Genomic DNA, 452153 nt, shown 5'->3' on the forward strand with positions numbered 1-452153 from the left:
GCAGCGGCCACTTCGCGTACGGCGTCGAAGGACTCGTCGGCGCCCCCTACGTCGCCGTCGGCCAGCCGGAACGGTGGGCTCGGTGCTGCCGCGATCGCCTCGCACGCGGTCCGACCAAGGACCCCTACACCAGGGCCTGCCTGGTCATGGCACTGGATGCGACCGGTTCCTATGATGCGGCGATCGAGGCCGGCAACGGTCTGGTCGATGCCGCCGAAACCACCGGCAACCCGTATGTGATCGCGTCTGCGCTGCATTCCTACGGTTGGGCCATCCACGACGCCGATCCCGCGAGCTCGCTCGCCGCTCTGGGTCGTGGGCTGGCGATCGCGCAGGACAGTGGAAACCGCGCCACCGTCACACACCTTTCGGCCAACATCTGCCTGGTTGAGGCGGAGCATGGTGACACGCTGGCCTTCTTCGATTACTGCACCGTGGCAATCCGCAACTATCACGACTCGGGCAACACATACATGATCCGCAGCCCCTTCGGTTTGCTTGCCGCGGTTTTCTACCGGCTCGGGCGATACGAGCCGGCGGCCACCTTTGCCGGGTTCGCCGCAGCATTCCCCGTCCCCATCGCCGTGGCGCGATTCGACACTGAGATCGCACAACTTCGCGATCGACTCGGTGAGGCGACCTACGAATCGCTTGCCCGCAGGGGAGAGGCGATGACCATCGCTGAGATGGCGACCTACGCCTACGACCAAATCGACCAGGCCCGAGCAGAACTCGAGCAACTCAGCTGAATGGCCCCTTCGAACCCTCGAACTAGCGCGGGCCCGACGACGACGCCTCGAGCTATAGCGCCGGATCCCTTGATCCGGCGCCGAGCGAGCGGGTAGCGTAGGGCTGCCAATTACGGAACGATGCGTAGCGTAATTTGGCGCTCGAACCACGGAAGGGATCGGCTTGATGCGCAGCCGCTACGCGGGCGATGCCTTCACCACGTCGACACCCGAAATCGCAGCCGCGCTAGCAGACGTCAGCATCCCCACGCTGTTGCTCTCGCTCGTCCACATCACCGGCGACCCACGGTTCATCCGCGACTTCAAACAGATGGGCATTTTCCTCAACGAGATCCAGGGATTCATGTCGGAGGAGGACAAGGCGCGGGCCCGCAGCGAAGCCGTGTCGGTGATCGCCGAATATCGGGACCGCGGTTGCCCCGAACCGCAGCCGCTGAGCCCCCAGCTCATCCGGGAAATGATCGATTGGGCGGCGTGCGAGCACGTACCGGACGACTATCTATCGCTGGTATCCGAGGAACTCGACCTCGACGGCGTCGACCCCCGGCGCCCCGCCGCATTGCCGACGGAGCGCGCCGCCGAGCTTCCGGTCCTGGTCGTCGGGTGCGGCGAATCCGGCATCCTGGCCGGCGTCCGCCTCAAGCAGGCCAACATTCCGTTCACCATCGTGGAGAAGAACGCAGGCCCCGGCGGAACATGGTGGGAGAACACGTATCCGGGCGCACGGGTGGATGTGGCCAACCATTTCTATTGCTACAGCTTCGAACCCAACAACGACTGGACACACTACTTCGCCGAGCAATACGAGCTGCAGGACTATTTCACCAAGGTCATCGGCAAACACGGCCTGGCCGAGAACATCCGTTGGCGAACCGAGGTTCTCGCGGCCGAATGGAACGACAATGACGGTACCTGGAGATGTTCGCTGCGCTCGGCCGACGGACAGACGACCACCATGCACGCACGTGCGCTCATCACTGCGGTGGGCCAACTGAACCGTCCCAACCTTCCCCGCTTTGACGGAGCGGATACCTTCCGGGGACCGTCATTTCACTCGGCAGCCTGGGATCACTCGGTGGATCTGAAAGGCAAGCGGGTCGCGCTTGTCGGCGCGGGCGCCAGCGGTTTCCAGATCGCCCCGGCGATCGCCGAGGACGTCGAACACCTCACGGTGTTCCAGAGGACCGCCCAGTGGATGTTCCCCAACCCGATGTATCACGACGAGGTCGGCGACGGTGTGCGCTGGGCGATGCGCCATCTCCCGTTCTATGGCAGGTGGTACCGCTTCCTGGTGCTGTGGCCCGGCTCGGACAAGGGTCTGGATGCCGCCGAGGCCGACCCAAACTACGCCGACCAGGAGCACGCCGTCAGCGACATCAATGCCGCCGCGCACATGATGTTCTCGCAATGGATCACCAGCCAAGTCGGCGAAGATACCGACCTCGTGGCCAAGGTGATGCCCGACTATCCCGCGTGCGGCAAACGGACGCTGCAGGACAACGGAAGCTGGCTCCGAACGCTGCAGCGCGACAACGTCGAATTGGTGCGCACGGCGATCGACAAGATCACGCCGCAGGGCATCGTCACCGATGACGGCGCGCCTCATGACGTCGACGTCATCGTGTACGCCACCGGGTTTCGGCACACCGACGTGCTGTGGCCGCTGAAGGTCACCGGCCGAAACCGCACCGACCTGCACAAGATGTGGGGGAGCAGGCCGTACGCTTACCTCGGGATCACCGTCCCGGAATTTCCGAACTTCTTCATTGTCTACGGGCCGGGAACACACCTGGCCCACGGCGGCAGCCTCATCTTCCAGTCCGAACTGCAGATGCGCTACATCGACCAGTGCTTGGCGCGGCTGGCCGAAACCAACGTGCTCTCCATCGAACCGAAACCGCAAGCCGCCACCGATTGGCACCGGCGGACACAGACACAGATCAAGAAAATGGTGTGGTCACATCCTGCCGTCAAGCACTCCTATTTCAAGACTGCTGACGGGGAAATCCACACCGTCAGCCCATGGCGTCTCAACGAATACTGGTCCGCGGTGCGCGAGCCCGATTGGTCACAGTTTCTCGTGAGAACGAAAGGTCGAGCGCGACAGGGAAAGTGAGCATGCCGATATGCGCACCGTAGTGGTCGATGGGCCCCGCAGCATCCGGGTGGAGACCCGCCCCGATCCAGCGCTTCCCGGGCCTGACGGAGCGATCGTCGAGGTGACCGCCGCCGGGATCTGCGGATCCGATCTGCACTTCTACGAGGCCGACTTTCCGATGCCCGACCCGATCGCGCTCGGTCACGAAGCCATCGGCACCGTGGTCGAATCCGGACCAGAGGTGCGCAACGTCAAAGTCGGCGACCAGGTCATGGTGTCGTCGGTGACCGGCTGCGGTGCGTGCGCCGGATGCGCGACCCGCGATCCGGTGATGTGCCACTCCGGTTTTCAGATTTTCGGCGGCGGCGTGCTCGGCGGTGCGCAGGCCGACCTGCTCGCGGTGCCCGCCGCGGATTTTCAGCTTTTGAAGATGCCCGAGGGCATCAGCACCGAGCAGGCGCTGCTGCTCACCGACAACCTGGCTACCGGCTGGGCCGCGGCGCAGCGAGCCGACATCCCATTCGGTGGCACGGTGGCGGTGATCGGCCTGGGCGCGGTCGGCCTGTGCTCACTGCGCAGCGCGCTGTTTCAAGGCGCGGCAACGGTTTTCGCGGTCGATCAGGTTGATGGCCGACTGGAGCGTGCCGCACAGTGGGGTGCGACGCCCCTGAAAGCTCCGGCGCTCGAGGCCATCCTGGCCGCCACCGGTGGCCGCGGCGCCGACGCGGTGATCGACGCCGTCGCCACGGATGCATCCCTGACCGATGCGCTCAACGCGGTGCGGCCCGGCGGCACCGTGTCCGTCGTGGGGGTGCACGACATGAACCCGTTTCCGCTCAACGCCTTGGGCTGCCTGATTCGCAGCATTACCTTGCGCATGACCACCGCGCCGGTGCAGCGCACCTGGCCGGAATTGATCCCGCTACTGCAGTCGGGCCGGCTCGATGTCGACGGCATCTTCACCACCGCGATGCCTTTGGACGACGCGGCCAAGGGCTACGCCACCGCCGAGTCGCGACCGGGCGATGACGTGAAGATCCTGTTGAAGCCTTAGCTAGTTGTGGCAGCATGACCATCATGCGCTGTGCCGCAATTCAGCTGGAGGCCGTGCCGGCAGACGTCGATGCCAACCTGGCCACCACCGAACGTCTGGTCGAACGGGCGGTGGCCGCGGGTGCGGATACCGTCGCGTTGCCGGAGTTCTTCACCACCGGAATCGGCTTCTGGCCCGAACTCGCCGATGCCGCACTACCGCCCGACGGCAAGGCCACCGAGCTTCTGCTGGGCCTTGCGCAGCGCCACAGCGTCATGATCGGCGGCTCGTTGCTGATCCGAGATGCTGACGGAAACATCCGCAATGCCTACCTTCTCGTCACCCCGGGGGGCGTCGCCGGCCGCCACGATAAAGACCTCCCGACGATGTGGGAGAACGCGTTCTACGTGGGCGGCCATGACGACGGGGTGATCGAGACGGGTACGTTGACCGTGGGTGCCGCGGTCTGCTGGGAGTTGATGCGTACCCAAACGGTGCACCGCCTGCGTGGACGCATCGATCTCGCGATGACCGGTTCGGGCTGGTGGTCGATCCCCGACTGGTGGCCGAGGGCGAGTTTCCGCCGGATGGAGGCACGTAACGCGGCGACCGCCAGCCGAGCCGCATCCTCGTTCGCGGGCTACGTCGGGGCCCCGGTGCTGCACGCGGCGCACGCGGGCGGGCTGCACTGCCGCATGCCGTGGCTACCTTTGGACTACGCCGGCCGATTCGAGGGCGGCACCATGATCGTCGGCGCCGACGGTACGGTGTTGGCCTCCCGAGACCGGGCCGACGGCGAAGGCATCGTCGTCGCCGAAGTCGAGGTTGGGCGCCGGCCCCCGATTACCCACGCACCCAAGGGTTTCTGGCTGCACCGTCGCGGGGCGCTGGCCGCGATGACATGGCACTTCCAACGTCTGCACGGCCGGCGGTACTACCGTCGCCACGTCGCGCGATCCGCGTCCTGAATGGTCACCGGGTGGCCGTGATGTACTGGGACCGCATGAAACTGTCGATCTTCACATCGACCTCCGGCGGGGTCATGCCGTAGCCGGCTTGTAGATCGAGCGTGTTGCGGACGGGTTCGACGGCCCACCCATGTGCCGCGAGCCACTCCGCGGGGTCCGACTGGGGCTCATAGGTCAACGCCGAAAAGTCCACGTTGCCCGACAGATTGACCCCTGGGTGATTCGTCTCCAGAGCGTTGAGCTGGTCGTGGTCCAGTCGTGATCCGAGCGCACCGATGGCGATCCGGCTGCCCGGTGCGCTGAGCCCGCTGATGCGCGTGAAGAGCGCGTGCTGCGCCTCATCGGTCAGGTAGGGCAGTAGCCCCTCCACCGACCAGGCGCTCGGACTCTCCACGTCAAACCCGGCCGCTTCCAACGGCCGTGACCAGTCGGTGCGCAGGTCGGCACCGACCTCGATCCGGCGGGCCTTGGGGGTGGCACCCTGTTCTGCGAGAACTCGAGCCTTGAATTCAAGGACCTTCGGCAGATCAACCTCGAAGACCCGCGTGCCTTCCGGCCATGAAAGCCGATATGCCCGCGAATCCAGCCCGGCGGCGACGATTACCGCTTGCCGGATGCCCGCCGCAGCGGCGGTGTCGAAGAAGTCGTCGAAGAACCGGGTCTGCACGCCGTACAGGCGCGGAAAGGCCGTCTCGTCGTCGGAGGTACCCGGATTAGCAAGTACGCCAGCCAAATACGGGTCCCGCGACGCCTCGATGAAGACTCTCGCGTATTCGTCGCGCACCAATGGCTGCGGGCTCATGGCATGCAGCGCACGCCATCCCGCGACCAGCAGCGCGGTATACCCGACGCTGCTGACGATGTCCCAGTTGTCGTCATCGGAACGGAGCGACCCGAATTCGGGTGTCGTGCTCATGGTTGCCTCTCCCGTGGACGCCGGCCATGGAAGGCCGACGGTCCCACGGTACCCGCCGCAGTTGCCTCAGAGCTCCAAAAGCACCGTTACCGGACCGTCGTTGACCAATTCGACCTGCATATTCGCGCCGAAGACCCCGGTCTGCACTTCGGCGCCGAGTCGCCGCAACGCCTCGGCGAACTCCCCCACCAGCGGCTCGGCGAGCGCCCCGGGAGCGGCCGCATTCCATGACGGGCGGCGACCTTTGGCGGTTTCGGCGTACAACGTGAACTGACTGACGACCAGAACGGGGGCGTTGGCATCGGACGCCGAGCGCTCGTCAGCGAGAATCCTTAACTGCCAGAGCTTCTCGGCGAGCCGTCGCGCCTTGTCGCGATCGTCGCTATGGGTGACACCGACGAATGCCAATAGGCCCTGGCCATCGGGGCGGATGGCCCCGACCACTGCGCCCTCGACCATGACCGTTGCCGACGAGACCCGTTGCACCAACACCCGCATGGGCCTCGATGGTGCCAGATCGGCCTTGTACAGGTTGGGTACGCTCGTTGGGTGTCTGTGCTTGTCGCGTTTTCCGTCACTCCGATGGGGGTGGGCGAGGGGGTCGGCGAGATCGTCGCCGACGCGGTCCGGGTGGTTCGCGAGTCCGGTCTGCCCAACAAAACCGATGCGATGTTCACCGTGATCGAAGGCGAAACCTGGGCGGAGGTTATGGCCGTGGTGCAGCGCGCGGTCGAGGCCGTGGCCGCCCGGGCGCCCAGGGTCAGCACGGTGATCAAGGCCGACTGGCGCGCCGGGGCCAGTGACGCGATGGCGCAGAAGGTCGCCTCGATCGAGCGTTACCTCTCCGACGGCTAGCCCCGCACCGCCGCCCGAAACGCTTGCTCGGCCGCGTCACCGTGCACCGCGAACATCACCTTTTGCAGCGAACTCGGCCGGTGCCGCCGGACGGCGTCGACCATCAACCGGGCCGCCTCGTCAAGCGGGAAACCGCCGACACCGGTGCCGAAGGCGACCAGCCCGAGCGAGCGGCAGCCGAGTTCGTCGGCCTTGCGCAGCGTCGAGGCCGTGGCGGCGGCGATGATGTCGGCCGACGTCGGGCCGCCGAGCTCCATCGTTGCGGCGTGGATGATGTAGCGCGCCGGCATGTCGCCGGCGGTGGTCTCGACCGCCTCGCCCAGTCCGATCGGCGCTTTCTCGGTCGATTCACGTTGCACGTCGGGCCCGCCTGCGCGCGCGATGGCCGCGGCGACACCGCCACCGTGGCGCAGCTGTGTATTGGCCGCGTTGGTGATCGCGTCGAGTTCGAGCTTGGTTACGTCGGCCTGGATCACCTCTAACTCGATCATGGGCTCATTGTCCTCTGAATGAGCGTCCAATGAACCGATGCGTAGGCTCGGGGCGGTGAGTGCACGCGCAGGAATCGTTGTCACCGGAACCGAGGTCCTCACCGGACGGGTCCAGGATGCGAACGGCCCCTGGATCGCCGACCGTCTCCTGGAGCTGGGCGTCGAGCTGGCCCACATCACCATCTGCGGCGACCGCCCCGCGGATATCGACGCGCAACTTCGCTTCCTCGCCGATCAAGGCGTGGACGTGATCATCACCAGCGGCGGCCTAGGACCGACGGCCGACGATCTGACCGTCGAGGTGGTGGCCAGGTTCTGCGAACGCGAATTGGTGTTGGACGCCGAGGTCGAGGAGAAGATCGCCAACATCCTCAAGAAGTTGATGGCGCGCAACCCCGCGTTTCAATCCGCCCTGGATCCCGGCACTTTCGAGTCGCTGCGGGCGGCTAATCGAAAGCAGGCCATGGTGCCCACCGGTGCGCAGGTGCTCGACCCGGTCGGGACCGCGCCCGGCATCGTCGTGCCCGGCAAGCCGACGGTGATCGTGTTGCCGGGTCCGCCGCGCGAGTTGCAGCCCATGTGGCATACGGCCATCGAGACGCCCGCGGCGCGGGACGCGATCGCCGGCCGGACCATTTACCGGCAGGAAATGCTGCGGATGTTCGGGCTACCGGAGTCGGGTCTGGCCGAAACACTGCGCGAGGCGGAACAGGCCGTGCCCGGCTTCGGGCAACTCGAGATCACCACCTGCCTGCGGCGCGGTGAGATCGAGATGGTCACCCGTTATGAGCCGGAGGCCGGCGACGCCTACGCGCGGCTGATAAAGCTGCTGCGGGACAGGCACGGGCATCAGCTGTACTCCGAGGACGGCGCCCGCGTCGACGATCTGGTCGCACAGCTTCTGGCCGGCCACCGGATTGCGACGGCGGAGTCGTGCACGGCGGGTCTGCTGGCGGCGCGGCTGACCGACCGGCCCGGCTCGTCGGATTATGTGGCCGGCGGCGTCGTGTCTTATTCGAACGAGGCGAAGGTCGAGCTGTTGGGGGTGGACCCGGCGCTGATCGAAACGCACGGCGCGGTGTCCGAACCGGTAGCCGAGGCGATGGCAGCCGGCGCGCTGCAGCGCTTCGGGGCCGACACCGCGGTCGCGATCACCGGGATCGCCGGCCCGGGTGGGGGAACGGAGGAAAAGCCGGTGGGCACAGTCTGTTTCAGCGTAACGGCCGATGGCCGCGGCGACACCCGCACGCTGCGGCTTCCCGGCAACCGCTCGGACATCCGGGAGCGCTCTACCACGGTCGCGATGCACCTGCTGCGGCGCATACTGAGCGACGACGAATAGCGTCAGGTCACTTCGCTTGCAACAAAGGCGCTTTCGCTTGTGCCGAACCGGACCCCGGTGGCGTCCTTGCCGATCAGCGTCAGCACCGCGACCGTGATGAGCACCGGTACGATTGTCGCCGCCAGCGCAAACGGGTAGCCGTGTGATTCGGCGAGGCGTTCCTGAATCGGCAGATTGAACGCCGCCAGCAAGTTCCCGAGTTGGTAGGTCACGCCGGGGTAGAGGCCGCGGATGGCATCCGGGGACATCTCGGTGAGATGGGCGGGAATCACACCCCACGCGCCCTGCACGAGCAGCTGCATGAGAAACGAACCCAGGCACAGCATTGCCGCACCGCGCGAATATGCGAACAACGGGACGATTGGCAGCGCCAGGATCGCGCAGAAGACGACGGTGTAGCGGCGGCTGAATCGCTGCGACAGCGCGCCGAAGACGAGGCCCCCGATGATGGCGCCGACGTTGTACACCACCACGATCCATTTGACCGTGGTGCTGGAGAGATTGGCGCCCTGGTTGGCGTGCGCACCCAGAAAGGTGGGGTAGACATCCTGCGTGCCATGGCTCATCCAGTTGAAGGCCGTCATCAGCAACGCCAGGTAGATGAACCGCCGAATGATCGCGCCGTGGCGCAGCACATCGCGGATTCGGGTGCTGGTGAGCCTCATCTGGTCCTGCGCGGCTTCCCACACCTCGGACTCCTCCACCCGATAGCGGATGACCAGGCTGATCAGGGCGGGCACGATGCTCAAGCCGAATAACCACCGCCACGACAGCCCCACCCAGTCGATGACCACCAGCGACGCGACACTCGCCAGCAGGTAGCCGAATGCGTAACCCTCCTGCAGTAGCCCGGAGAAGAACCCGCGCCGCTGTACCGGCACCTTTTCCATGGCCAGCGCGGCGCCCAGCCCCCACTCGCCGCCCATGCCGATGCCGTACAGCAGCCGCAAGATGACGAGCACGGTGAAGTTGGGCGCGAAGGCGCACAAGAAGCCCACCACGGAATAGAACATGACGTCGACCATCAGCGGCAGCCGCCTGCCCACGCGGTCGGCCCACAGCCCGAAGAGCAGTGCGCCGACGGGACGCATCATCAGGGTGGCGGTGGTGACGAACGCAACCTCGGCCTTGCTGTGGTGGAACGTCTTGGCGATGTCGGCGTAGACGAGCACCACGATGAAGTAGTCGAAAGCGTCCATCGTCCAGCCCAGCAGCGCCGCGATGAAGGAGTTTCGCTGATCTGCGGTCAACCGCTGCGTGGTCACGACAGCATCGTGGCTTACCCAGCGCGCCGGCGCGACTTGTTTCACCATGCGTACGCCGAGAGTAAGTTCCGGATACATGCGGATCATCGACGCCGACGGGCATGTAGCGGAGAATTCCTCGCTGGCAATCGAAGCGATCAAACGATGGCCGCAGCACGTCAAGCTCGCTACGGACGGCCGGCCGGGGTTGACGCTCGAGGGGCGCAACTACCCCGAGGACACTGGCCCGGGCGCGGGTTGCCCACCCGAGCATGGGATCAGTAAGGCTCCCGACATCAATTGCCGTTCACCCGAGGGCGTGCTGGGCGACGCGGATCGCGACTACATCGACACGATGGTGCTCTACCCGAGCATGGGGCTCTGCGCACCCAGTCTCGAGGATCCGGACTTCGCCGCGGGATTCTCGCGGCTGTACAACCAGTGGATCGCAGATTACTGCGCCTCGTCGGGCGGCCGGTTGCGCGGCGTCGCGGTGACACCGATCGAGCACGGCCGGGCGGCTATCGACGTCATGACCGAAGCCAAAGAGCTTGGCCTGATTGCGACGTTGGTGCCGCCGGCGCTCAAGAGCCGCAACCTCGACCATCCCGACCTCGACCCGTTCTATGCCGCCGCCGTCGACCTGGGCATGCCGTTGGGTGTGCATGGCGCGCCGGGCATCCACCTGCCCAAGATCGGTGTGGACCGGTTCACGAACTACATCCAGGTGCACTGCATCAGCTTTCCGTTCGATCAGATGACCGCCATGACCGCGATGGTCTCCGGCGGCGTCTTCGAGCGACACCCCGAGTTGCGGGTCGCGTTCCTCGAGGCGGGCGCGGGCTGGGTGCCGTTCTTCATGGATCGGCTGCACGAGCATTACGAGAAGCGCGGCGACTGGGTGGAACGCGGCTGGCGTCGCGATCCGCACGACTATCTGGCTGCGGGCAACATCTGGGTGACGTGCGAGCCGGAGGAACCGATCCTGCCCGGCGTGATCGACGTGCTGGGCGACGATTTCATCATGTTTGCCAGCGACTACCCGCACTGGGACGGGGAGTGGCCGGAGAGCACCAAGCACCTGCGCACCCGAAGCGACATCAGCGACGGCTCCCGCGAAAAGATCGGTGGCCTGAACGCGCAGCGCTTCTACCACCTGAACTGAGCGGCCCTACCCGGGTTCAGCCTTCGGGTCAAACTCGACTTGGTGAATGCTCAGACTCGGGCGCCGTTGAGGTAATGTTCTCCGCGCAGTTGGTTTGCCGGGGCCACTTGACCCCGGCATCGAGCGGGGGCGCCGGTATGGGCCCATCGTGAGAGGGAACCCGGTGTGAATCCGGGACTGTCCCGCAGCGGTATGCAGGAACGACCGCCGTCATCGGCACTGGTCCAAAGACTGGGAAGCGACGGCCATTAGGAACACCGTTCTCGGTGTGTGCCTGCGAGTCCGAAGACCTGCCAGTTGTGCCGGACGCGCCGCGTCCGGCGTGCGCGTCGCCTCGTGGATTGGGCAGATGGCCGTTGGCAGGACAGCTGCGATGCCGATCTATCGCTGCGCTGATCGAGTCTGCGGCTGAACGTCTTTGGAGCGACGAGCAACCCCCGTCGTATCGAAGGACGATTGATGAAACAGCCGCCGTTCACCCTCACCATCCTTGCCGCACCCGGCTCGACCGACCACGGACTCGGGACTGACCGGACGAGGCGTCAGTCATGACCGCATTGGTGGATTTTGGCCTGTTGCCGCCCGAAATCAACTCTGGGCGCATGTATTCCGGAGCGGGTTCGGGCCCGCTGATGGCCGCCGCGGTGGCCTGGAAAGGGCTCGCCGCGGAGCTGCGGTCGATGGCACTGTCCCAGAGCTCGGTGATCGCGCGGCTCATCGATCAGTGGCACGGTTCGGCGTCGGCATCGATGGCTGCCGCGGCCACGCCCTTTACAGCGTGGATGAGCGACACCGCCGCCCGGGCCGAGCAGACTGCCGCGCAGGCCACCGCGGCGGCGGTCGCGTTTGAAACCGCATTCGCCGCGACGGTGCCTCCTGCGGTGATCGCGGCCAACCGATCCCTGCTGATGTCGCTGATTGCGACCAACTTCGTGGGCCAGAACACCGCAGCCATCGCGGCCACGGAAGCCGCCTACGGTGAAATGTGGGCCCAGGACGCCGCCAGCATGTACGGCTACGCCGCCGATTCGGCACTCGCCTCAACGGTTACACCGTTCACCCCGCCAACGCCGTCCACCACTGCTGCAGGGCGGGCCGCGCAGGCCGACGCGGTCACCAAGGCCATCGCCTCCTCGGCGGCGGCGAACACGCAGACGGAACTAGCGCAACTGCAGACGGCGGTGCCGACGACGCTCCAGAGCCTCGCGACACCCAACTCGTTGGCGTCGTCGTTCACACCCGGAATGAGCGACTGGTTGGGAATGGGCGCATCCGACTTCTCGACCCCGAGCGGGATCCTGAGTTTCCTGGCCGGAACCGATGGCTCTCCGTTGGGGGCTTTCCTCAACAGCAACCTGGTGAACAGCGTCTTCTCGTCAGGGTTCTACATGCCGGGCAACTACCTCGGCACCATGACCGACTTCGCCGGCATGGCGGGCTCCGCCGGCGCCGCGAGCGCCGGCGAGGTCGCGGCCGAAGGCGCAGCGGCGGGAGCGGAATCGCTCGAAGCGGGGCTCGCCACCGCAGTCAGCCCACTGGGCTCAACCAGCCTGGGTGGCGCGGTCTCGGCGGGGCTGAACCAGGCGTCGTCGGTCGGGGCACTATCCGTCCCCTACGGATGGACCACCACCGCGCCGGAGATCGCGCTTGCCACCCAGGCGTTGCCGAGTAGCAGCCTGCTTGCCGCCCCTGCCGCGGCAGGGGCCGAGGAAGGTCTGCTCAGCGAAATGGCCCTGGCGGGCATGGCGGGACGCGGATTGACCGGAATGAGCGTGGGAGGGCGCTCCATGGGCGTCACCACTCCAGCGAACCGACCGTTGCCCATCGTGATCGTGAAACCACCCGCGTCCGCCGCCGACTGAGCGAGACGCGGCACGGTCATTGAGTGACGCGCTTCTCAATCATGTTGGGCGGCAACGTTCTCGGCGCGTCGCTCGGGAAACACCGGGGGTTTGGCCACGAAACCGCGCGGCTCCCCGGTTCCGCGTCCCGGGCAGCGCTGCATCGGTCGCGCCGATTTGCGCTTACCCTTTGGGCGCCCGGCTGGCAGGATGCGTTGCATGGGCCCTTTTCTGTTGCGCGCCGCGTTGACCGGACTCGCGTTGTGGATCGTCACCCTGTTCGTGCATGGCCTGAGCTTCGTGGGCGGCGATACGAAGCCGGAGCGAGTCGGCATCATCTTCGTTGTCGCGGTGATCTTCGGTCTGGTCAACGCGTTCATCAAGCCGATCGTCCAGATCTTGTCGATCCCGCTGTACATCCTGACGCTCGGCCTGTTCCATGTTGTCGTCAACGCGCTGATGCTGTGGATCACTGCACGGATCACCGAACACACCACGCACTGGGGGCTGCACATCGATCACTTTTGGTGGACCGCGATCTGGGCCGCGATCGTATTGTCCATCGTTAGTTGGTTGCTGTCCTTGGTGATTCGGCGCGCCGGCGCCTGACGGCTCAGTGGGCCTGCCACCGCGGTGCCCGCTTCTCGGCGAACGCGCGCGGTCCTTCTTTCGCGTCCTCGGTCTCGAAAACGCGGTCGCTGTGCCTGGTTTCGTTGTCGTAGGCCGACGTGAGGTCGAGCGCCAGGCCTTCGACGGCTGACTGCTTCGTGGCGAACACCGCGAGCGGCGCGTTGACCGCGATGCGCGCGGCGAAGTCGTACGCGGTGTCCATCAGTTTGTCCGCCGGGACCACCCGATTGATCAGTCCCATGGCAAGGGCTCGTTCCGCGTCCACCATGTCGGCCGTCAAGAGCAGCTCCATGGCCAATGGGTAGGGCATCTGCCTCGGCAGCCGTACGGTGCTTCCGCCGCCGGCGAAGAGACCGCGCTTGGGCTCCATCACCGCGAAGCGCGCGTCGGGGACGGCAACTCGCACGTCCGTGGACGTCAGCATCTCGAAACCGCCCGCGACGCACGTCCCGTTCACGGCGGCGACGATCGGCTTGTACACCGGGAACCGATGCAGGACGGCGTGGATGGCGTCGTCCTTGTTCCACCCCGGGGGCTTGGGGAGGTCACCGGTGAGTTCCGGGATGAATTTCTTGAGGTCGGCTCCCGTGCAGAAGTCGCGCCCGACCCCCGTGATCACGGCGACCCAGGCCCGATCGTCGTCGCGGAACGCCGCCCACGCGTGGGCCAAGTCGCGAAAATGCGCCATGTCCAATGAGTTTCGCGTCTCGGGACGATTGATCGTGATGGTGGCGATGTGCTCGTCCAGCCGGTAATCGATGCTCACCCGGCTACTCCATCGACCAGGCGCACCACGTCGCGCGCGCAACCCCAGGACAACGTGACGCCGTTGCCGCCGTGACCGTAGTTGTGGATGCACCGCGCCCGCCCCAGCGGCTCGGCTTCCACGCGCACCGAAGGACGGTCGGGGCGCAGTCCAGTGATGACCTCGACCACGTCGGCGTCATTGAGTCGCGGCTCTACGCGGCGGCAGCGCTGCAGGATTCGTTCGGTCACCTCGGGGTCGGCCGTGGCGTCCCAGCGGCCCGGGACGCTGATGCCGCCGCAGACCACCCGCTGCGGATGGGGAAAGTAACAGGTCCATTCCGGACCGCTGTTGAGTTCCAAGAACAATTGCCGCAGACCGGGATTGGTGAGCACCACATGTTGGCCGAACAGCGGCCGCACGGTGTCGTCACCGGTGAGCGCGCCCGCAGCGAGGCCGGCACAGTTGACGACCATTCCGGCGGCGTCGGCGGCCTCGGACAGCGACCGCACGGGATGCTCCTCGACTTCGCAGCCGGCCGCCGCGAGCCGCCGAGTCAGGTAGTCGAGGTAACGGGGCATGTCGATCATCGGCACGGTCGCACGAAATCCGCTACCGAAGCCCTCGGGAATGTCGGCCGGATCGGCCGGTCGCAGATCGGGGATCAGCGGGGCCGCCGACGACATCGCTTCGCCCGCGGTCAGCTCACCGACGGCCAGCGCGGGTGCCAGCTGGACACCGGAGTCGGGGTCCCCGGCGAGATCGGTGAACACTCGCAGCGAGTGCTCGGTCCATCTGAGCGTCTCGGCGGCGCGTTCGGCCGGTCGTGGGGGAGCCCAGACGGCGCCGGCTACCGCCGAGGTCGTCTGCTTCAGCGTCGTCGCGGCCCATACCCGTACCGGCCGGCCGGCCTCGGCCAGACAGATGGCCGACGTCAATCCGCTGACGCCGGCACCGACGACGACAATCCCTTGCGTATGCGCCACGGCGCCACGGTAGCGAAAACAGGGCCGCCGCGGGTCGCGGCGACTTCACATCGACCGCTACCGAGGACGATCAGGAATGTGCGACTTGAGGGGGCGCCGACGTCGCCGGAGCAAGCGGCGCCTGCGGAGCCCGTGACGCGGCCGGCGCCTGGGGAGCTGGGGCTACGGCCGGCGCCTGCGGAGCCGGAGCCACGGCCGGCGCCTGCGGGGCCGGAGCAGCCGATGGCGCCCGCTGGGCGCCCCCACCCAGCAGGCTGTTGAGGATGCCAAGCGTGCCCTGCACCCCAGCGGGCGGCGTCGAGGGGGGCAAAGCAGCGCCCGGCGTCAGCTGCCAGGGCTGGCAGCCGGAAGTCTTGAACGCTTTGTCGCCCGGATCGATCTGGACTACCTGCGGCTTTTTGGACATCGCGTTGTCGATGATGCCGCCGTCCGGGTTGGTCCGCTTCCAGTAGCAGGCGGTATCGCCGGCGGGGCCGCCCGAGCTGTAGATGCCCGGTGCGATGTCGGTCCCCACGGCGTAGATGCCGTCCTTGTCGATGGACGTTTTCGGCGCTGCCGGCGCGGGCGGGGCCCCCGGTGACGGCGCAGCGGCCGGTGCAGGTCCGGGCGCCGGTGCGTCGGTCTCGTCCGGGTCGGCGCTGGCGACGACCGTGGAAGCGGCCCAGCCCGCGACCATCAGGCTCGCAGCAAGCAACCTCGCCACGGTAGGTACTCCATCCATAGAGGTCGAGGGTACCGGGGTCAAGCACCGAATTCATGTCGTTGCGACTCGGCGAGGCGACAAAGAAAGCCTAAACGAGCCGCCGCACCCGGCCCGCGTAACTGAGCGCGCGCTCGTAGGTCTCGAGATTGTCGCGGGAAATCTTGGCGTGGACAGGCCGTTCGAGAAAGAAGCGCAGCACCGGGTTATTGGCGTGATAGGTCTCGTGGAACGTCAGCACGGTGGTGCCATCGGGCTGCTCTTCGAGTTGGTGATAGCCCTCGGCGCGTGACCATAGCGGGGCACCGACCGCGGTGTAGCGCGACAGCTTGTTCAGCTCGGCCTCGGTCACGGTCTCCCACGAGCGCGCCCTTCCGCCGGTCAGCAGATACTTCGGCACTTTGTAGACGCAGGTGCGGACCAGACCTTCGCCGGCCTCGTTGCCCTCGTTGAGGATTTTCATGCTGCCGGTGGGCCATTTGAGAACCCGCGGCCGGGGCGCGTCCGGCGGCACCGGTGGATGCAGCACTCGCCAGACTTTCTTCGGCGGGGCATCGACGTGGAATCGCACGGTGTAGGACTGCATCAGCTTTCTCCGTCAGCCGGTATCCAACTGTTCCAGAACGTGATGGTCTCCGCGGGTGGCCGCTTGGCCGGCCGGAAGTCGGTGCCGACCGTGTAGGCGACGGGGAACAGCGCGGCCTGCGTGACTGTGGGCGGAATGTCGAGCAGTTCGGCGACCTCTTGCTCCTTGAACAGATGCATCGTCGTCCACACCGATCCCAGACCGCGAGAGCGCAGCGCCAGCAGAAAGCTCCAGCCGGCGGGGATGATCGACGCCCAGGCCGCCGCGGCGATGCCCGGTTCCGCGGTGTCGATGCGCTGATTGAGGCAGGGAATGACGTGCACAGGCACGTCGGCCAGCGTCTCGGTCAGGGTCATGGCGCTCTGGTACACCCGCCTTGTTTGCGCGTCGCTCGCGTTGTCGGCGGCGTACGCCAGGTACTGCGCGCCGATGCTCCGGTAGATCTCGGCGATGGCGGCACGCTTGTCGGCATCGGTGACGACCACCCAGCGCCAATCCTGCGTGTTGCTGGCCGTGGGAGCTTGCATCGCCAGCTGGATGCACTCCAGGATCACCTCGCGACCCACCGGGCGGGTCAGGTCGAGGCGTTTACGAACCGACCGCGTCGTGCTCAAAAGTTCGTCGACGGTGGCGATGTCCATTGGTTCCTTCCGGATGAGTGATCAGAGATCGATGGCGCAAGACTGGTCGACGCCCAGCACGCTCAACGAGCGCCCCAGGCCGAGGAAGACCGCAACGCACAGCGTGAGATCCAGGATCTCCTCATCGGAGAACTCGACCCGAAGTCGTTGGAAGAAATCGTCATCGAGCGAGGCGTGGTCGGTGGCGAAGCGTTCGGCGTACTCGATGCAAAGGCGTTGGCGCGGTGTGTATCCCGAGTAGATGGCATACGCGGCGACGTTGTCGTAGAGCTCCGGCGTGACGCCGGCATCCAACACCGACTGAGCTCGGAAGTCCGAACACGCAACGCAATCGTTGATCTGCGCGATGCGCATCCTGGCCAACTCCCGCTCGTCCGCTGGCAGAATGCTCTGCTGATACGCGCCGCGGATCATGCGTTCGACCATCTCACCGAGTTGCGGCCGTAGCGTCCAGATCATGGCGGCTTCGCCGCCGGGGCCGGCCGGCACGTTGAGACGGGCCATCATCGAACTCCTGCCCGGTGAAGTGAAGTACTGAGCTGAGCAAACCAGATCCTGATCGCCGAGGCCAGGCATAGACCAGACAAACGGTTTGGGGTTACCGTCTCGGCGTGCTGTTCATGCACGAGGTGCATAAGGTGCGCGGCCGCTTCGAAGACGACTTCGAGGCCGCGTTTCGGCACGGCTGGATGCCCATGCTCGCCGCGGGCGACGACGCACGGCTCCTGTGGTATGCCGACCACGCCCAAGGCAGTGGCCCGTCCTATACCGTCGTCACCGTCACCGCCGTCAGGGACGGGGCGGCATGGGAGCGCCTTGCACTCCGGGTGCAAGGCGGCGATCTGCAGACATGGATGCGACGACTGGACGAACTGCGGCACGAGGTCGAAGCCAAACTGCTGGTAGCACTCCCATGGTCGCCGCTGCGGAACGTGGCGTTGCACGAGGTACCGGTCGACGGGCGAGAGCACGAACTGAGCCTCTACATGGAAGACACCATGTGGCCCTACCAAGACAAGTTCGAGGAGTACATCGATCGCTGCAGCGAGGTGTATGCCCCAGGCCTCGAAGGGCCCTCCGCAATGCTGGCGATCCAGGCGGCTTTCCAGCCCGCTCTGGGTAGCCACGTTCGCCGCGAGGTCGTCTTGATGCAGCGCATACAGCGGCCCGAGCAACTCCTCGGCCTGCTCCGGACCCGGATTCCCGAGGAATACCGGGCGCCGGGAACCTGGATGCACGACGCTCTGGACCTGCGCGACCAGTGGAACAGCCGGCTGTTGCGCACCTCCGCGTGGTCACCCTTGTACTGAACGGCACGCATGAATATCGGGACGATCCTCGACACGGCCGCGACCCGCGATCCCGACCGGACGGCGCTGATCATCGATGGACAACCCATCGGCTACGGCGAAGTGGCGCATACGGTTCGCCGGTGCGCCGCCGGCCTGGCCGCCGGCGGCGTGCGGGCCGGCCAGCGCGTCGCTGTCCTCGACGGCGGAAGCCTGGTGTCCATCGCGACCCTGCTCGCGGCGCCCCGCATCGGCGCCGCGGCTGCGTTGATGAACCCCGCGTTGACCCCAGCGGAGATCCGCAAGCTCCTCGAAAACGCCGGTTGCGCCGGGGTGGCTGTGGCGGGGGTACCGTATGCCGACCGGCTCCGCGAAGCCGGCGTACCAACGGTGTTGACCCTCGCTGATCTCGTCACGCTCACGGGTAGGGACGGCGGCGAAGCCGTCGACGCCAACGGCGACCGGGACGCCCTCATCCTATTCACCAGCGGCACAACCGGCCTGCCCAAGGCCGTGGGTATCACCAACGCTCAGCTCACCAGACGGATCAAGGGAATGGCGGCGCCATTTCGCGCGCCGACCAAGCCGGCGGTGGGGATGATGTGCGTCCCGTTCTTCCATGTCGGGGGCGCGCTGGGAACGCTTGGCAGCTTGTACTCCGGCAACACGACGGTTATACAGCAGCGATTTGACGCCGGCGAGTGGCTACGCCTGGTGTCAGAGCACCGCGTGACAACCACCTTCATGGTGCCGACCATGCTGCAGCGCATTCTCGACCATCCCGACTTCGCCGGCACGGATTTGACCTCGCTGGTCGCCATCGCCTACGGCGCCGCCGCCGCGCCTGTCAGTTTGGTGCGCAAAGCGATGACCGCGCTTCCACATGTGGCCTTCGCCAACGTATTCGGTCAGACGGAGACACTCGGTGCATACACGACGCTGATGCCGAACGACCACAGCGATCCCGCTCGCGCGGGCTCAGTTGGGCGACCGCTACCCGGAGTCGATGTGCGCGTTGTGGATCCGGACACGGGAAGCGATGTCGAAATCGGAACGGTCGGCGAGTTGTGGGTCAGCACCACCCAGAACGTCACCGCGGGGTGGCTGCGCACCGGCGATCTTGCCCGCCAAGATTCCGACGGCTACATCTTCCCCAGCGGACGGCTCAGCGACACCATCAACCGCGGGGGAGAGAAGTTCGGTCCCATCGAGGTCGAGGAAGCGCTGCGTTCCCACGCCGCAGTGCGCGATGTCGCAGTTGTCGGCATCGCCGACGAGGAACTCGGCCAACGGGTAGGGGCCGCGGTCGTGGTCTGCGCCCCAGTCACCGCCGAGGAGCTGCACGCGCACTGTCGCGGGTTGATCGCTTACTTCAAGTTGCCCGAGCGGATGGCGATCGTCGACGAGATCCCCTACACCTCTACCGGAAAGATCAACCGCCGCGAGCTCGCCGCGCTCATAGTGAATCATTCCTGAAACCTGGGAGTTCGAATGCTTTTCCTGCACGAGACCCACAAAGTGGTCGGCGCGCGCCAAGACGATTTCGAGGCCGCGTACCGCGAGGGCTGGATGCCGACATTGGCCGAGGAGGATGACGCTCGACTGCTCTGGTACACCAACCACGCTCACGGGTCCGGGCTGTCGTACAACGTGGTCACGATCACCGGAATCGTCGACGGCGCGGCCTGGGAGAGACTTGCCCACCGGGCGCACAGCGGTGACCTTCGGTACTGGATGCGCGAGCTGGACAACCTGCGCCACGAAGTGAGCGGCAAGATCCTGTTGCCGGTCTCGTGGTCACCGCTTCAAACCGTCGACCTGGCGACCGTGCCCACCGATGGCTCCACTCACCCTCTGACGCTGTTCATGGAAGACACCGGGTGGCCTTACGCGCCGCTCGACGACTACATCCGCTCCTGGGACGAGATCTACTATCGGCCGCTGTCTCGGGCACCCGCGCGAATGCGAATCCTTGATATTCAGGCCTGCTTCCAAGTCGCCCACGGCAGCTATCGACGGCGAGAAGCCATGCTGTGGCAGAAGATTGACGATTCCAACAACTACGCGGCGCTCGTCCACCTGCTCACCAAGGAGGTGCCGCCCGAGCACCGGGCGCCGGGTAGTTACATGCTCGAGGCTCTGAAGTTTCGAGATCAATGGGAAAGCCGGTTGTTACGCACCTCGGACTGGTCACCACTCTACTGAGGCGAATGTCCCACCCGATTCAGGATACGGGCCGCTTCGGTGACCATGTCGGCGACGATGTCAGCGGCGGGACGGACTTCGTGGATGACCCCCACCCCTTCACCTACAAGTATGGGTGCGGTATCGAAATCGCCTGCAGCTACCGCCCTTTCGTAGGTTGCGACAGTTCGGGGTAGCTGCGCCGAGAGCTCGGCCTCGTTGCCGTGCCAGGTCTTAAGGAAAGCGTTAACCAGCGCCCGCGCGTCGTATCCGGCGGGCCAATCTAGCCGGCGGACAAGGTCGTACACGCGCGTGCGCACGGTGTCGTCCCCGCCTGCGGCCACCGCGCGTTCCTGGGCGCGCCGCGATACCAGCGCCTCCGGCGTCGCCCAGAACCGGGTTCCCACGAGCGCACCATCGGCACCCAGCGCCATCGCGGCCGCCAACCCGCGACCATCGCCGACGCCGCCGGCGGCCACCACCACCGTCTCGGGCGAGCGGTCCGCCACGAAATCGACGACCTCGGGCACCAAGGTGAAAGTCGATCGCGCGCTCATGCCGTGCCCGCCGGCCTCGCCACCTTGAGCGACGACGACTTGTGCCCCGGCGTCCAGGGCGCGGTTCGTCTGGTCCAGGTTTTGCACCTGCGCGATCAGCGGAACGTCGGCGGCGTGGATGCGACCGGCGAAAGGCCGTAAGTCGCCGAACGACAGCATCACGGCCGCCGGCTGCTGGGCCAGAGCGATGTCGAGGACTCCCGGGTTTTGGGCGAGGCTCCAGGTGATGAAACCGTATCCGACTCGGGTACCTTCGGCCCGGTCGATCTGGGATCGCAGCCATTCCGCGTCGGGATAGCCTCCGCCGACAAGGCCCAGGCCGCCCGCCTGCGTTACCGCCGCCGCGAGTCGCCCCCCGGAGATCAAGGCCATCGGCGCGAGCAGTATCGGCTGCTCGATCCCGAACAGCTCGGTGAGGCGTGTGGTCAAATTCGCGCTGGCGCTCACGTGAGCTCACCGGTGAGGAACTGCGCCCGACCGTGGCCGAAAGACCAGTCCTCGTCGTCGTTTTCGGTGACCGAAACGATCAGGTCGGCAGGGTCGAGCCGGCACCGGTCGGCGAGGCGGGATGCCAGCAGCTCATAAAACTTCTGTTTGAGCTCGCGCGGACGCCGCCGGCTCACCACGTGCACGATCACCTGGCTAGCTGAGCGCTCGATGCCGAGGCCCGTGTCCAGCGTGACGATCTCGTGGCCCGGGTGGGTGCGCACCACCTGGTAGCGATCCCGCTGCGGAACTCCGAACGCTTCGACAACGGTCTCGTGGATCGCGTCCAAAAGTGCCCGGGTCTGGGCGGGTGTACGACCCTCGATGACGTCGATATACAACAACGGCATTGTTCCTCCTGCATAAAGCGCGCGTTGCGCCTTCCTTGCAACCGACGTTAGGGCCGCGGGAATCCCGCGTGAAATGCCGCCTGTAGGGTATCTATGCTCGTCAGGCATGGACGTGCTCCAGGCCGGCCGAGTCGAGTTACGCCATCTCCGCGCATTCGAAGCGGTGGCGCGCCTCGCATCATTTACGCGGGCCGCCCAGGAACTCAACATCACACAGCCCGCGCTGAGTCGCACCATCCAGCAGCTCGAGGACGCGCTCGAAGCGACATTGCTGGATCGGAGCTCGCGGCAGGTAGCGGCCACCCAGGCCGGGCGGGTTTTCCTCGATCACGTCGAACGGGTCCTCGCCGAGTTGGGCCGCGGTGTCGACGCCGTGCGGCACCAGGCGAGTATCCGCCTCGGGTTCAGCTGGCTGTTGCCCGATCCGTGGGCGCAGGACACCGTCGCGCGATTCGAACGGGCCGCCCGGACCGCCGTCAACCTGGTCCGCACCGATGATGCGCTCGATGCGGTCCAGCAGCGCAGGGTTGACGTCGCCGTGGTGCGCGGGCACGTGACGTCGACCGCCGTTCGAATCGTGCACCTTTTCGACGAGCCGCGAGTGGCGGTGTGTTCGGTGCATTCGCCCCTGGCAGAGCGGGCCGAGCTCGACTGGGCCGAGGTGCCACGATGGCCGCTCGTGGTCAACACTGCCAGTGGCACCACCGGGCCCTGGTCGTGGCCCGCGGGCGCGGGTCCCGAAACCGTGGTCGAGACAACAAATTTCGATGAGTGGATCGAATCTGTCGCGGCCGACCGGGGGGTCGGGGTCATCCCCGACGTCGCCATCAGACGCAACATTCACCCGGGCGTGCGGTTCATCGCGCTGCGGGGTGCTCCCGACATTCCCGTCGTCCTGGCGTTTCCGAAGCGGGCCAACAGCCCCGTACTTCGCCGCTTCATCGAGGCAGCCGTCGACGCCGCGCGGTGACCGATTCGCCGAGTCGCCAGCTCAGGCAAGTGCAGCCAGGCCTGAGCGCACCAGCTTCAGGCTCGCGGTCACGTCTGCGCCGAGGTCGCCGGCACAACCGCTGCGGCCCCAATTCTCCACTGCCGCAACGAGAGCCGCGGCGAGCACGGAGCCTGCGACCTCGGCGGCCAGATCGATGTTCGCCAGACCCGGATTCCGCTCTCTGACGAAATCGGTGAGCACCCGGGCGAACGAGGACTGCACGACCCGCAGATGCCCGGCAATCCGCTCGGCGCTGATCAGCTCCGCACGAGCGGTCGCGGCTTGGCGCACCACTTCGAGGTCGTGTGGGAAGGCGGCAACGCTGGCCAAAACCGCGTCGAACAGCGATTCCGTGGGCGGCCGCTGGGCCAGCGCTTCGGCCAGCCACTCCAGCTGGGTCTCGTAGTCCTGAAAAAGCACGGCTTCCTTGGTCGGAAAATGCCGGAAGAAGGTGCGTTCGGTGACACCGGCTGCGCGGGCCAGCTCGGTGACGGTGACATTCGCAAACCCCTTGTGGGCGAAGCTCTTCAACGCCGCTTGGCGAAGTGCCTCGTGCGTCGATCGTCGTCGTTGTTGATGACGGTTGCCCGGGGGGGTCATATCAGCGGTGATCGTATCCCAGGCGAGCAGGCACGACTGACATCTTCCAATTATGTCAGTACTGACATAACCTTAGGCAGCGGTTCCCGATCGAGACGAGGTCAAGGTCATGACCAATACCGACTACGACGCAATCGTGGTGGGCGCCGGGCACAACGGGCTGACCGCGGCGGCGATCTTGCAACGCGCAGGCCTGCGCACCATATGCCTGGAAGCCAACACCTACGCGGGCGGCATGGCCGCTACGGTCGAGTTGATCGATGGTTTCCGGTACGAGATCGCCGGTTCGGTGCAGTTTCCAATGGCGAGCGAACTTACCAAGGACCTCGGACTGGACACGCTGCCGGCGGTGGAGCCCGACGTGATGTCAACCAACATCGGCGAGCACGGCGAAGAGCCCATGATCTTCTACCGGGACCCAATGCGGCTGATGACCCATCTGGGCGAGAAGCATGGGATGGAAGCGGTCACCGGCATGGCCGAACTTATCGGCTGGAGTCAGGGCCCGGCGAAAGCGCTGGGCCGCTTCGACGTCCGGCGACCGCCGAAGAGTCTCGACGAGATGTACGCCTGCGCGGCCAACGAGGCCGAACGTCGGGCGATTCACGACATGTTGTTCGGCTCGGCCATGGACGTGATCGACCGCTACCTGCCCGACAAACACAAGCACGCGGTCATGCGTGGGATGCTGGCTTTCCTGGCCGTAAACTCGACCTACCGCGGCCCGTACACACCGGGCAGCGCAACCTGTTTGGCCTTTGCATTAGCTGTGCCCCAAGACGACGCGACGAGCACTGCGATGATGACCAAGCTGAAGGGTGGCATCGGCGCCCTCACCGAACACCTGCGTGAGCTCTTCATTGCCCACGGCGGCGAGATGCGGTTGCGCACCAAGGCCGAGCAAATCCTGATCGACCAAGACAAAGTGACCGGCGTGCGGCTGCGAGACGGGTCGACGGTCTCGGCGCCGATCGTGGTGTCCAACCTGTCGCCCGATATCACCCTCACCCAATTGATCACACCCGAACACGTTCCGGCACAGCTGCTCTCGCGCGTCTCCGGCCGCGATCACCGGGCGTCATTCATCCAGATCCACTTCGCCCTCGACGGGCTGCCCGAGTTCGCCCCGCCGTACGATTTCCTCAACGCCGACGGCATGCAACAGTCGGTCGGAATCTTCGGGTCACCCGAATCCCAACAGCTGCACTGGGAGAACTGCCGGCGGGGCATCGTTCCGGACAACCCGTCGATGGGAATGCAGATCCCATCGGTGCACGATCCCGCCATGGCGCCGCCCGGCAAGCACGCGGCGAGCGTATTCGCCTACGCCTTCCCGGTCGAAGTCAGCCGCGACCAACACGGGCGTCTCAAAAACGAGATGGCGCAACGCGTCATCGACAAAATCACTCGACTCGCGCCGAATTTCGAGGATATCGTGATTCGCCACATTACGTTTGCGCCCTACCACATGAACACCATGTTCGGCGCGCCCTCGGGCGACTTCTGTCACGGGCTGCTGCACCCCGACCTGATGGGGCCAAACCGGCCGGGCCCGAAAGGCTTCCTCGATATGCCCATCGGGATCCACGGCCTGTATCTCGCCGGCGCCGGATGCCATGGCGGACCGGGCATCACCTTCACTCCCGGTTACAACGCCGCCTATCAGGCGCTCGACGACATGGCCTGACCTGTCAGGGTTTGCAGGCGGCTTCCAGGGGAAGCACGGGACCACCGGATTGCAGGGACAGCAGGTACAGGTAGGTCGCGAGCGAATGTTCGCAGGACACTGTGTACTTGACGAGAGCCTTGGGCGGCAGTGGCAACCATCTGATCGGGTTCAGCTCGATCGGATTGAGCACGTGCTCATAGCCGATGGGCGGGGGCAGGTCGGGGATGATGTCCAGCCGGTTTGCGATGCGATAGGAGTTCTTGACCACCTGGTCGTAGGTGCCCGCAAACAACGAATCGCCGGTGCGCGGACTGCCGTAGCTGTAAACGGCCGGGTCGGTAAACGTTGTGTTCGCGGCCATGTCAAGGGCGAGCAGTGTCGCCAGTGCCCCTCCCAGGCTGTACCCGCAGATTGTCACGGACCCGACGGGTTGAGGGAACGCAAGTTTCGCCAGCGCGTTCACCACCGTCGGCGAACCCGGCGCGACTGCCGTCCTCAGCGACTCGTACATGTCGGTGAAGCCGTCTTCTGTATGGCCGGCGCCGGCCAGAAATGGGCACGGCACTTGGAGAAAGTCAACGTCGTGGATCCACTCCAGCCATCCTTCGGTGCCGCGGATCGCGATCGCGACGTCGCCCGTTTTGTTCTCCTGGCAGATCAGCCCGATCGATACTTCGTCGTCAGCTCGACTCGAATCCATGTCGGTTGCCAGATCGTTGGCGTAGATCGTGGTGACCACGGTGTAGTCAACGCCGCCAGCGCTCAGTGCCTGGCCCGCCTTGTTCGTCAGATCGCCGGGCGGCGTCGCGTACGTCGCGTTGACGAGCTGGGCGAATTGTATTGCCTTCGTGACGTTTAACGGCGATTGCGTTGGCATGGCTGACCCGCTCCGGTTCAGCCACCGAAGATTCCGGTGAGCTGGGCCTGCGAGGTTGCGGCGCCAGCGATCGTCTGCGCCGCCTGCACGCCGGCCAGGCCGCCGGGCAGCTGGTAGTCCTTGGGCAGCTGGTAGAGGGTGAACCGGTAATGGTGTGTCCCGGTTCCCGCCGGGGGACAGGGGCCCTGATACCCCGGCTGGCCGGCCGTGTTGGGCAAGGCGGTCGCCCCCGCCGGAGTCTGCCCGTCTGCGGTGCTCCCGGAGCCGGGGGCGATTCCGATGACCACCCAGTGCACATACAGGCCGTTGACGGCATCGGGGTCGTCGACGACGAGGGCGCCACCCAGGGGCGCCGACCAGGCCAACGGCGGTGCGACGTCGGAACCTTTGCAGGTGTATTGCACCGGGATCGCCGCGCCGTCTGCAAAAGCCGGGCTGCTGATGCTCAACGGCCTGTCCGCGGGCGCGTTCGGCGCCGTGCGCCCAAGCGTCGTGACCTTCGGCGTCGAGGAATTCGTCGGGTGGCTATCACCGTGTCCGGAGCAGCCGGCCAGCCCCGGCGCGATCGCCAGTGCTCCGATGATTGCCGCGCATCGGTGAAGCGTGCCCGCCCGCGTCGATTCCATAGACAACAGTGTGACTCGCGCGCCCGCAGTCGGGAAGGAGCCGATTTCGCCGCTGGGTGCGTTGAACCTACTTGCCGCGCTTCTTGACTTCGAGCACCCGCTTGCGCAGTCCCTCGGTGGCGGTGTCCATCAGACTCTTGGCCCCCTTCTTGACGAGGAATCCGGGCACGGGCGCTACCAGGTCGACCGTCAGCTCGAAGTGAACCTTGGTGGAGTCCCCGTCCGGTGTCAGCGTGTACCGACCCTCCTGGGCGCGTTGCTGTTTGGAGCTGACGAGCGTCCAGCCGACACCGTCGGCGTGGACGGTGTACGCCAACTCCTGCTCGTCGCTGACGCCGACCAGCTTGACGACCTGTCTGGATCGGGTCGGGTGATTCTGATCGTCCCGCTCGAGCACTTCGACCTTCTTATGCGACGACGACCACTCGGTCAATGACTCGAGGTCGAACAACACATCCATGATTTCGTCTGGCGTCGCCTCGATGACGACATCGCGGGAATCGGTGATAGCCATGTCCGGGAGATAGCCGGTGCCGTGCGAGTCGAAACGTCGCACGTCGGTCAAGCGCGTGGTCGAGCGCCAAGCGTGGCGAGCCGGGGGAGGACGACGTCGCGCCATCCCGGCCTCATGCGCTCGAACGCCTGCACCATGCGGTTGTCATCGAGGTCAAACCCGCTGTGTTCCAAGAACACTCGCGTACCATCTCCTTCGGCTTCCAGTGGCCAGGTCAATATCCAGGCGGCTGTGAACGTGTAGGCGAACAGATGCGGCGGGTCGACCTCGAGCACCGTGCAGGGCTGCTTTCCATAGCCCGGCATGTCGAGAGTGAACTGGTGGCCCACCACCGCGGCCACCTGACCCTCGGCCCACCACAGCTTCAGCAGGGCGGGCTCGGTCAGGAGTCGCCACACCGTGGCCGGTGGCGCCGCCACGAATTGCTCCACCCGGATGGTGGCGAAGCGTGACGTCGCGGTCATTTCAACTCCTCTGCTGTTTCGGCGAGCTTGGCCAGTCGGGCGCGCCAGAACTTCTCGAAGGGATGCAGCCACTCCCCGAGTTCCGCCAGTGGCTCCGCGGTCAAGCGGTAGATGCGATGACGTCCGTGCGGCTGGTCGGCCACCAGACCGGCGTCGCGCAGCACCTTGAGGTGCTCGGCGACCGCCGGCCGGCTGAGCTCGAACCGGTCGCTGAGGTCCCCCGCCGAGAGCGGTTGGTCGAACAGAATTTCCAGCAATTCGCGCCGGACCGGGTTGGCCAAGGCGAGAAAGACGCGATCGATGCTGGCCACACCCAGGAACTTATGTCGGATATTCCCGACATGTCAACTATTTCCGACGTAATGTCGCCGCTGAAATGTGCGCTGGCCGGAGGCCGGGCGGCTACCTTCCGGGTGTGCACTTCAGCTGGGAACGGCTGACCGGCAGCGTGCACCGCTGTCGGCTCCCATTCTGCGACGTAACCATCGGGCTGGTGCGGGGCTACACCGGCGCCTTGCTCGTCGACACCGGAACCACGCTGCGCGAGGCCGCCGCGATCGACGCCGACGTCCGGCTGCTCGCCAGGTGTCCGGTGAGCGATATCGTGTTGACGCACAAGCACTTCGACCACGTGCTGGGTTCGTCGTTGTTCGCCGGGGCGCAAGTGCACTGCGCGCCCGAGGTGGCCGAACACCTGTCCTCGGCGACCGCTGAACTCCGCGAGGACGCGCTGCGTCATGGTGCCGACCCCGCCGAGGTGGACGCGGCGATCGCCGCCCTGCGGCCCCCGCGCGGCGGCACTTACCACGACGTCGTCGACCTAGGCGGCCGGGCGGTGACGATCGCCCACCTCGGCCGTGGCCACACCGCTTCCGACCTGGTGGTGATCGCCCCCGGGATGGAGGAGGGCGAGCGGATCGTGGTGTTCACCGGTGACTTGGTGGAGGAGTCCGCCGATCCCGCCATCGATGGCGATTCCGACGTCGCCGCTTGGCCCGCGACGCTGGACCGGTTGCTCGCGGTCGGCGGCCCCGAGGCGATCTACGTCCCCGGCCATGGCAGCGTCGTCGACGCGGGGTTCATCCGTCGCCAGCGGAACTGGCTGGCCCGTCGAACGCCCGCCCCGTGATCGACACCGCATCGAAAAGTATTGTCTCGCAAGGCTTTGACGCCGTATGACGGCGCCAGGCCCGGGCAGGCGAGCGTCGTGACCAAAGAACGCTGCGCGCCGATCACCAACCCGCCGCCGAAAAGCTCTCGCAAGTACCGGATGCGCCAACAGTTTTGGCTTAAGTCCTTGACCCCTGAGTGAACTACCGTTCCCAGGGATAGACTCACGTGCAGTGGGATCGTGCTGAAGAGGAGCGTAGACATGGCGATCATAGAGAAGGACACCCAAGTCCGGCCGTCGTTTGACGACGAGGTCGCTGCCACGCAGCAGTACTTCGACGACCCGCGCTTTTCCCGCATCACGCGCCTCTACACGGCCCGCCAGGTAGCAGAGCAGCGCGGCACCATCCCCACCGACTACACAGTCGCCCGTAACGCGGCAGCCGCGTTCTACGAGCGGCTGCGCGAGTTGTTCGCCGAGAAGAAGAGCATCACCACGTTCGGCCCCTACTCGCCGGGCCAGGCCGTCGCGATGAAGCGCATGGGCATCGAGGGCATCTATCTCGGGGGTTGGGCGACGTCGGCCAAGGGATCCACCACCGAGGACCCGGGACCCGACCTCGCCAGCTACCCACTTAGCCAGGTGCCCGATGATGCCGCGGTGCTGGTGCGCGCGCTGCTGACAGCCGACCGCAACCAGCAGTACCAGCGCCTGAACATGAGTGAGCAGCAACGGGCGACCGCTACGGAGTACGACTATCGGCCGTTCATCATCGCCGACGCTGACACCGGCCACGGTGGTGACCCGCACGTACGCAACCTGATCCGCCGATTCGTCGAGGTCGGCGTGCCTGGGTACCACATCGAGGACCAACGCCCCGGCACCAAGAAGTGTGGCCACCAGGGCGGCAAGGTGCTGGTGCCGTCGGACGAGCAAATCAAGCGGCTCAATGCCGCGCGCTTCCAGCTCGACATCATGAAGGTGCCGGGCATCATCGTCGCCCGTACCGATGCCGAGGCGGCCAACCTGCTCGACAGCCGGGCCGATGAGCGAGACCAGCCGTTCCTGCTAGGCGCCACCAACCTCGACATTCCGTCGTACAAGTCGTGCTTTTTGGCGATGGTGCGCCGCTTTTACGAGCTGGGAGTCAAAGACCTCAACGGTCACCTTCTCTACGCGCTGCCCGAAGGGGAGTACGTAGAGGCGGGGGCCTGGCTTGAGCGGCAGGGCATCGAGGGCGTGATCTCCGACGCGGTCAATACCTGGCGCGAGAACGGGCAACAGTCGATCGATGACCTGTTCGACCAGGTCGAGTCGCGGTTCGTGGCGGCTTGGGAGGAGGACGCCGGGTTGATGACCTACGGCGACGCCGTGGCCGAGGTGCTCGAATTCGACGCAAGCGAGGGCGAGCCGGCCGACATGAGCGTCGAGGAGTGGCGCGCATTCGCGGCGCGCGCGTCCCTGTACTCCGCCAAGACCAAGGCGAAGCAACTGGGCGTCGACCCGGGTTGGGACTGCGAGCTGTCGAAGACTCCCGAGGGCTACTACCAGATACGCGGCGGCATCCCGTACGCGATCGCCAAATCACTGGCGGCCGCGCCGTTCGCCGACATCCTCTGGATGGAGACCAAAACCGCCGACCTGGCCGACGCCAAGCAGTTCGCCGACGCCATCCACGCCGAGTTCCCCGACCAGATGCTGGCCTACAACCTGTCGCCGTCGTTCAACTGGGACACCACGGGCATGACCGATGAGCAGATGAAACAGTTCCCCGAGGAACTGGGCAAGATGGGCTTCGTCTTCAACTTCATCACCTACGGCGGACACCAGATCGACGGCGTCGCGGCCGAGGAGTTCGCGACCTCCCTGCAGCAGGACGGCATGCTCGCGCTGGCCCGCCTGCAGCGCAAGATGCGCCTGGTCGAATCGCCGTATCGCACACCGCAAACCCTGGTGGGCGGGCCGCGGAGCGATGCTGCCCTGACCGCCTCTTCGGGTCGCACCGCGACCACGAAGGCGATGGGCGAGGGCTCGACCCAGCATCAGCACCTGGTGCAGACCGAGGTGCCGAAGAAGCTGCTCGAGGAATGGCTGGCGATGTGGAGCGAGAACTACAACCTCGACGAGAAACTCCGCGTGCAACTGCGGCCCCGCCGCGCCGGCTCGGACGTTCTCGAACTCGGCATCCACGGCAACGATGACGAGCAGCTGGCGAACGTCGTTGTCGACCCGATCAAGGACCGGCACGGCCGCAGCATCCTCCAGGTGCGCGACCAGAACACCTTCGCCGAGAAGCTACGCCAGAAGCGGCTGATGACGTTGATCCACCTTTGGCTGGTGCACCGCTTCAAGGCCGACGCGGTGATCTATGTGACGCCGACCGAGGACAACCAATATCAGACCGCGAAGATGAAATCGCACGGCATCTTCAGCGAGGTTTATCAAGAGGTCGGCGAGATCATCGTCGCTGAGGTCAATCGGCCCCGCATAGCCGAACTGCTGCAGCCGGACCGGGTCGCGCTGCGCAAGTTGATCACCAAAGAAGATTAGCCAGCGCCTTATCGACGCGACACCGCCGCGCGTCGGCATGCGCCCAGCACGGCAGCGCCCGGGGTTCACATCGTTATGCTCACCGGCTGCGTTCTGGAACCGATTTGCTGGCCAACCCACGTTTCGTAATAGCCCATCGCACCGTGCGGTGGGCCATCTTGTTCGAGTCCAAACTCGGCGCCGGAATCTGTTTGCGCAATCGCCGCGCGGGGTAAGAAAAAATGGGCGGCACGACGTGGCGCATGTGCAGATTGGGGGATCTGATGAGATCAGGACCGAGGACGACGATCGCTCTGTTCGGCGGTGCGGCGGTGCTCGTGCTGTCGGTCGCCTGCGGCGGTGGCAACAAAGGCGGCCCGAGCAGCACCTCAACCACCACTCCAACGACCACCCCGTCGTCAAGCGTCGCGCCCTCCACTGCGCCCGGCGGCGGCGGTGGTGGTGAACCCGGCGGTCCGAACGGCGGGGGCGGACCCAACGGCGGCGGCGGCAGCGTGCCCGGCGGCCCGACCGGCGGCGGTGGCCCCGGTGGCGGCGGCGGCAGCGTACCCGGCGGGCCGACCGGCGGCGGCGGTCCCGGTGGCGGCGGCGGCAGCATTCCCGGCGTCGGCGGTGGCGGCGGTGGACCGGGCGGCGGCGGCGGATGCGTCGGCAACGTCTGCGGCGGTTACTGATCGCCCGAATCGCGTTCCCTAAAACGCAACCTAAAAGACCTGTTCCCTAGCCGGTGGGGCCGGGACTACCTGGCCCCATCGGCTGAACTTTGCTTGCGGCCTAGGGCCGACCGGTTATCCGAGTTATGGTTCTCCGCAACTCGGATGCAAGGGGACGTCAATGTCGAAGCTCAGATTCGGATACTTCATCGCCCCGTTCCACCGCTCGGGTACCAACCCAACGCTGGCGTTGCAGCGGGATCTGCAATTCATCGAGCACCTCGACGCCCTCGGATTCGACGAAGTCTGGCTGGGTGAACATCACTCGGCCGGCAGCGAAATCATCAGTTCCCCAGAAATTTTCATAGCCGCCGCCGCCGAACGGGCAAAGCGTATCCGGTTCGGCACCGGCGTCATTTCGCTTTCGTATCACAACCCGCTCTGGGTCGCTGACCGGCTGATGCTGCTGGATCACCTGACACATGGCCGCATCATCGGCGGTGTGGGACCAGGCTCGCTGCCCAGCGACTCGTCCATGATCGGACTCACCCCGACCGATACCCGAGAGCTGCTGGAAACCAACCTCGACATCGTCGTCCGGCTGCTGGCGGGCGAGACGGTCAGCGCCAAAACCGCCACCCACCAGCTCTTCGATGCCAAGTTGCAGCTCGCCCCTTATTCCGACGGCGGGATCCCGCTGTCCGTCGCCGCAGTCGCATCACCGACGGGTGCGCGGCTGGCCGGCATGCACGGCATCGGCCTGCTGTCCATCGGGGCGACCCTGACCGTCGAGGGTTTCGATGCGCTGTCCTACCACTGGGGCATCGTCGAGGAGCGCGCCGCCGCGTTCGGCACGCAGGTCGACCGCAAGAACTGGAGTCTGGTCGGTTTGTTCCACCTCGCCGAGACCGAGAAGCAGGCCCGGGAAGAGGTCAAGTTCGGCATCGAGCCGTGGTTCCGGTACTTCCAGAAGGTGGCGGCCTTCCCGCAGATGACGATGCCGGGGGAGCAGCTCGACGAGATGATCGACGTCATCAACGACAACGGGGCGGGCGTCATCGGCACGCCCGAGCGGGCGCGCGAACAGGTGCAGCGGTTGTGGGATCAGTCCGGCGGTTTCGGCTGCATGCTCCAGATGGGCCACGAGTGGGCCAACCCGGCGGCCACCCGACGGTCCGCCGAACTGTTCGCCGCCGAAGTCATGCCGCATTTCCAGGGGCAGGCGCAGCCGACGCTAGATGCCGCCGCGCGTGCCGGCCAGGCCCGGGAGACCTTGGCGCAGTCGCAGTTAGACGCCGTGGCGCACATGACCCAGAAGTATGAGAGCGAAAAACGTCCTCCTAGCGAAGCGTGATCTGGTGTTTCGCCGAGCGCAGCCCGCCATGGTCAACGCGCTCGGCGACCGCCTGTGCTCGGCGGCCCGTTTCATGACGGATCAGCATCGGTCGTTGAGTCAAGGCCGAAGAGGTGCACCGCGGACGACTTGCCCTTGAGGGCGTGAAGCCCTCGGCCTGTGAGGGCGGCCGGGTGATGATCGAGGGCATCGAAGCACTGGCCGGTAAGGAGGATCGCGTCGCCAGTGGTCTTGGTGAGCTGCTCGACGCGGGCAGCGACGTTGACAGTGTCGCCGATCAGCGTGAACTCGAGCTTGCTTCCGCCGCCGATGGTGCCTGCGATCACCTTACCGGTGTTGATGCCGATGCCGATGTGAAGCTCGCCGCCGAATCGCTCCGTGACGAGGCGCTGAATCAGAACAGCCGCTCTTAGCGCGGCGTCTGCATGGTCCGCAAGGTCGTTGGGGGCGCCGAACACGGCCAGTGCTCCGTCGCCGAGGAACTTGTTGACGTGCCCCCCGGCGTCCACGACGGCAGGCACGACGAGCTCAAACAAGGCGTTGAGCCGGGCGACGGTGTCCTCGGCGCTGTTCGCCTCGGCGAACGGCGTGAAGTCGCGGATGTCGACGAACATCACCGTCACCTCGCGGCGCTCGCCGGTGAAGACATCGTCACCCTGCTCAAGTAGGCGCGCGGCTAGGGCGGGGTCGACGTAGGTGCCGAATGCCGCCTGAAGTCGTTGCCGCTCAGCCAAACCCGCCTGCATGCGGTTGAACGATCCCGCCAGCGCACCCAGGTCATCGTCTTGAACCACCGGCAGACGTTGGGTGTAGTCGCCGGCCGCAACCCGTTCGGTTCCCTCGGCGAGGTCGCGTATCGGTCCTAGGGACGGGGAGACGACCGCGCCGACGGTGATGGGCACCGCGATACTGAGCGTCAAACCGCACCCGATGACCAGGGCAAGGGCGGGGACCGCGAGTGCGTCGTGCAGCAGAGCCCCCAGCATCACGCCCAGAACGGCGAATGTGAACAAGCTGGCGAGCATCGCGAGGTCGAGCCATGCGGCAAAAGTCGGGTGGGAACGTGGCAGGGAGTCACCGATGGCGGTGTCACCTGCCAAGGCCACTCTGACTGGCCGCAGCGCCGCCTCGCAATAGGCATGCACCGCGACCAACGCAGTGGCGACGCCGATGAACGCGCCCAGCACCCCGTATTCGGCTAGTCGCCACCCGCTCGCTCCGCCGACCGCACCGACAAGCACTGTAAGCAGCGCCGCCCAAACGCCGGGGAACCACAGCCCTCGTACGACTGCTGCGCGCGCCCAGCTGTAGGTATCGCCCAGCGCCCCTGCACGATTGACCTCATGGCCCGCCGCCCAACGCTCCGCAGGCCGGAATCGTTGGCTACCAGGCAGGACCATTCCGTATGTCGCCGCACCCACAGCGACGACAGTGACACCCACCGCCTGAAGGTAATGGTCAGACGCTTCGGAACTAACCACGATCAACGACCAGAAAAGGTACACCGGTAGTAGCAAAAGGTACGTCAGTGCGCACATCGCCCAGGAGTACCTCGGCCCATAACGATTCCACGCCCACTGCCAAATGCGATCCATGCCAGGGAGACTAGAGCGGTTAGCTACCTAGGCGCGGCTCTTCGTCGCTGCGCGGCTGACGCCGTCGCCTATGTCGTCGAGACCGCCGCTGACCCGTTGAACGTATGTGTTACAAGTTGCTGGATCAGGGGAACCCGTAGTCGAAGTAGGGGCCCACCCGGGGCGCCGTGACGACAGGAGTTGCAGCAATGATCGGGTCAATAATCCTCGCCATTGTTGTGGGTGCGCTCATCGGTTTGATTGCGCGTCTGCTCATGCCAGGAAAACAAGACATCGGCATGATTATGACCATCGCGCTAGGCGCCCTCGGTGGCTTGATCGGCTCATGGGTAGCCGCCAAGTTCGGCTATGAGAATGCCAATGGCGGAATCGCCTGGGTCCCATTCCTCATTGGAATCGGTGCTGCCGTCGTGCTGATTGCAATCTGGGAGACCGTGCGGGGTCGCCGTACCCGCCGTGCCGGGTTGCTTCGCCGGTAACTGGTGTCCCGAGCCCGACGGAACGCCGATCAGACGCCCAGTGGCCGCTGCTCTTTCCAGTGCAGCGGTGCCGGGCGCATCGGTCTGGGCGGAATCGATGTCCTCAGGGCGCCCGGCCTGGTTTGCCCTGATTGAGCCATCCACAGACGTTGCGGATGCTTCGCCTGGTCACCCCCCGAGCACCCAATGCGGTCCGGCTGGGAATCGCTACAGCAAGTACCAGCATGAGACGCAGCAAGCCGGCTCGGGATTGAAAGCCGCGGTTGGACATTTACAATTCAGGCGCGAGTGACCGCAGAGCTCCAGATCGGCCGCGACGATGGGTAGTCCGTTCCGGCTTCATATCGGAGCGACAGCCGCGTCTCAGGGGCCAGCTAAAAACTCGGCGCATACCTAGAGGATGACCACCACCACTCACCCGGCGATCTCCGGCGGATGCCGTCGGCCCTTAGTGCGCGTGATTCTCACGAGCGCCGCGACCGTGACCCTCCTGGCCTTATCCGACGCGGCGCAGCCCCAGGCCAGCGGAATGACGCTGGGGCCCGCAGCGATCCGGCTGGCGGACACGGAATTCTCACCCCAGGCGCCACCAGGTCTCACCGGCGGCTTCGCAGCCGATGACGACGATCGAGCCCAGCTGCAGCAGCAGTTGCAGCAATCCATGCAGCAGGCCCAAGAACAAAACGACCAGGCCGAGCAGCAGTTCAACCAGGACATGCAGCAGCAACAGACCTACGAGAACCAGTTCAACAACCCGTAAATGGTGAATCGAAGCTCGGCGGCCGCTTTGGCGGCCGTCATCGGCCGCGCCGGAAAGCTACCGCCCGCCGATTTCGCGCTCGGATGCCTTGACCAGCCGGCCCGCGAAAAACCGGACAGCTCCGCCCATGACGGCGCGCATCAGCGGGCCCGTCCCGCGAACACCTTCGGTGAACGATCCGGTCCAGCGGATATCGGTTCCCCCCGCGGCATTCGGCGTGAGGACCACTTCGCCGGCGTAGTCCTTGGCCGGGGTGGAAGGCCCCACCAGCTTGTACGCGTGGCGACGGTCTTGCTCATATACGACCGTTTCCTCCTGCACAAAGACCGGCCACATGCCCACCTTGCGGATGGCTCCGATGCCGCCGGGGGCGGGGTCGCCCTGGCGGGCCCAGCTCGAGTGCACGACGATCGGCTTGGCCCACCGCGACCAGTTCGCTCCGTCGGCCACCAGCCGGAACACCGTCGCGGCGGGCGCACTGCTGGTGCGGGTGACTTCGAAGGAATAGTTCCGGCCCGGCATGACGACTCCTGGTGGTAGCAAACGCACGGCACTGAACGCCGCTCGCCGGTAGGCTACCGCCCGCGCTGGGCGTCGGCCGGCTCGGGTTGATCGTTCCCGTCGACCCGCTGATCGAACGTCTGGCGGAATCGGCGAATGCGGTGGCCGCCCTTGGCGTTTGCCGATTCACCGCCGGGGAACCGGCGCATCGGCCCCCTAGACTGCTCTTATGGCACGCGATTCCCGGCAAGAGGGCCCCGGTGGCCTACTTCGGATCGAGGACTGCCTGGACGCGGCGGGCGCTGTCGTGCTGCCGCCCGGGGTCAACCTGATATCGCTCATCGACCGCAACATCGCGAATGTCGGTGCCACTGTGGCGTATCGCTATCTCGATTACAGCCGTTCCGCCGACGGGGATGCCGACGAGGTGACGTGGAGCCGGTTCGGTGTCCGGCTGCAAGCCGTAGGCGCGCGCATCCAGCAAGCCGCTAGTCGCGGTGAGCGCGTCGCGGTCCTCGCACCCCAGGGCATCGACTACATCACCGGCTTCTACGCGGCGGTCAAGGCCGGGACCATCGCCGTCCCGTTATTCGCCCCGGAACTGCCAGGGCACGCCGAACGGCTTGATACCGCACTGCGCGATTCCGAGCCCACCGTCGTACTCACGACGACACCCGCGCAAGACGCAGTGTTGAAGTTTCTGGCTAGCCACCCGCACCTGCCCCGGCCGCAAGTGATCGCGATCGACCAGATCCCCGACTCGGCGGGGGAGTCGTTCGTGCCAACCGAACTCGGCATGGATGACGTGTCGCACCTGCAGTACACGTCCGGCGCGACCCGGCCGCCGGTCGGTGTCGAGATCACCCACCGAGCGGTGGGCACCAACCTGGTGCAGATGATTCTGTCGATCGACCTGCTGGACCGAAACACCCACGGCGTCAGCTGGTTACCGCTGTACCACGACATGGGTTTGTCGATGATCGGGTTTCCGGCCGTCTACGGCGGCCACTCCACGTTGATGTCGCCGACCGCATTCGTCCGCCGGCCCCAACGATGGATCCAGGCCCTCTCCGATGGGTCGCGGCGGGGCAACGTCGTCACCGCCGCGCCGAACTTCGCTTACGAGTGGGCCGCGCAGCGCGGCCTGCCCGCCGGCGGTGCGGACATCGACCTGCGCAACGTGGTGATGATCATCGGCTCCGAACCCGTCAGCATCGACGCGATCAGGACTTTCAATAAGGCGTTTGCGCCATATGGGTTGCCCCGGACGGCGTTCAAGCCGTCCTACGGGATCGCCGAGGCAACGTTGTTCGTCGCAACCATCGCGCCCGCCGCCGAGGCGACGGCGGTCTACTTCGACCGAGAACGGCTGGGCGCTGGGCACGCGGTGCGGGTCGCCGCGGATTCTCCCGACGCGGTCCCGCAGGTGTCGTGCGGCCAGGTCGCACGCAGCGAGTGGGCCGTCATCGTCGACCGCGCCAACGGATCCGAGTTGCCCGACGGCCGGGTGGGAGAAATCTGGTTGCAGGGCAACAACGTCGGACGCGGCTACTGGGGGCTGCCGGACGAAACACGGTGGGCATTCGGCGCGGACCTGCGATCGACGCTTGCCGACGGCAGCCACGCGGCGGGCGCCGATCCGGACCGCCCCTGGCTCCGCACCGGCGACTTGGGCCTGTATCTCGACGGTGAGCTGTATGTGACCGGCCGGATCGCCGACCTGGTGACGATCGACGGCCGCAACCACTACCCACAACACATCGAGACCACCGTCGCCGAAGCGTCCGAAATCGTGCGGCGCGGATACGTGGCGGCCTTTGCTGTGCCGGGCGGCGACGCTCGGGATGCCGCCCGGCTCGTAGTCGTCGCCGAACGCGCCGCGGGCACCAGCCGTCAAGATCCGCGGCCGGCAATCGAGTCGATCCGAGCAGCGGTTGCGCGGCGGCACGGGCTGAACGTCTCGGACGTGCGCCTCCTGCCGGCCGGTGCCATCCCGCGGACCACCAGCGGCAAGCTGGCCCGCAGGGCCTGCCGGGCGGATTACCTCGACGGCACCCTGGGCGTGCGCTGACGAACTGGTCTTGTGGCAGGCATGTTCGCGACGTCCTCGGGGTGCGCCGGCAGAGTTGACCGAACGCCCGCCGTTCCGGTGGCATCCTGGCCATGTGGGTTTGCTATTTCGGTTGGCGGAGCTGTTGATCGTGATCCTGCCGCTGACGGGAGCGATCGTCGCTGCCGTCCGCGCCTTCGGCCGACGGCGCACCGACGCGCAATCACAGGATACGGGCCGGACGCGACCACCCGCCCCGCCCACCACCGACCGCTCCAGCATGAATCAAGCGACCCAGTGGCGCGCGGTCCGGCGCGTACTCGACGAGCACGGCCGCACGGATGCGCGCTGGCTCGAGTATGAACTCGACGTCGCCAAGCTGCTGGACTTTCCACTGATGACCGACATGCGCGACGCGCACACGATCGCGTTCCACAAAGCCAAGCTGCGGGCCGACTTCCTTCGCCCCACCAAGGCGGAGGATCTGCTCGACGACCGCGACGGTGCCGCGCAGTACATGGCCGCCGTCGAGGACTACGTCACGGCGTTCAACGCCGCCGAGGCCGAAGCGATCCGCAGACGCCGCAACGACTTCTCCCGGGCGGATCAGCAGCGAATCGCCCGGGCGCAGAGCCTATTACGAGTCGCTGCCGACCCCGCGGCGGCCGCGCATGAACGCCAGCGGGCATACGATGTGGCCCGCAACGAACTCGACGGCCTGCTGGTGCTGCCATCAGCGACACAGGCGAAGCTCGAGCGCGGGATCTCCGGCGAGCTCGAGCGATAGGGCCAACGTCGGATGACCGAGACTTCCGGCCCGTTGGCCGCCGACCCCGATGGACCGCACGCTGGGTATCCGCTCACCCCGCCGCCGCTTGCCGGGCCGGTGACGTTCGATCAGCGTTGGCGCGATCTGACCTTCATCCATTGGCCCGTGCGTCCAGAAAGCGTCGAACCAATGTACCCGGCCGGCACCCGTCCCGACATATTCGCCGACGGGCTGACCTACGTCGGGCTGGTCCCGTTCGTCATGTCCGCCACGAAAGTTGGCTCCACACTTCCGCTTCCGTATTTCGGTAGCTTCCTCGAGACCAACGTCCGTCTCTATTCGATCGACGCCACCGGTCGCCACGGTGTCCTTTTCCGGTCGCTGGAGACGGCGCGCTTGGCCGTCGTCCCAGTCACCCGCATCGGCCTTGGCGTCCCGTACACCTGGGCCAGGATGCGGATCCGGCGCGACGGCTGCCGCGTCGTGTATCACAGCGTGCGCCGATGGCCTCGCCGCGGCTTGCACAGCCGGCTCGAGATCGTCGTCGGTGATGTGGTCGAACCGACGCCCCTGGAGATGTGGCTTACCGCCCGTTGGGGTGCACATACCCGCAAGGCGGGGCGGACGTGGTGGATACCGAACGAGCACGACCCCTGGCCGCTTCGCGCGGCCGAGATTGTCCAGCTGGACAGCGAACTAGTGCAGGCTGCCGGGGTGCGGCCAGCCGGTGAGCGATTGCGCGCGCTGTATTCCTGGGGTGTCCGAACGCGCTTCGGCCGCCCCCAGCTGGTCGGGTGATCTACGGACAGCTGTATCCGCCGTCGATCACGACGTCCGAACCGGTCATATAGCTGGACGCCTCGCTGGCCAAATAGACGTACAGACCGGTGAGCTCTTCGGGGCGGCCGATGCGGCCGAGCGGTATCTTCGGCTCCCATTGGCGGTGATACTCCGTCAACGGCTCGACGAGCTCGGTCAGGATGTAACCGGGGCTGACACTGTTGACCCGAATGTTGTGCGGCGCGAATTCGACTGCCATCGCCTTGGTCATGTGGATGACGGCCGCCTTGGAGGTGCAGTAGTGGCCGACCTGCTGTGGGACGTTGATGATGCTGCCCGACATCGAGGCGGTGTTGATGATGACGCCGCCACACCCTTGGGCCACCATCGCCCGGGCCGCCGCCTGCGCGGTCAGGAAGACGCCGGTCACATTGGTGTCCTGGATGCGCTGGAATTCATCGGGCGACATCTCCAGCATCGGGACGACGGTGATGATGCCGGCGTTGCAGACCGCGATGTCGATGCCGCCCAGCTCGGCCATCACCCGGTCCACCATGCTGTTCACCTGTTCGGGACGGGTCACGTCGCATCGGATCGGCACCACCTTGCCGCCGCCGTCCGCCGCCAGCTCGTCGGCGACGCTCTGTAGGGCCTCGACATTCCGGGCGGCGATGGCCACGTCGGCGCCGACTTGCGCGTAGGCCTGGGCCACCTTCCTGCCGATGCCGCTGGACGCCCCGGTGATTAACGCCCTCTTGCCGCGTAGGCCAAACAAGTCCATCACGTTGTTCATCCGAGATCCCCATTCATACGAGCGCCCCGAAACCGGAACACGTTCTAGTGTGTCCGCTATGGGCAAATTCAGCAGGGCAGAAATCGATACCGCCGTCGACAACTACACCAAAGTCGTCGAAGGGTGCAGCGCTTCGGGCGATTGGCGGCCGTTTGCGGACCTGTTCACCGAGGACGTCGTCTACACCGAGCATCACTACGGGGTCTTTCACGGGCGCGAAGCGGTCCGCGACTGGATCGTTGCGGTAATGGCGCCGTTCCCGCACATGCGTTTTCCCAATGGTTGGGTCGCCCATGACGACGACAATGACGCCGTCGTCCTCATGATCAAGAACCTGCTGGACCACCCGACCGATCCGGAAGGCGAACCGTTTTGGTTCCCGAACTGGACGCGGCTGGTCTACGCCGGAGACGGCCTGTTCTCCAGCGAGGAAGACATCTACAACCCCGACCGTGACGCTCCCGGCGTGGTCGCGGCCTGGATGCGGGCCGGCGGCCAGCTCGCAACGACCGAGATCCTGCAGCCCGGCGCTTGACGCCTGAAGGCCATAGACTCCGAAAATGTTGATTGGTAAGGCATTTCGGAATGCTGACGCCAATCGGAGTCCTCGTTCACGGTGCCGCGGTGAAGTGCCGGCTCGGACCAGCGTCGCATCTGCACCCTGGTCCAACCGATTTGCAGGTCCGCTGCAGGTGGAAACCTCAGCGATTCAGCGCGGCAACCGCGAGGCCGGGTCGCTACGCATCGTCGGCGATCGCGCCCTAGTCCAAAGGTTCTGGCGCCTATTTCCCTTGCCGGTCACCGCCGAACCTGCGGCAGATGCGTGATGCTCGCGGCTCGCAGTCGGCGGCCCTAGGCGGGGGAACGATCCGGCTGGCGCCTTTGTCGCCGCGACCGGACCTTGCTCAGCGCCTGCTCCCAGGCGAGCAACGTCGTCGCCTTCACGTTGGCGGGCTTCACGCTGTCCTTGGATAGCAACGCGGTGGCCGCGGCCTTGGTGGTCGCCGACGCCTTGGACATGTGGCCCGAGTCGAACGGTGGCTGCGGGTCGTATTCGAGCGCGAGTTGGATTGCCTTGGCTCGACTTTCGCCGCCGATCTGTCCGGCCAGCCACAGCGCGAGGTCGAGGCCGGCCGACACGCCGGCGCTGGTGACGACGTCGTCCTGATGCACGATTCGTTCGTCGGCCACGGGGACGGCGCCGAACGCCTTGAGCGCGGGAACGGTCAGCCAGTGCGACGTCGCGCGCCGGCCCTCGAGCAGCCCGGCGGCCGCCAGAATCACCGAGCCGGAACACACCGAGGTCGTCCAGCGCGCGCTCTGGTGGGCCCGGCGCAACCAGTCGAGCAGCGCTTCGTCCCGCGCGTGGACGGGCGTCGAGGGGCCTCCGGGGACGAGAATCACGTCGGGAGAGGGAGTTTCGGCCAGCGAGTGCGTGGCGCCGATCACCAACACGCCGGAGTCCGCGGTGATCGGCCCGGCTTCGTGCCACACGAAGCGCACCTCGGCGTCCGGCAGGTTGCGCAGCACCTCGTACGGACCGATCATGTCCAGCGCGGTGAACCCCGGATAGGCCACGATGGCGATTTGGGTCATAGTTTCGTCCTTTCGGTATCAGGCGAAGGCCTTGCGGTATTGGTCGGGCGAAATACCAACGCGACGAAGGAAATTGCGCCGCATGGTTTCCGCCGTGCCGAAGCCACACCGGGCGGCGATCGCGACGACGGTGTCGTCGGTCTCCTCTAATTGCCGGCGCGCGGCTTCGGTGCGGATGCGTTCGACGTATTGGCCCGGCGCCTCACCGATTTCGGCGGTGAACACCCTCGTGAAGTGGCGCGGGCTCATCGCGGCCCGGCGAGCCAGATCATCGATACTGTGCGGGCCGCCCGGCTCGGCCTCGATCGTCTCCTGCACCTCGCGGATCGAGTCCCTCCTCGCCCGCGGCATCCACACCGGCGCCGCGAACTGCGTCTGCCCACCCGGTCGGCGCAGATACAGCACGAGCCAGCGCGCGACCGTCTGCGCGAGTTCGGTGCCGTGGTCGTCCTCGATCAACGCGAGCGTGAGATCAATGCCGGCGGTGACACCCGCGGCGGTCCATACGGTGTCCGAGCTCCGCACGAAGATCGGGTCGGCATCGACGTCGATGGCGGGGAATTCATCGGCCAACCGCTCGGCGAAGGCCCAATGGGTGGTCACCCGTTGCCCGTCCAGCAGTCCCGCCTCGGCCGCGAGAAACGCGCCGGTGCACACCGTCACGATGCGCCGCGCACGTGTGGCGACGGACTTGATCCAGGCGAGAAGCTCGGCGTCGGAACGGGCGGCGTCGACGCCGGCGCCGCCGGGCAGCACGACCGTGTCGATCGGGTCATCCGGGTCCGGTAACGGGGTCGCCACGAACGCCAGCCCGGTCGCCGTCGGCACCGGCTGCCCACCCGCCGAGGCCATCGCGACGTCATAACCGCCGCCCGTCAACAGCGATGCGCCGGTGAACACGTCATAAGGGCCCACCACATCGAGCGCCTGCACGCCGGGGAAACCGACGATCACCACCTTGCGAGGCATGGATCAAGTGTTAGACACGCCGGGGTGTGTCGTCTACGCCATGTATCCCACTAATCAGGACATGGGGACCTGCCCCATGACGGCCACGGCGGCCTTGGCAGACTGTTGCCCATGGCACAGATAACGTTGCGTGGAAACCCGATCAATACTGTCGGCGAGCTGCCTGCCGTCGGATCCAAAGCCCCGGCCTTCAGTCTGACCGGCGGCGATCTGGCCGCAGTCAGCAGCGAGCAATTCAGCGGTAAGCCCTTGGTGCTCAACATCTTTCCATCCATCGACACGCCGGTGTGCGCGGCCAGCGTGCGGACCTTCAACGAGCGCGCCGCCGCGAGCGGTGCGTCGGTGTTGTGCGTGTCAAAAGATCTGCCGTTCGCGCAGGCGCGATTCTGTGGCGCCGAGGGCATCGAGAACGTCAAGAGCGCGTCGGCGTTCCGCGACAACTTCGGCGATGACTACGGGGTCACAATCGCTGACGGCCCAATGGCCGGACTGCTCGCCCGGGCCATCGTGGTGATCGGCACCGACGGCAACGTCGCCTACACCGAACTGGTGCCCGAGATCGCGCAGGAGCCCAACTACGACGCGGCGCTGGCGGCGGCGGGCTGATTTCTTTCCGTCGGGCGGCTTGGTGCGCGTTTGCAGCGCACCAGGTTTGCCAACCTTGATCTGTGGTTTCGTCGCCGTGCCGTGTTAGCCCGTGGTGGGTACCACCGGCTACCTGGCAGCGGGCATGCTGCTCTTGGTCACCGTCGCGCCGACCGCCTGTAGCAGCAAGACGACCATCAAGGCAAAGGGCGCGGCACAGTCGGTCGTCGACGTCGATGCCAGGCAGACCGGCTTCCGACACGCCGAAGTGCACTGTCCGTCCGGGGTGGAAGCCAACCCGAGCTAGGGCTCGCCCACTTGCTTCGACGTGGCAGCCAGCACCGCGCGGCAGCCTCGCCACGTCTCCTTGATGATGTCGGCGGCGGGCGGCAAGTCCTGTATACGGCCCGCCACCTGACCGGTGTTGGCGACGCTGGCGCCCAGGTCGCCGTCGAAGTACAGCCGTTGCACGCGTTGTAGTGCCGCGGCCCCATCTTCGGCAGACATCGCGGTGTCGAGGCGCTCGGCGGCAGGGGTGCGGATGACGCGCATCATTCGGGTGCCGTCCAGGGGGAGCATCACTGTGCCGGTCTCGTCGGCGTCGACGACCGCTTGCTTGAGGTTGCCGTGCACCGGCGAGTCCGCGGACGCAAGCAGCCGGGTGCCCATCTGCACCGCTTCCGCGCCCAGAACGAAAGCGGCCGCCATGGAGCGCGCGTCGCAGATCCCACCGGCGGCCACGATCGGGATGTCCACGTGGGCCGCCACCAACGGCAGCAGCACCATGGTGGACGCGCCAAACCGATTCTTGAATCCGCCTCCTTCGACGCCCTCGACCACCAGCCCATCCACGCCGGCGTCGACGGCCTTTTTGGCCGCGGCCAGGGTGCCCACCACATGGAACACCGTGATGCCCGCGTCGTGCAGACGTTCGGTGAACACCGACGGGCTCCCGGCCGAAGTGGTCACGAACCGAACGTTGTTGGCGACAAGCAATTCCAACATCGCCGGGTCACGGTTGAACAGCAACGCGATGTTCGCCCCGACGGCGCCGCCGGTCAGCTCGCGCACCCGTCGCAGGTCGGCTCGGCCCTGGTCCGAGGTGGTCTCGATGATTCCCAGCCCACCGGCATTCGACACCGCGGCGGCCAGCTGAGCGCCGGCGATGTAAGTCATCGGCGCCTGGATGATCGGGATGTCGATGTGCGCAAGGGCGCAGACCCGGTTGGGCGCGGCGCTCGGGTTGCCGGTGGTCATCGGTGCCGCGGATCGATCAGGTCGCGGAAACTTTCCGAGCGCTGGACGGATGCCCCGAGGCTTCGCACTCGCTCGGTCAACGCCCTGTCGGATGTCACGACCCGAATGTCGTGCGGGGCAGGGTCGCCCGCGACAAGCCGGACGATCTCGTCGTCGGCCGAATTCGCGGCCGCCCTGGGTGGGTGCGCGACCTCAACCACCGATGAAGTGACGGCCGCCGACGGCGGTCGTTCAAAAACCACTGTCACCGTTTCTCCTTGACCCAACGCCCATCGATCCAGTCCTTTTACCAATCTGACCATTGCACCGTCGCGATCTTTCCACCAGCCATCGGGACGACTTCCGATGACATTCATGGCGTCGACGATCCACCGCACAACCACACCGTAAACGACATGGCACGACGCGTGATTTCCATTCTTCAAGCCCTCAGTGGTTGATACGGTCACCCTCATGACCTCGATCGCCGACACAGCAGACCGGGTTGTCGCACTGGCTCGCGGTATGCGCGACCTGGTGCGCGCCGAAGCCGCCGAATCCGAGCGGATGCGCACCCTCACCCCGGCAATCGTCGACGCGATGTGGGCCAGTGGGCTGATGTCGGCATTCAACCCGGTCGTTGCCGGCGGTATCGAGCCGTCCTTCACCGAAATGATCGAGACCTGGATCGAAATGGCTTGGCAAGACGGGTCATTCGGTTGGGTAGGTATTGCCAATCTGCCATCGTCCTTCGCCGCGGCGGTGTACTTACCCGACGAAGGCTTCGCCGAAGTGTTTACCGCGCATGACAACCGGGTCGCCATGGGAGGTCAGTTCTTTCCCAACGGACAAGGCGCCGCCGTCGACGGCGGCTACCGGGTGACCGGCGCATGGAACTTCGGTTCGGGCATCGGGCACTCGGAATACGTTGCGGCCGGCTTCCTGCCGATGGATGACGGCGAGATGCGTTGGATCAGTGAGGGTTTGCCCGAAATGCGAGTGGCCCTGATTCCGCGGGCGGAGATCAGTTTCAACGACGGCTGGTTCGTGCAAGGGCTGAAGGGAACCGGTTCCTACGACTACAGCGCTCAGGACGTGTTCGTTCCCGAGAGCCGCACGTTCGAACTGTTCGTGCGTCAGCCCTATCGTGGGACATCGCCGGCAACCCGGATGGGACTGATGCCGGTGACCGCCGCCGGGCACGCGTCTTGGGCGCTGGGGGTGGCCAAGAGCATGCTCGACGATGTCCAAGAGCTGGCCGCGACCAAGTTTCGGATGAGCGACATGGCGTCGCTGGCCAGCCGCCCCACCTTCCAGAAGGGCCTGGCGCATCACCGCGCGGCCTGGCGTGCGGCCCGCCTCTTGGTCCTCGACGCGTTCACCAGCGCCGAGGCGGCGGTCGGGTCCGGGGAGGACCTGACACCGGCGCTACGCGCCGACATGCGGGTGGCCGCCGTCTACGCCACCGACACGGCCCGTAGCTGTGCCGAATGGGCGCATTTGGTCGCCGGGACCAGCTCGATCCGTGAGGGCAGCCGGCTCGAGCGCGCCTTCCGTGACATCTACACCGGAACCCAGCACGCCTTCATCAGCGAGAAAGTCGCCATCGACGTGGCGCAGATCTGGCTGGGCATCATCGAAGATCAGCCCGGGCTCTAAATCGCTAATGCCGGTCAGCCACCCGGCGCCATTGGTGCGGCGTCGTATCTAGGTACGGTGACAGGTCCTCGCTACCATTGCGCGCATGCGCGGCTCAAAAATTCTGATCACCGGTCCAACTGGTCAAATTGCCACCCCCATCGCCCGGGCCCTTGCCGCCGATAACGAGGTTTGGGGAATCGCCCGATTCAACGATCCCGCCGCGCGAGAAAGCCTCGAGAAGTCTGGGATTCATTGCGAGAAGGTGAATCTGGCGGTCGGTGACTTCACTGCTCTGCCAACAGATTTCGACTATGTCCTCAACTTGGCGGTGGCCAAGAGCGGAAGCTGGGACAAAGATTTGGCGGCCAACGCGGAGTCGGTCGGCCTGCTGATGGCCCACTGCCGCAACGCGAAGGCCTTTCTGCACTGCTCCTCAGCCGCCGTATATGACCCGCCGGACGACGACCCCCGCAGCGAGCGGTCCGCCCTCGGCGACAACCACAAGCCGCTGTTTCCGACCTATTCCATTTCCAAGATCGCCGGGGAGGTGGTCGCCCGATCAGTGGCGCGCATCGTTGGCATGCCCACCACGATCGCCCGCCTCAACGTCCCGTACGGCGACAACGGCGGATGGCCGTTCTATCACATGGAGATGATGCTGGGCGGCATCCCGATTCCCGTCCCACCCGGTGAGCCCGCCCGCTACAACCCGATTCACGAGGACGACATCATCGCGACCATTCCCAAGCTCCTCGAGGTCGCGTCGATCCCGGCGACCACGGTCAACTGGTGCGGCGACCAGACGGTGAGCCTGCAGGAGTGGTGCGACTACCTCGGCTCGCTCGTCGGCACGGAGCCGATCTTCGAGCCGAGCGAACAAGCGCTGCGCGGCAATCCCACCACGGTCGACCGGATGCACGAACTCATCGGCGGCACCTCGGTCGACTGGCGCGACGGAATTCGGCGCATGGCGGCGAAATTCCACCCGGAGCTCGTCGGCGTGTAGGGGCGGCATCCGAGGTGACCCGCACATCCGAGTCGGCGGCGCAGCGTCTGCACACGCTGGCCCTGTTGCGCCGCGTGCGGGACCGCATCGACCGGGACTACACCCAGCCGTTGGACGTCGCAGCCCTCGCGCGTGGCGTGCACATGTCCGCCGGCCACCTCAGCCGCGAATTCCGGCGCGCCTACGGCGAATCGCCGTATTCCTATCTGATGACGCGACGCATCGAGCGCGCGATGGCCCTGCTGCGGCGCGACGACCTGAGCGTCACCGAGGTGTGCTTCGCGGTCGGGTGTTCGTCGTTGGGCACCTTCAGCACCCGATTCACCGAATTGGTCGGGGTGCCGCCCAGCGTGTACCGCCGATCGCCGGACGCGCTGGCGGGAATGCCGCCATGCGTGGCCAAACACGTGACGAGACCGATCAGAAATCGAGAAGCGTCTGCCTCGGACCACACCTAGCCTGACCGCATGGACATCACCATTCACTCGAGCTTCCTTCCCCACGAGGACCCGGAATCTTCGCTTGCCTTTTACCGCGACGTCCTCGGGTTCGAAGTTCGTCTCGACATCGGCAAGGGGACGATGCGCTGGATCACGGTCGGCCCGCCGAACCAGCCGGACACATCCATCGTCTTGAACCCGCCGGCCGCCAACCCGGGCATCACCGACGATGAGCGTCGCACCATCGCCGAGATGATGGCCAAGGGCAGCTACGCCACGCTGCTGCTGGCCACCAAGGACCTCGATGGCACCTTCGAACGGCTGCAGGCCGGCGATGTCGACATCGTCCAGGAGCCGACCGACCAGCCGTACGGGCTCCGCGACTGCGCAGTCCGCGATCCCGCGGGAAATCTCATTCGCATCCAAGAACTGCGCTAAGCGGATGATGCTTGACCAGCCGTGTGCACAATGCTAAGCAAGTGCTCAGCACTGAGCGCATCAGGCGCCCGGCGTCACGACTGGCGATACGAAAGGGATCAGATGACGGTGCAGGCGGTATTGGACGACCTTCGCAAGCGTCCCGGAACGGGTGACGTCATCTCGGTCATCGATCCCGCGACCGAGGAGACGATCACCGAATTCACCGACTGCGGGCAAGAGGCGGTCAACGACGCCGTAACACGGGCGAAGGAGGCTTTCGAGTCGGGCGTCTGGTCAGAGCTTCCGGGCCGTGAACGGGCCAAGATTTTGTGGCGAATCGGGGAGCTGATCGACGAACACGCCGAGGAGTTCGCTCAGCTCGACTCACTCAACACGGGAATGCCGTTGCTGCAGGCCCAATTACAGATGTCGACCTGTTCGGAGTTCTTCCGTTACTACGCCGGTTGGTGTTCGAAGATCAATGGTGTTGCGTACGACGTGAAGACCGACGGAATCGCGACCGACAAGTACGTCAACATGCACGCCTACACCCTCAAAGAGCCGTACGGCGTGGTGGGCCTGATCTTTCCGTGGAACGGCCCGATCTTCAACGCCAGCGCCAAGCTCGCGCCGGCCCTGGCCGCCGGCGGCAGCCTGCTCGTCAAGCCGGCCGAGGAGACGCCGCTTTCGGCGCTGCTGTTGGACAGGCTCGTCCACGAGGCCGGCGTGCCCGAGGGCGTCGTCAACCTGCTGACCGGTTACGGCCACACCGCGGGCGCCGCGATCACCGCGCACCCCGATGTCCAGAAGGTCGCCTTCACCGGCTCGACCGAGGTGGGCAAGGAGATCGTCCGGGCATCGGCGGACAACCTGAAGAAGGTCACGTTGGAACTCGGCGGGAAATCCCCGGTGCTGATCTTCGACGACGCCAACCTGGACAACGCCATCATGATGGCGTCGCTGGGCATCTTCGTGCATTCCGGCCAGGGCTGCGTGTGCGGGTCGCGCATCTTCGCCCAGCGAGGCGTCTACGACCGGGTCGTGGAAGGCATTGCGATGATGGCGAATTCGTTCAAGCTGGGCGCCCCCAGCGAGGAGGGCTGCGTCAGTGGGCCGCTGATCAGCGAGAAGCAGCTGACCCGGGTCATGGGCTTCATCGACGAGGGCAAGAAGGACGGTGTCGAGGTGGTCACCGGCGGCCACCGCCTGGACCGCAAGGGCTACTTCGTGCACCCGACGGTGCTCACCAACGTCGACACCAGCATGCGGCTGTACCAGCAGGAGATCTTCGGGCCGGTGGTCACCATCCTGCCGTTCGACGACGAGGACGAGGCCGTGGCCCTGGCCAACGACACCAGCTACGGCCTGGCGGCCACGGCGTGGACGGAGAACCTCGGCCGGGCCCACCGGATCATGAGGCGACTGCAGGCCGGCAGCGTCCAGGTCAACTGCCAGCTGGTCTTCGACCACGATGTGCCGTTCGGCGGCTACAAGCAGTCCGGTTGGGGCCACGAGTTCGGCAAAGAGGGCCTCGAGATCTACCTCAAGACGAAGTCGGTCTGGGCTCAGCTGTGAGCTTTCTCGGTGCGGCCTAGGGTCAATCCATCGCGCCGAATAACCAGCCGAACGTCATCCCGATGTAGAGGATCCAGATCAGCCGGAAAAGCTGCAGACCGCAAGCAGGCCGGTGCTGATCCCGATGTACCGGCTTCGTTGCCTATCGACGCGGTTGATCTGTTCTTGGATGCTGGTCGGCACGATGTTCATTGCTGTCTTCCTTTCGTGGGGCGCCGCCACGCTGGCGTCGTTGTTGGCTAAGTACAGGCCCGCGAACCGGCTACCGATCCCAAAACCGCGGCGCGACGACAGATTGCGCAACCCCGGTTTCGCAGCGGAAGACAAGGGTCGGGTGACACCGATATCAGGGAATGGCCTCCCTTGCGGCACTAGGACGCGGGTGGGTCAATTCACATGACCGATCCCGTCGCGGGCCTTGAACCGCAGCATCTTGCGGGTATCCGCTCTGGCGTGTACCCCCGCTGCCGTTGGTGGGCCGCGTCCGGCCGCTTGACTCGAGGAAGGGGCCCATCATGAATCCGATCAGGTTCGCCGAGCAGGTTGCAGAGTCCGTCCTGGCGGTGGGCGGCATCCGGGTGGGCACCGAGGAGCCCGAGTACACCTGCCGTCGCCTCACCGACACCGTCGAGATCCGCCGCTACGGTCCGCGGATCGCCGCCGAGACGGTTGTCGACGCCGACGAGAACCGCGCCCGCAACGAAGGGTTCCGGCGATTGGCGGGATACATTTTCGGCGGTAATCGGCGCGATCAATCAATCTCGATGACGGCACCGGTCAGCCAGCAGTCCGGCCGGGGCGGCGAGCGGATAGCGATGACCGCACCCGTCGCCCAATCCGCCGGTGCCGAGAGCGGTTGGGCAATCCGGTTTTTCATGCCCGCCAAGTGGACGATGGAGACCCTTCCTGCGCCCAACGATGACCGAGTCCGTCTGGTCACTGTGTCGGCCGCGACCGTGGCGGTGCTGCGATTCAGCGGCGACCGCAGCCCCAAGGCCGTCACCGCTCGCACGGGGCAGCTGTTGAACATATTGCGGGACAGGGGGATTCAACCGTGCGGAGATCCCGAAGCCTGGTTCTACGACCCACCGTGGACGGTACCGATGCGGCGCCGCAACGAGATCAGCGTCGCCGTCGATCCGGCGTCCGTGCCCGACTAGCCGGCACGGCCGGGCTACGTTTGGCGAGATGAATCCTCGAGAGGACCCGCGCGTGGATGCCGGGCAGCTGACCGGTGTGTCGGAAACGGCGCTGCTCACCCTCTACGGAAGGGCATACCAGGCCGGGTACCCGGACCCGATCATCGACGACCCGATGGCGATCAGGCTCGTCGAGTCCATCGACTTCGACTTCGAAAAGTTCGGACGCAAGGGCCAGGAGATGGCGCTGCGCTCGCTGGCCGTGGACCGATGCGCGATCGACTACCTCACCGCGCACCCCCGGGCAACCGTCGTCGCGCTCGCCGAAGGCTTCCAGACGTCCTTTTGGCGACTGGACCGCGCACTGCCCGACCCGGAATTCACCTGGGTCTCGGTCGACTTGCCTCCGGTCGTCAAAATTCGGCAGCACCTGCTGCCGCGTTCCGGGCGCATCACCCATCTCGCACAATCTGCCCTCGACTACGGCTGGATCGACAAGGTCGACGCCGGCAACGGTATGTTCATCACCGCCGAAGGCCTGTTGATGTACCTGCAGCCCCACGAGGCGCTGGGACTGATCGCCCGGTGCGCCGAAGCCTTTCCCGGCGGCCAGATGTTTTTCGACCTACCGCCGACGATCGTCAAGCGCATCGCGCGAAGGGGGCTGCGTTCGTCCAAGCGCTACCGGGTGCCGCCGATGCCGTTCAGCCTCTCGGTGCGGCAATTGGCGAAGTGGGCGCACACCACGCCCGGAATCCGCGCCGTGCACGATGTGCCGATGCCTCCGGGGCGGGGCGTGTTCTTCGGAACGCTGTACCCCGCGCTGTGGCGGTTCCCGCCGCTGAAGCCCTACCGCGGGATCTATGCGCTACTCGAATTCGGTTGAGCGTCAGTAGATCTTGACCACCAGCGTGCCGACGTTCTTGCCGTCGAACAGCATGATCCACATGCGGTTGGTGGGGTCGAGCGAAATCCGGTCGACGCGCACGAGCGCCTCGCCGTCGCCGAGATCGGGGATCGCCTCCCTGGCTCAGTTCGAAAGTGCCCTGGCCGATGCGTCCGGTAGGTCGTTCCGCGAAGCAGGAAGCGACGGTTTCGTCCGGTCAATTAGCGCACCGTACCCCCAGCACGCGCGGGCGTTCTACCCTGCACAAAGGGGACCCGCTCGACCGGAGGTGCGCTCGATGAAGACGTCGCGGCATGTTCTCGTATTGATTCCCATGATCGCGGTGGCCGCTTTCCTGCAGCGCGGAACCGCGTTCGCCAATCCACCGGCCACCGCCGTGATTACCGTAATGGCCGTCGGGCCCGGCGGCGAAGCGATCAACGGCTACAAAGTGGCATCCGGGCCGGGCACCGTAGCGCAGGCCAGCGACTGCTCGGAACCGTCGCCGTCGGCGGTTGCCGACAACGTCTACTACTGTTCGCCGAGCGCGGCCGGAGCCGGCACCTGCTGGCCCTCGACACCGGGATCCCTTCTGTGCGTGGACAATCCGTGGGACCTGCAGATGCACCGGGTGCTCTTAGATCGCCAGCTTCCGCCCGTGCACGCGACCGCCGAGCCGGACCCGTTCGCGCTCGCCCTTGACGACGGGACGCGCTGCCTGCTGCGCAACGGCGGCGCGTGGGGCGGGCGTGCCGACGGGTATGTCGGCGTCTACGGATGCGGCCGCGGCGGCGGGAGCGACCCGGCCGTGTTGTGGCTGCCCAGCCAGGGCGCGGGAACCTGCATCGACCGCTCATCGCCGGTGTGGACTGTCAAAGTCGGCCGCCTGGGCGCACCGGATGCCGTCCTTCCACCGCCTGCGACCCGCACCGTGGCGGAGGCCTGGTTCGCGGGAGGCAGGGCCGGTCAGTAAGGCGGCGGCGGTGCTGCTATAACCCAACGTATGTCTAGCCCAGGGCACACGATCACCCATGTTTCCGATACGGCTCGGTGGACGGCGCTACACCGCGCGACCGAGTCGGCCCGGCCCGACGCGCTGTTCCGTGACCCACTCGCGGAACGCCTCGCCGGTGAACAGGGCCGAGCGATCGTCGAAAAAGTTCCGTGGACGGATCGCAGTGGTTGGTGGCTGGTCGCACGCACCAAGAAAATCGACGACGCGATCGCCGACGCGCTCGCGCACGGCTGTGACCGCGTTCTGAATCTGGCCGCCGGCCTGGATGCCCGGCCGTATCGCCTGGACCTTCCGTCCGATCTCACCTGGTTCGAGGCCGACCTACCCAAGCTGCTCGCGGAGAAGACGGAAGTACTTGCCGATCAGACCCCGCGCTGCCGGCTAACTCGCAAAGCGGTCGACCTCGCCGACCAGCACGCCCGAGACGCCTTCCTCAACGAAGCGCTTGACGGCGCGACAAAGGCCTTCGTGCTGACCGAGGGGCTGTCGATGTACCTGAAGCCCTCCGACGTCGCGGCGCTTTCGGACGCGATCAAACGTCCCGAGGTCGCGTGGTGGATGCTCGATTTCGCCTTTCCGGGCCTGAAGAAGAGGATCAACAAGAACGTCGCCGGAATCTCAGAAAACGCGCCATTCAAGTTCGCACCCGACAACGGGCTGGCCTTCTTCGAAGACCTGGGCTGGCGAGCGGCCGACGTGGAATCGCTATTGGTTGCCGCCAACCGGCTCCACCGCTTACCCATCTGGATGCGCCCACTTGCCTGGCTGCCCGTGGATTTGCGCCGTCCGGGCGGCATACCCACGTCTGCGGTTGCTCTGCTTACCCCCTAGACGCTCGCGCGCTCACCTACCAGACGCGTATCCAGTCGATGAGCATGTCGGCGGGGTAACTTCCTGCCCCGGGGTCGCCGCCACCGGAACCGGCCACCGCGAGGTTGAACACGGGATACACCGTGTAGCCCGCTCCGTTGAACGGCCAATCCGGCAGCGAACTCGCCGGCACGTCGAAGTACGGCTGTGCACCGTCGGAGTAGTCCTTCCAGAAGCGGATACCCGCCTCATCCCACTGGCAGCGCCAGGTGTGCCAGGCGCTGTCCACCGCGATGTTGTGGGTCTTCCACTCGCCACCGTTGGCTTTGGCGTGCACGGTGGTGGCCGACGGCCAGTTGCCGTTGCCGTACCACTCCATGACGTCGATCTCACCCTGGTCGTCGTTGCCCAGCCAGTAAGCAGGCCATGCGCCGGCGGTGAGGCAGTTCAGCTTGATCCGGGATTCCCAGGTATGGCCTACGCCGCCGCGCCACAGGCTCTGCACCTTGCCGCTGAAATAGGTGGGCCCATCCTTGGCGGCGCGCAGGACGAGGTTGGAATTGCCATCGACGAACACATTGCGGCGATCGTCGCGGTACTGCCCGATGTGCTCGGGCAGCTCCCAATACGTCGGATCCTTGATCGTCTCGCGGGCTTTTGCGACCGCCCACTTGGAAGCATCGGGGGCCGAGCCGGCCGGACCGTCGAATTCATCGGCGAAGATGTAGTGACCGGACTGGCCGCTGGGCGCCGCGGGCGGCGGTATCCGCCCGGCAGGCTCATCCTGTCGGGACGGGTAGGCCCAGGCTGTCGGGGTTGGCAGCGCGGCTGCCAGCACGCCTATCCCGGTTGTCAAAATCATGCGGCGGCGATCGATCTCCGGCATAAGCAAGGAACCCTAGCAGCCAACCGGGCATGACGGTAAAACAGCAATTTGTCGGGGTCTGCCGTTATGGTTCGGATCGCGGTCGTACCGGCACGGACGACGGCATGGCAGTGGCAACGGATTAGGCGCGCAAATTCATGGCCAATTCTCATCTTGGCAGGTGGTTTGGTCTCAGGATTCGACGGGCATTCTGGAATCACGATCCGATAACCACTGTTGTAGCTTTGCGGGTGGTCTGAGAGGAGTGACGATCGTGGCGAACAAATCAGAAGGCACGGTTATTTTCCTTCAGTCCCATCCGCTGTGGAAAGCAGCTCAGCGACGTGAGCGCGAGCGCAATGACGCAGTTCGTCGCCATCCCTCTTTCCGTGCTCGCCAGCGCGCCGCCGCATCGGGCAACCCGGTCACTGCGATGGTCCGCGACTTCAAGTCGTACTCGGGCACCAACACTCCGGCCTGAATTGGCCGGCGGAATTTGTGCTGATCTCTATCACACCAGGCGCCGATAAACCGTAGCGCCGCCAATCACCTGCCGGCCGCGAGGGCCGGGTGAGTTCTGATTCAGTACATTTTTCCGGTGCTACCGCTTGCCGAGTAACTTTAGTGCGCAGCCGCCGATGTCCAAGGGCATCGCGTCTGTGTGCACGCGCAGCTCAGGCCGGACCACCAGGCGGCGGCTCCGAGTCGCCGTCCGTCTCGCCGACGTCAGTCCCGCCCGGACGTCGCGGCGCCGATGTCGAGGACACCGCCGCCGTCGGGATCGTCAACCTCGACGATCGGGTCGTCGACGTCGTCGAATTCCAGCCGTAATGCTCGGGACATGATTGCATGCATCACGTACATGGTGGTGGTGTAGGTGAATTCGAGGATCTCGGTATCGGTGAAGATTTCCCGCAACTGATTGAACAACTGCTCGGGCACCCGACCATGTTGGCCCGCAAGGCAATCCGCGTAGGCCAGCAACAGCCGTTCGGTGCGATCGAAACAGTCGGCGGTCTCCCAGGACGGTATGGCCGCTATTTTCTCCTCGGATAATCCCGCCGACCGGCACGCCTTGCAGTGTTGCGAGAAGACGAACTGGCTGCCGACCACCCAGCCCGCCCGGATCTGGCCCAACTCGCGGTGATCGGCCCGGATGGAGACCTCTTCGCGGTAGAGGCGGAAGCCACGCACGGCATGGCGCAGGGCGGCGGGCGAGTGCGCCATCACTGTCCACCAGTTGCCGGGAGTACCACCGATAGTGCCCGGGTCGGCCACCGGATCACGATCGCCGAACATGAAGTCGTACATCTTTCGCGTGAATTCGTCGCTGACCTCATCCCGCGGGATCGGCTTCAGACGCGGCATTACGACTCCTCTCGGCTGGCGGCACGATGACAATGCAGATTGCTTCGATCGTAAGATCTCCCGCTGCGGCGCCGTGTTCGCTGCAGTGACCGGCCGCCGACCATTTTCCGCCCAGCGAACTCGCTAGCGCATGCGCTAGCCGTTTGCAGGCTTACCTATTGGCCGGAGGGAAGCACCGCCCGTGCGCCAGCCAAGTAGCGCGACCGCGGCGACGTGGGTCAGAGCCTGCTGGCGACGAAGTCCGCCGCCTGGTTGGCCATGCCAGCGTCGATGTAGGCGCCCGCGAGGTGTTGTGGCCAATTCTGCTTCCAGGTGTTCGGGTCGGCGGGGTTGCAGATGGGATCGGCGCCATGGCACAAGTCGATGGTCCGGTCGTTGTAGGTCGGGTTGAAGTTGGTGATCGGACCCACCCATTGGCTTCCGTTGCCGAACAATGCGACGGCGGCGATGTGCTGATCGACGCCGGGCGGTAGCGGGCTGTCGAATCCGAACGCGCCGATGGGCGCTGCCAGGACGACGTCGGTGACCGCCGCGCCCAGCGAGTAGCCGCCCAGCACCAGGCGGGTGTCAGGGCAGTTGTTGACCATGTCCTGGACGTGGTGGCTCATGTCGTTGGCGCCCTGGGCGACCTCGGTATCGGCCGGGTATCGCACGGCGTAGACGCCGACTGTCCTGTTCACCTTGCTGCGCACATCGCTGATGAACGCGTTACCCAGCACACCCGGCCCGGGCGATTCGTTACGGCCGCGGGCGAACACGATCTGTATCGGCGGGCAGTTCGCCGCCGCCGCGGAAGGTACCGCCCCCGGCGTCCCCGGGGGGAACGCCGCGGCGGGCAGCATCAAGGCGGCCGCGGCCATGACCGCGGCGAGGCCGACACCAGCAAATTTGCGGATAAGCAAGGCGCGCACACGATGATGGTAAAACGAACCCGCTCCCCGCGCTGGCCAGCCGGTATACCGATGGCGGGTGATCGCTGAGCGCGAACGCCGACCACCGTGCCGGCGGCGTCGAGCGAGGCGATAGGTTCGGCTGATGAGCCACGTCGACGCGACTGCTCCCGAGCGCTTGTTCGCGCTGGCCGAACAGGTACAAGGTTTCATGCCGTCCGACGAAGGGCGGGCGCTGTACGACGCCGCCCTGCGGTATCTCGGCGGCGGAGTCGGCGTCGAGATCGGCACGTACTGCGGCAAATCCACCCTGCTGCTGGGCGCGGCGGCGCAACAAACCGGCGGCGTGCTCTTCACGATCGACCACCACCACGGTTCCGAGGAGCACCAGCCCGGGTGGGAATATCACGACGCGTCGATGGTGGATGAGGTCACCGGGTTGTTCGACACGCTGCCCACGTTTCGTCGTGCACTCGATACCGCCCAATTGGGCGACCATGTCGTCGCGATCGTCGGCAAGTCACCGCTCGTGGCGCGGGCGTGGCGCGCGCCGCTGCAGTTCCTGTTCATCGATGGCGGCCACAGCGAAGCGGCCGCCAACCAGGACTTCGATGGCTGGGCCAAGTGGGTCGACACCGGTGGGGCGCTGGCCATCCACGACGTGTTTCCGGACCCGAAGGACGGCGGGCGGCCACCGTATTACATCTACTGTCGCGCACTCGATTCCGGACAGTTCCAGGAGGTATCAGCGACCGGATCGCTGAGGCTGCTCGAACGTGTCAGCGGCCGGCCGGGGGGACAGATCTAGCGAGGGTCAGCGGCCCGAGCCGGTGGCGACGCATTCGCAATCGAAATCGGTTTGCAGGCCCAATGGCAGGTCGTGGCATCGGAAGATTCCCGCGCCAGCGGTGGTGTTCGACAGGGCGTCCGCCGCCAGGATCATCGCCGCGCCCGTCCAAGTGGTGCGCTCCTCAGGCCAGCGCTTACCGTCAGCGAAAACCAGTCCCGTCCAATATGATCCGTCGTCTTCGCGAAGATGCTGCATCGCGGCGAACTGCCGGTGAGCATCTGCGTGGTGCCCGATGGCGTCCAGCGCCATCACCAGCTCGCAAGTTTCGGCGCCGGTCACCCACGGACGATCGTCGACACACCGGATACCCAAACCGTCGACCACGAAGGCATCCCAACGTTGTTTGATGCGCGTGGACGCCGCCGGACCGCGCAGGGCGCTGCCGAGAATGGGGTAGTACCAGTCCATCGAGTAGCGGTCCTTTTCGGTGAACGCCTCGGGGTGCGCGGAGAGGGCGTGCCCCAGGCGGCCCAGCGCCAATTCCCACTCCGGCTGCGGGTCGTCGACCAAAGCTGCCAGGGCGAGCGCACACCGTATGCTGTGAAAGATGCTCGAGCACCCGGTCACCAGCGCTTCCGGCAACACACCGGCTTCACTTCGCGCCCAACCGATCTCGCCATAGCCGACTTGCATGTCGATGACGAAGTCGATCGCCTTGTGCACCACCGGCCACATCTCCGCCGCAAACGACTCATCGCCGGTAACCAGCACATGGTGCCACACGCCGGCGCCGATGTAGGCGCAGAAGTTACTGTCGCTGTTGGCGTCTTCGATGACGCCCGCGCGAAACTGGATGGGCCAGGAGCCATCGGGTCGCTGGGTGTGGCGGCTCCAATCGAACGCCGCCCGCGCCGGCTCCAGCAGTCCCGCAGTGGTGAGTGCCATCGCGCACTCGATGTGGTCCCAGGGATCGGTGTGCCCGCCTTCGAACCAGGGGATGGCACCCGATGGTTCCTGTGCGGCGGCGATGGAGAGCGCGGTCTGTCGGCATTGGTCGTGAGTCAGGACCCCCGGAACGCCGGGCGGGTTAGACCGATGCAACTGAATACCTCTCAGTGCCTCGGCTTTTCGCCTCCTGGGGTTTGACGAAGTACATGGCTATGCTTTTCCCCACCAGCGGGTTGAGCAGCGACTCCGCCAGCTTGGTGATCTTTGGCCGCTGCATCAGGTCCCACACCAGCAGCCTGTGGTAGGTGGTCACCGCACGGTGGTCGGTGTTCTGCACGCCTACAGCGCATTTGAGCCACCAAAAGGGAGAGTGCAGTGCGTGGGCGTGATGGGTGTGGGTCAGTTTCATTCCGCCGCCCAGGATCTTGCCGCGCAATTCGCTTGCCCGGTAGATGCGGACGTGGCCGCCCTCGTTGCTGTGGTACTCGTCGGATAGCAACCAGCACAGCTGCTCGGGCAGCCACCGCGGCACGCTGACCGCGAGCGTGCCACCCACTTTGAGCACCCTGATGAGCTCGGCGATCGCCGCGTCGTCGTGGGGAATGTGCTCCAGGATCTCCGACGCGATGACGCAGTCGAACGTCTGGTCGGCGTAGGGCAACTTCAGCGCGTCACCGACAACGACCTTGGCTGACGCCTCGGCGGGCGCCTCGCCCGTTTCGGCCATCGCGCGCAGGATCGTGTCCACCGAACGCAATTCGGCCTCATCGCGGTCGAAGGCGACGACGTCGGCGCCGCGACGATACGCTTCGAACGCATGCCGGCCGGCCCCGCATCCGACGTCGATGACCTTGGTCGAAGGCCCAACCCCGAGCCGGTCGAAATCGACTGTCAGCATGGCGCTCCGCTCTGCGCGTTGCGTGCGATCGCACGCTCGTAGACCCGCACGGTCTGAGCCGCCACGGCTTCCCAGCTGAAGACGTTGACGGCACGGGTGCGGCCCGCCTTGCCAAGGCTGCGGCGCTTTTCCGGAGAGTCCAGGAGCTCACCGAGCGCGCTGGTCAGCGCATCCACATCCGCGGGCGGCACCAGCTCGGCGCAAGCACCGTCCGTCCCAAGGACTTCCGGCAGCGCGCCGACCCGGCTGGCGACGATGGGGGTGCCGCTGGCCATGGCTTCCACCGCAGGCAGCGAAAACCCTTCGTAGAGCGAGGGAATGCAGGCGACCTCGGCGGAGGCGAACAAGGCGGCCAGCTCGGCGTCGGACAGCCCGCTGGTGATGTGGACGATGTCGGAGATCCCGAGTTCGGCGATGAGCTTGTGGGTCGGGCCATTCGGTTCGACCTTGGCGACCAACCGCAACTCCAGGTCCCGGACGGTGCGCAGTCGCGCGACCGCTTGCAGCAGGGTGCGGACGCCCTTCAGCGGTGTATCGGCGCTGGCGATCGCGATGATGCGGCCGGGCTCGCGTGGGCCGGTTCCCGGTTTGAACAGCTCGGTGTTGACCCCCAGCGGCACCACATGAAGTTGCTCCGGTGCGACGCCGAAGTCGGCGATGATGTCCGACGCCGACGATGACGACACCGTCAACAGGTCGGGGATGTGCCGGGCCACCTCTTGCTGCATCTCCAAGAACCCATACCAACGGCGCACCAACGGCTTTCGCCACCATCGCGCGGCGGCCAGGTCCAACACCCGATCGCGGGTGATCGGGTGGTGCACGGTGGCCACGACGGGAAGTCCTGCCTCGGCGATACTGAGCAGTCCGGCGCCCAGGCTCTGGTTGTCGTGGACGACGTCGAAATCCGTTGTCCGCTGGGCGAGTAACCGCGCCGTCCGCATCGTGAACGTCCGTGGTTCGGGAAAGCCCGCGGTCCAGGTGGTGAGCAGTTCCAAGAGGTCGATGGAGTCTCGAATTTCGCTGGGCCGCGGTACCCGGAATGGGTCCGGTTCCCGATAGAGATCAAGGCTGGGCACCTCGGTGAGCCGGACTCGCGGATCGAGCAGATCGGGATACGGCTGTCCGGAGAACACCTCAACGTCGTGGCCGAGTTCCACCAAGCCGTGGCTGAGATGGCGCACGTAGACGCCCTGTCCGCCGCAATGGGTCTTACTACGGTAGGACAGCAGGGCAATTCGCATACTCAACTCTTCTTTGCTGGAAATTGACCGCGGAATGGCGCCGAATCCATCGCGGTCAACGGGCTCCCGAACTCCGTGACAGCAAATTGGACATGTGTCCAGACTATAGTTCGATCACCTAATCGAGCGCAACGAGCCGGAAATCCGCCGCTCCACGCAGAAGCGATTGCCCGAATGTCCGACACGCGAAGATCATGCCACTGGCCGGTGGCCGCTGACTTCTCGACCGGCGATTCCGATGCGCGGCGCCCGGCGTTACCGGAGATAACCGGCAAGGATCGGCCGAAGGAGCCACGGGCTTTTGTTACCATCGCGCGGTGCGGGATGCGGCCGGACGGGGTGGACGCGGTGATCAGCGATCGCCTTCTCGGCGCGACGTCCTCAAGTACACCGGCGCCTATGCCTTGGCGCCGGGCCTGCTGAGCCTGGGTGCGCTGGCCCCGATTCCCGGGATCCCCAAAGCGTCGGCCGCCGGCCTGAAGCTGATCGATTTCGCCGAACGCAGGATCGCCCCCGACGAGATCAAGTCGGCCGGCTATGACGGCGTGGTGAATTACGTATCGCAGTCACGGCCGGGCGCCAACTTCGAGGCCAAACCGCTGACAAAGGACTACGCCGACGCGCTGCGCGCGGCCGGGCTGCACATCGTCAGCAACTTCCAATACGGCAAGCCCGGCTGGCCGGATCCCTCGGACCTCACGCGCGGCTATGACGGCGGCGTGGCCGACGCTCGTACCGCCATGCAGCTGCACTCCGCGGCGGGAGGCCCCAACTCGGCTCCCATCTTTTTCAGCGTCGACGACGACATCGACGCCAATACGTGGAATAGCCTTGCAGTGCAATGGTTCCGGGGGATCAACTCTGTGTTGGGCGTGGGCCGCACCGGCATCTACGGGGATGCCCAGGTGTGCGGGTGGGCGATCAGAGACGGCGTCGTCGGGCCCTCCACCAGCGCCGGACACCGGTGGGTGTGGCAGACGAGGTCCTGGTCGCACGGCGATCGCGAACCCGCGGCGGTGCTCTACCAGACAATAGTCAACAGCCCGGGAAATCCGGGACCGCTACTAGGCGGCATCAATGTCGATGTCGACGATGTCCTCGCCGCCGACTTCGGGCAATGGGATCTCGACCGCTGACCCGGGCGCGAAGCCCTCTCCGCTGCACCGAGACATAAACCAGTGCGCCCGCTTGCGGGGCATTGTCAAATGCGTGGTTTATGTGTCGAGCAACGACGAGCGGTCCAAACAAGACGGCGCCCCGCGAGCCGATGGCCCGCGGGACGCCGCTTCCTATCCGAACGTCATTTGAGGTCGAACCGGTCGGCGTTCATCACCTTGACCCACGCCGCGACGAAGTCCTCGACGAACTTGCCGTGCGCATCGTCCTGGGCATAGACCTCGGCCAATGCGCGCAGCACCGAGTTCGACCCGAAGACAAGGTCGTTCGCGGTCGCGGTCCACTTCACCGCGCCGGAGGCCCGGTCGTGGCCCTCGTAGACGTTCTCGGCCGTCTCCGACGCCTTCCACTCGGTGCCCATGTCGAGCAGGTTGACGAAGAAGTCGTTGGTCAACGCGCCCGGCCGGTCGGTGAACACGCCGTGCTTGCTGCCGCCGTGGTTAGCTCCGAGGGCGCGCAGACCACCCACCAGCACGGTCATCTCCGGGCCCGACACCCCCAGCAGGTAGGCCCGCTCCTGCAGCAACTGCTCGAGCGGTGCCTTCTCGCCGGGACGGATGTAGTTGCGGAACCCATCGGCCCGCGGTTCGAGCACCGCGAACGACTCCACGTCGGTGTTCTCCTGCGTGGCGTCGGTTCGGCCGGGCGCAAAGTGCACCGAGATCTCGTAGCCGGCGTCCTTGGCCGCCTTCTCGACCGCCGCCGAGCCGGCCAGCACGATCAGGTCGGCCAGCGAGATCTTCTTGCCGCCGGAAGCCGAGGCGTTGAAGTCCTGCTGGATCTTCTCCAGCACGGGCAGCACCTTGTCCAGCTCGGAAGGCTCGTTGACCTCCCAGCTGCGCTGCGGCTCGAGACGCACCCGCGCCCCGTTCGCCCCACCCCGTTTGTCAGTGCGCCGGTAGCTGGATGCCGCCGACCATGCCGTCTTGACCAACTGCGGGACGGACAGCCCCGATCCGAGCACCTTGCTCTTCAGCGCGGCGATGTCGTTCTCATCGACCAGTTCGTGGTCGACGGCCGGGACGGGGTCCTGCCACAGCTGCGGTTCGGCAACCCACGGCCCGAGGTAGCGGGTGATGGGGCCCATGTCGCGGTGCAGCAGCTTGTACCAGGCCTTGGCGAAGGCATCGGCCAGCTCCTCGGGGTGGTCCAGCCAGCGCCGCGTGATGTCGTGGTAGATCGGCGACTCGCGCAACGAGATGTCGGTTACCAGCATCGTCGGAGCACGCCCCGGCCCGTCGAACGGATCCGGGATGGTGCCCGCACCGGCGCCGTCCTTGGCGGTGTACTGCCAGGCCCCGGCCGGGCTCTTGGTCAGCTCCCACTCGTAGCCGTACAGCGTCTCCAGGAACGTGTTGTCCCACTTCGTCGGCGTCGGCGTCCAGACGACCTCCAGGCCGCTGGTGATCGCGTCCTTGCCTTTGCCGGTGCCATACGAGCTCTTCCACCCAAGCCCCTGCTGTTCGATCGGCGCGGCCTCCGGCTCGGGACCCACCAGCTCGGCGTCGCCGGCGCCGTGGGTCTTGCCGAAGCTGTGGCCCCCGACGATGAGCGCGGCCGTTTCCTCGTCATTCATCGCCATCCGGCCGAAAGTCTCGCGGATGTCGATCGCGGCAGCGACAGGATCCGGTTTGCCTTCGGGTCCTTCGGGGTTGACGTAGATCAGACCCATGGTGGTCGCACCATAGGGCTGGGCGAGGTCGCGCTCACCGGAGTAGCGCTTGTCGGTGCCCAACCAGGTGTCCTCCTCACCCCAAAGGATCTCTTCGGGCGCCCACACGTCCTCACGGCCGAAGCCGAACCCAAACGTCTTGAACCCCATCGACTCCAGGGCACAGTTGCCGGCGAAGATGATCAGGTCCGCCCAGGAGATCTTGTTGCCGTATTTCTTCTTGACCGGCCAGAGCAACCGGCGTGCCTTGTCCAGGCTCGCGTTGTCCGGCCAGCTGTTGAGCGGGGCGAAGCGCTGCAGGCCCTGCCCGCCACCGCCGCGACCATCGAAGATGCGGTAGGTACCAGCGGCGTGCCAGCTCATGCGGATGAACAGGCCGCCGTAATGGCCGTAGTCGGCGGGCCACCAGTCCTGTGAGGTGGTCATCACCGAGAACAGGTCGCGCTTGAGCGCCTCGACGTCGAGCTTGGCGAACTCCTCGGCGTAGTCGAAGTCTTGGCCGAACGGGCTCGCCTGAGGATTGTTCGGGTGCAGCGTCGATATGTCGATCTGGTCGGGCCACCAGTCGCGGTTGGTAAGGGGCGCATGCCCTTTCGGCTCCGGCGATGGGATCGCCGGGTTTTCGCTTTCGCTGGCACTAGCCGTCTTGCTGTCGTCGTGCGGCGGACGGCCTTGGGAGATATCGGAGGACACAGCATTCCTTTCCAGATGGAGGGTTGGTTGGGCTGCGATTAGGAACCTGCAGTCGAACAGTCGAGGCACAGGCCCCAGTAGATGACCTCGGCCTCGTCGAGAACGAAGCCATCTAGAACGTTGTTGTCGTCGGACGGGGTGAGGCAGGGCGCGTCACCGACGGCACAGTCGACGTCGGCGATGATCCCGCAGGACCGGCACACGACGTGGTGATGGTTGTCACCGACGCGCGATTCGTAACGGGCGACCATGCCCAACGGCTGGATGCGCCGAACCAGACCCGCGGTGGTCAGCGCATTGAGCACGTCATACACGGCTTGGCGCGAAACGTCTGGCAGGCCGACCCGCACGGCCGAGAAGATCGTCTCGGTGTCGGCGTGCGGATTGGCGGCGACGGCTTCGAGCACGGCAACCCTGGGCCGGGTCACCCGCAGATCGGCCATCCTCAACCTGTCCGCGTAATCGGCCGTCGATGACACGCCACCAATATGGCGCACTTATCTGGAACCAGTCAAGACTTTGTTGTGAAGTGGCGCACAACCGTGGGGGCGAATGAGCTGGGACACGCGAGCTCAGGTGGGCTTCAGCGCGCTGCCTCTTCGCCACTGGTCCCAGCTGAGGGTCCAGTCGCCATTCTGCGCCAAGGTCAGTGGCGGCCCGCCGCTGTTGCGGACCTCGACGACGTCGCCAGGCACCGAAAAATCGTAGAACCACTTCGCGTTGTCGGCATTGAGGTTCAAGCAACCATGCGATGTGTCGCGGTGCCCCTGGGCCCATACCGTCGCCTCGAGTTCGTGCAGATATATGCCGTCGCTGCTGATCTTGGTGGCCCAGTTGATGGTCTCGCGGTAGCCGAGCCTGGAGTTCTTGGGCAGCCCGAATGTCGAGGAGTCCATGATGACGGGGTTGCCCTTGTCGAGCACGGTGTAGACCCCTGAGGGGGTCCAGAGGGAGATGGTTTTCCCGCCGACGTTCTCGGTGCCGCCCATTCCCATACTCGTGGGCATCGTGCGCACCAGGGCTCCGTTGTCGAAGACGCTGACCTGGTGGGTGGCGTCATCTGCGATCGATACGTGTGCATCGCCGACGCGGAAGGACACCTTGGTGTCATCTTGCCCGAATAGACCGTCGCCCAAGGCTATTCCGTAGATCTTGGCCTCTGCGGTCACGTTCGTACCCGGCGCGTAGTAGCGCTCGGGCCGCCAATGCGCGTTCTGATCGTCGACCCAATTCCACGAGCCCTCGACTTTCGGGTTGGTGGTCACCGACAGCTGCCGTTCGGCGGCGGCACGATCGGCGATCTTCTCGTCGAAGTGCGCCACGATCACCGTTCCGACACCGTAGGTGCCGCCGTCGCGCAACGTGGACTCAGACGTCGTGGTGAACGACACCTTGGTCTGGTTTGACGGCTTCAGCGTGGAGAACGACGAAACCTGCTTGGCCGCAACGCCACTGACACCGTTGCTGGTGACCGTCAACGTGTAGGTGCGCCCGTAGCCCAGCGGGACGGTGGGCTTCCACGCGGTGTTGTCCGGGGTCATGACACCCTCGACCGGTTTGCCGCTCTCGTTGACCATGTCGACGCCCGTCAACGTCCCTTTCTCGGCTTTGACCATGACAGGGGTGAGGGGGTCGACATCATGGGCGTCGGGACCGGGAGTGATCGCTATTTGAGCCGGGCCAGCGACTTTCGCGGGAGCGCTGCGCTGACCACAGCCATGGCCCGGACAGTGCGAGGGGGACGCAACGTATATCGCGCCGACCGTGGCGACGATCGCGCACACCGCGAGCAAGACCTGACGAGGGGGGGTAGTCCGGAGGATCCGGCCGACGAGCTGATCACTGTTCTTGGACGTCATCAAGCTGCCGAATCCCTACTTCCTGCCGCTCGCACATTGCAAATGTTGTAGATGAGATATCCCGCGACGTGCGGTTCTTAAACCGCCGGGCGCTTCGGCTTCGGCAGTCGAAGCCGCGACCGATAGACCGCGAGAGATCATGGCTACATGGCCGATGAGGAACTTGACAGCCTCTACGAGGTGCCGCCGAAGGAGTTCACCGCGCAACGCGCCAGCTTGGCCGCCGCGGCCAGGCAGCGCGGCGATGACGCAGCCGCCAAACGGATTTCCGCCACCACCAAACCGGCTACGGCGGCATGGGTCATCAACCGGCTGGTACTCCGGCATGCCGACACCCACGAGCGGCTGACAGACCTCGGTGCGCGATTGCGCGCCGCTCACGCGGCGATGGATGGCGCGCGCATCCGAGAGCTATCGGCCGAGCAACACAAACTCATCGACGAGCTCACCCGCAAGGCGCTCGAGGCGGCCGACCTGAGGCAACCGTCGGCGAGCGTGCGCGAAGACGTGACCAGCACGCTGCAGGCCGCCGTCGCCGACCCACAAATCGGGGCGCGTTTGGGCCGGTTGACCAGGCCCGAGCAGTGGTCGGGTTTTGGCGCCTTCGGCGATGCGCCGCCAGAATCGGTGACAGCTTCCAGCGGACCGGCGAAGCGGCAGAGCACCCGCGCGCGGAAACGACCCGCGACGAGGCAGGCGACGGACGATAGGGCGCAGCAGCGGCGCGAGAAACTGAGCGCGGCCGTCGACACCGCGGCGCGGGCCAAAACCGAGGCCGACGAGGTGTTGGCGCAGCGGCAAGGCCAACGAGATGCCGCCCGAAAGCGCCGTGACGATGCGGCGCGGGCCCTGCGGGCGGCCGAACGGGACCTCAGCGGCGCTGAAAAAGACTACGACGAGGCCCGGCAACTGAGCCGGGCCGCAGCGGATTCAGTGAAGCAGGCAAAGGCACGGTTGAAACGGGCGTGAGCCTGCGGGCGCGTTTCCGTGGTCCGGGCCGGGGTATCAGCAAAGCCGTGACTTCTTTGTGGATGACGGAACGAACCCAACAACCCTGGACTGCCAGCCAGCTGGACCAGGGCTCCTCGACCGCCGATGTCATCGTCGTAGGCGCCGGTATCACCGGCCTGATGACGGCGGTCCTGCTGGCCCGCGCGGGTAAGGACGTGTTGGTGCTGGAGGCGCGCACGGTGGGGGCGTGCGCGACCGGAAACACCACCGCCAAAATCAGCCTGCTGCAGGGCAGCCAGCTCTCCAAGGTGCTGCCGCGACACGGCAAGGATCTGGCGCGCGCATACGTCGACGGCAATCGTGAAGGACAGCAGTGGGTGCTCGACCACTGCGCCGCCAACGGCGTGGCGGTGCAGCGCGAAGACGCCTACACATACGCCCAGTCCGTGCGCGGAGTCCCGTCCGCGCGAGCCGAACTCGCGGCCTGTCAAGCGGTCGGCCTGCCGGCTGTTTGGGACGACGACGCTGACGTGCCGTTCGCCTACCACGGCGGTGTGCGGCTCGCCGATCAAGCGCAGTTCGATCCGATGCCATTCCTCGACTCGTTGGTCGTCGAGCTGCTGGGCCGTGGAGGGCGGCTGGTCGAGCACACCCGGGTGCGACGGGTCTCCTGGCGCGGCAGCAAGGTGCGCGTGCATGTCAACGACGCCGCCCAGCAGGATGTCCAACTTCAGGCCGGCCAGCTGGTGCTTGCGACGGGCATCCCGATCCTGGATCGCGGCGGCTATTTCGCACGGGTGAAACCCAGCCGCTCCTACTGCTTGGCCTTCAAGGTTCCGGGCAACATCACCCGGCCCATGATGATCTCCACCGACTCGCCGACGCGTTCGGTGCGCTACGCGCCGGTCGCCGACGGGGAGCGGCTGATCGTGGGCGGGGCGGGCCACACCGTGGGCCGTGAGAAGAGTCCGTCCCAAGCGCTGAACGAGCTGTCGACGTGGACGCGCAAGCACTACCCGGGTGCCGTGCAGACCCACTTCTGGTCGGCGCAGGACTACACGCCCATCGACCATCTGCCCTACGTGGGCCCGATTCTGCCGAACACCGAAAGCATCTTTGTCGCAACGGGTTTCAATAAATGGGGGATGACCAACGGTCCCGCTGCGGCGTTGGCGCTGTCGAGCCGCATCCTGGGCGGGCGGATGGATTGGGCCCGCGCGTTCGCCAGCTGGAGTCCGCACGAGCTGACGGGACTGACGACAGCGTTGCAGGCCAACCTCGAGGTCGGCTTCAACCTGACGAAGGGCTGGATCACCCCGGCAATACGCACTCACCGCCGCAGCCCCGTCGACGGCGAGGGCGGCGTGGTCAGTGGTCCGCCGTGGCATCTGGAGGCCCGCTGCCGCGTCGACGGGACCGAGCACCGTGTCTCACCGGTATGCCCGCACCTGGGCGGAATCGTGAACTGGAACGATGCCGACAACGCGTGGGAATGTCCGCTGCACGGGTCGCGCTTCGCGCCCGACGGCACCCTTTTGGAAGGGCCGGCCACCCGCGACCTGACCGCCTAGCACCGATACTCAGCCGGCTTTCCGAAACACGAGCCAGCGCAACTCAATTGGGGAATCGTCACGCTCGACGTCGAACACGTCGAGGCCGCCGGCCCAACCCTCGAACCAGCCCGTCGGCGGCCACGCCTCCGACGGTAACCGCGTCTTTTCGTACTCGTAGGCGGCGTCGTCGGCGATCAGCTCCAGTGGCAATCCGCCCGCCGCGGCGGCCATCTCGTCGCGAGTGAAGATCATGCTGTTGCACTGCTGACTCAGCTGCACCGCGACGTCGTCGGGAACATAGCCGTCACGGGCCAGGAAAGTGTTGAAGACCAGACGCCCGCCGGGCGCCAGGCAGTCGGCGGCTAGTTCGAACATGCCGCGCAACTCGTGTGTCGTCCGGAAGTCGGACACCACCTCAGAAAGCACCATCAACTGGTACGCCTCGCGCACGTCCTCCATCGCGGTGAAGACGTCCCTTTGAATGACGTTCACGCGCAACGATTCAGCGGCGGCTTCGGAAACGATCACCTCGGCGAACTTTGCGGTGATCTCGACCGCATCGACCGGATGTCCACGCCGCGCCAGGGCCAGCGCGTTACGCCCGGTTCCCGCACCCACATCGAGCACCCGATAGGTGGACGGATCGTCCGCCTCGGCGGCCAGGGCCAACACCCGTGCGTCCGCCTCTGTGCCGAACAGCGGCGGCGGGCGGATGGCCATCCACTGTTGGTAGTCGGCCTCGACGGTGCGCCACTCGGCCTGCACGCGGAAATTCACGCCCTCCCCGAAGGGAGCCTGGTACGAGATGAGCACGTCCGAACGAGGGGAGGCTTTGAAGGCCTTGGCCAACTCGACTTCCAGCGCGGCGCGCAGGTGTGCGGACTGTTCGGGGGTGTACCAGACGCCCAGGGTGGCGCAGACGTTGCCGCACAACAAGACGTACTCGTCGATCAGCCCCGGCACGGCCGGCACCCTGATCTGGCCCTCGGCCGACAACCGGCGATACAGCCGCCTGATCATCGCTTCGCGCAGCATCGACGGATCGAATGACCGATTCGGCGGATCCTGCACCAGAACCTTCTACACGACCAGCGGGCTTTGCACCACCGATGCGCAGACGGGCAGTGCCGATCAAACCGAACGTGCCGGGCGAGCGAACTCTTCGAGTAGATCGGCGGCGCGGGCAACACTTTCGGCGGGTTTGCTCATCTGGGCGGCCACTTCACGGGCCCGAGCAGCGCATTGCGGGGCGAGGACCGTGCGTAGGTCGGCGACCAGCGAGTCCAGGGTGCTGTCGGAAAAGGCACGCCCGGCGCCGACTTGCAGTTGTTCGACGGCAGTTGCCCACATCGGCTGGTCCCATACCGTCCACAGGATGAGCGTGGGGACCCCGGCGCGCAGGCCTGCGGCCGTGGTGCCCGAGCCACCGTGATGGACCACGGCCCGGCAGGCCGGGAAGACGGCCGCGTAATTCATCGCCCTTACCATCTTGACGTGATCGAACCGCGGGACGCCGGTGAAGTCGTTCGCGCCGCTGCAGATCAATGCGCGCTCACCCAATTGCCCGCAGGCCGCGCTGATCACCGCGACGGTCTCGGCGGGAGAACTGACGGGCGTGCTGCCAAACCCGAAGTAAATAGGTGGCGTTCCGTCCGCGATCCAGGACAAGATCTCGTCGTCATTGCCCGTCGGCAATTCCAGGGTCAACGAACCGACGAAAGGACGCTGGTGGCCCGGTTCCAGCCATTCGGCGGCGGGCCCGGGCAGGCACAGCTCGTCGTAAGTCTGGATTTCCAAAAGCTCGCCCGGCGGCCCGGCCGCCAATTCGGTTACCTCGGGCAAGCCGAGCGCACGGCGTTGGACGACTTCGGCATCCTTGGTCATGCCCGAATACAGCGGGCTCGATGGCATGATCCGCGCCGGGAACACGTGCAACGCGGCGAGCGGAATGCCGTGATGTTCGGCGATATTGGTGGCCAGGGCCTGATCGTTCATGTGCGCCACCACCAGATCGGCACTAGAGGCCAGCAACATCAGCGTCGCGCTTTTGTCCATCCAGATCCGCGTAACGCGCTCGACCACGTGGGACAGCCCGCGGGTCCCATATTGGAGTGAACCGAGCAATTCCTGCGCCGCGTTCATTCCACTTTGCGTATCCGGGCCGTACCCGCTGGCAGCAAGGCCTGTCGACTCGACGAAGCCGGTCATGTTGGGCGGGACCGCCAGGCGCACCTCGTGGCCTCGGTGCATCAGCTCGCGACCAAGGGCAGCGCACGGTTCGACGTCGCCGCGGCCGCCGTAGGCGACCAGCACTAGTTTCATTCAGCAGACCTCTCGTGGGGACGTCACAAATCCAAGCAGAACCCGGCGCCGCCAGACCCGCGGGACGTTTGCCGACCCGCTTGAACTGGGCCTTTGGAGGCGTCAGGCGAGTGAATGCCGGGCAGGGTTAGGCGAACCAGACGTTTTGCGCGCCGTCGAGCGCGGGCTGAGAGGGATTTGCGCAGTACGCGCCGAACCCTTGCGAGTTTGGGGCGTCACGTGCAGGTAACCTATCGTTAACCCACAGCAACAATTTCGCTGTATTGGTTGACGTGGGAGCACCTGCAAACGCGTGAGATCGGCCCTTAGCACTAGGGACGGACTTATTGACCGTCTTCGTTCGCGGCACTGGCAGCACCGGAGGGGATTCGATTTGTTTGCTGCTCGGTTGGCTACCCCCATACGACGTGCATCGGGATCGTCGATGCCCTCGCGGCCCTGAAAGCGATCGGAGGAGAACGGCATGGACTTCGCAGTACTACCGCCGGAGGTCAACTCCGCGCGGATGTACGCCGGTCCGGGGTCGGGACCGATGCTGGCCGCCGCGATGGCCTGGGACGAACTGGCCGCCGCGTTGCAATCGACCGCGAACTCATATCAGGCCGAAATCACGGCCTTGACGTCCGGTCCGTGGGTTGGCCCGTCATCCGCCTCCATGGTCGCAGCGATCACCCCTTACTTGGCGTGGATGAGGACCACCGGCGCCCAGGCCGAAGAAACCGCCAACCAGGCCAGAGCAGCGGCCTTCGCCTACGAGACCGCGTTCGCCGAGACGGTGCCGCCACCGGTGGTCGCAGCCAACCGCACCCTGCTGGCGACGCTCGTCGCCACCAACGTCCTCGGGCAGAACACACCCGCGATAGCGACCACGGAGAGTGAGTACGCCGAGATGTGGGCGCGAGACAGCGCGGCCATGTTCGGCTACGCCGGTTCGACGGCGTCGGCGACCCGGTTGACGCCGTTCGCCCAGCCCGACCAGACGACGAGCTCCGACGCCGGTCAATCCGAATCGGTGGCCCAGGCCACCGCTACCGCCGCCGGGAGCACACGCAACGCCGTGACCCAGCAGTCTTTCTCCGCGGTGCCCAACTTGTTGAGCAGTGCGGCGGCGGGTCCGGCTGCCGCCGCCGATCCGACGTCAGTGACGGACTTGCTGGGGCTGGGGAGCGATCTCACCACGTTCTTTCTCGACGCGCCGGCCAGCGTGGCCGGGCTAAGCATCGACACGCCGGGTACGTTGATCGCTCTTCCCTTCGACGTGGCCGGCACGCTAACCGGTTTCCACACAGACGACATCGTCAGCGGTTGGGCCGGAGTGCAGTCGTGGCCCGGGATGGGCGCGGTGCCGCCCTCGCCATTCCCGGTCATCACAAACCCGGCGGGCGGATTCGGATCGCTGATGTCTGCAGGGCTGGGCCAGGCGAACACCGTCGGTGGCTTATCGGTGCCGCCAGGATGGACAGCGGCCGCCCCGGCGATCCGCCCGGCCGCCTTGGCGCTGCCGGCCACCAGCGCTGGGGCCGGTGCCGAGGCCGCCGCCGCGGCCGCGGCCGCGGCTCCCACCGGCTCGGGAAGTTTGTTCGGCGAGATGGCCGTGGCGAGCATGGCCGGGCGCGCGATGGCCGGCACGGGTGGCGCCCTCGGTCGCGAGCGTGCCCGGGCCGGCGAGCCCGAGAAGGCCACGCGCAAAGCGCCGAAGGAGCCGACGAAAGAGCCGGCGGCCCCTCCGCCGGTTGCCGCGGGTGGGCCGATCACCAGTATCGCGGCCGAGCTGCGGGAGCTGGCGTCGCTGCGCGATGCGGGGATTCTGACGCAACAAGAATTCGAAGAGCAGAAAAAGCGCCTGCTGCCAAGCTGATCCGTGCCCGGACGTGGTCCGTTCGTCAGTTGGGCGCAGAATGTAGAAATACTCAGTGAAGGCGCCCCATGGACAACCCGATCGCCCATACTTCTGATGCCGTGCCGATGCGGGTGCAGGCGTTGCTTCGCTATCCGGTGAAGTCGATGCTCGGCGAGACCCTCGATCGACTGCTGGTCGACGAGCGCGGCGCCGACGGCGACCGGCGGCTCGCGCTTGTCGACGGTGAGACCGGGCACGTGGCCAGCGCCAAAAATCCCCGACTGTGGCGCAATCTCCTGACGTGCACCGCGCATGCTGGCGCTCAGGGTGTGCGCATCAGCATGCCCGACGGAACCGACGTCGCGGCCGATGATCCCGGTGTCGATGAGCTGATCTCGCAACTGACCGGACGGCGGGTCCGGTTGGTCACTCAACGCCCCGAGGGCGCCACACTGGTGCGTCCCGATCCGGAGAAATTGCTGGAATACGGCCTCGACGCCCAGGTGGAGGGCCGAATTCTGCGGATCGCCGCGGCCACCCCGGGCGACTCGTTCACCGACGAAGCGCCTTTGCATGCGATCACGACGGCCACCCTGGAGCACATCGGCGTGGAGGCGCTGCGGTACCGGCCGAATCTGGTGATCACAACGCCGGCGGACTACCGGCCATACACTGAAAATGACTGGGTGGGCGGCGAACTCGTCATTGGGGAGACTCGGCTACGCGTGCTCACCGCGACTTCACGCTGCGTGGTCCCCACCCTCGAGCACGGGACATTGCCGCGAGCTCCGCAGGCACTGAAAATACCGGCGGCCGAAAACCGGTTGAAGACGGGCGGTCATAACGCCCAGCCGTGCGCGGGTGCCTACCTCGCGGTGGTGAGCAAAGGCGTCATCCAGGTCGGTGACCAAGTAACCATCGCGCCGTAACGCCTGCGCGGCAACGCTTCTGGTATCGATCATCCACCCAGGTTGCGCACCGCCGTGTCGAGTTCTTCGGCCTGCTCGGTCAACTCCCGGTCGGATAGCTCCGCGTGTCCGATTCGCTGCACCAATTCCTGGCGAGTCGCAATCTGTAGAGTCCTTCGATATTCAAGGGATTCCAAATCAGCCGGCGAGACGACCGTGGCACGTCCCTGGACCACCACGAGCGTTGCGTTCGTGTCCGGGCTGTCGAGCAACCGCCGCGCATCCTCGGCTCCGATCGTCATGAGTCACCACGCCCGGTTAGTTGTTGCAGCTCGTCGATCAGGCTGGACGCCTGGGCCTTCGTCAGATTTTCCGGGATGTCTCGGCCCGCTTCTTGCGCCAGGGTGTTCAGGTAGCTGCGCTGCGGCCCGGTCATGGGCTCGTCGCCGGTCACCCACTGCGACTGGTCCTTCTCCCGGCGCCTGCGCGGCATCGTCGATCATGTATGTTGCCCCACTACTGAGTTGCATAATCGCCAAGTGCCGTAAATGGTTTCGCATGTTAGCCGCCCACCCCGACTATCTTCATCACCAGTAGCACCGCCACCGCGAGGAACGCAACGGCGAAAATGCACACCGCGATGACGGTGAGCGCGGAACTTGGAGCGAACCGCCGGGTATTCGGTGGTTGCGGTTCAGACACACCGGACGTTTGGGGCGCAGCCGGCGGGGTGGTGCCCGGTGCGGCGCCCCCTCCCGCCTCCAGCCCAGGAGTTTGGGTGGGGTCAGGATCGGGGGGTTGCGCGGTCATGGTGGACACCAGCCCTTTCGTCCGGACGACGGCGGAAGCATTCGGCCGCATCGCCACCGGATGCGCGAGCTCCCTCCGGAGTGTGGCGGTACCCACCCACACGCCACCCAAACGGCAGGTGCGACGGAGATTCGCGACGCCATCCGCGTATCGGGACCGTCAACCCCCGGTGTTCGAGAAAGTTTTCTAGGCGACGTACGTGTGCATCGTCGAAAGTGCTGCCTACCAACGGGTTTCGGCTCGACGCCGTTTTAGCGGCGCCGTTAGCTCTCCGAGTTCGGCGTGGGACTCTGCGCAGATTCCCACTTCGCCTCGAGCGACCGTTTCACCCTGGTGCCTGCCGCCAGATCGAGTTGAAAGGTTTCACCGGCGTCGGTTTCGAATGTGATGAGATACCCCGTGTCGCTGGCGTCCTTGAAGACTACTTTGTAGGGCCGTTCACCCGAGCCGCGGTCCACCGCGATGATGTCGCCAGGGGTGACGTCGTCGATCAGGTCGTTGCCGGAGACTTTGGCCATACGGTCGACGTTAGCCGAAGAAACAGGGGAGCGTCCGGCGCGGTGACCGGCCCCCCCGCGCTGCAGGAAGGCCTTGATGGCGCGTCGCTCATCCATGGCCCGGTAAGCCTCGGCGACCCGCTCCAGGGGCAGGTGCACGTCAAACACCTTGCCGGGGTTGATTCTTCCGCTGAGCACCAAGTCGATCAGGGACGGCAAAAAAAATGCCGCACGGGCGCGGGTCCGCCGCGCAGGCCGACGCTTAGGCCGCGGTCAGGAAGGCGCAGGCCGACGCCAAGCTCAAAAGCGCCCGGGACGAGGCCATCCAGGTACGCGAGGAAGCGCAAGCGGTGACCCAACAGGAAGTCAAAGAGACACGCATCGGCGCCGAGTGACGCAAGCGCGAAGCGGCACAGTCCGCGCTGCAGCAAAGCGCCGCGGCGAAGCAGCGCGCCGACGAGACCGCTTCCCAGCGGAGGCAGACGGTCGAGTCAGCCGGGCGCCAGGTGGAAGACCGCACTCAAGCCGCCGAGAAGCGGCAACGGCAAGAGCAGGGGGCGAACGACTGACGCTGGCTGTCAGACGCGCGGCGCAGCCTGGTTGACCTTGTTGGCCGCGAACGTCGCGGCCTGGGCTGTCATCCCGTCCTCGATGTAGGAGACGTGCGCAATGATGTTGCCGCCGCCTGAGCAGATCGGGTCGTCAGGTGCACACAGGCTGGTGACCTTGGAGCCATAAGCCGGGTTGATCGTCGGTAGCGGTTGGCCGCCCCACAGCATGCTGGAGAACTGGCTGGTCGGCTCGCCGAACAGGGCGACGGCGGCGACATGATCGGCGACCGAGGGCGGCATCGCGTTGGTGGCCAGGTCGATCACCGTCGAGCCCTGGGAGTAGCCGCCGAGCACGATCCTCGAGTTCGGGCAGTTGGCCACGACGTCTTGAATGTGTGCGCTCGCGTCGGCGGACCCGGCGTTGGCGCTGTTGTGGTAGTCGTCGTTGGCGGGGTAGTTCACCGCGTAGACGTCGACGGACTTACCACCGAGCTGCGACGTGAGCGAGTCGACGAACGCCTGTCCAATGTTGCCGAGGCCAGGCTCCTGATGGGTGCCGCGGGCGAAGACTACCGAGACGTCCGAGCACCCATCGGCAACGGCGGTGGGGGTGCCCAAGGGTGCACTGGCCAGCGCCCACGTCGTCACAACCGCCATACCGAACCCGCGAGCAAATCTGCGTGCACTCATGCCGAGATCCTGTCATATCGTCGGCCAAGGGGGTCCCGGCGGTTGGTGCAAGGGCGGGGAGAAACGTTCGAGCAGACGAATATCGTTGCGCAACAGACTAGTTCAAGGCCGCGCGGTTCGGATGCGGATGGGGCCGGACCATTCGCCGTCGGGGTCGACGACCTTGCCCCGTTGCGTGATCTTCACGTCTCCCGATCTGGCGAGCCGCCGGGCGGCCTCCCGCGCCTCGTCCATCAGCCCGCGCCAATTATCGCCGCCCACCGCACGGGCCGCATCCGACGGGCAGATACTGCTCCGCGGGCCCCGATGCTCGGCCAGGGCTCGGATCGACGACTCGAGCCGCTGTCTCAGCGGCCCGTCCCCGAGGGCGATCCCGGCATCGTCGGCGCCGCGCCCGCCACCGCTGGACACCCGCCCGAGTTCGGCACGCAATCGCTCGACCACCCCACCAGTGAAGGCCACGGCGCCGCTCGTTCGCCACTTCGGTTGGAACCACGCCCCGCGCGCAGGCGTTGAAACGACATGCCGCCCACGCTCGAAAAAGACACCCATCCGCACCGAGTGCCGGCTGACCTCGCGGATCGGCTCCTCGACATCAAGCGGATCTACCACGAGCCCGACATCGACCGGTTTTTCCGCGCGCGTCAGGTGCTGAACCGATTCCCCGACGCCGAGCGCATCCAGGTCGCCTCACACCAGGCCATTCCGGGCCTGTACGGCAACGAGGGCAACGTCGAGGACTGGGTTCGTATCAAACGAGAAGTGCTCGTCCTGGGTGAGAAGAAGAGCCTGTCGGCACGGCGCAACGAGCGATCCAGCGATTGGATCGCGCCGTCGACGGCCAACGGCTGCGCGATGGCCTGCTCTTACTGCTATGTGCCGCGCCGTAAGGGCTACGCCAACCCCATCACGGTGTTCGCCAACATCGAGAAGATCACCGGGTATCTCGAACGCCACGCCGCCCGCCACGGGGTCAAGCCCGCGCCCAACCAGTGCGACCCGGTCGACTGGGTCTACGACATCGGTGAGAACAGCGATTGTTCGGTCGATGCGATGGTGTCCGACAACGTGCGCGACCTCGTCGAGCTGTTCGCACGGATCCCCAATGCCAAAGCCAGCTTCGCGACCAAGCTCGTCAACCGCGACCTGCTGACCTACAACCCAAAGGGCGGGACGCGGGTCCGGTTCAGCTTGATGCCGACGGAGGCGTCGCGTCTGGTCGACATCCGCACCGCCAAGGTCGCCGACCGCATCGCGGCCATCGACGATTTCGTCGAGGCCGGCTACGAAGTCCATCTGAACCTCAGCCCGGTCATTGTCTACGAGGGCTGGTTGGACGACTGGGCCCAGCTGTTGCAACAGGTGGCCGACAACACCAGCGAACGAACTCGCAGGCAACTCGCCGCCGAGGTCATCTTCCTGACACACAACCAAGGCCTGCACGACGTCAATCTCGGCTGGCACCCGAAGGGCGAGGAGTTGTTGTGGCGGCCGGACTTGCAGCAACCCAAGCGCAGCCAAAGCGGCCAGTGGAACGTGCGCTACAAGAGCCCGTGGAAGAGGCGCTGGGTGCAGGACCTGACCGACCTGCTCGCGGTCAAGCTGCCATCCTGCCGGCTGCGCTACGCGTTCTGACGGCTAGCGGCCGCGCCACTGGGGCTTGCGCTTCTCGGCCCACGCGCGAAGCCCCTCCGCGACGTCCTCTGTCGCCCCGGCGACTTTGCGCATGGTCTCGCCGAAGCGGACCGACTCGATCCAGCCCATGTCCGCGGTTCGCCACGCCACCTCCTTGGTCGCTCGTTGGGCCAGGGGAGCGGCCTCGGTGAGGGTGCGGGCCCACGCTTGGGCTTCGGCCTGCAGTTGGTCGGGCTCGACCAGCTTCCAGACCAGCCCGATTTCCTTGGCCCGCTCGGCGCTCATGGGCTTGCCGGTCAAGAGCAACTCCATGGCGTTGGCCCAGCCCACCCGGCTCGGGAGGCGAATGGCCCCGACGATGGTGGGGACCCCGATCGACACCTCGGGGAAGCAAAACGTGGCCTCGGTGCTGGCGATGACGAAATCGCAGAACAGCACCCCGGTCACGCCGTAGCCGATACAGGGACCATGCACGGCGGCGATGGTCGGTTTGAACAATTCCATGCCGGATTCGAACGAGTTGATGGTCGGCTTTTCCCAGAAGGTGCCGCCGAAGGTGCCGACCGAGCCTTCGCCGTCCTTGAGGTCGCCGCCGGCACAGAAGACGCTGCCGTTGGCCGTCAGGATCCCGACCCACGCGTCCAGGTCGTCGCGGAAGCGATCCCAGGCGGCGTTGAGGTCTTGGCGAAGCGCGCCGTTGATGGCGTTGCGCGCCTCGGGGCGGTTCAGGGTGATGGTGGCAACATGGTCGTGCAGCTCATAGGTGACCAGACTCATGACTGCAGACTATTGCGCCGCGCCCACGTGCCGGCGATAAGCCGGTAACAAACCTGATGTCATGGTGTGCGCGGACGGCGGAAATCATGGAGAAATCCAGATCGCCCAACGGCTTTCGCGGGCAGGCGTTTGACATCGTCAAAATGCACATGTACCCGCTCGAACGCTTTGACCCGCTCCGCTTTGACCTTCTTGGTGTAGGTGCGCCGATCCGCAATCGTCAGATCCGCGTCGTCGCTGAAGGCGCCCAGCAGCGCACGCGGGTAGAGCCGCTCCACCAACACGACATTGACCTCGGCGCACATCACCAGCGCCACCGACGCCAAGAACAGAAAGGCCAGCGCGCCCAACACCAGCGCGAACACACTGTTGGTGGCGCTGGCCCTTTTCACGGTGTGCGCCACGTAGCCGGCCCCGAACCACTGCAGCATCTGCCAAATGAACGCTGCGGCAACCGCTCCCGGCAGTACTTCGCGGTATGTCAGTGCGCGCGCGGTCGTCACGCGAAAAGCCACCAGGCAGATCATTGCGTTGATGGCCACCGCGGCCAGCGCGAGGCCGATCTTGCTGACGATGCCGAGCGCTCCGGTGGCGTGGCCCGCCGCGGCCAATACAGTGGCCGCGATGGCGGCCGACCCGAGTACCAACAGCAACAGCAGGCTCCGCAAACGGGATCGAATCGGGTTGGGGCGCTTGTGCTTCGGCACCGCCCACACCGTGTCCATCGCGTTCTGCAGCGCCTGTCCCACACCTAGACCGCCGTAGAGCGCGCCGAGGAGGCCCACGACGACGCCCACCGTTCCGCCGCTGAGCCCCTGGGGGTGGTGCAGCTGGTCACCGAGTACCGGGAACTGACTCAAAGTGCTGTGCAGCACCTGTGCCTGCAAATCGGGCCGGCCGGCCAGCACCACGCCCAGGCCGGTGGTCAACAGCAGCAGTAGCGGAAACAGGGACACCAGTCCGTAGTAGGTGATGAGGGCGGCGAGGTAACCGCCCTGATCGTCGTTGTACTTGTAGACCACCCCGACGATCACGCCGACGGCTCGATTCCGTCGCTGCAGCCTCTCCAGCCAACCGACCATCGCCGATCACTTCCCCCGCAAAGCCGGCAAACAATTCATGCACTCGCCCGGTGATACCCGCATTCGGCTGCCACCAACCCGGCCCGGCGATCGACGCGCTGAGGTTACGGCCACGCGGGTGCCTATTTTGTGCGGGGTGGCCGAACCATCGGCTGCGCAGTTGCGCAAACAGCTCGATGGAGTGACGCTGCGCGATGCCGCCCGGATCGGCGGTGCCTGAAGAACCTGCGCGGCGCCCCGCCCGAGACATTGCGGCAGCTGGGCGACCAGATCGCCGCGGCGCGGGCGGTGATCGCTACCCGGCAAGCCGCCCTGCCGACGATCACTTACTCCGACCTGCCCGGCAGCGAACGGCGGCAGGAACTCGCCGCGGCGATACGAGCGCATCAGGTGGTGGTGATCGCTGGGGAAACCCGGTCAGCGAGCATCGCATCTACCGCGGGATCGCCACGGTGCGCGACCGTTGGTGATTTCTTTCCCCGCCACTTTCAACCTATAGCGGATGTGGGGGCTTGCCGCAAGGCCCGGGTGATGATGCAAAATCGCTGTGCTTGAGCGGAATTCGAGCGAATTGGGGTGGCGAAGTGGCGGTTTCGTGGTCATCGCAGCAGTCGCCCGGCGGCATGGAGCATGCGGTGCTCATCGCGGGGGGCGGCCCGACTGGGTTGATGCTGGCGGGCGAATTGGCTTTGGCTGGGGTCGACGCCGCCATCGTCGAGCGGCGCCCCAGCCAGGATCTGATCGGGGCACGGGCCGGCGGTCTGCATTCGCGCACCATCGAAGTTCTCGATCAGCGCGGCATCGCCGACCGGTTTCTGTCCCGTGGCCAGGTCGCGCAGGTCGCTGGTTTCGCCCAGATCCGACTGGACATCAGTGACTTTCCCACCCGGCATCCGTACGGACTCGCGCTGTGGCAGAACGAGATCGAACGCATCCTGTCCGACTGGGTCGACGAGCTCGGCGTGCCGATCTACCGCGGCCGAACGGTAACGACCTTCACCCAGGACGGCAACGGCGTCGACGTCGGCCTCTCCGATGGCCGGATGATACGCGGGCAGTACCTCGTCGGGTGCGACGGAGGACGCAGCGTCATCCGCAAAGCGGCCGGCATCGAGTTTCCGGGATGGGAAGCGACGACGAGCTATCTGCTCGCCGAGGTCGAGATTAATTTCGGAACCGGGCAATCTCCGCAATGGGGCGTCCGCCACGACGCGCTCGGCGTCCATGCCCTGTCCACCGCGCAGGAATGTGGGCCGGTTCGGGTCATGGTCACCGAGGCCGACCTTGGACCGGCGACCGAACCCACGCTGCGCGACTTGAGCGAGGCACTGGTGGCCGTGTACGGCACCGACTATGGGATCCACAGCCCCACTTGGCTTTCGCGCTTCACCGATGCGGCGCGGCAGGCCGCCACCTATCGCCGGGGGCGAGTCTTGCTGGCCGGCGACGCCGCACACATCCACCACCCGGTGGGCGGCCAGGGCCTCAACACCGGTGTGCAGGATGCGGTGAATCTGGGCTGGAAGCTGGGCCAGGTGGTCAGCGGGACATCACCCGCCAGCCTCCTGGACAGCTACCACGCCGAACGCCACCCGGTTGCCCAACGCGTGTTGCGCAACGCGCTGGCGCAGATGGCGCTCCTTCGCCCCGACGAACGCACCAAGGCACTGCGCGATACCGTGGCCGACCTTCTCGGCATGGACGAACCGCGCGCACGCTTCGCCGCGATGATGTCCGGTTTGGACGTCCGGTACAACCTGGGCGGAGAGCACCCGCTGGTCGGCCGCCGGATGCCCGACCTGGATGTGGTCACCGCCGACGGGCCGCTGCGCGTGTTCGACCTGCTGCGAGACGCCCGCCCGCTGCTGGTGAATTTCGGAGGTGCCGACGACATCGACATCGGATCCTGGGCGGACCGGGTCCGGGTAGTCCACGCGACACATGTTGCTCAGTGCGTACTTCCGGTGCTGGGCGCGGTGAGCGAGCCGCCCGCAGTGTTGATCCGGCCGGACGGATACGTCGCCTGGGTCGGCGCCGAAACCGACCGGGCGCTACGCGACGCCCTCGAAACCTGGTTCGGTCCGCCCGCCGCTGCGGACGGACGATTCCCGCAGGGAAAACGGTGACTTGTTTCGGCTCACGCACGGTGTAACGTGCGTGAGCCGTTCGAGAGCAGGAAGTACCTGGACATGGCAACCGACCAACCGCCGACTCCGCCCATGGACTGGGCCGACGCCCGACCCTTGCTAAGGCCGGTGCTGCGCCCGCAAAGCTGCTACCGGGCGGACGAATGGCCGACGGTCGAGACGTTGACGACGCTGAGGGCACACGCCATCGACCTACCGGCCGGATGACGATGTTCACGATGACGGGCTGGCCTGTGCCCCGCTAGTCCGGCGGCTCGCTGGTGGTGCCGTGGGCAGCCGCTTGTTCCCGGTCGCTGCGATTGCCGGGTACACCTTCGGCTTCGCTTTCCTCGGTAACCTTCTCCTCGAGCTCATCAACGATGTTTTCCAGCTCCTGAGTGCGGCTCAGCGGGTCTTTGTCGGGTTTGGTCATATCGCTTTCCATAGGCCTGGGTGGGGTAGGGCTCCGGCGCCGGGAACCCGCCGCTATCCATACCCGATCACGCCATCGTTAACCAGCCCCCGAGCCGACAAGACACAAGACACAACGCCGCGGCGATGGAAGTATCGCAAGAGTGGCTACCGAGAAACCTCAGACCATCGCTTACCCCGCTGCCGGCGGTCGCCCGCGGCGCCAGCACTCCGACCCGCTCGATCCGCACGTCATCGTCCTTTTCGGTGCAACGGGCGACCTGGCGAAACGAAAATTGCTCCCCGGTCTGGCCTACCTGGACCAGTCCGAATTGGCACCCGATATTCAGATCGTCGCCACGTCGCTGGAAGACCTGAGTCAGGACGAATTCCGCGAACTCGCGAAGGAGGCGATCGATTCCTTCGGCACGCACAAGCTAACGCCCGAACAATGGTCGAACTTCGCCAAGATCGTCACCTACGTGCCGCAGGGAGCCGGACCCGAGGCACTGGCCGAGGCGGTTGCGCGGGCGGAGGACAACCTGGGGTCCCACGTTCGGCGACTGCACTACCTGTCGGTGCCGCCGAAAGCGGCGCGTGCCGTGATCACCATGCTCCGCGACGCCAAGCTGGTCGAGCGTTCGCGCGTGGTGATGGAGAAACCGTTTGGCACCGATCTGGCCAGTGCGGTGGCGCTCAACGACTTTGTGCACGAAACCTTCGAAGAATCCCAGATTTTCCGCATCGACCACTTCCTGGGCAAAGAAGCCGCGCAGAACATCTTGGCGTTCCGCTTCGCCAACGGCCTATTCGAGCCGATCTGGAACCGCAACTTCATCGACCACATTCAAATCGACATCCCCGAAGCCAAGGGCCTGGATCAGCGGGCGAACTTTTACGAAGAGACCGGCGCCTACAAGGACATGGTGGTGACCCACCTGTTCCAGGTGATGGCGTTCGTGGTGATGGAGCCGCCGACGGCGCTCGAGCCGTTCGCCATCAGCGAGGAAAAAAACAAGGTGTTCCGTTCGATGCTGCCGGTCAAGCCGGGCAACGTGGTTCGCGGCCAGTACAACGGCTACCGCGACGAGGACGGCGTGGCAGAAGATTCCGACACTGAGACGTTCATCGCCCTCAAGGTCGGCATCGACAACTGGCGATGGGCCGGCGTGCCGATCTACTTGCGCACCGGCAAGAAGATGGCCGAGGGCATCCGCATCATCTCGATCGCGTTCAAGGAAGCCCCGCGAACCATGTTCCCGCCCGGATCCGGGGTGGGCACCCAGGGGCCCGATCACCTCACGTTCGACCTCGCCGACAACTCGAAGGTGTCGCTGTCCTTTTATGGCAAGCGGCCCGGTCCCGGCATGAAGCTGGACAAGCTGTCCATGCAGTTTTCTTCACAGGAGATCGAGACGGTTGTGGACGTGCTGGAGGCCTACGAACGGCTGATTCTCGATGCAATGCGGGGCGACCACACGCTGTTCAATACCGCGGAGGGCATCGAATCATTGTGGGAGCGCTCGGAAGATCTGCTTACCGACCCGCCGCCCGCCAAGATGTATCAGCCGGGCACGTGGGGCCCGAATGCAATTCACCAATTGATCGCCCCCAACGCGTGGCGGCTGCCGTTCGAGCGGGAGTGGCGCGAAGCCAGGCAGTAGCCGAAGCGCTACCAGCCGGCCTCAGCTCAATTCGGCGCTGAGGTAACTGATCGCGTGACGGAATTCCTTGAGGATTTCGTTGTCGGGCAGCACGAATCCATAGTCGGCATAGACCTGTTCGGTGGGATGGCGGGTGACGTTCCAACCCGTGGCGTTCAGGTGCTCTGCGGCGGGGCGGCGCTCGCCGAGCCAAACCAACTCGGCGACGTCGATGTCCAGTCCGTGCTTGCGCCAGGTGCTGCGCATCGCCCGGGCCCGTTCGTCTGTGAAGACGCTCATGTCGGTGATGTTCTCGGTTGCCAGCCGGCTGCCCGGGGCGCTGAGCGCGGTGATGTTGTCCAACAATCGGTCCTGGGCTTCGGGCGGTAGATAGGGCAGCAAGCCTTCGGCGATCCAGGCGGTGGGGGAGTTGGGGTCAAAGCCGCTGTCGCGCAGGGCTGTTGGCCAATCGTCGCGAAGATCGATAGCGACGGTCCGGCGCTCGGCGGTCGGTTCGGCGCCGATCTGGACGAGTGTGCCGGTCTTGAAGGCGATGACGTCTGGCTGATCGACCTCGAAGACCACGGTGCCTGTGGGCCAAGGCAACCGATATGCCCGCGCGTCGAGCCCGGCGGCCAAGATGACGGCCTGCCGGATACCGGCGGCGGTGGCGGCGCCGAAGAAGTCGTCGAAAAATCTGGTCCGCACCGTCATCTGCTCGCGCCGCTGCTGCAGCGTCATCGGCATGTCGTCGGTGTCAAGCGGGATCTGGTCGTCCAGCATGCGGGTGAAGAAGGGGTGCCCGACCGCACGCACCAACGGCTCGGCGAACCGGTCGTCAAGTAGCGGATCCGGCTCGCGGGACGCCAGTGCCCGGGAGGCCGCCACCATCGTCGCGGTCGCCCCGACGCTGGAGGCCAAGTCCCAGCTGTCGCCCTCGCTACGCGCCGAGCCATATGATGACATTCGCTTCCCCTTCCGGAATCCACCCGTCGCGTGGGCCAATTCGCCTTCGACGCCGCTGACCACTGCCGACTGCACCACCGGTACCGAAGGGTACTTTCTGGCTATGCCGCGCGCACCACGCACCTGCCGCGCAGGCATTTGACTCTTGCACCGCTGGACGACGACGCCGAAAGTGAATCACGCCATGGCACCGACCCTGCGCCCGCGCCGATCCGCCCTGTACCTGCCCGGCAACAAGCCCCGCGCGCTGCAGAAAGGCAGATCGCTTCCGGCGGACGTGCTGATATTCGACCTCGAGGATGCGGTGGGACCCGACGCGAAAGCCGAGTCGAGGACGACGGTGTGCGATGCGATCTCGTCGGAGAGCTACCGGCCGCGCGAGGTGGTGGTGCGTATTAACGGGTTGGACACCGATTGGCACGACGACGACCTGGCCGCCGTGGCCGCGTCGACGGCCGACGGCGTGCTGGTGCCGAAAGTCGAGACGGGTCAACAGGTTCAAGCGCTGGCCGACGCGCTCGACACGTTGGGAGCGCCGAAGTCGCTGCAGCTGTGGGTGATGATCGAAACACCCCGGGCCTTCCTGCGGGCCGAGGAGGTCGCGTCAGCCAGCGATCGCCTGGCCGGGTTGGTGGTGGGCACCAACGACCTCGTGAACGAGCTGCACGGCCTGCATGTCTCCGGGCGCGCACCCGCGGTGCCCGCCCTAGGCCTGGCTTTGTTGGGGGCGAGGGCGGCCGGAAAGGTCATCTTGGACGGGGTGTTCAACGACATCACCGACGTGGGCGCATTCCGGGCCGAGGCCCAGCAGGGCCGCGAGATGGGATTCGACGGCAAGACCCTGATCCACCCGTCGCAGATCGCCCCCGCCAACGAGCTGTTCGGCCCATCACGCAGGGAGCTGGACGACGCCCGCAAGATCGTCTCGGCCTACGAGCAGGCGCAGGCCGCCGGAGCCAGCGTGATCACGGTGGATGGCCGCATGATCGAGAGCCTGCACGTCCGCGACGCCCAGCGCATCCTCACCCTGGCGGAGCTGATCGCTGAGATGGAATCCGGCTCCTAGGGGGCGGTGCACATGCCGGGTGCGTCGCTGCGGGTGCGTGACGGCAGCCCGCAACGGGAGTCCGGTGCCCGCCACACGGTAGGTTGAACGCGTTCCGACGACTCGAGAGGAGATGACGTGGGCCAGACCGTGGCCATGGCCGAGGCCGACCGCGCGTGGATGATCGACACGCTGCTCGCGCTCCTGCAGACTCCGAGCCCGTCGGGACGCACGGATGCGGTGATGCAGCTGATCGGCGACATCTTCGACGACTTCGGGGTGCCGTTCACGCTGACCCGGCGCGGCGCGCTGACCGCCGAACTCCCGGGTGAGTCCGCGACCATCGACCGGGCCGTGGTGGTTCACTCCGACACCATCGGCTGCATGGTCCGCGAGCTCAAGGACAACGGCCGCCTCGAACTGGTTCCGGTGGGCACCTTTTCGGCACGGTTCGCCGCGGGCGCCCGGGTGCGCATTTTCATCGACGACCCCGACGAGTTCATCACCGGAACGGTCATGCCGCTCAAGGCCAGTGGGCACGCTTTCGGAGACGAGATCGATACGCAACCCACGAACTGGGAGCACGTCGAGGTCCGCATCGACCGCAAGGTGTCCACGCGGGAAGACCTTGTTCGGCTCGGCCTGCAGATCGGTGACTTCGTGGCGTTGATCACGAGCCCCGAGCTCACCGCCGACGGTTTCATCGTCTCCCGTCACCTGGACGGGAAGGCGGGTGTCGCGATCGCGCTCGCGCTGGCCAAGAACTTCTCCGAGAACAAAGTGGTGTTGCCGCACCGCACCACGATCCTGGTCACCATCACCGAAGAGGTCGGCCACGGAGCAAGCCACGGCCTGCCCGCGGATGTCGCCGAGTTGGTCTCGGTGGACAACGCGGTGTGTGCGCCCGGCCAGCACTCCCTCGAGGACGGCGTGACAATCCCGATGGCCGACATGCACGGCCCGTTCGACTATCACTTGACGCGGAAGCTCTGCCGGCTCGCACAGGAGCGGGGAATACCGTTCGCCCGCGACGTTTTTCGCTACTATCGGTCCGACGCAGCGGCGGCCATCGAGGCCGGGGCCAACACCCGCGCCGCCTTGGTCGGCTTCGGCCTCGACGGCAGCCATGGCTGGGAGCGCACCCACATCGATTCGCTGGAAGCGGCCTACCACCTGCTGCACGCCTGGCTGCAGACGCCGTTGACGTTCGCCAAGTGGGACGCCCAGCCGACCGGCAGTCTGCGCGACTTTCCGTCATCAGAGCAGCCCGCACCCAGCGAGCGGTGGGTGCCGCTGTCCCGCGGCGATTTCGAGAGCCCGGGCGATGCCTCGCCCGGGACGCACTGGCCGCCGGAGGGACCCCAGGCCTGAGGCTGTTAGATCTGCGCCCAGACGATCGTCGTCTGTAAATAGGTCTCGATACCGGCGTTGCCGGACTCGTGGCCCCAGCCGAACTGCTTGTAGCCGCCGAACGGCATAGAGTGGTGCGGCAGAAGTTACGCGCTTAACCCCTCGCTGTCTTCGACATTCGGAAGAATCGGGCGCCAGTGCTTACCTGTCGCGGGCGATCCGGTCGGCGCGCCAGCATCGGGACTGCATGGGGACGTCGATCGTGTCGGCGCCCGGGAAACGCTCGGCCAGGAGGGCTCGGGCGTGGTCGAGCCGCCGCGCGCGGTCATCCGACGAGGCGATGATCAGCCGGCTGTACGTGCCGACCATCGCGACGACATCTTCGATGGCCATAGTCCGCACGAATGCGAACGTCTCACGGGCGACGTCGTGGAAGATGTGCGGATCGGGGAGGACGACGTCCTGGTGCCGGCGGCGGAAGCGATCCGGCGCATCCGCCTCGGTCGTGTCGTCACCGGGGAGCCGGTCGAGGTCGCGAACCCAGTCCACGTCGCGGTCGCGACTCGTCCAGATCAGCCCGAACCGCCCGCCGTCGCGCAACACGCGACCGATCTCCGGAACGGCCCGTTCGGGATCCATCCAATGCCATGCCGACGAGACGAACAGCGCATCGGCAGAATGGTCGGGGAGGGGGATCGCCTCACCGGTGCCCGCCACGACGCGCACCTCCGGAGAGCGCTCGGCCAGCACAGCGCGCATCCGCGCATCCGGCTCGACGGCGACGACTTGCGCCGCCCGGCCGACGAGCGTGCGGGTGAACAGTCCGGTGCCCGCGCCCACGTCGACGGCCACCTCACACTCGGACGGCAACAACCAGTCCACGGCCTGGCGCGGAGGGTGCGGCCGAAGCCCGTCGTAGTCCTCGGCGATCGAACCGAAGGACATCGCGCGTTCTTGACGATCGATCACAGCGACAACGTAATCCAGCTCGCTGTGCAAGACATGAGAAGTCACGGCCCGTCACCAGAGCGCGCTGTGATTGACGAGCGCATCGGCAATGAGCCCGATTCCGAAAACCAGGAACAACAGCCGCACCGACATCGGGCCGTAGCGAGTGAGCGCACGCACGATCGCACGCTGAATCCGCTTGGCTCGCATGGTCTTTCTCATCGAGAGGGCCAGTATCAACAGCGGCGGCGAGAGAGCGATAACCCAGTAGGCGATGATGACCGATGGCCAGAACGGCGGTCGAGGGCGCAGCGCGGCGAGCATCGCCAATCCGGTGAGGTAGGGCACAGCCGTCGGGGCTTGGCCACTGCCCACCGCCAGCCCCAGAAACCCCAGCAGCCACGGACGTTGCCGCATCGCCGCCAGCGCCCAACCCGGCGCCGATGATTGCGCGGTGAGCGGGAAGTAAGCCAAACCGATCAGCACGATCCCCAGCAGCAGTTCGCCTCGGAAAGCGAATCGCCGGTGTCAGACGAAAGTCGAGCACGTCGGTGATGAAGCTGATGCCCAGCACGGTGCACACGCCAAAGGTGGTCGTCACCGCAAACACACCCGCGATGTAGCTCAGGGCGCCGGGAATCGGTGACCGACGACCCAGCCGGCTGTCGAAGATGACGGCTGAGACCACGCCCAGGTTGAGCACATTCAGCGAGTCGAGAAACGCCAGTCCGGCAAGCGCCAGTGCCAGGGCCACGCTTGTGTACCGGCTCTAGTGTGCGGGTTCCGCTGCTGCCCGCAGCGGACTGCGCACTGACCACGGCGGCAGGATCAAAGCGGCGATCATGCTGCAGACATTAGTTCGGGAGGAACGGGTCGGTTGAGGCTGCCCGTTGTCACCGGCTCTCACCACGGCTGACGGTGGAGGCGATGGCGGCAACGCAAGTTATGCGCGGAATTGCCGAAGTGTTGGCGGCGGGCGGGTTTGATGCCGCGGTTGAGGCGGCCACGCGGGTGGCAGCGCATGATCGCTTGCAGCTCGGCCCCATCGAGTCGTGCTCATCAGAGGCAGATTCCCCAACGGATGCCTGATCTGACAGACGCGAAGCCGACCAAATGGTTTGGCGTGCAATTAAACTAATCGGGCTTGGATGAGCGGACACAGCGCGGCGCGCCGACCTCAGGAGAACTGAATGGGATTGCTCGACCATAAGATCGCGGTCATCACCGGCGCCAACTCGGGCATCGGGCTGGCCACCGCGCAGCGGTTTCTCGCCGAAGGCGTCGACCGGGTGTTCATCACCGGTCGACGCAGGCCCGAACTCGATGACGCGGCAACGCAATTAGGGCCGCGCGCCGCAGCCGTAGGTGGCGACGTCGGAGTGCCGGGTGATCTCGATCGGCTGTACTCGGAGGTCGCGGCTGCGGGCAAGGGCCTCGACATCGTGATGGCCAACGCCGGATCGACGAGGGTGGCGCGGCTGGGTCAGATCACCGACGAGGACCTCGACGCGCTGCTGACCACCAACGTCAAGGGAGTCGTCCACACCGTGCAGAAAGCGCTGCCGCTGCTCAACGATGGCGCCTCGATTATCCTCACCGGCTCCACCACCGCCGACCGTGGACGCCAGGGACTGAGTATCTACGCCGCCACCAAGGCGGCCGTCCGATCATTGGCCCGCGCCTGGGCCAACGAGCTCGCCGACCGCAACATCCGGGTCAACGTCCTCGTGGCCGGTTCCACGGCCACTCCCGGAAGCGACACGCTGGCAGCGCAAACCGATCCCCAAGCGTCGATCGAAGAGTTCCGCGCCGGTCGCATCGCCACGATCCCGCTGGGCCGCTTCGCCGACCCGATCGAGATCGCCAATGCCGCAGTATTTTTGGCCAGTGATCTGTCCAGCTTCACCACCGGATCCACGGTGACCGCCGACGGCGGATTCAACCAAGTCTGACACGTCCGTTGGGGGCCTCGCGGGCGTGGTTCAGCGCTGACGGTCCACAAGGTCGTCGGCCAATTCATCGAAGAGGGCCTGGTTGAGGCCGAAGGCGAATTTCACCTCGCAGACGATGCGATCGATCTCCACGGCGTCGGCGCTCAGGGCGTCGAGGCGAGCCCGGTACGCGTCCTTGTACGGTTTGGGCCGCACGGGGAATTCGTAGAAGGAAAGGCCGACACCGCGCAGGGCAAACGTGCGGTCCAGGATTTTGCCGATGCCCCGCCCTCCGGACAGGTCGCCGAGATAACGGGTGTAGTGGTGGGCCACCAGCGCGCCGCCCCACGTGGAAGCGCGCAGCCGCTCGGCATAGGCCGCCGCGGCGGGGGAGTCGACTTCCCGTTCGGCACCCCGGGGCTGCCAGTATTCGAGGTCGGCGTCGATAGCCGTCAGTCGCTCCAACGCGGGGTCATACACAGCGGCGACCATGGCATCGTCACGGCGCGCCCGCACGGCTTCCTCCAGGGCGGCGTACACGATCCGCAACCGCAGCAAGTAGGCGGCGTAGCCCGCCGCGCCAATCCGGCCGGCGAGCAGTTCGGACATGAATGGGCTCTGCTCGGCGGCATCGTGTTCGGCCGCCGAGCCCTCTTTCATCGCGACCGACAGACGGCGGCTTGTTGGAACGGCGATCGAGCGCATGACCTGCTCACATTACATTGATGATCGCGGCGGGCGGTTGCTGCAGCGGATGCAGGCAGAGCCGAAAGCCCGAGTGTTGCTGTCGGGAGAAATTATTGTGAGCGCGCGGGCCACAGTGCCGGCCAACGGGGCGACACGCATTGATAGCTTGGAGGTCTGGCTGCTAACCCTCACCAATCCGATGAAGCCGCTCGCGTGACCAGCGACGAGCGGCTCGTTCGCCCATCGGTGCCCACGCATCAGCCGATCGACGATCTCGTGCCGGTAGGCACCCCCATCGACCTGGACAACTGTGCGCGTGAGCCGATCCACATCCCCGGCAGCATCCAGCCGCGTGGTGTGCTCGCGGTGGTACGCGAGCCCGCGTTCGAGGTGCGTCAGGTCAGCGCCAACGTCACCGACCTGCTCGGGCGTCCCGTGGAGGCCGTCCTGGGCCGGCATCTGTCCGCACTCATCGGTTCCGAGCAGGCCGCCCGCGTCGAGCAGGCCGCTGCGACCTTCGGCAGTCTGCGCCAGAACAACCCTTTCGAGTTCACCATCGAGGTCGCCGGCGAGTCGCGCGCCTTCGACGCGATCCTGCACCGTGAGCCGGGCGGCGTCGTGTTGGTCGAGCTCGAGATCGCTTATGGGGTACGGCCGTTCTCATTTCCGAACACCTATCAGGCGGTCCGCGGTGCGGTGGAGGAATTGAACCGGGCGGCCACGCTGACCGAGCTGTATGCCACCGCCGCGCGCGCCGTCCGGGACCTGACCGGCTTCGACCGGGTGATGGTGTACCGCTACGACGAGGAATACAACGGCGAGGTCGTTGCCGAGTCCAAGCGCGACGACCTCAACTCCTTCCTCGGCCTGCACTACCCCTCGACCGACATCCCGGCCCAGGCGCGCGCGCTGTACGAGAAGAATTGGATTCGGCTGATTTCCGACGTCGACTACACGCCAGCACCGCTGATCCCGAGCATCGACCCGGTGAGCACTACGCCGCTGGACCTGACGTATGCCACGCTGCGCAGCGTTTCGCCCATCCACATCGAGTACCTGCAGAACATGGGCGTGCACGCATCGATGTCGATCTCGTTGCTGCGGCAGGGACGGCTGTGGGGACTGATCGCCTGCCACCACTACGCCGGTCCACACCTGCCACCCTTCGGCACCCGGGCGGCGGCCGAGTTCCTCGGCGCGACCCTGTCGTTGCGACTGGTCGACCGATTCGAGGACGAACAACTGCATAAGCGGTTGGCCGCCCAGGCCATACTGGGCAAGCTCACCGCCGCCACGCTCGATGACGCCGAGCCGCTGTCGCAGGCGCTGCTCGGCGCGCCCGACCTGCTCGACCTCGTGCCCGCCGACGGCGTGGTCATCAACATCGGGGGCGACACCCGTCTACGCGGCTCGGTTCCGCCGCCGGAAGTCGTCTCCGCCGTCGCCGACTGGGCGCGTGACATGGACGACGACATCGCAAGCAGCGAGTGCCTGTCCCGGGCGTTGCCCGAGCTCGAGCTCGACCCGCAGCTAGCCGCCGGCGCGCTCGTGCTCAACCTGCCTGACGGGCAATTCGCCGTTTGGTTCCGGCGGGAGGTGCTGCGTTCGGTGGACTGGGGCGGCGACCCGTACAACAAGGCGATCGCCGTCAGTGAGGGCGACCACCTTCGGCTCAGTCCGCGCAAATCGTTCGACCGGTGGCGCGAGATCGTCCATCGACGCAGTGAACCGTGGTCGTCGAGCGAGATCGAATCCGCGGGGTTGTTGCGGCGCCACCTGGTCGAGTCGCTGTACCGCCGGACGCGCGGAGCATTGCGCTTGGCTGAGACGCTACAGCGCAGCCTGCTGCCCGAGTCGATCCCGGACCTCGAAAGCTGGGAGCTGTCAGCCCATTACGAGCCCGCCGCGGGGGACAATGTCGGCGGCGACTGGTATGACGCGTTCGAGCTCCGCGACGGCCGGCTGATCGTGTTGATCGGCGACGTCGCCGGGCATGGCATCGCCGCGGCCGGCACCATGGCGGCGCTACGCAACGCGCTGCGTGCTCAGTTGTTCGCCGGCGCCACACCGGCTGAAGCCCTGGAGCAGCTCAACGACTTCTGTGTGCACATGCTGCGCGGCGCGTTCGCCACCGTCATCGCAGCGCGGGTCGATCTTCGCTCAGGCCAGGTGGAGGCGGCCTCGGCGGGCCATTTGATGCCGTACCTGACGAACTCGACAGCGATCCCGGCACCGATCAAGCTGTCGCCGCCGATCGGCGTCAAGGGTGTCAGATATGTACCCAGCACCTTCAGTATCGAACCCGGGCACGGCATGGTCCTGTTCTCCGACGGCTTGGTGGAACGCCGGGGTGGGTCCATCGACGATGGACTCGATCTTCTGGCCGAAACCCTTGGTCAGGCAGGGGACTCGGCGGCGACCCGGATCTGGACGGTGATGGCATCGGACCATACCGACGACGACGTCACCATCATCACGTTGCGCCGTCCCTGAACCCTCGTTAAGCGATTCGTATATCAGCGCCGAATTCGGTCGCGGCCATCCACAGTCCGAAAGGTAGCGAACTGCAATCACCAAGGACGGCGAGATGGCGAAAAGTGTTGCGACCAAGAACGACAACGAAAAGCTCGTCGTCGATTTCATACATGCCGCTTACGGCCAGCGCATGGACATCGACGCCATGACCGCACTCATGGCCGACGACTTCGTCTGGCAACTCCACGTGCCGCTCTCCCCGGTGGTGCGCGGACGAGACGCCGCGAGAGCCGAACTCGAAAAGCACAACACCCTGTCGACGGGCATGATCGAGGGCAGTGAGATCCGCACGATCGTGTCCGACGACGACACCGTCGTCGTCGAGCGGGTCGACGTGAACGAGATGAACGGCGTCGCCGTAACGTTCTACGTCACAGCACTCTTCGAGGTCCGCGACGGTGCGATCACGCACTGGCGTGAATATTGGGACACCACTCACGTCGCTCGACAACTCGGGATAGACCCCACGCTCATGTTCGCCCCCTTGAGTGATTGACCTGGGGCACAGGCGATTTAGCGGGCGCTATCCCGTCGCGTTGAGGATCTTGATCGCAAAGACGAGCGAGTCGCCGGGCCGGATCCCGGCGCTGGGCTGACCTTCGGGGTAGCCATCCGCGGGGACCATCGCGACGGCAACCGTAGATCCGACTTTTTGCCCGGCGATGGCCTTCTGGAAGCCGGGCACAACTCCGGTAAGCCGAAAGTCGACCGGTTCGCCGCGCTGATAGCTGCTGTCGAAGATGGACCCGTCACGGCCGTTGACGCCCATGTAGCAGACGGAGACCCTGGCGGTGCTCGAGACCACCGGTCCTTCTCCGGCGTGCAGCGTGTGCACCTGGGTCTGGCTCACGCTGAACGGTGCGGTGATGTTCACCAGCGGAGCGGTCGTATCCGTTGACCCGGTGACCGCGACGCTGCCGGTGGTGCCGCTCAGAGTCCAGTCGGGTGTTCCGCCGTTCTGCGGTGCTGCGGTGGGGCATGAGCCGGCCGCGGTGGCCGTGCCCGCGCCGGCGAGCGTCAGGGCGGTGGTTGCGACCGAAGCCGCAAGCGCGAGGGAACAGTACATCCGGGACTCCACGGCCGACACGCTACAGCCAGTCCTGGCGTTGCCTACCGGTAGGCCTGCACCGAGTGGTGCAGTTGTGATCTGGTAGCGGACCGGAAAGTGCCGCCGCCGGCACCCGGTTTCCCGTGGCCCTGACAGTTAGGTGCAAAGGCTAGGGGCGTCGCACACGTTGCCGGGACAATAAATCGAGTGGGCGGCGTTCACGAGGCTTCCCACGTCTAGCAATGTCACGCCCTTCGTGTCCAAACGGGCGTGCAGGTCGTCGGCGATTTGTTGCGGCGTCCAACCCCAGTTGAGGTCGTAGCACACGTCGTGCGCCTCCGCGATCAGCGCCTCTTCCGTCTTTGGTGGCCATGTTAGGCCGACAGCGTGCAATTGCGCGAGGTACGCGTCAATCTTGGGGGGTCGCAGCCGCAATGCCGCGGCCGCTCACAACTGCGGCGGCAACCATTATCGGGGCAGTGATGGTGGCCAGCGGTCGGGGCGAGGACATTTGATTCCCTTCCAAACAAAGCAAGGCAGCATCACGATAGCCAGTGTTCATAAGAGCGGCCCGTCGAAATGCTCAGCGTGTGCCGGCGAGCTATCAAGTGATCTAAGCCAATTCGCGTGCCACCGCATCGAAAGCGCGCAACGTGTCAAGCATGTGCGGCTCGTGGGAGTTCATTTGGGTGGATAATTTGGCGGCGACCAGCTCCACGCTGCGATTGACGTAGATCATCTGACCGCACATGCCCTGGCACAGCACGACGTCATCGCCGGGATAAGGGAACCACATCTGGTTGCGATACATCCCGCCGGGCATTTCGTTGTCATCGGGGCTGGCGGCGAACGCCTGACGTGAGTCGGGCCCGCCGCCGAGGGTGTCCGCGATCCACGCCGCCGGCACCACTTGTTGGCCGGTCAATGAGACACCGTCGCGCAATAACAGGGAGCCGAATCGGAGCATGTCGGTGAGACAAGCACTGACGCCGCCGTTGAAAAACCCCGTGCCGCAAACGTCTACACCGATCGTGGCGTCGCATCGGGCCCCGATGCGGCTCCACAACAGTTGTGACATCAACTCGGGCATCCGTCGGCCGCCGGCGACCTCGCAGATCCAGCCCAGCACATCGGTTTCACACGAGCGATATTCGAACGGGCCACCGTGAGCGGACTTCTGCCGTAAGTTCAACAGGAACTCTTGCAGCGTGGCGGGAGCGCCCGGACTGCTCCTGGGCGCCCACCCCATCGCCTGATCGAGAAGATGTATCTCCGCGGCCGGATCTTCATAATTTTCCGAAAAGTCAATGCCAGATCTCATATCCAGCAGATGGCGCACCGTCGCACCTGCGTAGCCGCAGTTCGCCAGTGCGGGAACGTAATCCGTCACCGGCGCATCGAGCGCGATCGCGCCGACCCCATGCAACGCGCCGACGACGGTCGCCACCAGCGACTTGCTCACCGAAAACAGCAGATGGCGGGTTCGGGGCCCAAAACCGCCGAGGTACTCCTCGGCCACCATCGACCCCCGGTGGGCGATGGCCCAACCGTCGGTGGCGGTGGTAACCATCACCTCGCGAACGGTGGTAGCGATCTCGCCGGAGTTGACCAGAGGTATCTCGGCCAGGGGAGAAGTGGCTGGAGGCAACGCCGCAACCGGCCCGGTCCCGCGCGAGATCACGACCGTCGGCACCACGTCGTCGACGTGCTGGAATGACCAGTGCGCGTAGGGCGTCGAGAGCCAGTTGTCCAGGGACAGACCTGCCGGGGCGCTCACGCGCGCGCGACGAGCCGTGAGACGATCGGCGCGGCCGGCGTCAGGGGCGTTGAGGTGAACTTCGCCTTCATGCCCTTGACCCAGCGCTGGCAGCGCTCGCTGAGCTGATAATCGTCGGTTTGCAGGTGTGAGCGAGTAACCAGCACGCCGAGTTGCGCACCCTCGGAACGTAAGTCCCCAGGCGCCGCGACACGCATGTAAAAGGCCTCGGAGCCGTCGAGCAGCGTGGCCCAGTCGTTGGCGGTCCGCGAAAAGGACACCCGGCCGTCGTCGTCGATACGCCATACCCCGGTGCGTGGCGTCGCGGTGAACAGCTCGACGTCCGGCGAGGTCTCCGTGATGATCACTTGGCCCCAGACCTCGTCCTCGCCGTAGCCGCACTCCCAGCGCGAGTTGATCTCGTCGATGTCGAGCTCGTACTCCACGTCCATGTACTCGAGCAGGTGAAAAAGGAACAGCGGCATGTCGGCGTAGGCCTCGGTGGTCAGGTTCGTCATCGGGCTGGCGCCGCTCAGCCGCGGGTTCACCTCGCCCAGGTAGAGCTCGTTGGAGTCGAGGTCATGCAGAAGGTCCACCTCGAAGTAGCCGAGGTAACCCTCGCGGCGCATGACGTCGCCCAACTTTCCCACCATTTCTCGCGCGGCGTGGGTCTGGGCGGGCGGCAGCACCTCGCGCCAGATGTCATTGCCACACCAGCTGCCCCGGCTCGGCGTCAGCTCCGAATAACCGACCAGACTCGTCATCGCGGGGCCGACCACGGTGCCGTGGCGGGTCACGGCACCCTCGAGGCACACTTCCACGTTGCGGATGCGCTTCATCACTTTGACTTCTTGCTGCGAGGTCAGGTCACCGGCATACTCGTCCCAGTCGCGCTGACCGTGCACAAAGAACGTCCCGCTGCCGGCGTTGCCATAGGCGACCGAGATGACCAGGTCGTCTCCCAATCCGGCGCTTTCTGCGAGCGTCAGCAGTTCTTCATAAGAACCGGCCCGCCCGATCGCGTGTGGCACGCTCGGTATACCCGCCTCGTTGGCCAGGCGCGTCATCACGATTTTGGAGCCCAGGCGCTGGCGCAGCTCGATCGGCGGATGCATGACCTTGAGCCCTGCCGACCGCGCGAGGGCCTGAATTTCCTCGTTCAGCATCACAAAGCAGCACTTGCCACCTGGACCTTTACCCGCGATGAACTCGAGCGTCTCGGGATCGGACAGGAGGTGGCTGCACACTTCGTCCATGGACTCAAAATCACGGCGGTCGCGGCGCCGGGGAACGAACACGCGCGAATGGGTGCCCTCGAAAGAGTCAAAGTAGGTCAGGTAGAAGAAGTTTCGTATCCATCGATCGACCCCGAGCAGGTTGAACGGGGTCGGCGAGATGAAAAAGAGCGGCACCTTGTTGGTGTGAAAGAACGCGCGTATGTCTGAGAGGCCGCTCAGTGCGCGCCGCGGCTCGGTACCCATCAGTTCGGCCGCGGTGCTCTCGGGGCGCGATGCCGGCGAGCGGATTGAGCCACGGCGATGAAAAGACATACCTCCATTCGGCAATTGTGCGCTTTGTCCGCGCCCGTGTCGAAGGTGAAGAATCCGAAATGCCGAAAGGCGAGCGGCCAGTTCACCTTGGGTCAAGGACTGCGGCCGTCACTTATATCTGTGAGCCGCAAAGGATTTGATGGGTTGGTGGCTGGTTCGGAATGACTGGTCAGCTCGCGAGCGAGCGCTGCAGCTCGGCCAGCGACGCGACGAGGTAATCCTCGCCGAAGATAGGCATCTCGCCGACGCGGTCCCGAAACGTCTGCGGCGTGCCGCTCCAGTCGTACGTGAGGGTGACGTCGGTGCGATCACCTTTCGGGGCCAGGTCGTAGCGCCAGAACCAGCCGCCCGCGGAGTGGTTGCCCGCGTCGTCGAGCACTCCCGGCATCCAGCCGATGGTGCGATCCTGCTCGAACACATAAACCAGGTTGTGCGTGATGTAGTCGCCGCCCGCTTGAGTCAGGTACATGTTCATCGCGAAGGTCTGGCCCGCGCCGGTGATCGGAGCGGCCTCCACCGAGTCGCGGACCCAATCGGTTGGCTCGATGTTCCGGTGGCGGGATGGGTCGGCGAGGACGGCGAAAATCTCGGCCGGGGTGGCGGCGATGGTGCGGGTGACGACGTAGCGTTCGGCGTTGGCGCTCATGGGTTGACCTCACTCGTCGTTGGTCCGTAAGCCGCGGCGATACCGGGGGAGTCGAGCCACCCCGAGTAGGTGGACCGCGAGGGCCAGCCTTCTGGCGAATCGAGCCACTCCTCTTGGCGGCCCCACGGCAGGATGTCGATCAGCCCAAACGAGTGACTGAGTTGCTCGGTGCCCCGCCCGTTCGTATGCCAGGTGCGGTACACCGTCTCGCCGTCGCGCAGGAATACGTTGACCCCGAAACCACCGCCCGGCGGCGCGTCCATGTCGGTGGCGAACGTGCTCTGCGATGACGAATACCAGTCCATCCGATTGCCGACCTTATGTTTGTAGGCGAGGGCTTCCTCGATCGGTCCGTTGGTGACGATGACGAACCGGACATCGTAGTTGTCGAGGAATTCCAGTCGAGTGAATTGCGATGTGAATCCGGTGCAACCGCCGCACTGCCACTCCGCGCCGTCGGACCACATGTGGTGGTAGACGATCAGTTGCGATCGGCCGTCGAAGACGTCGGGCAGACGAATCGGACCGTCGGGCCCGACCAGGGTGTAATCGCCCAATTCGACCATCGGCAATCGCCGCCGCTGGGCGGCGATCGCATCCAATTCGCGGGTGGCGGCCTTCTCGCGTTTGCGCAGATCGTCTAGCGCGGCCCGCCAGGATTGCTGATCGACGACCGGTGGCAAGGCCGTGATTTGGGAGGACATGATTCCACCTTTGCTCTCGATTGGTCCGTTTGGAAGGTCTGACTGCTCGACCGCTCGAAACTAATCGGCATGGTGGTCATTGCCCGAACCCCGATTTGCTGTTGACCCCTATGGCCCGGCTCGGTTCGATTAATGAACAGTCACGACGGGAGGCTCTAATGAGGGCATTCATTCGCCACCTTGTCGTCATCGTCATGATGGCGTTCGCGTCGATGGCGACCGTGGCGATCACGACGCCGGCCGTGAGTAAGGCCGACTGCGATCCGGGGCAGTGGTGGGACCCGTCCGGCAAGGTCTGCCGACCGCTCGGGGTCGGTCCGCAACCGTTGGCATGCGACCCGGGCCAATGGTGGGATCCGACGGCCAATGTGTGCCGACCCCTCGGTGTCGGGCCGCAGCCCCTCGCTTGCGACAACGGTTGGTGGTGGGATCCTGGCGCAAACGAATGTCGTCCGCCCGCAGGCTGATACAAATACGGCTCTCGGTGCGGGGGAGACCCTTTCAGCGTGTGGCGCGTTCCACCAATTCCGTTGGGATGAAGGCCTTTCGCCGCCCGGCCGTTAGGTTATGGGGTTCCTGAACACATGAACGGAAACCCGCACCACGGCTTCTGCAATGCCTCCGGCGGCGGCGGGCCACCCTCCCAGATTCCGGGGGCCACGTTCCCATGCCCCCAGTAGACGCCGTACCAGGTGTGGCACTGACTCGCGTCCCAGTTGACGTCCGTCCCCGGACATCCGCGACCGGTCTGGGGGTGAAGCCCGCTCTTTTGATCCTCCGGGCAACAGGTGTATGGCCCGCTTGCGCCGGGGGGTACCGGCCCGTCTTCTGGTGCAAAGCCATGCGTCCAAGGCGTCGGGCCGGGCTGGGCTTCGGCGCTACCTACGGCGAACCACATTCCGGGCACGGCGAAGCCGCCCGACAACACCGCCGCGGCGACTACTCTCTTCAGCGTTCGGGTCGTATCCACAGCATTGTCCTTTCCGCTCTCGTATTTAACGCCGAAAGCATGCGCAATTTCGCGTTTTCACCTGGCTACCGATCCCAACATCGCATTCGGGGCAGCTATGTCGGTCCTAGCGGATGACCTCACACGACAAAGACATTCGCTTCTGGGTTTTTCCAGCGTGACCTGCGGCGCCCTCACACTGACTTAGTGTGCAGGCGCCACGCCGTCGTGCAGCCCGTGCGGAAACGTCTACGCCGCACCGTATCTCGACATATATCGCGGTCCGCCCACCGCCGATTCCCGCCGCCTGCAACGGCCTACGATCGACCCATTGACGGCGTCGCTGCGCCGTGCGCGTTGGCAACTAGCCCCAGTAGGCGAAGTTACATGTGGGCCGCGGTTCACTTTTCAACGCAACGACCTTGTCGCCATCCATGATGATCGTGCAAATGAGCGGGACGTCCCCGCCGTCGGCCGTGACCTGCGACTCCAGTTCGTTGTAGACAGAGTAATGCTTTTCCCAGGGCAGCGGAACGTTTGCCTCAGTCTGCTCAGGGCCTCCGTTGATCCGGTAACTGATCGTCACCGGGCCGCCGCCGCCACTGACCTTCATTACCGCCGTGCCGACTGGCTGACCGGTCGGCGCCACTGACGTCGGCCCCGACGGCCCTGCCGTAGTGATTTGGAAGGTGCCCGCACCGCTAGTGGCATGAGTCGCGTGTCCGGTGGTGCTTTTGCTGCATGCGGTCGCGGCAACGCCCGCCGCGACGACGCAGGTGATCACCCCGACGGCATAACGATCCGAACGCATGCGCAAAGCCTACGATGACCGGCACGCCGTGTGGCCCACTAAAGGCGCTGCGCAGCGAAATCCGCGCCCTGGTCGACCATGCCGTTCGCCGCGTACAAAGTGTGAGCGATCCCAGGCGGCCCCGGAGGTGCGCCGTCACAGATGTTGTCATCGGCGGCGCACAGCCGATCGGTCTTGCTCGCGTACAGGGGGCCGATCACAATGGGCGGCGCGCCGCCACCGCGGAGGAACTCATTGGAAGGCGTCCCGAAAAGCACCACGGCGGCAACGTGATCCGCGACCGCTCGCGGCAGCGGTTGAGGTACATAGGACGCGAACTCCTGCGGCACTTCCTTGGGCACGGAAGCCGAAGTGACGAAGCCGGCCACGGCGGCGCCTTGGGAATATCCGCCAAGCACCACTTTGGTGTTCGGGCAGTTCGACGCCGTGGACTCGATATGTGCGCCGGCGTCCCTGATGCCGTCCACAACGGTTCGGGCGAAAGCAAGGCCGCCGTTGAAGTCGCTACTCGCCTCGTAATTAACCGGATAGACGCCCACGGACTTGCCGCCGACCCGTGACCTGAGCGCATCGACGAACGCCTGCCCGGTACCGCCGACCCCAGGCGGCTCGGCGGTACCGCGGGCAAACACCACTTCGACGTTGGGACACGGCTCGGCGGTCGTCTTCGGCGCGTGGGCGCAGGTCAGCCCCGCGCCGGCCGTTACCGCCGCAGTAGCGAGAAACCAGATGGATCGTAGCGAACTCATGCCTGCGATTGCCCACACGCCATTCCGCCTAAACCAGGGCCTGCCTGGCGACAGCGGACCGAGACCACCTGAATTGACGCGATTAGTTTCCCCAGGGCGTCCAGTCTGTATCCCCAACACGCCATCACCGCACTCGAGGAGACCATCAATGACTGCCACCTATACCTTCGACGTCTTTTCCAGCCTCGACGGCTTCGCCGGCGTCAGCGGCGGCGATTGGGGCGGTTATTGGGGCAAGCAAGGCCCCGAACTGCTCGACCACCGCCTCGGCGTGTATGGCGGGAAGCAGCGAATGGTTCTCGGCGCCAACACATATCGGCTATTCGCAGAAATGCTGTCCGAGAGCTCCGAGGATTCCGACGTGCGCGACCCGTGGGTCACGCGGATGCGGCACCTGCCGGCGACGGTGGTGTCCACCACCCTGGATGGACCTCTGGACTGGCCTGACGCGACCGTCGTGAGCGGCGACGCCGTCGATGCCGTCGCCCGACTCAAGTCGGAGTCCGAGGTGCCATTGCGCTCGCACGGCAGCCTGTCGATGAACCGAGCGCTGATGGCCGTCGGCCTGGTCGACCGGGTCCAGGTGACGATCTTTCCCGTGATCACCGGTCAGACCGGAGATGCTCCGATCTTTCGGGGTGCGGCCGACTTCGACCTCGAGCTGATGGAAAGCCGGACGCTGGACGGCGATATCCAAGAGCTCATCTACCGGCCCACCCTGCACGGCTGAGCGTATCCGTGCACGCCAGCCAAGCGTATGTTGCGTCTCCGGCAAGTTCTGTCAAGGACGCACTGGCTGCGGGGCTGACGTCACATATCGGCAACGCATTCCGTCAAGCGACTAAGGAAAAAACAGGGCTCCGTGGGAAGGGCGGCATGATGTATCGATGGAATAGGCTAGCGCGGCTGTACGTGGTCGCGGTGACATCGGGTGTGGGGGTAGCCACCGCTGGGATCGGGGTCTGGTGCCTGATCGACCCGCCTTCATTCGCCGATGCGGTCGGATTTGGCGAACACCGGCACTTCTTGCATGACGTCGGCGCGTTCCAGCTAGGTCTGGGCGTCATCCTGCTGCTGGCGCTGATCTGGGCCGATGCGTTGGCCACCGCGTTGGCCGGCTTCATTGTGGCCAACACTGTGCACACGGTGAACCACGTTGTGGACCTCGACGAGGGTGGTTCGGCCTCGCAAGCCTGGGTTCTCGGAGCGATGTCAGTTGCGCTGGCACTGGCCCTGGTGCTGCGGTTACGCCAACTCGGCTATGTTGTGGGCGCGGTTGGCACGGCAACCAATTCGGCGTTGGCGCCGTTCGTGCGGCAAAAGACCATCAGCCTCACGACCTTTCGGAAGGACGGAACGCCAGGTTCTAGCCCGGTCAGCATCGTGGTAAACGGAGACCGGGCCTACTTTCGGAGTTTTGAGCGGGCGGTCAAAGTGCGCCGAATGCGGCGCAACCCCACGGTCGAATTCGGCCCAGCCACAGCGTCGGGCAAACCGACGGGATCAACGCAATCGGGTAGCGTGCGCCTGTTGGAGGGGGATGAATATCTGAAAGCCAGTCGTCTGCTGCGGCAGAAGTATCCCTTTTTGCATGGCGTATTGGTGCCGTCGGCACATCGGCTTATGCGGTCCAAATTCGGTCGCACCATACACGCCGAATTGATTCCGCTACCCGAAGCGCGGGGCGAACAGGGACTGATGCGTCGGATGCGCGAAGACGCACCATCCGCCTGAACGTTCGGGCCGGCGGCATCGCTGCCGCACCTGAAACCGGATGCTAGCGGGCAGATCTGCGACAAGCGTTGCCGCGGTCGCTCATTCGACTGCGAACAGATGCGCGCTGAATTCTGCAGCAGCACTGGATAATTGCGATCGATCGCGATAGCACAGCAGAAGATTGCGGTGCGCCCACGCGTTTGTCAGGTCGATGGTGCGAAGGTCTCGAATCTGCCGCTGTGCTGCGGCCAAAGCTGGAACCACGGCGATGCCGACTCCGGCTGCCACCGCGGCACAGATTGCGTCAGTATTGGGCAGATGCGCGCGGTAGCGGGGGCGAAGGCCGAGAGGCTGGGTTTGGCCACTCAGGTGTTCCTGCAGCGGATTTCCCTGGGTGAATCCCAGGAAGGGGTAATCCAGACAGGCGCTGAACGCGACTTGGTCGCGGTCGGCGAGTGGATGGCCGGCCGGCACGATTACGACGAGCCGGTCCGGACGCAGCGTCGAGCACTCCAGTCGACCCGAGTCCACCGTGTCGGCGATTATTCCAAGCTCCGCGCGCCCCTCGGTGACAGCCGCGACGGTCTCATGGCTCGGGCGCTCCGCCAGCTCGATGTCGATGTCGGAATGTGCGGCTAGGAAGTTGGCCACCGCGGTCGGCAGCAAGGTTTGGGTGGCCGACGTGTTCGCCAGCACCACCAACGTGGATTGCAGCCCGTCGGAGAAGCGAGCCAGTTCGGTGCGCATCCGAGCCAGCTGGCCAACGATCGCTCGGGCGTGTGCCACCAACAACCACCCGGTCGGAGACGGCACAACACCCCGCCGATGACGGTCCAGCAATCTAGCGCCCAGAGCCTTCTCCATTGCCTTGATCCTCGCGCTGGCCGAGGCCAACGACAGATGCGCGCGGTCTGCTCCTTGCGTGATGCTGCCCTGGTCGACTACCTGCAGAAACAGTTCTAGATCGGTGAGGTCGTAGGCCATAGAGTCACACTACTCAAACCGCCACAGGCCTATGAGACTTCGGCATAGACGAAGGCTTATGCGGGAGATAACTCATTGTGCGTGTGGCTCCCGGCGTACACGCTTGGTGCAATGCCGAGTACCGGCCGACAGGTACTACACGCAACCCGGAAGGTTTCGAATGTTTACGGATGCTGATCGCAGCGAGATCTCCGATCAACGGATCGTCGCGGACTGGGCGCTGGGCGAGTGGGCGGATCGCCTCGTCGAACAAGCCGGCCTCGGGGTCACCGTCCTCGACCGGCACGGCACGGTGATGTACTACAACAAATGGGCGTCCGAGCATCTGGATCGCCAACCCGCCTACCTCGGGCATTCCGTGCACGAACGGCATCACCGCAAGATCACCAACCCGCGGTTCGACGCCATGCTCAAGCTGTTCAAGGACGGCCGAATCGAGCCGGTGCAGTACGTGGCCAGTCCGTACGGAAACACCACCATCCTGGTGACGGTTTCGCCGATCCGGTTCGGCGGGGAGCTCGTCGGCCTATCACAGCTCGTGCAGCTGAAAGACGAAGTGCAGGAACTGCTTGCACGTTTCGACGCCACGGGCCGCGAGTCGTTCGAACGCGAGATGCTACCCAGCGGCTACCCGGACGCGTGACGGTCGTAAGGATAGCGTCATGCCACTCGTCCACATTCACGTCATCGAGGCTCGCCGTACGGCGGCACAACTTCGGCGGCTGGTGGATACCGTTCAGCAGGTAATGCTCGATCACTTCGCTGCGCCAGACCGGGACCGGTACCAGTTGATCACCGAGCACAAGCCGGGCCAGATAATCGCGGAGGACACCGGACTCGGGTTCGAGCGGACCGATGACATCGTCATCTTGCAGATCGTCCAGCAGGGTCGAACACGCGACCACAAGCAAGCAGCGTACCGGGCCCTTGCTGACCGACTTCAGGCTGAAACCGGCCTAAAGCCATCGGATTTGATCGTCTCTATCGTCGAAACCACGCGTGAGGATTGGTCGTTTGGCGACGGCATCGCGCAGTTCGTCGAAGGTCCGCTGTAGACTCGCGTCCTTATCCGTAACGCTGCATATTCGATTCGTGTGTATTCCCGAGGGGGGTCACGCGAGTCGAGTTGTTAGCCTTTCCAGACGACCCTGTCCGTGCCTCCGGCGTCCCGGTAGACGACACTGTCGGGGTTCGTACCGTTGCGAACGTCGAAGTAAATGCGGCCCGTAACAGGGGTGCCCAGGGGGAGTGGCCCCTCGGGAAGGCCGTCGGTCTGGTTACCCTTCATCACCGCAAACGTGGAGCTGTTGACCGCGCGGGCATTGAAGTCGGCAATGTTCGGAGTTGCATTACCGCTCACACCTTTGGCCGTGACGTCGGAGTACCAGATGCCGTCGTTGTGGCCGCTGGGCTGCAGGTTGCTCACGGTGTAGTCGATGGTTCCGCCATTACTGGAAAGCTCTGCCATCTGGCCGAATTGCAGTACTTGCGGATCGGCGAATGCCGGTGTCGCCGCGAGGATTCCGGCCGCCGCCAGTGCAGCTGTCGCTGTCGTGGTTTTCAACGCAATATGTGAGAACGCCACGTCGGGCTCCCTTCGTGAGGCGCCGGCTATCCAGCACAGGCAGCTGAGAATGAGGTTTATCCAAAGCTCGGCATCTCAAACCTGACGTTTGGCAAATAACGCTTGCCGATCGCGCGGTCGTTGATCAGCCCGGTATCGGAGCAATTTGCTTCCCTAAGCCTTTCTTTTTGAACTTCTCACCGACGGGGTAGGAAGCGACGGGCGATTTCACAACAGCCAACATGAACACGCAGCACAATGTCGCTCCGATGATTTCTCCGAGCCCCGGTGACCCCTTACTCAGGTGCTCCGGCTCGCCGTCTATCACCGCGCTGTAAGTTCGTTCGGAGCCACGAAGACCGTGACCGCCTGCGCCACTCAAGTTGGTTCGGCTTTTGCCCCGGCGGGCGTGGGGGCCAGCCGGCAACTTGATCCACACCACACAACGCGAGAGGAAGCGCATGAGAACGATCGCATACCGCCACGCGGCAGTCGTCGGCCTGGCCGCCGTCGCGCTGATCACCGCGGGCTGCAGCAATGACAAGAGCGTCGACGCGTCGGCATCGCCACAGCCCGGGGCGCACGCCACCTCTGCGTCTACAACCCCGGCACCGCCCACCGAGGTGAAAATCATCGGGGAGCGCGACGTCGAGGTGACCCTGACCGGCCCGATCGCAGCCAAGTACTCGTCGGCAACCGAGGATCAGAGGCGTGCTCTCGGCAAGCCGCTGACGGGGGACCGCAACGCGGGAAAACGGGACAGCGGCGTCGTATTTCAGCAGTTCCAGGGTGGCGCGATCACCGCCAAGAACGACGAATCCGGCACGCCCGCATATATCACCCTCGGCAAAATCCGGGAGGCCTGGAACATTCCACGCGACCCGGACGGCACGCCTGCGCCCACCGGCACTAACGGTTCGGCAGGCCCGCTGGGCTTGCCCATCAGCGACCAGAACGCCGTCGGCGATCTGCTCGTGTCGAACTTCGAGCACGGCTCGATCGGGTACAACCCGAAGACCGGCCAGGTCCGAGTGACGATGAACGGCAAGGTCGTGCCGTCCGGGCTATAGCCCGAATCGAGCGTTCACCTGGAGCGGGGGTTGCAGTGCCCTACGAAACGTCGCCCATGCGGATCCAGTGAGTGTCTTACAAACCCTCATATCACGTTCCCATGGGCGCGACTACCTTCCGGCCGCCTCGATCTCTAAGGGCCGCATCACCTTCGTCCGGCAGTTGTAACCGCACTCAAGCGCGAAGCTGCAGGGGCGTGAAATTATTGCGAATTACATTGCAAGGCAATATATATAGACGATACTGCCTCTGTTAACATGTCATATTTCGTACCGCCGCATTCCTCCCTTGCGAGGCTGCGATCAGCGACTGAGAGCAGGGGAGCGGTGCGACACAATGCATTCGCTGGCGTCTGTTCGGAGTGCGCCGCAGATGCCATGACGGTGAATGGTTTCGACCACATGGATCGACGCGAACTGGCGGTTGTGTGGTGTATGTGGATGCGCACGTAGTTTGTAGCCCACAACTTGTGTGATGCAAAAGATTCCGTCATTTCTCCGCGGGGATCGCGATATCGCGCTTGAGGATCTTGCCGGTGGGACCCTTGGGCAGTTCGTCGACGAACCAGACCCGCCGCGGGTATTTGTAGCCGGCCAGGCGGTCCTTGACGAAGTCCCGGATTGCGGCGGCGTCCGCTTCGGCTCCGGACGTCAGCGCGACCGCGGCGCCCACCTCCTCGCCGAGCATGTCGTCGGGGATGCCGATGACGGCCGCCTCCCGGACCGCGGGATGCTCGTAGAGAACTTCCTCGACTTCGCGCGGATAGACGTTGTAGCCGCCACGGATGATCATGTCCTTGGTTCGGTCGACGATGAAGTAGTAGCCGTCGTCATCGACGCGCGCCAGGTCGCCGGTGTGGAACCAGCCGTCGCCGTCGATCGCGGCAGCGGTCGCGTCTGGCCGGTTCCAGTAGCCCTTCATGACATTGTGGCCACGGATGGCGATCTCGCCGACACCGTCCTCACTTACGTTGACCAATTTCATTTCGACCCCGGTGACCGGCGTGCCGATCGATCCCGGCTTGCGCTCCCTGTCGGGATGGTTGAACGACGCGAGCGGCGAGGTTTCGCTGAGGCCGTAGGCCTCGAGCACCATGCAGCCGAAGGCCTCCTCGAAGCCACGCATCAGCTCGACCGGCATCGCGGCCCCACCCGATATGCACAACCGCAGCGACGCCGTGTCCGACCGCTTGTCGCTGTACAGCATCGCGGCGAACATCGTTGGGACGCCTTCGAACACGGTGACGTGGTCGCGCTCGATGATCTCGAGTGCCTTGGCCGGATCGAAACGAGGGATCAGTGTCAGGCAGCTGCCGGCCGCAACCGCGGCGTTCAGCGCCCCGGTCTGCCCGAACACGTGGAACAGCGGCAGGGCGCCCAGGATCACGTCGTCGGCCGCCAGGTCCACCGCCTCGGCCGCCATCGCAGCGTTACGACGCAGGTTGGCGTGGGTGAGCTCTGCGCCCTTCGGCGTGCCGGTCGTACCCGATGTGTAGAGGATCACCGCGGTGTCGCCATCCTCGCGCGGGAGGGGTTCGGCGACGGGTTCGGCCGCGCCGATCAGTTCCTCGAATTCTCCCGGGGTCACCACGATGCACTCAGCACCAGTAGCCGTGGCTGCGGCCCTTGCAGCGGGTGCGAACTCATGCCAGGCGATAATCGACTTCGCCTGCGAGTCCGACAGGTAGAAGGTGGTCTCGCGATCCTTCAGCAGAACATTAATGGGCACCACAACACCGCCCGCCCGCAGCACGCCGTAGTAGGCGACGGCGAAGTAGGGAACGTTCGGCAGCATGACGCCGACCCGATCACCGGGAAGCAATCCATGCGCTGCCAGCAGACCGGCCAAACAGGCGCTGGCCGAATCGAGCCAGCTGTAGGAAATTTCGACATCGTCGAGGCGCATGGCAATGCCCTCCGCGCGACGTCGGGTTGCCTCGATTAGGTTCAGTGCCAGACTGCTCATATGGTGCCTCCTTGCGGATAGGGTTGAGGAATTCGCTGCGGTCTTCGCCGGCAACGGCAGTGGATGAGCCTCGGGGAGGCGGCGTTGATGGGGGTGCATTTCACCGGGACCAACTGAAAGTTCACACAGTCGCAGATCGCGAGAAATGTTCGACAAGAGTTGGTTGATAGAAGCGTCTCAAGGCGACATGAGCGAAGATGCCGGGCTAGGGACGACGCGGGATGGTCGGTCTTGCATGACATGTCACGCTTGCCATGTCGTGAGAGCACAGGATCGAGTCTGTGCCCCGCGACGGTTCCGGATGCCGTGACGACGGGAGCAAAAGAAGCCAGCCGACGATGAGCAAGGTGACTGCGAGCAAAAGCGTCATCGCGAGTTGACCAAGCAAATACGGTATGCCATGGGGCTTCGGCACCTGGCTCGGGCAAGAATTAGCCAAATATTTGCCGGTGAGCGATCCAATCACCCTACTGAGACCTTCCTTCCTTTCTCCGTTGCTCGATACGGCCTCGGAGCGCCGAGGCGGTACCCCGGCCCGGCCAGGTCAACGGCCGATGACCCGGTCCCAGATGTGTCGAGCGCCGAGAAAACAGTGCACGGAGATCGCGGCAATGCCGTCCCCTTCTCGAAGTCGCGAGGTGATATCGGGTCCAGGGTAGTTACAGACCGCGGCCATGAGGCCTCCTTGAGTCAGACGTTGAGGCGACGAATGCATGAAATGCACTGTAACAGTTATCAGTTCAGATACAAGACTTATGCCTTGACGGCGGCCGTCGGCTGCAGAGTCATCCCGTGAACTTCCAGAGCCGAACCAGCGAAGTAGACCTCTAATAATCTATATAGAGCTATCTTTCGGTGGTTAGGGGTTACGGCGGTTGCCACAACCTGCAATTGACGAGCTTGCTTCTATCAGGATCACATCCCGGAATTAACGTTTGAACTGGTAGGTTTCATCATCAGACGGTATGCTGCTTGCTGTGAGACAGACATCGTTTGCGAACTGGCCGTGTTCGATCGCCCGCACGGTCGACCTGGTGGGGGACGGATGGGCGATACTGGTGTTGCGTGAGGCGATCTACGGGATCACGAAGTTCGATGAGTTCCAGCGCGAACTGGGAATCGCGCGCAACACATTGACCGAGCGGCTGAATCGGCTTGTGGAGCAAGGACTGTTGCACAAGCGGCCCTACCAGCACGAACCCGTCCGCTTCGACTACCTGCTCACCGAGAAGGGGCGAGACTTCTTCGGCGTTCTGGCGGCCATGTCACGGTGGGGAGACCAATGGCTGGCGGGGGCTGACGGCGCGCCTGTGGTGTTTCACCACGAAAGCTGCGGACACGACAGTCACGCCGAAGTTGTGTGCGCCACCTGTCGAGCGCCGCTACGAGCGGAAGATACGACGATGAAGATGGGCCCCGGATACCCCAAGAAACTGCGAAGCCGCCCCAACGTGCAAAGACGGTTCGCGCGCAACTGATCCGTCACTCACTCTTTACCGAGGGCGGCATGGACGTGGTGCAAGTGCGCATAGAAACCACCATGCGACCGTCAATACTTGTGCCCGTGCAGCACGTCCAGCACTTACCCTGGCCGGTGAATTCTCTACTAGCAGGAAGCCCAGGGCGGCGCGACCACCGCCGAACAACGGGGCCGGCGCCCGCACATATCACTAGGGTTGAGGAGTCGCGCTATGGGTATCCGCCGTTAAACGGCACCTGCCGCGGCAACCCGTAGATCGGAGCGACCGTGATCATCCTCGGCATCATCCTTCTCGTTGTCGGCTATTTCACCGGCCTCAGCATCCTGTACACGATTGGCGGCATCTTGGTAGTCGTCGGCATCATCCTGTGGATCTTGGGCGCGGTGGGGCGTCCCGTCGCTGGGCGGAAAGTGTGGTTTTGACGCGCCGTGTCGCGTGACTTCAGCCAGCTGGGCCCATGAAAGGGCCGAATAGGATACTGGCTGGTCACCCACCATTTCATACCCCCGCTATTCCAAGTCCTACCTAACATAATGTCGCTTATCGGTACGGACTAACGCCGAGCTCCGACAAGCATCTCTGTTTTAGCTCGTTGCCACCCCGGCTTGGCAACCGCGCGGCGTCATCTGCCGACAACCCCCGACAGGACTCCGTCTTACCAACTAGCCGCGGCTGCGCGTCGGGTGGGAAAGTGCCATCGGACCGCCCCGCGCGTACCACAAAGTGGTCGGTACCCCTTCCGCCGTTGCGGCCACATCGGCATCAATACGTCACTGTGACGAATTGCTTTGCCCCGCGCTGCACTCCGGTCTTCGCACGGCAGGTCCGCGAGCATCGCCCAACGCTACTCTGGGCGTTCATCAAGCGCGCCGAGCCTCGGATTCAAATGACGACGAGACGGCAGGCCAATCACGCGCCCCGCCGGCGTGGGATGACAGGTACACGCATCGACCCCCAGACCCCCGTTCCCTACTCCCCGCCCATCGCCACCAATACGTCACTGTGACGAATTACCCTGCGGCGCAGGAATATTGGGGTACGCGGTGGGCCGAGCCTAGTTCGGCTTGTACCCCCACCGCCTGGCCCGTGCGCGGCGATGCGTGTCGGTCGACCAGAGATAGCCGCAATCCGCGCACTGCAAATGCACCAGGGTGCCCCGGTTGCTCAGCAGGTACTGCCAGTGTGTATCGCAGTTTCGGCTGCTTCGGCAATCAGCACACTTGGTGCCATGATCGCAGCATGGGCACGGCAGCCATGCGCGACGGCTGCGATCGGCAGTCGGATCAATCGGGAACACGAGCAGTGGTCCGTTCTGGGAGTACACCGGCGCGGACCAGCTCGTCGTAAACCCGCTGCTGCTCGTCGTCCAGATTCGAGTACAGCATGTCGTAGGCCTTCTGCTCCTCGGCGAGCACCGCGACGGGGTCCCAGTCGTCACCTATTGCTTCAAGCACGGCGCTGCGCCTGCGCGCCTCGTCACGGGTCAGGTCATAGGCAAACTCGAGGTCGGCCATCTTGCCCCCAGCCAATAGATAGATACACAAACGAATGGTTAGGATTCCCTAACTGGCGGCGGCGACGCTATGACATACGTCACTGTCGGCGGTTGAGCTTCGTCACACTCCGCACAGCCACACGCACGGCCCGGCATCCCGCAACCGCGGTACGCGATACGAGGCGATCGTCTGAGTCGCCGGGCGACGCATGCCCCAAACCCGGCCCGCGAACTCCCCTGTCCCCTTCCCGCCTATCGTCGATAATTCGTCACTGTGACGAATACTGTTGCAGCACAGGGGCATTGGGGACGCTCCGGCCTCGGATGCCGACTCAAACCGGGCGTGACGGAAAGTGTTGAATAGATCGCCCACGTATGTTGCCGGCCGCGTTTCACGCGCTCATTCGCCGATACCTCTGCAGCCGCCGCAGTGCCTGCGCCGACGCCGGTCCCGATGCCGGCTGCAGCGCTTTATCGAGTCGTGCACGGACGGCGTGGGTGTCGAGATGCATCCCGATCGCCACCAGGCAGTTGGCTGTGGCGCCCGGCGGCGCCTTCCGGATGTGGATTGCGTTACCGACCAGGTTGACGAGATAGTCACGGATGACGGTGCGGTGCTGCACGGCCACGATGCCTTTCAGCCTGAACACCTGCGGCGGTGGATCTTCGAGAAGGTCGAACACGGCATCGGGGTCGACGCAGCCGGAGCCGCTGACGGTCACGGCATCGGCATGGACATGGTCATGGTCGTGCTCGGGCACCAGGTCCAGGAGCGAGAGTTGCCCAACCTGTTCGGAGGTGCCGGACGCGTCGAAGAGCAGCGTTGGGTCTATCCGGCCGGCCGTTGTGCCCACGACGTGTACACGCGGGTTACGTTGCGCTGCACGCTGTGTGACCCGTTGCACCACAGCCGAGCGCTCGTCCTCAGACACCTGGTCAAGCTTGTTGACCACAATCAGCGACGCCGCGCCGTAACGCACCGGCGGCACTGTGCCGCAGTCAACGGTGTCGAAGTGGTTCACGGCATCGACGACGTCGATCAGCCCGCAGGCCCGGATCCCGCGGATCTCACTGAACCCGATGATCCGTGCGATCGCTACGGGGTCGGCCAGGCCGCTGGCCTCAACGACAATGGCATCGAGACGGCGAGCCGGGTCGGCAAGCTTGACGAGTGCGTCATCAAGCCCGCCGCCGTCGGGCAGGCAGCAGATGCAGCCTCCCGCAATCGAGGCCGGCTCGTCGACCTGGCCCGCGACCAGGCCGGCGTCGATGTTGATGTCGCCGAAGTCGTTGATTATCACGCCGATTCGTGTGCCGGGGTGACGTAGCACGTGGTTGAGTAGCGTCGTCTTCCCGGCTCCCAGATGGCCAGTAAGCGCGATGACGGGTATCGCAGCCAAAGCTTTGCCCTCCACGTCGACATCCGGACATCCGATGCTAGCCACTGCGCGGACGGCAATGGCCCGAGGCCGACTACCGTGCGCATCCCGCGCGGAGGATCATCGCCACTATAACAGAGCAACTGCTCTGTTATAGTGGACCAATGCCACGTCCGCGCAGGCACGATCCCGACGCCGTACTCGACGCCGTCGAGGACATGGTGGCGCGAGCGGGCCCAACCGCGGTGACCATCCGAGCAATCAGCGCGGCGGTGGGTGTGTCCAACGGCGCTGTGTACCACACGTTTACGTCGCGGGGTGGGCTGATGGGCCAGGCCTGGCTGCGGGCGGGTCGGCGATTTTTGGCTTTGCAGACCTCGCTGGTCGACGAAGCACTCGCCACTGGCGGTCCAGACGGCCCGCCCGAGGCCGTGGTGGCCGCTGCCAACGCGGTTGTGGTGTTCACCGAGCGGTATCCCGGCTCCTCAACGCTCGTGCTGCGCGTGCGTCGCGAAGAAGTGCTCGGCGATGACGTTCCCGATAGTGTTGCCGATGAGCTCCGCCGGCTCGACAAACTTCTCGTGGCGTTGATGGTGCGGCTTGCCATCGCGCTCTGGGACCGCAGGGACGCGGCGGCGGTCGACGCGGTAACCAGCTGCGTCGTCGACCTGCCCACCGCGCTGTTGCTGCGTCGTGACCGGCTTGCAAGCGCCACCGCACGCGCCCAGCTACACGCGGCCGTGCGCGCCGTGCTGGCGGTCGGGCCCCCCACGCCGACGAACCTTCCCAACGGCAAGCACAATTCAAGAGGAAAAACATGACAGTGACATTGGACTACGCCGACAAGATCGCCATTGTCCGTATGGGCGATGACGAAAACCGTTTCTCCCCTGGATTTCTGGACGACATCGATGATGCGCTCAGCCAAGCCGTCTCAGATGGCGCCCAAGGGCTGATCACGACAGCCGGCGGCAAGTTCTACTCCAACGGTCTGGACCTGGAATGGCTCAGCGCGCACACCGATCAGGGACAGTGGTACATCGGCCGGGTGCACCACCTACTGGCACGCATGCTGACCCTGCCCCTGCCCACCGCGGCCGCGGTGGTGGGTCACGCGTTCGGCGCCGGAGCGATGCTGGCCATCGCGCATGACTTTCGGGTGATGCGCGTCGACCGCGGGTACTTCTGTTTTCCGGAGGTAGACATCCGCATCCCTTTCAACCCCGGCATGGCCGCACTGATCCAATCCAAACTCACGCCAAGCGCCGCCATCGCCTCGATGACCACCGGCCGACGCTTCAGCGCTCCCGAGGCGGAGCAATTCGGGATCGTCGACGCCATGTCCCCCGAAGGCGCAGTCACCGACACGGCCCTGGGCGTGGTGCGCCCACTGCAGGGCAAAGATCAAGGCACGTTGGGCGCGATAAAACAGACGATGTTCCAAGGCGCGGTGCGTGCACTAATCGATCAGCAGAGCGGGTCGCAATGATTGCGCGTGGACACTGAGTCGGTTCCTGTATGGTCAGCGATGTCTGCCAGCGCAAGGGAACAGAGGGCATTGGATGGCAAACAGGCTCCGCGACAACGCCTTCACGTCTCCTCAGGTATTGGATCCCGGCCTTCGCAAGGTAGCGCGATTCGTGCCTCGCGGATACGCGTTGCACCGCGGCCTGAAGTTTCAGCGCGCTGTCATGAACATGATGGGCAATGCGGGACGCATCCGCACCGTGCCCGTTGCCGCCGTCAACGAGCACGTCAGCGTCCGTCTGCACCGCCCGGCCGGCCTTCCCGACCGCGCACCCGCATTGCTGTGGATCCACGGGGGCGGAACCATCATGGGGCACGCGGCCCAGGACGATAAGTACCTGCGCAAGCTGTCTGGCCGCACCGGCTTCGCGATTGCCGCGGTAGAGCACCGCTTGGCTCCCGAACATCCGTATCCGACACCAGTCGAAGATTGTTATGCGGCCCTGATGTGGCTGGCCCGCCAGCCGTGGGTGGACCCGGACCGGGTCGCCATCGGCGGGGCTAGTGCCGGTGGTCATTTCGCGGCTGCGGTCGCGCAGCGAGCCCACGATCGAAACGATGTCCAAATCACCTTTCAAATGCTGGTCTATCCGATGCTCGACGATCGCACCGGCGCCAAGCGCGACGGCCCCAGGCGCATCATGTGGAGCGAATCGGACAACCAACTCGCCTGGCAGTGGTACCTGAACGGGGCGGACCCCGAAGAGGCGGCACCGGCTCGCCGAACGGATTTGTCCGGCTTGCCCCCCGCCTGGATCGGAGTCGGAACGCTTGACCTCTTCTATCAGGAGAGCCTTGAGTACGCGCGACGCCTGCGTGCGGCGGGGGTGCCGGTGCACGAGGAAATCGTTCCGGGCGCATTCCACGCGTTCGATCAGATCGCCGATAAGGCGCCGATATCGAACAGGTTCTTCGAAAGCCAATGCGACTATTTGCGGTGTGCGCTTGCGCCCAGCGGCTGATCGCCACCCGGTGACGCATCATTCGCCGCGTTTATCCGAATCGCGGTGTATCAGCTGGGCTTATCTCTCAGCCTGGTTTCACCGTGCACTTCGCCACGCCACACGGGGCTAATCAGCCAAAGATTGCTGAGGGACACGACGCGCAGCGCTCGGTACCTCGAATACGCACCGTTTGACTGCAAAGTGTGCACAACGTGCAACTATGTGGATATGGGTAACGCCATCGGGCTACGAGAGCGCCGTCGCCGCCAGACGAGCGCCGACATCCGCGATGCCGCGGTGCGCCTCACGGTGAAACGAGGATTCGACAAGGTCACCGTCGACGAAATCTGCGCCGAGGCCGGAATTGCCACGCGCACGTTCTTCAACTACTTCCCCAACAAAGAGTCCGCGCTTGCCTACGGCCCCTCGGACATACCCCCCGAGCTGGTGGCCGATTTCGTCGCCGCCGGGCCCGCCCCCTACTCCGTAGTGCTGGCGGAGCTGATCACCCTGGCCGCTCACCACCTCCGCGACGTGCCCCCGCCACGCGAACACGCGGCTCACATGCTGCAACTCGCCAAGACATCTCCCGCCGTTTTGGCGGCGTTCCTCGCCGATTTGGAGCGATTTCAAAAGCAGTTGACCGACATCATCGTGCGGCGCCAGGCGATGAAGCCGGACGACGAGATGGCAGCCTTGATCTCTGCGCTGGCGCTGACGGCGGTGCGATCCGGCATCGAGAAGTGGGCCAGCGGCGAGGCAAATGAAACCGCCGACACGCCCATGCCCTATGTTGAGCGTGCCGCGGCGCTGGTGAACAGCATCTTCACAAAGTGATCTGAAACACCAGCAGCAAATGTTGCATGCACTGCAAGATATGCACATCATGTACTATGCGCTGGTGGCGGTACCCGGGGAGGCTTCAGCAACAAGGCGAGCCGGGTGTCGATGCCGGGGACGTCAACCGGTGTGGGTGGGCAGCATTCACCGCGTTTGACGGCCCTGCGCGCGCGAACCGTAGCAATCGACGTAATGCGTTGCCGGGCAATGCGACTTGTGGACAGTCACCTGTCCACGACATCCGGTCGGGCAAACGCTGATCCGCGTCACGAACACGTGATGGGGAAGGGATCACCTAGGTGCAGATATCGAGACTCGTGCGCAACGCCTGGCTGCCGCTGTTGATCGTGGCGGTCGTCGTCGTCGGCGGCTTTGCGGTCGTCAGGGTCAAATCGTTTTTCGGCGCCCACGACACCGGCATCATGAGCAGCCCGCGGCTCGACGATTCGAAGCCGTTCAAGCCCAAGGTCGTCAAGTACGAGGTTTTCGGCTCGGCCGGGGCGGCCAACGTCAACTACCTGGACTTGTCCGCCGACCCGAAACGCATTGACGGCGCGCCGCTGCCCTGGACGCTGGTCCTCAGCACCACCGCCCCCTCGGTCTTCCCGAATCTATCGGCGCAGAGCGACGGCAATTCGCTCGGCTGCCGCATCACCATCGATGACGAAGTCAAGGCCGAGAACATGACTCGCGGCGTGCACGCCCTGACCTTCTGCATGGTGAAATCCGCATGAGCACAACAATCGACGACACGCGCACCGACGCCATCCCCGTCATCAAAGATCCCGTGCACGACAAGATCCCCCGGATCATCCGCACGTTCGCCGTACCGATCATCCTGGGCTGGATCGCCATCATCGCGGTGCTCAACGTCGTCGTCCCCCAGCTGGACGAGGTCGGCAAGATGCGTTCGGTGTCAATGGCGCCCGATGATGCGCAATCTGTCGTCGCGACCAAGCGCATGGGCGCGATCTTCAACGAGTACAAGTCCAACAGCTCGGTGATGATCGTCCTCGAAGGTCAGAATCCTCTCGGGGCCGACGCGCACGCCTACTACGACCAGATCGTCAAGAAGCTCGACGCCGACACCAAACACGTTGAACACGTTCAAGATATGTGGAGTGATCCACTGACCGGTGCGGGCGCGCAGAGCAATGACGGCAAGGCCGCCTACGTCCAGGTTTACCTCGCCGGTAACCAGGGCGAGGCGTTGGCCAACGAGTCGGTCGAATCCGTCCAACAGATCGTCAAGAGCGTGCCGCCGCCCAAGGGCGTCAAGGCCTACGTCACCGGGCCCGCGGCGCTGTCAGCGGATCAGCACACCGCCGGCGACCGCAGCCTGCAACTCATCACGGCCGCCACCTTCACCGTGATCATCGGCATGCTGCTGTTGGTTTATCGGTCGATCATCACCGTGCTACTGACGCTGGTCATGGTGGTCCTAGAGCTGTCCGCCGCACGAGGCATGGTCGCTTTCCTGGGCTACTACAAGATCATTGGACTCTCGACGTTCGCCACGAACCTATTGGTCACGCTGGCGATCGCAGCCGCCACCGACTACGCGATCTTCTTGATAGGTCGATATCAAGAAGCCCGCGCTGTGGGCGAGTCCCGAGAAGAGGCGTACTACACCATGTACAAGGGCACCGCCCACGTGGTGCTCGGGTCGGGTATGACGATCGCCGGCGCGACCTTCTGCCTGCACTTCACCAACCTGCCGTATTTCCAGACGCTGGGCATTCCACTGGCCATCGGCATGGTGGTCGTGGTCGCGGCGGCGCTGACGCTGGGACCCGCCGTGATCTCCGTGGCGTCGCGCTTCCGCAAGACGCTCGAACCGAAACGGACACAACGAATTCGCGGGTGGCGCAAGATCGGCGCCCTCGTCGTCCGCTGGCCCGGCCCGATCCTGGTGTTGACGATCGGTGTGGCGCTGGTCGGCTTGCTGACCCTGCCCGGCTACCGCACCAACTACAACGACCGCAACTACCTACCTGCGGACCTGCCCGCGAACGAGGGTTACGCAGCTGCCGACCGGCACTTCTCGCAGGCGCGAATGAACCCCGAAGTGTTGATGATCGAAAGCGATCACGATCTGCGGAACTCGGCGGACTTCCTGGTGATCGACAAGATCGCCAAGACCGTCTTTCGGGTGCCGGGGATCGGCCGCGTGCAAGCCATCACTCGCCCGCAGGGCACGCCGATCGAGCACACGTCGATCCCCTTCCAGATCAGCATGCAGGGTGTCACCCAGCAGATGAACCAGAAGTACCAAGAAGATCAGATGGCCGACATGCTGCATCAGGCGGACATGATGCAGACGACCATCGACAGCATGCAAAAGATGCAGAGCATCACGGCGCAAATGACCAACGATATGCATCAGATGGTCAAGAAAATGCACGACATGACCATCGACATCAATGAATTGCGCGACCACATGGCGGATTTCGAGGACTTTTTCCGACCGATCCGCAGTTACCTCTACTGGGAGAAACACTGCTACGACATCCCCGTGTGCTGGTCGCTTCGCTCGGTCTTCGACGGCCTGGACGGCATCGACACGATGACCGATGACATCGAAAGCCTGCTACCGATCATGGATCACCTTGACACGCTGATGCCCCAGATGGTGGCGCTGATGCCCTCGATGATTCAAAACATGAAGGCTATGAAAACCACGATGCTGACCATGTATTCGACGCAGAAGGGTCTGCAGGATCAGCAGAACGAGGCGCAGAAGAACTCCAATGCCATGGGCAAGGCATTCGACGCCTCCAAGAACGACGACTCGTTCTACCTGCCGCCGGAGACGTTCAACAATGCCGAGTTCAAAAAGGGCATGAAGAACTTCATCTCGCCCGACGGGCATGCCGTGCGATTCATCATCAGCCACGACGGCGATCCGATGTCACAGGAAGGCATTTCGCACATTCCGTTGATCAAAAAGGCCGCCTACGAGGCATTGAAGGGCACACCGCTGGAAGGCTCGAAGATCTATCTCGCGGGTACCGCGTCGATTTACAAAGACCTCAGCGACGGCAACACCTATGACCTGTTGATCGCCGGAATCGCCTCACTGTGCCTGATTTTCATCATCATGCTGCTGATCACGCGCGGTGTCGTGGCATCGGCGGTCATCGTGGGAACCGTCTTGCTCTCGCTGGGCGCGTCCTTCGGCCTTTCGGTACTGATCTGGCAGCACCTGATCGGCATCGAGCTGCACTGGATGGTGCTCGCGATGTCGGTCATCATCCTGCTGGCCGTCGGCGCCGACTACAACCTCCTGCTGGTGGCGCGGTTCAAGGAGGAGATCCACGCCGGCCTGAACACCGGCATCATCCGGTCGATGGGCGGCACCGGCTCGGTGGTGACCTCGGCGGGGTTGGTGTTCGCCTTCACGATGATGACGATGGCGGTCAGCGAGTTGACGGTCATTGGTCAGGTCGGGACCACCATTGGACTGGGCCTGCTGTTCGACACCTTGATCGTGCGCTCGCTGATGACACCGTCCATTGCCGCGTTACTGGGCAAGTGGTTCTGGTGGCCGCAACGGGTCCGTCAACGCCCGGTTCCATCGCCTTGGCCTCAGCCGGCCAGGCAACCCGAATCGGTAACCGCCGCTAGGTAACCCAGTCCGGTTGGGCGTCGGTCTCGACGTTGGAGAAGTCCTTGTGGCCCAGGCCGGCGGTGGTGCCGCCGTCGACGACGAACTCCGAACCGGTGGAATAGCTGGACTCGTCGCTGGCCAGATAAACCACCAGGTTGGAGACTTCGACCGGCTGGGCCGCGCGACCTAGCGCCGTCTGGAAGAGGTCATCGGGAACCCAGTCGGTCATCGGGGTCTTGATGAGCCCGGGATGAATCGAGTTGACCCGGATCCCGCTCGGACCCAGTTCGAGCGCGGCCGACTTGGTCAGGCCCCGCACAGCGAATTTGGTCGCGGTGTAGCCGTGACAGGCGATCGTGCCGGCCATACCTTCGATCGAGGAGATGTTGATGATCGATCCCCGGCCCGTTTCCTTCATGGGTTTGACGACCGCGCGGATCCCGAGAAAAACACCGGTCAAGTTGATGTCGAGGATTCGCTGCCACTCGGAGAGCGCGTAGTCCTCCAACGTGCCGATGTTGATGATGCCCGCGTTGTTGACCAGCACGTCGATGCGGCCGAACTCACTCAGCGCGGTCGCCACTGCCGCATCCCAATCCTCCGGCTTGGTCACGTCGAGGTGTAGGTAGCGGACCGCGTCACCGACTTCCGCCGCCACCGCCTTGCCCTCGTCGTCGAGGATGTCACCGAACACCACCTTGGCTCCCTCAGCGACCATCGAGCGCACGTGCGATGCACCCATCCCCCGGGCACCGCCACTGATGAGGGCGACCTTGCCCGCCAACCGTTCTGCCACCGCGTTCTCCTGTCGTGAGGTTCGTCTACGCACCATACGTACGGACGCCTAGGTATGGCCATAGCCACCTCGCGAGTCCGTCCCTATTACAAGACGGCCTTCTCATGGTGCCGGGCCGGCCGCGAATCAGCCCGTTTGTCAGCACTGGCGGCATCGTCCGACGTCGCGAAGCGCGCAGCCTCCGAACCGGTCCACCACGAGCGCTAAATGTACGAAAGCCTCCACTCACGGCTTAGCGCGGTGTTGAAATTGGTAGATAAAGGCACCAACCGAACGTATTTGTTCAAGGATACCGATGAAAGACGCTGATATCGGCCGGTGGGCCGACAGGGTGCTGTGCGCATTCGACATGCTGGATTCATTGAACAAGCCGGCGAATCTGCAGACGCTGTCTGAAGCAGTCGCCGCTCGGTTTGCGTCACAGTTCGACAAGGACGCCCGGCTGTATCGAGACAAGAAGCCGCATTGGCAGCACGATGTGGACGAGACGGTCGAGTACCTCATCGGTCGCCGACTGGTCGCGCGAATCCGGAGATCCAAGCAGGCTGCGCCGGCCGCCGAAACCGCCACGCTGCGGCTGACCAAAGCCGGTGTGGCGCAAGCTAAGGAGGCTTGCGAGCGGGCTAGCGGCGGTGATTACCAGGTGGCTTACATGGCGTCCCCAGCCGAACCGCCGACGCCCAAAGAGCAGTTGCTAACGGGCGTGATTACACCGCCGCTACGCGAGAAAATGAAAGCCTTGCCATGGAAGGGCCAGCCGGAGCCGCTTGGCGTGATGATTGAACTGAATTCACGGTTTTACGCCGGCGCGCAGGCAGCACGCGAACGCGTCGCCGCGCTGTGGCAGATGATCGGGGCCACTGACCCGCCGTTGGCGGTCGGCGACCAGTACCTGACCGGCGATTTGGTGGCCGGTCAAATTGAGAGCCTGGTGTCCGCCGATGCCGCGGCCCTCGATTGGCCGATGCGTGCGATATTCCGAATCTGGCCAGATTTCGAGGCGCACCCGCAGATTGACGGGTCGTCGGCGACGATCAAGGCCCGAGCGGCGCAACGCTCGTTTGAAAGCTTCGGCGACGGGATCGTCTGGGCGGTCATCGATTCCGGTATCCAGGCCGACCACCCGCATTTCAGCGGGTTTGCAACATTGACCGACGCTTCGGTGGCCGATCTGCACCGGGATTTCACCGCCAACAGCGACGAACCTAGCCTTGCTCTCGTCGACGACAATGGGCACGGTACGCATGTCGCGGCGATCATCGCCGGCGGCCTGCAGAACTGGCAGCCTGCCTCAGGCGACCACAAGGTGGTTGTCGGGGAAAAGCGCTTCAATGCCGCCTCGCCCGACGACGCGTTCCCGATCATCCAGCCGCGCGAGATCAGCGACATCAATCGGCTGTCCGGCATGGCGCCACACGCAAAGCTGGTCAGCCTCAAAGTTCTCGGTGAAGGCGATCTAGCGGCCCGGGTAGGCCGGGTCATGCGGGCGTTAACCTACGTGCGTGAGCGCAACGCCGCCAGCGACAAAGTTCCGCGCATCCACGGCGTAAACCTCAGCCTCGGCTACGAGTTCGCCGCCGAATGGTTCGCCTGCGGGCAGAGCCCATTGTGTGTGGAAGTCGACAAGGTCGTGCGGTCCGGCGTGGTAGTCGTGGCAGCGGCAGGCAACACGGGATACGTCACGCTGAACCCAAAATTCGCCGACGTCACCAGGTTCAGCGCGGGAGTGACCATCAACGACCCTGGCAACGCCGAGCGCGCAATAACCGTCGGCTCGACACACCGCGATTCCCCACACACCTTCGGCGTGTCCTACTTTTCCTCGAGAGGGCCGACGGGAGACGGCCGGGCCAAGCCGGATCTGGTAGCCCCTGGCGAACGGATCACGTCCGCGGCCGCCGGTCAGAACCTGCGCAACGTGCAGGACGCCCATCTCGAGGATCTCACCGGGGCTGCGGTGTATATGGAGGACAGCGGCACCAGCATGGCCGCACCACACGTCTCGGGTGCCATCGCGGCATTCCTGTCGGTGCAGCGCGAAATGATTGGCAAACCCGAGGAAGTCAAGAAGATCTTTGTGGAGTCGGCGATCTCGCTGGGCCGCGAACGGGCCTTCCAGGGCGCCGGCATGGTCGATCTGATGCGCGCGCTCCAATCGGTCTGAGCAGACCGCAATCCAACACCCAAGACAGGACACCCAGAAATGACCGACACCATCGCCAATCGCCCCATCTGGCGTCTTCTGTTCGACAAGGACGGCGACCCGGACCCGCAGACATTGACTGAGTTGAAGGAGGGCATCGCCGCCAATCAATATACCGATCTGGTGATATTTTCCCACGGCTGGAATAACGATGAGAAGACGGCAAAATCATTGTACGACAGGTGGTTCGCGCTCCTAGCCGATCAGATCGACCCGACCATCAAGGCGGGATTCGTCGGCATTCGCTGGCCCTCTCAACTCTGGCGTGATGAACCGATACCCGACTTTGCAGCGCCCTCGCAACCCACGCCCGGCGGCACCGCAGCGCTGGCCAAACAGTCGACCGTTGCAGCGGGACCGCCCACCATCGACCCACTGCAACTAGAAGAGCTCAAAAAGATTTTCCCGGACGGCGCTGCACAATTGGACACGATCGCCGCCCTGCTGACCCAGGTGCCGTCACAAGATCGGGTAAACGCGCTCTTCAACGCAATGCGCGAATTCAGTAGCGCGACCGCGACCGGCTTCAACGACGGTGAAGAAGCCAAGAAGTCCGATCAGCCCGGAATGCTTCGCGCCGACCAAAATCCGAATCTCGTGTTCGGCAAGTTCTATGACAAGCTTGTCGAGTCCGGTGTCGACTTCAGTAGTGGCGGCGGAACGGCCGGCCTCACAGACCTCGCGAAGAAGCTCCTTTACGGTGCCAAGGAGACGCTGCGACAACTGACGTACTGGCAGATGAAGAACCGGGCCGGCGTGGTCGGCAAAGACGGGCTCGGGCCGGTCATCACACAGCTTGCCGGCCAGTTCGATGGGCTGCGTATTCATCTGATCGGGCACAGCTTTGGCGCTCGGCTGGTCTCTTTCGCGCTCGCCGGACTACCGACGAGCGGCCCGTCGCCGGTACGGGCGGTCACGCTGTTGCAGGGCGCCTACTCACGATTCGCTTTCAGCGATTCGCTGCCGTTCTTAACCGCGCTGGAAAAGCCGCGTGCCGGTGCGCTAGCTGGCCGGCTAAACCGCATAAACGGACCGATGACCGTCTGCTTTTCAAAGCACGACCGAGCGCTGGGTATCTTCTACCCGCTGGCGTCCATGTCCGTCGGTGACGACGCAGCCGCACTGTGGGACCCGTTGGGGCGCTGGCGCGCCATGGGGTCTGATGGCGCGTTCGGGGCCGCCCCCCAACCACTGAAAGGGACCGGCTCAGAATACCCGTTCGAGACGGGTAAGATTCTGAATCTGGATGCCTCCGACGTTGTCACGCAAGGCAATTCCCCTTCCGGTGCGCACAGCGACATCTTCTACCCCCAGCTGGCCTGGGTGGCCGCCGCCGCAGGCGGCCTGAACCCCAAGTAGGCGCCCACGTGCGAGGGCCGTGCCCGAGACATCAGTTGCAACAGAGGTTTGGCCAAGACAAGCCAGTCGCCCGTGTCGCCGCGGACAACCCAGGACCGGGCCAGACGATCAGGCGTCAGGAGTCGTACGCCCGTAACAGCGCCCGCGTGCGTGCCCGGCCCTCCAGCGACGGATCGAAGGCCGCGGCGACGTACTCGTCGACGCCCGCGGCGCGCAATTCGTCGAGCCGGCCGCGGACGGTGTCCTCGTCGCCGATGATGGCGGCGTCCTGTGGCCCCGCGTAACCCTCGCGGTCGAGCATCGCGCGGTATGACGGCAGTTGCCCATAGATGGCGAACTGTTCGGCCGCCTGCTTGCGGGCGGCGTCGACGTCGTCGGTAACACTGACCGGCAGCGACGCGGCGACGCGCACCTCGCCCTCGCGTCCGGCGTCGGCGGCCGCCTGGCGCAGCGTGGGCGCGACGTGCTCAGCCAGTGTTTTCGGACCGGTCATCCAGGTGCAGGTGCCCGACGTGCGCCGCCCCGCGACCTTCAGCAGCTGGGGGCCCAGCGCCGCGATGTAGACGTCGGGCCGCGGCGCCCCCGGGATCATCAGGGCGCCCCGAGTGGTCACCGTCTCCCCCGTCGCGTCAGCGCGTTCACCGGCCAACAGGGGCAGTAGCCCGTCGAGGAATTCATTCAGCCTTCGCACCGGCTTGTCCCACGGAATGCCCCACATTCCTTCGGTGACCGCCTGGTGGGTCATGCCGAGCCCGAGCGTGAACCGCCCACCGGAGGCGAGGCTCAGCGTCAGAGCGCGCTGCGCCATCTGCATCGGATGCTGGTTTTGGATCGGTACCACGCCGCTGGCCACCTCGATCGTGTCGACCTCGTGCAGCGCAATCGCCAAGACCATGAGAAGGTCTGGCTCGTAGGGCAATTGACTCATCCACACACGATTGAAACCTTCGTCGCGAAGCGTCGTGAGGTTGGCGATCGTCGCGTCAATCGGCGATTGGCTGCCGGATCCGCTGAGTTGCCCAAACATAGAGACCTGCATGACCACCACGCTCCTTTGCCTCGCCCTTCCGCGGTGAACGGTTTTCGTCGTTCGACTCTACGGCCAGGTTCCTCCCAAGCGGCGACAATCGCGCCTTCCGGCCCCCGCGGTGGCCGGCCAGTCGGTCAGTGCATGCGAAACGCCTTGTTCTACATCGGTATCGCGGCGGCCGATCGCGCCGATGGGCGCGCATTTCCCATTACACCCTACGGACAGTGGTGGCGTTCCCCACATCGCCGGGGCTTCGCACGATCACAACAGTGGAGCAATCCATCGCAGCCGGGTGCCCTTGCCGTCGGCGCTGCCGACTTCGATTGTGCCTCCCGCCCGTTCGACCCGCCGGCGCAATGTCATCAGGCCGGCTTCGGTGATGTCGTGAGGCAACCCTTTTCCGTTATCGACGACGTCGATGCACAACTCGTCGCCGACCTCGACGGCAATCGTGAGCTTGGTCGCCGCGGCGTGCCGTACCGCGTTGTTGATCGCTTCCGTGACAACGGCTTCGGCTTCTTCGGCCAACGCGCCCTCAACCACCGAAAGCGGTCCTTTGTATTGAACGGTGGTAGCCAAATTTTCCGAAAGCCGGCCGATCACCTCGTCTAAACGCTGGCGTAATCCGGTGACGTCGGTGGATTTACGACGCAGGTCGAAGATTGCGGTGCGAAAATCCTGCACCACCGCGTGGAGATCGTCGACCGCCGTGTTGAGGCGTTCCTGTACTTCGACCGAACGTGCCCGCATGATGGTGCCCTGAAGCGCGAGGCCGACGGCGAAGACACGCTGAATCGCGTGGTCTTGTAAATCGCCGGCGATACGGTCGCGCTCGGCTAGCACTTCGGCCTGGGCTCGGGTCTGGGTGAGCTCGGCCTGGAGTGCCAACTGCTGGGTGATATCGCGGATGGCCGCCGATACCATCACTCCCTGCTCGGTCTGCAATGGGCTGAGGCTTACGTCGACCGGGAACGCGGTCCCGTCGCGACGCTGCCCCCAGAGCTGCAGACCGGCCCCCATGCGCCGCGCCGCCGGCTTGTCGAAGAAGCCGGCCCGGTGCCGTTGGTGGGCGTCACGCAGCCGGGGCGGGATCAGCATCTCAATTTCCCTGCCGAGCAAATCTTCGCGCTGGTAGCCGAACATCTGATCGGTTCGCGCGTTGGCAAGCATGATGCGGCCGTCCGGCCCGACGATGACCATCGCGTCGGGAGCCGACTCGAGCAAAGCGTGGAACATGGTTTCGGCTCGCTGGTGCTCGGCGGTCACATCTCGCATCACTTTAGTGAAACCGGTGACGGCGCCCACCTCGCCTTTTATCACGGCCAGCACCACCCCGGCGCGAAACCGCCGACCGTCCTTGCGCACCCGCCAGCCTTCGAACTCGATACGTCCGGACTCACGGGCCGCGGCCAACTCGCGGTCGGCCAGACCGGCGGCGCGGTCCTCTTCCGTGTACAACATCGACACAGGTTGATCGAGCGTTTCCACCACCGAGTACTTCATCATCGCCTGTGCGCCCGGGCACCAGCGGACTATGTCACCGCTCGCACTGAGCTGGACGATGGCGTAATCGGTGATCACGTCAACCATGGCGTCAACATCAAAGAGACGCTCCCGCAAGCTCTTGTTCAGCAATGCCGCGCTCACATAGCGTTCGGCGCTGGGCGATGTCATCAGGGCTGGCCCCTCTTTCGTTGCGTCGAACTGCACCGATGCTACCTTCCTGACCCATGCTTCATCTGGGGATTCCCACCGGCCAATTCACCGAATCCCCGCCCGGCGCTCTCACCGCGGGAAACGAACTGGGTCAGTGAATCACGATGTCTGGGACGCTCGTTCACGTTGAGGCCTTCACTCTTGACGGTCCGGTCTTCGCGGCGCCTCTACGCCGCCGGTTGCCGCCGGCTCTCGTCAATCGCTCGACACCGTCTTCAATCCCACTCGCGAGGGTCTCGATGTCGGGAGCGGTGTCATAATCGGCGGTGATGCCGAAGACGAAGGCGTCGGCGTAACTCACCATCGCTATGCCGGTGCGCAGTCGAAGAGCGATCGGCGGAATAGGCAGCACTTCCAGCACCCGGCGCCCCATCAATCGCTGCTGACCTCGCGGCCCGGGGACATTCGTGGCCAAGGCGACAACCGCTCGTTGGGGCAGCCGCATCAGCAACCGAATCGTCCACGCAGACAGGGCGAACGGGACACGCCTGACAGCTGAAAGCACAGCGCTACCGCCTTGGCTTTGGCCGCTCGCTTTGGCCCGATTGAGCCGATCATGCACCAGCAGCAGTTGCTTCACCGGATCTTCCTCGTCGACCGGCAGCAGCGGCAACATGGCCGAAACCCGATTGTCGGCGACGTTGAGCTGGTCAATCGGACGGACCGAAACCGGAACCAGCGTTCGCAGTGAGTCCCGGCCGGGCTGCTCACCGCGCCGGAGCAAGAGAGCACGATAACTGCTGGTAACCGCAGCCAACGCAACGTCATTCACTGTCACACCGAATTGCTTGGACACTTTCTGCATGTCGGCCAAGCGAACGCGGGCCGCACTGTACCGTCGCATCGTCGTGACCTGTCCGTTGAGTGACGATTCCGGGGCGGGGACGAGCAGACTGGCCGCGAGTTCGGCCGCACCCACCGCAATGTGCTCGGCGGCGGCTGCGGCGCCGATGGCGCCTCGTCCGATCTCACCCACCCAGTTCAACGGGTTTAGGCCTGGTTTCGCGGCACCCGGCTCATGCCTGGCCGACCGCCGCGCCGCGTGGATGTTTTCGGCGAAGCTGCCGCCGCTGTCACCGTCGCCGAATTTCGCCATCAGCTGCGTCGCGGCGATACCGTCGGCGATGCAGTGGTGAATCTTGGTCAGCACCGCCCACCGGTCGTCACTCAGCCCTTCGACCAGCCAGCAGTCCCACAGTGGCCTTTCGCGATCAAGGCGTCGTTCCATCAAAGTGGCGATCGCCTCGAACAGTTCGGTATCGCCCCCGGGGTGCGGAAGCGCCAGCCGATGGACGTGCCGCGAGATGTCAAAGTGGGGGTCATCGACCCATTCGGGCGGGCGCAGATCGAGCGGATGAGTCCGCAGCACCTGCTTGAATCGCTTGATTGCTGGCATCCGTTCGGCGACAGTGGAAACGAACTCGCCGTAGCTTGGGAGCGGCCCCTCCACGACCGAGACAGCGCCCACCGCGAGGCTCACGTGCGGGTCGGAGTCTTCCGCCTCGAGGAAACCCGCGTCCAAGGCAGTCAGTTGCTCCATTGGTCCCCCTTCCGGGCCGTTTTCTCTGATTCAGAGACCGCGAATATGGATGGCGGTTGGCGGTAGAGAGCGGCACCGCCGGTACCGCCGGCACCGGCGGCGACGAAAAGGACCTGAGCACCGACGGATAGTGTTTCGGCTTGCGCACCGAAGGCGGCCGCCAGCGCGGCTGTGTGCATATGCTGATCGTCGGCCACGATGATCTTGTCCACTGGCACCCCGAGCTTTTCGCTGAGCAAGGTGTGGTACCCGTGGCGCGAGGGCGCCGCGACTATCGCGTCGACCTCAGCCAGATCCGCCGATTGGGCTTCGAGGCATTCGTGCACCGCCGACGCGGCCGCCTCAACGAACCGGTCATCCATGTCATCCGATTGCTCGAATCGCAGCACGTTGCGTGAGTCGGCGAATCCCACTGTGGCGGTGAGGCTCTGGACGTCTCCTGCCGACTCGTCAGCCGCCGACCACGATACCGGACCCAAACCGTAGTTCTCGTCGGTCCACCGACAAAGCAGGGCGGCGCCGGCGGCCGAAAACGGAAACTGCTCGCTCATTCCGTGTCCGGGATCGGCATCGCTGGCCACGATGAGCGCCAGCTGGACAGCACGTGACCTCAAAAAGCCATCGACGATCTGCAGCGCGGTGAGCACCCCGCAAGCGCCATTGGCGATGTCGAAAGAAAATGTGCCGTGGGCACCGATGTGCGGATCTTCAGGATTCGCCCCGATGTCGTCTTGGATCAGCGCCGCCAATGCCGGTTCTCCGAGATTTCGGTCGCGATAGATCCCAGCGTTGACAACAAGATCGAGTTCGTCGGGGTCGCGACCGGCCCGCTGCAGGCAGTCCTTTGCGGCAGCCACGGCCAGGTGCAGCGCGCTGTGCCGATCACGCCACCACCGCGGGTGCGCGACGGCAACTCGATCAATGATCGTGCCCATAGCTGCTCACCAATTCTTCGTCCAGGGTTACTACCACGACACCAATTTCAAGTCCCGACGCCAGCGCGAGCAGCGCGATTCTCTCCCCCGGCTCGATCCGTCCCGCTTCGAGTTCCTCGACGAGCGCCACCGTGTGAGTCGTCGATGCCGTGTTGCCGTATCGATCGACCGTGATCACGGCGTCATGCCGAGGACTGTCGCCGAATGACTCCGACATTCGCGCCATTCCCTTGCGAATCGCGCGAGCCGATGTCTGGTGCGTGATCACGTGGTCGATGTCGTGAATCGAAATACCCATGGCATCAAGGACTTCGTGGAGCAACAATGGCGTGTCGGCGATTGCCGCCCGTTGAATGGCGCGCGAGTTCGTGAACATCCGCGCACCCGGATCGTGTCCCCGCGGATACGCCAAGCAGAGCCGGCTGTAGTCGGCGACAGTGGTGAACCCGGCCAGGGTGATACCGGCAGACCCGACGGGAGCCCGCTCGAGCAGCAGGGCCGCACCGGCATCACCCAGGGTCAGGCATGCCAATTCCTTGCTCATGATGTTGCGGATGTGCCGCGCCGCGTTGTGACTCAGCTGCGATATGTACTCGCCGCTGACCACCAGCCCACGCTCGACGATGCCCTGCCGGATCCAATTGTTCAATATCGTCACTCCGGTCAGCATCCCGGCGCACGCGTTGGATACGTCAAAGGTCATCGCTTGTGGTGCACCGATCTCGCGGGCCACAGCGGCGCTCATCGGCGGCTCGAGCCATTGAGTCAGGCCACCACGGAATTTTGTGATGCTGCAGCTGATCACCACATCAAGCGACCCGGGATCTTGGTGTGCCTTGACCAGACAGTCGATCGCCGCCGACGTGGCGAGGCTGTACGAATCTTCCTCGCCGACGGAGATCCGGCGCTCGCGTATACCGGTCAGGCGTTCCAGGTCGATGTGCGTCCGATGGCGGGTGGTGGCCATCAGCTCCTCGGTCGTCAGGTGTGTCTCGGGCAGATGGCGGCCGGCACCGGCCAATCGGGTCACGTACGGTGCCGTCGTCCCGTCCCCCGCCCCGTCCATCACCAGCCAATGCCGCGGCATCGGTCACACCTGGCTTTGGCGGCGGGTGGTCCCGTCGTTGGAGACCGCCATTTCCAACAGCAATCGCCGTTCGGCGGCGGCAACTGCATGCCGGGTGGCAGTTACCGCATCGGGGTTGACCGACACAGAGGTGATCCCCATCCTCACCAGATGCTCGGTGAAAGCCGGGTTCGTCGATGGGGCCTGGCCGCACAGCGACGACGTGATGCCATGTTTACGCGCTGTCGCAACAATGCGGCCTATGGCATCGAGAACGGCTCCATCCGATTCGTCGAACAGCTCGGCGCAGATCTCGGAGTCGCGATCGACCCCCAGGATCAGCTGCGTCAAGTCATTGCTGCCGATGGATACTCCGTCCACCCCCAGCCCGATATATTCGGGGAGCCAGTAGGTCACCGAGGGCACTTCGGCCATCACCCACCGATGCAGGCCGCGCTGGGAACCCAGCGGACTCATGTCGACCAGAGAAAGGCATGTTTCCAGCTCCCACCGCGTCCGAACAAACGGAATCATCAGATGCACGTTCGGATTCTGTTCACGCGCCCGCGCCAGGGCCTGGAGTTCTAGACCAAACAGATCGTGTTCTTTGACGTATCGATAGCACCCGCGGTATCCGATCATCGGGTTGTGCTCCACGGGCTCGTAGGCCTCACCACCCTGCAACCCACGAAACTCGTTGCTACGAAAATCCGTTGCACGGTAAATCACCGGCCGGTTACCGAAAGCCGATGCGATGCGGCCGATCGATGTCGCGATGCTGTCGATGAGAGCGAACTGCTCGCCGTGGGCGATGAGATCGCGCGGGTGCCTGCCGGAAAGCGCCTGGGTGAGCAGGAACTCGGCCCGCAATAAGCCAACGCCGTCGACATCTTGGGCCGCGACGGCTTCGGCGGTGTCGGGTATCGCCAGGTTGACGTAGACCTTGGTACCGGTTGTCTCGGTGCCATTAGCCGTGACCACCGGCTGCCTGACCCCCGACACTTGTAACTGCGGGCCGAGGCTTCCGGCGCTGACGTTGCCGCTCGAGCCGTCGACGGTAACCGATTGGCCGTCGCGCAAAACGGTAGTCGCATTGCGCGCACCCACCACACAGGGAACTCCGAGTTCGCGTGCAACGATGGCCGCGTGGCACGTCATGCCGCCGGTCTCGGTCACCACTGCCGCGGCACGTCGGATAGCAGGAAGCCAATCCGGATTGGTCATCGGCGCCACCAGAATTTCGTTGTCCAGCAACCGGTTGCCCTCTTCCGGAGCCCGAAGCACTCGAACACGTCCGGACGCCGACCCTGGTGCCGCCGGCAGGCCCCGAACCAGGGCGTCCGTTGTTTCCGACGCGTCGGGCGCGTGTGTATTGAGCGTCGTGATCGGCCTGGCCTGTACTAACCAGGCCTTGCCGGAAGCGATCGCCCATTCGACGTCTTGCGGGCACCCATGATGCGCTTCAACTGCGATCGCCAACTCGGCAATGCGGCGCAATGCCGCGTCATCCAGGACTCGCGCTTGGGCCTGCGCGGGGTTCAATTCCACGATGATGTCATGTCCCGCGGGACCACGCTCGATCTTGAAAGCCTGGTACCCGATTTTCACGTCGAGCACGTCCAGCGTCCTCTTGTCGACGACATAGGTGTCGGGCTGGACCTTTCCGGATACCACAACCTCGCCGAGTCCGAGAGCCGCTTCGATGACGATGTGTTCTCGCTCCCCCGTGCTCGGATCGGTGGTAAACGCAACCCCGGACTGTTCGGAGGCGATCATCTGCTGGACGACCACCGCCATCGCGGGATCGGCCCCGAACCCGCGGCTTGCCCGATAAGTGAGGACCCGCGGACTGAACAGCGATGCCCAGCATTTGGTGACAGCCTCGAGTAGGGCGATTTCGCCTACCACGTTGGTCACCGTCTGGTTCATTCCCGCGAACGATGCATCACGGCCGTCCTCGCCTGTTGCCGAAGAACGCACCGCGACAATGCAATTCGTACCGAGGGCGCGGTAGGACTCCTGTAGCTGGTCGCGGACATCCTGACTAACGCCCGCTTTCGCGACCAGCGTTCTCATCCGTTGGCAAAGCTCAGCCAGACGGGGACCGTTGTTCACCTGTGTTAACGCTTCGCGATGTAGGGCGGCGAGTTCGGTATCGACCCCGCCCGCCTCCATCGAAGCCAGGTAGCTGCTTCGCATCAGCACGAATCCCGGCGGTACCGGAAGCCCGGCGGCGACCAACTCGCCCATGTTGGCGCCCTTGCCGCCGGCCTCCTCGGCGTCTCCCAGGCGCAGCGCCGCGATGTTCGAAACATACTTTCCGGTAAGTAGTTCAGTTGACATGTCAGCCTCTCTCAACCTGGTTTCAAGCGGTTCGCGGCGCCGACGCGTAGACCGCTCGCCGCCAAAGTTCGTGAATTTCTTCGACCGAAAGGTCAAGCGGCCGCGACGTGTCCAGCGCGTACGCTGTGTCCCATTCGTCATCCTGTTGGGCCAGCGCGGTCGCGATCGCCGGAGTCACATCGGAATTGCCGCGCCGGCGTGCCACAATGCGTTCGGCGGTCAGCTTGACATCCGTGGAACACCGGATTTCCACCAATGCCGAAAGCGTCTCGTGGGCAATGCGGTAAGCGTGCGTGCGGGTCTGCGGATCGCGCCAGGTCCCGTCGAGGATAACGGACTGCCCGTTGGCCAACAGCGCCCGTGCCCGGTGCAGGACGACCTCGTAGACCGTCCTGACGTTGTCGGGACGATACAATCCCGCATCCAGGTCGCCGGGCTCGCCGGTGATGACGCCCACCGCCTGTAATTCCCGACGTGCGTCATCGGTAGAGATGACCTGGGCCCCGGTCTTTTCTGCGAGAGCTCGTGCGATGGTCGACTTGCCCGTTCCCGGACTTCCCCCGACCAGTGCCATCCGAACGCTTCCGTACTCCAAATGCCGGGTAGCAATGGCCAGGTGCCGGGCCGCATCTGCGGCAGCCTCGGAGTTGCCTTGCGACACGCGTAGGCAGTCAACCTTTGCTCGCACCACCGCGCGGTAGGCAATGTAAAAGTCTCGCAGCGACGAAGGCGCCGCGTCACCCGAATGCAGCGCATAGCGTTCGAGGAAGTAATCGCCAAGGTCTGCGCGCCCCAAAAACTCCAAGTCCATCGCCAGAAAAGCGGCGTCATCGATGCAGTCGATATACCGGAGCTTGTCGTCGAACTCCAAACAATCGAGCAGTGCCGGCTCGCCTTCCGTGCAGAAAATATCGTCGGCAAGCAGATCGCCGTGGCCGTCGACAATGCGCCCATCTTCTATGCGACGTGTAAACAAGGCAGCACGACCCAAAGCGAAATCGACCGCCAGGCGCTGGATCGGAGCGAGATGCTCGAAGGAGAATCCCGAATCAGGCATCTCCGCATAGCGTTTCAGCTCCAGCAGGTTCTCCCGAAAGCGGCCGTCGACCGCACCGACCTGGCCTTGGGCATCAATCGCGGGACCCCGTTGGGCCTGTCCGTGAAAGCGCGCCAACATGGCGGCGATGGTGTCCAACACGCGGCAGACAGATTCGTTGGGACCGCAACCCACTTTGAACGCCAAGCGGTCGTGGTCGAAGTAGCGGCGCATGACGACGACCGGTTCGGGGGGCCCGCCCGCTGGATCGCTCAGATGTGCGATCCCCAGGTAACTATCCGGAGAGAGCCGACTGTTCAAATCTATCTCTCGACGGCATGCACGTTCACGTTGCTCAGGTGTCCGGAAGTCGAGGAAGTCGGTCAGCACCGGCTTTTTCGCCTTGTAGGCACGGTCACCGGCCAGCACAACCACGCCGGTATGGGTTTCGTGCAGGTCGACATAAGGCGCTCCTGACAACGCAATGCCAGCAGTCATGACCCCGCGCCCCCTCGTCGTCGATTTGTCGGTCGCCGTGGACATCTCGGTGTCGACCTAGGAGGGCCGGGCCACGATCACCGGCATGCGGACCGAGTGGACGACGGCGTTGCTCACCGAGCCCAACAATGCGCCGGTCAGGCCCCCGCGACCGTGGCTACCGACGACCGTCAGCTGGGCGGTCTCCGACTGCTCGACCAACTGCCGAGCCGGCCGGTCGCATACGACGATTCGGTGCACGGTGACATCGGGATAGCGCTCTTGCCAACCCGCCAGGCGTTCGGCCAGACTCCGCTCCGCTTCCGCCTTCACGGCCGACCAGTCCAACCCGGGAAGCTCGAAAACTTCGGTGTCGCTCCAGGCATGGACCGCCTTGAGCTCGACACCGCGTCGCGACGCCTCGTCGAAGGCGATTGCCGTCGCAAGCTCGGATACCGGCGAGCCATCGATTCCGACCAGGACCGGTGCCTGCTGGGGATACGGCATCAACGGGTCTTCGTCGTGAATGACGGCGACCGGACAGCTCGCGCGTCGCACAATCCCGGAGCTGACCGAACCGAGCAAGGCCCGGCCAATGGCTCCGCGTCCATAGGATCCAACGACGACCAACTCCGCCTCTTTCGACATCTCGGCCAGCGTCGGTGCCGGGGGCCCATGCCACAGCTCGCGCGTTATGTCGATGTGCCGACTTGTTCGTGTGGCGTCTTCAGCGACCTTGACCGCCTCCTGCAGGACCCGGCGACCGTCGTCCTCCTGCCATGCCAACGCTTCGGCCGCCATCGGCACCTGCGGCCACATCGTCGTGGCGTTCACAAGGTGGACCAGGGTCAACGGGACATTACGTATGGCCGCGTCACGCGCGGCCCAGCAGACAGCGAAATTCGACGCCGGCGATCCGTCGACTCCGACGACGATGCCGTGGCGCTTTGTGGATGCAGTCACTTCGTTCTCCCTCGGTCATCCTCAACGCTATTGCCCGAACGGGGGCCGGTCAGGAGACTTTTGTCCTTAACCGCATGGACGAGAGACCCTCGTTGGGCGCTGAGGCTTGATCGGGGCTCGACCTGTGGAATCGTGACGAAGGTGACCGAGTGGCCCGCCACTCTTGACAGGCGCTACCACGACGCTGTCATCTTCGACCTCGCTTGCGTGGTCGAAGAGACCGAGCCGGAAAAGGTCAAGGCCCGAGATTCCCCTCGCTTTTTGTTCCGGAGGCTGTGAGATGTCGGTGCCTCGATACGTTGCGCGCACTCGCTGCGCATTGTCCTGTCACAGTGATAAGCGGCCGCGATCTGTTGGATGTTCGCACGCGGGCAAACGTCGAAGGCATATGGTATGCGGGCAGCCACGGCTTGGAGTTGCAAGAGCCCGACGGCACCCACCACGAAAACACCTCCGCCACAGAACTTGTGGACGCCCTAGCCCTTGCTGCGACGCGGTTGGCCGGGATGTCTAAGGACATCCCCGGAATAGCGGTCGAGCACAAGCGATTCGCCGTTGCCATCCACTACCGCAATGCGAACGCCGGAAAACGTCCATCGGGTGATCGCGACAGTCCGTTCATACGGTCGCTCCGCGGGCCGCCGCTTCAGCCTGGGCCGCAAAGTCATCGAGCTTCGCCCAAACATCGTCTGGAATAAGGGGACAACTCTCGATTGGCCGGACACACCACGAGTTCGAGTGAACCCCATTCAGATGACCATTGCCGCCACGCAAGGGCCGAACGGCCCTGCCGACGGCCGGCGAGGCCCAATAACGTTTCCGGTGACCAGGGGTTATCCCGCCAGTCCAGCGTCTCGATCGGAGAAATGCGATGAACGACCCGCAATCACCACAATGGATCGTGGTGGGTATCGACGGATCCGATGCAGCGATCAAGGCGGCGAAGTGGGCGGTCGCCGAGGCGACCAGTCAGGACATTCCGCTGCGTCTGGTGTACGCCATCCCCGAGCAAAAAGTGGAAGCGCTGCCCAACGATCCCGGTATCGATGTGGAATGCGGCGAGGCTGCCTTGCGCGCTGCTTGCGCAGCGCTGCATGCCATGACTGCGGAGGTCAAAATCGAAACCGATCTTGTGTGCGGCTCACCGGCCGACGCGCTGGTTGAGGAATCACGGCATGCGACCATGGTCTGCGTAGGATCTATAGGGATCGGGCAGGTCGCCCGAAAGATCATCGGCTCAACTGCCGAGTTTGTGGCCCAGAACGCGCATTGTCCGGTAGCGGTCGTACGCGCCAAGCACGATGCCGGCGAGTCAGTTTCGGGATCGATTGCGGTGGTGGTCGACGACTCACCCGAGAACGACTCCGTACTCGAGCAGGGCTTCAGAGAAGCGCGGCTTCGAAACGCACCGATTCTCGCGATGGGTACGTGGCGGTGGGGTTTCGGAGAGATTCCATACCGTCAGTTGGACCGTCGACTTCACCGCTGGGTGACTCAGTATCCCGAGGTGCATGTACGTCCCGCTGCGGCCAGACGTGGAGCCGCTGAATACTTGATCGGCACAGAGGAACCCGTGCAACTCGCGGTAGTGGACCGCTGGTATTCGGACAAGGTCGCCCGGATGATCGGCCCGCTGACTCCCCGCTTCGGACACACCGGATGTTCGGTGCTCGTGGTGCGCTGAGCCTGCTAGACGATCAGCGACCGCGGGTCACAATCACCGGAACCGTCGCCGCCTGCGCGACGTGCGAGCTCACCGACCCCAGCAGCATGCCGGGGAACCCGCCCCGTCCTCGGCTACCGAGAACTACCAGCTGAGCGTGTTTTGCTTCTTCGAGCAGCCACCGAGAAGGTTTGTCGCACACGATCACTCGCTTGACGTGCACGTCTGGATATTGTTCGTTCCAGCCCGCGAGGCGTTCAGCGAGGATCTCCTGCCCCTGAAGCTCGCTGTCCCGCCAGTCCATCCCTAGCATGGGAAAGATGCCCACATCGCTCCAAGCGTGCAGTGCAATTAGGCCCACGCCCCGGCGAGACGCCTCGTCGAAAGCCAAGGCGATTGCGGCTTCCGATGCGGGCGATCCGTCGGTGCCTACCAGCACGGGTGCGTTGGCAGCGGGTGTCACAGCCGCGTTGGAGTGAATGACCGCCACCGGGCAATGAGCATGGTGAAGTAATCCAGCGGTGACCGAACCCAGCAGCAAACGGCCCATCGCTCCGAATCCCTGGCTGCCGACGACGACCATCGATGCGTCCTTCGAAGCATCAACCACTGCCGGAACAACGCTGGAATAAATGATCTCGGTGCGTATTTCGGCCGGTCTCGCGTCATCCAGGTTGGCAGCGACCACCTTACGCGCTTGATCGATGACCTGCTGTGCCGTTTCTCGCTGCCATTCCGGCATGTCCTCATACAGCTGCCCGACCGGCCAACCAACGACCACCGGAGCCACGGCGTGCATCAGCGTAATCGGCAAGTCGCGCAGGCCGGCCTCGTGGGTTGCCCAGGCCACGGCGGCTTCGGCTGCCGCCGAACCGTCGACGCAGACCAGTATCCCGTGATTCTTGGTCCTCGACATGTCGCGCTCCTTTAGGCAATCCCTTGACTGGCATGCGATGACACGTCGATGCGGTCAGGCAAGCTGATGTCCAGGTGAAGGACCGATCCGAAATCGCTTCGCTCACGCGGCCAGCCGAAATCGGACAAGACAGCGAGCATCAGGTGGTTCTGGGCCAACACGTCCGCGACGAATCGACGAATTCCATTGACTCTGGCGATTTGGGCCAGGCGTTTGAGCAATGCCGTTCCCACGCCGACCGAATGATCTTCATGAGCGACCACAATGGCGATGTCGGCAGCCGTCGGATCAGCACAGACGGTGTAATTCGCCACACCCACCAGCCGGTCTCCGTCGAATGCGCCCAGCGCGCACTGCCCGTCCTTGGGTTCGATCAGCTCCCTCACAAGTTGGTCGAGGTGGGCTGGATGCAGGGTGAAGAAGCGGAAGTAACGGTCATGATCGCTGAGGTGTCGGTGGAGCGCCACGACAGCTTCGGCGTCCTTCCCGTCGATGCGACGCAATGAGATCACCCGGCCGTCCAACAATTGGGATGTGGCAGTGTCTCTCACCGCTTGACTTCTCATTACGTCTCCTTGACGGGCCGGGCGCCGCGTTGTGCTCGGTTGGCGGGCCTGGACATCACGTTATCCGGAGCGTTGAAGCTCGGCCAGGGCCATTCGGCCCAGTGCCGGTGCCATTGGTCCCATAGGCGTTGTGCGAGTTGCCGATCAGCCAGCGTTGAGCGGAGCGGTCCAGTGGACGCGCGTACCGCCGGTGGCCTCGTTGGAGATTTCGCAACGGCCACCGACCTGTTCGGCGCGGTACTGCATGTTCGCCAGGCCGCTGCGCCGCTGATTATCGGCGGGCATGCCGCTTCCGTTGTCGATGATGTCGAGTGCCAGCATGTCGGCAACGTCGATTTCGACCGTCAGCCGCGAGGCGCTGGAGTGACGGATGGCGTTGCTCACGGCTTCCACGGTGACGGCTTCGGCATGTTCGGCAAGCTCGCCGCCGACGGTGGTCGTCGGTCCGTGCATGCGCACCGTGGTGACGATGCCGCGGTTCTCGGTGAGATCGGTGACCACTTGCTGAATGCGATTGCGGAAGCTACTTTCATGCTCCAACGGGGATTTCAGCTGGAAGATCGTGGTGCGGATCTCCTCGATGATCGTCTGGAGATCGTCGAGCGTTTTATTGAGTCGCTCGACAACCTCCGGTGAACGTGCCCGAGCAACGGTGCTTTGTAGGTCCATGCCCGCGGCGAACAATCGTTGGATGACGTGATCGTGCAAGTCATGCGCGATGCGCTCCCGTTCGCCCACCAGGGTCAACTGGCGGGCGTGCTCGCGAGCCGAGGCAAGCATCAGGGCCAGGGCCGCGTGGCTGGCGAAATCGCGAACCAGGTCAAGGTAAGTGTCGTCGAACGGTGGCTGGCCGGCGCCGCGTGCCACCGCAATCACTCCAGCGACTTCATCCTGGGTCCGCAGCGGCATCAAGATTGCGCTGCGCTGCCCGACGTCGGTGAACGCCTGGATCGGGTAGCTCAACGACTCCGTGATTATCGGCTCACCAGAGCGGAAAACGCCACCGCTGGTGGAGGAGTCCACCGGGATCCGTTGACCGATGACCTCGGAGGCGTTCAGTCCCACCGCCGCCGAGATCACCAGTGTGTCGATCTCATCCACGGGCAAGTCAGCGTCAATCGGGACCAGCACGATCGCCTGCTCGGCATCGGTCAGAACGCACGCACGGTCGGCGATCAACTGTAGTGGGCTAAAGCCCGATTCCGCGTTCGACAGCAGAGCCGTGGTGATCTCCCGGCTGGCTTCCATCCATTTCACCGACATGCGTTCGCACTCGAAGAGCTGCGCATTGTCGATCGCGACTGCGGCGGCAACCGCCAGAGCCCGGGCGGCAACCTCATCGGATTCAGAGAACACGCGGCCCGGCTCGTCGTGGGTCAGGTAAAGATTGCCGAAAACCGCTCCACGGATGGTGATGGGCACCCCGATGAATCCTTGCATCGCCGGATGATGATCTGGAAAGCCGACCGCAGCCGGGTGTCTGGTGAGGTCATCCAGGCGCAAGGCCGGCTGGTCGAGAAGCGAGACGGAAAGAACACCCTTACCGACGGGCAAATGTCCGATCCGCTCCCTTGTAGCGTCGTCGATTCCGTCGTGGATAAATGAGATCAAGGCACCGGTCGGGTCACGTACGGCAAGTGCCCCGTACGGAGCACGAGTCAGGTCTTTGGCCGCGTGAACGATACGGCGCAACGTCGCGTCAAGATCGAGATCCGAGCCGATCTCGACGATCACGCGCAGCAATCGCTCCATCTGATCGCGTGCCGCCGGCAACTCGTCGAGCTGCTGGTGCATCCTGCTTACCAGCCCACGCTCGCCCAGTCCGGCAAATGCCGAGCCGTTATCGTCGTTGGCCACCTGTTACCTCCGACAACTAAGCCCCGTAGCAACTGCGCGTCACACATATCCAGTGCTAAGGCATCAACGCGAAGGTGCTCAGGCCAGCTTAGTCTCGTTGGGCCCGGACCGTCCCAAGTTGTAACGGCTGGTCCTGCGGAAGCCGTCTTCGCAGGTCAGGTGCCTGTATTCGGCGGAGAGTGCTGGTCAAGCCTCGTCGCGAAAACCGCGGCTTGAGTACGCCGCTCCATGCCGAGCTTGGCCAGCAGGCGCGATACGTAATTCTTGACCGTTTTCTCGGCCAGGAACATCCGGGCGGCGATCTGCCTGTTGGTCAAGCCCTCGCCGAGCAGCCCCAGTAGCGTTCGCTCCTGCTCGGTCAGTCCGGACAGCGGATCCTTGTGCTCCGTGCCGCCCCGCAGCTTGGCCATCAGTGCGGTAGCCGCTCGGCTATCCAGCAGCGATTTACCGGCACCGACGTCCTTGATCGCTTGAGCAAGCTCCATCCCCCGGATGTCCTTGACGACATAGCCGCTGGCGCCGGCCAGGATTGCCTCGAGCATCGCCTCGTCGGAGGTGAACGACGTCAACATCAGGCATCGCAGCTCCGGAAGCTCCGACAAAAGGTCACGGCACAATTCGATGCCGTTGCCGTCGGGGAGGCGCACATCGAGTACGGCGACGTCAGGCTTTGTCGCGGGTATTCGCACCATCGCTTCGGACACCGATCCCGCGTCGCCGACGACTTCCAGATCGGGGTCCGAGGCGAGCAGCTCGGTGAGTCCGCGGCGGACGACTTCGTGGTCGTCGACCAAAAAGACTGTAACCATGGCGAGCCCTTCCTACCGTGCCGTACGTTCCATGTAAAGACATATCGCGATGCTCCGCATTTCATCGTCTTCCGGCTTCACATATGCCGGCCGTTGACGACCAGCAGCGAGCAGCCGGCGGCTTGGAGTACGGCACTGCCGACCGGTCCAACCAGTTCCTGCAGATGCTCGCGATTCTGCGAGCCGACAATTGCCAGCTGTACCGATCCGCGGTTGCAACCCAGGAATTCGAGCAGGGTGTTGTGGGCCGCCGCCGCTTCCACCTGGACATGCGGGTAACGACGTCTGCAGCCGGCCAGCCGGCGATCTAGGTCGGCGACTGCCCGCAGATCGTGCTTCCCCTCGACCGCCACATCATGGGACACGCTTCGCCGGCACACGATTGCGTGAACAGTGGCGTTGCGCATCCGAGCTTCCTCCATGGCAATGCCCAGCAACTTTGCGCTGTCGGGAGAATTGTCTACCTCAACGACGATCCCGGGCGCCGAATGGCCGGGCCGATCATCGGGCCTTCGGATGATAGCCGTGGGACATGGCGCGGAGACGGCAAGAGCCGCAGCGCTAGAGCCTACCCGGCCCGGTCGAAAATGGCGGAGGCCCACCGCACCCACACATGTCATCGCCGCTGATGCCGACGCTTCGATCAACGACCTGACCGCTGGCCCCCGGACGACCTCCATCTCCGTCTTCACTTGCCGACCAGTGGCTTCGATTGCTGTGAGCGCACGCCCGATGGCGGTTTCCGCGGCGGCGAACATGCGCGCCAAGGTCTTTGGATCGGCATCGCACCCATCACCTTGCTCGATCACATGAAGCAGCCGCAGCGGAGCGTCACGATCCACCGCCTCGTCCACAGCCCAGAGAGCCGCCTGCACCGCCGCCTTCGACCCGTCGATACCAACGACGACTGGGCGCTCTCTCGGTGACTCCTTCATGGGCGAGGCCTCTGGTACCTAGTCCCGGACAATCAGCACCGAGCAGCCCGGATAGCCCACAATCGGGTGATAATTGGGTGTGCCGAGCTCAGCAATATGAGTTGCGTCGGACCTACCCACAACGGCGAGTTCGATTGCATTGCTGTGGTTTACAGATGATCTTGGGCCGGTGCCGGCTGCGACGATCTCAACGGGCACGTCCGGATAGCGCCGAACCCAGCTGTTCAGGCGCCGATCGATCTGCCGCACTGTGGCGTTGCGCCGACGCCCTTCCTCCATAGCCTGGTGGACAACCTCTTCGTTGTCGGGCTCATCATTGAGTACTACGGCGATCACCCCGGGCTTCGCCGGCGTTCCGTCGGGACTGGTGCGAATGATCGCCACCGGGCAGTGTGCACGCGTCGCCAACGCAGCCTCGGTTGTGCCGAGGAGCTTGTCGACGGCCCACCGGCGCTGGTCGGTACCGACGCACACCAGTGCCGCATCCAACGATTCATCGATCAGTACCTGTTCTGGGTCGCCGGACAGCAAGACGGTCTCGACCTCGACGGGTTTCCCCACACCTTCCACCGCGACTTCAGCTTGGTAGAGGGCGGTTTCGCCGGCTTCAAGCTCCCGGTCCGAAGGTGGTGCCGACGTAGCTCGTGATCCCTTGCGCCCGGCGACATGAACGAGGCGCAGGGGCAGCTGTCGGGTAATCGCCTCATCGACCGCCCATTTGGCAGCGTTCACCCCGGCCTGCGACCCGTCGATGCCGACGACCACCGACTTCGAATGCAGCTGATTCATCGGAGCTCCCGGGTTAGGTGTTGTGTCGCACACTGATGGATTCAATGCCAGACTAGGGATCTTTCGACGGTCATGGAGGAGTCCTTAGGCCCCTTGTCAACAGCCGTTCGTCCCGAAGAAGACGCTTTGGCACACATGCCCGTTCATTGGCGCGTGAGGCGGACGGCTCGGCGGCCAGCGAAAACAATTTTTCGATGTCCGCTCGGGTGCAGCGGCCAATTGCTCCGACTCGGTCACAAGAGCCGGATTCATCGTCGAGTGACGATCTGCACTCGGCCGGGAATCGACTCGGCTCCCACATCCATGTCCGTTGACTCCGCTCCGTTGATCACAGTCCGGTGGGATAGGTTTCGGGTGTTTCGCCGGCGATCCAGAGACTGGTGGGCTCAAGAGGTTCCAGAGCCCGGGTCCGATCGATATGGATAATCGCGTCGAATTGGTCCGCGGGGCGGACATGAAAATAGTGACTCTGCCGTTCCGTCTCGGGCCGGTAGATGACGCCGATGGCACGCCCCAACCGAACCGCACTGAGCGGATTGGTGGCTTCCCTGCTGAGAAGTGGCGAAACCAAGAACGACGCCTTACCGGTTTCGTGCAGAAGTTCCTCGATGCTTCCATTGAGTGCCGGGCGAATGGCCTTACGTTCCGCCACCCCGCCCCACTCGCTGGCAGCGGTGACCGTGCCGTCGTACGTGCTGAAACCGATCAGCCGAGACTCCTCACCGTATTGCTGCCGAACGAGCTGCCCAAGTGTCAGCTGTCCGTCCGCCCAAACCTCGGTCGCTCGTGCGTCGCCGACATGAGAATTGTGGGCCCACACCACGATTCGCGCTGACGGGACGTCCGAATGGCGGTCTAGATGTTTGACCAGCGCGTGGAGGGTCTGCGCCATGTGCTTGTCGCGCAGGTTCCACGAGTTGACCCGGCCGCTGAACATTGCTCGGTAGTACTCCTCTGCATTACGCACAGTTTGCGCATTCTGCTCGGCGTAGAAGAGTTCGTCTTCGGCGAGCAGTCCATCCCTGCGCGCGTAGGACAGTGCGTTGCGCTGGATGTCGACCAGCTGTTCGACCGCTTGTGCCTCGCACGACGGACCGGCGCCGAATGCCGCCGCGAAACCGTACGCCTGACCATCGTCGGCCGAGGCGTGGTCGAAGCATGCATAGCGCTCCCGCGCCCGAGCCGCCGCCTTCGGATCGACTTTGTCGAGGTAGTTGATAACTTCCTGCAGCGATCGGTGCAAGCTGTACAGATCGAGTCCGTAGAACCCGGCCTGCCGATGACCGTCTGGCTCCTGCCGGTGATTTCGCACGCGCAGCCAGTCAACGAAATCACGAACCACCGTGTTGCGCCACATCCAGGCGGGGAAACGCTCGAAGCCGCTCAGTGCCGCGTCGGCGCTCTTGTCTTCGGCCTGACCGTGAACATACCGGTTCACTCGGTAGGCGTCGGGCCAGTCAGCCTCCGCGGCGACTGCGCAGAAGCCCCTTTCCTCGATCAGCCATTTTGTGATCGCGGCTCGCGCCTCGTAAAACTCATGTGTGCCGTGCGAGCTCTCGCCGATCAGCACGATTCGGGCATCACCTATCAGCGCGTCCAGCGCCTCCCAGGGCGGGACACCCGCCGGTGCGTCGATGGCCACCCTGGCGATCACCTGCGCCGGCGTGACCTCGGTGGCCGTTTTCGTCCACGCGCCGGTGGTGGGTGTGGCAAGCAACTGGCGCACCTCGTCATCGGTTACCTGACGAAAATCCCAGAAAGACTCACCGACGGCCAGGAATGGCGTCGGCATGCTGGCGCATACGACATCGTCCACCAGGCCGGCGAATTCTCGGCAGGTGGATTCGGGTGCCGCGGGCACGGCCATCACGATGTGGGCGGGCTCGGCCTCGCGCAAAGCCTGCACCGCCGCGAACATGCTTGCGCCGGTGGCCAATCCATCATCAACCAGAATGACCGTCTTGCCGGACACGTCTACGGGTGGGCGTCCGTCGCGATAAACGGCCTCGCGCCGGACAAGTTCGCGGCCTTCACGTTCGGCGATGAAGCGCAATTGCTGCGGCGTGATCCGCAGGCCGCGCACAACGTCATCATTGATCACGACGCGACCTCCGGTGGCGAGGGCCCCGACCGCGAATTCTTCGTGTCCCGGCGCTCCGAGCTTGCGCACGATGAAGGCATCCAGCGGGGCGTGTAGCGCCGCTGCCACCTCCCATGCCACGGGTAACCCTCCCCTGGCCAAACCCAAGACGATCACGTCGGGTCGGTCGCGGTAGGCGGTGAGGAGGTTTCCCAATACCTGCCCGGCCTCGCGGCGGTCGCGAAAGACGCGCCGCGGCGAGCGTCGGGTGACGTCAGCCGCTCTGGTCATCGCGCACCGCGGTCACTGTCCATTGGCCGATCGCACTTCGATGTGTCGCTCCGCGGGCTTCGCCTCCGAGACCGCCACCGAGACAGTGAGAATCCCCTGGTCGTAGGTAGCGTCGATGCTGCCCTCGTCGGCACCGGCCGGCAGCGACACACTCCGGACAAACGAGCCGTACGAGAACTCCGACCGTCCATCGAAGTCCTTTTTCTCGCTGCGCTCCGCCTTGATCGTCAGCTGCCCGTCGCGCACGGTGATGTCGATGTCTTTTGCGGGATCGACGCCCGGCATTTCCGCGCGCACTACGTAGCGGCCGTCTTTCATTTCGTCCTCGAGTCGCATCACGGGCGCCTCGAAGGCTGGGCGCAGTCCTGTCAAGGATGGGAAGCCCGCGAACAACTCCGAGATCTCCGGAAATAGCGATATCGGCCGGCGCCGAACGGGAACGGTGCTCATTGGATGACTCCTGATGAAACGTGATTCGGTACTTGCACTGTCCATCGCACCAATCGGCCGACAATGTCGAAAGGGACCGAAGTCCCCGGGTTGTGGGTCGTTCGTCAGCTCCCTAACCGATCGACAGCCATGCCCGTCAAACCGGACGGGAAAGCGCGCTGATGCATGCCATGACACGGTCGAGCACGAAACCAAACGCGTCGCCGTCTTCGGCGATGCTGAACAACCCCCGATGCCGCAGGAACCCCTCCAGCCTCCGATCCAGCGGCCAAGCCGCATAGGTGTCGCCGGCGTAGACGGAGTTCGTGAACTGCCAAGCGAGCGCATCGACGTCGGAGTCGTTCAACACCAACCGATCACCCAGGGGGGAAGCCATTTTTCGCGTCCTAGGCCCGGATCCGCAACACGTCGGCCAGGGGGCGCCGCGGCGTCGGCCGGGGTGACGACTCACCCTCCGGTTCGACACCCACCCGGATCAAAACCTGAGGTAGGGCGATGCGGCGAGTGAGGTCACGGATCATCTCCCTGGTAGCTTCCAGCTCCGTGATGTGTGTCACCGGGCAAGTCGACAGTCCGGCCAACGTGCATTCCAGCAAGATCGTCGACAACGCCTCGCCGCATCGGAGGGCATCCACTCGCGTGTCCCCGAGTGTCGACAGAACGAGTATCTTCGCTTCGTCGTAGGTACCCGCGGAGCTCCGCTCGTCCAGCGGGTCGACAGGAAACCGGCGGTTCACATCGACTCTGCGGTCGTCCGCCTCTGAAACCAATGCGCTGTCGGGAATACCCTCAAACTTCCTCAATGGTGATGTCCACCAGTCTAATTCATGGTGATAATCATCGTCGTAGCGACGCAGGGCTTCGGCGAGTCGAGCCGCTTCCGCCAGCCGCGGTCGCGCGTCGGCGCCCAACACGTCGAGGCTGACGAAATCGTCTTCCAACGCATTGCGAAGCACCAGTTCCACCGACGACCAATGTTTGGGCGGCCCGAACGGCAGGCGGCTGGTGTGACGACGCACGATCGCGTCGGCGAGATCGCGGCGGGCCTGTGCGACATAATCGGTCGGCCCGAAGCTGATCGAGGCAAGGTGCTCGAGGTTGTTCGGATTCGGGAACTGTTCGACGTTCGTACTCCACCCGAGGGCGGCCATCGCAATCCGGAAGTGATCAAGCGCTGCGCCACAGCTGATGATCGCCTCTCTTCCGGATTTGTCGGTCGACGTAACTGTTCGCCGCGGATCGAGGAATAGGTCGACGCTGGTGTCGTTGGCAACCCAATGCCAAGGCTGACTGTTGTGTAGCGACGGGGCGCGACACGCCAACTCGACTGCCGCCGTGATCACGTCGGTGTCCGCGGTCAATCGGGCCATCATCCTCACCTGTCCTTTCCGGTACGACCTTCTGACGCATGGGCAACCGACGCAAGGGTCCTAGGTCCCCACAGTCGAGTCCTTGGACTCCGCTGACGGTGATGCCGCGGGGGACAAAAGGACGAACGCGGTCTTCCGATGACTTTCGTCTCTATTGCGGCGGGCGGCGTGGGGAAACGATGAAGGCACCCACGCGACGACAAGGACACTCCCATTCCTAGCTGTCGCCAGTCGGTCAGAATTTTAGGACTTCGGCATGGAAGTAATACACAAAGACCTCCACGAATTCGGCGTCCAGCCGAACCTCACGAACTACGAGGAGGCTTGCGCGCGATTCCAGTGGTCCGATGTGCCGCAATTGTGCGAAGGCATGGGTCCCGGTAAGTGCAATATCGCCTACGCCGCCGTCGAACGGCACGCGGCCGGCGCGACTGCCAGCCGCACCGCGTTCCGCTTCATCACCAATAAGGGCTGGGATGGAGCGATCGCGACACGAGATCTCAGCTATGCCGAACTCGGCCGGTTCTCCCGACGATTCTCCGCCGTATTACGCTCGCTGGGCATCAACAGGGGCAATCGGGTATTCACGATCATGGATCGCTGCCCCGAGCTCTACATCACGGTCATGGGCGCGCTACGCAACGGCAGCATCGTCTCGCCCTTGTTTTCAGCGTTCGGACCAGAGCCGATCGTGACACGGATAGACATCGGGCAAGCCGATGTGCTCGTGACCACCCGAACGATTTACCAACGAAAGATCGCGAAGATTCGTCATCGACTCCCATCGGTCCGGCACATCTTGCTGGTCGACGAAAACCGAGCTGACCTACAGCTACCTGGAACACTCAATTTCTGGCACTGGATGGACGCCGCCGACGAGAATGCGCCCGTCGAGCCCACCACCGCTGACGATCCGGCGCTGCTGCACTTCACCAGCGGCACCACCGGAACACCGAAAGGAGCGATCCACGTCCACGGTGCCGTGGCGATGCACTACGTCACCGGCCTGTACGCCCTTGACCTACATTCCGACGACACCTATTGGTGCACAGCGGATCCCGGTTGGGTTACCGGGACCTCCTACGGGATCATCAGCCCGCTCTTGCACGGCATCACCTCGATTGTCGACGAAGCCGATTTTGATGCCGAGCGTTGGTACGGAATCCTGCAGGATCAAGGGGTTTCGGTTTGGTACACGGCACCCACCGCGATCAGGATGCTGATCAAAGCGGGCCCCGAACTGCCGGCGCGCTACAGTTTCCCGCGGCTGCGCTTTATCGCCAGCGTGGGTGAGCCGCTGAACCCCGAGGCAGTGAAGTGGGGAAAGCGGGTGCTGGGCTTGCCGATCCACGACAATTGGTGGCAGACGGAAACGGGCGGCATCATGATCGCCAATACCCCGGCATTCGACATCAAACCAGGTTCGATGGGCCGACCTCTTCCCGGAGTGGACGCATGTATCGTGCGCCATAACGATGACGATGCGATTTCAGTCATCGACCAACCCGGCGTCGAGGGCGAGCTCGCGCTCAAACCAGGCTGGCCGTCGATGTTCCGCGGCTACCTGAACGCCGAGGAGCGATATCGGAAGTGCTTCGTGGACGATCTCTACTTAACCGGAGACCTCGCGAAGAAGGATACCGACGGGTATTTCTGGTTCCTCGGACGCAAAGACGACGTGATCAAGTCAGCGGGACATCTGATCGGCCCGTTCGAGGTCGAAAGCGCCCTGACCGATCATCCGGCGGTGGCGGAAGCGGCGGTCATCGGTAAGCCCGATCCGACGGTCGGCGAAATAGTCAAAGCCTTCGTCACGCTGAAGAATGGGATGGTCGGCGACGAGGACCTGCGCCTGGAACTGATAGGCCACGCCCGCAAACGGCTGGGGGCTACGGTGGCGCCGAAGGAGCTCGAATTCGTCGATTCGTTGCCGCACACCAGCAGCGGCAAAATCATGCGGCGGCTGTTGAAGGCTCGTGAGCTGGGTCTGCTTGAGGGCGATACCTCCACCGTCGAACAACACCCTGATCGCGACGCCGAGGGGGTGCCGTCGTGACTGATACCAAGTTGGCTTACGAACTCCTGTCGGATATGGTCCGCGTCCGTCGCATGGAAGAAAAATGCGCGGAACTGTACAGCGCGGCCAAGATTCGCGGCTTCCTGCATCTCTATGTCGGTGAAGAGGCCGTCGCCGCCGGGTCGTTGCGCGCGCTGGCCGACGACGACGCGGTAGTCGCGACCTACCGTGAGCATGCGCACGCGCTGCTGCGCGGGATTCCTATGACCGCAATCATGTCCGAGATGTTCGGCAAGCAGCAAGGGTGCTCGCGCGGCCGCGGCGGGTCGATGCACTTATTCAGTGCATCCAAGCGGTTCTACGGCGGGAATGCGATAGTTGCGGGTGGCTTGCCGCTTGCGGTGGGAATCGCGCTCGCCGACGCGATGCTGCAGCAGAAGCGGGTGACCGCATGCTACTTCGGCGACGGCGCGGTCGCGGAGGGGGCATTCCATGAGTCGCTGAATATGGCCGCTTTGTGGAATCTGCCGGTGCTGTTCTGTTGCGAAAACAACCTTTACGCGATGGGCACCGCGTTGGATCGGGCGCAGTCGCAGACGGATCTCACCGTCAAGGCGGCGGCGTACCGGGTCCCGACCCTCGCCGTCGACGGCATGGATGTCGAGGCGTGCCATACCGCTGCGCAACAAGGTGTCGACCACGTCCGCGATACCGGCGGCCCCTTTTTTATCGAGTTCCGCACCTACAGGTTTCGAGCCCATTCCATGTTCGATCCCGAACTGTATCGAGACAAAGGCGAGGTGCAACGCTGGCGCAAACGCGATCCGATTCAGGCGTTCACCAAAAAGTGTGTGGCCGACGGAACGCTGTCCAAGGGCGACCTACGTGAAATCGAAGATGCGGCCGCCGCCGAAATCGAGGACGCGGTGACCTTCGCCGAGGCGGGGACTTGGGAGGACGTGGTCGATCTCGAGCGCGACGTGCTGACACCGGCAGGTTCGCAATGAAAACCAGCTACCGGACGGCGGTTCACGATGCCATTCGCGACGCTTTGCAAAAGGACCCGCGCGTTGTGCTGATGGGTGAAGACGTCGGACGGTACGGGGGAACATACGCGGCGTCCAAGGGCCTTTTGGAGGAATTCGGTCCGGAGCGGGTGCGTGATACTCCGCTGTCCGAACTCGGCTTTGTCGGAATCGGAATCGGGGCGGCCCTCAACGGACTTCGGCCGATCGTCGAGGTCATGACGGTGAATTTCAGCCTGTTGGCGCTCGACCAGATAGTCAATACCGCTGCCGCACTTCGCCATATGTCAGGTGGGCAGTTCTCTGTGCCTCTGGTGGTCCGAATGGCGACCGGCGCCGGTCGCCAGCTTGCCGCCCAACACTCGCACAGCCTCGAGTCCTGGTATGCCCATATCCCGGGTATCAAGGTGGTAGCACCGGCCACGGTTGAGGATGCCTACGGCATGCTCGGAACAGCGCTGGCCGATCCGGACCCGGTAGTGATCTTCGAGCACGTTCAGCTCTACAACACGTCATCCGATGTCGATGCATTTGCCAGTACCGATATTGCCCGGGCAGCGGTCCGCCGCACCGGCAACGACGCAACACTCGTAGCCTATGGCGGCTGCCTAGGCAAGGCGCTCGACGCTGCGAACGAGTTGTCGCTGGCCGGCATCGACTGCGAAGTTGTGGACCTGCGGGTTCTGCGACCGCTCGACGATGCCACCATACTCGAGTCGGTCCGTAAAACACATCGCGCCGTCGTCGTCGACGAAGCCTGGCGCACAGGCAGTCTGGCTGCTGAAGTCATGGCGCGCGTGATGGAGGGGGCTTTCTATGACCTCGATGCCCCTGTCGTCAGGGTCTGCAGCGCCGAGGTCCCCATGCCCTACGCAAAGCACCTGGAACAGGCGGCACTCCCCCAGACCGCCAAGATCGTCACGGCCGTACAGAGTCTGTTCGGTGAGCAGTCGTGATCGACTTCAAGATGCCCTCATTGGGCTCAGACATGGACGAGGGCACCCTTAACGAATGGTTGATCAAGCCCGGCGACAAGGTGACCCGCGGCCAGATCGTGGCCGTCGTCGAAACCACCAAAGCCGCAGTAGAAGTCGAATGTTGGCAAGAGGGAACAGTAAACGAGCTGCTCATCCCGATCGGCGAAACCGTGCAGGTGGGAACGACTTTGGCCACGCTGCTGGCACCGGGCGAACGTGCGGATAAGCGGCCGCGGGCCGCAACGAAGCACCGGCCCGCGAACAAAGGTCCCGCAAAGCCGGCGTCCGCATCGTCGATGAAGCCGTCGGCGCCTGTCAGTGCCGCTACCGCGCATCGGCGCTGGGTTTCGCCCGCTGCGCGGCGGCTGGCGCTATCGCTGCACGTCGATCTCGATGCGGTGAGGGGCACCGGACCCCAGGGTGCCGTGACCATCAGCGACGTCGAGCACGCGGCGGCGGTTGCCGAACCAGTCCGCCAACCGGCGGCCAAGCCGGCGGCCACGGCCACGGCGGCCGATCGCGCGGCCCAGATGCGTAAGTCGATTGCGGCCGCGATGAGCCGCTCTAAGCGGGAGATCCCGCACTACTACCTTGCCGAGGAGATTGTTCTGGAGAAGTCGCTGTCCTGGCTGACCACACGCAATGCGCAGCGGTCGATCGATGAACGGGTACTGCCCGCCGTGTTGTTGTTGAAGGCCGTCGGCATCGCGGCGCAGCGGTTCGCGGAGTTCAACGGATTCTGGCGAGAGGACGGCTTCGAACCCGCGGCCGGGGTGCATGTCGGGGTGGGGATCTCGCTGCGCGGTGGTGGTCTGGTCGCCCCGGCTATTCACGACGTTCCGGAGAAAAAACTGGACGAATTGATGGACGACCTAACCGATCTGGTGGCACGGGCGCGGTCGTTCTCGCTACGGAGTTCGGAAATGTCGGACCCCACCATCACCGTCACCAATCTCGGCGAGAAAGGCGTCGATGCGGTGTTCGGAGTCATCTATCCGCCGCAGGTCGCCATCGTCGGCTTCGGCCAGCCCGTGAAGCGGGTATGCGTCATCGACGAGGGAATCCGAGTCGTCACCACCGTGCAATCCACACTGGCCGCCGACCATCGTGCAAGCGATGGTCACCGTGGTGCGCTGTTCCTCGGCGCAATTGACGAGTTGCTCCAGCAACCCGATCTCCTGGAGAAGTGATGTGCCATGACCGATGAAATACGTGCTGTGGTCTTGTCTGTGCTGACATCCATTGCACCCGAAGTCGAACCCGACGATATCGACGATGACGTCCTGCTACGAGAACAGGTCGACCTCGATTCCATGGACTGGCTGAGCTTTCTGCGCGGTATTCATCGGCGGTTGAACGTCGACATACCGGAGACGGACTACGCCTCGCTCCGCACGTTGGCGGACGTGGTGGGCTACGTCGAACAGAACGCGTCTAAAGCCCCCCACTGATCACAGCCCCCCGAAGGGACGGTTGCCTTACCGCGTGCTGAGCCGATTGGCTACGTGTCGCGATGCCGCTTCCTGAGCAGGTAACGCATGAATTCATCGGCCCCCCAGACGATCACCGGATATGCCGGCAGTAGAAGGAGATCAGAAGGAGGTAGCGGGGCGGTTCCCAGCAGGGTTTGCATAGGCGGTGCGTAAACGAACAGGGCGGCCAGTAAAATTTCGGCGGCAATGCCGGCCAGTAGGTACCGGTTCGTGAAGACGCCGACCGACCGTAGCGAGGCGCGTTGGGTTCGCACCGCAAAAGCCGTTCCGACCTGACCGGCCATCATGCCCAAGAATGTCATCGTGGTGGCCTGGCGATAGGCGTGGTACAGCGGGGCACCTCCGTATACGGGCATGCCCGGCTGCCACCCCGCCTTCAACAACACGTAGAAGAAGCCGACCATTTGCAGCGTCGCGACGATGCCTCCGAGAAACAGCCAGGCTCGGGCCAACATCGGGCCGCGAATCACGCCCTGGGTGCGGGGGCGCGGCGGGCGGACCATTATGCCCGGTTCGGCGGGTTCGCGACTCAGTGATAGTGCGGGCAGTGTCTCGCTGCCTACGTCGAAAGCCAAGATCTGCATGATCGTGATCGGCAGTGGTATCGATCCGCCGCTGACGGCAAATAACAAGAACGGCACCGTTTCTGGCGTCGCATGAGCGAAGATGTAGACGATGAACTTGCGCACGTTGTCATAGATGCGCCGGCCGGCATGCACAGCGGTGACAATGGTGCTGAAATTGTCGTCGACGAGCACCATCGTCGCGGCTTCTCGAGCGACGTCGGTGCCGGACTTGCCCATCGCCACACCGATGTCTGCGCAGCGCAACGCTGGGGCGTCGTTGACGCCGTCGCCGGTCATGGCGACCACGTGCCCACCGTCGTGCAGTGCCTCAGCAATGTGCAATTTGGCTTCCGGAGAAGCCCGGGCAAAGATCACCTCGGGGTTGTCCTGAATCAGCGCCGCGAGTTGGGCCTCGCTGAGCCGGTCGAATTGATCACCGGTCACCACGGTGGGATGCTCACCCGTAATGCCGACGCGTTGGGCGATGGCTTTCGCGGTCAGTGGGTGGTCGCCGGTGATCACAATGATGCGGATCCCGGCCGTCCGGCACTGGGCGACCGAGTCGGCGACACCCGCACGTGGCGGATCCAGCAGCGCGAGCAGGCCGGTGAAGCACAGGTCGCGCTCCGCATCGGTACGGCGTTGCGGTTGCGGTTCGTCGATGTTCAGCTCGCGCGATGCGAAAGCGAGCACACGCAAACCTTCGGCGGCGAATGCATTGACGGCCGCCTCGACTTCCCCGCGCCCAGCAGCGTCGAGTGTTACCGGATGGCCGTCGCTGTTAAGAACGCGATTGCATATCGACAACACCGCTTCCGGGGCACCCTTGGTGTGAACCACGCATGGCTGATCGGGCATTTGGTCGACGGTCGACATCAGCTTCAGTTCGGGATCGAAGTGAAATTGACAGCGGCGCTGCGTGTCTCGACAACGGTGATCGGGGTCTGCGCCCAACGCGTGAGCGGCCATCAGGATGGCGATCTCGGTCGGGTCTCCGGTCGGATCACCCCCGTGGTTCAGGCGCGCGTTGTTGCAGCTGACCGCGGCCGCGGCCAACGACCGCACAGACGCGGAGTCGGCTGTACAACCCTCGTCGCCCAGCTCAACTCGTTGCCCCGGTACCCAAGCGGCGACCGGTACCATTCGGTTCTCGGTCAGAGTGCCGGTTTTGTCCGTGCAGATCACGTCGGTCGAACCCAACGTTTCCACCGCGGAGAGGCGCTTGACGAGAGCGCCACGGCCCGCCAATTGCCGCACCGCCACCGCGAGCGCCAGCGTTATCACCGGCAGCAGACCTTCTGGCACCATCCCGGCCAGCAGGCCGGCAGCAAACACCAGCGAATTGATCAGGGTCAGGTGCGCAGCCAGGGTCGCCACCGGGATGAAGGACAGCGCCAGCATCACCGATACCGCCGCTATCAGCCAGGCGACCCGACGGACCTGATGCTCCAACGGGCTCTGATCGGGCTTGACTCGCTCGGATAACGCCGCGATGCGGCCGATCTCGGTCGCCATGCCGGTCGCGAACGCCACTCCGCGCGCTTCGCCGGCGGTGCAGCTGCTGCCGCTGAACACCAACTCATGCGCGGACAACAGCGGCACATTAGCTTCCGCCATGGCCGCTGAGCGCAGCACCGGCACGGATTCCCCAGTCAACGCAGACATGTCGACCCCGACGGCACCGTCGAGCAGCCGGATATCTGCGGCGATGCGGTCCCCCTCCCGAATCAACACGATGTCACCGGGCACTAGCCGGGTCGCGTCGACTTCGGCTATCTTTCCGTCGCGTTCGACGGTGGCGTGCTGCGGCAGAAACTTTGCGAGTTCTTGCACCGCCCGCTCGGCTTGCAGCTCCTGAACGAATGAAAACGCCGCATTCAGCGCGATGATCAATACGACCGCGGTGGCAACGACATTCGAATCGACGATCAGCAGCAGTCCAGCCGCCAACCACAACAGCAGGGCCAGCGGATGGGTGAACTGGCGTGCCAGCTCGGCAGGCCAGTGGCGCACGCGCTGTTGCCGTAACGAATTCGGTCCGTACTGCAGCAACCGCCGCTCCGCCTCGCGGGTCGAGAGGCCCTCGCTGGTGCTGCGCAGATCCCGGAGCAGCCGATCGGCAGCCTCCTCCGGATCGAGAACCACGGTCGGAGCGGCCTGATCATCAACGGCCGTGGTGTGACTCCTGTGCGTCCTGATGTCGCTCATCCGGGCTGCCACCGCCGCAGGTTGTCGCGGGGCGGTGGGCACCTGATCAGACACGAGTCAACCTTTCTGCGGGGGCCGCAAACAACCATCTCGACGGTATTAGCGCCGCGCCGCACCGACGAGGGTCATTTGTCCTTGAGTCCCGACCAATGGTCACCACGCGAACGGGGACGGCCCCCGGTGACGGATTCACGACGAATGTCCCGATGGCGTGGGACTTCAGTCCCTCGCAGCATGTCCAGCTTGGATGCTCGAATATCGGTAAGAGATGGAAATCTCGCGCACAGTGACCTGTCACTAGCTGGATGCCAGGCGCAGCAATGGAGGTGTGAAAAATGAGTACCACGGAACAACCAGAGCTCCGCACCCGGATGTTCGCCCGCGTGCTCGGCCCGTTCTTGGTCATCTTCGCCGCCACGACCGTAGCCCGCGCATCGGAGATGCGGAAGCTACTGTCGGATTTCGAGGCCAACTCCGCGTTGCCATACGTGACAGCCGGTTTCCTGCTGCTGGCGGCCTTGGTCATTGTCGGGCTTCACCAGTACTGGCGAGGTGCGGCGGCGATCACCGTGTCGGTCGTGGGATGGGTCTTCGCGCTGCGCGCGGTATTTCTGATGGCTTTCCCGCATGCCTTCATGGGAGCCGCCGACGCCGCGATGCGCATGACCGCCCTGTGGGTGACTGTTGCCATCGTCGTCGGGCTGGTCGGGCTCTACCTGACCTATGTCGGCTGGAAGCCGGTGCCGGCTCCCCCGTCGGCGCAAGCCACGACGTCGAGCCCAGATATCCCGCGCGCTGCATGACGCGGGCGCCCGGATAGTTCGCAGTCCACAGCCGCCACCTGGAAACGCTGGACGCCGCAGCGGCCCGTGAGTTGGCGACGGCGCTGGCCGATGCCGCCGACGAGATCGAGGGACTCAATTGAGCCGCTCAGGACAATCGCCGGCGGCGACCCGGCACGAGTACGCGCGAACTGCCAATCCGATTCAGCACCAGCACGCCAAGCACCTGCGACTAGGGGTCAGGTGATGTCATCGGGAAACGCATCGTTGGGCATCGTGGCCTGCCTCAGAGCTGGCGACCGCGTTGGCTTTCGACGAAGCTTCGTGGAGGAACGTCGGGCTGCTCGCACTACACGCATGGGCCGATACCAACGTCGCGGAGTGGCCCGAAATCGATTGGCCGACAACACTGTCAATGGCCGAAGAGGCGTTGGCCGAGCGTTTGGCCGGCTGGCAGGAACGATATCCCGATGTGCAGGTCGATCGCATCGTCGTGCGCGACACGCCGGCACGGCAACTCGTCCAGCGGTCCGAAGGTGCCCAACTCGTAGTGGTGGGCAGCCGTGGCCGTGGCGAATTTGCCAAATTACTGGTGGGTTCGGTCGGCGAGGCGGTCAGCCAGATGGCGCGGGTGCCAACAATTGTGGCGCGTAAATCGCCGGCCCAGTTCCCAGCCGGCGGGGATTGGTGAAGGCGGTTTCGTCGCTAACCGCGAACGACAAGCACCGAGCAATCTGGGTGGCGAAACAGCGGATGTCCGGTGGGACCGACGAGCCGCGCCAGCTGATGGGCCTCCGAAGCACCGATCACGGCGAGCTGGACTCGTTCACCATTCGTCCGTAAGAAGCTGGCAATCTCGTCCTTGGTCGTGATCGGGTACACGCGCACCTCGGGATGACGCTTCCGGCACTCCTTTACGCGGCGCTCGAATGCGCCGTCCGCATCCTCGGTGAGTTCCTCGGGTCGACAACCCAGAACGAGCATTGGTGCCCTGCGCAGGTGTGCTTCCCGGGCGGCGCGTTCGATGACGACGTCGTCATTGGGAGCGTCGGTCATCCGGACCACAACCCAGTTGATCTCCGGCGCCGGCCGGTCGGACTCGGTGCGCACAACCGCTACCGGACAATGTGCATTTTCGGCGAGGTCAGTTGCCGTGGAGCCCAGCAGCGAACGCGCATAGCGGCCGATCCCTACCGAGCCGACGCAGACCATGTCGGCGTCGCGCGACGCTTCGATCAGAGCCACACCCGCCGGCCCACGCGGGATCTCCGTTTCGACGGTTACGCCTTTGCCGCTGGCGACTATCGCATCTCGTGCTTGGTTGAGTGAACTTTCGGCGTGAGCGAGATCGCGCGCGTATTCGTCCGGCGAGATATGCGTCGGTGCGATGACCGAGATCAACCGCAACGGCACAGCGCGACTCTTTGCTTCATCGACAGCCCACAACGCGGCCGTGACCGCCGCCTGTGAACCGTCGATACCCACGATGACCGCTTTCATCGCCCGCACACCTGCGATGCCGTCCGAAACCGCGTTCGATCACGCCCAGGTAACCTAATCATCATGCCCCTGAATGCTTTTCGATTTTCCGAGCATGCGCGTCCTGACCTGGACTCGGGTGGGCGAGCCGGTAAACCTCAATCAAGCGTGCGAGGTCGCTTGGCGTAATGATGCCCACGACTCTGCCGCCATCAACGACCAGGGCACGGCTGCAGGGACCGGCCGCCGCCAATCGTTCGATGACCGCGCTGAGCGACTCGAAGGGCGCCGCCGTCGGCACTCGGTCCAGCGGCAGCGCTATGTCGCGCACCATCGTCGCGGCACGGCGGCCGGGCGCGACCGCCCGTAGCTGCCTCAACGTGACCAGCCCCAGGATCGAACCGTCGCGGTCGGCGACCGGGTATGCCGAGTGCGGGGCACCGAGTAGATACCGTTCAATGAATTCCTCCACCGTAACCTCGCCGGGAGCCGAACGCGGGTTCGCCGTCATCGCGTCGGCGACGCGCACTCCGGCCAGTGCCTGACGCGTCGTCACTTGTAGCTCTTCCTCGCGCGCGGCAGAAAAGATGAACCAGCCGATGAACGCCAGCCAGACGCCGCTGACAAGGCCACCTACCAGAAACTCTGCCAATCCCAACACGATCAAGATGACCGCGACGACGCGCCCGGCGTGCGCCGCGCCGACCACGGCGCGCACGCTGTCGCCGTACCGGCGCCACAAATAAGCACGCACCAAGCGGCCGCCATCCAGGGGCGCGCCGGGCAGCAGATTGAACAGCCCCAACACGAGGTTGATCACCGCAAGCCACCAAACAACGCTGACGGCAATGGCTCCGGCGCGGGCCACGGACAGTTCTGCGGCCAACGCAGCAAATACCGCCGATAAGGCGAGGCTGGTTGCCGGGCCCACGATCGCAATCCGAAAAGCCGCCTTGGGCGTTTTCGCCTCACCTTGCAGGGTCGTCACGCCGCCGAACAACCATAGCGTCACATCCCCCACGCGAACTCCCATACGGCGGGCGACAACAGCATGCGCCAGTTCGTGCGCCAGCAGCGATCCCAGCAGAACCAGCGCGCCACACGCGCCGGCTACCCAATAGATCGGTCGCGAATACCCCTTGACGGCACCGGGCAACGCGGTGGCCAGACTCCAGGTGAACAACCACAGGATCACCATCACGCTCCAGTGAACCTTGATCTCGAACCCGGCAAATCTCCCTAGCGGAACCGCATCACGCATCCCATCGCCTCCCGAGATCGTTGTCTAACAGAGTTTTCAGCGTTGCTGCCATACCCGACGGTCGAGCGAACCCGCCGTGCCGGCGCAGTCAACTGGTGATCGCCGCGGGCGAGCAGATTGCCTTGACGAACTGCACTACGGCGTGCTCCGGCAGACGCCGGGCAATATCGGCTTCGGTGACCATGCCGACAAGGCGCCGGGCCTCGACGACCGGAAGGCGCCGAATCTTGTGCTCTTCCATCATGTTGAGCATTTCCTGGACGCTCGCATCGGCAGTCACGTAGTGGACACCGTTTCGCGCCAGTTCCCCGACTGTGGTGGTGTTGGGATCCAGACCCGCTGCGAGGCCTTTGATGACGATGTCACGATCGGTCAGCATGCCGTGCAGTCGGTCGTCGTCTCCACAGATCGGTAGCGCGCCGATATCACGTGCGCGCATGTGTTGCGCTGCGACACTGAGCGTCTCGTGCTCTCCCACACAAGTCACACCGGCATTCATGATGTCACGTGCGGTGGTCATCGCATCCTCCTCGGACTGGATCGAAGTTTCCCGCCTGTTGCCGACGGTAGAGCCACCCATTTGCCGAAGCTAGGGTCGTTAGACCTCCGGTTGACTGCCAATTGACCCGCCGGCCTTGGTGGCGGCCAGGCGGTGGTTACCAGCGCAAGACGAGGGCGCCATCCGGGCCACTTACGACAAAGGCATCCTGACCGTCTCGGTCAAGGTTTCAGAGGCGGCGCCCGCAGCGAAGCACGTCCAAGTCATCACCAGATAGGTGGAGCGAAGACCGGCCTGGTGTTTCGAGCCAGAGCCCGACGCATGTGGCAGACGCGTGCTCGGCATCGCTGCGCCCGCCTCAGCCAGCACCGAGAATCGTTTGCGGCCCCATTGCGGATGTCTTGATCGATTGCTCGGCCCGGTGCTTTATTCCAAGCAACAGACCCCGGGTGCCGAAGGCTATTACGGGCCTGACAAGTTCCATAACGAACACCTCGCCGGGGTGGCGCAAGCCGATTCTGACGCGGGTGAGCAGCCGAACCCTGTCCTCCCAGTGCGGCTGAACATGAAACGACCACACTGCATTCCAGCGTTCGTCTTCTCGTGTGGCATTGAGCACCAGGTACTTTTCCGGCACGATTTCGGCAACGGTCGCCGTCACGCCATCCCGTGAACCCAACCAGCCCTCGGGAGCCAGCCACACTCGATCTCCTCTTTCGAGTTGTTGCGATTCCGGGTGTATCTGGTCGGCATCATGGCGGCACAGGCCAGCCGAATTCTTCTGCCCCGCACAGCCATAGAAACCACCTCGATCCTGGCCCATCCGCACTAGCCAGGGCCACACCGCGGCGACGGGCGCGTCAATGTATACCGCTTCAGTCGTCTGAATAGCCGGGTCGGCTACTAAGGTATCGCCCGGCAAGAGCATTTGCGACTCCGCCTTTGTCGTGCCCCAATTGCGGTAATACCGGCGCGCACCGTACAAGAACAGCAGCAGCGCCGCGGTTTCGGCGGTGCGCTTTGCCTTCATTCGCATGGTGCCAGTCTGGCTGGGCGACGCCCCGGCTGCCAGGGCCAATAGTCCCCGCGTCGGGCGGAATGATCGCCAGCTCATGTCCCGCCGAAATAGATCCGCGCTGGCGCAATCTACGACATCCGCTCAACTCAGCCGCGTCGTTCTGATGGCAGATAACGCTTCTCCACCGCGTCCACGAGCTGGTCGCGGATGCGTTCCAAATCGGCAGCGCGGTGGGCTTCCAGCTCGTCCTCCCAGGCTGCTACCCGCGCCGCGAGGTCTTTATCGGCGATGGTGCCCTCGAGCCAATGGGAGAAGTCGCCCCTTTCCAGGTGGTATTCCAGCACTTGCTGGTCGAGATGTCTCAACGCCTTGCAGAAGTCATGCATGGTCGCAGCCGCGGCGGTCGAGTCGCCGTCATAGGCGTGGAAGTAGAACCGCCGCTCTGGCGGGAGACGGATATCGGCGTATTTGTGGCGGTGGCGCACATGTGCGGTGCGTCGGTCCGCGACGGTGAACCCACGGGGCGGCCCCGCGCCGAAAAGCCTCTACCCGTGCCCGAATATCGGAGCGCGCCGCACCCACCATCCTGTCGCCACCCAGATGATCGCTCAGCCGTCCACTCCGACGGCGGCTTCCAGTTCGCGCAAACATTCCTCGGTCAGCGGTATCAGGGCGCTGATGTCGCGCAACACCTCGGCTCCCGCAACGAATCCGATTCCGATCCGGTCAGCGTAGGAGCACGTCGTGATGTTGAGGGCTTGACCGTCGTAGACGGTTGACACGGGATACATCTCCTCGATATGCGCACCGTTGAAATACATTTGGTCGCGAGGTCCGGGAACATGCGAAATCGGCAGGTTATATCCGGCCCGGATTTTCGGCGCCGACGGAAGCATCGGGAGAATGACCGTCGCGGCGATACTTCCCGCCGTAACCAGCAGCGACGCCGCTGAGCCGCGTTTTGACACCCAGTCCTTCCCTTCCGACATCGAGCGATGGATCATAGCCAGCCGTGCCGCCGGATCGTCCACATTGGTGCCCAGTGGACACAGCCACAGGCCGAACCTGTTGCCGTACTTCTCATTTTCCGCAGCGGGGCGGGTGTGGCCACGGACTGTGATCGGACAGATCGCCACCAATGACCGGGTGGGCAATTCCCGGCAATCCCCCAACCATCGCCGCAGGACGGCGGCCAGCACCGCATTGATCACGTCGTTGCCGGTCACCCCGGCACGCCGTTGCACTGCTTGAATACGGCTCTTAGCCCAACTGGCAGCACACACCGCACGCTCGGGGCCGAGCCGGCCGTTGAATCGTGTGTACGGAGCTCCCAGCGGCAGGACGGTCGTGTGCCTGACCAGGCTGCCGATCACGGTGGACAGCTCGCCGGTGATGACCCGTTCGATCAGGCCGGCGCCCGATGCCGCCGCATCGACCGGGAACCGAACCGCTGCGACTAGGCGGTGTAACCAGCCGGTCGACGCCGGCACCGGCGTTGAACGATGACCGAAGTCCGCATAAAAGGGTGGCATCGACCGGCACAGCGGGTCGGTGCTCAGCGCGTCGGCGATCATCTGGAAACCCGCGACGCCGTCGACGATGGTGTGGTGCACCTTGACATAGAACGCGAACTTGCCCTCTTCGAAGCCGTCTATCAGGTACGACATCCACATCGGGCGCGACCGGTCAAGGCGCTTTGCATCCAATTCGCCAATCAGTCGCCAGAAGTTATCGTGGCCCCCAGAGACCTTGCAGCGCCGGCAATGTCGACTCAGGTCGACGGTGTCGACATCACGCCAGACCCATATTCCACCGGTATCAACACCTCGATGCGGATACCTGCGAAGCCTCGGATGAATGGAGTGGTTGTCGGTGAGCGCTTCGCGATGCAGCCGATCGATGTAGTCCGGCCCGGCATCTGCCGGCGGCGACAGTATCAGCACGACACCGACATGCATGGGACTGGACACCAACTCCGCGGTAATCATCGCGGCGTCCAGCGGATTGAGGGCTCTCACCGCTTCCTCGATTACGCGGATCTGCCGCGGGGCAGCGTCGATGCGCCCAGGAGCCCGGATTGCTGTAGCGCTCCCCACACGAACCGCTGCACGGGTTGGGATCGGAAGAATCCGGTATGCCCACCGGGGTACCAGACGATTTCCGGTTTACCCCAGTGCTCCCACAGGCGAATCACCTGTTCGCGCGGATGCACGACTTGATCGGCGATGCCGGCGTAGATGAAGCGCCCTTGCATGGGGACGAGCGGAGTAAGCGACAGGGGCGACGTCATCCGCCCGATGGGTTCGGCCAACTTCATCGTGCGACGACGTGGGTCGTCGAGACTCAGGCCGGAATGGTGCCCCAGCACCGTCACCAGGTCCGCCACCGGGACACCGAGAATCGCGCAGGTGAGTCCGCTCTCGAGGCTGGCAACCAGTGCGGCGATATAACCGCCGAGCGAAAGACTGTTCAATCCGATCAGCGAATCCGGCTCCTGCAAGCGAATCCAGGACAACAGCCGCCGGATATCCCACACCGCCTGAGCGGTCGCATGAACGTCGTCAAGAACATTTTCCCCCGGAAATACTCGCCCCTTGGGCAGGCCACGCGCCCTGGGGCCGTGCATCGGAAGCACGGGCATCACGACGTTCAGCTTGAGCTCGTCGTGCAGTTTCCACGCGCGAAAAAGGGCGATATCTATTGTGCCCCGGCCCATTTCGGTGCCATGCACACACACGAGCCAGGGACGCGGTTGCGGATGGCGCAGTAAAAGTGCGTACTCACGGTTGTTCCCGGTGTACGTTCGCCACCGTTGCGCACCCGGTTCACCGGGACACGGTCGGTACCCACTGACATAGGAGAGGCGATAGAAGGAACGCCGGTATCCCCGGACGTGGCGGACTGTGAGTTCGGGCAGGGGCGGCGGTTCGGTGAAGAATTCCGTCGGATTTTGCAACCAGCCTTTGCCGCCGTAGAAGTCAAGTCCGGCGATCACCTCGCGGGTGATGTGCTCGAACACCTCGGGCCGACTGACCGGGCGGCGCGCCTTAAGTCCGGTCAAGACGATTTCGTCGCGAAAAGCCTGCGCGGCCAGAGCTAGAGTAGGGCGTGCTATCGGGAGTTGGTTTGGCGCTTGATCGAGGTAATCGCGCCACGATTGAGCGAGATACTTGCCGGTGTGGGTGAACGGCTTGATAACTCCGCCCAGGCCACTGACAGCGAGGTCCCCCCACTTGTGGGGGTTCGGTCCCTCAGATTGCCGGCTGGTGGATTCGGCGGCCATGAGGGCACGTTAATACTGACGGAATCCCGACATTAGGGGCTTACGGCCCGACGAAAGTCACCAAAGTCCTTTGCAGTTGCGGGGAAGGGGCTCAACCCGTTTGTGCAGACACACCGCAAATGCCGCGGCGCGTTCGAGGTGATCGTGGGCTGGCCGCCCCCTTTTGATGCCGCCGATGAACACGAAGGAACCAATAGTGTCCAACCTGCGGCACGAAAAAACGAATCAATCATCTCAAAACCTTTCGCTTCGAAAGGTTTCCGAAGGGGCCTGTGGTAGCTACACAATGGGACTTCGTGGGCGCCGCTGGTGAATTAGGTGCACGCGCGGACGTGATTGACGGTTGGTATATGTCGGATCAGGTTCAGCAGCCGCGGGTCGACGCTCATGTAATAGATTCCAGAACCGAAACCGATGAGGTCGTACCGGCTCAGTGTTTCGGGATCAACGGCCTCGGGCGCGACAACCTCGGCATCAAGCGTCTCGGCCATCCGATCGGCCACCTGGCGGATATTGCCGTGCGACTTGGAAGTGCAGATGATGAGCGATTTCATTGGTCTACCCCTTTCGGCGAACCATCCCATGCTGCGTGGCTCGTTCGTCGCCAGGTAAGGGCGCAAAGGCATAAGGCGCTGGGCTTTAGTCACCCGTAGTGATCTCCGCGGCGTACGCAAGCGCCATCTGGGAGGCGGCGCACAGGAGGGACGTTCGCCGACCTCCGCGTGACTTTTGCCTCTACTGGCGGGCGCGATCCGAGGGATGCACTGACAGTATTCACATCGGCACCGATTGGATTAACACCATGAAAGCAATCAGTGTTTCGGCGGAGAGGCCTGACTTCGCCAAGATCAACAATCGCGCGCCGTCGGTGGCTCACATGTTCGTCAGCCGGGTCGCTGCCACTCCACACGCCGAGGCGTTTCGATACCCACAGGACCACACCTGGGAGAGCGTGACGTGGCAGCAGGTCGGCGAACGTGTCTGCAACATCGCGGGCGGTCTCATCTCGCTGGGAATCGCACCGGAGGATCGAGTCGCGCTCGTATCCTCGACGCGCTATGAGTGGGTGATCGTCGATTTCGCAATAATGTGCGCCGGCGCCGCCACCACCACGGTGTACCCGACGACGAAGGACCGCGACACCGCCTATATCCTCGCCAATTCCGGAAGCCGGGTCGTGGTCGCCGAGAATCAGAGTCAGCTCGACAAACTGCTCGCACGCCGCGCGGAACTGCCAGACGTGGGCAAGGTGGTGTTGATCGACGGCAACGGTGACGGGGACTGGGTGATCAGCCTCGGCGAACTCGAACAGCTGGGCAAGCAATTGCTCGCCGATGCACCCGATGCCATCACGGAGCGTGTCGCAGCCATCGGTCCGGGCCAGCTCGCCAGCCTGATCTACACCTCCGGCACCACCGGGCGCCCCAAGGGCGTGCGACTGACCCACGGTGCATGGACCTACACCGCGGCGGCCATAGACGCACTCGGCATCCTGGGCCCTGACGATCTGAACTTTCTCTGGCTGCCGCTGGCGCACGCTTTTGGCAAGGTCATGCTGGCGCTGCCGCTACAGATCGGGTTTCCCACCGCTATCGACGGCCGGGTGGAGAGGATTGTCGATAACCTTGCGGTCTTACATCCGACCATCATGGGTGCGGCACCACGCATATTCGAGAAAGCCCACGCCCGTATTCAGGAGACGGTCGCCGAGCAGGGCCGGTTCCGCAGGAAGGTGTTCGACTGGTCGATCGGAGTTGGCTTGAAAGTCTCGGCCGACCGGCAGGCGGGGAAGAAACCCCCGTTAACGTCGTTGCTGGCCTACAAGATCGCGGACCGACTGGTCTTTTCTACTATCCGGCAGCGGTTCGGTGGGAGGCTGCGGTTCTTCGTCTCCGCCGCCGCCGCCCTCGACCGGGATGTCGCGCAGTGGTTCGACGCAATCGGGATTGTCGTGTTGGAGGGCTACGGACTTACCGAGACCGCCGCCGCATCGTTCATCAACCGCCCCGGCGCCTACCGTTTCGGAACGGTCGGTTGGCCGTTCCCGGCCACCGAGGCAAAGATCGCCGACGACGGCGAAATCCTACTCAGGGGACCGGGTTTGATGACGGCGTACCACGATCTACCCGATGCCACCGCCGAGGCGCTCGACCCGGACGGCTGGTTCCGCACCGGCGACATCGGGGAAATCGACGCCGACGGTTTCCTTCGGATCACCGACCGAAAAAAGGACATGTTCAAGACCTCGCAGGGTAAGTACGTGGCGCCATCGGCGATCGCCGCAAGGTTTATGGGCATCTGCCCGTATGTGAGCGAGCTCCTCGTCTACGGGGAGGCGAAGCCGTACTGTGTGGCGCTGGTAGGCCTCGATGCCGAAGCGATCACCACCTGGGCAGCCAAGAACGGTATGGCGAACAAGCCGTTCGCCGAGATCGCCCGTGACCCGAAGACTCACGACATGATCGCTGGATACCTCGACGTGCTGAATAATCAACTGAACCGCTGGGAACAGATCAAAAACTTCGTGATCGCCGAGCGGGAGCTCTCTGTAGAAGCCGGTGACCTGACGCCGAGTATGAAGCTACGTCGCAAAGCGGTCATCGAAGATTTCGCCGACCGCCTATCGGCCCTGTATGCCCGAGGCGACGAAAACCTATTGACAGCAATATGAGTCAACGAGCGGCGCCTAGGCCGCTTTTAGGAGCGGCGGTTGGCCCCGGCGCGGGATTAGCGGGACCAACCACCGCCTGCTTATGTTTCGTGACCGGCATCCGCAGTCAGCGGTGCAGGCCGGTGACCGGCTCGCGAGTACTGGCTTGAATATCGGCTGCTGTCATGGCGAACAATTGATCTGCCAGATCTGAAAGAGCCCGGGCTACGGCGAGTTCGTCACCAATCCGGCTCACCGGTTCGTCGGCAGGGTCAAGGCGTGCGAACCCGATACCGACGAGATTTGTTCCCGCCCAAGTTATCCGGGCCTTGGCGCGAGTTCGTTCCTCGCTGCGTTCTTCGATGAGCACGCCGATCTGATAAGCCTTCGTCGCTTGATGGTCAGCCCTCATCCAATTCTCCTTCCCTCACCAGCCGATGTGCTTTAGTCGGCGAACTTGTTGTCGCGGGAGATGGCCGACTGTACGGCGCCGAAGCGATCCCGGGCGCGCCGGTCAGCGTCCGCCTGTTCGGCGGCGGTCACAATGACGGCGTCCGGACCTGGGAAGACGGTCGCCTCGTGGTCGTTAGCGAGCCAGCGCACGACATACGGTGGTGCACCGTCTGATGCGTGAACTTCGGTGATCAGTCCCCGCTGGTCGGGTTGCTCGACCCTGGTGCCCTTGATCACCAGCCAGTCACCGACTTTGGCTTTCACGGCTGCTCCTTTCCTGCTGGGTTTCGTTACTGATTCCGTCGTCTGCCGGCACGCTAGGTGGCTGGAGAGGTATCGCGTCACCACCTTGCATGGCCAAAACGTCTATGGAGCCAGCCCTTTCGTCTTTATCAGGAGGCCGGTTCCGTACCTGCGGCCCACTGTGTGGCGCGCTCGAGCTGGTCGAGCCCGAACACAGCGAGCTCGCCGGGCACCATCCACGCCAGGGCATGAAGCGTATGCGCGACCCATTCCTTATCGGATACGACCGCGATTCGCCGGAACGCCGAATGGTGCGGCAGAACGGTGCCCAAACCCAACTTGAGGTCCTCGACCAGGCCGCCCGGGCCGAAGCCCTCGTAATCGGAGTCGATGACCTCTACGATCCTGATTTCACCGGCCTTCAGCGACTCTTCGATGACCGGTCTGACCTCACGCAATTCGTCACCACGCAGCCGGCCCGATACCCGGATGCCTGTCACTCCTTGCGGCATGTCTTTGAGCACCTCGATCATCGATCCTCCTTCGTTATCCGCCTAACTCTGCATTAGTTGCGACGGGGCGGACTAGTGCCGTAGGTCACCAAGCCAAACGTTCCGCCACCGCGACATGGGTGACCACGTGTTCTGCTCGAACGCGGTGCGGACAGCGGCTGTGCAGCACAGAACGAACGGAGGTCCTCTGCGGTCGGGACTTCGGTCCCTATCAACCGTTCCGGTGAAGCGATCGAATGGATGCTGTAACTGCGACGCTTCGGCGGACCGGAGAGACCTGTGGTGAATGATTTCTTAAGGAGCGATCTGCCGTGATATCGGTTGGCGGAGGCCAAGTAATCGTCCTCGCTTCGCATTCGACTTGGATTTCGGCCCAACGGTACTCAGCTGAGCGCCTTGAGGCCATGAGCCGTCATCCGGCGTCGTTGGCGAAGCGTTCTGCGCAGGGCGAGACCGGTCAGTCCCGGCGGTGAGTGGGATGACGGCTTGTTCAGCAGCCCACAACGTGCCAAACCCCACCAGGCTTCGAGGGCTGGTGGTCCTCTTAGCAGTCGTCTTTATGCTGCTGGCCGAGCCGCCGTGCATGGCGTTCGCCGACAGCGGGCGTCAGCATGCCAAACCGGAGGAACGGGCGGCCGACCTCATCCGGCCATCGGTTATGTACTTCGTCGGCGAAGGCTACGGCCTGGTCCGCCTGCCCAATGGCGAGATTCTGTCTCAATTCGGGCGTGGGTCCAGCATGCCTTTTCTGGCCACCTGGAACTGCACGGCTTTCGTCGTCAATCCCGACGGTTGGGTGGCGACGGCAGGTCACTGCGTGGACCCGGCGAGCGCGAAGCTGCTCATCCTCAAGCGGGCCGCCAACGAATACCGAAGTCAGTACCCGGACGCGCCCGAGTCGCGCGAGCCCGCCGAGACCCTCGACTGGCTACAGAAACACGCGACGGTCGAAGGTGACGTGCCCGGGCAGGGTCCGCATGTGAGTTTCAAGGTCATTTCGGGTACCGGAGCCAAAATCGCCGCGAAGCTGCCCGCCAGCGTCGTCGATTTCCGTCGCCTCGGAGAGGGCGACGTCGCTGTGCTCAAGATCGCCAAGGCGAACCTTCCATCCTCCGAGCTCGGAGCCGACGCCGAAGTCACGATCGGTACGCCCATCCTCGCGGTGGGCTTCCCCGAAAGCACCCAAAACATCACTGGCGCTTCGCTTGATCCCACTTACAAGAGCGGCACCATCAGCAAGAAGTCGATCATGGGACCCAGTCCGGAGTATGAGACCAACGCTGCGATGACGGACGGCATGAGCGGTGGTCCCGCCATCGGACTGAACGGCAAAGTGGTCGGCGTGAACAGCTTCGCCCCCGTCGGCGAAACCCAGCCGTTCAACTTCATCGCGCCCGCTGACGCGCTAGCCGCGCTCTTGGCCGCCCGAGGCGTAAAACCGACGCTCGGACCTGCCGACCTGTCTTATCGGCGAGGGCTGCGGAACTTCTATTCGGGCCGCTACACCGATGCGATCGGCGAATTCGACCAAGCTTTGGCCGTATCGCCCGGCTATCCGGGCCTAGACGATCTCAGGGCCACCGCTGCCAATCTGCGCCAGCAGTACGGAGATGCAACACCGTTGAGCGGAGCAGTGCTGTGGTGGTACCTGGCCATCAGCGTTGTCTCGGTGGTCGGCGTGAGCGCCGGGCTGACATTGTGGGTGCTCAAATCGCACTCGCCACCTGTTCCTTCGACCGCGGCATCCGGGACGCCCCTCGGCCCGGGTGGGCAGGCCGCAGCATCCCAAGGGGGAAACGCCATATCTTCTGAAACACAGGCGCCCACACCCGCCGAGGAGAGATCGGCGACCGAGGTTGCTGGCGAGACCACGGGCGTGCAGTCGCTTCGTCTGATCCCGCGCCAGCCGGACGCCGACGAACCTCACTACTGCGCGCATTGCGGTGCTGAGCACCACCCCGCCGAGCGATTTTGTCCAAACTGCGGCCAGCGCATTATTCGGCCACAACCGGCCCGCGACACCGGACTGATATCTTGACCTCGTCGATCGGACCTCGTGTGCTGCTCTGACCAGCCGGCGTGCATGGCGTCTGAGGTCCAGAGGCTAAGGAAGGTGCCACTACACAGGCAGGGCGCGGTCGATCTCGGCCACAACCATATCGACCACCTTGGGCACGGCACCCGCGACCTGCGGGCTAAGACCGATGCCGTGGTCAGTGTCGAGCACCTCGATGGTGAAGATCTTGACTTCGCCGGGCACACGCCCAAGTGCTTTACCCAGTGCGTGCGCGCGGCCGACATCAACGCTGTGCGAGTGCAGTCCGTCGGACTGGATAGCCACATCAGTCAATTCGCGGCGACGTATTCGTCCGGGCGTGCACGGGTTAGCGATCGCAGCGTCGATGATCACCACCCGCTTGGCACCCGTCCACGCCTCGATGAGGCTCATTGGGTCCGTGATGCCGGTTTTGACCACTACGTTCGGCATCGCTCGGGCGTCGAGTGCGGTCGCAACTGCAATTCCGACGCCGTCATCGCGCCGGTAGGTGTTTCCGATGCCGATGACGACGATTACACCGGAGGCGCGAGTCATTCTCGGTCGACCGTCAGCCGCAAGAAGTGCGCCGAGCACGAAATGCACGGATCGTAACTGCGAATCGTTTTTTCGCACAGTGCGGTCAGCGTTTCATCGTCGAGAAACAGATTGTCGGTAACGATGCGGGCCAGATCCGCCTCGATGGCCGCCTGATTCTGAGAGGTGGGTGGAATTATGGTCGCCGACGCTATCAGCCCGGCATCATCGATCTGGTAGCGGTGATACAGCAGGCCACGCGGTGCCTCGCTGACGCCGTGCCCTACGCCAGGGCGGGCCGGAACGTCGACGGATGGCCGCGACGGACGCTCATATTCGTCGATGATCCGCAGCGCCTCTTCGAGCGCACAGACTATCTCTACGGCGCGAACAATGATGCTCCGGAACGGGTTTCGGCATTCAGCCGACAATCCGGCGTTTGCGGCCGCCTGGGCGGCGATGGGCGACAGCGCCGACGAGTTCAACGAATAGCGTGCGAGCGGCCCGGTCAAGTAGCGCCCGCCGTCCAGCGTCGCATGCAACGCGGTCGAGTACGGTACCTGCGCTTCGGCGACGTGGCTGGTGAAATCGGTGGCCGAAAACGCCGGGCCGGCACTGCGCGCGATCAACCCATTCTCGATGGGATAGCGGTGGTCGGATGTCGTCAGCGCGAGGAATTCGTGGTCGAGCTCGAGGTCGGGGAAATCGAAACCTGAGACCCACTCGACCGTCGCCTGCGCATCGTCCAGCGCCCTACGCAATTGCTCGGCCACCGGTTTGAACTCCAGCTTGGTCGGCACGGAGTAGAACCCGCCCAGACGCACGTTCACTGGATGGATCGCTCGGCCACCGACGAACTCCATCAGCTGGTTGCCGGCCTTCTTCAGCGCCAGTCCTCGCTCGACGGCCGCGGCGTGTTCGCGTGCCATGCCGATGATGTCGGCGTAGCCGAGGAAGTCCGGTGCATGCAGCAGGTAGACATGCAGGGCATGACTATTGATCCACTCACCGCAATACAGCAGCCGGCGCAGCGCGATGAGATCGTCATCGACGTGGACGCCGCAGGCTTCTTCGATCGCGTTGCAGGCACTGACCTGATAGGCGACGGGGCATATTCCGCAGATCCGGGCGGTCAGGTCCGGGGGCTCCGTGTAGGCACGGCCGCGCAGGAACGCTTCGAAGAACCTCGGCGGCTCGTAGATGTTGAGCTGGACGCTGTGCAGCGTCTCCCCCTTGAGGGTGATGTGCAGGGCGCCTTCACCTTCCACGCGGGTAAGCGCGCCCACGCCCAGCGTGCGCGTTTCGGGACTCATTGCTTGCCTCGCTCGGCGGTGAACGATGCGACATTGAATGTCGAGAACACCCGATCGACCTCCCCGTCGGACATGCCGTCGCGGCGCAGCAGTGGGATCAGTGTCGCGGTTCTGGGTACCGCCGAGGGGCCGAAGCAGCCGTAGCAACCTCGATGATGCCGCGGACACAACGCTCCGCAGCCGGCGTGCGTGACCGGCCCGAGGCACGGGATGCCGTCGGCGACCAGGACGCACGTCACTCCGCGAAGTTTGCATTCCGTGCACACCGTCTTGGCCGGCAGCCGTGGTTTGCGCCCGACGAGCAGCGCCGCGAGGGTGTCGAGCAGCTGTCCACGATCGATCGGGCACCCGGGCACTTGATAGTCGACCTTCACGTGCTCTGATGCCGGCGTGGAGGTGGCCAGGGTATCGATGTATTCGGGTTTCGCGTACACAACCGAGGTGAATTCGGCGATGTCGGCGAAGTTGCGCAGCGCCTGCACTCCCCCGGCCGTTGCGCACGCGCCGATGGTGACGAGCACCTTCGATTGCTCGCGAATCTCGTTGATCCGCTGGGTATCACGGCGTGTGGTGATTGAACCTTCGACCAAGGACACGTCGTAGGGTCCGCCGACCGTTGCGCTCGAAGCTTCCGCGAAGGTGGCGATCTCGACTTGGTCGGCCAGGGTGAGCAGCTCGTCCTCGCAGTCCAACAAGGTCAGCTGACAACCGTCGCAGGAGGCGAATTTCCACACGGCCAACGTCGGTCGACTCATTCAGAGCTCCTTCACCCGTAACAGGGGGCCGGCAATGTCGTAGCCGACCACAGGACCGTCGCGGCACAGGAGTAGCGGCCCCAGCTGGCAGTGACCACACCACCCAACTCCGCACTGCATGTTGCGTTCTAGCGAAACCCGAATGTGCTGCGACGCTAGTCCTTTGGCGAGTAGGGCCTCCGCCCCGAAGCGCAACATCGGCTCCGGCCCGCAAAGGAACGCTGTGGTGCGATCGGCATTCAGGTCCAGGCGGCTTAGCGGTGCGGTCACCAACCCGACTTCCCCGGTCCAGCCGGGTGTCGCGGCGTCGACGATCAAATGCACTTCGATCTGCGGCTCTTCGGCCCACTCTTGCAGCTGGGCGGCGAATACGAAGTCTGCCCGGGAACGCGCGCCGACGACGAGCGTGACCTTGCCATAGCGTGCCCGCTGCGCCAGCGCACCCAGCACCGCCGGGCGCAAGGGACACAGCCCCACCCCTCCTGCGACCATCACCAAATCCCTGCCGGCCGCCTCGTCCAAACCCCATGTGGTGCCGAACGGACCGCGCACGCCGACAACGGTTCCCGGGCCTGCGTCGTGCAAGGCTCGGCTGACCGCGCCGACCGCGCGGATGGTGTGCGTGATCGAGCCGTCAACGACGGTGGGATCGCCACTGACAGAAATCGCCGCTTCGCCCACACCGAACGCGTAGAGCATCATGAACTCCCCCGGTTGCGGAGTTCGCAGCGTTTCGCCGACCGGCGCGAGCGTCAACGTGGCCGAATCCGGACCCTCCACCACGCGGGAGCGCACCCGATACGGAACCGGCGCCATGGCTGACGCCGGTGCGGCAGTGCTGACGGCCTCGTCAGTCATCACCGGCCATCTTGTTCATCTCCGCGGTGATGTCGATACCCGTGGGGCACCACGCGATACAGCGGCCGCAGCCGACGCAGCCCGACATGCCGAACTGGTCATGCCAGGTGCCCAATTTGTGGGTCAGCCAATGACGGTAACGCGATGCGCCCGACTGGCGGACGCTGCCACCGCCGTGAACGTACGTGAAATCGAATTCGAAGCACGACGCCCAGTGTTGCCATCGTTCGGCGTGCTCCCCGGTGAGATCGCTGACGTCCTCGGTGCTGGTACAAAAGCACGTCGGGCAGACCATGGTGCAGTTTCCACACGTCAAGCAACGGCTGGCCACTTCGTCCCACTGCGGCGACTCGCGGGAGCGGACGAGCAGGTCCCGCAAATCCGCATCCGGCATGCTGCGGCCCATGCGGCCCTTCGCCGACTCGACATCGGCACGCGCAGAATCGGTTTCGTCTTCATCGGCGGCCCGATACGGGAGCAGTGCCAGCACGTCCGCACCCTCCGCACTGCCGACGTCGACAAGGTAGGACGGCTCGTCACCCGCGAGGCGCTCCGTGAGGGCAAGGTCGTAACCCGGTCCGGCCGCGGGGCCGGTACCCATCGATGCGCAGAAGCACAGGCCACCTGGTTCCGTGCAGTTGACGGCGACCACGAACGCCTGGCGCCGACGACGGACAAAAGAGGTGTCGGGATAGGAAGAACCCCCCAGCACACGGTTGAGGGTGGCGATCGCCGCCAGGTCGCACCCCCGCACTCCCAGGAGTGCGTATCGCGGTGTTGCTTCTTCGGCTTGCGCTTCCCCGGACGCGTCCCGAGTGCCGGCCCACAACCGCTGCCGTGGGGGATGGAGGAACTGCTTCCACGACTGCGGGCCCGCAGAGTGCCCGAACGCCGCATCGTCGTCGCGGCGGCGGACCCGGTAATGTCCCGGACCCACATCGACACCCCAGCCTCGCGGCAGATCCTCTGCCGAGTCGAGCTCGGCCAGCACGATCGCGTTGTCCCGCAATGTGGGCCCGACCACGCGGTACCCACGTTCGATCAGTACCTGGACAAGGCGGTGTAGTCCGGCGGCGGTCAACATCGCAGTAACGGCTTCGTCGTCGCGTCCGCTCATCGCCCCATCATCCGCCTGACCCGCATGCCATGCATAGAGGCTCTTGGTCACGCCGATCAGCACGCCAGAGCAGCGCATTGTGGCCAAATATGCGGGCAACCCGCCAGCACCGCGGGCCCAAGTTAGAAGATTCCATCACATACTCCCTCGCAGAACCCACGATTCCGATACCTTTCGGGGCTCGGCGAACTGATCAGCGCACGCTGCGTTCCCGGTCGGCCATCCATTCAACGACATCGGAGAAGTCGCGCCGCGGGGTGGACGGCAAGGGATCGGCGTTGATCGGCGCCCAACCGACCCGCAGCAGCATCTGCGGATAGCCGCTGTCACCAAAGATTTCGGTGCGCACCGCCTCGCGAGTTTCCGCAACTTCCAGGGGCTCGGTCACCGGGCAGCTGGCCAAACCCATGGATGTAGCGGTCAATAGCACGATGCTGGTGGCCTCTCCGGCGCGCAACTGGGACAGCCTGTCATCGCTGCGGGTCCCAAGCGCAAGCACTACGGCATTGTCCTCGGCGGCAGACGATCCCGATGGCATCGACAGTGCGGGCCCAGCAAACAGCCGGCCCGGGATTACTGCGCCTGGATCGGATTGCGGTGTATTCCTGGCCGGCACACCAGTTTCCGATGCGTAGCGTCCACTCCATGCCGTGAGTTCGACGAGATAATCGTGGTTCATGTGGTCCCACACCGATCGCCTCACAAGCGTATGCAGCTTGTCAGTGTCTTCGACTTGGCGCAGGATTACGTCGTTGCGGGCGGCCCGCGCTGCCATCAGTGCGATGTCGCCTACGGGCACTGCCCAGGAGTTGTAGTAACGCCGGTCGGTTCGCCGCCGAGGTATCGCCGCGGCAAGAGCTATGTCAACAGGATCCGCCGTAGAGCGAGACAGTTCGATTGCGGCAAGGTGACTGGGGTCATTCGGGTTGGGTAAGCGGGTGACCTTGGTCTGCCAACCCACCGCCGCGAACGCGACGGCGCAGTGGTTCAGGGCTGCACCGCAGCTCAAGATCAAGTCACGGCCGTCCGGATCGGTGTTCGGCAATTGCCGGTCAAGGTCAGCGTAGAGGTGCACGCTCTCCTCACCGACCAGCCACCGCCACGGTTGGGTGTTGTGCACAGACGGAGCGCGAGACGCCAGAGCCAACACCGTTCGGATGGTGCCCTCATCGGGAAAGCGCTTGGTCATAACGGGGCCCCTTCCATGGCGTGGATATGTCAATGGTCCTGCGGTTACTTTGGCGCCACGAGGGGATGACGTCCCGAGCCGCGAAGGACTTAAGGCCACAAATCGGAAATCACGAGGATTCCGATGCATCATCATGCAGCGGGCGCAACGTGACACCTACCGACAGCTGATTACCGACGGCGCAGGCGGTGGTCCAATCACCGACGCGCGCGGCCCGCGCCAAATCCTCGACCAGGGGGCTGTGAGCGCCCAACTCGGCCAACCACATCGACACGATGCGGGCGATCTCAGACCCGGGCACCGCGACCGTGCGGCCGTGGTGCAAGCGGTCGGTCACGTAGTAAGTCATCTCGACTCGACTCGAATGCTTCGCGAACCTCATCACAGCCTCCTTGATCGGCCTTGAGTTCGATCCGACCACATCGATGGCGGGGCATGCAGAACCGAACGAAATCGAGCAGCATTGCTTCGGTCACTTCTCAAGTCCGCCCGAAGTCCCAACGGGGAGGGCCGTTGGTCCCACGCGTCCCGAAAACCGTGGCGAGACATATCCTTGCGGTCCGATAAACTTGGTGTATTTCATTGTGGCTCAGCGTTGTTTGGTGGCGGCGAGATCGTCTTCGACGAGAACGAAGTAGTTCTCTTCCTCCTGGACAAAATGCAGTCGCAGCAACGCGTATAGGCCGTAGAGGCATGCGAGTAGGTCATCGACTTGGTCGGGCTGGACCGCTCCGGTCGCCTGTGCAAGGGCCAGGTGCATGCCGATGCGATCGGAAAGACTCTGAATCTCGGCGTGGGCCCGACTCATCGTCGCGGTGGCTTCGCTGCCCAGGGGGTGGGCCAGCGCGGGATAGAGCTCACTTTCCTCTGCCCGTTCATGGGGCAGAATCCGTTCGACTAGCAGGGCGTGCACGGCGGCAAGCGATCCCAAGCCCGCCGCACCCGGGCCGGCCGCCAACTGATCTGCGCTGTCGCGCAGCAGTCCTATCGCATCGCGGAGCTGTTCGTGGTCGGCGGCGAACCGGTGCAGCAACCGTTCGGTGTCGGCGGCCAGTGGCGTCTCGGCGTCGGGGTTGCCCCGCAAAGCCCGCAGCGCGTTGAGGATCACCGCGAGGTCAATGCCCTCTTGCAGTAACGCACCCGGGGCTGGCGGCAACCAGCCCAGCGTGGCGATCGCCATGGCGATCAGCGAGAGGGTCATGCCGACAACGGCGCTCTGCACGGCGATCCGCCGGGACCAGCGGGCTATGTCCATGGCATCGGCAAGCCGATCAATGCGATCGGTGGTCAGCACCACGTCGGCGGCCTCAGAGGACGCCGTGGCTCCGCGGGCACCCATCGCCACGCCGACCGTGGCGGCGGCCAATGCTGGAGCGTCATTGATGCCATCCCCCACCATCACAGTCACGGCGCGCGAGCTTTCGTCGCGCACCGCGCTGAACTTGTCAGCCGGCGTCTGCTCAGCGCGCACCTCGTCCAGCCCCAAGATCGTGCCAATTTCGCGGCTCGGTTCCGGCCGGTCGCCGGTAAGCATGATCAGCCGATTCAGTCCCGCCTCGCGTAACCGCCGCACGGTGCGGGGCGCCTGCCGCCGCAGCGGGTCTCGCAAAAGGATCGCGCCCACGGGCCGATTTTCGAGGCAGACCCAAGCGATGGCTGCGCTGTCAAGGCGGGCGCGATTGAGCACGGTTCTTGTCCACGGGTCGCTCACCGCGTCGACCGGCAGTTTGCCCACAGTTACGCGCCTTCCATCGACAGTCGCCGCCACCCCACGGCCAGGGTTTTCGACGACGCCGGTGGGCAGCGAAAGCTCCAGCCCGCGGCGCAACGCTTCGGTGACGATGGCCTCAGCCAGCACGTGCGGCGATAACTGGTCCGCCGAAGCGGCCAACCGCAAAATGAAGGTCGGTTCCTCGTCGGGAGCGGCCATCACATCGACCACCACCGGTTTTCCCATCGTCATCGTCCCGGTCTTGTCCATCACTAAAGTGGTTGCGTGACCGAGGTTTTCCAGCACGCCACCGCCACGGATGATGACCCCAGCACGGGATGCACGGGACAAACCGGAGACGATTGCGACCGGTGCGGCCAACAACAGCGGACACGGCGTCGCGACCACCAGCACCGCCACGGCCCGCACCGCTGACCCGCCGGCCAGCCATGCGATGGCGGCGAGCAGCAGAGCCAGTGGCAGAAACCAGGTCGCGTAGCGGTCGGCCAACCGCACGATCGGTGCATTCTCCGCACCGGCCCGCTGAGCCATCTGGACGATCCCCGCATACGTGCTTTCGGCCGCGGTTTTGGTCGCAAGCAGTTCAAACGCGCTGCCGGCGTTGACCACCCCGCTGCGGACCGGTTCGCCGACATCACGCTCGATCTGGAGTGCTTCCCCAGTGAGCGCGGACTCATCCAGCACCGCGGTGACGTCGGCGACCCGCCCGTCCACGGGCACGACCTCACCGGGGCCGACCACCACCACGTCGCCGACAGCGACCTCAGCCAGCGGGATCACACTTACTTGCGTTCCGATACGTCGCCGCGCAAAGCGTGGCGCGCGCTGCAGCAGCGCACGCAGATCGTGTGAGGCGCGCCGCTCGGCCGCTATATCCAGCGCACGGCCACCCGTCAACATCACCGCAATGAGCGCACCGGCCAGGTACTCACCGACTAGCAGACAACCGACCAGCGACAACAGTGCGATGAGGTCGACGCCACCGCGTCGGCGCCGCAATGCCGACACCATCCACGCCGCGGCCGGCCCGATCGCGAGTACCGTGCCCGCGATCCAACAGTCGTCGGCCACCCCGCGCCAATTGGCCAGCCGCGCGACCCCCCCGGCTGTCAGCGCGGCCACTGTGCCTGCCACCAGTGCCGGTTCGACCCAGCGCTGCAACCGCGTGATCCAACGGCCGGGCGCACCGGAAACCATGAAGACTTCCTCCCGCGTCGCAAGTCGCTTTCTCTGCAGAACCGAAGCCGGTGGGGACGACGGCGGCCAATGGCTCCATAACCGAGTCGATCAGCCGTGCCTTGGAAGAACAAGTGCCCTAATGCCCGGAGTCGCGGGCCTTTCTGCCCCAACCGCGTGGTCTCGACCGGTGTGCAGCTTTGCGGCCTTCGGATGGGTAGCCGCCCGGCGGGCCGCCGCGAGGACCGCACTACGCCGGTCCCGGTAAAGCCCTTGTGCCCTACAGCGCCGACTTGTCACCCTGACAAGGTCGTCGTGGAAGGACACCGAATGTCTGGTCGCAAGAGGCGGGTTGCCCCGTGGCTATGAAACCGAACGTCATCGAGGAAACCGATCGACGGTCACTGACCATCCGAGAAGCCGTCGGCGCTCCGGCCGATCAGGTCCTCGGTCTACTGGACAGCTCCGCGGACGGCCTTTCGAGCGCCGAGGCTGCCGCGCGGTTGTTACGGTTCGGCCCCAACACGGTGCGCACCCACCACGTCAAAGCGCTCGCGGTGCTGGGTCGACAGCTGCGCAACGTTGTGCTGATCCTGCTGGCCGGCACCGCCATCGTGTCGTACTTCCTCGGCGATTCGATGCAGGCCGTGATCATCGGCATCATCCTGCTCGCCAGCGTCGGATTGGGGTTCTTCAACGAGTACCGCGCAGAGCGTACCGCCGCGGCCCTGCACTCGCGGATGCGTCACACCGCGGTGGTGCGTCGCGACGGCCACTTCGTCACCACGGACGTCACCACGCTGGTCGCCGGCGACGTCATCCGGCTGACACTGGGCGAGACCGTCCCCGCCGACGTGCGGCTGCTCGAGGCAACCGGGCTGGAATGCAACGAGAGCATCCTCACCGGCGAGTCGATGGGTTCGGAGAAGTCGCCGGAACCGATCGCCGCCGACACCGATCTGGCCGACTGCACCGATCTGGCATTCATGGGCACCATCGTCAGCGCCGGCGAGGGCACCGGTGTGGTGTACGCCACCGGCCGCGACGCCGAATTCGGTCGCATCGCAGCAGGTTTGGGTGAACGTCAACCCGAAACCGACTTCCAGGTCGGGCTGCGCCGCTTCTCGTACCTGTTGCTGCAGGTTGCGGTGGCGCTGACCGTGCCGATTCTGGCCAGCAACCTGCTGTTGCGCAAGCCGCTGATCGACTCGGTGTTGTTCTCACTGGCGATTGCCGTCGGGATTACGCCGCAACTGTTGCCGGCGGTGGTCAGCGCCAGCCTGGCCACCGGATCGCGGCAACTGGCCAAGGCCAAGGTGCTGGTCAAACGGCTGGTATGCATCGAAGATCTCGGCGACATCGACATCCTCATCACCGACAAGACCGGCACTCTGACCGAGGGCCGCATCGGCCTGGTTGACGCTGTCAATCCCTCGGGGGCACACAGTGATTCGGTGCTGCGTCTGGGCCTGTTGGCTTGCGACGTCGACCTCACCGCCGGCGGGACCGGCGCCAACCCCCTCGATACCGCGCTGTGGGAGTCTCCTGACGCCCGCGGAATTGTGGGCGCAGCGAAGAGAGTGGCGTTACTGCCCTTCGACCATGAACGGCGCTCGACCTCGGCCCTGATCGACGACGACGGCAAACGCATCCTGGTGGTCAAAGGGGCTCCCGAGCAGATCTTGACCCGCTGCGCGATGACCGACGCGGCCGCCGCCGACACCCTGGCCGACCTGTTCGCCGCCGGCCGCCGCGTGGTCGCGGTCGCGGTCAGACCCGCCCCCGACCTCATTGCGGTCAGCGCCGACGACGAAACCGACCTGATGCTGGCCGGATTCCTGGTGTTCGCCGACGAACCCAAAGCCGCCGCCCGGAAGTCTCTGACCGAATTGGCGGCCCTGGGCATCGAACTCAAGATCGCCACTGGCGACAACGCCCAGGTGGCCGAAAAGGTCTGCCGCGACCTCGACTTGGAATCCAAAGGCACCATCACCGGCACTCAGCTCGACGGACTTTGCGACGACGAGTTCGCCGAAGCTGCAGCGAATCACACCATCTTCGCGCGCATCTCCCCTGAGCAGAAGGCCCACCTGATCACCGCCGCGCGCCGCACCGGGCGCGCGGTGGGCTTTCTGGGCGACGGCGTGAACGACGCGCTGGCACTGCATGCCGCCGACGTCGGTATCTCCGTGGACACCGCCACCGACGTCGCCAAGGACGCCGCCGACGTGGTGCTGCTTGAAAAGGATCTCGGGGTGCTCGCCACCGGGGTGGCCGAGGGCCGGCGGATCTTCGCCAACACCATCAAGTACGTGCTGATGGGGACCTCCAGCAACTTCGGTAACATGTTCTCCGCCGCCGCCGCCTCGGCACTGCTGCCGTTTCTGCCGATGCTGCCCAGCCAGATTCTGCTCAACAACTTGCTCTATGACAGTTCACAATTGGCCATCCCGACCGACCGGGTCGACGACGAACAACTTCACGCGCCCTCACACTGGAACATCGCCTTCATCCGCCGCTTCATGCTCGTTTTCGGTCCGATCAGTTCACTCTTCGACTTCATGACCTTCGGCCTGATGCTCGGTGTGCTGCGGGCAGGACCCATCGAATTCCGCACCGGCTGGTTCGTGGAATCCCTTGCCACACAGACCCTGATCATCTTCGTCATACGCACCCGCAAGGTACCGTTCATTCGAAGCCGGCCCAGCCGATGGCTGACCGTCGCCAGCCTGTCCGTGGTGGCGATCGGCGCGCTACTGACAGTGTCCCCGATGGCGCACACCCTGGGCTTCACCCCGCTGCCGTGGCAATTCTTCGGGGCCCTCGGCACGTTCGTGATCATCTACCTGGCGCTGGTCGAGCTCGCGAAGAAAGCGTTCTACTCCGAACCGATGCGGCTCTTCGGCCAGCCGCACCGCACCCGTGATTACGCGCACCGCATCCACCGCCGCGCGGCCCGCTTCTCGCACGCCGGCGCCATCAACTCCTAGACCTCCGAAGGCCTATGCGGGCCTACTGCCGCCGCCGAATCCGGCTCAGTCGACGATGTCGAAGACCGCCGCGGCGGACGTGACCGCCTTGTCGGCGTTGCCCTCGTCGTGCAGCAACATGCGCACGCCGACTCGCCCGGGTCCGCCCGCATGCGCGGACCCCTCGACCCGGAAGGGACCCACCTTGCCGCGCGACATGAACATCACATGCCAGCTGACAACCTGCAGTTTTTTGGTCCCGGCGACCTCGGCCGCGAGGTCGATCGCGGCGGTCTCGAGGACGACGTGCTGGGGCCCGATGTGCAGCGCGGCATCCGGCGACGCGAGTTCGGTGCTCAGCTCGGGCAGTATCCAGTGACCGTCACCCCGGCGGCTGGCGCCGAACGCTTGCCACAGCGGGGGCAGATCGGGAGAGTCCTCGATCACCAGCTCGGTGCCCGAAACGTCCATGCGATCCAGGCCTTCCGGCGGGACGCCGATGATCGCCCCCTGACCTTCGTTGAAGGCGATGACCCGGCCGGGGTTGTCGGCGTCGACAATGGTGCAGCGCCCGTAACCCATGGTGCGGCCCTGGTGCACGATGCCCGATCCGACGATCTCGATCCTGTTGACGTCGTAGCCGGGATCGACGATCTGCACCGACGCGATGACCGGATTGGGTACGGCGACCATGTCGGTCTGACAGCCCTCCGGGGAGGAAATGGCCAACGGCGCCACCATGATTCCGCCCGCTTCGTTGCGCATGTCGTGGCGGATGGCGACGGTGTCGTCGGTCTCCCCCAGATTCATCGATGAGTGCTTGCGGCCGATATAGCGGTAGCTCAGCAGGCCCGTCCAACGCCGGTATAGTTCCGCACGATACGCGTCAGAATCACCCATCAACTCGCGGATGTCACGAAGTTGACCGCTCAATTCCGTTCGCCTCCTTAGCTTCTGCCGCGCCGCACCCGGTTGAACGGCACCCCTCGGTCATCGGCGCGCTCGCGCGGAAAGTTCAGGACCCGCTCGCCGATCACATTGCGCGCCATCTCGGTGGTACCGCCGCCGATGCTGGCGGTCTGACGGCCCAGATAGCGCGTACCGATGTCGACCAACCCACCCTCGTCGTCCACCACGGCCGCCGAACCCGCTACGGCCAGCGCCGTATCGGTCTCGACATCGTGCGCCTCGGCCATGTCCAGGCGGATGATCGATCCCGCGGCGGGCGGCAGGGATCCGCTGGCCACGGCGTGGAAGACGTGCTCACTGAGTTGGCCATGCACGGCCCGGTGCACCAGCGCCCGGCCGACCATTTCCTTGAGTCGTTGGTTTCCCGCCTGGTTGGTTTTTTCGATCAGCGATATCAGATCCACCGAAACATCGTGGGCCTCAGCGATTCCCGGCCCGCTGGTGTATTCCGATCCGTCCCCCATGGTGCGGCGCTCGTGGTACAGCTGTCGCGATGCGACGTCCCATCCCTTGCCCGGTTCCCCGACGACGGCGTCGTCGCCCACATCGACGTCGTCGAAGAATTCTTCGCAGAATTCGATCGAGCCGTTCACCTGCTGGATCCGGTTGATCGTGACACCGGGGTGTTGCAGCGGCACCAGGAACATCGTCAGCCCCTCGTGTTTGGGGACGTCCCAGTTGGTCCGGGCCAGGCACAGTCCGTAGTCGGCCGCGAACGCCCACGTGCTCCAGGTTTTGGCGCCGTTGATGATCCACCGTTCCTCCCGGCGCTCGGCGCGCGTGATGACGCCGGCCAGGTCCGATCCCCCGCTGGGCTCAGAAAGCAGCTGCACCAGCACCTCGTCGCCGCGCAGCGCGGCCGGTATGTGGATGCGCTTCTGTTCCTCGCTGCCCATATCGAGGATCGTTGCGCAGCAGATGGCGAACGAGGGGACGTTGAGCAGCAGCGGGGTCTCATATGCCTGCGACTCGATGTCGAACGCCTTCTTGTATTCGTAGCTCAGCCCGAGCCCGCCATACTCGCGCGGAAAACAGATCCCGGCGAATCCGCCTTCCCACAGCAGCCTTTGCAGTTCTCGAGCCCGGTGCCACGACGGCAGTTCATCGCGCTCCAGCAGCGCCGCCTCGGCCGGATCGAGTCGCGGCATGGTCGCCGCCAGCCAGATTCTGGCCCGGTTCCGAAATTCCTCGACCGACTCGGAAGTCACCGGATGGCCTCCCATTCGAGCGTCGACCTTGTGCTGGGCGACTGTACAGCACCCCGTTCTGGGTGTACAGGTCGGCGCCTTACGAACTGTTCAACTTCACCGCGGCACGAATCAGTGCGGTCAGCGCGTCCTCATCGATCTCGTCGCCCTCGTGGAAGTCGATCGCGCGTCTGGTGTTTCCGTCCAGCGTGGAGTTGAACAGACCTGCGGGATCCTGCAGCGACGCGCCCTTGGCGAAGGTCATCTTCACGACGTTCTTGTACGTCTCGCCGGTGCAGATCATCCCGCCGTGATACCAGGTTGGAACGCCCCGCCACTTCCACTGTTCGACCACTTCGGGGTCGGCTTTCTTGATCAGATCCCTGATGCGAGCGAGCATCTCACCGCGCCAATCCCCCAATTCCTTGATCCTGGCGTCGATCAGTTGGGCGGGAGATTGGTCGGTGTCGTCCTTGGGGTTCACCATCGGGCTCGCTTTCGGTGAGGTTGTCTCGCAGGACCGTACATCAGCGGACGCCAGGGCCCCGTGTCGGTAGCGAGGCCGCCCGCAAGTAATCTGCGGTCGACTCGAGCCGGGCGTGACGAATGCGCGGCCCGGCCGCACGCTTCACGCTCTGGCGAACGAGGAACCCCACATGGCCGACCCACATCCCTTCGACGAAGCCCTCCAGCTCGACACCCTCGGCGCGAACGTCAGCCGGGGCCGCACCCACCCCGAATGGGCGAACATGGTCGGACCGTTCGGAGGCATCACCGCCGCCGTCATGCTGCGTGCGGTCGAAGCACATCCCGAGTGCATCGGGAAACCGCTGGCCCTGACCGTCAACTACGCCGCCCCCATCGCCGACGGCGACTTTGACGTCACCCTGCGGGCGGCACGCACCAACCGCACCAACCAGCACTGGATTGTCGAGCTCAGCCAGGACGACGTGGTCAAAACGACGGCGACCGCGATCTTTGCGATCCGGCGCGAGAGCTGGGCCGACACGGAAAGCCACCCGCCACAAGCGCCGGCCCCCGAGCAAGTGCCCGCGGTCGATCCGGGCCTCGTTCGATGGACCAGCCTGTATGACATGCGGTACGTCGAAGGTGCGATGCCCGGTAAAGGCGGAAACCCGAGCCGGTCGTCGACGTCCACGCTGTGGGTCCGCGACAGCGCGGGACGCCCGGTCGACTACCCGGCGCTTGCCGCGCTGTGTGACATCTTCTACCCGCGAGTATTCCTGCGCCACGGCTTCATCCCGTCCGGAACCATCTCGTTGACCACGTATTTTCACGCAGACCAGCCTGAACTCGACGCCGTTGCGAGCGACTTCGTGCTGGCCACTGCCCACGCCAACCGCTTCTCCCGCGGCTATTTCGACCAGAGCGCGAAAGTGTGGACGGCCGACGGCGGGCTGCTGGCCACCACGCATCAGATCGTCTATTTCAAAGGATGACGGGTTTACACTTCGCCCGTGAAACGTCACGCCGCGACCCTTACGAAAAGAATCGAGCCGCAATGACACAGCGCGCGGAAGGCCTGATCGACGGGACGCTGCCGGCGATCGAATCGATCAAGCTGCTCAAGGCCCGCTACTGCCGCTACCTGGACACCAAGGATTGGGCCGCCTGGCGGACGCTCTTTGCCGACGACTTCGTCAGCGACACGTCCGAAGCCGGCGGCAAGCTGGTCGCCGGCGCCGATGACTTCGTGGCGTTCACCCGTCGGGCCCTTGGCCGCCCGACGCAGCCCACCGCTCACCACGTACACACACCCGAAATCGAGCTCACCTCGGCGACGACCGCGCGCGGGATTTGGGCGCTGCAAGACGTCGTCCGATTCGGGCCCGGGATTACTCTGGTCGGCTACGGCCACTATCACGAGACCTATGAGAGCGTCGCCGGCCATTGGCTTATCAAAAGCTCCAAGCTAACTCGACTCCGCGAGGACATCGTGATGCCGTTCTTCTCGGTCTACGTCTCTCCCCGAATCCGCAGGGCAATCGGCGAGATCGCCGGCCGGTTGATGGATCGATGATGCGGCCGTGACCGTCGACACCGTATTGGTCACCGGCGCGTTCGGCCTGGTCGGTCGGCGCTGCACGCAGATCCTGCTGGAGCGGGGACGGACCGTCATCGCGATGGATCTGCGCAACGACGACACGCTCGCCGCCGAAAAAGAACTTGCCCGCGATGGACGCCCGGGAACGCTGATCGCCGCATACACCGACCTGTTGGATGCCGAGGCGGTAAACCAGCTTCTGGCCGCCCATCGGCCCGGCGCCATCGTCCACCTGGCCGCCATCGTGTCCCCGCCGTCGTACCGCAACCCCGAACTGGCACGGCGCGTCAATGTCGGTGGCACCGAGAATCTCCTGACGGCCTGTTCGGCACTCGCCCGCCCGCCGATGTTCCTGATGGCGTCAAGCGCCGCGGTGTACGGATCGCGAAACCCGTACCGTCAGCCCGAGCGAATCACCCCGGACACCCCGGTGAACCCCATCGATCAATACGGCCAGGACAAGGTCCTCGCCGAGGCGGCGATCCGCGGTAGCCGCCTGCCCTATGCGCTCTTCCGCCTCGCGGGGGTCATCTCGCCCGACATACAGGCCGGCATCAACGGTGACTACCTGATCCTGATGCGTTCGATGCCCAGCGACAACCGCATACACGCGGTGGATGCGCGTGATGTGGCGCTGGCGTTCGCCAACGGCGTCGATCGTGAGGCATCGATTTCCGGCAAAGTCCTGCTCATCGGTGGTAACGAAACGTACGTGCTGCTACAACACCAACTGCAGGACGACCTGATGAGCGCCGCCGGCCTCGGTCCGCTCGGCCCCTCGGCCGGTCTGCCCGGCGACCCGGCCGACGACCGCGGTTGGAGTTTCACCGGCTGGTACGACACCGCCGAAGCGCAGACGCTGCTGGACTTCCAAGAGCACGATTGGAGCCAGACGCTGGAGTGGATCGCCGAGTCGCAGGGCCGCATGCGCATCGTGCTGCGCCTTATTGCGCCACTGCTACGGCCCGCGCTGCGTGCCCTATTTTTCGTTCAGCGCCGGTTCGAGGGGCGCGGCCCCTACGCCGATCCGTGGTCGTTGATCGAAAAGAAGTACGGCACAGCGGCTTTGGCCAGTGTCGACTGACCGGACTAGCGCGACGCGAAGAAGGCGGCGGCTTTGCGGATCGAGTTTTCGACGGGTTCGGGCGTCCAGCCAAGTTCGCGGGTCGCCTTGCTGTGGTCCAGCGGCGACATCAGTTCGGCCATCCGGATCCCCGCGTAGGCGAACGGCAGGTCGCGACGCAGCAGTCGGGCCGCCGCGTCGTTGACGCGTGCACCGGCCCGCAACGCAGCCATCGGGATTCCCAGGCGCGGTGGACGCCTGCCCACGGCCGTGGCAGCGATGCGATGCAATTCCCGGATGCTCATGTAGCGATCCGAGACGATGTAGCGTTGGCCGTGGCGCCCGCGCTCGGCGGCCAAAAGCATTGCCCTGGCGGCGTCTTCGATTCCCACCACTTCGGCTGAGTAGCCGAAGTAGAACGGGAATCGGCCCTTGGCGACGAGGCCGATCAGGGAGCCGTGTGGGGTCGGCGCCCAATCCCCGGGACCGTAGGTGGTGGAAACGCACATCGCGACGCCGGGCAGCCCCCTGTCGCGCGCGTACGACAGCAGCAGGTCTTCGCCGGCCTTGCGCGCTTGGATGTATGCCCCGCCCTGGTCCCAATTGTGCGGGTCGTCTTCGGTGACGGGTTTGGTGTCGCTGATCGCCAACGTGCCTGCTGTGCTGGTATATACGAATCTGCGCAGGTCCGCTTCCAGGGCGGCATCCAGAACGTGGCGCAGGCCTTCGACATTAGTGCGGAACAGCGGCGCCGGATCGCGCAGCCACATTCTGGCGTCGACGACGCAGTAGTAGACGACGTCGCAGCCTGCCATCGCGGCACGCAGGGCATCGTCATCGAACACGTCGCCGTAACGGCGCTCGACATCGAGGTCGTCGATCCCCGCGGTGGAACTGCTGCGGCGCAGCATCACTCGCACGTCGGCGCCCGCCGCCACGAGTTGCCGCGTGACATGTGATCCCAGAAATCCGCTGGCGCCGATCACCAGTTTCTTGTCGGCCACTAGCGGTCGATCCACGCCATCTGCGCCTCGGCGTGATGCCCTCCCACGGGCGGGGGGAGGCGATCGAGTCTGGCCAATTGGTCGGCCGTCAGTTCTACCGCGTCAGCGCCGACGTTTTCTTCCAGCCGCGTTACACGTTTGGTTCCCGGAATCGGCACGATGTCAGGGCCTTTCGCCAGCAGCCAGGCCAACGCGACCTGAGCAGGGGTGGCACCGACGTCGGCGCTGATATCGCGGACCTCGTCAGCACATTTCAGGTTGTGCGTGAAGTTGTCCTCGAAAAACCGCGGGTTCGTCTTGCGATAGTCGGTATCGGGCAGCTCCTGTGTGGAGCGGATGGCGCCGGTGAGCAAGCCACGGCCCAATGGAGAGTAAGCGACAAACCCGACCCCCAATGCGCGCAGCGTCGGCAAAATCTGGTCTTCTTGATCGCGCGTCCACAGCGAGTACTCGGATTGGACCGCCGTGATGGGGTGCACGGCGTGGGCGCGACGGATGGTTTCCACGCCCACTTCGGACAGACCGATGTGCCGGATCTTCCCGGCGGCAACCAAGTCGGCCAGCGCACCGATCGTGTCTTCGATCGGGGTCTGGCGGTCTCGTCGGTGCTGGTAGTACAGATCGATGTGATCGGTCGCCAGCCGTTGCAGCGAACCGTCCACGGCGATGCGGATGTTGGCTGGGCTGCTGTCCAGACCCTCGCGGCCGGTGTGCGAGATCAGACCGAATTTGGTTGCCAGGACTACTTGATCGCGTCGGCCCCGCAGGGCCCGGGCCAGAAGTTCCTCGTTGACATACGGTCCGTAGACCTCGGCGGTGTCGATCAGCGTGACACCCAGGTCGATGGCGCGATGAACGGTGCGGATCGATTCCGCATCGTCACTGCCCGCGCCGGCGTACGCCGCCGACATCCCCATCGCACCCAGCCCGAGGCGGCCAACTTGTAGCTGGGCAAGGTAAGCCAGTTTCATGGGATGTCTCCTGTCCTACGGTTACGCGAGACCGCTGAGTGCTGGACGGTACCGTGGCGCTGTGGACCGCGTCGAGCTTCCCCCGATCTGATGGACCGCGCAAACACACCGGAGCGCAATCTGGCGGTCGACTACTACCGCGTATCGGGCGTGGTCCTGATCGTCTTAGGACACTGGCTCGCCGGATCCGTGACCTACCACGACGGACAGTTCGGCCGGCAGAATCCGCTCGTCGACCTGCCCTGGACCCAATGGCTGACCTGGCCGTTCCAGGCTGTCCCCGCGTTCTTCCTGGTTGCCGGCTACGCCGGCGCCGTGTCCTGGACGCATCGGCACGACACCGAGGGAGTTTCACGTCGAAGCTGGGTGCAGCGCCGGTTGGCGCGAGTCCTCGGGCCGACGGCGGTGTACATCGCAGTCGTGTCGGTGGTTGTGGTGGTCCTGGGTGCCTGCGGTGTGGCCGGCTCGGTCCTCGAATATGCCGGCTGGGCGGTCGCGATGCACCTGTGGTTCCTGGCCGTATATATGGTGGTTGTCTCACTGACGCCGATTGCGATTGCCGCACAACGCCGTTGGGGGCTGCTGGTGTTGGCTGTGCTCGCATTGGCCGTTGCGGCGGTGGATGTGGCTCGGCTCGCGGGCCACGTGCCTTACCTCAACTGGGTGAATTATCTGCTGGGCTGGGGCAGCCTGCATCAGCTTGGGATCGCCTGGCACGGTGGGTCATTGGCCGGTCGCAGACCCTGGCTACTGGCAGGTGCTTCCGCGGCAGCGCTGGCGCTGCTGGTTTGGCTGAGAATCTATCCGGTCAGCATGATCGGAGTTCCCGGACAGACCATCGACAACACGACGCCACCGACCGTGGCGCTCTTGGCGTTCGGGTGCGCCCAGACGGGAATTGCGATGGCAGCCGCTCCGGTGCTCAACCGCGCGCTGCGCACCATGCGCGTCGAGCGCGCGCTGTCCATTGCCAACAACAACATCATGGCTCTCTACCTGTGGCACATGATTCCCGTCGTGATCGTGGCGATCGTCGGCTATCCGGCCGGCCTATTGCCGCAGCCGCCTGAAGGTAGTGCCGACTGGTGGCTGGCCCGGCTGGAATGGGTGGTCGTCCTCAGCGCGGTGGCCGCGGTCGAGATGGTGCTGCTGTTCTGGGCGCGAGAGCTTTTCGCGGCTCCCCTGCCCCTGCTCGGTATCCCGCTCACCCAGCGCTGGACGGAACCGGTAGTGCTAACCGGTGCCGCGATGGCGGCCTATGCCCTGTCGCTTATTGCCGCCGAGGGCTTCGCTCCCGACGGACGCTTCGCGTGGCTGACCGCGGCGATCTTCGCCGGCGGAGCGCTGCTAGCGGCGTTTTGCCCCGCCGCGCGCTCCGCACCTCGTGCGCAGGGGGTGTAGCAGGACCGAAAGGCTACCCGTGCACCGGCAACGCGTGAATCGGGCTCGTAGGTACACGGGCATAGCGAGGTGGGCTGCGACTTGTTGACGCCGGGCGATTTCGAGCCGAGGCGCATTCGCTGCGGTGCGCCGTTGGCTTAGCGACTTACGGCCCTGTGAAAAGGGCCGTAATGCCCTGGCGGGCCTGGCACACCGGTAGAAACGTCTCTGGCAGGTTCGAGGTCCTCGAGTACTTGAGCACCGGGCCAAAGGAGGTAGCGGACAGATGCTGAACAGCTTGGAGGTCCAGGACGACCAGATCCCTCGGCAGCGCGCACAGGATGCAGAGCTGTTAAAGGAGTCCGGGGTGCACAAGCTTGTTGTCACAGACCGAGACGGCAACTGCTTGGCGTTCGTATTGGCTTGGGACAGTTTCGAATATGACGCAGACACGGACACCTATGTTTGCGTCGCGGACTGCGACGGCAGAGAGCTCATGACCATCTACACCGCCGGCGAGATCCAGCCAGAACCCAAGGCGGGCACCTATGTCGTCACCGCACCGGACCGCTTCGGCGGCCCCCGGGCGTTGTAGACACCGGTCGGCGGCTAATCCGCTCACGGCCGCCACTGACCCGCCGGTCGGCGCCTAACAATGTGGTGGCCTGATGGCCGAGAGGGTGCCATGCAGGGCGCTTCGGTATGGTCCCGCACAATCATGGGCCGAAACGGTGCCGCGGCTTACCGGGATCTTGACAGCGCGAAGCATATGATAGACCGTTCGTACGGTTAGTTTCGGAACCGAAGGGTGAAAGATGCCGCGATCGCCTGGTAGGCGTGGCGAGATTTTCGACGCGTTTGTCCGCTATGTCGCCGAGCGCGGCTACGACAGAACGAATATGGGTGACATTGCCGACGAGCTCGGCATGTCGAAGGGCACCATTGTTCATCACTTCGGGACTAAAGCGCAGATGTTGCGGGAGCTAGAAGAGGCCCATCTGACCCGCCAACTCGATGCGCTACAGATGGCGTGGGCTCGCCTGGCCGCGCCGCACGAGCGCATCGCGGCAATCATCTACGCCTCGGCATTGCTGCAAGTGGTGGCCCGCGACGCGACGGTGGCAAGCCAGCGCGAAGTGGTTCAGTTGTCCGATGACCCGGCGATGCAACAGGTGCGAAAACTGCGCCATCAATTGCAACACCTAGCCATTGACGAGATCCGCAATGGAATCGAGTACGGAGTGTTCCGAAGCGTCGACGTCGAATTGGCGGCGCTGCAGCTCTGGGGATCGCTGCAGTGGATGTGGGTGTGGTTCGATCCCGCCGCTTCGAGGACGCCCGAACAAGTCGGCGCCGCTTTCGTCGACGTGTTCCTCGGCGGACTCCTACTCGACCGCCTGGGTCTGAGCAAGTGGGCGGATCCTTCCGCGAACGTCGTCTCAGTGGTGCGCGAGTGCCTCGCCACCGTCGCAAATCCCGCTGGTTGACCACGTAACCTCCGTAAACTATTTGGGCTCAACGCTTCCCGTTGATGGCCCGATCGCATATGGCGCCGGGCCAATTACTGTACGCACGGTCGGTATACGGTTGGTATTCTTGCGCCCTGAGCAACCCCTGCAACGGTGAAGTATGCGCGTCAGCGTCGCCTTAATGTGCTGAATTGCCTGATAGTAATCAAGATATTGGCTACCGCGGCGAGACGCGCCGTACGGGTGCGTCAGTCGCAGCGCCCATGGGTTACGCGTTGTTATTGACTGACCGTACGGTCTAATGCCATAGTGGCTGCGTGGCGCAAACGAGGGTGGCATGGAGCTGAGTGGCCGGTTCCGGGGTGCCGTTCCGAAGGATCGCCGGCTCGAGAGCCCCCGGAAGCGAGGCGATACGGCACGCGGCGGGGCGCGCCCAATGGTACGGCGGCGACAAAGACGCCCGCTGGCTTCGTCGTTCTCGATGCATCCGAGACCTGCTGCAGCACAAGACTTTTCGCGATCTGGTTGCGCGGCGAAGCGGACCGCAAATCGGCGGCGCGTTGACCCTTCCCATCTCCGTCCCGTCATGGTGTGCTGCCCGCTCGGGCAATCGGCACTGCGATCCGATTCGGCGTCGCGTCAAGGGGTGTGCCGATGACCGCGTCGCTCTCGGTGGCCGGCAGGCTGGGCCGGCATGTGCGGCCCGGCACGGAAGTGGCCGGCGGGTTCTTCCGGATGTGTGTGCTGACCGCCAAAGCGCTGAGCCAACCGTTCGAGTGGCGCGAGTTCATCTGGAACGGCTGGTTTCTCATGCGAGTGTCGCTGCTGCCCACCATCGCAGTGTCCATTCCGGAAACCGTGCTCCTCATCTTCACGCTCAACCTCCTGCTGGCCGAGATCGGCGCCTCCGACGTCTCCGGTGCGGGAGCCGCGATCGGCGCGGTCACCCAGCTCGGTCCGATCGTGACGGTGCTGGTGGTCGCCGGTGCGGGCGGCACCGCCATCTGCGCCGACCTCGGCGCGCGCACCATCCGCGAGGAAATCGATGCGCTCGAGGTCCTCGGCATCGATCCGATCCACCGACTCGTGGTGCCCCGCGTCGTTGCCTCGACGCTGGTCGCGGTGCTGCTCAACGGCCTCGTGGTCGCGGTCGGCCTGGGGGGCGGCTACCTCTTCAGCGTCTATTTGCAGAACGTTTCGAGCGGTGCCTACCTGTCCACGTTGACGGCGCTCACCGGTCTTCCCGAGGTAGTGATCGCCTTCATCAAGGCCGCGACGTTCGGTCTGATCGCCGGCCTCGTCGGCTGTTACCGCGGGCTCATCGTCCGCGGCGGGTCCAAAGGTTTGGGTACCGCCGTCAACGAGACGGTGGTGTTGTGTTTCATCGCGCTGTTCGCGGTCAACGCAGCGTTGACCACCATTGGCGTCCGGTTCGGAACGGGGCGCTGATATGACGGTGGCCGCCGCACGGCACATGAACTTTCCACGTGCCACCCTCGCCCGATACGGGGCCGCCCCGGACCACCTACTGGTCGAGATCGGACAGATGGTCTGGTTCGCCATGACCGCGGTGGGACAAATCCCCTTCGCCGTACACCGCTACCGCAGAGAACTGCTACGAATGGTTGCCCAGATGGGGATGGGTGCCGGCGCGATGGCCGTGGTCGGCGGCACCTCGGCGATCATCGGCTTCATCACCTTGTCCGCCGGCTCGCTGGTCGCGATCCAGGGCTACGCGACGCTGGGCAACATCGGTGTCGAAGCATTTACCGGGTTTCTGGCCGCACTGGTCAACGTCCGGTTCGTGGCGCCGGTGGCCGCCGGTCAGGCGCTGGCCGCCACGGTCGGCGCGGGCGCCACCGCCGAACTGGGCGCCATGCGCATCAGCGAGGAGATCGACGCGCTCGAGGTGATGAGTATCCGGTCGGTCGCCTACCTGGCGTCCACCCGGGTGGTGGCGGGTCTGATCGTCATCGTTCCGCTCTACGGATTGGCGATGACGATGGCCTTCCTCTCCCAGCAGGTCACCACGGTCTTCTTCTACGGGCAGTCCGTGGGCACGTACAACCACTACTTCCACACATTCCTTCGCCTCAACGACGTGGGCTGGTCCTTCGCCGAGGTGATCCTGGTCGCGATGGTCGTAATGAGCACCCACTGCTACTACGGCTACACCGCCACCGGCGGGCCGGTCGGCGTCGGTGAGGCGGTAGGCCGGTCGATGCGTCTTTCGTTGATCACGATCGTGGTGGTCGTCGTCCTGACCGCGATGGCGGTCTATGGCAAGACACCCAATTTCAACCTCACCGTGTAGCGGCCATGAGTACCCCGGCGAAGGAAAACCCGCAACACATTCCGCCGTACCGGACGGCGGCGCTGGTGTTCTTGCTGGTTTTCGCGGCGGTGTTGGGGTTCGTGTGGTTGCAGTTTCGGGGCCAGTTCTCGCCGACGACACACCTGACGATGTTGGCCCCCCGGGCGGGCTTGGTGATGGATCCGGGATCGAAGGTCACCTATAACGGAGTGGAAATCGGCCGGGTAGCCGGTATTTCGGAGATCCAGCGTGACGGCATACCGGCGGCCGAGTTCGCTTTGAACGTGAATTCCAAGTACCTCGAACTCATTCCGGCCAACGTGGACGCCAATATCAAGGCCACTACGGTATTCGGTAACAAGTATGTGTCGTTGTCCTCGCCGAAAAACCCAAGCCCGCAACGCATCACGCCGCGACACGTGATTGACGCGAGGTCGGTGACAACGGAATTCAACACGCTGTTCGAGACGCTGACCTCGATCACGGAAAAGGTGGATCCGGTCAAGGTCAACCTGACCCTGTCCGCGGCCGCGCAAGCGCTGACCGGGCTGGGTGCCAAGTTCGGGCAGTCGCTCGTCAACGCCAACGCCATCCTCGACGACCTCAATCCGCAGATGCCGCAGATTCGCCACGACATCCAACAGCTCGCGGCCTTGGGCGACATCTACGCCGACGCGTCGCCGGATCTGTTGAACGCCCTCGACAACGCCGTGACCACGGCGCGCACGGTGCACCGCCAGGAGGCCGATTTGGATGCCGCGCTGTTGGCCGCGGCCGGGCTGGGCAACACCGGCGAGGACATCTTCGCCCGCGGGGGCCCCTACCTGCAGCGGGGGGCCGCCGATCTGGTGACTACCGCCGGACTGCTCGATACCTACAGCCCCGAGATCTTCTGCACCATCCGCAACTACTACGACGAGGAGCCGGCGGCCTATGCGTCGACGGGTGGCGGCAATGGCTACGCGCTCAGAACGATGACAGAGCTGACGTCGGGATTGGGAGGAATCCTCACCCTCCCCGGGTTGGCCGGCACGGCCGCCACAATGGGGCTCCTCGGCCTGGCCGGGCTCGTCGGTGGAGCGCCGAATCCCTTTGTGTATCCGGATAATCTGCCGCGGGTGAACGCTCGCGGCGGTCCGGGGGGTGCGCCGGGTTGCTGGCAGACAATCACCCGCGACCTGTGGCCGGCGCCGAGTTTGGTGGTGGACACGGGCGCCAGCCTGGCGCCGTATAACCACCTGGAAACCGGCTCGCCGTACGCGATCGAATACGTGTGGGGCCGCCAAGTCGGGGACAACACGATCAACCCATGAGGATCACCGGCTCCGCGATCAAGCTCGGCATCGTCTCGCTGGTGCTGCTGTTGATCACCGCGTCGATCGTCGTGGTGTTCGCTCAGATGCGCTTCAACAGCACCAACGGCTATTCCGCGGAGTTCCGGAATGCCGGCGGGCTGAAAAGCGGCCAGTTCGTCCGCGCCGCCGGCGTGGAGGTCGGCAAAGTCAAAGCGGTGCGGCTGATCGACGGCGGCCAGCGGGTGTTGGTGGACTTCGAAGTCGACCGGTCGACAACGCTGTATCAGTCGACGACAGCGCAGATCCGCTATTTGAACTTGTTCGCCGACCGCTACTTGGAGCTTCAGCGCGGCGAGGGCGAGGGCGCGGACCGGGTCCTACCGCCCGGCGGTTTCATCCCGCTGTCTCGAACCGCACCTGCACTGGATCTCGACGCCCTGATCGGCGGTTTCAAGCCACTGTTCCGCGCGCTCGATCCGGAAAAGGTCAACACCATCGCGTCGGCGATCGTCACCGTGTTCCAGGGTCAGGGCGGCACCATCAACGACATCCTCGACCAGACCGCCCGGTTGAGCGCGCACATCGCCGAACGCGACGAGGCGATCGGTGAGGTGATCAAGAACCTGAACGTAGTGCTGGACACCACGGTTCGGCATCGTAACGAGTTCGACCAGACAGTCGATAACTTCGAAAGGCTGATCACCGGGCTGAGCAACCACGCCGACCCGCTGGCCGCCGGCACCGCGAACATCTCCAACGCCGCTGGAACGGTGGCCGACCTGCTCGCCGACAACCGCGCTCTGCTGCACAAGGCGATCAACTATTTGCAGGCTCTGCAACAGCCGCTTGTCGACCAACGCGATCAGCTAGGCGATCTGATCCACAAGACGCCGACCGCGCTTAACCTGATCGGACGCAGCATCGGGCTTTACGGCGACTGGGTGAACTTCTACGTCTGCGACCTCACGATCAAGTGGAACGGGTTGCAGGCCGGCGGCCCGGTACGCACGGTTCGGATTTGGCAGCAGCCCACCGGTAGGTGCACGCCGCAATGAGAACGCTGACCGAATTCAACCGCGGCCGGGTGGGGCTTATGGGCATCACCGTGATGGTGCTCGCGGTCGCCGTCGGCCAAAGCTTCACCAGCATCCCGATGATATTCGCCAGTCCGAGCTACTACGGGCAGTTCACCGACACCGGTCAACTGATCAAGGGAGACAAAGTGCGCATCTCAGGGGTGAATGTAGGCAAGGTGGAGGCATTCGAGATCGCCGGCGACCACGTGCTCATCAAGTTCTCCCTCGGCGCCAACACCATCGGAAGCGAGAGCCGACTCGCGATTAAGACGGACACCATCCTGGGCAAGAAGGTGCTCGAGATCGAGCCACGCGGAACCCGGACGTTGCGGCCAAGGGAGGTGTTGCCGCTGGGCCAAAGCGCCACCCCCTATCAGCTCTACGACGCGGCCTTCGACGTCACCAAGGCCGCTACCGGTTGGGACATCGACACGGTCAAGCAATCGCTGAATGTCCTGTCGCAGACCGTCGATCAGACCTATCCGCATCTGAGTTCCGCACTCGACGGTTTAGCCAAATTCTCCGACACCATCGGTAAACGCGACGAACAGCTCAAACATCTACTCGCACAGGCCCATCAAGTGGCCAGCGTGCTTGGTGACCGCAGCGAACAAATCAACCGGTTGCTGGTCAACACGAAAACGCTGCTGGCCGCGTTCAACGAACGTGGCCGAGCCATCGGCGCCCTACTGCAGAACGTTTCCGCCTTCTCCGCACAGGTGCAGGGGTTCATCGACGACAATCCAAATCTTAATCCGGTGCTCGAGCAGTTGCGCGCCATCAGCGACGTGCTAGTGGCACGCAAGGACGACCTGGCCCAAACCCTCACGTACGTCAGCCAATTCGCCGCATCGCTTGGAGAATCCGTCGCTTCGGGGCCTTATTTCAAGATCGTCCTATCCAACCTGCTGCCGTACTGGGTCTTGCAGCCGTTCGTCGACGCCGCCTTCAAGAAGCGCGGTATCGACCCGGAGGACTTCTGGCGCAGTGCGGGGCTTCCCGAGTTCCGTTGGCCCGACCCCAATGGCACCCGATTCCCCAACGGGGCCCCGCCGCCCGCGCCTCCAGTACTGGAAGGCACCCCGGATCATCCGGGGCCGGCAGTCCCCCCGGGAACGGCGTGCTCGTACACACCGCCGGCTGACGCGCTGCCGCGCCCGTGGAACCCGTTGCCGTGCACGGGGGTTGACGTCGGCGCATTCGGCGGAAGTTTCCCGGCACCGATCGACGTCGCGACGTCACCGCCGAATCCCAACGGCCTGCCACCTACGCCGGGAATCCCGATCGCCGGCCGGCCGGGCGACCCGCCGCCGGCCGTGCCGGGCACACCGGTGCCGCTCCCCACGCAAGCACCGCCTGGGGCACGCACCGAGAACCTGCAACCCGCGGGCCCCACCCCGCCACCGTCGGCGTTCGCGCCCGGGCTGCCGCCGGGGTCACCCGCATCACCGGGGCCCGGGCAGCAGCTGCCCGTACCGTTCATCAATCCCGGTGGCACCGGAGGCAGTGGCATCACGGGAGGGAATCAGAATTGAGCGCCGTCCGCCATATCCATAAACCGCGGCCCCGGACGGTCATCGGAGCGCTCGTGGCGCTGGTGACCCTGATCGGGCTGGTCGTCGGCTGGCAGGTCTACCGCAAGCTGACCACGAACACCGTAATCGCCTACCTCCCAGCGGCGAACGCGCTCTATTCCGGAGACAAAGTCCAAATCATGGGTGTCCGCGTGGGTTCGGTCGACAAGATCGAACCGGCCGGCAACAAAATGAGGGTGACGTTTCACTACGACAACAGATACAAGGTGCCGGCCAACGCGTCCGCCGTGGTTATCAGCCCCACCCTGGTGGCGTCGCGAAGCATTCAGTTGGAGCCACCCTACAAAGGTGGTCCGGTGATGGGCGATAACGCGGTGATCCCCATCGAGCGCACACAGGTGCCGACGGAGTGGGACGAACTGCGCGAAAGCGTCGCCAACATCATCAACAAACTCGGTCCGACACCCGAGCAGCCCAAGGGCCCCTTCGGGGACGCCATCGAGTCGTTCGCGGATGGGCTGGCCGGGAAGGGCACGCAGATCAACACCACGTTGAACAGCCTGTCACGGTCGTTGACCGCGCTGAACGAGGGCCGTGGCGACTTCTTTGCCGTGGTGCGCAGCCTGGCCCAGTTCGTCAACGCCCTACACAAAGACGACCAGCAGTTCGTCGCGCTCAACAAAAACCTGGCCCAGTTCACCGACAAGTTGACCGGCTCCGACCGCGACCTCACCGGTGCGCTAAGGCAATTCGACAGCCTGCTGTCCGCGCTGCGGCCGTTCTTGACCAAGAACCGCGAGGTTCTCGGGCACGACGTCGACAACCTCGCCACCCTGACCACCACGCTGGTCCAACCCGACCCGCTGAACGGTTTGGAAACGGCCCTGCATGTCCTACCGACGCTCGAGACGAACCTGAGCCAGATCTACCACCCGTCGCACGGCGCCGTCATGTCCATCCCAGCGATCCCGAACTTTGCGAACCCGATGCAGTTCGTCTGCAGCATGATTCAGGCCGGTAGCCGACTGGGTTATCAGGAATCCGCCGAACTGTGTGCGCAATACCTGGCACCGATCCTCGATGCGATCAAGTTCAATTACTTGCCGGTTGGACTGAACCTGTTCAGCACCGCCGAGACGCTGCCCAAGGAGGTTGCCTACTCCGAGCCGCGGCTGCGGCCACCGAACGGCTACAAGGACACCACCGTTCCCGGGATCTGGGTGCCCGACACACCGTTCTCGCACCGCAACACCCAGCCCGGCTGGGTCGCCGCCCCCGGCATGCAGGGCACCCAGGTCGGGCCGGTCACCGGGAGCTTGATGACCCCCGAATCTCTGGCCGAACTCATGGGCGGCGTGGACGCCCCACCTCCTCCCCCAGGCTTGCAAACCCCGCCAGGGCCGCCGAATGCGTACGACGAGAACCCGATTTCGCCGCCCATCGGACTGCGCGCCCCACAAGTGCCCATCCCCCCGCCGGCCCCGGGGCCGGGCGTGATACCGGGTCCGGTTGCGCCGACACCGGCGGCCGCACCGACAGGACCGGGATCATGATGGGCGCTCTGGTAATTCGGGCCCGCCGCCGGGCCTGGCAGGGCCTGGCCGTGTTGAGTGCCGCGGCGATGCTGACGTCATGCGCGAAGTGGCACGGAATCGCGAACGTGCCGATGCCCGGCGGCCCGGGCTCTGGGCCCGGCTCCTACACCGTCTACGTGCAGCTACCGAACACTTTGGCCCTCAACGACAACAGCCGGGTGCGGGTGGCCGATGTGTTCGTCGGGACGGTACGCGCGATCGAACTGAAGAACTGGGTGGCGACCCTGACGCTACGTCTGGGCAGGGGCGTCAAGTTGCCCAAGAACGCAACCGCCAAGATCGGCCAGACCAGCCTGCTCGGTTCACAGCATGTGGAGCTGGCCGTGCCACGCAACCCGTCCCCGGAGCTGCTGCGAGACGGCGACACCATCCCGCTGAAGAACGCGTCCACCTATCCCACCACCGAGCAGACGCTGGCAGGTCTCGCCATCGTGCTGCGCGGAGGCGGCATCCCGAACCTCGAAGTGCTGCAGAACGAGGTCTACGACATCGTGAACGGGCGGGCCGACCAGATCCGCGCCTTCCTCGGCAAGCTCGACACCTTCACCGCCCGGCTCGACGAGCAACGCGCCGACATCACCCGTGCCATCGATTCCACCAACCGGCTACTGGCGTACGTGGGTCCCCGTGCCAACGTTTTGGACCGGGTCCTCACGGAATTCCCTCCCCTGCTCCAGCATTTCGCCGACAAACAGAACCTTCTGATCAACGCGGTCGACGCGACCGGACGGCTCAGCGCGCTGGCCGACCAATACCTGTCGGCCGCGCGGGGCGACCTCCACCAGGATCTGCTGGCCCTGCAGTGCCCGCTGCGGGAACTCGGCCGCGCAGCACCGTATTTGATTCGCGCACTCAAGCTGATCCTCGTCCGGCCGTTCGACATCGACGCCGTTCCCAAGGCGTTTCGTGGCGACTACTTCAACCTGTCGCTGACGCTCGACCTGACCATGAGCGCCGTCGACAACGCGGTCCTCACCGGGACGGGGTTCTCCGGAGCGCTGCGCGCGCTCGAGCAAGCGTGGGGCCGCGACCCGGAAACGATGATCCCCGACGTCCGCTATACGCCGAACCCCAATGACGTCCCGGGCGGCCCGCTGGTCGAGAGGGCGGACCGGCAATGCTGACCCGCTTCATCAAGCGCCAACTGGTCATGTTCGCCATCTTGAGCGCGATCACGGCAATCGCGCTCGGCTGGTACTACTTGCAGATTCCCAGCGCGGTGGGCATCGGCCACTACACGCTGAAGGCGGACCTGCCCGCGTCAGGCGGGCTGTACAAGACCGCCAACGTGACATATCGCGGGGAGACCATCGGCACGGTCACCGCGGTCGACCCGACCGCTTCGGGCGCGCGGGTGACCATGAGCATCGGCGATCGCTACAGGATCCCGATCGACGCGTCGGCGAACGTGCATTCGGTCTCGGCGGTCGGTGAACAGTATCTGGACCTGGTTTCGGTGGGTAACCCGGGCCAATACTTCGCGCCGGGCCAGACCATCACCAAGGGCACCATACCCACCGAGATCGGGCCGGCGCTGGACGCGGCCAACCGTGGCCTGGCCGTGCTGCCCAAGGACAAGATCGCCTCGCTGCTCGATGAAACAGCCCAAGCGGTCGGCGGCTTGGGTCCCGCGCTGCAACGCCTGGTCGACGCGACGCAGGCGATCGCCGGTGACTTCAGGACCAATATCTCCGATGTCAACGACATCATTCAAAACTCCGGACCGATCATCGACAGTCAGGTCAACTCCGGTGACTCGATCGAACGTTGGTCGCACAACCTGAACATCCTGGCCGCGCAGAGCGCGGACAACGACCAGCACGTGCAAAGCATCCTGTCTCAGGCGGCACCCACCGCCGATCAGGTCAACGAGGTATTCGGCGACGTCCGCGAGTCACTGCCGCAGACATTGGCGAATCTCGCGATCGTGCTGGACATGCTCAAGCGCTACCACAAGGGCGTCGAGCAATTGCTGGTCGCCTACCCGCAGGGCGCCTCGGAAGGCCAGACCGTGACGTCGGCCTTCCCGGGCTTCGCGTCGCTGGGCACCTCGCTGACCATCAACCAGCCCCCGCCCTGCCTGACCGGATTCCTTCCGGCGTCGCAGTGGCGGTCTCCCGCGGATACCAGCCTGGCACCGATGCCATCCGGAACCTATTGCAAGATACCGCAAGACACTCCCGCCAACGCCGTACGCGGCGCACGCAACCTCCCGTGCGTCGACGTGCCCGGAAAGCGGGCCGCCACGCCGCGGGAGTGCCGCGACCCCAAACCGTACATTCCGCTGGGCACCAACCCGTGGTACGGCGATCCCAACCAGATCGTGACCTGTCCCGCGCCCGCGGCGCGTTGCGACCAGCCGGTGAAACCAGGCCTGGTGATACCCGCGCCGTCGGTGAACAACGGGCTGAACCCGGCGCCCTCCGACAGGGTGGCGGGGACGCCGCCCCCGATCAGCGACGCACTGACGCGGCCCGGAACGGGAACCGTCGAATGCAATGGGCAGCAACCAAATCCGTGCGTCTACACCCCCGGGGGTCCTCCCCCGGCCGTGTACACCCCACAGAGCGGCGAACTGGTAGGACCCGACGGCGTCAGATACGCGGTTGAGAACTCGAGAAGAACGGGAGACGACGGATGGCAGGACATGTTGGCACCGTCGATCAGCAGATGAGCGCGGAATCGCAGCGGATACGGGAAACGATTGGCCTAGGCCAACTTCGGAGTAATGCCTGTGCGTATCTCGAGCGGGTTGTCGCCGGGGAGGCATTCGACGTCGTACGTCGCGGCAGACTGGTGGCGCGGATCGTGTCAGTCGGTGACCGGAGGTCGGCTCCGATCCCGGCGCGATCCAACGAAGGAGGCGGCTGGGTCGGCATCGCCGAACTGCGAACGCGTGCGGGGCGGTGCTTTGATCGGGTCGCTGCCGGGGAGACGATCAGTATCGTCCGGGAGGGCAGGTTGCTCGCGCAAATCGTGGCCGCCGGCGACGCGAAGACCGCATCGCCTTCGGTGGACGTCAGTGGGGCGATCGAACTCGACGAGTTACGAAAGCGGGCGGGACACTACTTCGATGAGGTCGCGGCGGGGCAGACGATCGAGGTCATCCGTGGCGGCAGGCCGGTTGCACGCATCATCTCGGTCGCCTAGGAACGACGTCCGCGGCGTCGACAGCTTCTGGGCTTGTCCGTACCGGTGGGAAGCATTGCGCCGGTGACATTGTTACGGCGGGTATGACCGCCTTGGGGTTCCACGAGGGGGAACTTGCGGTGCAGCGCCGGGCTGGTGTCGCAGCCGAAGCCGGGCGTCTGGAGAACATGCTTGGCTCGTCGGGCCTGTCCCACGGCGCAGCGCGCTTCCTAGCGTCCCTGCGGTTCGCCGCGCTGACCGGACGCGATCACAACGGCGTGCTCTGGGTTTCGCCGTTGGCCGCACCGGCGGGTTTTCTCCGTGGGCAAGAGGATGTATTGCGCGTGTCGGCCGCTCCCCGTCTCGGGGATCCACTGCACGAGATCCGAATCGGTCAGCAGGTCGGCCTGATTGCCATCGACTTCGCCACCCGCCGCAGGCTACGGATAAACGGCGAACTTATCGGTGCGGACAACGCAGGCATGGCCGTCCGCATCGACCAGTCGTACGGCAATTGCCCCAAGTACATTCACCCCCGCGCGATCGATGTCCCTCGACTTGCTGCCCCTGCTTCGAAACGCTTGGGACGCGCAACGCTCCTCGGGCCGTCCGATCAAGCGATGATTGCGACGTCCGACACGTTCTTCTTGGGCACCAGCCATCCCACACGCGGTAGCGACGCATCACACCGCGGAGGCCCACCCGGGTTTGTCCGTGTCGAATCGCCGGACCGGCTGTGGTGGCCGGATTTTCCGGGGAACAACATGTTCAACAGCTATGGCAACCTGGCCGTCGACGACGAAGCCGCCTTGCTCTTCGTCGATTTCGATACCGGCGCCACTTTGCACGTCACCGGGACCGCGCACGTGCGGTGGACCACGCCCGGCGCGGCCGGTGATGATGGCGCCGTTGGAAGGAATGTCGCGTTCTCGGTCGGCGCCGTCGCAACGCCCGCCGGTGGTCATGCATGAGTAGCGACTCCCGACGACCCGCCGCGATTCACAACGGGATCGGGCGGCCGGTGGCCTGCTGAGCCTCGACGGTGTCGGGCAACGGTCGTCGACGAATCGCGGGTGCCTCGGCCGACGCCTCGACGACGCGCTCGGCGCGGGCTTCGCGCTGATCACCACGGTCCGACCGACCGCTGTCGCGCAAGCATCACCGCGGTATCGCGGCTTCGTCGTCCTGATCCCCAAACCGGGCGATGTCTTGGCGACGTGGTTGCGCGGCGCCGGCCAGCCGTGATGTCGCGGCTTTGTGCGCCTGGACTACGAATGCTGCGTGATCGGTGAGCGCGTTATGCGGATTGCGGCCGTGCGACGATGACCGGTACCCGGACCGAGTGCAGGACCGCGTTGCTGACCGAGCCCAACACCATCCTGCTCAGGCCGCCCCGACCGTGACTGCCGACGACCACAAGCTGCGCAGTCTGCGACTGATCGATGATGTGGCGCGCCGCCCGGTCTTGGGCGATGAGCCGGTGGACGGTGACGTCGGGATAGCGTTCTTGCCAGCCCGCCAGGCTTTCGGCGAGGCTGCGTCTCGCTTCGTCTTCGACTGCCGGCCAATCGATTTCGAACACATCGACCACCGCGGCGTCGCTCCATGCGTGGAAGGCTATTAGGTCGACACCGCGACGAGACGCCTCGTCGAACGCGATTTCTGTCGCGAGTTCGGATGCCGGCGAGCCGTCGGTGCCCAGGAGGACGGGAGCGGTTTGTGGATCCGGCAGTTCTTCGTCCCGCAGGACCGCCACCGGGCAATTCGCATGCCGCACTACGGTCGAGCTCACCGACCCCAGCAGACCACGTGCCAGTAACCCGCGGCCGGAGCTGCCCATGACGATCATCTCCGCCGAATGCGACATCTTCAGCAGGGCCGGCGCGGGCGCTGAGAACACCAGTTTCCTGCCGATGGGTACCGTGCGGCCCGCCGGCATCGCCTCTTCGGCGATTTTCGTCGCATGCATGATCGCTTTTTGGCCTTCGTCTTCCAGGCTCGTGACGAGGGACTCGGGGTACGGAACGGGCGGGAAAGTCGCGGCGGGGGTCGACACGGCGTGCACGACGGTCAGCGGAATGTTTCTCATCACCGCTTCCCGGGCCGCCCAGCCCGCGGCGACAGTTGACGCCGGCGAACCGTCGACCGCGACAACGATTCCGAGTTCTTTGACGGGTGCGGACATGGGTTCTCCCTCCAACGTGAACGACGCTATCGCAAGAGGACGGGTCAAGTCGTGAGGCTTTAGTCCTCGGTAGCTGGGACAGAGGTCCACCCCCGTTGGCTAGACCTTGCGCGGTTGCAGTTGGGCGACGATCCAGACCGGCAACGCCACGAACGCCGTTCCGCCGATGAGGTTGCCGACGGTGGTGATGCCGATCTTGGTGCGGTCGATTCACCGGCCCGACCAGAAACACCACACGCGGCGAGCGGCGCCGTGGCGCACCCGCGACGCGCCAGTAGCGAGATTTGCTCAGCTGAACAGGGTTTGGCCTATGTAGTGGCCTTCAGCGGGCGCCGGAGGCACCGCGAAGATTGCCGAGCCGATGTGACGGATGTATTCGTTGAGCAGATCGTGGGCACCCAGGCGGTTCTGCAGGCGGATAAAATCTCCGGGATCTTTTTGGTACGAGATGAACAGCAGACCGGCGTTGAGTTGGCCGTTGGCGTCGAGGCCGTCGGTGTAGTTGTAGGACCGCCGGCGGATCATGATGCCGTCGTTGTTTTCCCGGGCGGCAAGGCCGACGTGAGACATCGGATCGATGAGTGGGTTGCCGTCGGGGCCTTTGGCGGCGAAATTCGGTGTGTCGAATTCGTTCTTGCCGCTCAATGGCGCCCCTTCTTCTTTGGTGCGCCCGAAGATCCGCTGCTGATTGCCGATCCGGTCGACATCCCAGGTCTCCATCAACATCCGGATTTTGCGGACGACTTGGTAGGTACCGCCGTTCATCCACGGCTGGTCGCTGTGGTCGACCCAGACGAATTTGGCGTACTCGGCGTCGGTGGCGATGTTGCGGGTACCGTCTTTGAATCCCAGGAGGTTTCGTGGTGTGTGCTGGCCGGGTCCGGCGGAGGCTCGACCGAAACCCAACACCGCCCAGTACGGCGAAACGATGTTCCGGCCGAGCCTGGCCAGGTTGCGCACCGCGTGGTAGCACACCTGGGGGTCGTCGGCGCAGGCTTGCACCGACAGGTCGCCGCCGCGCAGGCGGGGATCCAGGTTGTCCCCATTCAGCGGTGGCAGGTCGCTGAACACGACCGGGCGCCGGGCGGCCAACCCGAATCGATCGCCGAACAGCGACGGCCCCAACCCGATGGTGACGGTGAGACTGGCGGGGCTCAGCCCGTAGGCCTCCCCCGTGTCGGCGGGAGGCTGCACCTCGATCTGTGGCTGTACCGTCCCGACCGGCTTGCCCTGCTGCAGGATCGCGGCGGCGGCCGACCACCGCGCCAACAGGGTCTGCAACTCGGTGCGGCCCGTGCCGCCCGCCGCCGAGAACGACATGAACATGGCGTAACGTTGTGGCGGCGTGTCGATTCCGCCTTGGTGGGGCTGCCCATAGAAGGGGTAACCGCGGCGCAGATCGACGGTGTCGTCATCGTCACCGTGTTGTTCCGCGGCGATGGCGTGACCGGCGAAGCCGCCACCGACGGCACCCAGGGTGGCACCGCCGAGTCCGGCCAGCATGGCGCCGCCGAGCGCGCGCCGGCGCGATACCGTTGTTGAATCCGCCGGGCCGCCTGCGTTGTTCGGGTCGCCGTCGGCGGCTTCGGTGATGTCTTCGGTCATGATCAGCCGGCCGTGACGACTTTTTGGGCGACGGTGGACAGGCTCTGATGCAGCGGCTGGATCACCGCGGTCAGCTTCGGTGCGTCGCTGGCCTTCAGCGCGGGGGTGTAGGTCTTGTAGCCGCCGAGCGCGGCCGGGTCGCGGTACCCGTCCAGCGTGGCGAGCACTGTTTGGAATTGCTGATCGATCTGGTGGACCAGATTGCCGTCGATCTTCTCCAGCCCCGGACGGAGCGAGGCGTACGCCTGCTGGGCGCCTTCGACATTGCCCGAAAAGTCCACTAGGTCAATGTGACTGAAGGCCTCCTCTTCACCCGTGATTTTGGTGTTCTGAACCTCTTCGATCAGGTCGCTGGCGCCGTTTGCCAGATCCTCGGGCTTATACTGCAGGGTCGCGACGATGCCGTTCAACTTGTCGACGTTGCCTAGGAGTTCGGTGCTGAAAGCCTTGGTCCCCGGTGTGATCGCGCCACCCTGCCAGAGATCCCGCTCGATGGCGTGGAAGCCCTTCCAACCGACCTTGGCGTCGACCGGCGTCGACTCACGCATGTCGATCAGATAGTCCAGGTTGCCCGCATTGTCACCGACCGCGAAGCCCGGAAGTACGAAGCCCTCCACGGTGGATTCCGAACGCTCCCAGAACAACCGGGCCTTGGCGTAGGTAGCCTTCGCCGCGTCGATGTTGCCCGATTGCACTGCGGCATCGAGCGCCTTGACGCCGTCGTTGAGCTGACCGATCTGGTTGACGATGTAGGCGGCGTAGTCCTTGGTACCCTGGCCGAGGATGGTCGCCACGGTGCCCGTTGGGGTGGCCGGCGCCGCACCGGTCACCGTCAGAGTCTGATACTCGGTGCTCGCGCCCGGACAGTAGACCTGGTAGGAGCCGCCGTCCAGCGAAAGCGTGAACGACACCGGATCCAGGCCGGGCGCAAGGTTCTCTTTCTCACCCACAATCCGCTGATCCCTGAGCAATTCGACCTCGCTGATGCCAGGCGCGTTCGTGTTGGCGACCGTGAAGGTCACCGGCCCGGCGGGCACGCTGTTGGTGTCCAATGCGCAGCCGTCCCGGCCCCCGCTGTTGGACATGGTCACCTTGATCGCGTTGGTGCCAGCGGGCTTCGACTGCTGAGCGTGGTTCGACTTATCACCCGAGTGGCCGCATGCGGTCGCCATCGACACCACCGCGGCAACAAGAACCGTTGCAGTCAAACAGAACTCACGAGACCGGCACGCTATCGAGGTGATGCGCCGCACCATCAATCGATTTCCTCTCATCCTCTCGCCGGCGGTCCACGCGCGCCGAGGCTGTCGCAAACAGCGCGCACGCCAACGCAAAACCAGCTAGTGTCAGCGGAATCCAGAGATTCCACAGCCGCCGCTCCCCGCGATTGCGCTCACTCGCGGCGATCTCAGCGAGTTTCGAGTGGTCTTCGGCCGCGGACGTGGACCAGTCAGTTTCCAGCCCACCAAGGCTGACGGTTTTGGCCCCTGCCAACCCACCGCCGGTCAAAAGCGCCGTGCGGTTGCTCGTCGCGTGCGCACTGACCACCGAATCACCCCGCGCGAAGACGGTATACACGGTGGTCGTTGACCATTGGCCCTGAAAGGGTCCTGGGGTGCGTCCCGCCGCGAGGCCGACCGGCAGCCGGCCCCCCGTCATACTCAGCAACTGGTCCAGCGTGACTTGCGGCGCACCGTCGGCCCCGGTGACCTCGGAAGCCTGCCATACCTGTACGGGCACGCCGTCGATTGTTTGGTCGTCCGCCGGGACAAGCACGATGTTGCGGACGGTCGAGGTGCCCTGGCGGGCGACGCTCAGCTCGCGTCCGTGTGGCCCGGCCACCATCGACACCGCGGCGGTGTGGCCGGAGCGGTCGGTGACGGTCCGCACCGGCATCGTCGGTGACGAGCCAGCCGCGGGCGTCATGATCACCAGCCCCGCCCCGACGATGATGAGCACCGCCGACGTCGCCGCGAACAGCCGGCTGCGGGCTCGGGGCGTCGCCGCGAGCCGGGCGGGCCAGAGAAAAACGACCAGCACCGGCACGGCATACAGCAGCCACCCCAGCACCTCGATGAGGCGAGGGTCGGCGGGGATGCTGAAGACGCCGGTCGTCGCCGCGCCCAGCACCGAATTGCTCGGTATCCAGCCGGACAGATCGAGCAACTGCTGCTGGCCAATGCTCACCCAACCGGCCTCGTGCGCGGTGCGCAGCGCGCCCAGCACCAGCCCGGCGGCGATCAGCACCAGGAACACCCCGGTGACCCGGAAGAACCGGCCGAGGTTGAGCCGCAGGCCGCCGTAGTACAGGCCCACGCCGAGCCCGACCGCCACCAGGATGCCCGCGACGCCGCCCAGCACGGCGAACCACCGGTTGCCGTGCGACGTCTCGGCGGCGGCGAGCAAGAACACCGACGTCTCGAACCCCTCCTTGAGGACGGCGAGGAACGCCATCGCAGCCAGGGCGAACGCGCCACCACGGTTGACCGCCCGACGGGCGTCACGCTCGAGCTCCCCCTTGAGCTGCGCGGCGTTGCCGTTCATCCAGATGATCATCGACGTCACGAACACCACCGCGATGGCGTTGATGACGGTTTCCATCATCTCCTGCTGGGTCTGCGGCAGGCTCGCGGCGACCAGGTCGAGGCCTACACCCACGCCGACGCTGAGCAGCACGGCCAGGGCGACGCCGGTAAACATCGGTCGGACGGACCGGCCGTTTCGCTTGAGGAAGGCGCCGACGATGCTCACGATCAACGACGCCTCTAGGCCTTCGCGGAGACCGATGAGGAACGTGCCAATGAATACGCCGAATATGCCCTGCATACGCCTTATTTCCGTCCCGCCTGTCGGGACCGTCGGCTTAGCGTAGCCGAACTGAAGCGAGGGGCATCAGCCCTGGTCCACCGGTTGCCGCGTCAGGAGACCGGCGCGGTCACGAAGTCGATGAGTTCCTCGACCCGGCTGATGAGCGCCGGCTCCAGATCGTTCCAGTCGTGCACCCGCGACCGGATATGCCGCCAGGCCCTGGCGATGTCCGCCTGATCGTGGTGGGCCAGACCGAGCGCCCGGCACACGCCGTGCTTCCAGTCCACCTGCCGCGGCACCTTCGGCCACGCATCCAGGCCCAACCGCTGCGGTTTGACGGCCTGCCAGATGTCGACGTACGGATGTCCGACGACCAGAGTGTCGGTGCCGCCGGGGCCCCGCCGCACCGCATCGGCGATCCGCGCCTCCTTGGAACCCGCCACCAGGTGATCGACAAGCACCCCCAGCCGGCGCCCAGGACCCGGGGCGAACTCGGCGACAATGTCGACCAGGTCGTCGACGCCACCGAGCTGCTCGACGACGACACCTTCGATTCGCAAGTCCTCGCCCCACACCTGCGCGATGAGCTCTGCGTCGTGGCGGCCTTCCACGTAGATTCGGCTGGCCCTGGCGACCCGGGCGCGAACGCCTGACACGGCGATCGAACCGGACGCGGTCCTGGCCCCGGCGGTCGGCGCGGGCCGGCGCGGCGCGATGAGAATGACGGGGTGCCCGTCGAGCAAATACCCTGGGCCCAAAGGGAAGCCACGCACATGACCGCGTCGATCTTCTAGATCCACCCGCCCGTATTCGACGCGCACCACCGCGCCGACATATCCCGTCTCCACGTCCTCGACCACCAGGCCCAGTTCGGCCGGATGCTCGGTCGAGCGGCGCTTGCGTCGTCTCGCGGCGAGTACATCGGTCCCATAGCGATCCACCACGCGGCAATACTAGAAAGGGTTGCGGCCAAACCTTGTTACGGCGCGCCATGTTCGGCGGATCGTCACCGAAGTCACTTCCGATGCGCCGGCAACACCGCTTAAAAAAATTGCGTTTTAACTGTGTGGCGTTACCCAGCTGATGGCGTCGTCAATGGTACGTTGCTAGCTAAGCAAGCACTGCCGCTTACGCGCAACTTGCGGCGTTAGCGAGGTGGACATATGGACCTGTCGCATTGGGTGACGAGCATTATGGCGTTCGTCCGGGCCGGCTACCCCTCCGGCGTGCCGGCCGCCGGGTATGTGCCCATGGCGGCGTTCACCCGCCGACGGCTCTGCGGCGACGACATCACCGCCATCGCAATGGATCTCGTCTGGCGTCGGATCTGGCCGATCAGTTCCATCGATATCGGCGTGGAGATCACCCGCATCACCAATCAGCTGCCCTCCCCTGACGACGTCGCGCGTGTCCAGCGTCGAGTCCATGCGCTCCGCTGCTACCGCGGATAGGCATCGCCGACCGACTCAGCGCCGCAGCATGATCAACAGGTACGGCGGCCATCCACGCCGAAGAAGTGCAGGTGCCCGGGTTGCGGGTGCAGCCGGACCCGGCTGCCCTTCTGCGGTGGATTGCGCCCGTCGGTGCGGGCGACGATGGGCGCGTCGATCACCTTGCCGGAGCCGGTGATTCGGCCATATAGGTAGGCGTCTGCGCCCAGCTCCTCCACCACGTCCACCTCGACCTCGACACCGAGGCCACCCAGCTCGAAATGTTCGGGACGAACCCCGACGACAACCTCACCGGCGGTGCTGGTGATTTCCCGGGGCAGCGTTATCGGCCAATCACCCAGCGACACAGTGGAATCCACGATGGGAAGGGTGAACAGGTTCATCGCCGGCGATCCGATGAAACCCGCCACGAACACGTTGCCCGGGTTCCGGTAGAGCTCGCGGGGCGGCGCGAACTGCTGCAGCACGCCGTCGCGCAGGACGGCGACGCGGTCACCCATGGTCATGGCCTCGACCTGGTCGTGGGTGACGTAGACGGTGGTGGTGCCCAGCCGCCGTTGCAGTGCGGCAATCTGGTTACGCGTCTGCACGCGGAGTTTGGCGTCGAGGTTGGACAGCGGTTCGTCCATCAAGAACACGTGCGGCCGGCGCACGATCGCGCGGCCCATCGCCACTCGCTGGCGTTGTCCCCCGGACAGCTCCTTCGGCTTGCGATCGAGATAGGGTTGCAGGTCAAGAAGTTTCGCCGCGTCCAAGACCCGCTCACGAATCTGGTCCTTTGGTGTCCTGGCGATCTTCATTGCAAAGCCCATGTTCTGGGCCACCGTCATGTGCGGGTAGAGCGCATAGTTTTGGAAAACCATCGCGACGTCGCGATCCTTGGGATCGATGTTGGTGACGTCTCGCTCGCCGATCCGGATATTCCCGGAGTCAACGACTTCCAGTCCAGCAACCATCCGCAGCGATGTGGTCTTGCCGCACCCGGACGGTCCGACCAGGACGACGAATTCGCCGTCACCAATGACGAGGTCGAGGTTGTCCAGGGCCGGACGGTCAGCTCCCGGATAGCGCCGGGTCGCGTGGTCGAATGTCACCGAGGCCACGGCTAGCCGCCCATCCCCGTGACGGCGATTCCGCGGACGAACGAGCGTTGCGCGATCGCATAGATGATGACCAGTGGCAGCATGATGAGCATCGAGGTTGCCATCAGAACCGGCCACCGGGCGACATATTCGCCCTTCATCCGGACCAGGCCAAGGGTCAGGGTGGCCAGGCTGTCACGCTGAATCATCAGCAGCGGCCACAGGAAATCGTTCCAGACGTTGACCCAGGTGAGCACGGCGAGCACCATCACCGCCGGTCGCGCATGGGGCAGCAGGATTCGCCAATAGACCTGCCATGGTGAACAACCGTCGAGTATCGCCGCCTCCTCCAAATCGGTGGGCAGGGTGCGAAAGAACTGCCGCATCAGATACGTACCGAATGCGCTGCCGAACAAGCCCGGCACAATCATCGCCCACGGTGTGTCGACCCAGCCCAGCGTCCGCATCACCAGGAACTGTGGGATCACGGTGACGGTCAGCGGCACCATCAACGTGCCGAGATACACGACGAACAACGCGTCGCGGCCACGGAAATCCAGTCGCGCAAAGGCGTATCCGGCCAGTGAGCAAAAAAAGACATGCCCGGCGGTGACGCAGCCCGCGTACAGCACGGTGTTGAAAAACATTCGCCCGAAGGGCATCAACTCGAACACCTCGGAGTAATTGGACCACCGCGGGTGGGTAGGCAGCAGTGTGGGTTCGCTGACCTCGCCTTCCGTTTTCAGCGAACCCGACACCGCCCACGCAATCGGGAACAGGGCACACCACGCGACGGCGAGCAGCGCTCCGTACACGATGCCGCCGCGCACCACAGTGTGCCTGATAGCCCCCTCACTTAAGCCCACGCGACGTCTCCAGAGATCGTCGATGGCTGATCCGCAACTGCACCACGGTCAGCACCAGCAAGACGGCGAACATCACCCAAGCCAGCGCGGAGGCGTACCCGAATTCCAGGAACGAGAAGGCGTGCTGGTACAGCATGATGCCCAGGACGTAGGTCGCCGATTCGGGCCCGCCGCTCGGGCCGTTGAGGACATAAATCATGTCAAACGCCTGGAAGGCGTGGATGACCGAGATGATGATTACGAACGATATCGAACCTCGGATCAGTGGAACGGTGATGGAGACGAATTGCCTTATCTCGCTGGCACCGTCGATCTTGGCCGCCTCGTAGACCGTTCCCGGTACGCCTTGCATCGCGGCCAGCAGGACGACGGTGGCGAAGGGCACGCTACGCCACACGCTGACGATGCACAGCGAGGCCATGGCCCAGTGAGGATCAACCAACCACGGGACCGGGCCAAGCCCCAGCCATCCAAGCATGATGTTGAGCAAGCCGTTGTCGGTGTTGAAAACGAATTGCCACACCACCGCCATCACCACCGATGAAATAGCCAGCGGCAGAAAGACAATGGTTCGGAAGACGCCGATGCCCCTGACCTTCTGGTTCAGCATCCCAGCGACGCCCAGGCTGACGAGGACCGTCGGCACCACCGTTCCGAGCGTGAAGATCACCGTGTTGCCGATCGCGATCAGGAAGAGCGGATCGGAGGTGAATAATTCTTTGAAGTTCTGTACGCCCACGAATTTTGGCGGGGTGAACACATCCCACCGCTGAAAGCTCATGTAGAGGGAGAAGCCAAGTGGGAACAGCATGAACACCGCGACCGACGCCATGTTGGGCGCCACGAACAACCGACCGGCCCACGCGTGCCGTCGCCAAGGGCTATTGTCCTTCCGGGCCCTCCTGGCCGGGGCGATCGCGCCGGCCGCGTCGGTCGAGGTCATGGGCTGCGCAGCACTTCGTCCACGGAGCGAGACAATCCGTTCAACGAGCTGGCCGGCTGGTTGCCTCGCAGGATGGGACCGAAGTTGCGGTCCATCAAGGCATTTACCTTCTCCCACGCCGGCGTGATCGGCAAGCCTTGGGAAAGGGCGGGCCCTTCGGTGAGCACACTGAGATTGTCGAGCCGTCGATGAGCCTTGGCGAATCCGTCCGATCGCAGCGCTGAGCGCAGCACCGGAACGAACAGACACGTCTCACCGATCAACGCTTGCCCGATGGGACCGGTCGCGAACTTCACGAATTCCCACGCCTGCTCCTTGCGGGGGCTGCTCGCCGAGATGGCCAGTCCGGTTGCGCCGATATCGGAACACGCGGCGTGACCCTTTCCCAGCGCGGGGCCGACCGGCAACGGGGCGACATCGAAATCCAGATCCTCGGCCCGAATGTAGGTCTGGTAGCGCCAATGACCGCCGAGCGCGATCGCCGCTCGTCCAACCGCGAAAAGATTGGGTGTCGACATCGACTGGGTCTCCGATGCGCTGGGCGCAACCCGGTAGGTGTTGGCCAGATCGGCGTAGAACTGTACCGCTTCCTGGAACCGCCCCTGGTCGAAGTTGAAGTGGCTCGGATTCAGCCGCGGGTTGGACCAGGCAACGCCGTTGTTCATCGCGAACAGGCCGGCCGAGTAGTAGGTACCCCAGGTGTTGACGAAGCCATACTGCGCGGCCCGTCCGGCTGCGTCACGCTTGGTCAGAGCGCGCGCGGCGTCCAGGAATTCGCTGAAGTCCCAGGGCTGTTCCCACGTTTTGGGCGGCGCCGGCACGCCGGCTTCAGCGAAGAGCCGCTTGTTGTAGAACATGTAGTTGCCCGACCACTGCTCGGGCAGCGCGTACTGCTTTTCGTTGAATGTGAAGGTTTCATACAGCTCCGGAATGCTGTCGCCCTTGAGCTGGTCGGCAAACGCTTTGTCGCGTGCCAAGAGCGTGTTCATGTCCAGCAGGACACCGCGCTCGGCGAGCTCGGCGTAGGACAGTTCCCACGTCATCAGCACATCGGGGCACTTGCCGCCGACGCAGAACGTCGAAAGCTGTTGCATGACGCTCGGACCGGACTGCAGCGGCCGAACCTTGATATCGGGATGACGGCGCGCAAACTCGTCGACGATCCGCATCCTTGCGTCGCGCTCGTCGGGGTTGGCCGCGAAAAAGAAGGTGAGGGCGTCGTCTTCGGGCGCACACCCGGCCGGCCACGGTGCCAGCGCGGCCGCGGACAGCGCGCCTGCGCCCCGCAGCAGGTTGCGCCGTCCGAACGGCTTATCGAGCATGACTCTCCCGGCCTTGCCCCGTAGCCGGCTTTCCGGCCGACTGTGTCTGACGTCCTTGGTACCCGATGAGCTTGTGATGTTCCTGGATCGGCCACCGCGGCAGCGTCAACGCGGTCCGACGGATTCGCTCGGCATTGCCGGTGATGTCGATCGTGTGGATGCGACCGTCGGCGCCGATGCCGATCACCAGCAGGACTTGAGCGCGCCCGCGGGCCGCGAGCACGATGCCCGGTGCCCCGTCGATGAGCATGACAGCACCGGCGCGTGCTCGAAGCGCGAACCGACGAGTTTCCACCGCGACCTCGCGGGCGCCGCGCAACGTTGTCGGCACGTCGGCCGGGACGAGCGCCGGGTCGACCGTGCGCACCACCTCGGGCGCCAACAGTTCGAGCAGGCCCGCGATGTCACCGCCGCGTGAGGCCGTCAGGAACGCCTCGACCACCTTCAGGTGCGTGGCCGTCCGGCGCCCAGGGTCGGCCGGCTCGGCATGAAGACGGCTACGCGCCCTGCTGGCCAGCTTTTTGGTCGCGTCCGGTGACCGATGCATCACCGCGGCGATCTGTTCGAACGGCATCGCGAAGACGTCGTGCAGCACGAACGCGACGCGCTGCGCCGGGGACAGCCGGTCGAGCACTACGAGCAGCGCGCTGCTCACCGACTCCGTCAGCAGGGTGTCTTCGTCGGCCGGTGCCGTCTGGGCCAGCCGGTCCAGCTCCTCGGTCCCGGCTATCGGTTGTTCGGCGCGCCGCTTGCGCACCCGAAGCTGGTCGAACGCCTCGCGTGCGGTGATGGTCGTGAACCAACCGGTGAGATTCTCGACGGCATTGAAGTCGGCACGACTGGCCTTGAGCCACGCCGACTGCACGGCGTCGTCGGCGTCGTCCACCGAGCCCAGCAGCTGGAACGCCACCGACCTCAGATGTCGTCGGTCGGCGTCGAAACGCGCCGCCAGATCCGCTAAATCGCTTGTTGCGCTCATGGGTCACCTTTTCCGCACGAGAGTCGTCAAGAAGATGACCGCGTCCAACAGACTTCCTGAGGCAAAGGAGACAGCACCATGACCTTACCGATTGTGCGCCGCGACGCGCAGCGCACGCACTCGACTCGCCGCTGCGGAATTTGCTGCGCGACAAGGGATTGATCCAGATGAACACCGCACTTGTCGTCATCACACTGATTACCGCCGCAATCACCGCCGCGATCGCCATCGCCGACCTGGTTCCTGCGCGATTCGTCCTGGCGAACTCTGCCGAGGTCGGGGTCCCGCGGTCCTGGTTACCGGCCCTTGGCGCCGTGAAGTTGGCCGGCGCCGTCGGGATCGTTGTCGGTTTGCTGGGGCCGCGGCAATTGGGCATCGCGGCCGCCGCCGGCCTGGTTGCGTTTTTCGTCGGTGCGGTGGTTACGCACCTGAGGGCGCACGTCCTGTACAATATCGCGTTTCCCGGAGCGTTCTTGTGCCTGTCCGCGGCGTCGCTGGCGCTGATGGTGGCTCGGTGAGACAACACGTTGGATCAGGCGGGAAAGTACCTGATCCGGTTGATGGCATCGCCGCGCCACGCCACATCGGCGAACACGATGGCGCGCCCGTGACTCGAGTTCAGTGACACCGCCACGGTGGGGCCCGCGCTGTTCATCTTGATTGCGCCGGCTCCCTCCAGTTGCTCCACCAACTCGGCCAGTTCGAGAGGGTCGCGATCACCCAAAGTTATTGCGGCATTTGAGGACAGCACCCGCGCCGCAGCAAAGCTGTCTTTCCGTGCTACGGCGTCGAGGAACGCCGTCAGCAGCTGCTGGTGACGCGCTCCCCCTCGCCGGAATCCGGTCATGAAACCCGCGGTCCCGCGCCAGCCTTGGTTGCGCAACAGACCCCTGGACAGGTTCAGCGCGGGGCCCACCGCACCCGAGCCGGTGCGGAGGAACTGCAACATCATGGCGGGAAGCTCCCAGTAGGCACGCAATTCGCCAATCTTCCACTCTCCGTTGGCTTCTCGGAGGTCATAGCGGAGGAAGGCGGGAATGTACATGGTCACGGCCGAACCCATCGCCACCTCCAGCTCGAGGTCACGCACCACCGTCGTGCCGACCACGAGGTCGAGATCGCGATGGAACGTGATGTCACGTGGACCGATGAACGTGTCGTAGAAACGCCCGATCTGCTCATGCCCCACGTGCGGTCGCGAGCCGACCGGGTCCTCGATCCGGCCGTCACCGGTGAACAGTCCCACCCACCCGGCGCGATCGTGCGCGGCGGCCGCCTGCGGCGAACGCTCTACGGCGGCGAGCAGACGTTCCCGGTCCAGCGGCACCACCACTACGGTCTCCCGACCAACTCGATGCCGGCGGAGCGCATTTCCGTCAGCGCTTCGGCGGCCGAGTCCACGGCGGCGGCCGCGGTCAGGTCCACCAGGACCCGGGTGGCCAGGCCGGCGGCTGCGGCGTCCTCGGCGGTCCGCCGCACGCAGAAGTCGGTGGCGATGCCGACAACGTCGACCTCGTTCACCCCCCGCCGCCGCAACCACCCAAGCAGCGTCGTCCCTTTCTCGTCGACGCCCTCGAAACCGCTGTACGCCGCGGAGTGAGCACCCTTGCGAAAGACGGCATCGACGCGTCGGATGTCGAGTTCCGGGCGGAAATTCGCGCCCTCGCTTCCGGCGACGCAGTGCACGGGCCAGGAGCAGGAATAGTCGGGGTGGTCGGAGAAATGATCACCCGGGTCGATGTGAAAGTCCTGGGTCGCGACGATGTAGTGATAGCCCCGGTCACCGGACAGATATTCGTTGATCGCGGACGCCACCGCGGCGCCGCGGGCCGTCGGCACGGAGCCGCCCTCGCAGAAATCGTTTTGCACGTCGACGATGATCAACGCTCGCACGCGCTCCACCCTATCGGGGCGCACCTCGATGTCTACGGCCGTCTAGCTGGGGATATCGACGCAACGGTTTGCTCGACAGGCAGCCGGGTAATACACCGGCCATGGTGCTCAGGAGAATCGCGCGACCCCTGTTATCAGTGGCATTCATCGGGCAAGGCGTCAATTCGTTGCTCAATCCCAAATCGGCGGCCGAGGCCGCCGCGCCGGCAGTGGACGGCCTTCAGGCGTTGCCGGATTCGGTGAGCAGCAGCATTCCCAGCGACCCCGAGACCGTCGCCCAGATCACCGCCGTCGTGCAAATCGGTGGCGGACTGCTGCTCGCCACCGGCAAACTCCCCCGCATCGCCTCGGCGGCGCTCGCGGTCACGGTGCTGCCGGCCAACCTAGGGACGCATTCGTTCTGGAACGAAAGCGACCCGGTGGCCAAAGCTCAGAAACGACAGCAATTCCTCACCGACCTCAGCCTGCTGGGCGGACTGTTGATCGCCTCGGCCGACACTGCTGGCAAGCCGTCCCTCGGGTGGCGTGGCCGGCGTGCGGCGGAACGGCTCTCCGAGCGGGTGTCATCAGCGTGGCCCGGTTCCGACGACTCGGCCTTCGATGCCGATTTCTCCGAGCTGGGTGATCGAATCGCGCACGGCTTGCAGATCGGCGCGGAACGGGGCCGCGAACTCGCCAGCACCGCGGCAGAGCGCGGCGCCCCCTACGCCGAGGCCGCACTCGAACGCGGCCGCGAACTCGCCAGCACCGCGGCGGAACGAGGTGCGCCCTACGCCGAGGCGGCAATCGAACGTGGCCGGGAGCTGGCCAGCACCGCGGCCGAGCGTGGTAGGCCGCTGGCGAAGAAGGCCCGCAAGCGCGGGGAGCAATGGGCCGACGAGGCCGCCGACCGCGCCGCCTATCTGGCCGAGAGGGCGCGGCAACGCAGCGAAGAGCTCGCGGACGAGGCCGCCGACCGCGCCGCGCCGCTGGCCAAGAAGGCCCGCAAGCGCAGCGAGAAGCTGGCCAAGAAGGCCCGCAAGCGCAGCGAGAAGCTGGCCGGCACAGCGCGGGCGCGCGGCGAGGAATTCGCCGAGACCGCCCGTCAGCGCGGCAGCGACCTGGCTGACACCGCGCGCGAACGAGTGGGCAGTCAGGTCGACACGGGCCGCCGCAAGCTGCCGTGGTAGCGGGTCGAACTAGCCGGGCCAGCGTGCCCGCAGGTTCTGCGGCGCCCAGGTGGGCCATTCTGGCGCACCGACGGTCAGGCCGCCGCTGAGTTGTGCGACGATGCGCGGACCGCGAAGCCGGCTGTTGTCGTAGACCGTTGCAAGGTCGGACAAAGCGATGGCTTCGGAGACCGGTGTCCATAGCCGGCGATGGCGTTGCCGAATTTTTGTTTCCGGCACGTCGTGACCGCCTGCTGTCACGCGGTGCCGGACGCGTTCGACGGCGAGGTCTTCCGGGACGAGCAGCACATGCAGCGCGACAGTGAAGCCCGCATCGCGGGCGGCGTGGATGAAGTCGAGTTTCGAGGGATGGGAAAACACCGTCTCGGCGATGAAGGACCGGCCCAGTTCGATCAGTTTTGCGCGGGTGTCGGCGGCGATGCGGGCGGCGTCGTAGGAGTGCGACGCCGGATCCTCCGGCCAGCGCTGCCTCGCGATCTCGTCGGCGTTGACCACGAGGCTTCCGGGCAACAAAGGTGCCAGGGTAAACGCGATGAACGTGGACTTACCGGCGCCGTTCGGTCCGACCACCAGATCAAGTCGATCCATCGGACCGCCGAATCGCCGACGAACGCCGGATCAGCGTCCGCCCGCGAGCACCACCGCGGCGCCGTCGGGGCGATGCTCCACGATCTCGCCGTCGTCGTTGAGGGCTACGGTGGTGACCCCTTGCCCGGCCAGCGTCGCCCCGTAGTTGGCACGGGCCAGGCTTTCTTCGATGGCGGCGGAGATTTCGGCGTTGAACACCACGCCCTCCTCGACCGTGAGCGCACTGGTCGACAGCTGGCCGGCGAGTGCGGCTTCGACCCGTCGCCGCGAGGCGGAGTGCTGGCTGGACACCGCTCGTCCGACCCGCGCCCAGTGGTCGAGTTGCTGTTTGGCCGAGCGGCTCTGGCGGGCACCCTCCGCCGCCGCACTATCCATCAGGTCGGACGCAACCCGCGTGACACGATCGAGAGCCTCGGCCATGGCTTCCTCCAATGCAACATTTCGTTACAAGCTGTAGCATAATGCTACACGACTGGGATCGGCTCTGGCTACCCGCAACCCTTCAAGACGGCATCCACGATAGCGTCGACGTCAGGCCCGATGTCGACGGTCAGGCCGGCCTCGTCGGGACCGAGGGGTTCCAGGGTGTCCAGTTGCGAGCGCAGCAGCGCGGCCGGCATGAAGTGGTCAGTGCGGGCTGCCAGCCGGTCGGCGATCACTTCCGCCGAACCTGCGAGGTGCACGAACTCTACTTCCGGGCAGTGCGTGCGCAGCTGGTCGCGATACGCCCTTTTCAGCGCCGAACAACTCACCACGGCGCCGTCGCGGTGCGTGGCCAACCAGTCGCCGACCCGCTCCAACCATGGATGGCGGTCGTCGTCGTCGAGCGGTTCGCCCGCCGCCATCGTGGCGATGTTTGCCGCCGGGTGCAGGGTGTCGGCGTCGACGAACGGGACCCGCAAACGCCGCGCGAGTGCCGCCCCCACCGTCGACTTGCCGGATCCCGAGACGCCCATCACCACGACGGGGGCCGGTCCACTCACCTAAGTCTGTTCGCCGAGGTTGCGGTTCCATTCCAGCCAGCCGACACCGCTACGTCCGTCGGCGGTGCTGACCGCCGCCCAGACGCGGGGAAACTGGCTGACCCGCCCATCCGTCGCGACGAGGCGGACGGGCGCCTGACCGCGCACCTCGACCTCCGCGGTGATGTCCGCGGGCTGTAACACCAGCGTCGCGTCCAGCGGTAACCCATTGCCGGAGAAGGACTCTCGTGAGTCCACCGTCTGTAATTCGGTGACTTTGCCGTCGCCATCCTGTGCGTAGCCGATGCTGAACGCGGGCGACCCGGGAATCCGGATGTTCACGGCGTGCAGGTGGGTACCGTCGTCGAGGTGCAGCGCGCTCCACATCCAATCCATGCCCCACCAATCGCGCACCCCCCACGAGTGATCACGCTGGCCGGCAACGGATTCCAGACGATAACTGTGGTCATCAATGATGACGCCGCCCGTGACGGTGCAAGGGATTTCATAACGCGTCGTCACCCCGTACTTGTACGGCGTGCCATCGGTGGTCCACACCAAGTTGACGGCCAGCTCGGCCGGGGTTCCGGGCTCCCCGCGCAACAACGCCGACGGATCGGGGTAAGCCTGGCCCCGCGCCCGGACGTCGACGCGGTAGCTCTGCAGGGGCGCCTGGGCGGAATGGGCGAGCTCGACCTCATCGGTGCGCAGGGCCCACGGATCCGACGGCAGCGGCACTTGCGCGTCGACGGCGACGGTCGGCATGTCGGGTCCGCACAACACCACGTGCACCCACGCGATCTGCTCGTTGGCCACTCGGCCCAGGCGAAACCACCCGCCCAATCCCTGTGCCGCATCGACGAAGTCGGCGTACCAGCTCTCACTCCACAGCGGCTCGGCGGTGGGATCGTGGGCGAGTTCGTCCTCGGCCGACGGTCGCAGCGGCTCGGGTGCCACCGCTTGGGGCAGTGTGGACAACGCGTCCGTGTCGAGGACGTGGTCGCAGTGTCGCCGCAGCATCGTCATGAACATCTGGTCGCCGCGGTCGGTGCGCTCGACCAGCATCGACGAGACGATCGCCATCATCACCCCGAAGAAGGTCTGCCGACGTACGCCGTCGGCGACGTCGGCCAGGGTGAGCGGCGCCTGCGGGCCGAGCGCCTCGTGGTAGGCCCGCAGCAACGCATCGTAGTGCTGCCGGCGGTCCTCGGTGGGCAGCGCGCAACCGAGGAAGTAGGCCAGGTCGGTCAGGGCCGGGCCCCAGGACACGGTCTGCCAATCGACCACCGTCAGTGCGCGATCCGCGCCGTCGGTACCGAACAGCATGTTGTCCAAGCGATAGTCGCCGTGCACCAGGCCCTGGACACGCCCCGGCTGGGACGCCTCCGCCGCGCCCTCCTTTTCCAAGGCGAGGTAGCCGTCGAACGCGGCCACCAGGCGCTCGCACACCAGGCGGTGCTCCGGCGCGATCTGGTCGCCGTAGCGTTCGACGAAACCCGCATACAGCGGGGTGATCATGGCCTGGTTAAGCGGGGCCGCACGGTTGAGCCACGGCGCTTCTGCCAGCGAGGTGTCGCCGAGCAGGGGTCCGTGCAGCCGGCCCAGTTCTACGACGCCGAGGTGAGCCTGTTCTATTGTGGCGCCGGCGATTTCGTCGCCGACGACGGCCGGATCGGCATCCCCCAGCAACAGATCGAACACCCCGGTCGAGGTGTCGACCGCCGCGTGGTAGCACGGCGCGATTGGTCCGCCCAGTGGCGCGATGTCGCCGTAGAAACGCACCTCCCGCTCGTAGAGACCGAGCGCCAGGCCGGTCTGCCGGCTGACCGGATCGGTGGCCGCGACCTTCAGCACCACCGACTCGGGCCCCTCCGCGGTTCCTTCGGCATAACTGAGCCGGACGCGATAGCACTCGCTCATCTGGCCGGTACCGATGCGCTCCACCGAGAAATCGCTGATGGGTCCGGTGCCGATGACCGCGGCCAGCCACGAGGCGGTCAGGTCACTGGGTCGTTCGATGACTTGCTCGGTCTCGGCATGCATGGGGGTTAGCGTGCCAGGTCAACGCGCCAGTGAGAAGCCGTCCCATGCCATTCGGCGATGTGGGTATGGGTCGAACTCGACGCGCGACTTGCGGTCGAAGACCATCACGGCTCGGTCTTCAGCGGTGTAGAGGGGCCAGTCCTCGCCCGGGACCCCGGCGCGGCTGAACGCGTGCCACCGCCGCTGCACCTGGTTGCTGACGCGCAACGCGGCCCGCTGGTCCGCCGCCGCGGTCAACAGCGCGCCGAACCTGGTGCGGTAGACGTCGAAAACCGCGAGCAACTCGGTGGCGTGGGTGGCGCCGAAACCGGACCACCGCAGCGTGCGCGGGGCGTAGTCATACCGGTAGAGGTATGTCGGTGCGTGCGCGCCGTGAGCCTCGGCGATCTGCCAGGCCGCCGACGCGAACGCGAAGTCACCGCCGAGCCGGATGCAGGCCTCCCGGTCGGGATAGTCGGGGTATGCGGCGGTAATGCGTTCGCGGATCGCGGGATCCGCCTCGGCCAGCAGCTCTTCGACCATCGTCTCGTTTGTCGGCAACATCGCCAGGAACCGGGTGAACAACCGTCCCTCTTCGGCATTCGTCCCCACGATCACCGGGACTCGGTGCGCCTTGCCACGTCGCATGGCCTCGACCGGATCCATCGGCAGGATGTCGTCACCGAAGACAGGGCCAATCGGGAAGGCGCCCAGCCTGTCCTGCATGCCCTCGTCGATCAATCGGTGCTGGGTTTTGACCAATTGCGCCGCGGACGCCCGCATCAGTGCGCTGGCGGCGTCCTGCCTACGCACCCCGAGCAGGTTGGCGAAGCGATTCGCGAACTCCGCCGCAACCTCTTTCGACCGCACCAGGCCCGACGCCGGGCTTTCCGAGATCGCTCGGGCGAACAAGCCTTCGGCGGCGGGCACCGCCAGCAGTGAAGCGGTAATGCACGCGCCCGCGCTCTCGCCGAAGATGGTGACGTTGTCCGGGTCACCGCCGAAGCCCGCGATGTTGTCGCGAATCCACTGCAGCGCCAGCACCAGGTCGCGCAGATACAGGTTGCTCTCGATGGTGTGCTCGGGTGTCGAGAGCGACGAAAAGTCCACGCACCCTAGTGCACCCAGCCGGTAGTTCACGGACACGTACACGCATCCTCGGCGCGCCAGGGCCGCGCCGTCGTACAAGGGCGTCGCCGAGCTGCCCAGGAAATAGCCGCCGCCGTGGATGAACACCATGACGGGCAGCGGTCCGTCGGCCGCGCCCTCGGGCACTACGACATTGAGGTTGAGGCAGTCCTCGCTCATCGGCTGGTAGCGGCCTCCCAAACCCGACATGCCGAGCAGGGTGTAGCGGCGCTGTTGGGGCGCGCAGTTGCCGAAGCCATGACAGTGCCGGACGCCCGACCACGGCTGGGCCGGCTGCGGCGCACGGAAGCGCAGGCTTCCCACCGGTGGTCGGGCATACGGGATCGACCGCCAACGAGTGACCCCGTCGCGGGTGAAGCCTTCGACCGTCCCGATGGCCGTGCGTGCGCGGACAGTGCGGTCATGCATAACCCGACGGTAACCGACATGACGGTCGTAACGCGCGCGCAGCGCCTTAATTGCCCGGCGCGGCGGTTAGCCTGACTGAATGCGGATAGCTGCGCTGATCGCCGCGTCGTTACTAGTCGCCGGGTGCTCCCACGGCACCGGCGGCCATTCGGAACCCACCGGAACCACCACCCAGACATCCACCGGCACCGGGTCGCCGGGAACCACACCACCCCGACCATCCACCGCGCCGGCCGCGGGTTCGGCAATCTCCGACGTCATCGCATGGATCGAGGCCGGTCAGCCCGCCGACCCAGGCCGGTTCCACACGGCCACCCGCGACGGGGTGGCCACGCCACTGGGCGACGACATCGCACTGACGGCGATGGCGGGCAAGGTCTCCTGCATGACCGATGCCAAGCACACCGGTGGCGCGCTGGCCTGCCTGGTAAGCCTGACCAACCCGCCGCCGGCGCCCGCGACGGTCTACGGGAAATGGCAAGGCGGTTGGATCAGCTTCGACGGGATGAACCTGCAGGTCGGATCCGCCCGGGCCGACCCCGGTCCGTTCATCAACGGCAACGGAGAAGAACTCCCGAACGGAGCTTCGCTATCTTTTGGCGACTACCGGTGTCGCGCGGACCAAACCGGCCTGTATTGCGTTGACTACGCCCACCAGTCGGCGGCCAAATTCAGCCCCGCCGGCATCGAGCCGTTCGGCTGCCTGAAGTCGACACCACCCCCGGATGGTGTCGGCGCGGCGTTCAGCTGCTGAAGCCGGCCATGATGGTCGCGAACAGCTCGCTCATCTCGTCGGCGGTTCCGCCCGGCACGGTGTAGCCGGCCTCGTCGCGGATCTCGTCCAGGTGGTCGCGCACGTCCTCGATGGACAATCCGGGGCGGTAAAAGCCCTTTGTCCGACCGATGAAGAACCGTGAGACATGGCCTGCCCCAACGGTATAGATCTCCCCCGACACCGGGCAGTCCCGGTGGGCCAGGTACGCCGCCACGGGAGCCACCGATGCCGGATCCAGTCGCTGTAGGTACGCAGTGACCAAGTCATCCAGCACCGCTTGCGCAGCGGGATCGTCGGGCCGCGCGGCACCGTCTACGGAGTGCGCAAGCATGCGGGTATACGCGATCGGGGCGATGGCGTTGACCTTGATGTCGCGGCCGGCAGCTTCGGCCGCGAGAACGCGCGTCAGGCCGATCAATCCCGTCTTGGCCGAGCCGTAGTTGCTCATGCCGGCAGCGCCCAATATTCCGGCTGCCGAACAGGTGTTGAGGATGCGGCCATACCCTTGCTCGCACATCGCTTTCCACGCAGGCCTCGTCACGTAGAAGGCGCCCTTCAAATGCACATCCAACAAGGGTGCCAACTCCTCGGCGGTCATGTCCTCCAACGGCGCGTCGCGCACGATTCCAGCGTTGTTGATCACGATGTCGACTCGGCCCCAGGCTTTCCGGGCGGTGTCGATGATCGCCTGCGCGCCTTCGGGACTGGTGACGCTGTGGCAGTCGGCGACCGCCTCACCGCCGAGGTCGCGGATCTCGCCGGCGACGGCGCCCGCGACCGCGGCGTCGGAGCCGTCCCCGGTCACCGAACCGCCGATGTCGTTGACGACGACGCGCGCGCCACGCGACGCCAGCAGCAATGCGTACTGCCTGCCCAGACCGTTTCCCGCGCCGGTGATCACGGCGACCTGGCCGTCGAATCGCAACTGGTCGACCGACATCGTCACCAACCCACCATCGTCACCAACCCACCGGAAGTTCTTTCATGCCGTAGATGTTGGCGTGTTTGAATCTCAGTTGTTCGCGTGTCACCGCCAGTTTGAGTCCAGGCAGTCGGCGCGCCAACGTAGTGAACGCGACCTGCATTTCAACGCGGGCAAGGTTCGCCCCGATGCATTGATGGACGCCGTACCCGAAGCCCAAGTGCCCGCGGGTGTTTCGGTCGGCGTCGAAGGATTCGGGATTGTCGACGAATTTGGTGTCCCAGTTCCCGGCGGCCAAGCTCATCAGCACATACTCCCCGGTGCGAATCAGCTGACCGCCGATGACCAGGTCTTCAGTCGCAACCCGGTCGACCTGGGTGTGCACGATGCTGAGATAGCGCATCAGCTCTTCGACGATGTTCGCCACGACCGCGGTGTCGTCGGTCTGGCCGAGTCGCTCGAAGACATCAGGATGTTCCAGCAGCGCAACCGTTCCCAGCGAGATCATGTTGGCGGTGGTTTCGTGGCCGGCTTGCATCATGATCACGGCGTTCATGGCCGTGGTGGTGCGGTCGAGTTGGCCCGTCGCCACGTATTGGGTGACCAGGCGGCTGATCAAGTCGTCGCCGGGCTCGCGCACCTTGCGTTCCACCAACTCCTCGATGTAGGCGTACATGGCGCCGAAGGCCTTGCCTTTCTCCTCGTCGGTGGATCTCTGGTCAAGCCCCTTCGTGGTGTTGAACTGGAAGAGTTCGAGGTCGTCGGTCGGCACCCCCAGCAGCAGCGCGATCACCGTCGACGGCACCGGCAAGGCGAATTCGCGGACCAGGTCGGCCGGGGCACCGTGGTCGATCATCTGGCCGAGATAGTGATCGACCATGTCTTGAATGTGCGGCCGCATCGATTCGCACCGCCGGAAGGTGAAGTTGCTCGTCATCATGCGACGCAACCGGTGATGCTCGGGATCATCGGTGCGCGCGAACATCACCGCGACGTTGTCGTCGCCGTCCCTCGGCAAGATGGCGTCCGGAATGGTCTTCGCGGACAAGCGGGGATCGACCAGCGCGGCCCTGATGTCCTCGTGGCGGCTGACCACCCAGACCGGGTTGCCCTGGAACATCGCCCGCCGCAGCCCGGGCCGATCCCGCCAATCCGCGAACTCGGGCGGGGGCGCGAGCGGGCAGGTCGCCGGCCGCGGGATGGGCAGCACCGGCAGACCAGCATCGGAGCGGGAGTCAGAAGTATCGAATGATATTGGCATAACCCGCGTTTCCCATTAAGTGTCAGCTGCCTGCCAGTTGTAGAGCGTAAAGCGACGGGGGTTGGCAGTCAACCGTCAGTTAGGCTGTCGCCATGACCGCGGTCGAGGACCGGCCGTTGCGGGCCGACGCGGCGCGCAACGTCGAGCGCATCCTGCGCGCGACGCGCGAGGTGTATGGCGAATTGGGGCCCGATGCCCCGGTGGAGGCCGTCGCGCGCCGTGCGGGCGTCGGTGAGCGGACCCTCTACCGCAGATTTCCGGCGAAGGCCGACCTGGTGCGCGCTGCCCTGGATCAAAGCATCGCCGAGGACCTCACCCCGGTGATCGACAGCGCCCGCCTCGCCAAGGATCCGCTGCACGGCCTCACTCAACTGATCGAAGCGGCGATCTCGCTGGGGGCGCGCGAACACAGCCTGCTGACCGCCGCGCGCCGGGCCGGATCACTCACGTCCGACATCTCGGTGTCGCTTAACGCCGCGCTCGGCGAGCTCGCTCGCGCGGGCCAGCGAGCCGGCAGCATCCGCGCCGACCTCGTCACCGACGATCTGCCCCGCCTGGTCGCGATGCTTTTCAGCGTGTTATCGACCATGGATGCGCGCAGCGATGGTTGGCGGCGCTATGTCGCCCTGGTCATCGACGCGATATCGGTCAACGAACGGCGGCCGCTGCCGCCGGCCGCCGCCTTGCGTTATGAGGTGCAGCCGGACGGCTGGCTCCTGTGATCTCCTGACGGATCAGCCAGCCGGCAAGCCCGCTTTGACCGCGGCCTCTTGCTTACGGGCGAGATCGAGCATCACATCGGCCGGCGTGGGATTGCCGATGACACAGTCGGACTCGAGGTCGACCATGGTCCTGCCCACAACGAACACCGCCTCGGAGATCTCCATCGGGTTGGCCGGGTCGGTTCCCTGGCCGATCACCATGAACCCGTTTGCGCCGACGTCGATGGGCTGCTGCTGGCCATTGACCTTCTTGCCGACGACATCGCGCATGTTCGCCGCGGTCTGGGTGGCCGTGGCCGCGTCGGGGAACACCGCGATCGTGTCCATGATGGTGCGCTTGCCGTCGGGGTTCTTGAAAACCTGTCCGACGCCGGCGATGCCGCTGGGATTCTGGCTCGGCGGCCCGTCGGCGGTGGCATTGGGGCCGACGTCGCCGGGCTTGATCAGCAGATGGCTGTAGTCCGCCGGCGCTCCCGGTGGCGCGCTGGTCGCGGAGCTCGACGACGTTGGCGATGACGAGGCCGAACCCGATGATCCCGTGGAACTCTTGTCCCCGCTGCAGCCCATCACCGTCGCGCCGATCAGCACCGCGGTAGCCGTCAAGCCGAGCGCGGACATCCGCACCGTATTCATAAGGCTCTCCTTTTAGAAGTCAGCTATTTGTATCCCTTACCGCGCGCGTAGGCAGCGCGACACACGAAATTCGGCCGACGAACGAATGGTCATCTGCGGCCCAGCCTATGGGCTTGACGCGATTTTGCGCTTCGAGGCAGGTTCTAGTTGATGGTCACTCCCGCGTCGACCTTGAACTCCAGCCCCGTCACATACCTGGATTCGTCTGATAGCAGGAACAGCACTGCGTTACTGACGTCGATGCACTCGACGGCCGGTGTGGGCATCGCATTCACGAAGATGGGGATCAGATCGGACCGTTGCTCACCCAAGAGGGGTCCGAACGACGGTGGAACCATCCCGGTAGGGACACCGGTGGGAAGCACGGTATTTACGCGCACATTCTGTGCCGCCAGTTCATTGGCCAACGCCAGCGTCAAGCCGACGACCCCGTGCTTGGCCGCCGTGTAGGGCGTCTGCAGTGGGAATCCCTTGACGGCACCCGCCGAGCTGACGTTGACCAGGCTGCCTGCGCCCTGGTTGAGCAGGTGCGGTATCGCTGCCGCGCAGGTGTTCCACACCCCGATGAGATTGACGTCAACCACTGTGCGCCACTGGTCGGCAGTTGTCCGGTCCCAGGGCGCCACCGTGAGAACACCGGCATTGGCCACCGCACCGTCGAGACCTCCAAGTTCGTCGACGCCGGCATCGACCGCGGACCGCAATTGCGCCTCGTTGCGAACATCGACTATGCCGCTCACGCATTGCCGACCCAAATCCCTTACCAACTCGGCAGTTTCGGCCAAGTCATCTTTTGTCGCCAGGGGGTATTCGATGTGCGGCAGGGATTCGCAGATGTCGAGCAGGATGACGTCCGCGCCCTCCTGCGCAAGCCGCAGCGCGTGGCTGCGCCCCATGCCGCGGGCGGCGCCGGTGATCAGAATGCGTTTACCGGCAACGCGTCCCGGGGGTGATGTTGTCATACCACGGATCCGGCTACCGCTCGTTCCACATCAACCCGCGCATCGTCGCGGACAGCGGAATGTCCTCTACCCCGATCAGGCCTTGGGGCGCGCGGCACACCCAGTCGATCGCGTTGATCACGCGGCCGGCCGTCGAAATGCAGCCGGCATCGGTGGAATCGAACAGAGGATGGGAAACGTGGGTGTTGATTTCCACCCGCGGTTCCCCCTCCACGACGACACGGTGAACACCGGTGTGACCGTCGGGCGGGAACTCCCAGTCGGGTGCCGCCGCGGTGGTGAGCCTGGTGACGTGCTCGAGGGTGATCACCGGCTCGCCGTCGCGCACGCCCTCGGTGGCGAAGCGCACCGCGGCCATCTGCCCCGGCTGGACCGTCATCATCGTGCAGTCGATGCGTTGCGGCGTGTACCACGGTTCGACGCGCTGACGCACGTCGTCGAGCTTGATGTCGAGGTGGTCCGCCAGGCTGCGGACCTGGCCTCCCCACATCGACACGATCACGCCGGGCAGGAACATCATCGGCGAATCGTCGTCCGGCGTTGTTCCAAACCCCATTGCGGCGCCGGTGAACTCGGCGTCATCGTAGTTTCCGTAGTCGAAGATCTCCTGCACCGTGATCGAAGAGACCCGAGTGGTCAGGCTGACCGCCGAGTGCACCAGCGTGTCGCCGGAGAAACCGGGGTCGATGCCATTGACGTAGAGCGAGGCGTTGCCTGCCGCGCAGGCACGCTCCAGCGGCTCCCGCAGCCAATCATCGGCGTGCCGCGGCGTGACCAGCCAGACCATCGACGTACCGACGACATTCGTACCGGCCGCGAGGAACTCCGACATCTGCTCGATGGCCTCCATCGGCCGGGTCTCACCTTGCGATGTGTAAACCACGCAGTCGGCGCCCAGGCCGACCAGCGCGTCGATGTCGTCGGTGGCGACGATGCCGGTCGGTTCTGCCAGTCCGCACAGCTGCGCCGCGTCCTGACCGACCTTCTGCGCGCTGGCCGCGTGGACGCCGACCAGTTCGAGGTCTGGCCTGCCGATGATGGCGCGCAACGAATGCCGACCGACATTTCCGGTGGAGAATTGAATGACTCTGCGCATTAGCCTCGTCCTTTCGGCGGTGGGCGAAAACCCATCATGACGCGTTCATTCCAAGGTCAGTAATCCGGTATCGGCAGCGGAGAATTGTTCGAGTCGATGCCACCGTCGACGTGAAAGGTCGCGTTGGTCGCGTAACAATCGCGCGTGCAGAGGTACACGGCGAGGCGTCCGAGGTCCTCGACGTCGCCCAGCCGATGCAGCGGGGTGGCCTCCTGCATCTTCTCCAATGAGCCGGGCATCAGATCCAGGCTGCCCTTCAGGCCGTCGGTGGCGAAGGACCCCAGGGCGATGGCGTTGACGCGAATCTTCGGGGCGAGTTCCTGTGCCATTGCGCGGGTGAGCGCTTCCAGGCCGCCCTTGGCAACGCAATAGGCGGTCAGCGCCCGGATGCCGAAACGTGCCGAGCCCGACGAGATATTGATGATGGAACCGTGTCCGGCGCTGAGCATGTGGGGCGCCACAAGCTGACTCATGATGAAGGCCGACGTCACACACCAGTCGAAGGTGTGCCGGAAATCCTCGTCGGTGATATCCAAAAACCGCGCATAGGTGGAACCGCCGACATTGTTGACCAGGATGTCGATGCGGCCGAAGCGATCCACAGCGCTGTTCACGACGCGCTCTCCGTCGGGACGGCTCATCGCATCCGCTACGAGCGCCATACCTGTGCCGCCCGCTGCCTCGATACCCTCAATCGTGCCGACGATATCCGCCTCGGTGCGTGCGGTCCCGACGACCGTGGCGCCCGCCTCCGCCAACACCCGGGCGATGCCCGCTCCGACGCCCTTACCGGCGCCCGTCACGATCGCGACCTGCTCGTCCAGCCGGAATTGCTCCAATGCCATAACGGGCTCCCTCGATCGCGCGTGATGTGTGCGCCGTTCAATCTATGAAGATTGCTGACTAAAGTCAACGAGCCTACGAGTTCGAGCTGTGGCGCACTGCCGATCGTCCAACAATGATCAAGTTATCCAGCATTTTTGGCGCCAGCACGGCATAATGAATGCGATAGCCCACGGAATTCTGACATGAGTCAGGTCAACAGTGAAGGATAGCAATGGCCGTGACGGACCGGCTGTCGGCGCGAGAAGCCAAGCGCTTGCAGACGCGGGAGCGTTTGATGGGCGCCGCGATCGCCGAATTCGCCCGCGCCGGCATGGCCGAGGCCGATGTCAGTGCCATCGTGGCCGCCGCAGGAGTTGCACACGGAACCTTCTTCTTTCACTTTCCCACCAAAGAGCATGTGCTGCTTGAACTGGAGCGCCGCGAGGAGGAACGGATAGCCAAGCAGTTCGCGCAATTCCTCAAGTCCAAGCACGATCTGGCTTCCGCGTTGAACCAGGCGGTCCGCTTGGTCGTCGGATTGGAACGCCGGCTCGGCGACCTGCTCTTCAATGACTTTCTCGCGTTGCACTTCTCGCAGACCCGACCGCAGACCGAAGACGGCCGCGACCACCCGTTGATCGTGTTGGTCGCCCGGGAAATCGAACACGCCCAACAACGCGGTGAGACGGACCGGCACGTCAATCCCATGAATAGTGCGGTCTTCTTTCTGCTCGGCCTCTACGCGCTGTTAATCACCACCAACCACTGGCCGACAGGGCACGCCCTGCTGGAAGACTACGTGGCGAGGACTTTACGCAGCTTAAAGCCCTGATGCTGCAATGCCTTACGCTTAACGCACCACGCCGAGCAGCGGCACCAATCCGAGCTCCTTGTGGGTCATGAAGCCCGGTGCGGCCTCACAGACCGCCGGGACCGTGTTCGCCGGGCCCATCGCGGTCCAGGTATAGCCTGGCTTGGGGTAATTGCCCTGGGGATCCGCCGGCGCCTGCAGAATCAGCTCGGTGGGCTCGTCACCCTCGATGACAATGCGGTAGTGATAGTGTCCGCCCCAATCCGGCTGCGGCTCAATGGCATCGTATTCATCCATGGTGTACATCTCGTGGAAGGTGATCAGGGGCTTGTCGTCGACCCACGTCGTCCACTTGTGATGCTGCGAGGCGACGGTGCCCTTCTTGATCGTGCCTTTGAAGCCCGGCATGTCACTGGACGGCCCACCTTCATAAGGAATGTCACGGCTAGCCGTTCTGAGCTCGACGTCGGTCGTGTATCTGTCGACCGTCTTCCCGAAGCCATCGACGACCATGGCCATCGATTGCGCGAACAGTGGCCACGCGTTGCCCAGCAGGTTCGGTCCGGCCATGAACTCTTCGGGGTCGCTCCCCATGCCCATTTCGTGCAGGTACTTCAAGGTGTCCTTGCCGAAATTCACCACCTCGTAGATGTGTATCGCGTCGATCCGGCTGACGATGCGGGCCAGGGTCAGGACCAGCAGGTCTCCGGCAAAGCCCGGGTTGACGCCGCCCGCGTGGAACGACGTCCCGCCCTCGTGGCATGCCGCGTCGATCTTGTCGATGTCGGCCTTGCTGTGTTCGGTTCGAAACCACCACGCACCGCCCGAGGCGACGACATTCTTGCCCCCGCGCAGCAGCCGGCAGACCTCGTCGGGGTCTGACCACAACGGCGCGTAGAACACGCAGTCGGCGTCGAGCGCTTCGATCGCGGCTTTGTCGGTGGTGGCGAGCACCCCGATCGGTGCGGTGCCGACGAGTTCCCCCGCGTCCTTGCCGACCTTTTCTGGGCGGTTACAAAGCACCCCAACGACTTCGAAGGCCGGGTTGTGCGCGAAGTGGCGCAGCGCCACCGTCCCGACATTGCCTACGCCCCACTGGATTACACGATACTTCTTCCCGGCCGGCGATTTGAGCGCCATTGCTACTCCTTTGCATGGCCGCAACGACTGAGCGCTCGCTGAGCGTAGGCACCCTGTGAACAGCATGTCAACGGTTATCAAGCTGACTTATGTCAGTCGTAGTGGCCAAACAGCACGGACTGCGGGGGGCCGGACTCGAATCCGGCCGCTATTCCATCAAACACGTCAGACTAACTGACGCGAGCCGGTTCCGATTTCCCGTTGGTTGTACTAGATGATTCACAGGCCTTCTGCTGACTACAGTCAGCCTGTTATAGTGCACAAGCTGACCCAATCAGGAGACGTGGAGGGTTTGTGAATCTGCCGAAGCTGCACCAGCGCAATGCCGGCAGCGATGACTCCGCCGCAATCTCCAGCGGCGCCGCGCAGGCGAGTCTGACAATCGACGAACACATGGAACGCTCGCACCTCGCGCAGCGCCAGGCCGATAAGTGGCTCGTATCGGGCAGTCTCTTGATCGGTACCGCGGCACTGGGCGTCTTGGGGTTGCCGCTGTTTCTCTGGGGAGTTCGCCTGCAGCGCCGCGCCCAACGAGATGGCCTGTCCGTTCGGCCCATGCTGGTGACGTTGCTCGGCTATCTCGTCATCATCGACGCCGCCATCAACACCGTCGGGTGGGCCCTTGACCTGGTGGCGAACCACACCCTGCTGGCCCGCGTGCTGCTCAACGGTTGGGGCAACATGTTCGACGCCGGCTACTTCTGGCACTACAACGAACTGTGGGTCGGCGGCGCGGCGGGCCCGGGCGAAAAAGCACTGGAAGTCGGCCTCATTCTGACCGTCTTCACCATGCGCATCGCCGCGGCCATCGGTTTCCTGCAGATGAAACGCTGGGGTCATCAGTGGATGGTCATCACCTGCTGGATGGGCGTGGTCATCTGGATTACCTACGTTTTCAACATGACCATGTTCGCCGACGTGCGCTTCGCTGGCGTCGTGCTGCCGGTCGTCGGCTGGTGGCTCTACGACATCTTCTACATCACCCCGTTCCTGGCCATCCCCTACCTGCACACCGTCAACCGCGAACTGTTCTCCGACTGAAATGCGCGGGCTGAAATCCACTACGTCACCGAGGAAGTCACATCATGGGCTATTTGTGGGAGATCCTTCGCTACGTCGCCGCGTGGGGCGGGACCGGACTGATCATCTGGTTCTGGTACTGGCTGTTCTCGAACATCGGCACGTTCTGAGCAGTCAAGCGGGTTGCCGCGACGCACGGAAATCGACCGATGGTTGAACAATTCGACGGTCAAGCGATGGCGCTGGAGCGGGGTTGCTCGGTGACGGCGGTCGCGCTGAGCGACCAACGCCGCGAAGGCGTCCGGCTGGTCACCGGCGACCGGCGTGGCTTCGGATTGAATCCAGCCCTCACCTTCGTTCACGTCCCCTATCCTGCGATGACCGATTGGACGCGCAGGACACTGACATGTGGTGTGGCCCTGCAATGTTCACCATCGAAAGAACGCGTCACGCAGTATCGCCTCAACCAGCTCTCCGCCCGCGAGCTGCGTGCACTCACGCTCGTCGAGGCCGGCGTCGCCCTCGGCTGGATCGCCACGCGCTGGCCGGGCCTGCTCCCGGAGGTCCGACGACTCCTGCCCGACGTTCCCACCGAATCCGGCGACCTGGCCGGCGACGAAATGCTCAAGCGGGCAATCCTATTGGCGGCCACGGGCCAGGAACTGTCCATTCATCCGCTGCTGGGCTCGTTGCCGTGGGCGTACACGGCGCCGCAGGGATTAACCGATAAATTGCGACGCAGCTTCGGCAGGATGCCCTGGACCACGACGCAGAAACGTATGCCGCGACCATATTCGGTTCCGGTCGGGGGCGACGGGGGTGTCCGCAACCCCAACCTGCCGCCGCCGAGCCGGCCGCAGGACAACGACCTCGACGTCACACCCGAACATCGGCCAGGGATCCCCTATCCCGAATGGAACATGTGGACACAGCGATTCCTGCGCGACCACGTCGCCTTGATAGAGCGGGCCGAACATGAAGACGGTCGGCACGCCCGCCGCCCAGTGCCGGTGGCCGTCGACGTGCGCAAGTGGTTCGAAGAGCACACGCACCGCGCGATGACGGATCGCCTCGAAGACGGCTCTGACCTCGATGTCGACCAATACGTGAGCCACTACATCGACCTGGTGACCGGCGAGGCCAAAGAGCCCAAGGTATTCCGCGACTTGCTGCCCGGCAGCCGCGATGTCACCACGGCGCTGCTGCTCGACGGCAGTTCGTCGTTGGGCGTGCATGGCGGCCGCATTTTTCAGCTGGAATTGGCCTGTGCCGATGCGCTTTCGCGTGCAATGACGCTGGCACGTGAGCGACATGGTGTTTTCGTCTTCACCGGCAACACTCGCCATCGAGTCGAAGTTCGCTGCCTCAAGGACTTCGAAGACCGCCGGTTCGTACCGCCGAGCCGGCTGGGCTTGTCCACCGGCGGATACACCAGGCTCGGTGCGCCCCTGCGCCATTTGACGAACCGATTGCTGGCGCAGGCCGCCGAGCGCCGCCTGCTGATCGTTATCGGTGACGGCCTGATCTCCGATGAAGGGTACGAAGGCCGGTATGCCTGGGCCGACGCCGCGCACGCCGTCGAGGAGGCCAACCAGGCCGGGGTGTCCATCTACTACGTGGGTGTTGGACCCACCCGCGTCGATCCCCTACCCGAGGTGTTCGGGCCCCGGCGGTCGCAGCGTATCCGGCGCATCGAGGAGCTGCCCCGGGTACTGGCCCATGTCCACCGTGAACTGGTCGCCGCCTGAACGCCGACCCGCTGAGGAAGAGATGACCACCGACACGTATTTCGCCAACGGCAACGAAGTTCAGCTGTTCGAGCAGGCATTCCACCGACGTATCCCGGTGATGCTCACCGGCCCCACCGGCTGCGGCAAGACCCGGTTCGTCGAGCACATGGGCACATTGCTGCAGCGGCCCGTCGTCACCATCAGTTGCCACGACGACCTCACCAGCTCCGATCTCGTCGGCCGCTTCATGGTCACGGGCGGTGATGTCGTCTGGACCGACGGCCCGCTGACCCGGGCCGTCAAAGCCGGCGCCATCTGCTACCTCGACGAAGTCGTCGAGGCCCGCCACGACTCCCTGGCCATCCTGCATTCGCTTACCGATCACCGGCGCTCGCTCTACCTCGACCGCGCCGGCGAGGTCGTGCAAGCGCCCGAGGAGTTCATGCTGGTGTGCTCGTACAACCCCGCCTATCGCAGCTCACTCAAGGAGCTCAAACCCTCGTTCCGGCAACGGTTCGCCACGCTGGCGATGCACTATCTGCCGCCGGGCCGTGAGGCCGAGGTGATCGTCGCCGAATCGGGAATCCCGTTGGCCACCGCGCGACGGCTGGTCGCATGCGCCGTCGCGATCCGCACCGCTGACCAAGCCTTCCACTTCGAGCCGCCGTCCACCCGGGTACTGGTTACCGCTGCGCAGTTGATAGCCGCCGGCGCAACCGAGTTGGATGCGGCCGACGCATGCATACTCGCGCCGCTGAGCACGGAGGGTGCGGTCACCGACGGGCTCCGCGAAGTCGCGGCTGCCAGCCTCGGCAGCTCGAATACGTCCGCCGCATCAAGCAGTTCTTAGAAAGGAGCAACCGGCATGGACCGACAGGAGGAGAAGCGCAAGAGGGCGCTCATAGTCTTCCAGATCTTCATCTACGGCTACCTGCTCGTGATGTTCGGCATCCAGCTCTACATGTCGTTTGCCCGCGGATGGTGGGATCTGTGAACATACCTCTGCTGAAACGACATTCGGACGGCATACCAGCCAGCTCCGAGGAATCGGTAAGCCTCGAGGATCACCACGAAGAATCCCGCCGAGCTCAGCGCCGCGCCGACACGTGGATGGTCGCCGGCGCCGCGCTGATGGGCATGTGGGCGCCGGGCCTGATCGGATTTCCCATTTTCATGCGTGGGGTATGGCTACAGCGCCAGGCGCTGCGCGCCGGCCTGTCGGTCCGGCCCATGATCGTCACCCTGATCGGCTATCTGGTGCTGATCGACGGGATGCTCAACAGCCTGGGCTGGGCCCTGGACCTGGTGGCCAACCACACGCTGATCAACCGCGTCCTGATGGTCGGGTGGGGCAACATGTTCGACGCCGGTTATTTCTGGCACTACAACGAGCTGTGGGTCGGGGGCGCAGCGGGGCCTGGCGAGAAAGCCTATGTCGCCGGCCTGATCCTGACGGTCTTCTCGATGCGGGTGGCGGCGGCCATCGGGTTCTTACAAATGAAGCGCTGGGGTCATCAGTGGATGGTCATCACCTGCTGGATGGGCGTGGTGATCTGGTCGGCCTACGTCTTCAACATGACCATGTTCGCCGACGTGCGATATGCCGGTGTCGTCTTCCCGGTGATCGGCTGGTGGCTCTACGACATCTTCTACATCACCCCGTTCCTGGCCATCCCCTACCTGCACACCGTCAATCGCGAAATCTTCTCCGACTAGCAAGGAGCGTGCCATGACCAGTCCTTCCGCATCGTCGACCACCGAAGACAACGACCCGAGCGCAGCTCTCGAACCGGGGACGACGCTGTACTACGCGCGGATGCACAAATGGATCAAGCGTGCCGTGTTGGTGTGCCTGGTGGCCCTGGTGATCGAGGGTGCCTTCACGCTGCCGTTCATGGCCGTCTACTACGGATACCCGACGCTGAGCCTCACCCAGATTTGTAGTGAGCTGCTCAAGATCCGATACTCCAACGACACGCTGGAATGCAAATACCCGTATCCACCGTTCGGACCGCCCGAGGGCGCCGAAGGCAAGCCGACCGCACAGGACGTGTGGGGCATCCAGCCGATACCGAAATATCACCGGCTGGGTTTTCGTGAACTCGTCAAGATCCACAACGACAGGCTGGCCCGTCAAGCGGCCCAACACCAGGCGGCGTCACACCCATGACGGGGTCGGCCCGTTGACCTACCGGGTCGTCCAGTGGACGACGGGTAACGTCGGCAAGAGCTCGGTCAAAGCGATAGCCGCCAACCCCACGCTGCGATTGGTCGGATGCTACGCCTGGTCGCCGGAGAAGGCGGGGCGTGATGTCGGCGAGCTGTGCGGGATCGAACCGCTTGACATCAAGGCCACCAACGACATTGACGCACTGCTCGCACTGAAGCCGGACTGCGTGGTCTACAACCCGATGTTCGCCGACGTCGACGAGCTGGTCCGTATCCTCGGCGCCGGCATCAACGTCGTGGGCACCGCCGGTTTCATCACCGGCCACTTCCTCGGCGTAGGACGAGAACGCATCGCGCAGGCCTGCCACGACGGTGGATCGACCATCTTCGGCAGCGGCATCAACCCCGGTTTCATCCAGTTGTTCGCCATCGTGTCGGCGGGGCTCTCGGACCGAGTGGACAAGGTCTCGATGCTGGAATCGGTTGACACCACCATCTACAACTCACCCGCAACCGAAATACCCATGGGCTTCGGCTATCCCATCGATCACCCGGACCTTGCGGCCATCACCGAAAAGGGCTCCGGCATCTTCCGCGACGGCGTGTTGCTGATCGCCGACGCGTTGGGTGCCGAGCTGGACGACGTGCGCTGCGAAGCCGAATACGCCCAAACCACCGACGAACTCCGTCTTCCCGGCGACTGGACGATCCAGAAGGGGTGCGTGGCCGGCGTGGACGTCCGCTGGAAGGGAATTGTCGGAGATCGGGAGGTCATCGAGATCCGCGGACGATGGCGCAAGGGGCAATCGCTGGACCCGGATTGGCCGCTGGACATGGGCTACACGATAGAGGTGCAGGGCCAGCCGACGATCAAGACCACGCTGAGTTTCCTTCCGCCGCCGGACTTTGCGGGCGAGACGCTGGACGACTACATCATGCTGGGGCTGACCATCACCGCGATGCCGGCGATCACCGCGATACCCGCCGTCGTCGCCGCAGCTCCCGGCATCGTCACCTATAACGACCTGCCCCTGCTACTTCCGCGCGGCGTCCTCCGCGCGAATTCACGATAGGAGGACCCGATGCCTGAAGGACCCTCCCTCCACCACGTCGTGTTCGCCATCGCCCCGCAGCGACACGCCGCCGCGGCGCAGATGTTCAGCGATCTCGGATTCGTCTTGGAGCCCCTGCAACTAACCGAGCTCGGTCTCGACATCCACCTCGATTGGAGTCGGGGCATCGAGCTGATCAGCCCCATCCCGGGATCCACCGGCGAGGTGGCCGTTTCGGTGACCGAGTTCCTCGAGCGTCACGGCGACGGCGTGTTCACCGTGGTCATCGGAGTCCCGGAAGCTGCGGCCGGCGACGCCGTCGCCGGCCGCTACGGCGCGACCACACGATTTCGGCAGCACATGGAGGGTGAGGGCACCTATCTCGACGAAAACGACGTGTCGATCCTGGGCCTGCCACTGACGTTCCTCGCGACCAATATTCCGTGATGCGAGACGGTATGGCCCCAAAGCGCTACCGGCCGAGCTGATTTCGGCCTAAGGAGGACACGATGAGCGTTGACACCGCAGCACCTGGCGTCTTCGATGCCGACCTCCCGGCACTGCACTACGACATCACCGACACCGTGCACGAGGTCGCCCCGCGCATCCACGAGGTGCGCAAGCGGTCACCGATAGCCATCGGGCCACTGGGACCCGAGGTGCTTGGCTACGAACTCGCCCGCGGGATACTTCGCGACCCGCGGTTCGTTTTCCCGCCCGGCATGCACATGACGGCCCGCGGGATAACGTCCGGCCCGCTCTATGACCGGGTGCTCGGCACCATCTTGGGCATGGAGGGCGAGGAACATCGGCGGCTGCGCGGTCTGGTGTCCAAGGCATTCACGCCGCGGGCGTCCGTGCGCATGGAGGACACCATTGAAGCGGTGGTCAATGAGTTGATCGACCGGGTCGCCTCAGATGGCCGAGAAGGCCGATGCGATTTCGTCGCCGACGTCGCCCGGCCATACCCGATCCCGATCATCTGCGCACTCTTGGGCGCGCCTCCCCAGGACTGGGAGCAGTTTTCCCTATGGGCAGAGGACATTTTCAAGATCGTGAGGTTCGACTCCGACCTGGCGAACGAACAACACATCGTGATGCGGGCATGGGACGAGTTCGACGCCTACATCGACAACATGATCGCCGAACGGCGGAGCCGGTTGACCGACGACTTGATCTCCGAACTGATCCGCGCCCAGGACGACGGCGACCGGCTGAGCAACGCGGAGATGCGCATGCTGGCGTTCAGCATCCTCAGCGCCGGCACCGACACCACCCGCAATCAACTGGCCGCGTGCATGCACGCGCTGTGTGATCACCCCGCTCAGCTGGCGATGCTCCGCGACAATCCCGGCCTTGCGATGCCGGCCGTCGAGGAATGCATGCGCCATTCGCCTGCGGTCTGCACCACGTTGCGCACCGTCCTCGAGGACGTCACCTTCGCCGATTACACCTTTCCGGCGGGCACCTTCATTTCGGTGAATACTTTTGCCGCCAACTGCGATCCAGAGGTCTATCCGCACCCGGACCGCTTCGACATCACCCGCGAGGACCCGCCGCCCATTTTGACGTTCGGCGGCGGCGCCCACTATTGCCTTGGCGCCAATCTCGCCCGAACGGAGCTCGCTGGGGCACTCAAGGTCCTCGCTCGGCGCATGACCAACCCTCGCCGCGTCGCACCGGCGCGCTGGAAACCGATGCTGGGGCTCAGCGGGCCGGTCGATCTGGAGATGGAGTTCGACTAGCTCAACGCTTCGCCGGCGGCAAGCTCGAGCACGTGAATCTCGCCCGTCGTGCCGTCGACCTCGACGAGGGCGCCCGACGGCAGCGACTTGGTAGCGCCTTGGACGTCCACCACGCAAGGGAAGCCGAATTCGCGGGCCACCACTGCGGCGTGCGACATCGGGCCGCCGAGTTCGGTGACGACGGCCGCGGCGTAACAGAAGGCCGCGGTGTAGCCGACGTCGGTCGCCTCCGCGACGAGGATCTCGCCGGGTTGTAGGTCGTCGATGGTTTCGGGCCGCACGATGCGCACCCGGCCGCGCACCCGGCCCCCGCACACGCCAACACCGCGCAGGGTGCCCCCGCTGGGCAGCGCCGCCGACGCGGTCGCGGTCGGCTGCCAACTTCCGCTGAAGACCGTCGGCGGCGCCACCGCGACAAGTCGACGTTGTTCGGCCCGGCGCCTGGCCACCAGCGCGCCCACATCCGCAGGCAGCGCATCGAGCTCGTCGACAAGCAGATAGAAGACATCATCGTCGGCATCGAAGATCCCCGCCTCGACCGACCGACGCCCATACTCGCGCAGCAGCGTGCGCAGCACCCAGTTCGCGCGAACCACCTTGTCGCGGCGAACTTCACGGTCGCGCAGTTGCTGGGTGGCCAGCGCCGCAATAGGCTTGGCATGCAACGGAATCCGGGGCCGCTCCGGTTGTGGCGCGGACGGCGCGCTCATCGCCCTGGTCACCATCCGGACCAGCAGCTCGGGATCGTCGGCGTAGCTGGTCGACAGCATCTCGAGCTCGGCGGGGCCTCGGTGCCCGATCAGCGTCAGCTCGTCCAGCAGGGCGGCATGGAATTGCGGTGTCTCGACGGCGAGCTTGTCCAGCCTGGCCCCCGGTTCGGCCAGCAATGCCGTCACTTTCGGATCACGCTGCGCGGCGACGACCAACCGCTGCATCGCCTCGACCGAACGCGCGCTGACCAATTCCGGCCCAGCTGGCGCGGCGATGTCTCGCCCACACAGCCCGCGCAGCAGCACGTTGAAAGCGGCGCACAGCAGGAACGAACCCGCCGCCAGCACCCAGCCGTGCACTACCTGGTCACGCGCCAGCGAGATCAGGCTGAGCAGCCGACGATCGTCGAGCCGAGTGAGGTCGCCTTCGGTCAAGCGTTCCAGGCGATCCACATCGGCGACGAACTCGCGGGTGTCCAACGGCGCGCCTGCCGACAGGCTGACCAGGTTGACGCCGAACACCCCGATGTTGCGAACCGTCCGCAGTTGCTTGCGGATTCGGCCGGTATCTGCGTGCGGATGCTCTTCACCGAAGATCGGCAGGGCGGCCATGCTCGGGCCGAAGAACCCGCTGTTGCTCACCACCGTCGTGGGCTTAACGAACGGCACCGTCTCGGCCATGAAGTGCGCGGTCGTGATCGCACCGTACAGCCGGTGGGCGAACACCGCGACCATGCGCATCGCGATTTCGCGCTGGATCGTGCCTCCGGGCCGCAACCGTTCGGCGACGCACACGGCGCTGGCCCGCAGCCCGCGCACCGTCGCCGATGCCGACGCGGGCGAAAACGGACCGGGCAACGCCTCGGACAAATTGGTGGCCAGAAAGGTGGGAAAACGCGGATCGATCGGCGTGTCGAACTCCCCGTTATCCCCTTCTACGCCCGCCCAATTGGGCTTGACGCCGTCGTCGCTCGGCGCGTCGACCGAGGGCAAGTCTTGAATGTGGGCCAGCCGCCACGGCAGCGATACCACCCGCTTGCCCACGGTGACCCGGCCGCGCACCGCCAGCGCGAAGTCCTGGACACATTCGCCGGCTTCCCACGCTGGGCGGAATTTCCACTCTGCTTCCAGCAGCGAGGTGTCCATCAGCGGGGCGCCCTGCACCAGCCGCAGCTCTGCCGGGTCGAAGCCCAGCCGCGCGACCGGGCGGCGCAGCGCGTCGGCGAGCTCCCGGAAGGTCAGCCACCCCGGCGCCGCGAGATTAACTGGACCGCTGATGATTTCGGTCTCTACGACTGCCCTGTTCAACAACCAAAGCGCGTCGTCGAGGTGGACGACCTGCAAGCGCCGATCACCCGACCGGTCGCGCAACGCCGGCAATGCGAGCAGGCGGCGTAACCAGTTGTCGACGCTGCGCCCCAGGATCAACGCGGAGCGGATCGCGACCCATTCCGCGCCCGATTCCGCGAGCATCCGTTCGGTCTGGGCGTTGAGTCGGCCTTCGGCAGTTACCGGGGCCGTGGCGTCGTGTTCGGTCTTCGGCGCTTCTCCCCCGCCGTACACGTGTGCCGACGATACGAACACGATTCTCCTGGACCCGGTTTCGGCCATCGCGTCGAGAATATTGCGGGTGCCGCCGATGTTGACCTGCCGAGCGATCTCGCCGTCGCGTCCGGGATCCGTTGCCCATGCGCAGTGCGCGACGACGTCCGCGCCGGCCAGGGCACGTCGGACCGCATCGGCGTCGCGGATGTCGGCTGTCACGAAATCAGCCGCACTCGGCCAGCTTTCCGGGCGATGCCGCGCGATCCCCGCAACGGCGTGGCCCTGACTGAGCAACCGGGATGCGAGACCGCGGCCGAGCACGCCGCTGGCGCCGGTGACCGCGATTCTCACAAAGAGCCCTCACTCAATTGCGCCGCTCCTCATTCGCTACGCTCCGCTCGTCGCCGGCGCGACTCATGGTTATTCGTCGTCGTCCAGCAGCGCGGCGTTGACCAGGTCGTCGAGGTCCATGTCGGCGATGTCCTTCTCCGCAGAGAAAGAAGTCACCTCCGACGGCGCGTTGGGACTCGACGATTCGTCGGCCAAGGCGAGCAAGAGCTCCAGCACGCCGGCCTGGCGAAGGCGCTTGACCGGAATGGATCCGACGACCCGCTGAATCTCGGCTTCTCCCGGCGGGGGGGCCGCCACGGTCTGGTCGGTGGATCCGACCAATTCGCGATACATGTAGCCGGCCAGCGCGGCGGAGTTCGGATAGTCGAAGATCAGCGTCGGCGAAAGCGACAGTCCGGTCGCGGCTTTGAGGCGGTTGCGCATTTCGACGGCGGTCAGCGAGTCGAACCCGAGCTCCTGGAACGCCCGGTCCGGGTGGATGGCCTCCGGGCTGGCGCTGCCCAGCACGGTCGCGATGTTGGCGCGCACCAGATCCAGTAGGATAGCCTCCTGCTCATCTGCGGGCAGCCCTTCGAGGCGTTGCAGCAGAGCGGATTTCGACTTGGCGGCGGCCAGCGAGTCATCGACCTGGCGACGCGTCGGTGCGTTGATCAGATCGACGAACATCGGCGGCAACGTGCCACCGTCGAACTTGACCCGCAACGCCGCCAGGTCGATGTGGGCGGGCAGCATGAAGGGCTCATCGACGATCAGCGCGGTGTCCATGAGTTCTAGCGCCTGATCCGAGGACATGGCGACGATCCCGTCCCGGCCGAACCGGGCGCGGTCGGCGGCACCCAGCGCACCGGTCATGGCGCTGGCCTGATCCCAGAGGCCCCAGCCCAGCGAAATCGCGGGCAGCCCGTGCGCCCGCCGGTGCGCGGCCAACCCGTCCAGGAACGAGTTGCCGGCCGCGTAGTTGGCCTGACCCGAGGCACCCGCGAGCCCGGCGATCGACGAGAACATCACGAACGCCGACACATCGAGGTCGCTGGTCAATTCGTGCAGGTTCCACGCCGCGTCGACCTTGGACCTCAGTACGGATTCGATCCGGTCGGGCGTCAAAGATGTCACCACCGCGTCATGCAGAACGCCGGCGGCATGGATTACGCCGGTCAGCGGACGCTGCATCGGGATTTCGGCGATCACCTTGGCCAGGGCCTCGCGGTCGGCGGCATCGCAGGCCACCGTCTCCACGTGTGCACCGGCCGCGTTCAGTTCGGCGACCAGCTCCGCCGCGCCCGGTGCGTCCAGGCCGCGGCGGCTCACCAACACCAGATTGCGTGCGCCGTGGCGGGATACGACGTGTCGGGCGACCGCCGAGCCGGCCATGCCGGTGGCGCCGGTGATCAAAACCGTGCCGGCCGTCCACGCGTCGGGCATGGTCATCACGACCTTGCCGACGTGGCGCGCCTGGCTCAGGTAGCGCAGCGCGGCGGGTGCACGTCGCACATCGAACCTGGTGACCGGCAACGGCCGCAGCACATCTTCGCCGAACATGGCGGCCAACTCGTCGAGCATCGCCGCGATGCGATCCGGACCGGCTTCGAAGAGGTCGAACGCGCGGTAGCGCACACCCGGGTGGTCCCGCGCGACGACCTCGCGGTCGCGGATATCGGTCTTGCCCATCTCGAGGAAGACCCCGCCTGGGGCCATTAGGCGCAGCGACGCATCGACGAAATCACCTGACAGCGAGTCCAAGACCACATCCATGCCGCGCCCACCGGTGACGGCCCGGAACTTCTCCTCGAATTCCAGGGTCCGCGAGTCGGCGATGTGGTCGTCGTCAAAGCCCATGTCCCGCAGGGTGTCCCACTTGCCGCGGCTGGCGGTCGCGAACACTTCCAGACCGATGTGGCGCGCCAGCTGGACCGCGGCCATTCCCACCCCACCGGCCGCGGCGTGCACCAGCAGCCGCTGACCGGGTTTGGCGCCGGCCAGGTCCACCAGAGCGTAGTTCGCCGTGGCGAACACCACGGACGCCGTCGCGGCGGCGGTGTGTGACCAACCGGCCGGCACCTTGGCGAGCAGACGCTCGTCGGTCTTGGCGATGGTTCCGGTGCCGTCTGGGAACAGCCCCATGACGCGGTCGCCGACGGCGAAACGCCCTTCGGGCGAAGCGGTTTCGGGCCCAGTTTCCAAGACAACGCCTGCGGCCTCGATGCCCATGATCGCCTCGGGGTCGGGATAGAGACCCAACGCGATCATGACGTCACGGAAGTTGGCCGCGATGGCCGACAGCTCCACTCGCACCTGGCCGGGACCCAGCGGCACGTCGGCGTCGGGAATCCGCTCTATGCGCAGGTTCTCGATCGTGCCGTGGCTGCTCATGCCGAGTCGCCACGGTCCGTCGTCGGGTGGCAGCAGCAGACCGCTGACGGCGCGGCTGCCGAGCACGCGTGCGGTGTAGACCGTACCGTTGCGCAGTATCGCCTGGGGCTCGTTGAGCGCCAGAACCGCTGCGATCGCGTCAGAATCCAGCTGAGCGTCCGTATCGACGAGCACGATCCGCCCCGGGTGCTCGGTCTGGGCCGACCGCACCAGCCCCCACACCGCCGCACCGGCCAAATCGGTGACGTCCTCGCCCGGCAGGGTCATCGCGCCCCGGGTCGCCACCACCAGCGTCCCGGCGCCGTCGCGGGACAACCACGACTGCAGCACGGGCAGCACCGCCCGTGTAGCCGCGTACACATCGGTGATCACATCCCCGGACACGGGCTGCGATTCGAACAGCACCGCCGACCGATCGGCCTCGGCGCTGTCCAATTCCGTTGCACCCCAAGCGCACACCGATACCGTCTGCACCGCCGCCGACGGCTGAGCGGACCAGATGACCTCGAATAGCCGGTCCGGTCCCGAATTCGACACCGCGGCCAGGAGTTGCTTGTCGGTGACCGGGCGAGCCACCATCGACGCCACCGAGAGCACCGGCAGCCCCAGCCCGTCGGCCAATTCGATCGACACCGCCGACGGGCTGACCGGCACGATCCGTGCGCGCACTGCGCCCGCCCCCGCGGCGTGCAACGACACCTGCTGCCAGGAGAACGGGACCAGCATCGAACCTTCGGGTAGCTCCTCGCTGTTGGAGGCCAACATGACCGCGTGCAATGCCGCGTCGAGCATCGCCGGGTGCACACCGAACCCGGCCGGCGAAACCCCGGCGTCGAGGGGCAGCGACACTTCGGCGAAGACTTCCTCACCGCGGCGCCACATCGACGTCAGGCCGCGGAACGCCGGACCATACCGGTAACCGCGCTCGCCCAATTGCTCGTACCCGTCGCCCACGTCCACCGGGACCGCACCGACCGGCGGCCACGCCGACAGATCAGCGCTCGGCTGCACCGATCCCGCGCGCAGCACTCCTTCGGCATGCAGCAACCATCCCGAGCCCGCTTCAGTCCGCGAAAACACCGACACCGCACGGGCACCCGAATCGTCCGGACCGCCGACCACAACCTGGACGGCGACCGAACCACCGGCAGGCAACACCAGCGGCGCCGCCAGATTCAGCTCGTCGACGACTCCGCAACCCACCTCGTCGCCGGCGCGGATCGCCAACTCGACGAATCCCGCGCCGGGGAACAGCACGACACCGCCGATGGCATGATCGGTCAGCCAGCCCTGCACGCCAGGCGACAGCCTGCCGGTAAGCACCACCCCGCCGGTGGACGGCAGTTCCACCACCGCGCCCAACAGGGCGTGTTCACTGGCCGCCAGGCCCAGGCCCGCGGCGTCGGCCGGGGCGGCGTCGGCGGCAAGCCAAAAGCGCCGGCGGTCAAAGGCATACGTGGGCAGCTCGACGAGGTTGGCGTCGCCCAGGGCGCCGCGCCAGTCCACATCCATTCCCGCGACGAACCCTTGCGCCAGGGCGTTCACCAGGGCGACCGGCTCCGGGCGGTCCTTGCGCAGGGCGGACATCGTGGTCACCGGGGCTGCCGTCGGATCGCAGGTGAGTGTTTCTTCGATCGAAACCGTCAGTCCGCTGCTCGGACCCACTTCGAGGAAGCGGTTCGCGCCGGCGGAGTGCACGAAACGCACGCTGTCAGCGAATCGCACCGCTTCGCGCACGTGTCGCTTCCAATATGCGGCCGAGGCGAAGTCGTCTCCGGCGAGGCGACCTGTCACGTTGGACACGATCGGGATGGTGGGCTTGCCGATGGCCAGTCCGGCCGCGACGGTGCCGAATTCGTCGATCATCGGATCCATCAACGGCGAGTGGAACGCGTGCGACACGAACAGCTGGTGCACTCGGTGGCCGTCGGCGCGGAGCTGATCGGCCACTGCGGCCACAGCTTCTTGGGCACCCGAAATCACCACCGAGGTCGGCCCGTTGACCGCGGCGATGCCCATGCTGGCTTGTTCGGAGGGCGTCAGCAGGCGGCGCACCTCTTCTTCGGTGGCCTGCACCGCGACCATCGCGCCGCCCTCGGGCAGCGCCTGCATGAACCGGCCCCGGGCAACCACCAAGACCGCGGCGTTCTCCAACGACAGCACACCAGCGACGTGCGCGGCCGCCAACTCGCCGATCGAGTGGCCCATCACGAAGTCGGGCCGCACACCCCAGGATTCGAGCAGCCGGAACAAGGCGACTTCCACGGCGAAAAGCGCGGGCTGCGCGAATTCGGTGCTGTGCAAGAGGTTGTCGTCGTGCCCCCACATCACCTCGCGCAGCGGGCGAAGCAGGTGGCGATCCAGTTCGGCCACGACGGCGTTGAACGCCTCGGCGAACACCGGATAACCGGTGTGTAATCCCATGCCCATGCCCAATATCTGGGATCCCTGGCCTGGAAAGACGAAGACCGTCTTGCCGGTGGTCACCGCGCCGCGGATGACCGAGCCGCCCAAGTCGTCGCCGGCAAGCTCGTCCAACCCGGTCAGCAGCCGGTCGCGATCGTCCCCGACGATGACGGCCCGCTGCTCGAAGGCCGATCGGCCGGCCAGCGACCACCCCACATCGGCGATGTCCAAGTCCGGGTGGGCCCGCAGGTGGGCCGCCAACCGGGCGGCCTGAGAGTTCAACGCCGACAGCGACTTCGCCGAGACCGGCCACGGCACCACCGGAGCCTTGGGACCGTCCACGATGCGCGGCTCCTCGGCCGGCACGGCTTCGACGATGACATGCGCGTTGGTGCCGCTGATGCCGAACGAGGACACACCCGCGCGGCGGGGTCGGTTGTCGGGCTTAGGCTTCCAGGCGCGCGCCTCGGTCAACAACGAGACCGAGCCCGTCGACCAGTCGACGTGCGGGCTGGGCTCATCGACGTGCAGCGTCGCCGGCAATGTCTCGTGACGCATCGCCAGGACCATCTTGATCACGCCGGCCACCCCGGCGGCGGCCTGCGTGTGACCCATGTTCGACTTGATCGACCCCAACCAGAGCGGCTCGCCGCGATCCTGGCCGTAGGTGGCCAGCAGGGCCTGGGCCTCGATGGGATCGCCCAATGTGGTTCCGGTGCCGTGGCCCTCGACCACGTCCACCTCCGCCGCCGTCAATCCGGCACTGGCCAGCGCGGCACGCACCACCCGCTGCTGCGAGGGACCGTTGGGCGCGGTCAGCCCGTTGGAGGCGCCGTCCTGGTTGATGGCCGAGCCCCGCACCATGGCAAGCACCGGATGCCCCAGGCGCTGAGCGTCAGACAGGCGCTCCACCACGAGCATGCCCCCGCCTTCGGAGAATCCGGTGCCGTCGGCCGCGCCGGCGAAGGCCTTGCAGCGGCCGTCCTCGGACAACCCACGCATGCGGCTGAACTCCACGAAGATGTCGGGGGTGGCGTTGACGGTGACGCCGCCGGCCAGAGCCAGATCGCACTCCCCCGAGCGCAGCGATTGCGCGGCCATGTGTAGTGCCACCAGCGACGACGAACACGCCGTGTCCACCGAGACCGCCGGGCCTTCCAGGCCAAGCACATACGACACCCGGCCCGACGCCACACTCGACGACTGTCCGGTCAGCCGGAAGCCTTCCGCGGCCGGCGCGGCACCCATGCCGTAGCCCTGCGTGTACACCCCCGCGAACATTCCGGTGGCACTGCCGCGTAGCGTGCCGGGGTCAATTCCCGCCCGTTCCAACGCTTCCCAGGACAGCTCGAGGAACATGCGTTGTTGCGGGTCCATGGACAGCGCCTCGCTGGGCGCGATGCCGAAGAAGGCGGGGTCGAAGTCCGCGACACCGTCTACGAAGCCGCCGGTGCGGGTGTAGCAGGTGCCCGGAACATCGGGGTCGGGGTTGTACACGTTGGCCAAGTTCCAGCCACGATCGGTCGGGAAATCGGAGAGCACGTCGCGGCCTTCGGCCAACATGTCCCACAGGTCGTCGGGGGAATTCACCCCACCCGGGTAGCGGCACGCCATCCCGACGATCACGATCGGATCGTCATCGGTGGCGCGAGCGACCGGAGCATGCTTGACCTCTTGGGGGACGCCGGCGAGTTGGGTGCGGATGTAGCCGGCCAGGCCGTTGGGCGTCGGGTAATCGAAGATCAGGGTGGGCGAAAGCGCCAGTCCGGTCGCGGTTTTGAGCCGGTTGCGCATTTCGACCGCGGTAAGCGAGTCGAAACCCAACTCCTGGAACGCCCTGTCGGGGTCGATCGCCTCGGGAGTGGTGTTGCCCAGCACGGTGGCGATGTGCGAACGCACCAGGTCCAGGAGCACGGCGTGCTGCTCGGCTTCCGACAGCCCCTCCAGGCGATGCGCGAGCGCCGACTTCGATTTCGCAGCCGCCAGTGAGTCGTCGACTCGCCGCCGTGTCGGGACTTTGACGAGATCGCTGAACATCGGCGGCACCGCGACCCCGTGGGCCCGCAGCGCGCCGAGGTCGATGCGGGCCGGCGCCAGGAATGGTTCGTCGACAATCAGTGCGGTGTCGAAGAGTTCCATGGCCTGATCCGAGGACAGCGCCAAGATCCCGTCGCGGCCCAGCCGGGCCAGGTCGGCCGCGTCCAGCCCACCGGTCATGGCGCTGGCCTGCTCCCACAGCCCCCAGGCCAGTGAGATCGCCGGCAGCCCGTGCGCCCGTCGGTGCGCGGCCAACCCGTCCAGGAACGAGTTCGCCGCCCCGTAGTTGCCCTGGCCCGACGAACCGACCAGCCCGGCCATCGACGAAAACATCACGAAGGCGGTCAGATTCAGCTCGCGGGTCAACTCGTGCAGGTTCCAGGCGGCGTCGACCTTGGCCCGCAACACCGCGTCGACACGCTCGGAGGTCAGCGAGGTGACCATCGCGTCGTCGAGCACGCCGGCTGCGTGAATCACGCCGGACAGCGGCCGCTGCGCAGCAATGTCGTCGATCACCTGCGCCAGCGCTGCCCGGTCGGCCGCGTCGCACGCCACCACGCGCGCCCGGGCACCCGCGGTTTGCAGCTCGGCGATCAACTCGGCGGAGCCGGGCGCGTCCGGCCCACGCCGGCTCAGCAACACCACGTCCTCGACACCGTGGTGCGCCACCAGGTGACGCGCCAACGTCGAACCCGCCATGCCCGTCCCGCCGGTGATCAGCACCGTGCCCGCACCGAGCCCGGCACCTGGCCCAGAAGGCAGGGTCATGACGACCTTGCCGACGTGGCGGGCCTGGCTCAGGTAACGCAGCGCGCTGCGTCCGCGTCGCACGTCAAAGGTAGTGACCGGCAACGGTTCCAGCGCCCCGGCGTCGAACAGCCCCGCGAGCTCCAACATCCACTGATGCATCCGGGGACGGCCGGGCTCGAACAAGTCGAAGGCGCGGTAGCGGACACCCGGATACTCCTGGGCCACCACGCCCGGGTCGCGGATGTCGGTCTTGCCCATCTCCAGGAACACTCCACCGGGAGCGACCAACCGCAGCGAGGCGTCGACGAAGTCGCCGGCCAGCGAGTCCAGCACCACGTCCATGCCGCGGCCGCCGGTGACAGCCCGGAACTTCTCCTCGAACTCCAAACTGCGTGAATCCGAGATGTGATCGTCGTCGAAGCCCATGGCCCGCAACGTGTCCCACTTGCCGCGACTGGCGGTCGCGAACACTTCCAGGCCCAGATGCCTGCCCAGCTGAACCGCGGCCATCCCGACGCCGCCGGCCGCGGCGTGCACCAGCACCCGCTGCCCCGGCTTGACGTCGGCCAGGTGGATGAACGCCATATAGGCGGTGGTGAAAACCGCCGAGATGCCCGCAGCTTCGGCGTAGGACCAGTGGTCGGGCTTGTGCTGCAACAGGCGAACGTCGCCGGGCACCAGCGTGCCGCTGCCATCGGGGAAGAAGCCGTACACCGAATCGCCGACTGCGAACTCGGTGACACCCGGCCCGACTTCGACCACCACGCCGGCACCTTCGCCGCCAAGCAGGGCGTCGTGGGTAAACATGCCCAGGGTGATCATGACGTCGCGGAAGTTGGTGGCGATGGCGCGCAAGGCCACCCGGACCTGACCCGGCTCCAGCTCGGCGCCCGCGTTGGGAACCGGCTCCAGTTGCAGGTTTTCGAACGTTCCCGCGCTGCTGATCCCGAGCCGCCAGGGCCCGTCCGGCGGAGGCGTCATGATGCCGTCGACCGCGCGGCTGCCGCGCACCCGTGCGGTGTAGGCCGTGCCGTGGCGCAGCAACACCGCGGGCTCGCCGGCGGTCAGAACGGTCGCGATCGCGCTTTCATCAAGCGCTGCATCGGAATCCACCAGGACGATGCGGCCCGGATGCTCTGTCTGCGCCGACCGCACCAGCCCCCATACCGCCGCGCCGGCCAGATCGGGGACGTCCTCGCCCGCCAACCCCATCGCGCCCCGGGTCGCGACGATCAACACTCCGGAGTCGTGCTCGGTCAGCCACGACTGGACGGCCGCCAGCGCCTGATGCGTACGCTCATACGATCCAAAGACCGGATCTTCGTCGGCCGCAACGGATTCGAAGACCTGATGCGGGGGCGACTCGGTACTGCCCGCCGTCGTCGCAGCCGGTGACCACACCACCTCGAACAGCCGGTCTGCACCCGAGCCCGACACCCCCGCGCGCAGCTGCCGCTCGCTCACCGGGCGCACCACCATCGCGCCAACCGACAGCACCGGCAATCCGAGTCCGTCGGCCAGCTCGATCGAGACCGCCCTGGTAGCCGCGGCGCCATCCGACGTCGATGCCGGTGCGATGCGCACACGTACCGCCGAGGCGCCCGCCGCGTGTAGCGACACGCCCTGCCACGCGAACGGCAGCACCACTTCGTCGGCCTGACCGGCACTGCGGTGAGCGACGATCAGTGCGTGCATGGCCGCATCCAGCAGCGCCGGGTGGACGCCGAATCCGTTGACGCCGCCGGCGGCGTCGGGCAGCCGTACCTCTGCGAAGACCTCGTCGTCGCGCACCCACGCCGCGGTCAGGCCCTGGAATGCCGGGCCGTAGCCGTAGCCACGCGCGGTCAACTGCTCGTAGCCGTCGGTGGCGTCGACCTTGACGGCTCCCGCCGGCGGCCATGCCGACAGGTCCGCTCCCGGCTCGACCGAGCCGGTGCTCAGCGTTCCTTCGGCATGGCAGACCCAGCCGGAACCGGCGTCGGGGCGCGAGAAGATCGATACGTCGCGCCAGCCGGATTCCGCGGCGGGGCCGACGACCACTTGCACGGCGACCGATGCCGAACCGGAATCCTTGGCCGGCAACACCAATGGCGCCTGCAGCGTCAGTTCCTCGACCGTCGAGCAACCGACTTCGTCGCCGGCGCGGATCGCCAGCTCCACGAAGCCGGAGCCGGGGAACACGACCGTGCCCGACACGGCGTGATCGGTCAGCCAGCCCTGCAGGCTCGGCGACAGCCGCCCCGTCAGCACCACCCCGCCCGAAGCCGGCAGCTCGACGACCGCGCTCAGCAGCGGGTGCTCGCTGGTGCCCAGTCCCAGTCCGGAAGCGTCGGCCGCGATTCCCTCCCCGGACAGCCAAAACCGGCGCCGGTCAAAGGCGTACGTCGGCAGCTCGACGAAGCCGGCGCCGTCCAGCGCGCCGCGCCAACGCACGCTCACTCCCGCGACGAACGCCGTGGCGGCCGAAGTCAGGAATCTGTCGAGTCCGCCGTCGTCGCGGCCCAGGGTGGGGATGACCGTGACTTCAGCGGCCTCGGCGCCTCTGCTGACATGGTCGTTGGCGGTGTCCTCGATGCCCGCGACCAGAGCCGGGTGGGGACTGGATTCGATGAACGTCCGGTATCCGTGTTCGCAGGCGCTGCGCACCGCCTGGTCGAACTGCACGGTCTGCCGGATGTTGCGATACCAGTAGTCGGCGTCCAATCCGGCTGTGTCCAACCGGTTTCCCGTCACGGTCGAAAAGAACGCGATGCGCGAGGAGCGTGGCTCGATACCAGACAACACTTCCGCGAGGTCGGCGCGGATCGCCTCGACCTCGATCGAGTGCGAAGCGTAGTCCACGTCGATCCGCCGAGTCCGCAGCTCGAGGTCGGCGCAGAAGCCGGCGAGCTCGTCGAGCGCGGCGCCCTCACCCGACACCACGACGGCCGACCGGCCGTTGACGGCGGCGATGCTGACTCGATTACCGTAGGGCGCCAACAATTCCCGGGCTCGTTCGGTGCTGCAGGCGATGGACAGCATCCCGCCGGGGCCGGTCAGTGACGTCAGCAGCTTGCTGCGCAATGTGACCACCCGGGCGGCGTCGTGCAGCGACAGCGCGTCTGCGACGCAAGCGGCGGCGATCTCACCCTGCGAATGGCCGATCACGGCATCCGGGTTCACCCCGACCGACTTCCACAGTTCGGCTAGCGACACCATCACGGCGAAGAGCACCGGCTGCACGACGTCGACCCGGTCCAATCCCGGTGCGCCGGGTGCGCCACGCAGCACGTCGACCAGCGACCAGTCGACGAATTCGGCGAAGGCCTCTTCGCATTCGCGAATCTGTTCTGCGAAGACCGGTGCGGTATCCAGTAATTCGATGGCCATGCCCAGCCATTGGGAGCCCTGTCCGGGAAAGACGAACACGGTCTTGCCCGCCGGTGTCGCAGTGCCCCGAATCACCGATCCGGTGGGGTCATCGTTGGCCAGTTCGTCCAGGCCGGCGAGCAACCGGTCGCGGTCACCGCCGACGACGACGGCCCGATGCTCAAACGTCGCGCGGCCCGCCAACGACCACCCGACGTCGGCGGCGTCCAGATCACTATGCGCGCGAACGTATTCGGCCAACCGCGCCGCCTGCGCCGCCAACGCCGATGGCGATTTCGCCGATACCGCCCACGGAATACTTGGACGTGCCGGCCCGGCCTGCCGTGCCGGCTCGGCCGGAGCCGCTTCCACGATGACGTGCGCGTTGGTGCCGCTGATGCCGAACGACGACACGCCCGCACGGCGCGGGCGCTCGGCCATCCAGGGCCGCGCCTCGGTCAGCAACGACACCGAACCCGCCGACCAGTCGACGTGGGGGCTCGGAGCGTCCACGTGCAGCGTCGCCGGCAGCGTCTCGTGACGCATCGCCTGCACCATCTTGATGACGCCGGCCGCCCCGGCGGCGGCCTGCGTATGGCCCATGTTCGACTTGATCGAGCCCAGCCACAGCGGCTCGCTGCGATCCTGCCCGTAGGTGGCCAGCAGGGCCTGCGCTTCGATCGGGTCACCCAGGGTGGTTCCGGTGCCATGGCCCTCGACGACATCGACGTCGGCCGGGGACAAGCCGGCGTTGGCCAGCGCCGCACGCACCACCCGCTGCTGCGAGGGACCGTTGGGCGCGGTCAGCCCGTTGGAGGCGCCGTCCTGATTGACCGCCGACCCGCGCACCAAGGCGAGTACCGGATGCCCCAGCCGCTGCGCGTCCGACAGGCGCTCCACCACCAGGATTGCCCCGCCCTCGGACCAGCCGACGCCGTCGGCCGCGCCCGCATAAGCCTTGCACCGTCCGTCCGGCGCCAATCCGCGGTGCCGGCTGAACTCGACGAAGACCGTGGGCGTGGCGTTCACGGTCGCACCGCCGGCCAAGGCCAGGTCGCACTCCCCCGAGCGCAGCGACTGCACGGCCATGTGCAAGGCGACCAACGACGACGAACACGCCGTGTCCACCGACACCGCCGGGCCCTCGAGCCCCAGCACGTAGGACACCCGCCCCGACGCGACGCTGGAGGTCATGCCGGTCAGCCGGTAACCCTCGATCTCCTCGGCGAGCATGCCGTAACCCTGAACGATGAGCCCGGCGAACACGCCGGTGGCGCTGCCGCGCAACCCGCTGGGGTCAATCCCCGCCCGTTCCAACGCTTCCCACGACAGTTCGAGCAGCATCCGATGCTGGGGATCCATCGCGAGCGCCTCGCTCGGCGCGATGCCGAAGAAGGCAGGGTCGAAGTCGGCGACCCCGTCGACGAAGCCGCCGCTGTTCACATAGCACTTGTGACGTGCGTCGGGGTCCGGGTCGTACAGGCTCGCCAGGTCCCACCCACGGTCGGTGGGAAACTCCGAGGTGACGTCGCGACCGTCGGCGACCATTTCCCACAACGCCTCCGGGCTGTCCACGCCACCCGGGAAGCGACACGACATACCGACGATCGCGATCGGCTCATTGGACCGCTCCAGCAGCGCCCGGTTGGTGCGCTTCAGGCGCTCAACCTGGACCAGCGCTTTACGCAGCGCTTCGGTCGCATGCTGGAGTTGATCAACCATCACAAACCTCGCCTAACCCTCACCTAACGACGTGCGGCCGTCTTTCACCGCCGGATGCGGTTTTCGCCGAGTGACGGAACTTGCTGCACGAGGCGACGCCGTTTCCCGTTCGACCAGCGTCGTGCTGCTCTCCGACCCAAGAATATTGCTGGTGAGTATGGCCAACTCCGACTGAATTTCAAAACGTCCGCTGCTCCCGGCGGCTACGGCAGGACCGGCATGGACAGGTGCGCCGCGCCGCGCGAAGGAAGTGTGACTCGGGGTGCCCGATGTGCTCCCTGGGCCGCGGTGCGCCGCAGACCCGGCCCGACGTCCATGGCGCGACTGTACCCGGCCGGCCATAGCCGGCGGTCAGGCGCATGTCATGGACTATTCGGCGCGGCGAAGCGGCCATTCGGCCAGCGCTGAACGATGCGGTCACACACCCGCTCGGCGCCATCCGTCGGCGGCCCGCGCGGCTTGGATCAGCGCGTCGCATAACTGGCGCAGCTCGGTGGTTCCGGCGCCTTCGTCGACCGCCGTGGCGACGTCCTCGGCCGCGCACCGCACCTGATAGACGCGATCCGACAGGTCGGCGGCATCCTCGGCCGACAGCACCACCGCGTCGTCGGCCACCGCTGCCGCGCCGTTGCGGTTCAGCGAGGCTCGCTGTTCGTACGCGCGCTGCCGGCACGACTGCCGGCAGTACTGGCGGCGACGACCCATCCCTGCGTCTGTGACGTCTCGGCCGCACCATCGACAGGGCTGCGGCTGGGTACGGCGGCTCACGCCTGCCGACTTTAATCGGGTTTTCTCGGCGATCCCGGTATCATTGATGGTCGCGTCGCGTAGGCCGGCTTCGGCCGGGAACTGCGCCGATCGCCCCAAGCGTTTCGCTAGGTGAAGAGTTAAGAGCCAAAGAGCTCCGAAAAGACCTGAAGGAGTAGCAGCCATGGCTGATCGCGTACTGAGAGGCAGTCGCCTCGGGGCCGTGAGCTACGAGACTGACCGCAACCATGACCTGGCACCGCGCCAACTCGCGAAGTACCGGACCGAGAACGGCGAGGAGTTCGAGGTTCCCTTCGCCGACGACGCCGAGATTCCCGGCACCTGGCTGTGCCGTAACGGCCTGGAAGGCACCCTGGTCGAGGGCGACCTGCCCGAGCCGAAGAAGGTAAAACCGCCGCGCACGCACTGGGACATGCTGCTCGAGCGTCGCTCGGTGGAGGAACTCGAAGAGCTGCTCAAGGAGCGTCTCGAGATAATCAAGGCCCGTCGCCGGGGCTGACCTGCGAAATTGAACCGGGCTGGCCGTGCCTAGGTGCGGTGGTCGGCCCTGGTGGTCCGGGCCCCCGACCGTCGGCCCTGGATGCCCCAACGGGTGACTTTGACCAGGGCTTCGCGGATGTTGGATCCGCTCATCTTGGAAACACCGAGCTCACGCTCGGTGAAGGTGATGGGTACCTCGGTGATGGTGAACCCGTTGCAGATGGTGCGCCAGGTCAGATCGATCTGGAAGCAATAGCCCTTGGAGTCCACGCCGTCGAGGTCGATCGCCTCGAGCACCTCGCGGCGGTACGCGCGATAGCCGGCGGTGATGTCGTGCACACCGATACCGAGCGCCAGCCGCGCATAGGTGTTGGCCGTCCAGGACAGCGCCCAGCGCCGCTTCGGCCAATTGCGCACCGTGCCGCCCTCGACGTATCGCGACCCGATGGCCAGATCGGCGCCGGCGTCGACGGCGTCCAGCAAGCGGTGCAGCTGTTCGGGCGCGTGGCTGCCGTCGGCGTCCATCTCAACCAGCACCGAGTAATCACGGCTCAATCCCCACGCAAAACCCGCCAGATACGCCGCGCCCAGGCCGTCCTTGGCGGTGCGGTGCATGACGTGCGTGCGACCGGCGTCGGCCGACGCCAGCTCCTCGGCGAGCTGGCCGGTGCCGTCGGGGCTGCTGTCGTCCACCACGAGCAGGTGCACGTGCGGGCAAGCCTGTTTGAGCCGCCGGTGGATGACCGGGAGGTTCTCCAGCTCGTTGTAGGTCGGGATGATCACCAAGACGCGCTGGCTGGGACGATTGCCTGGGACTTGGGGCGCCGGCTGGCCGGTGGTCATGTAGCTCCTCTGTGTCGCCCGAGTTCGAAGAGTGTCGGCCGTCCTGGTCGGACGGGATGTGGTCAGTCGCCGACGTCCGCCCGGGGGTCGGGCGCGGTGTCTTCGGTCGTGCTCGTCGGACGGGGATCTGCCGGGGGTTTCACCGGCCCCGATTGGCGTGTGGACCTGAGACGTACCGAACGCGGGAACCATCCATTGTGCCGTATCCCGACCAGGATCACCGCTCCGGCCGCTAGGACCATCACCCATTGCAGCAGCGGCCCCCACCGCGTCGCCGGCGTCAGCCTCGTCTTCAGGCGCACCTGCATGTCCAGATAGGCGGGCTGGAAGAACTCGGTGCGGGCCAGCTCGCCGCCGTCGGGGGCCACCACCGCGCTGATCCCCGTGGTGCCGGCAACCACCACGTACCGGTCGTGTTCGACGGCCCGGACCTTGGCGAATGCGAGCTGCTGTTCACTCATCGTCTTGTTGAACGTCGCGTTGTTGGCCGGCACGGCCAACAACTGGGCACCGCCGAGCACCGCTTTTCTCGGGACGCGGTCAAAGATCACTTCCCAGCAGGTGGCCACGCCCACGGGCACCTCCGCGATGTGCACCACATCGGCGTCCTGACGGGGCACGAAACTTCCGGCGCGGTCCGCGTAACCGGACAGGTGCTTGAACAGCCACGGCATCGGCAGGTACTCGCCGAAGGGCTGCACGATTTCCTTGTCGTGGCGATCGGCCGGGCCGGTGGCTGGATTCCACACGATCATGGTGTTGGTGTAGTTCGGATCCTGCGGCGGGCGTCCTGGCACGTCAAGCACGCTGCCGATCAGGATCGGCGCGCCGATGGCCGCGGCGGCTCGCGAGATCTCCAGGGCGGCGTCGTCGTTGGCCAGTGGGTCGATGTCCGATGAGTCCTCCGGCCAAATGACGAATTGAGGTTGCGGAGCGGTCCCGGAACGCACGTCGTCGGCCAGCTGCAGGGTTTCCTGGACGTGGTTGTCCAGCACCGCGCGGCGCTGTTCGTTGAAATCGAAGCCCAGCCTCGGCACGTTGCCCTGTATGGCCGCGACCGTGACCGGCGGCTCACCACCCGACCCGGTACCGGCGTGGCGCACCTGCGGCCAAACAATGACGGACGCGAACAGCACCAGACAGATGCAGGTGCCGGGCAGCACCACCGCGGGCGGCGCCTGATCGGGGTGCACCGGATCTGCAGCGTGTTTGTCGCCGGCCACGCTGGACGCCGGATGCCCCGAGTGCCACCATTTCACGATCTCCAGCGCGATGGCTGTCGCGCTGAAGCCCACGAGCATGATCGCCATGGACAGCAGCGCAACGCCACCGAGCTGGACCAGCGGCAGGAACGGACCGTGCGTCTGACCGAATGCCACCGACCCCCATGGGAAGCCGCCGAACGGGACGCTTGACTTGAGCCACTCCTGGGCCGCCCATAACAGCGCGAACCAGATGGGCCAGCCGGGTAGCCCACGCACGATGACGGCGCAGAGGCCGAACAGGGCGGGAAACAGCGCCGACACGGTCGCGAGCGCAATCCACGGGATGGGCCCCACCAGGAGCCCCACCCACGGCAGCAGCGGCAGGTAGAACGCCAGCCCGAACAGAAAGGCGTAGCCCAGGCCACCGACCGGCGTAGTCGCGGGGTGCGTCAACACCCATGCCAGCAACGCGGCGGCCACCATGGCGCCCCACCACCAATTGAGGGACGGGAAACTGGCGCAGAACAGCAAGCCGGCAACCACTGCGCAACTCAACCGGGTTAGGCGGGGCAACATCGCGGCCTGGGCGCCGGGCAGTCGCGCAAACACCGCTGCCACCAGTGCGGTGGCGGCGCCGCGCGCCGCGCGTCCCAGCCGACCGCCGAACGCCGCATGTTCGCCGGGCGGTGCGGGTTGCGCGGCGCCTCCGTTTCCATCGTGCTCGTCGTCGTGCGCTTCGGGGTCGACCCCGACCTCGGCGGGCTGGTCGTCGCGGTCCGATTCGACCTCATCGCCGATCGGGTCGGTATGGGGCCGCGGGTCCGCGTCTACCGCATCGGTTTGATCCGCGGGCTCGTCGCCGCGCGACCAATGCCTAGCCATGGATGGCAGCGCCCCGATGCACCGTCCGCCGGCACCGGGGCAGGACGTCGCCGGGGCGCAATCGTGGCAGCGCAGGCACCCGTGAACGCGGGTCGGTCGACCAGCGCTGAACGGTGTCACGCGGGGCGTGCACCTCCAGGTCGCCGGCATCCCAGACGACGTACGAGGCCGGCGCTCCCGGCACCAGGGTGCCCGTCTTGCCGTCGCGGACACCGGCCGCCCGCCAACCGCCGCGGGTGGCGGCGGCGAACGCGGCCCGCGGCGAGACCCCGCTGCCGGGGGTGTGGTGGTTGACCGCTGCGCGCACGCTCACCCACGGATCGAAATCCGTGACCGGAGCGTCGGAACCTAGCGCGAGGGGCACGCCTTGGGATGCTAACAGCGCAAAGGGGTTGAGCCGACTGCCTCGCCGGGCACCGAGCCGCTGCGCATACATGCCGTCGACGCCGCCCCACAGCGCATCGAAATTGGGCTGCACACTGGCGATGACGCCCCACTGGCCCAGCTTGGCGGCCTGTTCCTCGCTGACCATCTCGACGTGCTCGAGGCGGTGCCCGCAGCGTGCGACCGCGACCGGTCCGAGGTCGGCGACAACGCGCTCGAGGGCACTGACCACCGTCGCGACCGCAGCGTCCCCGATGACGTGGAACCCGGCGGTGACTTCGGCCAGGGTGCATGCCCGCACGTGTGCCTCGACGGCATCGGAATCCAGATAGCAGTTTCCGGTGCGGTCCAGCGCATCCGCATAAGGCTCGCGCAGCCAGGCGGTCCGCGACCCCAGTGCTCCGTCGACGAACAGGTCACCGGCCAGCCCGCGGGCTCCGGTCGCCGCCATCAGCTCGCGGGCCTGGCTGGGGCTGCTCACCGCCTCGCCCCAATAACCGATCACCTCGACGCCGCGATCGAGGGCCCGCAACTGCAGCCAGTCGTCGATACCGCCGATCTCGGGACCGGCGCATTCGTGCACCGCGACGATGCCGGCCGCCGCGGCGGACCGCAATGCCGCGGTACGGGCTTCGGCGAGCTGTTCGGCCGTCAGCAGGCCTCGGGCAACGGCTCGCACCTGGTGATGTGCGTCGCCGGCCAGCGGCCCGTCGGCGCTGAAACCCGCTGCCGCCGGAAGTCGTCCCGCCAGCCGTCGCAGCCCCGTCGATGCGAGCGCCGAGTGCACGTCCACGCGGGCCAGATAAACGGGCCGGTCACCGACAACGGCGTCCAGGTCACCGGTGCCGGGCGGAGCGTTCTCCGGCCACGACGTTTCATCCCAGCCATGCCCCCACACCGGCCGGCCGGGGTGCGCGGCGGCGTAGTCGGCGACCATCTGCAGGCATTGCGCATACGAGGCCGCCGAACGCAGGTCCAGCCCGGTGAGCGTCAGCCCGGTGGCGGTGAGATGGATGTGGCTGTCGACGAACCCCGGCGCCACGAAACCACCCTGGAGGTCCTCGACAGCGGCGTCGGGAAACATGCGGCGGCCGACCTCGTCACCGCCCAGCCACGCCACGACGCCGTCGCGGATGGCCATAGCGGTCGCGTCCGGTTGGGCCGGGCTGTGCACCCGCCCGTTGACCAGCAGGACCACCGGTGCGGGGTTAACGGTCACGATCGGTCACAGGCCAAAACTACGTGCACGGGTCCGGGGGGCGATAACGGTGATCAGATGGTCGCGCGCGCCGCGTCAGCGTCCGTCGAATCGCTGCGGCCGCGCCGGCGCCTCGACGTCGCGGACATCGATGACCTCGCCGTCGATGTACTCGCCGCGTCCAGCGGCCGAGTAAGCCTCGCCGGGATATGCGGGTGGGTAAGGCTCCGCGCGGAGGGTGTTCGCGTAACTGAGTCCCGGCACCTGGCGGCGCAACTTGCGCATCGCCATGGCGCTCAACCCGGGCACGACGGCCGACCGTACCGGCGGGATGAGCAGCAACAGGCCCAGCGCCGTGCTCACCAAGCCGGGCACCAGAACGAGGAGCGCCGCCAGACTGACCAGCGCACCGTCGCCGACCGCAGCGCGTTGTCCGGCCAGGCCCGAGCGCAGCTGCCCGATCCGGCGGATGAGGTGCGAACCCGCCAACGGGACCACGATCCCCCAGCCGAGCATGAAAGTGGCCAACATCGCCAGCAGGGTCCAGCCCCATCCGATCGTCGAAACCAACGCGAAGATCACCATGAGTTCGACGACGGCGTAGATCAGCAACAGCCGCGACACCATGACAGACCAACGTCCGCGGACTACGGCTAGTTCCCATGGTGCTCGCGGACGTGATTGCAGTTAGATGACGCTATGACGACGATTCAGATCGAAACCCCCGACGGACCGATCGATGCGTTACTGAGCACACCTTCGGGGCAAGGTCCGTGGCCGGGTGTGGTGGTGATCCATGATGCGATCGGCTACGGGCGAGACAAGCAGTCGATCAACGACCGCATCGCCGCGGCGGGTTATCTGGCGCTCACCCCAAATATGTATGCCCGCGGCGGCCGCATCCGCTGCATCTCCCGCGTCATGAAGGAGCTGCAGACCCAGCGCGGCCGCGCCCTCGATGACATCCTCGCCGCGCGCGATCACCTGAAGGCAATGCCCGAATGTTCCGGCCAGGTCGGCATCGCGGGTTTCTGCATGGGCGGCCAATTCGCTCTTGTCATGTCGCCCAAGGGTTTCGGCGCCTCCGCACCGTTCTACGGCGCTCCCCTGCCCCGCAACCTCGACAAGACGCTCGACGGCGCATGCCCGGTGGTGGCCAGTTTCGGCGGCCGCGACCCGCTGGGCCGGGGCGCACCCGAAAAACTGAACAAGACCCTAGCCGCCAAGAACATCACCTCCGATGTGAAGACATACCCGGGCGTCGGGCACAGCTTCGCCAACGAGCTGCCCGGCCAACCCCTGCTTCGCATAGCGGGTTTCGGCTATGACCGGGAGGCCACCGAGGACGCGTGGCAACGGGTGTTCGCGTTCTTCGGCGAGCATCTGGGAACGGACGCCGCACCGTAGTCGGCTAGCGCGCCGCGTTCAGCTTCTGCGACAGCGCCGTTGCGAACGTGTGGGTATCGCCGGGCCAGCGCGCCGACATGTAGTCGCCGTCGTCGACGACGAATGCGGGCCGCGAGTCGGTCGGCGTATCGCGCGCAATTCCCGAGGTTTTCAGCCGCCAGTTCGGTGATCCGCGGGTGACGTCACGGAAATCGGTGGGATCTTCAAGCGCGCGGGTGACTTCCGACTGCACCGACATGTACCCGCCGGGTTGGCCCGGTTCCTCGATATAGGTCCGGTAGTAGTCGCGATCCCAGAACCGGGTGAATTGCGTGAGGCGCCAGGCCAACCGCTCCATTGCCCACGTCAAGGCCGTGGTCTTGCGTCCGTACAGGACGGAACGGCCGGTTTCGGGATCGATGCTGCGCGCGGCGAGAAGTACCCCGTGACAGATGGCCCCGACCGGCAGCCCCCGGGTGAAGGCCTGCACGACCAGCCGGTGCAGGATGTCGCTGTCGATGTAGCCGCGCATCCCGCGGGCGCGGTGGCCCCCCGGCAACAGCAGCCCGTCGATGCCGTCGAGGGTGGCGTGCGCCCACGTGATCGGATGTTGAAACTCCTTGGAGCGCACCATGTCCCGATAGGCATTGCGGCCGATCTTGTTGGCCCGCAGCGCCAGCCCGATCAACGGAATCGCGCCCAGGAGGGGCAGCGCGGACCAGAGGTCCAATCCGCGCCCCGTCACCATGATGTCGTCGGCCGCGCCGGGCGCGCCGGTCTCGGTCGCGAAGACCACACGGTGGCCGCTTCGCGTCAACACCTTCCAGCTGACCGCGACCTCGGTCGGGTCGAAGTCGCGGTCCGGGATCGGGATGAGGACAGTGGCCACGGCGCCTCGGCGGTTACGCCACCTTCAGTTCGAGTCCGACGTTGTTGTCCATGCCGCCGCGCAACTTGCTGAAGAAGTTGAACACCTTGCCCAGGACGCCGTAGCGCTTGCCGATCGCGTCGTAGACGGCAGCCGTTTCCGACTTGTCGAGGATGGCCGCAGTTCCCTCGACGGCCTCGCTGGTGGGCCGGCCGTTCATGGTGCAGGTGGCCAGCGTGACCCGTGGAGTGTTCCGGATCCGCTTGACCTTCCACGACTTTTCCTGGGTGATGACGAGCAGTCGGTCTCCGCGCTGTTTGTCCAGGGCCGCCCAGATGGGCGTCGGCTTCGGCTTGCCGTCCTTCGTGAACGTGGTCAGCAGGATGTACTGGCTCTTGGCAAGGTCGGCGAAGGTCGGTGTCACGGTGTCAACCTACGCCGCGCTTGGGCCGAAGTCAGCCTTCGAGGTCGCCCTCGGTTTCCAGCAGCGCCTGCCGGAGCCCGTCCAGCGTTTCCGGTTGCGGCGCCTCCCACATGCCGCGCCCGGCCGCTTCGAGCAGCCGTTCGGCCATGCCGTGCAGGGCCCAGGGATTCGATTCCGACATGAATTTCCGGTTCTCCGGGTCCAGGACGTAACGCTCGGTGAGTTGTTCGTACATCCAGTCGGCCATCACCCCGGCCGTCGCGTCGTAGCCGAACAGGTAGTCGACGGTGGCCGCCATCTCGAAGGCGCCCTTGTACCCGTGCCGCCGCATCGCCGTCATCCAGCGTGGATTGACGACGCGCGCGCGGAATACCCGGGTGGTCTCCTCTGACAGGGTGCGGGTGCGGATCGCGTCGGGGCGGGTGTTGTCGCCGATGTAGGCGGCGGGGGCCTGCCCGGTCAGCGCACGCACCGTAGCCACCATGCCGCCGTGGTATTGGAAATAGTCGTCGGAGTCGGCGATGTCGTGTTCGCGGGTGTCGGTGTTCTTGGCGGCCACCGCAATACGGCGGTACTGCCGGTTCATGTCGTCGACAGCCTCGCGGCCGTCCAGGTCACGGCCGTAGGCGAAGCCGCCCCACGCGGTGTACACGGCGGCGAGGTCGGCGTCGTCGCGCCAGTTGCGGCTGTCGATCAGCTGCAGCAATCCGGCGCCGTACGTGCCGGGCTTGGAGCCGAAAATCCTTGTGGTGGAGCGGCGTTGGTCGCCATGCTGGGCCAGGTCGGCCTGGACGTGCGCACGGACGTAGTTCTCCTCGGCCGGCTCGTCGCGGTCGGCGACCAGTCGCACCGCGTCGTCGAGCATCGTCACGACATGCGGGAAGGCGTCGCGGAAAAACCCCGAGATCCGCACCGTCACATCGATGCGGGGGCGGCCCAGCTCGGCCAGCGGGATCGGCGCCAGGTCGACGACGCGCCGCGATGCGTCGTCCCATACCGGCCGGACGCCGAGCAGGGCAAGGACTTCGGCGATGTCGTCACCCGCGGTGCGCATGGCCGAGGTGCCCCACACCGACAGGCCGACGGATTGCGGCCACTGCCCGTGATCGTCGCGGTACCGGGTCAACAGTGAATCAGCAAGCGCGACACCGGCTTCCCAGGCCAGGCGGGACGGTACCGCTTTGGGGTCGACGGAGTAGAAGTTGCGCCCGGTGGGCAGCACGTTGACCAGGCCGCGCAGCGGTGAGCCGGACGGGCCGGCCGGGATGAATCGGCCGTCGAGGGCGCGCAACACCTGCTCGATCTCAGCGGCGGTGCCGGCGAGCCTTGGCACCACTTCGGTGGCGGCGAATCGCAGCACCGCGGCGACGTCGGGGTCCTCGGAAATCCGTTCGGCCGCGTCGGCGTCCCAGCCCGTCGCCTGCAAAGCGGCGACCAGCTCGCGGGCCACGACCTCGGTTTGATCTACCCTGACCCGCTCGTCGGTGCCGTCCTCGGCCAGGCCCAGCGCCTGCCGCAGGCCGGGCAGGGTGTGCTCGCCGCCGAACAGTTGGCGTGCCCGAAGGATCGCCAGCACCAGGTCCAGTTCGGCTTCTCCCGTTGGTTTTTGGCCCAGGATGTGCAACCCGTCGCGAATCTGAACATCTTTGATCTCACACAGCCAGCCATCGACGTGCAGCAGCATGTCGTCGAATGAGTCTTCTTCGGGTCGTTCGGTCAGGCCAAGATCGTGGTCCATCTTCGCGGCCCGCATGAGCGTCCAGATCTGCTGGCGGATGGCGGGCAGTTTGGCCGGATCCAAGGCGGCGACGTTGGCGTGCTCGTCGAGCAACTGCTCCAAACGCGCGATGTCGCCATAGGATTCGGCGCGCGCCATCGGCGGGATGAGATGGTCGACGAGGACGGCGTGCGCGCGCCTTTTGGCCTGCGTGCCCTCACCCGGATCGTTGACCAGGAACGGGTAGATCAACGGCAGGTTGCCCAGGGCGGCGTCGGGCCCGCACGCCGCCGACATGCCCAGTGTCTTGCCGGGCAGCCATTCCAGGTTGCCGTGCTTACCCAGATGCAGAACTGCGTGCGATCCGAAGCCGGCGTCCAGCCAGTGATAGGCGGCCAAGTAGTGGTGGCTAGGCGGCAGGTCCGGGTCGTGATAGATGGCGACCGGGTTCTCCCCGAAGCCGCGGGGCGGCTGCACCATCAGCACCAGGTTATCCGATTGGATTGCGGCGATGACGATTTCGCCGTCGGGATCGTTGCTGCGGTCCACGAAGAGATTCCCGGGCGCCGGGCCCCAGTGCTCGGTCACGGCGTCGGTGAACTCGGTGGGCAGCGTGTCGAACCATTCGCGGTAGTCCTTGGCGGACACCCGGATCGGGTTGCCGGCGAGCTGGCCTTCGCTGAGCCAGTCGGGGTCTTGGCCGCCCCGTTCGATCAGCGCGTGGATCAGCGCGTCCCCGTCACCGGCCTCGACACCAGGCAGGTCGCCCACCCGGTAGCCGTGATCGCGCATCGCCTGCAGCAGCGCGACGGCGCTTGCCGGGGTGTCCAATCCGACCGCGTTGCCGATGCGGGCGTGCTTGGTGGGATAGGCCGAGAACACTACGGCTACGCGCTTATCCGCTGGGGCGACATGGCGCAGCCGCGCGTGGCGCACCGCCAATCCCGCGACCCGGGCGCAGCGTTCCGGGTCGGCGACATAGGAGATCAGCCCGTCTTCGTCGATCTCCTTGAAGGAGAACGGAACCGTGATGATGCGGCCGTCGAACTCGGGTACCGCCACCTGACTGGCCACGTCAAGCGGACTCAGGCCATCGTCGTTCGCGTGCCACTGAGCACGCGGGCTGGTCAAGCACAGTCCTTGCAGGATCGGAATATCGAGGGCGGCAAGGTGTTCGACGTTCCAACTGTCATCGTCGCCGCCGGCGGATACCGTGGCCGGCTTCAACCCTCCGGCCGCCAGGACGGTGACCACCATGGCGTCGGCGTCGCCGAGCCGTTGCAGCAGTCCGGATTCGGCGGTGCGCAGCGATGCACAGTAGATCGGCATCGGCCGCGCGCCGGCGGCCTCGATGGCCCGGCACAGCGCCTCGACGTAGCCGGTGTTGCCGGCCAGGTGCTGGGCGCGGTAGTACAGCACGGCGATCGTCGGGCCGTCGATATCGGTGGCGTTCGGCCGCCGCAGCTCTCCCCACGTCGGCGTCACGACCGGCGGGGCAAACCCGAACCCTGTCATCAGCACGGTGTCCGAGAGGAAGGCGTGCAGCTGGTGCAGGTTGTCCACGCCGCCGTGGGCCAGATAGATGTGTGCCTGCACCGCGATGCCGGCCGCCAGCGTGGACAGACCGGTCAACTCGGCGTCGGCGGCCTGTTCGCCGCTGACCAAAACCGTGGGCACCCCGGTGGCGATCACCGTGTCGATGCCGCTTTGCCAGGCCCGGTAGCCACCGAGGATCCGCACCACCACGATGGCGACGTCGGCCAGCAGGCCGGGCAGCTCGTCTTCCGAGACCCGCGACGGGTTGGCCCACCGATAGTTCTTGCCACTGGATCGGGCGCTGATCAGGTCCGTATCGGACGTCGACAGCAGCAGGATGGTCGGCTCAGCCACCCATCATTCGTACCGCAGTGTCGCCGCGATCCGGGCGGCGACCTCTGCACCCACCTCTCGCGCGTGTTCGCTCGTTCCCGGGACGTACCGGTCCGCGGCGGGATCGTAATCGGCGCCGGCGATCGACCCGTGATCTGCCGCCAGCTCCACCACGTCAACCGGCCAACCGATCTTGCTCAGGCGGGCCGCGAATTCGCGGCTGGCCCTTACCGGCACCGCGTCATCGTTCACGCCGTGCAGCAAGGTGAACGGGCCAGCGATATGGTCGGCCGACAGCAGGTCGGTCAAGACCCGACCGGAGAAGGGGTCGGGGGCCATGAACGCACCGGCCAGACAAACCGTGTGTCTGATCGCAATATCGAATTGACTCTGGTTCAGGGTGACTCCGGCTGCGGCCGCGCCCCCTAAAGACCAACCGACGAGCACGATGCCGTCGTCGGCGCGCTTGCGGGTGAACTCGAGCGATCCCAACAGGTCGGCCCGTCCGCCGTCTTCGGCGTGGGAATTCCAGTCCGGCGCCACCACGACGGCACCGTACGTCGCGAGCATGCCGGCCAGCGGTCCGACCGCGGCGCGGGCGTTGGTCTGCATGCCATGCCAGACCAGGACGGTGTGTTGCGCCGAATCGCCGAAGACATCGGCGAACCGTCCCGGGGCGTACTCGACCGTCTCCACGGGCACGAGTGTGCCCGCACGGCGGAGCCTTCAATCCTCGAGTGATCAGCCGGCGGCTCTCTCGGGTTCACGTCTGGGCGGCCATCGTCTTCGACTGGGGCCGTACCGTGGACGGGTGGCCAGGACGCGCGAGACGGACGCATGCCCGGGTGCGCTGCAGGTGCATCAGGCGGCCGACGGCGCGTTAGCCCGGATACGGCTACCCGGCGGCATGCTCACGGCCGGTCAACTGGCCGCGCTGGCCGCCGTCAGCAGTCAGTCAGGTTCGGGAACGCTCGAACTGACCGCCCGGGGCAACGTTCAGTTACGCGGGCTGACCGACGTCACCGCGGTCGCCGAGGCGCTCGCGGCCGTGGGGCTGTTGCCGTCCATGACGCATGAGCGGGTCCGCAACATCGTGGCGTCACCGCTGTCGGGGCGCTGCGGCGGCAACCTCGACGTGCGGCGCTGGGTCACAGAGCTGGACGCCGCGATCTGCGGCGAGCCCAGGCTCGCCGAGCTGGGCGGCCGGTTCTGGTTCAGCCTGGACGACGGCCGCGCCGACGTGTCGGGGCTGCGTGCCGATGTCGGCGTCCACGCGTTCGCCGAGGGCTGCGCGCTGTTGCTCGCCGGACGCGACAGCGGTGTGCGGCTGGCGGCCGGCGAGGTGGTCGAAACGCTGGTCAGTATCGCCCTGCGGTTCGTCGACATCCGCGGAACGGCTTGGCGTGTCCAGGAATTGGATGACGTTCGGCAGCTGCTACCTACTGCCGAGCCGCGCACCACCGCTTTTCCGGCCGTCACCAAGGCGCCGGTGGGCTGGATCGACCAGGACTGCCCCGGTCAGCAAGGCCGGGTGGCACTGGGCGCAGCGGTGCCGCTGGGTGTGCTGCCGGCACGCGTTGCTGAGTACCTGGCTGCGATCGAGGCGCCGTTGGTGATCACGCCGTGGCGCTCGGTGCTGGTGTGTGACCTCAGTGAAGAGGTGGCCGATATCGCGCTCCGGGTGCTGGCGCCCTTGGGCCTGGTGTTCGACGAGAACTCGCCCTGGCTCAGCGTCAGCGCCTGCACCGGCAGCCCCGGCTGCGCGCGCTCGGCCGCCGACGTGCGGGCCGACGCCGCGCAGTCGCTGGGTGCCGACTCGGCGGTGCACCGGCATTTCGTCGGTTGCGACCGGGCGTGCGGCAGTCCGCTCGCCGGTGAGGTGCTGGTGGCTACGCCAGACGGGTACCGACGGCTGTAGCCGGGCGCAGCTGGTCGGTACGCCGACAAGCTTTAGGGTGAGCGAGTGCTCGACTACATTCGCGACGCGGCGGAGATCTATCGCCGGTCGTTTGCGACGATCCGTGCCGAAGCCGACCTGGCGCGATTCCCGGCCGCTGTGGCACAGGTGGTGGTGCGGTTGATCCACACCTGCGGCCAGGTCGACGTCGCCGAGCACATCGCGTTCACCGACGACGTCGTCGAACGGGTCGGTACGGCCCTGCGCAGCGGCGCTCCCGTGCTGTGCGACTCGTCGATGGTGGCCGCCGGGATCACCACCGCACGATTGCCGGCCGACAACCAGGTGGTCTCGCTGGTGGCCGATCCGCGGGCGGTTGAGTTGGCCGCACGACGGCAGACGACCCGCTCCGCGGCCGCGGTGGAGCTGTGGGCAGACCGGCTGCCCGGCGCCGTGCTGGCGATCGGCAACGCCCCGACCGCGTTATTCCGGCTGCTCGAGCTGATCGACGACGGAGTTGCCCCACCGGCCGGGGTGCTGGGTGGGCCGGTGGGGTTCGTCGGGTCGGCGCAGTCCAAACAGGAGCTCGTCGACAACCCGCGCGGAACGTCGTATCTGGTGGTGCGGGGCCGTCGTGGGGGCAGTGCGATGGCCGCCGCCGCCGTCAACGCGATCGCGAGCGATCGAGAGTGACCGCCCGCGGCACGCTATGGGGCGTCGGGTTGGGGCCCGGTGATCCGGAATTGGTGACCGTCAAGGCCGCCCGGGTGATTGGCGAGGCCGACGTGGTGGCCTATCACAGCGCCCGGCACGGTCGCAGCATCGCCCGCGGTATCGCCGAACCCTATCTACGGCCGGGACAGATCGAAGAGCACCTGGTCTACCCCGTCACCACCGAGACGACCGACCATCCTGGCGGCTATTCCGGCGCGATCGAGGATTTCTACGTCGAGGCCACCAAGCGCATCGCGGCGCACCTCGACGCCGGCCGCAATGTGGCCCTGCTGGCCGAGGGTGATCCGCTGTTCTACAGCTCCTACATGCATCTGCACACCAGGCTGACCGAGCGGTTCGACGCGGTCATCGTGCCCGGCGTCACCTCGGTGAGCGCGGCCTCGGCGGCCATCGCCACACCGTTGGTGGCCGGCGACGAGGTGCTGTCGGTGCTGCCGGGCACCTTGCCGGTCGACGAGCTGACCCGTCGGCTCGCCGACGCCGACGCCGCCGTCGTGCTCAAGCTCGGGCGCTCGTATCACGCTGTGCGGGAAGCGCTTTCGGCATCTGGACAGCTTGACGACGCGTTTTACGTGGAGCGGGCCAGCACCTCCACCCAGCGCATCTTGCCCGCAGCCGACGTCGACGAGGCCGGCGTTCCGTACTTTGCGCTGGCCATATTGCCGGGCGGCCAGCGTGGACGGCGCACGCCGGCCACCGGACGCGTCACGGTGGTGGGCTTGGGCCCCGGCGACATGGACTGGATGACGCCGCAGACCCGGCGCGAGCTTGCCGCGGCGACCGACCTGATCGGCTACGGCCGCTACTTGGACCGCGTGCCGGCTCGCGACGGCCAGCAGCGCCACGCCAGCGACAACCGCGACGAGCCCGAACGGGCTCGGTTGGCATGCGCGCTGGCCGAGCAGGGTCGTGCCGTGGCGGTGGTTTCGTCGGGTGACCCGGGCGTGTTCGCGATGGCGACCGCGGTGCTGGAAGAGGCCAAGGAATGGCCGGGTGTGCAAGTCCGGGTGATTCCGGCGATGACCGCCGCCCAAGCGGTGGCCAGCCGGGTCGGCGCCCCGCTGGGGCACGACTATGCGGTGATCTCCCTGTCCGACCGCCTCAAGCCGTGGGAAGTGATCTGCGCGCGACTGCAGGCCGCCGCGGCCGCCGACCTGGTGCTGGCGATCTACAACCCTGCTTCCAAGACGCGAACCTGGCAGGTCGGCGCGATGCGCGACATATTGCTGGACCACCGCGAACCCGGCACTCCGGTGGTGATCGGCCGCAACGTGTCCGGCCCCGACGAGGACGTCCGGGTGGTCCGGTTGGTCGATCTCAATCCCAGCGAAATCGACATGCGCTGCCTGCTGATCGTCGGTTCGTCGCAAACCCAGTGGTACTCACACGATTCCACCGACCGGGTCTTCACACCGCGGCGCTACCGGGCCTGAAACAGGCTCATCCTGACTGCCTTACTCCTCCTCACCCCGCTCCGCGGGCCGCATCGTCGCAAGGCTCAGCCGCGATCCCAGGTGCTCGGCATCATCGGCACGGTCGGGCCGTCGCTCAATCCGTCGCGGGTCAGCGTCGCCAACCCCGCGGCTTGCGCGGCATCGGATTTGGCTGCGACACCGGCGAATCCGAGCGGCCCCGCGCCCACATCGGAAGCCGGAGGGGACCCGTCGAGGTCGAGGTCCATGTACTCGTAGCGGTAGGCGTGGTCTTTGGCTTCTGCCCCGCGACGTCGACGTCTGCGCAACCGCTCAGCGGCCGATGCCGCGGTGGCGGCCGGTTCCTCGGCGTCGTCGAGCGCCGGCTCTTCCGACTTCCTGCGCGCGCGGCTGCTAGCACTACTGCTTGACGACAATCCCGCCAGGCCGACCGCGTACTGGATGTCGGTCATGCCGGCGCCGACACCATCCGTGATGCCCGGACCGAAGCCGGCGCCCGGACCGCCGCCGGCCGGGCCGCCACCGGACGCCGTGGCCGCACTTGGCGCCGGGCTGGAAACCGTGGCACTGCTCGCGTTTGCCGGGGTACCGGCGGACATCGTCGGCGTCGGAGCCGGCGTGGCACCCATCGGAGCCGGCGGTGCCGTCGGCAACGGCACGCTTACCGGCGGCGCAACGCCGGCGGCACTCACAGCACCAGCGACGGCCGCGGCAATGCCGGCACCGGCAGCTGCGGCGACCGGAACGACGAGTAGCAGGGCAGGGGCCAGCAGTGCCGCCGTCTCAACCGCTTGTACCAAGGGCCACACGAGCATCAACGAGTGAAAGGTGAACCAGGCCAGCGCTGTCGCCAGCGCCGGGGTCATGCCGGGGATGTTCATCAGCTGAGCGGCCAGCCCGTTGGCAAAGGAAACGGCGTCAATCGGCCAGCCGTCGGGGTATATCTCCTTCCCGAGCGGCCAAAGGACGTTTTGGGTGAAATCGGAGAGTTCTTGCGCAAGCTGGTCCTGCCATGAGGTGGGCGGCGGAGTGTCGGAAGCGGTATCGGTTGCCGCTGCCTGGACCTCGCCGCCCGGAGTGACTATCTGGGGCGCGGGCGTCGTCGCCGGAACCGCCGCCAGCGCGGATTCGCTTACGGCCTGGTAGGTGGTCATCGTCGTGGCGGCTTGCACCCACATGCGTGCGTAGTCGGCCTCGTTCACCGCGATCGGGATGGTGTTGATGCCGAAGAAGTTCGTCGCGACCAGCGTCGCGTGTGTCGCGTGATTGGCCACGAGCTCGGGGATCGTCGGCATCGCGGCCAGCGCCGCCGTGTACGCGCCTGCGGCCGTCTCATGTAGCGCCGCGGCGGTCGTGCTCTTGGTGGAGTTCTCCACCAGCCAGGTCAGATAAGGGGCATGCGCCGCCACGTACTGCTCGGCGCTCGGCCCTTGCCATGCGCCACCCTGCGTGGCGCTCAGGAGTGCGCTGAGCTCTTCCGCCGCCTCGGCGTATTGGGCGCCCATCGAAGACCACGTCGCCGCGGCGGCGAGCAGCGGCCCAGGTCCCGGACCGCTGCTGAGCAAGGTCGAGTGCACTTCGGGCGGAAAGGCGATCCAGATGGGGGCGGTCATCGTCGAAAGCCATCGGGCAAGGACACGAACACCTCTTCGGTCAACGTCATGGGGCGGCGGGCTGGGGATGCTTGCGTCCAGTGGTCGGTTCAACGCACGGTTTAGTTCCCGGTATTTGTTTTCACGTGCTCTTTGCGCGCTCGCCGGCCATGCGCAACGATGCAGGGATGCGGTGTGAGGTTGCGCGGGAAGCGCTGTCGGCTCGATTGGACGGCGAGCGTCCCCAGGTACTCGCGCAGCAAATCGATGCCCATCTCGAATCCTGCCGCAGCTGCCGCTCCTGGCTGATCGGTGCGGCGGCGCAGACGCGCCGGCTGGCCTCGGTGAACCCCGGCGACGGGCCCGACCTGGTCGACAAGATCATGGCCAGCATCGGCGAGCAACCGACCGGACACCAGGCTCGGATGCGCTGGCTGCGAACGCACTACCGGCGGTGGGGCCTGATCGGCGTGGGCCTTTTCCAGGTCGCTATTGCCGCCGCTCAGATCAGCGGCATCGATTTCGGCATGGTATCCGGTCATATGCACGGCGCGATGTCCGGCGAGCATCTGATGCACGAGTCGACGGCGTGGTTACTGGCGTTGGGGCTGGCCATGATCGCCGCCGGCGTCTGGCCCGCCTCCGCCTCGGGGGTGGCGGCGATCACCGGTGTGTATTCCGTTGCGCTGCTGGGTTATGTCATCGTCGACGCCTTCGACGGCGAGGTAACCGCAACCCGCATCGCCAGCCACATGCCCCTGTTGCTGGGCCTCGCGTTCGCGTTACTGGTGGCGCGCGAACGGGTGGGCTTGCACCGCCGGCGCGGCTCCGATTCTTCGGACGACGCCGACTTCCCCGCGTGGGTGGCGGAATCGCCCGGTAATCGGCGGCGTGGGCACTTGCGGCCGATCAATCACACGGCCAGCGACCCCACGGCATCGTCTACGACGACCCGTCGTAGGATCGGAACACCCGCACAACGAAGGTGGTTGGGCATGACCGCGCTGAGTGACGACGAGACCGTAACCGAACTCGCGTTGTCAGCCGCCCGCGGGAACTCGCGAGCGCTCGAGTCGTTCATCAAAGCCACCCAACAAGACGTGTGGCGGTTCGTCGCCTATCTGTCCGATACGGGCAACGCCGACGATCTGACCCAAGAGACCTTCCTGCGCGCCATCGGCGCCATCGAGCGATTCTCCGGGCGCTCCAGCGCGCGGACCTGGCTGCTCTCGATCGCCCGCCGCGTCGTGGCCGACCACATTCGCCATCTGCAATCGCGGCCTCGCGCCGCGCTGGGTGCCGATCCTGAGCACGTGGGGCGCGGGGACCATCACGCCCGCGGATTCGAGGATCTGGTCGAGGTGACGACGATGATCGCTACCCTCAATGCCGAACAGCGCGAAGCGCTTTTGCTCACCCAGCTGCTTGGCCTGCCCTACGCTGACGCGGCCGCGGTCTGCGGCTGCCCGGTGGGCACCATCCGCTCACGTGTCGCGCGCGCCCGCGATGCGCTGTTGGCCGATGGCGAGCGCGGCCACCTAACCGGCTAGCGCGCCGACCCATTCCGCTGCCTCGCGCACGGTGGCGGCGGTCAACGCCCCGGCGGGTAGCGGCGGCCGCGCCACCATCACCACCGAAACATCGAGCGCCGCAGCGGCATCCAGTTTCGCGCGGGTCATGTCCCCGCCGCTGTTCTTGGTGACCAGTGCATCGATGCGATGGGCGCGCAACAGCGCCAACTCGTCGTCGTAACGATACGGTCCGCGGGAGAGCACGACCCGGTGATGGCGGGGCAGCGTCGACGCATCCGGGTCGGTGACCGCTCGGATTAGAAACCAAGCGTCGCTGTCGGCGAAGGCCCGCACGCCCGATCGGCCGGTGGTGAGAAATATTCGGGAATACCCTTGCCGGGCAACGGTTTCAGCGGCGACGGCGTCTGACTCGACGACGATGGCGGTGCCGGGATCCCAGGCCGGACGGGCCAGGATCAGATGCGGGATCGCCAGTTCGCCGCACGCGGTGGCGGCGTGCGCCGTCATGGTCGCCGCGAAGGGATGGGTGGCGTCGACGACGGCGCCGATGTGTTCGTCGCGCAGCCAGCGTCGTAACCCGTCGACGCCGCCGAAGCCGCCGATGCGTACGGGGCCGACCGGCAGGGCCGGATCCGGAACGCGACCGGCCAGGGAGCTGATGATGTCGACCCGCGGGTGCAGGGCATTCGCCAGGGCGCGCGCCTCGCCGGTGCCGCCGAGCAGCAGGACGCGCATCAATGCCTGCTCCCCCGGGCTCGCCCGGTCGAGTACAAGTAGCTGTCGGTGAATCCCCCCGCGGTCAACGCGTCGCCGACGACGATGACCGCGGTCTTGGTGATGGCGGCCTGATGCATTTGTCCGGCGATGTCGGCGAGCGTGCCGCGCAGCACCGCCTCTTGCGGCCAGCTCGCGAAAGCCACCACAGCTGCTGGCGTTTCGGGTCGATAGCCGCCTTCGAGAAGTTGCGGGACGATGGCATCGATTTGGGCGGCGGCCAGGTGCAGGACGAGGGTCGCACCGGATTGGGCCAAAGTCTTCAGGTCTTCACCGGGCGGCATCGCCGTCGACAGCGTTGCCACCCGGGTCAGCGTCACCGTCTGCGCCACCCCGGGAACGGTGAGCTCGCGCTTCAGCGCGGCCGCCGCGGCGGCGAATGCTGGTACGCCAGGTACGATTTCGTAGTCGATACCCAGGTCGTCGAGTCGTCGACACTGCTCGGCCAGCGCGCTGAAGAGCGATGGATCACCGGAATGCAGCCGAGCCACATCCCGTCCGGCGGCGTTCGCCTCGCTGAGCTCGGTGACGATCTGCTCTAACGTCAGCGGCCCGGTGTCAACGACTTTCGTGTCGGGCGGGCATAACGCCAATAGGTCGTCGGGCATGATCGAACCTGCGTACAGGCATACTCGGCATGTTTGCAGGAGTCGCTGGCCGCGCACGGTGATGAGGTCGGCAGCGCCCGGGCCGGCTCCGATGAAATACACCGTCACTTGCTCACCACCCACTGGGTGACCGGATACTGCGGGCGCCAGCCGGTGAAGGCGCCCAGCGGCTCGCCTTGATAGTGCTGAAAACGTCGCAGCCGGCCGCCCAGGCGCTGATACGCTTGCGCCAAAACGACTTCCGACTCGGTCGTGACCACGTTGGCGACGAGTCGCCCGCCGGAAGGCAGGTTATCCCAGCATGCGTCGAGCAGGCCGGGCTGGGTCACCCCGCCTCCGATGAAGATCGCCGACGGCGGTTCGGCGCCGTCGAACGCGTCGGGGGCGTCGCCACGCACATCGATGCTGACGCCGAAAGCCTCGGCATTGAGTTCGAGGTTGCCGCGTCGTCCGTCATCCCGCTCGAATACCACTGCACTGCAACCTCGCCCACTCAGGCACCACTCGACACTGATGCTGCCCGAGCCGGCTCCGACGTCCCACAACCGCTCCCCCGGCCGCGGGCCCAGGGCGGCCAGTGTCACCGCGCGGATGCCTTGTTTGGTGATCTGCCCGTCATGCGTGAACGCGTCGTCGGGCAATGGTGACACGCGTTCGTCGGGCAGGTAGCGCACGGCAATCACGTTGAGGTCGTCAAGGTCTTTGTCCTCGGCCCAGTCGCGGGCGGCCCCGTCGCGACGGTGCTCGTCTGGGGCGCCGAGGCGTTCGAGAACGGTGAACTCGGAATCGCCACGACCATGGGTGGTCAGTAGGGCGGCGAGTTCGTGCGGGGTCGATTTGCTTTGCGACAGCACGATCGCTTGGCCGCCGCGGCGGACCGCGGTATGCGGCTGCGCGGTGACCAGACTGATCACCTCGGTGTCGTGGACGTTCCAGCCCATTCGCGCGCACGCCAGCGTCACCGACGACACGTGCGGTAGCACCCTGACGTTGTCGCGGCCGTGCAGGCGGATCAGGGTGCTTCCGATGCCGTGCAGCAGCGGGTCGCCGCTGGCCACCACGTGCACGTCGTCGGTGTGCTCGTCGAGCAACGTTTCCAGCGCGGGCAACATCGGCGACGGCCACTGCCGCCGAGGCGCCGGCACCGTGTCATCAAGCAGGTCGAGTTGACGCTTGGATCCGTAAATGACTGTAGCTCTTCGGAGTTCGGTGCGCGACGCTTCGCCGAGTCCGGCCACGCCGTCGGCGCCGATGCCGACCACGACGATCATGTGCACTGCTCCTGACCGCTTCGCAGTGCATCGTCAGCGGCCCGGATCATCGCGGCATCCTGCGCCAGATGAATTGGGGTAGCAGTCGCATCACGGCTGCCGCAGGCCCCAGCGCCCACGGGATCCACACCGCGCGGCGACCTTTGGCGAGCGCACGCGCGGTCGCGGCGGCCACCTGCGCGGGCGTGCTCGCCAGCGGCGCGGGGGTCATGCCCTCCGTCATACGGCCGATGACGAATCCGGGCCGAGCGATCAGCAGCCGAACCCCGGTGCCATGCAGAACGTCGGCCAGGCCGCTGGCGAAGCCGTCCAGGCCGGCCTTGGCCGAGCCGTAGACGTAGTTGGCGCGGCGCACGCGTGCCCCAGCGATCGAGGAGAACACCACCAGTCGGCCTTGGTCGGCGTTGCGCATGGCGGTGGCCAGGTGGGTGAGCAAGCTGACCTGGGCGAGGTAGTCGGTGTGCACGACGGCGACCGCGTGCGCGGCGTCCGTTTCGGCGCGGGCCTGATCGCCCAGGATTCCGAACGCCAGCACCGCGGTGCCGATGGGGCCGTACTCGGCGACGAGCGAGGCGACCAGCGGGCCGTGGGAGGCCAGGTCGTCGGCGTCGAATTCTCTGGTGTCGACCGCAGCGGCGCCGGCGGCTTTGAGGGCACTGACCTGGTCATCCAGCCGGTCGGCCCGACGGGCGGCCAGCACCACCGTGGCGCCCGGCGCCAGGAGGCGCGCCAGCTCGATCCCGATCTCGCTGCGACCACCCAGGATTAGTACTGGACCTGCGCCCGTGTCGTCCACGGCTGCGATTATCACCTGCGCTAGCGTTGGCGGTGATGGCGAATACCACTACCCGGCTCACCGACGACGCGTTGGCGTTCCTGTCCGAACGGCATCTGGCCATGCTGACCACGCTGCGAGCCGACAATTCGCCGCATGTGGTGGCGGTCGGTTTCACCTTCGATCCCAAAACCCACATTGCCCGGGTCATCACCACCGGGGGTTCGCAGAAGGCCGTCAACGCCGATCGCGGCGGAGTGGCCGTGCTCAGCCAGGTCGATGGCGCGCGGTGGCTGTCGTTAGAGGGCCGGTCCAAGGTCAACAACAACGGCGACGCGGTGCGCGACGCCGAGCTGCGATACGCCCAGCGCTACCGCACGCCGCGACCCAATCCACGGCGCGTCGTCATCGAGGTTCAGGTCGAGCGGGTCCTGGGGTCGTCAGATCTTTTGGATCGCGGCCAGTAGCGAGCCTTACTCATTCATCAACAGCCGCTCGCGCCATCAACGTGATGCGGTGACGTCCGGGCGACACCGTGACGGTCGGCCCGGCCGGTTCCCCGTCGAGCTGCACGTCAACCGTGGCGGGCAAGCCACCGAGCATGATCCGGGCGGCGACGTCGGTTGCCACCGTGATGGTCGAGGTCGGCAACGCGGCCAGCCCGGCACGCGCGATATCGACCCGCAGACTGGCTACCCCGTTCAGGCGCAACGTCAGATACGGCAGCGGGTCGACGGGCCGTCCCACCTGCCAGTCCAGTTCGCTGTACAGCCCGGGCGTCGGCTCGAGGTGCGGGATGAATCCGCGCTGGTGCCGGACGGTGTGCGCGGGGTCCGGCCGCGCGTACGAGCGCGCATCGACTTCCGCGATGGCCCCGCGCCGCGCGGTCACCTCGGGATCGGCGGCCAGCTCCGACAACCACCACACCTGGTGCGGCCCGATACCCAGATCGGCGCGCACCAGCTGCGGGTACCAGGCGAACGTGATGTGTCCCGGATCCGCTTGGCGCAGAGCGGTTCCCATGTGGGAGATCGGATCCTCGAATTCGTCCTGAAACACCCAGGCGATGTGATCCTCGAGGGGGTAGACACCGAACCGGTGGCGGTAACCCAACCGGTCCAGTTCCAGCACCTGCTCGGCGGCCGAGGCGAACGGCACCAGTTCGTCAAGTAGCCCATGGGCGATGACGTACGGCAGCCATCGGGCATTCACCAGCAGCTTCCAGGTGTCACCCTCACGGGCACAGGGCGAGTCCGGGTCGAGGTCGGCGGGGAGGTCGACGTGGGGTAGCAGCCGGACACCGCACGTCGGCGGCCCCGCCAGCACCACCGCCTGCGAGAACACCTGCGGGTAGCTCAGCCCCAGCTTGTACGTCGCGTACCCGCCCATCGAATAGCCGGAGATCACAGTGCGATTGGGATCGGTACCCAGTTGTTCGGCGACTCGCGCCCATACTTCCCAGACATCGAGCTCGCCGGTGTCGAAATACCAGGTGGATGGTCCCCGCGCCAACGGCGTGACCACGACCGAGTCGCGGCCATCGCACATCTCGTGCAACAGTCGCGGGTCGATCGCGGCGAACTGGCTCTGGCCGAGTGAAAGCGAGTGCAGCAGCAACGTCAGCGGCAGCGTGCGACCCGGGGCGTAGCTCGACGGCAAACAGATCGAATACGGTTGCACCCGGCCGAGGAATTGCGGCTTGGTACTCAGGATGTCGTTGGCGGCCCAACCTTGTTCCAGGCCCTGACCGAGTTCGATCGAAGACACGTACCACCTGCTGGACGGCCCGGTGATCACCGGCTCGGGAGTGGTTTCGCGGGCCGCCAGCTGAGCCCACAGCACAGTCACCGCGAACTCGGAGACATCGCCATGTGTCAGGGCGGCGGCCTGGGCGGCATCCGACCAGAAGTTCAGATGCGGCGGCTCTTGGTCGTTGGTGCGGAATGCCACGTTGTAGACGTTGGGTTGGCCGGGCAGCGCGCCGTGCAGGGCAGGCACGTCGGCGAAACCATCCCCCGCGGCGTTGGCCAGCCCGGCGACCAGGCGGACCGTCCAGCTTCCAGTGGGTTCCGCCAGCGACCGCGGGACCTGCGCCACGAACGACCGCGACTGCATGTCGATGCTGTGCGCGACGGCCGTCCTGGCCTGGGTGGTCAGGTCGATCAGCGCGGCGCCACTCCCAGAAATCAGCAGGCCCATGTCAATGCCCTTCGAGCGCACGCCGGCTCCTGCGGGCCACTTTTCGTCCGACGTTCGGGCGGGGTCGGTGTCGAAGGTGAACAGCGCAATGGGCACCGAGGCGTCCAGCAGGGTGTTCCAGTCGATTCGCCACCACGTGTGAGTCTCGCCAAGGCCGATGCCGACGCGGAAGATGTCGGCGCCGTTGCCGGCCGCCGGCCCGTCGGGGTAGACGTAGGTTCCGCGCGGGGGCGCCTGAATCTTCAGATCGCCGACCGGGATGCCGGTCGCGCCGTGGTCGTCGTAGAGGAAGTCGGTCCAGAACAAGGCACCGTCGGCCACTCGGCCAGCGCCACACGTGCGCGGGAATTGTTCGCCAAACGGCCATCCCGCAGGCGTGGGCAGTTTGGGCTCTGGGCGCCGCGCTGCCGGCGGCACCCCTTCGGGCATCCCGTCGACCACGATGAGTTCAGCCGGCGGAGCGGGTGCCGGTGTGGCGGGGTGTAAGACCGCGTCGACGACGTGGCGTGCGATGCGAATCGGAAGCAGCGGGAGATCCAGGATTGACACCATCCCCAAGCTACGCGGAGGCAGGGTCGCGCCGGTTACCCCACCGGCACCACGATCAGTTCGTGCGGGCGGCTGTTGACGGCTAGGGCACCATCCGCGGTCACGACGACGATGTCCTCGATGCGAGCGCCCCATCGGCCCGGGAAATAGATCCCCGGCTCGATCGAAAACGCCATGCCCTCGACCAGCGGCAAGCGGTTTCCGGCGACGATGTAGGGCTCTTCGTGCACCGACAGCCCGATACCGTGGCCGGTCCGGTGCACGAAATACTCAGCAAGTCCTTCGGCGGCCAACACGTCGCGGGCGGCGGCGTCGATCTGTTCGGCTGTCACGCCCGGGCGTACCGCATCAACTGCCGCACGCTGGGCGCGTTGCAGCACCGAATATTGTTGAGCTACTTCTGGATTCGGCTCGCCAATGCTGTAGGTGCGCGTGCAATCGGAATTGTAACCGGGTTCATAAGACCCGCCGATATCGACGACGACGATGTCTCCGACCTGCAGTTCGCGATCCGAATACCCGTGGTGCGGGTCGGCACCGTGCGGCCCGGAGCCGACGATGATGAATGCCACCTCCGAATGCCCTTCGTCCACAATGGCTTTCGCGATGTCAGCGGCGACGTCGGCCTCGGTGCGGCCTGGGACCAGCAACTCCGGCACCCGGGCGTGCACCCGATCGATCGCCGCACCGGCCTTGCGTAACGCGTCGACCTCGCATTCTTCCTTGACCATTCGCAGCGTGCGCAACACGTCGGTGGCCAGCATCGGCAGCACACCGAGCACACCGGCCAGCGGCAGCAGGTGCAACGCCGGCATGGCATCGGTGACGGCGGTCGCGGCGGGGGTACCGCCCAACGCGGAACCCACCAGATCGTACGGATTGTCGCCGTCGACCCAATCCCGCACCGCCAGTCCGAGTTCGGCGATGGCAGACCCCTTGAGCGAGGCCAACTCCAGCCGCGGCACCACCACCGTCGGATCGCCCGACGCGGGCAACACCAGCGCGGTGAACCGCTCTAACGTCTGCGCACGCGACCCGACGAGATAGCGCAGGTCATACCCCGGCGTGATGACCAGCCCGGCCAGACCTTCCTTGGCGGCCGCGGCGGCCGCCGTCGCCAGCCGGCGTTCGTATACTGCGGCGTCGAAGCGGTGAGACTGCATGGCAGCCAGGCTAATGCGCAATCCCGCATCGACTCGCCGCGACGTGAGACCATAACCGGCATGCCCGCACCCCACGCGCCGTTCGTGCTGCTTGACGGCGCCAGCATGTGGTTTCGCGCGTATTTCGGGGTGCCATCCTCGATCACCGCTCCCGACGGCCGCCCGGTCAACGCCGTTCGCGGATTCATCGACTCCATGGCCGTGGTGATCACCCAGCAGCGGCCCAGCCGGCTGGCCGTGTGCCTCGACCTCGATTGGCGGCCCCAGTTCCGCGTGGACCTTGTCCCGTCGTATAAGGCCCACCGCGTCGCCGAAGAAGAACCGCGGGACGAGCCGGACATCGAGGAGGTCCCCGACGACCTGACGCCTCAGATCGACATGATCGCCGAACTTCTTGACGCGTTCGGGATTCCGACGGCCGGAGCGGAGGGGTTCGAGGCCGACGACGTGCTGGGCACCCTGGCGGCCCGGGAACGCAAGGATCCGGTGGTGGTGGTCAGCGGTGACCGCGACCTGTTGCAGGTGGTGTCCGACGATCCCGTCCCGGTTCGGGTGCTCTACCTCGGCCGCGGGCTGAGCAAGGCCACGTTGTTCGGGCCCGACGAGGTGGCCGAACACTACGGCGTGCCTGCGGATCGGGCCGGGCCCGCCTACGCCGAACTCGCGCTGCTGCGCGGCGATCCGTCCGACGGCTTGCCCGGTGTCCCGGGCATCGGTGAAAAGACCGCGGCGACGCTGCTGGCCCAATACGGCTCGCTGGAGCAGATCCTGGCCGCCGCCCACGACCCGAAGTCGAAGATGGCCAAGGCTGTGCGCAAAAAACTGCTGGCCGCGCTGGACTACATCGAGGCGGCGGGCAAAGTGGTGCGGGTGGCCGCAGACGCTCCCGTCACGCTTTCGACCGCCAGTGACGAACTACCGCTGGCCGCCGCCGATCCGCGACGCACCGCCAAACTGGCGACCGAGCTGGGTGTGGGCTCGTCGATCGGGCGCCTGCAAAAGGCGCTGGACGCGCTGCCGAACTGACGGGCCTACTGCGGCCGGCCGACCTCGTAGGTGCCCTTGTTGTCCTGGAACGTCACGGTCACGTGCTTGGGCGCGCCGTCGATGCTGACGTCGCAGTCGAACGTGGCGCCCTTTTTGACCGTCGGGTTCTGGCCGTGGTTGCACTTGACGTTCTGGACGTTCTTCGCGCCGTAGCCGTTGGTTTCGTCGCTGAGGACCTGCTGGACCCCGGCCTGCGCCTTGCTGACGTCCAGCTTGGTGGTGACGAAGAACCCGGGCTGCCAGAAGCCCAGCACCAGCACGACCGCGATGAGCAGAAACGCGATCGCGCCGCCCACGCCGGCGATCAGGCCGACCGGTCGCTTCTTACCCGGTTGCTCGTAACCCGGGTACTGCTGCGGGTACTGACCCGGCTGGCCGTACTGACCCGGTTGGCCGTACTGCCCCGGCTGGGCGTACTGCCCCGGTTGGCCGTATTGGCCGGGTTGACCGTATTGCCCCGGCTGGGCGTACTGCCCCGGTTGGCCGGGTTGACCGAATTGCCCCGGCTGCGCATAGCCCGGCTGCTGCTGAGGGTACTGCTGCGGGTACGCCTGCTCAGTCGGCTGTTGGTACTGCGGGTAGTCGGCGGGCGGCGTGTATGCCGGGGCCTGCCAAGCCGTTTCCTGGTTCGACTGATCCTGCCAGGTCGGTGCCACCTGGGTCGGGTCTGACGAGTGATCGCTACCTTGACCTTGACCGGGCGGCTGCCACTGCTGGTCCGATCCCTGCGGTCCGCTCATCTTTCTCCCTCAGCCTCTGTTGTCCTGGCATGCTCTCGGCGCTAACGGTAGCTCCGGCCTAGCCTACCCGGCGTCAACTGCGACGACGCCGCGCCGAATGTCGTTGATCGCGCGTTTGGCGGTGTCCCGTAACTCGGGGTCCGGAGCGGCGTTGCGGACCTGGTCCAGCAGATCGAGGACCTGGCGGCACCAGCGCACAAAATCCCCGGCGAGCAGGGGTGATCCGGTGCCCGCCGGGTCGGCGGCCGCCAGCGCCGCGGCCAGATCTCCGGTTCTGGCCCAGCGGTAGATGACGTTGACGAAGCCGTCGTCGGGTTCGCGGCTCGGGGCGATCCGGTGCGTTTGCTCATCGGCGCGCAGCGCCATCGACAGCCGCGACGTCTGCTGCAGCGCCTGCCGCACCTGCTGGGTGGGTGCGTCGGCCGCGAAGGCCGCCCCCGGCGCCTCGCCGCCCCGGGTTTCATACAGCACCGCCGACACCACCGCCGCCAGCTCGGCCGGCTTCAGCCCCGACCACGCGCCGGTACGCAGACATTCGGCGACCAGCAGGTCGCTTTCGCTGTAGATGCGCGCCAGCAGCCGACCGTCGTCGGTTACGCAAGGATCGCCGTCGCGTCCTTCGATGAAACCGCGTTCGGTGAGCAATCCGACGATCCGGTCGAAGGTCCGCGCCAACGAATTGGTGGCCGCCGCGACCTTTTTCTCCAATTGCGCATTGTCGCGTTCGATCCGCAGATAGCGCTCGGCCTGCCGAACCTGCGCTTCCAGGCCGGGCGTGTTGTGCGACGGGTGGCGGCGCAGCTGGTCGCGCAGCGTCGCCAGCTCCGGGTCAGGGAAAGCACCGAAGGCGCCGTCGGAGTCCCCGCGACCACCTCGATGCCGGGCCGGGAGGGTCAGCCCGGCGGCAGCCGATCGCAGCGCCGACGCCAGATCGCGCCGGACCCGTGGCTGACGGTGTTCGACGCGCTTGGGCAGCGACATCGAACCGACGCGCGCGGACGCCCCCGAATAGTCGGCCGACGATATCCTGCCCGCCCACCGGTTTTCGGTGAGCACCAGCGGTCGCGGATCGGAGCTGTCGCGGGCGGATTCCAGCACGACGGCCAGCCCACCGCGCCGGCCATGGGTGATGTTGATGATGTCGCCCCGGCGCAGCGCGGCCAGCGCTTCGCTGGCGGCCTGCCGTCGTTGCAGCCGGGACGCGCGCGACTGCGCGCGCTCCATCTCGGTGATGCGGGCACGCATCCGGGCGTATTCGAGGATCGGGGCCTTGGGACCGCCCACCTCGGCGGCGATCTCGTCGAGCATCGTAGTGCCCCGCTCGATGCCGCGAACCAGCCCCACGACGGAACGATCGGCCTGATATTGCGCAAATGACTGTTCCAACAACCGGTGTGCCTGCTCTGGACCCATCTGCTGGACCAGGTTGATCGTCATGTTGTACGACGGGGCGAACGAGCTGCGCAGCGGGAAGGTGCGGGTGGAGGCCAGCCCGGCCACCGCGGACGGCTCGGTGGTTTCCTCCGTCGGATTCCACAGCACCACCGCGTGGCCCTCTACGTCGATGCCGCGCCGCCCGGCGCGACCGGTGAGCTGCGTGTACTCCCCCGGCGTCAGCGCCACGTGCTGCTCGCCGTTGAACTTCACCAGCCGCTCGAGCACGACCGTGCGCGCCGGCATATTGATCCCGAGCGCCAGGGTCTCGGTGGCGAACACCGCCCTGACCAATCCCGCGGTGAACAGCTCTTCGACCGTGTGGCGGAAGACGGGCAGCATGCCGGCATGGTGGGCCGCCAAACCGCGCAACAGTCCCTCGCGCCACTCGTAGTAGCCGAGCACGCTCAGGTCGGCGTCGGCGAGATCGCCGCAGCGGTGCTCGATCACCTCGGCGATCTGTGCGCGCTCCTCCTGGGTGGTCAGTTGCAGCGGTGAACGCAGGCATTGCTGGACGGCGGCGTCGCAGCCCGCACGGGAGAACACGAACGTGATCGCGGGAAGCAGCCCCTCGGAATCCAGGGTGGCGATCACGTCCGGGCGTCCCGGTGTCCGGTAGAAGCGGGGACGCGACGGCCGCCCTGCGCTTCCCCTTCCCGCGTGCCGCCGGCGGGGCTGCCAATCGGTCATCCGATCCGCCTCGCGACGGTGCGCAATGTGGCGGAGCAGTTCGGGATTGACGCGCGGTTGGCGATCGGCGGCCGGCTTCTGGTTGTCGTAATCGAACAGATCCAGCAGGCGCTTGCCCACCAACACGTGTTGCCACAGCGGCACCGGGCGGTGCTCGTCGACCACGACCGTCGTATCGCCGCGCACGGTCTGGATCCAGCCGCCGAATTCCTCAGCGTTGCTCACCGTCGCCGAGAGACTGACCACCCGAACCTCATCGGGCAGGTGCAGGATCACCTCCTCCCACACCGGACCCCGCATCCGGTCGGCGAGGAAATGCACCTCGTCCATCACCACATACGAAAGTCCGTGTAACGCTGGTGAATCCGCGTAGAGCATGTTGCGCAGCACCTCGGTGGTCATGACCACCACGGGCGCATCGGCGTTGACGGACATGTCTCCGGTGAGCAGGCCGATGCGGTCGCGGCCGTATCGCGCCGTGAGATCGGTGTGCTTCTGGTTGCTCAGCGCTTTCAGCGGCGTGGTGTAGAAACACTTGCCGCCGGAGGCCAGCGCCAGGTGCACGGCGAATTCGCCGACCACCGTCTTGCCGGCGCCCGTCGGCGCGCAGACCAGCACGCCGTGGCCTCGTTCCAGCGCCGCGCACGCCCGATGCTGAAAGCCGTCCAGCGCGAAGGGCAGTTCGGCGGTGAACCGGGTGAGCTCCACGAGCTCGGCCACGTCATGAGGCGGCGACGGGTCAGGTGACATCGTCGTGTTGCCCGGCGGTGAACGACGGCTCCGGTATATCGGTGGGCGGTTCGATGACCGATGCTTCGTCGTCGGGAATCACGGCCTGGGCTTCACGCTTGGCCTTCCGTCTGTCGTGCAGCCGGGAGATCTGGATGGCGAACTCCAAGAGGATCGACAGCGCCAACCCGAGCGCGGTCATCGAAAACGGGTCGGATCCGGGCGTGAAGACCGCCGCGAACGCGAACATCGCGAAGATCAGGCCGCGCCGCCACGCCTTGAGCCGCTCGTAGGGAAGGATGCCGATGGCGTTCAACATCACGATGAGCAGCGGAAATTCGAAGCTGACGCCGAAAACGACGAGCAGGTTGATCAGGAAGCCGAAATATCGGTCCCCGGATAGCGCGGTCACCTGTACGTCGCTGCCGACGGTCAGCAGAAAGCCCAGCGCCTTGGCCAGTACGAAGTACGCGAGCACCGCGCCGACCACGAACAACACCACGGCGGGAAGCACGAACGCGACCGCGAAGCGGCGTTCCTTCTGATAGAGCCCGGGCGTGATGAACGCCCACAGCTGGTAAAACCACACCGGACAGGCGAGCACCACTCCGGCCGTCAGCCCGACCTTGAGCCGCAGCATGAACTGGTCAAACGGCGCTGTGGCCAGCAGTCGGCATTGGCCACCCGGGCTGATCTCCGCGCGCGCCGACTGCGGCAGCGAACAGTAGGGATGACGTAACCACTCGCCCAGGCTTTCCAGCCCGAAGATTGAATGCGAATACCAGACGAACCCGAAAATCGTGGTCAGCAGGATGGCGGCCAGCGAGATCAACAGCCGGGTGCGCAGCTCGGTCAGATGGTCGACCAGCGACATGGTCGCATCCGGATTGGTTCGGCTGCGCCGGTTACGAGGGTTGAGGCGTCTCAGCAGGCCGGAAGTGCGCGCTGAAACCTTGAAGACTTTCACGATGCTCGGTCAGAGGCGCTCGGGCAGCGCGACGAAATGATGGCGGCTACGCCGGACGCGCTTCGCTGTGCCCCTGCTCGCTGGGCGCCGGCGCGTCGACCCGCTGCGACTGCACGGGAGTCGGGTTCGCCGCGGAGGACTCGCCTTGGGTCCCCAACGCCGACGTCTCCGCTTTGTTCTCCGTCTGCATTTCGCGAATCTCGGACTTGAAGATCCGCATCGACTTGCCCAACGAACGCGCCGCGTCGGGGAGCTTCTTGGCACCGAACAGCAAGATCACCACGACCGCGAGGATCGCCCAGTGCCACGGACTAAGACTGCCCACTTTGATTACCTCCAGACGTTCACCCGATGCTACCGCAGTAGTGCTCTGTGGCGGCGGGCGCGCGCCGCCCCCTGGCCCATGTCGCCTGGACTTTTATGAGCTCAGGGCTTCGTAAGATGTCACGGCCGCCGTCGCGGCATCTTGTACCCGCCGCGCGAGGGACGCAGGCTGCAGCACCTGCACGTCGAGCCCGAAGCCCAGCACCAGCCGCGTCATCCAATCCTCGGAGGCGTAGGTCATGACCGCCTCGCAAGATCCGTCCGGCAATTCGCGCACCTCACGCATCGGGTAGTACTCGAACATCCAGGACGCCGCGGGCGCCACCCGCAGCTTGGCCGACGGCAGCGACGGATCGCCGTCGAACAACGAGGTGTCCGGCGGCGCGTGCAGCGCCGGCTCCGGTGGCGCGGCCGGCTCGTCGAGCTCGGTGGCGTCCACGATGCGGTCGAAGCGGAACAACCGCACGCCCTCGGCCTCGCGTGACCAGCCCTCCAGGTAGCTGTGACCGCCGATCAGCAGCACCCGGATGGGGTCGACGACCCGGCTGGTCAGGGTGTCGTGCGAGGCGGAGTAGTACTCGATGGTCAGCGCGTGCCTGGACTGGACGGCTGCGCGCACCGCGGCGGCGGCCCGGTTCTCCACCGGCGCGGGCTCGTCGACGGCCGAGCCCACGTGGGACGCGTCGTGTCCGAGTGCCCCCGCGGCATCTTCGATCTTGGCGATGGCGCTGCGCGCCGCCTGCGGGTCGACGACGCCGGGGACGTCGGCCAGCGCCCGCAACGCGACCAGCAGACCGGTGGCCTCCGGCGAGGTGAGCTTGAGTGGGCGGTCGATCCCCGCGGAGAACGTCACCTCGATGGTGTCACCGGAGAATTCGAAATCGATGAGGTCGCCCGGAAAGTAACCGGGCAGACCGCACATCCACAGCTGGTTGAGGTCTTCTTCCAGCTGCTTGACCGAGACCCCGAGGTCGGCGGCGGCCTTGGATCGGGTGACCCGGGGATTGGCCTGGAAATACGGCACCATGTTCAGCAGCCGGATCAGGCGGGTGGAGACCGGAGTCACTGGCGCCACTCCTCCTCATCGCTGCGTTCTGCATCGTCGCTGGCGCGTGTCATGCGGAGACTCCCCCGCGGCCGGGTGGTTGCCCCGCAACGACGGCGTCCACACCGGCATGCGCGCGCAGCCGGGCCAGCACGTCGTCGCGCAGCGACTGCGGTTCGAGCACCAGGGCGTCGGCTCCGTAGCCGGCGATGTCACGTGCCAGCTGGTCCGCGGACCTGATGTCGAGTTCGATCACCTCGCCGTCGCGACCCCCGAGTCGACGCGTGTCGACGGGTCTGCCGGCGCGCCGCAGCGCCGTGGCCCGCCCGTCGGCCACCCAAACCCTCGCCTGTCCGAGGGTCGGGGTCGCAGAAACGTCGGTGACCGTCTGGGCCACGATCTTGCGCAGGTCAACATCTTTCGGCACGGCGACGGCGCCCGTCGGACCGATCGGCGTGACGTTTGAACCTATCCGGGAAAGTCTGAAAGTGCGGGTGGCGTCCCGGTCGCGATCGTGGCCCACCAGGTACCAGCGGCCCTTCTCGGTGACCACACCCCAGGGCTCGACGGTGCGAGTGGTGTATGGCTCGGCTCGCGACGGCCGGTGCGGAAACTGCACGGCCTGCCGGGAGTCGATGGCGGACAGCAGGACTCCGAGAACTTCCTCCGATCCGCGCAGGCCCGGAACCCCGGCCGGCGATGCGATGGCGACCGGCGCGTCCGGATCGACGTCGACCCCGGCCGCGCGCAGTTTGAGCAGCGCGCCCTGGGTCGCCGTGATGAGCTCGGGCGACTCCCACAGCTGCGTCGCGACGGCTACCGCGGCCGCCTCGTCGGCAGTCAGGTCGACCGGGGCGAGCGAGTAGGCGTCGCGGTTGATCCGATAACCCTCGGTGGGGTCCCACGCCGACGCCCGGCCGACCTCGAGCGGGATGCCAAGGTCGCGCAGTTCGTTCTTGTCCCGCTCGAACATGCGCGAAAACGCCTCGGCGTTGGGGCTGTCCGAATAACCCGCCACGCTCGACCTGATCTTCTCCGCCGAGATGTAGCCGCGGGTGGACAGCAGGGCGATGACCAGATTGACCAGCCGCTCGACTTTTGACGTCGCCATTGCCTCCAGATTATTCGATGGTCTTCGTCTGGCGCTTTCACCGGTCGTCCGCGTCGCGCTATTGCCTGCCACCACTTCGGCCGCGAGCCGCGCGCTAGCGGTGGCTCTACTGTGCTGGCGCCGCGCTAGCACGTCGGAAAGTCGCGGTTTGATGCCGTGCCGTCGAGGCTGACGTGCGGACGAGCCGACGCGCGGCTACATGCTCGCGATCAGGCGCTTGACCCGCTCGTCGACCGCCCGGAAGGGGTCCTTGCACAACACGGTGCGCTGGGCTTGGTCGTTGAGCTTGAGGTGCACCCAGTCGACGGTGAAATCACGGCCGGCTGCCTGGGCCGCGCTGATGAACTCGCCGCGCAGCCGCGCCCGGGTGGTCTGCGGCGGGTTGTCGACCGCCTCCGCGATGTCCTCGTCGGTGGTGACGCGCGCGGCCAGTCCCTTACGCTGCAGCAAGTCGAAGACGCCGCGCCCGCGCTTGATGTCGTGGTAGGCCAGATCCAGCTGGGCGATCTTCGGGTCGGACAGCTCCATGTTGTAGCGGTCCTGGTAGCGCTGAAAGAGCTTGCGCTTGATCACCCAGTCGATCTCGGTGTCGACCTTGGCGAAGTCCTGACTCTCGACCGCGTCGAGCTGACGGCCCCACAAGTCGACGATCTGCTCGATCTGCGCGTTGGGTTCCCGGGTCTGCAGGTGCTCGACCGCACGGCTGTAGTACTCGCGCTGGATGTCCAGCGCGCTGGCCTGACGTCCGCCGGCCAGCCGCACGGGCCGACGGCCGGTGGTGTCGTGGCTGACCTCGCGGATGGCGCGGATGGGATTGTCCAGCGAGAAGTCCCGGAACGGGACGCCGGCCTCGATCATCTCCAACACCAGCGCCGCGGTGCCCACCTTGAGCATGGTGGTGGTTTCGCACATGTTTGAGTCGCCGACGATCACGTGCAGGCGCCGGTACTTCTCGGCGTCGGCGTGCGGCTCGTCGCGGGTGTTGATGATCGGCCGGCTGCGAGTGGTGGCTGAAGAGACGCCCTCCCAAATGTGCTCGGCGCGTTGCGAAAGGCAGAACGTTGCCGCCTTGGGCGTCTGCAGCACCTTGCCGGCGCCGCAGATCAGCTGGCGGGTGACCAGGAAGGGCAGCAGCACGTCCGAGATCCGGGAGAACTCCCCGGCCCGCACGATCAAATAGTTCTCGTGGCAGCCGTAGGAGTTGCCCGCCGAGTCGGTGTTGTTCTTGAACAGGTAGATGTCACCGCCGATGCCCTCATCGGCGAGCCGCTGCTCGGCATCGACCAAAAGATCTTCCAGCACCCATTCCCCGGCGCGGTCGTGGGTGACGAGTTGGACCAGGCTGTCGCATTCTGCGGTGGCGTACTCGGGGTGGCTGCCGACGTCCAGATACAGGCGGGCGCCGTTGCGTAGGAAAACGTTGGAGCTTCGGCCCCACGACACGACGCGGCGGAACAGGTAGCGGGCCACCTCGTCCGGGCTGAGCCGTCGATGGCCGTGGAATGTGCAGGTGACCCCGAACTCGGTCTCGATGCCCATGATTCGCCTCTGCACGTAATCGAGGGTACTTGTTGTCCCACCGGGACGGTGAGCATGCCGCGCTTATCAATTCGACGAAGTGTTTCGACGACCCTCCGCGGGGCCACCCAGGGCACGCGGAGGCGCACTTCGACGCGCGCCGGCGTGGCGGAGACTTGTTAGCTCACCAGCACCTTGGGCATCACCAGACCCATCAGCACCGGCGGCTGCGGCGCCGCCGTCCCGGGCCTGATCGTGTTAGTCCGACGGACCGCCGTCGGTATCAGACGGTTCACCGTCGCTCCCCGAGCCGTTGGAATCCAGCTCGCGCAGCAAATTCTCCAGGGTCGGGCGGTTGATCCGCCGGAAGGCCCGTCGTGGCCGACTGACGTCCAAGATCGCAACTTCAAGACTGCCCACGTCGAGCGTGGACTGGTCCCCATTTGAAGCCTCGCTGCCGGCCCTCAGCGCCTTGACGGCGATGCGCGTGGCTTCCCGTAGATCAGCGTTCTCGGCGTACGACTCCTTGAGCGCCGTGGCGATCGGTTCGGTGGTACCACCCATCACCACGAAGTGCGGCTCGTCGGCGATCGATCCGTCATAGGTGATCCGGTACAGCTCAGGCGGTTTGGTCTCGCCGTAGTGCGCAACCTCGGCAACACACAATTCCACCTCGTAGGGCTTGGCCTGCTCGGTGAAGATAGTGCCCAGCGTCTGCGCGTAAACGTTGGCCAATTGCCGGCCTGTCACATCGCGACGGTCGTAGGCGTAGCCGCGAGTGTCGGCGAATTGGATTCCACCGCGGCGCAAGTTGTCGAATTCGTTGAACTTACCGGCGGCCGCAAAGCCGACACGATCATAGAGTTCGCTGATCTTCTGCAACGACCGTGACGGGTTCTCCGCCACGAAAAGCACACCACCGGCGTAGACCAACGCGACCACGCTCTTGCCCCGGGCGATGCCTTTGCGCGCGAGCTCGCTGCGCTCGCGCATTGCCTGCTCAGGCGAGATGAAATAGGGAAAGCTCACTTCTCACCACCATCGGGACCGAAAGTGTCGGCGCGCGAACGGCTTTGGATCACTTCTCGGGCCAATTCGGCAATGCGGCGTTCCGGCACTTCCAGCGCTCCCTCGGCACCTATGGTGACCGCGGTGGGATAAATGCCCCGCACCAGATCCGGTCCGCCGGTGGCGGAATCGTCATCGGCCGCGTCGTAGAGCGCCTCGACCGCGACACGCACCGCGGAATCGGCGTCGGTGACCTGTGAGTACAACTTCTTCATCGACGACTTCGCGAAGATCGAGCCTGACCCCACCGACTGGTAGCCCTCCTCTTCCAGGTTCCAGCCGCCGGCGGCATCGAAAGACACGATGCGGCCGGCGCCTTCGGGGTCGGGCGCATCGATGTCGTAGCCCACCAACAACGGCAATGCGATCAGACCCTGCATCGCGGCCGCCAAGTTTCCGCGCACCATGATCGCCAACCGATTCACCTTGCCGGCGAACGTGAGTGGCACGCCTTCGAGTTTCTCGTAATGCTCGAGTTCCACCGCGTAGAGACGAGCGAACTCCACCGCGATCGCGGCGGTGCCGGCAATGCCGGTGGCGGTGTAGTCGTCGGTGATGTACACCTTCTTGACGTCGCGCCCGGCGATCATGTTGCCCTGGGTCGAACGCCGATCGCCGGCGAGCACCACCCCGCCGGGGTATTTCAGCGCGACGATGGTGGTGCCGTGCGGCAGCTGCCCCGTGGCGGTATCAGATTGCGAGCCGGAAAGGCTTGCCGGCAGCAACTCCGGCGCCTGGCGTCGCAGCAGGTCAGCAAACGACGAGAGGTCTATTGCGGGATTTCCCGGAAGTGCCGGGCCCGGAAGTGCGGAATTGGTGGACAGGCGATTAGGGAAAGGCCAGGTCACTGTCCGCCCTTTTGGACATACGCGCGAACGAAGTCCTCAGCGTTCTCTTCGAGGACGTCGTCGATCTCGTCGAGCAGATCGTCCGTGTCCTCGGCTAGCTTCTCCCGGCGTTCTTGGCCCGCGGCCGTGCTGCTGGCGATATCGTCGTCATCGCCACCACCACCGCCACGCTTGGTCTGCTCCTGAGCCATCGCCGCCTCCTGCGTTGTGTGGGCCCTTTGAATGACTTTCGCACCGATCAAGCCACACTGCCCGTTGGTCTTTCCTAGCCTACCGGTCGACCCCGACGTTCCCGCGGTTAACCGGTACCTAGCTGGTCAGTTGTTCCACCAGTTCGGCGGCGCTGTCCACCGAGTCCAGCAGCGCCCCGACATGCGCCTTGCTGCCGCGCAGCGGCTCCAACGTCGGAATGCGGACCAGGGAATCACCGCCCAGGTCGAAAATCACGGAGTCCCAGCTGGCCGCGGCGATGTCGGCGCCGAACCTGCGCAGGCATTCGCCACGGAAGTACGCGCGGGTGTCCGTCGGCGGTTTGTCGACCGCCTCGAGCACCTGGTGTTCGTTCACCAGACGCTTCATCGAGCCGCGCGCCACGAGCCGGTTGTACAGCCCCTTGTCCAGCCGGACGTCGGAATATTGCAGGTCCACCAAATGCAGCCGCGGTGCCGACCAGCTCAGATTTTCGCGCTGCCGGAATCCTTCGAGCAGGCGCAGCTTGGCCGGCCAGTCGAGTATCTCGGCGCACTCCATCGGGTCCCGCTCGAGTTGGTCGAGCACGTGCGCCCAGGTTTCGACGACATCGGCCGCACGCGGATCTGGGTCGCGGCTGTCGACCAGCTTGGCCACCCGATCGAGGTAAACCCGTTGTAGCGCAAGCCCGGTCAGCTCGCGACCGTCGGCCAGCGCCACAACGGCGCGCAGCGAAGGGTCACGACTGATCGCGTGGACCGCGTGCACAGGCCGCGCCAGTGCCAGGTCGCTCAGGTCGATGCCGTGCGCGGGGCCCTCTTCGATCAGATCCAGCACCAGCGCCGTGGTGCCCAGCTTCAGATAGGTCGACGTCTCGGCGAGGTTGGCGTCACCGATGATGACGTGCAGGCGTCGGTACCGGTCGGCGTCGGCGTGCGGTTCGTCGCGGGTGTTGATGATTCCGCGCTTGAGCGTGGTCTCGAGGCCGACCTCGACCTCGATGTAGTCCGAGCGCTGGGAGAGCTGAAAACCGGGCTCGTCGCCCGAGGGCCCGATGCCGACCCGGCCGGAGCCGGTGACCACCTGACGGGAGACCAGAAAGGGGGTCAACCCAGCGATGATCGCGGAAAAGGGCGTCTGCCGCGACATCAGGTAGTTCTCGTGCGACCCGTAAGAGGCGCCCTTGCCGTCGACGTTGTTCTTGTAGAGTTGCAATTTCGCGGCCCCGGGCACGCTTGCGACGTGACGCGCGGCGGCCTCCATCACCCGTTCGCCGGCTTTGTCCCAGATCACTGCGTCGAGCGGGTCGGTGCACTCGGGCGCGGAGTATTCGGGGTGCGCGTGGTCGACGTAGAGCCGCGCCCCGTTGGTCAGGATCATGTTGGCCGCGCCGACCTCGTCGGCGTCGACCACCGGGGGCGGCCCGGCTGAGCGGCTCAGGTCGAAGCCGCGGGCATCCCGCAACGGCGATTCCACCTCATAGTCCCAGCGGGTGCGCTTGGCACGCTGAATGCCCGCTGCCGCCGCATAAGCCAAAACCGCCTGCGTCGATGTGAGGATCGGATTGGCTGTCGGGTCCGATGGCGATGAAATGCCGTATTCGACCTCCGTCCCGATAATCCGTTGCATGGGCTAAGCGTAGGCCGCGCGACGAAGCGGCCCGCGCAGCGGGGCGCGAAGGAGCCGGCCAATCAAACACACGCCGCGCGACGAAGCGGCCCGCGCAGCGGGGCGCGAAGGAGCCGGCCAATCAAACACACGCCGCGCGACGAAGCGGGGCGCGACCCCGAACTGCTCACCGAGTGGACCCACACGACACGAGCAGTGCGACGGTGCTCGGATTCACGTTGCCGGTGCCCGATTCGCTGATTCACATGACGCTGGTTCTCGGCGCAGTGACGTTCATGTGCATCAGCGCCCGCGCCGCAGGCGAAGCGGAATACCGGTCCACGGTTCTCGACCCATTGATCGACAACCTGGACACCACTCTCGTGGCGCGCAGTCGCTACCACGGCGCCGCCGGGTGACCCTCGGTCGTGTTGACGGCGCCGACACCAGTGATTAATTTCACCGTGTGTCCGCCCCCGAATCCGGCCGCGCCGTCGGTAAGCACGCACTCGACCTTTCGGGGAAGCGCTACGGCGAGGTGCTCCTCGTGACACCCGGCGAGGCGGGGCCGCAGGCAACCGTATACAACAGCTTCCCGCTCAACGACTGTCCCCAAGAGCTGTGGTCGGCGCTGGACGCGCACGCCATTGCCACTGAACACGGAGCGGCCGCGGCCCTGCTCAACGGTCCCCGGTATTGGCTGATGAACGCCATCGAAAGACCCACCCAGGGTCCGCAGATCACGAAGTCCTTCGGCGGGATCGAAATGATCCAGCAGGCCACAGTGCTGTTGTCGTCGATGAACCCGGCGCCCTACATCCCCAACACGGTCACCCGCCACACCGTGTTCGTCTTCAACGCCGGCCAAGAGGTGTACGAACTCATCGATCCCCAAAACCGGCACTGGATCATGCAGACCTGGAGCCAGGTCACCGACGCCACCTTGTCGCGCGCCGACCTACCGGGCCTTGCCGACCGGCTGGACCTGCCCGCCGGGTGGGCCTACCAACCGCGCGTGCTCACCGACGAATTGCGCGTGGATACGACACAGCGCGCCGCGCAGGTGCTGCAGGACAACCTGACCAACAGCTATTCGTTGGTGACCGACTGACCGCCGGCGGTGCCGAGATATAAACCACGCCCCCCGCGGAGCGGCGTGTCGTGTGCGTGGTTTGTATGTCGCGCAAAAGCAACCTAGATCTACAGGTACTGACCCAGGTTGGATTCGGTGTCGATGGCCCGCGATGCGCTCGAGCTCTTGCCGGTGACCAAGGTGCGGATGTAGACGATCCGCTCACCCTTCTTGCCCGAAATCCGCGCCCAGTCGTCGGGGTTGGTGGTGTTGGGCAGGTCCTCATTCTCGGCGAACTCGTCGACGATCGAATCCAGCAAGTGCTGGATGCGCAGACCGGGCTGGCCAGTCTCCAACACGGACTTGATCGCGTTCTTCTTCGCCCGGTCGACGACGTTCTGGATCATCGCCCCGGAGTTGAAGTCCTTGAAGTACATGACTTCTTTGTCACCGTTGGCGTAGGTGACCTCCAGGAATCGGTTGTCATCGATCTCGGCGTACATCCGCTCGACGACCTTTTCGATCATCGCCTTGATGCAGGTGGTGCGGTCGCCGCCGAATTCGGCGAGGTCGTCGGCGTGCAGCGGCAGCGACTCGGTCAGGTACTTCGAGAAGATGTCTTGCGCCGCTTCGGCGTCCGGCCGCTCGATCTTGATCTTCACGTCCAGGCGCCCGGGTCGCAGGATGGCGGGGTCGATCATGTCCTCACGGTTGGAGGCGCCGATCACGATGACGTTCTCGAGCCCCTCCACACCGTCGATCTCACTGAGCAGCTGCGGAACCACGGTGGTCTCGACGTCCGAGGAAACCCCGGTGCCGCGGGTGCGGAAGATCGAGTCCATCTCGTCGAAGAACACGATCACCGGGGTGCCTTCCGAGGCCTTCTCACGGGCGCGCTGGAAAATCAGCCGGATGTGCCGTTCGGTTTCACCGACGAACTTGTTGAGCAGTTCCGGACCCTTGATGTTCAAGAAGTACGACTTGGCTTCGCGGGCGTCGTCGCCGCGCACCTCGGCCATCTTCTTGGCCAACGAATTGGCCACGGCCTTGGCGATCAGTGTCTTGCCGCACCCGGGCGGACCGTAGAGCAGCACACCCTTGGGCGGCCGCAGCGCGTACTCGCGGTACAACTCCTTGTGCAAGAACGGCAGCTCCACCGCGTCGCGGATCTGCTCGATCTGGCGAGTCAGGCCACCGATATCCAGGTAGCTGACATCGGGCACCTCTTCAAGCACCAAGTCCTCGACCTCGGCCTTGGGGATGCGCTCAAAGGCGTACCCGGCCTTGGTGTCGACCAACAACGAGTCGCCGGGTCGCAGCTTGCGCGGCCGGGTGTCGTCATTGAGCGCGTCAGGATGGCCTTCCGGCAGGTTCTCGGCGACCAGCGGCTCGGCAAGCCACACAATGCGTTCCTCATCGGCGTGCCCGACGACCAGGGCACGATGCCCGTCGGCCAGCAGTTCACGCAACGTCGATATCTCGCCGACCGATTCGTAGGTGCCGGCCTCAACCACCGTCAGTGCCTCGTTCAAGCGGACCGTCTGGCCCTTGCGCAGCAGCGAAACTTCGATGTTCGGCGAGCACGTAAGCCGCATCTTGCGACCGGAGGTGAACACGTCGACGGTGTCGTCCTCGTGGGTGCCGAGCAGGACGCCGTAGCCGCTGGGCGGCTGCCCCAGCCGATCGACTTCCTCACGCAGCGCCAGCAGTTGCTGGCGGGCCTCTTTAAGGGTTTCCATCAACTTCGAGTTCCGTGACGCAAGAGAGTCGATACGCGCTTCCAGCTGATGCACATCGCGCGCGGAGCGGGCGCCGCCATGCGCGCCGACGGTCTGGTCGAGTTGCTCGCGCAACATTGCCGCCTCGCGGCGTAACTGTTCCAACTCGGCCTCGTCGCCGCTGGACCGGTCCGGTCCGTGGGGGGTCCCGTAAGCTTCAGAACGCTCTGAGCTACCCATCTTGCGCTCCTTTCCCGCACCGAATTGGTACGGCGGATACTTCAAAGCTACCGGCGATTGCCGACTGATGTACGTAGTCAAATACCCACGAAAAGTTAAGATTTTCGTCACGCTGGTAATCTCGGCCACTAATCGTGATGATCGAAAGGGCCCCGGGAGGTGGCAGAGTGACCGCAAAAAGCCTCGCCACAGCCTCGGCCCGCCGCGCCGGCGTAGCCCTCGGTGTGACTTCAGTTGCACCCATCGGCCCGACCTTAGCGACACCTTTCCTCCGCGCAGCGGCCAGAGCCGCCTAGCCGGCCGACCGACGGGATGAATCGGCCCCTGTCCGTAGCGCTGAGCGCCGCCACCGCCCTGGCGGCGGTCGGGCTCGCTGCGTGTTCGTCGCCTCACCCGAAGACGGGGTCGTCGGTGACCTCTCCGTTGCCGCCGCCCTCGTCGAGCCTGGTTGCTGCGCCCGTCACGACTCCCCTGCCGCCACCCGAAGCGCTCACCGACGTGCTCACCCGACTCGCCGACCCGAACGTTCCGGGCGCCGGCAAGGTGAATCTGGTGGAAGGCGCGACGCCCGAGAGCGCGGCCACCCTGGACAAGTTCACCGGCGCGTTGCGCGACAACGGCTACCTGCCAATGACCTTCAACGCGACCGACATCGCGTGGTCGGACAAGAACGCGTCCAACGTGAAGGCCACCATCGCCGTTCACACCGCCCAGGCCAACAACGCCAACTTCACCTTCCCGATGGAGTTCACGCCGTTTCAGGGCGGTTGGCAGCTATCGCGGCATACCGCCGAAATGCTGCTGGCGTTGGGGAAGTCGCCGACGGCTCCGACTTCGGGGAATCCCGCGGCCACGCCCCCTCCGGGCCCGCCCCCCGCGCCGCCGCCACCCGAACCCGCGCCGCCATCCGCAGCGCCGCCGCCACCGCCACCGCCACCGCCACCGGCGGCGCCACCACCACCGCCCCCACCCGCGCCGCCACCGGAACCTGCCCCCGCCCCAGAGCCCGCTCCCGCTCCGGAGCCCGGACCCGATCAGCAAAACCCGCCGGGTTGACCCGCGGCATGTGGATCGGCTGGCTCGAGTTCGACGTGTTGCTGGGCGACGTTCGATCACTCAAACAGAAGCGCTCGGTCATTCGGCCCCTCGTCGCCGAGTTGCAGCGCAAGTTCAACGTGTCGGCGGCCGAGACGGGTTCGCACGAGCTATACCGCCGAGCGGGCATCGGCGTCGCCACGGTGTCCGGTGACCGGGGTCACGCGGTCGACGTCCTGGACGCCGCCGAACGGTTGGTGGCCGCGCATCCTGAGTTCGAGCTGCTGTCCGTACGGCGCTCCCTGGTGCGCAGCGAGGATCTCGCCTGATTAGCGGTGGCGACCCACCGCGCCCGGCTACCCGCGCTTGCGATCGACCACTAGCCGTCGCGGCCCTCGCGCTTGCGCCCCAAGGGCACGGGAGCGACGACGCCGGGCGCGAGCCGTCGCGTGAAGATCAGGAAGGCTGTATGTCCCCGCATCGAGTGCTGCGGCCGGACCGCGAGACCGACCACGTTCCAACCGCGTTGCAACGTTTCCCAGGACCGCGGTTCTGTCCAGCACTGCTGTGCCCGCAGGGCTTCGACCGCCCGCGACAGTTGGGTGACCGTAGCCACGTAGATGATCAGCACCCCGCCGGGGATCAACAGGCGGGCGACCGACTCCAGCACCTCCCACGGCGCGAGCATGTCGAGCACGGCGCGGTCGAAGGATTTGTCCGGCAATTCGGAGTCGGACACGTCGCTGATGATCAGTTGCCAGTTCTCGGGTGCCTGACCACCGTGAAACACCGACACGTTGCGTTCGGCGTGCTCGGCATGATCGGGGCGCTGTTCGTAGGAGGTCACCCGGCCTTCGGGCCCGACCGCGCGCAGCAGCGAACAGGTCAGCGCACCGGAACCCGCACCGGCCTCGAGCACCCGCGCACCCGGGAAGATGTCGCCCTCGTGCACGATCTGGGCGGCGTCCTTCGGGTAAATCACCTGGGGTCCGCGTGGCATCGACATGATGTAGTCGACCAGCAGGGGCCGCATCACCAAGTACGCCGCGTTGTTGCTGGACTTGATCACGCTGCCCTGCTCGAGCCCGATCAGCGCGTCGTGCGAGATTGACCCACGATGCGTGTGGAACTCGGCGCCCGCGGTGAGCACCACCGTGTAATGCCGACCCTTCGCATCGGTGAGCTGGATACGCTCGCCCTCGCTGAACGGGCCGGTTACGGACACGCGGTCCAGCGTGCCAGCCGACTCGCCGCCGCAGGTGCTTGGGGGTTGTCGCCGCCCAGTCCTAGGCTGCCGACATGATCGTCCAGCCGCAGGCGCCGCAGCCAGCTGAGCGCCCGGCGGGTCAGGTGCGCCGCCCGGCCCTGTCGCCGTCGCGTGCGGCGGACTTCAAGCAGTGCCCGCTGCTGTACCGGTTTCGGGCCATAGACCGGCTGCCCGAGGCGCCGTCGACCGCACAGCTGCGCGGATCGCTTGTCCACGCCGCCCTCCAGCAGCTCTACGGCCTGCCCGCCGAGCAGCGCGGCCCCGACACCGCTATGTCCCTAGTGGAGCCCGCGTGGCAACAGATCATCGCCGCAACACCCGAGATGACCACCGAACTGGATCCGGCGCAGCGCACCGAGCTGCTGATCGAAGCGCGGGCGCTGCTCGCCGGCTACTACCGGCTTGAGGACCCCACCCGGTTCAACCCGGAGTGCTGCGAGCAGCGGGTGGAGGTAGAACTCGCGGACGGCACCCTCCTGCGTGGCTTCATTGACCGCATCGACGTCGCCGCCACTGGCGAGCTTCGTGTGGTCGACTACAAGACCGGAAAGGCACCGCCGGCCGCGCGAGCTCTGGCCGAATTCAAGGCCATGTTCCAGATGAAGTTCTACGCGGTGGCGCTGTTGCGATCCCGGGGTGTGCGGCCCACCCGGCTGCGGCTCATCTATCTGGCTGATGGTCAGATGCTTGACTACACGCCGGACCACGATGAGCTGCTGCGGTTCGAGAAGACACTGATGGCGATCTGGCGAGCCATCCAATCCGCTGGGCAGACAGGCGATTTCCGTCCCACCCATTCGCGGTTATGCGACTGGTGTCCCCACCAGCAGCACTGTCCGCTGTTCGGGGGAACCCCTCCGCCGTACCCGGGCTGGCCGGAATCTTTTGTAGCGCACACTGATTCTCACACGACCGAACCAGCGGCCTAACGGCTGGTTGACGGGTGGCGACCCGCCGCGCCCGGCCACGCCGCGCTTGCGATCGCCACTAGTCGAGCGGCGAAAGCTCTTGCAGCATTGTGGGAATCAGCTCGCTGACCGTCGGGTGGATGTGCATGGTCCGGGACAGCGTCGTGTAGGGCGCTTTGGCCGACATCACGTCCAAAATGCAGTGGATGGCCTCGTCACCGCCGACCCCGAGGATGGCGGCCCCCAAAATCTCCTTGGTGTCGGCGTCCACGACGACTTTCATGAAGCCTTGTGTCTCACCCTTTTCCACCGCCCGGCCGACTCTGGTCATCGGCCACTTGGCGACCAGCGCCTTGCGCCCGGACGAGCGGACCTGCTCGACCGTCATGCCTGCGCGCCCCAGCGGCGGATCGATGTAAAGCGCGTAAGTGGTAATGCGGTCACTCACCCGGCGCGGGTCGTCGTCCAGCAGATTGGCGGCGACGATCTCGAAGTCGTTGTAGGACGTATGCGTGAACGCGCCCCTGCCATTGCAGTCGCCCATCGCCCAGATGTGGTCCACGTTCGTCTTTAGCTGGTCATCGACCACGATGTAACCGCGGGCGTCAGTCACGACCCCGGCCGCTTCCAGACCGAGGTCGTCGGTGTTGGGTCGCCGGCCCACCGCCAGCAGCAGATGGCTTCCTTCGACCGGGGCCGCGCCCTGGCGAGGAATCAGCTCGAACCCGTTGCCGGTCTTGGTTATTCGCACATCGTTCGCATCGACGATGATTTCGATGTCTTCGGCCCGCAGAATTTCCTCCACCGATGCCGAGACATCTTCGTCTTCGCGCGACGCCAGCCGCGGTCCCCGTTCGACGACGGTCACCCGAGCCCCGAACCGCCGGTACATCTGCGCGAACTCCAGCGCGATGTAGCTGCCGCCGACGATGACGAGATGCGCCGGCAACGTGTCGAGTTCGAGAACCGACACGTTGGTCAGGAAGTCGACATCAAACAAGCCGGGGATGTCGGGCACCACCGCGCGCCCGCCGACGTTGAGGAAGATGCGGTCGGCGCGCAGCACATCGTCAGCGACCCGCAGCGTGTGCGAATCCTGGAAAACGGCGTGACCGCGAAACACGGTGCAGCCCTTCATGCCCTCGAGCCAATCCTCGACGCCCTTGCGGTCGCCGAGCATGATCTCGTCCTTGCGGGCCTTGACCTTCGCCAAATCGACGCTGACCGGTCCCGTCCCGACGCCGTATTCGGCGCCCCGGCGCGCCAGATGCGCGGCATGCGCGGAAGCCACCAGCGTCTTGGTTGGGATGCACCCGGTGTTGACGCAGGTGCCGCCAATCAGCTTGCGCTCAACCACCGCGACGCGGTGCCCGGCTGCGGTCAGCCGGCCTGCCAACGGCGGGCCGGCCTGACCGGCACCAACGATGATCGCATCGAAATGGTCTGTCACTTAACCGCCGTCAGCAGGTACTCGGTCAGTACGTGACCCGTCGCCGCAAGGATGGCGAACCCGCCCACGATCGCGACCGCGTCCTCCAGCAGCGCGATCGGCAGGTCCTTGCCGCCCGTCGCCGCGACCAGCCGTTTGCGCGCCTGGTAGCCGCCGAGGGTGCCCAGCACCGCGCCGATGATGCCGGCGCCCAGCGCGGTAAACGTCCAGTGCGGCCAGGCGCCGAGGGCCGCGCCCGCGAGGCCGCCCGTGACGATTCGCGCCGCGAAGATCGGCGGGGCGGTGCGCGCCGGCGTCTTGGGCAGCTTGTCGTTGATCAGTTCGCCCACGGCCAGAACGGTGAAGATGATCACCGTGATGATGCTGGCCATCCACCCCGCCCACGTGCCGTGCAAATCGACCCAGCCGATGAAGGCCGCCCAGGCGACGACCGCTGGCGCGGTCAGCGACCGCAGTCCGGCTACGACGCCAATCAGCAAGGCCAGCAAAACAATAAGGACATGTGTCACGGGAAACCTCCAGAGGAGATCGGGTCGGACCACCGATTTTGGTCCGCGGGGGAAGAGTGGTTCATCGGTGGGTTGTGCCAGCGTAGCTGGCTGGCAGTAACCCACTGCGGTGGTGCAGGTGGATCTGTCGGCGAAATGCCAGCTATGAGTATGCGACATGCCGAGCGATCCCGTCGATCGACTCCTTTCGTCGTATGCGGAGCCCAGGCGTCCGCTCCACTTGCTATGTCTACAACTGTAGACTAGTCCGGGCCGCCGTTGTCTACACTCGCAGACATGGTGCATCCGAAAAAGCGGTCCGCGACCCCTCGCCCGCGAAACGCGGCCAAAACCCGCGCCGACATCCTGGCCTCAGCGCTACAGGCCTTCGCGCTTTACGGGTATGACCGCGTCGGGGTCCGCGACATCGCCCGTGACGCCGGTGTGACCGCGATGCTGATCAACCGCTACTTCGGCTCCAAGGAACAACTCTTCGCCGAAGTGGTCGAGGCGGCGTTTGCGCCGCCGGCGTTCTTCGCCAGCGAGCCCGAGGCACTGGCACGCGACGCTGCGGACAACCTCATTGCGCTCAGCGCACCCGACGCCGAGCAACTGGGCAGATTCCCGATCATGCTGCGATCGGTACCCAACCCGCGCGCCGCCCAGATCGTGCGCGATGCTCTCTCACGCCATGTCGCACGACGGCTCGCCTCCCAACTACCGGAACCGGACCAGCACCTCCGCACAGAGCTGATCCTGTCCGTCATCGCCGGCGTGTGGTTGATGCGAAGCGTCATCCAGACGCCGGCACTCACCGAAGCCGCGCCAGAAAACTTGACCGATGCGGTGTCCGCGGTCATTCAAACCATCATCGACATGCCCATGGACAGCGGCTGACGGTCCGGCACTAAGGTCAGCGCGGCCCAGACCTTCGTTATGCGGACCTGGTCACCGCGCGCGATCAGAAGCGGCAGAACCTGATGTCGGACGCCAAAATCGCTTTGGCGCCGATGGCGGCCAACTCGTCCATGATCTCGTTGACGCCCCGACGCGGCACCAGCGCGCGAATGGCGACCCAGTCGGGGTCGGCCAGGGGTGCGATGGTGGGCGACTCGAGCCCCGGCGTGATCGCCGTGGCCCTATCCTGCACCGAGCGGGGGCAGTCGTAATCGAGCATCAGATATTGCTGGCCGAACACCACGCCCTGAATCCGCGCTACCAATTGGTCACGCGCCGCTTGCGTCCCGGACTTACTGGTCTGGTCGCTCTCGATCAGCACCGCTTCGGAATCGCACAGCGGTTCGCCGAAGGCCTCGAGGTCATGCAGGCTCAGAGTGCGCCCGGAACCCACCACGTCGGCGATCGCGTCAGCCACGCCGAGTTGTATCGAGATCTCCACCGCGCCATCGAGTCTGATAACGGTCGCCTCAATACCCCTGCCCGCCAAGTCTTTTCGGACCAGATTAGGATAGGCGGTGGCGATCCGTCTGCCGGCCAGGTCGGCGATCTTCCAGCCGCACCCCGCCGGTCCGGCGTAGCGAAAGCTCGACGAGCCGAACCCGAGCGCCAGGCGTTCGCGCACCGGTGCGTCGGAATCGCCCACCAGGTCCCGGCCGGTGATGCCGAAATCCAGTTCTCCCGAACCCACGTAGATGGCAATGTCTTTGGGCCGCAGGAAGAAGAACTCAACCTGGTTCACGGGGTCAATGACGGTCAGGTCTTTGGTGTCGGTGCGCCGCCGGTATCCCGCCTCGGCGAGGATCTCGCTGGCCGGCTCGCTCAGCGTGCCCTTGTTGGGGACCGCAACCCGCAGCATGGTCATAGCTTCCGATAAACGTCGTCGAGGGTCAGCCCGCGGGCCACCATCAATACCTGCGTCCAATAGAGCAACTGGCTGATTTCCCCGGCCAGCGCGTCGTCAGATTCGTGTTCGGCGGCCAGCCACACTTCGCCGGCTTCCTCGAGGATCTTTTTGCCCAGCCCGTGGACGCCACCGTCCAGTGCGGCAACCGTCGCACTGCCGGCCGGCCGGGTACGGGCACGCTCGCCAAGTTCGGCGAACAGATCCTCGAAGGTCTTCACGGCCAGCGATTGTTTCACGCCGTGGCCAGCAAAGTCACGGCGGTTTAGCACCGGCGGGGTTTTGAGCCGCTTCGTCCCTCGAATCCGGCGAGCGTGATCCGCAGCGCTTCCTCCAACCGCACGTGAAATGGTGGGCTCTCGGCGGTGTTGGAGGTCAACCACCCATCGAGCACGAATTGCACTGTGGCCAAACTGGTGTGGACCAACAGCGCGGGCCGAATGTCAACCGCCGCATCAACATGCATCCGGTGTGCGACTTGCTCGATCAGCGTGCCGTGATCTGTTTCGCTGACCAACACTGATTTGGTCAACAAGTGGGGGGCGGTTGCCACGGCAAGGCGCCAGGTATCAAGGTTGTCAATCTCGCTGATATCCATGGCGCGCGTGACGAAGAGCTGGATCAAGGCTTCAACGGGTGACTCGTGGGGCGGCCTGGCGCTGTAGGCACCCACGATCTCGGAGGCCGCCTCGCGGACGGGATCGACCAGCAATCCCTCCTTGGTCGGCGCGTACCGGAAATACGTGCTGATGGAGATGCCGGCGGCCGAGGCGATGTCCTCGGTCGTCACCGCCTCGAAACCGCGCTCGGCGAACAGTTGATGCGCGGTCTGTTGAATGTGGGAAAGCAGCTCAGCACGGCGTCGGTCGCGCAGCGAACCGGTGTTTGCTGAGGCCATGCCACCACCTTAGTCGATCCGGTAATAGGACCGCACGAAGCCGTCCAGCGACGAATTCAGATGAGTGACTCTACACTATTGAAAGTCCCTATCAAGTAGGCTAGTGTGAGGCGGCACACACCGATGAGCTGCGGAGTCCCGGCGCTTGTTGACACTATTTTAATAAGGATAGGGTCCAACGGTCGCGCAATGGCCTCCGCTCGGCACTCACGACTTAGGGGTGGGAAGAGCGCCGATGAAGGCGGTAGCTGGTACGCGACGACCCGCGCCATGGCTTTGCTAGACGGACCGCAGGTCACGCCGCTATGACGACGGCACAGCTTGATGGCGTCAACGCGATCAAGAACTGGTCCGTCGGTTACGTCAAACGTCACCCGGTCGCCTCGCTGACGACGGTAGGTGAACAGTTCGTTCTCGGGGTGCGAACCGCTCAATACTTCTTCTACGACCTGGTGACCGGGCGATTCCAGTGGCAGGAGTTCGTCCGGCAGGGCGCGTTCATGGCCGGCACCGCCGTGTTGCCGACGATCCTGGTGTCGCTGCCGATCAGCGTCACCCTGTCCATCCAGTTCGCGTTGCTGGCCGGCCAGGTCGGTGCCACGTCACTGGCCGGGGCTGCCAGCGGGCTCGCGGTCATCCGGCAGGGGGCCTCGCTGGTGGCCGCGGTCCTCATGGCATCTGCGGTCGGGTCGGCGATCACGGCCGACCTTGGTTCGCGAACGATGCGCGAGGAAACCGACGCAATGGAGGTGATGGGCGTCTCGGTTGTCCGCCGCCTGGTCGTCCCCCGCTTCGCCGCGGCGGTGATGATCGGGGTGGCCCTTACCGGCGTCGTGTGCTTCGCCGGATTCTTCGCGAGCTACATGTTCAACGTCTACTTCCAGAACGGCGCACCTGGCAGCTTCGTATCGACGTTCGCGTCGTTCGCGACAACCGGCGACATGGTCTTGGCGCTGATCAAAGCCATCGTGTTCGGCGCCATCGTCGCCATCGTCTCGAGCCAAAAAGGCTTGTCCACCAAGGGTGGACCGACCGGGGTCGCGAATTCCGTGAATGCCGCCGTGGTGGAGGCGATCCTGCTGTTGATGATCGTCAACGTCGCGATCAGCCAGCTCTACATCATGTTGTCACCCAGGACGGGACTATGACGTGACGGCATCCGCCTACCGGCCTTTCGCACCGATTTCGACGCCGCTCGTCCGGGTTTACCGACGGGGCAGAGTGCCGATCATCCGGCTCGGCCACCTGCTCGTCTTCTTCGTCCGCGCGCTGGTCGCCGTGCCACTGGCCTTGCGGCAGTACAGCGCCGAATTCCTGCGGCTGCTGTCGAACATCACCTGGGGCAACGGCTCGATCGTGGTGGGTGGGGGAACCGCCGGTGTGGCCGTCGTGCTCGGCATGACCGTCGGCGCCCTCGTCGGCATCGAGGGCTACAACTTCCTGGACCTGCTCGGACTCGGGCCCGCCACCGGGTTCGTCTCGTCGTTGGTCAACACCCGCGAACTGGCTCCCCTGATGGCGTCGCTCGCGTTCGCCATGCAGGGTGGTTGCCGCTTCACCGCGCAGTTGGGATCCATGCGTATCGCCGAGGAGATCGACGCGATGGAATCGATTGCCATCCGCCCAATCCCCTACCTGGTGACCACCCGGTTGATCGCTTCGGTGGTGGCGATCGTCCCGCTGTACGCCGCTTGCCTGGCGATCGGATACCTGAGCACACAGATCGTTGTCGGCATCGGCAGCGGCGGGTCGACCGGTTCCTACCTGCACTACTTCACGCTGATGTTGGCCGGCCAGGACATCGTCTATTCGTTGATCAAGGCCGTCATCTTCGTGTGGATCGCCTCCACGATCCAGTGCTACTACGGGTATTACGCCAGCGGCGGGCCCGAGGGCGTAGGGGTCGCCGCTGGGCACGGTATGCGGGCCAGCATCACCGTCGTGATCATCGTGAACATGCTGCTCACCATGGCGCTTTGGGGTGTCGACTCCGGCGCGAGGTTCGGTGGCTAGGTCGGTGGAACATGCCCAATTCCATTGAGCTGGACGGCCGCGGCCCCACCGACCGGCAGCTGCTGGGCATCGGCGTTGCGGTAATCGTGGTCAGCGCCCTGATCACCACGGCGATGCTGGTCAAATCCACTGGCAGACTTAATGATTACGTGCGGGTGGTTGCCGACCTGGTCAACGTGGGTGATGGCCTTCCGCAGAAGTCCGACGTCAAATACCACGGCGTGCTCGTCGGAATGGTCAACGACGTCGTCCCGGCTGCCCACCCAAGCGCAATTACGTCCACATCGACCTCAAAGAGGAATACGCCAAGTCGATTCCGGCGAGCGTGACGGCACGCGTGGTACCCAGCAACGTTTTTGCCGTTTCGTCGGTCCAACTGGTAGGCAAGGGCTCCGGTGCAAAAATCCGCGACGGCGCCCACATCCTGGAGGACAAGCGGCTGCCGACCGTGCTGTTCCAGACGACTGTCAGCAAGCTGCGTGACCTGCTCGCCGCGGCGGGCCGTGGCCGCGACGACAGGTCCGTCGGGATCCTAGCCGCCCTGGGCGCCGCCACCGACCACCGCCGCGTGACCCTGCTGAACGCCGGCGCGCAACTGAACCGCGCTCTCGATCAACTGAATTCGATTGTCAGCACCGACACCGGCCCCTCGACGGTGTCGGCGCTGCTGGACGCGACGACCGGTCTCGCGCAGACGGCACCCGATCTCCTCGACGCGTTGCATCAGGCCGTCGAGCCGATGCGGACGTTCACCGAGAGCCGCGGGCAGTTGGCCTCGCTGCTGTCGGGCGCCGACTACACCGTCGGCACGACACGTCAATCCTTGGACAACCACATCGATCAACTGATCAGGATCACCACCGATTTCACACCGGTGCTGGGCATCTTGGCGCAGAAATCGAACAACTTCGTGCCCGCCGTCGCCAAGCTGGACAACCTGGCCAATCAGTTCATGGAACAGGTGTGGAACCCGCGCACGAACGTGGGCAACATGCGCGCGATGCTTACCTTCACGCCCAGTTCCACCTACACCCGCGCCGACTGTCCCCATTACGGCGAGCTCAAAGGACCCAGCTGCTTTACCGCACCGCTGATCCCGGTACGACCCGATCTGCCCGAGGTGCTGCTGCCACAGAACTACCATCCGCCCAAGGATCTGGCTCCGCCGCCCGGCACCGTGATCGGCCCGGACGGAAACCTGGTGGCGGTGGGGCCGCCGCTGATCAACCCCACCCCCAACCTGACCGATCCCAATCCGCCGCTGGCCCCTGGTATTACACCGTCACCACCAGTACCCGGCAGCGCGAATCCCGACAACCCCTCACCCGGGGCGCCGGCGACACCACAACCACACCAGCCGTGGGTCGCGCCGGTGGCACCCAAGGCGCCGTGGATTCCACAGGCCTCGTACCGGGCCTCTTTCGGGGGCAACGTGGGCCCCGTTGGGAGCCAGTACGAACGAAACATGCTCGGCGTCATCACCGGCGCCCCCGCAACCGAAGCCACCGAGTTGCTGCTGGGCCCGGTCGCCCGCGGAACCACGGTGTCACTGACTCATCCACCCGGGGAGGGCAAGTGAGATTTCGATGAGGTTTCGAGGCCCACTCATCGCGCTGACGCTGTTCATGATCGTCTCGTTGACGCTGACCTGGCTGGTGTACGTGAGCCTGCGGCGCGACGTAGCCGGCAACACGGCCAGGTATTCGGCGGTGTTCACCGACGTGTACGGGCTCCGCGAAGGCGACGACGTTCGCGTGGCCGGGGTTCGCGTGGGCCGCGTTGAAAAGGTGGAACTCGACGGGACACTGGCGAAGGTCTCCTTTGTCGTGCAGTCCGAACAGCGGTTGTTCGGAAACACACTCGCGTCGGTGACCTATCAGAACATCGTCGGGCAGCGTTACCTCGGACTGTCCATCGGCAAGGAGGGCAGTCCGCAGCTGCTACCACCGGGCAGCACGATCCCGGTGGAACGCACCGAACCGTCTTTCGACGTGACCACGCTGCTCAACGGCTACGAACCCCTGTTCAGCCTGCTTAACCCGCATGACGCCGACAACCTCACCAAGGGCATCATTCAGTCCTTGCAGGGCGACACGTCATCGCTCGCCACGTTGGTCGGTCAGACCTCTACGCTCACAGAGACTTTCGCCGGCCGCGATCAGGCCCTCGGCAGCGTGATCACCAATCTCGACAAGGTGGTCGGCAACCTCGCCCAACAGAACGACAACCTCGACGGAGTCATCACGCAGACCCGCAGCGTCGTCGGCGAGCTCGACCGGCGCCGTCCGGACCTTGTCGCCTCGGTGGGTTCATTGGCTCGGGTGACCGGTCGGCTGTCTACCTCCGCGACGGATGTGTATCCGGCACTGCGCGAATTCATCGACCGTCAGCCCGGTGTCGCCAGACACGTCATGGACGTCGAGCCGCAGGTGGCGTTCTTCGGCGACAACATCCCGCTGCTGCTGAAAGGCCTTATCCGGGTGGGCAATCAGGGTGCCTATGGCAACGCCTACGTGTGTGACGTGAACTTCATGGGGTTCTTCCCCGGGCTCAACGATGTGGTGCCGATCATCATCAACGCCGCCACCCCGGGCAACAAGGCCTGGCACACCCCGAGGTGTAGGAGCACAGTCGATGGCTGACCCGTGGGTACGGCAACGGCTTTCGGGGATGCGGAAGCGTCCGCTGGAGAGCTACAACAAGACCTGGCTCGGGTTCATCGCCGTCGCGGTCGTCGCGGTGGTGATTTCGGTCATGCTGCTGGTTCATGCGATCGGCGCCGGTTACCGGCATTACACCGCGGAATTTCTCCAGGCGGCCTCCCTGCGCGCCGGCAACCCGATCGTGGTCGCGGGCATCCCGGTGGGCAACGTCACCAGCATGAAACTCGTCGGCGACCATGTCGAGGCTGGCTTGAAGGTGCGCGACGACATCAAGCTGGGCAAGGACTCCCGAGCTCAGATCAGGGTTACCACCATCCTGGGTTCGCGCTACCTCGCCCTGGAACCCAGGGGCCCGGCCCGCCTGCCTCACGAGACCTTCGACCTGGCGCACACCGAAGTGCCCTACGACCTGCAGGCCGCGTTGCAGGATGCCACCACCACTTTCGAGCAGGTGGACTCCGACAGGTTCGCGCAGTCGCTGGCGGTGCTGGGCAAGCAGCTCGAGGGTCTGCCCGCCGTTGTGCCGCAGGCGATCACGAACATCAACACGCTGTCCTCGATCATCGCGGTACGACGCGACCAGCTCGGACAGCTGCTCCGCAGCACCGAGCAGGTGACCAACACGTTGCGGCGCCAACAGGCCGGCATCGGCGCCCTGGTGGACCAGGGACAAGACCTGTTGGGCCAATTCGTCGCGCGGCGTGCCGTTTTTCACGCGATGATGCAGTCGTTGTCGAGCCTGGTCGACACCATGAGCCAGGTCGTGGTCAATGATCGCTCGGGCCTGGACGCGCTGATCAAAGACATGCGCGACTTCACCAACCTGATGTCTGAACACGACGACCTGCTGCACAGCATGCTGCAGACCAGCCCGATCTTTTTCCGCGAGGCCGCCAACCTCACCGGTGAGGGCAACGCGGTCAACTTCAACGCCCCCAATGTCCCGCTGATCGACTCCTGGATGTGCGCGATCAGCGGCCGTGCCAAGCAGTTCGGCATGATCCAGTACTTCAAGGACTGCAAGTGAGGGGGCTGGGCGCCAAGGCGCTGGCCATCGTCGCCGCGGTCGCGGTCATCGCCGCGGCGGTCGGTATCGGCTGGTGGACCTTGGGCTCCGACGAGGACACGATCACCCTGACCGCCCAATTCGACAGCGCCTCAGGGCTTTACGAGGGCAACGAGGTGGCGGTGCTGGGCATGCCGGTGGGCAAGATCACCAAGATCAACGCCAAGGGCGGCTATGTCGAAGTCGAGTTCACCGTCGACCGGCACGTCAAAGTGCCGGTCACCGCTCAGGCCGTCACGGTGTCGACCTCCATCCTCACCGACCGCCAGATCGAGCTCACGCCGCCGTATCGCGGCGGTCCGACCCTGCAGAACCACGACACCATCGGGCTGCCCCGGACCAAGACACCCGTCGAATTCAGCAGCGTCCTCAATGTTTTGGACAAGGTGACCAAGTCGCTCGAGGGTGATGGCCACGGTGGCGGGCCGATCGCCGACGTGCTGGGCGGTGGCGCCGAGGTGGTCAACGGCAACGGCGAAAAGATCAAGGCGGCGCTGGGTGAGCTGTCCAAGGCCCTGCGGCTGTCCAGCGACGGCGGCGCGGCAACCCGCGAGCAGATCACCACGATCGTGAAGAACATCAGCACGCTCTTCGATGCTGTGGCCGCCAACGACACGAAGTTGCGCGAATTCGCTTCCACCATCCACCAAGTCAGCCAGATCATGGCCGACGAGGACCTTGGCAGCGGCAGCACGGGGCGCAAACTGGACCAGCTGATCCAGCGGGCCGGCGACCTGCTCGACGAAAACCGGGACAGCGTCAAGCAGACCGTGCTCCACGGCAATGACACACTGAAGACGGTGACCGACCAGCGGCGCGACCTGGCCGAGCTTTTGGATCTGGCCCCGTTGGTGGCAGACAACGCCTACAACATGATCGACCGGGCGAACGGCAGCGTGCGGGCCCGCTTCCTCACGGATCGGTTGCTCTTCGACAGCCAGTACACCAAAGAGATCTGCAACCTGATGGGCCTTCGCCAACTGGGCTGCAGCACGGGGACCATCCAGGACTTCGGCCCCGATTTCGGGTTGACGTATGTGCTCGATGGCATGGCCGCCATGGGGCAGAAATGATGCCGACGGGGGCGCGGGGCATGTTGACGGCGGTGGCCGCGGCGATGGTCACCGCAGGCTGCGCCACGAACGGCCTTGCCAGCCTGCCTCTTCCGGCCCCGGGCCTCGGCTCGGGAGGCTATTCGCTGAACGCGGTCTTCTCCAACGCGTTGAACCTGCCGATGAACGCCAAGGTCAAGCTCGCCGGCGCCGACGTCGGGCAGCTCGAATCGATGGTCGCACGCAACTACACCGCAGTCACCCGGCTGCGCATCCGTGACGGCGTGCAACTGCCCCGGGGCAGCACCGCCGAATTGCGCACCGCGACACCGCTTGGCGACGTGTTCGTGGCGCTGAAGCCTCCCGCTGACGATCCCGCCGACACGCCGATGCTGCGCGACGGCGACACGATCGGGCTGGATTCGACCGCGGCCGCCGCGACCGTCGAGTCGGTGCTGAGCTCGGCGGCGATTCTGGTGAACGGCGGCGCGGTTCGCAATTTCACCAACATCATCAATGGATTCGGCAAGGCGACCGGCGAGCAGGGCCAGGCGTTCGGAGACATGATCCGCAAGTCCAACGAACTGCTCGGCACGTTGGACGGCCGGTCGGATCAGATTTCGCATGCGCTGACCCAATTGTCAAGGCTGGCCGACCAACTCGATGCCAAGAACCAGACCATCAGCGACCTGATGGCGGCCGCCAGCCCCGCCACTTCAGCCCTTGCCGATAACACCAGTCAACTTTCCGATCTGGCCGTCCAGGTGGGCGACACCTCCCGGCTGCTGGCCAGGTTCCCGTCAATCGGCGGGACCGACACCAGCGGCCGCAGCGTGATCCGCGACCTGAATACGATTGCCGGCGCCGCCAACGACGTTGCGATGAGCCCGGATACCAGCTGGCTGTCGGTCAATCGGCTGATCCCACCACTGGTCAAATCTACGGCGGGGAACTCGATTTCGGTGAATGTCGGTGTCGACAAGATCATGCTTGGGTCGCTGCCCGATATCGGATTCCCCGGTGACATCGGGCTGCACGGACCGCACCACTACAACGTGAACCTGCTCGTCGGCACCCTCAAGTACACGCTGTGGCGGCTGCAGGAACGCGTGGTCGGCCGGGGGCCGAATTCGCCACAGGTTCCGGTCATTCCGGACCCCAACATCCCGGGCCAAATCGATGTCGCCCCCGGCCCCCCGCCGGCCCCGGCCCCGCCACCGGCCGGGCCGCCGCCACCACCGGGATCGCAGCCATGATGCGCGCCGTCGCCAACTGCGCCAACGTCGTTGTCCGCGCGGTGCGCACCGGTCACCGGCAACAGGTTTGGCTGTCGGTCGCCGGCTTGGTGCTCATCCTCGTCGTGGCGACCGCCTATCTGCTCATCGGAGCGCTACGGGTGAAGCCCTTCGCCTCGTCCTACCGGGTCACCGTGCAGCTGGCGGAATCCGGCGGCTTGCTGCCCAATCAGGACGTCGCACTGCGCGGGGTGCGGATCGGCCGCGTGGAGTCGCTGCAGATCACCGACAACGGGGTGAACGCCGTCGCCAGCATCACGTCGAAGGTGCGGATCCCGGCGAACAGCGTCGTACACGTGTCGGCACTCTCGCCGGCCGGAGAGCAGTACATCAACTTCGAAGCCGCGTCGGACGCCGGGCCGTACCTGCACGACGGCAGCCTCATCGCCCTGGACCACACCACCGTGCCGGTCAGCTTGGCACAGTTGCTCGGCGACGCCGACGGGCTGCTGGCCCAGGTCGACCCGCACAAAATCGAGTTGATCAAGAAGGAATTGAGCCTGAGCAAGGAGGGGCCGGCGAAGTTGACTGCCATCGTCGACGGCGGCACGTTCCTGCTATCGACGCTGGATTCGGTGCTGCCCCAAACCACCAGCATCATCAAGACAAGCCGCGTCGTGCTCACCCTGGCCAGCGACAAGAACAACGGATTGGGCGCCACCGCAACCGAACTCAACCAGACACTGACCGGTGTGGCCCGAATGCAGGCCGGCTACCGTCGGCTGACTCAGCAGACGCCGCGCACCCTTTCGGCGGTCGACAATCTGTTCGCGGATAACTCCGACACCATGGTGCAGTTGCTGGGCAGCATGGCCACCATGTCGCAGCTGCTCTATCTGCGGGTGCCGGCGCTCAACGCGTTGTTCCCCGATTACCGCGGGTCGGTATTGGACGCGGTGACGAGCGCCTTCCACGACGGCGGTGTCTGGGCGACGGCCGATTTGTATCCCCGCTACGTCTGCGACTACGGGACACCGGCGCACGCTTCGTCGGCCGCCGACTACTACGAGCCGTTCATGTACACGTACTGCCGCGACGACGACCCGGCGGTCTCGATCCGCGGCGCCAAGAACGCGCCTCGCCCGGGGGGCGACGACACCGCCGGTCCCCCGCCCGGCGCCAACTTGGGCCAGCGGACCGACCCGACGCCGCGGGGCCGCTACACCATTCCCACCCCCTACGGCGGGCCACAGCTGCCGATCGAACCGCCGCACTGAGCATTGAACCCATCGACCTTTAGGAGATGATCGTGGTCGTGACCACCAAGAAGAACCCGAAAGCCGAAACCCCCACGGAATCGGCTGCCGAGGCACCGGAAGTCGTCAGCGAAGATTCCGAGGAGGTGCGAGCCGGGGAGGAGCGTGTCGACGAATCCGCCGACGCGCCCGACGATTCGGCAGACGACACGACCACGGACGAAGGTGACGAGCACACCGACGGCGAGGACGAACAAGGCGGTCTGCTCAAACGCAAGACTGAGCGCGCCAAGCGGCCCTGGCGCCGGTACCTGCGCCGCAGCGCGCTGCCGGTGTTACTCGTTGCTTCACTTGCCGTTTCGGGCTATCTCGGGTGGCGCCAGTGGCAGGACCACCAGGTGAAGGCGGCGGGTGAGCAGGCTCAACAGGCGGCCATCGCCTATGCGCAGGTGCTGACGAGCATCGATTCGAACAAGGTCGACGAGAACTTCAAGCAGGTGCTCGACGGCGCGACCGGCGAATTCAAGGACATGTACACCCAGTCCAGCGTCAAACTCCGGCAGCTGTTGATCGACAACAAGGCGACCGCCCACGGAGTGGTGGTCGACTCGGCCATTCAGACCGAATCCACCGACAGGGTCGTCGTGCTGCTCTTCATCGACCAGACCGTCACCAACACGGCCGCACCCGACCCGCGCATCGACCGCAGCAGGATCAAGATGACCATGGAGAAGGTCGACGGTCGGTGGCGGGCAAGCAAAGTCCAACTCCTCTGAGGCGAGCGGAGCCATCTCATGTTCAAGAGACTGTCGGCGGCGTTCGTATTGGCCGCGGCCGCAACCATTCCCAGCACCGCCACCACGCACGCGTCGGCGCCGTCATTCTGCGGCGAGCTCGGCGGTAATTGGGACGGCCAGTATTGCCACAGCGCGGTGACCTCGGAACGCAACGCCGTGCGCGACATCAAGGTCGCCGTGCCCGACGATCTGGTCGACAATCCGACCACCGGCCCGGTGGTCCGGGACTACCTGCGCACCCTGGTCGGCAACTGGAAGGCGGCCAACGGCAGCATGGCCGCCGACAGTTACGGCGAGGAGAACTTCGAGGTTTTCCGGCACGGCAATCTGCTCAGCGCCGTGTTCCACGAGGACTATCACGCCGACGGGCCGAAGCCCAACAACGCCTACCGGACCTTCACCTTCGACATGGCAGCGGGCAGACGGGTGCAGCTCGCCGACCTGACGACGTCGAACCCGCTGACCGCGATCCCACCGCTGGCTGCGCCATTCATCGACACGGCGCTCAATCAGGCTCCGCCACCGCATGATCCGGGCACATACCCGTTTATTCTCGACCGTTGGACTCCCGACAAGGTCTACTCGGGCGCGTACAAGGCGTGGGCGCTGACGCCCGACGAATTGATCCTCTACATGCCCGACTATCCGGTCGGCCACGACGAGCCGATCAACTTCTCCCCCGGCCTGCCGCAGTGGTTCATGGACGGCGGCACCGTGCAGGCGCACATCCCGCTATCCGCGTTGAGCCCGGTGATGCGCGTCTAATACGGGACCGACTCACACGAGTCACACCAGTCCCCGAGTCCGGCAACCATCGATGTGCCCGCCTTCGAGCGACACTTCCCCCCCGGCGGGATCGGTTGTCTCAAAGGCGGGCAAACTGTTTACCTGCCGCGACCGAGACTCGTGTGACAGCCCGAACTCGTGTGAAGGCTGGACTCACCGGCGCCCGGGCTCAGTCCTCCGGGTTGTAGCCGAGGTTGGGCGCGAGCCAGCGCTCGGCTTCGGCCAGGGTCCAGCCCTTGCGCTTCGCATAGTCGGCGACCTGGTCCTGGGCCATCCGGCCGACCACGAAGTACTGCGACTGCGGGTGCGAGAAATACCAGCCGCTGACGGCGGCACCGGGCCACATCGCCATTGACTCGGTCAGCTCGATGCCGGTCCGCTCCCGGACGTCCATCAACTTCCAGAGCGTCACCTTCTCGGTGTGCTCCGGGCAGGCCGGGTAGCCGGGGGCGGGACGGATTCCCCTGTACTTCTCATCGATGAGTGCCTCGTTGTCCAGCTGCTCGTCCGGCTGGAATCCCCAGAACTCCTTGCGGACGCGTTGGTGCATCCGTTCGGCGAAGGCCTCCGCCAGCCGGTCGGCGACCGACTCCAGCAGGATCGCGCTGTAGTCGTCGAGGGCCGCCTTGAACTCCGCGATCTTCTCCTGGCTGCCGAGCCCGGCGGTGACGGCGAAGGCGCCGATGTAGTCCCGGAGACCCGTTTCTTTGGGGGCGATGTAGTCGGTCAGCGACCGGTTCGGGATGCCGTCGCGGTGCTCGCCCTGCTGGCGCAGGTTGTGCAACGTGGTCAGCACCTCGGTACGAGTGTCGTCGGTGTACACCTCGATGTCTTCAACACCCGAGCCGACCGCGTTTGCCGGGAAGAACCCGATCACCCCGTTGGCGGTCAGCCACTTCTCCTTGATCAGGGTGTCCAGCATCTCCTGGGCGTCGTCATACAGCTTGCGGGCCGCCTCGCCCGACGCGGGGTTGTTGAGGATGTCGGGGAAGCGGCCCTTCATCTCCCAGGCGTTGAAGAACGGCTGCCAGTCAATGTACTCGCGCAACTCGGCGATGTCGTAGTCTTGAAATTCGCGCACTCCCGCGCCGATAACGGGGACCGGCGGCGTGTAGCCGTCCCACTCGATCGGCGTCCGGTTGGCGCGGGCCTTCTCCAGCGTGACCATCGGCCGCTCGTTCTTCTGCGCGTGCCGTTCGCGCAGCGACGCGTAGTCCTTCTCCGTCGCCTCCAGCAGGGCGGGACGCTGCTTGTCGTCGAGGAGCGCGGCGGCGACCGGCACCGAGCGGGACGCGTCCTTGACCCAGACCACCGGACCGCTACGACGCGGCGATATCTTCACGGCCGTGTGTGCGCGCGAGGTGGTCGCGCCACCGATCAGCAGCGGGATCTCGAGGCCCTCGCGTTCCATCTCGACAGCGAAGTTGGCCATTTCGTCCAGCGACGGGGTGATCAGGCCGGACAACCCGATGATGTCGGCGTCGTGCTCCTTCGCCGCGTCGAGGATCTTCTGGGCGGGCACCATCACCCCGAGGTCGATCACTTCGAAGTTGTTGCACTGCAGCACGACCCCGACGATGTTCTTGCCGATGTCGTGGACGTCACCCTTCACGGTCGCCATCACGATCGTGCCGTTGGTGTCCTTGCCGGCGGTTGCGCCAGACTCCTCCTTCTCCGCCTCGATGAACGGCAGCAGGTAGGCGACGGCCTTCTTCATCACCCGGGCCGACTTCACCACTTGGGGCAGGAACATCTTGCCCGAGCCGAAGAGGTCACCGACGACGTTCATGCCGTCCATCAGCGGGCCCTCGATCACCTCGATCGGCCGCCCTCCCGCGGCGGCGATCTCGGCCCGCAATTCCTCGGTGTCGTCGTCGACGTGGGCGTCGATGCCCTTGACCAGGGCGTGCGTGATCCGCTCGCGGACCGGCAGGCCACGCCACTCGGCCGCCGTCGGATCCTCGGACTTCCCCGAACTGTTGAACCGTTCGGCGATTTCCAGGAGCCGTTCGGCCGCGTCCTCACGACGGTTCAGGACGACGTCCTCGATGCGGTCCCGCAGCTCGGGATCGATCGAGTCGTAGGGCACCAGCGCACCGGCATTGACGATGCCCATGTCGAGGCCGGCCTTGATGGCGTGGAACAGGAACACCGAGTGGATCGCCTCGCGGACCGGGTTGTTACCCCGGAACGAGAACGACACGTTCGAGATGCCGCCGGAGATGTGCACCCCCGGCAGGTTCTCCTTGATCCAGGCGCAGGCCTCGATGAAGTCGATCCCGTAGGTCGCGTGCTCCTCGATGCCGGTTGCCAGCGCGAAGCAGTTCGGGTCGAAGATGATGTCTTCGGGCGGGAAGCCGACCTCTTCGGTCAGGATCCGGTAGGCGCGCCCGCAGATCTGTTTGCGGCGCTCCAGGTTGTCGGCCTGACCCTGCTCGTCGAAGGCCATCACCACGACGGCCGCGCCGTACTTGCGGCACAGCCGTGCCTCGCGAACGAACTTCTCCTCGCCCTCCTTCATGGAGATCGAGTTGACGATCGGCTTGCCCTGCACGTTCTTCAGGCCCGCCTCGATGACCTCGAACTTGGAGGAGTCGATCATCACCGGAACGCGGCTGATGTCCGGCTCGGCCGCGACCAGCTTGGTGAACCGGTCCATCGCGGCGACGCCGTCGATCATGCCCTCGTCCATGTTGATGTCGATGACCTGCGCGCCGACCTCGACCTGCTGCAGGGCGACGGACAGTGCGGTGTCGTAGTCCTCGGCCTTGATCAGGTTGCGGAACCGCGCGGAGCCGGTGATGTTGGTGCGCTCACCGATGTTCACGAACAGGGAGTCGTCGGTGATGTTGAGCGGCTCGAGGCCCGAGAGCCGGGTGGCCACCGGGATCTCCGGCACCTCGCGCGGCGGTTTGCCCTCGACGACCTTGGCGATCTCGGCGATGTGCGGCGGCGCCGTTCCGCAGCAACCACCGACCAGGTTGACCAGGCCGGCCTCGGCGAAGTCGGCGATGTAGCCGGCCTGACGCTCCGGGGTCTCGTCGTATTCGCCGAAGGCGTTCGGCAGGCCGGCGTTCGGGTAGCAGGAGACGAAGGTGTCCGCGATCCGCGACATCTCGGCGATGTAGGGCCTCATCTCCGGCGCGCCCAGCGCACAGTTGAGGCCGACCGCGATCGGCCTCGCGTGCCTGATTGAGTTCCAGAACGCCTCGGTGACCTGACCGGACAACGTCCGCCCGGAGGCATCGGTGATGGTGCCCGAGATGATCACCGGCCAGCGTCGTCCGCGCTCCTCGAACAGCGTTTCGACGGCGAACACCGCCGCCTTGGCGTTCAGCGAGTCGAAGATCGTCTCGATGACGAGCAGGTCGGCACCGCCGTCGACCAGACCGTTGGCGGACTCGAGGTAGGCGGCGACCAGCCGGTCGTAGGAGACGTTGCGGGCACCGGGGTCGTTGACGTCCGGTGAGATCGACGCGGTCCGCGTCGTCGGCCCGATTGCACCCGCGACGTAGCGCGGCTTCTCCGCGGTGCTGAATTCGTCGGCGGCTTTGCGGGCCAGGGCGGCGCCGGCGTAGTTCAGCTCGTAGCTCAGGTCCGCCATGTCGTAATCGGACAGCGAGATCGCGTTCGCGTTGAACGTGTTGGTTTCCAGGATGTCGGCGCCCGCCTCGAGGTATTCGCGGTGGATTCCCTCGATGATCTGCGGCTGCGTCACGTTGAGCAGGTCGTTGTTGCCCTGAAGAGCGGTCGGCCACTCCGTGAACCGGTCGCCGCGGTACCCGGCCTCGTCCGGCCGGTCGCGCTGGATCGCGGTCCCCATCGCGCCGTCGATCACCATGATCCGCTGGCGCAGAGCTGTCGTCAGTTCGTCGGTGCAATCGGGGCGGATGTTCGGCGCGAAGGTGCCGCTCTCAGGGGTGTTCGGCTTAGCGGCGTTCACGTACGTTCCTTCCGTAGCGGAAGGCGTCCTTGACTCTGCCGAGCGTGGCGGATACCGGCGGCGAACCGGAACCGTTGCAACGCCTCTCGACCAGAAAAGTCTACGTCGTCACCCGATCGACGTCTGGACGCCCAACTCATCGCCGCGATCGACAGTTCGCGAATGCTGGCGGCGAGGTACTTACCGAGATTAACCAGTTTGCAGCCGAACGTATTTCGTCTTCCCCGCGTCGACGCCTGTTGTCGTAGTCGTCCAGGCTCAAATCGGCGGCCTGCGACTGCGTACCCGACGCGCCGCGGCCGGTTACCAACCGCGGCGCCGGGGTGGTGCGGGCAACCGCGTCGTAGCGGTGATCGTCGGCGGCAGTCACGAGATAAGCATAGTCGTCCTATGTAAAGCCGCCGGTTGAGCGTCAATCGGCCGGCAATCCGCGGCCATCGCGGCCCGAACATCGGGCCGTGAGGCCGTACGCTGATTCTGTGACCCCGCCCGACGGCCCCCCCTTCGGCAAAGCCGCGTTGCCCGAACTGCACCACACCGTCGTCGTGGCTGCGTTCGAGGGCTGGAACGACGCCGGCGACGCGGCCAGTGACGCGCTCGACCACCTAGAAGCCATCTGGGAGGCCGACCCGATCTTAGAGATCGACGACGAGGCGTACTACGACTACCAGGTGAATCGCCCGGTGATCCGGCAGGTGGATGGGGTGACTCGCGAGCTGGTGTGGCCTGCCATGCGGATCTCGCATTGCCGGCCCCCGGGCAGCGACCGCGACGTCGTGTTGATGCACGGGGTCGAACCCAACATGCGCTGGCGCACCTTCTGCTCGGAGTTGGTGGCCATCGCCGACAAGCTCAACGTGGACACCGTGGTGATCCTGGGCGCACTGCTGGCCGACACCCCACACACCCGACCGGTCCCGGTGTCGGGCGCGGCCTACTCCCCCGAGTCCGCGAAACGCTTCGGCCTCGAGGAAAGCCGCTACGAGGGCCCGACCGGCATCGCCGGGGTGTTTCAGGATTCGTGCGTGGCCGCCGGGATCCCCGCGGTGACGTTCTGGGCGGCGGTGCCGCACTACGTCTCGCAGCCGCCGAACCCGAAAGCGACGGTGGCCCTGCTGCGCCGCGTCGAAGACGTGCTCGACATCGAGGTGCCGCTGGCCGACCTGCCGACGGACGCCGAGGACTGGGAGCAGGCGGTCACCGAGATGACCGCCGAGGACGAGGACCTGGCCGAGTATGTGCAATCGCTCGAGCAACGCGGCGATGCCGAGGTCGACATGAACGACGCCTTGGGCAAGATCGACGGCGACGCGCTGGCGGCCGAGTTCGAGCGCTATCTGCGCCGGCGGCGCCCCGGGTTCGGGCGCTAACGCTCGGTCACCGCGATCGCCGGCCAATTTGCCGTCGACCGATCAACTACGGAAGCATCGCTTCGCGACCTACCGATTGGACATTTCATGGCCGCGTTGCCTAGTGACGGCAACCCAGACCCCGTAGTCGGCGATTTAGTCGGCGATTTAGGCGAAGACGCCGGTTACCGCAAGGGGCTCAAGCCCCGGCAAGTGCAGATGATCGGCATCGGCGGCGCGATCGGTTCCGGGTTGTTCCTAGGTGCCGGCGGCCGGCTGGCCAAGGGGGGACCAGGGATGTTCCTGGTGTACGCGGTGTGCGGCGTTTTCGTCTTCCTGATTCTGCGAGCGCTGGGCGAATTGGTCCTGCATCGCCCGACGTCCGGCTCGTTCGTGTCCTATTCCCGCGAATTCTTCGGCGAGAAGGCCGCCTACGGCATCGGCTGGATGTACTTCCTCGGCTGGTCGATGACGGCCATCGTCGACACCACCGCGATCGCCACCTATCTGCGCCGGTGGACGACCTTCGAATCGATCCCGCAGTGGGTGCTGGCGCTGCTCGCCCTCATCGTCGTGCTGTCGATGAACCTGATCTCGGTGGAGTGGTTTGGTGAACTGGAATTCTGGGCGGCGCTGGTCAAGGTGCTCGCGCTTGTCGCCTTCCTGGTCGTCGGGATCGTCTTTCTCGCCGGCCGCTACCGGATCGAGGGCCGCAGCATTGGACTGAGTCTGTGGACCGACCACGGCGGACTGTTTCCCTCCGGCGTGCTAGCGGTCCTGCTGACCACGTCCGGCGTCGTGTTCGCCTATGCGGCCATCGAATTGGTGGGCACGGCCGCTGGGGAGACGGCCGAGCCGGAGAAGGTCATGCCGCGCGCCATCAACGCGGTGATCGCGCGCATCGCGATCTTCTACGTCGGGTCGGTGGCGCTGCTGGCGTTGCTGCTGCCGTACACGTCCTACACGGCCACCGAAAGTCCCTTCGTCACATTCTTTTCCAAGATCGGTTTCCACGCCGCGGGGGACCTGATGAACGTGGTGGTGCTCACCGCCGCGCTGTCGAGCCTGAATGCGGGGCTGTATTCCACCGGTCGCATCATGCATTCGATGGCGTTCAGTGGCAGCGGGCCAAGGTTTGCGACCCGGATGTCCAAGAGCGGGGTGCCCTATGTCGGCATCACGATGGCCGGCGCCATCTGCCTGCTCGGCATCGCCTTGAACGCCGTCAAGCCCGGCCAGGCCTTCGAGATCGTGCTCAATATCGTGGCGCCGGGCATCATCGCGTGCTGGGCGACGATCGTGCTGTGTCAGTTGCGCGCCTACCGACTGGCCAAGGCCGGCGTCATCCAGCGACCACGGTTTCGGATGCCGTGGGCTCCGTATTCCGGTTACCTCACTTTGGCGTTCTTGGCCGGCGTCCTGGTCATGATGGCCTTCGACAAGGAGACCGGCACCTGGACCATTGCGACGGTGGTGGTGGTCGTGCCGGCCCTGAGCGCCGGATGGTTCCTGGTGCGCAACCGGGTAGCGGCCGTCGCTTCGGAACGCGCGGCTCAGACCAGCTAGGACGCGCCGAGGTCGCGGTTGTAGGCGCTGGTGGAGCGGCCCAGCGCGGCGACCTGGGCGTCCAGTTGGGGCAACAGCTCGGCAGTCGATTTGTGCAGGGGCATTTCGCCAACGGGGCTGGACAGCACGGGCTTCACCCAACGGAACAGGGCTACCCAGCGCGGGCAGTAGACGCGGGTGCGACGGCGCGCAATGCCCGTGACGAAAGCGGCCGCGCACTTGTCGACGGTCGTCGTCTTGTTCAGCGGCCACGGAAAACTGGCCAGCAGCTGGTTGAAGGCGGACAGGTCGGATTGGGTGTCGCGGACCAGGGCGGTGTCGATCCAGGACATGTGCGCCGAGCCGACCGTGACGCCCTGGTGGGCCACCTCCAGCCGCAGGGCGTTGGCCAGCATCTCGACGCCCGCCTTGGACGCGTTGTAGGGCGCGAGGCCGGGGCAGGCGGTGTAGGCGGCCAGCGACGAGACGATGAGCACGTAGCCGCGACGCTCGATCAGCGCCGGCAACGTGGCGCGCGCAGTGTGAAACACGCCGAGGACGTTGATGTCGAGCACCCGTCTGAACGCGTCGGGGTCGACTTGGGCCACCGATCCATAACTCATGATGCCGGCGTTGGCCACCACCACGTCGATGCCGCCGAATCGCTCGACCGCTCGGTCGGCGGCGGCCTGCATGGCGGGCAGATCACGCACGTCGGCGACGGCGGTCAGCACCCGGTCGTCGCCGAGTTCGGCGGCGAGCGCGCTCAGCTCGACTTGGTTGAGATCGGTCAGCACAAGCTTGGCGCCCTTGGCGCACAGCCGGCGAGCGGTCTCGGCCCCGATCCCCCGGGCGCCGCCGGTGATGAAAACGACTTGGTCCCGCAGCGATTTCATGTTCCCAACGTACCGCTGGGGACGCCATCGGCTAGACGTCTACTCCCAGCAGCGCATCGATGGCGGTCCTCACCAGCCGCGGCGCCTCGGCGTCGTGGCCACCGTATTCCAGTGCGTCGGTGGTCCAACCATCAAGTGCGGCAAGAGCTTTGGGCGTATCCAGGTCATCGGCCAGGTATTGGCGCACCCGCGCGATCACGTCGGCGGCATCCGGACCCGCAGGCAGCGCGGTCGCGTCGCGCCAGCGCCGCAGCCGGACGATGGCTTCGTCGAGTACCTGATCGCTCCAGTACCGGTCCCCGCGGTAGTGGCCGGCCAGCAGCCCCAACCGGATGGTCGCCGGCTCGACACCCCGGGCGCGCAGGTGCGACACCAACACCAGGTTGCCCCGGCTCTTGGACATCTTGTGCCCGTCCCAGCCGATCATCCCGGCGTGCACGTAATGGCGCGCGAATCTCCGCTCGCCGCGGACACATTCGGCGTGGGCGGCGGTGAATTCGTGATGCGGGAAGATCAGGTCGCTGCCCCCACCCTGGATGTCCAAACCGCTTCCGATGCGGCTTAGCGCGATCGCCGCGCATTCGACATGCCAGCCCGGGCGGCCAGGACCGAACGGTGACGGCCAGCTGGGCTCCCCGGGCCGCGCAGCCCGCCACAGTAGGGCGTCGAGCTCATCGGTCTTGCCGGGCCGCTGTGGGTCGCCGCCTCGCTCGGCGAACAGCCGCAGCATGGTGTCCCGGTCATAACCGGATTCGTAGCCGAACTGCGGCGTGGCGTCGGCGCGGTAGTAGACGTCCGGGTATTCGCCGTCGACGACGTAGGCCGCGCCCGACGCCAACATCTTCTCGACGAGTTCGACCACCTCGGCTATCGCCTCGGTCGCCCCGACATATTCGCGGGGTGCCAGGATGCGCAGCGCCGCCATGTCTTCCCGGTACAGGGATACCTCTCGCTCGGCCAGGACGCGCCAGTCGATGCCGTCGCGCTCGGCGCGCTCCAACAGCGGGTCGTCGACGTCGGTGACGTTCTGGACGTAGTGGACATCGTGGCCGAGATCCAGCCACTGCCGGTAGATGAGATCGAATGCCAGATAGGTAGCCGCGTGGCCCAAGTGGGTCGCGTCGTACGGCGTGATGCCGCAGACATACATCGTGGCGGTCGAGCCGGCGGCCACGGGACGCACCTGCCGGTCAGACGTGTCATACAGGCGAAGCTCCGGACCGCGCCCCGACAACACGGGTACCGGTGGGGAAGACCACGACTGCATGGCAATCAGCCTAGGCGCGCCGACGACGCGGCCTGCGTGGCGGGCTGAGGAGGAGGCGCGCAGCGACGCGCGGCCGCGCGCCGCACGTCCGACCACCTGCCACCCCATCCCCCGCGAATCGCATCGCCACCACGCTATTTGTGCTTTGCTGAATCCGGTATCGGGCAAATTCGTCCACCGTCGACGGCGAGGTGGTTGTGATGTCGACTCATACAACTGACCGACCAGACACCGCGGCAGCGGCCGCACCGCAAGAAGTCGTGGTCAGATGCCCGGCGACGGCACAGGTCATCGGCAGCGTCGCGGTGTCGACCGCCGCCGAAGTCCAGGCCGTCGCCACCCGGCTGCGCAAGGCTCAGCCGTTCTGGCAGCAAATGACAATCGACGGTCGCGCGCGCTGGCTGGGCAAGTGGCGCGACTGGATGCTGGACCACCGCGACGAGCTGCTGACGCCGCTGCAACTCGAAACGGGCAAGTCCTGGGGCGACACCGGCGTGGAGATCGCGGCGCTGCAGATCATCAACTATTGGATCGACAACGCCGCCGAATTCCTCGCCGACCAATCGGTGCGCCCCTACGGCGCCGCCAACGCCGGCAAGAAGCTGACCCTCGTCTACCAGCCGTATCCACTAGTCGGGGTCATCACCCCGTGGAACGGACCACTGTCGGTGCCGCTGCTCGACATTCCCGCTGCCTTGATGGCCGGCTGCGCCGTGCTGTCCAAGCCCTCGGAGTTCACCCCGCTGGCGTGGCGGGTGGCGGTCGAGGGGTGGAAGCAGATCGGTGCCCCGGATGTGCTGGACGTGGTGTTCGGTTACGGCGAAACCGGTGCGGCACTGGTCGATACGGTCGACTACGTGATGTTCACCGGCTCGGTCAACACCGGGCGACGCATCGCCGTGGCGGCGGCCGAGCGGCTGATCCCCTGCAGCCTGGAGCTGGGCGGCAAGGACGCGATGATCGTGTGCGCCGACGCCGACATCGACCGCGCCGTCGATGGCGCGGTATGGGGCGGGTTCGTGTACACCGGGCAGGTATGCATCTCGGTGGAGCGGGTCTATGTCGAGGAGCCCGTCTACGACGAGTTCGTAAACAAGTTGGTAGCCAAGACATCTGCGTTGCGCAACGGCATGGACTCCGCACACGACTATTCCTGCGAAGTAGGGTCGATGACCACCGCGCAACAACTCGCGATCGTGTCGCGCCATGTCGACGACGCCGTGACCAAGGGCGCCAAAGTGCTTGTCGGTGGGAAGGCGGGCGACGCCGACGGCGGCCTGTTCTACGAGCCGACGGTGCTGGTCGACGTGAACCACGACATGGATTGCATGCGCGAAGAGACGTTCGGCCCGACGCTGCCGGTCATGAAGGTGCGCGACGTCGGCGAGGCCGTCGAGCGGGCAAATGACTCCAACCTGGGGCTGTCGGGCAGCGTGTGGACGCGGGATAAGGACAAGGCGATGTCCGTTGCGCGGCAGATGAATACGGGCAGTGTCAACGTCAACAACGTCATCACCAGCCTGCTGCAGTTCGGGCTTCCGATGGTGGGCTGGAAGGAATCGGGAATCGGTTCCCGCTCCGGCGGCGCCGACGGCATTCGCAAATACTGCCGTCAGAAGGCCATCGTCGCCGATCGGGTCACGATGAAAAAGGAGTTGCTCTGGTATCCGTACAGCCGCAAGAAGGGCAGCCTCGTCGAAAACATGGTCCGGGTGCTTTCGGCGAAGGATTGGCGGCGTCGACTGGGCCGGTGACGGCCCATCGGCGTTACCGGCCGCGGATGGCGTCCAACAGGATCGGTGCCAGCTCGGCGCGACACATCACGAAGTCGGGCAGATACGGGTCGAGTTGGTTGTAGCGCATCGGCGATCCGTCGAGCCGCGATGCGTGCATGCCGGCGGCCATCACCACTCCGGCCGGGGCCGCCGAATCCCACTCCCACTGGCCGCCGGCGTGCACATAGGCGTCGACATCCCCGTCGATGATGGCCATCGCCTTCGCGCCGGCCGAGCCGATCGCGACGGGCTGGATGGGCAGCGCCTGCCGCATCCGGTGCAGCACCGCGGGGGGACGGGTGGCGCTGACGGCGATGCGGATGGTGTCGGAGACGCCGACGCGCGCGGCGTCGGCGGTCACGGTGTCGCTGCGGTAGACGATGTTGCCGCGGGCAGGCAACGACACCGCCGCGTCGGTGATTTCGCGCTCGCCGTTGCTGGGGCGTTGCCAGAGCGCGATGTGCACCGCCCAGTCGTCGCGGCCCGGTGTGGAGAACTCACGGGTGCCGTCCAGCGGGTCGATGATCCACACGCGGTCGTGCTTGAGTCGGGACAGGTCGTCGTACGCCTCCTCGCTGAGCACCGCGTCGCCGGGCCGTTCCTCGTGCAGGCGCCGCAGGATCAGCGCGTTGGCCAGGCTGTCGCCGGCATCGCCCAGTGCCCAGGGATACCCGAAGCCGACTTCATCGCGAACCTTCAGCAGCAACTCCCCCGCGTCCGCGGCTAGATCGGCGGCCAGGGCTGCATCGGACACCTCTGGCAGATCGTCCGCGCGGTTGCTCACCGCTTCAGTATCGCCGACGGCGAACCACCGCCTGCACCGATGGCGCCGCGGCGCTTGCGATCACCGCTAGAAAGCCGGCCATGGAATGGGGCGGTGCCGGTTGGGTCCGGGCATGACCGGATTGTCCAGCAGCGTGAGCGCGCGCAGGCGCAGCGCGGCGATCTCGGCCCTAGTGATCTGCTCGGCCAGTTCGTCGCCGAAGTGATCTTCGATCGCATCGACGAGGCCGGCGACGGCTTCCAGAGTGTGGTCGTCGATCGGCTTGCCGGCCCAACCCCACAACACCGTGCGCAGCTTGTCCTCGACGTGCAGACACACGCCATGGTCGACCCCGAAGATGTGGCCCTCGAGGTCGCGCAGCACATGGCCGCCCTTGCGGTCGGCGTTGTTGATCAGCACGTCGAACACCGCCATCCGCCACAGGCGAATGTCGTCGGCGTGCATCAGGACGACCTCGTCGCCGGCGTAGTCCAGGGCGCGCAACACCGGCAGGTAGCCCGGTTGCCTGGTGCCGGCGGGAAAGAGGTCGACCAGATCCGGCCCCGGCCGCGGCTCGGTGTCCACCGCATCGCCGGGTTGCTGGACCCACCGCTGCAACATGCCCGGACCCGCGGGCCCGTGCCGAATGATCGTGTAGGGCACGATGTTCCAGCCCAACTTCGCCGAGATCAGATACGCGGCCCGTTCGCGACCGGCCAACGTCCCATCTGGGAAATCCCACAGCGGCGCCTCGCCGGCGACAGGCTTGTAAACGCAGTGCACGCTGGCCTCGCCAAGCGTCGATTCGCACAAGAAGGTGCCGTTGCTGGCCGAGCGGATCCGTCCGATGACCGTCAGCTCGCCGTCGCGCAACACCTCACGGTCATCAGACCTCGGGGTCATCGTCAGGCCCGAGCAGCGCGCTGCGCCGATATCCGTTGGCGCGTGCGCAGATATGGCCCTCTGGATCCAACGGCTCGTCGCATAACGGACACGGCGGACGTCCCGCGGAGATGACGCGGTTGGACCGGGTGGCGAATTGACGCGCCGACTCCGGAGTCAAGAACACCCGCACCGCGTCGGGACCCTCTTCCGTGTCGTCGAGCACCACCGATGCGTCGAATTCGGCGTCGGTGACCGCCAGCAACTCGACCACCACCGTCTGGGCCTCCGAATCCCAGCCCAGGCCCATTGTTCCGACCCGAAATTCGGCGTCGACGGGGGTGACCAATGGATTGAGGTCTTCGATCTCGGCGGGCTCGGGCGGAACGGGCGTGCCGAACCTGCGGTTCACCTCGAGCAGCAGCGCACCGATGCGTTCGGCCAGCACCGCGACCTGCTGCTTCTCCAATATCACCGACACCACTCGGGCGTCGTGCACAGCCTGGATGTAGAACGTGCGGTTTCCGGGCTGGCCGACGGTCCCGGCCACGAAGCGGTCGGGTGTGCGGAAGACATGAATTGCGCGGGCCATGGCACTTCCCAAAATACCGGCTGTTGCCACCGTCGTGCGATCCGATGGATGCAGCCGCTGAATTAATCCGGGGAACCGCCGACCACCGCGTCGCTGGACGGTACCGCGGGCGCCGATTCCTGCGGCTCTCCGTTTGAGCTGGGGCCGGTATCGGACTTTGCCTCGTCCTTCGCGGGAGGGCCGGCCCGCAGGGCGGCGGACAGCCGCGCACCGGTGTGGTTGACGTGCAACACAAACGGGCGCAGCTCGGTGTAACGGATCACACTCACCGACGCCGGGTCGGCGGTGACGCGCTGGAAGCCGTCCAAGTGGATGCCGTAAGCGTCGGCGATGATTGCCTTGATCACGTCACCGTGAGTGCAAGCGACCCACAACACGTCGCCGCCGTGCTCGGCGGCCAGCCGGCGATCGTGTTCGCGCACCGCTGACACCGCGCGCCCCTGCACCTGAGCCAGACCCTCGCCGCCGGGAAACACCGCCGCGCTGGGATGGGCCTGAACGACCTTCCACAACGGCTCGCTGACCAAGTCGCCGAGTTTGCGGCCGGTCCAATCGCCGTAGTCCACCTCTGCGAGCCGATCGTCGCTGAGCGGCGCCAGGCACAGCGCGTCGGCCAACGGCTCCAGGGTGCGGCGGCAGCGCAGCAGCGGCGAGCTGACCAGCTCCCGGATCGGCAGATCACCGATCCGATCGATCAGGCCGTCGGCTTGTTCACGGCCCTTGTCATCGAGGTCGACGCCCTCGGAGCGACCGGCGAGGACGCCCGCTGTATTCGAACTCGAGCGCGCGTGCCGTAACAGGATGACGGTCATATCGACCACGACGGTACCCGCTGCACGGGTCCGTGAATGACTAGCGCAAAACCGGCACCGCGTGCGTCACCGAATCGCGCACCGCAGCACTCAGGCTGCGCTCGTCGGTGAGGTCGATGTCGACCAGGCTGCGGACCGCCCTGGCGACCACCTCGTCGGCCTGCGGAACGGGTCCGGCCAGGCGCGCGCGGTAAACCTCCACGACAAGGGATCGGTTCTCGATGTGGAACGAAAAACTGCGTCCATCACCGACTTGTCCGTATCCGCTAGCGGCAATGCCTGTCGACATGTCCTCGACAGCAAACTCTTTCAGCGCCAGATGACGGTCAGCGGTGACGGCCATGGGCTGACGATACCTCGCCGGTAGGGTCGGATGAAGGTGGCATGGCCCGATTGGAGGCGAAAGCGTTCCTTAGAATTTGTGTGCCACCGCCAAGCCGTAAGGAAAAGAATTGCCGTCACGACAACCACGTCACAAGATGGCAGCTCAAGGCGGTGGCTTGGTCCTGGCGGCTTTGCTGCCGGCGATCGTCGGATGCTCGTCGAATTCACTCGATACCGCGCCGCGCACCATCGAACCGGCGCATGCGGCGGTGTCGCCGCCGGCGGCGCGGCAGCCGGCCGGGGCGGTGCGGCCGCTGGCCGGTCACGCCGCGGCGGCGGCCTTCGACGGTGGCACTCATCAGCTGGCCGTCCTGACGCCGGGCAACGACCCGGCCGCGCCCGCCAGCGTCACCGTATTCGGCAACCCGCAGGTCAGGCCACGCGTCATCGAGCTCCCGGGACCGGCGACCGCGTTGACCGATGACGGCCGCGGGACCGCCTACCTGGCCGCCCGCGGCGGCTACTTCGCGGTCGACCTGTCCACCGGGCGCACCACGCCGGTGGCCGTGGCCGGCGCTACCCAGACCGAATTCACCGCGGTGGCCCAGCGCGCCGACGGCAGGCTGGTGCTGGGCAGCGCCGACGGCGCCGTCTACACCCTTGCGCCCCAGACGCCCGGCACCGTGACCGACGCGGCCGTAACCAAGGAAAACCGAATCTTCGCGCGCGTTGATTCTCTTGCTACACAAGGGAATACGACGGTCGTACTGGACCGTGGGCAGACCTCGGTGACGACGATCGACGCGTACGGCCATGCCCAGCAGGCGCTGCGGGCGGGCCGGGGTGCCACCACCATGGCCGCCGACCCGGCGGGCCGGGTGCTGGTCGCCGATACCCGCGGCGGCCAACTGCTGGTGTACGGCGTCAATCCGCTGATCCTGCGTCAGGCCTACCCGGTTCCGCAGGCGCCGTACGGCCTTGCCGGCTCCCGCGCGTTAGCCTGGGTTTCGCAGACCGTTTCCAATATCGTCATTGGTTACGATCTATCCACCGGAATTCCCGTCGAAAAGGTGCGTTACCCGACCGTGCAGCAACCGAACTCGCTGGCCTTCGACGAGGCGACTGACACCCTGTACGTGGTGTCGGGTTCCGGTGCGGGAGTTCAGGTCATCGAGCACGCGGCGGGAACGCGTTGACCGCGGCGCGGCGCAGCCGCTTGCCCGCGGAATGGGACACCGATATGTCCGATGAATACGAATGGGCGCCGCTGCGCCTGCCGCCGGAGGTGACCCGGGTCAGCGCGTCCACCCGACTGTCCATCGAGGCCGAATACCGCGGCTGGGAATTGACCAGGGTACGGCTTTACACCGACGGCAGCAGGCGGGTGCTGTTGCGCCGCAAGAAGTCCCGTCTGGACGGCGTCGGTTCCGAGGAGCGACGACCCGACCAGCCGGAACTGTGACGGCGGCCCAGCCACGCGAGGGCGGACACCGGCTGTACGGGCTGCTGCGACGGCTGTTTTTCCTGATCCCGCCCGAGCGCATCCACACGTTGGTGTTCGCCGTACTGCGTGGTGCCACCGCGCTCGGCTGGACGCGGCGGGTACTGCATCGGCTACTGGCCCCGACGGATCCCGCGCTGGCCAGCACCGTGTTCGGGGTGCGCTTTCCCGGGCCGCTGGGACTGGCTGCCGGTTTCGACAAGGACGGTCTGGGGCTGCTCACCTGGGGTGCGCTGGGTTTCGGGCATGCCGAGGTCGGAACGGTCACCGCGAACCCGCAGCCCGGTAATCCCGCCCCGCGCATGTTCCGGCTGCCGGCCGATCGGGCGCTGTTGAACCGGATGGGCTTCAACAATCTCGGTGCGGGCGCGCTGGCGATGCGGCTTTCGCGACAGCGGCCCGAGGTGCCGATCGGGGTCAACATCGGCAAGACGAAGGTGACGCCGGCCGAGGAGGCCGTCGACGATTACCGGGCGAGCGCGCGGCTGGTCGGCCCGCTGGCCTCCTACCTGGTGGTCAATGTCAGTTCGCCGAACACGCCCGGGCTACGCGACCTGCAGGCGGTCGAGTCGCTGCGACCTATCCTGTCGGCCGTGCTCGCCGAGACCGCCACACCGGTGCTGGTGAAGATCGCGCCGGATCTCTCCGATTCCGACGTCGACGACATCGCCGACCTGGCGGTCGAACTGGGCCTGGCCGGCATCGTCGCCACCAACACCACGGTGTCGCGGCAGGGGTTGAACACACCGGGGGTCGACGAGCTGGGCCCGGGTGGCATCTCCGGGCCGCCGGTGGCACGCCGCGCCGTCGAGGTGCTGCGCCGGCTCTACAACCGGGTCGGCGATCGCCTGGTGCTGATCAGCGTCGGAGGCATCGAGACCGCGGACGATGCCTGGGAGCGGATCACCGCGGGCGCGTCGCTGCTGCAGGCTTATACGGGCTTCATCTACGGAGGAGGCCTGTGGCCCAAGCAGATTCATGAGGGCATCGCGCTGCGGCTGCACGACGGCGGCTTCGCCTCGCTCGCCGATGCGATCGGCTCGGCGGCGCACACGCCGGATTGAGTCAAGCCGCGCCGTCTTCATCCCCGCACAGCAGATCCTCGGGGTGGTGAAACGCATTGGTTCGCGGTTGCCCGCGGTCCAGGTGCGGCGGAGGTATCCATTCGGTATCGCCGTTGGCGCGTTTTCGGGTCGTCCAGCCCTTCTCGAGAAGCCGGTGGTGTGGACCACAGGCCAGGGTGAGTTGGTCGATGTCGGTGCGGAAAGACTTGGCCCAATCTTCGACGTGATGAACCTCGCAGTAATAGCCGGACACATCGCACCCGGGATGCGAACACCCGCGGTCCTTGGCATACAACACGATTCGCTGACCGGGCGACGCCAAGCGCTTCGTGTGATACAGCGCCAGCGCCTTGCCGTTGTCGAAGATCGCCAGGTAATGGTGGGCGTGGCGGGCCAGGCGGATTACGTCCGACATCGGCAGCATGGTGCCACCGCCCGTCAAACCCCTTCCGGCGGCGGCTTCGAGTTCGCCGAGCGTGGTGGTCACGATGATGCTGGCAGGTAATCCGTTGTGCTGACCCAGCTTTCGGGTGGTCAACATCGCTCGCAGCGCCGCGTTGAGTCCGTCGTGGTTGCGCTGACCGGGGGTGCGGGTGTCGTGCTGCACCGCATCTTCTGACGGGGCACCGTCCACTGTCGGCGTGTCATCCTCGGGGTTGCACATGCCGGGCGCGGCCAGCTTGGCCAGCACCGCCTCCCAGCTGGCACGGGCCTCCGGCGTCAACCAACCACTCAGGCGCGACATGCCGTCGGCCTGCTGATTTCCCAGCACCAACCCGCGCATCCGGGTCCGGTCCTCGTCGGTGTACCTGCCGTCTGGGTTAAGGCAGTCCATCAAGCGGCGGGCGAGCTTGGCGAGCTGATCGGGGCGGAATTCGGTCGCCTTGACCGCGAGCTGTTTCTCGGCGTGCGAGCGGGTGTCGACGTCGACGGACTCGGGCAATTGTTGGAAAAGCCGCCGGATCACCGCCACATGGCCGGCACCGATCGCCCCGTCGCGCTGGGCCGCCGCCGTCGCGGGCAGCACCGGCTCCAGCGGCGCACCGGAAAGCGCTCGGCGCGGGCCCAGGTCGGCGGCCTCGGCGATCCGGTGGCCGGCCTCGGCCCGGGTGATGTGCAGCCGGTCTGCCAATACCCAGGACAGCTTGCCGCCGAGCTCCGTTGAATCCCCTTGCTCCCCAAGCTGATTGATCAGCTGATGGCTAGGCGCCTGAAGCCTGCGAGTTACACATTCGAATTTCTCCAAGAGCCCTAGGCGTTCCGGGTTGGTCAGCGCCTCGTAGGAGTGCTCCTGGAAACGAGAAGCCAGAGCGCACAACGCGTCAACGTCCTGCTGAATCTGCTCACGGTCCATCAAGGTCATGTCCACCGCCCACGCGGCCGCGCGAACGGGCTGCGGAGCTCATACATGAGGGCATCCAGCTGGCCGACTAAAAACGCTCCCTCTTCCAGCACGTCGACCAACTCCGAAGGCGTCAAGGCCTGATAAAAATGCCTCTCATAGCTGGATACAGCAGCGGTCAACACATCAATGTCGGCCTGAATCTGTTGCCGAGTACTCGAACGCATGTTCGAATGCTACTTCCGGCCACCGACAAAAATCTCCGCGATGAAGCACCGAGACTAAAGTGGCGCAAGTGATTCGGGCGGACACCCCTCACGCGAATGCCCCCTAGCCCGGACCCCTGGGGCGGGACATCCCCTCGCGCGGGCGCCCCGTCGAGGCCGAGCCGTCTGCCCTACTTCTGCTCGTAGGTGCCGTGGATGACGGCCCGCGCGATGGCGTGCTGGAACAGGTTGAAGCCGAGGAAGGCCGGGCTGGCGTCCTCCGGCAGGTCCAGCTTTTCGGTGTCCACGGCGTGCACGGCGATGTAGTACCGGTGCGGGCCGTGGCCAGGCGGCGGCGCGGCCCCGATGTAGCGGCGCTGCCCGGCGTCGTTCACCAGTGTCAGCGCATCCCCGGGCAGATTGCTGCCGTCGCCGGCTCCCGCGGGTAGCTCGGTCACGTCGGCCGGCAGGTTGGCCACGGCCCAGTGCCAGAACCCGGAGGCCGTCGGGGCGTCGGGGTCATAGACGGTGACCGCGAAGCTGCGGGTCTCGTCCGGGAATCCAGACCAGCTCAGCTGGGGGCTGACGTCTTCACCGCCCGCGCCCATGATTCCGCTGACCTGCGGATTGGCCAGCGGCTGACCGTCGGTAACCGATTCCGAGGTCAGTGTGAAGGTCGGCAGCTTCGGCAACGATGCGTACGGGTCAGGAGCAGTGCTCATGGCGGTCCTCTCGTGTGATCGGCGTGCGTTTGGGATCTAGCAGTGGGTGATCTAGCAGTGGGTGATCTAGCAGTGGGTCAGGAAGTGGGCCAGCACGTCGGTGCCGAACCGCAGCGCATCGATGGGTACCCGCTCATCGACGCCGTGGAACAGGGCGGTGAAATCGAGATCCGGCGGCAACCGCAGCGGGCTGAACCCGAAACAGCGAATACCCAAGCGCGCGAACGATTTCGCGTCGGTACCACCGGAAAGCATATACGGCACGGTACGTGCGTCGGGGTCGTGAGCCAGCACGGCCTCGTTCATCGCATCGACCAGGTCGCCGTCGAAGCTGGTCTCATACGACGAGAAATCCTTGATCCACTCGCGCGTCACGTCCGGCCCGAGCAGCTCGTCGATCTCGGCCTCGAACGCCGCCTTGCGCCCCGGAAGGATGCGGCAGTCAACCACCGCCTCGGCGATGGCCGGTACGACGTTGGCCTTGTATCCGGCCTTGAGCATGGTGGGGTTCGCGGTGTCGTGCAGCACCGCCTTGAGCATGCGGGCCATCGGGCCCAGCTTTTCGATCACGCCGCGCAGGTCGCCCGACTCGGTGTCGAAGGTCAGCCCGGTCTCCTCGCTGACGGCGGCGAGAAATTGTGCGACCGTGTCGGTGACCACGAGCGGAAACTGGTGGCGGCCCAGCCGGACGACGGCCTCGGCGACGGCGGTGACGGCGTTCTGGTCGTGCACCATCGAGCCGTGTCCGGCCGGACCCCGGGCGGTGAGCTTCATCCACGACAGCCCCTTTTCGGCCGTCTCGATGAGGTAAAGCCGGCGTTCTCCCCCGTCGCGGCGGGGCACCGTCAGTGAGAAGCCACCCACCTCGCCGATCGCCTCGGTGACGCCGGTGAAGAGCTCCGGTCGGTTGTCCACCAGCCATTGGGCTCCGTAGGTCCCGCCGTGTTCCTCGTCGGCGATGAACGCGAAGACCAGGTCGCGCGGCGGCACGATGCCCGAGCGCTTCAACTGGCGGGCCACCACGATCATCATGCCCACCATGTCCTTCATGTCGATCGCGCCGCGCCCCCAGACGAAGCCGTCTTTTATCGCACCGGAGAACGGATGAACGCTCCATTCGGTCGGCTCGGCCGGGACCACGTCGAGATGCCCGTGGATCAGCAATGCGCCGCGCGATCGGTCGGCACCCGGCAGGCGGACGAACACGTTGCCTCGTCCCGGCGCGCCGGATTCGGCATACTGCGGCGCGTAACCGACCTCGGCGAGCTGCTCGGCGATCCACTGCGCGCAGTCGGCTTCGCCTTTGGTCGTCTCCGGTTCGCCGGTGTTCGTAGTGTCGAACCGGATCAGCTTGCTGACCACCTCGACCACGTCGTCGCTCGGGTTGGTTGGCACCTCGGTCGCCCCGCTCTGAATGGTCACAACCACCTTTCCTACCATCGCCGCGGCTGGACGGCTCGATCCCGATCATCGAGACGTCTCGAGGAGCTGGATTGGGTTCGCGGCGCGCGATCCGATAGCCTTAGCTGCCAGCCCATGCTGGTTTGGCCTTGTCCGAGTGGCGGAATGGCAGACGCGCTAGCTTGAGGTGCTAGTGCCCTACAAATGGGCGTGGGGGTTCAAGTCCCCCCTCGGACACACGACTGAGGTGAGCGAAATGGACGCTTGCGTTCATTTCCGAGCCGATGGAGTGTGTTGAGCGGCGAAGCCGCGATCACACCCTGTACTTCATTGCCGGATATGCCGCTTCGGCGGCGGGTAGACGCCCCTCGCGATCGTCGCCGACAGCCACCCGATCGCCCACCCGCCACACACCAGCAAAAACGTATGCCGGCTGGCAGCATCGGCCGTCGTCGAAACCACCACCAAGATGACCGCCCAGACGAGCGCGCAACCGATGCTGTACGCCGTATAGGTGCCGTAATGCCGTCTCATCTCGCGGATCCCCTCGGTCGTGCCTAGATCCTGCAGCCAACCAACCCGAACTCTGCCACCGCGGCCGCGGTGACGCACGTAGCCTGGACTGAGGCCCAGTAGCCGGGAGCGTGAACGAATGAACCGATCGAGTGGCTTTGTCCGGCGGACATCACCGAAAACGTTCGTCGACCGACGCGAGGCTGGACGCGCGCTGGCCCGGGGGCTGGCCGCGTATCGCGGCCGCGGCGACGTGCTGGTATTCGGGCTGGCCCGCGGCGGGGTACCGGTTGCCTGGGAGGTGGCAGCGGCTCTCGGGGCGCCGCTCGACGTTTTCCTGGTCCGCAAGCTCGGGGTGCCGCAGTGGTCGGAATTGGCGATGGGCGCTTTGGCCAGCGGTGGTGGCGTGGTGATGAATGCGGACGTGTTGGCCAGCCTGCACGTCACCGACGAGCAGGTGCGTGAAGTGATCGACAGCGAGACAGCCGAGCTGGTCCGGCGCGAACACGCCTACCGGGGCGGTCGCCCGACCGCCGACCTGCGCGACCGGATCGTCATCCTGGTCGACGACGGAATCGCAACGGGCGCAAGCATGCTCGCCGCAGTGCGCGCCGTCCGAGCCGCCGGCCCGAAATCAATCGTGGTCGCCGTTCCGGTGGGACCGGAGTCGACTTGCCGCGAGCTCGCGCAGGAGGCCGACGACGTGGTGTGCACGATCACCCCGCCCGGATTCGAAGCGGTGGGGCAGGTCTACGACGACTTCCATCAAATCAGTGACGGCGAGGTCCGCGAACTGCTGGCCACGCCGACTTGCTGACCGGCTGAGCGCCGCGCCGCCCCGGCGGGCGGTCACAAGAACTACTTGGCGGGCTCGTCGCCGCCACCCTCGGCCGCGACCTTGGACTCCTCGGTCTGCGCGGTCTCCCCGGTCGTCGCCGGTTCGCCTTCTGCCGGGACTTCTTCGGGGTAGTCGACGTAGTCGTCCTCGTCGGCCTGGGCCTCGTCGCCGGCCGTTGCCTCGTCGGCAGCCTGGGCTTCATCGCCCCCCGCGTCACGCCGCTGGCGCTCGCGCAGGGCGTCGAGGATCAGCAGCACCACGCCCAACACGCTCGCGGCGATGCAGACCCAGGCCACCAGCTCGTTGCTCGTGACGACCGCGAAGACCAACGCGACGAGCCCGATAAGCGCCAATACCAGCGCGATGATGAGCATCAGTCACCCTCCAAGCAACGATTGGGACCGCGGTTTCATGACCTAGTGTGCCAACCCGAAGCTCGGCAAGTGACCGGCACGTCCGAAAAGGGTTAGTTGCTGCCCCGGTTGAACTGGTCGAAGCTGCCCGCGTCCGCGCTGGAGTCCACGGGTGCCGCGGATCCACGCTGCCCGAGCTCTTCGAGCTGAGACTCCAGGTATGTCTTGAGCCGGGTGCGGTATTCGCGCTCGAACGTCCGGAGCTGCTCGAGGCGGCCCTCCAGAACGGTGCGCTGCTGGTTGATGGTGCCCATGATTTCGGAGTGCTTGCGCTCGGCGTCGGCCTGCAGGGCGTCGGCCTTCTCCTGGGCCTGACGCAGCTGGGCCTCGGAGCGGGTCTGCGCATCCGCGAGCATGGCGTCGGCGCGCTGGCGGGCCTCGGTCACCGTCGCCTCGGCGGTGCTGCGGGCCTCGCTGAGAATCTGATCGGCATTGGCGCGGGCGTCGGCCAGCATCTTTTCCGACTCGGTCCTGGCCGTGTTGGTCAGGCGGTCGGCGGTGTCCTGTGCCAGCGTCAGCACCCGAGCGGCCTTCATGGCCTGTTCCTCGTTGTTGGCCGCGGCGGCCGGGGCGGCGGCCGGCGTCGGCTTGACCGGTTCCGGTTCGGGGACGGGAATCGCCTGGGTGGGTGCGGCGGCGGCGGTCGTAGTAGCCGAGCCACCCCCGGAGGCCAGCTCGTTGTCCAGCTCTTCGATCCGCTGGCGCAGATCGCTGTTCTCCTCTATGAGCCGCGTCAGCTCGGCTTCCACCAGATCGAGGAAGGCATCCACCTCGTCTTCGTTGTAGCCCCGCTTGCCGATCGGTGGCTTACTGAACGCCACATTGTGGACGTCGGCTGGTGTAAGCGGCATTGTTTCGTCCCCTCAAGTTCCTGTCAAACGTTCTGGAAAGTGTAGAACGCAGTGGTAGCCGTAGTGCAACTGCCGTCCATCCTGTCACAGCAGACGCGACCGTTGCTGATTAGCCCAATAAATAAGGGCCAATTTCAAACTTTGAGGCCAATAAAATCCGAAACCTTAGAAATTTTAAATCGCGGGTACCAAACCGACGTCAAAACGTGGCCGAATCGTCGCCGCGGGCGATGGGCTCATGCCGCGGGCCGGAAATCAGCTCGGCGAAGCGGCGCTGAACGCGAGCTGCATGCCGATGAACGCCACGAGCAACAGCACCATGATCGACAGGTCGAAGCGGACCGCACCGATGGTGAGCTGGGGAATCAGCCTGCGGAGCAGTTTCACCGGCGGATCCGTGATCGACAGGATGATCTCTAGCACCACGACGGTGATCCCCGTCGGATGCCAGTCCCGGCTGAACGAGCGGATGAACTCAACGACGACCCGAGCGATGAGCAGCAGCCAGAAGATGAATAGCGCAAACCCAAGGATCTGAAAGAACAACACCAACTGAAGTGCCCCGACCTTACCTGTGAGATGCCCAGCACTGCCAAGCGCCGCGGACCAGCGCGGCGCCTGCCAGCGTACCGACTCCGGGTAAGAGGCCTTATCTCACGTGGCTCTTCGAGCTGGCCGACCAACCCGCGAGCGCTGTGAAGGGGGCGACGAAAGTGGCTATTGGTAAGCGTAGAAGCCGGTTTCAGCGATCCGGCGGCGCTCCTCCGGGGACACGTCCACGTCCGCGGGCGACAACAGGAACACCTTGGTCGCGACCTTGTCGAAGGAACCGCGCAGCGCGAAGGCCAGTCCGGCAGCGAAGTCCACGAGTCGCTTGGCATCGGCGTTGTCCATCGACACCAGGTCCATGATGACCGGGGTGCCGTCGCGGAAACGCTCACCGATGGTGCGGGCCTCGCTGTAGTCCTTGGGCCGCAGGGTGGTGATCTTCGACAGCGGGTGGCCCTCTTCGAACATCATCGCCATCCGGCGCGGGTCCATCGCCAGCGCGCCGCGGGTGGAATTGCGCAACCAAGACCCGAAGCGCGGGCCGCCCCGCTCGCCCCGGTCGAACTCGCGGGGATGGACGGCGCCATAACGAGGTTCGTCCCCGTAGCCGCCGCGGTAACCGGCGGGCGGCGGATAGTCGGCGGGCTCACGGCGCGGATCGTCGTAGTCGTCTTGCTCGTAGCGACCGTATCCGTCGTCAAATCGGGGGCGCGGGAAACCGCGGGACGGGGCGTGGTCGTCGTAATACTCGTCCTCGTAGTCGTCCATCGGGGCCATACCGAAATAGGCCTTGACTTTGTGCAGTGTGCTCATTGCGTTGACCCTTCTAACCCCTGGGAGTACTGGTGTCAGTGATAAAGCTGTTACTACAGTGACTACTTACGGTGACGGTAACCGCCGCGGGCCCAATAGCGCGGTACCGACACGCACACATGTCGAACCGTGTTTTACGGCAATTTCGAAGTCATTCGACATGCCCGCGGACAACCCGACCGCGTCGCGATGCGACTCGAGGACCCGGTGATGCTCGGATTGGAGCCGCTCAAATGCCTCGGCGGGATCCGAGTCCAGCGGCGGAATCCCCATCAACCCGACGAGGTCGAGGTTCTTTGAGTCCGCGACCTGGTCGCACACCCGGTCGACGGCGTCCGGTCGCGATATGTCGACGCCGCCGCGAGACTCGTCGCCGTCGAGGCTGACCTGAACGTAGATCCGCATCGGGGCGGTGCGGCTGCCCTCCGACAGTGCGGCCGCGACACCGTTGTCGAGCGCACTCACCAGTTGCACGCTGTCGACCGAGTGAGCGGTGTGCGCCCAGCGCGCCACAGATTTGGCCTTATTCCGCTGGATATGACCCACCATGTGCCAGCGTAGATTTCCCGCACACCCGTGTGGCGACGCAGCCAACAATCGGGTGACTTCGGCCACTTTTGCCCTCGCTTCCTGGTCCCGCGATTCGCCGACGGCACGGCAACCCAAACGGGACAAAGTCACAACATCGGTTGCTGGAAAGTATTTGGCAATCGGTAAAACTTCGATTTCACCGACATTGCGGCCCGCCGCCTCCGCTGCCGCCGCAAGGCGCGAGCGCACCGATGCCAATGCGCGGGTCAATTCCGAGTCGCGGTCGCTTCGACTCGCAGGGGCCGGTGTGCCTACCGCCATTGCGGTCACTCCATCCAGACCAGTGAGGCCAGTCGGCCGGTCGGCGCATCCCGCCTATGACTGAACAACGCCGGGTCCTCCACCGTGCACCGTGGATCGATGTCGATTGCCGTGACACCCAGATCTCTTAGCTGGCAAGCGATTCCGGACCGCAGGTCGAGTCCGGGAGTTCCCGCGGCGGTGGTGGTACGGCTGCCCGGCAATGCCTCCTCGACCTCGTCGGCCATTGCCGCGGGCACTTCGTAATTGCGGCCGCTGACCGCCGGGCCCAGCAGCACCGAGATGTCTCGAGGCTGCGCGCCGAGCTCCTGCATCGCCTCCACCGTCCGGACCACCACCCCGAGCTGCGCACCGACCCGGCCAGCGTGCACGGCCGCGGCCACGCCGGCACGCGCATCGGCCATCAACAGCGGAACGCAGTCAGCGGTGACCACCGCCAGCGCTAGCCGCGCCGTGCGGGTCACCAGCGCGTCGGTGTCCTCGACCGCAGTGTCGCGCGCGCCGTCGACCACCGCTACCCGATCGCCGTGGACCTGGTTCATCCACACCATTCGGCCGGGGCGCAGGCCGACGGTGGCGGCCAGCCGGGCCCGGTTCTCGGCCACCGCCGCCGGGTCGTCCCCGACGTGGTCGCCAAGGTTGAAGGTGTCGAAGGGTGGCTTCGAGACACCACCGGCGCGGGTCGTCGTGACCAGCCTGATGCGAACGCTCACGTGACCAGTATCCGGAGCGGTGTGCCTGCCAGGGGGCAGCGCCATCCGGCCGCGGCCGGTTCGTCGCGCGCTGGCAAGCAAATTGAGACCCTCAGCGGCGCATGAACGGCGGCACGTCGACGTCATCGTCATCGCCGCCAATATTCAACGTCGATCCGTTGGTGTGGACCGGCACGCTTACCGCGTCGACCGGTTCGAACAGGGTCGAGGTGAGCTTGCCCGCCCTCGCCGACTCGATCCGGTGGGCACCGCCGGTCTTTTCCTCCTTATCGCTGCCGCCGATCACGGGCTTACGCCCGGCGCCGGTGGCATCGAAGCCCGCGGCGATGACCGTGACGCGCACCTCATCGCCCAGCGAATCGTCGATCACGGTGCCGAAGATGATGTTGGCGTCCTGATGGGCGGCGTCCTGCACCAGCGAGGCCGCCTCGTTGATCTCGAACAAGCCCAGGTCGCTGCCGCCGGCGATCGACATCAGCACGCCATGGGCGCCTTCCATCGAGGCTTCCAGCAGTGGCGAATTGATGGCGATCTCGGCGGCCTTGAGCGAACGGCCCTCGCCGCGGGCGGAACCAATACCCATCAGGGCCGTACCCGCGCCCGACATGATGCCCTTGACGTCGGCGAAGTCCACGTTGATCAGGCCCGGAGTGGTGATCAAGTCGGTGATGCCCTGAACGCCGTTGAGCAGCACCTCGTCGGCGCTGCGGAAGGCGTCCATCAGCGACACCGCGGCGTCGCCCATCTGCAGCAGCCGGTCGTTGGGAATCACGATCAGGGTGTCGCAACTCTCGCGCAGCGCCGCTATGCCGCTCTCGGCCTGGTTTCCGCGCCGCTTGCCTTCGAAGGAGAACGGCCGGGTGACCACACCCACCGTCAACGCGCCCAGCTTGCGCGCGATGCTGGCGACGACGGGCGCCCCGCCGGTCCCGGTCCCACCGCCCTCACCGGCGGTGACGAAGACCATGTCAGCGCCCCGGAGCAGCTCTTCGATCTCATCCTTGGCGTCCTCGGCGGCCTTGCGGCCGACTTCCGGGTCCGCCCCGGCCCCCAGGCCACGCGTGGATTCGCGCCCGACGTCGAGTTTGACGTCGGCATCGCTCATCAACAGCGCCTGCGCGTCGGTGTTGATCGCGATGAACTCCACGCCTTTGAGGCCTTGTTCGATCATCCGGTTGACGGCGTTGACGCCGCCGCCACCGATACCCACGACCTTGATGACGGCCAGGTAGTTATGCGGGGGGGTCATCATTCGTCTTCCTCCCTGATGGGCTTGGCTCAGCTCTCCCGGCGGTGGGCTCCTCCGGACGTTCGCGGTCCTCCCTGGCAAACCCTCAACCTCAACCATAGAGTTAGAGTTATGTCAAGTAGTTCCGCGCAACCAGAACGGTATGGGCACGGCGCGCCCTAACCCCGCAGGCGCGCCGACACGCGTCCCGCAAATTTTGGGCAATTTTGGCGTGGCGGGCGGCGTGGGCGCTGGTCCGCGAACACCGAGCGCGCCGACGTGATGAAGATCGCTACTTGACCGTCGGCAGGTCCGGGCTGGACACGTCGTAGACCTTGCCGGGCTGGGTCAGCAGCGCGGCCAGCTTTTCGGCCTTCTCGTCGGTGCGGTCGGTGGTACCCCAGATCACCACCCGGCCATCGCCCAGCGTCAGCGTGATCGAGGCGACCGACGGCGCGGCGACGTGGCCGACCTGGCCCTCGACCTCGGGACGCAACGCGGTGAGCACCTGCAGGGCCGCCTTGGTGGCCGGATCGTCCGGGCCCGGATCGGCGACATCTAAATACGGCAGCGCCGGTGGCGGCGGCGCCGTAGCGAAGTCGACTCCGTCCCGGTCGAAAAGATGCGGACCGTCGGGAAAGTCCTTGACGGCCACCGGGACTCGCTCGACGATGGTGATCCGCAGCGCCGACGGATACTGGCGCTGCACCCGCGCGCTGGCCACCCGCCGGATCGCGGCCACCCGGTCTGCCACCTGGCTGGTGTTGATCTGCAGCAACGGCGTTCCGGGCCGCACCCGCGCCGCATCCAGGACCTCTTCGCGGGTCACCACCCCGGTGCCGACGACCACGATGTTGCGGGCCGCCATCGCGGGCGTGAAATAGAGGATCAACGCCAGCCCGACGCCGACGATCACCAGCAGGACGGTTGCCAGCAGCATCTTGAGGCCCCGAACGACGCCCCGTGCAACGGGTTTGGGTTCAGTGGCCAGCCGTCCGCTGGCCCGGCGCTTCGCCTCGCGGCGCGCGTCTTCGATGGCCCTGGCGCGGGCCTGGGCGGCGCGGCGTTCGGCCCGCTCCCGGCGGGCGCGTCGGCGTGGCCCCTCTACCTCGGCCTGTGCCGCCTCGTGATCGTCAGCCGCGCGGTCCGGCTGGCCCTCGCTGGTTCCGGTGACGAGCGGCTCGGTGACCGGGTTGTCGCCAGCAGGCTGGGCTCCGGCTTGTTCGCCAACCAGGTTGGCCGGGACGGGGTCGTCCGGTTGCGTCATCGCAACGCCCCGGGGGCGCTGCGATTGGCCCGCACGCGCAAAGCCGTGACGATCTCGGGCCCCAACAGCGTCACATCGCCGGCTCCCATGGTGACGATCACGTCACCGGGCCCGGCGACGGCGGCGACCTGCTCGGCGGCCGCGGAGAAGTGCGGGAGATAGCGCACCGGCGCACTGACGTGCTCTGCGACGCTGGCCCCGCTGACGCCTGCCAGCGGTTGTTCGCGGGCTCCGTAGACGTCGAGAACGAAAACCTCGTCCGCCGCATTCAGCGCGCGCCCGAACTCCTCGGCAAAAGCCTTTGTCCGCGAATACAAATGGGGCTGAAACACCGCGATGCTGCGGCCGTCACCGCTCTGCTCGAGCAGGGTGCGGACCGCCGCCAGCGTGGCGGTGATCTCCGTGGGGTGGTGGGCGTAGTCGTCGAACACCCGCACCGAGGCCGCACCACCGACCAATTCGAATCGGCGGCGCACGCCCTCGAAGCCGGCCAGGCCGTCCAGCACCGCGTCGACCGGGGCGCCGATCTCGATCGCCGCCACTAGCGCGCCCATCGCGTTGAGCGCCATGTGACGGCCGGGCACGGACAACCGCATCACCCGCGGATGCTGCTCCGGGTCCAGCTCGGGGGCCAGCCGAATCTGCGCGACGGCTTCGGTGCCCTGCTGTTGCCACGATGCCAATGTCGCGACCAGTTCGTCGCCGGAACCCGCGGATCCATATCGCAGGACCCGGATGCCCAGCTCGGCCGTGCGCCGTGCCAACTCGGCCGCCCCCGGGTCGTCGACGCACACCACCAGCGCCCCGCCCGGGGCCAGTCGCTCCACGAAGGCGTCGAACACGGCGACGTAGGCGTCGGCGCTGCCGTAGAAGTCCAAGTGGTCGGTCTCGATGTTGGTGACCACCGCGACGTTGGGCGTGTATTCCAGCAGCGAGCCGTCACTTTCGTCGGCCTCCGCCACGAAGCAGTCGCCGCTGCCGTGGTGGGCGTTGGTGCCTGCCTCCCCCATCTCGCCACCGACCGCGAAGGACGGGTCACGCCCACAGTGCTGCAGCGCCACGATCAACATCGACGTCGTCGTCGTCTTGCCATGGGTGCCGGTGACCATCAGGGTGGTGCGCCCGTTCATCAGCTTGGCCAGTACCGCGGGCCGCAGGATCACCGGGATGCCGCGCCGGCGGGCCTCGACGAGCTCGGGGTTGGTTTTCGGGATCGCGGCGTGCGTCGTGATGACCGCGGTGGCGCCGCCGGGCAAGAGATCAAGCGAGGCCGCGTCGTGCCCGATGTTGATCTGCGCGCCCCGGGCGCGCAGCGCGTGAATGCCGCGGGACTCCTTGGCATCCGAGCCGGATACCAGGCCGCCGCGGTCGAGCAGGATGCGGGCGATGCCCGACATGCCGGCTCCCCCGATGCCGACCATGTGCACCCGCTGTAGCTCGGGCGGCAGCTGGTCGGTGCTCACGGCTTCCCTCCGGCCGCCGAGCGGCCGAGCCGCGCGTGCCTGGCGATGTCCAGTGCCGCCTGGGCGACCTGGCGCGCCGCATCGGGATGTCCCACTCGCGCGGCGGCGGTGGTCATGGCCGCCAGCCGCGCCGGGTCGCCCGTCAACCGCGCTACTTCGCGGGCGACCAGCTCGGGCGTCAGGTCGGCGTCGGCAACGATCATGCCGCCGCCGGCGTTGACCACCGGCAGGGCGTTGAGCCGCTGCTCGCCGTTGCCGATCGGTAGGGGCACGTAGATGGCCGGCAATCCCACCGCGGAGACCTCTGCGACCGTCATCGCACCGGACCGGCAGATCACCAGGTCGGCGGCCGAATAGGCGAGGTCCATCCGGTCGAGGTAGGGAACCGCCACGTACGGCGGGTCTCCCGGCTGGGGTGCGCGCAGGTCGAGCGTGTTCTTGGGGCCGTGCGCATGCAGGACGGCCACGCGGGCGGCGGCCAGCTCGGCGGCCGCCCCGGAGACCGCCCGGTTCAGCGAGACCGCGCCCTGCGAGCCGCCGAACACCAGCAACACCCGGGCGTCGTCGGCGAAACCGAAGTAGCGGCGCGCCTCGTCGCGCAGCGCCGCGCGGTCCAATGAGGTGATGGCCTCGCGCACCGGCACCCCGACCACCTCGGCGCCCGGCAACCCGCAATCGGCCACCGCGGAGAGCACCCGCTCGGCGGTGCGGGCGCCGACCCGGTTGGCCAGCCCGGCGCTGGCATTGGCTTCGTGAATCACCACCGGGACCCGGCGCTTGCGCGACGAGACACCGCGCGCGGCGAGATAGGCCGGCAGCGCCACGTACCCACCGAAACCGATCACCACGTCGGCGTCGACCGCGCTGAGCACGGCACGGGTTTCCCGGACCGCCCGCCACACCCGCGACGGCAGCCGGGCCAGGTCGCCACTGGGTTTGCGCGGCAGCGGCACCGGAGTGATCAGCTCGAGGTCGTAGCCGCGTTCGGGGACCAACCGGGTCTCCAGCCCCCGGGCGGTGCCCAGCGCGGTGATCCTGACCTGGGGATCGAGAGCGCTCAGCGCGTCGGCGACGGCCATTGCCGGCTCGACATGGCCGGCGGTTCCACCACCGGCGAGCACCACCGACAGTGGCTTGAGAGGCTTAAAAGGCGACAACGCGGCACCGGCGGGCAAAGGGTTTCCCCCCCGCCCGCCGGTCTGCTTGTCGACCGTGTTGTTCACCCGTAACGCTGACCTTCCAGTGCGCGAGCGCGTCGTGGTTGACGCTGGCCGGCCGCCTGACTGACGCGGCGTTGGCCAGATCCATGATGCCTCGCCCGTGATCGGGCGCTGCCGCCAGTCTGGCGAGCCGGCCGACCGGCCGTTCGCGCTGGCGCCGGCCGCGGCGGCGGTTCGGTCTTGCGGGGAGTCTTGCGCCCGGGCGTGCCAGCCGCCTTACGCGACGTTTCCGGTGACTTCGGACGAGCGCGCTTGCGATCGCGGGAGGATTCCAGGCGCGTGGGCGAGTACGGCTCGGGCAGCGGCAGCCGCAGGATCCGGTTCATCTTGTCGTCGCGGCCGGCGCGCAGCGCGGCCACCGCCTCGGGTTCGTGACGAGCCGCGTTGGCCATGATGCCGATCATGAAAAGTGTTGCCGCGGTGGAGGTTCCACCGGCAGAAATGAGCGGCAGCTGAATACCGGTGACCGGGAGGATGCCGATCACGTAGCCGATGTTGATGAACGCCTGGCCCAGCACCCACATGGTCGTGGTGGCGGTCAGCAGCCGCAGGAATGGGTCGGCCGAGCGGCGGGCTATCCGCATCCCCGTGTAGGCGAACAGGCCGAACAGCACCAGCAGCGCGAACGCACCGACGAAACCGAGCTCTTCGCCGATGATCGCGAAGATGAAGTCGTTGTGGGCGTTGGGCAGGTAATTCCATTTGGCCACGCCCTGGCCCAGGCCATCGCCGAAGACACCGCCGTGCGCCAGCGCGAATTTGGCCTGTCGGGCCTGGTAGCCGGTGTCCTGCGGGTCGTTTTCGGGATTGATCCAGGACCGCACCCGCTCCGATCGGTACCCGGCCGACATGGCCAGGACGGCGCCGGCCACGAAGACCGCCAGCAATGAGGTGACGAAGACGCGCAGCGGCAGTCCCGCGTACCACAGCAAAGCCAGCAGGATGATGCCCAGCGATACGGTCTGCCCCAGGTCGGGCTGTGCCACGATCAGGGCCAGCGCGATCACCGCCGCCGGCACCAGCGGGATCAGCAGTTCGCGCAGACTGCCCCGCTCGAGACGACGGGCGGCCAGCATGTGGGCGCCCCATATCGCGAAAGCGATTTTGGCCAGCTCGGACGGCTGCATCGAGAATCCCGCGACCACGAACCACTTACGAGATCCGTTGGCCAGGTTGCCGATTCCGGGAACGAGCACCAGCACCAGCAGGATGACGGTGACGACGTAGCCGGTGAACGCGACGCGACGGATGAACCGCACGGACATCCGCAGCGAGGCGTAGCAGGCGACGAGGCCGATCACGGTCCACAGCACCTGCTTGCCGAAGATCACCCAGGCCGACCCGTCGGCGTCGTAGGACCGCACGCCCGACGCCGACAGCACCATGATCAGGCCCAGCGTGGTCAGCAACCCGGCCACAGCGATGATCAGGTGAAACGACGTCATGGGCCGGCCCAGCCAGGCGCCGAACCGGCCGTGCGAACCGCCATCTTTGGCGGGGGTCTTGTCTTTCTTGGCCTTTTGCGGCTTGGCGGCCTTTTTGCCATCGGCTTCCGCGGTGTCGTCCGTGGCGTCGTCGACCGGTCCGGGCTCGGCCGCGGCGATCTCGGTGGTGTCTTTGCCCCGGCCAAGCAACCGGGTCAGTGCGTTACCCACGCCCCGCCCTACCGCAGCGCCGCGCGCACGGCGGACGCGAATGCGTCGCCACGATCGGCGTAACCCGCGAATTGGTCGAACGATGCGCCGGCGGGCGCCAGCAGGACGGTGTCACCGGGCTTGGCCAGGGTACGTGCCGCGGCCACCGCCGCGTTCATCACCGCCGTAGCCAAGTCGTGGCCCGACTGTTGCACTTCTGTCACATCTGCCTCAAAAACCACAGCAGTCGCATCCATATCAGCATCCTCGCCTGTCACAACCTGCAGGACGGGGACATCCGGCGCGTGTCGCGATAACGCGTGTGCAACCTGTTGCCGATCTCGGCCGATAAGCACCGCCCCGACCAGGTGCGACGACATCCTGGCGACCTCGGCGTCGACCGACGCACCCTTGAGCAGACCGCCGGCGATCCAGACGACGCGTGGATAGGCCAGCACGGACGCCTCGGCGGCATGGGGGTTGGTGGCCTTGGAGTCGTCGACGTAGGCGATGCCGTCGGCGACGGCGACGACTTCGGCCCGGTGCGGGCCCACCCGGAAGGAGGCGATCGCGGCCGCGATCGCGTCGGCCGGCACGTCGACGCAGCGGGCCAGCGCCGCGGCGGCCAGCGTGTCGAGCACTCCGACCGGCCCGGGCACCGGGATGGAGTCAACCGGCAGCAAGGCCAGGTCGTCGGCGAAGGCGCGGTCGACCAGACGGCCGTCGCGCACGCCCAGCTCCCCCGCCGCCGGTTCGCCCAATCGGAAGCCGACCCGCACCGGTGCCCGGGCGGTGTCCAGCAGCGCCGCCGCCCGGCCGTCGTCCAGGCCCACCACCGCCACCCGGCCGTCGAGCACCCGCGCCTTCGCTGCGGCGTAGGCCGCGAGGCTGCCATGCCAGTCCAGGTGGTCTTCGGCGATGTTGAGCACCACACCGGCCTCGGGTTTGAGCGAAGGGGCCCAATGCAATTGGAAACTGGACAGCTCGACCGCCAGCAGCTCGGCCGGTTCTTCCAAGACGTCGAGCACCGGGTCGCCGATGTTGCCGCACAGCAGGCTGCGGCGGCCGCCGGCGGTCAGCATGGCGTGCAGCATCGCCGTGGTGGTCGTCTTGCCGTTCGTCCCGGTCACCACCAGCCAGCGGCGTGGCGCCCCGTAGTGGCCCGCCGCGTCGAGCCGCCAGGCCAACTCCACGTCACCCCAGATCGGCACCCCGGCCGCCGCCGCGGCGACCAGCAGCGGTGCGGTGGGCGCGAAGCCGGGGCTGGCGACCACCAGGGCATAGCGCGAGATCTGCTCGATGGCCGTAGACGTGGACGCGGTCGCCGCTCCCGCGTCGGCGTAGCCGCGCAGCCTGTCCGGGTCGTCGTCGCACAGCGTCGGTGCGGCCCCGAATCTCCTCAGCGCCGCCAGCACGGCCTTGCCCGTCACCCCGCCGCCGGCCACCAGCACCGGCGCGCCGGGCGTCAAGGGGTCTAGGGGGGCCTCAAGAGGGCTCATCAGGCACCGATCGCGCCCAGCCACTCACCGTAGAAGAGGGCAACGCCCAGGCCGCAGGCGATCGCGGTGAGCAGCCAGAAGCGGATGATGACCGTGGTCTCGGCCCAGCCGGCCAGCTCGAAATGGTGGTGAAAGGGTGCCATCCGGAACACGCGTCGTCCGGTGGTGCGAAAAGTCAAGATCTGCAACACAACCGAGCTGACCTCGGCGACGAACAGCGAACCCAGCACGACGGCGAGGATCTCCGTGCGGCTGGTCACCGAGATGCCGGCGATGATGCCGCCCAGGGCCAGCGACCCGGTGTCGCCCATGAAGATCTTGGCCGGCGCGGCGTTCCACCACAAAAAGCCGATGCAGGCGCCCGCGGTGGCGGCCGCGACCAGCGCCAGGTCCAGCGGATCGCGCACGTTGTAGCAGCCCAGCCCGGGGGCGGTGACGCAGGCGTTGCGGTACTGCCAGAAGGTGATCAACACGTAGGCGGCGGTGACCATCGCCATGCTCCCGGCGGCCAGCCCGTCCAGGCCGTCGGTGAAGTTGACCGCGTTGGACCAGGCGCTCACGACGACCACACAGAACAACACGAACAGGCCAGGTGCCAGGGTGACGGTGGCAATCTCGCGCACATAGGACAGGTCCGCGCTGGCCGGTGTCAGGCCGCTGTTACTGCGGAACTGCAGCGCCAGCACCCCGAAGAGCACCGCGGCGGCAACCTGTCCGACGGTCTTGGCCGTCTTGTTCAACCCGAGATTGCGCGACCTGCGGATCTTGATCAGGTCGTCGAGGAATCCGACGCCGCCGAGCACGGTGGCCAGGCCGAGCACCAACAGGCCCGACACGGTGACGCCTTCCCCGTCGAAGGCCATCCCGGCCAGGTGCGTGCCCAGGTAGCCCGCCCAGATGCCGGCCAGAATCGCCACGCCGCCCATCGACGGGGTGCCCCGTTTGGCGTGGTGGGTCGGCGGCCCGTCCTCGCGGGTGTGGTGGCCGAATCCCTGCCGGGTGAACAACCGGATCAGTGCCGGGGTCAGCAGGATTGACACGGTCAGCGCGATGGCGACGGCGATGAGGATCTGCCTCATGCGCGCGCCCCGCCCTCTTCTGATGGTGACGACCCGCTTCGCCCGGCTTCGCCGCCCTCGCGATCATCACGTGCCAAGGCGTCGGCCAGCGCACCGAGCCCCGCCGAGTTGGACGCCTTGACCAGGACGACGTCGCCGGGTTGCACCTCGGCCCGCAGTAACGCCAGGGCGGCGTCGCTGTCGGGGACGTTGACGGCCCCTTTGTCGGCTGCGCCCCAGGAACCCTCCATGACCGCTCCGTGGTGCATGGCGCTCATCGACCTCCCACTTCCCACGACAACGAGTCGAGACACATCTAAGCGCACGGCGAGCCGGCCGATGCGATCGTGCTCGACTATCGCGTCCTCACCGAGCTCGGCCATCTCGCCGAGCACGGCCCAGCTCCTGCGCTTTTCGGCGGGGCTATGCTCACCGCCTTCGCCCCCGCCGTGGGCGATCCAGGCCAGCGCCTGCAACCCGGCCCGCATGGAATCGGGGTTGGCGTTGTAAGCGTCGTCGATCACGGTAACCCCGTCGGCGCGAGTGGTGACCTGCATGCGGTGCCGCGACACGGGGCCCGCGCCGGCGAGTGCGGCCGCCACCTGTTCGAGGTCGGCGCCGCATTCCAGCGCCACCGCGGCGGCGCACAGCGCGTTGTCCACCTGGTGATCGCCGTAGACGCCGAGTTGCACGGACACCTGCGCCACCCCGGACGTGTCGCGCCGGTGCAGCGTGAACCGCGGCCTGGCCAGCTCGTCGAGTGACACCGGCCCGGCCCACAGGTCGCTGGGGCCGGCGTCGGTGTGCTCGGCACGGCTGACCCGGACCACGCGGGCGGCGGTCACGTTCGCCATGGCCGCCACGGCCGGATCATCGGCGTTCAGGATCACCACGCCGGAAGCCGGAACAGACTGCGGCAGTTCGGATTTCGTCTGGGCGATGGCTTCGCGTGAGCCGAACTCACCAAGGTGCGCGGTGCCGACGTTGAGGACCACCCCGATGCAGGGCGTGGCGATTTCTGCGAGCGCGGCGATGTTTCCGGGATGGCGGGCCGACATCTCGAGAACCAGGTAGTCGGTGTCCGCCGTCGCGCGCAGCACCGTCCACGGGTGCCCCAGTTCGTTGTTGAACGACCCGGGCGGGGCCACCACCTCACCGAGCGGTGCCAGCACGGCGGCCACCAGGTCCTTGGTCGAGGTCTTTCCCGAAGATCCGGTGATGCCGACGATCATCAGCCCGCCGGCCACCAACTCGGCGGCGACCGCTTGAGCCAGCTTGGCCAGCGCGCCGAGCACCGCCGCGCCGGAACCGTCGGAGTCGTGCTCGAGAATTCCGGCCAGCCCACGCTGCGGGCGCGCCGCCGGCGGTTGCGGGGGCACCACGATGGCCGGTACGCCGACCGGTCGCGCCGCCAGGACGGCGACCGCGCCGGCGGCGACCGCCGAGTCCGCGAAGTCATGCCCGTCGGCTCGCGCTCCCGGCAGCGCCAGGAACAGCCCGCCCGGCTTGACGGCGCGTGAGTCGAATTCCACCGTTGCGGTGACGTGACGCCGCGCCGCATCGTCCGGGGAGATGTCGGACAGGGTCCCCCCGACGATGTCGGCGATCTGGGCGACGGTCAGGTCGATCAACGCTGTGCCCCGTATAGGTCCCGCAACGCCTCGGCCAGTTCGACCCGGTCGTCGAAGGGACGGGTGTGTCCGCCGGCGCGCTGCCCGGTTTCGTGGCCCTTGCCCGCGATCAGCACCACGTCACCGGGGCCCGCCCAGGCGACCGCGTGCCTGATCGCGTCGCGCCGGTCGGCGACCTCGACAACCTCTGCCGCGCAATCACTTTCGATAGCACCGGCCAAGATTTGCCGGCGGATCGAGGCCGGGTCCTCACCGCGCGGATTGTCGTCGGTGACGACGACCAGGTCGGCCAGCTCGGCGGCCGTGGCCCCCATCGGCGCCCGTTTGCCCGGATCGCGCTCGCCACCGGCGCCGAACACCACCGCCACTCGGCGGCCCGGGCGCACCAGCGTGGTCAGCACCGCACGCAAGGCGCCCGGTTTGTGCGCGTAGTCGACCAGCGCCAGGAAATCCTGGCCGGCGTCGATCTGTTCCATGCGTCCCGGCACGCGGGTCTGCCGCAATCCGGGTGCCGCCTGCTCCGGCGACACCCCCACGGCATCCAGAAGGGCCAGTGCCATAAGGCAATTGGCGACGTTGTAGTGGCCGGGTAGCGGGACTGCGACCTGATGCCGTGCGCCGGCGGGATCGACGACGGTGAATTGTTGTGCGCCGGCGCCCATCGGGACCACATCGACGGCGCACCAGTCCGCGGGCTGACCCTCGGCGCTGACGGTGATCGCGTCGCCGGCCCGACCCGCCATGGCACGGCCGGCCTCGTCGTCGACACACACCACGACGCGGCGCGCCCGCAGCGACGAATCCGGTTCGAACAGCAAGGCTTTGGTGTTGAAGTAGTCTTCCATGGTCGGGTGAAAGTCGAGGTGATCGCGCGACAGGTTGGTGAAACCGCCCACCGCGAAGCCGGTTCCGTCCACCCGGCCCAACGCCAGCGCATGGCTGGATACCTCCATGACGACGGTGTCCACGCCCTGTTCGGCCATGGCCGCCAGCATCGCCTGCAATGCGGGGGCCTCCGGAGTGGTCAGCGCGCTGGGAACGTCGGCACCGTCGATGCGAATGCCGATGGTGCCGATCAGCCCTGCCGTGCGGCCGGCGGCGCGCAGACCGGATTCGACCAGATAAGTGGTGGTGGTCTTGCCGGACGTGCCGGTGATGCCGATGACGGCCACCCGTTCGGACGGATTGCCGTACACCGTGGCGGCCAGGCGGCCGAGCACGCTGCGGGGGTCCGGGTGCACCAGCGTCGGGACGGTGGGGGCGCCGGCCGCGGCCATCTCGGCGATTCCGCTGGAATCGGTCAGCACGGCGACCGCGCCGCGTTCGACCGCGTCGGCGGCGTAGCGGGCCCCGTGGGTGGTCAGACCGGGCAGCGCGGCGAACAGGTCACCGGGCAGCACGTCCTGGGCGCGCAGCGTCACGCCGGTGATGGTCACGTCGGGCACGGCGGCGTCCTGGCCTGGACCGCCGGCCAAGGCCGCGCCGACCTGTTCGGCGAGCGTCTGCAGCCGCACGCCCGCGGCGGCGCTGGGGCGTAACCCAGTGGGCACCGGCACCACTTCTCCGCACACCTCCCTCCGACGCTGCGTCATCCTCATGATCGGCCATGACACCCTACCTAGCCGCAACCGGACATGAGGCGATCCGCGTACCCATGGGGCCGCCACGCGCCCTCGGCTCCGCCGCCCTGGCGATCGCCCGGAAATATGGGCGGCGAGCCGCTAGGTGGCCTGCAGTGTCAGCGGCGGGCCGGGGTCGGGCGACAGCGGCACGTTCTCGCGCTGCATGAGCCAGCCGGCGATGTTGTGGAACAGCGGGGCCGCGGAGTGACCCGGCGTGCCGTCGGCGTTTCGCTCCGGGTTGTCCATCATGATGCCGATCACATACCGCGGGTTGTCGACGGTGGCCATTCCGGCGAACGTGATCCAGTAGACGTTGTCGAAATAGCAGCCGCAGGCCGGGTTGATCTGCTGTGCGGTGCCCGTCTTGCCGGCCATCTGATAACCCGTCACGGCGCCGGCAGGCCCGGTGCCCTGCTGGTAACCCATCGGGTCCTTTTGCACGACGGCACGCAGCATGTTGCGCACGGTCTGCGCCGTCTGCGGCGACACCACCCGCACGCCTTCCGGACGCGGCTCCTCGGTGCGCGTGCCGTCGGGCGCGATGGTTGCCTTGACGATTCGCGGTGGCATTCGCAGCCCGTCGTTGGCGATCGTCTGGTACATCCCGGTCATCTGCAACAGCGTCATCGAAAGGCCCTGCCCGATGGGCAGGTTCGAGAAGGTACTGCCCGACCACTGGTCAATCGGCGGCACCAGTCCGGCGCTCTCACCCGGCAGACCCACGTTGGTGCGTTGCCCCAGACCGAATTTACGGACCATGTCGTAGAAACGCTCTGGGCCGACGCGCTGCGCGAGCATCAAAGTGCCGACGTTGGAGGACTTTCCGAACACCCCGGTGGTGGTGTAGGGCATCACGCCGTGTTCCCAGGCGTCGTGGATGGACACCCCGCCCATCTGGATGGTGCCGGGGACCTGCAACACCTCATCGGGATTGGACAGGCCGTACTCGATCACCGACGATGCGGTGATCACCTTGTTCACCGAGCCGGGCTCGAACGGCGAGGACACCGCCAGGTTGCCCAGCTGCTTGTCGGCCTGGCGCCCGATGTCCTGCGAGGGGTCAAAGGTGTTGTCGTTGGCCATGGCCAGCACTTCGCCGGTCTTGGCGTCGAGCACGACGGCCGAGACATTTTGCGCGCCGGACACATTCTTGGCCTGCTGAACCTGCTGCTGCACGTAGAACTGGATGTCGTCGTCGAGCGTCAGCTGGACCATCGAGCCGTTGACCGCCCGATGCCGGTTGCGGTAACTGCCGGGGATGACGACACCGTCGGATCCGCGGTCGTAGGTGACCGAACCGTCGGTGCCCGACAGCACCGAGTCCATCGCCTCTTCCAGTCCCAGCAGGCCGTGCCCGTCCCAGTCGATGCCACCGACGATATTGGCCGCCAGCGATCCGCCCGGATACTGGCGCAGATCCTGGCGTTCTGAACCGACCTCGGGATACTTGTCCGAGATCGCGCTGGCGACAGCGGGATCGACGGCGCGCGCCAGATAGACGAAGTTGTCGTCGGTTTGCAGCTTCTTCAAGACGGTCGCCGCGTCCGGCTTGTTGCCCAGGCGGCTGGACACTTCTTTGGCGATATCGCGCAGGCGCTGCTGTGGGTCGGGGGCGGTCGAGTTCTTGGCCTTGGCTTCCTCTAGCTGCTTGCGGATCCGTTTGGGCTGAAACGTCAGCGCACGCGACTCGATGGTGAAGGCAAGCTGGTCTTTGCGACGGTCGATGATGCTGCCGCGAACGGCTTTTTCCACGTCGGTGACCTTGAGCTGACCGGCGGCCTGGGCGCGCAGCGACGGGGCGTTGGTCACCTGCAGGACGAACAGCTGGGCCGCGGCCATCAGCATCAACACCAGAATGACCACGTTGCCGGCCCGATGCCGGAACACGAATGACCCACCGCGGCTGGTCAACTCCACGATCTGGCGGGTGCGGCGTTCCCGCGCCGAGTGCCCGGCCGCCACCGCCTCGGACCGCCGGGCCGCCCCGCCGTTCTTGGCTTGCTTGGCTTTGCGGAATCGCTTCGACTCACCAATCTCTCGGCCGGCGTCGGCCTGCTGAGTCTTCAGGCGTCGCTTGGATTGCCGTACGCCCTTGGCCTGCAAGTCCTTACGGGGACCACGTGTCGGCCGTGCGGACTGCGACCGTCGTGCCCGCGGGGATTCACCGCGGCTCACCTGGGCACACCTGGCGGCGCGACGACCGCAGGTCCGGGCAGGCCGTTAGCCGGCGCGGCGGGGGCTACCGGTTGAGGCGGCGCCGCCGGACGGCCCAACTGCAACGGGACCGGGATCTCGGCGGGCAACGGCGCGGGCACCTGGCCGGGAGCCGGAATCGGCAGCCCGGCCAAGGGAATCGGCACCTCGGCGGCCGGCGCCGCAGGGGTCGCGGGCGCGGCCGGCATGGGCAATCCCGGCGTCGGCAACCCGGGCAGCGCACCGGTGGCCGGTGCAGCGGGCGTGCCGGGCACCACACCCGTCGCCGGTCCGCCTGGCATGCCGGGCAGCGTACCGGTCACCGGCAGCCCGGGGGCGGCAGGCGCGCCGCGCACCGGAGCCGCCGGCGCCAGATGTTGACCGCCCACCGTCGACGCGCCGTCGGGAGCGCGCAGCAGTGCTTCGGGCCCGGACCTGGCCGGGGCGGGGCCGCCGGGGGCCGGCTCCACCGGGGTAGCGACCTCCGGCGCAGCGGCCGGCGGCTTGGGGGGTTGCGGCGCCTCGTCGGGAAGTTTGGTGTTCAACGGCGGCGGTGGAACGCCGTCGGCCGGCTTGGGTGTGCCGACCACCACCCAGTTCCCGGACGGGTCCTGGACCAGGTGCGCGGTGTCGCGGCTCGGGATCATGCCCTGCTTGCGGGCCGCCTCCGCGAGCGCCGGGGCGGCCTCCGCCTCGCGCACGTCACGCTCCAGCGCTTCCTTCTGCTGCTGCAGCAAGCGGTTCCGCTCGCGGGCGTGGCTCAACTTGTAGGAGCGTTCGGCGGAGTCGGTGGACAGCCACAGCGTGAGCCCGAGGCCGATGCCCAGCGCACCGATGATCAGGACGACGAACGGTACCTTGCTGGCCAACGTCCGCGGCCGCAGGTCGACCGAGGCCAGCCGGGCGGCCAGCCGCTCGGTCAGGCGAGGGCGAACCACCTTGGGCGCTTTGGCTTTCCGCGCTTTGGCTCGCGCCTTGGCCTGGCTGGCGTTCTTGGGCCGTGCCTGCCGCTCAACCGGCCGGGCGATGGGGCTGGTCTGCGGCCCGGACTTGGGCGCGCGGGCTTCGCGGGCGGGCGCCGAGGACCGGCCGCCTCGGGCGCGCCGCGCCGATCCGGACTCCGCCGCCGGACGCGTGCTGCGCCGGGCAGCACCCTCGCGTCCGGCCCGACGGTCGCTGCCACCACGCCGTTTCGACGTCTCGCGTTCTGCTCTCATGCGTCGCCTCTCCCCCTAGCCTGCCCTGATGCCATTCGTTGCAGCGCCCGCAACCGAACGGCTGAGCTGCGGGGATTGCGTTCGATCTCGGTGGCGCCGGCGCGTTCGGCACCGTGTGTCAGGGACCGGAATCGCGGCTCATGGCCGGGAAGCTCGACCGGCAGGTCCACCGGCGTGCGCGACGCGGCCGCCTGGGCGAAGAGCCGCTTGACGATCCGGTCCTCCAGCGATTGGTAGGCCATCACCGCGATGCGCCCCCCGACGTCCAGGGCATCCAGGGCGGCGGGGAGCGCGCGGCGCAGCGTGTCCAGTTCGTCGTTGACCGCGACCCGCAGCGCCTGGAAAGTCCGCTTGGCCGGATGTCCGCCGGTGCGCCGCGCCGCGGCCGGAATCGCTTCGTACAGCAGGGCTACCAGGTCCGAGGTCGTCGTGAACGGCGCACGGGCACGTCGGCGCACAATGTGCGCGGCGATGCGACGTGCGAACCGCTCCTCGCCGTAGCGATGCAAGATGTTGGCCAGCTGCGCCTCGTCGTAGGTGTTGACGATGTCGGCCGCGGTCAGCGGCGACGTGGGATCCATTCGCATGTCCAGTGGTGCGTCCTGCGCGTAGGCGAAGCCTCGGTCCGCGCGATCCAGCTGCATGGACGACACCCCGAGGTCGAACAGCATCGCGTCCACCGATTCGTTTGCCGCATAACCTGATTCGACCAGAGCGGCAGCAATGCCGTCATAGCGCGTGTGCACCAGCGTTACCCGATCGGCGAAGTCCGCCAGCCGCGCCCGGGCGATGTCCAGCGCGCTGGGATCGCGGTCGAGTCCGATCAGCCGCAGCCCCGGCAGATCGATGAGGAACCGTTCCGCGTGTCCGCCCGCGCCGAGGGTGGCATCGAGCAGCGTCGCCCCCGCGCCGTCGGGGTGGTGACGGGTGAGCGCGGGACTGAGCAGTTCGACGCAACGTTCCAGCAGGACGGGAACGTGCCCGTAATCGCCGGAACTCGAATTCTCAGCCACCGCAACGCCTCCACGGATCTGCCGGCACCCGTCGGCCACCCGGGTCCCCACGAGAAGGGTCCTCGCGCCGAGTCGAGCCTGTGCCGCCCGGACGGGCCTCACCGAGCGCTCGGGAAGATGGGCAGCCCCTGCATCGAGGTCTCTGACCGAAGTCGCGAACCTGGCGTTGGGGAAGTACGCCAGGGTCGGTTCGGGCAGAGGCCACGTTGCACGGGCATGCGCCTCAGATGATGTCGCCGAGTGCTTCATCGCTGGCCGCGGAGAAGTTCTCTTCGTGGGTCTGCTGGTAGTCCTGCCAGGCCTGCGCATCCCAGATCTCCAGGTTGTCGATCGCGCCGATGACCACGCAGTCCTTCGAGAGGTTCGCGTAGCGCCGGTGATCGGCCGACAACGTGATCCGGCCCTGCGCGTCGGGATGCTGCTCGTCGGTGCCGGCCGCGAGGTTACGGAGAAACGCCCTGGCCTCGGGGTTGCTCCGCGAGGCCTTGCTCGCACGGCGGGCCAACTGCTCGAATTCCGCCCGCGGATAAACGGCGAGGCTGTGGTCCTGGCTCTTGGTGACCATCAACCCCCCTGCCAGCGCGTCGCGAAACTTGGCGGGCAGCGTCAGCCGCCCTTTGTCGTCGAGTTTGGGCGTGTAGGTGCCGAGAAACACCAGCTCACCTCCCCTGTGGGGTCACCCAAACACTGCAGCCACCATACCCCACAATCCCCCACTACGCCCCATCTTTGGGTGTTGGGGTGGCGTTTTCCGGCGTTATCCGTCGTCAGGACGCCGTCAAAGCGCCGCAGAGGGTGTGTCGAGCGGATGGTCGGGGGTGTTCAGGAGCGCCAGTCGAACCCCGTCTACCAGGGAGAACGCGCAATGTGGGGCGTTATGGAGGACTCTAGTGGGGCGCGGTGGGGGGTAAATGCAGAGACGCGCCTCGGTTAGGGCTCGATTGAGCCGCAAAACGGCATCGGCTGGTTGATCGTGAGGGACCGGATGGCCGGCCGCCACCGAGCCTTGAAAAACGCCCTGAAAAACGAATCGGGGCAGCCGCTGGCTACCCCGAATGTGCGGATACGCCTAGCCGTCGAAGCGGCGGCGGAACCGATCCTCCATGCGGCTGGTGAACGAACCCCCGCCCTTGTTACGGCGCTGACGCAGCGAGGTGGGAGCCGCCCCGGAATGATCGGCCCTGCCGGACAAGCGCGGACCGGTGATCGCGAAGATCACGCCGCCGAACATCACGATGAACCCAAAGACGCTGAGAATAGGGAAGGTTCCGATCATCGTCGCCCTGAAGGCCACCCCGGAGACCAGCATCGCCAGGCCGACGACGAACAGCGCCACGCCCTGCAGCCGCCGACGGGCGGTAGGTGCACGAAACCCGCCGCCGCGAACGCTTGACGCGAACTTGGGGTCCTCGGCGTAGAGAGCGCTCTCGATCTGATCGAGCATCCGCTGCTCATGATCGGAGAGTGGCATTCGTCCCTCCTTGCCGACGGTGTGGCACGTGACCTGGTAACACGCAGATGCCCTTTGCCGGGGCAACTAATTGAATGATACGAGGTCGATCTGCCCCATACCACTGGTTCGCCGCCGATTCTATCCCGGCCTCCCGCCGGCGCTCCGCCGGACCGGAACGGCCGTGCGCTACAGGGGCTTCCCCAACCGGGGTGGTCCGCGGTCCGATGCCACGACCGCCCGCCCAGCCGTGGCGTATGGGTCCGATAATGGGCAATGGGGTCCACGGCGACCACACCGAGGCGCCGCATGAGCCTGGACGAGCGACGAGGAGGAGACCGCACGTTGGCGATATTCCTCATCGATTTGCTTCCCCACGAAATGGAGCGTCGTCTGGATGACGCCCTGGCGGTGTACGTCGATGCGATGCGCTACCCACGGGGAACCGAGAACCAGCGCGCCGCGATGTGGCTCGAACACATCCGGCGACGGGGATGGCAGGGCGCCGGCGTCGTCGAAATCCAGGAAGCCGAAGACGCAGCCGCACAGCCGCCGTCGGCGCAAGACTTGGCCGGCGCGCCGCTGCTCGGTGTGGCCTACGGCTATCCCGGCGCACCCGGGCAATGGTGGCAGCAGCAGGTAGTGCTGGGCATGCGGCGCGGCGGCGCGCCGCCCCAAGAGATCTCCCGGCTGATGGAGAGCTATTTCGAGTTGACCGAGTTGCACATCCATCCCCGCGCCCAGGGCCGCGGTCTCGGCGAGGCGTTGGCGCGACGCCTGCTCGCCGGTCGCGCCGAGCAGAATGTGCTCCTGTCCACGCCGGAAACCAACGGTGAGCCCAACCGCGCCTGGCGGCTGTACCGGCGCCTGGGTTTCACCGACGTCATCCGGGGCTACCACTTCGCCGGCGACCCGCGGGCGTTCGCCATCCTGGGCCGCAAGCTCCCTCTCTAACACCCGAAGTCGGCACAGATCCGAAGACTCCACTAAGTGGCACATCGGATCTGGCACGATGACCTGGTGCGAGCCAGCTCCCTCCCGCCCCGCAGCCGAGGATCCCGGGTGTTCCAAGCTCGGCGGCGCCGCCTGACGGCCATCGCCATGTTGCTGCTGCTGGTGCCGCTGGCCACCGGATGCCTGAGGGTCAGGGCCTCGCTCACCATCTCCGCCGATGACCTGGTGTCCGGCGAGATCGTCGCCGCCGCCAAACCCAAGACGTCCAAAGACACCGGTCCACAACTGGACAGCAACAACCTGCCGTTCAGCCAGAAGGTCGCGGTGTCGAACTACGACAGCGACGGCTACGTCGGCTCGCAGGCGGTGTTCTCCGATCTGACGTTCGCGGAGTTGCCGCAGCTGGCCAACATGAACTCCGACGCCTCCGGGGTGAACCTGACGCTGCGGCGCAATGGCAACCTGGTGATCCTGGAGGGACGGGCGGACCTGACGTCGCTGACCGACCCCGAGGCCGACGTCGAGCTGACGGTGGCCTTCCCAGGCGTGGTGACCTCCACCAACGGCGACCGGGTCGAACCCGACGTGGTGGCGTGGAAGCTCAAACCGGGCGTGGTGACCACCATGACCGCCCAGGCCCGCTACACCGACCCCAACACCCGGTCCTTCACCGGAGCGGTGGTGTGGCTGTGCATCGCGTCGTTCGCGGCCGCGGGCGTGGTGGGGGTGCTGGCCTGGGTCAGCCGGGATCGGTCACCGCGGCTGACGGCGCCGCGCGACCAACCGCCGCCTGGCTGACTAGTCGGGCCGGACCGGTGACCAGTAGGCGAGCATCTCCGCGAACGTCTGGAAGGCCGGTCCGGAATTCCCGTAGGTCGCCTCTAGATGAATGCTCAGCGGGAATCCGAGCTCGGCGACCCCGTCGATAACGCGTTTGTAGAGGTCGACCATCTGCTGGCGCTTCTGCGCGGGTTCGCCGGCGGCCAGCTTCTTGACGAATTCCTGCTCGCCTGCCACCGCCGGGTTGCCCGGGTCCTGAATGAGCCAGTTGATCAGTCCGACCCGGCTCTCCATCTTCGGTACGAAGCCGAACGACAGCAGGATCTCCGGCCGGTGGTCGGTCTCTTTGGCGAACTCGCTCAAGAAGCCCACGATGGCGTCGGAGTACAACAACTGGGTCATGCCGTAGGTGGCACCCTGGTCGCACTTGAAGTTGAACCGGCCGTGTTCGCCGTCCCGGGTGGGGATCAAGATGACGCCGCGGTTTTTCACCAGCTCGCGGTAGATCGACAGGGCGTCGGTGGGCGCCACGCCGGAGCCTTCGCCGTCGTTCATGGTGCGCGGCACGCCGACGAACACAACGCCTTCCATGCCGGCCGACGTCAGCTCCGTCAGCCGGGCGCGCAGCGACGGCTCGTCCATGAACGCGGTGACCTGCGTGCACAGGCCCTTGATGCCGGGCAGTTCCGGCTTGACGACCGACCAGAAGTCGAGCACGTCCAACTTGGGTTTCATCTGAATGGGACGGTCGTCGTCCTCAGCGATGATCCCGGGAATCATCACGTGCCGGATCCGGCCGTCGAGCCCGGATTCGGCGGAATTCCGCACCACTTTCTGCGCCTCTTCAAGTGCCCGCTGCCGACCTTCGTCGGCGTTCGGCGGCACCAGCTCGAGCGCAATGGTGTTGAGGGTCACGCGGCTTCTCTCCATCTGACGACTCCCGGGGCGCCCTGGGGCCGCCCGGTTTCCGCGGGCCCAGCGCACCCGCCAGCATAGGGGCGGGTTAATGAGACAGGCGAAGCAACTGGGTCGGGCGGTCCGCGTCATGTGCGAAGCGGCTCGGCCGGCGCGGCGAATACACTGATCGGGCCTGGAATACCAGCCAGCCGAGAGCAGAAAGGGGTGCCGCGCTGAGCCTAGGAGCTTCAGAAGCAGCGGCAACCGTCGAGTTGACCGGCGCCATCACCGACCAGTTGCGGCGGTACCTGCAGGACCGTCGCACCGAGACGGCGTATATCGGTGAGGAGTACAGCGGTCTGATCGCCGCGCTGGAAGATTTCGTGCTCAACGGGGGTAAGCGGCTACGGCCCTTGTTCGCCTATTGGGGCTGGCGCGCCGTGACCACCGAAGCCCCCGATGAGCAAGTGCTGCTGCTGTTTTCCGCGCTCGAGCTATTGCACGCGTGCGCGCTGGTGCACGACGACCTGATCGACGGCTCCTCAACCCGCAGGGGCCGGCCGACCACCCACGTGCAGTTCGCGAAACTGCATCACGACCGGCGATATCACGGCTCGCCGGAGCAGTTCGGCATGTCGGCCGCCATCCTGCTCGGTGACCTCGCACTGGCCTGGGCCGACGACATCGTCCTCGGCGCCGACTTGACGCCTCAGGCCCAGCGGCGCGTGCGCCGGGTGTGGGCGAACATCCGCACCGAGGTGCTCGGCGGGCAGTACCTCGACATCGTCGCCGAGGCCAGCGCGGCCGCATCGATCGCGTCGGCGATGAACGTCGATACCTTCAAAACCGCCTGCTACACGGTGTCTCGGCCGCTGCAGCTCGGGGCGGCCGCAGCGGCGGACCGGCCTGATGTCCACGACGTCTTCAGCCAATTCGGGACCGACCTGGGGGTGGCGTTTCAGCTGCGCGACGACGTCCTCGGGGTTTTCGGCGACCCAGCGGTCACCGGTAAGCCGTCCGGAGACGACCTGCGATCGGGCAAGCGCACCGTGCTGCTGGCCGAGGCGGTGGAACTGGCGGAGAAGTCAGATCCGTTGGCGGCCAAACTCTTACGGACCTCGGTCGGGGCCGGGCTGACCGACGCGCAGGTGGATCGGCTGCGGGACGCCATCGAGTCGGTGGGGGCTCTGGCCGCCGCCGAACAACGGATCGCCGCGCTGACCCAGCGGGCACTGGCCACACTGGCGGCCGCGCCCATCAACACCGCGGCCAAAGCGGGACTGTCTGAATTGGCCAAGCTGGCCACGAACCGGTCCGCCTGAGCCGATGACGACGCCCACGGACACCTCGGCGGCGGATTCGCCAGCGGCCGAACCCTCTCGAGGCGAATGGTTTTCGCAGCTGAAGGCCTTCGTGGCCGCGGGCGACTCCCGTCCAGCGAAGCTGGGCATGCTGGGATCGGCGCTGATCACCCTGGGCGGGCTGGGCGCGGGCAGCACCCGCCAGCACGATCCGCTGCTCGAGTCAATGCACATGTCCTGGTTGCGGTTTGGCCACGGCCTGGTGCTGTCGTCGATCGTGTTGTGGACCGGCGTTGGCCTGATGCTGATCGCGTGGCTGGGCCTGGGCCGTCGGGTGCTGGCCGGCGAGGCGAGCGAGTTCGTCATGAAAGCCACCACCGGCTTCTGGCTGGCCCCGCTGCTGGTGTCGGTGCCCGTCTTCAGCCGGGACACCTACTCATACCTGGCGCAGGGCGCGCTGCTGCGCGACGGGCTGGATCCGTACGCGGTCGGTCCCGTCGCCAACCCGAACGGCCTGCTGGACAACGTCAGTCCCATCTGGTCGATCACGACCGCACCCTATGGCCCGGTGTTCATTCTGGTGGCGAAGATCGTCACCATCATCGTGGGCAACAACGTGGTGGCCGGCACAGCGTTGCTGCGGCTGTGCATGCTGCCCGGCCTGGTGCTGTTGATCTGGGCGACGCCCCGCCTGTCGCGCCATCTGGGCGCCGACGGTTCGACGGCGCTGTGGATCTGTGTGCTCAACCCTCTGGTGCTCATTCATCTGATGGGCGGCGTGCACAACGAGATGCTCATGGTGGGCTTGATGGCCGCCGGTATCGCGCTGATGTTCGGTGACCGCCACGTTGCGGGCATCACGGTGCTCACGATCGCCATCGCGGTCAAAGCCACCGCGGGCATCGCGTTTCCGTTTTTAGTGTGGGTGTGGATGCGGCGGCTGCGCGATCGGCGGGGATATCGGCCGGTGCCAGCGTTTTTCATCGCGACGGCGTTATCGATGTCGATCTTCACCGTGGTCTTCGCTGTCGTGTCCGCGGTGGCCGGCGTCGGCCTTGGCTGGCTGACCGCGCTGGCCGGATCGGTGAAGATCATCAACTGGCTGACGGTGCCGACCGCGGCTGCCAACCTGATCCACGCGATCGGCGGTGCGTTCTTCCCGGTGAGCTTCTATCCGATCCTTCGCGTCACCAGGCTGATCGGCGTCGCGATCATCGCGGTTGCACTACCGCTGTTGTGGTGGCGGTTCCGCCGCGACGACCGGGCCGCGCTGACCGGTATCGCGTGGTCGATGCTGATCGTGGTGCTGTTCGTGCCCGCCGCGCTGCCCTGGTACTACTCGTGGCCGCTGGCGATCGTGGCCCCGCTGGCGCAGTCCCGACGGGCGGTCGCGATCATCGGCGGCTTGTCGACCTGGGTGATGGTGATCTTCAAACCCGATGGCTCGCATGGCATGTACTCGTGGCTGCACTTCTCGCTGGCCACTGCCTGCGCGGTGATCGCCTGGTACAGCCTGTATCGAGCTCCCGCGCGCCAAGCCGAGCAAGCCGACGTCGCCGCCGGATAGTGAACGAACTCAGCAAGCCATCGCTTGCGCCCGGCGCACGACTTCCCGCGCCTGGTGGGCGTGCAGGGCGTCGACGGGGCGGGCGTTGTTGAGGGCATCCCGGCTGCCGTCCCGGGTGACCGTCAACGAGGGATCTCGGGTGAACAACCAGCGCACGATCTCCGTGTCGTGATAGCCGCCGTCGTGCAGGATCGTCAACAAACCCGGCAGGCTTTTGACCACCTCACCGGATTTGGTGAAGAACAGCTGCGGCACCACCAGGCCCTCCTCGCGCCGCACCGCAACCAGGTGCCCATCCCGGAGTTGCTGATGCACCTTGGTGACCGGCACCCCCATCAATTCGGCGACCCGCTTCAAGTCATAAATCGGCTCGTCGGGCTCCAGCACATCGTCGCCGGCAGGAATACTGCTCATCCGGGCAAGTGTATTCCTAGATTCCGACCTTGAACCCGGTTCTGCCGGGCAATCCTGCCAGCGCACATACGATGGCCCCGTGGCCAAAGCTGAATCGCCCGGCCCTTCCCCGCGAGCGGGCGCGACCCCGGCCTCGGGCCGGCCCGGACCGCCCCGTCGCCAACCCGTCGATCCGTTGGACAACGCTTTGCTGGACGGCCGCTACCTGGTTCAGTCCAGGATCGCCAGCGGCGGCACGTCAACGGTGTATCGCGGCCTGGACACCCGGCTCGACCGCCCCGTGGCGGTGAAGGTGATGGATTCGCGCTACGCCGGCGACCCACAGTTCCTGACCCGGTTCCAGCGTGAGGCCCAAACAGTGGCCCGGCTCAAGGATCCCGGGCTGGTCGCGGTCTACGACCAGGGCCTGGACGCCCGGCACCCGTTCCTGGTGATGGAGCTCATCGAGGGTGGCACGCTGCGCGAGTTGCTGGGTGAGCGCGGACCCATGCCGCCGTACGCGGTAGCAGCCGTGCTTCGTCCGGTGCTCGGCGGGCTCGCTGCGGCGCACCGGGCCGGCCTGGTGCATCGCGACGTCAAGCCCGAGAACGTCCTCATCTCCGACGACGGCGAGGTGAAGATCGCCGACTTCGGCTTGGTCCGCGCAGTCGCGGCGGCCGGAATCACCTCTGCCAGCGTGATTTTGGGCACCGCGGCATACCTGTCGCCAGAGCAGGTGCGAGACGGCGACGCCAGTCCGCGCAGCGACGTCTACTCCGCGGGGATCATGACCTACGAGTTGCTGACCGGACGGACGCCGTTCACCGGCGACTCGGCGTTGTCGCTTGCTTATCAGCGGCTGGACACCGACGTGCCGCCGCCCAGCGCGGTCATCGACGGTGTGCCCGCGCGGATCGACGAATTCGTGCGGCGTGCGACGGCCCGCGAGCCGGCCGAGCGGTATGCCGACGCCATCGAGATGCGCGCCGACCTTGATGCGATCGCCGAAGAGCTTGCGCTACCGGACTTTCGGGTGCCGGCGCCACGAAACTCCGCGCAGCACCGGTCGGCGGAGCTGCAGCGCAGCCGCGACGCCCAGCGACCGGCCGCTGCGCAACGGCCGGATCCGGCCGGCCCGACGCCGGTGCGTCACCCCACTCGCCGGATGACGCGGGGCCCCGAGGATTGGTCGGAGCCGAAACCCCCCGCGCAGGCCGACGACCAGCCCGAGGGCGACTACGAATACGGGCCTGTCACAGTTGAATTCGCGGGCATCCCGATCAGCGAGTTCGTGTGGGCGCGCCAGCACGGACGGCGCATGGTGCTGGTCTGGGTGGCGCTGGTGTTGGCGATCACCGGGCTGATCGCCACCGCGGCGTGGACCGTCGGGAGCAACCTCAACGGACTGCTTTAGATAGATCAGTCGCGCAGCATCTCGGCGACGAGAAAGGCCAACTCCAGCGACTGCTGGGTATTCAGCCGTGGATCACACGCGGTTTCGTAACGACCGACCAAGTCCATGTCCGAAATGTCTTGCGCCCCACCCAGACACTCGGTGACGTTCTCGCCGGTGATCTCGACGTGGATGCCGCCCGGATGGGTGCCCAGCGCGCGGTGCACTTCGAAGAAGCCCTGGACCTCGTCGACGATGCGGTCGAAGTGGCGGGTCTTGTAGCCGTTCGACGACTCGTGGGTGTTGCCGTGCATCGGGTCGCACTGCCAGATCACCTGGTGACCGGTGGCTTGGACCTTCTCCACAATCGGGGGCAGCAGATCGCGAACCTTGTTGTTGCCCATCCTGCTCACCAAGGTGAGCCGGCCGGGCTTGTTGTGCGGGTCGAGCCGCTCGACGTATTCGACGGCCAGTTCGGGGGTGATCGTAGGGCCGATCTTGACGCCGATCGGATTGGCGATCACCTCGGCGAAGGCGACGTGGGCTCCGTCGAGCTGGCGGGTGCGCTCGCCGACCCACACGGTGTGCGCCGACAGGTCGTACAGCAGCGGTTCGCCGCTGTCGCTTTCCGACAGGCGCAGCATGGCCCGCTCGTAGTCGAGCACCAAAGCCTCGTGGCTCGCATAGATGTCGGCGGTCTGCAGGTTGCGGTCGGCCACGCCGCAGGCGCTCATGAAGCGCAGGCCGCGATCGATCTCGGTGGCCAGCGCCTCGTAGCGGGCGCCGGCCGGCGAGGTCCGGACGAATTCCCGGTTCCAGTCGTGCACCAGATGCAGCGAGGCCAATCCGGAGGACGTCAGCGCGCGAACCAAGTTCATCGCCGCGCTGGCGTTGGCGTAGGCGCGCACCAACCGCGACGGGTCGTGCTCGCGCACGGCGGCGTCCGGGGCGAAGCCGTTGATCATGTCGCCGCGGTAAGACTTCAACCCCAGCGCGTCGATGTCGGCCGATCGTGGCTTGGCGTACTGCCCCGCGATGCGGGCCACCTTGACCACCGGCAGGCTTGAGCCGTAGGTCAGCACGACCGCCATCTGCAGCAGGGTGCGCACGTTGCCGCGAATGTGGGGTTCGGTGTTCTCGGTGAACGTCTCCGCGCAGTCGCCGCCCTGCAGCAAAAACGCCTCCCCGCGCGCCACCTGGGCGAGCTGCTCCTGCAACCGGGCGACCTCCGAGGGCACCGTCACCGGCGGCACACTCTCCAGGACCGTACGCATCGCCGACGCCTGGTCGGCAGGCCAGCTTGGCTGCTGGGCGGCCGGTTTGGCCAGCGCGGCATCCAACCGCGCCCGCAGATCGGTCGGCAGCGGCGGCAGCGGCGGCAGCTGATCGATCGGTATGTCGACGGTCCAGTTCATCGGTTCATCTTAGCTGGGGCGCCGCCGCCCCGGGTCAAGGCTGATCTGCGCGAACGTGACTCGGCCCGCGGCATTTCGCCCGCTGTCTTCAACCTGCGGATGTGATGAGCCGGTATCTGCGGAGCTGATCGCGCGCATCGACGAGCGCATCATGCGCATCCGACGACCGCGGCGGCAGCCGCGGGCTGCCCCGGTCTTCCCATAGTTGCCGCAGTTCGCGGGTGAATCGGGGGATGGATCGCGGCAACTCCGGCATGGCCCCCCACAACTGGCACAACGCCACGTGGTCGTAGGCCGCGACCCACGCCCACAGCTCGATCGGTTCGGCGGCCGCCTGCTCAGAATTTATGCCGAAGAAGTCCTCCAGGTCGTCCCGGATCTGCCGGCGGGAGCGCCACTGCCGCGACGCGGGCGACGGCAACTTGGGCAGCACGTTGGCGCGCACCCAGGGGCCGGCGCGCTCGGGATCGAATTCGGTGGATACCGCGTAGTACTCACGGCCGTCCTCGGCGGCCACCCCGATCGAGATCAGGTCGATGGTGCGGCCGTCCTCGATGAATTCGGTGTCGTAGAAATACCGCACCCGGGAAGCCTAGACCGGCGCGAGCGAGGTGCCGGCCGGCGGTGTAAGCAGCAGACTATCGGCTGATCAGGATGGGCCCGGTGGGCGCAGGCGCCGGGTGGATTTCCTGGTCGAGCGTGGCATCGATGATGCGTTCGTCGGGCAACCGCGGTGTGCCGGCGATCGCGCATTGCAAGTACAGCTTGGCCCGCACCACCGGGCGGCGCAGTGTCCGCTCGCGTTGCAGCGCGCGACGCATCTTGTCAGGCCGCGTGGAGTACCGCCAGCGCGCCCACGGGGCGTGCGGGCGCGACAACCGGATCGCACCGATGACCAGCAGGATGACCAGGAACATGCCCAGCAGGCCGGTCCACACCTTGCCCTTGAGCACCACCACGACCGCCATCGGCAACGTCAACGCCATCGCGCTGCCCACCACCGCCCGCAGCACCGTCGAGTCGGCGCCGTGCCAGATCGGCAGGAAGAACATCAGCGGGTGCAGTCCCATGATCAACAGCCCGCCCACCGCCACGGCGGCGAACACCGCGTCCACCGAGGTGCGGCCGTCCTCGGACCAGTAAACGTCGGACAGGTGCAGGATCAGCGCGTACTCGTCGAGGACCAAGGCGGCACCGATGCCGAAAAGTGTTGCGGCAATGATGAACTCGGGCTCATGACCGTCGATGGACAGCGTGACCAGCATCAGCCCGGAGAGCAGGGTCAGCACCACCCCGAAGGTCACGTGGTGAATGTGCACTCCCCCAATGTGCACATTGCGCGGGTGCCACCATCGGGTGGGGCGGCCGGTTTCGGCGCGGTGGCGGATGAAACGCACGAACGTGCGCGTGACGAAGAACGTCAGGATGAAGGCGACCAGGCAGCACAGCAGTGGCAGGTGGCCACTCTCGTGAATGTCATGTGCAAACCATCGGGTCACCTCGGCCACGAACGAATGGAGCACTATTGAAACCTACGCCTGTCTGCGCTCGGGTCGTGGGACCCGCGCCGCACCAGGCGGGTCCGGGCACGGGTACCCACTACGCTGATGTGCGACATGAGTACACGGCAGGCGCCCGGCGTGGGCAACCGACCCGGGTGGGTGCTGTGGTGGTCGCTGGCTTGGCTGGTGGCCGCCGCGGGGCTGAGTTATGCGGCCTGGCAGCTGTTCGGGCACACGCCCTATCGCATCGATATCGACGTCTACCAGATGGGCGCCAAGGCCTGGATGGACGGCCATCCGCTGTACCGCGGGGAGGTGCTGTTCCATACGCCGATCGTGGATCTGCCGTTCACCTATCCGCCGCTGGCGGCGATCCTGTTCTGCCCGTTCGCATGGATGCACATGCCCACCGCCAGCGTCGCCATCACCGCCTTGACGCTGGTGCTGCTGGTCGTGTCGACCGTGATGGTGCTGACCCGGCTGGACGTCTGGAGCACGTCGTCGGCCCTGCGGGGCCCGGCCTGGCTGCGCCGGTGGTGGCTGGCGATCGTCGCCACGGCGGCCGCGTCGATCTGGCTGGAGCCGATCAGCTCGAACTTCGCCTTCGGACAGATCAATGTCGTGCTGATGACGCTGGTGATCGCCGACTGCGCGCCGCGCCGCACGGCGTGGCCGCGCGGGCTGCTGCTGGGCCTGGGCATGGCATTGAAGCTGACCCCCGCGGTGTTCCTGCTGTATTTCCTGTTGCGGCGTGACTATCGCGCGGCGCTGACCGCCGTGGCATCTTTCGTGGGGGCGACGCTGCTCGGTTTCGTGCTGGCCTGGAACGACTCGTGGGAGTACTGGACGCACACCGTGCATCACACGGACCGGATCGGTTCTGCGTCGTTGAACACCGACCAGAACATCGCCGGCGCCCTGGCCCGGCTGGGGCTGGGAGAGCAGGGCCGGTCGCTGCTCTGGGTGGCCGCATCACTGCTGGTGCTCGCACTGACGGTGTGGGCGATGCGACGCGCGCTGCGCGCCGACGAGCCCATGCTTGCGTTGGTGTGCGTCGCGTTGTTCGGGCTGGACGTGTCGCCGGTGTCCTGGTCGCACCACTGGGTCTGGGTGCTGCCAACCGTGCTGGTGACGGGGATCTTGGGCTGGCGTCGCCGCAACGCGGGGCTGATGGTGGTCAGCGCTGTCGGAGTAGCGCTGATGCGCTGGTCGCCGATCGACCTGCTGCCCAAGCATCACGAGGCCAGCGCGGCCTGGTGGCGCCAGTTGGCCGGAATGTCCTACGTGTGGTGGGCGCTGGCGGTCATTGTCACCGTGGGAGTCGCCGTCACCGCTCGCGGGGTCGCACGGGATACCGCTCCACAGCAGTTGACGCCGGTTACCGCGGCCGGCTAACCCGCGGCGGTTGCCGGGATCCGCACGGCCTCGCCGTTGGCCGCGTTGCCGCTACCACCGTTTTTCAGGCTCGCCGCGTAGATGTCGACGTATTCCTGGCCGGACAACCCCATCAACTCGTAGATCACCTCGTCGGTGACGGCCCGCTCGATGAAGCGGTTGCCGGCCAGCCCGTCGAACCGGGAGAAGTCCATCGGCTTGCCGAAGCGGACGGTGACTCGGCCGAACCGCAGCATGTTGGTCCCGGGCGGGTTGACGACGTTGGTGCCGATCATTGCAACCGGGATCACCGGAACACCGGTCTCGAGGGCCAGCCGCGCCAACCCCGTCTTGCCCTTATAGAGCCGTCCGTCCGGCGACCGCGTGCCTTCGGGATACATGCCCAACAACTTGCCCTGGCTCAGCACCTGCTGGGCGGTGTTCAGCGCGGCCTGGGCGCTGTCGGCGTCGGTGCGATCGATCGGCACCTGGCCGACCGCGGTGAAGAACCACCGCTGGAACCAGCCCTTCAGTCCGGTACCGGTGAAATATTCCGACTTGGCCAAGAACGTGATCCGGCGCTTCACCACCAGCGGCAGGTAGAAACTGTCCATCACCGCCAAGTGGTTGCTGGCCAGTATCGCCGGCCCAGAACTCGGAACATGTTCTAAGCCTTCAACTTTCGGCCGTCCCAGCAGTGACAGCAGCGGGCCGAGCAGTACGTACTTGAATAGCCAGTACCACATGGCCCTCCCTCTCGGCTGCAGGCGCTGATGTTCTGCGCCAACTGTACCCATCCCCATCGGCGGGGACCACCTGCGACGCAGCCCGCTCACTCCTCGAGCGTGACGGGGATGGGCTGATAACGGATTCGCGACGCGAAGTCGTTGGCGTCGCCCGGCGGGGCGGGCCCGCCGCCGGGCGGTCCGTTCGGCGGTTCCGGTGTCGGCTTGGTGGACCGGTCGATGTCGTTGACGATGTCGCGGATCACCTCGAGCAGGGCGACGCTGTGGTCGGCGATTGCGGTGAGCAGCGGGTGCTGGTCGCCGGTTGCCAACGCGGCCAGCGCGCACACCGGGCACCAGATCTGCTGACACTTGCCGGTGCCGACGCCCGCGCCGGCCGTCAGCGCCGCCGCCGCGCGCACCGCGGGGTCGATGCCGTCCAGGATCGTCTGGGCGAGCCTGCGCAGTTCCGGACCGATGTCGGAATGAGCCCCACTCACTTAGGCCACACCTCCGGATCTGGTCGAAATCGCACCGTCAGCTCGCTCCCCCGCAGATGTGCGTCCAGCACCGTGCACCGCCGAAGTACTGATGCCAACTTAACCCTGCGCCGCGATCCGCCGGCACTGATGATCAGATCGTCATCGACGCGGCCCAACGTCAAGGCCGAGGGGTCGAGTTGCGGCAACGCGAGCCGCATTCGATAGATGGACGCCAGTCCCGTCCCGGACTCGAGGTCCACGGTGGGCCGCAACGGGCCGGGTGGCGCCGCGCCGCCCCGCCGCCGGGCCGCGTCGAGCAACCCGCTCAGCGCCTTGGCGCCGATCGGTTCGCCGGATAGGTGCGGGGTCATCACCAGCGCCACCTCACCGATGGCGGCGTCGAGCTCGTCGAGCACACCCCGCTGCTCGGCGATGCGCTCGGTGTACCAGTAGAAGGCCGGGTGGTCGGGCAGGTTGCGGTACTCGTATGAGTCGTCTTGCAGCAGAACCTGGTTCACGATCAGCTCTTCGACGCGCACCCCCATCAGGGCCAGTGAGCCCAGCGTTCGCGTCGCCTCGGCCGCCACCACCCGCTCGGGGGTCAGCACCAGGTGCGCGCTGACCAGATCACCGTCGGTGAGCAGCCTGCTGAGCGATTCCACATGAGAGCTGATCCGCTCCAGCAACTCGACCAGCGCCGCCGACCGGCCATCGTCGGCGGTGACGGACAGCCGCCGATGCCGCGGCCACGCCCGCTCGACATACAGCCCGAAGGTGGCGGGCAACGTCAACATCCGCAAAGCATCGGCGGTCGACGCGCAGTCGACCACCACGCGGTCCCATTCGCCGGAGCGGGCCAGCTCACCGACGGCATGCAGACCGAGCACTTCCTGAACACCCGGTAGGGCGGAAAGTTCTTCGGGCGCAATGGTACTCAGCTCCGAATCCGGAAAGCGCCGGTCGAGTGTGGCGACCACGTCATGCCACCGGACCTCGAGCAGGGCCAGGGTGTCCAACGCCAGTGCGTCGAGAAACCCACCACCGGCCTCTGCCTGCCCGGTTTCCAGGTCGGCAAGCACCCGCACCGGCTGGCCCTGGCTGGGCGGGACAGCGATGCCCAGGACGTCACCCAGCGAGTGCGCCTGGTCGGTGGAGACGACAAGCACTCGCTGCCCGGCGCTCGCGGCGCCCACGGCGGTGGCGCAAGCCAGGGTGGATTTCCCTACCCCGCCTTTGCCGACGAAAAGGCTGATCCGGGCCGGGGCGGGCGCTCGGAATTCAGTGGACTCACTCAGCCTCGACTCGTTTCTTGAGATCCTTCAGTGCGGTGTCGGTCAACCGGCGCTCGGCCTTGCGCTTGAGCAGGCCTATCATCGGCATGGCCAGGTCGACGGACAGTTCGTAGGTGACTTCGGTGCCAGATCCTTTTGGCGCCAATCTATATGAGCCTTCAAGCGAACGCAGCAGAGAGCTCGACACGAGCGTCCAACTCACCGATTGGCGATCCTTGGGCCACTCGTAGGACATCACCATCGTGTCCTTGATCACCGTGGCGTCCATGACGATCCGCGCCACTTTGGGGTAGCCGTCGGCGTCCTTCTCCTGAACCTCGGCTTCCTTGTACTCCGAGATCCACTGGGGGTAGGAATCGATGTCCGCGATCACCTGCATGACGGTGCCCGGGTCGGCTTCGATATAGATGGTTTGCCTCGTCTTCTCCGCCACCTGGTTGTTGCCCTCTCTCCCGCGAACGGATCGACCCCTCCGATGCAGGGGACCCCGCGGGTCTCGGTCCGACACGGTACTCCCTGCGCGAACCCGACCCGGCTAAACTACCGGAGAAACTCCGACCGGACGTGACCGTTCCAGCGTCGCCTTGACCTCGAAGGCCATTTTTTTGCCCGCCACCCGACGGCGGTGTGTCATCTTGGCCAGGTTCAGCTTGGCCAGCTGCCAGGCCGCCACACCGGTCGGCTCGGCGTGCAGAAAGTAATGCAGCACGATGCCGTCCAGCGAGGGCTCCAGCCAGATCTCCATGGTCCCGGTCAGGGCACCGGTGACGGCCCACCGGATGCCCTTTTCCCCGCGCTCCTCGACGACTTCCAGCCGCAGGTCCGGCCACCAGCGGCGCCAGCTCGCCTGATCGGCTACCGCGGCCCCCACCCGTGCGCCGTCGGCGGCGATAAACGTCTCATCCGCGATCTGGATGCTGTTCATGGCCACAGCTTCACACACCGGCCGACGCGGGCGCTTCGGGCCTGGCGGCGGGAAACGCGGTGTCGGCCTGACCGCCTCTCGCCGTGCTGGGTCAACGCGCGGATTAGGCTGGTCACCAGCAACCCCCTACCGGGATCTTCACGAGGTCAATCGAGGTCATAAGAGTGCGTGAGTACAGCGTCCCCGCCCGCTTTTCCGTAGGCGAACAGGACAACATCGCGGCGATGGTGTTTGAACACGAGCGCGATGACCCCAACTTCGTCATCTACCAGCGTCAGATCGAGGGTGAGTGGACCGACGTCACCTGCCATGAGGCGGCCGGTCAGATCCGCTCGGCCGCACTCGGTTTGATCTCCTTGGGCGTGCAGGCCGGTGATCGGGTATCGATCTTCTGTGCCACCTGCTACGAATGGGCGATCCTCGACCTGGCGATCCTGTCGGTGGGCGCGGTCACCGTGCCCATCTATGAGACGTCGTCGGCCGAGCAGGTGCGCTGGGTCCTGCAGGACTCCGAGGCGGTGCTGGCATTCGCCGAGACCGACGAGCACGCCGCGATGGTGACGGAGCTGAGCGCCGAACTGCCCGCACTGCGCCGCGTGCTGCACATCGACGGTTCGGGCCCCAAGGCGCTCGCCCAGCTGGTGGAGGCCGGGGCATCGGTGGAACCGGCCGAGCTGACCGCGCGCCTCGATGCGCTGCGAGCGGCGGATCCGGCGACTCTCATCTACACCTCGGGTACCACCGGGCGACCCAAGGGCTGCCAACTGACGCACTCGAACCTGCTGTACGAGACCCGCGGCGCCAAGGAGAGCCTGCCGACGCTGCTCGACGAGGGACAGCGGCTGCTGGTCTTCCTGCCGCTGGCGCACGTGCTGGCCCGCTCACTCACGTTGTCCGCATACGCCAACAAGGTCACCGTCGGCTTCACCAGCGACATCAAGAACCTGGTGCCGCTGTTCGCGGTGTTCAAGCCGACCGTGGTGGTCTCGGTGCCGAGAGTGTTCGAGAAGGTTTACAACACCGCCGAGCAGAACGCCTCCAACGACGGCAAGGGCCGCATCTTCGCGACGGCCGTGCAGACCGCCGTCGACTGGAGCCAGGCGCAGGACGGCGGCCGCCGCGGGCTCGTGCTCCGCGCCAAGCACGCCTTGTTCGACCGGCTGGTCTACCACAAATTGCGCGCCGCGCTGGGCGGCGACTGCCACGCGGCCGTGTCCGGCGGTGCGCCGCTGGGCTCGCGGCTGGGGCACTTCTACCGGGGCGTGGGTTTGACCATCCACGAGGGTTACGGCCTGACCGAGACCAGCTCGGCGATCACCGTCAACCAGGTCGGCAACGTCAAGATCGGCACCGTCGGAACCTTGGTGCCCGGCAACAGCATGCGCATCGCCGATGACGGCGAGCTATTGGTCCGCGGCGGCGTCGTGTTCAGCGGCTACTGGCACAACGAGCAGGCCACCAAAGATGCCTTCACCGACGGTTGGTTCAAAACCGGCGATCTGGGCGTGCTCGACGAAGACGGCTTCTTGAAGATCACCGGGCGCAAGAAGGAGATCATCGTGACCGCCGGCGGCAAGAATGTCGCGCCGGCCGTCCTCGAGGACCGGCTGCGGGCGCATCCGTTGATCAGCCAGGCCATGGTTGTCGGCGACAACAAGCCGTTCATCGGCGCGTTGATCACCATCGACCCGGAAGCGTTCGATGGCTGGAAGCAGCGCAACCAGAAGGGGGCCGGTGCGTCGGTGAGCGAACTGACCACCGATCCCGACCTGGTCGCCGAGGTCGACGCGGCGATCAAGGACGCCAATCAGGCGGTGTCGCACGCCGAGTCGATTCGCAAGTTCCGCATCCTGCCGGTCGACTTCACCGAGGACACCGGCGAACTGACGCCGACGATGAAGGTCAAGCGCAAGGTGGTGGCCGAGAAGTTCGCCTCCGAGATCGAGGCCATCTACCAGAAGGACTAGCCGGGCCGGCGCCGAAACGCTCGCGCGGGCTCACTCCGTTCAGCCGAGCAGGGTGCCCAACCGCGCCGCCAAGGTTTCCCAGCGCCACTGGGCCGTCACCCAGTCGCGCCCGGCCGCGCCCATCGCGGCGGCCCGGTCGCGATCGGTTAGCAACTCGCTGACGCCCTCGGCGATCTCGTCCGTGTCGCGACCGTCCACGACCAGTCCGGTCTTGTTGTGCTGCACCGTTTCCGGCGCTCCGCCGGATTTCCCCGCGATCACCGGCACGCCGGTCGCCGACGCCTCGAGGAATACGATGCCCAGCCCTTCGACGTCCAGCCCGGCGCCTCGGGTGCGGCACGGCATCGCGAACACGTCCGCAAGAGCGTGGTGCGTCGGCAACTCGGCGGCCGGTACACCGCCGGTGAAGGTCACGTCGTCGGCCACCCCGCACTCGCGGGCCAGTGCGCGCAGCGAGTCCGCATACGGGCCGCCGCCGACGATGACCAGGGCGGCGCCGTCGACACGTCGCCGGATCGACGGCAGGGCCTTGATGAGCATGTCCTGGCCCTTACGCGGCACCAGCCGGGACACGCACACCACGGTCGGCCGCTCCCCCAGCCCGTAGCGGTCACGCAGCCGCGCGCGGCCCGCCGGATCGGGCCGGAACCGGTCGGTGTCCACTCCGGACGGCAGGTATTCCAACGAGGCCCTGGGCCCGAAGGCCGGCGCGAACCGGGAACGGGTGTAGCGGCTGACGAAGGTGACGACGTCGGTGTCGTCGCCGATGCGGCGCAGCACCGAGCGCGCGACAGGGAGCATCGACCAGCCGACCTCGTGGCCGTGCGTGCTGGCCAGTACCCGGCTCGCGCCGGCTCCACGGGCGCGCTGGGCCAGTAGTGCCAGCGGTGCGGCGGCGCCGAACCAGACGGTGTCGATGTCGTGGTCGGCGATCAGCCGCCGCATTCGGCCCTCGACCGCCGGGCCCGGCAGCATCAGCGTGCCCGGGTGGCGCACCACCCGGTAGCCGGCGGCCTCGTCGTAGGCCTCGGCGCCCTTCCATTGCGGCGCATACACCATCACCGAGTGCGACCCGCCGTCGGCCAGCCGGCCGACCAACTCACCGAGGTACGACTGGATGCCGCCGGGGCGGGGCGGAAAGTCGTTGGTTACCAGCAGGACCCGACTCACCTGCGTCAGGTTAGCTTGGCGACGACGCGGACCGTGGTCTGGGCTGGGCCGCGGCGGTGAACCGGGAGTTCCCTAGTGGGTCAGCCACTGCTGCCAGCGCACGAGCAGGCCCGCCGGGCTGGTGCCCAGCAACTCTTGGGCGGCGGCCGCCATGTCGGTGTGCCGGATGCCGCAGGTGGCGAGGTAGAGGTCGCGCAACTTCGGCGGCCCGTAGGCGTCGGCAACGAATCGGGCGAACCACCAGGCGCGGTCATAGGCCAGCGAGCGCGCCGTCCCCGGCTCGTCCAGGTCGCCGTCGGTGGGCAGCGTCATGGGTAGCAAGCTGTCGGCCGGCACCGGCGCGGGTGGGCGGCCGACGAAGTCGGCCACGCCCTCGGCGAGCCAGCGGGGTGCATCCGTGACGGTGTCGGCGCGGGCGGCGTAGTGAAACAGCTCATGGGCCAACACGATTCGCAACGATGTGGCGCTCATTGCGGCCGCGCCCGGCGCGAACACGATCCGCTCGCCGGCTGCAACCCGGCGAACGGGATCGAGGCGGTCGACGACCGTCACCGCCGCGATATCGGCCCACTGGGACGCCGGTCCCCCGCCTGCGGCGGCGCGGAATTCCTCGTCCGTACCGGCGGCGACCACGGCGATCTCGTGGGGCCAGTCGACGCCCCAGAACGACTCCACCGCGCTGATCGCCGCACCCATGTTCGCGGCCACCCGGGCCAGCAATCGGTCACTGGCGGGCCCGCCGAGGCCCAACAGCCGCACGGTGCGATCGCCGAGCGTGATCGACTTCGCTGAGGCACCGATTTGGCTGGGGGCGGGCATGACCAGCTGCGCGGGTCGGATCCGGCTCTCGCGCACGGCATCGAACGGCACGGCCGCGACCACGAGCAGTTCGACGACGAGTAACCAGGCCAGCAGCAACGGGAGCCGCGGGCGCCGTCGGAGGTGTCTAGTAACGGCGAGCGTCGTAAATCGGGCCAGAGGAGTTCATCGGCACCACCCGCACCGGCACGCCGTAGGTGGACGAGTGGATCATCATGCCGTCACCGATGTAGAGCCCCGCGTGCGATGCGTCGGAATAGAAGGTCAGGACGTCACCGGGCTGCAGATCCGACAGCGCAACCGGCTGGCCTCCGTGGGCCATCGCCTGGCTGGAGTGCGGCAGCGAGATACCGGCCTGCTGGAATGCCCACATCACCAGGCCCGAGCAGTCGAATCCGCCGGGCGCGGCACCACCCCACACATAGGGCGAACCGACCTGGGTCAGCGCGGCCTGCACGACGGTGGCGCGGTCGCCGCCGCCGACACCGCCGGGAGCCATGCCGGGCAGGCCGGGCATCCCACCGGCGGGCGGAGCCTCGCCCGGCGCCTGGCCGGGAGGTGTGCCCGGGGGCGCCGCTTCCGGCGCCGGAGCGCCGGGGGCGGGCGCGGCCGCCGGTGCGGGCGTTCCGGGATTGGCCAGCGCGGTGCGCTGATCGGCAGTCAAGGAAAGGTACTGCGACTTCACCACCGCGATCTGCACCTGCAGCTGGCTCTGCTTGGACTGCAGGCTCGCCCGGACCGCGGCGGCCTGCTCGGCCGCACTCTTGGCGTCCGCTGCCGACTTGGCGGACTCGCGCTCGGCCTTCGCGGCCTGCTCCCCGGCGATCCGGTAGCTCTTCATCTGGCTGGCCATCTGCGCGGCCATCACCCGCTGCACCGCCAGCTTGTCGATCAGGCCCTGGGGCGAGCCGGCGGTCAGAATGGCCTGCATGCCGTCGACGTGGCCACCCATGTAGGTCGCAGCGGCCAGCTTGTTGACCGAATCCTGATACGACGACAGATGCGCCTTGGCCGCATCGACCGCGGCCTGGTCGTCGGCGTGCTTCTTGTCCGCGGCGCGCTGCGCGGCGACCTTGTCGTTCAGGTCGAGCTGGGCGCTGTGCATGGCCTCGGTGGTCTGCTCGGCCTGACGGGACAGCTCGTTGAGTTTTGCCGTGGCGTCTTCGGCCGGGTCGCCCCACGCCGGGGCGGTCATGATGCCGGAGAAGATCGCGAAGCCAGCTAGTGCCCCTATGGCCGAACGTGTGAGCGCACGCGCAACCGGGTACCTAGAGTCAAGCCTCAAGATTTGCTTCCTTAAACGGCCATCGACGAATTAGGTCGTCGAGCGGGTTTAGGTCTCAAACAGGTTACGAAACGATATCGGCGTTTGTCCAAAGCCAGCGGTTAAGAAATTAGATAGAATTCTGTCATTTCTATGTGAGTCGTTTCGGGTGGCCCGAGGACCTTTGTGGGACAAGGCAATTAGGCTACACCAGATCCCCGACCCCGACGAATTGGGACCAGACGAAGCCGGGGCGCCAAGCCGACCTCGGCCAGAACTTCTAAAGCCGCTCGTTCATCCTGCAATAAAGTATCCGGGACCCCGAGTATCACGCTGACGACGCAGTCGGGGCAGCCGGGGCCGCGCACCGCGCACTCGTCGCAGTCGATCACCACCGGCGTCCCGGGCTGCGGCGGCGTCGCGCCGATGTCGGTCGGTCCAGTTCTCGGTGCCATCGGATCGGTCCTCTCGGTCTGGCTTCGGCGAACATCACGCCGCACTGCCCGAACGGTAACCGCCGCCACCGACAGGTACCGTCCCCGCATTCCGGTAGCCGCCCGGCGTGGCAGCCGCGGGCGTGTCGGTCGTCACCCTTAACGTCACCGCCGTGGCTGTTAGGGGTGCGACTCAGCTGAGCTTCGCCGACGCGGGGTCGCCGTTCACGCCCGACGAACTCTCGCTGCGCGAAACGACCTTCGTCGTGGTCGACCTGGAGACCACCGGTGGGCGCACCAAGACCACCGGGGGAACCCTTCCCGACGCCATCACCGAAATCGGAGCGGTCAAGGTACGCGGCGGAGCGGTGCTCGGCGAGCTCGCCACCCTGGTGGACCCGCAGCGCAGCATCCCGCCCCAGATCGTCCAGCTGACCGGCATCACCACCGCGATGGTCACCGACGCGCCGACCATCGACGCGGTATTGCCGATGTTTTTGGAGTTCGCCGGCTTCGACCGGGGAGCCGTGCTCGTCGCCCACAACGCCGGGTTCGACGTCGGCTTCCTGCGTGCCGCCGCGCAGCACTGCGATATCGCCTGGCCGCGGCCGCAGGTGTTGTGCACCGTCCGGCTGGCGCGGCGGGTGCTGAGCCGCGAGGAAGCCCCCAGCGTGCGGCTGGCCTCCCTGGCGCGGCTGTTCGCCGTGGCCACCCAACCCACGCACCGCGCCCTCGACGACGCGCGTGCCACCGTCGACGTGTTGCACGCCCTCATCGAGCGAGTGGGCAACCAGGGCGTGCACACCTATGCCGACCTGCGCGCCTATCTGCCGGGCGTCACACCCATGCAGCGCCGTAAGCGGGTGCTCGCCGAGGGCCTGCCACGCCGGCCCGGCGTGTATTTGTTCCGCGGGCCGGCGGGCGAGGTGCTCTACATCGGCACGGCCGTCGACCTGCGACGACGGGTCAATCAGTACTTCACCGGCGCCGACCCGCGCGGCCGCATGAAGGAGATGGTCGCGCTGGCCACCGCGGTCGATCACGTCGAATGCGCCCACCCCGTGGAGGCCGGCGTGCGCGAACTGCGGCTGCTGGCCGCCCACGGCCCGCCGTACAACCGACGGTCGAAGTTCCCGCAGCGATGGTGGTGGGTGGCGCTGACCGAGGAGGCATTCCCCCGCCTGGCGGTGGTGCGGGCGCCGCGGCACGACCGCGCCGTCGGCCCGTTCCGGGCCCGCGCCGACGCCGCCGACACGGCCGCCCTGCTAGCCCGGTTCACCGGCCTACGAACCTGCACCAACCGGTTAGGGCGCTCGGCGTTGCACGGGCCGCTGTGCGCCGAGGCGGAGGTGTCGCCCTGCCCGGCAGCGCGTGACGTCACCGCCATCCAGTACGCCGCCGCCGTGGCGCGGGCCGCGGCGCTGATCGACGGCACGGACAACACCGCGCTGACCGCGGCCGTGGGCCAGGTCAGCGCGCTCGCCGACCGACATCACTTCGAGAGCGCCGCGCGACTGCGCGATCGCACCGTCACCGCGGTCGAGACGCTGTGGCGCGGTCAGCGGTTGCGTGCCCTGGCCGCGTTGCCCGAGCTGATCGCCGCCGCACCCGACGGGCAGGGCGGCTATCACCTGGCCGTCATCCGCCACGGCCAACTCGCCGCGGCGGGCTGCGCCAGGCGCGGGGTGCCGCCGATGCCGGTCGTCGACGCGATCGTGGCTGGGGCACAAGCGATTTTGCGTACACCCGCGCCCCTGGGCGGCGCACTGGTCGAGGAGACCGCACTCATCATGCGCTGGCTGACGACGGCCGGGGTGCGCCTCGTTCGGGTGGCCGAGGACGGCTGGGCTTCCCCGCTGCGGTCGGCCGGGGCGTGGTCGGCGTGGGCCGCCTCGGCCCGCTCGGCCCGGCTGGCCGCCGAGCAGGCCCTCCGGCAATCAGACCTGCTGGCCGAACCGCACCCATCGCGCGAGCAGTTGTTCGGCCGCACCGGAATCGATGGCCCTACCGGCGCGGGCCAACCCGTCCTCCCACGCCGGCAACCATTCAGCGCGGCTGGATAACCCGGCGTGGGCGACGATCGCGCCGGCGGCATTGAGGACGACGGCGTCGCGCACCGGGCCCTTGCCGCCGGCCAGCACCGCGCGCACCTCCGCCGCGTTGGCCTGCGCGTCACCACCCAGCAGGTCGTCGAGATCGGCTCGGGGAAAACCGAATCCGGCGGGGTCGAACGTCAGCTTGTCCACCGTGCCGGCCTGCACCCGCCAGATCGTGCTGGTGGTGGTCGTCGTCAGTTCGTCGAGCCCGTCGTCGCCGTGCACCACCAGCACACTGGATCGGCGAGCGGCGAACACGCCGGCCATCACCTCGGAGAGGTCGGCGAAGGCGCAGCCGATCAACCCGGCCCGCGGCCTGGCCGGATTGGTAAGCGGCCCAAGGAGATTGAAGACCGTCGGTACCCCGATCTCGCGGCGCACCGCCGAGGCATGCCGGTAGGACGGGTGGAACAGCGGCGCGAAGCAGAAGCCAATGCCGACCTCGGCGAGGCTGCGTGCGACCTCCTCGGGCCCGAGGTCGATCCGAATGCCGAGCGCCTCGAGCGTGTCGGCGCCGCCGGACAGCGACGAGGCGGCCCGGTTGCCGTGTTTGACCACCGGCACCCCGGCAGCGGCGGCCACGACGGCCGCCATGGTGGACAGGTTCACGGTGTTGACGCCGTCGCCACCGGTACCGACGATGTCGACCGTGTCGTCGCGGATGGCGCCGGCGGGCATCGGCAGCGCGTGGTTGAGCATCACCTCCGCCAGCTCGATGACTTCGGCCGAGGTGGGAATCTTCACCTGCATCGCGACCGCGAAGGCCGCGATCTGGGCGGGGCTCGCCTGGCCGGACATGATCTGGTCCATGGCCCAGGCCGCCTGCCCGCGCGTCAGGTCCTGACCGCCGGTCAGACGCGACAGGACCCGCGGCCACGATGGTGCGGACGCGCCGGACGGCGAAGCCTCGGGTGACAAAGCCACGCGCCGATGGTCCCACGCGGACCACAAGTAGCCCCAACCCCCAACAAACTCGGCTGCGAGGCGCCCACTTGGCGCTCCAGTCCGACGCGCCGGACATCAAATGCCGCCCCGGGTGGAGTTCAACAACTACAAAGCGTCATACTTGCGGATGTGACCAGCGCTGCCGGGACTTCGGGTACTGCAATTACGTCGCGGGTGCATTCGCTGAACCGACCCAACATGGTCAGCGTCGGCACCATCGTTTGGCTTTCCAGCGAGCTGATGTTCTTTGCTGGCCTCTTCGCGATGTACTTCACCGCTCGCGCCCAATCGGGCGGGAAGTGGCCGCCGCCGCCCACCGAGTTGAACCTGTATCAGGCCGTCCCGGTCACATTGGTGCTGATCGCGTCGTCGTTCACCTGTCAGATGGGCGTGTTTGCGGCCGAGCGTGGCGACGTGTTCGGGCTGCGCCGCTGGTACGTGTTGACCTTCCTGATGGGATTGTTCTTCATTTGCGGCCAGGGGTACGAGTATTACCACCTCACCTCGCACGGAACCACGATCCCCGGAAGCGCCTATGGCAGCGTGTTCTACCTGGCGACCGGGTTCCACGGCCTGCACGTCACCGGCGGGCTGATCGCCTTCATCTTCTTGCTGGCCCGCACAGCGATGAGCAAGTTCACACCGGCGCAGGCTACGGCCAGCATCGTCGTCTCGTACTACTGGCATTTCGTGGACATTGTGTGGATCGCGCTGTTCGCCGTGATCTATTTCATCCGATGAGCAGGCGCTGGACGAACAGGAGTGCTCGGTTGAAGAAACTGGGATCTACCCGATCCGGTGCGGCCAAGTCGTCACAGGGGCAGCGTGATCGTTCGCGACGGCGGCTGCGTCGCCGGCTGTCCGGCGGTCTGCTGCTGCTGATCGCGCTGACCATCGCCGGCGGATTGGCCGCCGTCCTTACCCCGCGCCCGCAGGTGGCCGTCGCCGACGAGTCGAACTCGGCGCTGCTGCGCACCGGCAAGCAGCTCTTCGACACGTCGTGCGTGTCCTGCCACGGCGCCAACCTGCAGGGTGTTCCCGACCGCGGGCCGAGCCTGATCGGCGTCGGCGAGGAAGCCGTGTACTTCCAGGTGTCGACCGGCCGGATGCCGGCGATGACCGGGGAGGCCCAGGCACCGCGCAAAGAACCGATCTTCGACGAAGGCCAGGTCGACGCGCTGGGCGCCTACGTTCAGGCCAACGGCGGCGGGCCCACCACGGTGCGCAACCCGGACGGCAGCCTGGCGATGCGCTCGCTGCGCGGCCAGGACCTGGGCCGAGGCGGCGACCTGTTCCGGCTGAACTGCTCCTCGTGCCACAACTTCACCGGTAAGGGCGGGGCGCTGTCGTCGGGTAAGTACGCGCCGGACCTGGAACCCGCCAACGAGCAGCAAATCCTGGCGGCCATGCGGACCGGCCCGCAGAACATGCCGAAGTTCTCCGACCGTCAGCTGTCCTTCGAGGCCAAGAAGGACATCATCGGCTACATCAAGGCGGTGACCGAGGAGCGCCAGCCGGGTGGCTACGGCCTCGGCGGATTCGGGCCCGCACCGGAGGGTATGGCCGCCTGGATCATCGGAATGGTCGCCGCCATCGGGCTGGCGCTGTGGATTGGGGCACGAGCATGAGTGAGGCGGACGTTCGCGGCTCTGACACCGGCGGGAACCCGCACGGTGCCGGTGAGAGGGAGCCCGACGACGCGGCGCTGGCCGCCATGTCGCAGCGAGAACTGGTGGCGCTGGGCGGCAAGCTCGACGGCGTCGAGACGGTGTTCAAGGAACCCCGTTGGCCGATTGAGGGCACCAAAGCCGAGAAGCGCGCCGAGCGTGGCGTCGCCCGCTGGCTGTTGCTGGGCGGCTTTTTCGGGCTGGCCCTGCTGCTGGTCTTCTTGTTCTGGCCGTGGGAGTACAAGCCGAAGGAGGAGGCCGGAAGCTTCCTCTACGATCTGGCCACCCCGCTGTACGGCCTGACGTTCGGCATGGCGATTCTGTCGATCGGGATCGGCGTCGTTCTCTACCAGAAACGCTTTATCCCCGAAGAGATTTCGATCCAGGAGCGCCACGACGGTGCCTCGCGTGACGTTGACCGCAAGACGGTGGTGGCGAACCTGGCCGACGCCTATGAGGGTTCGACGGTCGGGCGGCGCAAGCTGATCGGCCTGTCGCTGGGGATGGGATTGGGCGCGTTCGGCCTCTCCACCCTGGTCGCGTTTGCTGGTGGGTTGATCAAGAACCCGTGGAAGCCCGTGGTGCAGACCGCCGAGGGCAAGAAGGCCGTGCTGTTCACTTCCGGGTGGACGCCGCGCTACCACGGCGAGACCATCTATCTGGCGCGCGCCACCGGCTCCGCCTCCACGTCGCCGTTCGTCAAGATGCGCCCCGAAGACCTGGACGCAGGCGGCATGGAGACCGTCTTCCCGTGGCGGGAGTCCGACGGGGACGGCACCACCCCAGAATCGCAGGAAAAGCTCCGGGCCATCAACCAGGGTGTGCGAAACCCGGTGATGCTCATCCGAATTCGGCCCACCGACATAGACCGCGTGGTAAAGCGGCAGGGCCAGGAGAGCTTCAACTTCGGCGAATTCTTCGCCTACACCAAGGTCTGCTCGCACCTGGGTTGCCCCGCATCCCTGTACGAGGAGCAGTCCTACCGGATCTTGTGCCCATGCCACCAGTCGCAGTTCGACGCGCTGCACTTCGCCAAGCCGATTTTCGGGCCGGCCGCGCGTGCGTTGGCGCAACTGCCGATCACCATCGACACCAACGGGTATCTGGTCGCCAACGGTGACTTCGTCGAGCCCGTCGGACCGGCATTCTGGGAGAGGACGACAACATGAGTCCGAAATTCAGTCCCCCGAAGATCGGCGATGTCCTGGCCCGCCAAGGCGAGGACATCGACACGCGCTACCACCCGTCGGCGGCGGTTCGCAGACAGCTCAACAAGGTCTTTCCCACCCACTGGTCGTTCCTCTTGGGCGAGATCGCGATGTACAGCTTCATCGTGCTGCTGCTCACCGGTGTGTACCTGACGCTGTTCTTCGATCCGTCCATGGGTGAGATCACCTATAACGGCGCCTACCAGCCGCTGCGCGGCGTGGACATGTCGAAGGCCTTCGCATCGACCCTCGACATCTCCTTCGAGGTACGCGGCGGCCTGTTCGTCCGGCAGGTCCACCACTGGGCCGCGCTGATTTTCGCCGCGTCGATCATGGTGCACCTGGCCCGCATCTTCTTCACCGGTGCCTTCCGGCGGCCCCGCGAGGCCAACTGGGTCATCGGTTCGCTGCTGCTCATCCTGGCCATGTTCGAGGGTTACTTCGGTTACTCGCTGCCCGACGACCTGTTGTCGGGCATCGGGTTACGCGCCGCCCTGTCCTCGATCACGCTGGGTATGCCGGTGATAGGCACCTGGTTGCACTGGGCGCTGTTCGGCGGTGACTTCCCGTGCGGTGGCGTCGGAAACGAATGCGCCACAGCGGGTTACATCATCCCGCGGATGTACGCCTTGCACATCCTGCTGCTGCCCGGAATCATCCTGGCGCTGATCGGGCTGCACCTGGCCATGGTGTGGTTCCAGAAGCACACCCAGTTCCCCGGACCCGGTCGCACCGAGCACAACGTGGTCGGCGTGCGAGTGATGCCGGTGTTCGCCGTGAAATCCGGCGCGTTCTTCGCCACCATCGTCGGCGTGCTGGGCCTGCTGGGTGGCCTGCTGCAAATCAACCCGATCTGGAACCTGGGTCCCTACAAGCCTTCTCACGTCTCGGCCGGTTCGCAGCCGGACTTCTACATGATGTGGACCGAAGGCCTGGCCCGTATCTGGCCGCCATGGGAGTTCTACTTCTGGCACCACACCGTCCCCGCTGCCGTCTGGGTGGCGTTGATCATGGGCCTGATCTTCGTCCTGCTGATCGTCTACCCGTTCCTGGAGAAGCGGTTCAGCGGCGACAACGCGCACCACAATCTGCTGCAGCGGCCGCGCGATGTGCCGGTGCGCACGTCGATCGGCGCCATGGCGATCGCGTTCTACATGTTGCTGACGCTGGCCGCGATGAACGACATCATCGCGTACAAGTTCGACATCTCGCTGAACGCGACGACGTGGATCGGGCGCATCGGCATGGTGATCGTTCCGCCGGTCGTCTACTTCATCACCTACCGGTGGTGCATCGGACTGCAGCGCAGCGACCGCGCGGTGCTCGAGCACGGCATCGAGACCGGCATCATCAAGCGGCTGCCGCACGGCGCCTACATCGAGCTGCACCAGCCGCTCGGCCCGGTCGACGACCACGGGCACCCGCTGCCGCTGGAGTACCAGGGCGCGCCGCTGCCCAAGAAGATGAACAAGCTGGGCTCGGCCGGATCCCCGGGCAGCGGCAGCTTCCTGTTCGCCGACCCGGTGTCCGAGGACGCGGCGTTGCGAGAGGCGGCGCACGGCGCTGAGCAGCGCGCCCTGACCGCACTGCGCGAGCACCAGGACGGCCTCAACGGTTCGTCAAACGGTTCGACAAACGGCGAAGGCGAACACTAACTCGGGCGGCCCGGGGGCGCATTGAAAGCGCCCCGGCCGGGGGACCCAACCGCGAGACATAAACCACGACGACGTTGCCCGGCGGCGGGTCGTCTGCGTGGTTTATGTGTCGGTGGCGGTCCCGCGGAACGTCAACGACGCCGCTCGGCGACAACCTCGCGCAGCTGGCGAATGTGCAGCCACTCCACCGCCGGCATGGCCGCGGTGATGACGCCGGCGAACCCATAACCGACCCACGACGCGCCATCGTGGCCAATCGCCATCAGGTAGGTCGCCGCCGCGCACGCGATCAGGGCCGCGCCCATGGTGCCGGTCAGTATCACGGTGCCGCGCAACCAGACTCGGTCCACCGCATCGCCCGACCAATCGCCCCCCGCGGACGGTGTCGCCGTTTGCACCGTGGCGGTTCCGGTGCGCAGGGCGCCGGTCCCCAGCCGCATCGAAGGCCTCGACGGTGCGCGCGCCGGCGCCGTCATCGCTTGAGCGGCCGGCTCGGACTGCGACATCCGGCGGGCGCGCAACAAGACGGGGATCGCGGCCGCGATGATCAGCGCCGAAACGATGATGACGGCGTACAGCACCCAGGTGGTATGCGGGCTGTGGGCCGCCTTGTGAAAGCCCCTACCCAGGTCCACCAGCGCGACGACGGCCGCCACGCTGACGCCCAGCAACACCAGATAAATGGCGGCACACGCGCCGATCAGGATGCGGTCGACGACCTCGGGCGCGACGGTGTCGTCGTCAACGCCGCCTCGGTAAGCCGAATATCGGTTGACCATCAGCAGCTCGTCTGCGGCGAGTCGTTGCTGTTCGACGAGAGCACTGTTCCATCGCTGGTCGTGATCGAGCAATTGAGCCTACTGACCCGGAACAGGCTGGACGCCTCTACCGAGCCCACGTCGGATTGCGAGATCGGGGTGACCGTCATCGACCACGGGATGTACACGTTGTGCTGCGTGCGCCGCCGGCCGGACGCGTCGACGTAGGTCACCGAAATGATGTCGCCCGGGGCTTTGGTGCCGGTGACCGAGTAGGTGACCTGACGCGGGCCCGCCGGCGTGGTGGGCGGTGGCGCGGCCGCTGTGGACGTCGCCGGCGGTGGCGCCGGAGCGGGTGCGGGTGGGGGCGGCGGTGCCGGAGAAGGCGTCACCGTCACAGTCTGGGTCTCCGTTGCTGGCGGGGGCGGCGGTTCGGTCGTGGGCGGCGGTGGCGGTGGTGGCGGCGGGGGCGGGGGCTTGGTGGTCGTGATCTCGTCCTGCAACGGCGGCGTGGACGGCGCGGTGGTGGTTCCGGGGTTGGCGAGCTTGGTGGTATCCGTGCGCGCGAACAGCAGCGATACCGACACGACGAGCGCGATCGCGGCCACGATGGCGGCGATCCCCACCACCCATGGCCAGCGCGCGGTGCTGCGCGCGGCGTCCGGGTCGGGGGATTCGTCGAAGTCGTCGTAGTCGTACAGGCGCAGATCGGCCGGCACGTAGGGGCCGGTAGTGAAGTGCTCGGACTCCGGTGCCGAGTAGGCCCGCGAGTACACGTCCGTCTCGTCGGTTTGATTCGCAGCGGCGTGTTCGGCGCTGTCCGCAAAGGGTTCCGGCTCGCCCTGGACATCGCGGCCGGCGCCGGGCTGCAGATCGTCGTCGGGCGCGCTGCCGGAATCCGGTTCGTGGCTGATCGGGTCGGCAGCGTCGGGTTTGTCAGGATCCCATGCCGGGGGTCTCGACCCGCTCATCTCTGCCTTTGCCTACCCTGTTCGACTGCCTCACCCGCGCGCAAGACTCCGCGATCACATCTGTTGCGGGCGCGCTGGGAAGCTCCTCGTTTGCCTGGGCAGAACACTACCGAACCCCCAAGGGGCAAAGCCGTCGTGGCGAACTGCCCACCAATCACGTGATCTGATTGTGACCTTTATGCCGCGAATCAGTGCTTCTCGGGACCGAGGTAGTACTCGAAGACCAGCCCGGCCACCGACGTCAGCACGAACATCACGCCGGCGACGATCAGCCACGGCAACCACAGCGCAATGCCCACCGCGACCACCGAAGCCGACAGCGCTACCAGAATCGGCCACCAGCTGTGCGGGCTGAAGAAGCCCAATTCGCCTGCTCCATCGCTGATCTCAGCGCCCTCGTAGTCCTCTGGCCGGGTGTCCAGTCGACGCGCCACGAAGCGGAAGAAGGTCGCCGTGATCAAGGCCAGGCCGCCGGTCAGCACCAGCGCGGTGGTGCCCGCCCACTCCACACCCCCGGTGGCGAAGACTGCGGTCAGCGCCCCGTAGAGCACCGCAACCACAATGAAGAACCCGGCGATGAATTCGAATAGCCTGGCTTCGATATGCATTTGGTGTCCTAACCTACTGGCTTCCCGCCAATTGACCGCGCTTGGTGTCGAACGGATGTGTGGTCACCGCGAGCGGGGGCTGCCCGATCGCCTGCAATGCCTCGGCGTTGCTCTTTCCACCCATCCGCTGCTGCAGGTAGGCCTTGAAGTCGTTGGGCGCGACGACCCGAACCTCAAAGTTCATCATCGAGTGATACGTCCCGCAGAACTCGGCGCAGTGGCCCACGAACGCACCCGGCGTCTGGATCTCCTCGGTCTGGAAGACGTGCACCGAGTTGTTCGCGTCGGCGTTGGGGATCACGTCGCGCTTGAACAAGAACTCGGGCACCCAGAACGTGTGAACCACGTCCGCGGACGCGAGATCGAATTCGATGCGCTTGCCGGTGGGCAGCACCAGCACGGGGATCTCCTGGCTGGATCCCAGCGTCTCGACCTTGTCGAAATTCAGGTACTGGCGGTCCGAGGTGTTGAACCCGCGGACGGCACCGACGCGCTCCTCACCGTGTGCGTCCTTGCCCTCCGGCTTGGACAGCATGGCCTTCTTGCGGGCCGGGTCCGTGCCGTCGTAGGTCAGCGTGCCGTCTTTGAAGGCCACGCGCTGGTAGCCGAACTTCCAGTTCCACTGGAAGGCCGTGACGTCGATCACTACCTCGGGATCCTTGGCCAGGTGCAGCATCTTCTCCTGCACCACCACGGTGAAGTAGAACAGCACCGAGATGATGAGGAACGGCGTCACCGTCAGCGCCAGCTCGAGCGGCATGTTGTAGCCGAACTGGCGGGGCAGCTCGGTGTCGGTGGCCTTCTTGCGGTGGAAGGCCGACGCCCAGAAGATCAGCCCGAACACGATGCCGCCGACGACGAGCGAGGCGATCACCGCGCCGATCCACAGTTCGCGGTTGAGGTGCGCCTCCGGCGTGATGCCCCGCGGCCAGCCCAGGGCCAGCGCGTCCGCCCAGCTACTGCATCCGCTCAGGAACAACGCCAGCACGCCCAGCATGCACGTCAGCGCGAAGGGCCGAAGACGACGGGATACACCCTGCGCCGCGCCCCCGGAATGGCGCCGAAAGCTGCCCTGCGACAAACGTTGCGAACGGTCCTGCTCGCGAGGGGTCACGTTAGCGCCTCCTGCTCGGATATCGAATACTACGCAGCGTAGACCACGCACCTGAGACGGGCGACGAAACCCCGTTCGCCGGTCTGCTACACCTTTCACGACGTGCCGGGTGCGACGTCCACGGACGTGGGTCGAGTGCGGCATACTGGGGCGCCGTGTGTGGTCTGCTGGCGTTCGTTGCCGCCCCGGACGGCCCGGATGATGAAGCGGCCGCCGCCCGAGCCGATGAGGCCGTCGCGCGCGCTTCGCATTCGATGCGCCACCGCGGGCCCGACGAGCCCGGCACGTGGGTGGACCCGGACACCGACGGCTCCGCCGTCTTCGGCTTCAACCGGCTGTCCATCATCGACATCGCGCATTCGCATCAGCCACTGCGCTGGGGACCGCCCGAGGCACCCGGCCGCTACGTGCTGGTTTTCAACGGCGAAATCTACAACTACCTCGAGCTGCGCGACGAACTGGCCACCCGGCACGGCGCCGTCTTCGCCACCGACGGCGACGGCGAGACCATCGTCGCCGGCTACCACTGCTGGGGCACCGACGTCTTGACGCGACTGCGCGGGATGTTCGCGTTCGCGCTGTGGGATACAGAGACGCGTGAATTGTTCTGCGCCCGAGACCCTTTCGGCATCAAGCCACTTTTCATGGCGACCGGCACCGGCGGCACGGCGGTGGCCAGCGAAAAAAAGTGCCTGCTGGACCTGGCGCAACTGGTCGGCTTCGACACCGGGATCGACGAGCGGGCGGTGCAGCACTACACGGTGCTGCAGTACGTGCCCGAGCCGGAGACTCTGCACCGAGGGGTGCGCCGGCTCGAATCGGGCTGCTACGCCCGGATCCGTCCGGACCGCCTGCAACCGGAGATCACCCGGTATTTCGCGCCGGGCTTTGCCGCGGTGCCGATGACCCGCGATACCGAACAGGCCCGGTACGACGAGATCACCGCGGTGCTCGAGGACTCGGTGGCCAAACACATGCGCGCCGACGTCACCGTCGGGGCGTTCCTGTCCGGGGGAATCGATTCCACCGCCATCGCAGCGCTGGCCATCCGGCACAATCCCCGGCTGATCACGTTCACCACCGGTTTCGAGCGGGAGGGCTTCTCGGAGATCGACGTCGCGGTGGCCTCGGCCGAGGCGATCGGCGCCCGCCACATCGCCAAGGTGGTCACGCCCGACGAGTTCGTCGCCGCGCTGCCCGAGATCGTCTGGTACCTCGACGAGCCGGTCGCCGACCCCGCGCTGGTGCCGCTGTTCTTCGTCGCCCGGGAGGCCCGCAAGCACGTCAAGGTGGTGCTGTCCGGCGAAGGCGCCGACGAATTGTTCGGCGGCTACACGATTTACCGCGAGCCGCTGTCGCTGAAGCCCTTCAAATACCTGCCGCGGCCGCTGCGGCGGTCGATGGGCAAGGTGTCCAAACCCCTGCCCGAGGGAATGCGCGGCAAGAGCCTGCTGCATCGCGGCTCACTGACGCTCGAGGAGCGCTACTACGGCAACGCCCGCAGCTTCTCCGACGCGCAGCTGCGCGACGTGCTGCCGGGCTTCCGCGAGGAGTGGACCCACACCGACGTCACCGCGCCGGTGTACGCCGAATCGACGGGCTGGGATCCGGTGGCACGCATGCAGCACATCGACCTGTTCACCTGGCTGCGCGGCGACATCTTGGTCAAGGCCGACAAAATGACCATGGCCAACTCGCTGGAGCTTCGGGTGCCGTTCCTGGATCCCGAGGTGTTCGCCGTCGCGTCGAGGTTGCCGGTCGAGGCCAAGATCACCCGCTCGACGACGAAGTATGCGCTGCGGCGCGCATTAGAGCCGATCGTTCCGGCGCACGTGCTGCACCGGCCCAAGCTGGGGTTCCCGGTTCCGATCCGGCACTGGCTGCGCGCGGGCGAGCTGCTGGAGTGGGCCTACGCGATGGTCGACTCGTCGCAGGCCGATCGCCTGGTCGACCTCGCCGCCGTTCGCAGGATGCTCGACGAGCACCGCAACGGCGTCAGCGATCACAGCCGCCGGCTGTGGACCCTGTTGATATTCATGCTCTGGCACGCGATCTTCGTCGAGCACAGCGTGGTGCCGCAGATCAGCGAGCCGCATTATCCCGTGCAGCTGTGAGTGTGAGCCTTGGGCTTTGAGTGTGAACCCAGGGCTTTCAGTGTGAGCCTTGGGCGCAGGCCTTCGGCGTGTCGCCGCCGCCAGCTCACAGGCAAAGCCGTGGCTTCACGGGCAAAGCCCAGGGCTCACAGGCAAAGCCGTGGCTTCACAGCCAGGCTTCAGGCGAGGACCGCGGCGATATCGGCGGCCGCCTCGTCGCCGTAGGCGTCGGCCAGCCGGGTCTTGGCGACGGCGAGGTCCCACGTCCACTCCTGGGTTCCGGTGGACTCCAGCACCAGGACGGCGACCAGCGAGCCGAGCTGGGCGGACCGCTCGAGGCTGAGCCCGGCGATGCGACCGGTGAGGAAACCGGCCCGGAACGCGTCGCCGACGCCGGTGGGGTCGGTCTGGCTGGTTTCGGGCACCACGCCGACGTGGGTTGTGGTTCCGTCCCGCTCGACGATGTCGACGCCCTTGGCGCCCAGGGTGGTCACCCGCAGGTCGACCTTCTCCTGCACGTCGGCCTCGGACCAACCGGTCTTGGAAAGCAGCAGTTCCCACTCGTAGTCGTTGGTGAACAGATAGGCCGCCCCATCGACGAGCTTGTCGATCTCCGCGCCGGACAGGCGCGGCAGCTGCTGGGACGGGTCGGCGGCGAACGGTAGGCCGAGCGTCCGGCACTCCTCGGTGTGCACCACCATCGCGTCCGGGTCGTTGGCCCCCACGATCACCAGGTCGGGCTTGCCCCCGGAAGCGACGTCGGCGAGCTTGATGTTGCGGGCCTCCGACATGGCACCGGGATAGAAGGATGCGATCTGGGCCATGTCCAGGTCGGTGGTGCAGACGAAACGCGCGGTTTTCGCGGTCTGCGAGATCAGCACGTGGTCGCAGTTGACGCCGTGCGACTGTAGCCATTCGCGGTAGTCGCCGAAGTCGTCGCCGGCCGCACCCACCAGCGTTACGTCGCCGCCCAGCACGCCGATGGCGAAGGCGATGTTGCCCGCCACGCCGCCGCGGTGAATCACCAGGTCGTCAACCAGAAAACTCAGGGACACCTTCTGCAGGTGGTCGGCCAGCAGGTGCTCGGAAAACCGGCCGGGGAACCGCATCAGGTTGTCGGTCGCAATCGAACCTGTCACCGCGATCGTCACGAATACTCCATCCTTCGTTAGTAAGGTTATCTAGCTTACTCACGGGTCTCGACCGTCGCTGTGTGCACTCCTCGGCTTGAGGCCGTGCGCTAGCCTCCCTAGGGAACTCAACTCAAGTCGCCGGGATCACATTGCTCGGGCCGCAACCCCGCTCGCAGTCCCGTCTACCACCGAGGAGAACCACGATGGCAGGTCCGCACTCGCCGAACCACACCGTCGGCGGCGAAGGACCAACTCCCCCAAGCGAATCCCAGCCACTCGAATATCCCGATGACCCGAGTGCCGGTGGCCCGGGCTTCACCTCAGTTCCGCAGGCAGGACCTGCTTCCGCCAATTATGCCGGGCAGCCTCCCGCGGGCGTCCCCTACCCGCCGCAGCGGTCCAAGCGGCGGCTCATCGTCGGCATCGTGCTGGCCATCGCGCTCGTCGCGGTGCTGACGGTGGCCATCGTGTACGGGGTCCGCACCAACGGGGCCAACACCGGCACCACATTTTCCGAGGGCGCGGCGAAGACGGCCATCCAGGGCTATCTGGACGCGCTCGAGCACCGCGACATCGACGAGATCGCCCGCAACGCGCTGTGTGGCCTGTACGACGGCGTCCAGGACAAACGATCCGACCAGGCGCTGGCAAAGCTCAGCAGCGACGCCTTCCGCAAGCAGTTCTCCGAGGTCGAGCTGACCTCGATCGACAAGATCGTCTACCTGTCGCAGTACCAGGCCCAGGCGCTGTTCACCATGCGGGTGTCGCCGGTGAGCGGCGGCCCGATGCACGGCCAGGTGCAGGGCATCGCGCAGCTGCTCTTCCAGCGCGGACAGATCATGGTCTGCTCGTACGTGCTGCGCACCGGCGGCTCGTACTAGACATAGGCCGCCAGCCGGACTGCGCGCCCCAGTGGCGGATCTGCGGGTTTAACCGATCAGTTGAACGAGTCGCCGCAGGCGCACGACCCGGTGGCGTTGGGGTTGTCGATGGTGAAGCCCTGCTTCTCGATGGTGTCGACGAAATCGATGGACGCACCCTCGACGTAGGGCGCACTCATCCGGTCCACCGTCAGCTTCACACCGCCGAACTCCGCGGTCAGGTCGCCGTCCAGCGTCCGGTCGTCGAAGAAGAGGTTGTAGCGCAGGCCGGCGCATCCACCGGGCTGCACCGCGATGCGCAGCGCCAGGTCATCGCGGCCCTCCTGGTCCAGCAGGGACTTTGCCTTGGTGGCGGCGGCCTCGGTCAGGATCACGCCGTGAGTCGTCGTGGCGTTCGACTCGTTTTGCACCGTCATTGCTTCTCCTACATCCCTCATCGTTGGGTGGGGTCGTTCACGCCCGAAATCGCCGGCTTACGCCGGGCGATCCGGACCGCCCGAAAGTCCACTCCATCAACGGTACCTTGCAGGACCGGTATTCCCGAGTCGCGCCGCAACTACGGATGCCAACCCCATCAGTTGGTTCGCCGCGTCGGCCTGCGCCAATCGCACCGATCCGGCGTGCTCGGCGATGGATAACGCCGCCATGATTCCCGCCGAGCGCACTGTCGCGTTGTCGAGATCGACCTGACCGGCCAGCACGACCACCGGAATCCCCCGCGGCCGGGCCGCCTTGGCGAGAAATCCGACCACCTTCCCGTGCAGGGACTGCTCGTCGAACCGGCCCTCACCAGTGACGATCATCTCGGCGGTGTCCAGGTCGTCGGACAACCGGGTGTGCTCGGCGATGATGGCCGCACCGGACTCACAGCGTCCGCTGAGCGCCAGCAGCCCGGCGCCGATGCCGCCGGCGGCCGCGGCGCCCGGCTCGGCGCTCACGTCCCGTCCGGCCACCGCCTCCAGGATCAGCGCCCAGGCCTGCAGGCGAACTTCCAGCGCGGCGACGGTGGCCGTGTCGGCGCCCTTCTGCGGTCCGAACACCCGGGCCGCCCCCCACGGTCCCAGCAGCGGGTATTCGGTGTCGGAGGCGGCGATCAGCTCCACGTTGCCCAGTTTCCGGCGGGCGGTGTCCAGGCCACCGAGTTCGGCGATCATGCCCTGCCCGCCGTCGGTGCAGGCACTGCCGCCCAACCCGACCACGATGCGGGTCGCACCCACCCGTAGCGCCTCGGCGATCAGCTGCCCCACTCCTTTGCTGTGCGCCGCCATTGCGGTCTCCGGAGTGGGTGCTCCACCGATCAGCGCCAAACCGCACGCTTGCGCGCACTCCAGGTAGGCGGTGGTCGAGCCGCGATCGAACACCCACTCGGCTTCGACCGTGGTTTTCAGCGGTCCGGACACCCGCAGGCGCCGCGTCTCCCCCAGCCGGCTGGCCAGCACCTCGACGAAGCCGGGACCGCCGTCGGACTGCGGGGCGACGATGAACCGGTCGCCGGGACGCGAGCGCGTCCAGCCGGTAGCGATGGCGGCGGAGGCTTCGAGGGCCGACATGCTGTCGGCGTAGCAGTCCGGGGCCACCAGAACCTGCATGGCGGGCAATTGAAGACGGCCGGGGGCCAGGCCGGGACCATCATCCTCAGAGTCCACTGCCCCGTCGTCCATCAATTGCAGCCGTTCATCTCGTGTAAGAGTAGGGCCAAGTGAGGCACTAAGCAGGCCTAATAGGAAGGCATTCCAGGCGAATTCCGGCGCGAGCCATCCGCGAAGTAACCTGACCACTGTGAAGCTGTTGGGCCGCAAGAAAGGCCAGGACACCGACCTCGACGAGACCGCCTCGGCCGCCTCGGAAGTTGCCGGCGCCGCGGGCGCCACCACCCGCGAGGCGCAGCGGACCGGCCCCAAGGGACGGCCCACCCCCAAGCGCAACGAGGCCCGCCGCAGCGCCAGGAAGGGACCGACCGCGCCCGCGCCCATGACGGCCGCCGAGGCGCGGGCCCGGCGCAAATCACTGGCCGGTCCCAAGCTGAGCCGCGAGGAGCGCCGGGCGGACAAGGCCGCCAGCCGCGCCCGCATGTCTGATCGACGGCAGCGGATGATGGCCGGCGAAGAGGGCTATCTGTTGCCGCGGGACCAGGGACCCGTCCGCCGCTACGTTCGCGACGTGGTGGACTCCCGGCGCAATCTGCTGGGCCTGTTCATGCCGTCGACCCTGTTCCTGATGTTCATCATGTTCGGCGTGCCGCAGCTGCAGCTGTGGATGTCGCCGGCCATGCTGGCGCTGATGGCCGTGATGAGCGTCGACGGCCTGATCCTGGGCCGCAAGGTCAGCAGGCTGGTCGACGTGAAATTCCCGAACAACACCGAAAGTCGTTGGAAGCTAGGCCTATACGCCGCAGGCCGGGCGTCTCAGATGCGCCGGATGCGAACGCCGCGGCCCCAGGTCAAGCACGGCAGCAGTGTCGATTAGAGCTCGCCGGAAGGCGGGCTGACACCGGTGCGCACTCTGGTGCTCGGCGGGATCAGGTCAGGCAAATCGCAGTGGGCGGAGAAAGCCATCGCCGACGGGTTGCCCGCCGGGCAGGCGGTTCACTACCTGGCGCCCGGGTCCGTCGGCCACGACGATGCGGCCTGGGCGCATCGGATCGCCCAGCATCGCAGCCGCCGGCCCGCGCACTGGTCGACGATCGAAACCGACGACATCGCAACGCAATTGCGTCGATCGCCGCAGACCCCCACACTGGTCGACGATCTGGGCATCTGGCTGACCGGCGTGCTGGACCGCACCGAGGCATGGGATGGTGGCTCGGTGGCCGTCCCCGTCGATGACGTGCTGGCCGCGGTCGGCGACTTCGCCTCCCCGCTGGTGCTGGTCAGCCCGGAGGTGGGGCTGACCATCGTGCCCGCCACCGCCTCCGGACGCCGGTTCGCCGACGAACTGGGCAGCCTCAACCAGCGCCTCGCACGGCTGTGCGACCGGGTGGTGCTGGTGGTCGCCGGGCAGCCGGTACCGATCAAACCGCCGGGTGCCTGATGGAATTCGCCGCCGTCTCGCCGCCCGATGCGGGGGCCGCCGCCGCCGCCCGTGCCCGCCAGGACACCCTGACCAAGCCCAAGGGCGCCCTGGGCCGCCTCGAGGATTTGTCGGCATGGGTCGCGTCTTGTCAAGGACAGTGCCCGCCAAGACAATTCGAGCGCGCCCGGGTGGTGGTGTTCGCCGGTGACCACGGCGTCGCCCGCGCAGGGGTGTCGGCGTACCCCCCGCAGGTGACCGCGCAGATGGTCGCCAACTTCGATGCCGGGGGGGCAGCAATCAACGCCCTGGCCGGCATCGCGGGCGCGACGGTGCGGGTCGCGGATCTCGCGGTCGATGCGGACGCGTTGACCGACCGGATCGGCTCCCACAAGGTGCGCCGCGCCAGTGGCGACATCCGAGTTGAGGACGCGTTGAGCGACGACGAGACCACGCGGGCTCTCGAGGCCGGCGCCGCCATCGCCGACGAGGAGGTCGATGCCGGGGCCGACCTGCTGATCGTCGGTGACATGGGGATCGGAAACACCACGGCCGCAGCGGTATTGGTGGCGGCGTTGACGAACGCCGAGCCGGTCGTCGTGGTGGGATTCGGCACCGGGATCGATGACGCCGGGTGGGCTCGCAAGACGGCCGCGGTGCGCGATGCCCTGTTCCGGGCGCGGCAGGTGCTACCGGATCCGGTCGCGCTGCTGCGCCGCGCCGGGGGCGCCGACCTGGCGGCGATGGCCGGCTTTTGCGCTCAGGCCGCGGTCCGGCGCACACCACTGCTGCTCGACGGCATGGCGGTGACGGCGGCAGCACTGGTCGCCGAGCACCTGGTGCCGGGCGCCCGACTGTGGTGGCAAGCCGGTCACCGGTCCACCGAGCCCGCCCACACGCTGGCGCTGACGGCGCTGGATTTGGAGCCGATTCTCGACCTGCGGATGCGACTGGGTGAGGGCACCGGCGCTGCCCTCGCGCTGCCGGTGTTGCGCGCCGCGGTGGCCGCCCTGTCGTCGATGGCGACCTTCACCCAAGCCGGTGTGTCCAACCGCGGCGACGGCCCAGCTCAGCCCGCTCCCCCGTCGTGATCCGTTCTCTGGCAACCGCTTTCGCGTTCGGGACGGTGCTGCCCGTCCCGCACGGCGACGCGCCGATGGGCCGCGGCGCCATGACCGCGCTGCCGGCGGTTGGCGCCGCCTTGGGGGCGTTGGCCGCGGCCGTGACCTGGGGTGGGATTCAGGTGTTCGGGGCGTCCGGCCCGCTGCCCGGTCTGCTCGCGGTCACGGTGCTGCTGCTGGTGACCCGCGGCTTGCATCTCGACGGTGTCGCCGATACCGCCGACGGCCTGGGCTGCTATGGGCCGCCGCAGCGCGCCCTGGCGGTGATGCGCGCAGGATCGACCGGGCCGTTCGGCGTCGCCGCCGTAGTCGTGGTGATCATGTTCCAGGCATTGGCGTTTTCGGCGCTGGGGGCCCCTGGCCGGGTCGTCCCCGGCGTGGCCGCGGTGGGCGTGGCGGTTTTCGCAGGCCGAGTGGCCGCGGTGCTGGCCGGCCATCGGGCGGTGCCGGCGGCCGACGGCAGCGCCCTGGGCGCGCGGGTCGCCGGAAGCCAGCCGACCCCGGTGGTGGCGGCCTGGGTCGCGGTGCTGCTGGCGGTTTCGCTGGTGGCCGGGCCGCGGCCGTGGCAGGGACCGGTGGCGGTGCTGGTGGCCCTGGGCTGTGGCGCGATCCTGGTGCGGCACTGCGTTCGCCGGTTCGGCGGCATCACCGGTGACGTACTGGGCGCCGCGATCGAACTGACCGCGACGGTGGCCGCGGTGCTGCTCGCCGGGCTGGTGCGGTTTTAGCTCACCGCGTCAGCCCAGCCTCGCCATCCAACCGTGGGTGTCGGCGAAGGTGCCGCGCTGAATCCCGGTCAGGGTGTCGCGCAGCGCCATCGTCACCTCACCGGGCTGGCCGTCGGCGACGGTGAACTCGGCGTCGCCGTACTTCACGTGCGACACGGGGGTGATGACGGCGGCGGTACCGCAGGCGAACACCTCGGTGATCTCGCCGGCCGCGGCCTTCTTCTGCCATTCGTGGATATCGATCCGGCGTTCCTCGATGGCGAATCCGGCGTCAATGGCCAGCTGCAGCAACGAGTTTCGGGTGATGCCGGGCAGCAGTGAGCCGGACAGCTCCGGGGTGACCAGTCGCGCCGACCCGCCGCTGCCGAACACGAAGAAGATGTTCATCCCGCCCATCTCTTCGACGAAACGCCGCTCGACGGCGTCGAGCCACACCACCTGATCGCAGCCATTGGCCGCGGCTTCGGCCTGAGCCGACAAGGAGGCCGCGTAGTTGCCGCCGAACTTGGCCGCGCCGGTCCCGCCGGGGCTGGCCCGCACGTACTCCGTCGACACCCATACGGTCACCGGGCTGATGCCACCCTTGAAATAGGCGCCGGCCGGCGAGGCGATCAGCAGATAGCGGTATTGCTTGGACGGCCGCACCCCCAGACCGGGCTCGGTGGCGATGACGAACGGGCGCAGGTACAGCGCCTCCTCGCCGCCGGCGGCCGGAACCCATGCGTTGTCGACGGCGATGAGCTGGCGCAGCGATTCCATGAACAGCTCTTCGGGCAGCTCCGGGATCGCCAGCCGCTGCGCCGAGGACCGCAGCCGGGCGGCATTGGCCTCGGCGCGAAACGACACGATCGAGCCGTCGGCCCAGCGGTACGCCTTGAGTCCCTCGAAGATCTCCTGCGCGTAGTGCAGCACTATCGCCGACGGGTCCAGCTCGATCGGGCCGTAGGGGATGACGCGCGCGTTGTGCCAACCCCCGCCGGTCTCGTCGTAGTCGATCGACACCATGTGATCGGTGAAGTACTTGCCGAAACCGGGCTCGGCCAGGATGGTTTCGCGTTCAGCATCGGTTGCCGGATTTGCCGAGCGCGAAACCGTGAACTCGAGGGAGCCACTGGTCATTGGCTGATTGTATATCCGTCTACCGAATCGGATTTCGCCCGCGCAAGCGGCGCGGCTAGCGGGTTTTCACCGCGACGAAGGGCGGACGCACGACTTCACATGCGGCGCGACGGCCGCGAACGTCGACGGTGATCTCCTGACCGTCCTCGATCCCGGCATCGGTGTCGATGAGCGCCAGTGCGATCCCGGCCTGCAGCGTCGGGGAGAACGTGCCCGAGGTGGTGACACCCACCGGGGTGTCACCGGCGAGCACCGTCAGCCCGGGGCGCAGCACGCCGCGGCCCACCATCCGCAGCCCGCGCAGCAGCCGCGCGGGACCCGCCTGCTTCTCGGCCAACAGGGCGTCCCGGCCGAAGAACGCTTCCTTCTTCCAGCCGATCGCCCAGCCGCAGCGCGCCTGCAGCGGGGAAATGTCGAGGGCAAGTTCATGGCCGTGCAGCGGATAACCCATCTCGGTGCGCAGGGTATCCCGCGCACCCAGGCCGGCCGGTTCGCCGCCGGCCGCGCTGACCGCCGCGGCCAGGGCGTCGAACACCACACCGGCGGAGTCCCACGGCGGCAGCAGCTCGTAGCCATGCTCGCCGGTGTAGCCGGTGCGGCAGACCCGCACCGGCACGCCGGAGAACGACGTGTCGGCATACGCCATGTAATCCATGTCGTTGGGCAGGCCCAGTTCGCCGAGCACGTCGGCCGATCGCGGTCCCTGCACGGCCAGCACGGCATACGCGCGGTGCCGGTTGGTAACGGTCAGCCCGCTCGGGGCGGCGGCCTGCAGCGCGGCGACCACGGCGGCGGTGTTGGCGGCGTTGGGCACCAGGAAGATCTCGTCGTCGTCGACGTAGTAGGCGATCAGGTCGTCGACGACGCCGCCGGATTCGTTGCAGCACAACGTGTATTGCGCCTTACCCGGCCCGATGCGATTCAGGTCGTTGGTGAGCGCGGAGTTGACGAACCGCGCCGCCCCAGGGCCGCGGACCAATGCCTTGCCCAGGTGGCTGACGTCAAAGAGGCCGACCGCGTTGCGCGTCGCGTTGTGCTCACTGACGGTGCCGGCGTACGACACCGGCATCAGCCAGCCGCCGAACTCGGCGAAGCTCGCGCCCATATCGCGATGACGGTCTTCCAGCGGTCCGTGCTCCAGCTCGCTCACGGCGTCCCACCCTAATCCGCTCCGGTGCTGGCACACTTGGGCAGGTGTCCGAGTCGTATGACTTCGATGAGCTCGAGGCCGCCGGGATCGCCAACCCGCGGGAACGGGCCGACCTGATCAAGTACTTGGACGATCTTGGCTTCACGATCGACGAGATGGTCGAAGCCGAACGGCGCGGCCGCCTGTTCGGGCTGGCCGGTGACGTCCTGGCCTGGTCGGGTCGCCCGATCTATACCGTGCAAGCCGCGGCCGAGCAACTCGGCATATCGGCCGAAGAGGTGGCGCACGCGTGGGCTTTGCTCGGCTTGACCGTCGCCGGGCCCGACGTTGCGGTGCTGAGCCAGGCCGACGTCGACGCGTTGTCGACCTGGGTCGCGCTCAAGGTGGTGGTGGGTGAGGACGGCGCACACGGCATGCTGCGGGTCCTCGGCGCCGCGATGGCCCGGCTCGCGGAGGCCGAGTCGACGGCCATCCGCGCCGGGACGCCGGACATCCAGATGACCCATACTCACGACGAGCTCGCCACGGCGCAGGCGTACCGAGCGGTCGCGGAGTTCGTCCCCCGGATCGGTCCACTGATCGACGTCGTGCACCGCCACCACCTGACCGGCGCGCGCACCCACTTCGAGGGCGTCCTTCGCGACACCTCGGCAAGCGTGGTGTGCGGGATCGGTTTTGCCGATCTGTCCGGTTTCACCGTGCTCACCAACGCGCTTACCCCCGCGCAGTTGTCGGACCTGCTCAACGAGTTCGCCGGAACGGTCTCTGACGTGGTCCTCCGCGATGGCGGCCGGGTGGTGAAGTTCATCGGCGACGAGGTGATGTGGGTGAGCGCGTCGGCCGAGCAACTCGTCAGGGCGGCGGTCGATCTCGTCGACCACCCGCGGGCGCGCGAGGAGGGTCTGCAGGTACGTGCCGGCCTCGCCTACGGCAGCGTCTTGGCGATCAACGGCGACTACTTCGGCGGTCCGGTCAACCTGGCGGCGCGACTCGTGGCGGCGGCGGCTCCGAGACAGATACTTGCCGACTCGGCGGTGCACGACGAGTTGCCGGACCGGCCGGCGGTCGCCCATGGCCCGTTGATGCTCAAGGGATTTGACGACCCGGTACCGGCGTTCGACCTGAGCGCCAGGACACCACCGAGCTAGACCGATCCGCGATGACTAGGGTGATTACGCGTGAGTACCGAACCGGGATACCAGGCCCCTGCCGTCACCGTCGCCTCGTCGCTGCCACGGCGCGCCGCGACATCCACCGTGTTGATCGTGCCCGTCATCTCAACCGGCGAGGACGACAAGCCGGGCGCGGCCGTTGTGGCGGCCGAGCCGTTCCTGTCGTCCGGGGCGGTCGCAGAGATCGATTCGGGCCTGCGGGCGCTGGAGGCCACCGGGAGCGCCGAACAGGTGCACCGGCTGGTGGCACCGTCGCTGCCGGTGTCCAGCGTGCTGACCATCGGCCTGGGCAAAGGCCGGTCCGAGTGGCCGGCCGACACCGTCCGGCGCGCCGCCGGCGTGGCCGCGCGGTCGCTCGGCAAGACCGAATCGGTGATCACCACGCTGGCCGGACTGCCCGGTGCAGGCGTCGCCTCGGCCGCTGTCGAGGGCCTGATCCTGGGCAGCTACCGGTTCACCGAATTTCGCAGCGACAAGACGGCCCCCAAAGACCCGGGGCTGCGCAAAATCACGGTGCTGGCCACCGCGAGGGACGCCAAGAACGACGCCGCGCACGCCGCCGCCGTATCGGCGGCCGTCGCCACGGCGCGCGACTTCGTCAACACCCCGCCCAGTCATCTGTTCCCTGCCGAATTCGCCAGGCGCGCAAAAGCTTTGGGTGAGTCCGTCGGCCTCGAGGTGGAGGTGTTGGACGACAAGGCGCTGCAGAAGGGCGGTTACGGCGGAATCATCGGCGTCGGGCAGGGCTCGTCGCGTCCGCCCAGGCTGGTGCGCCTGACCCACCGCGGCTCGAAGCTGGCCAAGAAACCGAAGCAAGCGAAGAAGGTGGCGCTGGTCGGCAAGGGCGTCACGTTCGACACGGGCGGCATTTCGATCAAGCCGGCGGCGGGGATGCACCACATGACTTCGGACATGGGTGGTGCCGCTGCCGTGATCGCGACCGTCGCACTGGCTGCGCAGCGCAAACTTCCGATCGACGTGATCGCCACCGTGCCGATGGCCGAGAACATGCCGTCGGCCACGGCGCAGCGCCCCGGCGACGTGCTCACACAGTACGGCGGGATCACGGTGGAGGTGCAGAACACCGACGCGGAGGGCAGGCTCATCCTGGCCGATGCCATCGTGCGGGCGTGCGAGGACAACCCCGACTACCTGATCGAGACGTCCACGCTGACCGGCGCGCAGACGGTGGCGCTGGGCGCCCGGATCCCCGGGGTGATGGGCAGCGACGAGTTTCGCGACCGCGTCGCGTCGATCTCGCAGCGGGTCGGCGAAAACGGCTGGCCGATGCCGCTGCCCGACGAACTCAAGGAAGACCTCAAGTCCACGGTGGCCGACCTGTCGAACATCAGTGGCCAGCGCTTCGCCGGCATGCTGGTGGCGGGGGTGTTTTTGCGTGAATTCGTCGCCGAGGGCGTGAGTTGGGCGCACATCGACGTGGCCGGACCGGCCTACAACACCGGCAGCCCGTGGGGCTACTCGCCCAAGGGCTCCACCGGCGTGCCGACACGGACCATGTTCGCGGTGCTCGAGGACATCGCCGACAAGGGCTAGTAAAGGGCTAGCCGGTCAGCCGTTTGATCACGGCCGGGCCCAATTTGCGGCGTGGCCAGCCGGTCGCGCCATCGCCGGCCAGTGCCGCATTCGCCGCGTTACGCCCGCACGCTCCGTGTACCGAGCCACCTGGTGTGGCCGACGCGCTGCCCAAATACAGCCGCTCGACCGGTGTTTCGGCCCGACCCATGCCGGGTGCGGGGCGAAAGACCAGCATCTGTTGCAACTGCGCGGTACCGCCATTGAGCGCCCCGAGATGCAAGTTGGCGTCGCTGGCCTCGAGATCCGACGGCCGCTGCACGAACCGGTCGATCACCGCCGAACCGAATCCCGGTGCGTGCTCTTCGATGACCCGGTCCACCGCGGCGGCCAGCCGGTCCGCGGAAGCGTCGTCAAAAACATTTCGCGGCAAATGCGTGTAGGCCCAGACGCTTTCGGTGCCGGTCGGTGATCTGCTGGGATCCGCAATGGTGGTCTGGCCCAATAACATGAACGGATGCTCGGGTATGACGCGGGTGTTCAAGTCGGCCATCCAGCGAATAAGCCCATCCCCGTCTGCGCCCAGGTGGACGGTGCCCACCGACCGCAGGTTTTGGGCCCGCCACGGAATCGGTGTTGCCAGCGCATAGTTGACTTTCACCACCGGCGGATCCCATTCGTAGTGTTGGAGGTCGCGAAGGAGCGCTGGCGGGACCGCGTCCCGGGGTAGCATGTCGCAGAACAATCGCGGGGCCGTCACGTCGGCCACCACCGCGCGGCGGGCAGTCACCGACCGTCCCTGCGCGGTGGTCACGCCGACTGCCCGGCCGCCCCGTACCTGGATGCGAGAAACGTTCTGATCGCATTCGATTCGCGCCCCGGCCGAGCAGGCGCGCTTCACCAGCGCCGCGGTGAGTTGGCCCGACCCGCCGACCGGCACCGGCCAGCCGCGATCCTGTGCCAGCATCGTCATCAGGAAGCCCATGGCGCCGCTGATGGGTGCGTCCGGCGGGACATCGGCGTGCATCGCATTGCCTAACAGCAACACTCGCGGTGCCTCACCGTCAAACAATTGACCAGCCATGGCATTGGCCGGCTGCACCAGCAGACGCGCGACCCGAACCGCTTCCGGCGTGCCGAGTTTGCGCAGCAGCCCGAGCAGCGGACGCACCGGCGGAAAGGGCGCCAGCATGGCGTCGAGCAGTGGGGTCTTGATCTTGTTCCACAGCTCCACCAGCCGCCACCAGTTCTCGCCGTCAGCGGGTACTCGCCGCGCGAATTCCGCTGCCGTCTGGGCGGGATCGTGATACACCAGCGGTGGGTCATCGTCGGAGGCGTTGCGCGGGTGACCGACCACGGTCGGCGCATGCGACCATCGCAACCCGTGATCCTCCAACCGCAGCGCCGTCATCGCCGGAGACGCCACGGTCATCGGATAGTAGGAACTGAACAGGTCGGTGATGTAGCCCGGCGTCAGCTCCGCGCTGCGTACGGCTCCACCCGGTTCGGGCTGGGCTTCCAGTACCAGAACGTCCCAGCCGGCGTCGGCGAGCATCGACGCCGCCACCAGTCCGTGATGTCCCGCCCCGATCACGACGGCATCGGCGGTGTCGGCCACGGTCACTTTACCTGGCTCGGCTCCAAGCGTTCCGACAAAGCCGCCAGCCGCCACAGGCACTCCATGTTGCGCGGATAGGCCGCCGCCAGCGCAACCGAATCAGGAACGACCCCCATTGGCCCTTCGGCGGGCACTTCGATCATCTCGATCCGGCAGCCCTCGGGAATCTCGTGTAGCAGCATGGTGATTCGCGCGGCACCCAGCGGACCCAGCCGGGCAAGCAGCACCAGCTTGTGCGGCGGTTCGCTTTCTTCCACGATGGTCGCGTCGTTGATGACCAGCGGCCAAATCCCGATCGAGTGCTTGATCGAGGAGCCCGGCTCGGGCCAGTTCGGATCGACGGCCCGCATGCGGCTATTGCCCACCACCCACTGGGTGTAGGTCCAGCCCTGTGCTAGCACCTCCCACACCCGCTCACACGACCGGGGCACCTCGCGCGTTGCAGTGATCACGTCAAAACCCTCCATCTCTTTCGGCTAGGCGGCGGATACCCGACAATCGAGGTGTTATTCGGCCTCGACCTCGGGTTTACCGGCGCTGGACTGCGGTTAATCTCCCTAGCGGTCGAATCCTGGACGACGAAAGGCGAAACCATGACGATGCGACGGTTGGTCATCGGTGTGGGAGCCGTGCTGCTATTGGCCGGAGTCATCGGACTGTTGGTGCCGGTGTCGGTTTCCGACAGCAACGGCCATTCGGTCGGATGCGGAAACGCCGTGGCGACGGACCTTTCTGCGGCCAGAAGCGCCAACAACAGCAGTGGGGCAAATATCCCCATCCTGAATCAGATCGTCCCGCACACCGACTATGTAGCGCAGTGTCAGTCGTCGGTGAGCGGCCGGCGCGCGTGGGCGATACCGCTGGCCGTGCTCGGGGTCATCGCGATCGGCGCGACGTTGCTGACTGGACGTCGCGGTGCGTCGCCCGGCGTTTAGCCCGCCTCAGATAACCCGCAACCGTGCGGCGTTACGCAGCCCCTGCGGCGCCAGGCGCGAAAGACCGTACAGCGCATAGGCTTCCGGTGCCACCGGGCGAATCGGCTTCTTCTTCTTGACCGAAGACAGGATCGCGTTGGCAACCTTGTCCGGGCCGTAGTGGCGCAGCGCGAACATCTTGCCCAGTTGCCCGCGGCGGTCGTCGACGACGTTGGATTGCTTTCCCACGGGCGCATCGAATCGGGTGGTGTTGATGATGTTGGTGTCGATCACGCCGGGGCAGATCGTGGTCAGGCCCACGCCGGCGGCGTCGAGTTCGGCGCGTAGGCAGTCCGAGAACATGTAGGTCGCCGCCTTGGACGTGCAGTAGGCGTTCAACGACTGCAGCGGGGCGTAGGCCGCCATCGACGACACGTTGACGATATATCCGCCGGTGCCGCGTTCCACCATCCGTTGGGCGAACGACCGGCAGCCGTTGACCACGCCACCGAGGTTGACGTCGAGCACCCGGTCGAACTGCTCGGCCGGGGTATCCAGGAATCCGCCCGCGTGACCGATGCCGGCGTTGTTGACGACGATGTCCGGCACGCCGTGTTCGCTGCTGACCCGCTCGGCAAACGACTCCACCGCCGCCGCATCAGACACATCGAGAACGTAGGCGTGCGCGACGCCACCGCGGGTGGCGATCTCGGCAGCCGTGGCCTTGACGGCGGCTTCGTCGATATCGCTGATCACCAGCTCGGCGCCTTCACGGGCGAACGCAAACGCGGTCGCGCGGCCGATTCCGCTGCCGGCTCCGGTGACCGATACCAGGGTGTCGCCGAACGACCCGCGGGGGCGCCCCACTTGCGCGCGCAGCAATGCACGGCTGGGTTGCTTGCCCTCGGCCTGATCGGCGAACTCGCGCACCGCGGCCGCCATCACCTGCGGATGCGACATCGGCGAGAAGTGACCGGCTTGGATGTCGCGGCGCCACAGCCGCGGCACGAAGCGCGGTGTGTGGTCGTAGCCGTAGGGCCGCACGTACTTGTCTTTGGTGTTGACGATGAGCTGCACCGGTACATCGATGACCGCGACGCCCTGCTTGCGACCGGAGAACGATCGAAAGTAGTTGGCGGGATAGGTCTTCACCGACTGCGCGGCATCCCTGGCCAGCTTCTCGGAGTGGTGGATCTGCTCGACGGGGATGTTGTCGACCGCGTTGCGGCGCAGCGCCGGAACCGCCAGGGTGAGCCGGAGGAACAACGGCGCGAGCACTGGGATCGAGAAGAAGATCATGTAGGTCAGCCGCAGCGCCTGGCTGATCGCCCGGGCAAAGGTGCGCGGCTTCCAGGGTGTCCGCAGGCCGCTGAAGATGTAGTCGACCAGCTGGTCTTGAGCGGGGCCGGACACCGAGGTGAACGTGGCAACCCGGTCATCGGCGCCGGGACGCTTCAGGTAGTGCCACACCCCCACCGAGCCCCAGTCGTGGGCCAGCACGTGCACGGGCCGGCCCGGGCTCAGCTCGCCGGTCACCGCCGCGAAGTCGTCGGCGAAGCGGTCCATGGTGTAGGCCGACACCGGCTTGGGCACCGACGACATGCCGACGCCGCGGTTGTCGTAGCGGATGATCCGGAACCGCTCGGCCAGCAGCGGGACGACCCCGTCCCACAGCACATGCGAGTCGGGGAAGCCGTGCACGAGCACGACCGTGGGGCCCTCGGGGTTGCCCTCTTCGTAGACCGCGATGCGGGCGCCGTCGGCGCTGTCGACGAAATGTTGAGGTACGTGTTGTGATGGCGGCATTGGGCCCTCCCCGCTCTGGCTGTGGTGGCCACACCGTAGCAAGCGTGATCGGGGTCACCCGCCCAGCGCGGGTATCCGCCCTGGATGTGTGCCGACAAGGGCGCAGTGACAGGATAGTTTTGGATTGCTACTTCGCCTTCCCACGCGAGCTGATCGACCCACCCCGACCCACGAGCGATCGAGGAGTCAGAAAAGATGGCCTTCTCCGTCCAGATGCCGGCACTCGGTGAAAGCGTCACCGAGGGGACGGTCACCCGCTGGCTCAAGCAGGAAGGCGATACGGTCGAGCTCGACGAGCCCCTCGTCGAGGTGTCCACCGACAAAGTCGACACCGAAATCCCGTCGCCGGCTGCCGGTGTCCTGACCAAGATCGTCGCCCAGGAGGACGACACCGTCGAGGTGGGCGGCGAGCTGGCCGTGATCGGCGACGCCTCCGAGGGTGGCGCGGCGGGTGGCGACTCGCAGCCGGCCGCGCCGGCGCCGAGCCAGCCGGAGCCGCAGGCGCAGGCCGAGCCGCCGTCCCAGCCCGAGCCGCAGGCCGCACGCGCCCAGCAAGGCTCCGATGGCGGCGCCGCGACCCCGGTGTTGATGCCCGAGCTTGGCGAGTCGGTGACCGAGGGCACCGTGACCCGATGGCTCAAGAAGGTCGGTGATTTGGTCCAGGTCGACGACGCACTGGTGGAAGTGTCCACCGACAAGGTCGACACCGAAATCCCGTCACCGGTGGCCGGTGTGCTGATCAGCATCACCGCCGAGGAAGACGCAACCGTGCCGGTAGGTGGCGAGCTGGCGCGCATCGGCGCAGGTTCCGACGCCGCGGCGCCCGCGGCACCCGCCGCTCCCCAGCCCCCGCCCCCGTCCGCGCCCAAGCCGCAACCGGCACCCCAGCCGCAGGCGCAGGCGCAGCCCAAGCCCGAACCCACGCCGACCCCCGCCCCGCAGCCCAAGCCGACGCCGGAGCCGAAAGCTCAACCGGCGCAACCGCAACCGGTAAGCTCGGGGACCGACGGCACTCCGTACGTGACGCCGCTGGTGCGAAAACTGGCCGCAGAAAACAACATCGACCTGAACTCGGTGACGGGCACCGGGGTGGGCGGTCGCATCCGCAAGCAAGACGTGCTGGCCGCCGCCGAACAGAAGCAACAGGCCGCCCAGGCGCCCGCGGCCGCGCCGGCCCCCGCTGCCGCGGCCCCCAGGGCGGCGGCGGCGCCAACCCCGGCTCCGGCGCTGGCGCACCTGCGGGGCACCACCCAGAAGGCCAGCCGGATCCGTCAGATCACCGCGAACAAAACCCGCGAATCACTACAGGCGACAGCCCAACTCACCCAAACCCACGAGGTCGACATGACCAGGCTGGTCGGGTTGCGGGCCAGGGCCAAGGCGGCTTTTGCCGAGCGCGAGGGGGTGAACCTGACCTTCCTGCCGTTCATCGCCCGGGCGGTGATCGACGCGCTGAAGATCCACCCCAACGTCAACGCGAGCTACAACGAGGACACCAAGGAGATCACTTACTACGACGCCGAGCACCTCGGCTTCGCGGTCGACACCGAACAGGGGCTGCTGTCGCCCGTCGTACACAACGCGGGTGACCTGTCTCTGGCCGGGCTGGCCAGGGCGATCGCCGACATCGCCGCGCGCGCCCGGTCGGGCGACCTCAAGCCCGACGAGCTGTCCGGGGGCACCTTCACCATCACCAACATCGGTAGCCAGGGGGCGCTGTTCGACACCCCGATCCTGGTTCCGCCGCAGGCCGCCATGCTGGGCACCGGCGCCATCGTGAAGCGGCCGCGCGTCGTGGTCGACGAGGCCGGCAACGAATCGATCGGCGTCCGCTCGATCTGCTACCTGCCGTTGACCTATGACCACCGGCTGATCGACGGCGCAGACGCGGGTCGCTTCCTGACCACCATCAAGCATCGACTGGAAGAGGGAGCCTTCGAGGCCGACCTCGGTCTGTAGAAGGACAAGCGAACGTGGCTCGCGCTGGTCAGAACGCCGTCATCGCGATTGCGGGTTCGTCCGGCCTCATCGGTTCCGCGCTCACCGCGGCCCTGCGCGCCGCCGATCACCGGGTACTGCGCATCGTGCGCCGCACCCCGGCGAATGCCGATGAGCTGCACTGGAATCCCGAGACGGGCGACCTCGACCCCGACACGCTTTCAGACGTCGACGCCGTGGTCAACCTGTGTGGGGTCAACATCGGCAGGCGGCGTTGGTCGGGCGCATTCAAGCAGAGTCTGCGAGACAGCCGAATCACCCCCACCGAAGTCTTGGCGCATGCCGTCGCCGACGCCGGTGTGGCGACCATGGTCAACGCCAGCGCAGTGGGCTTCTACGGCGATACCAAGGACCGCGTGGTGGATGAAAACGACCGTGCGGGAACCGGTTTCCTCGCGCAGCTGTGCGAAGACTGGGAAGCCGCCACCCTGCCCGCCCAGTACGGCGGCGCCCGGGTGGTGCTGGCCCGCACCGGGCTGGTGTTCTCCCCCGCCGGTGGCGCCCTGGCCCGGTTGCGGCCGCTGTTCCGCACCGGCCTCGGTGCAAGACTGGGCAGCGGGCGCCAGTACATGTCGTGGATCACGCTCGAAGACGAAGTGCGTGCGCTGTTGTACGCAATTTTCGAGCCCGAGCTGACCGGCCCGGTCAACATGACCGGGCCCGCTCCGGTCACCAATGCCGAGTTCACCACCGCATTCGGGCGCGCGGTCAACCGTCCAACCCCGTTGATGGTGCCCGGATTTGTGATCCGGGCGGCGCTGGGCGAGTTCGCCGAGGAGGGCCTGCTGATGGGGCAACGCGCCATCCCGTCGGCACTGGAGCGTGCCGGATTCACTTTCCACCACAACACCATTGGCGAGGCGCTCACCTACGCCACCGCCCGCCGCGACCACGACTAGTGGCGCTCGCCACGCGACGGCACAGGCCGCCCCGCCGCCCGCGGCGCGCCTCGCCGGCCCGGGCCGAGTACCGTCGCGAAGGTGATCGAATCCATCCGATCCAGCCAGGCCTTGATCGACGTCCGCCGGCTGGGCACCGTCGACTACCGCGTGGCCTGGCAGCAGCAACGCGATCTGGCCGACGCGCGGGTGGCCGGCGGTAGCGACACGCTGCTACTGCTGGAGCACCCCGCGGTCTATACGGCGGGGCGGCGCACCGAGCCGCACGAACGGCCCGTGGACGGCACGCCAGTCGTCGACACCGATCGTGGCGGCAAGATCACCTGGCACGGTCCCGGCCAGCTGGTCGGTTATCCGATCATCGGGCTGGCCGAACCGCTCGACGTGGTCAACTACGTGCGCCGCCTGGAAGAGGCGCTCATCAAGGTCTGCGCCGACTTAGGCGTGGGTGCGGTCCGGGTGCGGGGCCGGTCCGGGGTGTGGGTCCCGGGCGACGGGGGGCGGCCCGACCGCAAGGTGGCCGCCATCGGCGTCCGGGTGTCGCGGGCGACCACCCTGCACGGATTCGCCCTCAACTGCGACTGCGACCTAACCGCTTTCAGCGCCATCGTGCCGTGCGGCATCAGCGGCGCCGGAGTGACGTCACTGTCGGCCGAGCTGCGCCGACCGGTGTCGGTCGAGGATGTGCAGACGGCGGTTGGCGACGCCGTCTGCGACGCCTTGGACGGAGTGCTGCCGGTCCGTGACCACCCCGCAGCGCGCGTAGCATCAGCGATGTGACTGTCGCACCGGAAGGACGCAAGCTCTTGCGCCTGGAAGTGCGCAACGCCCAGACTCCGATCGAGCGCAAACCGCCGTGGATCAGGGTGCGGGCCCGGATGGGTCCGCAGTACACCCAGCTCAAGAGCCTGGTCCGGCGCGAAGGTCTGCATACGGTGTGCGAGGAGGCCGGCTGCCCCAACATCTTCGAATGCTGGGAGGACCGCGAGGCCACCTTCCTGATCGGCGGTGATCAGTGCACCCGCCGCTGCGACTTCTGCCAGATCGACACCGGGAAGCCCGCCGAACTGGATCGCGACGAGCCCCGGCGGGTCGCCGACAGCGTGCGCACGATGGGCCTGCGCTACGCCACCGTCACCGGGGTGGCCCGTGACGACCTGCCCGACGGCGGAGCCTGGCTGTACGCCGAGACCGTGCGTGCCATCAAGGAATTGAATCCGTCGACCGGCGTCGAGCTGTTGATCCCCGACTTCAACGGCGATCCCACCCGGCTCGCCGAGGTGTTCGACTCACGCCCGGAGGTGTTGGCGCACAACGTCGAAACCGTGCCGCGCATCTTCAAACGGATCCGGCCCGCCTTCACCTACCAGCGCAGCCTCGACGTGCTGACCGCGGCGCGCGACTTCGGTTTGGTCACCAAGAGCAACCTCATCCTCGGCATGGGCGAGACGCCGCACGAGGTGCGCACCGCGCTCGCCGACCTGAACGATGCCGGCTGCGACATCGTCACCATCACCCAGTACTTGCGCCCGTCGGTGCGTCACCACCCCGTCGAACGCTGGGTGAGGCCGGAAGAATTCGTCGAGTTCGCGCGGCACGCCGAGGAGTTGGGCTTCGCCGGGGTGCTGGCCGGACCGCTGGTGCGCTCGTCGTATCGGGCGGGACGGCTTTATGAGCAGGCCGCCCGCAGCCGATCCTGACCTCGCCCGCGAAACGGTAGTGGCTTCGTCCGGTCGCGGCCCTACGTATTCTTTGACTATGGCTAAATCCCGCAGTGCCGCTGAGAACAAGGCCGCGCGAGCGCAGGCGCAGGCCGCCCGCAAGGCCGCCGCGCGGGAGCGCCGCACCCAGTTGTGGCAGGCGTTCAAAATTCAGCGCCAAGAGGACAAGCGGCTCCTGCCGTACATGATCGGCGCCTTCGTGCTGATCGTCGGCATCGCGGTAGGGGTCGGTATCTGGGCCGGCGGGCTGACGATGATCACCCTGATCCCGCTCGGCGTGGTGCTCGGCGGCCTGGTCGCCTTCATCGTGTTCGGCCGCCGCGCCCAGAAGTCGGTCTACCGCAAAGCCGAAGGCCAAACCGGGGCCGCCGCCTGGGTGTTGGACAACCTGCGCGGCAAGTGGCGGGTGACCCCAGGGGTGGCCGCGACTGGCCACTTCGACGCCGTTCACCGGGTGATAGGCCGGCCCGGCGTCATCCTGGTCGGCGAGGGAGCGGCGACCCGGGTGCGACCGCTGCTGGCGCAGGAGAAGAAGCGCACCGCCCGGCTCATCGGTGACGTGCCGATCTACGACATCATCGTCGGCAACGGCAAGGACGAGGTATCGCTGGCCAAGCTGGAGCGCCACCTCACCCGGTTGCCGGCCAATATCACCGTCAAGCAGATGGACACGCTGGAGTCGCGGTTGACCGCGCTGGGGTCGCGGGCCGGCGCCGCCGTCATGCCCAAGGGGCCACTGCCCAATGCGGGCAAGATGCGCGGCGTGCAGCGCACGGTGCGCCGCAAGTAGGTGGCGCCTTAAGTCACCGCCGATCGCAAGCGCGGCGAAGCCGGGCGCAGCGGGTCGGCGGCATGATCACCGCCGATCGCAAGCGCGGCGAAGCCGGGCGCAGCGGGTCGGCGGCATGATCACCGCCGCACGACGGCCGTCGCGGTCAGCCGGTCCTGCATTCCGCGGCCGTCCCAGTCGGTGAACAACGCCGGGACGACCGTGCCGACGAGCACGCCACGCACCACCGCACGGCCCAGGCCAACCGGCCCGCGGCCGTCCACAGTCACAACCTGCAGGCGTAACACCAGCTGGCCGGGCGTGAACCCGAACAATCGCAGGAAGACCACGCCCAGCACGAACCAGATCACCAAGACCGCTGTGGCCAGCGCCGGTTGGGAGAACAGGCCGAAGCGCATCGCCAGCGCGGCCAGACCGTACGAAATCAGCCAGTCGATCATCAACGCGCCCAACCGGCGTCCCATCGGCGCCAAGGAGCCCGGGCCGCTCTGCGGGAATCCCAGCTTTTCACCGGGAAAAGCGGATCGCGATTCCGCCATCATCGGCGCGGACCGGAGTCCGAATAACCGGCGGGAACGGCCGGGTACGGAGGGCGGGCGGTGCGCCTGGCCACCGGAAAAGATACGATCTTGCGATCCATGGCCCCACAATAGAACCCGCCGCCGACGCGGCCACTTTTAGCGTGTGGCATGGTCACGTAACGTGCGCGCAACATCGGGTTGACTGACGGGCAACATCTGCTCCATAGCGTCAGGCCGCGGATCTCACCAAGTAAAGGAGCATTCTGTGACGGAAACGACGCCCGACGACGTCTTCAAACTCGCAAAGGACGAAAACGTCGAATTTGTCGACGTCCGGTTCTGTGACCTGCCCGGCATCATGCAGCACTTCACGATCCCGATTTCGTTCTTTGACGAGAGCGTTTTTGAGGATGGCCTAGCCTTCGACGGCTCGTCGATTCGCGGATTCCAGTCCATTCACGAATCCGACATGCTGCTCCTGCCCGACCCCGCGACCGCGCAGATCGACTTGTTCCGCGAAGCCAAGACGCTGAACCTGAACTTCTTCGTGCATGACCCATTCACCCTCGAGCCGTACTCGCGCGACCCGCGCAACATCGCCCGTAAGGCCGAGAACTACCTGATCAGCACCGGCGTGGCCGACACCGCCTACTTCGGCGCCGAGGCCGAGTTCTACATTTTCGACTCGGTGACCTTCGACTCGCGCACCAACGGCTCGTTCTACGAGATCGACGCGATCGCGGGCTGGTGGAACACCGGCTCGCCGAACGAGCTCGACGGCAGCCCCAACCGCGGCTACAAGGTGCGCCCTAAGGGTGGCTACTTCCCCGTCGCCCCCGTCGACCACTACGTCGACCTGCGCGACAAGATGCTGTCCAACCTGATCACGGCCGGCTTCAGCCTGGAGAAGGGCCACCACGAGGTGGGCACCGGCGGCCAGGCCGAGATCAACTACAAGTTCAACACGCTGCTGCACGCGGCCGACGACATGATGCTCTACAAGTACATCGTCAAGAACACGGCCTGGCAGCACGGCAAGACCGTCACGTTCATGCCCAAGCCGCTGTTCGGCGACAACGGTTCCGGCATGCACACCCACCAGTCGCTGTGGAAGGACGGCAGCCCGCTGATGTATGACGAGACCGGGTATGCCGGCCTGTCGGACACCGCCCGTCACTACATCGGCGGCCTGCTGCACCACGCGCCGTCGCTGTTGGCCTTCACCAACCCGACGGTGAACTCCTACAAGCGCCTGGTGCCCGGTTACGAGGCGCCGATCAACCTGGTCTACAGCCAGCGCAACCGGTCGGCGTGTGTGCGCATCCCGATCACCGGCAACAACCCGAAGGCCAAGCGGCTCGAGTTCCGCTGCCCCGACTCGTCGGGCAACCCGTACCTGGCGTTCTCGGCCATGCTGATGGCCGGCCTGGACGGCATCAAGAACAAGATCGAGCCGCAGGCGCCGGTGGACAAGGACCTCTACGAGCTCCCGCCCGAGGAGGCCGCCAACATCCCGCAGGCTCCCACGCAGCTGTCCGCGGTGATCGACCGGCTGGAAGAAGACCACGAATACCTCACCGAGGGCGGCGTGTTCACGCCGGACCTCATCGAGACGTGGATCAGCTTCAAGCGCGAGAACGAGATCCTGCCGGTCCAAATCCGGCCGCACCCTTACGAGTTCGCGCTGTACTACGACGTGTAAGCAGATGCCATCCGCTTGGCGATCACCGCACCGATCGCCGAGCGGGTGGATTCATGTCCTTGCTCGCGTGCTCGACAATGAAAGTCCTACGCCTTGGCGACTTCTCGAAGAGCCGTGAGGCGCGTCGCCGCGTAGCGTTCATCCAGTAGCGCATCGGCCACTTCTATCGACGGTAGCGGCCCGCCACACTCCCGAGCCGCACGACGCAGCGCCGCAACGGCTCGCAGTTCGGCGTCGATAATCCTGATATCACGCGCCATTTTCGGGGTTTACCCGCCAACGGCAGTGTTAATCGCATTTGTTGGGTCCGGCCAACGGCAATGGCCGTTCAAATAGTGGTGTCGTCTCCGGAAACCAGCCGAAGTGGTGCAACCGGTTCGGGCCGCAAGGCATCCACCGAGTTGTTGTCGTGGATTAATTGCTCGGCGACCACGCACATCTGCGTCCTCGTTTCCCGCGATATATTGCGAAGCACGTTCAAGGCTTGCGCGCCGTCGAGATCGAAGCGGTTCATGATGATGTCCACGGCCCGCTCGATGAGTTCACCAGGCGAGAGCTGACTCGCATTGGAATCGTCGGTAATCATGCTTTCCCAATCTGTCCGAAGCCGCCCGGTCATTTGAAAAGCCAGCTTCGGCCCTTGGACCAATTATGCTCCGATTTTTCGCAGCGCGAGCGGGTCGACTCCGGCCGCCGCCCAAGTGTTACCCGCGGCCGCGTCCTCGGGGATCCGACAGCCATGCGCAGCCGTCGAATGTTCACTTCGCTCGGGGCGATCGATCCTCGAAACATAAACCATGCCGAGCCTCGGCGCCGGTGTGTCGGTCGCCGCCGTTTATGTGTCGCGGCGCCTAGCCGTCGAGCGCGAGGTCCTTGCGGAAGCGTTGCATGCCGTCGATCTTGTCGTCCAGGCTGGCGTCGGGCCCGGCGTAGAACATCCATGGCATGGTGATGATGCCGGTGATGCCCGCATCCTCGACCCGCTGATAGTCGGCGATGGTGAACGCGTCGGTCAGAGGTGTCAGAACGGTGAAATCGTCCATGGTCAAACCATTTTCGCCGCGTATCTCTCGCAGCCTGCCTACCGCATCGATGGCCCGCTCGGACTTGATCAAATCGCCGATCCAGCCGTCGTTGCGGGCGGCGCGGCGCAGCGCGATGTCGCTGAGCCCGCCGACATACACCGGTATCGGCGGCGGAGTGGGCTGCATTTCCAGCCGCGGCGCTCGATAAAACTGGCCCTCGAACTCCGTCCAGCCCGGGGACCACAGCGCGCGCATCAGATCGATGATTTCATCGGTGCGCTTGCCCCGGGCCTCGAATCGCTCACCCATCAAAGCGAATTCCTCACGGCACCACCCCACGCCGATACCCAGCTCCACCCTTCCGGACGCCAAAACCGCTGCGGTGCCAATGGCTTTCGCCGCGGAGTACGGGTTACGCATCGCGGGGATATAGACAGTGTTGACGAATCGCAACCGCGTGGTGACCTGGGCCAGCGCACCCACGAGAACCCACGGATCGGGCCAGTCAGTGAAGGGCTGCCAGCGTCTTTCCCCGTCTTTGGTGTACGGGTACGGGGTGTCCAGAGTCTCCAGATTGACGACATGATCGGGGATGCCGATCCCGTCATAGCCCAGCTCGTCGGCCGCCTTGGCGAGCTCGATGATCTCGCGGGTGTTCAGGAACGCGCTGCTGATGTAGAACTTCACTGCGCCTCCTGCGCCCAGGCCGGCTCGATGAATACGCCGTCGGCCTCGACGGTGACGCCGGTGCCATCCGAAATAGCGCCGCGCGCAAAGACTTTCCGGCCTTCTTTGCCGTCGACCCACGCCTCACAGCGAAGCGGGCCCAGCGGGGTGCCGCGCAGATATTTCACCGTGATGGTCCCCGTGAAGCGCGGTTTCGACAGCCCCTCGCTGGCCGCCTCCCCGAGCATGTGGTCGAGCACCAGGGCGCTGACGCCGCCGTGCACCAGTTTGGGTGGACCCTCGTAGGCCGAGCCGAGGGTGAATTCGCTCCAGCAGCGGCCCTCGCCCTCGTGGCGCACGACGATCGGCGGGGCGATGGGGTTGCACACGCCGATAGCGGCGTTGCCCAACGGCAGCGGGCGGCCGTTGACGCGATAGCTCACCCCGAGGGGGCGGGTGCGTTGCCGCAACGATGCGGTGGCGGTTTCGATCGCCCTGCGGGCCTCGGCGACAACCTCGTCGTCCGCCTCGGTCCGGATGGTGGCGTCGACGAGCTCGCGGACCGCATCGGCCAACGGAGCGTAGAGGGCGGTCACGCGATCGGCCTCCGCCGCGCTGAGCACCTCGAATATGGCGTCCAACGCGCCGGCCTCCTGACTCAACTCCCGAACACCCTGCGCACCACAGCTTTTGCGCGTCGCGTTACCCGAAGATAATTGTCTAAGAACTCCCCGCCCTCATCGGTCGGCCAGCCCGCGGCCACGGCGACCGCGTTGAGCTGACGGCCGGGCCCGGGCAACTGATCGGTGGGCTTACCGCGGACCAGCACCAGCGCGTTGCGGGCCCGGGTCGCCGTCAGCCAGGCCTGCCTCAACAGCTCCACCTCATCGGCGGGCACCAGGCCGGCCGCGGCGATCGCGTCGAGGCACTGCAGCGTCGACGTGTTGTGCAGCGCGGGAACCTCGTGTGCGTGCCGCAGTTGCAGCAGCTGCACGGTCCACTCGACGTCGGCCAGCCCCCCGCGCCCCAGCTTGGTGTGCGTGTTCGGGTCGGCACCGCGGGGCAACCGCTCGGCATCGACGCGGGCCTTGATGCGCCGGATCTCCTGCATCGCCTCCGGCGACACCCCGTCTGACGGATACCGCGTCTTGTCGGCCATCAGCAGGAACCGCTGCCCCAGCTCCGCGTCGCCGGCAACCGAGTGCGCCCGCAGCAGCGCCTGGATCTCCCACGGCTGCGCCCACTGCTCGTAGTAGGCGGAGTAGGACGCCAGGGTGCGCACCAGCGGACCCTGGCGTCCCTCGGGCCGCAGGTTGGCGTCGACCTCCAGCGGAGGGTCGACGCTGGGCGTCCCCAGCAGCGCCCGCACCTGCTCGGCGACACCCGTCGCCCAGCGCACGGCCGCGGAGTCCTCGACACCGGCCGCCGGTTCGCAAACGAACATCACGTCAGCGTCGGATCCATAACCCAACTCGGCGCCGCCCAGCCGGCCCATGCCGATGACGGCGATCGCGGCCGGCGCCCGGCCAGCCTCGGGCAGGTTGGCCCGGATCATCGCTTCCAGTGCGGCCTGCAGCACCGCCACCCAGATCGAGGTCAGCGCCGCGCACACGTCGGTGACCTCGAGCATGCCGAGCAGATCGGCGGACCCGATGCGGGCCAATTCGCGACGGCGCAGCGTGCGCGCCGCGGCGATCGCCCGCACCGGGTCGGAGTAACGGCTGGCCGACGCGACCAGCGCACGGGCCACAGCGGCGGGTTCGCTTTCAAGCAGTCGCGGACCGGACGGCCCGTCTCCGTAATCCTGAATGACCCGCGGCGCGCGCATCAGCAGGTCCGGCACGTACGCCGAAGTGCCCAGCACGTGCATGAGCCGACGTGCCACCGCGGGCTTGTCGCGCAGCGTCGCCAGATACCAGTTCTCCCCGGACAGCGCCTCGGACAGCCGCCGGTAGGCCAGCAGCCCGCCATCGGGATCGGGCGAGTACGACATCCAGTTGAGCAGCCTGGGCAGCAGCACCGACTGAACCCGACCACGCCGCCCGCTCTGGTTGACCAGGGCCGCCATGTGCTTCAGCGCGGTCTGCGGACCCTCGTAGCCCAGCGCCGCCAGCTGGCGTTCGGCGGCTTCGGAGGTCATGCCGCGAGCGATGTCCAGCCCGGCCGGGCCGATCGATTCCAGCAGGGGCTGATAGAAGAGCTTGGCGTGCAGCTGGGAGACCCGCAGGTTCTGGTGTCGCAATTCCTCGCGCAGCACCCCGGCCGCGTCGTGGCGGCCGTCCGGCCGGATGTGCGCGGCCCTGGCCAGCCAGCGCACCGCCTCCTCGTCGTCGGCCTCGGGCAGCAAGTGGGTGCGCTTGAGCCGCTGCAGCTGCAATCGATGCTCGAGGAGCCGGAGGAACTCGTAGGACGCGGTGAGGTTGGCCGCGTCCTCGCGCCCGATGTAGCCGCCCTGGCCCAGCGCGGCCAGCGCATCCACCGTCGACGCCACGTGCAGCGAGTCGTCGTCGCGACCGTGCACCAACTGCAGCAGCTGCACAGCGAATTCCACGTCGCGCAGCCCGCCGCTGCCGAGCTTGATCTCGCGGCCGCGGACCTCGGCGGGCACCAGTTGTTCGACCCGGCGGCGCATGGCCTGCACCTCGGTCACGAAGTCCTCCCGTTCGCAGGCGACCCAGACCATCGGCATCAGCGCGTCCAAGTAGCGCTGTCCGAGCTCCGTGTCGCCCACCGCCGCACGGGCTTTCAGCAGCGCTTGGAACTCCCAGGTCTTCGCCCAGCGCTGGTAGTAGGCGACGTGTGACTCGACGGTGCGGACCAGTTCACCGCTTCGCCCCTCGGGTCGCAGACCGGCATCGACCTGGAAGAACGCCTCAGAGGCCAGCCGCATCATCTCGCTGGCCACGCGGGTGGTGACCGTGTCGGCCTGCTCGCCGACGAAGATGACGTCCACGTCGCTGACGTAGTTCAGTTCCCGGGCACCGCATTTGCCCATCGCGATGACCGCCAGCCGTGGCGGCGTCCGGTCGCCGCACACGCTGTTCTCGGCAACCCGCAGCGCGGCGGCCAGCGCGGCATCGGCCAGGTCCGAGAGGTGGGCCGCCACCACGGTGAATGGCACCACCGGTTCGTCCTCGACCGTCGCGGCCAGATCCAGTCCGGCCAGCACCAGCAACTGGTCGCGGTACAGGGTGCGCAACCGCACCATCGCCGAGCCCGGCTCCGCCAGCGATTCGTCGACGCATTCGGTGAACATGTCGCACAGCTCGTCGTGGGTGGGGAGTTTGACGTTGCCGCGCAAGAGTTTCCAGGACCCGGACTGGGCGATCAGGTGATCGCCGAGCGCCAGCGACGAGCCGAGCACACCGAACAGCCGACCGCGTAGCGGGCGTTCGGTGAGCAGGGCGGCGTTGAGCTCGTCCCAGCCGGCATCGGGGTTCTCCGACAACCGGACCAGGGCGAGCAGTGCGGCATCGGGGTCCGGCGCGCGCGACAGCGACCACAGCAGGTCGACGTGGGCTTGGTCGTCGTGCTCGTACCAACCCAGCTGGTCCATGCGTTCGGCCGCTTGCGGATCGACCAACCCGAGCCGGCCGACGCTGGGCAGCCTGGGGCGCTGCGTCGCGGGTTTGGTCACGACCACGACCGTAGCGCAACCTGCGGGTCTTCAGCCTCAGCGGCGCCCGATCCGGGCTACAGCGACAGGTAGGTGCTCAATTCGTAAGGGGTGACGTGGCTGCGGTAGTTCGCCCACTCCGTGCGCTTATTGCGCAGGAAGAAGTCAAATACGTGCTCTCCCAAGGTTTCCGCGACCAGTTCGGAGGACTCCATGGCACGAAGTGCGCTGTCCAGGCTCGTCGGCAGCTCGCGATATCCCATCGCGATGCGTTCGTCGGCGGTCAGGTCCCACACGTTGTCCTCGGCCTGCGGCCCCAGCACGTAACCCTTCTCCACCCCGCGCAGGCCGGCGGCCAGCAGCACGGCGAAGGTCAGGTATGGGTTGCACGCCGAGTCGGGGCTACGGACCTCGACGCGTCGCGACGACGTCTTGTGCGGCGTGTACATCGGCACCCGCACCAGCGCGGACCGGTTGGCCGCACCCCACGACGCCGCAGTGGGCGCCTCGCCGCCTCCCACCAATCGCTTGTAGGAGTTGACCCATTGGTTGGTGACCGCGCTGATCTCCGATGCGTGCTCGAGGATCCCGGCGATGAAGGACTTGCCCACATCGGAGAGCTGCAACGGGTCGTCGGGGCTGTGGAACGCGTTGACGTCACCCTCGAACAGGCTCATGTGGGTGTGCATCGCCGAGCCGGGATGCTGCCCGAACGGCTTGGGCATGAAGGTCGCGCGGGCGCCGTTCTCGATCGCGACCTCCTTGATGACGTAACGGAACGTCATCACGTTGTCCGCCATCGACAGCGCGTCGGCGAACCGCAGGTCGATCTCCTGCTGGCCGGGCGCGCCCTCGTGGTGGCTGAATTCCACCGAGATACCCATGAATTCGAGCGCTTCGATCGCGTGGCGGCGGAAGTTCGAGGCGGAGTCGTGGACGGCCTGGTCGAAGTAGCCGGCGGTATCGACGGGAACCGGCGGCGTCCCGTCGTCGGGGCCGGGCTTGAGCAAGAAGAATTCGATCTCTGGGTGCACATAGCAGGAGAAGCCGAGGTCGTTGGCCTTCTGCAGCTGGCGGCGCAGCACGTGCCGCGGATCGGCCCACGACGGCGATCCGTCCGGCATGGTGATGTCGCAGAACATCCGTGCCGAGTGGTGGTGGCCGTTGGGCGTGGCCCAGGGCAGCACCTGGAAGGTGGACGGGTCGGGGTTGGCTACGGTGTCGGATTCCGAGACCCGCGAGAAGCCCTCGATGGAGGAGCCGTCGAAGCCGATGCCCTCCTCGAAGGCGCCTTCGAGTTCGGCCGGGGCGATGGCGACCGACTTCAGGAAGCCGAGCACGTCGGTAAACCATAAGCGAACGAAACGGATGTCTCGTTCTTCGAGGGTGCGGAGGACGAATTCCTTCTGTCGATCCATAACTCGAACAGTATGCAACTGCTGTTAATTCTGTGTTACCGGATCGGTACCGCTGCGCTGTGACCTGGCCTCAAGATACGAAGGCTGCCGGTACTTGTCCGGCGCGCCGGCGGCCGGCCGCAAAGCTCGTGACCTGACCGGAGCCGGGCGCACAAGTGAGCCGTCTACGGCGAACATCGCGGGCGGTATTCGCCGACGCGAGTTCGCCTCTCCCCTTTGATCAACGGACCCTACGGCTTCGCCCGCAGTCCCTTACGGGCGCTCCTCGACCACACATTGAACAATCGCATTGGCAAGCTGTGGGTTGAATCCCATGTGGGAAACCTTCTGAGCTTCGGCAGCAGGGGGAACACCAGAGTTCAGATCTTGCTCGATCTCGCCGACAAGCTGCAAGTTCTGCGGGTCGGCCTCTCCGATTGGTTCCGTTATCTTTCCCACGCAGCGGCGGTAACCGCTGTAATCGGCGTGAGCAGACGCGCCCATCAGCACAGCCGGGGCGATCAACAGGACGGCGACGGCTAGCCCGGCCGTGACAGCGAGATAGATGAAACGCATGGTCAGGCGAATACCCAGCCGCAACCGTGAATAATCAGCAAACGATTCGGTGCCGGTCAGGATTGGCAGCGGTAGGAGGCCGGTGGCGGAGTGCCGGCGACGAGATACCGGACGACGGCGGTGTCGACGCATTGGTGGCCGTTGAATACCGCGGTGTGCTGCGTCCCGTCGTAGGTGATCAGCGAGCCACCGAGCTGGTGGGCCAGGTTCACGCCCGCCTGATACGGCGTGGCCGGATCGTGGGTGGTGGAGACGACGACGACCTTGCCGGCCGACATGGGCGGCGCGGCGTGTGGTGCCGACGTCGCGGGCACCGGCCACAGCGCGCACAAATCGCGCGGAGCATTCCCGGTGAACTGGCCGTAGCTGAGGAACGGCGCGGCCTGGCGGATGCGCTGATCGGCACTCACCCAGCTGGCCTGGTCGGTCGGATTCGGCGCGTCGACGCAGCGGATCGCGTTGAACGCATCCTGGTCGTTGGAGTAGTGCCCATCCTTGTCGCGCCCGTCGTAGTCATCGGCGAGCAGCAGCAGGTCACCCGCGTCGGTGCCCTGCGCCAGGCCGAGCAGGCCGCTGGTCAGGTATTTCCAGTGCGCAGGCGTGTAAAGGGCGTTGATGGTGCCGGTGGTCGCGTCGGCATAGCTCAGCCCGCGCGGGTCAGCGGTGTGACCCGGCTTGGTCACCAGGGGGTTGACCAGCGCGTGGTATCGGTTGACGAATTGGGTGGGGTCGGTGCCCAGCGGGCAGCCCGCCGAGCGGGCACAGTCGGTGGCGTAGTCGTTGAAAGCCGTTTGAAATCCCGCCATTTGGTTGACGTTCTCGTCGATCGGCCCGACGGTCGGATCGATGGCGCCGTCGAGCACCATCGTGCGCACGTGGTTGCTGAACTTCTCCAGGTAGGCGGTGCCCAGCTCGGTGCCATAGCTGTAGCCCAAATAGTTGATCTGGTCGTCGCCGAGTGTTTGGCGGACGGCATCCATGTCGCGTGCGACCGATGCGGTGCCCGTGTTGGCCAAAAACGCCGCGCCCATCCGGTTGACGCACTGCTGGGCCAGTTGCCGGTAGAGCTGCTCGATATGGGCCACCCCGCCGGGGCTGTAGTCGACCATCGGCTCTCGCCGGTACGCGTCGAACTCAGCGTCGGTGCGACAGCGCAGCGCGGGCGTCGAGTGGCCGACTCCCCTCGGATCGAAGCCGACGAGGTCGAAATTGCGCCGGATCGGAGAGTCCTCCAGGTCCGAGGCCATCGCTGCCACCATGTCGACCGCCGAGCCACCGGGACCGCCGGGGTTGACCAGAAGGGATCCGATCCGTTGTCCGGTTGCGGGTATCCGGATCATCGCCAGCTTGGCCTGCGCACCAGCGGGGTTGTTGTAGTCAATCGGTACCGACACAGTGGTGCACTGGGAGGTGGGGATATCGCTTGTGTCACTGACGAATTGGCTGCAGCTGCCCCACCCCTGCGGCACCGCGGCCGACGGCGGATTCGGGCCCGGAGTCTGCCCGGCACCGGGTTCCGGCGTGGCGCCGGCCGTGGGCGGCGCCACGACGCAGCTACCACCGAGCATCAGCAAGGAAAACAGCGCCGAGCTCAAGGACCTCAGGCGCGACATGGCTGTCATCGTTGCAGCCCCCGGTACCCACGACAGCGCGAAACGGTCACGCCTTGGTCTCGGCTGCAGCCCGCGCCGAGCGTGCACTCACGGCGACGAAACGACGAAAAACTCGCCGTGAGTGCACGTTCGGCGTCTACGCGATAGCCGGGCTGCCTAGCACTTGGCGCCGTTGGGCGGGATGGAGCCGCCGACCAGGTACGCCGTCACATAGTTGTCGATGCAGCCGTCGCCCTGGAAGACGACGGTGTGCTGGGTGCCGTCGTAGGTGAGCAGCGAGCTGCGCAGCTCGTTCGCCAAGTCGACGCCCGCCTTGTACGGGGTGGCCGGATCGTGCGTGGTCGACACCACCACCGTGGGAGCCAGACCGGGCGCGGAGATGGTGTGCGGCTTGCTGGTGGGCGGCACCGGCCAAAACGCGCAGGTGCCCAGCGGGGCATTGCCGGTGAACTGCCCGTAGCTCATGAACGGTGCGAGCTCGCGGGAGCGACGGTCTTCGTCGACGACCTTGGCGCGGTCGGTAATCGGCGGCTGGTCCACGCAGTTGACCGCGACACGCGCGTCGGTGGCGTTGGTGTAGTGGCCGTGCGAGTCGCGGCGCATGTACATGTCGGCCAGGGCGAGCAGTGTGTCGCCGTGGTGATCGACGAGTTCGGACAGACCGTCGGTCAGGTGGTGCCACAGGTTTGGCGAGTACAGCGCCATGATGGTGCCGATGATCGCGTCGCTGTAGCTCAGGCCACGTGGGTCGTTCGTCGGTGCGGGCCGGCCGACCATGGGGTTGTTCGGGTCGACCAGCGGGTCGACCAGGCTGTGGTAAACGTCCACCGCTTTGGCGGGATCGGTGCCCAGCGGGCAGTTCGGCTGCTTCGCGCACTCGGCGGCGTAGTTGTCGAACGCGTCCTGAAATCCCTTGGCCTGACGAAGGTCGGCTTCGATCTGATCGGCGTTGGGGTCGACGGCTCCGTCCAGGATCATCGCCCGCACGTTGTGCGGGAAGGCCTCGGCGTAGGCCGAGCCGATCCGGGTGCCATAGGAGTAGCCGAGGTAGGTGAGCTTCTCGTCGCCGAGCGCCGCGCGGATGGCGTCGAGATCTCGTGCGACGTTGACGGTCCCGACGTTGGCCAAAAAATCCTTGCCCATCTTGTCGACGCAGCGGGCGACGAACTGCTTGGTTTCGTCCTCCATGTGGGCGACGCCCGCCGGGCTGTAGTCCACGTTGGGCTCCGTGCGCAGCCGATCGTTGTCGGCGTCGGAGTTGCACCAGACCGCAGGCCGCGACGCCCCCACCCCACGGGGGTCGAAACCGACGAGGTCGAACCGTTCGCGGACCTTCTTGGGCAACGACTGGACGACACCCAGCGCCGCCTCGATGCCGGACTCCCCCGGCCCGCCGGGGTTGATCACCAGCGAGCCGATCTTGTCGCCGGTGGCGGGGAAACGAATCATCGCTAGCGTTGCGACGTCCCCGTCGAGGTGGTCGTAGTCGACCGGCACGGCCAGTTTGCCGCACAGCGCGCCGGCCGGAAGTTTGACCTTGGGGTTCGCGGCCCGGCACGGCGTCCACTCCACCGCCTGGCCCAGCTTCGGCCCGGACATGACGGCGCGGCCCACCACCACGCGGACGCAGCCCGCCAGAAGCAGCGCGACGGCAGCCATCGACGTCCAGACCAGCAGCGTGCGCGCGGTCTTGCCGCGGCGAGACAGCCCCATGCCAACCTATGCTGCCAGAGGGAACCTGAGATCCTGATTAGCGGCACCACGGCCCGGTTACCGTGCGAGCGCGACCAGCTTGCCTCCCCATCGCGGACTCGTCGGCCATCTCCCATAACTCGGGCGGCAGATCCGGACCAGCAACCGGGCCGATGCCGAGTTTGCCCCGCGGCGACGAGGGAGTCGCGCAGCCCGTCTCCGCTCGGCGGGTTGGTGCGCGCATGGTGTGTCTCACACCGCCTCGGCGGTGCAACTGAGCAAAAGAAATGGCAGAATCAAGTGGTCAAACGAACCCGGGGACCCTCAGCGGCCACGAGGATCGAACCGACCACCATTAGGGACAATGATGTCTGAGCACAACGTTTACGGTGCCAACCCGCCTGCGCAGCCCGAAAAGGCGAGGCCCAAGATCCGCACCCATCACCTGCAGAAGATGAAGGCCGAGGGGCACAAGTGGGCCATGCTCACGGCCTACGACTACTCGACGGCCCGCATTTTCGACGAGGCCCGCATCCCGGTCCTGCTGGTCGGCGACTCCGCAGCCAATGTGGTGTACGGCTACGACACGACGGTGCCGGTCTCGATCGATGAGCTGATTCCGCTGGTGCGCGGCGTAGTACGGGGTGCCCCGCACGCGCTCGTCGTCGCCGACCTGCCGTTCGGCAGTTACGAGGCCGGCCCCGCCGCCGCGCTGGCCGCCGCCACCCGGTTCATGAAGGAAGGCGGCGCACACGCGGTCAAGCTCGAGGGCGGCGAGCGGGTGGCCGAACAGATCGCCTGCCTGACCGCGGCCGGCATCCCCGTGATGGCCCACATCGGGTTCACCCCGCAAAGCGTCAACGGCCTGGGCGGGTTCCGGGTGCAGGGCCGCGGTGACGCGGCGGAGCAGACGGTGCACGACGCGATCGCCGTTGCCGAGGCCGGCGCATTCGCCGTCGTCATGGAGATGGTGCCGGCCGAGTTGGCCACCCAGATCACCGGCAAGCTGACCATCCCGACCATCGGGATCGGCGCCGGACCGAACTGCGACGCCCAGGTGCTCGTCTGGCAGGACATGGCCGGTATGAGCAGCGGCAAGGCCGCCCGCTTCGTCAAGCGGTTCGCGGACATCGGCGCGGAATTGCGCCGGGCTGCAACGCAATATGCGCAAGAGGTGGCCGGCGGGGTGTTCCCCGCCGACGAGCACTGCTTCTGATGGATTCGTAGCGCTGGTTTGCACGCCCACATCGCCGGTCTGAGGTTCGCGCCTGGTTGACGGCGGTATCTCGTCGGAACGAAACCGCTGAAAAGTGTTGCGGTACAAAAATGTACGATGGCTCGCGGAGACGATCCGAACTCTGACGAGCAGGGGTGGACCACATCGACCGGGGGACTCGCGGTGACTTCGTGCACCGGCGAATGGTGCTGACGCTGCCGCTGCTGGTGGCAGGAGGCATGGCCATATCACAGACGCCACGCGCGTCCGCCAAACCCCCCCGTACCTCGCCGCAAGCCAGCAGGTGGTCACCTGAACGCGCGAACCGCTGGTATCAGGCACAAGGATGGCCGATCGGCGCGAACTACATCACCTCCAACGCCATCAACCAGCTGGAGATGTTCCAGCGCGAAACCTTCGACCCCCCGCGCATCGATACCGAACTGCGCTGGGCGCGGGCCAACGGATTCAATGCGATACGGGTCTTCCTGCACGACCAGCTCTGGGCGCATGACCCTCGCGGGTTTCAGCGTCGTCTCGCCCAGTTCGTCGACATCGCCGCCCGCCACGGCATCAAACCGCTGTTCGTCCTGTTCGATTCGTGCTGGGATCCGTTTCCCCAGGCGGGCCCGCAGCGCGCGCCTCGGCCGGGCATCCACAACTCGGGCTGGGTCCAGAGTCCGGGGGCCGCGCGCCTGGACGATCGCGGCTACCTGCGCACCATGCGCGGCTATGTCACCGGAGTCCTGACGCAATTCCGCAACGACGACCGCGTCCTGGGCTGGGACCTATGGAACGAGCCGGATAACCCCGCGGACGCCTACGCTTCGGTCGAGCGCAACGACAAGGTGGACCTGGTCGCCCGCTTGCTGCCGCAGGTGTTCGAGTGGGCGCGGCTGGTTGATCCCTGTCAGCCGTTGACCAGTGGCGTCTGGCACGGCGAGTGGGCCGCCCCGGGCCGCCGCAGCGTCATCAGTGGCATCCAGCTCGACAACTCCGACGTCATCACGTTCCACTCCTATTGCGAGCCGGCGGAGTTCGAGAGGCGCATCGCCGAGCTTGTCCCGCTGGGCCGCCCGATCCTGTGCACCGAGTACATGGCGCGCCCGCTGGGCAGCACGGTGCAAAGCATCCTGCCGATCGCAAAGGGTGCCAACGTCGGCGCATTCAACTGGGGTCTGGTCACCGGGAAGACGCAGACCTTCTTTCCCTGGGACTCCTGGGACCACCCGAACCCGGACCCTGCGATGCCGCGGGAGTGGTTTCACGACCTGCTGGGTCCCGACGGACGGCCCTTCCGCGACACCGAGATCCAGACGATCCTCGAGTTGAGTGACCTGGCGATGCACTTGCAGCAGCCACCGCCACCACCGGCCGGCTGACGCCGATCGCTCAGCGGCACCGGTTCTGGAAATCGGTCAACGGCTGTCGAAGGCCCTCGAGGTCGGCGTGGGTTTGCGGATTGGCGTCCATGTACTGCTTCAATTGCGCACGCGCGTCGTCGCGGGGCTGCCCCTTCAAACCGGTGATGTACGCGTTGACGTCCGGGTGTGCGAACAAATATTCCGACGTCGCGGCGGCGACGCCCGACGACACCTGGGCCAGGTCGGCCGCCGTGCAATTCGGTTGCGACGAGGGCGTCGGCTCCGGATCGTCCATCGGCGGGTCCGCGGCGGCCGACCCCGCCGTCGCGAACAGCATTGCCACACTCAGCGCGCCGGCCGCCATTGCGCCGGCAACTGCTCGGCCCGCCGGGCGAATATAAGACACCATGGGAAACGCTCCTTCATCTCCGCCTGCGCAACTGCGGCCGGTATTGGTACCGCAAACCATAAGGGGTTTTTTCACCGTGCATGCGCTATTCGGCTGGCAAAGAAATGTGCAGCCATTTCTCGATCTGAGCCCATCGGTCGCGCGGCGACGGCAGAATGATCCACGGGTGGCAGGAAAGGAGACCGCAGAGATGAAACCGCGCCGCTGGTTTGCCGCAGTGCTGGTGCTGGCGGGCCTTGCCGTAACTCCCGGCATTCTCGCCGCGCACTCCGCCGATCGGGCGGATGCGACTGTGTGCGTGAACGCGGGCCGGCGCGTCTCTGTCAGCGGGTGCACCAACATCGCCGACAACATCCAACGCTATGTCCCGCCACCGGCCGTTTATGCGCCGTTGCCGGAGGACGACACGACGGCTCCTCCCCCGCCGTAACGGCGGCCGCGACGGGCGCTGCACTCACCAGCCGATCCGCGGCGGTCCCGTCGCCTCGGTATGGCACGCTATGGGTGCTCATTTCCCACCGTCCACCATGTTCACGGCCGCGGTGACGCGCCCGCAACGGAGCCGAAGATGCCTGCAAAAGCGATGCAGCCCGCGCGTCATCTCGAGGTCGAGCGCAAGTTCGACGTCGTCGAATCCACCGTGTCACCGTCGTTCGACGGGATCGCCGCGGTTGCGCACGTCGAGAAGTCGCCGACGCAAACCCTGGATGCGACGTACTTCGACACGCCCATACACGATTTGGCGCGCAACAAAATCACCCTGCGCCGCCGTACCGGTGGCTCCGACGCGGGATGGCACCTGAAGCTGCCGGCCGGTCCGGACTCCCGAACCGAGGTCCGTCTCCCGCTCGACGCATCGGGCGGCGACGATTCCGTGCCCGATGAGTTGACGGATGTGGTGCTGGCGATTGTCCGCGACCGTCCGCTGCAGCCGGTCGCGCGGATCACCACCCAGCGTGAGAGCCAGGTGCTCTGCGACGCGGCTGGCAACGCGCTCGCCGAGTTCAGCAACGATTACGTCACCGCGTGGTCGACGCGGGGAGCCCAGGACACCGACTCGGCGCCGACCGAACTGCAATGGCGCGAATGGGAATTGGAACTCGTCGAAGCGAGCGGGCTCGCTGGCGGAACAGCCGGCGTGGAGCTGCTCAACCGGTTGAGCAACCGACTGCTGGACGCGGGCGCCGTACCGGCGGGTCACGGCTCCAAGCTGGCGCGGGTGCTCGGTACCGCGCCGCCACCCAATGGCGCTCAGCCGCCCGAGGATCCGCTGCAGCGCGCGATCGCCGAGCAGATTCGCGAGCTGCTGGTGTGGGATCGCGCGGTGCGGGCCGACGCCTACGACTCCATTCACCAGATGCGGGTGACCACCCGCAAGCTGCGCAGCCTGCTGCGGGACTACCAGGAGTCGTTCGGATTGCCCGAGAACGGGTGGGTCCTGGACGAGTTGCGTGAGCTCGCCGGAATTTTGGGTGTGGCCCGCGACGCCGAGGTGCTCGCCGAGCGATACGAGCGCGAGTTGGACGGGCTCGCACCGGAATTGGTGCGCGGACCGGTGCGCGAACGCCTGGTCGGGGGTGCCCAGCGACGCTACCAGATCGGGCTGCGCCGGTCCTTGATCGCCATGCGATCGCAGCGATACTTCCGCCTGCTTGACTCCCTCGACCTGATAGCGGCCGAAACCCCCGGCGCCGCCAGCGCCGAGGAACAGGCCCCGGTGACCATCGAGGCCGCCTACAAAAAGGTCCGCAAGGCCAAGAAGGCCGCCGCCCAGGTCAACCGCGAACACCCCGACGACCCACACCAACGCGACGAGGCGATCCATCGAATCCGTAAGCGCGCCAAGCGACTTCGCTACACCGCCGCCGCGACCGGGGCGCCCGGCGTGTCCGACCGGGCCAAGGCGGTCCAGTCGCTGCTCGGTGACCACCAAGACAGCGTCGTCAGCCGCGAGCACCTGAGACAGGAAGCTGATGCCGCGCACGCCGCCGGCGAGGACACCTTCAGCTACGGGCTGCTCTATCAGCGGGAGGCCGACCTGGCCGACCGGTGCCGCGACGAACTCGATGCCGCCTTGCGCAAACTAGCCAAAGCGGTCCGCAAAGCCGGTCATTAGCAAGCTGAAGGCGGACGAGTTGGCCTGTAAGCCGGATTCTGTTCCCCGCCGCCGCGCATAAGCAACGGCGGCGCGGCGGCGACCATCCATCTGGACACGCCGTCACCGGGTGCCTCAAGCGGCCTACCCGCAGGCTCGGGCGAGCAACCCTCGAGCGCCTGCGCGGCCGCACCTTGCGGTGCGGCCTTCTTGGCCTTGCTTCGGGTGGGGTTTGCCAAGCCACCCCGGTCACCCGGGATGCTGGTGCGCTCTTACCGCACCGTTTCACCCTTACCACCGCGAGGGTGGCGGTCTGTTTTCTGTGGCACTTTCCCGCGAGTCACCTCGGATTGCCGTTAGCAATCACCCTGCTCTGTGAAGTCCGGACTTTCCTCGAACCGCTTGCGACGGTCCGCGGCCGCCCGGCCAACTCGTCCGCGACGAACAACGGTACTACCTGCGACATGCTGGTGCCAGCAACGCACGGCCGAGGCCCGACCACACCGCGCAGGCGCTATTTATGGTGGACAGGCAGACCAACACACGGGAGGCAGCATGTCCCAGTGGAAAAAGCGCGTCGACACAGGCGATTGGGACGCAATCGCCGCCGCGGTCGACGAGTACGGCGGTGCGCTGCTGCCGCGCCTGCTCACACCGGGCGAAGCGGCCCGGCTGCGCAAGCTTTACGTGTACGACGAGCTGTTTCGGTCGACCGTCGACATGGCCCCCAAACGCTATGGCGCCGGGCAATACCGGTATTTTCACGCGCCCTACCCCGAACCGATCGAGCAGCTCAAGCAGGCCCTATACCCACGGCTGTTGCCGATTGCGCGCGATTGGTGGGGCAAGCTGGGCCGCGACGCACCCTGGCCGGACGGTCTCGACGAATGGCTGGCGACCTGTCACGCCGCCGGCCAGACCAGATCGACCGCCCTGATGCTGAAATACGGTGCGGGCGACTGGAATGCCTTGCATCGAGATCTGTACGGGGAGTTGATTTTCCCGCTCCAGGTGGTCATCAACCTGAGTAATCCCGACGCCGACTACACCGGCGGCGAATTCCTGCTCGTCGAGCAACGGCTGCGAGCCCAATCCCGCGGCATGGCAACACAACTGCCGCAGGGACACGGGTATGTCTTCACCACCCGGGAACGCCCGGTGCGGTCGGCGCGGGGTTGGTCCGCGGCGCCGGTGCGCCACGGGGTCTCGGTCGTTCGCTCCGGCGAGCGTTATGCGATGGGGTTGATCTTTCACGACGCGGCGTAAGCGGCCTAACCGGTTCGCCGCAGGACGATCAGGTTGTCGGCCATAGTGCCGACTTCCCCATTCGGTCCGACCATTTCGCGCTCGAGGGCCTCGGTCCGCAGCCGCTTCCAGTACGGCGCGTCGGCGTGCAATGACGCGAGGACCTCGTCGATACCGGCGAAGTGGTGATCGTGATGCTCCGCCCATGGCGGGGGGGCTCCATGGTCGACGATCAACAGCACACCGCCGCGATTCACCCGCTCGGCCGCCCGTTGCAGTACCCCGTCGCGTTCCAGTCGCGCCGGCGAGTGCAGGTACTGCGCGGACACCAGGTCGAAGGTCCCTTCGGGAAAAGTTTCGTTGAGGTCATGGCGCTGAAAGTCGATGCGTGGGAACATGTTTCGTGCCGACGCGGCCTCGGTGGCGCGTTGCAGCGCAATGGTCGAGATGTCAACGGCCACCACCTCCCAGCCGCGCTCGGCCAGCCACAAAGCGTCGGCGCCTTCCCCGCAACCCAGGTCGAGCGCCCGGCCGACCGGGAGGTCGGCGGCCACCTCGGCCAGGCGGGGATTGACGTGTCCGCTCCAGACCCGCTCCGCCGACCGGTAACGCTCCTCCCAGAACCGCTGGGCATCATCGGGTTTGCAAGAGTTCTCCACACCGCGAGATTGCCTATCCGTTGCGGTCTTGCCAAGCTCAATTGCCATGCAGGCAAAAACTACACCCGACATCGACCTCTTGGTCCGGCGGCGACTGCGGGAACTGCGGGTGCAGCGCGGCCTGACGCTACACGAGGTAGGGGCGCGCGCCGGCATCGACGTCTCGACGCTCAGCCGCCTCGAATCCGGGAAACGCCGGCTGGCCCTTGATCACCTGCCGCGGCTGGCCCGGGCCCTGTCCGTCAGCACCGACGATCTGTTGCAAGCGCCCCCAACGCCGGACCCGAGGGTGCGCGGCACCGCGCACACCCGTCACGGCGTCACCTATTGGCCACTGACCCGCCAGGGCCCGGCCGGAGGCCTGCACGCGTTCAAACTCCGGGTCAGCGCGCGGCGCCGCACCCCGCCCGCCGAGCTGCCGGTGCACGAAGGCCAGGACTGGATGTATGTCCTTTCCGGCCGGATGCGGCTCATCCTGGGCGAACGCGACTTCTCCATCGATCCCGGCCAAGCCGTCGAGTTCTCGACGTGGACGCCGCACTGGTTCGGCGTGGTAGACGGGCCAGTGGAGGCCATTGTGATCTTCGGACCGCACGGCGAGCGGCTCCACCTGCACAGTTGATCGGCATTAGGCCATTGCCCAACAAGCGGGTCGGTGCCAGGCTGACCGCATGACAGAAGCCGAAAGTTTCGTCGACCAGACGCGCACGGGGCTCGCGGAGCCACAACCGATGTATAAGGCGCTGCGCGAAACCACCCCGGTGTTCCGGTCACCTCAGGCGGTCGTGCTCAGCCGTTTGGCCGACATCGAAATGGCGCTCAAACACACCGAGCTGTTCTCGTCGAACATGGACGCCGTCGACCTGGGGAACGTGCGGCCGCTGATCCCGCTCCAAATCGACCCGCCCGAGCATGCGAAGTACCGGCGCATCCTCGACCCGCTGTTCACTCCGCGGGAGATGGCCCGACGCGAACCAGGCGTCACCGAGCTGGTCAACGAAATGATCGATCGCTTCGCCGACCGGGGCGAGTGCGACTTTCACACCGAGTTCGCGGTGCCGCTGCCCTGCACGGTCTTTCTGCAGCTGCTCGGCCTGCCGCTGGACGATCTCGACCAATTCTTGGTGTGGAAGGACGGGGTGATCCGCCCCGAGGGCGACTCGGGTTTCGACCGCCGCCACGAGACCTCCGCGGGCGTGGCCCAACAGATCTACGAGTACTTCGACCACGCCATCGACGACCACATCGCCAGCCCCCGCGACGACGTGCTGTCCGCAATGATCGCCGCGAACTTCAAAGACGAGGCCGGCCAGCCGCTGTCGCGTGACGAGCTGCTCGACATCTGCTTCCTGTTCCTCATCGCCGGACTGGACACGGTCACCGACTCCCTCGACTGCTTCTTCGTGTACCTGGCGCGTCACCCCGATCACCGTCGTCAACTCGTCGAGCAGCCCGAGGTGCTGCCCGGCGCGGTCGAGGAACTGTTGCGGTGGGAAACGCCGGTGCCCGGCGTCGCCCGCGTGGCCATCCAGGACGTCGAGGTCAGCGGATGCCCGATCAGCAAGGGCGAACGGGTCAGCCCGCTACTGGGGGCGGCCAACACCGACCCGGCCGAGTTCCCCGACCCGGAGCTGGTCGACTTCACCCGCAACCCCAACCGGCACCGGGCTTTCGGCGGCGGTCCGCACCGTTGCCTCGGCTCACACCTGGCCCGCATGGAGCTACGGGTGGCGTTGCGCGAATTCCACCGGCGCATCCCGGATTACGAGATCAAGCCCGGCGCCGAGCTGTGCTACACCGCCGCGTTGCGCTCGGTGGAGTCGCTGCCGCTGGTCTTTCCGGTGCCATGAGCCGCGCCGGCGACGATGCACGACACAGCGATGGGGTGGGGGCACCCTCCGGGGAGGAGCGGGGCAAATGACCCGGGTAGCCGTCGACCGCGACCTATGCACCGGGCATGGACGCTGCTACACCTTGGCCCCCGATGTCTTTGACGCCGACGAGGTCGGCCACTGCGTGGTGCTCGTCGACGAGGTGTCCGGCGAGCTCGAGTCTCAAGCCAGCACGGCCGAACAGAACTGCCCGGAAAGCGCCATCACGCTGGCTCGTTGACGCGGCGGGCCCGCGCCAAACGTCGGCTATCGAATCGCGCTAGAAGACGCCGTACCGGGGTAACCCCACGGGTATGGCTATGAACGTCGCTCACAAGCTGATCAGCTCACATCTGGAGTCCGGGGAGATGTCTCCGGGAGAAGAGATCGCGATCCACATCGATCAGACGCTGACGCAGGATGCAACCGGCACGCTGGTGATGCAGGAACTCGAGGCGCTCGGGCTCGATCGTGCCCGCACCGAGGTGAGCGTCCAGTACGTCGACCACAACCTGCTGCAGGGCGACGAGAAGAACGCCGAGGATCACGAGTACCTGCGCACCGCGGCGCAACGCTTCGGCCTGTGGTTCTCCAAACCGGGCAACGGAGTGTCGCACCCGACCCACATGCAGCGCTTCGGCATCCCGGGCAAGACGATGGTGGGCTCCGACTCCCATACTCCGGCCGCCGGATCGCTGGGCATGCTCGCGATCGGCGTCGGGGGTCTCGAGGTGGCGCTCGCGATCACCGGGCGGCCACTGCACATCCGCATGCCCGAAATATGGGGCGTGCGGCTCGACGGTGAGTTGCCCCAGTGGTGTTCGGCCAAGGACGTGATCCTGGAGATGTTGCGCCGCCACGACGTCAAGGGCGGGGTGAACCGGATCATCGAGTATCACGGTCCCGGCGTGGCGACGCTGACGGCAATGGACCGTCACGTCATCGCCAACATGGGAGCCGAACTCGGCGCCACGACGACGGTGTTTCCCAGTGACGACGCCGTGCGCGATTTCCTGCGCGCCGAGGGACGCGAGGACGGCTGGACCGAGTTGCTGGCCGACGAAGACGCGGACTATGACGTCGAGGACACCATCGACTTGTCGCAGATCGAGCCGCTGATCGCCAAACCGTCGTCGCCGGGCAACGTGGTGCCCGTTCGTGAGGTCGCCGGCGAGGAGATCGCCCAGGCGGTGATCGGATCCAGCGCCAACCCCGGGCTGCGGGATTTCGCGATCGCGGCCGCGATGGTGGCGGGACGCCAGACGGTCCCCCAGGTCAGCTTCGACATCAACCCGACGTCGCGCGAGATCCTGGCCGATCTGACCAAGATGGGCGCAACGCTGGATCTGGTGATGGCCGGCGCGCGCATCCACCAGGCCGGCTGCATGGGGTGCATCGGCATGGGCCAGGCTCCCGCGGTCGGCCGCAACTCGTTGCGCACGATGCCCCGCAACTTTCCCGGCCGGTCCGGCACCAAGGAGGACGCGGTCTGGCTGTGCTCACCGGAGACCGCGGCGGCCTCGGCGCTGAACGGAGTGATCACGGATCCGCGGGACTGGGCCAAAGAAGAGCAGATGGAGTATCCGAAACTCGACCTGCCCGAGCGCAGCTCGATCAACACCGCAATGCTGGTGCCTCCGCTCGACGCCGAGGAGGCACAGCGTGTCGAACCCGTGAAGGGGCCGAACATCTCCAGCCTGCCCGAGTTATCCCCGCTGCCCAACGAACTCGAGGCGCCGGTGCTGCTCAAGGTCGGTGACAACATCTCCACCGACGAAATCTCGCCCGCCGGCGTGCAGGCCCTTCCGCTACGGTCGAACATCCCGAAGCTCGCGATGTTCAGCTTCACCCGCGTCGACGACTCCTACCCCGAGCGGGCTCAACAGGCCGGCGAGGGCGGGCACGTCATTGTGGCCGGGGAGAACTACGGCCAGGGCTCCTCGCGTGAGCACGCCGCGATCGCCCCGCGCTATCTCGGGTTGCGCGTCGTCATCGCCAAGTCCTTCGCACGCATCCACTGGCAAAACCTGGCCAACTATGGAATTTTGGCGCTCGAATTCGAGAATCCCGACGACTACGACTCGATCGACCAAGACGACACCCTCCGCTTTCAGAATCTGAACTCGCTCGACGAAGAGGATGTCCTGCAGGTCGACAACGTCAGCAAGGAATCGTCATTCGCGGTGCGGCATCGACTCTCGCCGCGACAGGTCAAGGATGTGTTGGCCGGCGGCTTGATCCCACGCCTCAACCAAGAGCAGAAGTGATCTACAGATACGCCGTCTGGTTGACCAGTCGCACCGAAGACGCTCCGTCGGAATAGAACTCGGCGATGCTCAACGAGGCCAGATCGAGGTGCAGGCGGTAGAGAATGCCGGGCCCGGCGTCCAGCGCCTCGCGCAGCAGCATCTTGATGGGTGTCACGTGCGACACCAACAGCACCGTGGTGCCCCGCTGCGCGGCGACGACGCGGTCCCGAACCGTCGACACCCGAGCGGCCACCGCGTCGAAGCTCTCCCCGCCTGGCGGTTCGGTGCTGGTGTCGCGCAGCCAGCGACCGTGCAGCTCGGGATCGCGCTCGGCGGCCTCGGCAAAAGTCAGCCCCTCCCACGAGCCGAAATCCGTCTCGATCAAGTCGTCATCGACGGTCACGTCCAGGCCAAGCGCCTTGGCCGCCACCGCCGCGGTGTCATAAGCCCGTTGCAGCGGTGAGGCGAACACCGCCGAAATACCGCCGCGCTGCGCCAGATAACGCGCCGCCGCGTCGGCCTGCCGCCGCCCCAGCTCGGTGAGCGCCGGGTTGCCGCGGCCCGAGTAGCGGCGCTGCACCGACAATTCGGTCTGGCCGTGTCGCAGCAACAGCAGGCGGGTCGGGGCACCGCGCGCGCCGGTCCAGCCGGGTGCCGAGGGGGACGGGACATTCGCGGACCCGGACGGTTCGGGTTTGTCGCGCGGGCCGGATTGTTCGGCCGGCTCGGGCTTTTCCGTCACACCAGCGACCTCGGCGGCGGCGTCCATCGCCTCGTTGGCCAGCCGATCGGCGTGCGCGTTGCGCTCCCGCGGAATCCACGAGTAGCTGATCTTCGCGAACCGCCCGGCCCGGTTTCGGGCCTCGGCGTGCAGCTCGATCAGGTCGGGATGCTTGACTTTCCACCGGCCGGACATCTGTTCCACCAACAGCTTGGAATCCAGGTACACCGCGGCCTCGGTGGCACCCAGGTTCAGGGCGTCGTCCAAACCGGCTATCAGGCCCCGGTATTCGGCGACGTTGTTGGTCGCCCGGCCGATCGCCTGCTTGGCCTCCGCCAGCACGGTCGTGCGGTCCTGGTTCCACACCACCGCGCCGTACCCGGCCGGCCCGGGATTACCGCGTGATCCGCCGTCGGCCTCGATGACGACCTTCACTGATCGAAGCCCTTGACCCGCAGCAGGATTGCGCCGCATTCGGGGCAGCGCACCACATCGTCTTCGGCCGCCGCCGAGATGCGGGACAGCTCGCCACGGTCGATCTCGAGCCGGCAGGCACCGCACCGACGCCCCATCAGCTGCCCGGCGCCCGCGCCTCCCCCGGCGCGCTGGCGTTCGTACAGGGCGGACAGCGCCGGGTCCAAGGCGGCGCTCAGCGAGTCACGCCGTGAGGACTGAAGTTCGCGGGCCGCGCTGATCTCGGCGACCGCCGCGTCGAGAGCCTCGCGTGCGCCGGCCATCTCGGCCTCCAGCGATGTGAGCTTCTGCTGCTCGCTGTCCAGCTCAGATTGCAGCTCCTCGCGACGTTCCATCACCTCCAGCAGAGAATCCTCCAGGCTGGTTTGACGACGCTGCAGAGTTTCCAGCTCGTGCTGAAGATCCGACAACTGCTTGGCGTCGGTCGCTCCCGACTGCAGCAGCGAGCGGTCGCGGTCTTCGCGCTGGCGCACCGCCTCGACCTCGGCCTCGAGCCGCGACACGTGGGCGTCGATGTCTTCCAAGGCGATGCGCAACGTGGCCAGCCGGTCGCCGGCCGCCTCGATCTCCCCCCGCAACCGCTCGCAGGCCTCTTGTTCCGGCAGATGCTTGGCCCGGTGCGCGATCCGGGACAGCTCGGCATCCAACTTCGACAATTCAAGCAGCGAACGCTGCTGTGCCAGCTCGGCTTTCATGACCCATCACCCCCGGACTGGTGGCCAACCTGCTCGACATTCCACGGGTCGGTCCGAATCGCGCTCACCCGCACCGGCAACTCCGCACCGAAACGCGACCGCAACAAGCCGGCGACCTGTTCACACCAAGGGAATTCACTGGCCCAATGTGCCACATCGATCAGGGCCACATCGGAGGCGCGGCGATGTTCGTCGGCCGGATGGTGGCGCAGGTCGGCCGTGACATAGGCCTGCACGCCGGCACCGGCCACGGCGGCCAGCAACGAATCGCCGGCTCCGCCGCAGACCGCCACCCGCGAGACCGGTGTGTCGGGATCGCCCGCCGCCCGCACTCCCCAGGATGTCCGCGGCAACGCCGCATCGACGCGGGAGACGAAGACGCGCAACGGTTCCGGGCGCGCCAGCGCCGCGATGCGACCCAGCCCGGCGTCACTGGGCGGTGCCACCAGCGCGAAGATGTCGAAGGCGGGCTCCTCGTACGGGTGGGCGGCACGCATCGCCGCCAGCACCGCGGCGCGGGATCGCGCGGACGCGACGACCTCGAACCGGTCTTCGGCCACCCGCTCGACGTTCCCGACGCTGCCCACCGCCGGTGAGGCACCTTCGTGCGGCAAAAACTGCCCGATACCGCTGACCGACCAGCTGCAGTGTGAATAGTCGCCGATATGGCCGGCGCCGGCGGCAAACATGGCCGCCCGCACCGCTTCCGCGTTCTCACCGGGCACGTAGACGACCCACTTGTCGAGATCGGGTGCGCTCGATGCCGGTTCGAGCACGGCCTCGACGTCGAGGCCCAGGGCCGCGGCCAGCGCATCGGAGACGCCCGGGCGGGCCGAGTCGGCATTGGTGTGCGCGGTGAATAGCGAACGCCCGGTCTGGATCAACCGGTGCACCAGCGCACCCTTGGGGGTGTTGGCCGCCACGGTGTCCACCCCGCGCAACAGCAGTGGATGATGGGCCAGCAACAGGCTCGCCCGGGGAACCTCGTCGACGACCGCCGGCGTCGCGTCGACCGCGACGGTCACCGAGTCCAGCTCGTCGTCGGGGTCACCGCACACCAGGCCCACCGAATCCCAGGATTCGGCAAGCCGCGGCGGGTAGGCCTCGTCGAGCGCCGCGATGACTTCGGCCAGCTTCACGCTCACCCCCGCCCCCCGATGCTTTCCGGCGTGCCCGCCTCCGAAATCGCCTGCACCAGCCGCGGCCACTCACGGCGCACCGCGGCCCGCAGGTAGCGCTCGTCCAAGCCGACGAACGTATCACAGCGCCGAATGGCAATTCCCCTGTCATGCAAACTTTTTCGTAGCTGGACCGTGTCCGGTGTGCGAAATAGCACGAACGGAGCCCGCCCGTCGACAACCTCGGCGCCCACCGACGCCAGACCGGCCACCATCTCGGCGCGCAGCCGGCTCAATCGCGTCGCCCCCGCCGCCGCCTCGGCGACCGCGTGCCGGCCGCAACACAGCGCGATCGCCGCCAGCTGCAGGGTCCCCACCGGCCAATGCGCCCGTCGAGCGGTCAGCCGCGCGAGCACCTCTGGGGAAGCCAGCGCGTAGCCCACCCGCAACCCGGCCAGCGCCCACGTCTTGGTCAAGCTGCGCAGCACCAGCACGTCGGGCAGCCCGTCGCAGGCCAGCGATTGCGGCTCACCGGGAATCGAGTCGGCGAAGGCCTCGTCGACCACCAGGATCCGCCCGGGCCGGCGCAACGCCAGCAGCTGTTCACGGGTGTGCAGCACCGAGGTGGGGTTGGTCGGATTGCCCACCACGACCAGGTCGGCGTCGCCGGGTACGGCCGCACCGGTCAGGCCGAACGGCGGCTCCAGCACGACGTGGTGCACCGGCACTCCGGCCGCGGTCAGCGCGTCAGCCGGCTCGGTGAACGCCGGCGCGATGATCGCCGCCCGCCGCGGACGCAAATTCGCCAGCAGCGCGAACGCCTCGGCCGCCCCGGCCAGCGGCAGCACCTCGTCGCGGGTCCGGCCGTGCCGCCCGGCGGCCGCGTCCTGCGCCCGGTGGATGTCGTCGAGGCTCGGGTAGCGCGCCAGATCGGGCAGGCGCTCGGCCAGCCGTCGCAGCAACCACTCCGGCGGCCGGCCGTGCCGGACGTTGACGGCGAAATCCAGCATCCCGGGTGCGACGGCCTGATCACCGTGGTAGCGCGCCGCAGGCGGGCTCAGGTTCAGACTCGCCATCCGTGAAACACTAGTGCGCCGGCCGGGCCGCCCGGAGCGGCATCGGCAACGCCGTCACACCCTGCCACACCTATCGAGGACAATGGTGAGGTGACAGGCACAACGTCAGCCGATTGCCAGACCCCCGGCAACGCCGCCTCCCCCCGTGGGGTGCAGCTGGTGATCTTCGACCTCGACGGCACGCTGACCGACTCCGCGGAAGGGATCGTCGCCAGCTTCCTGCATGCGCTCGACCACATCGGCGCCCCGGTGCCCCCCGGCGACCTCGTCGCGCAGATCGTCGGCCCGCCGATGGACGACACGTTCCGGTCGATGGAGCTCGGCGACGATGCCGAGGAGGCGATCGCCGCCTTTCGCGCCGAGTACGGCTCCCGGGGGTGGGCGATGAACGCGCTCTTCGACGGGATCGAGGCACTGCTGACCGATCTACGCACCGCCGGTGTCCGGCTTGCCGTCGCCACCTCCAAGCTCGAACCGACCGCGCGGCGCATCCTCGCCCATTTCGGACTTGACCAGCACTTCGAGGTCATCGCGGGCGCGAGCCCCGACGGTTCGCGCAAGACCAAGGTCGAGGTGCTGGGCCACGCCCTCTCGCAGCTGGTGCCCCTGCCCGAGCGGGTGCTGATGGTCGGTGACCGCAGCCACGACGTGCACGGAGCGGCCGCTCACGGCATCGACACCGTGGTGGTCGGCTGGGGCTACGGCAAGGCCGACTTTCCCCACCGCGAGGCCGATGCCAACGAAGACGCTCCCGGCGTGACCCACGCCTCGACCATCAACGACTTGCGGAGGGCGCTGGGTGTCTAGTCGAGACGCGCTGCACGTCACGTTCGTGTGCACCGGCAACATCTGCCGATCGGTGATGGCCGAGAAGATGTTCGCCGACCAACTACGTCGGCGGGGCCTGGCCGACGCGGTGCGGGTCAGCAGCGCCGGCACCGGCAACTGGCACGTGGGTGAGTGTGCCGACGAGCGGGCCGCCGGCGTGTTGCGCGCCCACGGCTACGCATCCGAGCACCGCGCAACGCAGGTCGACGCCGAGCACCTCGAGGCCGATCTGATGGTGGCCCTGGACCGCAACCACGCCCGGATGCTGCGGCATTTGGGCGCGGACGACGATCGCATCCGGATGCTGCGCTCCTTCGATCCGCGCAGCGGCGCCCACACCCCGGACGTGGACGACCCCTACTATGGCGACACCGCAGACTTCGAACGCGTCTACGCCGTCATCGAGGCAGCGCTGCCGGGCCTGCACGAGTGGGTCGATGACCAGCTCGCGCAGAACGGATCCACTTGATGCGCCGGTTGCCGTTTCTGCTGCGTCCGGGCTGGATCGTGCTGGCTCTGGTGGTCGTCGCCTTCGCATATCTGTGCTTCACGGTGCTCGCGCCCTGGCAGCTCGGCAAGCACAGCAGGACATCGCGGGAGAACCATCAGATCGAATCTTCGCTGAATACCCCGCCGGTTCCGTTGAAAACGCTGCTGCCGCAGCAGAATTCGGCGGCCTTTGGCGCACAGTGGCGCCAGGTCACCGCAACCGGGCACTATCTGCCGGACGTGCAGGTGCTGGCCCGGCTGCGGGTGATCGATTCGAAGCCGGCGTTCGAGGTGCTGGCGCCCTTCGTCGTCGACGAAGGACCGACCGTCCTGGTCGACCGGGGCTACGTGCGGCCGCTGGAGGGGTCTCATGTCCCGCCGATCCCCCGCCCGCCCGAACAGATGGTGACCATCACGGCGCGGCTGCGCAACTCCGAGACCGCCGCGGCGAATAAGGATCCGTTCGTGGGAGACGTTGTGCAGCAGGTGTATTCGATCGACACCGATCAGATCGCGGTGTTGACCAAGACCCCGCTGGCCGGGTCTTACCTGCAGTTGATCGACGGTCAGCCCGGTGTGCTGGGCGTGGTCGGGGTGCCGCAGCTGGACGCCGGGCCGTTCCTGTCCTACGGCATCCAGTGGATCGCGTTCGGCATCCTCGCGCCCATCGGGTTGGGCTATTTCGCCTACTCGGAGATCCGCGCCCGCCGCCAGGAAAAGCAGCACCGGCCGCCGCCCGCCACCGAGACCGCGCCCACACCCGAAGTTCCGCAGTCCGTTGAGGCCAAACTCGCCGACCGCTACGGCCGCCGGCGGTAACCCGACAGGTATGCCAACAGCGCAGCCGATACCGAGGCGCCCGCCTGCACCAGCGACGACAGTCGCACCGCGCGCCGCAGGTCGGCCACCGTCGGCTCGCGACCATCGCCGAGTGTGGGCCGGATCTGCAACTCGTGGTGGTATTGCGTGGGGCCGCCCAGGCGCACGCCCAGCGCCCCGGCGCAGGCCGCCTCGACGACGCCGGCGTTAGGGCTGGGATGACGGGCGGCATCGCGGCGCCAGGCCCGCGCCGCGCCCGACGGTGATCCGCCGACCAGCGGCGCCAGCACCATCACCAGCGAAGCGGTCACCCGCGCGGCAGCGAAGTTCGCGATATCATCCAATTTTGCTGCGGTCCAACCGAATCGGCGATAGCGTTGCGAGCGATACCCGACCATCGAGTCCAGGGTGTTGATGCCGCGATACATCAGGACCGCGGGCACGCCGCCGGCCGCCGCCCACAGCAGCGGGGCCACTTCGGCGTCGGAGGTGTTCTCGGCCATCGACTCCAGCGACGCGCGGATCAGGCCCGCGCGGTCCAGCGATGCCGGGTCACGCCCACACAGCGACGGCAGCAATTCGCGCGCGGCGGCGACGTCGCCGCGTTCCAGCCGCTCCGACATGTCCAGACCGGTGCGGACCAACGAGGTTCCACCCAGCGAGACCCAGGTGGCCGCGGCGGTCACCACGATCGCACCCGCCCGGCCACGGTGTGTGGCCGGGCGCTGCACCGCCAGGCCGAGCAGGCCCAGCGCCCCGATCAGCGCGCCGACATGGACCGCCCCGGCGATCCTGCTGTCACGGTAGGTCACGTTCTCCAGCACGGCGGCGGTACGGCCGAACAGCGCGACCGGATGACCCCGGCGTGGGTCGCCCAGCGCGCGGTCGGCCAGGTAGCCGATCGCCACACCCGCGATCCGGGTCTGCCTCGCAACCATTTCGGCAGCGTCTCATACCGGGCGTCGCGGCCCTGCCGCCTAGGCGACCGCCACGATCACGACGGCGATGATCAGCACGATCAGGACGCCCAGCGTCCACCACAACCCGTAGCCGCCGACGGCGCGGGTCATCTGGGGCTCCTCGACGGTGCGGCGCCCGATTCCCGCCGGGTGACGGCTTCGGCGGGTCGGGAGGCGGAGGACTCGAGTCGCCAGGTTCAGTGCTCGTCCGGGCACGTCTGCCCATTCCCGGGCGGATCCACCGTCGGCAGATCATTGCTCGCGCCGATCCGGCGATGGTCTACTCGAAGGCATGATTCCCAGCAGGCCAGGCCCGCGGTGAAGCGGCCCGCTACCCGGGTCGCCGACCTGCTCAATCCGGCGGCGTTGTTGTTGCCCGCCGCGAACGTGATCATGCAGTTGTCCCTGCCCGGGGTCGGCTATGGCGTGCTGGAGAGTCCCGTGGACAGCGGCAACGTCTACAAGCATCCGTTCAAGCGGGCCCGCACCACCGGCACGTATCTGGCTGCCGCCACCATCGGGACCGAGTACGACCGAGCGTTGATCTGCGCGGCAGTCGACACTGCCCACCGGCAGGTCCGGTCGACGTCGTCAAGTCCGGTGTCCTACAACGCTTTCGACCCAAAGTTGCAGCTGTGGGTGGCAGCGTGCCTGTACCGGTACTTCGTCGACCAACACGAGTTCCTGCACGGTCCCCTGGACGACGCGACGGCCGATGCCGTCTACGCCGACGCGAAGCGGCTGGGCACCACGCTGCAAGTGCCCGAGCGGATGTGGCCGCTGGACCGGGCCGCCTTTGATGCGTACTGGAAACGCTCCCTCGACGAGCTGCGCATCGACCCGCCGGTACGCGAACATCTGCACGGCGTGGCGTCGTTGGCGTTCCTGCCGTGGCCGCTGCAGGTGCTGGCGGGCCCGTTCAACTTGTTCGCGACGACGGGTTTCCTGGCTCCCGAATTCCGGGCGTTGATGCAGCTGGACTGGTCGCCGCGCCAGCAGCGCCGGTTCGGCTGGCTGCTGACCGCCCTGCGGCTCGGCGATCGGCTGATCCCACATTCGGCCTGGATCTTCGGTTATCGGCTCTACTTGTGGGACATGCGGTCTCGCGCGCGCCAGGGCCGGCGGGTCGTCTAGCCGACATCGGGGTACTCGGCCAGCGGCCCAATGATCGGCAAACCGCGCAAAGCGGACTAGCGTGGCAAGGCATGACCTTTCCAGCGCTCAACCACGTCGCGGTCACGGTGCGCGACCTCGACATCAGCGGCCCGTGGTATCGCAATCTGCTGGGCGCCGACCCGATCCTCGATGAGCACACCGGCGCCGGATTTCACCATCAGGTGTGGATGCTCGACGGGGGCACGATATTCGGCATCCATCAGCACGACCACCCGGCACCCGACGAAGAGTTCAGCGAGCATCGCGTCGGGCTCGATCATGTCGGCTTCGGTTGCGCCAGCCGCGCCGAGCTCGAGAACTGGGTCACCCGGTTGGGCGAACTGGACATCGAGCACGGCGGCATTGTGGATGCGCCGTACGGCTCGGGCTTGAGTTTTCGCGACCCCGACGGTATCGCCTTGGAGTTCTTCGCCCCGCCCGGCTGATCGGCTCAGCGCACCGTCGCGAAGAACGCACGGAGGTCCTGGACGAACAGCTCCGGTTGTTCGAATGCGGCGAAATGCCCGCCGTGCGGCATGTCCGTCCAGTGGGTGATGTTGTAGACCGGCTCGCACCAGCTACGTGGCGCCTTGAGCAGCTCCCCAGGGAAAGCCGCTACGCCCGTTGGCAATTCGACACGGTCGCCGCCACCCCACACGGCGAAGCTCTCCCAGTACAGTCGCGCCGACGACGCGGCGGTGTTGGTCACCCAGTACACCATCACGTTGTCGAGCAGCTCGTCGCGGCTGACGGCGTTTTCGGGGTGCCCGTCGCAATCGGCCCAGTCCCAGAACTTTTCGACGATCCAGGCCAGCTGTCCCACAGGCGAATCGGCCAGGCCGTAGCCCAGCGTTTGCGGGCGGGTCGACTGCTGCTTGGAATAGCCGGTGCCCCACTTGCGGTGGTTGGCCAATCCGGCCAGCGCTCGTTGCTCCTCGTCTGTCGGGTTCGTCAGCGAGTCCTTGGTGGGCCGCCCGACCGGCATGTTCAGGTGGATGGCCACGCAGTGGCCGACGTTACGGCCGATCTGTGTCGTGACGGCGGCGCCCCAGTCGCCGCCCTGGGCGCCGTAGCGGTCGTACCCCAAACGCAGCATGAGCGTTTCCCATGTCTCGGCGATCTTTTCCACACCCCAGCCGGTGTTCGTGGGTTTTCCGGAGAACCCGTATCCCGGAAGCGACGGACATACGACGTGAAAGGCGTCCTCGGCGCGTCCCGAGGCGGGGTTGGTCAACGGCTCGATCACCTTGTGGAACTCCACGATCGAACCGGGCCAGCCGTGCGTGATCACGAGCGGGAAGGCGTCGTCATGCGGCGACCGCTGATGGATGAAATGGATGTCCAGACCGTCGATTTCGGTGGTGAACTGATCGAAACGGTTGAGCGCGGCCTCCCGCGCTCGCCAGTCGTAGTCGGTGGCCCAGTAGTCGGCCAGCTTGCGCGTGTAGGCCAACGGCACGCCCTGGCTCCAGTCGTCCACGCACTCGGCCTCCGGCCAACGCGTACGGGCCAGCCGCGATCGTAGATCGTCGAGAACGTCGTCAGGAACGTCGATGCGGAACGGTTTCACGCGTTCATACTGCTCCCGGCCGCGCGACCAACGGCACGCACCCCGGCGCGTCGGCCCTAGGCTTTCGTCGAGGCGGCGTCCGGCCCGTCAGAGTGCTCGTAGGCCACTGAGGGTTCTGCCTATCAGTTCACGTCGTTCGTCGATCGTCATCGAGTCACCGAGGGGTGTGTGCACCCGCAGATAACCCTGTGTC

General features: G+C 66.2%; 421 protein-coding genes, 1 tRNA gene, 1 other RNA gene, 14 pseudogenes and 1 riboswitch (2 of these 438 cut by a window edge). Of the genes and pseudogenes, 188 read left to right on the top strand and 249 right to left on the bottom strand.

Annotated features, from left to right (window positions below; all coding sequences use genetic code 11):
- The 4 genes from AC5Y4F_RS10640 to AC5Y4F_RS10655 all read left to right on the top strand — a co-directional run.
- Window positions 1-749, top strand: the 3' portion of a protein-coding gene (locus AC5Y4F_RS10640) for an ATP-binding protein (protein WP_499997051.1). It extends 1903 nt beyond the left edge of the window; only the last 749 of its 2652 coding nucleotides appear in the window; its start codon lies beyond the left edge, outside the window; the stop codon is at window positions 747-749.
- 166 nt (window positions 750-915) lie between these two features.
- Entirely contained in the window at window positions 916-2865 is a 1950-nt protein-coding gene (locus AC5Y4F_RS10645) for a flavin-containing monooxygenase (protein ID WP_067934332.1), read from the top strand.
- 10 nt (window positions 2866-2875) lie between these two features.
- Window positions 2876-3901, top strand: coding sequence for an alcohol dehydrogenase catalytic domain-containing protein (locus AC5Y4F_RS10650; RefSeq protein WP_067934330.1), 1026 nt, complete (start codon window positions 2876-2878; stop codon window positions 3899-3901).
- Window positions 3902-3921: 20 nt separating this feature from the next.
- Window positions 3922-4848 carry a carbon-nitrogen hydrolase family protein gene (locus AC5Y4F_RS10655; protein WP_067934392.1) on the top strand — a complete coding sequence of 309 codons (927 nt, stop codon included), beginning with the start codon at window positions 3922-3924 and terminating at the stop codon, window positions 4846-4848.
- Between the two features lie 4 nt (window positions 4849-4852).
- Here AC5Y4F_RS10655 and AC5Y4F_RS10660 read toward each other — a convergent pair whose 3' ends face one another.
- Complete coding sequence (locus AC5Y4F_RS10660; RefSeq protein ID WP_067934329.1) at window positions 4853-5764, bottom strand: class I SAM-dependent methyltransferase; 912 nt, start codon at window positions 5762-5764, stop codon at window positions 4853-4855.
- 66 nt (window positions 5765-5830) lie between these two features.
- Complete coding sequence (dtd, locus tag AC5Y4F_RS10665; protein ID WP_067934327.1) at window positions 5831-6262, bottom strand: D-aminoacyl-tRNA deacylase; 432 nt, start codon at window positions 6260-6262, stop codon at window positions 5831-5833.
- Window positions 6263-6313: 51 nt separating this feature from the next.
- Here dtd and AC5Y4F_RS10670 point away from each other — a divergent pair, with 51 nt between their 5' ends.
- Window positions 6314-6619, top strand: coding sequence for an MTH1187 family thiamine-binding protein (locus AC5Y4F_RS10670; RefSeq protein ID WP_067934326.1), 306 nt, complete (start codon window positions 6314-6316; stop codon window positions 6617-6619).
- Here the strand turns inward: AC5Y4F_RS10670 and AC5Y4F_RS10675 are convergent.
- A complete protein-coding gene (locus AC5Y4F_RS10675; protein ID WP_067934324.1) occupies window positions 6616-7110 on the bottom strand; it encodes a macro domain-containing protein in 495 nt (164 codons plus the stop codon). The genes AC5Y4F_RS10670 and AC5Y4F_RS10675 overlap by 4 nt on opposite strands.
- Window positions 7111-7165: 55 nt before the next feature.
- Here AC5Y4F_RS10675 and AC5Y4F_RS10680 point away from each other — a divergent pair, with 55 nt between their 5' ends.
- A complete protein-coding gene (locus tag AC5Y4F_RS10680; RefSeq protein ID WP_499996590.1) occupies window positions 7166-8452 on the top strand; it encodes a competence/damage-inducible protein A in 1287 nt (428 codons plus the stop codon).
- A 2-nt stretch (window positions 8453-8454) separates the two neighbouring features.
- On the opposite strand, the gene AC5Y4F_RS10685 is transcribed toward AC5Y4F_RS10680, so the two are convergent.
- Entirely contained in the window at window positions 8455-9717 is a 1263-nt protein-coding gene (locus AC5Y4F_RS10685) for an MFS transporter (protein WP_197520557.1), read from the bottom strand.
- A gap of 76 nt (window positions 9718-9793) precedes the next feature.
- Here AC5Y4F_RS10685 and AC5Y4F_RS10690 point away from each other — a divergent pair, with 76 nt between their 5' ends.
- From AC5Y4F_RS10690 to AC5Y4F_RS10700, 3 genes are all read left to right on the top strand, one after another.
- The gene (locus AC5Y4F_RS10690) at window positions 9794-10861 is read left to right on the top strand and encodes an amidohydrolase family protein (protein ID WP_067934321.1); all 1068 of its coding nucleotides are present in this window, start codon (window positions 9794-9796) and stop codon (window positions 10859-10861) included.
- Between the two features lie 116 nt (window positions 10862-10977).
- Window positions 10978-11173: riboswitch (cobalamin riboswitch) on the top strand.
- Window positions 11174-11409: 236 nt separating this feature from the next.
- Window positions 11410-12723 (top strand): PPE family protein, encoded by a 1314-nt coding sequence (locus tag AC5Y4F_RS10695; protein ID WP_499996595.1) that lies wholly within the window; start codon window positions 11410-11412, stop codon window positions 12721-12723.
- A gap of 198 nt (window positions 12724-12921) precedes the next feature.
- Complete coding sequence (locus AC5Y4F_RS10700) at window positions 12922-13311, top strand: phage holin family protein (RefSeq protein WP_067934317.1); 390 nt, start codon at window positions 12922-12924, stop codon at window positions 13309-13311.
- Window positions 13312-13315: 4 nt separating this feature from the next.
- On the opposite strand, the gene AC5Y4F_RS10705 is transcribed toward AC5Y4F_RS10700, so the two are convergent.
- The 6 genes and pseudogenes from AC5Y4F_RS10705 to AC5Y4F_RS10730 all read right to left on the bottom strand — a co-directional run bounded on the left by AC5Y4F_RS10705 (window position 13316) and on the right by AC5Y4F_RS10730 (window position 17497).
- A complete protein-coding gene (locus tag AC5Y4F_RS10705; RefSeq protein WP_067934315.1) occupies window positions 13316-14098 on the bottom strand; it encodes an enoyl-CoA hydratase/isomerase family protein in 783 nt (260 codons plus the stop codon).
- Window positions 14095-15063, bottom strand: coding sequence for an FAD-dependent oxidoreductase (locus AC5Y4F_RS10710; RefSeq protein ID WP_067934313.1), 969 nt, complete (start codon window positions 15061-15063; stop codon window positions 14095-14097). The genes AC5Y4F_RS10705 and AC5Y4F_RS10710 overlap by 4 nt, the downstream gene beginning before the upstream one ends.
- 223 nt (window positions 15064-15286) lie before the next feature.
- Window positions 15287-15784: pseudogene (locus tag AC5Y4F_RS10715) on the bottom strand (Rv1352/Rv1906c domain-containing protein); the annotation flags it as partial.
- Between the two features lie 70 nt (window positions 15785-15854).
- Window positions 15855-16349, bottom strand: coding sequence for an SRPBCC family protein (locus AC5Y4F_RS10720; RefSeq protein ID WP_499996596.1), 495 nt, complete (start codon window positions 16347-16349; stop codon window positions 15855-15857).
- Complete coding sequence (locus AC5Y4F_RS10725) at window positions 16349-16990, bottom strand: nitroreductase family protein (protein ID WP_067934310.1); 642 nt, start codon at window positions 16988-16990, stop codon at window positions 16349-16351. The genes AC5Y4F_RS10720 and AC5Y4F_RS10725 overlap by 1 nt, the downstream gene beginning before the upstream one ends.
- A gap of 21 nt (window positions 16991-17011) precedes the next feature.
- A complete protein-coding gene (locus AC5Y4F_RS10730; protein ID WP_231986356.1) occupies window positions 17012-17497 on the bottom strand; it encodes a carboxymuconolactone decarboxylase family protein in 486 nt (161 codons plus the stop codon).
- A 113-nt stretch (window positions 17498-17610) separates the two neighbouring features.
- Between AC5Y4F_RS10730 and AC5Y4F_RS10735 the strand changes: the two genes are divergently transcribed.
- From AC5Y4F_RS10735 to AC5Y4F_RS10745, 3 genes are read left to right on the top strand one after another with little or no spacing between them, the layout of a single operon-like run.
- Entirely contained in the window at window positions 17611-18300 is a 690-nt protein-coding gene (locus AC5Y4F_RS10735; RefSeq protein WP_231986361.1) for a hypothetical protein, read from the top strand.
- Between the two features lie 9 nt (window positions 18301-18309).
- Window positions 18310-19755 (top strand): class I adenylate-forming enzyme family protein, encoded by a 1446-nt coding sequence (locus tag AC5Y4F_RS10740; RefSeq protein ID WP_067934305.1) that lies wholly within the window; start codon window positions 18310-18312, stop codon window positions 19753-19755.
- 15 nt (window positions 19756-19770) lie between these two features.
- Window positions 19771-20484 carry a hypothetical protein gene (locus AC5Y4F_RS10745; protein WP_067934303.1) on the top strand — a complete coding sequence of 238 codons (714 nt, stop codon included), beginning with the start codon at window positions 19771-19773 and terminating at the stop codon, window positions 20482-20484.
- Here the strand turns inward: AC5Y4F_RS10745 and AC5Y4F_RS10750 are convergent.
- Window positions 20478-21467 (bottom strand): NAD(P)H-dependent flavin oxidoreductase, encoded by a 990-nt coding sequence (locus AC5Y4F_RS10750; protein ID WP_067934302.1) that lies wholly within the window; start codon window positions 21465-21467, stop codon window positions 20478-20480. The genes AC5Y4F_RS10745 and AC5Y4F_RS10750 overlap by 7 nt on opposite strands.
- Window positions 21464-21856: a tautomerase family protein gene (locus tag AC5Y4F_RS10755; RefSeq protein ID WP_067934300.1), complete on the bottom strand. Its 393-nt coding sequence runs from the start codon at window positions 21854-21856 to the stop codon at window positions 21464-21466. The genes AC5Y4F_RS10750 and AC5Y4F_RS10755 overlap by 4 nt, the downstream gene beginning before the upstream one ends.
- A 106-nt stretch (window positions 21857-21962) precedes the next feature.
- Here AC5Y4F_RS10755 and AC5Y4F_RS10760 point away from each other — a divergent pair, with 106 nt between their 5' ends.
- Window positions 21963-22826, top strand: a complete 864-nt coding sequence (locus AC5Y4F_RS10760) for a LysR family transcriptional regulator (RefSeq protein ID WP_067934297.1) — start codon at window positions 21963-21965, stop codon at window positions 22824-22826.
- A gap of 21 nt (window positions 22827-22847) precedes the next feature.
- Here AC5Y4F_RS10760 and AC5Y4F_RS10765 read toward each other — a convergent pair whose 3' ends face one another.
- Window positions 22848-23447 carry a TetR/AcrR family transcriptional regulator gene (locus AC5Y4F_RS10765; RefSeq protein WP_067934296.1) on the bottom strand — a complete coding sequence of 200 codons (600 nt, stop codon included), beginning with the start codon at window positions 23445-23447 and terminating at the stop codon, window positions 22848-22850.
- Between the two features lie 109 nt (window positions 23448-23556).
- Between AC5Y4F_RS10765 and AC5Y4F_RS10770 the strand changes: the two genes are divergently transcribed.
- The gene (locus AC5Y4F_RS10770; protein WP_067934294.1) at window positions 23557-25134 is read left to right on the top strand and encodes a phytoene desaturase family protein; all 1578 of its coding nucleotides are present in this window, start codon (window positions 23557-23559) and stop codon (window positions 25132-25134) included.
- A 4-nt stretch (window positions 25135-25138) separates the two neighbouring features.
- On the opposite strand, the gene AC5Y4F_RS10775 is transcribed toward AC5Y4F_RS10770, so the two are convergent.
- The 5 genes from AC5Y4F_RS10775 to AC5Y4F_RS10795 form a co-directional block, all read right to left on the bottom strand.
- Entirely contained in the window at window positions 25139-25993 is an 855-nt protein-coding gene (locus AC5Y4F_RS10775) for a lipase family protein (protein ID WP_067934293.1), read from the bottom strand.
- 17 nt (window positions 25994-26010) lie between these two features.
- Window positions 26011-26619, bottom strand: a complete 609-nt coding sequence (locus AC5Y4F_RS10780; protein ID WP_067934291.1) for a YbhB/YbcL family Raf kinase inhibitor-like protein — start codon at window positions 26617-26619, stop codon at window positions 26011-26013.
- Window positions 26620-26686: 67 nt separating this feature from the next.
- Window positions 26687-27133, bottom strand: coding sequence for an SRPBCC family protein (locus AC5Y4F_RS10785; RefSeq protein ID WP_067934387.1), 447 nt, complete (start codon window positions 27131-27133; stop codon window positions 26687-26689).
- A 47-nt stretch (window positions 27134-27180) separates the two neighbouring features.
- Window positions 27181-27597, bottom strand: coding sequence for an SRPBCC family protein (locus AC5Y4F_RS10790; protein ID WP_499996597.1), 417 nt, complete (start codon window positions 27595-27597; stop codon window positions 27181-27183).
- A complete protein-coding gene (locus AC5Y4F_RS10795; RefSeq protein ID WP_197520554.1) occupies window positions 27594-27908 on the bottom strand; it encodes an ArsR/SmtB family transcription factor in 315 nt (104 codons plus the stop codon). The genes AC5Y4F_RS10790 and AC5Y4F_RS10795 overlap by 4 nt, the downstream gene beginning before the upstream one ends.
- Window positions 27909-28012: 104 nt before the next feature.
- On the opposite strand from AC5Y4F_RS10795, the gene AC5Y4F_RS10800 reads away from it, so the two are divergent.
- From AC5Y4F_RS10800 to AC5Y4F_RS10815, 4 genes are all read left to right on the top strand, one after another.
- Window positions 28013-28726, top strand: coding sequence for an MBL fold metallo-hydrolase (locus tag AC5Y4F_RS10800; RefSeq protein ID WP_067934286.1), 714 nt, complete (start codon window positions 28013-28015; stop codon window positions 28724-28726).
- Window positions 28727-28969: 243 nt separating this feature from the next.
- Entirely contained in the window at window positions 28970-31258 is a 2289-nt protein-coding gene (gene aceA, locus AC5Y4F_RS10805) for an isocitrate lyase ICL2 (RefSeq protein ID WP_499996602.1), read from the top strand.
- A 263-nt stretch (window positions 31259-31521) separates the two neighbouring features.
- Entirely contained in the window at window positions 31522-31932 is a 411-nt protein-coding gene (locus AC5Y4F_RS10810; protein ID WP_067934385.1) for a hypothetical protein, read from the top strand.
- Window positions 31933-32092: 160 nt separating this feature from the next.
- The gene (locus tag AC5Y4F_RS10815) at window positions 32093-33265 is read left to right on the top strand and encodes an LLM class flavin-dependent oxidoreductase (RefSeq protein ID WP_499996606.1); all 1173 of its coding nucleotides are present in this window, start codon (window positions 32093-32095) and stop codon (window positions 33263-33265) included.
- Window positions 33266-33336: 71 nt separating this feature from the next.
- On the opposite strand, the gene AC5Y4F_RS10820 is transcribed toward AC5Y4F_RS10815, so the two are convergent.
- Entirely contained in the window at window positions 33337-34860 is a 1524-nt protein-coding gene (locus AC5Y4F_RS10820; protein ID WP_067934281.1) for an adenylate/guanylate cyclase domain-containing protein, read from the bottom strand.
- 188 nt (window positions 34861-35048) lie between these two features.
- On the opposite strand from AC5Y4F_RS10820, the gene AC5Y4F_RS10825 reads away from it, so the two are divergent.
- On the top strand, window positions 35049-35339 hold the full coding sequence (locus tag AC5Y4F_RS10825; RefSeq protein ID WP_067934280.1) for a GlsB/YeaQ/YmgE family stress response membrane protein: 291 nt from the start codon (window positions 35049-35051) through the stop codon (window positions 35337-35339).
- Window positions 35340-35739: 400 nt separating this feature from the next.
- The gene (locus tag AC5Y4F_RS10830; RefSeq protein ID WP_499996612.1) at window positions 35740-36099 is read left to right on the top strand and encodes a hypothetical protein; all 360 of its coding nucleotides are present in this window, start codon (window positions 35740-35742) and stop codon (window positions 36097-36099) included.
- Between the two features lie 57 nt (window positions 36100-36156).
- Here AC5Y4F_RS10830 and AC5Y4F_RS10835 read toward each other — a convergent pair whose 3' ends face one another.
- Entirely contained in the window at window positions 36157-36621 is a 465-nt protein-coding gene (locus AC5Y4F_RS10835; protein ID WP_499996615.1) for an SRPBCC family protein, read from the bottom strand.
- 208 nt (window positions 36622-36829) lie between these two features.
- Here AC5Y4F_RS10835 and AC5Y4F_RS10840 point away from each other — a divergent pair, with 208 nt between their 5' ends.
- From AC5Y4F_RS10840 to AC5Y4F_RS10850, 3 genes are all read left to right on the top strand, one after another.
- The gene (locus tag AC5Y4F_RS10840) at window positions 36830-38671 is read left to right on the top strand and encodes a fatty acyl-AMP ligase (RefSeq protein ID WP_499996617.1); all 1842 of its coding nucleotides are present in this window, start codon (window positions 36830-36832) and stop codon (window positions 38669-38671) included.
- A 94-nt stretch (window positions 38672-38765) separates the two neighbouring features.
- On the top strand, window positions 38766-39437 hold the full coding sequence (locus AC5Y4F_RS10845; RefSeq protein WP_499996619.1) for a hypothetical protein: 672 nt from the start codon (window positions 38766-38768) through the stop codon (window positions 39435-39437).
- A gap of 12 nt (window positions 39438-39449) precedes the next feature.
- Window positions 39450-40217, top strand: a complete 768-nt coding sequence (locus AC5Y4F_RS10850; RefSeq protein ID WP_067934271.1) for a YqjF family protein — start codon at window positions 39450-39452, stop codon at window positions 40215-40217.
- A gap of 1 nt (window position 40218) precedes the next feature.
- Here the strand turns inward: AC5Y4F_RS10850 and AC5Y4F_RS10855 are convergent, their stop codons facing one another.
- Window positions 40219-40992 carry an SDR family oxidoreductase gene (locus AC5Y4F_RS10855; protein WP_067934269.1) on the bottom strand — a complete coding sequence of 258 codons (774 nt, stop codon included), beginning with the start codon at window positions 40990-40992 and terminating at the stop codon, window positions 40219-40221.
- Between the two features lie 58 nt (window positions 40993-41050).
- Here AC5Y4F_RS10855 and AC5Y4F_RS10860 point away from each other — a divergent pair, with 58 nt between their 5' ends.
- Window positions 41051-41527 carry a nuclear transport factor 2 family protein gene (locus AC5Y4F_RS10860; RefSeq protein WP_067934267.1) on the top strand — a complete coding sequence of 159 codons (477 nt, stop codon included), beginning with the start codon at window positions 41051-41053 and terminating at the stop codon, window positions 41525-41527.
- A gap of 317 nt (window positions 41528-41844) precedes the next feature.
- Here the strand turns inward: AC5Y4F_RS10860 and AC5Y4F_RS10865 are convergent, their stop codons facing one another.
- Complete coding sequence (locus AC5Y4F_RS10865; protein WP_067934265.1) at window positions 41845-42588, bottom strand: DJ-1/PfpI family protein; 744 nt, start codon at window positions 42586-42588, stop codon at window positions 41845-41847.
- An 18-nt stretch (window positions 42589-42606) separates the two neighbouring features.
- Entirely contained in the window at window positions 42607-43557 is a 951-nt protein-coding gene (locus tag AC5Y4F_RS10870) for a GlxA family transcriptional regulator (RefSeq protein ID WP_067934263.1), read from the bottom strand.
- Window positions 43558-43668: 111 nt separating this feature from the next.
- Between AC5Y4F_RS10870 and tpx the strand changes: the two genes are divergently transcribed.
- Window positions 43669-44163, top strand: a complete 495-nt coding sequence (tpx, locus tag AC5Y4F_RS10875) for a thiol peroxidase (RefSeq protein WP_067934262.1) — start codon at window positions 43669-43671, stop codon at window positions 44161-44163.
- Between the two features lie 91 nt (window positions 44164-44254).
- Entirely contained in the window at window positions 44255-44449 is a 195-nt protein-coding gene (locus AC5Y4F_RS10880) for a hypothetical protein (protein ID WP_067934260.1), read from the top strand.
- On the opposite strand, the gene AC5Y4F_RS10885 is transcribed toward AC5Y4F_RS10880, so the two are convergent.
- Together AC5Y4F_RS10885 and AC5Y4F_RS10890 are read right to left on the bottom strand one after the other, a co-directional pair.
- The gene (locus tag AC5Y4F_RS10885) at window positions 44446-45399 is read right to left on the bottom strand and encodes an NAD(P)H-dependent flavin oxidoreductase (protein ID WP_067934258.1); all 954 of its coding nucleotides are present in this window, start codon (window positions 45397-45399) and stop codon (window positions 44446-44448) included. The genes AC5Y4F_RS10880 and AC5Y4F_RS10885 overlap by 4 nt on opposite strands.
- The gene (locus AC5Y4F_RS10890) at window positions 45396-45776 is read right to left on the bottom strand and encodes an NYN domain-containing protein (protein ID WP_067934384.1); all 381 of its coding nucleotides are present in this window, start codon (window positions 45774-45776) and stop codon (window positions 45396-45398) included. The genes AC5Y4F_RS10885 and AC5Y4F_RS10890 overlap by 4 nt, the downstream gene beginning before the upstream one ends.
- Before the next feature lie 76 nt (window positions 45777-45852).
- On the opposite strand from AC5Y4F_RS10890, the gene AC5Y4F_RS10895 reads away from it, so the two are divergent.
- The 9 genes from AC5Y4F_RS10895 (at window position 45853) to AC5Y4F_RS10935 (ending at window position 54331) form a co-directional block, all read left to right on the top strand.
- A complete protein-coding gene (locus AC5Y4F_RS10895) occupies window positions 45853-47037 on the top strand; it encodes an acyl-CoA dehydrogenase family protein (RefSeq protein ID WP_067934256.1) in 1185 nt (394 codons plus the stop codon).
- Between the two features lie 85 nt (window positions 47038-47122).
- Entirely contained in the window at window positions 47123-48025 is a 903-nt protein-coding gene (locus tag AC5Y4F_RS10900) for an NAD-dependent epimerase/dehydratase family protein (RefSeq protein ID WP_067934254.1), read from the top strand.
- Window positions 48026-48039: 14 nt separating this feature from the next.
- Complete coding sequence (locus AC5Y4F_RS10905; RefSeq protein WP_067934252.1) at window positions 48040-48483, top strand: helix-turn-helix transcriptional regulator; 444 nt, start codon at window positions 48040-48042, stop codon at window positions 48481-48483.
- Between the two features lie 9 nt (window positions 48484-48492).
- Window positions 48493-48903, top strand: coding sequence for a VOC family protein (locus AC5Y4F_RS10910; RefSeq protein ID WP_067934251.1), 411 nt, complete (start codon window positions 48493-48495; stop codon window positions 48901-48903).
- A gap of 102 nt (window positions 48904-49005) precedes the next feature.
- On the top strand, window positions 49006-50460 hold the full coding sequence (locus AC5Y4F_RS10915) for an aldehyde dehydrogenase family protein (protein ID WP_067934249.1): 1455 nt from the start codon (window positions 49006-49008) through the stop codon (window positions 50458-50460).
- 515 nt (window positions 50461-50975) lie between these two features.
- On the top strand, window positions 50976-51620 hold the full coding sequence (locus tag AC5Y4F_RS10920) for an SOUL family heme-binding protein (RefSeq protein WP_499996635.1): 645 nt from the start codon (window positions 50976-50978) through the stop codon (window positions 51618-51620).
- 28 nt (window positions 51621-51648) lie between these two features.
- Window positions 51649-52485, top strand: coding sequence for a class I SAM-dependent methyltransferase (locus AC5Y4F_RS10925; RefSeq protein WP_499996636.1), 837 nt, complete (start codon window positions 51649-51651; stop codon window positions 52483-52485).
- Between the two features lie 298 nt (window positions 52486-52783).
- Window positions 52784-53458, top strand: a complete 675-nt coding sequence (locus AC5Y4F_RS10930) for a hypothetical protein (RefSeq protein WP_499996637.1) — start codon at window positions 52784-52786, stop codon at window positions 53456-53458.
- A gap of 30 nt (window positions 53459-53488) precedes the next feature.
- On the top strand, window positions 53489-54331 hold the full coding sequence (locus tag AC5Y4F_RS10935) for a class I SAM-dependent methyltransferase (RefSeq protein ID WP_499996639.1): 843 nt from the start codon (window positions 53489-53491) through the stop codon (window positions 54329-54331).
- Between the two features lie 16 nt (window positions 54332-54347).
- Here the strand turns inward: AC5Y4F_RS10935 and AC5Y4F_RS10940 are convergent, their stop codons facing one another.
- Window positions 54348-55196 (bottom strand): glycoside hydrolase family 16 protein, encoded by an 849-nt coding sequence (locus AC5Y4F_RS10940; RefSeq protein ID WP_067934242.1) that lies wholly within the window; start codon window positions 55194-55196, stop codon window positions 54348-54350.
- A 253-nt stretch (window positions 55197-55449) separates the two neighbouring features.
- On the opposite strand from AC5Y4F_RS10940, the gene AC5Y4F_RS10945 reads away from it, so the two are divergent.
- Window positions 55450-55656 (top strand): hypothetical protein, encoded by a 207-nt coding sequence (locus AC5Y4F_RS10945; RefSeq protein ID WP_156750043.1) that lies wholly within the window; start codon window positions 55450-55452, stop codon window positions 55654-55656.
- 245 nt (window positions 55657-55901) lie between these two features.
- Here the strand turns inward: AC5Y4F_RS10945 and AC5Y4F_RS10950 are convergent, their stop codons facing one another.
- Window positions 55902-56543 carry a carboxymuconolactone decarboxylase family protein gene (locus AC5Y4F_RS10950; RefSeq protein ID WP_067934241.1) on the bottom strand — a complete coding sequence of 214 codons (642 nt, stop codon included), beginning with the start codon at window positions 56541-56543 and terminating at the stop codon, window positions 55902-55904.
- A gap of 218 nt (window positions 56544-56761) precedes the next feature.
- On the bottom strand, window positions 56762-57454 hold the full coding sequence (locus AC5Y4F_RS10955) for a cutinase family protein (protein ID WP_067934239.1): 693 nt from the start codon (window positions 57452-57454) through the stop codon (window positions 56762-56764).
- Window positions 57455-57578: 124 nt separating this feature from the next.
- Between AC5Y4F_RS10955 and AC5Y4F_RS10960 the strand changes: the two genes are divergently transcribed.
- On the top strand, window positions 57579-58241 hold the full coding sequence (locus AC5Y4F_RS10960) for a class I SAM-dependent methyltransferase (protein ID WP_067934237.1): 663 nt from the start codon (window positions 57579-57581) through the stop codon (window positions 58239-58241).
- A gap of 6 nt (window positions 58242-58247) precedes the next feature.
- On the opposite strand, the gene mmpH is transcribed toward AC5Y4F_RS10960, so the two are convergent.
- From mmpH to manT, 3 genes are read right to left on the bottom strand one after another with little or no spacing between them, the layout of a single operon-like run.
- Window positions 58248-59324 carry an MMP endo-(1,4)-3-O-methyl-alpha-D-mannosidase gene (gene mmpH / locus AC5Y4F_RS10965; RefSeq protein ID WP_499996648.1) on the bottom strand — a complete coding sequence of 359 codons (1077 nt, stop codon included), beginning with the start codon at window positions 59322-59324 and terminating at the stop codon, window positions 58248-58250.
- A complete protein-coding gene (locus AC5Y4F_RS10970; RefSeq protein ID WP_067934234.1) occupies window positions 59311-60069 on the bottom strand; it encodes a class I SAM-dependent methyltransferase in 759 nt (252 codons plus the stop codon). The genes mmpH and AC5Y4F_RS10970 overlap by 14 nt, the downstream gene beginning before the upstream one ends.
- The gene (gene manT / locus AC5Y4F_RS10975; protein WP_067934232.1) at window positions 60063-61313 is read right to left on the bottom strand and encodes an MMP alpha-(1->4)-mannosyltransferase; all 1251 of its coding nucleotides are present in this window, start codon (window positions 61311-61313) and stop codon (window positions 60063-60065) included. The genes AC5Y4F_RS10970 and manT overlap by 7 nt, the downstream gene beginning before the upstream one ends.
- A 317-nt stretch (window positions 61314-61630) precedes the next feature.
- On the opposite strand from manT, the gene AC5Y4F_RS10980 reads away from it, so the two are divergent.
- The gene (locus AC5Y4F_RS10980; RefSeq protein WP_499996655.1) at window positions 61631-62449 is read left to right on the top strand and encodes a DUF1906 domain-containing protein; all 819 of its coding nucleotides are present in this window, start codon (window positions 61631-61633) and stop codon (window positions 62447-62449) included.
- Window positions 62450-62613: 164 nt separating this feature from the next.
- On the opposite strand, the gene katG is transcribed toward AC5Y4F_RS10980, so the two are convergent.
- The 3 genes from katG to AC5Y4F_RS10995 form a co-directional block, all read right to left on the bottom strand.
- Window positions 62614-64854: a catalase/peroxidase HPI gene (gene katG, locus AC5Y4F_RS10985; RefSeq protein WP_067934229.1), complete on the bottom strand. Its 2241-nt coding sequence runs from the start codon at window positions 64852-64854 to the stop codon at window positions 62614-62616.
- Between the two features lie 38 nt (window positions 64855-64892).
- Window positions 64893-65333 carry a Fur family transcriptional regulator gene (locus AC5Y4F_RS10990; protein WP_499996660.1) on the bottom strand — a complete coding sequence of 147 codons (441 nt, stop codon included), beginning with the start codon at window positions 65331-65333 and terminating at the stop codon, window positions 64893-64895.
- A 93-nt stretch (window positions 65334-65426) separates the two neighbouring features.
- Window positions 65427-66713: a L,D-transpeptidase gene (locus AC5Y4F_RS10995; RefSeq protein WP_499996664.1), complete on the bottom strand. Its 1287-nt coding sequence runs from the start codon at window positions 66711-66713 to the stop codon at window positions 65427-65429.
- A gap of 147 nt (window positions 66714-66860) precedes the next feature.
- Here AC5Y4F_RS10995 and AC5Y4F_RS11000 point away from each other — a divergent pair, with 147 nt between their 5' ends.
- Both AC5Y4F_RS11000 and AC5Y4F_RS11005 read left to right on the top strand, forming a co-directional pair.
- On the top strand, window positions 66861-67682 hold the full coding sequence (locus AC5Y4F_RS11000) for a hypothetical protein (protein ID WP_067934224.1): 822 nt from the start codon (window positions 66861-66863) through the stop codon (window positions 67680-67682).
- A 62-nt stretch (window positions 67683-67744) separates the two neighbouring features.
- Window positions 67745-69235, top strand: a complete 1491-nt coding sequence (locus tag AC5Y4F_RS11005) for an FAD-dependent oxidoreductase (protein ID WP_067934222.1) — start codon at window positions 67745-67747, stop codon at window positions 69233-69235.
- A gap of 9 nt (window positions 69236-69244) precedes the next feature.
- Here the strand turns inward: AC5Y4F_RS11005 and AC5Y4F_RS11010 are convergent, their stop codons facing one another.
- Complete coding sequence (locus AC5Y4F_RS11010) at window positions 69245-70288, bottom strand: class I SAM-dependent methyltransferase (RefSeq protein WP_499996667.1); 1044 nt, start codon at window positions 70286-70288, stop codon at window positions 69245-69247.
- A gap of 60 nt (window positions 70289-70348) precedes the next feature.
- Entirely contained in the window at window positions 70349-71539 is a 1191-nt protein-coding gene (locus AC5Y4F_RS11015; RefSeq protein WP_067934218.1) for a glycosyltransferase, read from the bottom strand.
- Between the two features lie 463 nt (window positions 71540-72002).
- Here AC5Y4F_RS11015 and AC5Y4F_RS11020 point away from each other — a divergent pair, with 463 nt between their 5' ends.
- Together AC5Y4F_RS11020 and AC5Y4F_RS11025 are read left to right on the top strand one after the other, a co-directional pair.
- The gene (locus AC5Y4F_RS11020; RefSeq protein WP_067934217.1) at window positions 72003-73397 is read left to right on the top strand and encodes a PPE family protein, SVP subgroup; all 1395 of its coding nucleotides are present in this window, start codon (window positions 72003-72005) and stop codon (window positions 73395-73397) included.
- A gap of 68 nt (window positions 73398-73465) precedes the next feature.
- Window positions 73466-74308 (top strand): MOSC domain-containing protein, encoded by an 843-nt coding sequence (locus AC5Y4F_RS11025; RefSeq protein WP_067934216.1) that lies wholly within the window; start codon window positions 73466-73468, stop codon window positions 74306-74308.
- 29 nt (window positions 74309-74337) lie between these two features.
- Here the strand turns inward: AC5Y4F_RS11025 and AC5Y4F_RS11030 are convergent, their stop codons facing one another.
- The 7 genes and pseudogenes from AC5Y4F_RS11030 to AC5Y4F_RS11060 all read right to left on the bottom strand — a co-directional run bounded on the left by AC5Y4F_RS11030 (window position 74338) and on the right by AC5Y4F_RS11060 (window position 77297).
- Window positions 74338-74589: a hypothetical protein gene (locus AC5Y4F_RS11030; protein WP_067934214.1), complete on the bottom strand. Its 252-nt coding sequence runs from the start codon at window positions 74587-74589 to the stop codon at window positions 74338-74340.
- Window positions 74586-74780, bottom strand: coding sequence for a DUF3072 domain-containing protein (locus tag AC5Y4F_RS11035; protein WP_067934212.1), 195 nt, complete (start codon window positions 74778-74780; stop codon window positions 74586-74588). The genes AC5Y4F_RS11030 and AC5Y4F_RS11035 overlap by 4 nt, the downstream gene beginning before the upstream one ends.
- Before the next feature lie 68 nt (window positions 74781-74848).
- Complete coding sequence (locus tag AC5Y4F_RS11040; RefSeq protein WP_082947608.1) at window positions 74849-75097, bottom strand: DUF6480 family protein; 249 nt, start codon at window positions 75095-75097, stop codon at window positions 74849-74851.
- 263 nt (window positions 75098-75360) lie between these two features.
- Window positions 75361-75615 (bottom strand): hypothetical protein, encoded by a 255-nt coding sequence (locus tag AC5Y4F_RS11045; RefSeq protein WP_067934380.1) that lies wholly within the window; start codon window positions 75613-75615, stop codon window positions 75361-75363.
- Between the two features lie 60 nt (window positions 75616-75675).
- Window positions 75676-75854: pseudogene (locus tag AC5Y4F_RS11050) on the bottom strand (IMP dehydrogenase); the annotation flags it as partial.
- 318 nt (window positions 75855-76172) lie between these two features.
- A complete protein-coding gene (locus tag AC5Y4F_RS11055; RefSeq protein ID WP_067934208.1) occupies window positions 76173-76835 on the bottom strand; it encodes a cutinase family protein in 663 nt (220 codons plus the stop codon).
- Between the two features lie 102 nt (window positions 76836-76937).
- Entirely contained in the window at window positions 76938-77297 is a 360-nt protein-coding gene (locus tag AC5Y4F_RS11060; protein ID WP_231986355.1) for a DUF3253 domain-containing protein, read from the bottom strand.
- Between the two features lie 60 nt (window positions 77298-77357).
- Between AC5Y4F_RS11060 and AC5Y4F_RS11065 the strand changes: the two genes are divergently transcribed.
- Window positions 77358-78470: a spore photoproduct lyase family protein gene (locus AC5Y4F_RS11065; RefSeq protein WP_067934206.1), complete on the top strand. Its 1113-nt coding sequence runs from the start codon at window positions 77358-77360 to the stop codon at window positions 78468-78470.
- 3 nt (window positions 78471-78473) lie between these two features.
- Here AC5Y4F_RS11065 and AC5Y4F_RS11070 read toward each other — a convergent pair whose 3' ends face one another.
- The gene (locus tag AC5Y4F_RS11070) at window positions 78474-79247 is read right to left on the bottom strand and encodes an enoyl-CoA hydratase/isomerase family protein (RefSeq protein ID WP_067934204.1); all 774 of its coding nucleotides are present in this window, start codon (window positions 79245-79247) and stop codon (window positions 78474-78476) included.
- 59 nt (window positions 79248-79306) lie between these two features.
- A complete protein-coding gene (locus tag AC5Y4F_RS11075) occupies window positions 79307-80329 on the bottom strand; it encodes a YihY/virulence factor BrkB family protein (protein ID WP_067934202.1) in 1023 nt (340 codons plus the stop codon).
- A 136-nt stretch (window positions 80330-80465) separates the two neighbouring features.
- Here AC5Y4F_RS11075 and AC5Y4F_RS11080 point away from each other — a divergent pair.
- The 3 genes and pseudogenes from AC5Y4F_RS11080 to AC5Y4F_RS11090 form a co-directional block, all read left to right on the top strand.
- A pseudogene (locus AC5Y4F_RS11080) lies at window positions 80466-80743 on the top strand (hypothetical protein); the annotation flags it as partial.
- Between the two features lie 209 nt (window positions 80744-80952).
- Window positions 80953-82455 (top strand): FAD-dependent monooxygenase, encoded by a 1503-nt coding sequence (locus tag AC5Y4F_RS11085; protein WP_499997052.1) that lies wholly within the window; start codon window positions 80953-80955, stop codon window positions 82453-82455.
- Between the two features lie 27 nt (window positions 82456-82482).
- The gene (locus AC5Y4F_RS11090; RefSeq protein WP_067934200.1) at window positions 82483-82683 is read left to right on the top strand and encodes a hypothetical protein; all 201 of its coding nucleotides are present in this window, start codon (window positions 82483-82485) and stop codon (window positions 82681-82683) included.
- 34 nt (window positions 82684-82717) lie between these two features.
- Here the strand turns inward: AC5Y4F_RS11090 and AC5Y4F_RS11095 are convergent, their stop codons facing one another.
- Window positions 82718-82900, bottom strand: a complete 183-nt coding sequence (locus AC5Y4F_RS11095; protein ID WP_067934198.1) for a hypothetical protein — start codon at window positions 82898-82900, stop codon at window positions 82718-82720.
- 130 nt (window positions 82901-83030) lie between these two features.
- On the opposite strand from AC5Y4F_RS11095, the gene zwf reads away from it, so the two are divergent.
- Window positions 83031-84530, top strand: a complete 1500-nt coding sequence (gene zwf / locus AC5Y4F_RS11100) for a glucose-6-phosphate dehydrogenase (protein WP_067934196.1) — start codon at window positions 83031-83033, stop codon at window positions 84528-84530.
- Window positions 84531-84551: 21 nt separating this feature from the next.
- Here zwf and AC5Y4F_RS11105 read toward each other — a convergent pair whose 3' ends face one another.
- Window positions 84552-85475, bottom strand: a complete 924-nt coding sequence (locus AC5Y4F_RS11105) for a class I SAM-dependent methyltransferase (RefSeq protein WP_499996679.1) — start codon at window positions 85473-85475, stop codon at window positions 84552-84554.
- 184 nt (window positions 85476-85659) lie between these two features.
- Here AC5Y4F_RS11105 and AC5Y4F_RS11110 point away from each other — a divergent pair, with 184 nt between their 5' ends.
- Together AC5Y4F_RS11110 and AC5Y4F_RS11115 are read left to right on the top strand one after the other, a co-directional pair.
- A complete protein-coding gene (locus AC5Y4F_RS11110; RefSeq protein ID WP_499996681.1) occupies window positions 85660-86541 on the top strand; it encodes an HpcH/HpaI aldolase/citrate lyase family protein in 882 nt (293 codons plus the stop codon).
- Window positions 86542-86658: 117 nt separating this feature from the next.
- Window positions 86659-87891, top strand: coding sequence for an osmoprotectant NAGGN system M42 family peptidase (locus AC5Y4F_RS11115; RefSeq protein ID WP_499996683.1), 1233 nt, complete (start codon window positions 86659-86661; stop codon window positions 87889-87891).
- Window positions 87892-88071: 180 nt separating this feature from the next.
- Here AC5Y4F_RS11115 and AC5Y4F_RS11120 read toward each other — a convergent pair whose 3' ends face one another.
- Together AC5Y4F_RS11120 and AC5Y4F_RS11125 are read right to left on the bottom strand one after the other, a co-directional pair.
- A complete protein-coding gene (locus AC5Y4F_RS11120) occupies window positions 88072-88815 on the bottom strand; it encodes a class I SAM-dependent methyltransferase (protein ID WP_499997054.1) in 744 nt (247 codons plus the stop codon).
- 75 nt (window positions 88816-88890) lie between these two features.
- A pseudogene (locus tag AC5Y4F_RS11125) lies at window positions 88891-89572 on the bottom strand (GAP family protein).
- A 436-nt stretch (window positions 89573-90008) separates the two neighbouring features.
- On the opposite strand from AC5Y4F_RS11125, the gene AC5Y4F_RS11130 reads away from it, so the two are divergent.
- Entirely contained in the window at window positions 90009-90770 is a 762-nt protein-coding gene (locus AC5Y4F_RS11130) for an SDR family NAD(P)-dependent oxidoreductase (RefSeq protein WP_067934191.1), read from the top strand.
- A gap of 30 nt (window positions 90771-90800) precedes the next feature.
- On the opposite strand, the gene AC5Y4F_RS11135 is transcribed toward AC5Y4F_RS11130, so the two are convergent.
- Window positions 90801-91454 (bottom strand): biliverdin-producing heme oxygenase, encoded by a 654-nt coding sequence (locus AC5Y4F_RS11135; RefSeq protein WP_067934190.1) that lies wholly within the window; start codon window positions 91452-91454, stop codon window positions 90801-90803.
- Here AC5Y4F_RS11135 and AC5Y4F_RS11140 point away from each other — a divergent pair.
- From AC5Y4F_RS11140 to AC5Y4F_RS11150, 3 genes are all read left to right on the top strand, one after another.
- Entirely contained in the window at window positions 91357-91653 is a 297-nt protein-coding gene (locus tag AC5Y4F_RS11140) for a hypothetical protein (protein WP_197520559.1), read from the top strand. The genes AC5Y4F_RS11135 and AC5Y4F_RS11140 overlap by 98 nt on opposite strands.
- Window positions 91650-93929, top strand: coding sequence for a SpoIIE family protein phosphatase (locus AC5Y4F_RS11145; RefSeq protein WP_197520553.1), 2280 nt, complete (start codon window positions 91650-91652; stop codon window positions 93927-93929). The genes AC5Y4F_RS11140 and AC5Y4F_RS11145 overlap by 4 nt, the downstream gene beginning before the upstream one ends.
- A gap of 94 nt (window positions 93930-94023) precedes the next feature.
- Window positions 94024-94467, top strand: coding sequence for a limonene-1,2-epoxide hydrolase family protein (locus AC5Y4F_RS11150; protein WP_067934186.1), 444 nt, complete (start codon window positions 94024-94026; stop codon window positions 94465-94467).
- A gap of 27 nt (window positions 94468-94494) precedes the next feature.
- Here the strand turns inward: AC5Y4F_RS11150 and AC5Y4F_RS11155 are convergent, their stop codons facing one another.
- From AC5Y4F_RS11155 to AC5Y4F_RS11180, 6 genes are all read right to left on the bottom strand, one after another.
- Window positions 94495-95037, bottom strand: a complete 543-nt coding sequence (locus tag AC5Y4F_RS11155) for an FKBP-type peptidyl-prolyl cis-trans isomerase (protein ID WP_369829699.1) — start codon at window positions 95035-95037, stop codon at window positions 94495-94497.
- Between the two features lie 138 nt (window positions 95038-95175).
- Window positions 95176-95454, bottom strand: coding sequence for a DUF732 domain-containing protein (locus tag AC5Y4F_RS11160; protein WP_499996689.1), 279 nt, complete (start codon window positions 95452-95454; stop codon window positions 95176-95178).
- 178 nt (window positions 95455-95632) lie between these two features.
- Window positions 95633-96796, bottom strand: coding sequence for a serine hydrolase domain-containing protein (locus AC5Y4F_RS11165; RefSeq protein ID WP_499996693.1), 1164 nt, complete (start codon window positions 96794-96796; stop codon window positions 95633-95635).
- Entirely contained in the window at window positions 96793-98256 is a 1464-nt protein-coding gene (locus AC5Y4F_RS11170) for a biotin carboxylase (RefSeq protein ID WP_067934367.1), read from the bottom strand. The genes AC5Y4F_RS11165 and AC5Y4F_RS11170 overlap by 4 nt, the downstream gene beginning before the upstream one ends.
- A 238-nt stretch (window positions 98257-98494) precedes the next feature.
- Window positions 98495-98971, bottom strand: coding sequence for an SRPBCC family protein (locus tag AC5Y4F_RS11175; RefSeq protein ID WP_067934181.1), 477 nt, complete (start codon window positions 98969-98971; stop codon window positions 98495-98497).
- Window positions 98968-99675, bottom strand: a complete 708-nt coding sequence (locus AC5Y4F_RS11180) for a DUF899 domain-containing protein (protein ID WP_067934180.1) — start codon at window positions 99673-99675, stop codon at window positions 98968-98970. The genes AC5Y4F_RS11175 and AC5Y4F_RS11180 overlap by 4 nt, the downstream gene beginning before the upstream one ends.
- 158 nt (window positions 99676-99833) lie before the next feature.
- On the opposite strand from AC5Y4F_RS11180, the gene AC5Y4F_RS11185 reads away from it, so the two are divergent.
- Window positions 99834-100142 (top strand): hypothetical protein, encoded by a 309-nt coding sequence (locus AC5Y4F_RS11185; RefSeq protein WP_067934179.1) that lies wholly within the window; start codon window positions 99834-99836, stop codon window positions 100140-100142.
- An 846-nt stretch (window positions 100143-100988) separates the two neighbouring features.
- On the opposite strand, the gene AC5Y4F_RS11190 is transcribed toward AC5Y4F_RS11185, so the two are convergent.
- Complete coding sequence (locus AC5Y4F_RS11190) at window positions 100989-101435, bottom strand: hypothetical protein (RefSeq protein ID WP_067934177.1); 447 nt, start codon at window positions 101433-101435, stop codon at window positions 100989-100991.
- Window positions 101436-101473: 38 nt separating this feature from the next.
- Window positions 101474-102184, bottom strand: a complete 711-nt coding sequence (locus tag AC5Y4F_RS11195; protein ID WP_067934175.1) for a cutinase family protein — start codon at window positions 102182-102184, stop codon at window positions 101474-101476.
- Window positions 102185-102332: 148 nt separating this feature from the next.
- Here AC5Y4F_RS11195 and AC5Y4F_RS11200 point away from each other — a divergent pair, with 148 nt between their 5' ends.
- Window positions 102333-102914, top strand: a complete 582-nt coding sequence (locus AC5Y4F_RS11200) for a dihydrofolate reductase family protein (RefSeq protein WP_067934173.1) — start codon at window positions 102333-102335, stop codon at window positions 102912-102914.
- A 146-nt stretch (window positions 102915-103060) separates the two neighbouring features.
- Window positions 103061-103918 (top strand): PPOX class F420-dependent oxidoreductase, encoded by an 858-nt coding sequence (locus AC5Y4F_RS11205; protein WP_067934171.1) that lies wholly within the window; start codon window positions 103061-103063, stop codon window positions 103916-103918.
- An 81-nt stretch (window positions 103919-103999) separates the two neighbouring features.
- On the opposite strand, the gene AC5Y4F_RS11210 is transcribed toward AC5Y4F_RS11205, so the two are convergent.
- Window positions 104000-104884 (bottom strand): LysR family transcriptional regulator, encoded by an 885-nt coding sequence (locus tag AC5Y4F_RS11210; RefSeq protein WP_499996698.1) that lies wholly within the window; start codon window positions 104882-104884, stop codon window positions 104000-104002.
- Window positions 104885-105044: 160 nt separating this feature from the next.
- On the opposite strand from AC5Y4F_RS11210, the gene AC5Y4F_RS11215 reads away from it, so the two are divergent.
- Both AC5Y4F_RS11215 and AC5Y4F_RS11220 read left to right on the top strand, forming a co-directional pair.
- Window positions 105045-105527, top strand: coding sequence for a PAS domain-containing protein (locus AC5Y4F_RS11215; protein WP_067932165.1), 483 nt, complete (start codon window positions 105045-105047; stop codon window positions 105525-105527).
- Between the two features lie 19 nt (window positions 105528-105546).
- On the top strand, window positions 105547-105939 hold the full coding sequence (locus AC5Y4F_RS11220) for a tautomerase family protein (protein WP_067932168.1): 393 nt from the start codon (window positions 105547-105549) through the stop codon (window positions 105937-105939).
- A 74-nt stretch (window positions 105940-106013) separates the two neighbouring features.
- Here AC5Y4F_RS11220 and AC5Y4F_RS11225 read toward each other — a convergent pair whose 3' ends face one another.
- On the bottom strand, window positions 106014-106469 hold the full coding sequence (locus AC5Y4F_RS11225; RefSeq protein WP_499996700.1) for an MPT63 family protein: 456 nt from the start codon (window positions 106467-106469) through the stop codon (window positions 106014-106016).
- 440 nt (window positions 106470-106909) lie between these two features.
- Here AC5Y4F_RS11225 and AC5Y4F_RS11230 point away from each other — a divergent pair, with 440 nt between their 5' ends.
- Window positions 106910-107518, top strand: coding sequence for an LGFP repeat-containing protein (locus AC5Y4F_RS11230; protein ID WP_067932171.1), 609 nt, complete (start codon window positions 106910-106912; stop codon window positions 107516-107518).
- Between the two features lie 490 nt (window positions 107519-108008).
- On the opposite strand, the gene AC5Y4F_RS11235 is transcribed toward AC5Y4F_RS11230, so the two are convergent.
- Both AC5Y4F_RS11235 and AC5Y4F_RS11240 read right to left on the bottom strand, forming a co-directional pair.
- The gene (locus AC5Y4F_RS11235) at window positions 108009-109484 is read right to left on the bottom strand and encodes a long-chain-fatty-acid--CoA ligase (RefSeq protein WP_067932173.1); all 1476 of its coding nucleotides are present in this window, start codon (window positions 109482-109484) and stop codon (window positions 108009-108011) included.
- Window positions 109485-110028: 544 nt separating this feature from the next.
- Window positions 110029-110160 carry a hypothetical protein gene (locus AC5Y4F_RS11240; protein WP_255405001.1) on the bottom strand — a complete coding sequence of 44 codons (132 nt, stop codon included), beginning with the start codon at window positions 110158-110160 and terminating at the stop codon, window positions 110029-110031.
- A gap of 301 nt (window positions 110161-110461) precedes the next feature.
- On the opposite strand from AC5Y4F_RS11240, the gene AC5Y4F_RS11245 reads away from it, so the two are divergent.
- Both AC5Y4F_RS11245 and AC5Y4F_RS11250 read left to right on the top strand, forming a co-directional pair.
- A complete protein-coding gene (locus AC5Y4F_RS11245) occupies window positions 110462-110962 on the top strand; it encodes a winged helix-turn-helix transcriptional regulator (protein WP_067932270.1) in 501 nt (166 codons plus the stop codon).
- A gap of 269 nt (window positions 110963-111231) precedes the next feature.
- Window positions 111232-111387, top strand: a complete 156-nt coding sequence (locus tag AC5Y4F_RS11250) for a hypothetical protein (protein ID WP_156749964.1) — start codon at window positions 111232-111234, stop codon at window positions 111385-111387.
- 861 nt (window positions 111388-112248) lie between these two features.
- Here the strand turns inward: AC5Y4F_RS11250 and AC5Y4F_RS11255 are convergent.
- Window positions 112249-112479: a DUF6400 family protein gene (locus tag AC5Y4F_RS11255; RefSeq protein WP_067932175.1), complete on the bottom strand. Its 231-nt coding sequence runs from the start codon at window positions 112477-112479 to the stop codon at window positions 112249-112251.
- 373 nt (window positions 112480-112852) lie between these two features.
- Window positions 112853-113860 carry a CobW family GTP-binding protein gene (locus AC5Y4F_RS11260; RefSeq protein WP_499997057.1) on the bottom strand — a complete coding sequence of 336 codons (1008 nt, stop codon included), beginning with the start codon at window positions 113858-113860 and terminating at the stop codon, window positions 112853-112855.
- Between the two features lie 143 nt (window positions 113861-114003).
- Here AC5Y4F_RS11260 and AC5Y4F_RS11265 point away from each other — a divergent pair, with 143 nt between their 5' ends.
- From AC5Y4F_RS11265 to AC5Y4F_RS11290, 6 genes are all read left to right on the top strand, one after another.
- The gene (locus tag AC5Y4F_RS11265; protein ID WP_499996706.1) at window positions 114004-114660 is read left to right on the top strand and encodes a TetR/AcrR family transcriptional regulator; all 657 of its coding nucleotides are present in this window, start codon (window positions 114004-114006) and stop codon (window positions 114658-114660) included.
- Entirely contained in the window at window positions 114657-115328 is a 672-nt protein-coding gene (locus AC5Y4F_RS11270; protein ID WP_499996708.1) for an enoyl-CoA hydratase-related protein, read from the top strand. The genes AC5Y4F_RS11265 and AC5Y4F_RS11270 overlap by 4 nt, the downstream gene beginning before the upstream one ends.
- Window positions 115329-115401: 73 nt before the next feature.
- Window positions 115402-116328 carry an alpha/beta hydrolase gene (locus AC5Y4F_RS11275; protein WP_499996712.1) on the top strand — a complete coding sequence of 309 codons (927 nt, stop codon included), beginning with the start codon at window positions 115402-115404 and terminating at the stop codon, window positions 116326-116328.
- 210 nt (window positions 116329-116538) lie between these two features.
- Complete coding sequence (locus AC5Y4F_RS11280) at window positions 116539-117147, top strand: TetR family transcriptional regulator (RefSeq protein ID WP_067932183.1); 609 nt, start codon at window positions 116539-116541, stop codon at window positions 117145-117147.
- A gap of 302 nt (window positions 117148-117449) precedes the next feature.
- Window positions 117450-117884: an MmpS family transport accessory protein gene (locus AC5Y4F_RS11285; RefSeq protein ID WP_304528436.1), complete on the top strand. Its 435-nt coding sequence runs from the start codon at window positions 117450-117452 to the stop codon at window positions 117882-117884.
- Window positions 117881-120781: an MMPL/RND family transporter gene (locus tag AC5Y4F_RS11290; RefSeq protein ID WP_499996718.1), complete on the top strand. Its 2901-nt coding sequence runs from the start codon at window positions 117881-117883 to the stop codon at window positions 120779-120781. The genes AC5Y4F_RS11285 and AC5Y4F_RS11290 overlap by 4 nt, the downstream gene beginning before the upstream one ends.
- Here the strand turns inward: AC5Y4F_RS11290 and AC5Y4F_RS11295 are convergent.
- A complete protein-coding gene (locus AC5Y4F_RS11295) occupies window positions 120774-121556 on the bottom strand; it encodes an SDR family oxidoreductase (RefSeq protein ID WP_499996723.1) in 783 nt (260 codons plus the stop codon). The genes AC5Y4F_RS11290 and AC5Y4F_RS11295 overlap by 8 nt on opposite strands.
- Before the next feature lie 295 nt (window positions 121557-121851).
- Here AC5Y4F_RS11295 and AC5Y4F_RS11300 point away from each other — a divergent pair, with 295 nt between their 5' ends.
- Both AC5Y4F_RS11300 and AC5Y4F_RS11305 read left to right on the top strand, forming a co-directional pair.
- Complete coding sequence (locus AC5Y4F_RS11300; protein WP_499996725.1) at window positions 121852-123720, top strand: S8 family peptidase; 1869 nt, start codon at window positions 121852-121854, stop codon at window positions 123718-123720.
- 39 nt (window positions 123721-123759) lie between these two features.
- Window positions 123760-125118, top strand: a complete 1359-nt coding sequence (locus AC5Y4F_RS11305) for an alpha/beta fold hydrolase (protein ID WP_067932193.1) — start codon at window positions 123760-123762, stop codon at window positions 125116-125118.
- Window positions 125119-125233: 115 nt separating this feature from the next.
- Here the strand turns inward: AC5Y4F_RS11305 and AC5Y4F_RS11310 are convergent, their stop codons facing one another.
- The 8 genes from AC5Y4F_RS11310 to AC5Y4F_RS11345 all read right to left on the bottom strand — a co-directional run bounded on the left by AC5Y4F_RS11310 (window position 125234) and on the right by AC5Y4F_RS11345 (window position 136224).
- The gene (locus AC5Y4F_RS11310; RefSeq protein ID WP_499996731.1) at window positions 125234-126157 is read right to left on the bottom strand and encodes a TIGR03564 family F420-dependent LLM class oxidoreductase; all 924 of its coding nucleotides are present in this window, start codon (window positions 126155-126157) and stop codon (window positions 125234-125236) included.
- Window positions 126158-126409: 252 nt separating this feature from the next.
- Complete coding sequence (locus AC5Y4F_RS11315; protein WP_231986299.1) at window positions 126410-127858, bottom strand: PAS domain-containing sensor histidine kinase; 1449 nt, start codon at window positions 127856-127858, stop codon at window positions 126410-126412.
- Window positions 127859-127985: 127 nt separating this feature from the next.
- On the bottom strand, window positions 127986-129404 hold the full coding sequence (locus AC5Y4F_RS11320) for a WS/DGAT/MGAT family O-acyltransferase (RefSeq protein ID WP_499996736.1): 1419 nt from the start codon (window positions 129402-129404) through the stop codon (window positions 127986-127988).
- Window positions 129392-130339 carry a 3-oxoacyl-ACP synthase gene (locus tag AC5Y4F_RS11325; protein ID WP_499996738.1) on the bottom strand — a complete coding sequence of 316 codons (948 nt, stop codon included), beginning with the start codon at window positions 130337-130339 and terminating at the stop codon, window positions 129392-129394. Before AC5Y4F_RS11325 ends, AC5Y4F_RS11320 begins: the two co-directional genes overlap by 13 nt.
- Window positions 130323-131426, bottom strand: a complete 1104-nt coding sequence (locus tag AC5Y4F_RS11330; RefSeq protein WP_067932199.1) for a 3-oxoacyl-ACP synthase III family protein — start codon at window positions 131424-131426, stop codon at window positions 130323-130325. The genes AC5Y4F_RS11325 and AC5Y4F_RS11330 overlap by 17 nt, the downstream gene beginning before the upstream one ends.
- 3 nt (window positions 131427-131429) lie before the next feature.
- On the bottom strand, window positions 131430-133748 hold the full coding sequence (gene ppsA / locus AC5Y4F_RS11335) for a phosphoenolpyruvate synthase (RefSeq protein WP_067932201.1): 2319 nt from the start codon (window positions 133746-133748) through the stop codon (window positions 131430-131432).
- Between the two features lie 22 nt (window positions 133749-133770).
- Window positions 133771-135282 (bottom strand): bifunctional aminoglycoside phosphotransferase/ATP-binding protein, encoded by a 1512-nt coding sequence (locus tag AC5Y4F_RS11340; RefSeq protein WP_499997059.1) that lies wholly within the window; start codon window positions 135280-135282, stop codon window positions 133771-133773.
- 57 nt (window positions 135283-135339) lie between these two features.
- Window positions 135340-136224 carry a universal stress protein gene (locus tag AC5Y4F_RS11345; protein ID WP_067932203.1) on the bottom strand — a complete coding sequence of 295 codons (885 nt, stop codon included), beginning with the start codon at window positions 136222-136224 and terminating at the stop codon, window positions 135340-135342.
- A 141-nt stretch (window positions 136225-136365) separates the two neighbouring features.
- Between AC5Y4F_RS11345 and AC5Y4F_RS11350 the strand changes: the two genes are divergently transcribed.
- The 3 genes from AC5Y4F_RS11350 (at window position 136366) to AC5Y4F_RS11360 (ending at window position 137908) form a co-directional block, all read left to right on the top strand.
- Window positions 136366-136503, top strand: coding sequence for a hypothetical protein (locus AC5Y4F_RS11350; RefSeq protein ID WP_156749966.1), 138 nt, complete (start codon window positions 136366-136368; stop codon window positions 136501-136503).
- Window positions 136504-136556: 53 nt separating this feature from the next.
- Window positions 136557-136922 carry a trehalose-phosphatase gene (gene otsB, locus AC5Y4F_RS11355; RefSeq protein WP_499996744.1) on the top strand — a complete coding sequence of 122 codons (366 nt, stop codon included), beginning with the start codon at window positions 136557-136559 and terminating at the stop codon, window positions 136920-136922.
- A 173-nt stretch (window positions 136923-137095) separates the two neighbouring features.
- A complete protein-coding gene (locus tag AC5Y4F_RS11360) occupies window positions 137096-137908 on the top strand; it encodes a universal stress protein (protein ID WP_067932204.1) in 813 nt (270 codons plus the stop codon).
- A 13-nt stretch (window positions 137909-137921) separates the two neighbouring features.
- Here AC5Y4F_RS11360 and AC5Y4F_RS11365 read toward each other — a convergent pair whose 3' ends face one another.
- From AC5Y4F_RS11365 to AC5Y4F_RS11410, 10 genes are all read right to left on the bottom strand, one after another.
- Window positions 137922-138803 carry a universal stress protein gene (locus tag AC5Y4F_RS11365; RefSeq protein WP_067932206.1) on the bottom strand — a complete coding sequence of 294 codons (882 nt, stop codon included), beginning with the start codon at window positions 138801-138803 and terminating at the stop codon, window positions 137922-137924.
- Between the two features lie 11 nt (window positions 138804-138814).
- Window positions 138815-139306 carry a GNAT family N-acetyltransferase gene (locus AC5Y4F_RS11370; protein ID WP_197520493.1) on the bottom strand — a complete coding sequence of 164 codons (492 nt, stop codon included), beginning with the start codon at window positions 139304-139306 and terminating at the stop codon, window positions 138815-138817.
- A gap of 207 nt (window positions 139307-139513) precedes the next feature.
- Window positions 139514-141163 (bottom strand): GAF domain-containing sensor histidine kinase, encoded by a 1650-nt coding sequence (locus tag AC5Y4F_RS11375; protein ID WP_499997061.1) that lies wholly within the window; start codon window positions 141161-141163, stop codon window positions 139514-139516.
- 218 nt (window positions 141164-141381) lie between these two features.
- Complete coding sequence (locus tag AC5Y4F_RS11380) at window positions 141382-142035, bottom strand: response regulator transcription factor (RefSeq protein WP_067932213.1); 654 nt, start codon at window positions 142033-142035, stop codon at window positions 141382-141384.
- Between the two features lie 77 nt (window positions 142036-142112).
- Window positions 142113-142970 carry a universal stress protein gene (locus tag AC5Y4F_RS11385; protein WP_067932215.1) on the bottom strand — a complete coding sequence of 286 codons (858 nt, stop codon included), beginning with the start codon at window positions 142968-142970 and terminating at the stop codon, window positions 142113-142115.
- Between the two features lie 18 nt (window positions 142971-142988).
- Window positions 142989-143735 (bottom strand): universal stress protein, encoded by a 747-nt coding sequence (locus AC5Y4F_RS11390; protein WP_231986301.1) that lies wholly within the window; start codon window positions 143733-143735, stop codon window positions 142989-142991.
- Window positions 143736-144087: 352 nt separating this feature from the next.
- On the bottom strand, window positions 144088-146130 hold the full coding sequence (locus AC5Y4F_RS11395) for an erythromycin esterase family protein (protein WP_067932219.1): 2043 nt from the start codon (window positions 146128-146130) through the stop codon (window positions 144088-144090).
- A gap of 12 nt (window positions 146131-146142) precedes the next feature.
- Entirely contained in the window at window positions 146143-146580 is a 438-nt protein-coding gene (locus AC5Y4F_RS11400; RefSeq protein ID WP_499996759.1) for an Hsp20/alpha crystallin family protein, read from the bottom strand.
- Between the two features lie 136 nt (window positions 146581-146716).
- Window positions 146717-146956: a hypothetical protein gene (locus AC5Y4F_RS11405; RefSeq protein ID WP_067932222.1), complete on the bottom strand. Its 240-nt coding sequence runs from the start codon at window positions 146954-146956 to the stop codon at window positions 146717-146719.
- Window positions 146957-146966: 10 nt separating this feature from the next.
- A complete protein-coding gene (locus tag AC5Y4F_RS11410) occupies window positions 146967-147953 on the bottom strand; it encodes an Acg family FMN-binding oxidoreductase (protein ID WP_499996760.1) in 987 nt (328 codons plus the stop codon).
- A gap of 253 nt (window positions 147954-148206) precedes the next feature.
- Here AC5Y4F_RS11410 and acsA point away from each other — a divergent pair, with 253 nt between their 5' ends.
- Genes acsA through AC5Y4F_RS11435 form a run of 5 tightly spaced genes read left to right on the top strand, consistent with a single transcriptional unit; the run spans window position 148207 to window position 153420 of the window.
- Window positions 148207-150006, top strand: coding sequence for an acetate--CoA ligase (gene acsA / locus AC5Y4F_RS11415; protein ID WP_067932226.1), 1800 nt, complete (start codon window positions 148207-148209; stop codon window positions 150004-150006).
- Entirely contained in the window at window positions 150003-150974 is a 972-nt protein-coding gene (gene pdhA / locus AC5Y4F_RS11420) for a pyruvate dehydrogenase (acetyl-transferring) E1 component subunit alpha (RefSeq protein WP_067932228.1), read from the top strand. The genes acsA and pdhA overlap by 4 nt, the downstream gene beginning before the upstream one ends.
- Window positions 150971-151948, top strand: coding sequence for an alpha-ketoacid dehydrogenase subunit beta (locus tag AC5Y4F_RS11425; protein WP_067932230.1), 978 nt, complete (start codon window positions 150971-150973; stop codon window positions 151946-151948). The genes pdhA and AC5Y4F_RS11425 overlap by 4 nt, the downstream gene beginning before the upstream one ends.
- Window positions 151945-153159 carry a dihydrolipoamide acetyltransferase family protein gene (locus tag AC5Y4F_RS11430; protein WP_499996764.1) on the top strand — a complete coding sequence of 405 codons (1215 nt, stop codon included), beginning with the start codon at window positions 151945-151947 and terminating at the stop codon, window positions 153157-153159. The genes AC5Y4F_RS11425 and AC5Y4F_RS11430 overlap by 4 nt, the downstream gene beginning before the upstream one ends.
- Before the next feature lie 6 nt (window positions 153160-153165).
- The gene (locus tag AC5Y4F_RS11435) at window positions 153166-153420 is read left to right on the top strand and encodes an acyl carrier protein (protein WP_067932234.1); all 255 of its coding nucleotides are present in this window, start codon (window positions 153166-153168) and stop codon (window positions 153418-153420) included.
- A 50-nt stretch (window positions 153421-153470) separates the two neighbouring features.
- Here AC5Y4F_RS11435 and AC5Y4F_RS11440 read toward each other — a convergent pair whose 3' ends face one another.
- On the bottom strand, window positions 153471-156236 hold the full coding sequence (locus AC5Y4F_RS11440) for a cation-translocating P-type ATPase (protein ID WP_499997064.1): 2766 nt from the start codon (window positions 156234-156236) through the stop codon (window positions 153471-153473).
- A 371-nt stretch (window positions 156237-156607) separates the two neighbouring features.
- Here AC5Y4F_RS11440 and AC5Y4F_RS11445 point away from each other — a divergent pair, with 371 nt between their 5' ends.
- Complete coding sequence (locus AC5Y4F_RS11445) at window positions 156608-157039, top strand: hypothetical protein (RefSeq protein WP_082947512.1); 432 nt, start codon at window positions 156608-156610, stop codon at window positions 157037-157039.
- A gap of 262 nt (window positions 157040-157301) precedes the next feature.
- Window positions 157302-157709, top strand: a pseudogene (locus AC5Y4F_RS11450) (universal stress protein); the annotation flags it as partial.
- A 14-nt stretch (window positions 157710-157723) separates the two neighbouring features.
- Here AC5Y4F_RS11450 and AC5Y4F_RS11455 read toward each other — a convergent pair.
- From AC5Y4F_RS11455 to AC5Y4F_RS11465, 3 genes are all read right to left on the bottom strand, one after another.
- Window positions 157724-158518 carry a universal stress protein gene (locus tag AC5Y4F_RS11455; protein WP_499996766.1) on the bottom strand — a complete coding sequence of 265 codons (795 nt, stop codon included), beginning with the start codon at window positions 158516-158518 and terminating at the stop codon, window positions 157724-157726.
- 61 nt (window positions 158519-158579) lie between these two features.
- A complete protein-coding gene (locus AC5Y4F_RS11460; RefSeq protein WP_499996768.1) occupies window positions 158580-159758 on the bottom strand; it encodes a site-2 protease family protein in 1179 nt (392 codons plus the stop codon).
- An 88-nt stretch (window positions 159759-159846) separates the two neighbouring features.
- A complete protein-coding gene (locus tag AC5Y4F_RS11465; RefSeq protein ID WP_499996770.1) occupies window positions 159847-160278 on the bottom strand; it encodes a CBS domain-containing protein in 432 nt (143 codons plus the stop codon).
- A 148-nt stretch (window positions 160279-160426) separates the two neighbouring features.
- On the opposite strand from AC5Y4F_RS11465, the pseudogene AC5Y4F_RS11470 reads away from it, so the two are divergent.
- Window positions 160427-160534 (top strand): annotated as a pseudogene (locus AC5Y4F_RS11470) (Hsp20/alpha crystallin family protein); the annotation flags it as partial.
- A gap of 81 nt (window positions 160535-160615) precedes the next feature.
- Here the strand turns inward: AC5Y4F_RS11470 and AC5Y4F_RS11475 are convergent.
- The 5 genes from AC5Y4F_RS11475 to AC5Y4F_RS11495 all read right to left on the bottom strand — a co-directional run bounded on the left by AC5Y4F_RS11475 (window position 160616) and on the right by AC5Y4F_RS11495 (window position 165112).
- Window positions 160616-161293, bottom strand: a complete 678-nt coding sequence (locus tag AC5Y4F_RS11475; RefSeq protein ID WP_067932243.1) for a hypothetical protein — start codon at window positions 161291-161293, stop codon at window positions 160616-160618.
- Between the two features lie 128 nt (window positions 161294-161421).
- Window positions 161422-161760 (bottom strand): hypothetical protein, encoded by a 339-nt coding sequence (locus AC5Y4F_RS11480; protein ID WP_499996772.1) that lies wholly within the window; start codon window positions 161758-161760, stop codon window positions 161422-161424.
- Window positions 161761-161883: 123 nt separating this feature from the next.
- On the bottom strand, window positions 161884-163293 hold the full coding sequence (locus AC5Y4F_RS11485; protein WP_499996773.1) for a wax ester/triacylglycerol synthase family O-acyltransferase: 1410 nt from the start codon (window positions 163291-163293) through the stop codon (window positions 161884-161886).
- An 11-nt stretch (window positions 163294-163304) separates the two neighbouring features.
- Window positions 163305-164558 (bottom strand): alpha/beta hydrolase family protein, encoded by a 1254-nt coding sequence (locus AC5Y4F_RS11490; protein ID WP_067932247.1) that lies wholly within the window; start codon window positions 164556-164558, stop codon window positions 163305-163307.
- 314 nt (window positions 164559-164872) lie between these two features.
- The gene (locus tag AC5Y4F_RS11495; protein WP_156749968.1) at window positions 164873-165112 is read right to left on the bottom strand and encodes a flavodoxin domain-containing protein; all 240 of its coding nucleotides are present in this window, start codon (window positions 165110-165112) and stop codon (window positions 164873-164875) included.
- Between the two features lie 248 nt (window positions 165113-165360).
- Here AC5Y4F_RS11495 and AC5Y4F_RS11500 point away from each other — a divergent pair, with 248 nt between their 5' ends.
- Complete coding sequence (locus AC5Y4F_RS11500) at window positions 165361-167229, top strand: AMP-dependent synthetase/ligase (protein ID WP_499996776.1); 1869 nt, start codon at window positions 165361-165363, stop codon at window positions 167227-167229.
- Between the two features lie 106 nt (window positions 167230-167335).
- Here the strand turns inward: AC5Y4F_RS11500 and AC5Y4F_RS11505 are convergent, their stop codons facing one another.
- The 3 genes from AC5Y4F_RS11505 to AC5Y4F_RS11515 all read right to left on the bottom strand — a co-directional run bounded on the left by AC5Y4F_RS11505 (window position 167336) and on the right by AC5Y4F_RS11515 (window position 168437).
- Window positions 167336-167620: a dsRBD fold-containing protein gene (locus AC5Y4F_RS11505; protein WP_067932252.1), complete on the bottom strand. Its 285-nt coding sequence runs from the start codon at window positions 167618-167620 to the stop codon at window positions 167336-167338.
- Between the two features lie 32 nt (window positions 167621-167652).
- Window positions 167653-167925 carry a DUF1918 domain-containing protein gene (locus tag AC5Y4F_RS11510; RefSeq protein WP_067932254.1) on the bottom strand — a complete coding sequence of 91 codons (273 nt, stop codon included), beginning with the start codon at window positions 167923-167925 and terminating at the stop codon, window positions 167653-167655.
- Between the two features lie 128 nt (window positions 167926-168053).
- On the bottom strand, window positions 168054-168437 hold the full coding sequence (locus AC5Y4F_RS11515) for a SpoIIAA family protein (protein WP_067932256.1): 384 nt from the start codon (window positions 168435-168437) through the stop codon (window positions 168054-168056).
- Between the two features lie 538 nt (window positions 168438-168975).
- Between AC5Y4F_RS11515 and AC5Y4F_RS11520 the strand changes: the two genes are divergently transcribed.
- A complete protein-coding gene (locus AC5Y4F_RS11520; protein ID WP_231986303.1) occupies window positions 168976-170454 on the top strand; it encodes a trypsin-like peptidase domain-containing protein in 1479 nt (492 codons plus the stop codon).
- Window positions 170455-170535: 81 nt separating this feature from the next.
- Here the strand turns inward: AC5Y4F_RS11520 and AC5Y4F_RS11525 are convergent, their stop codons facing one another.
- The 8 genes from AC5Y4F_RS11525 to AC5Y4F_RS11560 form a co-directional block, all read right to left on the bottom strand.
- On the bottom strand, window positions 170536-171009 hold the full coding sequence (locus tag AC5Y4F_RS11525) for a hydrogenase maturation protease (RefSeq protein WP_067932260.1): 474 nt from the start codon (window positions 171007-171009) through the stop codon (window positions 170536-170538).
- Window positions 171006-172301 carry a Ni/Fe hydrogenase subunit alpha gene (locus AC5Y4F_RS11530; protein ID WP_067932262.1) on the bottom strand — a complete coding sequence of 432 codons (1296 nt, stop codon included), beginning with the start codon at window positions 172299-172301 and terminating at the stop codon, window positions 171006-171008. The genes AC5Y4F_RS11525 and AC5Y4F_RS11530 overlap by 4 nt, the downstream gene beginning before the upstream one ends.
- Entirely contained in the window at window positions 172298-173056 is a 759-nt protein-coding gene (locus AC5Y4F_RS11535; RefSeq protein ID WP_067932264.1) for an NADH-quinone oxidoreductase subunit B family protein, read from the bottom strand. The genes AC5Y4F_RS11530 and AC5Y4F_RS11535 overlap by 4 nt, the downstream gene beginning before the upstream one ends.
- Entirely contained in the window at window positions 173057-173914 is an 858-nt protein-coding gene (locus AC5Y4F_RS11540; protein WP_067932266.1) for an FAD/NAD(P)-binding protein, read from the bottom strand.
- Entirely contained in the window at window positions 173907-175031 is a 1125-nt protein-coding gene (locus tag AC5Y4F_RS11545) for a 4Fe-4S dicluster domain-containing protein (protein WP_067932282.1), read from the bottom strand. The genes AC5Y4F_RS11540 and AC5Y4F_RS11545 overlap by 8 nt, the downstream gene beginning before the upstream one ends.
- 193 nt (window positions 175032-175224) lie before the next feature.
- The gene (locus tag AC5Y4F_RS11550; protein WP_067932268.1) at window positions 175225-176220 is read right to left on the bottom strand and encodes an Acg family FMN-binding oxidoreductase; all 996 of its coding nucleotides are present in this window, start codon (window positions 176218-176220) and stop codon (window positions 175225-175227) included.
- Window positions 176221-176329: 109 nt separating this feature from the next.
- Window positions 176330-176602 (bottom strand): Rv2628 protein family, encoded by a 273-nt coding sequence (locus AC5Y4F_RS11555; protein WP_067932284.1) that lies wholly within the window; start codon window positions 176600-176602, stop codon window positions 176330-176332.
- Between the two features lie 207 nt (window positions 176603-176809).
- Window positions 176810-179149 (bottom strand): heavy metal translocating P-type ATPase, encoded by a 2340-nt coding sequence (locus tag AC5Y4F_RS11560; RefSeq protein WP_499996783.1) that lies wholly within the window; start codon window positions 179147-179149, stop codon window positions 176810-176812.
- Between the two features lie 344 nt (window positions 179150-179493).
- Here AC5Y4F_RS11560 and mgtA point away from each other — a divergent pair, with 344 nt between their 5' ends.
- Window positions 179494-182118 (top strand): magnesium-translocating P-type ATPase, encoded by a 2625-nt coding sequence (gene mgtA / locus AC5Y4F_RS11565; RefSeq protein ID WP_499997066.1) that lies wholly within the window; start codon window positions 179494-179496, stop codon window positions 182116-182118.
- Between the two features lie 45 nt (window positions 182119-182163).
- Here the strand turns inward: mgtA and AC5Y4F_RS11570 are convergent, their stop codons facing one another.
- The 3 genes from AC5Y4F_RS11570 to AC5Y4F_RS11580 form a co-directional block, all read right to left on the bottom strand.
- Window positions 182164-183030 carry a hypothetical protein gene (locus tag AC5Y4F_RS11570; protein ID WP_499996784.1) on the bottom strand — a complete coding sequence of 289 codons (867 nt, stop codon included), beginning with the start codon at window positions 183028-183030 and terminating at the stop codon, window positions 182164-182166.
- 14 nt (window positions 183031-183044) lie between these two features.
- Window positions 183045-184274 carry an acyl-CoA dehydrogenase family protein gene (locus AC5Y4F_RS11575; RefSeq protein ID WP_067939787.1) on the bottom strand — a complete coding sequence of 410 codons (1230 nt, stop codon included), beginning with the start codon at window positions 184272-184274 and terminating at the stop codon, window positions 183045-183047.
- Between the two features lie 79 nt (window positions 184275-184353).
- Window positions 184354-184740 carry a DUF1801 domain-containing protein gene (locus tag AC5Y4F_RS11580; protein WP_067939771.1) on the bottom strand — a complete coding sequence of 129 codons (387 nt, stop codon included), beginning with the start codon at window positions 184738-184740 and terminating at the stop codon, window positions 184354-184356.
- Between the two features lie 169 nt (window positions 184741-184909).
- Between AC5Y4F_RS11580 and AC5Y4F_RS11585 the strand changes: the two genes are divergently transcribed.
- From AC5Y4F_RS11585 to AC5Y4F_RS11595, 3 genes are all read left to right on the top strand, one after another.
- Complete coding sequence (locus AC5Y4F_RS11585; protein WP_067939785.1) at window positions 184910-185713, top strand: acyl-CoA thioesterase; 804 nt, start codon at window positions 184910-184912, stop codon at window positions 185711-185713.
- 62 nt (window positions 185714-185775) lie between these two features.
- The gene (locus AC5Y4F_RS11590; RefSeq protein WP_499996790.1) at window positions 185776-186294 is read left to right on the top strand and encodes a nuclear transport factor 2 family protein; all 519 of its coding nucleotides are present in this window, start codon (window positions 185776-185778) and stop codon (window positions 186292-186294) included.
- A gap of 7 nt (window positions 186295-186301) precedes the next feature.
- On the top strand, window positions 186302-187402 hold the full coding sequence (locus tag AC5Y4F_RS11595) for an NAD-dependent epimerase/dehydratase family protein (protein WP_067939767.1): 1101 nt from the start codon (window positions 186302-186304) through the stop codon (window positions 187400-187402).
- Between the two features lie 5 nt (window positions 187403-187407).
- Here the strand turns inward: AC5Y4F_RS11595 and AC5Y4F_RS11600 are convergent, their stop codons facing one another.
- Both AC5Y4F_RS11600 and AC5Y4F_RS11605 read right to left on the bottom strand, forming a co-directional pair.
- Window positions 187408-188385 (bottom strand): NAD-dependent epimerase/dehydratase family protein, encoded by a 978-nt coding sequence (locus tag AC5Y4F_RS11600; RefSeq protein WP_067939765.1) that lies wholly within the window; start codon window positions 188383-188385, stop codon window positions 187408-187410.
- On the bottom strand, window positions 188385-189356 hold the full coding sequence (locus AC5Y4F_RS11605; protein ID WP_067939764.1) for an aldo/keto reductase: 972 nt from the start codon (window positions 189354-189356) through the stop codon (window positions 188385-188387). The genes AC5Y4F_RS11600 and AC5Y4F_RS11605 overlap by 1 nt, the downstream gene beginning before the upstream one ends.
- 90 nt (window positions 189357-189446) lie before the next feature.
- On the opposite strand from AC5Y4F_RS11605, the gene AC5Y4F_RS11610 reads away from it, so the two are divergent.
- The 13 genes from AC5Y4F_RS11610 (at window position 189447) to AC5Y4F_RS11670 (ending at window position 204120) form a co-directional block, all read left to right on the top strand.
- Window positions 189447-190757 carry an acyltransferase family protein gene (locus AC5Y4F_RS11610; RefSeq protein WP_499996794.1) on the top strand — a complete coding sequence of 437 codons (1311 nt, stop codon included), beginning with the start codon at window positions 189447-189449 and terminating at the stop codon, window positions 190755-190757.
- A gap of 265 nt (window positions 190758-191022) precedes the next feature.
- Complete coding sequence (locus AC5Y4F_RS11615; RefSeq protein WP_067939760.1) at window positions 191023-191331, top strand: hypothetical protein; 309 nt, start codon at window positions 191023-191025, stop codon at window positions 191329-191331.
- A gap of 220 nt (window positions 191332-191551) precedes the next feature.
- A complete protein-coding gene (locus AC5Y4F_RS11620) occupies window positions 191552-192223 on the top strand; it encodes a TetR/AcrR family transcriptional regulator (RefSeq protein ID WP_067939759.1) in 672 nt (223 codons plus the stop codon).
- 717 nt (window positions 192224-192940) lie between these two features.
- On the top strand, window positions 192941-193654 hold the full coding sequence (locus AC5Y4F_RS11625; protein WP_369829741.1) for an MlaE family ABC transporter permease: 714 nt from the start codon (window positions 192941-192943) through the stop codon (window positions 193652-193654).
- Window position 193655: 1 nt separating this feature from the next.
- Window positions 193656-194519 carry an MlaE family ABC transporter permease gene (locus tag AC5Y4F_RS11630; RefSeq protein WP_067939757.1) on the top strand — a complete coding sequence of 288 codons (864 nt, stop codon included), beginning with the start codon at window positions 193656-193658 and terminating at the stop codon, window positions 194517-194519.
- 5 nt (window positions 194520-194524) lie between these two features.
- Complete coding sequence (locus AC5Y4F_RS11635; protein ID WP_067939755.1) at window positions 194525-195832, top strand: MCE family protein; 1308 nt, start codon at window positions 194525-194527, stop codon at window positions 195830-195832.
- The gene (locus tag AC5Y4F_RS11640) at window positions 195829-196869 is read left to right on the top strand and encodes a virulence factor Mce family protein (RefSeq protein ID WP_067939753.1); all 1041 of its coding nucleotides are present in this window, start codon (window positions 195829-195831) and stop codon (window positions 196867-196869) included. Before AC5Y4F_RS11635 ends, AC5Y4F_RS11640 begins: the two co-directional genes overlap by 4 nt.
- Window positions 196866-198425: a virulence factor Mce family protein gene (locus AC5Y4F_RS11645; RefSeq protein ID WP_067939750.1), complete on the top strand. Its 1560-nt coding sequence runs from the start codon at window positions 196866-196868 to the stop codon at window positions 198423-198425. Before AC5Y4F_RS11640 ends, AC5Y4F_RS11645 begins: the two co-directional genes overlap by 4 nt.
- Window positions 198422-199978 carry a virulence factor Mce family protein gene (locus AC5Y4F_RS11650; RefSeq protein WP_067939748.1) on the top strand — a complete coding sequence of 519 codons (1557 nt, stop codon included), beginning with the start codon at window positions 198422-198424 and terminating at the stop codon, window positions 199976-199978. Before AC5Y4F_RS11645 ends, AC5Y4F_RS11650 begins: the two co-directional genes overlap by 4 nt.
- Complete coding sequence (locus AC5Y4F_RS11655) at window positions 199978-201144, top strand: virulence factor Mce family protein (RefSeq protein WP_067939746.1); 1167 nt, start codon at window positions 199978-199980, stop codon at window positions 201142-201144. Before AC5Y4F_RS11650 ends, AC5Y4F_RS11655 begins: the two co-directional genes overlap by 1 nt.
- Entirely contained in the window at window positions 201138-202694 is a 1557-nt protein-coding gene (locus AC5Y4F_RS11660) for an MCE family protein (RefSeq protein WP_067939741.1), read from the top strand. The genes AC5Y4F_RS11655 and AC5Y4F_RS11660 overlap by 7 nt, the downstream gene beginning before the upstream one ends.
- Complete coding sequence (locus AC5Y4F_RS11665) at window positions 202658-203170, top strand: type II toxin-antitoxin system Phd/YefM family antitoxin (protein ID WP_082947805.1); 513 nt, start codon at window positions 202658-202660, stop codon at window positions 203168-203170. The genes AC5Y4F_RS11660 and AC5Y4F_RS11665 overlap by 37 nt, the downstream gene beginning before the upstream one ends.
- A gap of 83 nt (window positions 203171-203253) precedes the next feature.
- Window positions 203254-204120 (top strand): pyridoxamine 5'-phosphate oxidase family protein, encoded by an 867-nt coding sequence (locus AC5Y4F_RS11670; protein WP_499996804.1) that lies wholly within the window; start codon window positions 203254-203256, stop codon window positions 204118-204120.
- 28 nt (window positions 204121-204148) lie between these two features.
- Here the strand turns inward: AC5Y4F_RS11670 and AC5Y4F_RS11675 are convergent, their stop codons facing one another.
- From AC5Y4F_RS11675 to AC5Y4F_RS11705, 7 genes and pseudogenes are all read right to left on the bottom strand, one after another.
- The gene (locus AC5Y4F_RS11675; RefSeq protein WP_499996808.1) at window positions 204149-204304 is read right to left on the bottom strand and encodes a hypothetical protein; all 156 of its coding nucleotides are present in this window, start codon (window positions 204302-204304) and stop codon (window positions 204149-204151) included.
- 142 nt (window positions 204305-204446) lie between these two features.
- A complete protein-coding gene (locus AC5Y4F_RS11680; RefSeq protein ID WP_067939730.1) occupies window positions 204447-205334 on the bottom strand; it encodes a universal stress protein in 888 nt (295 codons plus the stop codon).
- Window positions 205335-205433: 99 nt separating this feature from the next.
- A pseudogene (locus AC5Y4F_RS11685) lies at window positions 205434-205535 on the bottom strand (formate/nitrite transporter family protein); the annotation flags it as partial.
- A gap of 87 nt (window positions 205536-205622) precedes the next feature.
- Entirely contained in the window at window positions 205623-206939 is a 1317-nt protein-coding gene (efeB, locus tag AC5Y4F_RS11690; protein WP_067939727.1) for an iron uptake transporter deferrochelatase/peroxidase subunit, read from the bottom strand.
- A gap of 2 nt (window positions 206940-206941) precedes the next feature.
- Entirely contained in the window at window positions 206942-208117 is a 1176-nt protein-coding gene (gene efeO / locus AC5Y4F_RS11695) for an iron uptake system protein EfeO (protein ID WP_197520694.1), read from the bottom strand.
- 37 nt (window positions 208118-208154) lie between these two features.
- Entirely contained in the window at window positions 208155-209765 is a 1611-nt protein-coding gene (gene efeU, locus AC5Y4F_RS11700; RefSeq protein WP_499996812.1) for an iron uptake transporter permease EfeU, read from the bottom strand.
- 92 nt (window positions 209766-209857) lie between these two features.
- Entirely contained in the window at window positions 209858-210691 is an 834-nt protein-coding gene (locus AC5Y4F_RS11705) for a DUF3097 domain-containing protein (RefSeq protein WP_067939722.1), read from the bottom strand.
- Window positions 210692-210910: 219 nt separating this feature from the next.
- Between AC5Y4F_RS11705 and AC5Y4F_RS11710 the strand changes: the two genes are divergently transcribed.
- Window positions 210911-211198 carry a DUF3349 domain-containing protein gene (locus AC5Y4F_RS11710; RefSeq protein WP_067939721.1) on the top strand — a complete coding sequence of 96 codons (288 nt, stop codon included), beginning with the start codon at window positions 210911-210913 and terminating at the stop codon, window positions 211196-211198.
- Between the two features lie 32 nt (window positions 211199-211230).
- Here AC5Y4F_RS11710 and AC5Y4F_RS11715 read toward each other — a convergent pair whose 3' ends face one another.
- The 5 genes from AC5Y4F_RS11715 to AC5Y4F_RS11735 all read right to left on the bottom strand — a co-directional run bounded on the left by AC5Y4F_RS11715 (window position 211231) and on the right by AC5Y4F_RS11735 (window position 216390).
- Entirely contained in the window at window positions 211231-212301 is a 1071-nt protein-coding gene (locus AC5Y4F_RS11715) for an ABC transporter ATP-binding protein (protein WP_067939718.1), read from the bottom strand.
- Between the two features lie 2 nt (window positions 212302-212303).
- Window positions 212304-213125 carry a carbohydrate ABC transporter permease gene (locus AC5Y4F_RS11720; RefSeq protein ID WP_369829740.1) on the bottom strand — a complete coding sequence of 274 codons (822 nt, stop codon included), beginning with the start codon at window positions 213123-213125 and terminating at the stop codon, window positions 212304-212306.
- 7 nt (window positions 213126-213132) lie between these two features.
- Entirely contained in the window at window positions 213133-213978 is an 846-nt protein-coding gene (locus AC5Y4F_RS11725) for a carbohydrate ABC transporter permease (RefSeq protein ID WP_156750225.1), read from the bottom strand.
- Between the two features lie 107 nt (window positions 213979-214085).
- The gene (locus tag AC5Y4F_RS11730; protein ID WP_067939713.1) at window positions 214086-215411 is read right to left on the bottom strand and encodes an ABC transporter substrate-binding protein; all 1326 of its coding nucleotides are present in this window, start codon (window positions 215409-215411) and stop codon (window positions 214086-214088) included.
- Window positions 215401-216390: a sigma-70 family RNA polymerase sigma factor gene (locus AC5Y4F_RS11735; protein WP_499996817.1), complete on the bottom strand. Its 990-nt coding sequence runs from the start codon at window positions 216388-216390 to the stop codon at window positions 215401-215403. Before AC5Y4F_RS11735 ends, AC5Y4F_RS11730 begins: the two co-directional genes overlap by 11 nt.
- A 167-nt stretch (window positions 216391-216557) precedes the next feature.
- Between AC5Y4F_RS11735 and AC5Y4F_RS11740 the strand changes: the two genes are divergently transcribed.
- Window positions 216558-216908: a DoxX family protein gene (locus tag AC5Y4F_RS11740; RefSeq protein WP_067939777.1), complete on the top strand. Its 351-nt coding sequence runs from the start codon at window positions 216558-216560 to the stop codon at window positions 216906-216908.
- Between the two features lie 14 nt (window positions 216909-216922).
- On the opposite strand, the gene AC5Y4F_RS11745 is transcribed toward AC5Y4F_RS11740, so the two are convergent.
- Entirely contained in the window at window positions 216923-217723 is an 801-nt protein-coding gene (locus tag AC5Y4F_RS11745; protein WP_499996820.1) for a ketosteroid isomerase family protein, read from the bottom strand.
- A complete protein-coding gene (gene pncA / locus AC5Y4F_RS11750) occupies window positions 217723-218283 on the bottom strand; it encodes a pyrazinamidase PncA (protein WP_082947807.1) in 561 nt (186 codons plus the stop codon). The genes AC5Y4F_RS11745 and pncA overlap by 1 nt, the downstream gene beginning before the upstream one ends.
- 101 nt (window positions 218284-218384) lie before the next feature.
- Between pncA and AC5Y4F_RS11755 the strand changes: the two genes are divergently transcribed.
- Window positions 218385-219452, top strand: a complete 1068-nt coding sequence (locus AC5Y4F_RS11755; RefSeq protein WP_499996822.1) for a DoxX family protein — start codon at window positions 218385-218387, stop codon at window positions 219450-219452.
- Between the two features lie 9 nt (window positions 219453-219461).
- Here the strand turns inward: AC5Y4F_RS11755 and AC5Y4F_RS11760 are convergent, their stop codons facing one another.
- From AC5Y4F_RS11760 to AC5Y4F_RS11780, 5 genes are all read right to left on the bottom strand, one after another.
- Window positions 219462-220040, bottom strand: coding sequence for an ATPase (locus AC5Y4F_RS11760; RefSeq protein ID WP_499996824.1), 579 nt, complete (start codon window positions 220038-220040; stop codon window positions 219462-219464).
- A 30-nt stretch (window positions 220041-220070) separates the two neighbouring features.
- Window positions 220071-220460 carry a TA system antitoxin ParD family protein gene (locus AC5Y4F_RS11765; RefSeq protein ID WP_067939697.1) on the bottom strand — a complete coding sequence of 130 codons (390 nt, stop codon included), beginning with the start codon at window positions 220458-220460 and terminating at the stop codon, window positions 220071-220073.
- A gap of 68 nt (window positions 220461-220528) precedes the next feature.
- A complete protein-coding gene (locus tag AC5Y4F_RS11770) occupies window positions 220529-221023 on the bottom strand; it encodes a gluconokinase (protein ID WP_067939694.1) in 495 nt (164 codons plus the stop codon).
- The gene (locus tag AC5Y4F_RS11775) at window positions 221024-223045 is read right to left on the bottom strand and encodes a DUF7064 domain-containing protein (protein ID WP_499996826.1); all 2022 of its coding nucleotides are present in this window, start codon (window positions 223043-223045) and stop codon (window positions 221024-221026) included.
- Between the two features lie 18 nt (window positions 223046-223063).
- Window positions 223064-224581, bottom strand: coding sequence for a carboxylesterase/lipase family protein (locus tag AC5Y4F_RS11780; RefSeq protein ID WP_499996828.1), 1518 nt, complete (start codon window positions 224579-224581; stop codon window positions 223064-223066).
- 79 nt (window positions 224582-224660) lie between these two features.
- On the opposite strand from AC5Y4F_RS11780, the gene AC5Y4F_RS11785 reads away from it, so the two are divergent.
- A complete protein-coding gene (locus AC5Y4F_RS11785) occupies window positions 224661-225335 on the top strand; it encodes a hypothetical protein (RefSeq protein ID WP_067930899.1) in 675 nt (224 codons plus the stop codon).
- Here the strand turns inward: AC5Y4F_RS11785 and AC5Y4F_RS11790 are convergent.
- The gene (locus AC5Y4F_RS11790; RefSeq protein ID WP_499997072.1) at window positions 225325-226296 is read right to left on the bottom strand and encodes an SDR family NAD(P)-dependent oxidoreductase; all 972 of its coding nucleotides are present in this window, start codon (window positions 226294-226296) and stop codon (window positions 225325-225327) included. The genes AC5Y4F_RS11785 and AC5Y4F_RS11790 overlap by 11 nt on opposite strands.
- 19 nt (window positions 226297-226315) lie before the next feature.
- Window positions 226316-227539: a cytochrome P450 gene (locus tag AC5Y4F_RS11795; RefSeq protein WP_082947448.1), complete on the bottom strand. Its 1224-nt coding sequence runs from the start codon at window positions 227537-227539 to the stop codon at window positions 226316-226318.
- A gap of 92 nt (window positions 227540-227631) precedes the next feature.
- On the opposite strand from AC5Y4F_RS11795, the gene AC5Y4F_RS11800 reads away from it, so the two are divergent.
- Entirely contained in the window at window positions 227632-228261 is a 630-nt protein-coding gene (locus AC5Y4F_RS11800; RefSeq protein WP_067930905.1) for a TetR/AcrR family transcriptional regulator, read from the top strand.
- A 12-nt stretch (window positions 228262-228273) separates the two neighbouring features.
- On the opposite strand, the gene AC5Y4F_RS11805 is transcribed toward AC5Y4F_RS11800, so the two are convergent.
- The 4 genes from AC5Y4F_RS11805 to AC5Y4F_RS11820 all read right to left on the bottom strand — a co-directional run bounded on the left by AC5Y4F_RS11805 (window position 228274) and on the right by AC5Y4F_RS11820 (window position 231797).
- A complete protein-coding gene (locus AC5Y4F_RS11805) occupies window positions 228274-228894 on the bottom strand; it encodes a hypothetical protein (protein WP_067930911.1) in 621 nt (206 codons plus the stop codon).
- A 143-nt stretch (window positions 228895-229037) separates the two neighbouring features.
- Window positions 229038-229856, bottom strand: coding sequence for a mycofactocin-coupled SDR family oxidoreductase (locus AC5Y4F_RS11810; protein WP_067930914.1), 819 nt, complete (start codon window positions 229854-229856; stop codon window positions 229038-229040).
- Window positions 229857-229869: 13 nt separating this feature from the next.
- The gene (locus tag AC5Y4F_RS11815) at window positions 229870-230952 is read right to left on the bottom strand and encodes an NAD(P)H-dependent amine dehydrogenase family protein (RefSeq protein ID WP_067930917.1); all 1083 of its coding nucleotides are present in this window, start codon (window positions 230950-230952) and stop codon (window positions 229870-229872) included.
- Between the two features lie 56 nt (window positions 230953-231008).
- Window positions 231009-231797 carry an SDR family NAD(P)-dependent oxidoreductase gene (locus tag AC5Y4F_RS11820; protein ID WP_499996834.1) on the bottom strand — a complete coding sequence of 263 codons (789 nt, stop codon included), beginning with the start codon at window positions 231795-231797 and terminating at the stop codon, window positions 231009-231011.
- 212 nt (window positions 231798-232009) lie between these two features.
- On the opposite strand from AC5Y4F_RS11820, the gene AC5Y4F_RS11825 reads away from it, so the two are divergent.
- Window positions 232010-232609, top strand: coding sequence for a TetR family transcriptional regulator (locus AC5Y4F_RS11825; protein WP_499996836.1), 600 nt, complete (start codon window positions 232010-232012; stop codon window positions 232607-232609).
- Between the two features lie 18 nt (window positions 232610-232627).
- On the opposite strand, the gene AC5Y4F_RS11830 is transcribed toward AC5Y4F_RS11825, so the two are convergent.
- Window positions 232628-233728, bottom strand: a complete 1101-nt coding sequence (locus AC5Y4F_RS11830; protein WP_499996838.1) for an NAD(P)H-dependent amine dehydrogenase family protein — start codon at window positions 233726-233728, stop codon at window positions 232628-232630.
- Between the two features lie 393 nt (window positions 233729-234121).
- Here AC5Y4F_RS11830 and AC5Y4F_RS11835 point away from each other — a divergent pair, with 393 nt between their 5' ends.
- From AC5Y4F_RS11835 to AC5Y4F_RS11875, 9 genes are all read left to right on the top strand, one after another.
- Window positions 234122-234769: a hypothetical protein gene (locus AC5Y4F_RS11835; protein ID WP_197520462.1), complete on the top strand. Its 648-nt coding sequence runs from the start codon at window positions 234122-234124 to the stop codon at window positions 234767-234769.
- 188 nt (window positions 234770-234957) lie between these two features.
- Complete coding sequence (locus AC5Y4F_RS11840; RefSeq protein ID WP_499996839.1) at window positions 234958-236496, top strand: nitric oxide reductase activation protein NorD; 1539 nt, start codon at window positions 234958-234960, stop codon at window positions 236494-236496.
- 22 nt (window positions 236497-236518) lie between these two features.
- The gene (locus AC5Y4F_RS11845) at window positions 236519-237328 is read left to right on the top strand and encodes a CbbQ/NirQ/NorQ/GpvN family protein (RefSeq protein ID WP_067931011.1); all 810 of its coding nucleotides are present in this window, start codon (window positions 236519-236521) and stop codon (window positions 237326-237328) included.
- Between the two features lie 15 nt (window positions 237329-237343).
- The gene (locus tag AC5Y4F_RS11850) at window positions 237344-237472 is read left to right on the top strand and encodes a hypothetical protein (protein ID WP_255353594.1); all 129 of its coding nucleotides are present in this window, start codon (window positions 237344-237346) and stop codon (window positions 237470-237472) included.
- Window positions 237469-238194 carry a hypothetical protein gene (locus tag AC5Y4F_RS11855; RefSeq protein WP_231986266.1) on the top strand — a complete coding sequence of 242 codons (726 nt, stop codon included), beginning with the start codon at window positions 237469-237471 and terminating at the stop codon, window positions 238192-238194. Before AC5Y4F_RS11850 ends, AC5Y4F_RS11855 begins: the two co-directional genes overlap by 4 nt.
- A gap of 13 nt (window positions 238195-238207) precedes the next feature.
- Entirely contained in the window at window positions 238208-238648 is a 441-nt protein-coding gene (locus AC5Y4F_RS11860) for a hypothetical protein (RefSeq protein ID WP_067930936.1), read from the top strand.
- Between the two features lie 13 nt (window positions 238649-238661).
- The gene (locus AC5Y4F_RS11865) at window positions 238662-239720 is read left to right on the top strand and encodes an NAD(P)H-dependent amine dehydrogenase family protein (RefSeq protein WP_067930944.1); all 1059 of its coding nucleotides are present in this window, start codon (window positions 238662-238664) and stop codon (window positions 239718-239720) included.
- 9 nt (window positions 239721-239729) lie between these two features.
- Window positions 239730-240146 carry a hypothetical protein gene (locus tag AC5Y4F_RS11870; protein WP_067930947.1) on the top strand — a complete coding sequence of 139 codons (417 nt, stop codon included), beginning with the start codon at window positions 239730-239732 and terminating at the stop codon, window positions 240144-240146.
- A 62-nt stretch (window positions 240147-240208) separates the two neighbouring features.
- A complete protein-coding gene (locus AC5Y4F_RS11875) occupies window positions 240209-241444 on the top strand; it encodes a cytochrome P450 (protein ID WP_067930950.1) in 1236 nt (411 codons plus the stop codon).
- Here AC5Y4F_RS11875 and AC5Y4F_RS11880 read toward each other — a convergent pair.
- From AC5Y4F_RS11880 to AC5Y4F_RS11890, 3 genes are all read right to left on the bottom strand, one after another.
- Window positions 241441-244050, bottom strand: a complete 2610-nt coding sequence (locus tag AC5Y4F_RS11880; RefSeq protein WP_499996846.1) for a sugar epimerase family protein — start codon at window positions 244048-244050, stop codon at window positions 241441-241443. The genes AC5Y4F_RS11875 and AC5Y4F_RS11880 overlap by 4 nt on opposite strands.
- 69 nt (window positions 244051-244119) lie before the next feature.
- Complete coding sequence (locus AC5Y4F_RS11885; protein WP_499996849.1) at window positions 244120-256683, bottom strand: type I polyketide synthase; 12564 nt, start codon at window positions 256681-256683, stop codon at window positions 244120-244122.
- A gap of 417 nt (window positions 256684-257100) precedes the next feature.
- Window positions 257101-257451, bottom strand: coding sequence for a hypothetical protein (locus AC5Y4F_RS11890; protein WP_082947451.1), 351 nt, complete (start codon window positions 257449-257451; stop codon window positions 257101-257103).
- A gap of 163 nt (window positions 257452-257614) precedes the next feature.
- Between AC5Y4F_RS11890 and AC5Y4F_RS11895 the strand changes: the two genes are divergently transcribed.
- Window positions 257615-257950, top strand: a complete 336-nt coding sequence (locus AC5Y4F_RS11895; protein ID WP_067930965.1) for an RNA polymerase-binding protein RbpA — start codon at window positions 257615-257617, stop codon at window positions 257948-257950.
- 29 nt (window positions 257951-257979) lie between these two features.
- Here AC5Y4F_RS11895 and AC5Y4F_RS11900 read toward each other — a convergent pair.
- The 4 genes and pseudogenes from AC5Y4F_RS11900 to AC5Y4F_RS11915 form a co-directional block, all read right to left on the bottom strand.
- Window positions 257980-258823, bottom strand: a pseudogene (locus AC5Y4F_RS11900) (polyprenol monophosphomannose synthase); the annotation flags it as partial.
- 130 nt (window positions 258824-258953) lie between these two features.
- Window positions 258954-260555, bottom strand: a pseudogene (gene lnt, locus AC5Y4F_RS11905) (apolipoprotein N-acyltransferase); the annotation flags it as partial.
- A 298-nt stretch (window positions 260556-260853) separates the two neighbouring features.
- Window positions 260854-262386: an amidohydrolase gene (locus AC5Y4F_RS11910; protein ID WP_499997074.1), complete on the bottom strand. Its 1533-nt coding sequence runs from the start codon at window positions 262384-262386 to the stop codon at window positions 260854-260856.
- 153 nt (window positions 262387-262539) lie between these two features.
- Window positions 262540-263070, bottom strand: coding sequence for an FxsA family protein (locus AC5Y4F_RS11915; protein ID WP_499996852.1), 531 nt, complete (start codon window positions 263068-263070; stop codon window positions 262540-262542).
- Between the two features lie 72 nt (window positions 263071-263142).
- Here AC5Y4F_RS11915 and AC5Y4F_RS11920 point away from each other — a divergent pair, with 72 nt between their 5' ends.
- A complete protein-coding gene (locus AC5Y4F_RS11920) occupies window positions 263143-263850 on the top strand; it encodes a dienelactone hydrolase family protein (protein WP_067930977.1) in 708 nt (235 codons plus the stop codon).
- 4 nt (window positions 263851-263854) lie between these two features.
- On the opposite strand, the gene AC5Y4F_RS11925 is transcribed toward AC5Y4F_RS11920, so the two are convergent.
- The 4 genes from AC5Y4F_RS11925 to AC5Y4F_RS11940 are packed head-to-tail and all read right to left on the bottom strand — an operon-like array spanning window position 263855 to window position 269403.
- Window positions 263855-264718, bottom strand: coding sequence for a type 1 glutamine amidotransferase domain-containing protein (locus tag AC5Y4F_RS11925; RefSeq protein WP_499996855.1), 864 nt, complete (start codon window positions 264716-264718; stop codon window positions 263855-263857).
- Between the two features lie 13 nt (window positions 264719-264731).
- Entirely contained in the window at window positions 264732-265121 is a 390-nt protein-coding gene (locus AC5Y4F_RS11930; protein WP_067930982.1) for a PPOX class F420-dependent oxidoreductase, read from the bottom strand.
- 31 nt (window positions 265122-265152) lie between these two features.
- On the bottom strand, window positions 265153-268728 hold the full coding sequence (gene cobN / locus AC5Y4F_RS11935; protein WP_499996857.1) for a cobaltochelatase subunit CobN: 3576 nt from the start codon (window positions 268726-268728) through the stop codon (window positions 265153-265155).
- Between the two features lie 3 nt (window positions 268729-268731).
- Window positions 268732-269403, bottom strand: a complete 672-nt coding sequence (locus AC5Y4F_RS11940) for an alpha/beta hydrolase family protein (protein WP_067930988.1) — start codon at window positions 269401-269403, stop codon at window positions 268732-268734.
- A 115-nt stretch (window positions 269404-269518) separates the two neighbouring features.
- Here AC5Y4F_RS11940 and cobG point away from each other — a divergent pair, with 115 nt between their 5' ends.
- From cobG to AC5Y4F_RS11955, 3 genes are read left to right on the top strand one after another with little or no spacing between them, the layout of a single operon-like run.
- Window positions 269519-270625, top strand: coding sequence for a precorrin-3B synthase (gene cobG / locus AC5Y4F_RS11945; RefSeq protein WP_067930991.1), 1107 nt, complete (start codon window positions 269519-269521; stop codon window positions 270623-270625).
- 45 nt (window positions 270626-270670) lie between these two features.
- Complete coding sequence (locus AC5Y4F_RS11950) at window positions 270671-271297, top strand: precorrin-8X methylmutase (RefSeq protein WP_067930994.1); 627 nt, start codon at window positions 270671-270673, stop codon at window positions 271295-271297.
- Window positions 271294-272772 carry a precorrin-2 C(20)-methyltransferase gene (locus tag AC5Y4F_RS11955; RefSeq protein WP_499996859.1) on the top strand — a complete coding sequence of 493 codons (1479 nt, stop codon included), beginning with the start codon at window positions 271294-271296 and terminating at the stop codon, window positions 272770-272772. Before AC5Y4F_RS11950 ends, AC5Y4F_RS11955 begins: the two co-directional genes overlap by 4 nt.
- Window positions 272773-272837: 65 nt before the next feature.
- Here the strand turns inward: AC5Y4F_RS11955 and AC5Y4F_RS11960 are convergent, their stop codons facing one another.
- A complete protein-coding gene (locus tag AC5Y4F_RS11960) occupies window positions 272838-274385 on the bottom strand; it encodes a PPE family protein (RefSeq protein WP_499996863.1) in 1548 nt (515 codons plus the stop codon).
- A 167-nt stretch (window positions 274386-274552) separates the two neighbouring features.
- On the opposite strand from AC5Y4F_RS11960, the pseudogene AC5Y4F_RS11965 reads away from it, so the two are divergent.
- Window positions 274553-275245 (top strand): annotated as a pseudogene (locus tag AC5Y4F_RS11965) (DUF2275 domain-containing protein); the annotation flags it as partial.
- 114 nt (window positions 275246-275359) lie between these two features.
- Complete coding sequence (gene sigC / locus AC5Y4F_RS11970) at window positions 275360-275914, top strand: RNA polymerase sigma factor SigC (protein ID WP_231986314.1); 555 nt, start codon at window positions 275360-275362, stop codon at window positions 275912-275914.
- On the opposite strand, the gene AC5Y4F_RS11975 is transcribed toward sigC, so the two are convergent.
- From AC5Y4F_RS11975 to AC5Y4F_RS11990, 4 genes are read right to left on the bottom strand one after another with little or no spacing between them, the layout of a single operon-like run.
- The gene (locus tag AC5Y4F_RS11975; protein WP_067932624.1) at window positions 275903-276631 is read right to left on the bottom strand and encodes a cobalt-precorrin-6A reductase; all 729 of its coding nucleotides are present in this window, start codon (window positions 276629-276631) and stop codon (window positions 275903-275905) included. The genes sigC and AC5Y4F_RS11975 overlap by 12 nt on opposite strands.
- The gene (gene cobM / locus AC5Y4F_RS11980; RefSeq protein ID WP_067932622.1) at window positions 276631-277386 is read right to left on the bottom strand and encodes a precorrin-4 C(11)-methyltransferase; all 756 of its coding nucleotides are present in this window, start codon (window positions 277384-277386) and stop codon (window positions 276631-276633) included. The genes AC5Y4F_RS11975 and cobM overlap by 1 nt, the downstream gene beginning before the upstream one ends.
- Window positions 277383-278549 carry a bifunctional cobalt-precorrin-7 (C(5))-methyltransferase/cobalt-precorrin-6B (C(15))-methyltransferase gene (locus AC5Y4F_RS11985; RefSeq protein WP_067932620.1) on the bottom strand — a complete coding sequence of 389 codons (1167 nt, stop codon included), beginning with the start codon at window positions 278547-278549 and terminating at the stop codon, window positions 277383-277385. The genes cobM and AC5Y4F_RS11985 overlap by 4 nt, the downstream gene beginning before the upstream one ends.
- Window positions 278550-278595: 46 nt before the next feature.
- Window positions 278596-279345: an SDR family NAD(P)-dependent oxidoreductase gene (locus AC5Y4F_RS11990; protein ID WP_067932618.1), complete on the bottom strand. Its 750-nt coding sequence runs from the start codon at window positions 279343-279345 to the stop codon at window positions 278596-278598.
- A 35-nt stretch (window positions 279346-279380) separates the two neighbouring features.
- Here AC5Y4F_RS11990 and AC5Y4F_RS11995 point away from each other — a divergent pair, with 35 nt between their 5' ends.
- The gene (locus tag AC5Y4F_RS11995; RefSeq protein ID WP_067932616.1) at window positions 279381-279791 is read left to right on the top strand and encodes a F420-dependent biliverdin reductase; all 411 of its coding nucleotides are present in this window, start codon (window positions 279381-279383) and stop codon (window positions 279789-279791) included.
- A gap of 10 nt (window positions 279792-279801) precedes the next feature.
- Here AC5Y4F_RS11995 and AC5Y4F_RS12000 read toward each other — a convergent pair whose 3' ends face one another.
- Both AC5Y4F_RS12000 and AC5Y4F_RS12005 read right to left on the bottom strand, forming a co-directional pair.
- Window positions 279802-282072 carry an alpha/beta hydrolase-fold protein gene (locus AC5Y4F_RS12000; RefSeq protein WP_499996868.1) on the bottom strand — a complete coding sequence of 757 codons (2271 nt, stop codon included), beginning with the start codon at window positions 282070-282072 and terminating at the stop codon, window positions 279802-279804.
- A gap of 35 nt (window positions 282073-282107) precedes the next feature.
- Entirely contained in the window at window positions 282108-283235 is a 1128-nt protein-coding gene (locus AC5Y4F_RS12005; protein WP_499996871.1) for a M24 family metallopeptidase, read from the bottom strand.
- A 60-nt stretch (window positions 283236-283295) separates the two neighbouring features.
- On the opposite strand from AC5Y4F_RS12005, the gene AC5Y4F_RS12010 reads away from it, so the two are divergent.
- A complete protein-coding gene (locus tag AC5Y4F_RS12010) occupies window positions 283296-284261 on the top strand; it encodes a 5'-3' exonuclease (RefSeq protein WP_067932612.1) in 966 nt (321 codons plus the stop codon).
- Window positions 284262-284266: 5 nt separating this feature from the next.
- Here AC5Y4F_RS12010 and AC5Y4F_RS12015 read toward each other — a convergent pair whose 3' ends face one another.
- From AC5Y4F_RS12015 to dop, 11 genes are all read right to left on the bottom strand, one after another.
- Window positions 284267-285022, bottom strand: coding sequence for a DUF4333 domain-containing protein (locus AC5Y4F_RS12015; protein WP_499996874.1), 756 nt, complete (start codon window positions 285020-285022; stop codon window positions 284267-284269).
- Between the two features lie 63 nt (window positions 285023-285085).
- Window positions 285086-287866: a DEAD/DEAH box helicase gene (locus AC5Y4F_RS12020; RefSeq protein ID WP_499996878.1), complete on the bottom strand. Its 2781-nt coding sequence runs from the start codon at window positions 287864-287866 to the stop codon at window positions 285086-285088.
- Between the two features lie 19 nt (window positions 287867-287885).
- Window positions 287886-288842, bottom strand: coding sequence for a twin-arginine translocase subunit TatC (tatC, locus tag AC5Y4F_RS12025; protein WP_156749991.1), 957 nt, complete (start codon window positions 288840-288842; stop codon window positions 287886-287888).
- 46 nt (window positions 288843-288888) lie between these two features.
- Window positions 288889-289167 carry a Sec-independent protein translocase subunit TatA gene (tatA, locus tag AC5Y4F_RS12030; protein ID WP_067932606.1) on the bottom strand — a complete coding sequence of 93 codons (279 nt, stop codon included), beginning with the start codon at window positions 289165-289167 and terminating at the stop codon, window positions 288889-288891.
- Window positions 289168-289260: 93 nt separating this feature from the next.
- The gene (locus AC5Y4F_RS12035) at window positions 289261-290232 is read right to left on the bottom strand and encodes a helix-turn-helix transcriptional regulator (protein ID WP_499996881.1); all 972 of its coding nucleotides are present in this window, start codon (window positions 290230-290232) and stop codon (window positions 289261-289263) included.
- Between the two features lie 49 nt (window positions 290233-290281).
- Window positions 290282-291322: a helix-turn-helix transcriptional regulator gene (locus tag AC5Y4F_RS12040; protein WP_499996883.1), complete on the bottom strand. Its 1041-nt coding sequence runs from the start codon at window positions 291320-291322 to the stop codon at window positions 290282-290284.
- A gap of 195 nt (window positions 291323-291517) precedes the next feature.
- Entirely contained in the window at window positions 291518-292876 is a 1359-nt protein-coding gene (gene pafA / locus AC5Y4F_RS12045) for a Pup--protein ligase (protein WP_156749990.1), read from the bottom strand.
- A gap of 222 nt (window positions 292877-293098) precedes the next feature.
- Complete coding sequence (gene prcA / locus AC5Y4F_RS12050) at window positions 293099-293869, bottom strand: proteasome subunit alpha (RefSeq protein ID WP_067932600.1); 771 nt, start codon at window positions 293867-293869, stop codon at window positions 293099-293101.
- Window positions 293866-294756: a proteasome subunit beta gene (gene prcB, locus AC5Y4F_RS12055; RefSeq protein ID WP_067932598.1), complete on the bottom strand. Its 891-nt coding sequence runs from the start codon at window positions 294754-294756 to the stop codon at window positions 293866-293868. Before prcB ends, prcA begins: the two co-directional genes overlap by 4 nt.
- On the bottom strand, window positions 294753-294947 hold the full coding sequence (locus AC5Y4F_RS12060) for a ubiquitin-like protein Pup (RefSeq protein WP_064951594.1): 195 nt from the start codon (window positions 294945-294947) through the stop codon (window positions 294753-294755). The genes prcB and AC5Y4F_RS12060 overlap by 4 nt, the downstream gene beginning before the upstream one ends.
- A gap of 118 nt (window positions 294948-295065) precedes the next feature.
- Window positions 295066-296574, bottom strand: coding sequence for a pup deamidase/depupylase (gene dop, locus AC5Y4F_RS12065; RefSeq protein ID WP_067932596.1), 1509 nt, complete (start codon window positions 296572-296574; stop codon window positions 295066-295068).
- 173 nt (window positions 296575-296747) lie between these two features.
- Here dop and AC5Y4F_RS12070 point away from each other — a divergent pair, with 173 nt between their 5' ends.
- Both AC5Y4F_RS12070 and AC5Y4F_RS12075 read left to right on the top strand, forming a co-directional pair.
- Window positions 296748-296972: a hypothetical protein gene (locus AC5Y4F_RS12070; protein ID WP_499996885.1), complete on the top strand. Its 225-nt coding sequence runs from the start codon at window positions 296748-296750 to the stop codon at window positions 296970-296972.
- Window positions 296973-297019: 47 nt separating this feature from the next.
- Window positions 297020-297664, top strand: a complete 645-nt coding sequence (locus AC5Y4F_RS12075) for a hypothetical protein (RefSeq protein WP_499996886.1) — start codon at window positions 297020-297022, stop codon at window positions 297662-297664.
- 89 nt (window positions 297665-297753) lie between these two features.
- On the opposite strand, the gene arc is transcribed toward AC5Y4F_RS12075, so the two are convergent.
- Complete coding sequence (gene arc / locus AC5Y4F_RS12080; protein ID WP_067932626.1) at window positions 297754-299583, bottom strand: proteasome ATPase; 1830 nt, start codon at window positions 299581-299583, stop codon at window positions 297754-297756.
- Between the two features lie 312 nt (window positions 299584-299895).
- On the opposite strand from arc, the pseudogene lppK reads away from it, so the two are divergent.
- Together lppK and AC5Y4F_RS12090 are read left to right on the top strand one after the other, a co-directional pair.
- Window positions 299896-300492, top strand: a pseudogene (lppK, locus tag AC5Y4F_RS12085) (lipoprotein LppK); the annotation flags it as partial.
- A 155-nt stretch (window positions 300493-300647) separates the two neighbouring features.
- Window positions 300648-300947: a DUF503 domain-containing protein gene (locus AC5Y4F_RS12090; protein ID WP_067930512.1), complete on the top strand. Its 300-nt coding sequence runs from the start codon at window positions 300648-300650 to the stop codon at window positions 300945-300947.
- Between the two features lie 50 nt (window positions 300948-300997).
- On the opposite strand, the gene trmI is transcribed toward AC5Y4F_RS12090, so the two are convergent.
- Window positions 300998-301843, bottom strand: a complete 846-nt coding sequence (trmI, locus tag AC5Y4F_RS12095) for a tRNA (adenine(58)-N(1))-methyltransferase TrmI (RefSeq protein WP_067930509.1) — start codon at window positions 301841-301843, stop codon at window positions 300998-301000.
- A gap of 74 nt (window positions 301844-301917) precedes the next feature.
- Here trmI and AC5Y4F_RS12100 point away from each other — a divergent pair, with 74 nt between their 5' ends.
- A complete protein-coding gene (locus tag AC5Y4F_RS12100; protein ID WP_067930506.1) occupies window positions 301918-302814 on the top strand; it encodes a RecB family exonuclease in 897 nt (298 codons plus the stop codon).
- 58 nt (window positions 302815-302872) lie between these two features.
- Here AC5Y4F_RS12100 and AC5Y4F_RS12105 read toward each other — a convergent pair whose 3' ends face one another.
- Window positions 302873-304243, bottom strand: a complete 1371-nt coding sequence (locus AC5Y4F_RS12105) for an FAD-containing oxidoreductase (protein ID WP_067930502.1) — start codon at window positions 304241-304243, stop codon at window positions 302873-302875.
- Entirely contained in the window at window positions 304240-304752 is a 513-nt protein-coding gene (locus tag AC5Y4F_RS12110; protein WP_067930499.1) for a DUF4126 domain-containing protein, read from the bottom strand. The genes AC5Y4F_RS12105 and AC5Y4F_RS12110 overlap by 4 nt, the downstream gene beginning before the upstream one ends.
- A 276-nt stretch (window positions 304753-305028) precedes the next feature.
- Here AC5Y4F_RS12110 and AC5Y4F_RS12115 point away from each other — a divergent pair, with 276 nt between their 5' ends.
- Complete coding sequence (locus AC5Y4F_RS12115) at window positions 305029-305628, top strand: TetR/AcrR family transcriptional regulator (protein ID WP_499996888.1); 600 nt, start codon at window positions 305029-305031, stop codon at window positions 305626-305628.
- Between the two features lie 64 nt (window positions 305629-305692).
- On the opposite strand, the gene hisG is transcribed toward AC5Y4F_RS12115, so the two are convergent.
- Genes hisG through AC5Y4F_RS12130 form a run of 3 tightly spaced genes read right to left on the bottom strand, consistent with a single transcriptional unit; the run spans window position 305693 to window position 307490 of the window.
- On the bottom strand, window positions 305693-306547 hold the full coding sequence (hisG, locus tag AC5Y4F_RS12120) for an ATP phosphoribosyltransferase (RefSeq protein WP_067930515.1): 855 nt from the start codon (window positions 306545-306547) through the stop codon (window positions 305693-305695).
- A gap of 2 nt (window positions 306548-306549) precedes the next feature.
- Window positions 306550-306831, bottom strand: coding sequence for a phosphoribosyl-ATP diphosphatase (locus AC5Y4F_RS12125; RefSeq protein ID WP_064885366.1), 282 nt, complete (start codon window positions 306829-306831; stop codon window positions 306550-306552).
- Window positions 306832-306857: 26 nt separating this feature from the next.
- Window positions 306858-307490, bottom strand: a complete 633-nt coding sequence (locus tag AC5Y4F_RS12130; RefSeq protein ID WP_067930493.1) for a TetR family transcriptional regulator — start codon at window positions 307488-307490, stop codon at window positions 306858-306860.
- Between the two features lie 305 nt (window positions 307491-307795).
- Between AC5Y4F_RS12130 and AC5Y4F_RS12135 the strand changes: the two genes are divergently transcribed.
- The 10 genes and pseudogenes from AC5Y4F_RS12135 (at window position 307796) to AC5Y4F_RS12180 (ending at window position 318337) form a co-directional block, all read left to right on the top strand.
- Window positions 307796-308638 carry an MlaE family ABC transporter permease gene (locus tag AC5Y4F_RS12135; protein WP_067930490.1) on the top strand — a complete coding sequence of 281 codons (843 nt, stop codon included), beginning with the start codon at window positions 307796-307798 and terminating at the stop codon, window positions 308636-308638.
- A gap of 1 nt (window position 308639) precedes the next feature.
- A complete protein-coding gene (locus tag AC5Y4F_RS12140) occupies window positions 308640-309503 on the top strand; it encodes an ABC transporter permease (RefSeq protein WP_067930487.1) in 864 nt (287 codons plus the stop codon).
- 11 nt (window positions 309504-309514) lie between these two features.
- Window positions 309515-311082 (top strand): annotated as a pseudogene (locus AC5Y4F_RS12145) (MlaD family protein).
- A gap of 7 nt (window positions 311083-311089) precedes the next feature.
- A complete protein-coding gene (locus AC5Y4F_RS12150; RefSeq protein WP_067930481.1) occupies window positions 311090-312145 on the top strand; it encodes an MlaD family protein in 1056 nt (351 codons plus the stop codon).
- Complete coding sequence (locus AC5Y4F_RS12155) at window positions 312138-313193, top strand: MCE family protein (RefSeq protein WP_499996890.1); 1056 nt, start codon at window positions 312138-312140, stop codon at window positions 313191-313193. Before AC5Y4F_RS12150 ends, AC5Y4F_RS12155 begins: the two co-directional genes overlap by 8 nt.
- On the top strand, window positions 313190-314305 hold the full coding sequence (locus AC5Y4F_RS12160) for an MCE family protein (RefSeq protein WP_499996892.1): 1116 nt from the start codon (window positions 313190-313192) through the stop codon (window positions 314303-314305). The genes AC5Y4F_RS12155 and AC5Y4F_RS12160 overlap by 4 nt, the downstream gene beginning before the upstream one ends.
- Complete coding sequence (locus AC5Y4F_RS12165) at window positions 314302-315540, top strand: MlaD family protein (RefSeq protein ID WP_499996893.1); 1239 nt, start codon at window positions 314302-314304, stop codon at window positions 315538-315540. The genes AC5Y4F_RS12160 and AC5Y4F_RS12165 overlap by 4 nt, the downstream gene beginning before the upstream one ends.
- Window positions 315537-316796, top strand: coding sequence for an MlaD family protein (locus AC5Y4F_RS12170; protein WP_499996895.1), 1260 nt, complete (start codon window positions 315537-315539; stop codon window positions 316794-316796). The genes AC5Y4F_RS12165 and AC5Y4F_RS12170 overlap by 4 nt, the downstream gene beginning before the upstream one ends.
- 26 nt (window positions 316797-316822) lie before the next feature.
- The gene (locus AC5Y4F_RS12175; protein WP_499996896.1) at window positions 316823-317551 is read left to right on the top strand and encodes an Rv1363c family protein; all 729 of its coding nucleotides are present in this window, start codon (window positions 316823-316825) and stop codon (window positions 317549-317551) included.
- A gap of 18 nt (window positions 317552-317569) precedes the next feature.
- Entirely contained in the window at window positions 317570-318337 is a 768-nt protein-coding gene (locus AC5Y4F_RS12180) for a mannan-binding family protein (protein ID WP_067932098.1), read from the top strand.
- A 190-nt stretch (window positions 318338-318527) separates the two neighbouring features.
- Here the strand turns inward: AC5Y4F_RS12180 and metH are convergent, their stop codons facing one another.
- Window positions 318528-322199, bottom strand: a complete 3672-nt coding sequence (gene metH, locus AC5Y4F_RS12185) for a methionine synthase (RefSeq protein WP_499997078.1) — start codon at window positions 322197-322199, stop codon at window positions 318528-318530.
- 581 nt (window positions 322200-322780) lie between these two features.
- On the opposite strand from metH, the gene AC5Y4F_RS12190 reads away from it, so the two are divergent.
- Both AC5Y4F_RS12190 and AC5Y4F_RS12195 read left to right on the top strand, forming a co-directional pair.
- Window positions 322781-323671 carry a PAC2 family protein gene (locus tag AC5Y4F_RS12190; protein WP_197520488.1) on the top strand — a complete coding sequence of 297 codons (891 nt, stop codon included), beginning with the start codon at window positions 322781-322783 and terminating at the stop codon, window positions 323669-323671.
- An 87-nt stretch (window positions 323672-323758) separates the two neighbouring features.
- On the top strand, window positions 323759-325216 hold the full coding sequence (locus tag AC5Y4F_RS12195) for an amino acid permease (protein ID WP_499996898.1): 1458 nt from the start codon (window positions 323759-323761) through the stop codon (window positions 325214-325216).
- Here the strand turns inward: AC5Y4F_RS12195 and AC5Y4F_RS12200 are convergent.
- Together AC5Y4F_RS12200 and mshC are read right to left on the bottom strand one after the other, a co-directional pair.
- Window positions 325213-326091 (bottom strand): SDR family oxidoreductase, encoded by an 879-nt coding sequence (locus AC5Y4F_RS12200; RefSeq protein ID WP_499996899.1) that lies wholly within the window; start codon window positions 326089-326091, stop codon window positions 325213-325215. The two genes, AC5Y4F_RS12195 and AC5Y4F_RS12200, sit on opposite strands and share 4 nt — an antisense overlap.
- Window positions 326092-326122: 31 nt before the next feature.
- The gene (gene mshC, locus AC5Y4F_RS12205) at window positions 326123-327358 is read right to left on the bottom strand and encodes a cysteine--1-D-myo-inosityl 2-amino-2-deoxy-alpha-D-glucopyranoside ligase (protein WP_067932087.1); all 1236 of its coding nucleotides are present in this window, start codon (window positions 327356-327358) and stop codon (window positions 326123-326125) included.
- Window positions 327359-327558: 200 nt separating this feature from the next.
- On the opposite strand from mshC, the gene AC5Y4F_RS12210 reads away from it, so the two are divergent.
- Window positions 327559-329112: an aldehyde dehydrogenase family protein gene (locus tag AC5Y4F_RS12210; RefSeq protein WP_499996902.1), complete on the top strand. Its 1554-nt coding sequence runs from the start codon at window positions 327559-327561 to the stop codon at window positions 329110-329112.
- Window positions 329113-329125: 13 nt separating this feature from the next.
- Here AC5Y4F_RS12210 and AC5Y4F_RS12215 read toward each other — a convergent pair whose 3' ends face one another.
- The 5 genes from AC5Y4F_RS12215 to AC5Y4F_RS12235 all read right to left on the bottom strand — a co-directional run bounded on the left by AC5Y4F_RS12215 (window position 329126) and on the right by AC5Y4F_RS12235 (window position 332525).
- Window positions 329126-329917: a 3'(2'),5'-bisphosphate nucleotidase CysQ gene (locus AC5Y4F_RS12215; RefSeq protein WP_067932083.1), complete on the bottom strand. Its 792-nt coding sequence runs from the start codon at window positions 329915-329917 to the stop codon at window positions 329126-329128.
- Window positions 329918-329983: 66 nt separating this feature from the next.
- The gene (locus AC5Y4F_RS12220) at window positions 329984-330799 is read right to left on the bottom strand and encodes an SCO1664 family protein (RefSeq protein ID WP_067932081.1); all 816 of its coding nucleotides are present in this window, start codon (window positions 330797-330799) and stop codon (window positions 329984-329986) included.
- A complete protein-coding gene (locus AC5Y4F_RS12225) occupies window positions 330783-331370 on the bottom strand; it encodes a DUF3090 domain-containing protein (protein WP_067100900.1) in 588 nt (195 codons plus the stop codon). The genes AC5Y4F_RS12220 and AC5Y4F_RS12225 overlap by 17 nt, the downstream gene beginning before the upstream one ends.
- 62 nt (window positions 331371-331432) lie before the next feature.
- Complete coding sequence (locus AC5Y4F_RS12230) at window positions 331433-332182, bottom strand: histidine phosphatase family protein (RefSeq protein ID WP_499996905.1); 750 nt, start codon at window positions 332180-332182, stop codon at window positions 331433-331435.
- A 40-nt stretch (window positions 332183-332222) separates the two neighbouring features.
- The gene (locus AC5Y4F_RS12235; protein ID WP_067932078.1) at window positions 332223-332525 is read right to left on the bottom strand and encodes a hypothetical protein; all 303 of its coding nucleotides are present in this window, start codon (window positions 332523-332525) and stop codon (window positions 332223-332225) included.
- Between the two features lie 136 nt (window positions 332526-332661).
- Here AC5Y4F_RS12235 and AC5Y4F_RS12240 point away from each other — a divergent pair, with 136 nt between their 5' ends.
- Genes AC5Y4F_RS12240 through AC5Y4F_RS12250 form a run of 3 tightly spaced genes read left to right on the top strand, consistent with a single transcriptional unit; the run spans window position 332662 to window position 335071 of the window.
- Complete coding sequence (locus AC5Y4F_RS12240; RefSeq protein ID WP_499996908.1) at window positions 332662-333702, top strand: YncE family protein; 1041 nt, start codon at window positions 332662-332664, stop codon at window positions 333700-333702.
- Window positions 333699-333968 (top strand): DUF5703 family protein, encoded by a 270-nt coding sequence (locus AC5Y4F_RS12245; protein ID WP_067932069.1) that lies wholly within the window; start codon window positions 333699-333701, stop codon window positions 333966-333968. Before AC5Y4F_RS12240 ends, AC5Y4F_RS12245 begins: the two co-directional genes overlap by 4 nt.
- A 32-nt stretch (window positions 333969-334000) precedes the next feature.
- Complete coding sequence (locus AC5Y4F_RS12250) at window positions 334001-335071, top strand: quinone-dependent dihydroorotate dehydrogenase (RefSeq protein WP_499997079.1); 1071 nt, start codon at window positions 334001-334003, stop codon at window positions 335069-335071.
- Between the two features lies 1 nt (window position 335072).
- On the opposite strand, the gene AC5Y4F_RS12255 is transcribed toward AC5Y4F_RS12250, so the two are convergent.
- From AC5Y4F_RS12255 to AC5Y4F_RS12270, 4 genes are all read right to left on the bottom strand, one after another.
- A complete protein-coding gene (locus AC5Y4F_RS12255; protein WP_499996909.1) occupies window positions 335073-336434 on the bottom strand; it encodes an HNH endonuclease signature motif containing protein in 1362 nt (453 codons plus the stop codon).
- Window positions 336431-336640 (bottom strand): hypothetical protein, encoded by a 210-nt coding sequence (locus tag AC5Y4F_RS12260; protein WP_499996910.1) that lies wholly within the window; start codon window positions 336638-336640, stop codon window positions 336431-336433. Before AC5Y4F_RS12260 ends, AC5Y4F_RS12255 begins: the two co-directional genes overlap by 4 nt.
- Before the next feature lie 170 nt (window positions 336641-336810).
- Entirely contained in the window at window positions 336811-337341 is a 531-nt protein-coding gene (locus AC5Y4F_RS12265; protein ID WP_067932066.1) for a YbhB/YbcL family Raf kinase inhibitor-like protein, read from the bottom strand.
- A gap of 66 nt (window positions 337342-337407) precedes the next feature.
- Entirely contained in the window at window positions 337408-338781 is a 1374-nt protein-coding gene (locus tag AC5Y4F_RS12270; protein ID WP_369829680.1) for a M20/M25/M40 family metallo-hydrolase, read from the bottom strand.
- A gap of 112 nt (window positions 338782-338893) precedes the next feature.
- Here AC5Y4F_RS12270 and AC5Y4F_RS12275 point away from each other — a divergent pair.
- Window positions 338894-338979, top strand: a tRNA-Leu gene (locus tag AC5Y4F_RS12275).
- A 90-nt stretch (window positions 338980-339069) separates the two neighbouring features.
- Here AC5Y4F_RS12275 and AC5Y4F_RS12280 read toward each other — a convergent pair.
- Window positions 339070-339276, bottom strand: coding sequence for a hypothetical protein (locus AC5Y4F_RS12280; RefSeq protein WP_499996911.1), 207 nt, complete (start codon window positions 339274-339276; stop codon window positions 339070-339072).
- 118 nt (window positions 339277-339394) lie between these two features.
- On the opposite strand from AC5Y4F_RS12280, the pseudogene AC5Y4F_RS12285 reads away from it, so the two are divergent.
- Window positions 339395-340072, top strand: a pseudogene (locus AC5Y4F_RS12285) (phosphoribosyltransferase); the annotation flags it as partial.
- Window positions 340073-340113: 41 nt separating this feature from the next.
- On the opposite strand, the gene AC5Y4F_RS12290 reads toward AC5Y4F_RS12285, so the two are convergent.
- The 20 genes from AC5Y4F_RS12290 to AC5Y4F_RS12385 form a co-directional block, all read right to left on the bottom strand.
- Entirely contained in the window at window positions 340114-340467 is a 354-nt protein-coding gene (locus tag AC5Y4F_RS12290; protein WP_499996913.1) for a hypothetical protein, read from the bottom strand.
- Window positions 340468-340559: 92 nt separating this feature from the next.
- Entirely contained in the window at window positions 340560-341357 is a 798-nt protein-coding gene (gene wag31 / locus AC5Y4F_RS12295) for a DivIVA-like cell division protein Wag31 (protein WP_067932060.1), read from the bottom strand.
- Between the two features lie 255 nt (window positions 341358-341612).
- Window positions 341613-341909: a YggT family protein gene (locus AC5Y4F_RS12300; RefSeq protein WP_067932055.1), complete on the bottom strand. Its 297-nt coding sequence runs from the start codon at window positions 341907-341909 to the stop codon at window positions 341613-341615.
- A 165-nt stretch (window positions 341910-342074) separates the two neighbouring features.
- Complete coding sequence (locus tag AC5Y4F_RS12305) at window positions 342075-342719, bottom strand: cell division protein SepF (RefSeq protein WP_007770769.1); 645 nt, start codon at window positions 342717-342719, stop codon at window positions 342075-342077.
- Window positions 342720-342785: 66 nt separating this feature from the next.
- Window positions 342786-343571 (bottom strand): YggS family pyridoxal phosphate-dependent enzyme, encoded by a 786-nt coding sequence (locus AC5Y4F_RS12310; protein WP_499996915.1) that lies wholly within the window; start codon window positions 343569-343571, stop codon window positions 342786-342788.
- 5 nt (window positions 343572-343576) lie between these two features.
- On the bottom strand, window positions 343577-344284 hold the full coding sequence (pgeF, locus tag AC5Y4F_RS12315; protein ID WP_499996916.1) for a peptidoglycan editing factor PgeF: 708 nt from the start codon (window positions 344282-344284) through the stop codon (window positions 343577-343579).
- Between the two features lie 91 nt (window positions 344285-344375).
- On the bottom strand, window positions 344376-345533 hold the full coding sequence (ftsZ, locus tag AC5Y4F_RS12320; protein WP_067932104.1) for a cell division protein FtsZ: 1158 nt from the start codon (window positions 345531-345533) through the stop codon (window positions 344376-344378).
- 271 nt (window positions 345534-345804) lie between these two features.
- On the bottom strand, window positions 345805-346779 hold the full coding sequence (locus AC5Y4F_RS12325; protein WP_067932049.1) for a cell division protein FtsQ/DivIB: 975 nt from the start codon (window positions 346777-346779) through the stop codon (window positions 345805-345807).
- The gene (gene murC, locus AC5Y4F_RS12330) at window positions 346776-348242 is read right to left on the bottom strand and encodes a UDP-N-acetylmuramate--L-alanine ligase (protein WP_067932048.1); all 1467 of its coding nucleotides are present in this window, start codon (window positions 348240-348242) and stop codon (window positions 346776-346778) included. Before murC ends, AC5Y4F_RS12325 begins: the two co-directional genes overlap by 4 nt.
- On the bottom strand, window positions 348239-349465 hold the full coding sequence (gene murG / locus AC5Y4F_RS12335; protein WP_499996918.1) for an undecaprenyldiphospho-muramoylpentapeptide beta-N-acetylglucosaminyltransferase: 1227 nt from the start codon (window positions 349463-349465) through the stop codon (window positions 348239-348241). The genes murC and murG overlap by 4 nt, the downstream gene beginning before the upstream one ends.
- Window positions 349462-351117, bottom strand: a complete 1656-nt coding sequence (gene ftsW, locus AC5Y4F_RS12340) for a putative lipid II flippase FtsW (RefSeq protein ID WP_067932045.1) — start codon at window positions 351115-351117, stop codon at window positions 349462-349464. The genes murG and ftsW overlap by 4 nt, the downstream gene beginning before the upstream one ends.
- A gap of 8 nt (window positions 351118-351125) precedes the next feature.
- Window positions 351126-352595 carry a UDP-N-acetylmuramoyl-L-alanine--D-glutamate ligase gene (murD, locus tag AC5Y4F_RS12345; RefSeq protein ID WP_499996920.1) on the bottom strand — a complete coding sequence of 490 codons (1470 nt, stop codon included), beginning with the start codon at window positions 352593-352595 and terminating at the stop codon, window positions 351126-351128.
- Window positions 352595-353674, bottom strand: coding sequence for a phospho-N-acetylmuramoyl-pentapeptide-transferase (gene mraY / locus AC5Y4F_RS12350; protein ID WP_067932041.1), 1080 nt, complete (start codon window positions 353672-353674; stop codon window positions 352595-352597). Before mraY ends, murD begins: the two co-directional genes overlap by 1 nt.
- Entirely contained in the window at window positions 353671-355284 is a 1614-nt protein-coding gene (locus AC5Y4F_RS12355; protein WP_499996921.1) for a UDP-N-acetylmuramoyl-tripeptide--D-alanyl-D-alanine ligase, read from the bottom strand. The genes mraY and AC5Y4F_RS12355 overlap by 4 nt, the downstream gene beginning before the upstream one ends.
- Window positions 355281-356882 (bottom strand): UDP-N-acetylmuramoyl-L-alanyl-D-glutamate--2,6-diaminopimelate ligase, encoded by a 1602-nt coding sequence (locus AC5Y4F_RS12360; protein WP_499996922.1) that lies wholly within the window; start codon window positions 356880-356882, stop codon window positions 355281-355283. The genes AC5Y4F_RS12355 and AC5Y4F_RS12360 overlap by 4 nt, the downstream gene beginning before the upstream one ends.
- Before the next feature lie 123 nt (window positions 356883-357005).
- Window positions 357006-359081: a peptidoglycan D,D-transpeptidase FtsI family protein gene (locus AC5Y4F_RS12365; RefSeq protein ID WP_067930572.1), complete on the bottom strand. Its 2076-nt coding sequence runs from the start codon at window positions 359079-359081 to the stop codon at window positions 357006-357008.
- Complete coding sequence (gene ftsL / locus AC5Y4F_RS12370; RefSeq protein ID WP_499996924.1) at window positions 359078-360316, bottom strand: cell division protein FtsL; 1239 nt, start codon at window positions 360314-360316, stop codon at window positions 359078-359080. The genes AC5Y4F_RS12365 and ftsL overlap by 4 nt, the downstream gene beginning before the upstream one ends.
- Window positions 360313-361578, bottom strand: a complete 1266-nt coding sequence (gene rsmH, locus AC5Y4F_RS12375; protein WP_499996925.1) for a 16S rRNA (cytosine(1402)-N(4))-methyltransferase RsmH — start codon at window positions 361576-361578, stop codon at window positions 360313-360315. Before rsmH ends, ftsL begins: the two co-directional genes overlap by 4 nt.
- Window positions 361553-361984, bottom strand: a complete 432-nt coding sequence (gene mraZ, locus AC5Y4F_RS12380) for a division/cell wall cluster transcriptional repressor MraZ (RefSeq protein WP_067352892.1) — start codon at window positions 361982-361984, stop codon at window positions 361553-361555. Before mraZ ends, rsmH begins: the two co-directional genes overlap by 26 nt.
- A gap of 414 nt (window positions 361985-362398) precedes the next feature.
- Window positions 362399-362800, bottom strand: a complete 402-nt coding sequence (locus AC5Y4F_RS12385; protein WP_067930577.1) for an SCO2097 family morphological protein — start codon at window positions 362798-362800, stop codon at window positions 362399-362401.
- Between the two features lie 324 nt (window positions 362801-363124).
- On the opposite strand from AC5Y4F_RS12385, the gene AC5Y4F_RS12390 reads away from it, so the two are divergent.
- Window positions 363125-363733, top strand: a complete 609-nt coding sequence (locus AC5Y4F_RS12390; protein WP_499997080.1) for a GNAT family N-acetyltransferase — start codon at window positions 363125-363127, stop codon at window positions 363731-363733.
- A 108-nt stretch (window positions 363734-363841) separates the two neighbouring features.
- The gene (gene lppM / locus AC5Y4F_RS12395; RefSeq protein WP_156749909.1) at window positions 363842-364531 is read left to right on the top strand and encodes a lipoprotein LppM; all 690 of its coding nucleotides are present in this window, start codon (window positions 363842-363844) and stop codon (window positions 364529-364531) included.
- On the opposite strand, the gene AC5Y4F_RS12400 is transcribed toward lppM, so the two are convergent.
- Window positions 364532-365428 (bottom strand): mycobacterial-type methylenetetrahydrofolate reductase, encoded by an 897-nt coding sequence (locus AC5Y4F_RS12400; RefSeq protein ID WP_067930583.1) that lies wholly within the window; start codon window positions 365426-365428, stop codon window positions 364532-364534.
- Window positions 365429-365682: 254 nt separating this feature from the next.
- On the opposite strand from AC5Y4F_RS12400, the gene idsA2 reads away from it, so the two are divergent.
- Both idsA2 and AC5Y4F_RS12410 read left to right on the top strand, forming a co-directional pair.
- A complete protein-coding gene (idsA2, locus tag AC5Y4F_RS12405; protein WP_499996927.1) occupies window positions 365683-366732 on the top strand; it encodes a bifunctional (2E,6E)-farnesyl/geranyl diphosphate synthase in 1050 nt (349 codons plus the stop codon).
- A 4-nt stretch (window positions 366733-366736) separates the two neighbouring features.
- The gene (locus AC5Y4F_RS12410) at window positions 366737-368278 is read left to right on the top strand and encodes an alpha-(1->6)-mannopyranosyltransferase A (protein ID WP_499996930.1); all 1542 of its coding nucleotides are present in this window, start codon (window positions 366737-366739) and stop codon (window positions 368276-368278) included.
- A 9-nt stretch (window positions 368279-368287) separates the two neighbouring features.
- Here the strand turns inward: AC5Y4F_RS12410 and AC5Y4F_RS12415 are convergent, their stop codons facing one another.
- Window positions 368288-368692, bottom strand: coding sequence for an Rv2175c family DNA-binding protein (locus AC5Y4F_RS12415; RefSeq protein WP_067352868.1), 405 nt, complete (start codon window positions 368690-368692; stop codon window positions 368288-368290).
- A gap of 175 nt (window positions 368693-368867) precedes the next feature.
- Between AC5Y4F_RS12415 and AC5Y4F_RS12420 the strand changes: the two genes are divergently transcribed.
- Window positions 368868-370085 (top strand): protein kinase domain-containing protein, encoded by a 1218-nt coding sequence (locus tag AC5Y4F_RS12420; RefSeq protein ID WP_499997084.1) that lies wholly within the window; start codon window positions 368868-368870, stop codon window positions 370083-370085.
- Between the two features lie 5 nt (window positions 370086-370090).
- Here the strand turns inward: AC5Y4F_RS12420 and AC5Y4F_RS12425 are convergent, their stop codons facing one another.
- From AC5Y4F_RS12425 to AC5Y4F_RS12435, 3 genes are all read right to left on the bottom strand, one after another.
- The gene (locus AC5Y4F_RS12425) at window positions 370091-371479 is read right to left on the bottom strand and encodes a class II 3-deoxy-7-phosphoheptulonate synthase (protein WP_067930593.1); all 1389 of its coding nucleotides are present in this window, start codon (window positions 371477-371479) and stop codon (window positions 370091-370093) included.
- A gap of 88 nt (window positions 371480-371567) precedes the next feature.
- The gene (locus AC5Y4F_RS12430; RefSeq protein ID WP_067930596.1) at window positions 371568-372062 is read right to left on the bottom strand and encodes a polyadenylate-specific 3'-exoribonuclease AS; all 495 of its coding nucleotides are present in this window, start codon (window positions 372060-372062) and stop codon (window positions 371568-371570) included.
- 55 nt (window positions 372063-372117) lie between these two features.
- Window positions 372118-372987 (bottom strand): hypothetical protein, encoded by an 870-nt coding sequence (locus tag AC5Y4F_RS12435; RefSeq protein WP_499997086.1) that lies wholly within the window; start codon window positions 372985-372987, stop codon window positions 372118-372120.
- A 108-nt stretch (window positions 372988-373095) separates the two neighbouring features.
- On the opposite strand from AC5Y4F_RS12435, the gene AC5Y4F_RS12440 reads away from it, so the two are divergent.
- Window positions 373096-374376 carry a glycosyltransferase 87 family protein gene (locus AC5Y4F_RS12440; protein WP_067930601.1) on the top strand — a complete coding sequence of 427 codons (1281 nt, stop codon included), beginning with the start codon at window positions 373096-373098 and terminating at the stop codon, window positions 374374-374376.
- Here the strand turns inward: AC5Y4F_RS12440 and AC5Y4F_RS12445 are convergent.
- From AC5Y4F_RS12445 to AC5Y4F_RS12465, 5 genes are all read right to left on the bottom strand, one after another.
- Window positions 374373-375101 (bottom strand): lysophospholipid acyltransferase family protein, encoded by a 729-nt coding sequence (locus AC5Y4F_RS12445; RefSeq protein ID WP_067930604.1) that lies wholly within the window; start codon window positions 375099-375101, stop codon window positions 374373-374375. The genes AC5Y4F_RS12440 and AC5Y4F_RS12445 overlap by 4 nt on opposite strands.
- Before the next feature lie 86 nt (window positions 375102-375187).
- Window positions 375188-375580: a hypothetical protein gene (locus AC5Y4F_RS12450; RefSeq protein WP_499996940.1), complete on the bottom strand. Its 393-nt coding sequence runs from the start codon at window positions 375578-375580 to the stop codon at window positions 375188-375190.
- On the bottom strand, window positions 375577-376857 hold the full coding sequence (locus AC5Y4F_RS12455; protein WP_499997087.1) for an ArsA family ATPase: 1281 nt from the start codon (window positions 376855-376857) through the stop codon (window positions 375577-375579). The genes AC5Y4F_RS12450 and AC5Y4F_RS12455 overlap by 4 nt, the downstream gene beginning before the upstream one ends.
- Window positions 376850-377287 carry an SRPBCC family protein gene (locus tag AC5Y4F_RS12460; RefSeq protein ID WP_067930610.1) on the bottom strand — a complete coding sequence of 146 codons (438 nt, stop codon included), beginning with the start codon at window positions 377285-377287 and terminating at the stop codon, window positions 376850-376852. Before AC5Y4F_RS12460 ends, AC5Y4F_RS12455 begins: the two co-directional genes overlap by 8 nt.
- A 102-nt stretch (window positions 377288-377389) precedes the next feature.
- Window positions 377390-377779, bottom strand: coding sequence for a polyketide cyclase / dehydrase and lipid transport (locus AC5Y4F_RS12465; protein WP_499996946.1), 390 nt, complete (start codon window positions 377777-377779; stop codon window positions 377390-377392).
- 164 nt (window positions 377780-377943) lie between these two features.
- On the opposite strand from AC5Y4F_RS12465, the gene AC5Y4F_RS12470 reads away from it, so the two are divergent.
- The gene (locus AC5Y4F_RS12470) at window positions 377944-379746 is read left to right on the top strand and encodes an AMP-dependent synthetase/ligase (protein ID WP_067930616.1); all 1803 of its coding nucleotides are present in this window, start codon (window positions 377944-377946) and stop codon (window positions 379744-379746) included.
- Between the two features lie 39 nt (window positions 379747-379785).
- On the opposite strand, the gene pimB is transcribed toward AC5Y4F_RS12470, so the two are convergent.
- The 4 genes from pimB to AC5Y4F_RS12490 all read right to left on the bottom strand — a co-directional run bounded on the left by pimB (window position 379786) and on the right by AC5Y4F_RS12490 (window position 383454).
- Window positions 379786-380916: a GDP-mannose-dependent alpha-(1-6)-phosphatidylinositol monomannoside mannosyltransferase gene (pimB, locus tag AC5Y4F_RS12475; protein WP_499996948.1), complete on the bottom strand. Its 1131-nt coding sequence runs from the start codon at window positions 380914-380916 to the stop codon at window positions 379786-379788.
- Window positions 380917-380988: 72 nt separating this feature from the next.
- Window positions 380989-381831: a hypothetical protein gene (locus tag AC5Y4F_RS12480; RefSeq protein WP_499997090.1), complete on the bottom strand. Its 843-nt coding sequence runs from the start codon at window positions 381829-381831 to the stop codon at window positions 380989-380991.
- Window positions 381832-381862: 31 nt separating this feature from the next.
- Window positions 381863-383020: a peptidoglycan hydrolase RipC gene (gene ripC / locus AC5Y4F_RS12485; protein WP_067930621.1), complete on the bottom strand. Its 1158-nt coding sequence runs from the start codon at window positions 383018-383020 to the stop codon at window positions 381863-381865.
- Window positions 383021-383199: 179 nt separating this feature from the next.
- Window positions 383200-383454 (bottom strand): hypothetical protein, encoded by a 255-nt coding sequence (locus tag AC5Y4F_RS12490; protein ID WP_499996950.1) that lies wholly within the window; start codon window positions 383452-383454, stop codon window positions 383200-383202.
- Window positions 383455-383606: 152 nt separating this feature from the next.
- On the opposite strand from AC5Y4F_RS12490, the pseudogene AC5Y4F_RS12495 reads away from it, so the two are divergent.
- Window positions 383607-385433, top strand: a pseudogene (locus AC5Y4F_RS12495) (DEDD exonuclease domain-containing protein); the annotation flags it as partial.
- On the opposite strand, the gene trpD reads toward AC5Y4F_RS12495, so the two are convergent.
- Window positions 385371-386453, bottom strand: a complete 1083-nt coding sequence (trpD, locus tag AC5Y4F_RS12500; protein WP_499996953.1) for an anthranilate phosphoribosyltransferase — start codon at window positions 386451-386453, stop codon at window positions 385371-385373. The pseudogene AC5Y4F_RS12495 and the gene trpD sit on opposite strands and share 63 nt — an antisense overlap.
- A 150-nt stretch (window positions 386454-386603) precedes the next feature.
- On the opposite strand from trpD, the gene ctaE reads away from it, so the two are divergent.
- The 4 genes from ctaE to qcrB are packed head-to-tail and all read left to right on the top strand — an operon-like array spanning window position 386604 to window position 391004.
- Window positions 386604-387215 carry an aa3-type cytochrome oxidase subunit III gene (gene ctaE, locus AC5Y4F_RS12505; RefSeq protein ID WP_082947433.1) on the top strand — a complete coding sequence of 204 codons (612 nt, stop codon included), beginning with the start codon at window positions 386604-386606 and terminating at the stop codon, window positions 387213-387215.
- A gap of 29 nt (window positions 387216-387244) precedes the next feature.
- Window positions 387245-388102, top strand: a complete 858-nt coding sequence (gene qcrC, locus AC5Y4F_RS12510; RefSeq protein ID WP_067930626.1) for a cytochrome bc1 complex diheme cytochrome c subunit — start codon at window positions 387245-387247, stop codon at window positions 388100-388102.
- Window positions 388099-389310, top strand: a complete 1212-nt coding sequence (gene qcrA / locus AC5Y4F_RS12515) for a cytochrome bc1 complex Rieske iron-sulfur subunit (RefSeq protein ID WP_067930629.1) — start codon at window positions 388099-388101, stop codon at window positions 389308-389310. The genes qcrC and qcrA overlap by 4 nt, the downstream gene beginning before the upstream one ends.
- Window positions 389307-391004, top strand: a complete 1698-nt coding sequence (gene qcrB / locus AC5Y4F_RS12520; protein WP_067930632.1) for a cytochrome bc1 complex cytochrome b subunit — start codon at window positions 389307-389309, stop codon at window positions 391002-391004. The genes qcrA and qcrB overlap by 4 nt, the downstream gene beginning before the upstream one ends.
- Window positions 391005-391135: 131 nt before the next feature.
- Here qcrB and AC5Y4F_RS12525 read toward each other — a convergent pair whose 3' ends face one another.
- The 4 genes from AC5Y4F_RS12525 to ctaC all read right to left on the bottom strand — a co-directional run bounded on the left by AC5Y4F_RS12525 (window position 391136) and on the right by ctaC (window position 394455).
- Window positions 391136-391783: a DUF2561 family protein gene (locus AC5Y4F_RS12525; RefSeq protein ID WP_499996958.1), complete on the bottom strand. Its 648-nt coding sequence runs from the start codon at window positions 391781-391783 to the stop codon at window positions 391136-391138.
- On the bottom strand, window positions 391783-392733 hold the full coding sequence (locus AC5Y4F_RS12530; protein WP_499996960.1) for an MmpS family transport accessory protein: 951 nt from the start codon (window positions 392731-392733) through the stop codon (window positions 391783-391785). Before AC5Y4F_RS12530 ends, AC5Y4F_RS12525 begins: the two co-directional genes overlap by 1 nt.
- A gap of 188 nt (window positions 392734-392921) precedes the next feature.
- Window positions 392922-393341, bottom strand: a complete 420-nt coding sequence (locus tag AC5Y4F_RS12535; RefSeq protein ID WP_067933865.1) for a cytochrome c oxidase subunit 4 — start codon at window positions 393339-393341, stop codon at window positions 392922-392924.
- A 13-nt stretch (window positions 393342-393354) separates the two neighbouring features.
- Window positions 393355-394455, bottom strand: a complete 1101-nt coding sequence (gene ctaC, locus AC5Y4F_RS12540) for an aa3-type cytochrome oxidase subunit II (RefSeq protein WP_156750032.1) — start codon at window positions 394453-394455, stop codon at window positions 393355-393357.
- Window positions 394456-394610: 155 nt separating this feature from the next.
- Between ctaC and asnB the strand changes: the two genes are divergently transcribed.
- Window positions 394611-396569 carry an asparagine synthase (glutamine-hydrolyzing) gene (gene asnB, locus AC5Y4F_RS12545; protein WP_499996963.1) on the top strand — a complete coding sequence of 653 codons (1959 nt, stop codon included), beginning with the start codon at window positions 394611-394613 and terminating at the stop codon, window positions 396567-396569.
- 158 nt (window positions 396570-396727) lie between these two features.
- On the opposite strand, the gene AC5Y4F_RS12550 is transcribed toward asnB, so the two are convergent.
- Entirely contained in the window at window positions 396728-397699 is a 972-nt protein-coding gene (locus tag AC5Y4F_RS12550; protein ID WP_067933871.1) for a carbohydrate kinase family protein, read from the bottom strand.
- A 185-nt stretch (window positions 397700-397884) separates the two neighbouring features.
- Between AC5Y4F_RS12550 and AC5Y4F_RS12555 the strand changes: the two genes are divergently transcribed.
- On the top strand, window positions 397885-398562 hold the full coding sequence (locus AC5Y4F_RS12555; RefSeq protein WP_067933872.1) for an Rv0361 family membrane protein: 678 nt from the start codon (window positions 397885-397887) through the stop codon (window positions 398560-398562).
- 56 nt (window positions 398563-398618) lie between these two features.
- Here the strand turns inward: AC5Y4F_RS12555 and AC5Y4F_RS12560 are convergent, their stop codons facing one another.
- Window positions 398619-398978 carry a HesB/IscA family protein gene (locus AC5Y4F_RS12560; protein ID WP_067933874.1) on the bottom strand — a complete coding sequence of 120 codons (360 nt, stop codon included), beginning with the start codon at window positions 398976-398978 and terminating at the stop codon, window positions 398619-398621.
- Window positions 398979-399074: 96 nt separating this feature from the next.
- Window positions 399075-400151: a glycerate kinase family protein gene (locus tag AC5Y4F_RS12565; RefSeq protein ID WP_067933893.1), complete on the bottom strand. Its 1077-nt coding sequence runs from the start codon at window positions 400149-400151 to the stop codon at window positions 399075-399077.
- 190 nt (window positions 400152-400341) lie between these two features.
- Between AC5Y4F_RS12565 and AC5Y4F_RS12570 the strand changes: the two genes are divergently transcribed.
- From AC5Y4F_RS12570 to AC5Y4F_RS12585, 4 genes are read left to right on the top strand one after another with little or no spacing between them, the layout of a single operon-like run.
- On the top strand, window positions 400342-401028 hold the full coding sequence (locus AC5Y4F_RS12570; RefSeq protein ID WP_499996969.1) for a DUF3043 domain-containing protein: 687 nt from the start codon (window positions 400342-400344) through the stop codon (window positions 401026-401028).
- Between the two features lie 27 nt (window positions 401029-401055).
- Entirely contained in the window at window positions 401056-401592 is a 537-nt protein-coding gene (locus AC5Y4F_RS12575; protein ID WP_499996971.1) for a bifunctional adenosylcobinamide kinase/adenosylcobinamide-phosphate guanylyltransferase, read from the top strand.
- Window positions 401589-402662 carry a nicotinate-nucleotide--dimethylbenzimidazole phosphoribosyltransferase gene (gene cobT / locus AC5Y4F_RS12580; protein WP_499997092.1) on the top strand — a complete coding sequence of 358 codons (1074 nt, stop codon included), beginning with the start codon at window positions 401589-401591 and terminating at the stop codon, window positions 402660-402662. The genes AC5Y4F_RS12575 and cobT overlap by 4 nt, the downstream gene beginning before the upstream one ends.
- Window positions 402659-403420, top strand: coding sequence for an adenosylcobinamide-GDP ribazoletransferase (locus AC5Y4F_RS12585; RefSeq protein ID WP_499996973.1), 762 nt, complete (start codon window positions 402659-402661; stop codon window positions 403418-403420). The genes cobT and AC5Y4F_RS12585 overlap by 4 nt, the downstream gene beginning before the upstream one ends.
- A 9-nt stretch (window positions 403421-403429) precedes the next feature.
- Here the strand turns inward: AC5Y4F_RS12585 and AC5Y4F_RS12590 are convergent, their stop codons facing one another.
- Both AC5Y4F_RS12590 and gcvT read right to left on the bottom strand, forming a co-directional pair.
- The gene (locus tag AC5Y4F_RS12590; RefSeq protein ID WP_499996974.1) at window positions 403430-404539 is read right to left on the bottom strand and encodes a branched-chain amino acid aminotransferase; all 1110 of its coding nucleotides are present in this window, start codon (window positions 404537-404539) and stop codon (window positions 403430-403432) included.
- 55 nt (window positions 404540-404594) lie between these two features.
- A complete protein-coding gene (gene gcvT / locus AC5Y4F_RS12595) occupies window positions 404595-405689 on the bottom strand; it encodes a glycine cleavage system aminomethyltransferase GcvT (RefSeq protein ID WP_197520544.1) in 1095 nt (364 codons plus the stop codon).
- A 44-nt stretch (window positions 405690-405733) separates the two neighbouring features.
- On the opposite strand from gcvT, the gene AC5Y4F_RS12600 reads away from it, so the two are divergent.
- Both AC5Y4F_RS12600 and AC5Y4F_RS12605 read left to right on the top strand, forming a co-directional pair.
- Window positions 405734-406837 (top strand): adenylate/guanylate cyclase domain-containing protein, encoded by a 1104-nt coding sequence (locus tag AC5Y4F_RS12600; RefSeq protein ID WP_067933884.1) that lies wholly within the window; start codon window positions 405734-405736, stop codon window positions 406835-406837.
- A gap of 30 nt (window positions 406838-406867) precedes the next feature.
- Window positions 406868-408415, top strand: a complete 1548-nt coding sequence (locus AC5Y4F_RS12605) for a leucyl aminopeptidase (protein ID WP_499996976.1) — start codon at window positions 406868-406870, stop codon at window positions 408413-408415.
- Between the two features lie 7 nt (window positions 408416-408422).
- Here the strand turns inward: AC5Y4F_RS12605 and AC5Y4F_RS12610 are convergent, their stop codons facing one another.
- Entirely contained in the window at window positions 408423-410018 is a 1596-nt protein-coding gene (locus AC5Y4F_RS12610; RefSeq protein WP_499996977.1) for a phytoene desaturase family protein, read from the bottom strand.
- A complete protein-coding gene (locus tag AC5Y4F_RS12615; RefSeq protein ID WP_067933890.1) occupies window positions 410015-410464 on the bottom strand; it encodes an SRPBCC family protein in 450 nt (149 codons plus the stop codon). Before AC5Y4F_RS12615 ends, AC5Y4F_RS12610 begins: the two co-directional genes overlap by 4 nt.
- A 141-nt stretch (window positions 410465-410605) precedes the next feature.
- Between AC5Y4F_RS12615 and AC5Y4F_RS12620 the strand changes: the two genes are divergently transcribed.
- Window positions 410606-410947: an aminopeptidase gene (locus AC5Y4F_RS12620; RefSeq protein ID WP_067933896.1), complete on the top strand. Its 342-nt coding sequence runs from the start codon at window positions 410606-410608 to the stop codon at window positions 410945-410947.
- A 6-nt stretch (window positions 410948-410953) separates the two neighbouring features.
- On the opposite strand, the gene AC5Y4F_RS12625 is transcribed toward AC5Y4F_RS12620, so the two are convergent.
- A complete protein-coding gene (locus AC5Y4F_RS12625; protein ID WP_499996979.1) occupies window positions 410954-412732 on the bottom strand; it encodes an SDR family oxidoreductase in 1779 nt (592 codons plus the stop codon).
- Between the two features lie 195 nt (window positions 412733-412927).
- Between AC5Y4F_RS12625 and sucB the strand changes: the two genes are divergently transcribed.
- The 5 genes from sucB (at window position 412928) to AC5Y4F_RS12650 (ending at window position 418140) form a co-directional block, all read left to right on the top strand.
- Window positions 412928-414691, top strand: a complete 1764-nt coding sequence (gene sucB, locus AC5Y4F_RS12630) for a 2-oxoglutarate dehydrogenase, E2 component, dihydrolipoamide succinyltransferase (RefSeq protein WP_499996982.1) — start codon at window positions 412928-412930, stop codon at window positions 414689-414691.
- 14 nt (window positions 414692-414705) lie between these two features.
- Window positions 414706-415629, top strand: a complete 924-nt coding sequence (locus tag AC5Y4F_RS12635) for a TIGR01777 family oxidoreductase (protein WP_067937531.1) — start codon at window positions 414706-414708, stop codon at window positions 415627-415629.
- 81 nt (window positions 415630-415710) lie between these two features.
- On the top strand, window positions 415711-416409 hold the full coding sequence (lipB, locus tag AC5Y4F_RS12640) for a lipoyl(octanoyl) transferase LipB (protein ID WP_067937533.1): 699 nt from the start codon (window positions 415711-415713) through the stop codon (window positions 416407-416409).
- On the top strand, window positions 416406-417329 hold the full coding sequence (gene lipA, locus AC5Y4F_RS12645) for a lipoyl synthase (RefSeq protein ID WP_067937535.1): 924 nt from the start codon (window positions 416406-416408) through the stop codon (window positions 417327-417329). Before lipB ends, lipA begins: the two co-directional genes overlap by 4 nt.
- A 58-nt stretch (window positions 417330-417387) precedes the next feature.
- Window positions 417388-418140, top strand: coding sequence for a DUF4191 domain-containing protein (locus AC5Y4F_RS12650; protein ID WP_499996986.1), 753 nt, complete (start codon window positions 417388-417390; stop codon window positions 418138-418140).
- A gap of 119 nt (window positions 418141-418259) precedes the next feature.
- On the opposite strand, the gene AC5Y4F_RS12655 is transcribed toward AC5Y4F_RS12650, so the two are convergent.
- Entirely contained in the window at window positions 418260-418682 is a 423-nt protein-coding gene (locus tag AC5Y4F_RS12655; RefSeq protein WP_067937539.1) for an RDD family protein, read from the bottom strand.
- Window positions 418683-418926: 244 nt separating this feature from the next.
- Here AC5Y4F_RS12655 and glnA (AC5Y4F_RS12660) point away from each other — a divergent pair, with 244 nt between their 5' ends.
- Entirely contained in the window at window positions 418927-420363 is a 1437-nt protein-coding gene (glnA, locus tag AC5Y4F_RS12660) for a type I glutamate--ammonia ligase (protein ID WP_067937541.1), read from the top strand.
- Between the two features lie 328 nt (window positions 420364-420691).
- On the opposite strand, the gene AC5Y4F_RS12665 is transcribed toward glnA (AC5Y4F_RS12660), so the two are convergent.
- From AC5Y4F_RS12665 to AC5Y4F_RS12700, 8 genes are all read right to left on the bottom strand, one after another.
- A complete protein-coding gene (locus AC5Y4F_RS12665) occupies window positions 420692-420949 on the bottom strand; it encodes an ANTAR domain-containing protein (RefSeq protein ID WP_499996987.1) in 258 nt (85 codons plus the stop codon).
- A 265-nt stretch (window positions 420950-421214) separates the two neighbouring features.
- Window positions 421215-422075 (bottom strand): TIGR03619 family F420-dependent LLM class oxidoreductase, encoded by an 861-nt coding sequence (locus AC5Y4F_RS12670; protein ID WP_499996990.1) that lies wholly within the window; start codon window positions 422073-422075, stop codon window positions 421215-421217.
- Entirely contained in the window at window positions 422072-422716 is a 645-nt protein-coding gene (locus tag AC5Y4F_RS12675) for a PaaI family thioesterase (RefSeq protein WP_499996991.1), read from the bottom strand. Before AC5Y4F_RS12675 ends, AC5Y4F_RS12670 begins: the two co-directional genes overlap by 4 nt.
- Window positions 422713-425697, bottom strand: coding sequence for a bifunctional [glutamine synthetase] adenylyltransferase/[glutamine synthetase]-adenylyl-L-tyrosine phosphorylase (locus AC5Y4F_RS12680; protein ID WP_499996993.1), 2985 nt, complete (start codon window positions 425695-425697; stop codon window positions 422713-422715). The genes AC5Y4F_RS12675 and AC5Y4F_RS12680 overlap by 4 nt, the downstream gene beginning before the upstream one ends.
- Window positions 425698-425747: 50 nt before the next feature.
- Window positions 425748-427088: a type I glutamate--ammonia ligase gene (gene glnA, locus AC5Y4F_RS12685; protein ID WP_067937549.1), complete on the bottom strand. Its 1341-nt coding sequence runs from the start codon at window positions 427086-427088 to the stop codon at window positions 425748-425750.
- A gap of 252 nt (window positions 427089-427340) precedes the next feature.
- A complete protein-coding gene (locus tag AC5Y4F_RS12690; protein WP_499996995.1) occupies window positions 427341-427667 on the bottom strand; it encodes a hypothetical protein in 327 nt (108 codons plus the stop codon).
- Window positions 427668-427699: 32 nt separating this feature from the next.
- Window positions 427700-429265 (bottom strand): alpha/beta hydrolase, encoded by a 1566-nt coding sequence (locus AC5Y4F_RS12695; protein WP_499996997.1) that lies wholly within the window; start codon window positions 429263-429265, stop codon window positions 427700-427702.
- A 147-nt stretch (window positions 429266-429412) separates the two neighbouring features.
- On the bottom strand, window positions 429413-430969 hold the full coding sequence (locus tag AC5Y4F_RS12700) for an alpha/beta hydrolase (RefSeq protein ID WP_067937554.1): 1557 nt from the start codon (window positions 430967-430969) through the stop codon (window positions 429413-429415).
- 346 nt (window positions 430970-431315) lie between these two features.
- Here AC5Y4F_RS12700 and panB point away from each other — a divergent pair, with 346 nt between their 5' ends.
- Together panB and AC5Y4F_RS12710 are read left to right on the top strand one after the other, a co-directional pair.
- The gene (gene panB, locus AC5Y4F_RS12705; protein WP_499997093.1) at window positions 431316-432164 is read left to right on the top strand and encodes a 3-methyl-2-oxobutanoate hydroxymethyltransferase; all 849 of its coding nucleotides are present in this window, start codon (window positions 431316-431318) and stop codon (window positions 432162-432164) included.
- Between the two features lie 191 nt (window positions 432165-432355).
- Complete coding sequence (locus AC5Y4F_RS12710) at window positions 432356-433546, top strand: glycoside hydrolase 5 family protein (RefSeq protein ID WP_499997096.1); 1191 nt, start codon at window positions 432356-432358, stop codon at window positions 433544-433546.
- A 10-nt stretch (window positions 433547-433556) separates the two neighbouring features.
- Here the strand turns inward: AC5Y4F_RS12710 and AC5Y4F_RS12715 are convergent, their stop codons facing one another.
- Window positions 433557-433892: a heme-binding protein gene (locus AC5Y4F_RS12715; protein WP_067937558.1), complete on the bottom strand. Its 336-nt coding sequence runs from the start codon at window positions 433890-433892 to the stop codon at window positions 433557-433559.
- A 235-nt stretch (window positions 433893-434127) separates the two neighbouring features.
- Here AC5Y4F_RS12715 and AC5Y4F_RS12720 point away from each other — a divergent pair, with 235 nt between their 5' ends.
- Complete coding sequence (locus tag AC5Y4F_RS12720) at window positions 434128-434367, top strand: hypothetical protein (RefSeq protein WP_067937647.1); 240 nt, start codon at window positions 434128-434130, stop codon at window positions 434365-434367.
- A gap of 138 nt (window positions 434368-434505) precedes the next feature.
- Window positions 434506-436053: a CYTH and CHAD domain-containing protein gene (locus AC5Y4F_RS12725; RefSeq protein WP_067937649.1), complete on the top strand. Its 1548-nt coding sequence runs from the start codon at window positions 434506-434508 to the stop codon at window positions 436051-436053.
- 11 nt (window positions 436054-436064) lie between these two features.
- Here AC5Y4F_RS12725 and rnpB read toward each other — a convergent pair.
- Window positions 436065-436466: RNase P RNA component class A (gene rnpB, locus AC5Y4F_RS12730), an RNA gene on the bottom strand.
- A gap of 121 nt (window positions 436467-436587) precedes the next feature.
- Between rnpB and AC5Y4F_RS12735 the strand changes: the two genes are divergently transcribed.
- Window positions 436588-437298, top strand: coding sequence for a 2OG-Fe(II) oxygenase (locus tag AC5Y4F_RS12735; protein WP_067937560.1), 711 nt, complete (start codon window positions 436588-436590; stop codon window positions 437296-437298).
- Window positions 437299-437303: 5 nt separating this feature from the next.
- Here AC5Y4F_RS12735 and AC5Y4F_RS12740 read toward each other — a convergent pair whose 3' ends face one another.
- Window positions 437304-437936 carry a class I SAM-dependent methyltransferase gene (locus tag AC5Y4F_RS12740; RefSeq protein ID WP_499997098.1) on the bottom strand — a complete coding sequence of 211 codons (633 nt, stop codon included), beginning with the start codon at window positions 437934-437936 and terminating at the stop codon, window positions 437304-437306.
- A gap of 46 nt (window positions 437937-437982) precedes the next feature.
- Here AC5Y4F_RS12740 and AC5Y4F_RS12745 point away from each other — a divergent pair, with 46 nt between their 5' ends.
- From AC5Y4F_RS12745 to AC5Y4F_RS12760, 4 genes are all read left to right on the top strand, one after another.
- On the top strand, window positions 437983-438558 hold the full coding sequence (locus AC5Y4F_RS12745) for a helix-turn-helix domain-containing protein (protein ID WP_499997001.1): 576 nt from the start codon (window positions 437983-437985) through the stop codon (window positions 438556-438558).
- A gap of 49 nt (window positions 438559-438607) precedes the next feature.
- Window positions 438608-439786, top strand: a complete 1179-nt coding sequence (locus AC5Y4F_RS12750; protein WP_499997003.1) for a cytochrome P450 — start codon at window positions 438608-438610, stop codon at window positions 439784-439786.
- A 67-nt stretch (window positions 439787-439853) separates the two neighbouring features.
- Window positions 439854-440048, top strand: coding sequence for a ferredoxin (locus AC5Y4F_RS12755; RefSeq protein WP_067937566.1), 195 nt, complete (start codon window positions 439854-439856; stop codon window positions 440046-440048).
- A 73-nt stretch (window positions 440049-440121) separates the two neighbouring features.
- Window positions 440122-442074 carry an aconitate hydratase gene (locus AC5Y4F_RS12760; RefSeq protein WP_499997007.1) on the top strand — a complete coding sequence of 651 codons (1953 nt, stop codon included), beginning with the start codon at window positions 440122-440124 and terminating at the stop codon, window positions 442072-442074.
- A gap of 1 nt (window position 442075) precedes the next feature.
- Here AC5Y4F_RS12760 and AC5Y4F_RS12765 read toward each other — a convergent pair whose 3' ends face one another.
- The 4 genes from AC5Y4F_RS12765 to cobC are packed head-to-tail and all read right to left on the bottom strand — an operon-like array spanning window position 442076 to window position 446140.
- Complete coding sequence (locus tag AC5Y4F_RS12765) at window positions 442076-443212, bottom strand: bifunctional RNase H/acid phosphatase (protein ID WP_067937570.1); 1137 nt, start codon at window positions 443210-443212, stop codon at window positions 442076-442078.
- Window positions 443209-443946 carry a zinc ribbon domain-containing protein gene (locus AC5Y4F_RS12770; RefSeq protein ID WP_067937572.1) on the bottom strand — a complete coding sequence of 246 codons (738 nt, stop codon included), beginning with the start codon at window positions 443944-443946 and terminating at the stop codon, window positions 443209-443211. The genes AC5Y4F_RS12765 and AC5Y4F_RS12770 overlap by 4 nt, the downstream gene beginning before the upstream one ends.
- A complete protein-coding gene (locus tag AC5Y4F_RS12775; RefSeq protein ID WP_067937574.1) occupies window positions 443943-445091 on the bottom strand; it encodes a Nif3-like dinuclear metal center hexameric protein in 1149 nt (382 codons plus the stop codon). The genes AC5Y4F_RS12770 and AC5Y4F_RS12775 overlap by 4 nt, the downstream gene beginning before the upstream one ends.
- Window positions 445088-446140, bottom strand: a complete 1053-nt coding sequence (cobC, locus tag AC5Y4F_RS12780; RefSeq protein ID WP_067937577.1) for an Rv2231c family histidinol phosphate aminotransferase CobC — start codon at window positions 446138-446140, stop codon at window positions 445088-445090. Before cobC ends, AC5Y4F_RS12775 begins: the two co-directional genes overlap by 4 nt.
- A 90-nt stretch (window positions 446141-446230) precedes the next feature.
- On the opposite strand from cobC, the gene AC5Y4F_RS12785 reads away from it, so the two are divergent.
- Genes AC5Y4F_RS12785 through AC5Y4F_RS12795 form a run of 3 tightly spaced genes read left to right on the top strand, consistent with a single transcriptional unit; the run spans window position 446231 to window position 448276 of the window.
- Window positions 446231-446947, top strand: coding sequence for an HAD-IA family hydrolase (locus tag AC5Y4F_RS12785; protein ID WP_499997018.1), 717 nt, complete (start codon window positions 446231-446233; stop codon window positions 446945-446947).
- Window positions 446940-447437, top strand: coding sequence for a low molecular weight protein-tyrosine-phosphatase (locus tag AC5Y4F_RS12790; protein ID WP_499997020.1), 498 nt, complete (start codon window positions 446940-446942; stop codon window positions 447435-447437). The genes AC5Y4F_RS12785 and AC5Y4F_RS12790 overlap by 8 nt, the downstream gene beginning before the upstream one ends.
- Window positions 447437-448276, top strand: coding sequence for an SURF1 family cytochrome oxidase biogenesis protein (locus AC5Y4F_RS12795; protein WP_499997022.1), 840 nt, complete (start codon window positions 447437-447439; stop codon window positions 448274-448276). The genes AC5Y4F_RS12790 and AC5Y4F_RS12795 overlap by 1 nt, the downstream gene beginning before the upstream one ends.
- Here the strand turns inward: AC5Y4F_RS12795 and AC5Y4F_RS12800 are convergent.
- Window positions 448258-449214: a cobalamin biosynthesis protein gene (locus tag AC5Y4F_RS12800; RefSeq protein ID WP_499997025.1), complete on the bottom strand. Its 957-nt coding sequence runs from the start codon at window positions 449212-449214 to the stop codon at window positions 448258-448260. The two genes, AC5Y4F_RS12795 and AC5Y4F_RS12800, sit on opposite strands and share 19 nt — an antisense overlap.
- A 339-nt stretch (window positions 449215-449553) precedes the next feature.
- Here AC5Y4F_RS12800 and AC5Y4F_RS12805 point away from each other — a divergent pair, with 339 nt between their 5' ends.
- Both AC5Y4F_RS12805 and AC5Y4F_RS12810 read left to right on the top strand, forming a co-directional pair.
- On the top strand, window positions 449554-450369 hold the full coding sequence (locus AC5Y4F_RS12805; RefSeq protein ID WP_067937585.1) for an oxygenase MpaB family protein: 816 nt from the start codon (window positions 449554-449556) through the stop codon (window positions 450367-450369).
- A gap of 71 nt (window positions 450370-450440) precedes the next feature.
- Window positions 450441-450836, top strand: a complete 396-nt coding sequence (locus AC5Y4F_RS12810; RefSeq protein ID WP_067937587.1) for a VOC family protein — start codon at window positions 450441-450443, stop codon at window positions 450834-450836.
- Window positions 450837-450841: 5 nt separating this feature from the next.
- Here the strand turns inward: AC5Y4F_RS12810 and AC5Y4F_RS12815 are convergent, their stop codons facing one another.
- Both AC5Y4F_RS12815 and AC5Y4F_RS12820 read right to left on the bottom strand, forming a co-directional pair.
- Complete coding sequence (locus AC5Y4F_RS12815; protein ID WP_499997027.1) at window positions 450842-451960, bottom strand: epoxide hydrolase family protein; 1119 nt, start codon at window positions 451958-451960, stop codon at window positions 450842-450844.
- An 87-nt stretch (window positions 451961-452047) separates the two neighbouring features.
- Window positions 452048-452153, bottom strand: the final stretch of a protein-coding gene (locus AC5Y4F_RS12820; protein ID WP_499997028.1) for a redoxin domain-containing protein. Its footprint extends 851 nt past the window's final position; 106 of the gene's 957 nt are visible here — the last part of the coding sequence; its start codon lies off the right edge, out of view; the stop codon is at window positions 452048-452050.

The sequence above is a fragment of the Mycobacterium sp. NGS56 genome, assembly GCF_059812425.1.

What these genes read in the sequence shown, in the direction of transcription:
- AC5Y4F_RS10645 (WP_067934332.1), top strand. Translation starts at nt 916, where the DNA reads ATGCGCAGCCGCTACGCGGGCGATGCCTTCACCACGTCGACACCCGAA.
- AC5Y4F_RS10650 (WP_067934330.1), top strand. Translation starts at nt 2,876, where the DNA reads ATGCGCACCGTAGTGGTCGATGGGCCCCGCAGCATCCGGGTGGAGACC.
- AC5Y4F_RS10660 (WP_067934329.1), bottom strand. Translation starts at nt 5,764, where the DNA reads ATGAGCACGACACCCGAATTCGGGTCGCTCCGTTCCGATGACGACAAC.
- dtd (WP_067934327.1), bottom strand. Translation starts at nt 6,262, where the DNA reads ATGCGGGTGTTGGTGCAACGGGTCTCGTCGGCAACGGTCATGGTCGAG.
- AC5Y4F_RS10675 (WP_067934324.1), bottom strand. Translation starts at nt 7,110, where the DNA reads ATGATCGAGTTAGAGGTGATCCAGGCCGACGTAACCAAGCTCGAACTC.
- AC5Y4F_RS10690 (WP_067934321.1), top strand. Translation starts at nt 9,794, where the DNA reads ATGCGGATCATCGACGCCGACGGGCATGTAGCGGAGAATTCCTCGCTG.
- AC5Y4F_RS10695 (WP_499996595.1), top strand. Translation starts at nt 11,410, where the DNA reads ATGACCGCATTGGTGGATTTTGGCCTGTTGCCGCCCGAAATCAACTCT.
- AC5Y4F_RS10700 (WP_067934317.1), top strand. Translation starts at nt 12,922, where the DNA reads ATGGGCCCTTTTCTGTTGCGCGCCGCGTTGACCGGACTCGCGTTGTGG.
- AC5Y4F_RS10720 (WP_499996596.1), bottom strand. Translation starts at nt 16,349, where the DNA reads ATGCAGTCCTACACCGTGCGATTCCACGTCGATGCCCCGCCGAAGAAA.
- AC5Y4F_RS10725 (WP_067934310.1), bottom strand. Translation starts at nt 16,990, where the DNA reads ATGGACATCGCCACCGTCGACGAACTTTTGAGCACGACGCGGTCGGTT.
- AC5Y4F_RS10730 (WP_231986356.1), bottom strand. Translation starts at nt 17,497, where the DNA reads ATGATGGCCCGTCTCAACGTGCCGGCCGGCCCCGGCGGCGAAGCCGCC.
- AC5Y4F_RS10735 (WP_231986361.1), top strand. Translation starts at nt 17,611, where the DNA reads ATGCACGAGGTGCATAAGGTGCGCGGCCGCTTCGAAGACGACTTCGAG.
- AC5Y4F_RS10740 (WP_067934305.1), top strand. Translation starts at nt 18,310, where the DNA reads ATGAATATCGGGACGATCCTCGACACGGCCGCGACCCGCGATCCCGAC.
- AC5Y4F_RS10745 (WP_067934303.1), top strand. Translation starts at nt 19,771, where the DNA reads ATGCTTTTCCTGCACGAGACCCACAAAGTGGTCGGCGCGCGCCAAGAC.
- AC5Y4F_RS10755 (WP_067934300.1), bottom strand. Translation starts at nt 21,856, where the DNA reads ATGCCGTTGTTGTATATCGACGTCATCGAGGGTCGTACACCCGCCCAG.
- AC5Y4F_RS10760 (WP_067934297.1), top strand. Translation starts at nt 21,963, where the DNA reads ATGGACGTGCTCCAGGCCGGCCGAGTCGAGTTACGCCATCTCCGCGCA.
- AC5Y4F_RS10765 (WP_067934296.1), bottom strand. Translation starts at nt 23,447, where the DNA reads ATGACCCCCCCGGGCAACCGTCATCAACAACGACGACGATCGACGCAC.
- AC5Y4F_RS10770 (WP_067934294.1), top strand. Translation starts at nt 23,557, where the DNA reads ATGACCAATACCGACTACGACGCAATCGTGGTGGGCGCCGGGCACAAC.
- AC5Y4F_RS10775 (WP_067934293.1), bottom strand. Translation starts at nt 25,993, where the DNA reads ATGCCAACGCAATCGCCGTTAAACGTCACGAAGGCAATACAATTCGCC.
- AC5Y4F_RS10780 (WP_067934291.1), bottom strand. Translation starts at nt 26,619, where the DNA reads ATGGAATCGACGCGGGCGGGCACGCTTCACCGATGCGCGGCAATCATC.
- AC5Y4F_RS10785 (WP_067934387.1), bottom strand. Translation starts at nt 27,133, where the DNA reads ATGGCTATCACCGATTCCCGCGATGTCGTCATCGAGGCGACGCCAGAC.
- AC5Y4F_RS10790 (WP_499996597.1), bottom strand. Translation starts at nt 27,597, where the DNA reads ATGACCGCGACGTCACGCTTCGCCACCATCCGGGTGGAGCAATTCGTG.
- aceA (WP_499996602.1), top strand. Translation starts at nt 28,970, where the DNA reads ATGGCGATCATAGAGAAGGACACCCAAGTCCGGCCGTCGTTTGACGAC.
- AC5Y4F_RS10810 (WP_067934385.1), top strand. Translation starts at nt 31,522, where the DNA reads ATGAGATCAGGACCGAGGACGACGATCGCTCTGTTCGGCGGTGCGGCG.
- AC5Y4F_RS10815 (WP_499996606.1), top strand. Translation starts at nt 32,093, where the DNA reads ATGTCGAAGCTCAGATTCGGATACTTCATCGCCCCGTTCCACCGCTCG.
- AC5Y4F_RS10820 (WP_067934281.1), bottom strand. Translation starts at nt 34,860, where the DNA reads ATGGATCGCATTTGGCAGTGGGCGTGGAATCGTTATGGGCCGAGGTAC.
- AC5Y4F_RS10825 (WP_067934280.1), top strand. Translation starts at nt 35,049, where the DNA reads ATGATCGGGTCAATAATCCTCGCCATTGTTGTGGGTGCGCTCATCGGT.
- AC5Y4F_RS10830 (WP_499996612.1), top strand. Translation starts at nt 35,740, where the DNA reads ATGACCACCACCACTCACCCGGCGATCTCCGGCGGATGCCGTCGGCCC.
- AC5Y4F_RS10835 (WP_499996615.1), bottom strand. Translation starts at nt 36,621, where the DNA reads ATGCCGGGCCGGAACTATTCCTTCGAAGTCACCCGCACCAGCAGTGCG.
- AC5Y4F_RS10840 (WP_499996617.1), top strand. Translation starts at nt 36,830, where the DNA reads ATGGCACGCGATTCCCGGCAAGAGGGCCCCGGTGGCCTACTTCGGATC.
- AC5Y4F_RS10850 (WP_067934271.1), top strand. Translation starts at nt 39,450, where the DNA reads ATGACCGAGACTTCCGGCCCGTTGGCCGCCGACCCCGATGGACCGCAC.
- AC5Y4F_RS10855 (WP_067934269.1), bottom strand. Translation starts at nt 40,992, where the DNA reads ATGAACAACGTGATGGACTTGTTTGGCCTACGCGGCAAGAGGGCGTTA.
- AC5Y4F_RS10860 (WP_067934267.1), top strand. Translation starts at nt 41,051, where the DNA reads ATGGGCAAATTCAGCAGGGCAGAAATCGATACCGCCGTCGACAACTAC.
- AC5Y4F_RS10865 (WP_067934265.1), bottom strand. Translation starts at nt 42,588, where the DNA reads ATGACCCAAATCGCCATCGTGGCCTATCCGGGGTTCACCGCGCTGGAC.
- AC5Y4F_RS10870 (WP_067934263.1), bottom strand. Translation starts at nt 43,557, where the DNA reads ATGCCTCGCAAGGTGGTGATCGTCGGTTTCCCCGGCGTGCAGGCGCTC.
- tpx (WP_067934262.1), top strand. Translation starts at nt 43,669, where the DNA reads ATGGCACAGATAACGTTGCGTGGAAACCCGATCAATACTGTCGGCGAG.
- AC5Y4F_RS10885 (WP_067934258.1), bottom strand. Translation starts at nt 45,399, where the DNA reads ATGACCACCGGCAACCCGAGCGCCGCGCCCAACCGGGTCTGCGCCCTT.
- AC5Y4F_RS10895 (WP_067934256.1), top strand. Translation starts at nt 45,853, where the DNA reads ATGACCTCGATCGCCGACACAGCAGACCGGGTTGTCGCACTGGCTCGC.
- AC5Y4F_RS10900 (WP_067934254.1), top strand. Translation starts at nt 47,123, where the DNA reads ATGCGCGGCTCAAAAATTCTGATCACCGGTCCAACTGGTCAAATTGCC.
- AC5Y4F_RS10910 (WP_067934251.1), top strand. Translation starts at nt 48,493, where the DNA reads ATGGACATCACCATTCACTCGAGCTTCCTTCCCCACGAGGACCCGGAA.
- AC5Y4F_RS10915 (WP_067934249.1), top strand. Translation starts at nt 49,006, where the DNA reads ATGACGGTGCAGGCGGTATTGGACGACCTTCGCAAGCGTCCCGGAACG.
- AC5Y4F_RS10920 (WP_499996635.1), top strand. Translation starts at nt 50,976, where the DNA reads ATGAATCCGATCAGGTTCGCCGAGCAGGTTGCAGAGTCCGTCCTGGCG.
- AC5Y4F_RS10925 (WP_499996636.1), top strand. Translation starts at nt 51,649, where the DNA reads ATGAATCCTCGAGAGGACCCGCGCGTGGATGCCGGGCAGCTGACCGGT.
- AC5Y4F_RS10930 (WP_499996637.1), top strand. Translation starts at nt 52,784, where the DNA reads ATGAAGACGTCGCGGCATGTTCTCGTATTGATTCCCATGATCGCGGTG.
- AC5Y4F_RS10935 (WP_499996639.1), top strand. Translation starts at nt 53,489, where the DNA reads ATGTCTAGCCCAGGGCACACGATCACCCATGTTTCCGATACGGCTCGG.
- AC5Y4F_RS10940 (WP_067934242.1), bottom strand. Translation starts at nt 55,196, where the DNA reads ATGCCGGAGATCGATCGCCGCCGCATGATTTTGACAACCGGGATAGGC.
- AC5Y4F_RS10950 (WP_067934241.1), bottom strand. Translation starts at nt 56,543, where the DNA reads ATGCCGCGTCTGAAGCCGATCCCGCGGGATGAGGTCAGCGACGAATTC.
- AC5Y4F_RS10960 (WP_067934237.1), top strand. Translation starts at nt 57,579, where the DNA reads ATGAGCCACGTCGACGCGACTGCTCCCGAGCGCTTGTTCGCGCTGGCC.
- AC5Y4F_RS10970 (WP_067934234.1), bottom strand. Translation starts at nt 60,069, where the DNA reads ATGCTGACAGTCGATTTCGACCGGCTCGGGGTTGGGCCTTCGACCAAG.
- manT (WP_067934232.1), bottom strand. Translation starts at nt 61,313, where the DNA reads ATGCGAATTGCCCTGCTGTCCTACCGTAGTAAGACCCATTGCGGCGGA.
- AC5Y4F_RS10995 (WP_499996664.1), bottom strand. Translation starts at nt 66,713, where the DNA reads ATGACGTCCAAGAACAGTGATCAGCTCGTCGGCCGGATCCTCCGGACT.
- AC5Y4F_RS11000 (WP_067934224.1), top strand. Translation starts at nt 66,861, where the DNA reads ATGGCCGATGAGGAACTTGACAGCCTCTACGAGGTGCCGCCGAAGGAG.
- AC5Y4F_RS11005 (WP_067934222.1), top strand. Translation starts at nt 67,745, where the DNA reads ATGACGGAACGAACCCAACAACCCTGGACTGCCAGCCAGCTGGACCAG.
- AC5Y4F_RS11015 (WP_067934218.1), bottom strand. Translation starts at nt 71,539, where the DNA reads ATGAAACTAGTGCTGGTCGCCTACGGCGGCCGCGGCGACGTCGAACCG.
- AC5Y4F_RS11020 (WP_067934217.1), top strand. Translation starts at nt 72,003, where the DNA reads ATGGACTTCGCAGTACTACCGCCGGAGGTCAACTCCGCGCGGATGTAC.
- AC5Y4F_RS11025 (WP_067934216.1), top strand. Translation starts at nt 73,466, where the DNA reads ATGGACAACCCGATCGCCCATACTTCTGATGCCGTGCCGATGCGGGTG.
- AC5Y4F_RS11030 (WP_067934214.1), bottom strand. Translation starts at nt 74,589, where the DNA reads ATGACGATCGGAGCCGAGGATGCGCGGCGGTTGCTCGACAGCCCGGAC.
- AC5Y4F_RS11035 (WP_067934212.1), bottom strand. Translation starts at nt 74,780, where the DNA reads ATGCCGCGCAGGCGCCGGGAGAAGGACCAGTCGCAGTGGGTGACCGGC.
- AC5Y4F_RS11040 (WP_082947608.1), bottom strand. Translation starts at nt 75,097, where the DNA reads ATGACCGCGCAACCCCCCGATCCTGACCCCACCCAAACTCCTGGGCTG.
- AC5Y4F_RS11045 (WP_067934380.1), bottom strand. Translation starts at nt 75,615, where the DNA reads ATGGCCAAAGTCTCCGGCAACGACCTGATCGACGACGTCACCCCTGGC.
- AC5Y4F_RS11055 (WP_067934208.1), bottom strand. Translation starts at nt 76,835, where the DNA reads ATGAGTGCACGCAGATTTGCTCGCGGGTTCGGTATGGCGGTTGTGACG.
- AC5Y4F_RS11065 (WP_067934206.1), top strand. Translation starts at nt 77,358, where the DNA reads ATGCCGCCCACGCTCGAAAAAGACACCCATCCGCACCGAGTGCCGGCT.
- AC5Y4F_RS11070 (WP_067934204.1), bottom strand. Translation starts at nt 79,247, where the DNA reads ATGAGTCTGGTCACCTATGAGCTGCACGACCATGTTGCCACCATCACC.
- AC5Y4F_RS11075 (WP_067934202.1), bottom strand. Translation starts at nt 80,329, where the DNA reads ATGGTCGGTTGGCTGGAGAGGCTGCAGCGACGGAATCGAGCCGTCGGC.
- AC5Y4F_RS11085 (WP_499997052.1), top strand. Translation starts at nt 80,953, where the DNA reads ATGGAGCATGCGGTGCTCATCGCGGGGGGCGGCCCGACTGGGTTGATG.
- AC5Y4F_RS11095 (WP_067934198.1), bottom strand. Translation starts at nt 82,900, where the DNA reads ATGGAAAGCGATATGACCAAACCCGACAAAGACCCGCTGAGCCGCACT.
- AC5Y4F_RS11105 (WP_499996679.1), bottom strand. Translation starts at nt 85,475, where the DNA reads ATGTCATCATATGGCTCGGCGCGTAGCGAGGGCGACAGCTGGGACTTG.
- AC5Y4F_RS11110 (WP_499996681.1), top strand. Translation starts at nt 85,660, where the DNA reads ATGGCACCGACCCTGCGCCCGCGCCGATCCGCCCTGTACCTGCCCGGC.
- AC5Y4F_RS11120 (WP_499997054.1), bottom strand. Translation starts at nt 88,815, where the DNA reads ATGTCCTTCGGTTCGATCGCCGAGGACTACGACGGGCTTCGGCCGCAC.
- AC5Y4F_RS11130 (WP_067934191.1), top strand. Translation starts at nt 90,009, where the DNA reads ATGGGATTGCTCGACCATAAGATCGCGGTCATCACCGGCGCCAACTCG.
- AC5Y4F_RS11140 (WP_197520559.1), top strand. Translation starts at nt 91,357, where the DNA reads ATGAATGGGCTCTGCTCGGCGGCATCGTGTTCGGCCGCCGAGCCCTCT.
- AC5Y4F_RS11135 (WP_067934190.1), bottom strand. Translation starts at nt 91,454, where the DNA reads ATGCGCTCGATCGCCGTTCCAACAAGCCGCCGTCTGTCGGTCGCGATG.
- AC5Y4F_RS11150 (WP_067934186.1), top strand. Translation starts at nt 94,024, where the DNA reads ATGGCGAAAAGTGTTGCGACCAAGAACGACAACGAAAAGCTCGTCGTC.
- AC5Y4F_RS11155 (WP_369829699.1), bottom strand. Translation starts at nt 95,037, where the DNA reads ATGTACTGTTCCCTCGCGCTTGCGGCTTCGGTCGCAACCACCGCCCTG.
- AC5Y4F_RS11170 (WP_067934367.1), bottom strand. Translation starts at nt 98,256, where the DNA reads ATGGGTACCGAGCCGCGGCGCGCACTGAGCGGCCTCTCAGACATACGC.
- AC5Y4F_RS11175 (WP_067934181.1), bottom strand. Translation starts at nt 98,971, where the DNA reads ATGAGCGCCAACGCCGAACGCTACGTCGTCACCCGCACCATCGCCGCC.
- AC5Y4F_RS11180 (WP_067934180.1), bottom strand. Translation starts at nt 99,675, where the DNA reads ATGTCCTCCCAAATCACGGCCTTGCCACCGGTCGTCGATCAGCAATCC.
- AC5Y4F_RS11185 (WP_067934179.1), top strand. Translation starts at nt 99,834, where the DNA reads ATGAGGGCATTCATTCGCCACCTTGTCGTCATCGTCATGATGGCGTTC.
- AC5Y4F_RS11190 (WP_067934177.1), bottom strand. Translation starts at nt 101,435, where the DNA reads ATGCGTTCGGATCGTTATGCCGTCGGGGTGATCACCTGCGTCGTCGCG.
- AC5Y4F_RS11195 (WP_067934175.1), bottom strand. Translation starts at nt 102,184, where the DNA reads ATGAGTTCGCTACGATCCATCTGGTTTCTCGCTACTGCGGCGGTAACG.
- AC5Y4F_RS11200 (WP_067934173.1), top strand. Translation starts at nt 102,333, where the DNA reads ATGACTGCCACCTATACCTTCGACGTCTTTTCCAGCCTCGACGGCTTC.
- AC5Y4F_RS11205 (WP_067934171.1), top strand. Translation starts at nt 103,061, where the DNA reads ATGATGTATCGATGGAATAGGCTAGCGCGGCTGTACGTGGTCGCGGTG.
- AC5Y4F_RS11210 (WP_499996698.1), bottom strand. Translation starts at nt 104,884, where the DNA reads ATGGCCTACGACCTCACCGATCTAGAACTGTTTCTGCAGGTAGTCGAC.
- AC5Y4F_RS11215 (WP_067932165.1), top strand. Translation starts at nt 105,045, where the DNA reads ATGTTTACGGATGCTGATCGCAGCGAGATCTCCGATCAACGGATCGTC.
- AC5Y4F_RS11220 (WP_067932168.1), top strand. Translation starts at nt 105,547, where the DNA reads ATGCCACTCGTCCACATTCACGTCATCGAGGCTCGCCGTACGGCGGCA.
- AC5Y4F_RS11230 (WP_067932171.1), top strand. Translation starts at nt 106,910, where the DNA reads ATGAGAACGATCGCATACCGCCACGCGGCAGTCGTCGGCCTGGCCGCC.
- AC5Y4F_RS11235 (WP_067932173.1), bottom strand. Translation starts at nt 109,484, where the DNA reads ATGAGCAGTCTGGCACTGAACCTAATCGAGGCAACCCGACGTCGCGCG.
- AC5Y4F_RS11240 (WP_255405001.1), bottom strand. Translation starts at nt 110,160, where the DNA reads ATGGCCGCGGTCTGTAACTACCCTGGACCCGATATCACCTCGCGACTT.
- AC5Y4F_RS11255 (WP_067932175.1), bottom strand. Translation starts at nt 112,479, where the DNA reads ATGGCCGACCTCGAGTTTGCCTATGACCTGACCCGTGACGAGGCGCGC.
- AC5Y4F_RS11265 (WP_499996706.1), top strand. Translation starts at nt 114,004, where the DNA reads ATGCCACGTCCGCGCAGGCACGATCCCGACGCCGTACTCGACGCCGTC.
- AC5Y4F_RS11270 (WP_499996708.1), top strand. Translation starts at nt 114,657, where the DNA reads ATGACAGTGACATTGGACTACGCCGACAAGATCGCCATTGTCCGTATG.
- AC5Y4F_RS11275 (WP_499996712.1), top strand. Translation starts at nt 115,402, where the DNA reads ATGGCAAACAGGCTCCGCGACAACGCCTTCACGTCTCCTCAGGTATTG.
- AC5Y4F_RS11280 (WP_067932183.1), top strand. Translation starts at nt 116,539, where the DNA reads ATGGGTAACGCCATCGGGCTACGAGAGCGCCGTCGCCGCCAGACGAGC.
- AC5Y4F_RS11290 (WP_499996718.1), top strand. Translation starts at nt 117,881, where the DNA reads ATGAGCACAACAATCGACGACACGCGCACCGACGCCATCCCCGTCATC.
- AC5Y4F_RS11300 (WP_499996725.1), top strand. Translation starts at nt 121,852, where the DNA reads ATGAAAGACGCTGATATCGGCCGGTGGGCCGACAGGGTGCTGTGCGCA.
- AC5Y4F_RS11305 (WP_067932193.1), top strand. Translation starts at nt 123,760, where the DNA reads ATGACCGACACCATCGCCAATCGCCCCATCTGGCGTCTTCTGTTCGAC.
- AC5Y4F_RS11310 (WP_499996731.1), bottom strand. Translation starts at nt 126,157, where the DNA reads ATGCAGGTCTCTATGTTTGGGCAACTCAGCGGATCCGGCAGCCAATCG.
- AC5Y4F_RS11320 (WP_499996736.1), bottom strand. Translation starts at nt 129,404, where the DNA reads ATGGAGCAACTGACTGCCTTGGACGCGGGTTTCCTCGAGGCGGAAGAC.
- AC5Y4F_RS11325 (WP_499996738.1), bottom strand. Translation starts at nt 130,339, where the DNA reads ATGGGCACGATCATTGATCGAGTTGCCGTCGCGCACCCGCGGTGGTGG.
- AC5Y4F_RS11330 (WP_067932199.1), bottom strand. Translation starts at nt 131,426, where the DNA reads ATGCCGCGGCATTGGCTGGTGATGGACGGGGCGGGGGACGGGACGACG.
- ppsA (WP_067932201.1), bottom strand. Translation starts at nt 133,748, where the DNA reads ATGTCAACTGAACTACTTACCGGAAAGTATGTTTCGAACATCGCGGCG.
- AC5Y4F_RS11340 (WP_499997059.1), bottom strand. Translation starts at nt 135,282, where the DNA reads ATGACTGCTGGCATTGCGTTGTCAGGAGCGCCTTATGTCGACCTGCAC.
- AC5Y4F_RS11360 (WP_067932204.1), top strand. Translation starts at nt 137,096, where the DNA reads ATGAACGACCCGCAATCACCACAATGGATCGTGGTGGGTATCGACGGA.
- AC5Y4F_RS11365 (WP_067932206.1), bottom strand. Translation starts at nt 138,803, where the DNA reads ATGTCGAGGACCAAGAATCACGGGATACTGGTCTGCGTCGACGGTTCG.
- AC5Y4F_RS11375 (WP_499997061.1), bottom strand. Translation starts at nt 141,163, where the DNA reads ATGCACCAGCAGCTCGACGAGTTGCCGGCGGCACGCGATCAGATGGAG.
- AC5Y4F_RS11380 (WP_067932213.1), bottom strand. Translation starts at nt 142,035, where the DNA reads ATGGTTACAGTCTTTTTGGTCGACGACCACGAAGTCGTCCGCCGCGGA.
- AC5Y4F_RS11385 (WP_067932215.1), bottom strand. Translation starts at nt 142,970, where the DNA reads ATGAAGGAGTCACCGAGAGAGCGCCCAGTCGTCGTTGGTATCGACGGG.
- AC5Y4F_RS11395 (WP_067932219.1), bottom strand. Translation starts at nt 146,130, where the DNA reads ATGACCAGAGCGGCTGACGTCACCCGACGCTCGCCGCGGCGCGTCTTT.
- AC5Y4F_RS11400 (WP_499996759.1), bottom strand. Translation starts at nt 146,580, where the DNA reads ATGAGCACCGTTCCCGTTCGGCGCCGGCCGATATCGCTATTTCCGGAG.
- AC5Y4F_RS11405 (WP_067932222.1), bottom strand. Translation starts at nt 146,956, where the DNA reads ATGGCTTCCCCCCTGGGTGATCGGTTGGTGTTGAACGACTCCGACGTC.
- AC5Y4F_RS11410 (WP_499996760.1), bottom strand. Translation starts at nt 147,953, where the DNA reads ATGATGGCCCGATTGACCGCGGACACCGACGTGATCACGGCGGCAGTC.
- acsA (WP_067932226.1), top strand. Translation starts at nt 148,207, where the DNA reads ATGGAAGTAATACACAAAGACCTCCACGAATTCGGCGTCCAGCCGAAC.
- AC5Y4F_RS11425 (WP_067932230.1), top strand. Translation starts at nt 150,971, where the DNA reads ATGAAAACCAGCTACCGGACGGCGGTTCACGATGCCATTCGCGACGCT.
- AC5Y4F_RS11435 (WP_067932234.1), top strand. Translation starts at nt 153,166, where the DNA reads ATGACCGATGAAATACGTGCTGTGGTCTTGTCTGTGCTGACATCCATT.
- AC5Y4F_RS11440 (WP_499997064.1), bottom strand. Translation starts at nt 156,236, where the DNA reads ATGAGCGACATCAGGACGCACAGGAGTCACACCACGGCCGTTGATGAT.
- AC5Y4F_RS11445 (WP_082947512.1), top strand. Translation starts at nt 156,608, where the DNA reads ATGTTCGCCCGCGTGCTCGGCCCGTTCTTGGTCATCTTCGCCGCCACG.
- AC5Y4F_RS11455 (WP_499996766.1), bottom strand. Translation starts at nt 158,518, where the DNA reads ATGAAAGCGGTCATCGTGGGTATCGACGGTTCACAGGCGGCGGTCACG.
- AC5Y4F_RS11460 (WP_499996768.1), bottom strand. Translation starts at nt 159,758, where the DNA reads ATGCGTGATGCGGTTCCGCTAGGGAGATTTGCCGGGTTCGAGATCAAG.
- AC5Y4F_RS11465 (WP_499996770.1), bottom strand. Translation starts at nt 160,278, where the DNA reads ATGACCACCGCACGTGACATCATGAATGCCGGTGTGACTTGTGTGGGA.
- AC5Y4F_RS11475 (WP_067932243.1), bottom strand. Translation starts at nt 161,293, where the DNA reads ATGCGAATGAAGGCAAAGCGCACCGCCGAAACCGCGGCGCTGCTGCTG.
- AC5Y4F_RS11490 (WP_067932247.1), bottom strand. Translation starts at nt 164,558, where the DNA reads ATGGCCGCCGAATCCACCAGCCGGCAATCTGAGGGACCGAACCCCCAC.
- AC5Y4F_RS11495 (WP_156749968.1), bottom strand. Translation starts at nt 165,112, where the DNA reads ATGAAATCGCTCATCATCTGCACTTCCAAGTCGCACGGCAATATCCGC.
- AC5Y4F_RS11500 (WP_499996776.1), top strand. Translation starts at nt 165,361, where the DNA reads ATGAAAGCAATCAGTGTTTCGGCGGAGAGGCCTGACTTCGCCAAGATC.
- AC5Y4F_RS11505 (WP_067932252.1), bottom strand. Translation starts at nt 167,620, where the DNA reads ATGAGGGCTGACCATCAAGCGACGAAGGCTTATCAGATCGGCGTGCTC.
- AC5Y4F_RS11515 (WP_067932256.1), bottom strand. Translation starts at nt 168,437, where the DNA reads ATGATCGAGGTGCTCAAAGACATGCCGCAAGGAGTGACAGGCATCCGG.
- AC5Y4F_RS11520 (WP_231986303.1), top strand. Translation starts at nt 168,976, where the DNA reads ATGCTGCTGGCCGAGCCGCCGTGCATGGCGTTCGCCGACAGCGGGCGT.
- AC5Y4F_RS11525 (WP_067932260.1), bottom strand. Translation starts at nt 171,009, where the DNA reads ATGACTCGCGCCTCCGGTGTAATCGTCGTCATCGGCATCGGAAACACC.
- AC5Y4F_RS11530 (WP_067932262.1), bottom strand. Translation starts at nt 172,301, where the DNA reads ATGAGTCCCGAAACGCGCACGCTGGGCGTGGGCGCGCTTACCCGCGTG.
- AC5Y4F_RS11535 (WP_067932264.1), bottom strand. Translation starts at nt 173,056, where the DNA reads ATGAGTCGACCGACGTTGGCCGTGTGGAAATTCGCCTCCTGCGACGGT.
- AC5Y4F_RS11540 (WP_067932266.1), bottom strand. Translation starts at nt 173,914, where the DNA reads ATGACTGACGAGGCCGTCAGCACTGCCGCACCGGCGTCAGCCATGGCG.
- AC5Y4F_RS11545 (WP_067932282.1), bottom strand. Translation starts at nt 175,031, where the DNA reads ATGAGCGGACGCGACGACGAAGCCGTTACTGCGATGTTGACCGCCGCC.
- AC5Y4F_RS11550 (WP_067932268.1), bottom strand. Translation starts at nt 176,220, where the DNA reads ATGACCAAGCGCTTTCCCGATGAGGGCACCATCCGAACGGTGTTGGCT.
- AC5Y4F_RS11555 (WP_067932284.1), bottom strand. Translation starts at nt 176,602, where the DNA reads ATGAGGTTCGCGAAGCATTCGAGTCGAGTCGAGATGACTTACTACGTG.
- AC5Y4F_RS11560 (WP_499996783.1), bottom strand. Translation starts at nt 179,149, where the DNA reads ATGGTTTCCGGTGCGCCCGGCCGTTGGATCACGCGGTTGCAGCGCTGG.
- mgtA (WP_499997066.1), top strand. Translation starts at nt 179,494, where the DNA reads ATGAAACCGAACGTCATCGAGGAAACCGATCGACGGTCACTGACCATC.
- AC5Y4F_RS11580 (WP_067939771.1), bottom strand. Translation starts at nt 184,740, where the DNA reads ATGGTGAACCCCAAGGACGACACCGACCAATCTCCCGCCCAACTGATC.
- AC5Y4F_RS11585 (WP_067939785.1), top strand. Translation starts at nt 184,910, where the DNA reads ATGGCCGACCCACATCCCTTCGACGAAGCCCTCCAGCTCGACACCCTC.
- AC5Y4F_RS11590 (WP_499996790.1), top strand. Translation starts at nt 185,776, where the DNA reads ATGACACAGCGCGCGGAAGGCCTGATCGACGGGACGCTGCCGGCGATC.
- AC5Y4F_RS11605 (WP_067939764.1), bottom strand. Translation starts at nt 189,356, where the DNA reads ATGAAACTGGCTTACCTTGCCCAGCTACAAGTTGGCCGCCTCGGGCTG.
- AC5Y4F_RS11610 (WP_499996794.1), top strand. Translation starts at nt 189,447, where the DNA reads ATGGACCGCGCAAACACACCGGAGCGCAATCTGGCGGTCGACTACTAC.
- AC5Y4F_RS11615 (WP_067939760.1), top strand. Translation starts at nt 191,023, where the DNA reads ATGCTGAACAGCTTGGAGGTCCAGGACGACCAGATCCCTCGGCAGCGC.
- AC5Y4F_RS11620 (WP_067939759.1), top strand. Translation starts at nt 191,552, where the DNA reads ATGCCGCGATCGCCTGGTAGGCGTGGCGAGATTTTCGACGCGTTTGTC.
- AC5Y4F_RS11625 (WP_369829741.1), top strand. Translation starts at nt 192,941, where the DNA reads ATGTGTGTGCTGACCGCCAAAGCGCTGAGCCAACCGTTCGAGTGGCGC.
- AC5Y4F_RS11630 (WP_067939757.1), top strand. Translation starts at nt 193,656, where the DNA reads ATGACGGTGGCCGCCGCACGGCACATGAACTTTCCACGTGCCACCCTC.
- AC5Y4F_RS11635 (WP_067939755.1), top strand. Translation starts at nt 194,525, where the DNA reads ATGAGTACCCCGGCGAAGGAAAACCCGCAACACATTCCGCCGTACCGG.
- AC5Y4F_RS11640 (WP_067939753.1), top strand. Translation starts at nt 195,829, where the DNA reads ATGAGGATCACCGGCTCCGCGATCAAGCTCGGCATCGTCTCGCTGGTG.
- AC5Y4F_RS11645 (WP_067939750.1), top strand. Translation starts at nt 196,866, where the DNA reads ATGAGAACGCTGACCGAATTCAACCGCGGCCGGGTGGGGCTTATGGGC.
- AC5Y4F_RS11655 (WP_067939746.1), top strand. Translation starts at nt 199,978, where the DNA reads ATGGGCGCTCTGGTAATTCGGGCCCGCCGCCGGGCCTGGCAGGGCCTG.
- AC5Y4F_RS11660 (WP_067939741.1), top strand. Translation starts at nt 201,138, where the DNA reads ATGCTGACCCGCTTCATCAAGCGCCAACTGGTCATGTTCGCCATCTTG.
- AC5Y4F_RS11665 (WP_082947805.1), top strand. Translation starts at nt 202,658, where the DNA reads ATGGCAGGACATGTTGGCACCGTCGATCAGCAGATGAGCGCGGAATCG.
- AC5Y4F_RS11670 (WP_499996804.1), top strand. Translation starts at nt 203,254, where the DNA reads ATGACCGCCTTGGGGTTCCACGAGGGGGAACTTGCGGTGCAGCGCCGG.
- AC5Y4F_RS11680 (WP_067939730.1), bottom strand. Translation starts at nt 205,334, where the DNA reads ATGTCCGCACCCGTCAAAGAACTCGGAATCGTTGTCGCGGTCGACGGT.
- efeB (WP_067939727.1), bottom strand. Translation starts at nt 206,939, where the DNA reads ATGACCGAAGACATCACCGAAGCCGCCGACGGCGACCCGAACAACGCA.
- efeU (WP_499996812.1), bottom strand. Translation starts at nt 209,765, where the DNA reads ATGCAGGGCATATTCGGCGTATTCATTGGCACGTTCCTCATCGGTCTC.
- AC5Y4F_RS11710 (WP_067939721.1), top strand. Translation starts at nt 210,911, where the DNA reads ATGGACCTGTCGCATTGGGTGACGAGCATTATGGCGTTCGTCCGGGCC.
- AC5Y4F_RS11725 (WP_156750225.1), bottom strand. Translation starts at nt 213,978, where the DNA reads ATGGCGTCGGTCGCGGTGTTCATGCTGTTCCCACTTGGCTTCTCCCTC.
- AC5Y4F_RS11730 (WP_067939713.1), bottom strand. Translation starts at nt 215,411, where the DNA reads ATGCTCGATAAGCCGTTCGGACGGCGCAACCTGCTGCGGGGCGCAGGC.
- AC5Y4F_RS11735 (WP_499996817.1), bottom strand. Translation starts at nt 216,390, where the DNA reads ATGAGCGCAACAAGCGATTTAGCGGATCTGGCGGCGCGTTTCGACGCC.
- AC5Y4F_RS11740 (WP_067939777.1), top strand. Translation starts at nt 216,558, where the DNA reads ATGAACACCGCACTTGTCGTCATCACACTGATTACCGCCGCAATCACC.
- AC5Y4F_RS11755 (WP_499996822.1), top strand. Translation starts at nt 218,385, where the DNA reads ATGGTGCTCAGGAGAATCGCGCGACCCCTGTTATCAGTGGCATTCATC.
- AC5Y4F_RS11760 (WP_499996824.1), bottom strand. Translation starts at nt 220,040, where the DNA reads ATGGATCGACTTGATCTGGTGGTCGGACCGAACGGCGCCGGTAAGTCC.
- AC5Y4F_RS11765 (WP_067939697.1), bottom strand. Translation starts at nt 220,460, where the DNA reads ATGGCCGAGGCTCTCGATCGTGTCACGCGGGTTGCGTCCGACCTGATG.
- AC5Y4F_RS11775 (WP_499996826.1), bottom strand. Translation starts at nt 223,045, where the DNA reads ATGCATGCCGAGACCGAGCAAGTCATCGAACGACCCAGTGACCTGACC.
- AC5Y4F_RS11780 (WP_499996828.1), bottom strand. Translation starts at nt 224,581, where the DNA reads ATGCATGACCGCACTGTCCGCGCACGCACGGCCATCGGGACGGTCGAA.
- AC5Y4F_RS11785 (WP_067930899.1), top strand. Translation starts at nt 224,661, where the DNA reads ATGCGGATAGCTGCGCTGATCGCCGCGTCGTTACTAGTCGCCGGGTGC.
- AC5Y4F_RS11790 (WP_499997072.1), bottom strand. Translation starts at nt 226,296, where the DNA reads ATGTCGGTCGACCAGTTGCGATTCGACGGCCAGGTCGCCGTGATCACC.
- AC5Y4F_RS11795 (WP_082947448.1), bottom strand. Translation starts at nt 227,539, where the DNA reads ATGCCAATATCATTCGATACTTCTGACTCCCGCTCCGATGCTGGTCTG.
- AC5Y4F_RS11800 (WP_067930905.1), top strand. Translation starts at nt 227,632, where the DNA reads ATGACCGCGGTCGAGGACCGGCCGTTGCGGGCCGACGCGGCGCGCAAC.
- AC5Y4F_RS11805 (WP_067930911.1), bottom strand. Translation starts at nt 228,894, where the DNA reads ATGAATACGGTGCGGATGTCCGCGCTCGGCTTGACGGCTACCGCGGTG.
- AC5Y4F_RS11810 (WP_067930914.1), bottom strand. Translation starts at nt 229,856, where the DNA reads ATGACAACATCACCCCCGGGACGCGTTGCCGGTAAACGCATTCTGATC.
- AC5Y4F_RS11815 (WP_067930917.1), bottom strand. Translation starts at nt 230,952, where the DNA reads ATGCGCAGAGTCATTCAATTCTCCACCGGAAATGTCGGTCGGCATTCG.
- AC5Y4F_RS11820 (WP_499996834.1), bottom strand. Translation starts at nt 231,797, where the DNA reads ATGGCATTGGAGCAATTCCGGCTGGACGAGCAGGTCGCGATCGTGACG.
- AC5Y4F_RS11825 (WP_499996836.1), top strand. Translation starts at nt 232,010, where the DNA reads ATGGCCGTGACGGACCGGCTGTCGGCGCGAGAAGCCAAGCGCTTGCAG.
- AC5Y4F_RS11830 (WP_499996838.1), bottom strand. Translation starts at nt 233,728, where the DNA reads ATGGCGCTCAAATCGCCGGCCGGGAAGAAGTATCGTGTAATCCAGTGG.
- AC5Y4F_RS11835 (WP_197520462.1), top strand. Translation starts at nt 234,122, where the DNA reads ATGGAACGCTCGCACCTCGCGCAGCGCCAGGCCGATAAGTGGCTCGTA.
- AC5Y4F_RS11840 (WP_499996839.1), top strand. Translation starts at nt 234,958, where the DNA reads ATGGTTGAACAATTCGACGGTCAAGCGATGGCGCTGGAGCGGGGTTGC.
- AC5Y4F_RS11845 (WP_067931011.1), top strand. Translation starts at nt 236,519, where the DNA reads ATGACCACCGACACGTATTTCGCCAACGGCAACGAAGTTCAGCTGTTC.
- AC5Y4F_RS11850 (WP_255353594.1), top strand. Translation starts at nt 237,344, where the DNA reads ATGGACCGACAGGAGGAGAAGCGCAAGAGGGCGCTCATAGTCTTCCAG.
- AC5Y4F_RS11860 (WP_067930936.1), top strand. Translation starts at nt 238,208, where the DNA reads ATGACCAGTCCTTCCGCATCGTCGACCACCGAAGACAACGACCCGAGC.
- AC5Y4F_RS11870 (WP_067930947.1), top strand. Translation starts at nt 239,730, where the DNA reads ATGCCTGAAGGACCCTCCCTCCACCACGTCGTGTTCGCCATCGCCCCG.
- AC5Y4F_RS11875 (WP_067930950.1), top strand. Translation starts at nt 240,209, where the DNA reads ATGAGCGTTGACACCGCAGCACCTGGCGTCTTCGATGCCGACCTCCCG.
- AC5Y4F_RS11885 (WP_499996849.1), bottom strand. Translation starts at nt 256,683, where the DNA reads ATGGTTGATCAACTCCAGCATGCGACCGAAGCGCTGCGTAAAGCGCTG.
- AC5Y4F_RS11895 (WP_067930965.1), top strand. Translation starts at nt 257,615, where the DNA reads ATGGCTGATCGCGTACTGAGAGGCAGTCGCCTCGGGGCCGTGAGCTAC.
- AC5Y4F_RS11910 (WP_499997074.1), bottom strand. Translation starts at nt 262,386, where the DNA reads ATGGCCATCCGCGACGGCGTCGTGGCGTGGCTGGGCGGTGACGAGGTC.
- AC5Y4F_RS11915 (WP_499996852.1), bottom strand. Translation starts at nt 263,070, where the DNA reads ATGGTGTCGCGGCTGTTGCTGATCTACGCCGTCGTCGAACTCATGGTG.
- AC5Y4F_RS11920 (WP_067930977.1), top strand. Translation starts at nt 263,143, where the DNA reads ATGACGACGATTCAGATCGAAACCCCCGACGGACCGATCGATGCGTTA.
- AC5Y4F_RS11960 (WP_499996863.1), bottom strand. Translation starts at nt 274,385, where the DNA reads ATGACCGCCCCCATCTGGATCGCCTTTCCGCCCGAAGTGCACTCGACC.
- sigC (WP_231986314.1), top strand. Translation starts at nt 275,360, where the DNA reads ATGACCGCGCTGAGTGACGACGAGACCGTAACCGAACTCGCGTTGTCA.
- AC5Y4F_RS11975 (WP_067932624.1), bottom strand. Translation starts at nt 276,631, where the DNA reads ATGCGCGTCCTGCTGCTCGGCGGCACCGGCGAGGCGCGCGCCCTGGCG.
- AC5Y4F_RS11985 (WP_067932620.1), bottom strand. Translation starts at nt 278,549, where the DNA reads ATGATCGTCGTGGTCGGCATCGGCGCCGACGGCGTGGCCGGACTCGGC.
- AC5Y4F_RS11995 (WP_067932616.1), top strand. Translation starts at nt 279,381, where the DNA reads ATGGCGAATACCACTACCCGGCTCACCGACGACGCGTTGGCGTTCCTG.
- AC5Y4F_RS12005 (WP_499996871.1), bottom strand. Translation starts at nt 283,235, where the DNA reads ATGCAGTCTCACCGCTTCGACGCCGCAGTATACGAACGCCGGCTGGCG.
- AC5Y4F_RS12010 (WP_067932612.1), top strand. Translation starts at nt 283,296, where the DNA reads ATGCCCGCACCCCACGCGCCGTTCGTGCTGCTTGACGGCGCCAGCATG.
- AC5Y4F_RS12015 (WP_499996874.1), bottom strand. Translation starts at nt 285,022, where the DNA reads ATGAGCGGACCGCAGGGATCGGACCAGCAGTGGCAGCCGCCCGGTCAA.
- AC5Y4F_RS12040 (WP_499996883.1), bottom strand. Translation starts at nt 291,322, where the DNA reads ATGGCGACGTCAAAAGTCGAGCGGCTGGTCAATCTGGTCATCGCCCTG.
- AC5Y4F_RS12060 (WP_064951594.1), bottom strand. Translation starts at nt 294,947, where the DNA reads ATGGCTCAGGAGCAGACCAAGCGTGGCGGTGGTGGTGGCGATGACGAC.
- dop (WP_067932596.1), bottom strand. Translation starts at nt 296,574, where the DNA reads ATGCAACGGATTATCGGGACGGAGGTCGAATACGGCATTTCATCGCCA.
- arc (WP_067932626.1), bottom strand. Translation starts at nt 299,583, where the DNA reads ATGGGTAGCTCAGAGCGTTCTGAAGCTTACGGGACCCCCCACGGACCG.
- AC5Y4F_RS12090 (WP_067930512.1), top strand. Translation starts at nt 300,648, where the DNA reads ATGTGGATCGGCTGGCTCGAGTTCGACGTGTTGCTGGGCGACGTTCGA.
- AC5Y4F_RS12100 (WP_067930506.1), top strand. Translation starts at nt 301,918, where the DNA reads ATGATCGTCCAGCCGCAGGCGCCGCAGCCAGCTGAGCGCCCGGCGGGT.
- AC5Y4F_RS12115 (WP_499996888.1), top strand. Translation starts at nt 305,029, where the DNA reads ATGGTGCATCCGAAAAAGCGGTCCGCGACCCCTCGCCCGCGAAACGCG.
- hisG (WP_067930515.1), bottom strand. Translation starts at nt 306,547, where the DNA reads ATGCTGCGGGTTGCGGTCCCCAACAAGGGCACGCTGAGCGAGCCGGCC.
- AC5Y4F_RS12130 (WP_067930493.1), bottom strand. Translation starts at nt 307,490, where the DNA reads ATGGCCTCAGCAAACACCGGTTCGCTGCGCGACCGACGCCGTGCTGAG.
- AC5Y4F_RS12135 (WP_067930490.1), top strand. Translation starts at nt 307,796, where the DNA reads ATGACGACGGCACAGCTTGATGGCGTCAACGCGATCAAGAACTGGTCC.
- AC5Y4F_RS12150 (WP_067930481.1), top strand. Translation starts at nt 311,090, where the DNA reads ATGAGGTTTCGAGGCCCACTCATCGCGCTGACGCTGTTCATGATCGTC.
- AC5Y4F_RS12155 (WP_499996890.1), top strand. Translation starts at nt 312,138, where the DNA reads ATGGCTGACCCGTGGGTACGGCAACGGCTTTCGGGGATGCGGAAGCGT.
- AC5Y4F_RS12165 (WP_499996893.1), top strand. Translation starts at nt 314,302, where the DNA reads ATGATGCCGACGGGGGCGCGGGGCATGTTGACGGCGGTGGCCGCGGCG.
- AC5Y4F_RS12170 (WP_499996895.1), top strand. Translation starts at nt 315,537, where the DNA reads ATGATGCGCGCCGTCGCCAACTGCGCCAACGTCGTTGTCCGCGCGGTG.
- AC5Y4F_RS12175 (WP_499996896.1), top strand. Translation starts at nt 316,823, where the DNA reads ATGATCGTGGTCGTGACCACCAAGAAGAACCCGAAAGCCGAAACCCCC.
- AC5Y4F_RS12180 (WP_067932098.1), top strand. Translation starts at nt 317,570, where the DNA reads ATGTTCAAGAGACTGTCGGCGGCGTTCGTATTGGCCGCGGCCGCAACC.
- metH (WP_499997078.1), bottom strand. Translation starts at nt 322,199, where the DNA reads ATGGTGATCGACGGCGCGATGGGGACCGCGATCCAGCGCGACCGGCCG.
- AC5Y4F_RS12195 (WP_499996898.1), top strand. Translation starts at nt 323,759, where the DNA reads ATGGCCGCGTTGCCTAGTGACGGCAACCCAGACCCCGTAGTCGGCGAT.
- AC5Y4F_RS12200 (WP_499996899.1), bottom strand. Translation starts at nt 326,091, where the DNA reads ATGAAATCGCTGCGGGACCAAGTCGTTTTCATCACCGGCGGCGCCCGG.
- mshC (WP_067932087.1), bottom strand. Translation starts at nt 327,358, where the DNA reads ATGCAGTCGTGGTCTTCCCCACCGGTACCCGTGTTGTCGGGGCGCGGT.
- AC5Y4F_RS12210 (WP_499996902.1), top strand. Translation starts at nt 327,559, where the DNA reads ATGTCGACTCATACAACTGACCGACCAGACACCGCGGCAGCGGCCGCA.
- AC5Y4F_RS12220 (WP_067932081.1), bottom strand. Translation starts at nt 330,799, where the DNA reads ATGACCCCGAGGTCTGATGACCGTGAGGTGTTGCGCGACGGCGAGCTG.
- AC5Y4F_RS12225 (WP_067100900.1), bottom strand. Translation starts at nt 331,370, where the DNA reads ATGGCCCGCGCAATTCATGTCTTCCGCACACCCGACCGCTTCGTGGCC.
- AC5Y4F_RS12230 (WP_499996905.1), bottom strand. Translation starts at nt 332,182, where the DNA reads ATGACCGTCATCCTGTTACGGCACGCGCGCTCGAGTTCGAATACAGCG.
- AC5Y4F_RS12235 (WP_067932078.1), bottom strand. Translation starts at nt 332,525, where the DNA reads ATGGCCGTCACCGCTGACCGTCATCTGGCGCTGAAAGAGTTTGCTGTC.
- AC5Y4F_RS12240 (WP_499996908.1), top strand. Translation starts at nt 332,662, where the DNA reads ATGGCAGCTCAAGGCGGTGGCTTGGTCCTGGCGGCTTTGCTGCCGGCG.
- AC5Y4F_RS12255 (WP_499996909.1), bottom strand. Translation starts at nt 336,434, where the DNA reads ATGACCTTGATGGACCGTGAGCAGATTCAGCAGGACGTTGACGCGTTG.
- AC5Y4F_RS12260 (WP_499996910.1), bottom strand. Translation starts at nt 336,640, where the DNA reads ATGCGTTCGAGTACTCGGCAACAGATTCAGGCCGACATTGATGTGTTG.
- AC5Y4F_RS12265 (WP_067932066.1), bottom strand. Translation starts at nt 337,341, where the DNA reads ATGAGCACTGCTCCTGACCCGTACGCATCGTTGCCGAAGCTGCCGACC.
- AC5Y4F_RS12270 (WP_369829680.1), bottom strand. Translation starts at nt 338,781, where the DNA reads ATGGTAGGAAAGGTGGTTGTGACCATTCAGAGCGGGGCGACCGAGGTG.
- AC5Y4F_RS12280 (WP_499996911.1), bottom strand. Translation starts at nt 339,276, where the DNA reads ATGAGACGGCATTACGGCACCTATACGGCGTACAGCATCGGTTGCGCG.
- AC5Y4F_RS12290 (WP_499996913.1), bottom strand. Translation starts at nt 340,467, where the DNA reads ATGCTCATCATCGCGCTGGTATTGGCGCTTATCGGGCTCGTCGCGTTG.
- wag31 (WP_067932060.1), bottom strand. Translation starts at nt 341,357, where the DNA reads ATGCCGCTTACACCAGCCGACGTCCACAATGTGGCGTTCAGTAAGCCA.
- AC5Y4F_RS12305 (WP_007770769.1), bottom strand. Translation starts at nt 342,719, where the DNA reads ATGAGCACACTGCACAAAGTCAAGGCCTATTTCGGTATGGCCCCGATG.
- AC5Y4F_RS12310 (WP_499996915.1), bottom strand. Translation starts at nt 343,571, where the DNA reads ATGGCGGTAGGCACACCGGCCCCTGCGAGTCGAAGCGACCGCGACTCG.
- ftsZ (WP_067932104.1), bottom strand. Translation starts at nt 345,533, where the DNA reads ATGACCCCCCCGCATAACTACCTGGCCGTCATCAAGGTCGTGGGTATC.
- AC5Y4F_RS12325 (WP_067932049.1), bottom strand. Translation starts at nt 346,779, where the DNA reads ATGACGCAACCGGACGACCCCGTCCCGGCCAACCTGGTTGGCGAACAA.
- murD (WP_499996920.1), bottom strand. Translation starts at nt 352,595, where the DNA reads ATGAGCCCTCTTGAGGCCCCCCTAGACCCCTTGACGCCCGGCGCGCCG.
- mraY (WP_067932041.1), bottom strand. Translation starts at nt 353,674, where the DNA reads ATGAGGCAGATCCTCATCGCCGTCGCCATCGCGCTGACCGTGTCAATC.
- AC5Y4F_RS12360 (WP_499996922.1), bottom strand. Translation starts at nt 356,882, where the DNA reads ATGAGGATGACGCAGCGTCGGAGGGAGGTGTGCGGAGAAGTGGTGCCG.
- ftsL (WP_499996924.1), bottom strand. Translation starts at nt 360,316, where the DNA reads ATGAGAGCAGAACGCGAGACGTCGAAACGGCGTGGTGGCAGCGACCGT.
- rsmH (WP_499996925.1), bottom strand. Translation starts at nt 361,578, where the DNA reads ATGAAGCACTCGGCGACATCATCTGAGGCGCATGCCCGTGCAACGTGG.
- AC5Y4F_RS12385 (WP_067930577.1), bottom strand. Translation starts at nt 362,800, where the DNA reads ATGCCACTCTCCGATCATGAGCAGCGGATGCTCGATCAGATCGAGAGC.
- AC5Y4F_RS12410 (WP_499996930.1), top strand. Translation starts at nt 366,737, where the DNA reads ATGACGACGCCCACGGACACCTCGGCGGCGGATTCGCCAGCGGCCGAA.
- AC5Y4F_RS12415 (WP_067352868.1), bottom strand. Translation starts at nt 368,692, where the DNA reads ATGAGCAGTATTCCTGCCGGCGACGATGTGCTGGAGCCCGACGAGCCG.
- AC5Y4F_RS12425 (WP_067930593.1), bottom strand. Translation starts at nt 371,479, where the DNA reads ATGAACTGGACCGTCGACATACCGATCGATCAGCTGCCGCCGCTGCCG.
- AC5Y4F_RS12440 (WP_067930601.1), top strand. Translation starts at nt 373,096, where the DNA reads ATGAGTACACGGCAGGCGCCCGGCGTGGGCAACCGACCCGGGTGGGTG.
- AC5Y4F_RS12445 (WP_067930604.1), bottom strand. Translation starts at nt 375,101, where the DNA reads ATGTGGTACTGGCTATTCAAGTACGTACTGCTCGGCCCGCTGCTGTCA.
- AC5Y4F_RS12465 (WP_499996946.1), bottom strand. Translation starts at nt 377,779, where the DNA reads ATGAACAGCATCCAGATCGCGGATGAGACGTTTATCGCCGCCGACGGC.
- AC5Y4F_RS12490 (WP_499996950.1), bottom strand. Translation starts at nt 383,454, where the DNA reads ATGGCACCGAGAACTGGACCGACCGACATCGGCGCGACGCCGCCGCAG.
- qcrA (WP_067930629.1), top strand. Translation starts at nt 388,099, where the DNA reads ATGAGTGAGGCGGACGTTCGCGGCTCTGACACCGGCGGGAACCCGCAC.
- qcrB (WP_067930632.1), top strand. Translation starts at nt 389,307, where the DNA reads ATGAGTCCGAAATTCAGTCCCCCGAAGATCGGCGATGTCCTGGCCCGC.
- AC5Y4F_RS12525 (WP_499996958.1), bottom strand. Translation starts at nt 391,783, where the DNA reads ATGGTCAACCGATATTCGGCTTACCGAGGCGGCGTTGACGACGACACC.
- AC5Y4F_RS12530 (WP_499996960.1), bottom strand. Translation starts at nt 392,733, where the DNA reads ATGAGCGGGTCGAGACCCCCGGCATGGGATCCTGACAAACCCGACGCT.
- AC5Y4F_RS12535 (WP_067933865.1), bottom strand. Translation starts at nt 393,341, where the DNA reads ATGCATATCGAAGCCAGGCTATTCGAATTCATCGCCGGGTTCTTCATT.
- AC5Y4F_RS12555 (WP_067933872.1), top strand. Translation starts at nt 397,885, where the DNA reads ATGGCAGGTCCGCACTCGCCGAACCACACCGTCGGCGGCGAAGGACCA.
- AC5Y4F_RS12560 (WP_067933874.1), bottom strand. Translation starts at nt 398,978, where the DNA reads ATGACGGTGCAAAACGAGTCGAACGCCACGACGACTCACGGCGTGATC.
- AC5Y4F_RS12565 (WP_067933893.1), bottom strand. Translation starts at nt 400,151, where the DNA reads ATGCAGGTTCTGGTGGCCCCGGACTGCTACGCCGACAGCATGTCGGCC.
- AC5Y4F_RS12590 (WP_499996974.1), bottom strand. Translation starts at nt 404,539, where the DNA reads ATGACCAGTGGCTCCCTCGAGTTCACGGTTTCGCGCTCGGCAAATCCG.
- AC5Y4F_RS12620 (WP_067933896.1), top strand. Translation starts at nt 410,606, where the DNA reads ATGACGATGCGACGGTTGGTCATCGGTGTGGGAGCCGTGCTGCTATTG.
- AC5Y4F_RS12625 (WP_499996979.1), bottom strand. Translation starts at nt 412,732, where the DNA reads ATGCCGCCATCACAACACGTACCTCAACATTTCGTCGACAGCGCCGAC.
- sucB (WP_499996982.1), top strand. Translation starts at nt 412,928, where the DNA reads ATGGCCTTCTCCGTCCAGATGCCGGCACTCGGTGAAAGCGTCACCGAG.
- AC5Y4F_RS12650 (WP_499996986.1), top strand. Translation starts at nt 417,388, where the DNA reads ATGGCTAAATCCCGCAGTGCCGCTGAGAACAAGGCCGCGCGAGCGCAG.
- AC5Y4F_RS12655 (WP_067937539.1), bottom strand. Translation starts at nt 418,682, where the DNA reads ATGATGGCGGAATCGCGATCCGCTTTTCCCGGTGAAAAGCTGGGATTC.
- AC5Y4F_RS12665 (WP_499996987.1), bottom strand. Translation starts at nt 420,949, where the DNA reads ATGATTACCGACGATTCCAATGCGAGTCAGCTCTCGCCTGGTGAACTC.
- glnA (WP_067937549.1), bottom strand. Translation starts at nt 427,088, where the DNA reads ATGGATCGACAGAAGGAATTCGTCCTCCGCACCCTCGAAGAACGAGAC.
- AC5Y4F_RS12695 (WP_499996997.1), bottom strand. Translation starts at nt 429,265, where the DNA reads ATGACAGCCATGTCGCGCCTGAGGTCCTTGAGCTCGGCGCTGTTTTCC.
- AC5Y4F_RS12700 (WP_067937554.1), bottom strand. Translation starts at nt 430,969, where the DNA reads ATGGGGCTGTCTCGCCGCGGCAAGACCGCGCGCACGCTGCTGGTCTGG.
- panB (WP_499997093.1), top strand. Translation starts at nt 431,316, where the DNA reads ATGTCTGAGCACAACGTTTACGGTGCCAACCCGCCTGCGCAGCCCGAA.
- AC5Y4F_RS12715 (WP_067937558.1), bottom strand. Translation starts at nt 433,892, where the DNA reads ATGGCGGCCGGCGCGCTGAGTGTGGCAATGCTGTTCGCGACGGCGGGG.
- AC5Y4F_RS12720 (WP_067937647.1), top strand. Translation starts at nt 434,128, where the DNA reads ATGAAACCGCGCCGCTGGTTTGCCGCAGTGCTGGTGCTGGCGGGCCTT.
- AC5Y4F_RS12725 (WP_067937649.1), top strand. Translation starts at nt 434,506, where the DNA reads ATGCCTGCAAAAGCGATGCAGCCCGCGCGTCATCTCGAGGTCGAGCGC.
- AC5Y4F_RS12735 (WP_067937560.1), top strand. Translation starts at nt 436,588, where the DNA reads ATGTCCCAGTGGAAAAAGCGCGTCGACACAGGCGATTGGGACGCAATC.
- AC5Y4F_RS12745 (WP_499997001.1), top strand. Translation starts at nt 437,983, where the DNA reads ATGCAGGCAAAAACTACACCCGACATCGACCTCTTGGTCCGGCGGCGA.
- AC5Y4F_RS12750 (WP_499997003.1), top strand. Translation starts at nt 438,608, where the DNA reads ATGACAGAAGCCGAAAGTTTCGTCGACCAGACGCGCACGGGGCTCGCG.
- AC5Y4F_RS12755 (WP_067937566.1), top strand. Translation starts at nt 439,854, where the DNA reads ATGACCCGGGTAGCCGTCGACCGCGACCTATGCACCGGGCATGGACGC.
- AC5Y4F_RS12760 (WP_499997007.1), top strand. Translation starts at nt 440,122, where the DNA reads ATGGCTATGAACGTCGCTCACAAGCTGATCAGCTCACATCTGGAGTCC.
- AC5Y4F_RS12770 (WP_067937572.1), bottom strand. Translation starts at nt 443,946, where the DNA reads ATGAAAGCCGAGCTGGCACAGCAGCGTTCGCTGCTTGAATTGTCGAAG.
- cobC (WP_067937577.1), bottom strand. Translation starts at nt 446,140, where the DNA reads ATGGCGAGTCTGAACCTGAGCCCGCCTGCGGCGCGCTACCACGGTGAT.
- AC5Y4F_RS12795 (WP_499997022.1), top strand. Translation starts at nt 447,437, where the DNA reads ATGCGCCGGTTGCCGTTTCTGCTGCGTCCGGGCTGGATCGTGCTGGCT.
- AC5Y4F_RS12800 (WP_499997025.1), bottom strand. Translation starts at nt 449,214, where the DNA reads ATGGTTGCGAGGCAGACCCGGATCGCGGGTGTGGCGATCGGCTACCTG.
- AC5Y4F_RS12810 (WP_067937587.1), top strand. Translation starts at nt 450,441, where the DNA reads ATGACCTTTCCAGCGCTCAACCACGTCGCGGTCACGGTGCGCGACCTC.